General features: G+C 60.6%; 363 protein-coding genes, 8 tRNA genes, 3 pseudogenes and 1 riboswitch (2 of these 375 running past the window's edge). Of the genes and pseudogenes, 154 read left to right on the top strand and 220 right to left on the bottom strand.

Features of this window, described 5'->3' with window-relative positions; all coding sequences use genetic code 11:
* The 19 genes from F6X24_RS17555 to F6X24_RS17465 form a co-directional block, all read right to left on the bottom strand.
* A protein-coding gene (locus F6X24_RS17555; protein ID WP_191906377.1) for a TSUP family transporter crosses the window boundary here: on the bottom strand, positions 1–1,273 show its 5' portion. Its footprint begins 254 nt before the window's first position; the window shows 1,273 of its 1,527 coding nt (coding positions 1–1,273); the start codon lies at positions 1,271–1,273; the stop codon falls past the left edge of the window.
* Positions 1,274–1,310: 37 nt separating this feature from the next.
* A complete protein-coding gene (locus tag F6X24_RS17550) occupies positions 1,311–3,017 on the bottom strand; it encodes an NADPH-dependent assimilatory sulfite reductase hemoprotein subunit (RefSeq protein ID WP_151089240.1) in 1,707 nt (568 codons plus the stop codon).
* An 86-nt stretch (positions 3,018–3,103) separates the two neighbouring features.
* Positions 3,104–6,007, bottom strand: coding sequence for a TonB-dependent receptor (locus F6X24_RS17545; protein WP_151089239.1), 2,904 nt, complete (start codon positions 6,005–6,007; stop codon positions 3,104–3,106).
* Between the two features lie 228 nt (positions 6,008–6,235).
* Positions 6,236–8,032: an assimilatory sulfite reductase (NADPH) flavoprotein subunit gene (locus F6X24_RS17540; protein WP_191906376.1), complete on the bottom strand. Its 1,797-nt coding sequence runs from the start codon at positions 8,030–8,032 to the stop codon at positions 6,236–6,238.
* A gap of 34 nt (positions 8,033–8,066) precedes the next feature.
* Complete coding sequence (gene cobA / locus F6X24_RS17535) at positions 8,067–8,864, bottom strand: uroporphyrinogen-III C-methyltransferase (protein WP_151089237.1); 798 nt, start codon at positions 8,862–8,864, stop codon at positions 8,067–8,069.
* A gap of 23 nt (positions 8,865–8,887) precedes the next feature.
* The gene (locus F6X24_RS17530; protein WP_317132496.1) at positions 8,888–10,270 is read right to left on the bottom strand and encodes a sulfate adenylyltransferase subunit 1; all 1,383 of its coding nucleotides are present in this window, start codon (positions 10,268–10,270) and stop codon (positions 8,888–8,890) included.
* Between the two features lie 49 nt (positions 10,271–10,319).
* Positions 10,320–11,216 carry a sulfate adenylyltransferase subunit CysD gene (cysD, locus tag F6X24_RS17525; RefSeq protein WP_151089236.1) on the bottom strand — a complete coding sequence of 299 codons (897 nt, stop codon included), beginning with the start codon at positions 11,214–11,216 and terminating at the stop codon, positions 10,320–10,322.
* Positions 11,217–11,318: 102 nt separating this feature from the next.
* Positions 11,319–12,077, bottom strand: coding sequence for a phosphoadenylyl-sulfate reductase (locus F6X24_RS17520; RefSeq protein ID WP_151089235.1), 759 nt, complete (start codon positions 12,075–12,077; stop codon positions 11,319–11,321).
* 280 nt (positions 12,078–12,357) lie between these two features.
* Positions 12,358–12,469, bottom strand: a riboswitch (SAM riboswitch).
* A 204-nt stretch (positions 12,470–12,673) separates the two neighbouring features.
* Entirely contained in the window at positions 12,674–14,341 is a 1,668-nt protein-coding gene (pruA, locus tag F6X24_RS17515) for an L-glutamate gamma-semialdehyde dehydrogenase (RefSeq protein WP_151089234.1), read from the bottom strand.
* A 174-nt stretch (positions 14,342–14,515) separates the two neighbouring features.
* Complete coding sequence (locus F6X24_RS17510; protein ID WP_151089233.1) at positions 14,516–14,701, bottom strand: PID-CTERM protein-sorting domain-containing protein; 186 nt, start codon at positions 14,699–14,701, stop codon at positions 14,516–14,518.
* An 86-nt stretch (positions 14,702–14,787) separates the two neighbouring features.
* Positions 14,788–21,486, bottom strand: a complete 6,699-nt coding sequence (locus F6X24_RS17505) for an Ig-like domain-containing protein (protein ID WP_151089232.1) — start codon at positions 21,484–21,486, stop codon at positions 14,788–14,790.
* A gap of 74 nt (positions 21,487–21,560) precedes the next feature.
* Positions 21,561–22,496, bottom strand: a complete 936-nt coding sequence (locus F6X24_RS17500) for a methionyl-tRNA formyltransferase (protein WP_151089231.1) — start codon at positions 22,494–22,496, stop codon at positions 21,561–21,563.
* Positions 22,497–22,580: 84 nt separating this feature from the next.
* Positions 22,581–23,111, bottom strand: coding sequence for a phage tail protein (locus F6X24_RS17495; protein ID WP_151089230.1), 531 nt, complete (start codon positions 23,109–23,111; stop codon positions 22,581–22,583).
* 49 nt (positions 23,112–23,160) lie between these two features.
* Positions 23,161–23,709, bottom strand: coding sequence for a phage tail protein (locus F6X24_RS17490; RefSeq protein WP_151089229.1), 549 nt, complete (start codon positions 23,707–23,709; stop codon positions 23,161–23,163).
* 44 nt (positions 23,710–23,753) lie between these two features.
* Positions 23,754–24,290, bottom strand: coding sequence for a phage tail protein (locus tag F6X24_RS17485; protein WP_151089228.1), 537 nt, complete (start codon positions 24,288–24,290; stop codon positions 23,754–23,756).
* 52 nt (positions 24,291–24,342) lie between these two features.
* The gene (locus tag F6X24_RS19240; protein ID WP_229725205.1) at positions 24,343–24,834 is read right to left on the bottom strand and encodes a phage tail protein; all 492 of its coding nucleotides are present in this window, start codon (positions 24,832–24,834) and stop codon (positions 24,343–24,345) included.
* 465 nt (positions 24,835–25,299) lie between these two features.
* On the bottom strand, positions 25,300–25,995 hold the full coding sequence (locus tag F6X24_RS17475; RefSeq protein ID WP_151089227.1) for a YjjG family noncanonical pyrimidine nucleotidase: 696 nt from the start codon (positions 25,993–25,995) through the stop codon (positions 25,300–25,302).
* Between the two features lie 15 nt (positions 25,996–26,010).
* Positions 26,011–26,316 (bottom strand): (2Fe-2S) ferredoxin domain-containing protein, encoded by a 306-nt coding sequence (locus F6X24_RS17470; RefSeq protein ID WP_151089226.1) that lies wholly within the window; start codon positions 26,314–26,316, stop codon positions 26,011–26,013.
* 42 nt (positions 26,317–26,358) lie between these two features.
* Positions 26,359–26,748, bottom strand: a complete 390-nt coding sequence (locus F6X24_RS17465) for an ArsR/SmtB family transcription factor (protein ID WP_151089225.1) — start codon at positions 26,746–26,748, stop codon at positions 26,359–26,361.
* 130 nt (positions 26,749–26,878) lie between these two features.
* On the opposite strand from F6X24_RS17465, the gene F6X24_RS17460 reads away from it, so the two are divergent.
* The 3 genes from F6X24_RS17460 to F6X24_RS19385 all read left to right on the top strand — a co-directional run bounded on the left by F6X24_RS17460 (position 26,879) and on the right by F6X24_RS19385 (position 29,017).
* Entirely contained in the window at positions 26,879–27,529 is a 651-nt protein-coding gene (locus F6X24_RS17460; protein WP_229725529.1) for a carboxypeptidase-like regulatory domain-containing protein, read from the top strand.
* An 88-nt stretch (positions 27,530–27,617) separates the two neighbouring features.
* Positions 27,618–28,685 (top strand): NAD(P)/FAD-dependent oxidoreductase, encoded by a 1,068-nt coding sequence (locus tag F6X24_RS17455; protein WP_317132495.1) that lies wholly within the window; start codon positions 27,618–27,620, stop codon positions 28,683–28,685.
* Positions 28,649–29,017: a hypothetical protein gene (locus tag F6X24_RS19385; protein WP_317132494.1), complete on the top strand. Its 369-nt coding sequence runs from the start codon at positions 28,649–28,651 to the stop codon at positions 29,015–29,017. The genes F6X24_RS17455 and F6X24_RS19385 overlap by 37 nt, the downstream gene beginning before the upstream one ends.
* 133 nt (positions 29,018–29,150) lie before the next feature.
* Here F6X24_RS19385 and F6X24_RS17450 read toward each other — a convergent pair whose 3' ends face one another.
* Together F6X24_RS17450 and F6X24_RS17445 are read right to left on the bottom strand one after the other, a co-directional pair.
* Positions 29,151–30,575 (bottom strand): NADH-quinone oxidoreductase subunit N, encoded by a 1,425-nt coding sequence (locus tag F6X24_RS17450; protein ID WP_151089223.1) that lies wholly within the window; start codon positions 30,573–30,575, stop codon positions 29,151–29,153.
* Between the two features lie 104 nt (positions 30,576–30,679).
* Positions 30,680–32,158 (bottom strand): complex I subunit 4 family protein, encoded by a 1,479-nt coding sequence (locus tag F6X24_RS17445; RefSeq protein ID WP_151089222.1) that lies wholly within the window; start codon positions 32,156–32,158, stop codon positions 30,680–30,682.
* 168 nt (positions 32,159–32,326) lie between these two features.
* On the opposite strand from F6X24_RS17445, the gene mnmH reads away from it, so the two are divergent.
* From mnmH to F6X24_RS17425, 4 genes are read left to right on the top strand one after another with little or no spacing between them, the layout of a single operon-like run.
* Positions 32,327–33,331, top strand: coding sequence for a tRNA 2-selenouridine(34) synthase MnmH (gene mnmH / locus F6X24_RS17440; RefSeq protein ID WP_151089221.1), 1,005 nt, complete (start codon positions 32,327–32,329; stop codon positions 33,329–33,331).
* Between the two features lie 20 nt (positions 33,332–33,351).
* Positions 33,352–33,798 carry a hypothetical protein gene (locus F6X24_RS17435; protein WP_151089220.1) on the top strand — a complete coding sequence of 149 codons (447 nt, stop codon included), beginning with the start codon at positions 33,352–33,354 and terminating at the stop codon, positions 33,796–33,798.
* Positions 33,785–34,882, top strand: coding sequence for a selenide, water dikinase SelD (gene selD, locus F6X24_RS17430; RefSeq protein ID WP_151089219.1), 1,098 nt, complete (start codon positions 33,785–33,787; stop codon positions 34,880–34,882). The genes F6X24_RS17435 and selD overlap by 14 nt, the downstream gene beginning before the upstream one ends.
* A 48-nt stretch (positions 34,883–34,930) precedes the next feature.
* Entirely contained in the window at positions 34,931–35,821 is an 891-nt protein-coding gene (locus F6X24_RS17425; RefSeq protein WP_151089218.1) for a glutamate--tRNA ligase family protein, read from the top strand.
* Between the two features lie 25 nt (positions 35,822–35,846).
* Here the strand turns inward: F6X24_RS17425 and F6X24_RS17420 are convergent, their stop codons facing one another.
* Positions 35,847–38,546, bottom strand: coding sequence for a M43 family zinc metalloprotease (locus F6X24_RS17420; RefSeq protein WP_151089217.1), 2,700 nt, complete (start codon positions 38,544–38,546; stop codon positions 35,847–35,849).
* Positions 38,547–38,652: 106 nt separating this feature from the next.
* Positions 38,653–39,342, bottom strand: coding sequence for a deoxyribonuclease V (gene nfi / locus F6X24_RS17415; RefSeq protein WP_151089216.1), 690 nt, complete (start codon positions 39,340–39,342; stop codon positions 38,653–38,655).
* A 141-nt stretch (positions 39,343–39,483) separates the two neighbouring features.
* On the opposite strand from nfi, the gene F6X24_RS17410 reads away from it, so the two are divergent.
* The 3 genes from F6X24_RS17410 to F6X24_RS17400 all read left to right on the top strand — a co-directional run bounded on the left by F6X24_RS17410 (position 39,484) and on the right by F6X24_RS17400 (position 41,923).
* A complete protein-coding gene (locus tag F6X24_RS17410; RefSeq protein WP_151089215.1) occupies positions 39,484–40,065 on the top strand; it encodes a DUF1990 family protein in 582 nt (193 codons plus the stop codon).
* Between the two features lie 86 nt (positions 40,066–40,151).
* On the top strand, positions 40,152–40,817 hold the full coding sequence (locus F6X24_RS17405) for a DUF1990 domain-containing protein (protein ID WP_151089214.1): 666 nt from the start codon (positions 40,152–40,154) through the stop codon (positions 40,815–40,817).
* A 56-nt stretch (positions 40,818–40,873) separates the two neighbouring features.
* The gene (locus F6X24_RS17400) at positions 40,874–41,923 is read left to right on the top strand and encodes an NAD(P)-dependent alcohol dehydrogenase (RefSeq protein WP_151089213.1); all 1,050 of its coding nucleotides are present in this window, start codon (positions 40,874–40,876) and stop codon (positions 41,921–41,923) included.
* An 85-nt stretch (positions 41,924–42,008) separates the two neighbouring features.
* On the opposite strand, the gene F6X24_RS17395 is transcribed toward F6X24_RS17400, so the two are convergent.
* Complete coding sequence (locus F6X24_RS17395) at positions 42,009–42,491, bottom strand: hypothetical protein (RefSeq protein ID WP_151089212.1); 483 nt, start codon at positions 42,489–42,491, stop codon at positions 42,009–42,011.
* Between the two features lie 18 nt (positions 42,492–42,509).
* Positions 42,510–44,069: a serine hydrolase gene (locus F6X24_RS17390; RefSeq protein WP_151089211.1), complete on the bottom strand. Its 1,560-nt coding sequence runs from the start codon at positions 44,067–44,069 to the stop codon at positions 42,510–42,512.
* A gap of 103 nt (positions 44,070–44,172) precedes the next feature.
* Here F6X24_RS17390 and F6X24_RS17385 point away from each other — a divergent pair, with 103 nt between their 5' ends.
* The gene (locus F6X24_RS17385; RefSeq protein WP_151089210.1) at positions 44,173–44,370 is read left to right on the top strand and encodes a hypothetical protein; all 198 of its coding nucleotides are present in this window, start codon (positions 44,173–44,175) and stop codon (positions 44,368–44,370) included.
* Between the two features lie 163 nt (positions 44,371–44,533).
* Here F6X24_RS17385 and F6X24_RS17380 read toward each other — a convergent pair whose 3' ends face one another.
* Both F6X24_RS17380 and F6X24_RS17375 read right to left on the bottom strand, forming a co-directional pair.
* Positions 44,534–46,861 (bottom strand): M20/M25/M40 family metallo-hydrolase, encoded by a 2,328-nt coding sequence (locus F6X24_RS17380; protein ID WP_151089209.1) that lies wholly within the window; start codon positions 46,859–46,861, stop codon positions 44,534–44,536.
* A gap of 168 nt (positions 46,862–47,029) precedes the next feature.
* Positions 47,030–47,836: a ribonuclease H-like domain-containing protein gene (locus F6X24_RS17375; RefSeq protein ID WP_217278586.1), complete on the bottom strand. Its 807-nt coding sequence runs from the start codon at positions 47,834–47,836 to the stop codon at positions 47,030–47,032.
* 86 nt (positions 47,837–47,922) lie between these two features.
* On the opposite strand from F6X24_RS17375, the gene F6X24_RS17370 reads away from it, so the two are divergent.
* Positions 47,923–49,170, top strand: a complete 1,248-nt coding sequence (locus F6X24_RS17370; protein WP_151089208.1) for a helix-turn-helix domain-containing protein — start codon at positions 47,923–47,925, stop codon at positions 49,168–49,170.
* A gap of 249 nt (positions 49,171–49,419) precedes the next feature.
* The gene (locus F6X24_RS17365; protein WP_191906375.1) at positions 49,420–51,936 is read left to right on the top strand and encodes a TonB-dependent receptor domain-containing protein; all 2,517 of its coding nucleotides are present in this window, start codon (positions 49,420–49,422) and stop codon (positions 51,934–51,936) included.
* 483 nt (positions 51,937–52,419) lie between these two features.
* Here the strand turns inward: F6X24_RS17365 and F6X24_RS17360 are convergent, their stop codons facing one another.
* The 3 genes from F6X24_RS17360 to F6X24_RS17350 all read right to left on the bottom strand — a co-directional run bounded on the left by F6X24_RS17360 (position 52,420) and on the right by F6X24_RS17350 (position 56,404).
* Positions 52,420–52,824 carry a hypothetical protein gene (locus tag F6X24_RS17360; protein ID WP_151089206.1) on the bottom strand — a complete coding sequence of 135 codons (405 nt, stop codon included), beginning with the start codon at positions 52,822–52,824 and terminating at the stop codon, positions 52,420–52,422.
* A gap of 171 nt (positions 52,825–52,995) precedes the next feature.
* Positions 52,996–55,626: an ATP-dependent Clp protease ATP-binding subunit gene (locus F6X24_RS17355; RefSeq protein ID WP_151089205.1), complete on the bottom strand. Its 2,631-nt coding sequence runs from the start codon at positions 55,624–55,626 to the stop codon at positions 52,996–52,998.
* A 154-nt stretch (positions 55,627–55,780) separates the two neighbouring features.
* A complete protein-coding gene (locus F6X24_RS17350; RefSeq protein ID WP_151089204.1) occupies positions 55,781–56,404 on the bottom strand; it encodes a WbqC family protein in 624 nt (207 codons plus the stop codon).
* 66 nt (positions 56,405–56,470) lie between these two features.
* Between F6X24_RS17350 and F6X24_RS17345 the strand changes: the two genes are divergently transcribed.
* Both F6X24_RS17345 and F6X24_RS17340 read left to right on the top strand, forming a co-directional pair.
* The gene (locus tag F6X24_RS17345) at positions 56,471–57,346 is read left to right on the top strand and encodes a hypothetical protein (RefSeq protein ID WP_151089203.1); all 876 of its coding nucleotides are present in this window, start codon (positions 56,471–56,473) and stop codon (positions 57,344–57,346) included.
* Between the two features lie 14 nt (positions 57,347–57,360).
* Complete coding sequence (locus F6X24_RS17340) at positions 57,361–58,263, top strand: lysophospholipid acyltransferase family protein (RefSeq protein ID WP_229725202.1); 903 nt, start codon at positions 57,361–57,363, stop codon at positions 58,261–58,263.
* A 77-nt stretch (positions 58,264–58,340) separates the two neighbouring features.
* Here the strand turns inward: F6X24_RS17340 and F6X24_RS17335 are convergent, their stop codons facing one another.
* Positions 58,341–58,973 (bottom strand): L-threonylcarbamoyladenylate synthase, encoded by a 633-nt coding sequence (locus F6X24_RS17335; RefSeq protein WP_151089202.1) that lies wholly within the window; start codon positions 58,971–58,973, stop codon positions 58,341–58,343.
* Positions 58,974–59,175: 202 nt separating this feature from the next.
* Between F6X24_RS17335 and mltG the strand changes: the two genes are divergently transcribed.
* The 5 genes from mltG (at position 59,176) to F6X24_RS17310 (ending at position 62,324) form a co-directional block, all read left to right on the top strand.
* Positions 59,176–60,264 (top strand): endolytic transglycosylase MltG, encoded by a 1,089-nt coding sequence (mltG, locus tag F6X24_RS17330; RefSeq protein ID WP_151089201.1) that lies wholly within the window; start codon positions 59,176–59,178, stop codon positions 60,262–60,264.
* A 141-nt stretch (positions 60,265–60,405) separates the two neighbouring features.
* Positions 60,406–60,894: an acyl-CoA thioesterase gene (locus F6X24_RS17325; RefSeq protein ID WP_151089200.1), complete on the top strand. Its 489-nt coding sequence runs from the start codon at positions 60,406–60,408 to the stop codon at positions 60,892–60,894.
* A gap of 114 nt (positions 60,895–61,008) precedes the next feature.
* A complete protein-coding gene (locus tag F6X24_RS17320) occupies positions 61,009–61,968 on the top strand; it encodes a YihY/virulence factor BrkB family protein (protein WP_151089199.1) in 960 nt (319 codons plus the stop codon).
* Positions 61,969–62,077: 109 nt separating this feature from the next.
* Positions 62,078–62,164, top strand: a tRNA-Ser gene (locus F6X24_RS17315).
* 75 nt (positions 62,165–62,239) lie between these two features.
* Positions 62,240–62,324, top strand: a tRNA-Ser gene (locus F6X24_RS17310).
* A 78-nt stretch (positions 62,325–62,402) separates the two neighbouring features.
* On the opposite strand, the gene F6X24_RS17305 is transcribed toward F6X24_RS17310, so the two are convergent.
* Positions 62,403–64,514 carry a glycoside hydrolase family 97 protein gene (locus F6X24_RS17305; RefSeq protein ID WP_151089198.1) on the bottom strand — a complete coding sequence of 704 codons (2,112 nt, stop codon included), beginning with the start codon at positions 64,512–64,514 and terminating at the stop codon, positions 62,403–62,405.
* A gap of 602 nt (positions 64,515–65,116) precedes the next feature.
* On the opposite strand from F6X24_RS17305, the gene F6X24_RS17300 reads away from it, so the two are divergent.
* Entirely contained in the window at positions 65,117–66,199 is a 1,083-nt protein-coding gene (locus tag F6X24_RS17300) for a sensor histidine kinase (protein WP_151089197.1), read from the top strand.
* 115 nt (positions 66,200–66,314) lie between these two features.
* Here F6X24_RS17300 and F6X24_RS17295 read toward each other — a convergent pair whose 3' ends face one another.
* On the bottom strand, positions 66,315–68,486 hold the full coding sequence (locus tag F6X24_RS17295) for a S9 family peptidase (RefSeq protein WP_151089196.1): 2,172 nt from the start codon (positions 68,484–68,486) through the stop codon (positions 66,315–66,317).
* A gap of 245 nt (positions 68,487–68,731) precedes the next feature.
* Here F6X24_RS17295 and F6X24_RS17290 point away from each other — a divergent pair, with 245 nt between their 5' ends.
* From F6X24_RS17290 to F6X24_RS17275, 4 genes are all read left to right on the top strand, one after another.
* Complete coding sequence (locus F6X24_RS17290) at positions 68,732–69,532, top strand: hypothetical protein (protein ID WP_229725200.1); 801 nt, start codon at positions 68,732–68,734, stop codon at positions 69,530–69,532.
* Between the two features lie 619 nt (positions 69,533–70,151).
* Positions 70,152–70,493 (top strand): hypothetical protein, encoded by a 342-nt coding sequence (locus tag F6X24_RS17285; RefSeq protein WP_151089195.1) that lies wholly within the window; start codon positions 70,152–70,154, stop codon positions 70,491–70,493.
* Entirely contained in the window at positions 70,486–71,463 is a 978-nt protein-coding gene (locus tag F6X24_RS17280) for a glycosyltransferase family 2 protein (protein ID WP_191906374.1), read from the top strand. The genes F6X24_RS17285 and F6X24_RS17280 overlap by 8 nt, the downstream gene beginning before the upstream one ends.
* Positions 71,430–72,176, top strand: coding sequence for an LbetaH domain-containing protein (locus F6X24_RS17275; RefSeq protein ID WP_191906373.1), 747 nt, complete (start codon positions 71,430–71,432; stop codon positions 72,174–72,176). The genes F6X24_RS17280 and F6X24_RS17275 overlap by 34 nt, the downstream gene beginning before the upstream one ends.
* Positions 72,177–72,180: 4 nt before the next feature.
* Here F6X24_RS17275 and trpS read toward each other — a convergent pair whose 3' ends face one another.
* From trpS to F6X24_RS17240, 7 genes are all read right to left on the bottom strand, one after another.
* On the bottom strand, positions 72,181–73,161 hold the full coding sequence (trpS, locus tag F6X24_RS17270) for a tryptophan--tRNA ligase (protein ID WP_151089192.1): 981 nt from the start codon (positions 73,159–73,161) through the stop codon (positions 72,181–72,183).
* Between the two features lie 14 nt (positions 73,162–73,175).
* Positions 73,176–73,820 (bottom strand): hypothetical protein, encoded by a 645-nt coding sequence (locus F6X24_RS17265; RefSeq protein ID WP_151089191.1) that lies wholly within the window; start codon positions 73,818–73,820, stop codon positions 73,176–73,178.
* A gap of 24 nt (positions 73,821–73,844) precedes the next feature.
* A complete protein-coding gene (locus F6X24_RS17260) occupies positions 73,845–74,594 on the bottom strand; it encodes a queuosine precursor transporter (protein ID WP_151089190.1) in 750 nt (249 codons plus the stop codon).
* A 118-nt stretch (positions 74,595–74,712) separates the two neighbouring features.
* Positions 74,713–75,630 carry a ribonuclease Z gene (locus F6X24_RS17255; protein ID WP_151089189.1) on the bottom strand — a complete coding sequence of 306 codons (918 nt, stop codon included), beginning with the start codon at positions 75,628–75,630 and terminating at the stop codon, positions 74,713–74,715.
* A gap of 139 nt (positions 75,631–75,769) precedes the next feature.
* On the bottom strand, positions 75,770–76,144 hold the full coding sequence (locus F6X24_RS17250) for an STAS domain-containing protein (protein WP_151089188.1): 375 nt from the start codon (positions 76,142–76,144) through the stop codon (positions 75,770–75,772).
* Positions 76,145–76,242: 98 nt separating this feature from the next.
* Positions 76,243–77,142: a DUF4198 domain-containing protein gene (locus F6X24_RS17245; RefSeq protein WP_151089187.1), complete on the bottom strand. Its 900-nt coding sequence runs from the start codon at positions 77,140–77,142 to the stop codon at positions 76,243–76,245.
* A gap of 3 nt (positions 77,143–77,145) precedes the next feature.
* On the bottom strand, positions 77,146–78,984 hold the full coding sequence (locus F6X24_RS17240) for a glycosyltransferase (protein WP_151089186.1): 1,839 nt from the start codon (positions 78,982–78,984) through the stop codon (positions 77,146–77,148).
* A gap of 149 nt (positions 78,985–79,133) precedes the next feature.
* Here F6X24_RS17240 and F6X24_RS17235 point away from each other — a divergent pair, with 149 nt between their 5' ends.
* On the top strand, positions 79,134–79,763 hold the full coding sequence (locus F6X24_RS17235; RefSeq protein ID WP_151089185.1) for a nitroreductase family protein: 630 nt from the start codon (positions 79,134–79,136) through the stop codon (positions 79,761–79,763).
* 91 nt (positions 79,764–79,854) lie between these two features.
* Here F6X24_RS17235 and F6X24_RS17230 read toward each other — a convergent pair whose 3' ends face one another.
* The 3 genes from F6X24_RS17230 to F6X24_RS17220 form a co-directional block, all read right to left on the bottom strand.
* Positions 79,855–81,741, bottom strand: a complete 1,887-nt coding sequence (locus F6X24_RS17230; RefSeq protein ID WP_151089184.1) for an alpha-amylase family glycosyl hydrolase — start codon at positions 81,739–81,741, stop codon at positions 79,855–79,857.
* A gap of 246 nt (positions 81,742–81,987) precedes the next feature.
* Positions 81,988–85,692 carry a T9SS type A sorting domain-containing protein gene (locus F6X24_RS17225; protein WP_151089183.1) on the bottom strand — a complete coding sequence of 1,235 codons (3,705 nt, stop codon included), beginning with the start codon at positions 85,690–85,692 and terminating at the stop codon, positions 81,988–81,990.
* Positions 85,693–85,738: 46 nt separating this feature from the next.
* Positions 85,739–87,145, bottom strand: coding sequence for a T9SS type A sorting domain-containing protein (locus tag F6X24_RS17220; protein ID WP_151089182.1), 1,407 nt, complete (start codon positions 87,143–87,145; stop codon positions 85,739–85,741).
* A 272-nt stretch (positions 87,146–87,417) separates the two neighbouring features.
* On the opposite strand from F6X24_RS17220, the gene F6X24_RS17215 reads away from it, so the two are divergent.
* The 4 genes from F6X24_RS17215 (at position 87,418) to F6X24_RS17200 (ending at position 90,190) form a co-directional block, all read left to right on the top strand.
* Positions 87,418–87,834, top strand: a complete 417-nt coding sequence (locus F6X24_RS17215; RefSeq protein WP_151089181.1) for a DUF6960 family protein — start codon at positions 87,418–87,420, stop codon at positions 87,832–87,834.
* 59 nt (positions 87,835–87,893) lie between these two features.
* Positions 87,894–88,751 carry an urease accessory protein UreD gene (locus tag F6X24_RS17210; RefSeq protein WP_151089180.1) on the top strand — a complete coding sequence of 286 codons (858 nt, stop codon included), beginning with the start codon at positions 87,894–87,896 and terminating at the stop codon, positions 88,749–88,751.
* Between the two features lie 156 nt (positions 88,752–88,907).
* Positions 88,908–89,738 carry a phosphatase PAP2 family protein gene (locus F6X24_RS17205; RefSeq protein ID WP_151089179.1) on the top strand — a complete coding sequence of 277 codons (831 nt, stop codon included), beginning with the start codon at positions 88,908–88,910 and terminating at the stop codon, positions 89,736–89,738.
* 44 nt (positions 89,739–89,782) lie between these two features.
* The gene (locus tag F6X24_RS17200; RefSeq protein ID WP_151089178.1) at positions 89,783–90,190 is read left to right on the top strand and encodes a lysozyme inhibitor LprI family protein; all 408 of its coding nucleotides are present in this window, start codon (positions 89,783–89,785) and stop codon (positions 90,188–90,190) included.
* Between the two features lie 92 nt (positions 90,191–90,282).
* Here the strand turns inward: F6X24_RS17200 and F6X24_RS17195 are convergent, their stop codons facing one another.
* The 7 genes from F6X24_RS17195 to F6X24_RS17165 all read right to left on the bottom strand — a co-directional run bounded on the left by F6X24_RS17195 (position 90,283) and on the right by F6X24_RS17165 (position 99,885).
* On the bottom strand, positions 90,283–91,752 hold the full coding sequence (locus F6X24_RS17195; protein WP_151089177.1) for a glutamate synthase subunit beta: 1,470 nt from the start codon (positions 91,750–91,752) through the stop codon (positions 90,283–90,285).
* Positions 91,753–91,852: 100 nt separating this feature from the next.
* On the bottom strand, positions 91,853–92,251 hold the full coding sequence (locus F6X24_RS17190; protein WP_151089176.1) for an endonuclease domain-containing protein: 399 nt from the start codon (positions 92,249–92,251) through the stop codon (positions 91,853–91,855).
* A gap of 46 nt (positions 92,252–92,297) precedes the next feature.
* Positions 92,298–96,803, bottom strand: coding sequence for a glutamate synthase large subunit (gltB, locus tag F6X24_RS17185; protein WP_151089175.1), 4,506 nt, complete (start codon positions 96,801–96,803; stop codon positions 92,298–92,300).
* Between the two features lie 335 nt (positions 96,804–97,138).
* Positions 97,139–97,891: an urease accessory protein UreG gene (gene ureG / locus F6X24_RS17180; RefSeq protein ID WP_151089174.1), complete on the bottom strand. Its 753-nt coding sequence runs from the start codon at positions 97,889–97,891 to the stop codon at positions 97,139–97,141.
* Positions 97,892–98,023: 132 nt separating this feature from the next.
* Positions 98,024–98,692, bottom strand: a complete 669-nt coding sequence (locus F6X24_RS17175) for an urease accessory protein UreF (RefSeq protein WP_151089173.1) — start codon at positions 98,690–98,692, stop codon at positions 98,024–98,026.
* A 243-nt stretch (positions 98,693–98,935) separates the two neighbouring features.
* On the bottom strand, positions 98,936–99,553 hold the full coding sequence (locus F6X24_RS17170) for an IS630 family transposase (RefSeq protein ID WP_191906310.1): 618 nt from the start codon (positions 99,551–99,553) through the stop codon (positions 98,936–98,938).
* Complete coding sequence (locus F6X24_RS17165) at positions 99,499–99,885, bottom strand: transposase (protein WP_191906309.1); 387 nt, start codon at positions 99,883–99,885, stop codon at positions 99,499–99,501. Before F6X24_RS17165 ends, F6X24_RS17170 begins: the two co-directional genes overlap by 55 nt.
* A 255-nt stretch (positions 99,886–100,140) precedes the next feature.
* On the opposite strand from F6X24_RS17165, the gene F6X24_RS17160 reads away from it, so the two are divergent.
* Positions 100,141–103,563, top strand: coding sequence for a hypothetical protein (locus F6X24_RS17160; protein WP_151089172.1), 3,423 nt, complete (start codon positions 100,141–100,143; stop codon positions 103,561–103,563).
* Between the two features lie 22 nt (positions 103,564–103,585).
* Positions 103,586–105,712, top strand: coding sequence for a hypothetical protein (locus F6X24_RS17155; RefSeq protein WP_151089171.1), 2,127 nt, complete (start codon positions 103,586–103,588; stop codon positions 105,710–105,712).
* 494 nt (positions 105,713–106,206) lie between these two features.
* Here F6X24_RS17155 and ureC read toward each other — a convergent pair whose 3' ends face one another.
* From ureC to F6X24_RS17125, 6 genes are all read right to left on the bottom strand, one after another.
* Positions 106,207–107,928, bottom strand: coding sequence for an urease subunit alpha (gene ureC / locus F6X24_RS17150; protein WP_151089170.1), 1,722 nt, complete (start codon positions 107,926–107,928; stop codon positions 106,207–106,209).
* A gap of 25 nt (positions 107,929–107,953) precedes the next feature.
* Positions 107,954–110,230: an NACHT domain-containing protein gene (locus tag F6X24_RS17145; RefSeq protein ID WP_151089169.1), complete on the bottom strand. Its 2,277-nt coding sequence runs from the start codon at positions 110,228–110,230 to the stop codon at positions 107,954–107,956.
* Positions 110,231–110,262: 32 nt separating this feature from the next.
* A complete protein-coding gene (locus tag F6X24_RS17140; RefSeq protein WP_151089168.1) occupies positions 110,263–110,988 on the bottom strand; it encodes an urease subunit beta in 726 nt (241 codons plus the stop codon).
* A 112-nt stretch (positions 110,989–111,100) separates the two neighbouring features.
* Positions 111,101–111,700 carry a HupE/UreJ family protein gene (locus F6X24_RS17135; protein ID WP_191906372.1) on the bottom strand — a complete coding sequence of 200 codons (600 nt, stop codon included), beginning with the start codon at positions 111,698–111,700 and terminating at the stop codon, positions 111,101–111,103.
* Between the two features lie 88 nt (positions 111,701–111,788).
* Positions 111,789–112,277 (bottom strand): GNAT family N-acetyltransferase, encoded by a 489-nt coding sequence (locus F6X24_RS17130; RefSeq protein WP_151089166.1) that lies wholly within the window; start codon positions 112,275–112,277, stop codon positions 111,789–111,791.
* Positions 112,278–112,363: 86 nt separating this feature from the next.
* On the bottom strand, positions 112,364–113,308 hold the full coding sequence (locus F6X24_RS17125) for a Rossmann-fold NAD(P)-binding domain-containing protein (protein ID WP_151089165.1): 945 nt from the start codon (positions 113,306–113,308) through the stop codon (positions 112,364–112,366).
* Between the two features lie 154 nt (positions 113,309–113,462).
* Here F6X24_RS17125 and F6X24_RS17120 point away from each other — a divergent pair, with 154 nt between their 5' ends.
* From F6X24_RS17120 to F6X24_RS19230, 4 genes are all read left to right on the top strand, one after another.
* A complete protein-coding gene (locus tag F6X24_RS17120) occupies positions 113,463–114,170 on the top strand; it encodes a Uma2 family endonuclease (protein WP_191906371.1) in 708 nt (235 codons plus the stop codon).
* A gap of 85 nt (positions 114,171–114,255) precedes the next feature.
* On the top strand, positions 114,256–114,399 hold the full coding sequence (locus tag F6X24_RS19030; RefSeq protein ID WP_191906370.1) for a hypothetical protein: 144 nt from the start codon (positions 114,256–114,258) through the stop codon (positions 114,397–114,399).
* 5 nt (positions 114,400–114,404) lie between these two features.
* Positions 114,405–114,692: a hypothetical protein gene (locus tag F6X24_RS19235; RefSeq protein WP_229725198.1), complete on the top strand. Its 288-nt coding sequence runs from the start codon at positions 114,405–114,407 to the stop codon at positions 114,690–114,692.
* Complete coding sequence (locus tag F6X24_RS19230) at positions 114,680–114,991, top strand: hypothetical protein (RefSeq protein ID WP_229725196.1); 312 nt, start codon at positions 114,680–114,682, stop codon at positions 114,989–114,991. The genes F6X24_RS19235 and F6X24_RS19230 overlap by 13 nt, the downstream gene beginning before the upstream one ends.
* A 656-nt stretch (positions 114,992–115,647) precedes the next feature.
* Here the strand turns inward: F6X24_RS19230 and F6X24_RS17110 are convergent.
* The 11 genes from F6X24_RS17110 to F6X24_RS17060 form a co-directional block, all read right to left on the bottom strand.
* Positions 115,648–116,097: a helix-turn-helix domain-containing protein gene (locus F6X24_RS17110; protein WP_151089163.1), complete on the bottom strand. Its 450-nt coding sequence runs from the start codon at positions 116,095–116,097 to the stop codon at positions 115,648–115,650.
* 8 nt (positions 116,098–116,105) lie between these two features.
* Positions 116,106–116,435 (bottom strand): type II toxin-antitoxin system HigB family toxin, encoded by a 330-nt coding sequence (locus F6X24_RS17105; protein WP_151089162.1) that lies wholly within the window; start codon positions 116,433–116,435, stop codon positions 116,106–116,108.
* 79 nt (positions 116,436–116,514) lie between these two features.
* A complete protein-coding gene (gene carB / locus F6X24_RS17100; RefSeq protein WP_151089161.1) occupies positions 116,515–119,742 on the bottom strand; it encodes a carbamoyl-phosphate synthase (glutamine-hydrolyzing) large subunit in 3,228 nt (1,075 codons plus the stop codon).
* Between the two features lie 132 nt (positions 119,743–119,874).
* Positions 119,875–120,165 (bottom strand): GIY-YIG nuclease family protein, encoded by a 291-nt coding sequence (locus tag F6X24_RS17095; protein ID WP_151089160.1) that lies wholly within the window; start codon positions 120,163–120,165, stop codon positions 119,875–119,877.
* A gap of 74 nt (positions 120,166–120,239) precedes the next feature.
* Positions 120,240–120,635 carry an Imm50 family immunity protein gene (locus F6X24_RS19500; RefSeq protein ID WP_191906369.1) on the bottom strand — a complete coding sequence of 132 codons (396 nt, stop codon included), beginning with the start codon at positions 120,633–120,635 and terminating at the stop codon, positions 120,240–120,242.
* Between the two features lie 107 nt (positions 120,636–120,742).
* Positions 120,743–121,840: a glutamine-hydrolyzing carbamoyl-phosphate synthase small subunit gene (carA, locus tag F6X24_RS17085; protein WP_151089158.1), complete on the bottom strand. Its 1,098-nt coding sequence runs from the start codon at positions 121,838–121,840 to the stop codon at positions 120,743–120,745.
* A 166-nt stretch (positions 121,841–122,006) separates the two neighbouring features.
* The gene (locus tag F6X24_RS17080; RefSeq protein ID WP_151089157.1) at positions 122,007–123,170 is read right to left on the bottom strand and encodes an aspartate aminotransferase family protein; all 1,164 of its coding nucleotides are present in this window, start codon (positions 123,168–123,170) and stop codon (positions 122,007–122,009) included.
* Between the two features lie 25 nt (positions 123,171–123,195).
* Positions 123,196–123,690 carry an HNH endonuclease gene (locus F6X24_RS17075; RefSeq protein WP_151089156.1) on the bottom strand — a complete coding sequence of 165 codons (495 nt, stop codon included), beginning with the start codon at positions 123,688–123,690 and terminating at the stop codon, positions 123,196–123,198.
* Between the two features lie 72 nt (positions 123,691–123,762).
* Complete coding sequence (gene argC / locus F6X24_RS17070; protein WP_151089155.1) at positions 123,763–124,749, bottom strand: N-acetyl-gamma-glutamyl-phosphate reductase; 987 nt, start codon at positions 124,747–124,749, stop codon at positions 123,763–123,765.
* Positions 124,750–124,905: 156 nt separating this feature from the next.
* Positions 124,906–126,090 (bottom strand): argininosuccinate synthase, encoded by a 1,185-nt coding sequence (argG, locus tag F6X24_RS17065; RefSeq protein WP_151089154.1) that lies wholly within the window; start codon positions 126,088–126,090, stop codon positions 124,906–124,908.
* Positions 126,090–126,677, bottom strand: coding sequence for a GNAT family N-acetyltransferase (locus F6X24_RS17060; RefSeq protein ID WP_151089153.1), 588 nt, complete (start codon positions 126,675–126,677; stop codon positions 126,090–126,092). Before F6X24_RS17060 ends, argG begins: the two co-directional genes overlap by 1 nt.
* A gap of 395 nt (positions 126,678–127,072) precedes the next feature.
* Between F6X24_RS17060 and argB the strand changes: the two genes are divergently transcribed.
* The 6 genes from argB (at position 127,073) to F6X24_RS17030 (ending at position 135,969) form a co-directional block, all read left to right on the top strand.
* Positions 127,073–127,858, top strand: coding sequence for an acetylglutamate kinase (gene argB, locus F6X24_RS17055; RefSeq protein ID WP_151089152.1), 786 nt, complete (start codon positions 127,073–127,075; stop codon positions 127,856–127,858).
* 50 nt (positions 127,859–127,908) lie between these two features.
* Positions 127,909–128,913, top strand: coding sequence for a M20 family metallo-hydrolase (locus F6X24_RS17050; RefSeq protein WP_229725194.1), 1,005 nt, complete (start codon positions 127,909–127,911; stop codon positions 128,911–128,913).
* Positions 128,914–129,022: 109 nt separating this feature from the next.
* Positions 129,023–130,339: an argininosuccinate lyase gene (gene argH, locus F6X24_RS17045; RefSeq protein WP_151089150.1), complete on the top strand. Its 1,317-nt coding sequence runs from the start codon at positions 129,023–129,025 to the stop codon at positions 130,337–130,339.
* Between the two features lie 73 nt (positions 130,340–130,412).
* Positions 130,413–133,856 (top strand): pyruvate carboxylase, encoded by a 3,444-nt coding sequence (locus F6X24_RS17040; protein ID WP_151089149.1) that lies wholly within the window; start codon positions 130,413–130,415, stop codon positions 133,854–133,856.
* 45 nt (positions 133,857–133,901) lie between these two features.
* The gene (locus tag F6X24_RS17035; RefSeq protein WP_151089148.1) at positions 133,902–134,636 is read left to right on the top strand and encodes a hypothetical protein; all 735 of its coding nucleotides are present in this window, start codon (positions 133,902–133,904) and stop codon (positions 134,634–134,636) included.
* Positions 134,637–134,661: 25 nt separating this feature from the next.
* Complete coding sequence (locus tag F6X24_RS17030) at positions 134,662–135,969, top strand: M28 family peptidase (protein WP_151089147.1); 1,308 nt, start codon at positions 134,662–134,664, stop codon at positions 135,967–135,969.
* 75 nt (positions 135,970–136,044) lie between these two features.
* Here the strand turns inward: F6X24_RS17030 and F6X24_RS17025 are convergent, their stop codons facing one another.
* The 4 genes from F6X24_RS17025 to F6X24_RS17010 form a co-directional block, all read right to left on the bottom strand.
* A complete protein-coding gene (locus F6X24_RS17025; RefSeq protein WP_151089146.1) occupies positions 136,045–136,521 on the bottom strand; it encodes an META domain-containing protein in 477 nt (158 codons plus the stop codon).
* Positions 136,522–136,797: 276 nt separating this feature from the next.
* On the bottom strand, positions 136,798–137,655 hold the full coding sequence (locus tag F6X24_RS17020) for a transporter (protein WP_151089145.1): 858 nt from the start codon (positions 137,653–137,655) through the stop codon (positions 136,798–136,800).
* Between the two features lie 135 nt (positions 137,656–137,790).
* On the bottom strand, positions 137,791–140,283 hold the full coding sequence (locus tag F6X24_RS17015) for a M1 family aminopeptidase (protein WP_151089144.1): 2,493 nt from the start codon (positions 140,281–140,283) through the stop codon (positions 137,791–137,793).
* Between the two features lie 140 nt (positions 140,284–140,423).
* Entirely contained in the window at positions 140,424–140,903 is a 480-nt protein-coding gene (locus F6X24_RS17010; RefSeq protein ID WP_151089143.1) for a CHRD domain-containing protein, read from the bottom strand.
* A gap of 368 nt (positions 140,904–141,271) precedes the next feature.
* Between F6X24_RS17010 and dnaK the strand changes: the two genes are divergently transcribed.
* Positions 141,272–143,209 (top strand): molecular chaperone DnaK, encoded by a 1,938-nt coding sequence (dnaK, locus tag F6X24_RS17005; RefSeq protein WP_151089142.1) that lies wholly within the window; start codon positions 141,272–141,274, stop codon positions 143,207–143,209.
* A gap of 772 nt (positions 143,210–143,981) precedes the next feature.
* Positions 143,982–144,668: a hypothetical protein gene (locus F6X24_RS17000; RefSeq protein WP_151089141.1), complete on the top strand. Its 687-nt coding sequence runs from the start codon at positions 143,982–143,984 to the stop codon at positions 144,666–144,668.
* A 194-nt stretch (positions 144,669–144,862) separates the two neighbouring features.
* On the opposite strand, the gene F6X24_RS16995 is transcribed toward F6X24_RS17000, so the two are convergent.
* Positions 144,863–145,960, bottom strand: coding sequence for an endonuclease/exonuclease/phosphatase family protein (locus F6X24_RS16995; RefSeq protein ID WP_151089140.1), 1,098 nt, complete (start codon positions 145,958–145,960; stop codon positions 144,863–144,865).
* A 134-nt stretch (positions 145,961–146,094) separates the two neighbouring features.
* On the opposite strand from F6X24_RS16995, the gene F6X24_RS16990 reads away from it, so the two are divergent.
* Positions 146,095–146,709, top strand: coding sequence for a MarC family protein (locus F6X24_RS16990; protein WP_151089139.1), 615 nt, complete (start codon positions 146,095–146,097; stop codon positions 146,707–146,709).
* 64 nt (positions 146,710–146,773) lie between these two features.
* Here the strand turns inward: F6X24_RS16990 and F6X24_RS16985 are convergent, their stop codons facing one another.
* Positions 146,774–147,490: a 3-ketoacyl-ACP reductase gene (locus F6X24_RS16985; RefSeq protein WP_151089138.1), complete on the bottom strand. Its 717-nt coding sequence runs from the start codon at positions 147,488–147,490 to the stop codon at positions 146,774–146,776.
* Positions 147,491–147,668: 178 nt separating this feature from the next.
* Between F6X24_RS16985 and F6X24_RS16980 the strand changes: the two genes are divergently transcribed.
* On the top strand, positions 147,669–148,640 hold the full coding sequence (locus F6X24_RS16980) for an NAD(P)H-quinone oxidoreductase (RefSeq protein WP_151089137.1): 972 nt from the start codon (positions 147,669–147,671) through the stop codon (positions 148,638–148,640).
* A gap of 28 nt (positions 148,641–148,668) precedes the next feature.
* On the opposite strand, the gene bcp is transcribed toward F6X24_RS16980, so the two are convergent.
* The 3 genes from bcp to F6X24_RS16965 all read right to left on the bottom strand — a co-directional run bounded on the left by bcp (position 148,669) and on the right by F6X24_RS16965 (position 152,096).
* Positions 148,669–149,118: a thioredoxin-dependent thiol peroxidase gene (gene bcp, locus F6X24_RS16975; RefSeq protein WP_151089136.1), complete on the bottom strand. Its 450-nt coding sequence runs from the start codon at positions 149,116–149,118 to the stop codon at positions 148,669–148,671.
* A gap of 169 nt (positions 149,119–149,287) precedes the next feature.
* A complete protein-coding gene (locus F6X24_RS16970) occupies positions 149,288–151,309 on the bottom strand; it encodes a M23 family metallopeptidase (RefSeq protein WP_151089135.1) in 2,022 nt (673 codons plus the stop codon).
* 172 nt (positions 151,310–151,481) lie between these two features.
* Positions 151,482–152,096, bottom strand: coding sequence for a fumarylacetoacetate hydrolase family protein (locus F6X24_RS16965; protein ID WP_151089134.1), 615 nt, complete (start codon positions 152,094–152,096; stop codon positions 151,482–151,484).
* 240 nt (positions 152,097–152,336) lie between these two features.
* On the opposite strand from F6X24_RS16965, the gene F6X24_RS16960 reads away from it, so the two are divergent.
* Both F6X24_RS16960 and F6X24_RS16955 read left to right on the top strand, forming a co-directional pair.
* A complete protein-coding gene (locus F6X24_RS16960; RefSeq protein ID WP_151089133.1) occupies positions 152,337–153,131 on the top strand; it encodes a M48 family metallopeptidase in 795 nt (264 codons plus the stop codon).
* Between the two features lie 87 nt (positions 153,132–153,218).
* Complete coding sequence (locus F6X24_RS16955; protein WP_151089132.1) at positions 153,219–153,839, top strand: hypothetical protein; 621 nt, start codon at positions 153,219–153,221, stop codon at positions 153,837–153,839.
* Between the two features lie 146 nt (positions 153,840–153,985).
* Here F6X24_RS16955 and F6X24_RS16950 read toward each other — a convergent pair whose 3' ends face one another.
* From F6X24_RS16950 to F6X24_RS19375, 3 genes are all read right to left on the bottom strand, one after another.
* Positions 153,986–154,657 (bottom strand): hypothetical protein, encoded by a 672-nt coding sequence (locus tag F6X24_RS16950; protein WP_151089131.1) that lies wholly within the window; start codon positions 154,655–154,657, stop codon positions 153,986–153,988.
* Between the two features lie 77 nt (positions 154,658–154,734).
* Positions 154,735–155,328 carry a glutamate ligase domain-containing protein gene (locus F6X24_RS19380; RefSeq protein WP_317132493.1) on the bottom strand — a complete coding sequence of 198 codons (594 nt, stop codon included), beginning with the start codon at positions 155,326–155,328 and terminating at the stop codon, positions 154,735–154,737.
* Complete coding sequence (locus F6X24_RS19375; protein WP_317132492.1) at positions 155,322–156,098, bottom strand: Mur ligase domain-containing protein; 777 nt, start codon at positions 156,096–156,098, stop codon at positions 155,322–155,324. The genes F6X24_RS19380 and F6X24_RS19375 overlap by 7 nt, the downstream gene beginning before the upstream one ends.
* Positions 156,099–156,491: 393 nt before the next feature.
* On the opposite strand from F6X24_RS19375, the gene dnaB reads away from it, so the two are divergent.
* The 3 genes from dnaB to F6X24_RS16930 all read left to right on the top strand — a co-directional run bounded on the left by dnaB (position 156,492) and on the right by F6X24_RS16930 (position 161,389).
* The gene (dnaB, locus tag F6X24_RS16940) at positions 156,492–159,086 is read left to right on the top strand and encodes a replicative DNA helicase (RefSeq protein WP_229725527.1); all 2,595 of its coding nucleotides are present in this window, start codon (positions 156,492–156,494) and stop codon (positions 159,084–159,086) included.
* Positions 159,087–159,606: 520 nt separating this feature from the next.
* A complete protein-coding gene (locus F6X24_RS16935) occupies positions 159,607–160,389 on the top strand; it encodes a sulfite exporter TauE/SafE family protein (RefSeq protein WP_229725192.1) in 783 nt (260 codons plus the stop codon).
* A 112-nt stretch (positions 160,390–160,501) separates the two neighbouring features.
* Positions 160,502–161,389 carry an SDR family oxidoreductase gene (locus F6X24_RS16930; RefSeq protein WP_151089129.1) on the top strand — a complete coding sequence of 296 codons (888 nt, stop codon included), beginning with the start codon at positions 160,502–160,504 and terminating at the stop codon, positions 161,387–161,389.
* Between the two features lie 24 nt (positions 161,390–161,413).
* Here F6X24_RS16930 and F6X24_RS16925 read toward each other — a convergent pair whose 3' ends face one another.
* Both F6X24_RS16925 and F6X24_RS16920 read right to left on the bottom strand, forming a co-directional pair.
* Entirely contained in the window at positions 161,414–163,900 is a 2,487-nt protein-coding gene (locus F6X24_RS16925) for a TonB-dependent receptor (protein ID WP_151089128.1), read from the bottom strand.
* 214 nt (positions 163,901–164,114) lie between these two features.
* A complete protein-coding gene (locus tag F6X24_RS16920; RefSeq protein WP_151089127.1) occupies positions 164,115–165,167 on the bottom strand; it encodes an LLM class flavin-dependent oxidoreductase in 1,053 nt (350 codons plus the stop codon).
* Positions 165,168–165,275: 108 nt separating this feature from the next.
* On the opposite strand from F6X24_RS16920, the gene F6X24_RS16915 reads away from it, so the two are divergent.
* From F6X24_RS16915 to F6X24_RS16905, 3 genes are all read left to right on the top strand, one after another.
* Complete coding sequence (locus F6X24_RS16915) at positions 165,276–165,986, top strand: dienelactone hydrolase family protein (RefSeq protein WP_151089126.1); 711 nt, start codon at positions 165,276–165,278, stop codon at positions 165,984–165,986.
* A gap of 120 nt (positions 165,987–166,106) precedes the next feature.
* Positions 166,107–167,144, top strand: a complete 1,038-nt coding sequence (locus F6X24_RS16910; protein WP_151089125.1) for an SDR family NAD(P)-dependent oxidoreductase — start codon at positions 166,107–166,109, stop codon at positions 167,142–167,144.
* A 184-nt stretch (positions 167,145–167,328) separates the two neighbouring features.
* Positions 167,329–168,213, top strand: coding sequence for a T9SS type A sorting domain-containing protein (locus tag F6X24_RS16905; protein ID WP_151089124.1), 885 nt, complete (start codon positions 167,329–167,331; stop codon positions 168,211–168,213).
* A 79-nt stretch (positions 168,214–168,292) separates the two neighbouring features.
* On the opposite strand, the gene F6X24_RS16900 is transcribed toward F6X24_RS16905, so the two are convergent.
* The 3 genes from F6X24_RS16900 to F6X24_RS16890 form a co-directional block, all read right to left on the bottom strand.
* The gene (locus F6X24_RS16900) at positions 168,293–169,591 is read right to left on the bottom strand and encodes a TolC family protein (protein WP_191906368.1); all 1,299 of its coding nucleotides are present in this window, start codon (positions 169,589–169,591) and stop codon (positions 168,293–168,295) included.
* A 141-nt stretch (positions 169,592–169,732) separates the two neighbouring features.
* The gene (locus F6X24_RS16895) at positions 169,733–172,834 is read right to left on the bottom strand and encodes an efflux RND transporter permease subunit (protein ID WP_151089122.1); all 3,102 of its coding nucleotides are present in this window, start codon (positions 172,832–172,834) and stop codon (positions 169,733–169,735) included.
* A 159-nt stretch (positions 172,835–172,993) separates the two neighbouring features.
* Positions 172,994–174,070: an efflux RND transporter periplasmic adaptor subunit gene (locus tag F6X24_RS16890; protein ID WP_151089121.1), complete on the bottom strand. Its 1,077-nt coding sequence runs from the start codon at positions 174,068–174,070 to the stop codon at positions 172,994–172,996.
* A gap of 164 nt (positions 174,071–174,234) precedes the next feature.
* Between F6X24_RS16890 and F6X24_RS16885 the strand changes: the two genes are divergently transcribed.
* Entirely contained in the window at positions 174,235–174,621 is a 387-nt protein-coding gene (locus tag F6X24_RS16885) for an MGMT family protein (RefSeq protein ID WP_151089120.1), read from the top strand.
* An 11-nt stretch (positions 174,622–174,632) separates the two neighbouring features.
* Here the strand turns inward: F6X24_RS16885 and F6X24_RS16880 are convergent, their stop codons facing one another.
* Both F6X24_RS16880 and F6X24_RS16875 read right to left on the bottom strand, forming a co-directional pair.
* Positions 174,633–176,042, bottom strand: coding sequence for a hypothetical protein (locus F6X24_RS16880; protein ID WP_151089119.1), 1,410 nt, complete (start codon positions 176,040–176,042; stop codon positions 174,633–174,635).
* A gap of 68 nt (positions 176,043–176,110) precedes the next feature.
* A complete protein-coding gene (locus F6X24_RS16875; RefSeq protein ID WP_151089118.1) occupies positions 176,111–177,061 on the bottom strand; it encodes a zinc-dependent peptidase in 951 nt (316 codons plus the stop codon).
* 109 nt (positions 177,062–177,170) lie between these two features.
* On the opposite strand from F6X24_RS16875, the gene F6X24_RS16870 reads away from it, so the two are divergent.
* Positions 177,171–177,548: a hypothetical protein gene (locus F6X24_RS16870; protein WP_151089117.1), complete on the top strand. Its 378-nt coding sequence runs from the start codon at positions 177,171–177,173 to the stop codon at positions 177,546–177,548.
* Between the two features lie 148 nt (positions 177,549–177,696).
* Here the strand turns inward: F6X24_RS16870 and F6X24_RS16865 are convergent, their stop codons facing one another.
* The 5 genes from F6X24_RS16865 to F6X24_RS16845 all read right to left on the bottom strand — a co-directional run bounded on the left by F6X24_RS16865 (position 177,697) and on the right by F6X24_RS16845 (position 184,157).
* A complete protein-coding gene (locus tag F6X24_RS16865; RefSeq protein WP_151089116.1) occupies positions 177,697–179,610 on the bottom strand; it encodes an ABC-F family ATP-binding cassette domain-containing protein in 1,914 nt (637 codons plus the stop codon).
* 110 nt (positions 179,611–179,720) lie between these two features.
* Positions 179,721–180,962, bottom strand: coding sequence for a pyridoxal phosphate-dependent aminotransferase (locus F6X24_RS16860; RefSeq protein WP_151089115.1), 1,242 nt, complete (start codon positions 180,960–180,962; stop codon positions 179,721–179,723).
* Positions 180,963–181,086: 124 nt separating this feature from the next.
* Entirely contained in the window at positions 181,087–183,060 is a 1,974-nt protein-coding gene (locus F6X24_RS16855) for a glycosyltransferase family 2 protein (RefSeq protein WP_229725190.1), read from the bottom strand.
* Between the two features lie 79 nt (positions 183,061–183,139).
* The gene (gene recR, locus F6X24_RS16850; protein ID WP_151089114.1) at positions 183,140–183,754 is read right to left on the bottom strand and encodes a recombination mediator RecR; all 615 of its coding nucleotides are present in this window, start codon (positions 183,752–183,754) and stop codon (positions 183,140–183,142) included.
* A 112-nt stretch (positions 183,755–183,866) separates the two neighbouring features.
* On the bottom strand, positions 183,867–184,157 hold the full coding sequence (locus F6X24_RS16845; protein WP_151089113.1) for an ATP-dependent Clp protease adaptor ClpS: 291 nt from the start codon (positions 184,155–184,157) through the stop codon (positions 183,867–183,869).
* Positions 184,158–184,311: 154 nt separating this feature from the next.
* Here F6X24_RS16845 and F6X24_RS16840 point away from each other — a divergent pair, with 154 nt between their 5' ends.
* Positions 184,312–184,872 (top strand): hypothetical protein, encoded by a 561-nt coding sequence (locus F6X24_RS16840; RefSeq protein ID WP_151089112.1) that lies wholly within the window; start codon positions 184,312–184,314, stop codon positions 184,870–184,872.
* A gap of 105 nt (positions 184,873–184,977) precedes the next feature.
* Positions 184,978–186,369, top strand: a complete 1,392-nt coding sequence (locus tag F6X24_RS16835; protein ID WP_191906367.1) for a cytochrome P450 — start codon at positions 184,978–184,980, stop codon at positions 186,367–186,369.
* Positions 186,370–186,398: 29 nt separating this feature from the next.
* Here F6X24_RS16835 and F6X24_RS16830 read toward each other — a convergent pair whose 3' ends face one another.
* Positions 186,399–186,752: a hypothetical protein gene (locus F6X24_RS16830; RefSeq protein WP_151089110.1), complete on the bottom strand. Its 354-nt coding sequence runs from the start codon at positions 186,750–186,752 to the stop codon at positions 186,399–186,401.
* 208 nt (positions 186,753–186,960) lie between these two features.
* The gene (locus F6X24_RS16825; protein ID WP_151089109.1) at positions 186,961–189,015 is read right to left on the bottom strand and encodes an alpha/beta hydrolase family protein; all 2,055 of its coding nucleotides are present in this window, start codon (positions 189,013–189,015) and stop codon (positions 186,961–186,963) included.
* Positions 189,016–189,466: 451 nt separating this feature from the next.
* Between F6X24_RS16825 and F6X24_RS16820 the strand changes: the two genes are divergently transcribed.
* Complete coding sequence (locus tag F6X24_RS16820; RefSeq protein ID WP_151089108.1) at positions 189,467–192,316, top strand: beta strand repeat-containing protein; 2,850 nt, start codon at positions 189,467–189,469, stop codon at positions 192,314–192,316.
* A gap of 91 nt (positions 192,317–192,407) precedes the next feature.
* On the opposite strand, the gene F6X24_RS16815 is transcribed toward F6X24_RS16820, so the two are convergent.
* The 15 genes from F6X24_RS16815 to F6X24_RS16745 all read right to left on the bottom strand — a co-directional run bounded on the left by F6X24_RS16815 (position 192,408) and on the right by F6X24_RS16745 (position 213,218).
* On the bottom strand, positions 192,408–193,952 hold the full coding sequence (locus F6X24_RS16815; protein WP_151089107.1) for an aldehyde dehydrogenase family protein: 1,545 nt from the start codon (positions 193,950–193,952) through the stop codon (positions 192,408–192,410).
* Between the two features lie 189 nt (positions 193,953–194,141).
* Positions 194,142–195,161, bottom strand: coding sequence for a class 1 fructose-bisphosphatase (gene fbp / locus F6X24_RS16810; RefSeq protein WP_151089106.1), 1,020 nt, complete (start codon positions 195,159–195,161; stop codon positions 194,142–194,144).
* Between the two features lie 60 nt (positions 195,162–195,221).
* Positions 195,222–196,211 carry a T9SS type A sorting domain-containing protein gene (locus tag F6X24_RS16805; RefSeq protein WP_151089105.1) on the bottom strand — a complete coding sequence of 330 codons (990 nt, stop codon included), beginning with the start codon at positions 196,209–196,211 and terminating at the stop codon, positions 195,222–195,224.
* Between the two features lie 62 nt (positions 196,212–196,273).
* Complete coding sequence (locus F6X24_RS16800; RefSeq protein WP_151089104.1) at positions 196,274–196,744, bottom strand: nuclear transport factor 2 family protein; 471 nt, start codon at positions 196,742–196,744, stop codon at positions 196,274–196,276.
* Positions 196,745–196,824: 80 nt separating this feature from the next.
* Positions 196,825–198,183, bottom strand: coding sequence for an MFS transporter (locus tag F6X24_RS16795; RefSeq protein WP_151089103.1), 1,359 nt, complete (start codon positions 198,181–198,183; stop codon positions 196,825–196,827).
* A gap of 141 nt (positions 198,184–198,324) precedes the next feature.
* Positions 198,325–198,981, bottom strand: a complete 657-nt coding sequence (locus tag F6X24_RS16790) for a beta/alpha barrel domain-containing protein (protein ID WP_151089102.1) — start codon at positions 198,979–198,981, stop codon at positions 198,325–198,327.
* A 128-nt stretch (positions 198,982–199,109) separates the two neighbouring features.
* Positions 199,110–200,123, bottom strand: a complete 1,014-nt coding sequence (locus tag F6X24_RS16785) for a sugar kinase (RefSeq protein WP_151089101.1) — start codon at positions 200,121–200,123, stop codon at positions 199,110–199,112.
* Positions 200,124–200,310: 187 nt separating this feature from the next.
* Positions 200,311–201,756, bottom strand: a complete 1,446-nt coding sequence (gene uxaC / locus F6X24_RS16780; RefSeq protein WP_151089100.1) for a glucuronate isomerase — start codon at positions 201,754–201,756, stop codon at positions 200,311–200,313.
* Between the two features lie 113 nt (positions 201,757–201,869).
* A complete protein-coding gene (locus F6X24_RS16775) occupies positions 201,870–203,519 on the bottom strand; it encodes a UxaA family hydrolase (RefSeq protein ID WP_151089099.1) in 1,650 nt (549 codons plus the stop codon).
* Positions 203,520–203,593: 74 nt separating this feature from the next.
* Positions 203,594–205,126, bottom strand: a complete 1,533-nt coding sequence (locus F6X24_RS16770; protein ID WP_151089098.1) for a tagaturonate reductase — start codon at positions 205,124–205,126, stop codon at positions 203,594–203,596.
* A gap of 25 nt (positions 205,127–205,151) precedes the next feature.
* The gene (gene pelA, locus F6X24_RS16765; RefSeq protein ID WP_229725188.1) at positions 205,152–206,231 is read right to left on the bottom strand and encodes a pectate lyase; all 1,080 of its coding nucleotides are present in this window, start codon (positions 206,229–206,231) and stop codon (positions 205,152–205,154) included.
* 56 nt (positions 206,232–206,287) lie between these two features.
* Entirely contained in the window at positions 206,288–208,147 is a 1,860-nt protein-coding gene (locus tag F6X24_RS16760; protein WP_151089097.1) for a RagB/SusD family nutrient uptake outer membrane protein, read from the bottom strand.
* A 13-nt stretch (positions 208,148–208,160) separates the two neighbouring features.
* The gene (locus F6X24_RS16755) at positions 208,161–211,466 is read right to left on the bottom strand and encodes a SusC/RagA family TonB-linked outer membrane protein (protein ID WP_151089096.1); all 3,306 of its coding nucleotides are present in this window, start codon (positions 211,464–211,466) and stop codon (positions 208,161–208,163) included.
* 49 nt (positions 211,467–211,515) lie between these two features.
* Complete coding sequence (gene kduI, locus F6X24_RS16750; protein WP_151089095.1) at positions 211,516–212,349, bottom strand: 5-dehydro-4-deoxy-D-glucuronate isomerase; 834 nt, start codon at positions 212,347–212,349, stop codon at positions 211,516–211,518.
* Positions 212,350–212,450: 101 nt separating this feature from the next.
* A complete protein-coding gene (locus F6X24_RS16745) occupies positions 212,451–213,218 on the bottom strand; it encodes an SDR family oxidoreductase (RefSeq protein WP_151089094.1) in 768 nt (255 codons plus the stop codon).
* A 277-nt stretch (positions 213,219–213,495) separates the two neighbouring features.
* Between F6X24_RS16745 and F6X24_RS16740 the strand changes: the two genes are divergently transcribed.
* Entirely contained in the window at positions 213,496–214,524 is a 1,029-nt protein-coding gene (locus F6X24_RS16740) for a LacI family DNA-binding transcriptional regulator (RefSeq protein WP_151089093.1), read from the top strand.
* A gap of 182 nt (positions 214,525–214,706) precedes the next feature.
* Positions 214,707–215,720: a T9SS type A sorting domain-containing protein gene (locus F6X24_RS16735; protein ID WP_151089092.1), complete on the top strand. Its 1,014-nt coding sequence runs from the start codon at positions 214,707–214,709 to the stop codon at positions 215,718–215,720.
* A 106-nt stretch (positions 215,721–215,826) separates the two neighbouring features.
* Here F6X24_RS16735 and F6X24_RS16730 read toward each other — a convergent pair whose 3' ends face one another.
* The 6 genes from F6X24_RS16730 to F6X24_RS16705 form a co-directional block, all read right to left on the bottom strand.
* The gene (locus F6X24_RS16730) at positions 215,827–216,840 is read right to left on the bottom strand and encodes a pectinesterase family protein (protein ID WP_151089091.1); all 1,014 of its coding nucleotides are present in this window, start codon (positions 216,838–216,840) and stop codon (positions 215,827–215,829) included.
* 129 nt (positions 216,841–216,969) lie between these two features.
* On the bottom strand, positions 216,970–217,935 hold the full coding sequence (locus F6X24_RS16725; RefSeq protein ID WP_191906366.1) for a pectinesterase family protein: 966 nt from the start codon (positions 217,933–217,935) through the stop codon (positions 216,970–216,972).
* A 108-nt stretch (positions 217,936–218,043) separates the two neighbouring features.
* A complete protein-coding gene (locus F6X24_RS16720; RefSeq protein ID WP_151089089.1) occupies positions 218,044–219,009 on the bottom strand; it encodes a pectinesterase family protein in 966 nt (321 codons plus the stop codon).
* Positions 219,010–219,148: 139 nt separating this feature from the next.
* Positions 219,149–219,997 (bottom strand): fumarylacetoacetate hydrolase family protein, encoded by an 849-nt coding sequence (locus F6X24_RS16715; RefSeq protein WP_151089088.1) that lies wholly within the window; start codon positions 219,995–219,997, stop codon positions 219,149–219,151.
* A gap of 204 nt (positions 219,998–220,201) precedes the next feature.
* Positions 220,202–222,115, bottom strand: coding sequence for a glycoside hydrolase family 88 protein (locus tag F6X24_RS16710; RefSeq protein WP_394349934.1), 1,914 nt, complete (start codon positions 222,113–222,115; stop codon positions 220,202–220,204).
* 66 nt (positions 222,116–222,181) lie between these two features.
* Complete coding sequence (locus F6X24_RS16705) at positions 222,182–223,873, bottom strand: glycoside hydrolase family 28 protein (RefSeq protein WP_151089087.1); 1,692 nt, start codon at positions 223,871–223,873, stop codon at positions 222,182–222,184.
* Positions 223,874–224,214: 341 nt separating this feature from the next.
* Between F6X24_RS16705 and F6X24_RS16700 the strand changes: the two genes are divergently transcribed.
* A complete protein-coding gene (locus F6X24_RS16700) occupies positions 224,215–225,036 on the top strand; it encodes a phosphatase PAP2 family protein (RefSeq protein WP_191906365.1) in 822 nt (273 codons plus the stop codon).
* A 250-nt stretch (positions 225,037–225,286) separates the two neighbouring features.
* Here the strand turns inward: F6X24_RS16700 and F6X24_RS16695 are convergent, their stop codons facing one another.
* From F6X24_RS16695 to F6X24_RS16680, 4 genes are all read right to left on the bottom strand, one after another.
* Complete coding sequence (locus tag F6X24_RS16695; protein WP_229725186.1) at positions 225,287–226,537, bottom strand: 5-(carboxyamino)imidazole ribonucleotide synthase; 1,251 nt, start codon at positions 226,535–226,537, stop codon at positions 225,287–225,289.
* On the bottom strand, positions 226,534–227,046 hold the full coding sequence (gene purE / locus F6X24_RS16690; protein ID WP_151089085.1) for a 5-(carboxyamino)imidazole ribonucleotide mutase: 513 nt from the start codon (positions 227,044–227,046) through the stop codon (positions 226,534–226,536). The genes F6X24_RS16695 and purE overlap by 4 nt, the downstream gene beginning before the upstream one ends.
* A gap of 125 nt (positions 227,047–227,171) precedes the next feature.
* A complete protein-coding gene (locus F6X24_RS16685) occupies positions 227,172–228,458 on the bottom strand; it encodes a dihydroorotase (protein WP_151089084.1) in 1,287 nt (428 codons plus the stop codon).
* 77 nt (positions 228,459–228,535) lie between these two features.
* The gene (locus F6X24_RS16680) at positions 228,536–229,516 is read right to left on the bottom strand and encodes an aspartate carbamoyltransferase catalytic subunit (protein WP_151089083.1); all 981 of its coding nucleotides are present in this window, start codon (positions 229,514–229,516) and stop codon (positions 228,536–228,538) included.
* 877 nt (positions 229,517–230,393) lie between these two features.
* Here F6X24_RS16680 and F6X24_RS16675 point away from each other — a divergent pair.
* The 5 genes from F6X24_RS16675 to F6X24_RS16655 all read left to right on the top strand — a co-directional run bounded on the left by F6X24_RS16675 (position 230,394) and on the right by F6X24_RS16655 (position 236,517).
* Positions 230,394–231,071, top strand: coding sequence for a response regulator transcription factor (locus F6X24_RS16675; protein ID WP_151089082.1), 678 nt, complete (start codon positions 230,394–230,396; stop codon positions 231,069–231,071).
* 99 nt (positions 231,072–231,170) lie between these two features.
* On the top strand, positions 231,171–232,490 hold the full coding sequence (locus F6X24_RS16670; protein WP_151089081.1) for a sensor histidine kinase: 1,320 nt from the start codon (positions 231,171–231,173) through the stop codon (positions 232,488–232,490).
* Positions 232,491–232,595: 105 nt separating this feature from the next.
* Entirely contained in the window at positions 232,596–234,947 is a 2,352-nt protein-coding gene (locus F6X24_RS16665) for a TonB-dependent receptor (RefSeq protein ID WP_151089080.1), read from the top strand.
* A 14-nt stretch (positions 234,948–234,961) separates the two neighbouring features.
* Positions 234,962–235,801, top strand: a complete 840-nt coding sequence (locus tag F6X24_RS16660) for a DUF4249 domain-containing protein (protein WP_151089079.1) — start codon at positions 234,962–234,964, stop codon at positions 235,799–235,801.
* Positions 235,802–235,875: 74 nt separating this feature from the next.
* Positions 235,876–236,517: a carbonic anhydrase gene (locus F6X24_RS16655; protein WP_229725184.1), complete on the top strand. Its 642-nt coding sequence runs from the start codon at positions 235,876–235,878 to the stop codon at positions 236,515–236,517.
* A 7-nt stretch (positions 236,518–236,524) separates the two neighbouring features.
* On the opposite strand, the gene F6X24_RS16650 is transcribed toward F6X24_RS16655, so the two are convergent.
* Entirely contained in the window at positions 236,525–237,667 is a 1,143-nt protein-coding gene (locus F6X24_RS16650; protein ID WP_151089078.1) for an acyltransferase family protein, read from the bottom strand.
* 122 nt (positions 237,668–237,789) lie between these two features.
* Between F6X24_RS16650 and F6X24_RS16645 the strand changes: the two genes are divergently transcribed.
* The 5 genes from F6X24_RS16645 to F6X24_RS16625 all read left to right on the top strand — a co-directional run bounded on the left by F6X24_RS16645 (position 237,790) and on the right by F6X24_RS16625 (position 246,526).
* Entirely contained in the window at positions 237,790–238,695 is a 906-nt protein-coding gene (locus tag F6X24_RS16645) for a DUF3078 domain-containing protein (protein ID WP_151089077.1), read from the top strand.
* A gap of 51 nt (positions 238,696–238,746) precedes the next feature.
* Positions 238,747–240,726 carry a TonB-dependent receptor plug domain-containing protein gene (locus tag F6X24_RS16640; protein WP_151089076.1) on the top strand — a complete coding sequence of 660 codons (1,980 nt, stop codon included), beginning with the start codon at positions 238,747–238,749 and terminating at the stop codon, positions 240,724–240,726.
* A gap of 146 nt (positions 240,727–240,872) precedes the next feature.
* Entirely contained in the window at positions 240,873–241,763 is an 891-nt protein-coding gene (locus F6X24_RS16635; RefSeq protein ID WP_191906364.1) for an EamA family transporter, read from the top strand.
* A 476-nt stretch (positions 241,764–242,239) separates the two neighbouring features.
* Positions 242,240–243,712 (top strand): di-heme oxidoredictase family protein, encoded by a 1,473-nt coding sequence (locus F6X24_RS16630; RefSeq protein WP_151089074.1) that lies wholly within the window; start codon positions 242,240–242,242, stop codon positions 243,710–243,712.
* 246 nt (positions 243,713–243,958) lie between these two features.
* On the top strand, positions 243,959–246,526 hold the full coding sequence (locus F6X24_RS16625) for a type IA DNA topoisomerase (protein ID WP_151089073.1): 2,568 nt from the start codon (positions 243,959–243,961) through the stop codon (positions 246,524–246,526).
* Positions 246,527–246,540: 14 nt separating this feature from the next.
* Here the strand turns inward: F6X24_RS16625 and F6X24_RS16620 are convergent, their stop codons facing one another.
* From F6X24_RS16620 to F6X24_RS16600, 5 genes are all read right to left on the bottom strand, one after another.
* Positions 246,541–248,433: a prolipoprotein diacylglyceryl transferase family protein gene (locus F6X24_RS16620; protein ID WP_151089072.1), complete on the bottom strand. Its 1,893-nt coding sequence runs from the start codon at positions 248,431–248,433 to the stop codon at positions 246,541–246,543.
* A 193-nt stretch (positions 248,434–248,626) separates the two neighbouring features.
* Complete coding sequence (locus F6X24_RS16615) at positions 248,627–250,057, bottom strand: toxin-antitoxin system YwqK family antitoxin (protein ID WP_191906363.1); 1,431 nt, start codon at positions 250,055–250,057, stop codon at positions 248,627–248,629.
* A gap of 183 nt (positions 250,058–250,240) precedes the next feature.
* The gene (locus F6X24_RS16610) at positions 250,241–251,422 is read right to left on the bottom strand and encodes an acetyl-CoA C-acyltransferase (RefSeq protein WP_151089070.1); all 1,182 of its coding nucleotides are present in this window, start codon (positions 251,420–251,422) and stop codon (positions 250,241–250,243) included.
* Positions 251,423–251,565: 143 nt separating this feature from the next.
* A complete protein-coding gene (locus tag F6X24_RS16605) occupies positions 251,566–252,618 on the bottom strand; it encodes a tetratricopeptide repeat protein (protein WP_151089069.1) in 1,053 nt (350 codons plus the stop codon).
* Positions 252,615–253,631 (bottom strand): VWA domain-containing protein, encoded by a 1,017-nt coding sequence (locus tag F6X24_RS16600; protein ID WP_151089068.1) that lies wholly within the window; start codon positions 253,629–253,631, stop codon positions 252,615–252,617. Before F6X24_RS16600 ends, F6X24_RS16605 begins: the two co-directional genes overlap by 4 nt.
* Positions 253,632–253,819: 188 nt before the next feature.
* Here F6X24_RS16600 and F6X24_RS16595 point away from each other — a divergent pair.
* The 5 genes from F6X24_RS16595 to F6X24_RS16575 all read left to right on the top strand — a co-directional run bounded on the left by F6X24_RS16595 (position 253,820) and on the right by F6X24_RS16575 (position 256,896).
* Positions 253,820–253,907, top strand: a tRNA-Ser gene (locus F6X24_RS16595).
* A gap of 63 nt (positions 253,908–253,970) precedes the next feature.
* Positions 253,971–254,044: transfer RNA gene (locus F6X24_RS16590), tRNA-Pro, on the top strand.
* A 67-nt stretch (positions 254,045–254,111) separates the two neighbouring features.
* A tRNA-Arg gene (locus tag F6X24_RS16585) sits at positions 254,112–254,185 on the top strand.
* 193 nt (positions 254,186–254,378) lie between these two features.
* Positions 254,379–256,400 carry a DNA topoisomerase (ATP-hydrolyzing) subunit B gene (gene gyrB, locus F6X24_RS16580; protein ID WP_151089067.1) on the top strand — a complete coding sequence of 674 codons (2,022 nt, stop codon included), beginning with the start codon at positions 254,379–254,381 and terminating at the stop codon, positions 256,398–256,400.
* A gap of 106 nt (positions 256,401–256,506) precedes the next feature.
* Positions 256,507–256,896, top strand: a complete 390-nt coding sequence (locus F6X24_RS16575) for a RidA family protein (RefSeq protein ID WP_151089066.1) — start codon at positions 256,507–256,509, stop codon at positions 256,894–256,896.
* Positions 256,897–256,962: 66 nt separating this feature from the next.
* Here the strand turns inward: F6X24_RS16575 and F6X24_RS16570 are convergent, their stop codons facing one another.
* Entirely contained in the window at positions 256,963–257,415 is a 453-nt protein-coding gene (locus F6X24_RS16570; RefSeq protein WP_151089660.1) for a nucleoside deaminase, read from the bottom strand.
* A gap of 342 nt (positions 257,416–257,757) precedes the next feature.
* Between F6X24_RS16570 and F6X24_RS16565 the strand changes: the two genes are divergently transcribed.
* Entirely contained in the window at positions 257,758–259,698 is a 1,941-nt protein-coding gene (locus tag F6X24_RS16565) for a RecQ family ATP-dependent DNA helicase (RefSeq protein ID WP_151089065.1), read from the top strand.
* Between the two features lie 87 nt (positions 259,699–259,785).
* On the opposite strand, the gene F6X24_RS16560 is transcribed toward F6X24_RS16565, so the two are convergent.
* The 6 genes and pseudogenes from F6X24_RS16560 to F6X24_RS19520 all read right to left on the bottom strand — a co-directional run.
* Positions 259,786–260,082, bottom strand: coding sequence for a rhodanese-like domain-containing protein (locus F6X24_RS16560; protein WP_151089064.1), 297 nt, complete (start codon positions 260,080–260,082; stop codon positions 259,786–259,788).
* Between the two features lie 16 nt (positions 260,083–260,098).
* The gene (locus F6X24_RS16555) at positions 260,099–260,542 is read right to left on the bottom strand and encodes a nucleotidyltransferase family protein (protein WP_151089063.1); all 444 of its coding nucleotides are present in this window, start codon (positions 260,540–260,542) and stop codon (positions 260,099–260,101) included.
* Positions 260,543–260,717: 175 nt separating this feature from the next.
* Positions 260,718–262,691 carry a T9SS type A sorting domain-containing protein gene (locus tag F6X24_RS16550; protein WP_151089062.1) on the bottom strand — a complete coding sequence of 658 codons (1,974 nt, stop codon included), beginning with the start codon at positions 262,689–262,691 and terminating at the stop codon, positions 260,718–260,720.
* A gap of 135 nt (positions 262,692–262,826) precedes the next feature.
* Positions 262,827–263,588 carry a PASTA domain-containing protein gene (locus F6X24_RS16545; RefSeq protein WP_151089061.1) on the bottom strand — a complete coding sequence of 254 codons (762 nt, stop codon included), beginning with the start codon at positions 263,586–263,588 and terminating at the stop codon, positions 262,827–262,829.
* Positions 263,589–263,704: 116 nt separating this feature from the next.
* Complete coding sequence (locus tag F6X24_RS16540) at positions 263,705–265,972, bottom strand: D-alanine--D-alanine ligase family protein (protein WP_449405072.1); 2,268 nt, start codon at positions 265,970–265,972, stop codon at positions 263,705–263,707.
* Between the two features lie 18 nt (positions 265,973–265,990).
* A pseudogene (locus tag F6X24_RS19520) lies at positions 265,991–266,449 on the bottom strand (D-alanine--D-alanine ligase family protein); the annotation flags it as partial.
* Positions 266,450–266,639: 190 nt separating this feature from the next.
* Here F6X24_RS19520 and F6X24_RS16535 point away from each other — a divergent pair.
* On the top strand, positions 266,640–267,833 hold the full coding sequence (locus F6X24_RS16535) for a phosphoglycerate kinase (RefSeq protein ID WP_151089059.1): 1,194 nt from the start codon (positions 266,640–266,642) through the stop codon (positions 267,831–267,833).
* Positions 267,834–267,990: 157 nt separating this feature from the next.
* Here F6X24_RS16535 and F6X24_RS16530 read toward each other — a convergent pair whose 3' ends face one another.
* The 7 genes from F6X24_RS16530 to F6X24_RS16500 form a co-directional block, all read right to left on the bottom strand.
* Entirely contained in the window at positions 267,991–268,341 is a 351-nt protein-coding gene (locus tag F6X24_RS16530) for a hypothetical protein (RefSeq protein WP_151089058.1), read from the bottom strand.
* A 273-nt stretch (positions 268,342–268,614) separates the two neighbouring features.
* A complete protein-coding gene (locus tag F6X24_RS16525) occupies positions 268,615–269,247 on the bottom strand; it encodes a hypothetical protein (protein ID WP_151089057.1) in 633 nt (210 codons plus the stop codon).
* Positions 269,248–269,317: 70 nt separating this feature from the next.
* Positions 269,318–270,559, bottom strand: coding sequence for a site-2 protease family protein (locus F6X24_RS16520; RefSeq protein ID WP_229725182.1), 1,242 nt, complete (start codon positions 270,557–270,559; stop codon positions 269,318–269,320).
* The gene (locus F6X24_RS16515) at positions 270,519–271,181 is read right to left on the bottom strand and encodes an HAD family hydrolase (protein ID WP_151089056.1); all 663 of its coding nucleotides are present in this window, start codon (positions 271,179–271,181) and stop codon (positions 270,519–270,521) included. Before F6X24_RS16515 ends, F6X24_RS16520 begins: the two co-directional genes overlap by 41 nt.
* A gap of 1,073 nt (positions 271,182–272,254) precedes the next feature.
* Positions 272,255–275,725: a class I SAM-dependent DNA methyltransferase gene (locus F6X24_RS16510; protein WP_151089055.1), complete on the bottom strand. Its 3,471-nt coding sequence runs from the start codon at positions 275,723–275,725 to the stop codon at positions 272,255–272,257.
* Positions 275,726–275,827: 102 nt separating this feature from the next.
* Complete coding sequence (locus tag F6X24_RS16505; protein ID WP_229725176.1) at positions 275,828–276,526, bottom strand: IS630 family transposase; 699 nt, start codon at positions 276,524–276,526, stop codon at positions 275,828–275,830.
* On the bottom strand, positions 276,523–276,993 hold the full coding sequence (locus F6X24_RS16500) for a helix-turn-helix domain-containing protein (protein ID WP_151086744.1): 471 nt from the start codon (positions 276,991–276,993) through the stop codon (positions 276,523–276,525). The genes F6X24_RS16505 and F6X24_RS16500 overlap by 4 nt, the downstream gene beginning before the upstream one ends.
* A gap of 277 nt (positions 276,994–277,270) precedes the next feature.
* Between F6X24_RS16500 and F6X24_RS16495 the strand changes: the two genes are divergently transcribed.
* Positions 277,271–277,615 (top strand): hypothetical protein, encoded by a 345-nt coding sequence (locus tag F6X24_RS16495; RefSeq protein WP_151089054.1) that lies wholly within the window; start codon positions 277,271–277,273, stop codon positions 277,613–277,615.
* Between the two features lie 699 nt (positions 277,616–278,314).
* Here the strand turns inward: F6X24_RS16495 and F6X24_RS16490 are convergent.
* On the bottom strand, positions 278,315–279,568 hold the full coding sequence (locus F6X24_RS16490; RefSeq protein ID WP_151089053.1) for an arsenic transporter: 1,254 nt from the start codon (positions 279,566–279,568) through the stop codon (positions 278,315–278,317).
* A 424-nt stretch (positions 279,569–279,992) separates the two neighbouring features.
* Between F6X24_RS16490 and F6X24_RS16485 the strand changes: the two genes are divergently transcribed.
* Positions 279,993–281,234: an MFS transporter gene (locus F6X24_RS16485; RefSeq protein ID WP_151089052.1), complete on the top strand. Its 1,242-nt coding sequence runs from the start codon at positions 279,993–279,995 to the stop codon at positions 281,232–281,234.
* A 605-nt stretch (positions 281,235–281,839) separates the two neighbouring features.
* Entirely contained in the window at positions 281,840–283,444 is a 1,605-nt protein-coding gene (locus F6X24_RS16480; protein WP_151089051.1) for an amidase, read from the top strand.
* Between the two features lie 25 nt (positions 283,445–283,469).
* On the opposite strand, the gene F6X24_RS16475 is transcribed toward F6X24_RS16480, so the two are convergent.
* Positions 283,470–284,561 carry an alpha/beta fold hydrolase gene (locus F6X24_RS16475; protein ID WP_151089050.1) on the bottom strand — a complete coding sequence of 364 codons (1,092 nt, stop codon included), beginning with the start codon at positions 284,559–284,561 and terminating at the stop codon, positions 283,470–283,472.
* A gap of 61 nt (positions 284,562–284,622) precedes the next feature.
* Positions 284,623–286,014 carry an amidohydrolase family protein gene (locus tag F6X24_RS16470; protein ID WP_151089049.1) on the bottom strand — a complete coding sequence of 464 codons (1,392 nt, stop codon included), beginning with the start codon at positions 286,012–286,014 and terminating at the stop codon, positions 284,623–284,625.
* Positions 286,015–286,308: 294 nt separating this feature from the next.
* On the opposite strand from F6X24_RS16470, the gene F6X24_RS16465 reads away from it, so the two are divergent.
* Complete coding sequence (locus tag F6X24_RS16465; RefSeq protein ID WP_191906362.1) at positions 286,309–287,601, top strand: MGH1-like glycoside hydrolase domain-containing protein; 1,293 nt, start codon at positions 286,309–286,311, stop codon at positions 287,599–287,601.
* 45 nt (positions 287,602–287,646) lie between these two features.
* Here F6X24_RS16465 and F6X24_RS16460 read toward each other — a convergent pair whose 3' ends face one another.
* On the bottom strand, positions 287,647–288,375 hold the full coding sequence (locus tag F6X24_RS16460) for a M48 family metallopeptidase (protein WP_151089047.1): 729 nt from the start codon (positions 288,373–288,375) through the stop codon (positions 287,647–287,649).
* A 129-nt stretch (positions 288,376–288,504) separates the two neighbouring features.
* Positions 288,505–288,777, bottom strand: coding sequence for a hypothetical protein (locus F6X24_RS16455; RefSeq protein ID WP_151089046.1), 273 nt, complete (start codon positions 288,775–288,777; stop codon positions 288,505–288,507).
* 621 nt (positions 288,778–289,398) lie between these two features.
* On the opposite strand from F6X24_RS16455, the gene F6X24_RS16450 reads away from it, so the two are divergent.
* Complete coding sequence (locus tag F6X24_RS16450; protein WP_151089045.1) at positions 289,399–290,115, top strand: DUF92 domain-containing protein; 717 nt, start codon at positions 289,399–289,401, stop codon at positions 290,113–290,115.
* Between the two features lie 47 nt (positions 290,116–290,162).
* On the opposite strand, the gene F6X24_RS16445 is transcribed toward F6X24_RS16450, so the two are convergent.
* Positions 290,163–291,215, bottom strand: coding sequence for a pectinesterase family protein (locus F6X24_RS16445; RefSeq protein WP_191906361.1), 1,053 nt, complete (start codon positions 291,213–291,215; stop codon positions 290,163–290,165).
* Positions 291,216–291,539: 324 nt separating this feature from the next.
* Between F6X24_RS16445 and F6X24_RS16440 the strand changes: the two genes are divergently transcribed.
* Positions 291,540–291,806, top strand: a complete 267-nt coding sequence (locus tag F6X24_RS16440) for a hypothetical protein (protein WP_151089043.1) — start codon at positions 291,540–291,542, stop codon at positions 291,804–291,806.
* Between the two features lie 75 nt (positions 291,807–291,881).
* Here the strand turns inward: F6X24_RS16440 and F6X24_RS16435 are convergent, their stop codons facing one another.
* Complete coding sequence (locus tag F6X24_RS16435; protein WP_151089042.1) at positions 291,882–292,424, bottom strand: hypothetical protein; 543 nt, start codon at positions 292,422–292,424, stop codon at positions 291,882–291,884.
* 127 nt (positions 292,425–292,551) lie between these two features.
* On the opposite strand from F6X24_RS16435, the gene F6X24_RS16430 reads away from it, so the two are divergent.
* The 6 genes from F6X24_RS16430 (at position 292,552) to F6X24_RS16405 (ending at position 300,114) form a co-directional block, all read left to right on the top strand.
* On the top strand, positions 292,552–293,451 hold the full coding sequence (locus F6X24_RS16430) for a LysR substrate-binding domain-containing protein (protein ID WP_151089041.1): 900 nt from the start codon (positions 292,552–292,554) through the stop codon (positions 293,449–293,451).
* A gap of 191 nt (positions 293,452–293,642) precedes the next feature.
* Complete coding sequence (locus F6X24_RS16425; RefSeq protein WP_151089040.1) at positions 293,643–294,719, top strand: YeiH family protein; 1,077 nt, start codon at positions 293,643–293,645, stop codon at positions 294,717–294,719.
* A gap of 165 nt (positions 294,720–294,884) precedes the next feature.
* A complete protein-coding gene (locus F6X24_RS16420) occupies positions 294,885–297,089 on the top strand; it encodes a penicillin acylase family protein (protein WP_151089039.1) in 2,205 nt (734 codons plus the stop codon).
* An 80-nt stretch (positions 297,090–297,169) separates the two neighbouring features.
* Positions 297,170–298,423: a metal-dependent hydrolase family protein gene (locus F6X24_RS16415; RefSeq protein WP_151089038.1), complete on the top strand. Its 1,254-nt coding sequence runs from the start codon at positions 297,170–297,172 to the stop codon at positions 298,421–298,423.
* Between the two features lie 111 nt (positions 298,424–298,534).
* Positions 298,535–299,251 carry a cytochrome b/b6 domain-containing protein gene (locus F6X24_RS16410; RefSeq protein WP_151089037.1) on the top strand — a complete coding sequence of 239 codons (717 nt, stop codon included), beginning with the start codon at positions 298,535–298,537 and terminating at the stop codon, positions 299,249–299,251.
* Between the two features lie 26 nt (positions 299,252–299,277).
* Positions 299,278–300,114: a molybdopterin-dependent oxidoreductase gene (locus F6X24_RS16405; protein ID WP_151089036.1), complete on the top strand. Its 837-nt coding sequence runs from the start codon at positions 299,278–299,280 to the stop codon at positions 300,112–300,114.
* A gap of 44 nt (positions 300,115–300,158) precedes the next feature.
* On the opposite strand, the gene F6X24_RS16400 is transcribed toward F6X24_RS16405, so the two are convergent.
* Both F6X24_RS16400 and F6X24_RS16395 read right to left on the bottom strand, forming a co-directional pair.
* The gene (locus tag F6X24_RS16400; RefSeq protein ID WP_151089035.1) at positions 300,159–300,554 is read right to left on the bottom strand and encodes a hypothetical protein; all 396 of its coding nucleotides are present in this window, start codon (positions 300,552–300,554) and stop codon (positions 300,159–300,161) included.
* A 4-nt stretch (positions 300,555–300,558) separates the two neighbouring features.
* The gene (locus F6X24_RS16395) at positions 300,559–300,732 is read right to left on the bottom strand and encodes a DUF2256 domain-containing protein (protein ID WP_191906360.1); all 174 of its coding nucleotides are present in this window, start codon (positions 300,730–300,732) and stop codon (positions 300,559–300,561) included.
* 106 nt (positions 300,733–300,838) lie between these two features.
* On the opposite strand from F6X24_RS16395, the gene F6X24_RS16390 reads away from it, so the two are divergent.
* The gene (locus F6X24_RS16390; protein WP_151089034.1) at positions 300,839–301,591 is read left to right on the top strand and encodes a class I SAM-dependent methyltransferase; all 753 of its coding nucleotides are present in this window, start codon (positions 300,839–300,841) and stop codon (positions 301,589–301,591) included.
* 48 nt (positions 301,592–301,639) lie between these two features.
* A complete protein-coding gene (locus tag F6X24_RS16385; protein ID WP_151089033.1) occupies positions 301,640–302,050 on the top strand; it encodes an acyl-CoA thioesterase in 411 nt (136 codons plus the stop codon).
* A gap of 1 nt (position 302,051) precedes the next feature.
* On the opposite strand, the gene F6X24_RS16380 is transcribed toward F6X24_RS16385, so the two are convergent.
* Entirely contained in the window at positions 302,052–302,597 is a 546-nt protein-coding gene (locus F6X24_RS16380; protein WP_151089032.1) for a DinB family protein, read from the bottom strand.
* Positions 302,598–302,780: 183 nt separating this feature from the next.
* Here F6X24_RS16380 and F6X24_RS16375 point away from each other — a divergent pair, with 183 nt between their 5' ends.
* Both F6X24_RS16375 and F6X24_RS16370 read left to right on the top strand, forming a co-directional pair.
* Positions 302,781–304,466 carry an ABC1 kinase family protein gene (locus tag F6X24_RS16375; protein WP_229725180.1) on the top strand — a complete coding sequence of 562 codons (1,686 nt, stop codon included), beginning with the start codon at positions 302,781–302,783 and terminating at the stop codon, positions 304,464–304,466.
* Positions 304,467–304,502: 36 nt separating this feature from the next.
* Positions 304,503–305,123, top strand: a complete 621-nt coding sequence (locus tag F6X24_RS16370) for a Uma2 family endonuclease (protein ID WP_229725178.1) — start codon at positions 304,503–304,505, stop codon at positions 305,121–305,123.
* A 25-nt stretch (positions 305,124–305,148) separates the two neighbouring features.
* Here the strand turns inward: F6X24_RS16370 and F6X24_RS16365 are convergent, their stop codons facing one another.
* Both F6X24_RS16365 and F6X24_RS16360 read right to left on the bottom strand, forming a co-directional pair.
* The gene (locus tag F6X24_RS16365; protein ID WP_151089031.1) at positions 305,149–306,054 is read right to left on the bottom strand and encodes a helix-turn-helix transcriptional regulator; all 906 of its coding nucleotides are present in this window, start codon (positions 306,052–306,054) and stop codon (positions 305,149–305,151) included.
* Between the two features lie 18 nt (positions 306,055–306,072).
* Complete coding sequence (locus tag F6X24_RS16360; protein ID WP_151089030.1) at positions 306,073–307,086, bottom strand: restriction endonuclease; 1,014 nt, start codon at positions 307,084–307,086, stop codon at positions 306,073–306,075.
* 354 nt (positions 307,087–307,440) lie between these two features.
* Between F6X24_RS16360 and F6X24_RS16355 the strand changes: the two genes are divergently transcribed.
* Positions 307,441–307,911, top strand: coding sequence for a helix-turn-helix domain-containing protein (locus tag F6X24_RS16355; RefSeq protein WP_151086744.1), 471 nt, complete (start codon positions 307,441–307,443; stop codon positions 307,909–307,911).
* Positions 307,908–308,606 carry an IS630 family transposase gene (locus F6X24_RS16350; RefSeq protein WP_229725176.1) on the top strand — a complete coding sequence of 233 codons (699 nt, stop codon included), beginning with the start codon at positions 307,908–307,910 and terminating at the stop codon, positions 308,604–308,606. The genes F6X24_RS16355 and F6X24_RS16350 overlap by 4 nt, the downstream gene beginning before the upstream one ends.
* 81 nt (positions 308,607–308,687) lie before the next feature.
* Here F6X24_RS16350 and F6X24_RS16345 read toward each other — a convergent pair whose 3' ends face one another.
* Complete coding sequence (locus F6X24_RS16345) at positions 308,688–309,203, bottom strand: hypothetical protein (RefSeq protein ID WP_151089029.1); 516 nt, start codon at positions 309,201–309,203, stop codon at positions 308,688–308,690.
* 130 nt (positions 309,204–309,333) lie between these two features.
* Between F6X24_RS16345 and F6X24_RS16340 the strand changes: the two genes are divergently transcribed.
* Complete coding sequence (locus F6X24_RS16340) at positions 309,334–309,942, top strand: Uma2 family endonuclease (RefSeq protein WP_151089028.1); 609 nt, start codon at positions 309,334–309,336, stop codon at positions 309,940–309,942.
* 122 nt (positions 309,943–310,064) lie between these two features.
* Positions 310,065–312,407 (top strand): polyphosphate kinase 1, encoded by a 2,343-nt coding sequence (gene ppk1 / locus F6X24_RS16335; protein WP_229725174.1) that lies wholly within the window; start codon positions 310,065–310,067, stop codon positions 312,405–312,407.
* A 61-nt stretch (positions 312,408–312,468) separates the two neighbouring features.
* Here the strand turns inward: ppk1 and F6X24_RS16330 are convergent, their stop codons facing one another.
* From F6X24_RS16330 to F6X24_RS16310, 5 genes are all read right to left on the bottom strand, one after another.
* Positions 312,469–313,446: a Ppx/GppA phosphatase family protein gene (locus F6X24_RS16330; RefSeq protein WP_151089027.1), complete on the bottom strand. Its 978-nt coding sequence runs from the start codon at positions 313,444–313,446 to the stop codon at positions 312,469–312,471.
* A 35-nt stretch (positions 313,447–313,481) separates the two neighbouring features.
* Positions 313,482–314,483 carry a virulence protein RhuM/Fic/DOC family protein gene (rhuM, locus tag F6X24_RS16325; RefSeq protein ID WP_151089026.1) on the bottom strand — a complete coding sequence of 334 codons (1,002 nt, stop codon included), beginning with the start codon at positions 314,481–314,483 and terminating at the stop codon, positions 313,482–313,484.
* A gap of 71 nt (positions 314,484–314,554) precedes the next feature.
* Entirely contained in the window at positions 314,555–315,817 is a 1,263-nt protein-coding gene (locus F6X24_RS16320; protein ID WP_191906359.1) for a BamA/TamA family outer membrane protein, read from the bottom strand.
* A 178-nt stretch (positions 315,818–315,995) separates the two neighbouring features.
* Positions 315,996–319,733 carry a hypothetical protein gene (locus tag F6X24_RS16315; protein WP_151089024.1) on the bottom strand — a complete coding sequence of 1,246 codons (3,738 nt, stop codon included), beginning with the start codon at positions 319,731–319,733 and terminating at the stop codon, positions 315,996–315,998.
* A 57-nt stretch (positions 319,734–319,790) separates the two neighbouring features.
* Positions 319,791–320,552 carry a glycosyltransferase family 2 protein gene (locus F6X24_RS16310; protein WP_151089023.1) on the bottom strand — a complete coding sequence of 254 codons (762 nt, stop codon included), beginning with the start codon at positions 320,550–320,552 and terminating at the stop codon, positions 319,791–319,793.
* Positions 320,553–320,727: 175 nt separating this feature from the next.
* On the opposite strand from F6X24_RS16310, the gene F6X24_RS16305 reads away from it, so the two are divergent.
* Entirely contained in the window at positions 320,728–321,633 is a 906-nt protein-coding gene (locus tag F6X24_RS16305) for a prohibitin family protein (RefSeq protein WP_151089022.1), read from the top strand.
* A gap of 158 nt (positions 321,634–321,791) precedes the next feature.
* Here the strand turns inward: F6X24_RS16305 and F6X24_RS16300 are convergent, their stop codons facing one another.
* The 9 genes from F6X24_RS16300 to F6X24_RS16260 form a co-directional block, all read right to left on the bottom strand.
* A complete protein-coding gene (locus F6X24_RS16300) occupies positions 321,792–325,631 on the bottom strand; it encodes a DUF7149 domain-containing protein (protein ID WP_151089021.1) in 3,840 nt (1,279 codons plus the stop codon).
* A 228-nt stretch (positions 325,632–325,859) separates the two neighbouring features.
* The gene (locus F6X24_RS16295; RefSeq protein WP_151089020.1) at positions 325,860–327,638 is read right to left on the bottom strand and encodes an ABC transporter ATP-binding protein; all 1,779 of its coding nucleotides are present in this window, start codon (positions 327,636–327,638) and stop codon (positions 325,860–325,862) included.
* A 63-nt stretch (positions 327,639–327,701) separates the two neighbouring features.
* Positions 327,702–328,070, bottom strand: coding sequence for a DoxX family protein (locus tag F6X24_RS16290; RefSeq protein WP_151089019.1), 369 nt, complete (start codon positions 328,068–328,070; stop codon positions 327,702–327,704).
* Between the two features lie 89 nt (positions 328,071–328,159).
* Positions 328,160–329,701 (bottom strand): efflux transporter outer membrane subunit, encoded by a 1,542-nt coding sequence (locus F6X24_RS16285; protein ID WP_151089018.1) that lies wholly within the window; start codon positions 329,699–329,701, stop codon positions 328,160–328,162.
* Positions 329,702–329,826: 125 nt separating this feature from the next.
* Positions 329,827–331,026 carry an efflux RND transporter periplasmic adaptor subunit gene (locus F6X24_RS16280; protein ID WP_151089017.1) on the bottom strand — a complete coding sequence of 400 codons (1,200 nt, stop codon included), beginning with the start codon at positions 331,024–331,026 and terminating at the stop codon, positions 329,827–329,829.
* 79 nt (positions 331,027–331,105) lie between these two features.
* Entirely contained in the window at positions 331,106–334,462 is a 3,357-nt protein-coding gene (locus tag F6X24_RS16275) for an efflux RND transporter permease subunit (protein ID WP_151089016.1), read from the bottom strand.
* 373 nt (positions 334,463–334,835) lie between these two features.
* Positions 334,836–335,777 (bottom strand): hypothetical protein, encoded by a 942-nt coding sequence (locus F6X24_RS19370; protein ID WP_317132491.1) that lies wholly within the window; start codon positions 335,775–335,777, stop codon positions 334,836–334,838.
* A gap of 187 nt (positions 335,778–335,964) precedes the next feature.
* Entirely contained in the window at positions 335,965–336,345 is a 381-nt protein-coding gene (locus F6X24_RS16265) for a hypothetical protein (protein ID WP_151089015.1), read from the bottom strand.
* Positions 336,346–336,527: 182 nt separating this feature from the next.
* The gene (locus F6X24_RS16260; RefSeq protein WP_151089014.1) at positions 336,528–337,739 is read right to left on the bottom strand and encodes a proline dehydrogenase family protein; all 1,212 of its coding nucleotides are present in this window, start codon (positions 337,737–337,739) and stop codon (positions 336,528–336,530) included.
* A gap of 203 nt (positions 337,740–337,942) precedes the next feature.
* Between F6X24_RS16260 and F6X24_RS16255 the strand changes: the two genes are divergently transcribed.
* The gene (locus tag F6X24_RS16255; RefSeq protein ID WP_151089013.1) at positions 337,943–339,076 is read left to right on the top strand and encodes a chorismate mutase; all 1,134 of its coding nucleotides are present in this window, start codon (positions 337,943–337,945) and stop codon (positions 339,074–339,076) included.
* A 121-nt stretch (positions 339,077–339,197) separates the two neighbouring features.
* On the opposite strand, the gene F6X24_RS16250 is transcribed toward F6X24_RS16255, so the two are convergent.
* Positions 339,198–339,638, bottom strand: coding sequence for a hypothetical protein (locus F6X24_RS16250; RefSeq protein ID WP_151089012.1), 441 nt, complete (start codon positions 339,636–339,638; stop codon positions 339,198–339,200).
* A gap of 129 nt (positions 339,639–339,767) precedes the next feature.
* Here F6X24_RS16250 and aroB point away from each other — a divergent pair, with 129 nt between their 5' ends.
* The 6 genes from aroB (at position 339,768) to F6X24_RS16220 (ending at position 347,783) form a co-directional block, all read left to right on the top strand.
* A complete protein-coding gene (aroB, locus tag F6X24_RS16245) occupies positions 339,768–340,808 on the top strand; it encodes a 3-dehydroquinate synthase (protein ID WP_151089011.1) in 1,041 nt (346 codons plus the stop codon).
* A gap of 98 nt (positions 340,809–340,906) precedes the next feature.
* Positions 340,907–342,157, top strand: coding sequence for a 3-phosphoshikimate 1-carboxyvinyltransferase (locus F6X24_RS16240; RefSeq protein ID WP_151089010.1), 1,251 nt, complete (start codon positions 340,907–340,909; stop codon positions 342,155–342,157).
* Between the two features lie 125 nt (positions 342,158–342,282).
* Entirely contained in the window at positions 342,283–345,009 is a 2,727-nt protein-coding gene (locus F6X24_RS16235; RefSeq protein ID WP_151089009.1) for an alpha-L-rhamnosidase-related protein, read from the top strand.
* 74 nt (positions 345,010–345,083) lie between these two features.
* The gene (locus F6X24_RS16230) at positions 345,084–345,341 is read left to right on the top strand and encodes a hypothetical protein (protein ID WP_151089008.1); all 258 of its coding nucleotides are present in this window, start codon (positions 345,084–345,086) and stop codon (positions 345,339–345,341) included.
* Between the two features lie 2 nt (positions 345,342–345,343).
* A complete protein-coding gene (locus F6X24_RS16225; protein WP_229725172.1) occupies positions 345,344–346,432 on the top strand; it encodes an ABC transporter permease in 1,089 nt (362 codons plus the stop codon).
* A 100-nt stretch (positions 346,433–346,532) separates the two neighbouring features.
* A complete protein-coding gene (locus F6X24_RS16220) occupies positions 346,533–347,783 on the top strand; it encodes a PP2C family protein-serine/threonine phosphatase (protein WP_151089007.1) in 1,251 nt (416 codons plus the stop codon).
* A gap of 14 nt (positions 347,784–347,797) precedes the next feature.
* On the opposite strand, the gene F6X24_RS16215 is transcribed toward F6X24_RS16220, so the two are convergent.
* Both F6X24_RS16215 and F6X24_RS16210 read right to left on the bottom strand, forming a co-directional pair.
* Complete coding sequence (locus F6X24_RS16215) at positions 347,798–349,288, bottom strand: O-antigen ligase family protein (RefSeq protein WP_151089006.1); 1,491 nt, start codon at positions 349,286–349,288, stop codon at positions 347,798–347,800.
* A 60-nt stretch (positions 349,289–349,348) separates the two neighbouring features.
* Positions 349,349–350,419, bottom strand: coding sequence for a GumC domain-containing protein (locus tag F6X24_RS16210; protein WP_151089005.1), 1,071 nt, complete (start codon positions 350,417–350,419; stop codon positions 349,349–349,351).
* A 214-nt stretch (positions 350,420–350,633) separates the two neighbouring features.
* Between F6X24_RS16210 and F6X24_RS16205 the strand changes: the two genes are divergently transcribed.
* Together F6X24_RS16205 and F6X24_RS16200 are read left to right on the top strand one after the other, a co-directional pair.
* Complete coding sequence (locus F6X24_RS16205) at positions 350,634–351,995, top strand: oligosaccharide flippase family protein (protein ID WP_151089004.1); 1,362 nt, start codon at positions 350,634–350,636, stop codon at positions 351,993–351,995.
* A gap of 369 nt (positions 351,996–352,364) precedes the next feature.
* Positions 352,365–352,955: a hypothetical protein gene (locus F6X24_RS16200; protein ID WP_151089003.1), complete on the top strand. Its 591-nt coding sequence runs from the start codon at positions 352,365–352,367 to the stop codon at positions 352,953–352,955.
* Here the strand turns inward: F6X24_RS16200 and F6X24_RS16195 are convergent, their stop codons facing one another.
* Positions 352,956–353,411, bottom strand: coding sequence for a hypothetical protein (locus F6X24_RS16195; RefSeq protein ID WP_151089002.1), 456 nt, complete (start codon positions 353,409–353,411; stop codon positions 352,956–352,958). It abuts the gene before it with no gap.
* Positions 353,412–353,592: 181 nt separating this feature from the next.
* Here F6X24_RS16195 and F6X24_RS16190 point away from each other — a divergent pair, with 181 nt between their 5' ends.
* A complete protein-coding gene (locus F6X24_RS16190) occupies positions 353,593–353,934 on the top strand; it encodes an HNH endonuclease (RefSeq protein ID WP_229725170.1) in 342 nt (113 codons plus the stop codon).
* 39 nt (positions 353,935–353,973) lie between these two features.
* A complete protein-coding gene (locus F6X24_RS16185; RefSeq protein WP_151089001.1) occupies positions 353,974–355,035 on the top strand; it encodes a DUF6687 family protein in 1,062 nt (353 codons plus the stop codon).
* Positions 355,036–355,071: 36 nt separating this feature from the next.
* On the opposite strand, the gene F6X24_RS16180 is transcribed toward F6X24_RS16185, so the two are convergent.
* The 3 genes from F6X24_RS16180 to F6X24_RS16170 all read right to left on the bottom strand — a co-directional run bounded on the left by F6X24_RS16180 (position 355,072) and on the right by F6X24_RS16170 (position 360,776).
* Entirely contained in the window at positions 355,072–358,797 is a 3,726-nt protein-coding gene (locus tag F6X24_RS16180) for an AAA family ATPase (RefSeq protein ID WP_151089000.1), read from the bottom strand.
* Between the two features lie 70 nt (positions 358,798–358,867).
* The gene (locus tag F6X24_RS16175) at positions 358,868–359,395 is read right to left on the bottom strand and encodes a hypothetical protein (protein ID WP_151088999.1); all 528 of its coding nucleotides are present in this window, start codon (positions 359,393–359,395) and stop codon (positions 358,868–358,870) included.
* 115 nt (positions 359,396–359,510) lie between these two features.
* On the bottom strand, positions 359,511–360,776 hold the full coding sequence (locus F6X24_RS16170; RefSeq protein ID WP_151088998.1) for an exonuclease SbcCD subunit D C-terminal domain-containing protein: 1,266 nt from the start codon (positions 360,774–360,776) through the stop codon (positions 359,511–359,513).
* Positions 360,777–360,935: 159 nt separating this feature from the next.
* On the opposite strand from F6X24_RS16170, the gene F6X24_RS16165 reads away from it, so the two are divergent.
* A complete protein-coding gene (locus F6X24_RS16165; protein ID WP_151088997.1) occupies positions 360,936–361,274 on the top strand; it encodes a hypothetical protein in 339 nt (112 codons plus the stop codon).
* A 29-nt stretch (positions 361,275–361,303) separates the two neighbouring features.
* Here the strand turns inward: F6X24_RS16165 and hscA are convergent, their stop codons facing one another.
* Positions 361,304–363,178: a Fe-S protein assembly chaperone HscA gene (hscA, locus tag F6X24_RS16160; protein ID WP_151088996.1), complete on the bottom strand. Its 1,875-nt coding sequence runs from the start codon at positions 363,176–363,178 to the stop codon at positions 361,304–361,306.
* Between the two features lie 304 nt (positions 363,179–363,482).
* Here hscA and F6X24_RS16155 point away from each other — a divergent pair.
* From F6X24_RS16155 to F6X24_RS16125, 8 genes and pseudogenes are all read left to right on the top strand, one after another.
* Positions 363,483–365,311 (top strand): annotated as a pseudogene (locus tag F6X24_RS16155) (DUF4331 domain-containing protein); the annotation flags it as partial.
* Positions 365,312–365,452: 141 nt separating this feature from the next.
* Complete coding sequence (locus F6X24_RS19360) at positions 365,453–365,707, top strand: T9SS type A sorting domain-containing protein (RefSeq protein WP_317132526.1); 255 nt, start codon at positions 365,453–365,455, stop codon at positions 365,705–365,707.
* A 128-nt stretch (positions 365,708–365,835) separates the two neighbouring features.
* Positions 365,836–367,167: a tetratricopeptide repeat protein gene (locus F6X24_RS16150; RefSeq protein WP_151088995.1), complete on the top strand. Its 1,332-nt coding sequence runs from the start codon at positions 365,836–365,838 to the stop codon at positions 367,165–367,167.
* A gap of 49 nt (positions 367,168–367,216) precedes the next feature.
* Entirely contained in the window at positions 367,217–367,897 is a 681-nt protein-coding gene (locus tag F6X24_RS16145) for a HupE/UreJ family protein (RefSeq protein ID WP_229725169.1), read from the top strand.
* Between the two features lie 50 nt (positions 367,898–367,947).
* Positions 367,948–368,343, top strand: coding sequence for a hypothetical protein (locus F6X24_RS16140; RefSeq protein WP_151088994.1), 396 nt, complete (start codon positions 367,948–367,950; stop codon positions 368,341–368,343).
* A 143-nt stretch (positions 368,344–368,486) separates the two neighbouring features.
* Positions 368,487–370,820 carry a TonB-dependent receptor gene (locus F6X24_RS16135; protein WP_151088993.1) on the top strand — a complete coding sequence of 778 codons (2,334 nt, stop codon included), beginning with the start codon at positions 368,487–368,489 and terminating at the stop codon, positions 370,818–370,820.
* Between the two features lie 119 nt (positions 370,821–370,939).
* Entirely contained in the window at positions 370,940–371,785 is an 846-nt protein-coding gene (locus tag F6X24_RS16130) for a murein L,D-transpeptidase catalytic domain family protein (RefSeq protein ID WP_151088992.1), read from the top strand.
* A gap of 127 nt (positions 371,786–371,912) precedes the next feature.
* Positions 371,913–372,761 (top strand): murein L,D-transpeptidase catalytic domain family protein, encoded by an 849-nt coding sequence (locus tag F6X24_RS16125; protein WP_151088991.1) that lies wholly within the window; start codon positions 371,913–371,915, stop codon positions 372,759–372,761.
* A gap of 132 nt (positions 372,762–372,893) precedes the next feature.
* Here the strand turns inward: F6X24_RS16125 and F6X24_RS16120 are convergent, their stop codons facing one another.
* Positions 372,894–376,016 (bottom strand): TIM-barrel domain-containing protein, encoded by a 3,123-nt coding sequence (locus F6X24_RS16120; protein WP_191906358.1) that lies wholly within the window; start codon positions 376,014–376,016, stop codon positions 372,894–372,896.
* Positions 376,017–376,248: 232 nt separating this feature from the next.
* Between F6X24_RS16120 and F6X24_RS16115 the strand changes: the two genes are divergently transcribed.
* A complete protein-coding gene (locus F6X24_RS16115; protein ID WP_151088989.1) occupies positions 376,249–377,346 on the top strand; it encodes an NYN domain-containing protein in 1,098 nt (365 codons plus the stop codon).
* 96 nt (positions 377,347–377,442) lie between these two features.
* Here F6X24_RS16115 and F6X24_RS19025 read toward each other — a convergent pair whose 3' ends face one another.
* Together F6X24_RS19025 and F6X24_RS16110 are read right to left on the bottom strand one after the other, a co-directional pair.
* Positions 377,443–377,610 carry a hypothetical protein gene (locus F6X24_RS19025; protein WP_173242212.1) on the bottom strand — a complete coding sequence of 56 codons (168 nt, stop codon included), beginning with the start codon at positions 377,608–377,610 and terminating at the stop codon, positions 377,443–377,445.
* Positions 377,611–377,726: 116 nt separating this feature from the next.
* A complete protein-coding gene (locus tag F6X24_RS16110; protein ID WP_151088988.1) occupies positions 377,727–378,326 on the bottom strand; it encodes a hypothetical protein in 600 nt (199 codons plus the stop codon).
* A 166-nt stretch (positions 378,327–378,492) separates the two neighbouring features.
* Here F6X24_RS16110 and thiL point away from each other — a divergent pair, with 166 nt between their 5' ends.
* A complete protein-coding gene (thiL, locus tag F6X24_RS16105; RefSeq protein WP_151088987.1) occupies positions 378,493–379,521 on the top strand; it encodes a thiamine-phosphate kinase in 1,029 nt (342 codons plus the stop codon).
* A gap of 136 nt (positions 379,522–379,657) precedes the next feature.
* Here the strand turns inward: thiL and F6X24_RS16100 are convergent, their stop codons facing one another.
* The 9 genes and pseudogenes from F6X24_RS16100 to F6X24_RS16060 form a co-directional block, all read right to left on the bottom strand.
* Complete coding sequence (locus F6X24_RS16100) at positions 379,658–380,032, bottom strand: hypothetical protein (RefSeq protein WP_151088986.1); 375 nt, start codon at positions 380,030–380,032, stop codon at positions 379,658–379,660.
* A gap of 3 nt (positions 380,033–380,035) precedes the next feature.
* Positions 380,036–380,440 (bottom strand): hypothetical protein, encoded by a 405-nt coding sequence (locus F6X24_RS16095; protein ID WP_151088985.1) that lies wholly within the window; start codon positions 380,438–380,440, stop codon positions 380,036–380,038.
* Between the two features lie 16 nt (positions 380,441–380,456).
* Positions 380,457–380,591, bottom strand: a pseudogene (locus tag F6X24_RS16090) (hypothetical protein); the annotation flags it as partial.
* Positions 380,590–381,066 (bottom strand): hypothetical protein, encoded by a 477-nt coding sequence (locus F6X24_RS19225; RefSeq protein ID WP_229725165.1) that lies wholly within the window; start codon positions 381,064–381,066, stop codon positions 380,590–380,592. The gene F6X24_RS19225 and the pseudogene F6X24_RS16090, both read right to left, overlap by 2 nt.
* Positions 381,054–381,329, bottom strand: coding sequence for a hypothetical protein (locus F6X24_RS19220; RefSeq protein ID WP_229725163.1), 276 nt, complete (start codon positions 381,327–381,329; stop codon positions 381,054–381,056). Before F6X24_RS19220 ends, F6X24_RS19225 begins: the two co-directional genes overlap by 13 nt.
* A gap of 105 nt (positions 381,330–381,434) precedes the next feature.
* Positions 381,435–381,833: a hypothetical protein gene (locus tag F6X24_RS16075; protein WP_151088983.1), complete on the bottom strand. Its 399-nt coding sequence runs from the start codon at positions 381,831–381,833 to the stop codon at positions 381,435–381,437.
* A gap of 15 nt (positions 381,834–381,848) precedes the next feature.
* The gene (gene rlmD, locus F6X24_RS16070) at positions 381,849–383,276 is read right to left on the bottom strand and encodes a 23S rRNA (uracil(1939)-C(5))-methyltransferase RlmD (RefSeq protein WP_229725162.1); all 1,428 of its coding nucleotides are present in this window, start codon (positions 383,274–383,276) and stop codon (positions 381,849–381,851) included.
* 221 nt (positions 383,277–383,497) lie between these two features.
* The gene (locus F6X24_RS16065) at positions 383,498–389,032 is read right to left on the bottom strand and encodes a T9SS type B sorting domain-containing protein (protein ID WP_151088982.1); all 5,535 of its coding nucleotides are present in this window, start codon (positions 389,030–389,032) and stop codon (positions 383,498–383,500) included.
* Between the two features lie 66 nt (positions 389,033–389,098).
* The gene (locus tag F6X24_RS16060) at positions 389,099–391,351 is read right to left on the bottom strand and encodes a GEVED domain-containing protein (protein ID WP_191906357.1); all 2,253 of its coding nucleotides are present in this window, start codon (positions 391,349–391,351) and stop codon (positions 389,099–389,101) included.
* A 254-nt stretch (positions 391,352–391,605) separates the two neighbouring features.
* On the opposite strand from F6X24_RS16060, the gene F6X24_RS16055 reads away from it, so the two are divergent.
* Complete coding sequence (locus F6X24_RS16055) at positions 391,606–392,406, top strand: SDR family oxidoreductase (protein ID WP_151088980.1); 801 nt, start codon at positions 391,606–391,608, stop codon at positions 392,404–392,406.
* Between the two features lie 120 nt (positions 392,407–392,526).
* Positions 392,527–393,963, top strand: a complete 1,437-nt coding sequence (locus tag F6X24_RS16050) for a hypothetical protein (protein ID WP_151088979.1) — start codon at positions 392,527–392,529, stop codon at positions 393,961–393,963.
* A 62-nt stretch (positions 393,964–394,025) separates the two neighbouring features.
* Here F6X24_RS16050 and F6X24_RS16045 read toward each other — a convergent pair whose 3' ends face one another.
* Complete coding sequence (locus F6X24_RS16045; RefSeq protein WP_191906356.1) at positions 394,026–394,643, bottom strand: hypothetical protein; 618 nt, start codon at positions 394,641–394,643, stop codon at positions 394,026–394,028.
* Positions 394,644–394,878: 235 nt separating this feature from the next.
* Here F6X24_RS16045 and F6X24_RS16040 point away from each other — a divergent pair.
* The 5 genes from F6X24_RS16040 (at position 394,879) to hemE (ending at position 397,579) form a co-directional block, all read left to right on the top strand.
* Positions 394,879–394,951: transfer RNA gene (locus F6X24_RS16040), tRNA-Lys, on the top strand.
* 65 nt (positions 394,952–395,016) lie between these two features.
* A tRNA-Lys gene (locus tag F6X24_RS16035) sits at positions 395,017–395,089 on the top strand.
* Between the two features lie 676 nt (positions 395,090–395,765).
* A complete protein-coding gene (locus F6X24_RS16030) occupies positions 395,766–396,221 on the top strand; it encodes a hypothetical protein (RefSeq protein ID WP_151088977.1) in 456 nt (151 codons plus the stop codon).
* Positions 396,222–396,296: 75 nt separating this feature from the next.
* Entirely contained in the window at positions 396,297–396,491 is a 195-nt protein-coding gene (locus F6X24_RS16025; RefSeq protein WP_151088976.1) for a YqaE/Pmp3 family membrane protein, read from the top strand.
* A 62-nt stretch (positions 396,492–396,553) separates the two neighbouring features.
* On the top strand, positions 396,554–397,579 hold the full coding sequence (gene hemE, locus F6X24_RS16020) for a uroporphyrinogen decarboxylase (RefSeq protein ID WP_151088975.1): 1,026 nt from the start codon (positions 396,554–396,556) through the stop codon (positions 397,577–397,579).
* A 990-nt stretch (positions 397,580–398,569) separates the two neighbouring features.
* On the opposite strand, the gene F6X24_RS16015 is transcribed toward hemE, so the two are convergent.
* The 3 genes from F6X24_RS16015 to F6X24_RS16005 all read right to left on the bottom strand — a co-directional run bounded on the left by F6X24_RS16015 (position 398,570) and on the right by F6X24_RS16005 (position 402,951).
* Positions 398,570–399,568 carry a bifunctional heptose 7-phosphate kinase/heptose 1-phosphate adenyltransferase gene (locus F6X24_RS16015; protein ID WP_151088974.1) on the bottom strand — a complete coding sequence of 333 codons (999 nt, stop codon included), beginning with the start codon at positions 399,566–399,568 and terminating at the stop codon, positions 398,570–398,572.
* A 105-nt stretch (positions 399,569–399,673) separates the two neighbouring features.
* Positions 399,674–402,211, bottom strand: coding sequence for an ABC transporter permease (locus F6X24_RS16010; RefSeq protein WP_229725160.1), 2,538 nt, complete (start codon positions 402,209–402,211; stop codon positions 399,674–399,676).
* 53 nt (positions 402,212–402,264) lie between these two features.
* Positions 402,265–402,951 (bottom strand): ABC transporter ATP-binding protein, encoded by a 687-nt coding sequence (locus tag F6X24_RS16005; protein ID WP_151088973.1) that lies wholly within the window; start codon positions 402,949–402,951, stop codon positions 402,265–402,267.
* 197 nt (positions 402,952–403,148) lie between these two features.
* Here F6X24_RS16005 and F6X24_RS16000 point away from each other — a divergent pair, with 197 nt between their 5' ends.
* The gene (locus F6X24_RS16000) at positions 403,149–403,826 is read left to right on the top strand and encodes an arylesterase (protein WP_151088972.1); all 678 of its coding nucleotides are present in this window, start codon (positions 403,149–403,151) and stop codon (positions 403,824–403,826) included.
* Complete coding sequence (locus tag F6X24_RS15995; protein ID WP_151088971.1) at positions 403,827–404,366, top strand: GNAT family N-acetyltransferase; 540 nt, start codon at positions 403,827–403,829, stop codon at positions 404,364–404,366.
* A 70-nt stretch (positions 404,367–404,436) separates the two neighbouring features.
* Here F6X24_RS15995 and F6X24_RS15990 read toward each other — a convergent pair whose 3' ends face one another.
* Positions 404,437–404,670 (bottom strand): hypothetical protein, encoded by a 234-nt coding sequence (locus F6X24_RS15990; protein ID WP_151088970.1) that lies wholly within the window; start codon positions 404,668–404,670, stop codon positions 404,437–404,439.
* A 121-nt stretch (positions 404,671–404,791) separates the two neighbouring features.
* On the opposite strand from F6X24_RS15990, the gene murI reads away from it, so the two are divergent.
* Positions 404,792–405,619: a glutamate racemase gene (gene murI, locus F6X24_RS15985; protein WP_151088969.1), complete on the top strand. Its 828-nt coding sequence runs from the start codon at positions 404,792–404,794 to the stop codon at positions 405,617–405,619.
* A 261-nt stretch (positions 405,620–405,880) separates the two neighbouring features.
* Here murI and F6X24_RS15980 read toward each other — a convergent pair whose 3' ends face one another.
* The 3 genes from F6X24_RS15980 to F6X24_RS15970 all read right to left on the bottom strand — a co-directional run bounded on the left by F6X24_RS15980 (position 405,881) and on the right by F6X24_RS15970 (position 408,092).
* Complete coding sequence (locus tag F6X24_RS15980) at positions 405,881–406,207, bottom strand: HesB/IscA family protein (protein ID WP_068335803.1); 327 nt, start codon at positions 406,205–406,207, stop codon at positions 405,881–405,883.
* Positions 406,208–406,362: 155 nt separating this feature from the next.
* Positions 406,363–406,779 carry a Fe-S cluster assembly scaffold IscU gene (gene iscU, locus F6X24_RS15975; protein ID WP_151088968.1) on the bottom strand — a complete coding sequence of 139 codons (417 nt, stop codon included), beginning with the start codon at positions 406,777–406,779 and terminating at the stop codon, positions 406,363–406,365.
* 98 nt (positions 406,780–406,877) lie between these two features.
* Positions 406,878–408,092 (bottom strand): IscS subfamily cysteine desulfurase, encoded by a 1,215-nt coding sequence (locus F6X24_RS15970; RefSeq protein ID WP_151088967.1) that lies wholly within the window; start codon positions 408,090–408,092, stop codon positions 406,878–406,880.
* Positions 408,093–408,283: 191 nt separating this feature from the next.
* Between F6X24_RS15970 and mce the strand changes: the two genes are divergently transcribed.
* Together mce and F6X24_RS15960 are read left to right on the top strand one after the other, a co-directional pair.
* The gene (gene mce, locus F6X24_RS15965; protein WP_151088966.1) at positions 408,284–408,691 is read left to right on the top strand and encodes a methylmalonyl-CoA epimerase; all 408 of its coding nucleotides are present in this window, start codon (positions 408,284–408,286) and stop codon (positions 408,689–408,691) included.
* A 20-nt stretch (positions 408,692–408,711) separates the two neighbouring features.
* Entirely contained in the window at positions 408,712–409,290 is a 579-nt protein-coding gene (locus F6X24_RS15960) for an L-threonylcarbamoyladenylate synthase (RefSeq protein ID WP_151088965.1), read from the top strand.
* Positions 409,291–409,344: 54 nt separating this feature from the next.
* Here F6X24_RS15960 and F6X24_RS15955 read toward each other — a convergent pair whose 3' ends face one another.
* The gene (locus F6X24_RS15955) at positions 409,345–410,616 is read right to left on the bottom strand and encodes a glycoside hydrolase family 28 protein (protein ID WP_229725158.1); all 1,272 of its coding nucleotides are present in this window, start codon (positions 410,614–410,616) and stop codon (positions 409,345–409,347) included.
* A 227-nt stretch (positions 410,617–410,843) separates the two neighbouring features.
* Here F6X24_RS15955 and F6X24_RS15950 point away from each other — a divergent pair, with 227 nt between their 5' ends.
* From F6X24_RS15950 to F6X24_RS15940, 3 genes are read left to right on the top strand one after another with little or no spacing between them, the layout of a single operon-like run.
* The gene (locus tag F6X24_RS15950; RefSeq protein ID WP_151088964.1) at positions 410,844–412,292 is read left to right on the top strand and encodes a CCA tRNA nucleotidyltransferase; all 1,449 of its coding nucleotides are present in this window, start codon (positions 410,844–410,846) and stop codon (positions 412,290–412,292) included.
* 46 nt (positions 412,293–412,338) lie between these two features.
* Complete coding sequence (locus tag F6X24_RS15945) at positions 412,339–412,866, top strand: HPP family protein (protein ID WP_151088963.1); 528 nt, start codon at positions 412,339–412,341, stop codon at positions 412,864–412,866.
* A gap of 11 nt (positions 412,867–412,877) precedes the next feature.
* Complete coding sequence (locus F6X24_RS15940; RefSeq protein ID WP_151088962.1) at positions 412,878–413,309, top strand: DUF1622 domain-containing protein; 432 nt, start codon at positions 412,878–412,880, stop codon at positions 413,307–413,309.
* An 8-nt stretch (positions 413,310–413,317) separates the two neighbouring features.
* Here F6X24_RS15940 and kdsB read toward each other — a convergent pair whose 3' ends face one another.
* The gene (gene kdsB, locus F6X24_RS15935) at positions 413,318–414,070 is read right to left on the bottom strand and encodes a 3-deoxy-manno-octulosonate cytidylyltransferase (protein WP_151088961.1); all 753 of its coding nucleotides are present in this window, start codon (positions 414,068–414,070) and stop codon (positions 413,318–413,320) included.
* 190 nt (positions 414,071–414,260) lie between these two features.
* Here kdsB and F6X24_RS15930 point away from each other — a divergent pair, with 190 nt between their 5' ends.
* The 5 genes from F6X24_RS15930 (at position 414,261) to F6X24_RS15910 (ending at position 419,927) form a co-directional block, all read left to right on the top strand.
* Positions 414,261–415,175, top strand: a complete 915-nt coding sequence (locus tag F6X24_RS15930; RefSeq protein WP_151088960.1) for a LysM peptidoglycan-binding domain-containing protein — start codon at positions 414,261–414,263, stop codon at positions 415,173–415,175.
* Positions 415,176–415,259: 84 nt separating this feature from the next.
* Positions 415,260–416,021: a TIGR02757 family protein gene (locus tag F6X24_RS15925; protein WP_151088959.1), complete on the top strand. Its 762-nt coding sequence runs from the start codon at positions 415,260–415,262 to the stop codon at positions 416,019–416,021.
* 15 nt (positions 416,022–416,036) lie between these two features.
* Positions 416,037–416,738 (top strand): hypothetical protein, encoded by a 702-nt coding sequence (locus F6X24_RS15920; RefSeq protein WP_151088958.1) that lies wholly within the window; start codon positions 416,037–416,039, stop codon positions 416,736–416,738.
* Positions 416,739–416,827: 89 nt separating this feature from the next.
* Positions 416,828–419,266 carry an endonuclease MutS2 gene (locus tag F6X24_RS15915; RefSeq protein ID WP_151088957.1) on the top strand — a complete coding sequence of 813 codons (2,439 nt, stop codon included), beginning with the start codon at positions 416,828–416,830 and terminating at the stop codon, positions 419,264–419,266.
* 241 nt (positions 419,267–419,507) lie between these two features.
* A complete protein-coding gene (locus F6X24_RS15910) occupies positions 419,508–419,927 on the top strand; it encodes a hypothetical protein (RefSeq protein WP_151088956.1) in 420 nt (139 codons plus the stop codon).
* A 104-nt stretch (positions 419,928–420,031) separates the two neighbouring features.
* Here F6X24_RS15910 and F6X24_RS15905 read toward each other — a convergent pair whose 3' ends face one another.
* The 8 genes from F6X24_RS15905 to F6X24_RS15870 all read right to left on the bottom strand — a co-directional run bounded on the left by F6X24_RS15905 (position 420,032) and on the right by F6X24_RS15870 (position 428,810).
* Positions 420,032–421,174 (bottom strand): putative sensor domain DACNV-containing protein, encoded by a 1,143-nt coding sequence (locus F6X24_RS15905; RefSeq protein ID WP_151088955.1) that lies wholly within the window; start codon positions 421,172–421,174, stop codon positions 420,032–420,034.
* 50 nt (positions 421,175–421,224) lie between these two features.
* Positions 421,225–422,430 carry a sensor histidine kinase gene (locus F6X24_RS15900; protein WP_151088954.1) on the bottom strand — a complete coding sequence of 402 codons (1,206 nt, stop codon included), beginning with the start codon at positions 422,428–422,430 and terminating at the stop codon, positions 421,225–421,227.
* A 12-nt stretch (positions 422,431–422,442) separates the two neighbouring features.
* Complete coding sequence (locus tag F6X24_RS15895) at positions 422,443–422,889, bottom strand: response regulator (RefSeq protein WP_151088953.1); 447 nt, start codon at positions 422,887–422,889, stop codon at positions 422,443–422,445.
* 12 nt (positions 422,890–422,901) lie between these two features.
* Positions 422,902–425,205, bottom strand: coding sequence for an ATP-binding protein (locus tag F6X24_RS15890; RefSeq protein WP_151088952.1), 2,304 nt, complete (start codon positions 425,203–425,205; stop codon positions 422,902–422,904).
* A complete protein-coding gene (locus tag F6X24_RS15885) occupies positions 425,202–425,774 on the bottom strand; it encodes a biliverdin-producing heme oxygenase (RefSeq protein WP_151088951.1) in 573 nt (190 codons plus the stop codon). Before F6X24_RS15885 ends, F6X24_RS15890 begins: the two co-directional genes overlap by 4 nt.
* A 151-nt stretch (positions 425,775–425,925) precedes the next feature.
* Entirely contained in the window at positions 425,926–426,966 is a 1,041-nt protein-coding gene (locus tag F6X24_RS15880; RefSeq protein WP_151088950.1) for a hypothetical protein, read from the bottom strand.
* 123 nt (positions 426,967–427,089) lie between these two features.
* Complete coding sequence (murB, locus tag F6X24_RS15875) at positions 427,090–428,235, bottom strand: UDP-N-acetylmuramate dehydrogenase (RefSeq protein ID WP_317132489.1); 1,146 nt, start codon at positions 428,233–428,235, stop codon at positions 427,090–427,092.
* A 20-nt stretch (positions 428,236–428,255) separates the two neighbouring features.
* On the bottom strand, positions 428,256–428,810 hold the full coding sequence (locus F6X24_RS15870) for a hypothetical protein (RefSeq protein WP_151088949.1): 555 nt from the start codon (positions 428,808–428,810) through the stop codon (positions 428,256–428,258).
* Between the two features lie 156 nt (positions 428,811–428,966).
* Between F6X24_RS15870 and treF the strand changes: the two genes are divergently transcribed.
* Positions 428,967–430,520 carry an alpha,alpha-trehalase TreF gene (gene treF, locus F6X24_RS15865; RefSeq protein WP_151088948.1) on the top strand — a complete coding sequence of 518 codons (1,554 nt, stop codon included), beginning with the start codon at positions 428,967–428,969 and terminating at the stop codon, positions 430,518–430,520.
* Between the two features lie 139 nt (positions 430,521–430,659).
* Here the strand turns inward: treF and F6X24_RS15860 are convergent, their stop codons facing one another.
* From F6X24_RS15860 to F6X24_RS15845, 4 genes are all read right to left on the bottom strand, one after another.
* Positions 430,660–432,057 carry a sugar MFS transporter gene (locus tag F6X24_RS15860; RefSeq protein WP_151088947.1) on the bottom strand — a complete coding sequence of 466 codons (1,398 nt, stop codon included), beginning with the start codon at positions 432,055–432,057 and terminating at the stop codon, positions 430,660–430,662.
* Positions 432,058–432,312: 255 nt separating this feature from the next.
* On the bottom strand, positions 432,313–432,678 hold the full coding sequence (locus tag F6X24_RS15855; RefSeq protein WP_151088946.1) for an Imm51 family immunity protein: 366 nt from the start codon (positions 432,676–432,678) through the stop codon (positions 432,313–432,315).
* Between the two features lie 213 nt (positions 432,679–432,891).
* The gene (locus tag F6X24_RS15850) at positions 432,892–433,305 is read right to left on the bottom strand and encodes a putative toxin-antitoxin system toxin component, PIN family (protein ID WP_151088945.1); all 414 of its coding nucleotides are present in this window, start codon (positions 433,303–433,305) and stop codon (positions 432,892–432,894) included.
* The gene (locus F6X24_RS15845) at positions 433,286–433,510 is read right to left on the bottom strand and encodes a hypothetical protein (RefSeq protein WP_151088944.1); all 225 of its coding nucleotides are present in this window, start codon (positions 433,508–433,510) and stop codon (positions 433,286–433,288) included. The genes F6X24_RS15850 and F6X24_RS15845 overlap by 20 nt, the downstream gene beginning before the upstream one ends.
* Before the next feature lie 64 nt (positions 433,511–433,574).
* Here F6X24_RS15845 and F6X24_RS15840 point away from each other — a divergent pair, with 64 nt between their 5' ends.
* The 3 genes from F6X24_RS15840 (at position 433,575) to F6X24_RS15830 (ending at position 438,514) form a co-directional block, all read left to right on the top strand.
* Entirely contained in the window at positions 433,575–434,735 is a 1,161-nt protein-coding gene (locus tag F6X24_RS15840; protein ID WP_151088943.1) for a THUMP domain-containing class I SAM-dependent RNA methyltransferase, read from the top strand.
* Positions 434,736–434,813: 78 nt separating this feature from the next.
* Complete coding sequence (gene recQ, locus F6X24_RS15835; protein ID WP_151088942.1) at positions 434,814–437,072, top strand: DNA helicase RecQ; 2,259 nt, start codon at positions 434,814–434,816, stop codon at positions 437,070–437,072.
* Between the two features lie 635 nt (positions 437,073–437,707).
* The gene (locus tag F6X24_RS15830) at positions 437,708–438,514 is read left to right on the top strand and encodes an XRE family transcriptional regulator (RefSeq protein ID WP_151088941.1); all 807 of its coding nucleotides are present in this window, start codon (positions 437,708–437,710) and stop codon (positions 438,512–438,514) included.
* A gap of 97 nt (positions 438,515–438,611) precedes the next feature.
* Here the strand turns inward: F6X24_RS15830 and F6X24_RS15825 are convergent, their stop codons facing one another.
* The 4 genes from F6X24_RS15825 to F6X24_RS15810 form a co-directional block, all read right to left on the bottom strand.
* Positions 438,612–439,208: a hypothetical protein gene (locus tag F6X24_RS15825; protein ID WP_151088940.1), complete on the bottom strand. Its 597-nt coding sequence runs from the start codon at positions 439,206–439,208 to the stop codon at positions 438,612–438,614.
* Positions 439,208–440,944 (bottom strand): phospho-sugar mutase, encoded by a 1,737-nt coding sequence (locus F6X24_RS15820; protein WP_151088939.1) that lies wholly within the window; start codon positions 440,942–440,944, stop codon positions 439,208–439,210. Before F6X24_RS15820 ends, F6X24_RS15825 begins: the two co-directional genes overlap by 1 nt.
* A 106-nt stretch (positions 440,945–441,050) precedes the next feature.
* Positions 441,051–441,542, bottom strand: coding sequence for a hypothetical protein (locus F6X24_RS15815; protein WP_151088938.1), 492 nt, complete (start codon positions 441,540–441,542; stop codon positions 441,051–441,053).
* Positions 441,543–441,642: 100 nt separating this feature from the next.
* Positions 441,643–442,074 carry an OsmC family protein gene (locus F6X24_RS15810; protein WP_151088937.1) on the bottom strand — a complete coding sequence of 144 codons (432 nt, stop codon included), beginning with the start codon at positions 442,072–442,074 and terminating at the stop codon, positions 441,643–441,645.
* Between the two features lie 224 nt (positions 442,075–442,298).
* Between F6X24_RS15810 and F6X24_RS15805 the strand changes: the two genes are divergently transcribed.
* The 4 genes from F6X24_RS15805 (at position 442,299) to F6X24_RS15790 (ending at position 446,646) form a co-directional block, all read left to right on the top strand.
* Positions 442,299–443,792: a GH3 auxin-responsive promoter family protein gene (locus tag F6X24_RS15805; RefSeq protein WP_151088936.1), complete on the top strand. Its 1,494-nt coding sequence runs from the start codon at positions 442,299–442,301 to the stop codon at positions 443,790–443,792.
* 141 nt (positions 443,793–443,933) lie between these two features.
* Positions 443,934–444,242 (top strand): hypothetical protein, encoded by a 309-nt coding sequence (locus F6X24_RS15800; protein ID WP_151088935.1) that lies wholly within the window; start codon positions 443,934–443,936, stop codon positions 444,240–444,242.
* Between the two features lie 182 nt (positions 444,243–444,424).
* Positions 444,425–445,918 (top strand): NCS1 family nucleobase:cation symporter-1, encoded by a 1,494-nt coding sequence (locus tag F6X24_RS15795; protein WP_151088934.1) that lies wholly within the window; start codon positions 444,425–444,427, stop codon positions 445,916–445,918.
* 125 nt (positions 445,919–446,043) lie between these two features.
* Positions 446,044–446,646 carry a Uma2 family endonuclease gene (locus F6X24_RS15790; protein WP_151088933.1) on the top strand — a complete coding sequence of 201 codons (603 nt, stop codon included), beginning with the start codon at positions 446,044–446,046 and terminating at the stop codon, positions 446,644–446,646.
* Between the two features lie 144 nt (positions 446,647–446,790).
* Here the strand turns inward: F6X24_RS15790 and F6X24_RS15785 are convergent, their stop codons facing one another.
* The 4 genes from F6X24_RS15785 to F6X24_RS15770 form a co-directional block, all read right to left on the bottom strand.
* The gene (locus tag F6X24_RS15785) at positions 446,791–448,635 is read right to left on the bottom strand and encodes an ABC transporter ATP-binding protein (RefSeq protein WP_229725156.1); all 1,845 of its coding nucleotides are present in this window, start codon (positions 448,633–448,635) and stop codon (positions 446,791–446,793) included.
* Between the two features lie 224 nt (positions 448,636–448,859).
* Positions 448,860–449,366: an energy transducer TonB gene (locus F6X24_RS15780; protein ID WP_151088932.1), complete on the bottom strand. Its 507-nt coding sequence runs from the start codon at positions 449,364–449,366 to the stop codon at positions 448,860–448,862.
* 65 nt (positions 449,367–449,431) lie between these two features.
* Positions 449,432–450,934, bottom strand: a complete 1,503-nt coding sequence (locus F6X24_RS15775; protein WP_151088931.1) for a sodium:solute symporter — start codon at positions 450,932–450,934, stop codon at positions 449,432–449,434.
* A 39-nt stretch (positions 450,935–450,973) separates the two neighbouring features.
* Complete coding sequence (locus F6X24_RS15770; RefSeq protein ID WP_151088930.1) at positions 450,974–451,987, bottom strand: MBL fold metallo-hydrolase; 1,014 nt, start codon at positions 451,985–451,987, stop codon at positions 450,974–450,976.
* 121 nt (positions 451,988–452,108) lie between these two features.
* Between F6X24_RS15770 and F6X24_RS15765 the strand changes: the two genes are divergently transcribed.
* A complete protein-coding gene (locus F6X24_RS15765; RefSeq protein ID WP_151088929.1) occupies positions 452,109–452,843 on the top strand; it encodes a Bax inhibitor-1/YccA family protein in 735 nt (244 codons plus the stop codon).
* 84 nt (positions 452,844–452,927) lie between these two features.
* Here the strand turns inward: F6X24_RS15765 and F6X24_RS15760 are convergent, their stop codons facing one another.
* The 3 genes from F6X24_RS15760 to F6X24_RS15750 form a co-directional block, all read right to left on the bottom strand.
* The gene (locus tag F6X24_RS15760) at positions 452,928–454,811 is read right to left on the bottom strand and encodes a M61 family metallopeptidase (protein ID WP_151088928.1); all 1,884 of its coding nucleotides are present in this window, start codon (positions 454,809–454,811) and stop codon (positions 452,928–452,930) included.
* A 108-nt stretch (positions 454,812–454,919) separates the two neighbouring features.
* Complete coding sequence (locus F6X24_RS15755; protein ID WP_151088927.1) at positions 454,920–455,318, bottom strand: class I SAM-dependent methyltransferase; 399 nt, start codon at positions 455,316–455,318, stop codon at positions 454,920–454,922.
* Positions 455,291–455,617 (bottom strand): class I SAM-dependent methyltransferase, encoded by a 327-nt coding sequence (locus tag F6X24_RS15750; protein WP_151088926.1) that lies wholly within the window; start codon positions 455,615–455,617, stop codon positions 455,291–455,293. Before F6X24_RS15750 ends, F6X24_RS15755 begins: the two co-directional genes overlap by 28 nt.
* A 240-nt stretch (positions 455,618–455,857) precedes the next feature.
* Between F6X24_RS15750 and F6X24_RS15745 the strand changes: the two genes are divergently transcribed.
* Together F6X24_RS15745 and F6X24_RS15740 are read left to right on the top strand one after the other, a co-directional pair.
* Positions 455,858–455,939 (top strand) — tRNA-Leu (locus tag F6X24_RS15745).
* 135 nt (positions 455,940–456,074) lie between these two features.
* Positions 456,075–456,806 (top strand): phosphatase PAP2 family protein, encoded by a 732-nt coding sequence (locus F6X24_RS15740; protein WP_151088925.1) that lies wholly within the window; start codon positions 456,075–456,077, stop codon positions 456,804–456,806.
* A 105-nt stretch (positions 456,807–456,911) separates the two neighbouring features.
* Here F6X24_RS15740 and F6X24_RS19215 read toward each other — a convergent pair whose 3' ends face one another.
* Positions 456,912–457,265 (bottom strand): T9SS type A sorting domain-containing protein, encoded by a 354-nt coding sequence (locus F6X24_RS19215; protein WP_229725525.1) that lies wholly within the window; start codon positions 457,263–457,265, stop codon positions 456,912–456,914.
* Positions 457,266–457,705: 440 nt separating this feature from the next.
* Positions 457,706–459,877 (bottom strand): heparinase II/III domain-containing protein, encoded by a 2,172-nt coding sequence (locus F6X24_RS15730; RefSeq protein ID WP_151088923.1) that lies wholly within the window; start codon positions 459,875–459,877, stop codon positions 457,706–457,708.
* 879 nt (positions 459,878–460,756) lie between these two features.
* On the opposite strand from F6X24_RS15730, the gene F6X24_RS15725 reads away from it, so the two are divergent.
* Positions 460,757–461,373: the 5' portion of a CBM35 domain-containing protein gene (locus tag F6X24_RS15725; protein ID WP_151088922.1), read on the top strand. The gene runs 796 nt beyond the window's last position; the window shows 617 of its 1,413 coding nt (coding positions 1–617); it begins with the start codon at positions 460,757–460,759; the stop codon falls past the right edge of the window.

The raw sequence follows: 461,373 nt of genomic DNA, 5'->3' as shown, positions 1-461,373 counted from the left end.
TACGGCCATTAGCAATAAGGGTGCTGGTAACAAGAGGCCCCCAACCGCCGCCGCCAAAGGAGTCCAGAAAGCCCCCAGCGCCAGCGAGCCAGCCAGCGTTCTTAACTTTTCGGCGGCCTTGCTGGGGCTTGCGAATGGCTTTGCTGATAATGCGAACACCGAGTAGAAGCAGGTAAAATGCTAGAGCGGGCTTAATCCAAGTGCCGTATTTATCCCCAAAGTGCGTTAGAAGCAGCGCACCACTGATGGAGCCGGCTACGCCAGGGAGCAATAAAACCCGAAACAGGCGCTTATTAACGTTGCCGAAGCGGTAGTGGTGATAGCCGGATGCTCCACTAGCAAACATCTCGGCGGTGTGGATGCTGGCGCTGACGGCGGCCGGGTGCAGACCCATACTCATCAGGCTGATGGCCGACACCACGCCGTAGCCCATGCCAAGCAGGCCATCGATGAGCTGCGCCCCGAAACCGACGGCCACGAACGTATAGAAGGTGGTGGAAGACTGTGCCAGTGCCCACAGCTGCGGCCAGGTAACGTAATACGAAAGAATATTGAGCAGAATAAAGCCCGCGAAGGTCATGAGTGCGCCAGTGGCTACGCGCCGCCAGTAGATGGTAGCGGGCGTTTCGTAGGCGGGGCCGTGGGCCAGCTCGGCCGTAACGGCATGCAGGGATTTTACCTTTTGGGTGAAATCGCCTTGCAGGCGGCTGCGGATGAGGTTCATTTGCTGGAGCACAGCGGCTAGTTCGCCGGGCAGGGCTTCTTCAAGCACTTCCCGCAAGCGTTTACCGACGGTGGGCGATTGGCCGTTGGTGGAAATAGCAATTTTGAGGTCGCCTTTCCGGACGACGGACGCCAGGAAGAAATCGGTGCCATCGGCAGAGCCGGCTACGTTGGTAAGCAGTTGCAACCGGGCAGATTCGGTCTGAATTTGCTGATTAAGGGTAATCTCATCGGTAGCGATGAAGAGAACCTCGTGGTGGACAAAATCGGTAGCATTCCACGGGCGCTCACAGAGCGTTATCTGGGGGTAGGGTGCGGCCAACTCGTGCAACGCTGGCGTTAGGGCTGGGCTAATTATCGTTACGCTGGTGGCAGGACTATTGCGTAAAATAGCACTCAGGCGCTCCGTAGCTAAGCGGCCCCCACCGATAATCAATACCCGAAACTGCGCCAGTTGAAGAAAGACTGGAAACAGGTCGTTACCAGTAGCAGGCGGCGGACTGGTGGAAGCTACGGTATCGGCTGGCGGGGGCAGCGGAAGGTCAGCCATGGCGGGAGGCAGCATAACTTGCTGGGCAGGCGGTAAGTTACTCGTGAAAATTCAGGCCGTGCGTAGTCGCCTTCACGTAGCCCTGGCGCACTACAAAGTCACCAAAGCCCTCCTGGGCCTGACGCTGCGCGGCGTAGGCAGCGAAAATGGGAGTTAACTCCCGGATAATGCCCTCCTCGTCCAGCATTTCGCGGTAAAGCTTGTTGAGGCGCTCGCCGGCGTGGTCGGCCCCAAGGTAAAGGTTGTAGCGGCCGGGAGCCCGGCCTACCAGACCAATCTCGCCGAGGTAGGGGCGGGCGCAGCCATTGGGACAGCCGGTCATGCGGATAAGAATACCCGCGTCGGCCAGGTCGTGCGCCCGAATAACAGCGTCGAGCTTATCGAGCAGCTGAGGCAGGTAGCGCTCGGCCTCGGCGAAGGCTTGCGAGCAAGTATTGAGCGCTACGCAGGCCAGGGCATCGCGGCGCAGCCGGGTAAGCTGTTCGGCCTTGGGCGCGCAGCCGTTTTCTTCCAGCCCGGCCTGGATGCGGGCGCGGTACTGGGGCTCGATGTTAGCCAGAATCAGGTTCTGGTTGCCGGTAAGGCGGAACTCGCCGGTGTGGAAGCTGCTGATTTCGCGCAGGGCCGACTTGAGGCGGTAGCCGGGGCGGTCGAGCACACGGCCGCCTTCCACGAAGAGCACGAGCTGGGCGAGGCCGCCAGGGCTTTCGGTCCAGCCGAAGGCATCGCTGGAGCTGTGAAACTGATAGGGGCGCGCCGGGGTCAGCTCGTAGCCGAGGCGCTGGTGCAACTCGGCCACGAAAGCCGGCAGACCTACGCGGTCAATAGTGTATTTGAGGCGCGAGAGCTTGCGGTTTTCGCGGTTGCCCCAATCGCGCTGAATGGTCACGATTTTCTCGCAGACCTCCACCACTTCGGCGGTAGGCACGAAGCCAATAATATCGGCCAGGCGCGGGTAGGTTTCGGGCAGGCCGAAGGTCATACCCAGGCCGCCGCCCACGGCCACGTTGAAGCCCAGCAGCTGGCCATTTTCTTCGATAGCGATGAGACCGATATCATTGGAGAAGATGTCGGAGTCGTTGTAGGGCGGCAGAGCCAGCGCAATTTTAAACTTGCGCGGCAGGTAGGTATGGCCATAAATCGGCTCATCATCGACGGCTTCGGTGGTTTCCTGCAGGCTGCCGTCGAGCCATATCTCACGGTAGGCCGTGGTGCGCGGCGTGAGGTGGGCGCTGATGGTTTTGGCCAGCTCGTATACTTGGTGATGCACCGCCGACTCGTGCGGATTGGTGTTGCACATTACGTTGCGGTTAACATCGCCGCAGCCGGCGATACTGTCCATCTGAACTTCGTTAAAGCCCTGGATAGCGGCCGGTAGGTTGCGCTTGAGCACCCCGTGGAGCTGGAAAGTCTGACGGGTGGTAAGCTTGAGCGTGCCGTTGCCGTAGGCATCGGCCAGCGCGTCCATGCGCTGCCACTGGCGGGCCGAGGCCACGCCGCCGGGCACGCGCACCCGAATCATAAAGGAAAACAATGGCTCAAGCTTTTGCTGCTTGCGCTCGCTGTCGAGGTCACGGTCGGTTTGCTGGTAGGAGCCGTGAAACTTGATAAGGTGGGTATCGTCGGGGTTGAGGGCGCCGGTGAGGCGGTTGGCGAGGCTATCGACCAGGGTACCGCGCAGGTAGCGGCTGGCAATCTTGACGTGCTCGACTTCGGAAAGCTTGGGGGCGATGGTGGCGGACATGGAGTGGCGTAGGTAACAAGTAAAAAGGAAGAGTTAAAAGGAGATAAAACCGGGGTGTTAACCCTTCGCTTTTAACTTCGGAAATGCTAGTGCAGCACAGTGGCATCGAAGGTGACGCTCACGTAGTACAGCGCACCGATGGTCGGACCGGCGGCATATTGAAAATAGCGGTGGTCTACTATATTGGTGCCGCCAAGCTTAATGGTAGATTTCAGCGTGGGCACGCGCAGGTTTACCTGGGCATCGAGGTTGGAATAGGCGGGCACGGTGCCGTTGGCGAGCGGACTTTCCCAGTAGAAAGACGTTTGCCAGCGATAAACAACGTTGAAGCCGAGGTTGCGCACAATTTCGCGGTTGCCGAAGGAGGCACTGCCGGCCCACCTGGGCGTATTAAAACCAGTGACGAACACATCAGGTTCGGTATTAGCCGATAAGGCGTTGTAGTTAACATTGCCGCCGGCGGTGTATTTCTGGAAGAAATTGTACGTCAGGCCCAGCGTAGAGCCGTAGCTGTGGTAGTTCTGGCGCGAGTTGGTATACACGCGGTACCGGTCCTGGCGGGCGTCGCGGTTTTCGCGCAGGGCTGCCAGGACCGCGTCGTCGGTGCCGACCGATACCTGAGCATTGGCGGCATTTTTGGGCACGCTCACCTCCACCTGACCCAGAAAACCGGCGTAAACGTTGTAATACGCATCGGCATCGATAGATAATTTATTGTCTAATAGTACACTACGGTAGCCTACTTCGAAGGCGTTGATTTGCTCGGGCTGCTCAACGCGCAGATTGGCTACTTGCAGCAGGCCGCGCAGCTCGGGCCGCAGAGCGGCCTGGCTGGTGGTGGCACCCTGGTTGGCCGCCACGTAGGCATTCACGGCCGCGTTGAACTGGTCGATGGACGCCTTGGTATAAGAGTTTTGCAGGTAGTTGAGGCCCTCATTAACGCGGGCCAGGCCGCCCACGCGGCGCACATTACCGTTATTTACGAAGGAAAGTGCCTCAAACAGGGAAGGGAAGCGCCAGCCGTTCTGGTACGAGGCGCGGAAGTTGTGCTTCTCGGCCACCGTATACACGGCCGCCAGGCGCGGATTTGCTTTAGCCGTAAACTCGGGGTTGTAGTCGACGCGCAGCGAGCCGGTTAGCTTGAGCTTATCGTTCAGCAGCAGCTTACTGGCCTGGGCAAAAGCGCCGTATTTCTGGTAATACACGTAGCTGCCGCCGGGCTGGCTGCGGTCGCTCAGCGGCCGGCTGAAATCCACGAAGTTGTTGCCATCGGGAATAATCTGGTACAGGCGGGCATCGGCCCCAACCAGCACATCGGCAAACTTGATGCGTGGGCCCAGGTTCCAGAGCCCTTCTGTGTGATACGTGCGGCTGTGCTGGCTGAGCGCCGCCCCGCCCGGAATAGGCGCCCCCTTCACATTGACGCCGCTATCCCAGTTATTGATACGAATAATCTGGCTTTTGAGGTCGTTAAACGCCTGGGTGCCGGGCTCGGCGCGGCCGGCGTCGGCGGCAGTGCGGGCGGCCACCATCGCCGGGGCCAAGCCCACGCCCGAGGCCAGCTGGCTTTTCAGCGCATCGGTAAAGCGGGCGCCCCACACGGCATTAGAGCCGTTCTGAAGGTCGAGATTAAGCGATAGTGGGTTAAGATTGTAAGAGTTACCGGTATTTTCCAGCAATGTGTAGGCGCGCACCGTAAAGTCGCTGCCCTGCAGCTCCAGCTTGTGGTTTTGCACCGTCACGCCATCGAGCTGAATCTTGTTGCCGCGTTGAAACACCCCGTCCATCAGGCCGAAGCGATAGCCGTAGCTCAGCTCCAGCTGGTCGGTGAGCTTGTAGTGGAGGCTGGCATCAGCCTTGAGGTTACGCACGGTGGGGTTGACTAAATCCTTTTCGTAATAACCCGTGCGGGTTACGACAAACTTCTGATTTTTACCATTATAGGGCACGGTGATAGTCAGCGAAGAGTTGCTGTCGTCGCCGTAGCGGTTCCAGAGGTCGGCGGCTGGGTTGAAGGCGCCCGATAGCTCGGGGAAGGCCGGGTTGGCCGTAGCGAGCGGCTGCGGGTTCTGGTCAGTCTGGTTATTGGCGAGCCAGTCGGTACCGCGCAAAAAGTCGAGGTTTACCTTGTAGGCCCAGCGGCTGCCGGGGCCGAGGGCCTGCGCCCAGCGCACGGCCGTTTCGGTGAGCACGCTCGGGTTACGGTCGATGCCATCGACGTGGTTGACGCCGATTTTCTGGTACACGCTCAGGCCCTGGTACGTGTAAGGGCTTTTGGTAGTGAGGTTGGCCAGGCCGTTGATGGCATTCATGCCGTAGAGGGCCGAGGCGGCACCAGGCGTTATCTCGACGCTGGCAATGTCGAGCTCGGTAGGCCCGATGGCGTTGCCCAGCGGTACGCCCAGGGTAGCGGCCTGCATATCAACACCATCGACGAGCTGCATAAAGCGGAAGTTGTTCGGGACGTTGAAACCCCTGGTATTGGGTACTTTAAAGGTGAGGCTGCTGGTGAGCATCTGCACGCCCTTCACGTTTTCGAGCGCGTCGTAGAAGCTTGGGGCGGGTGTTTCCTTGATGGCGCGGATATCCAGCTTCTCGATGGCGACCGGCGACTTGAGCCGGTTTTCCTCAACTCGGGAGGCCGATACGACTACCTCGCTGGTCAGCACGTCCCTGGGTTCGAGGGCTACGCTAAGCGGCTGGCGGCTGCTCACGATAGCCAGCTCGATGGGTTCGTGCCCGATAGCATTGAAAACGAGCACAAAGGGGTAATTAAGCTTGGCTTTGAGGGCAAACCGGCCATCGGCATCGCTCTGGGTGCCGGCACTGGTGCCTTTAATGCTGACACTCACGCCGGGAAGCAGTTGGCCGCTGCCTTTTTCCTGCACCACGCCACTGATGGCAATAACTTCAGTTTGGGCGAACACAGCGCTGATACTAGCCAGTAGCAGCAGGAAAAACAGGAAAATCGTGGGGTAGTAGGGTTTCATGTAATATGCAATTTCTTGAATGTAAGCAGTTCGGAGGCGGGTGGGAGGCGGCGTACAAGCCGTCGTTAGTCCGACATCGGGCCCGCATACTGGAATCAGCCAGCTGCATAGTGGTGAAAATGGAAAGGTGACGCATGGAGAAAGGCGAAGGCGACAGGAGGTGAGTAAGTAAAAGGTTGTCAGGCCGGGTGAAGTCCGGCCCGACGCTCTTTGCGAGTAGGGCAGCTGCTAATACACGTCTTCGAGGTAGCGGCGCTGCTTGCGGAGGTTGCGCACATAGGCAATGGCTTCATCCTGAGGCAGGTCGGCCTCGCGGCGTACCACTTCGGTGAGGGCATCCTGCACGGCACTGCCCAGGCGCACCTTGTCGCCGCAGACGTAGAGCTTGGCCCCGCCTTCGAGCCAGCCAAAAACTTCGCGGCTGTTTTCGAGCAGGCGGTCCTGCACGTACACTTTAGCCGCCTGGTCGCGCGAGAAGGCCACATCGAGCCGGGCCAGCCCGCCGCGCTTGAGGTGTTGCAGCCACTCGGTCTGGTAGAGGAAGTCGGTGGTAAAGTGCGGGTTGCCGAATAGCAGCCAGTTGCGGCCGGTGGCGCCCAGCTCCACCCGCTCTTCCACAAAGCCCCGGAAAGGCGCGATGCCGGTGCCGGCCCCCAGCATGATGATATCGGTAGCCGGGTCGGTGGGCAGCTTGAAGTATTCGTTGTGCTCCACAAATACCCGGGCGGTTTCGCCCACGGCAATGCGGTCGGCCAGATACGATGAGCAAACACCGTGCTTACGGCGGCCGTGGGCCTCGTAGCGCACGGCCCCCACGGTCAGATGCACCTCGTCGGGATGGGCAAGCAGGCTGCTGGCGATGGAGTAGGCCCGGCTGGGCAGCGGGCGCAGGGTCTCAATCAGCACCTGAGCGGTAAGGTTATCAACCGGGAACTCACTCAGCAGGTCGGCCACGTCGCGGCCGTAGAGGTAGGGCTGGAGGCGCTGGGCATCGGTAGCCAGCTCGCGCAGGGCGGCATGGTGCGGGGCAAGTAGCGCATAGCGCTCAATCACGTCGCGGGTGAGCACGCTTAGCTCGCGGCGGCTGGCCAGCGCGGCGGCCAGTGGCAGCTCTTCGCCGCTGAGGGCCACCAGCGCGGTATCGCTGAGGCGGGCCGCGCGGAGTACTTCCTCCACCAGTGGGTCTTCGTTGGTAGCCAGCACGGCCAGGGCATCGCCGGGCTCGTAGGTCAGGCCCGAGCTGGCCAGGTCGAGCTCCATATGGTAGGTTTCCTTGGTCGAGCCGCGGCCATTAAGCTGAATGCTGGCCAGCACCGGCGCCGACCACGGGTGCTCGCGGGTGTAGGCCGGATTTTCAGGCGTGTGGATAACGGCGGCCGGGCTGGACACCGGGGTTAATTCCGCCGAAATTTTATCCAGCGCATCGGCAATCCAGGCGGCGGCGCGGGCCTGATAATCCACATCGCACTCCACGCGGTCGAGCAGGCGCCGGGCACCCAGCGCGGCCAGGCGCTCGTCAAAATCCCGGCCGGTCTGGCAAAAGTGCAGGTAGCTGCTGTCGCCCAGCGCCAGCACGGCGTAGCACAGGTCGGGTAGCTTGGGCGCGCGCGGGCTGCCCAGAAACTGGTGCAGCTCTTCGGCAGCCACGGGCGGGTCGCCCTCGCCGTGGGTGCTCACAATGAGCAGCAGCACCTGCTCGCGGGCCAGGTTGCGGGGCGCGTACTCGTTCATGTCCTGCACCGTGGCCGCCAAGCCGCGCTGCCTGGCGGCTTCGGCGGCCTGGCGGGCCACCTTGGCGCCATTGCCGGTGTGCGAGCCGTAGAGAATAGTGAGCGTGGGGGCCACTGCAGCCGGAGCGGGCGCGGCGGTAGCTGCCGTAGTGCCGGCTCCGGCCGGCGTGCCCGTAGCCCGGCCGTAGAAATAGCCGCTAAGCCACAGCAGCTGCGAGCCGCTGAGGCCATCGGCCAGCTGAGCCAGGGTAGAATCGTCAAAGCCGGGGGGAAGCGGCGCAGGGAGCGAAGGCATGGGGATTATATAGTATTTAGTATATTTATTGGATTTACGCCACCCTGGCATAAGCCAGCAGCGGCCGCAAGTCGGCCGGGGTGGCGGGCGCTGCCTGGCCGTGGGCAAGGCTGGCCACCGCGCCAATCACGATAACGGCCGGAGAGCCCAGGCCCGCCCCGGCTACGCGGGCTGCCAGTGTGGCCACGGTGCCCGTAATTACCTGCGCAGTAGGTAGTGTGCCATTTTGCACCACGGCCGCCGGCGTATCGGCCTGGCCCTGCTGGGAGTAGAGGGTCATGATATCGGCCAGCCGGTGCAGGCCCATCAGGATGATGGTAGTGAGGCGGCCCCGCGCTGCTTCGACCAGGGCCGGGGCCAGGCTGCCGGTAGCCGTAGTGGCAGTAATTACCTGAAAGCCTTCGCTTAAGCCACGGTGCGTAACCGGAATGCCCGCGTGGCCGGCGGCGGCCACGGCACTGCTGATGCCGGGCACGTAGGCCGTAGCCAGGCCGTGGGCAGCGGCATACAGCATTTCCTCGCGGCCCCGGCCAAACACAAACGGGTCGCCGCCCTTGAGCCGCACTACGTGTCCGTAACGGCGGGCCTCGCTCACAATGAGGGCGTTAATCTCCTCCTGCTCCAGGGCTTTGAAGCCCCGGCGCTTGCCCACGAAGATGCGCCGGGCGGTGGGCCGGGCGTGGGTCAGCAGCTCGGCGTTGGCCAGGGCATCGTAGAGCACCACGTCGGCTTGCGCCAGCACCCGCGCGCCCTTGAGGGTAAGCAGCTCGGGGTCGCCGGGGCCGGCACCAACAACGGTAAGGCGCGGGATAAAGGATGAGTAATCAGCCATAAGAAAAGGCGAGCTAAAAACGATTAAATACTGAACGCCAGCGGATTTTCGGCGGGCGCCGCGAAGGCTTCGGGGTCGGTAGCCGTAATGAGGCCAGCGGCCAGCGTCGCGCCGGTTTGCTCCTCAACCAGAATAAAGGCGCCGGTGGCCCGGTTGTCGCGGTAGGTGTCGGCCACCAGCGGACGGGCAGTTCTGAGGCGCACCCGCACGATATCGTTGAGCTGGGCCTCGTCGGCGGCTACGCGCTCGAAAGTGGCCACGTTGGTGCGGTCAACAATGGTGGTTACGGCCGCTTTTACCACGGCGGCGTGGTGCTGAATCAGCAGCTTGCGGCCGGCTTTGAGCGGGCGCTCATCCATCCAGCACAGCGTAGCTTCCAGCTCGCGGGTGAGCGCGGGCGGCGCACTCAGCGGCACGATAGAATCGCCCCGGCTCACGTCTACATCGTCGCGCAGGCGCAGCACCACCGATTGCGGGGCCTCGGCCGAGGCTACTTCCTGCTGGTTCAGCTCAATGGCTTCGAGCACCGTTTCGAGGCCCGACGGCAAAATGCGCACGCGCTCGCCGGCCCGGTAGCGGCCGCTCTGAATGCGGCCGGCGTACGCGCGGTAGTCGGGCAGCTCCTCGGTCTGGGGCCGGATGACGTACTGCACCTGAAAGCGCGGTTCGTGGGGGTTGGCATCGGCTTCGGCCGGCACGCGCTCCAGGTGGTCGAGCAGGCTCGGGCCGGTGTACCAGGGCAGGTGTCGGGAAGGCCGCACCACGTTGTCGCCCTGCAAGGCGCTGAGCGGAATGGCTACCACTTCGGGCAAATGCAGGCGCCCGGCAATGAGCTGGTAGTCGGCCACAATCTGCCGAAAAACCCTTTCCTCGTAGCCCACCAGGTCCATCTTGTTCACGGCCAGCACAAAGTGCCGGATGCCTACCAGCGAAGCCAGCAGCGTGTGGCGGCGCGTTTGCTCAATAACGCCCTGGCGGGCATCTACCAGCACAATGGCCAGGTCGGCGTTGCTGGCCCCGGTCACCATGTTGCGGGTGTACTGCACGTGGCCCGGCGCGTCGGTGATGATAAACTTGCGGCGCGGCGTAGTGAAGTACTTGTGCGCCACGTCAATCGTGATGCCTTGCTCGCGCTCGGCCTTGAGGCCGTCGGTGAGCAGGGCCAGGTCGACGTCGCCGCTGCCGGCGCGGCGCTTTTCGAGCGTCGCTAGCACGTCGAGCGAAACCGAGTCGCTGTCGTAGAGCAGGCGGCCGATGAGCGTGCTCTTGCCATCATCGACGCTGCCGCAGGTGATAAAGCGAAGAATATCCATTTTGGTAATGCGCTGAATGTGAAAGATGTGAAAGTGTGAAAATGGGTATTTGAGAAAGTTGAAAAACGAAGCCGGTGCCGGGGAAAGACCCATGGCTTACTTGGTCATATCTTTCACATTCCCACATTCCTCACATTTAATTTTAAAAATACCCGTTGCGCTTGCGGTCCTCCATACCTGTTTCCGAGAGGTTGTCATCGAGGCGCGTGGCGCCGCGCTCGCTCACTTTGGCCAGCAGCAGGTCCTGAATAATGTCGTCGATGGTGACCGCGTCGCTTTCCACGGCGGCGGTGCAGGTCGAGTCGCCCACGGTGCGGAAGCGTACGCGCCGGCTCACTATCTCGTCGGTATCGTCGAGGTTGAGGTGCTCGCTCAGGCCGAGCAGCTGGCCGCTGGGCAGCACCACGCACTCGCGCTCGTGCGAGAAGTAAATGGCTGGCAGACTGATGTTTTCGCGCTGGATGTAGTTCCAAACGTCCAGCTCGGTCCAGTTGGAAATAGGGAATACGCGCACGTTTTCGCCCTTCTGGATGCGCCCGTTGTAGATGTTCCACAGCTCGGGGCGCTGGCGGCGCGGGTCCCACTGTCCAAACTCGTCGCGCACCGAGAAAATCCGCTCCTTGGCGCGGGCCTTTTCCTCGTCGCGCCGCGCCCCGCCGATGCAGGCATCAAACCCGAACTCTTCGATAACATCTAATAAAGTATATGTTTGCAAGGCGTTGCGGCTGGGGTATTTACCGCCCGGCTCCCGCAGGCCGCGCTCCCGAATGGTGTCTGCTACCTTGCGCACCAGCAGCTTTTCGCCCAGGGTGGCCGCCAGCTCATCCCGAAAATCGAGGATTTCCGGAAAGTTGTGGCCCGTGTCGATGTGCACCAGCGGAAACGGGAACTTGCCGGGCCGAAAAGCCTTTTCGGCCAGCCGTGTGAGGGCAATCGAGTCTTTGCCCCCCGAAAAAAGCAGCGCGGGCCGCTCAAACTGGCCGGCTACTTCGCGCAGAATATGAATAGCTTCGGCTTCGAGCCTGTCTAGGTAATCCATTGATAAATAATGTTTTATTTGCCGTTTGACTTTGCCGTTTGACTTTGCCGTTATGGCAAGCGTAGGGCTGTAACGACAGCTGGTTGGCGTGCTAAAGGGGCGCTAGCCAGGTAGGCGCTCCACTACCGGGTCGAGGCCCTGGTGCCCGAGCGTATGGTGCAGGCCGCACTCCTTGGCGTCGGCGTTTTCCCACCACCAGCGGCCGGCCCGGAAGTCTTCGCCCGGCGCAATGGCGCGGGTGCAGGGCGCGCAGCCAATGCTCACAAAGCCCTGCTGGTGCAGCGGATTAACCGGAATGCCGTGGGCCTGCGCAAAGCTCCAGGCCTGCTCCCAGGTCCAGTCGAACAGCGGGTGTACTTTCAGGAGCTGGTGGCCGGCGTCCCACTCGGCGCGGTGCATATGCTGGCGGTTGGCCGACTGCTCGGCGCGGATGCCCGTTATCCACACCTGCTGGCCGGCCAGAGCGCGGGCCAGCGGCTCCACCTTGCGAATGTGGCAGCATTCCTGACGGTTTGCGATGCTTTCGTAGAAGCTGTTGGGCCCTTTCCGGGTCAGCATCTTTTCGAGGCTAGCGGCCTGTGACGCAACTACTTCAATGGGCTGGCCGTAGCGCTGCAGGGTCTTGTTCCAGGTAGAGTAGGTTTCCTGAAAGTTGCGGCCGGTATCGAGGGTAAATACCCGGATGGGCAACTCGTGCTCGAAAATAAAGTGGCTGATTAGCTGGTCTTCCAGGCCAAAAGACGTCGAAAACGACACCCGGCCGGGAAAGTGGTCGGCCAGCAGGGCCAGCGTTTCGGGTACCGAGTGCTCGGGCAGGTACCGGCGCAGGTCATCGACCCGGGCCTGGAGAATAGCATCCATAAAGTAAAAGGGGAGGGGATTTTCGCGATGGAAATCGCAGAAAAAAACGAGGCCGGCACAACGGGGCGCTCCGGCCAGGCATAGCAAGGCCCGGGAGTGCGTTAATGACCCGAATGGTGAGATAGCCGGCCGGCTGTGGCCACGCTAAGTGGCCTTAACAGCTCCGCATAGCCCGCATCGGCATTCCGGCGGGGCGGCACATACAACAACACCCATGCTGTAAAGCAGCAAGTGAGGTGGTCGTAGAGGGGAAGTTGTTAGAGCAGCACACGGCAACTTGTTTTTATATCGTCAGCGCTTAGCTGCGCTGACCTTCGGTTGGCACCGTTTGGGAATGCCCAATGGTTGCCGGCGGTTCGTCGAGCCTATCTCTCCACGCCTCTGTATAAAAACAATCCTTCTGGCAAGAGGAATTGATGGCGCAAAGGTATAATAGGAATTTTGAAAATTCCAAACGAACAAAAATAAATAGCTAATTACTTGACACTCAACGGGCGGCTCCTCGTTAGAGAAGCCGCCCGTTGAGTGTCAAGTAATATAAGCCCGGAGATGGCCAATTGGTTTAGCGACAGCAGCGCGCTACCCGGCCCGCGCTGCTAAAACCCGCCTTTGTCGAGGTTCAGGTCTTCTTTGGGCGCGGCCCCCATAAACGGATAAGGATATTCGGTGGGCGGGTTGAAGGTTTCTTTGATGGCCCGGGGCGACACCCAGCGCTGCAGGTTGAGCAGCGAGCCGGCCTTGTCGTTGGTACCCGAGGCCCGGGCCCCGCCGAAGGGCTGCTGACCGACCACGGCGCCGGTCGGCTTGTCGTTGATGTAGAAGTTGCCGGCCGCGTTCACCAGCTTCTTGGTAGCCAGGTCGATAGCGTAGCGGTCTTGCGAGAAGACGGCCCCGGTAAGCGCGTAGGGCGAGGTGCTGTCTACTACGTCGAGGGTTTGCTCAAACTGGTCCGCGTCGTACACGTGCACCGTCACGACGGGGCCAAACAGCTCGTCGCACATCGTCACGTACTTGGGGTCTTTGGCCAGGATAACGGTCGGCTCCACGAAGTAGCCTTTCGACTTGTCGTAGCCGCCGCCGGCAATTATCTCAGCCTCGGTGCTGGCTTTGGCGCCGTCGATATACTTAGCCAGCTTGTCGAAGCTGGCTTCGGTGATAACGGCGTTGATGAAGTTGGTAAAATCCTCCACATCCCCCATTTTCATCGAAGCCAAATCCTGCTTCACGTAGCCCAGAATCTCGTCAGCGAGGTTGGAAGGCAGGTATACCCGCGAGGCGGCCGAGCACTTCTGGCCCTGGTACTCAAACGCGCCGCGCGTGATGGCCGTGGCCACGGCTTTGGCATGGGCCGAGGGGTGGGCCAGGATAAAGTCCTTGCCGCCGGTTTCACCCACTATGCGGGGATAAGATTTATAGAGGTGAATGTTCTGCCCGATTTCCTGCCAGATAGTCTGGAATACCTTGGTCGAGCCCGTGAAGTGAATACCGGCAAAGTCGCGGTGCTTAAAAATAACGTCGCCGGCTACCGGGCCATCCACGTAAATGAGGTTGATGACGCCGGCCGGCACGCCGGCTTCCTGAAATAACTCCATCAGCACCTGGGCCGAGTAGATTTGCGGGTAAGCGGGCTTCCACACCACCACGTTGCCCATCAGGGCCGCCGAGGCGGGCAGGTTGGCGGCAATGGAGGTGAAGTTGAACGGGGTGAGGGCAAACACGAAGCCTTCGAGCGGGCGGTGCTCGAGGCGGTTCCACATGCCGGGCGACGACTCGGGCTGCTGGCGGTAGATTTCCTGGGCAAAATAAACGTTAAAGCGCAGGAAGTCAATCAGCTCGCAGGCCGCGTCAATTTCGGCCTGGAATGCGTTTTTACTCTGGCCCAGCATGGTAGCCGCGTTGATACGGGCCCGGTAGGGGCCGGCCAGCAGCTCGGCGGCCTTCAGAAAAACGGCGGCGCGCTCTTCCCAGGGCAGGCTGGCCCAGGCGTGACGGGCGGCCAGGGCAGCATTGATGGCCTGGGTTACGTGGCTGGCATCGCCCTCATGAAAGTGGGCCAGTACGTGCCGGTGGTCGTGGGGCGGCGCCAGGGGCAGGGTGCGGCCGGTGCGCACCTCCTGGCCCCCGATGTGCATCGGAATGTCGCGCTCCACCTGCTTGATGCGCTTTAGCTCTTTGACCAGCTCGATGCGCTCGGGCGAGCCAGGGGCGTAGCCTTTAACAGGCTCGTTGATGGGGGTAGGAACTCGGAAAAAGGCGTTGGACATAAGCAGTAGGGGCGGGGGTAAGGCTGGTGAGAAGCAGACCGCAAAGGTAACAGCTACTGCCGGAGCCATGCGGCAGGCCACCTGGGCCGCACTATAAAAGCCACCCAACTGCTTTGACAGCAGCTGAATGGCTTTTATATTAAAAAAAGACTATGTAATAAATGCTGGCCTGCTTTAGCGGGCGCGGCGGGCGCGCAGGCGCTTGAGGCCATAGGCCACGCCCGAGGCCAGCAGCAGTGAAGCGCCGCCATCGAGGGGCACGGCGGTGGGGTCCTGAGGGGCCGGGCCACCCGAGCCGGGGGCCTGGGCCTTAGCGAGAAGCGTGACCAGAATAAAGGCTGAAGCCAGGTAGTAGCGCATAAGGAGAAAGTGAAAAGCTGGATACATTAAACCAAAGAATCCTGGTGGGCAACCGACGCTTGCCGGCCGCCCACCAGGCCGTGGAGTTATTCTACCACGAGTTTCTTCACTACCACGCCAGCACTGGTGCTTAGGCGTAGCATATAGATGCCGGTAGGCAGTTCCGTCAGGTCGAGCTGATGGGGAGCAGCACCCTGAGCGGGCAGCACTACCGTGCGCGCTTCGCGGCCTACGGCGTCGAGCAGCGTGGCCGTTACGGCCTGGCGGCCGAGGCTAACGGGCAGCTCCACGAACGCCTGCTTTTTAGCCGGGTTCGGGTACAAGGCAACTTGCTGGGCCAGGGCGGCCGACACCGTCGCCAGTGCCTGCTGCGGCGAGAATACCAGCTCGAAGCGGCCGGTAATCAGGGCCGTGGCGTTGGTTACCGTAAACTGGTAGCTCGACTGCTGGGCCAGGTCGACCACGGCCCCACTTTGCAGGTCGCGCAGGTACACCGGCACGTTGGTCAGGTTCAGCAGCTGGGCGGCCGTGAACGTGTAGCTGCCTGCGGCGGGCACGCCCACGGCCAGGGGTACTACGCGCTGGCTGGCACCCAACTCGGCGCGGCCATCAATAGCCAGCTGCTGGCCAGTGATGCTGGTCGAGAGATTCAGCCCGGAGGTGTTGGGCAGCTTCACGGCATCATACTGCGCGTCGAAGCCATCGGTAGCGCCGTTCTGGAAATACACGTAGGCATCGTCCGTGGCATTGCCGCTCGTGCCCTTCAGGGTGAGCTGCACCAAGGGCCGGGTTTCGGCAGTGCGCTGGAACGTAGTGCCGTTGGGCGAAGTCAGGCGCTGGCTATTACGGAAAGTGAGCGAGCCGCTGGTCTGGCCGCTGCTTACCCGCGTAAAGAAGCCCTGGCCCGAGGGCAGCACAGGGTTGCCACCGATGCCATTAACGTAGCTGCGGTACTGACCCTGGTACTGGGCAGTGCTGCTGAATACATAGATGGCGGCATCAAGGCCCGGGCGGTCGGCGGGGGCCACCAGGCTGTAGTCGAGCGGCGAGGGGTAGGGGTTACCTAGCAGCTGCCAACCGCCATCGTTGGGGTAGGTGCTGCGGTTGCTGGCCAGGTTCAGCGTCAGGTTGCCGTTGTTGAGCGTACCCATAAAGTCCACCAGCTCCGACGCGCCAATATTGACCGTGTAGCCCTGCCCCACCGCGAGCGGGTCGCTCAGGGCATTGGGCGAGAAGAAGCCCTTGTCGAAGAGCGCCGAGCTGTTGGTGAGCGAGAGTCGGCTCTGGTCGTAGCCATATACCGTGGGGAAAGGCCGCTCCAGCGTAGGCGTAGCCGACGTGTTGTAGGTCGGGTTTACCACGGGCGTAAAGCCGCTGGTCGTCAGGTCAGCCACCGTGGTATTGCTCACTGGCGCTGAATAGTGACGGTAGCCCAGGCCTGGGTTCAGGCTGGGGTCGATGTAGCGCTGCACGGTAGCCGTGCCCGTTACTACCCCGTTATTATTTACCACTAGGGCATCGCCGCTGGCCGAAGAAAGCAGCGTGAGCGGGTTGCCGTTGGTAGCGAAGTTGCCGTTGAGCGTGAGCAGGCGCTGCACCGAGGTGCTGGCCGAGGTGCTCGACTGCGCCCCGCTGGCCCCAATGGTCAGGTTGTAGAAGCGGGTGTTGCTGCTGCCCAGGATGTTGGCCAGGGCAGTCGAGCCCAGCGCTACCGTACCGCCCGTGGCAGCGAAGGTGCTGTTGTTGGTCAGGTCGCCGCGAACGTCTAGCGTGCCGCCGGTCTGGGTGAAGCTGGCTCCGCTATTAATGGTCAGGTTTTTAGCCGAAGCCGTGCCCGCTGCAATCAGTGGATACCGGGGTGTTCCGGTCGGGATAATGGCATCGAGTGTGGTGGTGGGCACACCAGCCGTCCAGTTGCCTGCGGTATACCAGTCGGCACTGACGTTACCCGTCCAGGTAGTGAACGTAATGGGCGCATACGTAATGCTGAACTGGGGGGCGGCGGTGTTGCCGTTGCCGGCCTGGTCCTGGGCTACGTTGGCGGGCACGTTCACCGTTACCGGGCCGGCCGCGGTGGGCGTCACGTTGAAGGTATAAGTGGCGCCCGAGCCACTAACGGTGCCAACCGAGCCGTTGCTCACCGTCACGCCCGCGGCCGAGAAGCCCGTTACGGCCTCCGAGAAGGTGACGGTGACGGGAATGGGCGAGGTCGTCGTCGGATTGCCGGCCGCGGAGCTGATGGCCACGGTCGGGGGCACCGAGTCGACGGTGAAGGTGATGGTAGACGAGTTGGGGCTCACGGCCGAGCCGCTGGTTTGGGCCGTAGCCCGCACCGTGTGCGCGCCCTGGGCCAGGGCCGTGGGCTGGGTGAAGCTGAAGCTGCCGCCGGCCGAGGCCGTGGTGGTGCCGATGCTGGAGCCGTCCACGTACACTGTTACCGTCGAGTTAGCCGCGGCCGTGCCGCCATAGGTGGGGGTCGTAGTGGTGGCGTAGCTGCCATTGGCCGGGCTGCTCACCACCGGCGCTGCCGTCACCGGCTGCGTGTACGTAATGCTGAACTGGGGGGCAGCCGTGTTAGGGGTATTGTTGGCATCGGTGGCTGCTCCGGCCGGCACGTTTACTGTCACCAGGCCGTTAGCCGAAGGTGTTACGTTAAACGTGTAGGTGGTGCCCGAGCCCGCGAAGCCTGAAACCGAGCCGTTGCTCACCGTCACGCCCGCCACCGAGAAGCCTGTTACGCTCTGCGAGAAGGTGACAGTGACGGGAATGGGCGAAGTACCCGTGGTGCCGCCGCTGGCGCCGGCCGTGCTGCTGATGCTGGCGGTCAGGGCCGAGGCCGTCACGGAGAAGGTAGCCGAGGTGAAGGTGGAATAGCCGCTGCTGCTCGGCTGAATGGTGCCGATGAACACGCCGTTCAGGAATACGTTCAGTGCCTGGTCTACCGTGGTGCAGCACACGCGCTGGGCAGTCTGGAAGCTCACCTGGTAGCTATTGCCGGTAGGCAGAGCCAGGTTTTGCTGCAGCTGGCCGTTTTGCTGCATCTGGCCGCTGCCGGTGCTTTGCACAAAAGCCACGGCAATGCCATTCGGTATGGGGGTAGTCGGCGTAAAGGCACTGCCCGCATTGGCAATGCCCGACTGGGCATTGAACGTCCAGCTGGCACCGGTCGGGTTGTAGCCGTAGTTGCCGTTGGCTAATGCGTCGTGGGTTTCGAAGCTGGGGTTTTGCAGGGCATTGGCAAACGGCGAGCCGCTGCTGAGTACCTGCACCACGTCCACGAAGGCCGTTACGTCGGAGCCCGTGCCGCCCGTGCCGACAATCGTCAGCTGTGGGGCAGCGGCGAAGCTCTTAGTGATGGTGAAACTCTCTCCACTGGTGTAGGGCACGTTCGAAACCGTGGGCGTAATGCCCGTGGTATTTGCTACGTTCAGGCGCAGCGTGCCGTCGCCGATGCCAGTGTTTACTACCACCGTGTAGGTAGTGCCCGAGCCGCTCACGCTGCTAACCGAAGTACCACTAACGCTGCCCCCATTCGTGACCGAGAAATTGGAAGTCGTTACTCCCGTTACGCTGGCCGCGAATACTACCTGGTAGCTTACCTGGGTCATGGCCGTGGGTGAGGGCGAGTTAAGGCTGCGCGTCACCGAGGCCACCGTGGTAGTAGGCAGGTTATACGTAATGCTGAACTGGGGGGCGGCGGTGTTGCCGTTGCCGGCCTGGTCCTGGGCCACGTTGGCGGGCACGTTCACCGTTACCGGGCCGGCCGCGGTGGGCGTCACGTTGAAGGTATAAGTGGCGCCCGAGCCACTAACGGTGCCAACCGAGCCGTTGCTCACGGTCACGCCCGCGGCCGAGAAGCCCGTTACGGCCTCCGAAAAGGTGACGGTGACGGGAATGGGCGAGGTCGTGGTGCTGCTGCCACTGGCACCGGCCGCAGAGCTGATGGCCACGGTCGGGGGCACCGAGTCGACGGTGAAGGTGATGGTAGACGAGTTGGGGCTCACGGCCGAGCCGCTGGTTTGGGCCGTAGCCCGCACCGTGTGCGCGCCCTGGGCCAGGGCCGTGGGCTGGGTGAAGCTGAAGCTGCCGCCGGCCGAGGCCGTGGTGGTGCCGATGCTGGAGCCGTCCACGTACACTGTTACCGTCGAGTTAGCCGCGGCCGTGCCGCCATAGGTGGGAGTAGTAGTGGTGGCGTAGCTGCCATTGGCCGGGCTGCTCACCACCGGCGCTGCCGTTACCGGCTGCGTGTACGTAATGCTGAACTGGGGGGCAGCCGTGTTGCCGTTGCCTGCTTGGTCCTGGGCCACGTTGGCGGGCACGTTCACCGTTACCGGGCCGGCCGCGGTGGGCGTCACGTTGAAGGTATAAGTGGCGCCCGAGCCACTAACGGTGCCAACCGAGCCGTTGCTCACGGTCACGTCGCCGGCTACGAAGCCGGTTACGTTCTCCGAAAAGGTGACAGTGACGGGAATGGGTGAAGTGCCCGTGGTGCCGCCGCTGGCGCCGGCCGTGCTGCTGATGGCCACCGTGGGCGGCACCGTATCAACGGTGAAGGTGTTGGTGTTGGAGTTGGCACTCGTCGAGGCGTTTACCGTAGCGGTAGCCCGCACCGTGTGCGCGCCCTGGGCCAGGGCCGTGGGCTGGGTGAAGCTGAAGTTGCCGCCGGCCGAGGCCGTGGTGGTGCCGATGCTGGAGCCGTCCACGTATACCGTTACCGTTGAGTTAACTTGTGAAGTGCCCGAGTAGGTGGGCGTAGTGGTGGTGGAGAAGCCCCCGTTGGCTGGCGCGGTAACTACCGGGGCGTTGGGCGTAGTCGTGAAGCTGCTTGTGGTGCCGTAGCTCGTGCCTGTGCTATTGACAGCGTAGGCTCGCACGTAGTAAGTGGTGCCCGGCGTCAGGCCTGAGATGGTGGCCGAGAACGTCCCCGTACCCGAGCCGTTCGCCACTTTCGTGTCGCTCGTCGTGGGCGTGGTGTTGGTGGTGCTGTACACCACGCCCCGGTCCGTCACGGTCGCGCCGCCGTCGCTGGTCACGTTGCCGCCGAGCACGGCGCTGGTGGTGGTGATGCTGGCAGCCGCCGTCGTCGTCACGGTAGCCGGGGTATTCACGGTGAAGGTGACGCCGTTGCTGGTGCCCCCGCCCGTCGTGATAGTGACGTTGCCGGTGGTAGCACCGGTGGGCACCGTGGCCGTGGCCGTCGTCGCGTTCGTCACGCTGAAAGTGATGGCCGCCGTGCCGTTAAAGCTCACGCCGGTAGCCCCGGTAAAGTTGGTGCCGGTCAAAGTCACCGACGTGCCAATCGGCCCGGAGGTAGGGTTGAGGCTGGTGAGAGTCGGCGGAAGTACGCTCACCTGGCCGATAAACCCGACTCCGTTGCTCAGCGTGGTGCTGCCAAAGGTGGCCGGTGCAACCATCACGCCCCCTACCATAGCCTGGCCGCCGCTAATGGCAATGCCAAAGCCGCTATCGAGGTCACTGCCACCGCCACTCACGGCCCCGCTATTCGCCAGCCCCGAACCGCTATCGGTATACTTGGCTACAAACACGTCATTGTTACCCGAACCCGAGCCCGACAGCGTGGTACCACTGATAACAGCCGAGGTGCCGGCAACGAAACTGCCCGTTGCTACTATAGTCCCGTTGTTCACGGCAATACCTCCCTGACCATCAAAGTCGTCGCCGCTGCCGCCACCACTCAGGGCGCCACCATTAGTTAGCCCCGAACCATTATCGATATATTTGGCCACAAACATATCTACGCCACCCGCTCCTGCCAGCGACGTGCCGCTGATGCTGGCCGAAGAGCCGGAAGCAAAAACACCCGTCACATACACGTTGGTGCCGTTTACGGCAATACCATAGGCATTGTCCGACATTGTACTGCCGCCGCGCACGGCCCCACCGCCCGTAAAGCCCGAGCCGTTGTCAGTATACTTGGCCACGAAGAAATCCTGGCTATTGGTGCCGGAGCCGGACGGCAGCGTGGTGCCAGCGATGACGACCGGAGTTGTGCTGTTAGAATTATACTTGCCTGCTACGTACACTTTCGTGCCGTTTACCGCAACGGCGTTGCCCGCGTCGGCAATCGAGCCGCCGCCGCTCACGGCTCCGCCATTGGTGAAGCCGTTCGTAGCTGAGCCGGGGTCAGTGTAGCGGGCTAGAAAGAAATCCGTGCTGCCATTACCCGTTAATGTTGTACCACTAATGCTGACTGTGCCGCTAGCGGCGATAAGAAACTGGCCCGTTATGTACACGGTGCTGCCATTTACGGCAATAGCGGTACCCTTGTCGGTGCCGGTATTACCCTCGCTGATAGCCCCGCGGGCGGTGAAGGTGGTGCCATTATCCACGTACTTGGCCACGAATATGTCTAGGTTAGTGGTGCCAGTGCCCGCCAGCGGAGTGCCGCTGATGGTGGTCGAGGTACCGGACGTAAACTGGCCCGTTATATACACCGTGCTACCGTTCACGGCAATGCCGTTGCCCTGGTCATCGTCGGTGCCACCACCGCTGGCGGCCCAGGCAAAGGAGCTGGTGCTGGTACTATACTTAGCCACGAATATATCGGTGCGGCCCGCGCTGGTAAGCGTGGTAGTCCCGAAGGTGGCTGAGCCCGAGTAGTAGCCGGTGATGAAGGCATCGCCGGCGGCGTTAACAGCCACCGCATTCACGGTAGCGCCCGAGGTACTGACGGCGCTTTGCCAGGCAGGCGCCTGGGCGCGGCCAGCCAGCGGCCGCAGCAGCGCCAGTAGCAGCAGCACGGGCAGAAGTAGCTTTTGTTTCATGTTAAGAAGGAAGAGAAATGATAAACTGAAAAAAATCGGTGTAGCGCAATGGCAGGGCAGGTAAGCAGCCCGGCTCAGGCGGGTGCCGCCTGAAGCAGCGTGCCCAGCACCTCGCCTGCCTGCACGCCCATGCCGGCCAGCTGCCCACCCGTGAAGTAGCCTTCATCGAGGGCCACGATGTCGAGTTGCAGCACCTGGCCCGCGCCGCAGGCCACCAGCAGCGCCTGGCCGGGGGCGGCCAGCACCACGGTGCCGGGCGCGGCGGCTACGGTTTCGGGCCGCACAGTTGCGCTCAGCACCCGTAGCGGCTGCCCGCGCAGCTCGGCCAGGGCGCCCCGGTTCCAGGGGTTGGCAGCCCGCACCAGGCGGGCCAGGCTTTCGGCCGGCTCCTGCCAGTCGAGGCAGAGGTCGGGCAGGCCGGGGCGGGGCCAGTAGCGGGCGGCGCTTTCGTCCTGCGGCTGGCCGGGCTCGCCGGCGCGCAGGGCATCCAGCAGCTGGCGGCCGGTGCCCACGGCCGCCAGCGCCAGGTGGGCGCGGTGCAGGCCGTGGGTGTCGTGGGGGCCAATGGGTACGGGCGTGGCCACCAGTACCGGGCCGGTGTCGAAGTCGGCGGCCATGCGGTGGGCCGTCACGGCTCCGGCCGGCTCGCCGTTGCGCAGCTGCCAGAACGTCGGTTCGGGCCCCCGGTAGCCGGGCAGCGCCGCAAAGTGTACATTAATAAACCCCTGCGGCGGCAGCGCCAGCACGGCCGCCGGAATGCGCCACGGAAACGTGAGCACCAGCACGGCCGTGGGCTGCACCTCTGCTACCCACCCGGCCAGCGCCGGGCCCAGGCCCCGCCGCGCCAGCTGGCGCGGCGGAGTGCCGGCCTGCGTCAGCAGCTCGCTCAGCCGGCTGGCCTCTTCACGGCCGCTGGCGGGCACGGCCACGCCGGCTACCACGCCCTGGCTCAGCAGGTCTTGCAGCAGGGGCCAGCCCAGGAGGCTGCTGATGATAACGGCCAGGCGCATAAGGTGGTAGGGGAAAGGAGAAATCAGACTGGTTGCCCGCCGGGCGTTGCGTGCTTCCGGGTAGCTGCGGCTAGGCAGTGTTGGTTAGCTGCGCGAAGGATAAACGCCATTCAGCGCGATGACGTAGTTCAGGCCCAGCGCCGGGGAGCGGTTTTCGTGCGGCTGGTTGCCGCCAGCGTTGGCGGTAGTACCCGTGATGGAGGCCATTGCGACGGTGGCCGGGCCGGCGCTGTACTGCTTGGCATCCCCAACGGAAAGAAAGTTGCCCGTGGGCTCCTGGTCTTCCTGGTCAGACGAGGCTTGCAGGGTACCCGTGATGGAGTGCTGGTGGGCCGGTAGCTGGGTAGTGAGCAGCGTTACCGTCTCGGTCCCGCCTGCCTGGCCCTGGAGGTAGTTTTGTAGCCCTGGCCCCTGGCCCACGCCTACCGGCACCCGGCTGCGCAGGTCGGGCAGGCCGAAGGTGGTGGTGCCATTACCGCCAAACGTGGTGCCCAGCAGCGAAAACAGGGCCTGGTTCTGGTTGATGGATAGCAGTTGGCCGTTGCAGAAAGCCCAGTTTTTGGGGGCAAAGTTGATGCCGATGGGGCGAATCTCGCCGATGTATGGTTCGTCCATAAGAAAAGCAAGGATAAAAAAACAAGTGAAAAAATGAGCGGCGCAACCCCTACGGTTGGGGCGGATAATTCCCTTCCGTGCAGATGATATAGTTTAGCGCCAGCACGGGCTGCAGGTTGGTGTGCGGCTGGCTGCCGCCGGCCGCCTGGGCGGTGGCTACCAGTGCCGCAGCATTCAGCGTCTTGCCGGCAGTAGCCGAGGTGGCGTAGGGATTAGTCGTGCTGTTGCCCGGAAAATTCAGCTTAGGGTCGGCGGCCGTGCCGGTGGCCGTGCCCCCTGGCGCCGCCGCAAACGGGTGCTGGTGAGTGGGCAGCTGGTTGGTAGTCAGCGTCACGTTTTCGACCCCCACCTGCTGGCCCAGCTGGTAAGCCGAGAGGCCGGGGCCGGCTGCCCCCCCTTGGGCGCCTATTCCTAGCCGGCTGCGCATATCGGGCACGTTAAAGGTGGTTTGCCCGTCGCCCCCGTAGGTGGTGCCGAGCAGGGCATAAAGGGCATCGTATTGGGAGATGGACAGCGTCTGTCCATTGCAGGCCACCCAGCCCACCGGGGCAAACGTGAAGCCGACGGCGCGAATCTCGCCGAGGTACGGAGTTGACATAGTAAGCTAGCTTAATAAGGAAAGATGAGAGGAAAGCGGGCACTTTATTGCCGCTGCGGGAAAACTCCCTGCCACGCGATGCAGTAATTGAGCGGCAGGTAAGGCATGCGGTTGTCGTGGGGCTGGCTGCTTCCTGCCGGGCTGGCAGTACCGGTCACCACGCCGGCGGCCATGCTGCCGTTGTCGGCCGTCGAGCCATATTCCTCCGACGCCGTCTTGGCGAAGTAGCCGTTCAGCGGCGAAGGGGCAGTGCCCCGGCCGGTATTTACCGGCACCGCGGCGCTCACGCCGTGGGTATGCACTGGCATCTCAGCAGCTAGCAGCGTTACGCTTTCGGTGCCTGTCGCGGTGCCCTGGGGGTAGCTTTGTAGCCCTGGCCCCTGGCCCGCGCCTATGCAGGCCCGTCCGCGTAGGTCGGGCAGGGCAAATGTGCTGGTGCCATTGCCACCATACTGAGTGCCGAGCAGCGAAAACAGCGCGGTGTACTGCTGAATGGCCAGCAGCTGGCCGCTGCACGTGAACCAGCCCTGCGGCGCGAAGGTGTAGGGCATCAGGCGGATTTCTCCCACAAAAGGGTCCATACTAAAAAAGTAAAGGGTGAAAGGAAATAAGGTAACTGGACAGAAGGTAAAATTAGGCTACTCTGGCCTGAGTCTGACGCTGGTGGAGCAGCCGCAGCTCAGTCAGGGCCGTGGTAGTAGCCGGGCCGTTGGCCATCTTAATGGCGCAAAACGTGCCTGCCGGCGTGACCCCGCCCAGCTTGGGCAAGGCGAAAAGGGTGCGGCCGTCGCCGCCGTAGGTATAGTTCAGCAGCGCAAACAAGGCCGGGTGCTCGGCTACCGGCAGCAGCCGGCCATCGCAGGGCGTCCAGCCCGCTGGCACGGCCGCGCCTGCCAACAGCTTCACCATGCCAATGTATTCATCGCCCCCGGCGAGCGCCGCCCCCGCCGGAAGCAGCAGGGTGCCAGAGGAGGCCGGGGCGGCCAGCAAGGCTGCCGGGGCGGCCAGCAAGCCCGTGCCAAGCAGGGCGCTCAGGCCTTTCAGCCAGTTTCGCCTCGAAGCAGAGCTAGGGAGGGCTGGGGTGGCAGCTCCATACCCATTGGCTTGAGTAGTAAGTTTTTTCATGCGTTGAAGAGAAGGTAGAAGGAAGGATAGAAGAAGCACAGGGTACTGAGCGCCCAGGCCGGCCGGACCGGGCATTATACAAACCGGCGAAGCAGGCCAGGCAGAGCGGGCCGGTTTCGGATATAAGAACCTGATGGAGGCAGAGTCACCGATTCTCGGTGATTCTGCCAGGGGCTTGCCGGGCAGCAGAGGTGCGCTAAAGCAGCACTAAGGCCGGGCAGGCAAGAAAAAGGAAAGCTGTGGTACCTAAGGAGGTAGCTGCCAGCAAAGCTAAAGAAAACTGTTGTGATTAGCACCCTAGCAGACAGGTATTTTACCGGGCTGAGCGGTATTTTTAATGCCACAAAGTAATAGCCTGCCGGGAGCGCTTTTTAGCGTAGAAATACTTGGTCTTTGACTACCGTATTTCTACGCTAAAAAGCGCTCCCGACAGGCCGGCGTCTTTTGGCAGTGTCTGCGTGCCCGCTACAGAAAATCGCGCAGCTCATCCAGACTGCTGATTTCGTAGGTTGTCTGGGCAAAGTGCCGCCGCTTCTCCGGGTTGAAGTACACCTGGTCGATACCCGCGTTGTAGGCCCCCAGCACGTCGCACTCCAGGTTGTCGCCTATCATCAGGCTCTCGGTGGCGGTGGCGCCGGCCCGCTCCAGCGCGTGGGCAAACATGCGCGGGTCGGGCTTGAGGTGGCCGCTGGCCTCGGAGGTAATAATCTCGTCGAAATAAGGCGTGAGGCTCGACGAAGCCAGCTTGATGTGCTGCACGTCCTCAAACCCATTGGTGATGAGATGCAGAATATAGCCTTTTTGCTTTAGATAGCCCAGCACCTCGTGGGTGTGCGGAAATACGGCTGCCTTGCGCGGCAAAATGCTGGTAAACCGCTGCGAGATATCGGCCGGAATGTCGGCTTCGGCCACGCCGAGCCGGGTAAGCGTGCGGGTAAAGCGTACTTCGCGCAGCTGCTTCTGCGTCACTTTATTGCTCTGGTAGAGCCGCCACAGGGCGTGGTTTACTTCGCTGTAGCGCTGGCTAAACTGCGCAAACGACAAGCCGTGGCGGGCCAGGTCGTAGTCGGCAAACAACTGCCGGAGCGTTTCGTTGGCATTGGTTTCGAAATCCCAAAGCGTGTGGTCGAGGTCGAAAAAAAGGTGCCGGTAGGCTTTCATACGGAGGAAAAGAACTTATTTTTTGGCGCTGCCGGGCCGGCTGGCTGCCAGTGCTTCTATGATGCGCGCCGCCTGCCTGGGCTGCACGTCGTTGTAGTAAATTTCATCGGGATATACTACCAACGCTGCCCCAGGGCCTTTTTTGCAGTGCTCGCAGCGGTCGAGGCAGCTGCAGGTCTGAATGCGGGTGTGCAGCTTTTGCCCGTCGGCGAGCATCGTTTTCACGCCCTGGGCTTTCAGCTCCTTTTTCAGGGCTTTGGCAACATCTTCGCCAATCCCCGATTTCTGATTAGTGCAAACAAACAGGCGGCGCTCAGGCATGAAGGTTATTTTCTTAATATAGTAAATAATATATATTTGCTGTTACGCTGGCGGCAGCCAGCGGCGGTTTTGGATTTTGTAAGCCGCCAGCTCCCGGTTATTCCAGAGCGTTTGGTACACCTGCTGGTCGCGCACCAGCTGGGGGTCGCGCTCCATCAGCCCTAGCAATTGCTGGAGCAGCTCAAGGGTTTCGTCGCGCAGAAAATAAAACATCCAGTTATCGAGCCGGCGCACGCCCACCAGGCCCGCGTTCTTCAGATAAGCCAGCTGGCGCGACGTTTTGGTTTGAGTAAAGTCGAGCACCTGCTCCAGGTCGCCGACCACCATTTCCTGATTGCGCCACAGCAAATGCAGGATGCGCACGCGGCTTTCGTCGCCGAGTGCTTTAAAAAGCTGCTGCCCGAATGCAACCGGGAAATGTTTTACGCGCATCTACGGTTAAGAATGGCTGAGCCGGCCAGGCCGGGCCCTTCAAAAGTACGACCGGCGGGTAGGTTCGTATATTTGTTACAGCACAACCCCGATAACCTGTCCCGCCGTGAATAGTCGCCGTTTCCTTTTGATGCTTAGCCTGGTACTCTTCACCGGGCTGCTGGCCGCTCCTCACGCCTGGGCACAGGGCAAGCGCCGGATAGTGCAGTTTACGGGTATTGTGGCGAGCGGCGACAGCTTATTGGGCGTGCCCGGCGCGTCGGTGTACGTACCCAAGGCCGGCCGCGGCACCACCACCAACGCCTACGGCTACTTCTCGATGGCTGTGCTGGCCGGCGATAGCGTAGTCATTCGCTCGCTGGGCTACCGCAATCAGACTATTATCGTACCGGCTGACTATCAGCGCCAAAGCTTTTCGGTTATTATCTCCCTAAAGGAAGACGCTACCGTGCTGCCCGAAGTGCGCATCTTCCCGTATGCCACCGAGCAGGCCTTTAAGCGGGCCTTCCTGGCGCTGCGCATGCCCACTGAAAAAGGCTCGGCAGCCGCCGACAACCTCAACGAGGAGCTGATGCGCAAGATATTTAACTCGCAGCCCATGGGGGCCACGGCCAACTTTCGCCAAACCATGTCGCAGCAGCAGTATAACTACGACCGCCGCATGGGCACTGCCCCCAACCCGCACAGTAACAACCCATTGCTGAACCCCTTTAGCTGGCTGCAATTGGTGAAGCAGGTAAAGGATGGCGAGTTTAAGAAGAAAGAAGGGACTGACTATTAGCTCGACCAGCGGCTAAAATTTTAGAACCCCTGGGCGATTTTGCAGGTAAAGCGAAGGTGGCAGTCAATTGCCACCTTTTGCTTTTGCTATGGATACAAATCTTCCGGTTTCGACGCAGCCGCGCGTGGTAATAGTGGGCGGCGGCTTTGGGGGCCTGCGGCTGGCGCAGTCGCTGGCCGATGCGCCCGTGCAGGTAGTGATGGTAGACCGCAACAACTACCACAATTTTCAGCCGCTGCTCTACCAGGTGGCCACCGGCGCCCTGGAGGCCGATAGCATCGCCTACCCGCTGCGTAAGATTTTTGCGGGCCAGCAAAACTTCTTCTACCGCATGGCCGACGTGAAGGGCGTGGTGCCGGCCACCAAGACCCTGCAAACGAGCGTGGGCGATATTCGCTACGACTACCTGGTGCTGGCCACGGGCTCACTCACCAATTTTTTTGGGATAGAAAGCATCGAAAAAAACGCGATGCAGATAAAAAGCATCCCGAACGCGCTGAACCTGCGCAGCTTCATCTTCCAGAACTTTGAGCAGGCGCTGCTCGAAACTGACCCCGAAAAGCGGCAGGCGCTGCTCAATATCGTAGTGGTGGGCGGCGGCCCGACGGGTGTCGAAATCAGCGGCTCGCTGGCCGAGATGCGCCGGCACGTATTGCCCAAAGACTACCCCGAGCTGGACCTGCGCCAGATGCAGATTTTCCTGGTCGAGGCCGGCCCGGCGCTGCTGGGGCCTATGTCGAAGGCCTCGCAGGCCGATGCCAAGCGCTACATGGACGAGCTGGGCGTGCTGGTGCATCTCAACACGGCTATCAAGCGCTTTGAGGATGGCCGGGCTTACTATTCCGACACGGAGTTTATCCCGACCGAAAATATGGTGTGGGCAGCCGGCGTCAACGGGGCCGCTATCCCGGGCCTGCCCGACGAGGTAGTAACCCGCAACAAGCGCCTCACCGTGAACCTGTGGAACCAGGTGCAGGGCGTGCCCCAGGTGTTTGCCATCGGCGACGTGGCCAACATGGTAACCCCAGAGATGCCCAAGGGCCTGCCCATGCTGGCCCCCGTAGCCCAGCAGCAGGCCGAGCAGCTGGCCGATAACCTGCAGCGCCTCATTCGGGCGAAGTGCCCAAGGATTTCAAGTACACCAATAAAGGGGTGATGGCCATTGTGAGCCGCAACAAGGCCGTGGTAGACCTGCCCAAAAACGTGCACTTCCGGGGCTTCCTCGGCTGGCTCACCTGGCTGTTTGTCCACCTGATGACGCTGGTGGGCTTCCGCAACAAGGTGGTGGCGTTTGTAGACTGGGCCTTTAGCTATTTCAGCTCCGACCAGGCGCTGCGCCTGATTATCCGGCCTTTTTCGCGCCGCGATATGAAAGACGACAAGGGCAAGCGGGCCGCCGAGCTCGCCACGGCTACTGCGCAGTACAACCCCACGCCGCCCGCCATTCAGGAGGAGGTAACGCAGCCGGCACCGCTACCGGCCTCGTAAAAGCAACTGCCTCCGCATCGTTCGAGCGGAGAGCCCGCCCATACATCAGATTGGAAACGGCGCTAAAAACCCCTCGGCATCACTGCCGAGGGGTTTTAGTTATTTAAATAATATATTATTTTTTCTAATATGTTTAAAGCAATCCACTCAGGAAGCCGGGCAGAATACCCAGTACCAGCGTCAGAATTGCCAGCAGCACCAGCGTGGCCGACTGAAAGCCATCGACTACAATCGGGGCATCGGCCCCCGGCTCGGCGGGGCGCATGTACATGGCAATAGCAGGCTTCAGGTAGTAGTAGATACCTACCATGCTCATCAGCACCGCGAATACAACCAGCCAGATATAGCCCTGCGAAGCCACGGCTGTGAAGATGAAAAATTTGCCGAAGAAGCCTCCCGTGAGCGGAATGCCCCCCAGCGATAGCATGGCCACCGTCATCACAAAAGCCAGCAGGGGGTTGGTCCGCGCCAGGCCCGCCAGGCCGGCGTAGTCTTCGCGCCCGCGCTGGTCGGCCACCAGCTTGAGCACGCCGAAGGCCGCTACCGTAGCGATGGAATACGCCAGGCTATAAAAGAAAATACTTTGCGCGGCCGGGCCGCTCAGTTGGCCGCGGCCGGCCACGAGGCCCAGCAGCAGGTAGCCGGCGTGGCTTACGCTCGAATAAGCCAGCATGCGCTTGGCGCTGGTTTGCACGGCGGCGCCCACGTTGCCGAGCAGCAGCGTAAGCACGCACATAGCCGTGATGGTGGGCAGCCACACGGCGCTGGTGCCGGGCAGTGCCACCACCAGCAGCTTGAGGAAAGCGGCGAAACCAGCCGTTTTCACCACCGTGCTCATGAAGGCGGTGAAGAACGTCGGGGTACCTTCGTACACGTCGGGCGTCCAGAAGTGGAAGGGCGCGGCCGATATTTTAAAGCCAATGCCGATAACCATCATCAGCACGCCCACATACAGCATGGGCTGCAGGCTGGCATTGGCCGGCGCGGCGATAGTGGTAGCCAGCTCGTTAAGCTGGAAAGTGCCGGTAGCGCCGTAGACCAGCGCAATGCCGAAAAGCAGAATACCCGTAGCGAAGGAGCCTTGCAGAAAATACTTGAGCGCCGCCTCGTTGGAGCGCACGTTGCGCTTGTCGGAGCCGGCCAGCACGTACATGCTGATGCTCAGAATCTCAATGCCCACAAACAGCATGATGAGGTGATTATAGCTCACCATCATAATGGCCCCCACCAGCGAAAACAGCAGCAGCGAGTAGTACTCGGCCAGGTTGGGCTCGTGGGCGGCTACGTAGGAGCGCGAAAAGGGCAGCAGCACCAGCGCCGTAAACAACACGATGCCGGAGAAGGCCACCGAGTAGTTGTTTACGCTGAGCATCTGGGTTACGTAGGGCGAGTCGAACAGGCCCGTCATGCTGCCGGCGTGGTTCCAGTCGAGCAGATTGACGCCAAAAATGAGAGCCAGCACTACCAGCGCAAACGGCAGCAGCGCCCGGTTGGAGCGCAGAAAGCCTAAGAACAGGTTGGCAATGCCGAAGACGGAGAGGAGAACGATGGGGAGCATGAGCGGAGGCGTAGGGGCGCGTCGCACGCGCCCGCCGTTGGACGATTGCCGCCTGATGAACTCACACGGCCGGGCGCGTGCGACGCGCCCCTACATACTGCAAACTACCGGCTCACAGCCGTCAGAATGCTGCTGATGGTCGGCTCAGACAAATGCAGGAAAGTGCCGGGAAACAAGCCCAGCCAGAACACCAGCACGATGAGCGGCGCAAACATGGCCAGCTCGGCGCCGCTGAGGTCGGTGATGGTTTCGGAGTAAGCCGAATCGGGCCCGAGCATGGCGCGCTGGTACATGCGCAACAGGTACACGGCCGAGAAAATGATGGTGAGACCCGCTACCGCGCCGGCCCACATATTGAATTCGTACACGCCGGCCAGCAGCAGGAATTCGCCTACAAAGCCGCCCGTGAGGGGCAGGGCCACCGTGCTGAGCAGCATTACCAGAAAGCAGACCGAGAGCAGCGGCGTGCGGCGGGTGAGGCCGCCGAGGTCGGGCAGGTAGCGCGTGCCCGTGCGGCGCTCGATGGCATCGGCCACCAGAAACATACCCACCACGTTCACGCCGTGGGCCAGCATCTGCACCACCGCGCCCTGCAGGCCGATGGCTTTGAGCGAGAATACGCCGGCAATCATCAGGCCCACGTGCGAGAGCGACGAATAGGCGATAAGGCGCTTCATATCGCGCTGGCGGATGGCGATAATAGCCCCGTAAACAATGCCGATAATAGCCAGCACCTCCACTAGCTGCTGCCACTGGCTCACGCCGAGCGGCACTACCGGCAGCAGCCAGCGCAGGCAGCCGTAGATGCCCATTTTCAGCATAATGCCCGAAAGTAGCATGGTGGCCGGGGCTGGCGACTCGGTGTACGTATCGGGCTGCCAGGTGTGGAAGGGGAAAATGGGCATCTTCACGGCGAAGGCGGCGAAGATGAGCCAGAACAGCCAACCCTGCTGCGAAGCGGCCAGCTGCTTGCCCGCGGCGTAGAACGCCTGAATATCGGAGGAGTGCGCGGCCAGCGAGCCGGCCGCCGGGCCGGTTTGCAGGTACAGGTACACGAAGCCGGCCAGCATGAACAGCGAGCCGATAATGGTGTAGAGGAAGAACTTAAACGTAATCTGGATGCGGCGGTCGGAGCGGCTCCAGGCGCCGGCCAGGAAATAAATCGGAATCAGCGCCACTTCCCAGAAGAAGTAAAACACGAACGCATCCAGGGCCGTGAACACGCCCAGCAGGCCGGTTTGCATAAACAGCACCAGGGCGTAGAACGCGCCGGGGTTGTCGTACTCCTCGTGCCGGAAAGCGGTGAGCAGAATAATCGGTACCAGCACCGTGGTGAGCAGCACCAGGCATAGGCTCAGTCCGTCGATGCCGAGGTGAAAGCTGATGCCGGCCGACGGTATCCAGCTGAGGTTGAGGTCGAAGCCGGCGGGCCCGTTGTGAACGTAGGAGAAGGCCGCGAACACGGCAACGGCAAACTCCAGTAAAGCGGCTCCCAGGGCCAGGGCACGGGCCGCGCCGCCTTTGGCAAAGTGAAGGAGCAGGGCGGCGGCAAGCGGGAAGAAGACGAGAAAAGCTGTCAGCATTAGCGAAAGCGCACGGTAAGCCGGCCGGAAGCCCGGCGGGATTACCGCGAATTAGCTGCAAACTTACGGCAAGGCGCGCAAGCCTGCGACACCCGGACGCCCCAAGTTGGGCCTAAGCGTAAACTTTCGGACCGGCGACCGGTACTTTCGTGCCCCCAACTACCTGCTATGCCCCGCCATCCCATCACCGATTTTTTGACTACTGCCGCCGGCCCCATCCTCGATGTGCGGGCACCGGCCGAGTATGCGCAGGGGCACATTCCGGGGGCGCTCAGCCTGCCGCTCTTCACCGATGAGGAGCGCGCGCGCATCGGCACCACCTACAAGCAGGTGAACCCGGACAAGGCCGTGCTGCTGGGCCTCGATTTTTTCGGGCCCAAAATGCGCGCAATGGTTGAGCAGGCCAGGCAACTGGCTCCCGGCCAGGAGGTGCGCCTGCACTGCTGGCGCGGCGGCATGCGCAGCGGGGCCGTGCAGTGGCTGCTGGAGCTGGCCGGCTTTCGGGTCAATCTATTAGATAAAGGCTATAAAGACTTTCGCCACTGGGCGCTGGCCGAGCTGGCCCGCCCGCACCAGCTGCGGGTGCTGGGCGGCTACACCGGCAGCGGCAAAACGGCCGTGCTCCACGCGCTGGCCGCGCAGGGCGAGCCGGTACTCGACCTCGAAAAGCTGGCCAACCACCTGGGCTCTTCGTTTGGGGCGCTGGGCCAGCCGCCGCAGCCTACCCAGGAGCAGTTTGAGAACGACCTGGCCGCTGCACTGGCCAAGCTGCCCACCGACCAACCCATCTGGGTCGAGGATGAAAGCCGGAGCATCGGCGGGCTGGGTATTCCGGCGCCATTTTTTGAGCAGATGCGTGCCGCGCCGCTCGTAGTGCTCGACGTGCCCCAGGCCGCCCGCGTGCAGTACCTGGCCGCCGACTACGGCCGCCACGATGCCGGCGAGCTGGCCTCGGCCGTGCTGCGCCTGCGCAAGCGCCTGGGCGGCCTCGTAACCAAGGAAGCCCTCGGCGCCATTGCCGACGGCGATATGCCCCGCATGGTGGAGCTGGTGCTGGCGTATTATGATAAAACCTACGGCTACGGGCTGACTGACCGGCCGGCCGTGACTGTACCCGCAGATAGTGCCGATGTGGCGGTTAATGCGGCGCTGGTGCGGGCGGCGGTTAAGTAATGGTAGTTTACCCGGACCTTATGCTACGATATGCCGCCCAAAAAATAAGCCATCTGAAGAAAATAACGACGCTAGTGCTGGCAGGGTGTACCCCTGCGCCGGCTTATCTTTTTGTGCGGAATACCACTGGCGGTGCTGTGATAGTAAGCATTGGTATGCAGCGTCGCAAACAGCCTAGAAGACTTCGCTTCTCACCAAAACTGCTCAGGCCACTACGGGCAAGTATTGCTAAAATGCAGGATTCTTTGGCGATGACAAGAACGCCAGCCGGGATAACTTTCCGGCTGCCGGCTAATTCAACCGTGGGTTTGGGCTATTACTTTGGATTAAGCAAAAATATAGTTGCTACCCTCAGATTGCAGCGGGCTGATTCGACTGTTCAACTGTTGGATTCACTAGCTCTCACTCAAGCTGTTCACTACAGCTACAAGATAGGTGGACCCTGCGCCTGGTATGATATTCAATAAAAACTCAGAAGCTTTGACTCCCGACCTCGACCAAATCCGCCTTACTCAATACAGCCACGGCGCGGGCTGCGGCTGCAAAATCGCGCCCAGCGTGCTCGATAAAATTTTGCACAGCAGCCTGCCGCAGCCCAACTATGACAACCTGCTCGTCGGCAACGGCTCGCGCGATGACGCGGCCGTGTACCGCCTGCCGGGCCAGGCGGGGCAATGCGTCATCAGCACCACCGATTTTTTTATGCCCATCGTCGATGATGCCTTCGACTTCGGGCGCATTGCCTCGGCCAACGCCATCTCCGATGTGTATGCCATGGGCGGACGGCCGCTGCTGGCCATCGCGGTGCTGGGCTGGCCCATCGATAAGCTGCCGCCCGAAGTGGCGGCCCGCGTGACCGAGGGCGCCCGCGCCATCTGCGCCGAGGCGGGCATTCCGCTGGCCGGCGGCCACAGCATCGACTCGCCGGAGCCGATTTTCGGGCTGGCCGTGACGGGCCTGGTTGAGGAAAAAAATCTCAAGCGCAATGATACCGCCACGGTGGGCTGCCGCCTCTACCTGACCAAGCCGCTGGGCGTGGGCATTCTTACCACGGCCCAGAAGCGCGGCATTCTCAGCCTCGAAGATGCCGATGTGGCCCCGGCCCAGATGCGGCAGCTCAATAAGATAGGGGCCGAGCTGGGTGAGCTTGCCGGCGTGCGGGCCATGACGGATATAACTGGCTTTGGCCTGCTGGGCCACCTGGCCGAGGTGTGCGAGGGCAGCAGCGTGCAGGCCGCCATCAACTACTTCCACGTGCCGCGCCTGGCCCAGGCCGAGCGCTACCTGCTGCAGGGCGCGGTGCCGGGCGGTACCATCCGCAACTTTGAGAGCTACGGCCACAAGGTGGCGCACAATGGTGGCGCGCTCACCGATGAGCAAAAATTCTACCTCTGCGACCCCCAGACGTCGGGCGGCCTGCTGGTGTGCGTAGAGCCCGGCGCGGCCGAAGATGCAGCTAAAGCTATGTTTGCCCGGTATGGGCTGGCGCTCGAAAGCTTCGGCGAGCTACGCCCACACGCCACGGGTGCGCCGTGGATTGTGGTTGCGTAGCGCGTTCGGCGCCGCTTATTTTTCGTAGGCAGTTTTTCTTGCCTGACCATGTTTGAACAAGCCAAGAACGAACAGCAACCAACGAAAAGCGAAGTAGTGGGCCGGCTGGCGCCTACGCCCAGCGGCTACCTGCACCTGGGCAACGCGGTGAACTTCGTGCTTACCTGGCTGCTGGTGCGCCGGGCCGGCGGCACGCTGCACCTGCGCATCGACGACCTGGACCGGGCCCGGCTGCGGCGGGCTTATCTAGATAATATATTCAAAACAATAGAGTGGCTGGGGCTCGATTACGACCACGGCCCGAGTGGCCCCGACGATTTTTTGCGGCACTACTCGCAGCTGCTGCAGTTGCCCGCCTACAACGAGGTGTTGCGGCGGCTGGCCCAGCGGCCCGGCCTTGTTTATGGCAGCTCGCGCTCGCGCACCAGCGGCGCGGCCGCTGAGGTAGTGCCGCTGGCCACGCCCGGCGCGGCCTGGCGGGCCAGGGTGCCCGCGGGCACTACCATCTGCTTTGCCGATGGCAGCCGCGGGGCGGTGCAGGTGCCGCTGTGGGCCGAGATGCCCGATTTTATCATCCGGAAAAAAGATGGCGTAGCGGCCTACCAGCTGGCCTCGGTGGTCGATGACTTACGACTCGGAACCACGGTTATCGTGCGCGGACTCGACCTGCTGCCCAGCACGGCGGCGCAGCTCTGGCTGGCCGCGCAGCTCCCCGAAACCAGGGCCTTCAGCGCGCCGCGCCTGCGTTTTTGCCACCATGCGCTGCTCACCGACCCGATAGGCCAGAAGCTCAGCAAATCGACCCAGGCCGCGCCCGATGCGGCCTGGCTGAGCAGTGCGGCCGGCCCGGCCGTGGTATACCGGGCCGTGGCACGGCTGTTGGGCCTGCCTTCCGCGGCCAGCGAGTCGCTGACTACCTTAAAGCAAGCCTGGGGGTGATGAGCTGAAAAGAAAAGCCGGCGGCTTATTCCCGCCCCACACTGAGGCGGACTTGCTGACCGGCCTGGCGCACTACCAGGATATACTTGCCGGGGCGCAGCGCGCCCGAGCCGGGCAGATTTACGATGCTCGTGCCAACCTCAACCGTGGCTACATCGTGCGAATAGATAACGCGGCCCAGCACGTCGTAGAGCTGCACGGCCAGCGGGCCGGCCGTGGGCGTGGTTACCTGAAAGGATAATCCATTGGCCGAAAATGGTACCGGGAAGGCATTAATAGCGTAGGCAGTGGCGGCAGGCGAAGCGTCGGGGGCGGCCGCCAGCGTCCAGCGGCCGTTCAGGTCGGCCACGTAGCGGCGGCTGACGGCCCGGACCGTGGCGTCGCGCTGGGTGGCGCCCTCGCTGCTCCAGGTACTGCCCGCATCCGGTGACTCAACCAGTACCAGCTGACTTTCAGCCAGGCTATTCAGCTCGTGGGGCAGGTAGTAGTACGTGAGGGTGGCTCCTTGCAGGCCGCGGCTTACGGCGGCCGCCACGTCGTAGTAGCGGCTGATGCTCTGGCCAGCGCCAACGCTCAGCGGCTGGCCGGTAGTGCGCCGCAGCGTTGTGCTGCCGGGGGCCACGGCCGCCGTCAGCGTCAGGCCCAGATTACCAAAGCTATCGGGTGCGGTACCTACCACGTGCGTGGTTTGCACCTGGCCCAGCACGTAGCTGGCATCGGTTTCGGTGATAATGGCGTTCGGAGCCAGGGTCAGCACCGCCGTTCCGGTGTTCAGGAGCGCTCCGCTCATGGCCAGGGCCTGGGTAACAGTAGCCGCGCCGATAGTTTTAGTGCCGGTGCCGCCAATGGCCAGGCTTTGATAGGTGAGGCTGCGCAGGCTTTGCGGGCCGCTGCCGCGCGTGGCCACAGTGCCGCCGGTCTGGCTTAGCGGGCCGGTGCCGGAGTAATCGCCATACAAATCCAGCTCGCCGCCAGTCAGCGTAAGCGCCCCTTGCTGGGTGAGCGTCCGCACCTCGGCCGTACCGCTGCTAATGGTCGGGTAGGGCGTGCTGAGGCCGACCGGAATAAGGGCATCGGTGCTGCGGCTGGGCACGCAGCCCGTCCAGTTGGCGGCGTCGAACCAGCTGCCGGTACCGGCCGCGCCGCTCCAGATGGGCGTCAGCACCTGAACACTTACCGTGGCCGAGGCGGCGCAGCCCGAGCCGGGCAAGGTCACCGTAAGCAGGTAAGTGGAAGCCTGAGTAGGAGTTACCTCGATTGTAGGCGTGGTGGCGCCGGCGGTCAGGCCGTCGCCGCTTACCACGCTCCAGCTATACCCGCTGCCCGGCAGCGGGTTGGTAACACTAAGCGTGACACTAGCGCTGGCGCTGGGGCAAAAGGTAGTGGTAGAAGCCGTTAGCAGCGGGGTAGGTGGGCTTGGGTTAACTACGAGCGTGGTGCTGGCGGCGGCCGGGCACGCCCCGGTCGTTACGGCTACGTGCACGGTATAAATGCCCGCCTGCGCGGCCGTTACGGCCGGCAACACCGGGTTTTGCAGGGTGCTGCTGAAGCCATTGGGACCCGTCCAGTCGTAGCTGGCCCCCGCCGGGCCGGTGGCAGTAAGCTGGGCGCTGCTGCCCGCGCAAACCGGCCCGCTGCTGGCAGTAGCGGCCACGGGCAGGCCGGTGCAAAGGGCAGGCGAGGTCAGCAGCACAGCCCGGCGCGGGGTGCCCGCGGCCATCACGGCCTGCATCCGGCTTTTCTGGTCGGCCGAAAAAAGCTCCATGCAGGCATCGGTCGAATAGTCCAGAAAGTTCATGAACATATCGCCCGAAGGCCCGTTCGGGCAGTTTACGCTCAGGTGCGGAAAGGCGGGGCAGCCCAGGTTAGGGCCGTCCTGCGGGGGCGTATCGGTGCAATAGTCGTCGCCGCAAACGGCATCGCCCCAGATGTGGCGCAAACCCAGCCAGTGGCCCAGCTCGTGGGTGAGCGTGCGGCCCTGGTCATAATTAGTGAGCAAGGTGCCCACCCGCCCGAAAGCCGAGTACAGAATAACTACCCCGTCGGTCGCCGGTGCCCCGCCCAGCGGGCTCAGGCCGCCCAGGCCGGCCGTGTTGTCCGGGTATTGGGCATAGCCCAGCACGTTGCCCGCCAGCTGCAACACCCAGATATTCACGTACTGGTCGGGGTTCCAGTCGGTGCCCGGCTTTATCGTGCTGTCGATGTAGCCCTGCTCGTAGGGCGGCGCGTCGAAGCCCCGGGCCGAGCGGTCGATGCGGTCGATACCCGGCTCGGGCAGCGGGTTGCCATTGGGGTCGCGCGGGGCCAGCACAAACTGAAACTGCGCATCGGCCCGCAGCGGCTGAAAGGGGGCCGGCACCAGGGCCCCGTTGGCGTTGCGGTTGCGGTAGTCCTCGTTCAGCACATCGAGCTGCGACTGCACCTGCGCCTGGCTGATGTTGCTGCCCGTGCCCACCGCCTCGCCGCTGTGAATGATGTGTACCACCACGGGCAGCGTATAAGTAGTAGCCGTAGTGCGTTGGGGTTGCCGGACCGGGGCTGCCAGCTTGGCCGTGCGGTAGCCCGGCAAGCGCCGCTGCAGCTGCGCCTGCTGCCAGTCGTCGGCCGGCTGAGTGGCGCAGGTGCGCGGGCCAGGGTAGGGGAGGGTTTGCCCGGCCGCCGGCCCCGCGCCGAGCACCAGCAGCCACAGGCTGAGTGCCAGGGCAAGCGCACTGCCGTTAAACATATGTTAAATAATATATTTTGAGCCGTTGCGCCAACTGCCCCGGCTTCTAGTAAAGCTACGGGCTGATTGGTTTTCGCCACCCCTGGCCGCGGCTGGGCTCGGGCACTCAGCGTACTTCCCGCTTAAACTCCTCGGCCCAGTGGTCGGCCAGGCGGGTGGGCTCGGGCAGCTTGTAGCCGCGCAGGCAGGCCAGCGTGAGGCGCGTGGCGGTGGCCTGGTCGCAGCGGTGGCCGGGGCTCACAAACAGCGGCAGTATCTTGTCTTTGCTGCGAATAACCTGGCCAATCAGCTCTCCCGTTTTGGCATCGGTAAGGGGTGTAATGCTGCCTTTCTCCGGGCCGGGCTCCTCGAAAGTGCCAGTCAGCTTCTGTTTGGCCACGCCAAAGGTAGGCATATCGAGCAGCACGCCGAGGTGCGCGGCAATGCCTACCCGGCGCGGGTGGGCAATCCCGTGGCCATCGACCATGATAACGTCGGGCTTGTGCGTAAGCTTGGCAAAGGCCTGGATAACGTTGGGCGCTTCGCGGAACGACAGAAAGCCCGGCACGTAGGGCATATCTACCGGGCCATAGCTGTACACTTTCTCCACCAGCTCCAGCGACGGAAATCGCAGCACCACGAATACCGACAAAATGGTATCGGGCGTGGGAAACGACGAGTCGCAGCCGGCAATCAGGCTTGGCTCATGGGCCAGCGGCTCGGCGCGTACGCGCAGGCGCAGCGCCTGCTGCTGCTCGGTGAGGGTACGCACCAGGGCGGGGTCGGGCGGGGGGCCGGGGCGGCGAAAATAAGCCACTTCTTAAGAAAGGTTAAGCGTTACGGCTTGGGAGGCAGTGTTCGGGGGCGTCAGCTGGCGCTCCAGCTGGCGCCCGCGAACACTGCGCGGTGCCTTGCGTAACACGGCGAGTAAACCCGGTTAAACGAAATTCTGCCCTGTATGGCCAATCAGCCTTCTTCCGAACAGCCCGCCGCCCAGGGCTCCGGCCCCCAGCTGGAGCGCCGCTACTACGTCGATGTGGTGCGGCCGCACCTCACGCCAGTGCAGCTCATGGCCGAGGTGCAGGCCCACCTGCCCCGGTTTTCGCCCGGCCTGCTGGCCGAATTTGAGCGCACGCGCGGCACCGAAGGCTCGCTGAGCGTGGGCGATGAGTTTCATATCAAAATTCTGGGTCCCTGGAATGGCAGCGTGCGCGTAACCGACGTGGGCCCTACGTTCTTCGAGTTTGTTACCCTCGAAGGCCATCCCGAAGCCGGGCGTATTCATTTTGAGGTCCATGCCCTCGACGGGCGGCCCGATGCGCTGCGGTTTGAGATTCACTCCCTGGCCCGATCGCGCGATGGGCTGGTGGCCTTTGCCTACGACACGATTGGCGGTGGCAAGCTGGTGCAGGAGGCTACCTGGGTCGAGTTTTGCGAGCGGGTAGCCGCCGCCAGCGGCGGCCAGGCGCTCGGCCCGGTGGTAGTCGAAACCACCCGCCACGCGAAAGATGGCACTACGGAGCAAGAATCGGCCTCGTAGGCCGGCACACGGGCAGCGCCTTTCGGGGCTGGCCTGCAGCTGCCGATAAATATTGTTTGCTATATTGTAAAAATATATTTTAAGCCTTGAATTCCGTCAATCCGCCCGCCTGGGAGCAGTACCGCGCCCAACTCGAAGCCTACGCCAAAGCCCGGGTCAACTACGACTACGAAAGCCAGCACGAGTACACGTCGGCCACGGGCTGGCGGCTCGACGACTACGTGACCGACCTGCCGGCTGAGCCGCCGGGGCCGCCCCTGGCCGCGGGCTCGTTTGCCGCGGCCCAGGGGGTGCTGCGGCGCTACAGCTTCCCGCCGCCCAACCTCATCACCGGCTACTTCGACCCCAGCCAGCCGCTCGAAAAGCGTATTATGGTGCTGCGCGCGCACTTTCTGGTTTTTAACTTTTACTTCGGGGTGCGCATTGTCGATGTGCTCGACCAGCCCGCGCAGCCTAGTCCCGATGGCCCGGAGCGGGTGTGGGGCTACGGCTACCGCACCCTCGAAGGGCACTTTGAGAAGGGCCAGATTAACTTCTCCATTCACAAAAATCTGGCATCCGGCGCGGTCCAATTTCGCATTCATGCCATGTCGCAGCCGGGCCAGATTCGGAACCCCTTTTACTGGCTGGGCTTCAAGCTGTTTGGCCGCATGCTACAGCGCCGCTTTGCCCACGAGTCGCTGCTGCGCATGCGCCGCCTCGTAGCCGAATCATTGGCCCGGCCGCAAACAAAGGCTGCCGCTGGCAGTTGAGCCGAACAAGCTGCCCGTTGCGGCCGCTGCCTGTTCAATAGTATTTTTTGCCTACCATGTCTGCTACCAAAGCCTACGCGGCTCCCGCCGCCAACATTCCGCTCGAACCCTTTACCCTGGAGCGCCGCGCGCCCGGCGCGCACGATGTGCAGATTGACATTCTGTTCTGCGGCGTGTGCCACTCCGACCTGCACCAGATTCGCGACGAATGGGGCGGCTCGATTTTTCCCATGGTGCCCGGTCACGAAATCGTGGGCCGCGTATCGGCCGTGGGCAGCCACGTCAAAGGCTTCAAAGTGGGCGACCTGGCGGGCGTGGGCTGCATGGTCGATTCATGCCGCGAGTGCTCGTCGTGCAAAGAGGGCCTGGAGCAGTACTGCGAAACCACCGGCATGATTGGCACTTACAACAGCCGCGAAATCGGCACCGGCCAGCCCACCTACGGCGGCTACTCGCAGCAGATTGTGGTGGATGAGAAATACACCCTCAAGGTGAGCGAGAAGCTCGACCTGGCCCGCGTGGCCCCGCTGCTGTGCGCCGGCATCACCACCTACTCGCCCCTGCGCCAGTGGAAAGTCGGCCCCGGCCACCGCGTAGCCGTAATGGGCCTCGGCGGCCTGGGCCACATGGCCGTGAAGTTTGCCGTGGCCCTCGGCGCCGAAGTAACCGTGCTCAGCACCTCGGCCGGCAAAGAGGCTGATGCCAAAGTCCTGGGTGCTCATAAGTTTGTGGTAACCAGCGATAAGGACCAGTTCAAGTCGGTGGGGAATTACTTCGACTTCATCATCAATACCATCTCGGCTCAGATTGACCTCGGCGCCTACGTGAATCTGCTGCGTCTCGACGGCACCATGATTCTGCTGGGCGTGCCTTCCGAGGCCCCGCACCTGCACGCCTTCAACCTCATTGCCAAGCGCCGCCGGGTGGCCGGCTCGCTCATCGGCGGCATCGCCGAAACGCAGGAAATGCTCGACTTCTGCGCCGAGCACAACATCATGTCGGATATCGAGCTGATTGATATTCAGCACATCAACGAAGCCTACGAGCGCATGCTGAAAGGCGACGTAAAATACCGCTTTGTGATTGACGTAGCTTCGCTGAACTAGACAGCCACCTGCGCTGACATTCGCCAGCATAGTAAAACACTAGAAAGGCCGCAGCTAATCAGCGGCGGCCTTTCTAGTGTTCAAGCTACTTGCCTACGACGTAGCCCCGGCGCGCATCTACGCGCTGGCCATTCACCAGCGCATCGAGCCGGTCGATACTGCGCGTGCAATCGGTGGGGCCCCCATACTGCAAAACAACATCTTGAATATCGAAGCGGCTTTTGGTGGCGGGTACTTCCAGCCGGTAGCTATGCGGGTCGGCGGCCCCGGCGCTGGCCGGAAAATTGCAAAAAAGCGTTCGGTCAACATAGAAAAAATTGCCGGGCTTCTGGTTGGTGCGCACGGTGTCGAGCGGCCGGCTCAAGTTAGCATCCGCGTAGCGTACCAGGTAAGCTGACAAAGCCTCTGCCTCATGAAATCCCCGCCCTGTGCCCAGCGTGTCGGTGCTGAACGCAATGCCAAAAAGCGGCGGCCCGGTATCAGCGGGGGCGCAGTCTTTACGACAGCTGCTAAAGGCAAGGAGGCAAACTGCCAGCGCCGGTGCCCAGGTGCGAGTGAGTGATGGCATAGCAACGGGTGTTGTATATCAGTTCTTGTTGAAAAGGTACGGGTCCTGCTCTATGCCCTCGTTCACGCGCACTTCCAGGCTCTTTACCTGGCCCTTCTCTACCGTGAAAGGCGCGGCAAAAATGCCATACGCCGCATTGGAGTACGTGAGCCGGAAAGTGTCGCCATCGAGGTAGTCGAGCGTGGCTGTTAGGTTGGGGTGGTGGCCGAAGCGCACCAGCAGCTGCCGGCCCTGCGGGGCCACCGTAATGGTGCCGTACACCGGGTTTTGGTAAGTGCCGGCGTAGGCCGTGAGGGGCCGGACGGGCTTGGCTTTGCGGGCGGCGCGGGCCGCCAGCGCGGCCAGGCGCCGGCGTTCGTCGGCGCGGCCGGCCTGGGCGCTCAGCCACAGCTGGCGGCTGCGGTCTACGTACGGCACGCCGAGGTAAGCATCGAGAATCTGGTAGCGCAGGGCTTCGAAAAAGCTCTGGTTATCCTGGTTGGTGAGTACGGTAAGGCCCAGGTTTTCTTCGGGTACAAAGCACACGTTGGTAACGAAGCCATCGGCCCCGCCAGTGTGCCAGTACACCTGCCGGCCGTTATAGTCGGCGCTGAATATGCCCAGGCCATAGGTGCGGAAGTGTATGGGGAAGAGCGGGCTTTTATCGGCCGAAATCAGCGTATTGGCCTCGCGGGTGCGGTGCAGGGTAGCCCAGGGTAATATTCGATTTTTGTTATACTTGCCGCTGTCGAGCTGAAACTGAAGCCAGTGCGTCAGGTCGTTGGTGCACGACACGAGGCCGGCGGCCGGCCCCATGTTGTGCAGCTCATCGAAAGGCAGCCGGCTCAGCGGGCCGAAGGCATCGGAGTAGGGTAGGGCCACGTTGGGGCGCTGGGCAATGCCATCGGGGAGCGGAAAGGTATTGGTCATGCCCAGCGGCGTGAGCAGGCGGGCCTGCACCCAGCTTTCCCAGGGCTGGCCGCCGCTCACGGCCGCAATAATCTGCCCGGCCGTCACGAAGCCCGAGTTGCAGTAGCCGTAGTCCTGCCGAAAAGGGTACACGGGCTTCAGCAGGCGCATTTTCTCCACTATCTCAGCGTGGCTCAGGGTCGAGTTCCAGAACGTGAAATCACCCTGAAAAGTCTTCAGGCCCAGCTTGTGGCCCAGCACATCGCGGATGCTCACCAGCTGGCTGCTGGCCGAGTCGTAGAGCCGATAGCCGGGCAGGTACCGGCGCACCGGGTCGTCGAGCCTGAGCTTGCCTTCCTGCTCCAGCTGGGCCAGCGCCGTGCCGGTAAACAGCTTGGAGTTGGAGGCCATCATAAACAGCGTGTTGCCATCGACCGGCCCGCCCTGCCCGCCAGCGGCACGGGTGCCAAAGCCCTGGCTCACTACCACCTGGCCATCCTTAACCACGGCCACGGCGAGGCCGGGAATGTTCCAGAGCCGGCGGCCCCGCTCCACGTAGGCGCGCAGGCTATCCTGGATAAAGCGCCGGCCGGCGGAAGGGTTGCCCGGCTGGGCCTTAATATTATGAATGCTGAATATTTCGGCCAGCAGTACCAGCGCGCCGGCCAGGCTCTTGAATGGGAAAGACATTTGCATAAGCTGCTAAATACTGCCGCGAAGCTACGGGCATCTGTCTGGTTGGGCGGGTGCGCCGCGCGCAAACCAGCCCGGCAGCGTTGCGTAAGCCGGTGCCGTGAACTATCTTTTTGCTACTGTGGCCCTGCTGGGCTCGCTAAGCGCCGCCCAGGCCCAGACCTCAACCCCTGCCAGGGTGCCAGTTCTCAGGCTGCATGGCGATTGGGTCAACCCCTTGCCCATGGACTCGGCCACCGGGAAAATATCGTTTAAGGCCGTGGTGCAGATGCCGGGGGCCACCCAGGCTGCCCTGTAATGGTTTGCCACGGCACCGGGGCCGTAAAGCCCGTGCTGGAACAGGCCGATGCCGCCAGCGGCACGCTCACTGGCAAAACCAGCGAGCTGGTAATATGCTGGGTGCCAACGTGCAGGTGCCGCTCTGGCGCTTCCGCTATCAGGCTCTGCCTCCATTATTCTCCTCAGAGCTGATAGAGTTGGTGTACCTGGGTAGTAAAGCTATTGTAACCCGGCGCCGGCATGAGCGTGGAGGGAAGCGGCGGCAGGTCGGGCATGGGCGGCAGGCCCAGGCTGCGCGTTGTAATAGCCAGCTGCAGCGGTTCCGGTCCGGTTAGCTCCAGCTCCAGCTGCTCGCCCTCGGGGTGCGGGGCCAAAAAAGTAAGCTCGGTTGCCTGCTCAGCCGACGACAGTTCGGCGCGGGGCACCGCTTGCCCCGCCACTCGCATAGCGCGCAGCCGCGAGCCCTGCCCAATATGTAAAAGCAAGCTGCTGATAGCCGGCCGGCCGGGCTTCAGCAGGAAGCGCACTACCCGCCCGCCGGTCAATTGGCTATCGGCCAGAAGGGTAAGCCCGGCCGGGGCCAGCGCCAGCGCCGGGGCAGCCTGCTGCAGTACCGGCCGCCCCGGCTGGGGAAATAATGCCGGCAGGAGCGCATATTGCGGGTGCGTCAGTACGTGGCGGGTCCAGGCATCGGGCTGCCTGGATGCCGAAAGCCAGTAGGCCTGGCCTTTGGCGGCATCGAGGGCATAAAAGAGGTGCGTTTGCTGAGGCTGTTCGGCGGTAGGCTGGCGGGTAGCGTGGCCCAATATGAGGGCTACCAGCACTTCGGCCAGGGCCAGCCCCGGCAGCAGCCAGCTAGTAGCCGGGCGCCGGCCGGGCAGGGCGGGTGAGCTCAGCACGGGCAGCAAGACGGGCAGCAGCAGCGCCAGCAAAATGCCCAGCAAAAGCACCGCAACCAGTAGGAGCAGGCTCAGCCCGAAAATTATCAGGAGCAAGTAAATAACCTGGCTCAATAACAAGATGGCCGGTAGCGCCAGTAGCCAGTCTACCAGCCCAATAGCCGGCTGCCGGGTGGGGCTGGCGGCCCGCAGTACCCGCAGGCCCCAGGCCAGGGTAGCCGCCAGCAGCGGCCAGGAAAGTAAAAAGGCCGACGACGGGGCCCGCCATTGCAGCAGGCCCAGCAGCACGGCCAGCCCCAGCAGCGCGCCGCCTACCAATGAGCCCGGCCGCAGGTAGCGACTCAGCCAGCCGTAGTAGCCGGTAAACAGGCTGAGCGCCAGCGCCAGCACGGCCAGCTGGTAAGTCAGGCTGTTGTAGGAGGCACTGTCGTAAAAAACGCGGTATTGGGGGTAGAGCGCCGCTACGAGCGCCAGCAGCCCCCAGCCCGCCGCCAGCATCAGGGCCAGCGCGCCTGCCCAGGCCAGCAGCCCGCCCAGCAGGCTGCCCCAGCTCAGGCGCCCACGCTGGTGAGCCAGGGCCAGCGCCAGTATCAGCAGGCTGATAGTGAGTTGGGTAAGGGGCATATTCCAACTGGCCGGGTAATGTAGCAGCCAGCTGCCCAGGGGGTTGAAGAAGGTTTCGTCGGGCCCTTTTGTATTAGCCAGGGAAATAGTACCGAAGTGTCGCACCAGGCTTAGCAGGTAGGAGCCGTGGTGTTGCAGCGAGCCTAAGTCGAGGTGAGCAGGGGTATCGGCCGGACTATGGTAATAAGGGTAGCCGTTGACGAAAGCAAAGTTCAGCCCCGTGATACCGGCCTGGCGCAGGGGCGTAAAGTCGGTGTTGTTGGGCAGGTGCCGGTAAGCTTCGTAAAACAGCGACGAGGCCATCGGATAAGGCACCGCCCTGGCATACTCCCGGATTACCCAGCCATTTTGGGGGCTTACTTCGAAGGTGAGGCTGGGACCGGCGTTGCCGCGCCCTTCAAAATTGAGGGCCACGCCCACCTCCCGGCGTAGGCGGGCGGTGTCGGCGGCGTAGGCGCGGGCCCCGAGCAGGCCTGCTTCTTCTCCATCCGTAAAGAGCCAGATGACGTCGTTGGCCAAAGGCGGCCCGGCGCGGAGCGCGCGGATAGTTTCGAGCAGGGCCGCTACGCCGGCGCCGTCGTCGCCCGCGCCCGGCGTGTGGGGCTGCGAGTCGTAGTGGGCCAGTACCAGCACTGCTTTGCCGCCCGGCTGCCGGCCCGGTAAGCGAGCAATTACGTTTTGCACGTGCGCCGCCGTAGCCTGGCCTTTTTCGGCAAACAATACGCTTATATCCTGAACGCTGGCCGACAGACCCAACTCGCGGCAGCGGCTCAGCAGGTAGTCGCGCACCTCGGCATTGGCTGGCGAGCCCAGGGAGTGGGGCTGGCCGGCTAGCACTGCCACATCGCGCTGGGCGCGGTACGCCGAAAACTCATTGGCCGGCGCACTGGCCGGCACCGGGCGCGGCGGCCGAACAAGGAATACCGTTAGCGCGGCCACCAGTAGCAGTCCAAGTAGCGGTAGCCAGCGAAAAAGAGGGGTTTTCATGCGGCCACCAACCTGTAAATGGGCGATACAGCGACAAAGCAACTACACTACTGCTTATAATCCAAGTTATTCAGTTTTAGTCTCTCAGTTGAAGAGGCAGAGGAAACTGGCTGACGGGCCGGTTGGCTGGCGACGCAAACGCGGTTTGGGGCAGCGCTGCCCACGTTGCTAGGCCGTAACGGCCGGAGCGGGCCAGGGCATTTGCGTGAGTTGTACTTCGGGCCACAAATCTTTTTTACCCGTGTAGTGCAAAAAGATGCGGGCCGTGGTAATGATATCCTTTTCGCAATAGGTAACGATACGGCCCAGGTCTTTCTCTACCCAATACGTGTGGCCTACCTGCGAGCCATCGATATCATCTTTGGGCGAGGGGATGCCAAACAAGCCCGCCAGCAGGGGCAGCGAGATATGGCCTTTGTTGTCGCCAAATTTCCACAGCTCCATGGTATCGAGCAGGTGTGGCAGGTCCCAGGGCCGGTGGCCGGCCACGTCGAGCATGGGTGGGATATCCTGCCCGCAAATCAGCATGCGCCGGCCCAGGTAGCCATAGTCGAACTCGCGGCCATTGTGGGCGCAGAGAAAATGGCCTTCGGGGCCGGCGGTGTCGAGCTTGGGGTAGCGGCCGCCATAAGGCGCGTAGCGCTGTAAAAACTGCCCGAAACCGCGCAGTACCTCGCACTCATCGTCATCGGCAAACGACTTGGTGCGAAACTCCAGCGTTTCGTCCTTTAAGGGCCGGAAGTAGCCCACCGAGATGCACACGACCTTCCCGAATTCGGCGTAGAGGCCCCCGTTGCTGAACAGCTCGGCGGGCGTCTGGCCGGCGGCCAGCTCTTTGGCGTGGCGCTTCTCGCAAAACTTCGCCCAGAGTGGCTGGTGGGTGGCGGGCAGCTCGGCGTGGGTGGCATGGCCCGGCACGGTTTCGATATCGACGAAAAAAACGCGGGTCAGCTCCACGTGGCGCAGAATATTCATAAGCAGCTAAGAAAGCCGGGCGGATTTCCCCAAAGCTAAGTGAAATTCAGATAATGCCTTGGTTGCCCCGCCGTAATTTCGCCGCCATGTTGTTTGTCTTCGGCCCGCGCAGCTCGTTGCTATTGCCTTTTGTGGTGCCGGGCCTGGTGGCGGCGGGCTGGCTGCTGCTGCGGGCCGGGCGCCGGGGCACGCCGGCCGATGCGCTGCTGGCGCTGCTCATTGGCTTGCCCACGCTCACCATTATGCAATGGATGCTGGGCTTTGCGGGCTGGTACGACAGCCACGACGGCTACTCCACGGCCATGTTTTACGTGCCCTGGCAGCTCAACCTGCTGCTCGGGCCGGCCTACTACCTGTATTTTCGCAGCCTCACCAATCAGGATTTTCGGCTCCGGCCCCGTGCCTGGTGGCATTTTTTGCCGGGACTGGTAAAAATAAGCTTGTTTGCTGCGGCCGCGGCCTACGACCTGCTCTGGCTGCATGGGGTGCGCGGGCAGGAGTTACCCTATCATTTCGGCACCAAGGGCCCGGCGGCGGCGCTGCTCGATGGGCTGGCCCAGCCCGTGGCTTACGTAGTTTATGTGATGCTGCCGGCCTATGGCTGGCTGGTGCTGGCCGACTACCGCCGCTACCGCCGCTACCTCAACGACAACTTCTCGGATGCCGAGCGCCTGCGCTTCGCCGGCCTGCGCCAGCTGCTGCTACTGCAGGCGCTAAGCCTGGGGCTAAGCCTGCTGTTTGAAGTGCTGGATGTAATATTCAACTTTGGCTATACAGAGGCCTGGAATTATTTTGCGCTGCGCGGAATGCTCATCTACGCGCTCATCGCAGTGGGCGTGCAGGCCAACTACGCCGCTGCTACCAGTCCGCTCCGCTTCGAGCCCGGCGCTACTCCCGCCGAAGCGCTGGCGGCCGAAGAAGGGCCGGCCGAAATTACTGTAGCCCAGCCGCAAGCCAGCGCCGCCGCGCCCGACCCGGCCGCCTTACCGCCCGAGCTGCTGCCCTGGCGCGACAAGCTGCTGGCCCTCATGGCCGATGAGCAGCCCTGGCTGGAGCCCGAGCTGACCCTGACTGAGCTGGCCCAGCGCCTGCGCACCAACCCCAATGTGCTCTCTAAAGTCATCAACGCGGGTTGCGGGCAGAATTTCAACGACTTCGTCAACACCTACCGCGTGCAGGAAGCGAGCCGCAAGCTGGCCGACCCGCGCTTTGCGCACTACTCGCTGGTGGGCGTGGCGCTGGAAAGTGGTTTTAACTCAAAATCAACTTTTAACCGGGTGTTTAAGAAGCTGCTGGGCCAGGCGCCCAGCGAGGTTGTGCGGCCCAAATCATAAGTTGGGACGGGCCATCCTATGACCTGGAGCGCCGGCGCCGGGGCAGGAGGGGACCTTTGTCGCCTCCTCAACTACTACGCCACCATGGATAACACATTGGTAATGCCCCGCGCCGAAGCGCGATGTAACGTTAGGCTGCGCAAGCTGGTAGCCCAGCCAACGCTTGATACTACTGCTGGCCGGGCAAGCAACCTATTTCACCAGACAGGCATCAATAGGACTGGGATAGTAGCTAGGTCAGCTTTATATATGAAAAAATTTACTTGTCTGTTGCTATTTATACTGGCCGCATTGTTAAGCGTCGGTCAGGCCGCTGCGCAGGCCCTGGCTTCAACCAGCCCTGGTACCGGCTCGCTCACCGGCACGGTACTCGACTCACTGGGCCATCAGCCGGTGGCTTACGCTACGGTGGTGCTGCTGCCGCCCGCCCCCAACGATAAGCCCCTGACCGGCGTAGCGGCCGATGACCAGGGCCACTTTGTGCTAACCAGGCTGGCGGCCGGCACATTCCGGCTGCGGGCCAGCTACGTAGGCTACGGTACCCGCACCCGGACCGTGACAGTGGGCGCGGGCGCGACGGCCATCGGCAGTCTGCTGCTGCCGACCGCGGCGCAGTCGGTAGGTGAGGTAGTAGTGACCGGCCAGAAGCCCGTAGTAGAGGTGCGGCCCGACCGCCTGGTGTACAACGCCGACCAGGACGTAGGCAACGCCGGCGGTACTGCCCAGGACGTGCTGCGCAAGGCCCCGCTGCTGGCCGTAGACGGCGATGGCAACGTGAAAATGCGCGGCTCCGGCAACTTCAAAGTATTGGTCAACGGCAAGCCTTCGCCCACGCTGGCCAGCAACCTGGCCGAAGCGCTGAAAAGCATTCCGGCCGACCAGATTAAGAGCGTGGAGGTGATAACGACGCCGCCGGCTAAGTACGACGGCGAGGGCACGGCTGGCATCATCAATATTATCATGAAAAAAGGTGTGGACCAGGGCGTAAACGGCCGCGTGGGCGCCAGCAGCGGCAACCGCAACTCCAACTTCAACTCGGCGCTGAATTTTAAGAAAGGTAAAATCGGCTTCACGTCATCGGCCAATGCCGGCCTGTGGTACAACCCCGGCCAGACGAGCCGCGACCGACTGGGCTACTCCGCGCTTGGCACCGATACGCTGCACCAGCTGGGCCACGTGCAAAATAATGGGCACTGGTACTACGGCACCGTGGGCCTCGATTTCGACCCGGCCGAGCATCATAGCTTTTCGCTGGCCAGCTCGGTAAATGGCTACGGCGGCCAGACGAGCCAGGATTTATTTAACCGCTACGTGTCGCCGGTGGCGGCCAATAATCAATTGTTCACACGTAGTACAACCAATATATTCTCCGGGCTGAATGTAGAAACTACCGGTACGTACACCCGCACCTTCGCCCAGGCCCGCAAAGAATGGAGCGTGCTGGGCCAGTACGCGCTCAACAACGGTACGTTTGGCTACGACTTCGACCAGTTCGCCAATTCGCCCATCCCGCTCGAAAGTAGCCAGGCTACCCAGCGTGAGCACAGCCGGGGCCGCACGCCCGGCCACGAGTTCACGGCCCAAACCGACTTTACCCAGCCCTTCGGGGATAAGAGAACCCTCGAGGTGGGCCTGAAGACAATTTTTAGGCGTACCGGCTCGGTGGCTACCGTCGATACCCTGCGCACGCTCTATGGCACTGCGCTGGCTCCTAACCTTAGCCGCGCCACCGACTTCAGCTACGCCCAGGATGTGCAGGCCGCCTATGCTACGTATTCGTTTGGCGTGGGCAAAAAGCTGACCAGCAGCCTCGGAGGCCGCGTGGAGCGCACTGCTTTATCGGCTGATTTTCGGGCCAGTAATGCGTCTTCCTTCAGCCGCAGCTACGTTACGGCGCTGCCCAATGGCAGCGCGCGCTATGCTTTCAGCGACGCTACCAGCCTGCGCTTTGCCTACAGCCGCCGCATCACCCGGCCATTTATCGACTACCTCAACCCATTTGTCGACCGCTCCGACCCCAAGAATATCTCCTACGGCAATCCGGCCCTCGACCCCGAGCTGACCGACTCCTACGAGCTGGCTTACAGCACCACCCTGAAAACGACTACTCTCAACGCGTCGCTCTCGGCCCGGCACACCGGCAACGCCATCGAGCAGATTCGCTTTGTCACTACCAATCCTTTGGTGCCGCTGCCCGAAGGCGTGCTCATCGACCCCAGCATTACGGCGCAGACCTTTGCCAACGCGGCCACCAATACGTTTTATCAGTTCAATGTGTACCTGGCGGCCAAGCCACTACCCAAGTGGGACCTCAGCGCCGGCCCCGATGTGCAGTATATCACGCGCCGTAGCTCGGTGCTGAACGTCACGCGTAGCGGCTTCACCGCGGGCATCAACGTGAATACTTCCTACAAATTTGACAACGGCCTGACCGTACAGGGTTTTGTGTATGCCAATACGCACACGCCCGAAATTCAGGGCACCGGCCCGGCCAATCTCTACTACCAGATGGGCGTGAAGAAAAGCCTGCTCAAAGACAAAGCCGACCTGACGCTCAATCTCGGCAGCCCTTTTAATAGCTATTGGCCTTATCGTAGCACCACCAACACCGCCACGTTCAGCGAGCGTAGCGAGTACCGCAGTTACCAGCGCTCATTCCGGCTGAACTTCAGCTACCGCTTCGGGCAGGCCAATGGCCAAACCAAGCAGCGCAAGAGCATCAACAACGACGATACCAAAAGCGGGGCCAGCAAGCAGGGCGGCTAGCGGCTGGAAGCGGGTGCCAACAAGCCCGGCCGACTGTTCTGGCTGCTTCTATGGATGAGCGCTGTGAGGGGGAGGGCCAATGCAAAAACCACTACCAGTCGCGTCTGCCGTTGCTTACTGCTGCTCCAAAAAAGGCTTTGCCCCTCGTGGACCTGAGGGAGAAAGGTGAATACCACGAACCCGAGAGCCGGATACCAGACGATATTCCAGAGCCATATTCGTTCTACAAAATGGTCGGGCACGCCACTAGCCCCATAGTGCATGGGCACGAAAGCCAGCACAGTAGGCCAGATAAAATATAAGTAGACTACCGGCAAAAGCGCTAGCAAAGCCGTAAGCAAAGCAGCTACTACAACCCGACTATTCATACTACCTATAGAAGTGGAGTTAATAGTAAAAGTAAGGTATTCCAGAACGGTTGCTGGATTAGAGTATGAGGTTGTATAGGTGCGGTGGCAGTACATAGAATCTTTGCTGCTCTGCTTAGTCTGTACCCGCTGAGATAATAGCGCCTGTCTTCCGGTCTATTTCGGCTTGGCCATGTGAGCCTACAGAAACAAAAACCACAGTTGAACAAAAAATGAGCTTCGTTACGATAGCTCCTCGCATTGTTTGCTGAAATGTTTGCCCAATAGCAACTTGCCAAAGCTGTTTCCCTTGCTGGTAAGCGGTTAGTTGCTGGCTGTTAGCACTTACCCAATACACGGTATTATCGGCGCCACGCACCCCTCGTAGCTGCGGCGACATCTTATGAATTCCCACAAATTGATAAGTGAAGTCATCCAACTCCTGGTCGGGCTCAGTGAGGGTAAGGTCGAAAGGCAGCTGCTGCGCAAGCAATGCGTCTGGCAGCCCTAAAAGGATAGCGAGTATAAGCAGCTTGTTCATATGTCAAAAGCAGATATCAAGAAAAAATACTGAATACGTAGCTGTCTCGCAGCGAGAGGGCAGCGTTTAGAGACAGATGCCAATTAGTGGCTTTTTACCCACGAGAATCCCTGAAAAAGAAAAAAGGCCGGTTCCGCATTGCGGAACCGGCCTTTTCATAACCTGATAACTCTACTTCGACTCGCCGGCTTCGGGCTCCGAGGGTGCTTCCGCCGGCCGCTCGTCGCTGGCCAGGTTGGGCGCTTCGTCGCTCTTGGCGATGCTAAAGGTTAGCTCCTCCTTGCCTTCTTCGAAGTCGGCGGTAATGATATCGCCGTGCAGCAGCTGAGCCTTCAGGATTTCCTCGGCAATCGGGTCTTCGATATACTTCTGGATGGCCCGGTTGAGCGGGCGGGCGCCATACTTGGGGTCATAGCCTTTGTCGGCCACGAAGTCCTTGGCTTTCTCCGTCAGCTCCACCTTGTAGCCGAGCGCCAGCACGCGGCTCAGCAGCTTGGCCAGGCTGATATCGATAATCTTATGGATGTCTTTCTTCTCCAGCGAGTTGAAGACAATCACATCGTCCAGGCGGTTGAGAAACTCGGGCGAGAAGGTCTTCTTCAGGGCATTGGTAATGGTGCCCTTGGTCAGCTCGTCCATGTTCTCATTGCGCGCCTTCGTACCGAAGCCGATGCCCGCGCCGAAATCGGCCAGGTCACGCGCCCCAATGTTCGAGGTCATGATGATGATGGTGTTGCGGAAGTCCACCTTGCGGCCCAGGCCGTCGGTCAGAATACCATCGTCCAGCACTTGCAGCAGCAGGTTGTACACATCGGGGTGCGCCTTCTCAATCTCGTCGAGCAGGATAACCGAGTACGGCTTGCGGCGGATTTTCTCCGTCAGCTGGCCGCCCTCTTCGTAGCCCACGTAGCCGGGAGGCGCGCCCACCAGGCGCGATACGCTGAATTTCTCCATGTACTCCGACATATCCACGCGCACCAGCGCATCTTCCTTGTCGAAAAGGTAGGTAGCCAGCACTTTAGCCAGCTCCGTTTTACCCACACCGGTCGGGCCGAGGAATACGAATGAGCCAATCGGCTTCTTCGGGTCTTTCAGGCCCACGCGGGTGCGCTGAATAGCCTTTACCAGCTGCTTAATAGCCTTATCCTGACCAATTACTTTGCCTTGCAGCTCCTCACCCATGTTGAGCAGCTTCTGGCTTTCGTTCTGGGCCACGCGGTTCACAGGAATGCCGGTCATCATGGCGATTACCTCGGCCACGTTTTCCTCTTTTACCGTGTAGCGCTTCTTCTTGGTTTCGTCTTCCCAGTTCTTTTTGGCCGATTCGAGCTGTTCCAGCAGTTTCTTTTCGGTGTCGCGCAGCTTGGCAGCTTCCTCGTACTTCTGAGACTTAACGACGCGGTTTTTCTCCGTCTTGATGTTCTCAATCTGCTCTTCGAGCTTGAGGATATCTTCAGGAACTACTATATTATTGATGTGCACCCGAGCACCCGCCTCGTCCAGAATGTCAATGGCTTTGTCGGGCAGAAAGCGGTCGCTCATGTAGCGGTCGCTCAGCTTCACGCACTGCTCAATGGCCTTATCGGTGTACACCACGTGGTGGTGGTCCTGATACTTGTCCTTGATATTGTGCAGAATCTCAATGGTTTCCTCGGGCGTGGTAGGGTCTACCATCACCATCTGGAAACGACGAGCCAGCGCGCCATCTTTTTCGATGTACTGGCGGTACTCATCCAGCGTGGTAGCGCCGATGCACTGAATTTCGCCGCGGGCCAGCGCCGGCTTAAACATATTGGAGGCATCGAGTGAGCCCGAAGCCCCGCCGGCACCCACAATCGTGTGCAGCTCGTCGATAAACAGAATCACGTCGGGCGACTTCTCCAGCTCGTTCATCACGGCCTTCATGCGCTCCTCAAACTGGCCCCGGTACTTGGTGCCAGCCACCAGCGAAGCCAGGTCCAGAGTTACCACGCGCTTGTTGAACAGCACGCGGCTTACTTTTTTCTGGATAATGCGCAGGGCCAGGCCCTCGGCGATGGCCGTTTTACCCACGCCCGGCTCACCAATCAGAATCGGGTTGTTCTTCTTGCGGCGGCTCAATACCTGAGCCACGCGCTCAATCTCTTTTTCACGGCCCACAATGGGGTCGAGCTTATCTTCCTCGGCCAGCTTGGTAAGGTCGCGGCCGAAATTGTCGAGCACCGGGGTGCGCGATTTTTCCCCGGCCCGCTTGGCCCCGGCGCCGGCGGCACCGCCCTGGGCACCCTGGCCGCGGCCAGCTCCGCCCTGGCCCTGGCCAAAGAGGCGGTCATCATCGTCGTCAGCCTCCGGGCCGGCTTTGGGGCCGGTCGGGTTCGGAGCTGCGCCGTGGTAGTCGAGCGAGTCGCGCACGGTTTCGTAATTCACGTTGAACTTGGAAAGGATTTGAGAAGAAATATTGTCCTCATCGCGTAAAATCGAGAGGAGCAGGTGCTCGGTACCAATGATTTCCGACTTGAAAATCTTGGCTTCGAGGTAAGTGATTTTCAGCACCTTCTCGGTTTGCTTCGTGAGCGGAATCGAGCCCGTGATGCTGGTGCCCTGGGTGGAGGCCGTGTTGCGCGTGGCTTGCTCGAGGGCAAACTTCAGCTCATCGGTGGCCACGCCCAGCTTTTTGAGCAAGCCGAGGGCAGTGCCTTCGCCCTCGCGAATCATGCCCAGCAGCAGGTGCTCGGTACCGATATAGTCGTGGCCGAGCCGGATGGCCTCCTCCCGGCTCAAGGAAATAACCTCCTTGACGCGGTTTGAAAATTTAGCTTCCATGCAAGCAAGATAGAAATAAGACGCAGATAGTAGCTGTACCGAAACCGGCCTGAATAGTTACGCTACACCGATACGTAAAGGAAAGCGGAATATGTGAAAAACAAGCGCCTGCGGACGAAGGTTCGGCCAGATTAAAATTCGCTAAGCGCCTGTCTTATAAAAACTGTCCGGCGGCTGGCCCTTGCATAAACAATAAATCCAACACGCTAAGGCCTGGTACAAATGCGGTACCAAATACCTGCGGATACGGCCGGTGCGACGGACTGTCAGGTGCCGGCCCGGCCGGGGTATTTTTAGGTGTCAGGAAGTCGCGCCGGTCGAGCAGGGTAGGCACAGTGCCCGGCGCCCGGTATTCAGTAGTAAGCTCAATAGGCAGCGGCCAGCGCAGGCAGCGCAGCAGCAGGTGCAAAAAAGCCAGGTTCAGGTCCCAGAGCCGGCTGGGCTTCCGGGTATAAATATCCTGCAAGTAATCGGCGTAGTACCCAAAATACGGCGAAGCGCCGTAAGCGGTTTGCAGCGTCCGAAAGTGCCGGTGCATCCAGTTCTGGCGGTAGTCGATTTCAATTTCGCTGCTGCGGATTTTCTCCGAGCGCGCCCCGTCTAGTACCGGCACCGTAAGCGCCTGGGGGCCCTGCGCCGTAAGAATAAGGGCGCGGTTACGATAGGTCTGCTTGTGGTAGTGCTCATGGGCATCGAGCAGCAGCGTTTCGGCGCTTAGTAATTGCTGAAAATACGTAATGGACGGCAGGTAGTGCAGCTCGGTGAGGACAACGGACATGGCCGCAAGGTAGCCGACCGGCGCGGTAACGGCCCTGACGTGAGCTTGTACCTTATTTTTGCTTTTATGCGCGTTCTCTCCTTTTCTCTGTCGCTGGCGTTGGCCGCTGTTAGCAACGTCCAGGCTGGGCCCCCGCAGCTTATCCTGCAGGTAGCCAGGTTTCGCAACCTCGACCAGGTGCAGAAGGGTGGCGAAGTGGAGATTTCCGTGACGGTGCCCACCCAGCCGCTCACCTACCGGCAGCGGGCGCCCAGGTCGTTTCAGTCATCGGCCGTGGTCGAGCTGGCTATTCTCAAAGCCGATGGCACCGCCGCCTGGCAGGAAAGCGTGACGCTGAAGCCGCCGGTGTTCAGCGATACCACGATTGCCATTAAAAATCCGCTCAGCTTTTTGAAGCGCATAACCCTGCCCGACGGCACCTACACGTTGCGCGGCCGCATCCGCGACCAGTACCGCAGCGCCAATGGCGAAACTACCGTGGAGCTGCCGCTGGTGCTGGCCGAGTCGAAAACGCCGGCGTTCAGCGACCTGGTTTTCCTGGCGCGGCCCGCCGCCAAGGCCAGCGCCGAGAGCGCCTTCAACCGCGGCGGCTACCTGCTGACGCGGGCCGCTGGCGGCTACTACGGCCGGGGCGCCGACAACGTGTTTTTTTACACCGAGCTGAACCAGGTGCCGGCCGGCCGCGCAGTGCGGCTGCACTATCACCTGGCAGCGCCCGACGGCACGGCCGCCGATGCCGATGCGCCGCTCGTGACGACCCAGGCCGGCCGGCCCACAGCCGTGGTGGGGCAGCTGCCGCTGGGCCCCATTCCGGCCGGGCCTTTTACGCTGACCATTGAAGCCCGCGACGCCGCCACCAAAAAAGTGCTGGCTACCCAAAGCCAAAGCGGCCAGCGCAGCCTCACCGACTACGCGCCGGCCGGCGCGGCCGTGCCCCGATGAGTGCGCGCCCGGCTGTGCCCTGGTATTACCGCCCGCTTAGCTGGCCGCTGCTGGCCCTGGCTTACCTGCCGCTGTTTGTGCTTTACGGAATAGCTGGTTTTATCTATTTGCTGCTCAGCTACGTAGTGCGCTACCGCTGGGGCGTGGTGCTGGCCAACCTGCACAATTCTTTCCCCGGCAAGAGCGAGGCGGAGGTTCGGCGTATCGGCCGGCAGTTTTACTGGCACTTTGCCCAGGTTATCGTCGAAATCTTAAAGCTCGGGGCCATATCGCCCGCCCAGCTGCGGCGACGAATGCGCTTCGTCAACCCCGAATTAATGACCCGGCACTTCGCCGAAAGCCGCACGGTGCTTTCGCTGGGCTCGCACCGCGGCAACTGGGAGTGGATTCTCTCGGGTGCCGCCCTCGAATTTCCGGGCCGGGCGGCGGGCGTTTATAAGCCGCTGAAAAACGGGTTTTTTGAATATTTCATGCGCCGCCTGCGCACCCGCCTGGGAGCCGATGCCGTGCCCATGCTGGCCACGCTGCGGTATCTGGTGCAGCACCGCGGCGAGGGCCGCACCCTGAGCCTGCTCAGCGACCAGGCCGCCGGCAAAGACGACCGTCCGTACTGGACCACCTTTCTGCATCAGGAAGCCGGCTTCTACACCAGCGCCGACCGGCTGGCTCAGCAGCTCGACTGTGCCGTGCTGTACGTGGGTATCCGGCGCCTGCGGCGCGGCTACTACGAGGTGAAATTCACGGAGCTGCCCGATGGCCGCGCCGTGGCCGCCGGAGCCGGCTCACCCGAGGAGGCGCAGCGCTATCCGGTTACCGAAGCCTTTATCCGGCAGTTGGAGGCAGATATCCGGGCTACGCCCGAGCAATATCTCTGGACGCACCGCCGCTGGAAGCACAAGCGCCCGGCCGGCCAGTAAAGTCATAGGCACAAAAAAAGGGAACGTCATGCGGAGCTTACCGAAGCATGACGTTCCCCTTTATGCTTACGCTAGCCTTACAAAAACTGCTCAATGTCGCCCAGGCCCTGGCGCACCAGCTCGAAGTCGTCGTTGGTGCAGTCGACGATGGTGCTGGGCTCGTTGCCGCCAAAGCCACCGTCAATAACAAGGTCCACGAGCGAGCGGTATTTCTCAAAAATCAGGTCGGGGTCGGTTACATACTCTTCCAGCGTCTCCTCGCTCTCACGCACCGAGGTGCTCACGATGGGCGTGCCGAACTCCTTCACAATCTGGCGCACAATCTGGTTGTCGGGCACCCGGATGCCCACCGTGCTGCGCTTCACGCCGCCGTAGCGCGGGGCGTTGGGGCTGGCTTCGAATATAAAGGTAAACGGGCCAGGCAGGGCCTTTTTAATCACCTTGAATACCGGCGTAGTAATGCCGTGCGCGTAGTCGCTGATGTGCGACAAATCGTGGCAGATAAAACTCAGGTTGGCTTTCTCCGGCTTCAGGCCTTTGATGCGGCAGAGCTTCTCGACGGCTTTTGTGTTATTGATATCGCAGCCAATGCCATAAACCGTATCGGTGGGGTAAATAATAAGCCCGCCTTTGCGCAGTACGTCAACTACTTGCAGAATGCGATTCTGGGGCGGGTTATCGGGGTGGATGCGGAGCAGGGTAGCGGCCATAGGGCAGAAAAAAGGATAATAATTACAAAATGGGCCAGTCGCGGCGGCCCGTTGGGGCGCGAAAGGTACTACGGCGGGCGGTTTTCGGCGGCCACCCACTCAATAAATGAACGGCTATAAGCAAAAGTGCCGCGGCTTGTTTGCGCCGCCCGCGCCGACAGCGCCGGCCGGGGGTTATTTTTGAGCGATTATTCCCTGTTCTATGACCGAGCCTGTCAAAAAGTCCGCTATTCAATACCGGGCCGATTCCATCAAGCGCCGCAACCGCTTTGCCACCGTAAGCGTGATTCTGAGCCTGATACTGGTGTGCTTCTCCTATTACTTTTTTCAAATATTCTATACAACGAATATTGATACCAAGGAGTTGCCGGCCTTCGTCTACATTCACCGGGGCGACAACTGGCAAAAGGCCCTGGTAGCGGCTGAGAATACCGGCGCGGTTATCGACAAGCTCTCCCTGCACTTTGTGGGCAAATTGATGGGCTACAACAAGCCCGGCGCGGTGAAGCCCGGCCGCTACGAGCTGAAAACCGGCATGACTAACCGCCAGGTAATCAATTTGCTGAAGTCGGGCCGCCAGACGCCGCTCAAGCTCACCTTCACCAACGTGCGCCTGCGCCGCGAGCTGGCCAGCAAACTCAGCAAACAGATTGACGCCAGGCCCCGGCAAATAGACTCGCTGCTGAGCAGCCCCAGCTACACCAAAAGCCTGGGCTTCGACACTACCACGGTGCTCTCAATGTTTATTCCGAATACCTACGAGCTGTACTGGAACACCTCGGCCCAGAACCTCATGCAGCGCATGAAGTCGGAGTACGAGAAGTTCTGGACGCCCGAGCGCGACGAAGCCCGCCAGAAGCTGGGCCTGACGCGCGTGCAGGTGAGCACCCTGGCCAGCATCGTGGAGGCCGAACAGCAGCAGCACGCCGACGAGCGCCCCCGCATTGCGGGCGTGTATCTCAACCGCCTCAAGCGCGGCATGAAGCTCCAGGCCGACCCCACCGTGGTGTACGCCAACGGCGATTTCGGCATCAAGCGCGTGCTCAATGTGCACCTGCAAAAAGACTCACCCTACAATACCTATAAGTACGCCGGCCTGCCGCCCGGCCCCATCGACCTGCCCAGCATTGCCAGCCTCAACGCCGTGCTGCACCCCGAGCAAAACGACTACCTCTACTTCTGCGCCAAGGACGATTTCAGCGGCTACCATGCCTTTGCTACCACGCAGGCCCAGCACCTCGTAAATGCCCGGCGCTACCAGGCTGCGCTGACGCGAGCGGGCATTCGGTAGCCCTAGCCAGCATTTTGCCTCACACCTGTCATGCTGACGAAGGAGGCAGCTTATCAGGACAGAACAGCGATAGTGCAAACCTGACAAGATGCTTCGCAAGCTCAGCATGACAAACGCTTTATAAGTAATTTTCAGGTTGCTATGTACCAGTCCGACATCCAAATCCGCGTGCGCTACGCCGAAACCGACCAGATGGGCTACGTCTATCACGGCAACTACGCGGCGTACTTTGAGGTGGCCCGCACCGAGTCGTTCCGGCAGCTGGGCATTCGCTACAAGGATTTGGAAGGGCAGGGGGTAGGCATGCCGGTGGGCGAGCTGCACACCCGCTTTCGCCGCCCCGCCCGCTACGACGACCTGCTGACCATCCGGGTGCTGCTGCGCGAACTGGCCGAGGGCTCGCGGGTGAAATTCGAGTATGAGATTCGCAACGAGGTCGGCGAGCTGCTCACCGAGGGCTATACGCTGATGGTTTTCGTGAGCACGGCTACCGGCCGGCCGGTGGCTATCCCGGCCAGCGTGCGCGAAAAGCTGGCGCCGTACTTTGCCAACGACGAGCCCGACAGCCCCGTGGGCCCGGTGCGCGCCACCCCTGCCGACGCCCCGGCCCCGGCCGCGTTTGGTAAGTAAGTTTTTTTAATGTGAAAATGCGTTGGATATGGACATGTGAAAATGAGCAAACCTGCTCGGATTTCTTGTCCATCTTTCACATTTCCACATTCAACACATTCTCACATCACCAACATGCACGCTCCTCCCGCCCGCCGCCGCGACATGCTGCCCGATGTGCGCCGCCACCGTGCCTACCGCACGGTGATGGCCTGGGGCAAGCGCCAGCGCATGCGCGGGGGGCGCGTCTCGCTCTACGACGTGGGCGACCGCGTGCTGCACGAGCTGCGCCTCGACTCGCTCGAAAAGCGGGCGGCCTACATGGCCTTTAACCTCACGCTGGCGCTGTTTCCGACCATTATTTTCCTGTTCACGCTCATCCCGTACATCCCGGTGCCCAACCTGGATGTGGATATTCTGCAATTCCTGGCCGACATCATGCCTCACGAGCTGTATTCGGCCACGGCGGGCACCATCGAAGACATTGTGCGGATTCCGCACGGGGGCCTGCTCTCGTTTGGGTTCGTGTCGGCGCTGGTGCTCTCGAGCAATGGCATCATGGCCCTGCTCGACGCATTCGAGAAGAAATACCCGTGGTTCAAGCACCGGGGGTATTTTCATAAGCGCGTCATTGCCACGGTGCTGACTTTTGCCCTGGCTTTAATTCTGGTAATCGCCATCGCGGGTATTTTCTTCGGCACTTTCATCATCGACGCGCTGGTCTTTTATGAAATCGTGCCCGAAAGCTCTACCGAGTTTATGATACTGGTGCTGCGCTACGGCTCACTTATCGGGCTGTTTCTCACCACTACCTGCGTTATCTATTACTTCGTGCCGCCGGTGCACGATAAATGGCCCTTTATCTCGACGGGCGCGGTGGTGGCTACGCTGCTCATCTTTCTGGTGTCGTTTCTGTTCACGCTCTACGTGCGCATCTTCAACTCTTACAACCACTTTTATGGCTCTATCGGCGCTTTGGTGGGCTTTATGGTGTGGCTGGAGTTTGTGTGCATGACGCTCATTATCGGCTTTGAAGTGAACGTGAGCATCGACGCCGTAACGGGCCGACTGAATTTGATGACCAATAATAAGTGATTAGTGACTAATTAGTTAAAATAAAGTAGAAAAAAATTAGTCGCTAGTCATTGGTCATTAGTCATTAGCTACCTACTTTTGCAGCCCCAACCACTCAATTGGGACCTTTAGAGAGGTGGCAGAGTGGTCGAATGCGACGGATTCGAAATCCGTTATACCGGCAACGGTATCGGGGGTTCGAATCCCCCCCTCTCTGCGAAATGGTGAAATAGTGCCTTGGCAAAGTAGCTTCCACGCTTCGCCAGATTGCCGTTTTACCATTTTATTTACTAGAGAAGTGGCAGAGTGGTCGATTGCGGCGGTCTTGAAAACCGCTGACTGTAACAGGTCCGGGGGTTCGAATCCCTCCTTCTCTGCAAAAAGCCCCGTTTCCGACCTGGAAACGGGGCTTCTGCTTTTCTAAGGTGGGCTTGCTGCTTAGCGCAGTGCCGAAACTACTTGCCGGCCAAGGGTTTAAAGCTTACTGCCGCGCCGCCGCCCGGGGCCAGCTTCAGCGTCAGAGCCGACTTACTGGTTATGACCTGCCGGGTAATCTGGTAGGCCGTCGGGTTCTGCTGCCAGTCGGCGCCTTTGCCGTCGGCATAGATTGTGGCCTCGTAGCGCTGGCCGGGCGTGAGAAAATCCAGCTTCACGGGCTGCGTACGGGCCTGCTCATCCGTGATGCTGCCCAGGTACCACTCGTTTTTGCCTTTGGCTTTGCGTGCGGTGGTAATGTAGTCGCCGGGCTCGGCAGCCAGCACGCGGGTATCATCCCAGTCTACGGGCACATCCTGAATAAACTGAAAGGCATCGAGGTGCTGCTCGTAGTTCTCGGGAAGGTCGGCCGCCATTTGCAAAGGACTATATAGTACCACGTACAATGCCAGCTGTTTGGCCAGCGTGGTATGCACCTGGCGCTTGCCCGAAGGCTCGAAGTTTTTGAGCTTGAAAATGCCCGGCGTATAGTCCATTGGCCCCCCCATAAAGCGGGTGAAGGGCATAATCGTCTCGTGCTCGGGCGGGCTACCCGTGCTGAAGGCATTGTATTCGTTGCCGCGCCCGGCCTCGCTGGCCATCCAGTTGGGGTAAGTGCGGCTCAGGCCGGTCGGGCGCACCGATTCGTGCATGTCGACCATTACATGGTGCCGGGCTGCCATCTCGGCCACCCGCACAAAGTGATTGCTCATCCACTGCCCGTCGTGGTGCTCGCCGCGCGGGATAATGCGGCCTACGTAGCCGGTTTTCACGGCCGGGTAGCCATACCTGTTCATAAACTGGTAGGCCGTGTCGAGGTGCTGCTCGTAATTGGTAGCCGCGCCCGAGGTTTCGTGGTGCATTATCATTTTCACCCCCTTGCTGGCTGCATACCGGCTGATTTCCGGCACATTAAAGTCCGGATAGGGTGTCACGAAATCAAACACGTTTTCCTTCCAGTTGCCAAACCAGTCTTCCCAGCCCACGTTCCAGCCCTCCACCAGCACGCCCGCAATGCCATGCTGCGCGGCAAAGTCGATGTAGCGCTTCACGTTGGCAGTAGTAGCCCCGTGGCGGCCGGTCGGAATGAGCCGGCCCTGCGGGTCGAGCGTGTCGGCACTGGCGGCGTATTTCCAATCAGAGCGGCCAGTCTGCATCTCCCACCACACGCCCACAAACTTCATAGGTTTTATCCAGTCGGTAGTGGGTAGCTTGTTCGGCTCGTTCAGGTTGAGTATCAGCTTGGAAGTCAGGATGTCGGGCGCTTTGTCGCTGATAACGAGCGTGCGCCAGGGCGTGCGGCTGGGCGCGTGCAAAAAGGCTTTGCCTCCTACGGCACTGGGCACGAGGCGGGCCGTGAGCACGTGGCTGGCGCGGTCGACGTGCAGTTGCATGGCCGGGTAGTTTACCTGCGCCGCCTCATGAATGTTGAGGTATAAGCCGTTGTCGGCCTTGAGCATGAGCGGCGTGGCCACGGCCTGCGGGTCGGGGGCCGCGCGCACGGCAATCTCGCCCGACGACCGCACCTGCGCCGAGTTGTCGACGGCACTTAGCCGCGAGTGCGTGTAGAGATACTCGTTGGTATCGTAGTCGCCGGGTATCCAGAATGCCTGGTGGTCGGCGGGCAGGGCAAACTCGGTCAGCTCGTCGCTGACTACGAAATTGCCCAGCGCCAGCTGGCGCGGAAACTCATAGCGGAACCCCACACCGTCGGCAAATACCCGAAATACTACGTCGAGCCGCCGGCCGGGCGCGGCGGGCTGGCGCAGGTGCACCGTGAGCTGCTGATAATGATTTCGAATGCTCTTCACTTCGCCCCACACGGGCTGCCAGGTTTCGTCCACGTCTTTCAGCTCGCTGCCCGTGAGCACCAGCGGCCCGGCAAAGCCCTGGCCGTCTTCCAGGGCAATACCCAGCCGCGAGGTAGTTACTACTGGCTTCTGGTCGTACGTTACGGCGTAGCCCGGCCGGCCGGCCGTGAGCGAAAACGTCAGCTTTACGCCGCCCAGGCTGGCCGTTAGGGGCGGCGCGGCGGGAGACTGGGCCGCCGCCTGAAAAGCCGGCAGCAGCCACAGCAACAAATATTTTTTCATGGTATAATCGTCGATTTACGCAGGGGAAGCCGGTTGGGCCGGCCGGTGAGCAGGGGGCTGTACCGCCGCAAAGCGGCCTCGCGGCCATCCGCTGCTGCAAACGTACTGCCTGCCCAGAAACATCTGCGGCGCCGCCGCACGTAATCTGAAAGAGGACACGCGGCCGAGCTGAAACCCCGCTCGCAAGGAACCCTGTTTTCAGTACTTTCGGTCAGTGGGTTTTGCCGATGGCTCCAGGTGATGCGCAGGCGGGTAGCCGGCGGCACTTAAGTTCTTTGCACACAGAGAGCCGGCCCGGCCGTGGGGCGGGCTGGTCGGCGCGCTTAGTAAAGCAGCTTGGGAGTGCAGCCTGCCAAACTGCGCTACTACTGAGTAGCTTTGGTAGCTAAAGCCTGCGTAAGCTCATATGTACCGGCAGGGAGGGTGCTGAAGGCCCGGCCGCAGGAAGCGGAAGCGTAGCCTGCACGGCTCCTGGGGCACCGGCTGGCATACTACCCGCTTTGGAGCCGGGTGCGCCAGCGGAAGCCAGTTTTGCCTTTGTGCCACTGCTGCCCTCATTGCTGCTACATTACCTATATTGTACGGCTAAGCTTTCAGCAACCATGTCTTTCCCTACCGCTTTTATTACCAGCTTCCTGCAGCAGTCGCCGCAGGTTTTTTTTGTTTATGAGGTGCAGTCGCAGCGCGTCAGCTATGTGAGTGCTGCCTATGAAGAGCTGCTGCAGGGCCACTGCGAGCGGGTAAACGAGGAGCTGCCGGGGCTACTGGCGCGTATTCATCCCGATGACTACGAGCATGCGCTGGATTGCTGGCAGCGCTGGCGCGGGGGCCAGCTCCGGGAGCCGTTTGAGCTGCGGCTGCGCACACCCGAAGGGCTGGTGCAGCATCTGAGCATCACGCCGCATTGGCTTGCCGGCCCCGATGGCGACCAGGTGGGCGGCTTGCTGGAAGATATTTCGGCCACCAAGACCGCGCTTTGGCATGCCGATAAGTACAACACGAAAAAAAATACGACGCTGGAGATTCTGTCGCACGAGCTGGCTGGTCCGTTCAGCGTCCTTCAGCAAATGAGCGACTATTTTCACGAAGCAGTGGCGCCGCTGCAAGATGCAGCGCTGACAACTGCGATTGACCACATGCGCGACTTATGCCGCGACAGCATAGGGTTGATTCGCGACTTCGTTGACCATGAGTTTCTCGATTCGGTGAACGTAGTGCTGCGGCGCGAGCGGATAGAGCTGGTCGAAAAGCTGCGCCTGCTCATTACGCAGTACCAAACCGGCAGCCGCTACACAGACAAGCATTTCGGGTTTGAGGCAGAAGGAGTGCCGATTTTTGTGGAGATGGACCAGAACAAGTTTATGCAGGTCATGAACAACCTGATGTCCAACGCCATTAAGTTTACGCCCGATGGCGGCACCATTACGCTGCGGGTGGTAGCAACTGCCAGCCACGCGCTGATAACCGTGGCCGATACCGGCATTGGTATTCCGGTAGCGTTGCAGGCGGGCTTGTTTGAAAAGTTTACCAAAGCCCGCCGGCCGGGCCTGCGCGGCGAGCGCAGCACCGGACTGGGTATGTCCATCATCAAGGCCATTATTGAGCTGCATGAGGGAAGTATTTCGTTTCAAAGCACTGAGGGCAAGGGCACTACCTTCCTTATTGAGCTGCCGCTGGCCGGTTAGTCGGCTGCGCGGCCGTAGCCGCACCGGAAGCGGCTACGGCTTGGAGTAGGCGCAAAAAGCCCCATCTCCGATTTGGAAATGGGGCTTTTTACTTAATCGTCGCGTGAGGCGGTCGTTACCGGCCGCCGGGAGGGCAGTTTTCCTTTAAAAACTTCGTGTAGGTGCTGGCCAGGTGGCGGCTGGTGCCTTCACCCTCCGAAATGCTGTGCGTGCGGTTGGGATAGCTCATCAGCTGGAAGGTTTTATTGTTCTTCACCAGCTCATTAATCATCTGCTCGGCGTTGTTGTAGTGCACGTTGTCATCGCCGGTGCCGTGCACGAGCAGCAGGTTGCCGCGCAGGCCTTTGACGTGCGCCAGGGGCGAGTTGTCCACGAAAAAGTGCCGGTCTTCCGGCAGCAGGCCCATGTAGCGTTCCTGATATATATTGTCGTAGTTGAGCTGGTTGTCCACGGCCGCGATGGAAATACCCGTTTTATAAATACCGGGGTACTGATACAGCAGGTTGAGGGTGGAGGAGCCGCCGCCGCTCCAGCCCCACACGGCCACGCGGCTGGTATCAATATAGCTGTTTTTTAATACTTCCTGCGCGCCCATCGCCTGGTCGCGGATATTCAGGCTGCCGATGTTGTGGTAAATAGCCTTGCGAAACTCGCGGCCGCGCGGGGCGGGGGCTCCCCGGTTTTCGAGCGAGGCGTAGATGTAGCCATCATCAGCCATGTTGCCCTGGTAGAGGCGGTTGAGGCCCGTGCCGAAGCGGTCGGTTACGGTCTGGCTGGCCGGTTCGCCATACACGTAAAACACGATGGGGTATTTCTTGCGGGGGTCGAAGTTGGTAGGCTTCACCATCCAGCCGTCGAGGGTCACGCCATCCACGGTTTTTACCTGAAAAAACTCCGTTTTGGGCAGCTTCATATTCCTAGCCTGCTCGGGCACCTCGCCGCCGCTCAGGCGGGTGTGGGCGGGCAGGCTTACCACGTCGGCTACCGGGAAGGTGCCGGTGTTGGAGAAGGTATGCAGCGCAATTTTCCCGTTGGGCGACACGTCGTAGCTGTTCGAGCCGGTGAGAGCGGCGGGCGTTACGCGCTCGGCCTTGCCGCCCTTCAGCGGCACTTTATAGAGGTAAGTCTGGGTGGCATTGGTAGGCGAGGCCATGAAGTAAATGGTGCCCGCCGGCTCGCTGATGGTTGCCACGCTGATAACGTCGTAGTTGCCGGGCGTGAGCAGCTGCTCCTTGCCGGTGCGGTCCACGGCGTAGAGGTGGCGCCAGCCGTCTTTTTCGCTGCTCCACACAAAGCGCTTGCCGCCCTCAATCCAGTTCCAGCCCACGGCTTCGTCCTTGGCATCAACCCAGGCCTTGTCGGTTTCGCTGAAAATCGGCTTAGCCGAGCCGGTGGCCGTGTTGCAGAGAATGATAGTGCTCTCGTTCTGGCGGCGGTTGAGCTGCTGCACTATCAACTCGTTTTTGCCCGACCACTCCATGCGCGGCAGGTAATGTTGCACGGCATCGCCGGGGATATCCATCCACCGGGTAGGGCCGCCGGCTACCGGCACCACGCCAATGCGGGCGCGGCTGGGGTCTTGGCCTACCACGGGGTATTCTACCGGCACCGTGTAGGGATACAGCGCGTCGGTGGTGTTCAGCATCAGATAGTTGCGCGTTTTGGTGGCGTCGAGCTGCCAGTAGGCGAGGCTCTGGCCATCGGGGGCCCAGCGGAAGCCGTCGCGGCAATCCAGCTCCTCTTCATACACCCAGTCGAAGGTGCCGTTGATAAGCCGGTCGGTGCCATCGCTGGTAAGCTGCGTAATGTGGTGGTCGGCTAGGTCCTCCACGTAGAGGTTGTGCTCGCTCACGTAAGCCACTTTTTTGCCATCGGGCGAAAACTTAGCAAACATCAGCGACGACTCGGGCCGGCCCTTTCCGAGTTGGGTTAATTGCTTGGTAGCCAAATCATACACCCAATAGTCGCCACGGGTGTCGTAGCGCCATACCTTCCTGGTATTGGTGTTGAGCAGCACCTGCTTGCCGTCATCGGAGAGCGAAAAGCGGCGCACTTTCAGGGGCGCCGTGGCTCCCTGTGGCGTTAGCTGCTGCTTGCTGAGGATAGTGAGCGCCTGGCCGGTTTTACGGGCATCAAGCTGCACAAGCTCGTCCTGCTGCACTTTCAGGTAGCCGTAGCCATCTTTGGTCCACTGGGTGCCGGGGCCTACTTGCGCCTGGGTGGCGGCGGTGCCGGCCAGGAGCAGGGCTACTGTCACGCCCGCCTGGCGGACTGTGTGCTGTATCATGCGTAAAGAATAAGAGTTGAAGCGTTGAAATTACAGCAGCTTGGGCATAGCCAGGGGCTGCCGGGCTCCAAAGACGCGCAAAGTGGCCCGAGGGCGGCCTGGCCAGCGGCTACTTCTTCCGGAGCCGGCTTTCCTGGTTGTTGCCGGAGCGTCGGGGCGGTGTTTTCACAACCACTGCCCGGTCTCTTTGCGTACCTATACGGCGCGGCTCCTTTTTATCTTCTGCCGCCACTTACCCGGTTTATATGGCTAAATCTGCTGCCACCGCAACTCCCGCCCTTGCCAGCCTGCCCCCTGCCCCCAAAAAAGCTCCCCGGCCTTCTAAAAAGACCGTTGCCCCGGCGAAGGTAGCCGAAGCTGCCCCTGCCTTACCCCCCGACCGCCTCAACCTCATTGCCGAGGGCCTGCGCGAAAAGTCGAGTGCCAAGCAGGCGATTTTTCGGGCCACGCAGGCGGCGTTTATCTTGCTGCGCCAGGTGTCGCAGCAGCTCTGCCTGGAGCTGACGCAGAAAGTGACCACCGATGCCGACGCCAGCGTGCGCATCGAGTGCCTGCCCGTCAATGAGATGGAGTTTCACATCCGCTTCTCGGGCGATTTGCTGGTGTTCGTGATGCACTCCAACATCGTCACCTTCCCCGACGATTTCGCGCTACTCAACACGCCCTACGTGGAGGCCGACTTCCGGCGGCGCTTCTTCGGCCACATTATGGCCTACAACTTCATGGCCGACAGCATTCGCTACCAGCGCCTCAATGACCCCGGCTATCTGCTCGGCCGCCTGCTCATCAATATCGACAGTCACTATTTCCTGGAGGGCGTGCAGCAGCTCGAGCTACCCGACCACGACATGAGCGGCAGTGTTATTACACCCGAAGCCATGCGCCTGTTTGTGGAAAGCGCTATGATTGCGGCCGTCAATAACGACCTCATTGCACCGCCGCTGCCCGAGATTCAGCGTATCAGCGTCAAGCAAAAGCTCGAAAACCAGCAGGTTAGCCGGGGTAGCAAGGTAGGCTTCAGCTTTTCGCACCAGCAGCAGTTTTAGGGCTAGCCTATGTATAAGGGGTATGTATAGATTGCTGCTCTCAAAGTGCCAGGTAGGTAGCCATTTAGCGATGCCTAAAGTGTATAAATACTGCCAGAATTAAGCTGCTGCGCAAAGCACTGGCTGACTACTACAGTTGATAGAAGAGCAATTTCGAGTCCAAATGGTTTTTATATGAAGTAAATTTTTTGAACTTCAAGTGGTTGTGTCATGTTTTTTTTGCTTTTATTTTAGTTGGGGAAACAATGAAGCTGTTTAGGAAGTAGGCGGCGGGGCAATTTTACGCAGTAGCAGCACGGTAAAGGCGAGCCAGTGCAGGCTAGCCAATTTTGCAAGCTGGTTTCATAGCGTACGAGCAGGGCCTTGAAGCCGTCGAGCCAAGCGTTGAGGCGCTCAATGGCCAGGCGGCGGTATAGTTCAGGGAGTAGATGGGTCGCACCTCAAATTTCCCGCTTTTGTGGGAGTCTTTTCTGTTTTACGCTCGACTGACTACTTCCTAAACAGCTTCAATAATAATACAGTTGTAAATTGTTTAGCTTTAAGGTGGCCTAATACCTTACTTTGTGTAATCATACAGCCTTTATTGCGCTGGTTGACTACTCGGCTACTCTTCTTTGCTATGTCTAAGGAAGTTGATGTTATTTCGGTTACGGAGACTATAACCCCGCTATTAAGCGAGTATATTACTGATTTATCAGGTATTTGGAAGTGTTGTTACCTAACTAATAATGGCCCGCTGGTGCAGCCGCTGGAAGTCGATTTAGCGGCGGAACTCGATAGTGCGCCTGTACAGTTGGTAGCCGACGGCACAATAGCATTGCAGCTGGCAATTCAGGAGCTTGTGCTCTGCCTGCCATTCTTCGCGCGCTTATCTACCCAAGTGCAGTGTATTACGGCGCTGGTGCAAGCCGAACTGCGGATAAATCATGCTTTTTCCTTGCCGGTGCCCGTGTATGTCTGAAGCTAAAGTGAGCGTACTCGTGCTAACCTACAATCACGAGTTGTATATTGCGCAAGCGCTTGAGAGCATATTGCAGCAGCAGGTTACGTTTTTGTACACTGTAGTAGTGGGCGTAGACTACTCAACCGACCAGACCCGCGCCATCGTGGAGGAGTATGCCCGGCAGTTTCCCGACCGCATTCGGCCTATTTACCACGAACAACGCCTGGGCGCTGGCGCCAACTTGCAGGCCTGCCTAGCCCTGGCCCACGCGCCCTATCTAGCCTTTTTGGAAGGCGATGATTACTGGACCAGCCCCGATAAGCTGGCCCGGCAGGTGCAATGGCTCGACGAGCATGCCGATTTTGCCATCTGTTTTCATTTTGTAGAAATCATTCAGGACGGGGCACCCATAATGCCGCCGGAATATATCCCATCGCTCCCGACCGGGAAATCGCTTAAAAGTCTGCGTCAGGTATACACGTTTAGCGACAGTTTGCAACAGACCCTCGGCCAGACTGGCTCAATGGTGCTGCGCAATGACCTAAAGGAGCTTCCCAACTGGCTTTTCCAGACTTTCCCTATCGATTTCCCGTTCGTTGTTATACACGCGGCCAAGGGTAAGATATACTTGATGCAAGAGGTGATGGGCTGCTACCGCAGCAACATGAGCAGTAGCTGGAGATTTGCTACCTTAGAGTGGCGTCAGACTAAATTTCTATCCATGTACCACCAACTTGTGCAGCATTATGCTCTCACGGAGCATGCTGCGATGCTGCGACGCGCCCTTAGTAAGCACTATCTCAACTTTGCCGATATGTATACGAGGCGCGGCGCGCTGCCCGCGGCTACCGCCTCCTTGCAGCAGGCCTTGCGGTTGCGAGCGCTCTACCGGCCTAGCCAGCTAAAAAGTCTACTGGCTGTAACGGCCCGATGGCTGCTTTTGCTGCAGCGCGAATGCCTGAAGAATTTTGGGAGAAGAGCTGCCTAGCACGAAAATACTCAACCCGCAGCAGCACAAAAGAATTGAATGTATATAGAGAAGATTATATGAAGCTTGTTATTTATGGAATTGGCAAACAGGCTGAGTGCACGCATTATCTCTTTACCCACGATAGCCCGTACGAGGTAGTTGCCTTTTGTGTAGGCGCGGCCTATCTATCGGCGGTCGGAACGCAGTTTCAAGGCCTGCCGCTAGTTGCGTTTGAAGAGTTAACGGCTTTGTATCCGCCATCGGAGTATAAGCTCTACATTGCTGTGGGCCTGAATAAGGTGCGCCGCCAGCTTTTTGAGGAAGCCAAAGCTATAGGCTACAGATTTGCTAGCTATATTGGTTCCAGAGCCATCACGTGGCCCAATCTAGTGATGGGTGAGCATGTTTTTATCGAGTCTCCCAGCCTCATTCATCCTTTTGTGACCATCGGCGACAATGTGATGATACTAGCCTGCACTATCGGGCATCATACCGTTATTGGTAGCCACAACCTGCTGTCTGTAGCCGTATTAGGAGGCAATTCGCGGGTGGGCGATAACACCTTCATTGGCATGGGTGCCATCATCAACGAGAATGTGCAGCTCGGCCACAACAATATTATCGGAGCCGGTTCGCTCATCGGCAAGCACACCGAAGATAACGCTGTGTACACTGGGGAGTACAGCAAAAAGCGGCTGGTGGATGCCAGCCGCGTTAAGGTATTCAAATAAGGAGCTACTGCGCGCCGCTATATCCCACCTTTTGTCGCACCTTAGCCAGTACGCTTGCTCCGTATTCCTGCGCCCGCCGGGCCCCGATGGCCAGCTGTGCGTCAATCTCGGGCAGGTTGCTCATGTAGAAGTTGAACTGCTCGCGCTCGGTAGCGAAGCGCCGCAGAATCAGCTCGTACAGCGCCTGCTTGGCGTGGCCGTAGCCGTAGCCACCCGCCTCGTAGCGCTGGCGCAGGTCGGCCGTTTCAGACGGCGTGGCCAGCAGCGAGTAGAGCTTGAAAGTGGTATCGGAGTCGGGGTTTTTGGGCGCTTCGAGCGGCGTGCTGTCCGAAATAATGCTGCGCACGGTTTTAAGCAACTCCTTCTCCGGGGCAAAAATGTCGATGATATTGCCGTAGCTCTTGCTCATCTTCTGCCCGTCGATGCCCGGAATGGTCATTAGCTCGGCATCGACGCGAGCCTGGGGCGGCACGAGGGTTTCACCATAGCGATTATTGAATGTTTGGGCGATGTCGCGGGCTATTTCCAGGTGCTGAATCTGGTCTTTGCCCACGGGTACTATCTCCGCATCGTAGAGCAGAATATCAGCCGCCATCAAGACCGGGTAAGTAAAAAGACCGGCATTTACATCCGATAACTTATCACTCTTATCCTTGAAGCTGTGCGCATTAGCCAGCATCGGATAAGGTGTAAAGCACGACAGGTACCACGTCAGCTCCGTTACTTGCGGCACGTCGGACTGCCGGTAAAACAGGTTTTTTTCGGTATCGAAGCCGCAGGCCAGCCAGGCCGCCGCCACGGCGTAGGTATTGGCGCGCAGCAGCGCCGGGTCGCGCACGGTGGTGAGCGAGTGCAAATCGGCAATGAAATACAGCGAGTCGTTGGCCGGGTTTTTCGACAGCTCGATGGCCGGAAGGATGGCGCCAAGCAGGTTGCCCAGGTGCGGGCGGCCGGTGCTCTGGATGCCGGTAAGGATACGGGACATTTACTAACTAAATATTAATGGACGCCGAAGGGACCAGTTGGTTTGGGTCTTACGAAAGGTTGATTGGTATTAAGCGCGTGAATAAGTGGTGCCAAATCATCAACTACTATCTCTTTAGCTACTAATGCTTTTATTAGGTCAGGCCGAGCAGACAAATAAGGCAACAATGTTTCCATGAAATGCTTGCCTCCACCTAGCCAATTAGCCTCTATAGGAGTGATAGCTGACTGGATTGACCGACGTAATAAATATTCTTCCACTTGCGTGCCGCCACCTCCATAAGGCCCACTACCATTTGATGCATAATAGGTGTAACGCATCAAAATGACCTGCCCACTATCGAGTAGCTCAACAAACTTAACCCTGGTAGTACTGGCGCTAAATAAACCATTCCTAGTTTCAAAGCCTGTGGCAGTAGTGTATTTACGGTCGCCGACGCGAAAAGAAATTATCTGCTGCGGACTAAATTCGGACTTTTTGCCTTTACCGTCTTTCGCTATCAACAACTCACCATTCCGCAATTTAAGGCCGGCTTCAACGCGAGTAGTCGGACTACTTGCCGCTACGTAAGAGCCTGACTCAAAAGGTATAAATCCGAAAATTTGAGCAAATGCAAATTGTGGTAGTAGCAGACAAATAATTAAGTAGAATAGACGCATAAAAAGGCAAATTTGGTGATAATCTTACACGCTTTTATCCACAAAAGCCTCTTCTTGCAGCTCCACCGTTTCCTGCGGCCCAAGGTAGCGGTCGATGAGGTAATGCGCCAGATACAGCAGCGGCGTGAGCAAAACAGCGGCGGCGAATTTATACCAGTAATTGAACCAGCCCACACTCTGCACCTGAGCCAGCGTCCAGTTGCCAAATATATAAAAAGCCACATATAATACCACGAAGCTATCGACGAGCTGCGAGATGAGCGTGGAGCCAGTGGCTCGCAGCCAGATAAAGCGGCTGCCCGTGATGCGCCGAAACAGCTGAAACACGCTGGCATCGAGGGCCTGCCCGATTAAGAATGCCACCAGCGAGCCAATGATAATACCCATGCCTTGCCGGAAGATGCTCTGGTAGGCAAACTCGATGTTGAAGGGCCGGCCGAGGGTGTCCGTTTTGTTCAGGTCCAGCCAGAAGTCGGCCGGTACCAGGTGCGTGGTGCCCAGAATCACCAGGAAGGAATACAGGATGAGGCCGGCCGTTAGAAAGGTCACCCGCAGTACGCCCTTGTGGCCGAAGTATTCGTTGATAATGTCGGTGGAGAGAAATACCACGGGCCACACCAGCACGCCGGCCGTCAGGTTGCCGGTGAGGCCGAAGGTTTTCTCGACCGAAAAAATCTTTACGCCGATAATCTCGGCCAGAAGGGCATTCACTAGGAATATGCCGCTGAGTACGAGGTAAAGCTGCTGTTTTTTGTGGGCGTAGGTGGCAGGCATAGGGTTGGGTGGTCAGAGCAAGCGTAGCGCGGCAAGGGGGCCGGCCCAGCCGCGGATAATTCGCGTGAGGGCAGCGACCTGGCTGCGGTTGCCAGGACAGCGTAAGCCAGGGAAATGTTTACACGCTTACTACCAGGCCTTCGGTGGCCAGCGCCGTCCAGGCAAACACCGCCTGCGCTTCCTGCAAATGGCCTTCGAGCTGCTTATAGCGCGAAGAAAAGTGCCCGATGAGCAGGCGCTGGGCCTCCGCTGCCTGGGCCAGCTCGGCGGCCTGGCGGGCGGTGCTGTGGAACGTTACGGCGGCCCGCTCGCGCAGGTCGTGCAGGAATGTGGCCTCGTGGTAGAGCAGGTCGACGCCGTGTAGCAACTCGGCCAGGCTGGGCTGGTACACCGTGTCGGAGCAGAAGGCGTAGCGGCGCGGCGCGGGGGCAGGCACCGACACGTCGGCGTGGCGCAGGGCCGGGCGACCGGTGGCCGGGTCGGCGGGCAGGTCGTGGCCCTGGGCCAGCTGACTCAGCTCGGTGGGGGAGAGGCCGGCGGGCAGGCGCTCCTTCACCAGCTTGTTGCGCCGGGGCTGCTCCTCAAACAAATAGCCGCAGCACGGAATACGGTGGCGCATCGGCAGCGACGACACCCGCACCAGCGCGTCTTCGTACACCACGGCGTGCGCTTCCGTATCGACGGGCACGAAGGTGATAGTATAGCCCGGCTGCATCTGCGAGTGCAGCGCCTGGGTGGTGAGCACCAGCTCCAGGCCAGGCGGACCAACTACCGTAAGCGGCTCCTGGCGGCCTTGCAGGCTCAGGGTACTCAATAGTCCAAACAGCCCGAAGTAGTGGTCGCCGTGCAGGTGGGAGATAAAAATAACCCGAAGCGAGCTTAGACGGCGGCGCTGTTCGAGCAGCCGCAGCTGGGTGCCCTCGCCGCAGTCGATGAGGTAGCGGCCCTCACCCACGGCCAGCAGCTGGGCCGTGGGGTGGCGGCCTACCATCGGCGTAGCCGAGCCGCTGCCCAATATCTGAAGCTCAAAAGTCACTGGAGTGATTGTCAGGTGCTGGTCGTTCGGGCCAGGTAATGGTTAGTCCGAACGAGCGCAGCAAATAAGCCTAAAAAATAGAGGTTGCCAGCTATCAATTAAAAAACTGACAACTGACAACCAAAAACTGACATCCAGGCTATTCTTTATCCGTCAGGTCGCGCTCAATGGCGTGCAAAAAGATGCGGTCGATGCCTTCTTCCACCGTGGGCAGAATGTGCAGCACCGACTCAAGCTTGCTGATGGTAATGAGCTTCAGTACGTGGTCTTGCAGGCCGGTGAGCACCAGCAGGCCGCCCGTCGAGTTGCACAGGCGGTTGGCGATAAGGATGCTGCTCAGGCCCGAAGAGTCGGTGTATTTAACGTTTTGAAGGTCGAGTATCAGGTTGTTACTGCCTTCAGCGTTGAGCTTAACAAACTCCGATTTCAGGTCTGGCGCAACGGTGGTATCGAGCTTTTTTTCATCGATGGTGATGACGGTATAGCTCTCTTTTTTATCAATGGAGTACTTCATAAAACCGTGGCGGGAGATGGAGATTTTGGTGCTGGGTGGCGAAGGTAGCGATAAAAAGGAAAATGCGAAACGGAGCAAGGCCGAAGGTGAGGTGCTAACTAATTGGCAGGTTGGGAGTAGACGGTTTTACCCGCCGTTTCGGGCCCGCCGAAGGTGAGGGAGGCCCAGGTGCTAAGCCAATCGGCCTGCCCGGCCAGCGCCGGCGGGGCGGCTTCCATGCGCACGGTAGCCAGCAGGTAGGGCCCCAGACCGGGCAGCCGCAGCAGCGCCCGCCCCTGAGCATTGGTATAAGTGGTGAAGTGACGTATAGCCGGTGCAGCGGCTGGCCCCGGCGCTATACCAGCCTGCCACACCTGCACTGGTGCGCCCGGCACGGGCTGGCCCTGCCGCAATACCCGAACCGTGAGGGCCGCGCCGGGGCGCAGGCGGTAAGGGTTTTGCTCGGGCACCAGCTCCAGCGGCAGGCCCAGCACCCGCCGGTATGCCGTGTCGGCACTGGCCAGCAGCGTGCGCCCCGTGGCACCCGCAGTAGCAAAAACCAGCGCCTTGGCACAGCGCTGGTATGCCTCGCGGCCTGGCTTAGAAGTAGTCTGGCCGGCTTCCTCGCGCTGGCGCAGGGCGTAGCCCAAGCCTTCGGCGCGCAGGTAGGCCGTGAACTGGCTGGCAGGTAGTCCTAGGAAAGCTGGCTGACTCGTAAGGGCCAGCAGGTGCGTACCGGGCGCAGAGCAGCCTATGGCCGGGGCCAGCGAATCGGCCAGCAGCGCCGGGCGCAGGTCGGTAGAGTCGGTAAAGCCGCCGGGGCCAAAGCGCAGGAAGCGCCGCACGCGGCGCGTGGGCCGGGGCCAGGCAGTGCCCACGAAGCCATCGCCCACCAGCAGGCGCAGCGGCAGAGTGGCCCCGGCCGCTACCCGAAAACTGGCCGGCTGAAGCCAAAACTCGTGGGCAAGGGTAGTAGTGGCTACAAAAAGCAGGAGCGGAAGGCACCTCTGTGCGAACATAACCTACTGCCGCTCCAGCGCCAGCGCATAAGCCCGGTCGTAGTACACGCGCAGGTTTTTCCAGTCAAAAATATCGGCCGAGCTCTCCACCCGGTTACGCTGGCTGATGCGCTCGCGGCGGCTCAGCAGCACAAAATTCCAGAGCATATCGGTAAGCTCCTCGGCGGCCTGGTCGAAGCTGCGCTCCTGGCGGCGCACCACAAATATACCCTTTTCCTCATGTTCGGATACATTCTTCTCTACGTAGTCGCCAAAGCCGGAGAGGTCGCTCGTGATGGCCGGCACGCCGCGCGCCACGCACTCAAGCGGGGTGTAGCCCCAGGGCTCGTAGTAGCTCGGAAACACGCCCAGGTGGCAGCCGCGCACAAACTGCCCGTAGTCCATGCCAAACAGGGGCGAGGTAGTGCTCACAAAATCAGGGTGATAGACTATCTTCACCCGGTCGTGCCGATTGTTTACCAAATTGGCCCGGCGCACGAAGTTCAGGATGTCGTCGTCCTGGTCGTTCACCAGGTTGTGGGTGATAACCGAGGGCAGGGCCGAGGTTTTCCAGCTTTGCAGGCCGCGGCGGTAGCGCAGCTTCCAGTAGTCGTCCACCATGCTGTCGAGGTCGGGCAGGCGGTGGTCCTGGCTGGCGGCGGCGGCGTAAAACAGCCGCTCGCCCACCTGCTCCTCAATGGCGCGGCAGGTCTGGCGCACTTCTTCCAGCTGGGCGCGGCTTTGCAGCACGAGTGGGTTGATGCTGGTGTAGGGGCGCTTGGTAATAAAAAACATCACTACCTGTCCTTCAAGGCCGCTGGCTTGCAGGCGGTGGTTGAGGCGGGCCAGGGCTTCGAGGGTCAGGTCAAATCCTTTATTATGATATTCATATCTTCCGGAAGTGAAAAGATATAGGGTCTGGTCGAGGTCAAAGGAGTAGCTCTGGAAGAAGTGCGCCATCACAAACTCATGGATTTTATCCTTATAAAGCTTGTGCAGGTTCTGAAACTCGTGCAGGGCCACAAAGCGCTCGATGTTGAGGCCATTGGGCAATACGGCATCGGGTATCCGGTCGAGCAGATAGATGCATTCCCGCACCGTCAGCTCGCTTACGGTGGTAAACACGTGGCTGCCATGAGCGGCGGCCCGCTCCATGCTCACGGCCGGCTCAATGTTGAAGTGGCGGGCCTGGCTGCGCCAGTCTACCAGCATGAGGTGGTCGTAAAAATCGGGGTCGTTCATGGCCAGGTAGCGGCCCAGCAGGGTAGCGTGCGTGGTAAACACGAGGTGCACAGGCACCTGGCGGCGGCGCAGCTCCGGAATGGCCACGCCGGTCATCCACTCGTGAAAGTGGCCGATAACCTGCCACTGGCCGACTGTCTGCCTGGCTACGGCTTCGATAAACTGCGTGGCCAGATTCCCAAAAGCAATGACCTGATGCAGCAAATCATCGTGGTCCGGGGCCGGAATCTTATGGTCGCGCCAGAGGTCGCTTTTCAGCCCGGCCAGCTGGCTGTACTTCTGAAACGGGTTGATGAGTACTACCCGCGGCCGGCCCGTTACGAGCCACACTCCCAGGCAGATATCCATGCCCTGGGCGCGCAGCGTGCGCACGGCGGCCGCGTAGGGGTCGGTCATGCCCGCCAGCTGGTCGTCGTCATAGGCCTCAAACTCACCCTGAGCCTGCTGCGGGAAGTAGGGCCCCAGCAGGCAGTAGCGCCCGCCCCAGGCCGGCATGGTCGCCGGTACCTTTGAGCGAATAACGGTATATATGCCACCCACCTGGTTACATACTTCCCAGGCCACTTCAATCAGTAAGGAATCGGGAAACAGGGCTTCGGGCGCGAGGGGCTGCGGCTGCATAGCGAGGTGAAAAATGGGCAGGAATAGGAGCGAAAGGTAAGCCGGGGCACTAGTACTTTCTACGCAAAAAAGTGATGAGCAGGGGCAAGGCAGCCAAAACATAAAGCCGGTGGCGCGGCTTTATACCCCCGGATTTTACACCTCTCTCCATGTCTGATTTAACAAACGTGCTCACGTCTGAGCATCCCATTCTGCCGCAGCTAACCCAGCGCCGCAGCCCGCGCGCCTATACGAGCCAGCCCGTCGCGGCCGAGGCGCTACAGCAGCTCTTTACGGCGGCCGGCTCGGCGGCCTCCTGCTTTGGTGAGCAGCCCTGGCGCTTTATTGTGGGCAGCAAAGCCACGAGCCCCGAGGCATTTGAGAAAATCCTGGCTACGCTGGGCGATTTCAACCAGGTGTGGGTAAAAGATGCCCCGGTGCTGGCCATCAGCATTGCCAAAACAACCTTTTCGCACGACAATAACCCCAACGCCTGGGCCAGGCACGACGTGGGGCAGGCGGTAGCTACCCTGGCTATCCAGGCTGTGGAGCTGGGCTTGCAGATTCACCAGATGGCCGGCTTCTCGCCCGAGGCCGCCCGCACGGCGTTCAGCATTCCGGCCGGCTACGATGTGGTAGCAGTGTTTACCATTGGCTACCCCAGCGCCGCCGCTACAGTGCCCGATGCCCTGCGCGAGCGTGAACTGGCCCCCCGCACCCGCAAGCCGCTGGCCGAATTTATGTTTGAAGGCGGCTGGCCTCAGCTACAGAACGAGCGCTACGACCAGGCGCCGGTGTAGAGTAAGGCGGCTAACATGAGTAATGGGAGCAAAGTCGTTCAGATACCAGAACGACTTTGCTCCCATTATTCATGTTAGCCGCCTTGCTTTCTTATCCTCGCGACAGCACCAGTACGGCGTAAGGGCCCAGGTCGAAGCGGCCGTGTTGGCGGAAGCCGTCGTAGTCGCCAGCCTCAGCCTCGGTGCCGAAGCTGGGGAAGTCGTGGAATTCACTATCGTAGCCCTGCCAGTCGGAGTTGAAGCGTACCGTCCAGCTACCGGGGGCTGGCAGGCCGATGGCGTATCCCTGGTGAGCCTGGTTGGCAAAGTTTGCGATGATAATAGTCGCGTTTTCCGGCTCATCATCCCAACGGGCAAAAGCAAGCACTTTGTCGGTGTTGTTGACGTGAAATACCTGGCAGCCCTGGCCGTGCAGGCCCGGCGTGGTGCCGTGCAGGTTGCGCCGCAGGGCAATAAGGTCGCGGTAGAGCTGCGTGAGGCCGCTGTGGGCTTCGGCCCAGTCCCATTGCAGGGGCTCCGTGTCGTTAAAGGAGCCGGGGGCCAGAAACTCCTGCCCCTGAAACAGCATCGGAATACCCGGCGCGGTAAATACCAGGCTGGCCCCGAGCACCATGCGCTTCTTGGCAAAATAGTTTTCAACATCGCCGGGCACGATTTCCTCGGGCAGGCGGCTCTTACCATTGGCTACCTCATCGTGGCTTTCGGTGTAGATAACCCGCTGAAATACATCATTATTATAAGAGGTGTTGATGGCCCCGGCCAGCGCTTCGATGTTGCGGTCGGCGTCTTCGGCGGCCGTGAGAACGTCGTGGACGGGGTAGATAAAGGAAGCATCCCACTGGGCCGAAAAGCCCTGCCCGCCGGCTTCGACACTACCCGTAATCCCCGGATTGGAGCGCAGGTCTTCGGCAATCGTGATTTTCCAGGGCTGGCGCTGGCGTATTTCCTCATTTACCCAGCGCATGAGGGTCCAGCCGTCGGGCAGGTCGGCACCGGGGTCTTCCTCCCCGTTCACGTTGCGAATGAAGGCAATAGCATCCATGCGCAGGCCGTCGCAGTGGTAGTCTTCGAGCCACATCAGGGCATTATCGCGGATGTAGCGGCGCACTTCGGGGCGGCCGTAGTCGGGGCGGTTTTCGCCCCAGGGTGTTTTGGCGCGCCAGTCGTTATAAAAATAAATGCCGCCCCCATCGTTCTCACTCCAGCCGTCGAACTGCCACAAATCGAGGTCGCCGGGGCCGAAGTGGTTATAAACCACGTCTAATAGTACCGCAATGCCATGCTGATGCGCCGCCTTCACCAGCATGCGAAAAGCTTCGGCCCCGCCATAGTCGCTTTCCAGCGCAAAGGGATTTGAAGGGTTGTAGCCCCATGAGTAAGCCCCCGGAAACTCGGTGGCCGGCATAATCTCGATGCAGTTGATGCCAAGGCCCTGCAAATAATCGAGCCGCTCTATCACATCCAGAAAGGTGCCGGGCTTGCCGGGCTCTTTCACATTAAAGGTGCCTATGTGCAGCTCGTAGATGATAAGGTCGTTCCAGGCGGGCATCTGAAAATTATCGCCTTCCCAGTCAAAATCCAGCGGGTCAAATACCAGCGAGTAGCCGCTGGAGTTCGTAACAGCGCGGGCGTAGGGGTCATTGCGGGTCAGCTCGCCCTTCGCTGTCTGAAGCACAAACTTGTAGCCGTCGCCAGGCTTGGCCTGGGGCAGGTCGGCTGCCCAGTTGCCATCGGGCTCGGCCTGTAAGGGAGTTGCGTTCTTATCCCAGTTGTTGAAAGTGCCGACAACCGACACGGCCGTGGCCGCCGGGGCCCACACCCGAAAGGTGACTCCCTTGGCATGGGGCAAGGCGCCAAAGCCATCGCGCACGGGGGAGGTGGCAGCGGCGGTAGCCCGAGAAGCAGGTTTAGAAGAAGTAGCGTGAGCTGGCTTGGCGGAAGTCGCCTTTTTGGGCTTAGGTAAGGTGGAGGAGGGCATAAATAAATGGCTGGCGCGCGGGCTCTACTATACGGAGCCGTCCGGCGCGACCAACAGTTGAGGTTTCCCTTACGAGGCTAAGCCGATTAGGATATGGGCCGGGATTTTGCGGCAGGCGCAAACAGGGAGGTATTCCGGGGAGAGTCACGCGGGTAAAATATATATTATTTACTATATTTTGCCCGCGCGGCTTGCGGGCATTCAGACCGCTTGGCGCAGTTGCCGCGTACACTACCTGGAAAACTGCTATTCTTTGGCAAACCGGTGTATTACCAGGCCGGTATCGGTATGGACCTCTACAAAATATAGTCCTGCCGGAAGCCCGGCCACGGTAATGCTGGTGTGGCCAGCTTCGGCCGCCCCTTGCAACAACGCCTGGCCCAGCGCCGAGCGCACGGTGTAAGCTGCTGACTGACTGGTAAAAATGGTCAGAGTTTCATGCGCAGGGTTGGGGCTGAGGCGCAGCTCGGGACTGCTACCCAAATGAGCGGTTACGGTAACAACTGGTGAAAAATGGGTCGTGCCATCGTGGTCGAGCTGCCGCAGTCGGTAATAAAGACTGGCGACCGGAGCTAGTGCATCAAGTACCGTATAAGTATGCGCGTGGGAAGTAGTGCCGGCAGCAGCTGACTTAGTAACCGGCTCAAACTCCTGCCCGTTGAGGCTGCGCTCGACTACAAAGTGCGTGCTGTTGGTTTCCGAAGCCGTAGCCCAATGTAGCTGCACGCCGGCCGCGGTGCGGACCGCCGTAAAGCTCATTAGAATTACCGGCAAGGGGTTTAGCTGAGTGGCAGTGAGGTTATTGGTATTGGTCGCGCCCAGGGTAAAATCGGAAAAGCTGGTAAAGGAAGCGGAGGTAATGGTGCCGCTAATGGGCGGGCCACCCGGGCCGGTACCATTGCCGCCCGTTTCGGCGCTGTGCCCAATATTTGCCCAGGCTGCTGCCGGGGAGGCACGTTTAGCGATTACCAGGCCGGCATCGTTGGGCACATTTATGTAGTCGTCGGGCCCAAAGCTCAGGGTAATAGTGCCATTAAAGCCCGTAGGCTGCACAGTGGGCGTAACCGTGAAGTAGCGCCGGAATGATACCCGCCGTAAGTCGGCCCCGCGCGGGTCGTTTGCGGTCAGGCTTTGGGTGGGCGGCGATTCCTTTTGCTCGGCCGTGTAGGTAGTGGTGCTGGTTTGGGTGGTGGCAGTGAGGGTGACAGGGCGATAGGCCGTGCCGCTACCCACCGGAAAAATTGTGGTACGGGCTCCTGGGGCGGTTACGCGGGCCAAAGGGCCGCTCACGAAGCCATTGCCGGGGGTGAGCGTAGCCGTGCTGCTCATGGTCAGTAAGTTGGTACTCGTGGTAGTTAGGGTGCCCTCGCTCATCGCCAGCACTCCGCCCACCTGAACAGGGGAGCCGAGGAGTACCGAGCCGCTGGCCCGCCCTATGCTAAGGTTACGTAGCTGCTGAGTGCCGGCTGCCAGGCGAAGCGTGCCCAAGGCCCCGCTGCCTCCAATTACTAGGTCGCTGGTTGCCGAGCCCTGTAAGCTGCCGGTGCCGGTAAGCGTGCCGTTAAGGGTCAGGGTCTGGTTGGGGCCAATGTCGAGCCGGCCGGTGCCATCGAGGGTCAGCGCCCCGGCTATCGTCAGCGATGAGCTGACGTCGAGGTAGTCGTTCGAGGTATTAGCCAGGCGCAGAGTATTGAGCGTGGTGGCGCCGGGCGTCAGGTAAAGGGAGCCGATTGACGTATTCAGCGATTCCAGGTTGAGCGACGAGGCCGGCGACAGGGTAATGGTGCCCGTGCCACCTGAGTTGACCAGCGAGGCCCGGCCGCCCGGCGTGAGGGAAAGCGTGTTGGCGTTGAGAGTCAGGGTACTGCCGGCCAGAAGGCTCAGCCCACCACCCCGACTGGTACCAACTTCGAGGGGCGTGCCGCCGTTGGCATCAGCCAATACCGCGCCCGCGCCGCTCACGTAGGTTCTCAGCAGGTGTAGGCGCAGGGTATTGCCATTGCCACTGAGCACTTGCGGAGTATTGCCATACAGCCCCAGGGTAATCCGGCTGCTGGAAGCCGGGTCGAAAGAAGTAGCGCCCAGCAGGGTCAGGCTGCCATTCAGGGCAATATCCGAGAAAGTAGTGGTGTTGGAGCCTCCGAAACCACTCACGTTTTCCAGCGTCAGGTTACCATATACGTTCGTGCTGCCGGGGGCCAGCTGCTTGGTAGCATTGGTGAGCTTCAGGTGGCCATAGCCGGGGCTGGGGCTGGGCACGACGTAATTTGCTGCCTGCCCAAACTCAACGGTGCTGGCCGGCGCAAGGTCGCCGAGGGTTAGCGCAGGCGATGGAGATAGTAGGGTGAGATATGCGCCATCCTGCATGTCTACCCGGCCCCCGAAGCTGAAGGCGGCTGGGATGGTGAAAGCCGCCCCCGCCGCCAGTACCACCTTCGAGTTGGTGCCCGATACTACCAGGTTGCCCGATAGGGAGTGTATGCCGTTGACGATGTACGTGCGGTTGGCCGTCGTAAAATTGCCGGGAGCTGTACCGGAACCATCAGTGGCCGTGCCAAAAGTGGCCTGATTGTTCAGGTCGCCGGTAGGCTTCGAGTAGTAAAAAGCAGTGCCAGCCGTTGTGCTGAAGGTGGCAGTGCCGGGCGAAGCAGTCAGGTAGCTTTCCTGGCCGGCTACCCCGTCATCATTATAAGCATAAACTGCCAGGGTATAGCTCACCGAGGCGCTTAGGCCGGTGAGGGTCGCCGCTACCGTCGTGCCATCGGCGACCATGACGAAGTTGCCGGGGCCGGGCTGGCCACCCGCTCCCAGCGTAAGGCTGGCCGGGTAGGTAACATTGTCGGCCGGCACGGCGGCAGTGGCCGAGGTTGCTCGCAGCACCACGAGTCGCTTTTGACCATTGCCGCCCGTCAGGGTAATATCGACTGTGCTGGGGGTGGGGTTGGCTACCGTGATGGTTGGCTGCACCGTGGGCCGGGCTGCTTTGGGTGCCGATACTGTGCCTGAGGCAATTACCGTAGCCGCGGTGCCGGTAGCGCTGGCCGTTTTATCAAATACCGTAGTGGTAATACTAACCCCACTGTACGGGCCAGCGGCGGCAGTAGCGGCCAGGCGCACGTACACCAGCGGCGCGGCCGCATCGGCCGGCAGGCTGGTACCGGCGTAAGCCAGCGTCAGGGTTTGGCCGAAGCCCGTGTTATCGCCCGAAACCTCGAAGCCCGAGTTGGCGGGCAGCGATACGCGCAGGCTGCCATCGGGAGGTAAGTTATTGCCCGCCAGCTTGTACGCTTGCGCTGCCGAAGCAGTACCCAGAGGGGCGCTGAACCCTGTAAGGGTGCTGGGAGTAGCCGTAAGCATCGCGGCCGAGGTAGCAGCTACCGAGCCATTTACTGTCAGGTCGCCGAGCAGGCCACCCGTCCCGGTGCTGGCGGTAGCCCCATATCCATACAACCGAAATGAGATGGTAGTGGTAAGGTTGCTGAAGCTGGCGGCCGGCAGCGTGAGCGTGGTATTGGCCGGGGCAGCCGTTGAGGCCACGGTAGCCAGGGGCGTCGTAAAGTTATCGAGGCTGGAATACCATTGGTAGGTGGCCGGCCCCGAGCCGCTGCTGACAAGCCCGTAGCTTAAGCTGGTTAGGGTAAGCGCGTAGCCGCTATTGGGAGTTATGGAAAACCCGATGTACTTACCGGCGTCCGGGCTCGTGGCCTGCGACCAGCTGCTACCCTTAAATGTGCCGGCCCCCGTGCTGCTGGAAAGACCATTTTTAGTGAGCGCGACTGTCGTCACATTCGCATTGCTGCTACTGGCCGCCAGGCTCGTCGCGCCACTGGCCGCGCTGCTTAAACCTGCGATTGAATACGTTGCAACCTGCCCCCGGCTCAGCAGCGGCAACAGCCAGGCGCCAAGCAGCCAGAGTGTCCGTCGGTGAAAGCCTGCACAAATGAGCGCCATGTTTTAAATAATTGATTTATAGATAAATAGAAAATAGTTAACTATTTCAGTCCACCTTGCTGATGCGGCGCGTCAGGCTGCCGTCAACTGTAAGCAGGTAGGTGCCCGCCGCCAGGCCATCCAGGCTTAGCTGCCCCGAGGCGGGGAGCGTGGCCGTGCGGAGCAGGCGGCCGCGCAGGTCGCGCACTTCGGCAGTGTGCCCGCTTGCCCGGCCATCGGCCAGCCGAATAGTCACTACCTGCTGCGCCGGGCTGGGATACAGCGCCAGCTGGGTTAAAGTAGCTTCTGGCCGGGCCGACAGCGCCGTAGCCAGCGGGGCCGGTGCTACGCCCCGAAACGCCATGCTGGTGCCCGCAGTAGCAATGGCAGCGGGCAGGACCGACGTACTCGGCGGTGCGTTATAGCCCGCCTGGTCGGTTACGGCATACAAGCTGCCCGAGCTGCTGGCTACCAGGGTAATAGCTGGGCCATTGGCGGTGCCCGCCAGTCCCCGCAGGCCTGGATTGGTCGCTCCGGTAATCAGGCCGTTCAGTACCCAGCTGTTATTGACGAGGCTCCACTTCTGGATGCCGCCATTGGCTGCGTTCGAGCCGGAGGCACTGCCATCATCGGCCACGTAGAGTACGTCGGGGCCGGGTACGGCCGGGCTTTGGTCGGTAAAGAAAAAGCTGGACGAGCTGAGCAGTGCCTGCGTAGTGCCCGCCGGGTTGGCGAAGCCAGAAAGCAACGTAACTGCTTGTGGGCCAGTAGTAGGTAGCCCCGTTCCAACCTGGCTGATGCCAGTAGAGGCAGCCGAGCCCGAGCTAACGTATAAATTGTCGGCCGCGATGGCTACGGCTCGCAGATTGGTGGGCGCGCCAGCGGTGAGCACCGTCGAATTCCCGCTGTTACCCAGGGGCACATATACCACGCCGTTGCTGCTGCCTACTGCGTAAAAAGCTGAGCCATTGGCTGAAGCAACACTGCGAATATTGCCCGCCGTGCTGGCCGTGCCGCTAAAGGCATCTTTGATGCGGGTGGTTATATTAAGCGTCCCATCGGCCGCAATGCGGCAAATCAGCCGGTTGGTCGAGGATGCTGTGGTATTAGCCACTGTGGGGGTGCCGACGGGGGCATTGTAGCCAGGCAGCAGCAGGTAATGCCCGTCGGCCGAGCGTGTCAGATTAGCGTCGGAGGTGGCGGTGCCGGTTTCGGTGAAAGCCAGATTAGGGCTGGCATCGGCCGTAGGCAGCGCAATAGTTTGCACCAGGGTGCCGGTAGGGGAGTATTCCAGCAAAAAGGCCGCGGTTGCGGCGCTGGTAAGTGCCGCTTTGCCATCGCCCACGCGCACAATTACAAAGTTGCCGGGGGTGAAAGGCCTGGCAGCCTGGGCTGCTGCTGCAAAAGCGCTCAGCAAGCCAATAAATGAGGCAAGCAGGCTTCGATAAATGGTGAGAGAGGAAAAATTCAGCATGAAAAGCTTAAAATTTATGTATAAAATTTATTGCACGTTTTATGTATTAAAAAGCAAATGTAAGACTTATTGTTTATGAACAAAAGATGAACGATAATATTTTATAAAAACGCAGTACCCTACAGCCTCATTCGTGCCGGCCGTAGCAACTTGCAGGGGTCTTTTGGGTTAGCTAGAGTAGTTTCCAAATCCGTGTACAGAGTGAGCTGCCCGCACCAGCCATTCTGTGCTCGGACCGGAAATTTGCGCTACCTCCAAGCTGTTCTGCTGCTATGCCCCGTCCCCGTCCCGTTGTTTTTGGTTTGTATGCCTGGTCGCCCGACTATGGCTACAGCTACCTGCACCCCGCCAATCGCCGCTCCTTTGAGCTAGTAGAGCCAGTGGGTAAAGTATTTGAGAAAGTGAGCGACCTCGATGCCGACAGCGACTGGATAACCCTGCGCTATGATGAGCAGCAGTTTCTGGTGCGCGGCGAGCTGTTTAAGGAGCTTTACAATAAGCCGCCTTTCGGCTTTGGCGACCTGGTAGAAGAAGTGAAGCCGAAGGGCGGCCTGCCTCCGCACCAGGGCTTGATTTCGGATATCTTCTGGAGCGAAAGCCAGGACCGCGCCTCTTTCCAGCTGGTAGAGCGCAAGCGCAAGCTGGCCCGCATCTTTGAGCCCGAAGAGCTGCGCAAAGTGCACCGGTAGCTGCGCCACGAAAAAACTGCGGGCCCCACGGCTATCTTGCCGACCTCAATTTCCCGGCAATGCCCGACGACCATCTGTGGAGTGAGCTAAGGGTGGCCCAGGTGCGGCAGCAGTCGCGGCTGGTGGCCAGCCGCAGCATTCAGCCGCTCAAAATCATCAATCCCCACGCTCCCGGCGGCAGCTGCCATGCGGTGCTGGCCAGCTACGGCGGTGGCCTGGTGGCCGGCGATGCTATCCGGCTGCGGGTGCGTTGCGAAGAAAACACCCGGCTGTTGCTTACCACCCAAGCCAACACGCGCCTGTTCAAGTCGATAGATGGAGCCCAGGCCGAGCAGCATACCGAAGGCCACCTGGCTGAGCATGCGTTGGCCGTGGTGCTGCCCGACCCATTGGTGCCCCAGGCCGCCAGCCGCTACTACCAGACCCAGCACTGGCACCTCGCCGCTGAGGCTACGCTGCTGCTGGCCGACTGGTGGCACGCCGGCCGCAGCGATGCCGGCGAAAAATTCGCCTTTAGCTCCTTTGCTACTGAGCTGCGCGTGAGCGTAGCTGGCCGCTTGGTACTACTCGACCGCTTCGCCCTGCGCCCCGATGAGCACTTGGCTACCTCGCAGGCTACGTTAGGAAGCTATAATAGTGTAATTTCACTATACTTGGTCGGGCCACCGGCCGGCTTGTACTTCCGGAAGCTGGCCGCCGGGCTGCATCGGCTGCCACCCCCTGGCCAAACGGCCCTGCACGCCCAGCTGGCCGGCCGGCCCTACGTGGTGGCCGTAACGCAGGCCCGCGAAAACGTAGTGCTGGTGCGGGCCCTGGGCTTTTCGCGGCACGACCTGGAGCCGGTTTACCAGGCCGTAGCGGCCGCACTGGCCGAGGAAGAGCTGCTGGGTTTCAGCCCTCTGGCGCGCAAGTACTAAGGCTTGACTACGCTCATTCTCAAGCAGAAGATGGATAGCAAGCCAGAATATCGAAATCTGAAGAAAATAGGCTGACATTCTGTGCATTTACTGACGCCATTGCCGGCTTAACCCTAGCCCGGTTCCCTGCGTTTGAGCAGCTTTCTTTCGTTCCCTATGAAGCACCTTTTCGCCCCGATTCTAGCCGGTACGTTGAGCCTGGCTGCTGCCCAGCCAGCCAGCGCCCAGCAAGCACCCTCGCCCTACCACACCCGCTTTGCCGTCGACGGTCCCGTAATGGTGGGCGAAGCGGCCGTGAGCGCCTTTGGCTTGTACCGCTCGCAGCAGCGCAGTGGCCTTACCAATGCCGAGCTGGCTACGCTCAACAAGAACGATATTCCAGCCTTCGACCGCTTCTCGGCCGGCTACTACAGCACCGGTTTTCAGACGGCCGGCGATTTGCTCTGCTATCCTACGCTGGTCATCGCGCCCGGCCTGCTGGCTCTCAACCCAGCCGCGCGCAGCCGCTACGGGCAAGTGGCGGTGCTCTATATTGAATCGCTGGCTGCGGCCGATGCGCTTTTCGCCACGGCTATCGGCAACTTTCCGCGCTACCGGCCTTACCTCTACGGCCCCGAGGGAGGCGACCTGCGCAACGGCCACATTGCTACCAATGCGTTTTTTGCCGGCCACACGGCGCACACCGCCGCCGCTACTTTCTTCGTGGCCAAAGTATTTCACGATTTCAACCCCGACTCACGCGCCCAGCCCTACGTGTGGGCCGGCGCGGCGTTGCTGCCAGCAGTGGTGGCCTATACCCGCATCGAGGCCGGCAAGCACTTTCTCTCCGATAATATCGTGGGCTACACCGTGGGGGCTACGATGGGCGTGGTAGTGCCGCAGCTGCACAAAGTGGCCGGCCGCCGGGGCATCTCCATGATGCCGCTGCAAGGTGTCAATGTGAATGGGTATTCTTACAGTGGCGTGCTATTGAGCAAGCAGCTATAGGGCTTGCCGGCGATATAGAAAATCCCAAAGCCATCTTCTGAAGTATGAAAACCATCCTGATACTGCTGTCGTGCAACCTCTTTAGTATCCGCAGCTTCAGCCAGTCGCAGGCCCAAATGAACCAACAGGCCGATGCCGCCTACCGCAAGGCCGACCAGGAGCTAAACCGCACCTACCAACAGATTCTCAAAGACTATCGCACTAAAACCGTCTTCCTGCAAAGCCTGAAAGCCGCCCAGCAGCGCTGGATACAGTTTCGCGATGCCGAGATGAAAGCCCGCTACCCCGCCGCCAATTCGTTGGTCGAATACGGCAGTTTCTTTCCCGTGTGCTACTCCAACGGCCTCGAAGAACTCACCAAAGCCCGCACCAGGCAGCTGCGCGTATGGCTCACCGGCATCCCAGAGGGCGATATGTGCAAGGGCTCAGTAAAGGTGGCGGGCTCGAAATGAGTTAATTATCCTAACCTTTTCGACTAAGAAAAGCAGAAGGCTGGGAGGTAATGGCTTCCCAGGCTTCTGCTTTTCCTCTACTTTCAAAACTCTCACCCAAACATCCCCACCACGTTCTTGCTCGGCAGGTTCGTCTTGCCCATCAAAAACATATCAACCTGCCGTGCCGCTTCGCGGCCTTCCGAGATGGCCCAGACGACCAGCGACTGGCCGCGGCGCATGTCGCCGGCCACGAATACGCCGGGCAGGTTGGTGTGGTAGGTGGTTTCGGGGGCGTGCACGTTGCCGCGCTCATCGAGTGTCACCCCGAGCTGGTTGAGCAGGTCGGCGTTGGCCGAGCCGGTAAAGCCCAGGGCCAGCAGCACCAGCTGGCAGGGGATTTCGCGGTCGGAGCCAGGAACTTCCTCGAAGCGGATGCGGCGGCCCAGCTCGTCGGTTTCCCAGGTTACGTCGCTTACCAGCAGGGCGCGCACAGAGCCGGTTGAGTCGCCCAGGTAAGCTTTGGTATTCACGCCCCAGTAGCGCTGGCAGCCTTCCTCGTGCGAGCTGCTGGTGCGAAAAATGGTGGGGTAGAGCGGCCAGGGCGTGTGGGCCGGGCGCTCCTCGCCGGGCTGGTGCATCATGGCAAACTGCGCTACTGACCTGGCCTGCTGGCGGTTGGCGGTGCCCACGCAGTCGGAGCCCGTGTCGCCGCTGCCGACTACCACCACGTCGAGGCCATCGGCCAGAATGTGCTCGCTGTCCAGGGGCGTGTTGCTCACGCGGCGGTTTTGCTGCGTCAGGTACTCCATGGCGTAGTGGATGCCTTTTAAGTCGCGGCCGGGAAGGTCGAGCGGGCGCGGGGCCGAGGCGCCACCCGCTAGCACCACCGCGTCGAAGCCCTGCCGCAGCGCGTCGGCCGGGAGGTCGCGGCCGATTTCGACCTGGCAGCGGAAGGTCACGCCGGCTGCTTCGAGCAGCTGGATGCGGCGCTCAATCACCCATTTTTCGAGCTTGAAATCGGGCACGCCGTAGCGCAACAGGCCGCCGGGATGCGGGTCGCGCTCAAACACCGTAACGGTGTGGCCGGCTTCGGTGAGCTGCGCCGCCACGGCCAGCCCGGCCGGACCGGAGCCCACGACGGCCACCGTTTTGCCGGTTTTGAGCACCGGCGCGGTGGGCTGCACGTAGCCTTTCTCGAAAGCAATTTCGATGATGTGCTTCTCGATTTCCTCAATCGCCACCGGCGCGCTGTGGATGCTCAGCACGCAGGCCGACTCGCAGGGCGCAGGGCAGATGCGGCCCGTAAACTCAGGGAAATTGTTGGTGGCCGAGAGGATGTCGTAGGCCGCGCGCCAGTCCTGCCGGTACACCGCCTCGTTGAACTCGGGGATGATGTTGCCCAACGGGCAGCCCGAATGGCAAAACGGCACCCCGCAGTTCATGCAGCGCGCCGCCTGCTGGTGCAGCTCCGGCTCGGGGTAGAGGCCGATGAATTCCTGGTAGTGCGCCACGCGCTCAGTCGGGGCCGCTTTGGGCGGCGCGGTGCGCGGGTATTCTTTGAAGCCGGTGATGTTGCCCATTGGTAGTTGGTTTTTTGTGCTGGCGTGGCGCCTCAGCCCTGGCCCCCTTTCCGAAAAGAAGAAGGGGAGCCGGGCGACTTTGGAGCTGGCTGATGAGTTTTTATAGACTGGCTTTAATTATGGCTAGTATTGCCTCTATTTGACTGAGGACCTGCTCATTTGGAAATCTTAGGATGCGGTAGCCTAGTTCGGCTAGCAAGGCTGAACGCCCGCGGTCATAATCTGCTTGGTCAGGTTCTGAGTGACCGTTGCCATCCAGCTCTATTATTAACTTGTGAGAGAGGTATGTAAAATCCGCGATGTAGCGGTCAATGCTGTGCTGACGACGAAATTTTACGCCCAACTGGCCGCCTCGGAGATGCTCCCAAAGCTTGGCCTCAGCAGGAGTGGGTTCGTGGCGCATTCCGCGAGCCCGCGCTTTTAGTTCGAGTTTGCCATACTGCTTTTTATCGGCAGTGAAGACTTTGTCTTGGGGTAAAAAGGGTTCCGTGGGATTCATTTAGGTAGAATTTAGGGTAGATGTTGAGGCGCCCGCCTGAACGACCTTACCCCACCTTCACCGCCTTCTCCAGCACCCGCTTGTACTCCAACGGGAACACCTTCACGAAGCGCCCCGCTTCCTCGTCCCAGTTGCCCAGCAGGAAGTTAGCCAGGTGGCTGCCCGTCAGCTCGTGGTGCTGCTGGAGAAGCACCTGAATCTCCGCCTCATCCGTTTCGGTCAAGCCTTCGAGGGCTACCATTTCGGGGTTGCAGTTCACAGGGAACTGGCCGGCGGGGTCATACACCCAGGCCAGGCCGCCGCTCATGCCGGCGGCGAAGTTGCGGCCCGTGCGGCCCAGCACCAGCACGCGGCCGCCGGTCATGTACTCGCAGCCGTGGTCGCCCACACCCTCGACTACCGCCGTGGCACCTGAATTGCGCACCGCGAAGCGCTCGCCCGCCTTGCCGCGCACGTAGAGTTCGCCCGAGGTGGCGCCGTAGAGCGCCACGTTGCCGATGAGGATGTTATTCTCGGGGGTAAAGGTGCTGGTAGCGGGCGGGAAGATGGCTAGCCGCGCGCCGCTCAGGCCCTTGCCTACGTAGTCGTTGGCTTCGCCTTCGAGCTTGAAGGTGAGGCCGCTGGCCGAAAAAGCCCCGAAGCTCTGCCCGGCCGAGCCGGTGAACTTGTAGCGAATGGTATCAGCGGGCAGACCGGCCGAGTGGTAGCGCTTGGCAATTTCGTTGGAGAGCAGCGTGCCGATGGTGCGGTTGGTGTTCCTGACCGCAAACTCGGCCGTTACCACTTCCTGGCGCTCCAGCGCGGGCCGGGCGTGTTCGAGGAGCTGCCAGTCGAGCACCTCGGCGATGCCGTGGTCCTGGCTTTCGCTATTATACAAAGTGCCGCCCGAGGGGTTCGGGGCGGGCGTCAGCACCGCGTCGAGGTCGATGAGCCGGGCTTTCCAGTGGCCGGCTTCGGGGTTTACTTTCAGGAACTCGCTGCGGCCCACCATCTCGTTCACGGTGCGAAAGCCCAGCCCGGCCATGATTTCGCGCAGCTCCTCGGCCAAAAAGCGGAAGAGGTTGACGATGTGCTCGGGCTGGCCGCTGAACAGCTTACGCAGCTCGGGGTCCTGGGTGGCCACGCCCACCGGGCAGGTATTGAGGTGGCATTTGCGCATCATCACACAGCCACCGGCCACCAGGGCGGCCGTGGCCACGCCCCATTCCTCAGCGCCCAGCAGGGCGGCCACGGCCAGGTCGCGCCCGGTTTTCAGCTGGCCGTCGGCTTGCAGCACCACCCGGCTGCGGAGCTGGCTGCGCAGCAGCGTCTGCTGCGCTTCGGCCAGGCCCAGCTCCCAGGGCAAGCCAGCGTGACGAATACTGCTGAGCGGCGAGGCGCCCGTGCCACCGTCGTAGCCCGAGATGAGAATGACGTCGGCGTGGGCCTTGGCCACGCCCGCCGCGATGGTGCCTACGCCCGCCTTGCTCACCAGCTTCACGTTGATGCGGGCGGCGCGGTTGGCATTTTTCAGGTCGAAAATCAGCTGCGCCAGGTCTTCGATAGAATAAATGTCGTGGTGCGGGGGCGGCGAAATCAGGCCCACGCCGGGCGTGGCGTGGCGCACTTTGGCAATCCAGGCGTCTACTTTATGGCCCGGCAGCTGGCCGCCCTCGCCGGGCTTGGCGCCCTGGGCCATCTTGATTTGCAGCTCGTCGGCATTGGTCAGGTAGTGCGCCGTGACGCCGAAGCGCGCCGAAGCAATCTGCTTGATGGCCGAGCGCATGGAGTCGCCGTTGGGCAGCTGCTCGTAGCGCAGCGGGTCTTCGCCACCTTCGCCGGTATTGCTCTTGCCGCCGATGCGGTTCATGGCAATGGCCAGCGTGCTGTGCGCCTCGTGCGAGATGGAGCCGAACGACATCGCGCCCGTGGCAAAGCGCTTCATAATGACCTCGGCCGGCTCCACTTCTGCCAGCGCAATGCTGGGCCGGTGCCGGGCAAAGCCCAGCAGCCCCCGAATGGTGAACAGCTGGTTGGGGTGCTCGTTGAGCAGCTGCGCATACTTTTTGTACGTCTGGTAGTTGCCGGTGCGGGTGGCGTGCTGGAGCAGATGCACCGTTTCGGGGTCAAACATGTGGGCCTCGCCGGTGCGCCGCCACTGGTACACGCCGCCCGTGGCCAGCAGCTCGGGGCCGACGGTGCTTTCCTGCCGGAAGCCGTGGAAGTGCTTGTATAAGGTTTCTTTGGCAATCTCATCCAGCCCCAGCCCTTCGATGCGCGTTACGGCGCCGGTAAAATACTGGTCTACTACGTGCTGATTAAGCCCCAGAATCTCAAATACCTGCGCGCCGTGGTACGATTGCAGGGTCGAGATGCCCATCTTCGAGAAAATCTTCAGCAGGCCGTCGCACACGGCCTTAATATAGTTGTAGGCTAATTTATCGAGGGCCAGATTGGGGCCCAGCTGACCCGCCGCGTGGCGCGTCTGAATCGTGGACAGGGCCAGATAGGGGTTAATTGCCGTGGCTCCAAATGCCAGCAGGCAGGCAAAATGGTGGACCTCCCACACGTCGCCGGCCTCCACTACCAGGCCCACCGAGCCGCGCATTCCGCGCCGGATAAGGTGGTGATGCACCGCCGACACCGCCAGCAGCGCCGGCATCGGCGCGTGTTCCGAGTCCATGGCCCGGTCGGAGAGAATCAATACCTCGAAGCCGTCGTTCACCGCGTCTTCCGCGTAGCGGCACAGGCGTTCGAGGCCGCGTTGCAGCGCCCCCGGCTTGCCATCGGCCTGGAAGTAGGTCTGCAGCGTTTTGGCGTGAAACGAGCCGGTGTCGATGCTGCGCAGCTTCTCCAGCTCCAGATTGGTGAGCACCGGCTGCCTGGCCGCCACGCAGTGGCAGTGCAGCTGGTTTTCGTCCAGGATATTGCCGTTGTTGCCGATGAAAGTGGCCAGGCTCATCACCAGCCGCTCGCGAATGGGGTCGATGGGCGGATTGGTAACCTGGGCAAAAAACTGCTTGAAGTAGCTGCTCAGGTGCTGCGGCTGGTCGGATAGCACGGCCAGGGGCACGTCCACGCCCATCGAGCCGATGGGCTCCTTGCCCTCCAGCGCCATCGGGGTGAGCACGGTTTCCACGTCCTCGCGGGTGTAGCCGAATACCTGCTGGTATTTCCTGACGGCCTCCGCGCCCAGGTCGGTAAATACCTGGCGCGGCTCGGCCAGGTCTTCGAGCCGAATCTGGTAGTTTTCGAGCCAGGTGCCATAGTGCTGCTGGCCAGCGGCCTGGGCCTTGATTTCGCGGTCGGTCAGAATCCGGCCGGCCCTGGTGTCGACCACAAACATCTTACCCGGCTGCAGGCGGCCTTTCTTGATAATGCTTGCGGGCGGCAGCGGCAGCACGCCGGCCTCGGAGGCTACCAGCACGCGCCCGTCGTTGATGATGGCGTAGCGCAACGGCCGCAACCCGTTGCGGTCGAGCATCGCGCCTACCAGGGTGCCGTCCGTGAAATTAAGCGCTGCCGGGCCATCCCAGGGGGCCATAAAGGTGGCGTGAAACTCGTAGAATGCCTTTTTGAGCGGGTCCATCTGCTCGTTGCCGTCCCAGGCTTCGGGCACCAGCATCATCATCACGTGCGGCAGCGACCGGCCGCAATGATATAGTAACTCCACTATGTTGTCCAGGCAGGCGGAGTCCGACTGCCACGGGTCGATAACCGGCAGCAGCATCTCCATCTCTTCGGCCGAGAAGTAGGGCGATGTGTAGTTGGGCAGGCCCGCAAAAAACCAGTTCAGGTTACCGCGCAGCGTGTTTATCTCGCCGTTGTGCGCCAGGTAGCGAAACGGCTGGGCCAGTCGCCACGAGGGCATGGTGTTGGTGGAGAAGCGCGAGTGCACCAGCCCGAACGCCGAGGTCACGCGCTCGTCGCTGAGGTCGGGGAAGTACATGCCGACCTGGAAAGTCGTCAGCTGGCCCTTGTACACGATGGTGCGGCACGAAAGCGAGGCGAAGTAGAAGTCGTCGAGCGCCGCCGGCAGCTGCTCATTCAATGACTTGATAACCAGTCGGCGCAGCACGTAAAGCTTGCGCTCAAAGTCTGCGTCGGTGGCTAGCCCTACCGGCTGCCCCAAGAACAGCTGCTCAATCGCTGGCTCGGCCGACAGCGCCGTGACGCCGATGCCCGCCGTGCGCACCGGCACCAGCCGGTAGCCAAGTATCGGAATGCCCAGCCGCTGGGCGGCCTCCGCAATTACCTGCTTGCTGGCGGCGCGCAGCTTCTCTTTTTTGGGAAAGAAGACCATGCCCACGCCGTAGTTGCCCGGCTCGGGCAGCCGGATGCCGTGGGCCACGCACTCTTCGAGCAAAAACCAGTGCGGCAGCTGAATTTGAATTCCCGCGCCGTCGCCCGAGTCGGAATCGCAGCCGCAGGCCCCCCGGTGCTCCATATTGGCGAGCATGGTCAGCGAGTCGGCCACAATCTGGTGGCTCTTGCGCCCGTCGATATACGTCAGAAACCCGGTGCCGCAGGCGTCGTGCTCAAACTCGGGCCGGTAGAGGGTGGGCGTAGTCATTGCAGGTAAGAATTATCAAGTAGTAAAGCGCTTGCGTGTAGCGTGGACTCTGCGAGTCCGCGCGTGCTATCGTCCGGCTGCCACCTGCGTGCGGACTCGCAGAGTCCACGCTACAGGCAGGCGGCCGGGCACGGCTTCGCGGCGCTGGCCCCAAGCTGCTTTTTGAAAGCAGCGAGGCTAGTGCCGAAAATCGGCATCCGTAGTGGGTGGGAGGGGGAGGGGGTAGGGGCGAGACAAGGCCAACAGAGTCAGCCGTTACCGGGGTGGTAGCGCGCAGTGGGGGCGCGAACCGGAGAGTAAGATACGACGCTGAGGCTCAGCTTGCGTCGCCGGGGCTAGCGGCGGTCTTCGCGCACAGCCGCCAAAGCCTGCGTCTTAGCCAGGTGAATGTGGTCGATAATGGCCCCTAAGTTATGGCCATCGGCGGCACGCGCAAAAACAAACGGCCCGTCGCCGCGCATCCGGCGCGAGTCGCGGTCCATCACCTCCAGGTCAGCCTTGACCAGCGGAGCCAGGTCAATCTTGTTGATTACCAGCAGGTCCGATTGGGTAATGCCCGGCCCGCCCTTGCGCGGAATCTTATCGCCGCCCGACACATCAATCACGTAAATAGAATAGTCGACCAGCTCGCGGCTGAAGTGGGCGGCCAGGTTGTCGCCGCCGCTTTCCACAAACAGGTAGTCAAGCTGATTGTCGAAACGCTCCATGAGCCCTTCCAGGGCATTCATGTTCAAGGATATATCCTCTCTGATGGCGGCATGTGGGCAGCCGCCGGTTTCAACGCCCACGATACGGTCGGCGGTGAGGGCGCTGTGGCGAATCAGAAACTCGGCATCCTCGCGGGTGAAGATGTCGTTGGTGACCACGCCGAGGCGGTAGTCGTCGCGCAGGCTTTCGCACAACGCCTTGAGCAGGGCCGTCTTGCCGGTGCCCACCGGCCCGCCAATGCCCACCGTGAAGGCCCGCTTACGAAAGTTGCGATAGGGCGGCAGGCGCCGGGTTTCGCGCTCGGCAAAGTCGCCGGGCGACTCCAGTACCTCGTGGCTGTGGCCGTGGAGCAAGAGGGCGAGTTTATCGACGAAAGCCATAGATAAGGTGATACTTACTTGTATCGTCTGTCATGCAGAGCACAGCGAAGTATCCCACTCGCTTCGTTAGGATTTAGTAACCCCAGCGGTGCGGGCGAGATGCTTCGCTGCGCTCTGCATGACGGGCGTGGGTTAATTCTGGAAGAGTCGCGAGTAAATGTCGTCGTGTAGTATTTGCGCTACATCGAGTAATAAAGTGCAACGAGTAGCCTCGGTGTAGGGCCGAATATCGGCGGCATCCAGCAAATTCTCAAAAATTTCGTAAAAATCGTGTTGCAGCAGGTGCCCCGCCATTGGCCCGATAAAGCCCAGTCGGATGGCCGCACTCAGTTGGTCGCGCAGGGTCAGGTGCAGGTAAGTAGCCTGAATATCAGCCACGGCGAAGCCAGCTTTGCCTAAGCTAAGGCCAAACAATGGCACAAAATGCGCGGGCAACTGCCGTTGCGCCAGCTCGCGGCCCAACTCGGCTAGCCCTGCTTCGGGGTAAAAGGTAGCTAGCAACTTCAGCCAGTTTTTGCCCTGCGTGAGGCTGGCCTGGTACAGCGCGGGCGTGAGCAGCTGGGCATCGTACTCGGTTAAAAGGCTGGCTAGCTCTGCCTCAGCCAGGTGCGCGGCCGAGGTAATAAATGGCAGCTCAAACCCAACCGCTTGCTGAAGAAAGGAATAGAGATAGGCCCGAAACTCCGTTTCGGTGCGCACCAGGCCGAAGGTCAGGCTGCTTTCCAGCCCGTAGGAGTAGGCAAAAGAGCCGGTGGGCAGGGCCGAATCGGCAAGGTGAAGCAGGCGGGCGAGGTGCGGCACAAGGAGCGGTTGAGGCGGTAAGCTACAACGGGTCTGATTTTTTGGCTTGAAATCCTGGGCTGCGAAAGCTGGTCACCTAAGTACCTTGAAAAAACATTTAAAAATAAAAATTCTGATTTTCAATAGCTTGTAACAAGCAGAAGGGATTTATAGGGGGTGTGCCTTCATTTTTAGCAATTGGTAGGCAACGTGTTTAGTAAGCGAGCCATTAATTGCGCCAATATTTTTAGAGCAGATTTCAGGTTAGTGTACATGATAACCACAGTGGTCAAACCAGTTTTTCGCGTCGAGCTCAGTTATCCAATTGGTGGCGTCGTGAATGACGCTTTCCAGGGCCTCGCGGGTGCGGGCCTGGGCGGTGCGCAGCCAGGTTTTGAGCTTGCTGAAGGCGAGTTCGATGGGATTGAAATCGGGCGAGTAGGGCGGCAAATACAGCAGGCGGGCCCCGCGGGCTTCGACGAGCTCGGTCAGCCCGGCCACTTTGTGGGCCGGCAGGTTGTCGAGCACGACCACGTCGCCGGGCCGCAACGTGGGGCCGAGCACCTGGTCGAGGTAGGCGGCAAACACGTCCCCGTTGACGGCCCCGCTCAGGGTCATGACCGCTTGCAACCCGTTCGGCGTCAGCGCCGCCACCAGCGTCACGTTGGGCCCGCCGTGCAGGGGCGTGGCCTGGCGGGCGCGCTGCCCGCCTTCGGCCCGGGCGTAGCGGCGGCAATACGTCAGGTTAGTGCTGGTCTCGTCCACGAACTTAAAACAGGTAAAATCCTCGGCTTGCAGCGCCTCTACAAAAGCTCGGCGCAGCTCCTTCACCCGTTGCGTGTCGCGTTCGGCGGCATGGACGCTCTTTTTTTTCGCCGCCAATCCAGTGCCTGCACCGCCCGCCAGAGTGTGGTCTGGCTCACTGCCGGACCGCCGATGGCGGCCAGCCAAATACACAATTCCGCCAACGTGGCATCGGGCTCCTGGCGCAAACAGGCCGCCAGCTGCGCTTGGGCCGCCGCGTTCAGAAACGGCGCTGGCCCACTGCGTTGCGGCAAAGCAGCCACGGAACCGCTCGTGCGCTGGCGTCGGCGCAACTTGCGCACAAACGAATCCGACACGCTGAACTGCGCGGCCACTTCGCCAATCGTGCGGCTACCTTGCTGGCAAGCGGCCGCCACGCGTTCGCGCAAGTCAGTAGAATAAGCTTTCATGAACGGAATGTACGTTATAGCCTGTACACAAACCTGAAGTTTGCTCTAGTTTTACCCCTGGCCCTCTTGCGCATGAGCTTATACACCGATTATTACCGCCGCACCATAGAAACACATGCAACTGGCTTAAAGCTAGTGCTGGGAGGCACAGGGCTGGGCAAGACCAGTAGCTTGGCGGAGTTGCTGAATACGGGGGATTATCCGCCTGACGTCAAGTTTATCTACGTAGCCAATCGGATTCAATTGCTAAATGAAATGGCTGCGCTGGTAGAAGAGCCGCGCCAGTATGTGCAGCAGCATAAGGATGCCGACCAATTGCAGCAGGTGTTGGACGATGGGTCGCTGAATGAGATGTTGCAGCACCCGCACCTGCCCGCCCTGCTAGACGAATACCGACGGCTCGAGCGGCTGCCCGCCACTAGCCTGGACGACCTGCGCGGCAAAGCCGAACGGTTTAAGCGGGCGTGGGAGATGGGAGCGCGTGGGGCTGGCCTGGTGGACTTGGGCGACCTGGCTAGCGAAGCCCTCAAGCCGCTCAAAGAGCTACTGGCCCTGGCGCGTCGGCTAGCCGCTGGAGCTCCGCTTGCCAAGCAGCGCATCGACCAGCGCCCGGCCCAGGAGCTGGCTACGCTGGCGGTGTGGCCACGCCTTTTTCCTTACCTGCATTTTCAGGCTGATGCTAGCTGCCGGCTGCTTTTGCTGACGGTACATAAGGCATTCCACGGCGTGTTTGACGGGCAGCGCACGGTGCGGCTAGGGCGCTGGGAGGCACCCGCGGAAGGGCGGTACGTATTCGTGTTCGACGAGTTCGACTTTCTCGAAAACGACCTGCTCGACCTGCTGGCGCACGATAAGGAAGTGCGCGACCCGTTTGGGCTGGTGCAGACGTTTTACGAGCGCTTATGCCGCCGCAAGCTCACGCACCCGCAGTACCTGGCCCACCGGCCCGAGTGGAAGCCCATTCGGGAGATGATGCAGGCCATTCAGACTCGCATCGACGTGCTTTTGCTAGAGCACAAGATTGATTTTCCGAATATTACCCACTTCGATACGGCGGAGGAAGAATTGCGCGGGCGGGCCATTTTTCAGTCGAACCGCTCGCTGGTGCAGCAGCCGGTGTACCTGCACCCGGCCACGCCCCGGCAGCATTCATTTACCCTCACGGCCGCGCCGGGTGGCCCCAATGCCTTTCTGCTGTTCGATGTAGTAACGCGGGCCGTGAAGGACATTATCCGGTTGTTTAATCGCTTGCAGGCCGAGCACGAGGATATTTATTTCGAGGTGCTGCGCCAGTGCTTTGGCAGCACCGATTACCTGCGCGAAATTCGGCAGGTGAGCCAGATAGGGGCCCAGTACGAGCTGTGCGAAACCAGCTACGGTAGCTTGCTGACCAACGGCTTTGGCCTCTACGAGATTGAGATGGACACAAGCCAACTCACCGACCCCGAGGAGGTAGGCGTGCTGTACCACTCGCTCAACGACAGCCCCGAGTCGATGCTGCGGGCGCTGGCGGGCCAGCACCTGGTATTTGGGCTGTCGGCTACGGCGCACATTCAGCGGGTGCTGCGCAACTTCGACTGGACCGGCCTGGCGCACCCCGGCCGCCCCACCGACTCATTCGGCCCGCTGCCCAATACGCCGGCCGATGAAGCCGATGTGCGCCATGCCAATGCTAGTAAGGCCGGGGCACGGCAGAATACCATCACGCACGAAGTGGTGGAGCCGCTAAGTTTGCTCGCGCCTTTTGGGCAGCAATTGGCTGCTCTGGCCCAGGCCGACCCCGATTATTTTGGCAAAAAGGCGGGCGCGCTGAGCCACCGGCTGGGGCGGGTGCAGCACGTATTCTGGCTGCTGGCCCGGCTAGCCACGCAAGACCCGGCCCAGTTGGCGACCGGCCCCACGCACCTGGTTTTTCTGTCCTCGCTGCGGCAGGTGCAGCGCCTGCTCGATACGGGCGGCGACGAGGATGGCTGGTTTGGGGCGACGCCACACCCGGCAGCGGGCGACAAAAACCTGCGCATCTACGACGTATGGTGCCGTGACGAAACCCGGCAGCACCGGGTAGCCTGCACGGTAGCCCTCTACGATGCCCGGTTTGGGCAGGAGCTGCGCACCGACCCTACGCTGCACGCACAGTACAACGCGCTATTTTGGGCGGGGCGACCGGTGGTGGTTATCACTACCTACCCCTCGGCGGGCAATGGGGTAAACCTTCAATACTATCAGACTTCTGCCGACTATGAGGCCGGGCGCAATGCCGGCAAGCGCGATTTTCAGTTTCTGCACCTGCTCGAAGCGCCGTACTACTACTTTAGTGGGGTAGAGCCGCACGCCACGGCCACTGAGCAGCACGCGGCTATCAAGCGCGACGTGTATGGGGTGCTAAAGCTGCTGTATGCCAAACGCCTGACGGCAGCCCAGGCTAGCGGATTGCTCGGCCAGATTCGCCGGCTCAACCGCTACAACGCAGAGTACCTGAATACGACCGATGGGGTGCTGAACCAGTTCAGCGTGCTGGTGCAGGCGCTGGGGCGCATCGAGCGGGTGTGGCAGCACATGCCCGAGCAGCGGCTGTGCCTGGCCCGCGACGTGTATGGCGTGCTGGCCCGCATGGCCGCCGACCCCGAGCTAGCCACTGAGTGCGACAACTACCTGCGCTACGCCTCGGGCAACATGCAAACGCTGCTGGCCGCTATCGGGAGCGAGGAGAAAAAGGCCCGCAAAGAGCTGGAAGACGACCTGCACGACCTGCGCCGCGCCAACGACGCGGCCCGCGACGCTATTCACCGTCTGGTGCTTGAGCTAGAGCATTTTAAGCGCACTGGCGAGGGCGATGCCCGTCAGCGCTGGCAGTGGCTGCGCGACGACGTGCTGCGCCACGACCTGCCCCGCCCGCTGCGCCCCGGCCAGACCCTAGCCGACAAGCCGCGCCCCAACCAACTGGCCCGTATCCGGGGCACGTTTCGCAGCGACTACGTGCGGGAGGGCAAGCTGCTCATCAACCACGAAATGCACCTGGCCCCGCCGGGCACTAACAGCCCCGAGTTCAAGCCCTGGGACCTGAACGCCGCCTACCGCCCCGTGAACAGCCAGCTGGGTTCGCCGCTAGCCACCCATTTCCGGGTGCGCAGCTACGAGCTGGCCTTCGTAGACTCGGGTACGTACCTGCTGCCCTATGTGTACCAGTCTATCCTGGTCGGGGCTATTGGGGAGGAAGTGATTGATGCCGTGCTGAAAAGCCGGGGCATCAAAGCCACCAGTGCGGCCGTGCCCGATAAGGTATTTGAGGTGGCCGACCTCAAGCTGGAAAACCGGCCAATCTACATCGATTGCAAAAACTACGGCAACCGCACGCTGCGGCAGTTTCCGCTGCCACCCGACGACCCGTTCTACCATCCCAACCTCAATGAGGCGCATTTTAAGGGGCGCATGGTGAGCAAGTGGCAGCAATTGAGCCACGCCACGCCCACTACCGCCGCCGACCCTTGCCGCTTGGTGGTGATGAACCTGCGGCATGATGAAGAAAGCGCGCTAGGCTTCTACGACGAGCACTTTGCGCGGGTGCCCGACTGGGCGCAGGCCCGCATCGTGGTGCTGACCGGCACGCTCAAGCCCGACCCCGCCGATGCCAACGACTTACTAACACTCGCCTGCGAGCGCCTGCTTACCCATTTCTAATCCTTTAACCCATTTCTTTCTCATGCCCCAAAACAAACCAAGCCCTAGCCCCCAGCAACTGCTGGTGCCCACCAATCAGCTGCACATCAAGCTGCCTGCTGACTATACAAAGCTGTTGCAATCCTACAGTATCTGGCGCTATCGGCTGTCGCCCTCGCAGGAGCGCTACCGGCGGTTTCAGGTCAAGCCGGGAATGTTTTATCCCAGCTTTACCAACGCTTATAAAGACCAGATTGACCGGCCCTTTTACTTTTTTACGTTTGATGAGCCGCAGGCGTCGCTCTACACATTGCTACCTGTTGGGCACACAGCCAAGCCCTGGCAGTATCACTTTGGCAACCCTAGCCAGGTGCTTGCCGAAGAAATAACGGCTGAGCCCGTTGGTCCCGACGAGCTAAAGCCGCACGTGCTTCTCAAGCTGATGGTGGCCTTGTGCTTCTATGAGCACAGCGACCGGGAGCGCGAGCGCCGGGTGTGCCAGAGTAAGTTTTACCTGCGTGTCAAGGGCTCAGCCAGCGGCAAGCGCCTGACGGCTGTAGAAGTTAAGCCACAAGTGGATAGCGAAGGTGACTTGCATACGCTCACGGTAAAGGTGGAGGCTAATACGTTCGCTAAAATTGACGCGGCTAAGGTCGGTGCCCACGCCTCGCTTGGTACTTACTATGAGCTATTTGCCAGCATGGGCCACACGTATCTGCGGCAGCTGAGGCCTAGCCAGGTGGCGACGTTTGCGAGGGCTGTGTATCAGCAAAAGACCACTAGCGGCAAGCGCACCACCGCCGACTGGCACCACAACGGCAGCAAAGCGGAGCCCGACAAGTACCGCGAAAGCCGCTCGTACCAGGTGCGGCACGTGCAGGAGCGGCTGCATGGTTTTTTGAGCACCTACGGCTTCGACGTGCAGCTAGCCGAGGAGGCGATGCAGCGCCTGCGGCCCCGCGCCACGCCTTTGCCGCTTAACCTGCTGCCCATCATTCAAGTGGTAGATAATCGGTTGAACCGCGCCGCCGTGCCCGCCGCCGACTATGTGCAGTGGCTCAGTGCCCACAGCTTCAAGTCGGGCAAGAAGGCGTTTGTGCTATCGTTTGAACTAGTGGAGGCTAGACAGGCTAATCCCGACCAGCCGCTACTGGTGCTGACGGATGCCGGCAAAGACGCCTTTGTGCAGGACCGGCAGCCTGGCCTGCTGGCTGCCGCTGGCTACGCCGACCCGTATCCGGTGCTTTATGAGCAGCTGCCCGAGGTGGTAAAGCAGACGTTGAACGTCAACCTCAACGAGGTAGCGAAGTTCGCTGTCGCCGAAAGCTACCTGAGCTACGACCTGCCCGCACCCCAGTCAGCCCCGGCCCCCACAGAAACCGGCGAAGCGCCCCCCGAAACCGATGAAGCCCGTAAGCTGCGCCGAACGGCTGCCAAGCAACTGAAAACGCTGCGCCTTAAAGCCGATGTGTGCCTGACCGAGCTGTGGCTGAAATGGGTGCTAGCCGGCCGGGCCTCTGCCGCCCCCGCTGCCTGCCTCCCGCTGCTCGATACCTTATCTGACGAATGGGCTTTTCTTACTGATGATACGCTGCTCTACTTCAACGAAGGCGAACTGGCCTTTGCCCACCTAGAGGAGCCGGCTGGCAAGCGGGTCCTTAAGGAGCGGTTTATGCCGTGGCAGGACCTAAAGCAGCACTTTATGGCACGGCGGCCTAAGTATGCTCACAATAAGCCTAGCGATGCCGATGAGGCGGACAGCGATATTCGTAAGGCGCATTTTGTGCTGGTAGGCCGCGAAGTGTTTGAATTGGAGCGTACCGAAGCCATTGCCATGCCTAACTGGCCGGTCATCCGTACCATCAGGGCACAAAACCCGGAAGCATCGGCCAAAAGCCAGGAGGCGATTGGCGTGTACGCAGGCGGTATCTGGTATCAGCCGGAGGCTAAGCGCTACATAGTCAGCGGTGCCCAGGCCAGCAACGGCGCTGAGGCGCGGGGCCACCACGTCTATCAGATACACCAGTATGGCAGCCCTGACCCTACGCACCTGGCTAAGCTGCTTTCCTTGCTCACGGTCACGTTTGTACGGCGCAACCAGTTCACCGTCTGGCCCTATCCATTCGACCTGGTTCGGCTATACCACGAAGTAGCGGCCTTGCCAGCCTAGCGGTAGCTGTGAAGTTTAGCAGAGATTCCAGGCTGATTTCTGGTTAAATTAGGCGCCCCTTACTCGCTGCCCGCATTCAGCTGCCTGCTGCGTGTGGGCAGCTCTTTTGGGATGGGGCAGGGCAGAAGCTGCCGCCCTATCTTTGCCGCACTCGCGTTTGGTAAGTCCCCCAGCCTACGGCTACTCTGTAAAAAGAGAAGCCCCGGCTGTTGGAGCAGCCAGGGCTTCGAGAAGTGTGAGGGTTGTAGTATAACCCTTCTACTTCTGACCAGATGGAATGGAAAAACGCGAAGAAACTAGTAAATAAGTGGGTCGTTCCGCTTGTTTTTGAGCTTCTGAAAGGAATAGCAAAAGGCACAGGCCTGTTGTTACTCGCTCATTGGCTCAAGTAGTTTCGGTAAGGGCATCGGCCGGTAGGTTGGTGCCCTTATTTGTTGTACAAATGTACAGTGTAAGTGGGATAAAAGTTGCGTGCCTGGGGGTGAGGTGACCCCCTAAAACAAATTATACAGCTGCGCCAGCGGCAGCGTTTGCGCCGGCTCGCACGTCAGGTGCACGCCATCGACCATTACGCGGTACGTCTCAGAGTCCACCGAAATATTAGGCAAATAGTCATTCAGGGCCATGTCCTTCTTAGCCACCGTGCGGCAGCCTTTCACCGCCAGTACGCGCTTGCTCAGGCCATACTCGGAAGAAACCTTCTCTACCGAAGCACCCGACACAAACGCCACCGAACAATACCCTACCCCCCCGCCAAACGCCCCAAACATGGGCCGCGAAAACGAGGGCTGCGGTGTTGGAATGGAGGCATTAGGGTCGCCCATCTGGGCCTGCACGATGACGCCGCCCTTAATAATCATCTCCGGCCGCGAGCCAAACAGGGCCGGCTTCCAGAGCACCAAATCGGCCAGCTTGCCGATTTCGACCGAGCCGATTTCGTGGGCCATGCCGTGGGCGCGGGCGGGGTTGATGGTATATTTTGCTATATATCGACGGGCGCGAAAATTATCGTTCGGGCGTCTGGCGCCCGCGTCTTCGGGGAGGGGGCCACGCTGCTGGCGCATTTTGTGGGCCGTTTGCCAGGTGCGGGTGATGACCTCGCCCACCCGGCCCATGGCCTGCGAGTCACTGCTGATGATGCTTAGCGCGCCCAGGTCGTGCAGAATATCTTCGGCGGCAATGGTTTCGGGGCGGATGCGGCTTTCGGCAAAAGCCACGTCCTCGGGGATGTTCTTGTCGAGGTGGTGGCACACGAGCAGCATGTCGAGGTGCTCGTCGATGGTGTTCACCGTGAATGGCCGCGTGGGGTTGGTGCTCGACGGGATGACGTTGGGCTCGCCGCAAATCCTGATAATGTCGGGCGCGTGCCCGCCGCCCGCGCCCTCCGTGTGGTACGAGTGGATGGTGCGCCCCTTGAAGGCCGCCACCGAGTTTTCGACGAAGCCGCTCTCGTTGAGCGTATCGGTGTGAATGCACACCTGCACGTCGTACTTGTCGGCGATAGTCAGGCAGTTATCAATCGTGGCGGGGGTAGTACCCCAGTCCTCGTGCAGCTTAAAGCCCAGCGCCCCGGCCTCCACCTGCTCGGCCAGCCCCTCCGGCTTCGAGGTGTTGCCCTTGCCCAAAAACCCGAAATTCATGGGGAAGGCGTCGGTGGCCTTGAGCATCATTTCGATATAAAACGCGCCCGGCGTGCAGGTGGTGGCCGTGGTGCCGGCGGCCGGACCGGTGCCGCCGCCCACCATCGTGGTCACGCCGGAGGCCAGCGCCTCGGTCAGCTGCTGCGGGCAAATGAAGTGGATGTGGCAGTCGATGCCGCCCGCCGTGAGGATGTGCCCCTCGCCGGCCACCACTTCGGTGGTCACGCCCACCACCAGGCGCGGGTCCACGCCGGGCATGATGTGCGGGTTGCCCGCCTTGCCAATGCCCACGATGCGCCCGCCCTTGATGCCGATATCGGCCTTGTACACGCCGGTGTAGTCGAGCACCAGCGCGTTGGTAATCAGCAGGTCGAGCGCGTCGGCCTGCCCGACGCCGGCCGCCTGCCCCATGCCGTCGCGCAGGGTTTTGCCGCCACCAAACTTGCATTCCTCGCCGTACACGCAGTAGTCGCGCTCGACTTCCAGCAGCAGGTCGGTATCGCCCAGGCGCACCCGGTCGCCCACAGTCGGGCCATACATAGCGGCATACGCCTGCCGGGAAAGGGGTAGGGACATGGGGTTTGTTTTAAGAATAGCGAGGTTAAGAAAGTCTCTTTATTTTCTCAATTAAAGGGTCGTTAACTGTACGGTTTTGTACTAAAGCTTTGACACGTGGTGACTGCGCACGTATTGGAACCCAAACGTCTGAGTTATTAGATGGAGCAATTGTTAAGCCTTCTTGCCGAAGGATTCTTAAAACGTCATCGATATACCTTTTCTCAACATTGCTTAACCCACGAGTGAAAGCGCTGTATTGCCTGCCTACGCCAGGTTGAAAATATAGCTTCTTTAATACTGTGAAGCAAACTTTAACAGGAATAGGCAAGGACGATTCTAGTATAGATGCTGTAGTTTGATTGATTGCTTCAAACGATTCAAACTCGCATTCTAAGAAATTTTCGTTTGGTAAAGATGTTGCAGATGCTATACCATCTGCAAAGCCAAATAATGACCTGACAAATTTTGGATGATTGGCTACTTCAATTTCTTCTTCAAAAGAAATTCTTTTTACTATCACCTCTTCAAATCTGACTAAGTTCCAACCTGGCAGATTTTTCGAATGAAATGCAGGGATTACAATGCTTTGAATCTTAATGGGCTCTTTTATCCAAGACTGTTCATTGTATCTCATTGTTAATAGAATGTCAGCGCCGAGAACATCTAGGCCAGAACGTTCTGCTTGTCGCGCAGCCGCTTCCATAACTGTAGGGCTAAGGCTTTTCGTCTTTAACGATAAGAGTTGAATTGATATTTCGTTAATAGATTCCTGCCAAACTTTAGGTTCAGAAGAAATTTTATACTCATAAGGGTTTAATATATACCTGATAATTTCCCCTGATTTTGCAGCGTCCGCAAAATTTATATCGATAAATTCTCGTGAACCGTCCTGCTGATTTAGTCCACCAAGACCAGGCAAACGTTGTAATAACACAACAGCATTGTCGTCAGCTAGGTAGCCAACTTTTTCTGAAAAAATACTTTCAAGGTCTTTAAAATAAATAGGTCCTAATCCAGACTGGTATTTTCTAGCATGAGATGCTACGCCTTCGATTATCTCACGTATTACTTTAGCGCTTAGGCTGGGGTCAATGCTAGCCTCTCGCTCTGATATTTCATCCAAGAGAATATCCCATCCTTGGGCTGGAGAAATAGCTTTATTTCCTAGGATATCTTGGTTTATAATGTGTTGTTTTACTAAATAACCTAGTAGTAACGGCTTTGAAGGAAACCATTCGGGTACAACAATATTGTCGTCTTTAAGAAACCTTCTTAAAAAAGTGTTCGCTTGTTGCTCATTAAAGTCTTCTAGCGTTAGTATAGTATAATTATTAGTTAGTCCTAGCGCAGTAACGCATTCTTGAATAGAATCAAAAAAATTATTCCTGCCGGATATCAAAAGTCCTGATTGTTTTGGAGTTAATTTAACGAACTCTCTTACAAGCTGCATTGCATTCTGACGTATAGTTTTTAGCTTTGAGGTCTTATCAGCCCACCCTAGAGCAGGTATTTCGTCGAAGCCGTCTAGTATAATATCAGCATAGCCACTCTTCCAAGCCCTTACTAAGTGGTATGGATATGGAAATCCAAGATTTCTGGCGTGTCTCTCAAGTACTTCAACAGGATTTGTTTGGCCAATGTGCTCTCTCAAATTAATGTAAATACAAAATTTGGTTGTTAAGCTTCCCTTGTAAGCCTTGAGTGATTTCTTGAAAACCTCTTTTAATGTTACACTTTTTCCGACACCATATTGCCCAAGAATAACTATGCGTTTTCCATGTATTAAATTATTATAAATATCTCCTGTTGCCCATCCTTTAGAGGAATTTATCTCACTTAATTGAACAGGTATAAAGTCGTAATGAGCTTTTGTGTCAGAATCATCAATTGGATTCTTTATGCTTCCAAAAAAATGGTTTTCTCTATGCTTGAAATAATTGCTTACATCAATTATTTTAGAATGAAACCTCGAGAATGACATAGCAAGTATCTGCGATGTATATGCTGAAGGGATAACGCTTCTTTGTTCACCTGTTGGTTCATGCTTAGTGATGAAGTATGCTTTGACCCCCTTGTCAGGATACTGCCGCTTGTATTTATCTACAAGCTGTCTAAGACTTTCTATATCATTCTGAGCCTTTTTCTGGCCTTTCGAAATAGTACATTCAATGATATGTACCATTTCTTCTGTAATATATATGCCATCTTTTTCGGAGCCATCAACTGTGATAGGTCCACCGCCTTCAGCGCTTGGCCACAATTCACGTGCAATACTCCATACTTCTTGTTCAAAAAGCTTTCCTTCGTCTATTTGAGCCATGACTTTGCAAAAAATAGTTAATGATAAGAAAATTACCCCAGCTTCCCTATCGCCTGCTGCTTGCCGGCCTCATCGAGCGGGCCATCAATCCAGGCATTGCCGCCGTACACGCGGCGCTCGCCGGCCAGCGCTATCAGCTGCACGCGCTTGCGCTCGCCCGGCTCGAAGCGCACCGCCGTGCCGGCCGGGATATTGAGCCGGTAGCCAAATGCTGCTGCCCGATCGAAGTCCAGCCCCGCGTTGGTTTCGAAGAAGGGGTAGTGCGAGCCCACCTGCACCGGCCGGTCGCCCCGGTTGAGTACCTCCAGCTCGATAACGGGGCGGTTTTCGTTTAGGATAATGTCGCCATCGGCCAGCAGGTACTCGCCCGGTACGGCGGCGGGCACCGGCGCGGCGGCTGGGGCCGTGCGGCTGAGGCCACTGCCGTAGAGCGCCAATTCGGGCGAACCGTGCTCGCGGCAAATGGGTTGGTGCACGGTCACGAGCTTGGTGCCATCGGGGAAGGTGCCTTCTACTTGCACCTCGGGCAGCAGGTCGGCCACGCCCTCCAGCACGTCGTTGAAGCCGAGCAGCTGCTTGCCCTTGTCCATGAGCGTCGCCACCGATTCGCCATCGCGGATAAACTCCAGCAGCTGAGTGGCGAGCAGGGCGGCGGCCTCGGGGTAGTTGAGGCGCAGGCCGCGGGCGTAGCGCTTCTGGGCCACTACCCCGGCCTGGTGCAGCACGAGCTTATCAAGGTCTTTGGGAGCGAGGTGCATGGTGAGGGGTTTAGTTGCGAATGTAGGGCGTAGCGTGGACTCTGCGAGTCCGCGCGTGGGGTGATGTGCGAACGGCGCAACGCGCGGACTCGCAGAGTCCACGCTACAGCCGTCACACGTGCGTCCAGACCATCCAGCCGCCGTACCCTACACTGAGCACCGACGACAGCACCACCGCGCCCGCCCGCAGCCGCCGGCCCAGCCGCATGCGGGGCGTGAACGGAATGCGCATCAGGCTGACGGCCACCAGCATTCCCAGCACCGAGCCCAGCCCGAACAGCAGGATATAGGCAATGGCCCCGGCCGGCCTGGGGATGGCACTCAGGGCCAGCAGCACCAGCGCCCCGCTCCCGGCCAGCCCGTGCACCAGCCCCACGGAGTAGGCAAAGCCCGGCCGCTGCCGCAGCACCGGCCCCGGCTGATACGAGTTTTTATCCACCAGCCGGCTGATACCCAGGACAATCAGCATCAGGCCCACCACGGCTTCGAAGTAGCCCGACTGCAAAAACGTGGCCCGCCCAAAAATCAGCAGTCCGCCGAAAATGGCAAGCATGGTGGTGTGCCCCAGGCCCCAGAACAAGCCGTTTTTGAGGGCTCCCCGCAGCTGGTCGTGGCGCGCCACGAGGGTGCTGACCGCCAGCAGGTGGTCGGGCTCGAAAGCGTGGCCCATGCCCATCACCACCGCGAATAGAAAGGGCAGGAGAGAGGACATGAAGCTGGCAGGAGGTAGACTTAACGCAAAGAAAATAGCCATGCTTCACTGCGTGCGGCATGACTGTTTATAAATTATAAGGCAGTTACTACAATTCCCGAATCATCCAAATCTGGCAGCTGAAGTGGCCGCTGTTGCCCATTGGCTGCGGCAGATAGTGAAAGCCCAGCTTTTCGTATAGCGGCAGGGCCTGGGTCATCTCCTCGAACGATTCCAGGTACACCCGGCCGTAGCCGCGGGCGCGCGCTTCGGCCAGGCATTTTTCCAGCAGCTGCCTGCCCAGCCCACGGCCGCGCGCCTGGGGCAGCAGGTATACTTTAACCAGCTCGGTGGTGTCGGCGGGCAGGTTGTCGGTAGGGTAGATGCCCGCGCCGCCCAGCACCATGCCGTCCGCCTCAGCCACGAAATAGGCGCTCTGCGCGTGCTGAAAGAGCGCGTGCAAGTGGTCGGTAGAAGGGTCGTAAAAGACGGAGCCTGGCTTGGCGGCACCAAACTCCGTGAGTGTATCCCGGATAATGCGGGCCAGCGCCGCGTCGTCGCCCGGCGCAATGGGGCGGATGGTGATAACGGTTTCCAAAACGAGGGGCAGGCGGGGAGATTTTTATAATATATTATTTATTATATATTTAGTGAAGAAACGACGTGCTACTCCGTTTTACAACTTCACTTCAGCAGCTCGTGTAGCACAGTTTGCATCGAAAATGTCCGGTTGCCGGCTTCCTGGATAATGAGCGAGCCCGGCGCATCGAGCACGGCATCCGACACTTCCACGTTGCGGCGCACGGGCAGGCAGTGCAGGAATTTTGCGTCGGTGGTCAGGCCCATGTGCTCGGGCGTGAGCATCCAGCTTGGGTCGTGGCTGAGCACCTGGCCGTAGTCGTGGTAGCTGCTCCAGTTTTTGGCCTGCACGTAGTCGGCGCCGGCCAGGGCCTTGCGCTGGTCGTACTCGATGGTGGCGCCCTTCGTGAATTTCGGGTCCAGCTCGTAGCCGGGCGGGTGGGTAATCACAAAATCCACCCAGTCGATTTCCGAAAACCAGTCGCAGAACGAGTTAGGCACGCACTGGGGCAGGGCGCGCACGTGCGGGGCCCAGGTCAGCACCACTTTCACCCGCTCTTTTTGCTTGGTCTCGGCCACGGTAATTAAGTCGGCAAACGACTGCAAGGGGTGCAGCGTGGCGCTTTCCAGACTGATAACCGGCACCGTGGCGTACTGCAGAATCTTGCTCAGTACTTCCTCGCTGTAGTCGGCCGCCTTGTCCTTGAGCGTGGGGAAAGTGCGCACACCCAGCACGTCGCAATACTGGCTCATCACCGCGATGGCGTCCTTGATATGCTCCTGCGTCGAGCCGTTCATTACGGCGCCATCGGCCATCTCCAGCGTCCAGGAGTCGGTCCCGGCGTTCAGCACCCAGGCTTGCGCGCCCAGGTTGTAGGCAGCCTTCAGGCTGCTGAGGCGAGTGCGCAGGCTGGGGTTAAAAAATATCAGCCCCACGGTTTTGTGCTTACCCACGTGCTGGTAGCCGTAGGGGTTTTTCTTAATTTCGAGGGCTTGATTGAGCAGCGCCTTATAGTCGCCCGCATCGGCGAAGGAGAGGAAGTTTTTCATGAGAAGTAGCGCGGACTTTCAGTCCGCGAAGCAAAGCGCCAAAGCGGCCCCATCCGCCGAAGGCCCTCGCATACTTTTAAGGAGCGGCGAAGATAAGGCCGCCACCAAGCCCCCGACCGTATATTTGGCTAACCCGCTTGCCAATTCTTTCGCCATGACGTTCGCCGACCTCGATAATGTGGTAACAATCCACGGCCCGCAGCTAACCCGGCTCACGGACGAAGAATTCTTCGACCTCTGCCAGCACAACCCCACCCTGCGCCTGGAGCGCAACGCCGACCACGAAATCATCTTCATGCCCCCCGCCGGAACTGAATCGAGCCGCAAGTCAAGTGAAGTAGTCTTCCAACTAATGCTCTGGAATCGTCGGCACCAACTCGGCTACGTCTTCGAGTCCTCCGCCGGCTTTACCCTGCCCGATGGCTCGGTGTGTTCGCCTGATGCTTCCTGGGTAGCCAAAGCTGCCTACGAGGCTCTGCCCGAAGCCCAGCGCCTGCGCTTCCCGCCCATGTGCCCCGCCTTCGTGGTCGAAGTCCGCTCGCCCTCCGATGGGCTGGCCCCCCTGCGCCGCAAAATGGAAACCTACCTGGCCAACGGCGTGAAGTCGGCTTCCTGCTCGACCCCAGCACCGAAACCGCCACCCTCTACCGCGCCGGCCAGGAACCCGAAGAAATCAGCAGCTTCGAGCAGTCGCTCAGCGCCGAGCCCGCCTTGCCCGGCTTCTCGCTGGATTTGCGGCCGTTGCGCCGCTTGGCGTAACCCGCTAAAAAAACAGGGCGCAGAGCCCACCGGCCCCGCACCCTGCCACCCGCTGGCCTATCCAGTGCCGGGCCGCCGCAGCTACCGCTACTTTGGCCGCTAGCGGTATGGGCCGAGTTGGCAGCAACTTATTCAAACCTGATTACCTTGTGCATTCGTACTAGCATAGCCACTTTACGCAATCAGCCATGACGGACCGTGAAATAGACGACCTACTTGAAAAGCTGGCGCAAGTGCGCCGCGAAACGTCGAAGGATAAGGCTTCGGCTACTGCGTTTCTCATTCGGGCTGGTATCTTGACTGATGACGAGAAAATGGCCGCGCCCTACTAGCACTTATGTATAGCGTCCGAACCGGCTTAGTGCTGGGCTTCCACGGCACCGACCAGGCCATCGCGCTAGCCGTGGTAAACGGAGAAACCGAATTGCAAGCCAGTGCGAACAAGTACGACTGGCTGGGCAACGGCATTTACTTCTGGGATAACAGTCCTAGCCGGGCACTGCAATGGGCTGAGCAACTCAGCCGCTGCCCTGGCAGCACCATCCGGCAGCCCGCCGTGCTGGGGCCATCCTCGACCTGGGATACTGCCTGGACCTGCTTGACTACCGCAATTTGCGACTGGTAAAATCGGGCTACCTGACGCTGCAAGCCAACGTCGCCGCTCGTGGCGAAGCCTTGCCCACCAACTTCAATACGTCCGACCTATTGCAGCGCGAGTTGGACTGCGCCGTACTTGAAACGCTGCACGAATCTGTGCTGGAAGCCAACAATCGCCCGTTTGATTCGGTGCGCGGCGTATTCTGGGAAGGCAAAGAACTGTACCCCAACGCTGGCTTCCGCGAAAAAGACCACATCCAAATCTGCGTCCGCAGCCTCGACTGCATCAAGGGCTACTTCCTGCCGTTGGAGCGGCTGCTTCCTTAGCTATTTGTCATCTGACCGAGAACTTAGGTGCTCTCCACCTACTTCTTCGAAGCCCTCGGCATTCCTACGCACCGAAGGCTTCACCTTTTCAGGGGTAGCCGTGTGGCGAGGCGTAATAACCGTGCGGTAGGGCGAAGGTAGTACGAGCATCAAATACTGAATAGCACAAGCATACGGCACGGTTTAAAAGCACAAAACCCTACAGAAAATGTTTTCTGTAGGGTTTTAATAGAAAAAATCAGCTACCTATTTGTAACGATTCTACCCACGAAGGGGCTTATTGGTCGGACAGTTGGGATTAACGCATTTAGATGAGTGACTCGGCAGAGGTGTGCGACACACTGGGCAAAACAGACGGTCAGCGGTGGGAGTTTTGGTATTTATGATTGTAGTGATTTTCCTACTCTTTAGGCTTTTCGGTTACGCCCCGTTTATTAAAGTCTAAAACGGACGGTTTAAAAAGTTCATAGGGCTAATTTTAGCTCCAAGGCTAAGCTAAGAACCTACCCTGCCTTATACTCGTTCCAGCTCTTAATCTTCAAGTCGCTCATTTCCAGCTCGCAGAATGCGGTAATAAACGCGCTCGCCAGCCGTGCATTCGTCAGCAGCGGAATGCTGAAATCGACGGCCGTGCGGCGAGTTTAACAGCTAGGTAGCTAGGCGACTATAGTTTCCGGTTGCTGCCGCTGATGCACAACTTTTGCGTTGCGAGGCAGCGGCTTGGCGGTTACCGCTAATTCGTAGGGCCGATTGAAGGCTTCCTGCGATACATGGAAGTAACTGGCTAAGCGCCGAATAACTGCTTTCGACATACCCCGACGGCGGTTCAGCAGGTCGGAAACTGTGCCCCGCCCGATTTCCAGGATGCTGGCCAGGTCCTTAGCCTGCAATTGCTGCCCGGCCATGAGCGAACGGAGCAGGTCGATGGGGTCGGCGGCCGGCACGTGGGAATGCGCTTCGTCCCATGTTTCGATGAGAAGCGTGAGCAAGTCTATCTCATCTTGCGCGGCGGCCGTGGGGGCTTCGGTGAGCAGGGCCTCCAGTTCGCGGCAGTAGTGTTGGTACTGTTGCTCGGTTTTGATAAGGGTGTAGGGCAGGATTTTCATGGCGGAGCTTAGTATAGATTGACGGTGTACTGCTCACCTTTGGCGCAAAGCTTATCGTACTCGGCGTGGGTACCTACCCAGCATACAAACAGGTGGACTTGCTGCTTACCAAATACGTAGCGGGCAATAAGCCGGTGGTGGTTGCCGCCGATGTCGAACACGACGCGGCTGCTGCCGTTGCCCAGTAAGTCGGCCGAGCCAAAGGTTTGCTGGATGTCTGCTGGCGTGTTCCACTCTGCATATTTTACTGCCGTTAGCCACAAGGTAAAGGAGCGAACGCGAGCGTGGTGGGCCGCGTAATCTTCCACTGTCTGGCGTTTTATGAGGTGAACTTTCATAGCGGATACACCAAAGATAAGCCCGGAGTTCGCAAAATGCGAACTCCGGGCTTGCCGGTAGTCAATTCATTGTCTACTATTACTGACCCTTATACTCGTTCCAGCTCTTAATCTTCAAGTCGCTCATTTCCAGCTCGCAGAATGCGGTAATAAACGCGCTCGCCAGCCGTGCATTCGTCAGCAGCGGGATGCTGAAATCGACGGCCGTGCGGCGAATCTTATAGTCATTATCCAACTCGCCCTTCGTTAGGTTTTTGGGGATGTTGATGACCATTTCGATTTCCTTGTTCCGCAGGTAGTCGAGCACGTTGGGTTGCTGCTGGCTGTCGGGCCAGTGGACGAGGGTGGAGGCTAGGCCCATGTCAGCGAAGAACTTATGCGTGCCCTCCGTGGCGTAGAGCGTGAAGCCGCGCTCGGCTAGCAGCTGCGCTACGGGGAGCAGCGTTACTTTCGAATTGATGGGACCGCCCGAAATCAGCACCGACTTTTGCGGGATGCGGTAGCCTACCGACAGCATCGACTTGAGCAGGGCCTCGTCGGCAGTATCGCCCAGGCAGCCGACCTCGCCGGTCGAGGACATGTCCACAGTCAGCACCGGGTCGGCGCCGGCCAGGCGGGTGAAGGAGAACTGCGAAGCCTTGACGCCCACAAAGTTGGAGTCGTATACCAGCTCGCTGGCGTCGCGGTCTACGGGCACGCCGAGTAGTATTTTCGTAGCCTTGGTAATCAGGTTGTTGCCCGATACTTTCGACACGAAAGGGAAGCTGCGCGAGGCGCGGATGTTACACTCGATAACCTTCAGGTCGTTGTTTTTACCCAGAAACTGGATGTTGAACGGCCCGCTGATTTCGTAGCGCTTGGCAATTTTCTCGGCAATGGCCTTGAGGCGGCGCACCGTTTCCACGTACACCTTCTGGGGCGGGTAGTACATGGTGGCGTCGCCCGAGTGCACGCCCGCAAACTCGACGTGCTCGGATATGGCGTAGCTCACGATTTCGCCGTGGTCGGCCACCGCGTCCAGCTCGATTTCCTTGGCTTCCTCGATGAACTCGGACACTACTACGGGGTATTCGGTGCTCACCTCCTTGGCGAGCTTCAGGAAAGTTTCCAGCTCGTAGTTGTTGGAAACCACGTTCATCGCGGCGCCCGACAGCACGTAGCTCGGCCGGATGAGCACCGGGAAGCCAACCTTGCCCACGAAGTCAAACACGCCTTCGAGGGTCGAAAGCTCGCTCCAGCGCGGCTGCGAAATGCCCAGCTCGTCCATAATCGACGAGAACTTGTGGCGGTTTTCGGCTTCATCGATGCGCTCGGGCGAGGTGCCCAGCACCGGCACGTTTTCCTGGTGCAGGCGCATGGCGAGGTTGTTCGGAATCTGGCCGCCCGTGGAGAGAATGACCCCGCCCGGCTGCTCAAAATCCAGGATATCCATCACCCGCTCGAAGCTCAGCTCCTCGAAATATAACCGGTCGCTCACGTCGTAGTCGGTCGAAACGGTTTCGGGGTTGTAGTTGATAACGATGGTTTTGTAGCCCTCGGCGGCGGCGGTCTGAATGGCGTTCACACCGCACCAGTCAAACTCCACGCTGCTGCCGATGCGGTACACACCCGAGCCCAGCACAGCTACCGCTTTCTGGGTTTCCGGCTCCAAATCGTTTTCGGTGCCGTGGTAGGTGAGGTAGAGGTAGTTGGTCTTGGCCGGAAACTCCGCTGCTAGGGTATCAATCTGCTTCACCACCGGCAAAATGCCCAGCTCCTTGCGGTGCTTGCGCACGCGCAGCTCACTGGTGCGTAAGTCGTTTTCGCCGTAGAATTTAGCGGCCAGCTGCATATCCGAGAAGCCCAGCTTCTTGGCTTCTGCCAGTAGCGCCTTCTCGGGCGCGGTGCCGTCGCCGAGGGGTAGGAGGCGCTGGCCCATCTCAAAAATGGTACTCAGGCGCTGCAAAAACCACAGGTCGATTTTTGTCAAATCATGGATTTGCTGCACCGTGTAGCCTAGCTCAAACGCCTGGTTGATAGCGAAAATACGCTCCTCATTCGGGTCGCTCAGCAGCTTGTCTACCTGGGCATTGGTCACGGGTGCCTCGGGCCGGTTGGCCACAAAGCCGCGGCGGCCGGTGTCCAGCATCCGCAGGCCCTTCTGAATGGCTTCCTCAAACGAGCGGCCGATGGCCATGACTTCACCCACGCTCTTCATGCTGGAGCCAATCTGCCGGGTCACGCCGTCAAATTTGCCCAGGTCCCAGCGCGGCAGCTTTACCACCACGTAGTCGAGCGCCGGCTCAAACAGCGCCGAAGTGGTCTGCGTCACGCTGTTTTTTACCTCAAACAGCCCGTAGCCCAGCGCCAGCTTAGCCGCCACAAACGCCAGCGGGTAGCCCGTCGCCTTCGAGGCCAGCGCCGACGAGCGCGACAAGCGCGCATTCACCTCAATCACGCGGTAATCCTCCGACACGGGGTCAAGCGCGTACTGAATGTTGCACTCGCCCACGATGCCCAGGTGCCGAATGGTCTTGATGCCAATCTGGCGCAGCTTGTGGTACTCGCGGTTGCTTAGCGTCTGCGACGGGGCCACCACGATGCTCTCCCCGGTGTGAATGCCGATAGGGTCGAAGTTCTCCATGTTGCAGACCGTGATGCAGTTATCATAGCAGTCGCGCACCACTTCGTACTCCACTTCCTTCCAACCCTTGAGCGATTCTTCCACCAGAATCTGGCTCGAAGTCGCAAACGCCCGCTCGGCCAGCGCCCGCAGCTCGTCCTCGTTATCGGCAAAGCCGCTGCCCAGGCCACCCAGCGCAAACGCCGCCCGAATAATCAATGGAAAGCCGATTTCCAGGCCCGCCGCGATGGCGTCGTCCATCGTGGTAACGGCCCGACTACGGGCCGTTTTTACGTCGATTTCATTGAGCTTGTCAATGAAAATATCCCGGTCTTCGGTGTCAATAATCGACTGTACCGGCGTGCCGAGCACGCGCACATTGTACTTCTCAAAAATATCATTCCGGTAGAGCTGCACCGCGCAGTTCAGCGCCGTTTGCCCCCCGAACGCCACCAGAATGCCGTCGGGTTTTTCCTTCTTAATGACCTCCTCGACGAAGTACGGCGTGACGGGCAGAAAATACACATCGTCGGCAATATTGTCCGACGTCTGCACGGTGGCAATATTGGGGTTAATCAGGATGGTCGTAATGCCTTCTTCCTTCAGCGCCTTCAGCGCCTGCGAACCGGAATAATCAAATTCGCCCGCCTCGCCGATTTTCAGAGCGCCCGAGCCGAGAACCAGTACTTTCTTGATGTCTTTCATTGGTTGCTTAAAGCCTTCTGTTTGAGAAGGAAGCGAATGTGAAAATTTAATAATATCGTAGCAAAGTAGCCCCGCATCGTCATGCTGAGCGGAGCGCAGCGAAGTCGAAGCATCTCTACCGCTTCGTTGCTTTCAACCTGCCCAATTCTCTAAATCAATTGCTTCCCAAGCGGGATTAAATGCATTAATCAGCGCGTCTTTCTTACGTCGTGTCCAGCCTTTCAATTGCTTTTCTCGCGCTATGGCTTGCGTTGCGTCAGGGCATATTTCGAAATACATTAACAAATCCGTCTGATACTTTCCGCTGAATTTGCTAGCGTCACCGCGTCCGCTGCTATGCTCGTAGAGCCGCCGATTGAGGTCGCTGGTAACGCCGACGTATAGCGTGGTTTTGGTCGGATTGGTTAAGATATAGACGTACATGCGGGTTGATTTGAAACGTCATGCTGAGCTTGTCGAAGCATCTCTACCACGCAAGTCATTGTGGTCAATTAAGCTTATTCTTTTTGATAACCTAATATATTATCGACATGTATCCAAGTAGCCGTTGCTTGAAAAACTACTCCTTCGGACTGGGTACTAAACGTTATATGAAAGCGTGTTCCATCGTAAATGATACCCAGGTCTCCAATACCGCTTCCGCTAGGAATATTACACTGAATTAGCTCAGTCTGAATCAGGTTTAGACTCAGTTGAACGGTATTACATTTTCGCTGTACCCATTTGATTGGAGCATCGGTAGGAAAATCCTTCAAATTAAAATGAAGCTTACATTGTAGGGTGCCGCCACATGTAATAGACAACTCGTATAACTGCACTTGCTCTAACGAAGGAGGCTCGGTTGAGTAAATACTCGTTATAGTTTTGGGATTCAGAACGTGCTCAATCCACATCGAAGTAGTACTTATCAGGTTTAGCGTTGGTGTCCGATTAGAGTAGTTCAACGAAGCAGTAGAGATGCTTCGACTTCGCTGCGCTCCGCTCAGCATGACGAACGTATTTATACAGTCGCCTGCTCCGCCTTATACTTCTCCACCGAAGCCAAAAAGTCGTCAAATAGATACTCCGTGTCCACTGGCCCGCCGGCGGCTTCGGGGTGAAACTGCACCGCGAAGAACGGCTTGGTTTTGTGGCGGATGCCCTCGCAGGTGCCGTCGTTCAGGTTCTCGAAGAGGCCTTCCCACTCGGCGGGCAGGTTCTTCATGTCCACTGCGAAGCCGTGGTTTTGCGAGGTCACGTAGCACTTGTTGGTGCCGAGCTGACGCACGGGCTGGTTGTGGCTACGGTGGCCGTATTTCAGCTTGTAAGTGCTGCCGCCGCAGGCCAGGCCCATGAGCTGAATGCCCAGGCAGATGCCAAAAATTGGCTTGTCGCCGGCCAGCGCGGTGCGCAGGTGGGCTATGGTTTTCTCACACATCGTGGGGTCGCCGGGGCCGTTGCTCAGGAACAGGCCGTCGTAGTCGAGCTGGTTGAAATCGTAGTCCCAGGGCACGCGGGTTAGCTCCACGTCGCGCTCCAGCAGGCAGCGGATGATGTTGTTTTTCACGCCGCAATCGACCAGCACGATTTTGTGCTTGCCGCTGCCGTAGCGCTTCACGCCGTCCACGCTCACCTGGGCCACGAGGTTGTCCTCGTTGGGGTCGTGCAGCGGCACGTCGTGGTCGGGCGTCACGATTTTGCCGAGCATGGCGCCTTCTTCGCGCAGCTTCTTGGTGAGCATGCGGGTATCTACGTCGTAGATGCCGGGAATATTGTGGGCGGCCAGCCACGCGCTCAGGCTTTGCGAGGCGTTCCAGTGGTTGTACTCTTCCGAATAATACGACACTACGAGGCCCGCGATGTGCACCTGGCTCGATTCGAGGGCGCTCGAAATATCCTGCTCAATCTGCTCCATCGGCACGCCGTAGTTGCCCACCATCGGATAGGTCAGCACCAGAATCTGGCCCCGGAAGGAGGGGTCGGTCAGGTTTTCAGGGTAGCCCGTCATGGCCGTGCTGAACACTACCTCGCCCGCCGACGCCGTGTAGGCCCCAAACGACTTGCCTTCCAGCTCAGTGCCATCGGCTAATACCAGTTTTACCGGCTTCGTATTTTCCACGCTTGTTGAGTTATGTGTAAAGTGGAGGAGTGCTCCGTTGGTCGCTAATCGATTAATTCACAAAGGCTTTTGCACACGTTGAGCTTGCGAAATATCTTACCTTAGGCTCGAACAACTTGTTCTGGCGCAGTAAGATGCTTCGCAAGCTCAGCATGATAGATGGGTCTTAATCCTGCTCTACTACTGTGGTATCAACCGGCACCTTAGCCGGTTCCAGTGCGTAAAGCGCCTGCAAAAATAGGTCAGCTTCGGCCTTCGTGATGTTCAGCGGCGGCAATAAGCGCAGCACGTTCGGGTCGCTGGCATTACCCACAAAAATGTGATGCTCAAATAGTAGCTTATCGCGGATTTCCTTGATAGGGAAGTCGTATTTCACGCCTATCATCAGCCCGCGCCCGCGCACTACCGTGGCCTGGCTGTGGGTGCGCAGCTCCTGCATGAGATACGCGCCCAACTCGGCCGCATGCGCCACCAGGTTTTCCTGCTCCAGTACTTCGAGCACCGCCAGGCCCGCCGCGCAAGCCAGGTGGTTGCCGCCAAACGTAGTGCCCAGCAAGCCATAGGACGCCTTAAACTCCGGCGAAATCAGCACGCCGCCAATCGGGAAACCGTTGCCCATGCCCTTGGCTGTAGTGATGATACCCGGCCGAATACCCGCGTGCTGGTGCGCGAAAAACTCACCGCTGCGGCCGTAGCCGCTCTGCACCTCGTCGGCAATGAGCACTACGCCGTGTTGCGCGCACAGCGCCGCCAGCCCCTGCAAAAACTCGTCGGTCGGCAGCACCACGCCGCCTACCCCCTGAATCGGCTCGATAATGACGGCGCACACCGGCTGCGCCTGCATCACCTGCGCCACGGCCGCGAGGTCGTAGGGCACGAAGCTCACGCCGTGGCCCGCGTTGAAAGGCGCCACGATTTTGGGGTTATCGGTGGCGGCTACCGCGCCCGAGGTGCGGCCGTGAAACGCGCCTTTGAAGGCAATAACGTGGTTTTTGCCGGTGTGAAACGACGCCAGTTTCAGCGCATTCTCATTGGCCTCGGCTCCCGAGTTGCACAGAAACAGCGTGTAGTCGGGGTAGCCCGACAAGTTGCCCAGCTTCGTGGCTAGCTCCTGCTGAATGGGGATGCGTACCGAGTTGGAGTAGAAGCCAATTTTGGCCACCTGCTCCTGCACGCGCCGCACGTAGTGCGGGTGGCTGTGGCCGATGGAAATCACGGCATGGCCGCCGTAAAAATCCAGGTATTGCTGGCCGTTCTCGTCCCAAAGCGTCGCGCCGAGCGCCCGCACCGGCGTGATGTCTACCAGCGGATAAACGTCGAATAGGTTCATATTGAGAGTTCTGTAAATAAGCTTTTTAATCTAATGAAGCGCCTTCGTTTCTTTCTGTATAATAGCCGAAGTTGATTGGGTCTTCAGCTATCCAGCGCAGATTAGAGTAATGGTTGTTTGTTTTAATTCCATCAATATGCTCAACAAACTTATGCTCGTCAGGATTTGGAATAAAGTGTTGAGCTACTAAAACATGTAGCAGCACTCTTTTAATATTTCGTATAAACTTCTGTGCCCCAGTATGCCAGGGCTTTAGGTCAGACCTTAATTTAGAGTCGCCTCGAAGCTCAATATTAACGTAACCATAATCAGGTACTCTAGGGCTATAGAATCCTGGTCTTAATACGTAGTTTTTACCGTTTTTAAATAATTTTGATGTCACTTTATCCTCCTGCTCCTTACCGGGCTCCTTATTCCAGAATTTCCAGATACGACCCGATTCTGTAATAGCATAAGCATACTCATCAATGCGAGTCGCTTGCTCTCCATCAAGATTAAAGTACTCTCTTGTTTTAAGCATGACTGTAGCAGTTGAGTAAACCGAATGACATTATTCGGCAAGTTCAGCATTCTTATTGCTGACGTTATACATCTAAAAAAACGAAGCCTTAATTCCTAACCCCGCCGTTTCCTCCAAGCCAAACAGCAAGTTCATATTCTGAATAGCCTGCCCCGATGCGCCTTTCAGCAGGTTGTCCAGCGCGGAGGTAATGAGCACCTGGTCGTCGTGCTTGGTCACGTGCAGCAGGCATTTATTGGTGTTCACCACTTGCTTGAGGTGAATTTCCTTCTCCGAAACTATCGTAAATGGCGCATCGCGGTAGTAGTCGGTGTACAAATTTTGTACTTTTGGTATTAAAAGTTCACAGGTAGTATAAACCGAAGCGAAGATGCCCCGCGTGAAATTGCCCCGGTAGGGAATGAAACGTACCGGTTTAGCAAAGCCCGGCTGCAAGCCCACCAGCGTTTCGCCAATCTCGCCCAAGTGCTGGTGCGTAAAGGTTTTATAGGTCGAGATATTGCCGGTGCGCCAGGTGTAGCCCGTCGTTTCAACGAGGCCCCGGCCCGCGCCGGTACTGCCCGTAATGGCCGAGACATGCACGGCATCGTGCAGCTGCCCGGCGGCGGCCAGCGGCAGCAGCGCCAGTTGAATGGCCGAGGCAAAGCAGCCCGGATTAGCAATACTGTTGGCGGTGCGAATCTGCTCGCGGTTCAGTTCCGGCAGGCCGTACACAAAGTGCCGGCCGGCTACGTCGCGGTCGGCCGCCAGGCGAAAATCATTGCTCAGGTCAATGACTTTGGTGCTAGCGGGTAGGTTGGCTTCGAGCAGCCACTTGCGCGAGTGGCCGTGGCCGAGGCACAGGAAAACCACGTCTTCATCGCCGCGCAGCTCGCTGGCGAAAGTGAGGTCGGTGTCGCCCAGCAGGTCGTCGTGTACGCTATGCACAGGCTGCCCGGCTTGCGTGGAGCTAACTACCGCGCCGATTTCGGTGTGGGGGTGGTGCAGCAGCAGGCGCAGCAGCTCGCCGGCCGTGTAGCCAGCGCCGCCCACAATACCGGCAGTGATTGATTTATTCATTGAGCTAACGTGGCGCCTCACCCCCCGGCCCCCTCTCCGAAAAGGAGAGGGGGAGCCGAGGTAGCGCAAACGCAAAAACTAAAGCTAAAAACTAAGACTAAAACTAGTCCCCCTCTCCTTTTCGGAGAGGAGCTAGGGGTGAGGCGCCACGTCAGGCTAGTCCTGCAGCGAAGCGTGAATCTTCAGCTGATTTCCGAAAATCTTAATAAATCCGCGCGCATCGCGCGAATCCCAGGCGTTGTTCTCCTCGCCATAAGTCGCCACCTTCGACTGCATCATGTCGTACTTCGACTCAATGCCCAGCAGCTCAAAGTAGTAAGGTCGCAGTTCCACGAATACCGTGCCCGTCACGCGCTCCTGCGATGAAACGAGGAATGCCTCAAAGTCGCGCATTACCGGGTCGAGATACTGCGCTTCGTGCAGCAGCGTACCGTACCAGGTCGCCACCGGCTCCTTGTGCAATTGCTGCCAGCGCGAGAGCGTGTGCTTTTCCAGCAAGTGGTGCGCCTTGATGAGCAGCAGCGCCGCCGGCGCCTCAAAGCCCACGCGGCCCTTGATGCCCAGAATAGTATCGCCCACGTGCGTATCGCGGCCGATGGCGTAGGCGCCGGCGATGTCGTTTACCTGCTGAATGAGCGACACGGCATACATGCGCTGGCCGTTCAGCGCCACCGGCTCGCCTTTTTCAAAAGTGATTTCCAGCTGACTGGGCTTGGTCTGGGAAAGCTGGGTAGGGTAGGCGCTCTCGGGCAGGGCCTGGCGCGAGGTCAGCGTTTCGACGCCGCCTACGCTGGTGCCCCAGATGCCCCGGTTGATGGAGTATTTGGCCTTTTCCCAGCTCATCTCGAAGCCCTGGTCTTGCAGGTACTGGATTTCCTGCTGGCGCGAGAGCTTCTGGTCGCGGATGGGCGTAATGATTTCCACGTCCGGCGCAATCACCGCGAAGGCCACGTCGAAGCGCACCTGGTCGTTGCCGGCGCCGGTGCTGCCGTGCACAATATATTCAGCGTTTTCGCGCTTGGCGTATTCGGCAATGGCCAGCGCCTGAAACATGCGCTCGGCGCTCACGCTCAGCGGGTAGGTGTCGTTCTTCAGCACGTTGCCAAACAGCAGGTAGCGCAGGCAGTCGTGGTAATAGCGCTCGGTAATGTCGATGACCTCGTGCTTCACCGAGCCCAGCTCGTAGGCACGCTTCTCAATGGCGGCCAGCTCCTCGGTCGAAAAGCCGCCCGAGTTCACGATAACGGTATGGATTTCCAGGTCGTGCTCCCGCGAGAGGTTCACCACGCAGTACGACGTATCGAGGCCGCCACTGTACGCTACAATTGCCTTTTTTTTCATTATTCAGAAAGTGTAGAAGTCGAAGAAGGAGTTTCCGTCTCGGTTTCCGAAGCGGGCAGCGGGGCCGTGACATCGTCGAAGACCATGCCCGTGCAGAGGCACATTTTGCGCTCGTTCTCGGTCAGGATACCGAAGTTTTTGCAGCTCTTGCAGCCTTTCCAGAAATCCTCGCTGGTCGTCAGCTCCGAGAACGTCACCGGCTTATAGCCCAGGTCGCTGTTGATTTTCATCACGGCCAGGCTGGTCGTGATGCCAAATATCTTGGCATCCGGATATTTGCGGCGCGAGAGCCGGAACACCTCGCGCTTGATGGCGCGGCCCAGGCCGTGCTTGCGCAGCTCGGTGTTCACTACGAGGCCCGAGTTGGCCACAAACTTGCCGCTCTCGAAGGTTTCGATGTAGCAGAAGCCCGCCAGCTCGCCGTCAATGAAGGCGATAACGGAATTTCCCTGGCGCATTTTTTCGCGCACGTACTCAGGGTCGCGCTTCGCGATGCCCGTGCCCCGCTGCTTGGCCGATTCGATGTACCAGTGACACAGCAAATCCGCATACTGCGCGTCTGCTGCCGTCGCAACCCGTATTGTCATTATTAAATAAGGAAAGACCTAAGAAAGAAACGCAGTTTACCGGCCCTCGCGGAAGCGAGTGAGGCGGCAGAAAACCCGAAATCTATCGGTAAGTGGCCAAGCTCGTTATCGGTGGCTTAGCAAAGCTGGCTCGCAGCCAGCACCCGGCAGTTGAAGCCGGCTAGGGTCGTCGCAGCAACGAGCAAGCCACCGTACGCACGCTTTCCCTGCCCGGTTGGGCAGGCGTAGAAAGCAAAAGATTGGTGCGAACCAGGAATGTCATTGCAGTAAAGCAGCCGGGAGATGGCAAGCCAGCGGCCATATATTGAGCCGCAAAGGTAAAAGTTCCTACTTTTGTCCGCAATAGGCTGAGCAGTTTTTTTTGTTGGCGGGGCCGGGGCGGCGATTAAGTAATTATGAACAAAACAGAGATAACTATTTATAAAATTGGCGGAGGTATCATTGATAATGCCGCCGAGCTAACCAAATTCCTGCAATTACTGGCCCAGGCTGGCGGCCCTAAAATTCTGGTGCACGGCGGCGGCAAAGGCGCCAGCACCATGCTGCGCGAGCTGGGCCTCACGCCGCAGCTCATCAACGGCCGCCGCGTCACGGATGCCGCCACGCTCGATATCGTGGTCATGTTTTACGCCGGCAAAACCAACAAGCAAGTCGTGGCCGAATTGCAGCGATTAGGCGTGAACGCGCTGGGTTTGAGCGGCGCCGACGGCAACGTAATTCAAGGCACGAGGCGCCCGGTGAAGGATATTGACTACGGCTTCGTGGGCGACCTGACGCCGGCCAGCGTCAATGCCGGGCTGTTGCAGCAATTACTTACTGCGGGTATCACGCCGGTGCTGTGTCCGATTATTCACGACGGCCACGGACAATTATTAAATACCAACGCCGACACTATTGCCTCGGCCGTGGCCGTGGCGCTGGCCGATTTTTATTCGGTAACGCTGCACTACTGCTTCGAGAAAAACGGCGTGCTGCGCGACGTGAGCGATGCTAATTCGGTAATTCCGAAAATTAATTTCACTAGCTACGCGGCTTTGAAAGAGCAGGGAGTTATTGCTGATGGTATGGTGCCGAAGCTGGAAAATGCCTTCGCCGCGCTGCATCAGGGCGTGACAAAAGTAATTATCGGCCACGCGCTGAATATTAAGGACGATTTGCACACGGTAGTATGTCTGAATTAATTACTCAGCTAAGTGACGAGGCGGTTGAGTTATTAAGCCAATTAATTCAAATGCAGTCGTTCTCCCGCGAGGAGGCTGATACGGCCGCTATTCTGGAGGAATTCCTGAACCAGCGTGGTATTCCCACGCAGCGGCGGGGCCATAATGTGTGGGCCGCGCAGCCGAAATTCGACCCGCAGAAACCCACTATTCTGCTCAATTCGCACCACGACACGGTGAAGCCGGGCGCGGGCTGGACGTACCCGCCCTTTGGCGCGACGCGGGAAGGCGATAAATTAATTGGCCTGGGCAGCAATGATGCCGGGGCGTCGGCCGTCAGCCTGCTGGCTACCTTTCGCTATTTCTACAGCCTGCCCACGGCGTTTAATTTAATTTGCGCCATTACGGCCGAAGAGGAAATTTCGGGCGCCAACGGCATTAAAAGTATTCTGCCGGAATTAGGAAAAATCGACCTCGGCATCGTGGGCGAGCCCACCGGCATGAACGCCGCCGTGGCCGAAAAGGGCTTGCTCGTGCTTGACGGGGTGGCGCGGGGCCGCACTGGTCACGCGGCCCGCAATGAGGGCGAAAACGCGCTGTATAAAGCGCTGGGCGATATTTCCTGGCTGCGCAGCTACCAGTTTCCGCAGGTGTCGGAGCTGCTGGGACCGGTGAAAATGACCGTGACCCAAATTTCGGCCGGCACGCAGCACAACGTGGTGCCCGACGAATGCCGCTACGTGGTAGATATTCGAACTATTGAATATTACTCGAACGAAGAGATTCTCAATACCGTGCGGGCGCACGTGCAGGCCGAAATCACGCCACGCTCCACGCATTTGCAGTCGTCGGGAATCCCGTTGACGCACCCGCTTGTGCGCAAAGCCGTGGCGATGGGCAAAACTACCTACGGCTCGCCCACACTCTCCGACCAGGCGCTCATGCGCTTTACAACGCTGAAAATGGGGCCGGGCGATAGCGCCCGCTCGCACGCGCCGGATGAGTATATTTTACTCAGTGAAATTCGCGATGGAATTGCGGATTATATTGAATTGCTGACTGACTTTACAATTTAAGCGCAAGGTTTCGCAAGGTTAAAACAGGTCGCACAAGGTCTGTTTTAGCCTTGTCTGACTGATTTCTAAACCCTGCGCAACCTATTTTAACCTTGCGAAACCTCGCGCTATGAAAATCTGGGAAAAAGGCTTTTCGGTAAACGACAAAATTGAGCGCTTCACGGTGGGGCAGGACCGCGAGCTGGATAAATACCTGGCGCCCTTCGACCTGCTCGCTTCCCAGGCGCAGGCGAAAATGCTGGCCAGCAGCGGCTTGATTTCCAAAGCAGAAGAAACCCAGCTGCTGACCGGGCTGGCCGAGCTGCGGGCGCAGGTCGAAGCGGGCACGTTCGTTATCGAGCCGGAATTTGAGGACGTGCATTCAAAAATTGAATATTATCTGACCGATAAATTCGGTGATGCGGGCAAGAAAATCCACACGGCCCGCTCGCGCAACGACCAGGTGCTGACGGCTATTCAGTTATTTATCAAGGATTATACCGAAAAAATCGGCGCGAAAATTCTGGAATTAGCCGATTTATTAATTCGGCAGGGCGTAAAATACCAGCACGACCTGCTGCCCGGCTACACGCATTTTCAGGCGGCCATGCCGAGCAGCTTCGGGCTCTGGTTTGGCGCTTATGCCGAGCATTTGCTGCTCGATATGAGCTTGCTGGAAGCCGCGCACACCGTGGCCGACCACAACCCGCTGGGCTCGGGCGCGGGCTTCGGCAGCAGCTTTGGCATCGACCGGGAGCAGACGACGCGCGAAATGGGATTTAGCAACCTGGCCATCAGCGCGGTAGGCGCGCAGATGCTGCGCGGCAAAACCGAAAAAACGCTGGCCTTCGCCATCGCGGGCGTGGCCGGTACGCTCAGCAAGCTGGCCTACGACCTGGTGCTGTACAACAGCCAGGATTTGGGCTTCGTGAAGCTGCCTAAGGAATTCACGACGGGCTCCAGCATTATGCCGCACAAGAAAAACCCCGACGTATTTGAGCTGGTGCGCGCGCACTGCAACCGCCTGCAAGCGCTGCCGAACGATATCATTCTCACCATCAATAACCTGCCCAGCGGCTATCACCGCGATTTCCAGCTATTAAAGGAAATCCTGTTCCGGCCCATGACGCAGTTTGCCGATATTCTGGATATTCTATTGTTTGCCGTGCCGGTGCTGGAGGTGGTGCCGGGCGTTATAAATCAGCCGAAGTACGACGCCATCTTTTCGGTCGAGAACATCAACCAGCTTATTCAGCGGGGCGTACCGTTCCGGGATGCCTACAAGCAGGTGGGCCAGGCGGTGGACGCGGGCACGTACGTGCCGCATAAAGAATTTACAACCAGTCATTTAGGTAGCGTGCACCGGCCCGGCCTGCCGGAGCTGGGAGCGCGGCTGCAACAAGCGCGCGCGCGGCTGCCCTGGGCCGGCGGCGCGGCAGCGGAGTAGGGGCCAGGTAGGATGGCTGTAACCCGGAGCGTAGCTTAGCCGCTACACTGCTGCCATCTCTACTAAAACCCGTATGAAAATCACGAAGCTGCTCGTTGCCAACCGCGGCGAAATAGCCATCCGCGTGTTCCGCGCTGCCTCCGAGCTGGGCATTGCCACCGTGGCCCTCTATACGTACGAGGACCGCAACTCGCTGCACCGCTACAAGGCCGACGAAGCCTACCAGATTGGTCGCGACGACGAGCCGCTGCGCCCGTACCTGGACATTGAAGGGATTATCACCCTGGCTAAGGAGAACGGCGTCAACGCCATTCACCCCGGCTACGGCTTTCTGAGCGAGAACGCCGACCTGGCCCGGCGCTGCCGCGAGGAAGGCATTACGTTCGTGGGCCCGCGCCCCGAAGTGATGGAGGCGCTTGGCGACAAGGTAGCTGCTAAGGAGGTTGCCCTCAGGTGCGGGGTGCCGCTCATCGAAAGCAGCGAGGCTGACCTGGTTGACGCGGACGTGGCGCTGGCCGAGGCGCACCGCATCGGCTACCCGGTGATGCTGAAGGCGGCAGCCGGCGGCGGCGGGCGCGGCATGCGCGTCATTCGCGACGATGAGCAGATGCGCAAGGGCTTTTTCGAGGCCCGCAACGAGGCCCAGAATGCCTTTGGCGACGATACGGTTTTCCTGGAGAAATTCGTGGAGCGGCCCAAGCACATCGAAGTGCAGCTGGTGGGCGACCAGCACGGGCACCTCACGCACCTCTACGAGCGCGACTGCTCGGTGCAGCGACGCTTCCAGAAGGTGGTGGAAGTGGCACCGGCCGTCGATTTGACCGAGTCGCTGCGCAGCCGGCTCTACGAATACGCGCTGAAAATCGGCAAGGCGGTGGGCTACGACAACGTGGGCACCGTGGAGTTTTTAGTAAACCCCGAGCTGGACCGCATTTACTTTATCGAAGTCAACCCCCGCATCCAGGTCGAGCACACCGTGACCGAAATGATAACGGGCGTGGACATCGTGAAAACCCAGCTTTACATCGCCTCGGGCTACCCGCTCGAAGCGCCCGAAATTGGCCTGGGACCCGATGTAGCAGTGCCGCGCGTGGGCGTGGCGGTGCAGTGCCGCATCACGACCGAGGACGCCACCAACGACTTCAAGCCCGACTACGGCACCATCCTGGCCTACCGCTCGGCGGGCGGCTTCGGCATCCGGCTCGACCAGGGCTCAGTGTACCAGGGCGCCATCATCTCGCCGTTTTTCGACTCGCTGCTGGTGAAAGTGTCGGCCCACGCGCCCACCCTGGCCGGCGCGGCCCAGAAGATGCTGCGCACACTCGACGAGTTTCGGGTGCGCGGGGTAAAGACAAATATGCAGTTTTTGCAGAATATCGTGCGCAACCCCGAGTTTCAGGCCGGGCACGCGACCGTCGATTTCATTAAGGACCACCCCGAGCTGCTGCAATTCAAAACCCGCCTCGACCGCGCTACGCGCCTGCTGCACTACATCGGCGAGGTGGTCGTGAATGGTAATCCCGACGTGGCCGGCCGCGTGGATGAGCGCCGCCAGGTGCGCAAGGTGCCACTGCCCCAGGCCGACCTGCACCAGGCGCCCGCGCCCGGCACCCGCCAGAAATTGCAGGAGCTGGGCCCCGAGAAATTCGGCGAGTGGCTGCGTCAGGAGCCGCTCATCCACTACACCGATACCACGCTGCGCGACGCGCACCAGAGCCTGCTGGCCACGCGCATGCGCACCATCGATATGCTGAAGGTGGCTGACCGCTACGCCCGCCGGCACCCGCAGACGTTCTCGCTGGAGGTGTGGGGCGGCGCGACGTTTGACGTGGCGCTGCGCTTTCTGCACGAAGACCCCTGGGCCCGCCTGACCCGCCTGCGCGAGGCCGTGCCGAATATCCTGCTCCAGATGCTGATTCGGGGGGCCAACGGGGTGGGCTACAAAGCGTATCCGGACAACCTGACCGAGCGCTTCGTGGCCGAGGCCGGCGCGAAAGGCGTCGATATCTTCCGCATCTTCGACTCGCTGAACTGGATGAAGGGCATGGAAGCCTGCATCGGTTTCGTGCGCAAGCAAACCACCGGCCTGGCCGAAGGCAGTATCTGCTACACCGGTGATATTCTGGACCCCGGCCGGCCCAAGTACAACCTCCAGTATTACCTGACCCTGGCCAAGCAGCTCGAAGATGCCGGCGCACACATCCTGTGCATCAAGGACATGGCGGGCCTGCTCAAGCCCTACGCGGCCCAGGAGCTGATTCCGGCGCTGCGCGAAACGGTGAAGCTACCCATCCACCTGCACACCCACGACACCAGCGGCCTGCAAGCCGCCACCTACCTCAAGGCCGTGGAGGCGGGCGTCAACGTGATTGACGTGGCGCTGGGCGGCCTCTCGGGCCTCACCTCGCAGCCCAACTTCAACTCGGCGGTCGAGATGCTGCGCCACTCGCCGCGCCACCGCGAGTTCGACCAGCACAGCCTCAACGAGTTCAGCGATTACTGGGAAGCCCTGCGCGAGCAGTATTACCCCTTCGAGAGCGGCCTGCTGGCCAGCACCGCCGAGGTGTACGAGCACGAGATTCCGGGCGGGCAGTACTCCAACCTGCGGCCCCAGGCGGCCGCGCTGGGTTTGCTCGACAAGTTCGAGGAAGTAAAGCAGCGCTTTGCCGACGCCAACCAGCTGCTGGGCGACATTCCGAAGGTTACGCCCTCGTCGAAAGTGGTGGGCGACCTGGCCTTGTTCATGGTTTCCAACAAGCTCACGCCCGAAGACGTCATCAGCCGCGGCCCGAGCCTGAGCTTCCCGGAGTCGGTGCGCGAGCTGCTGCGCGGCGACATCGGCCAGCCGCTGGGCGGCTGGCCCGCCGACGTGCAAAAGGCGGTGCTCAAAGACGAGCAGCCGTTTACCGACCGCCCCAACGAGCACCTGGCGCCCATCGACTTCGACAAGGAGTGGGCCGAGTTTGAGAAAACGCACCCCAATGCGCAGTTCACCGACCTGTTATCGAGCCTGCTTTACCCCAAAGTATTTGCTGAATACTGGGAGTTCCGGCAAGAATACGGCGATGTGAGCCGCATCCAGACGCCGGTATTCTTCTTCGGGCTAAAAGAAGGCGAGGAAACCATTATCGAGATTGCGCGGGGCAAGTCGATTATCATTCGCCTGCAATCCATCGGCCCGGTCAACGCCGAAGGCATGCGCACCGTGTTCTTCGCCCTCAACGGCCAGACCCGCAACCTGGAAGTGCGCGACCAACACGTGGAGGTAAAAACCGTGCACAACGCCAAGGCCGACCGCGCCAACCCCCGGCAGATTGCCGCGCCCCTGCAAGGCATGCTGAGCAAGGTGCTGGTGCAGCCCGGCCAGCAGGTAGCCAAAAACACGCCGCTGTTCGTGATTGAGGCTATGAAAATGGAAACCACTATCACCGCTCCCGCCGACCTCACTGTGGGCACGGTATCGCTCGGTGCGGGCATCCGCGTGCAGGCCGACGACCTGGTGCTGACCTTGGAATAGGCTACGCGTGGCTAAGCATCCCGTTCAGTCAGTAAATTCGCCGCCATGACTATCTTCAAATTTATTTTTCTGGCGCTGGCTGGTACCGGAAGCATCGCACTGGCGCTGCCCGCCTACGGTCAGAATTCGGAACTTGCCCGCGCCCGGGACAGCAATTTCAACAACGGCTACAGCTTGGCGCCGGCCGAGGCTGGCAGCCTGCAAGGCAGCCCGTTCCTGCTGCCCGCCTGGTCGGCCGCCACGCTCAGGCTGGCGGCCGGCGAGCGCGTTGTATCGGCACCGCTTAAGTACGATGTGTACCGCCAAGAGTTGAGGGTACGCCGCCCGCAGGGCGATTCGGTAGTATTGCCCCTGGCGCAGGTGCGCGAGTTCAGTCTGACGGGCACTACCCCGGCGCGGCGCTTCGTGTGCTACCCGCCTACCTCGTTGCCTGCTGAAGTAAGCGGCGCAGCGGCGGAGGTGCTGTTCGAAGGCGCCAATGCCCAGCTGTTGAAGTTTGTGCGTAAGGAAGTGGTTAAGAAAACCATCGACAGCGGCTCGTACGCCACAACCACAACTATAAGTGTGCTCGACGAGCAGACCCACTACTACCTGCGGTGGTCGCCTAGCGGGCAGTTGGTCGGCCTGCGCCTGAAACGGGCCAGTCTGGAGCAAGCCCTGGCTGGCCGCCCCGCCGCCCTGGCCGCCCTCAAAAGCCGCAAGGGCAGCCTGGGCTCGGAAGTGGAGCTGGTGGCGGCAGTGGCTGCCCTCGACCCACTGCTCGCGCCGGCCGGCCACTGAGCCTTTGCTAATTAACTAATATACAATGCGTAGTTTTATTCTGCTTGGCTGGCTAGCCCTCGGCGCGCTGCCGGCGTCGGCTCAGCACCACGCCAAAGTATCGGCCAAAACCGTTCGGCGCGTGCTCAACACCCTGGCGGCCGATGCTATGCAGGGCCGCGCCAGCGGCCAGCCCGGCAACCAGCGGGCGGCCGACTTTCTGGCCGCCGAGTTTACCCGCTTCGGCTTGCAGCCGCTGCCGGGGCAAGTGAGCTTTATGCAGGAATTTTCGGCCTACGAAACGGCCGTGGCCAGCCTGGCCGTAACGCTCAACGGCCAGCCGCTGCCGGCCGGGCAGGCGTTTGCCATCACGACTCAGCCCGCGCTGAGCTGGAGCGAAAAAGACGGCGTGGAAGTGCTGGTGCTGGGGCCCACCGACAAAATCCAGCCGCACTACCGCGACATCTTCCGGCCCGGCAAAAACCTGCTGGTGCTGCTCGACCCGGCCCAGAAAGAGTTGTTCGCCTCGCTGGCCGCGCAAATGACCAGGCCCCGCGTGCGGGCCGAGCAGGCCGCCGGCCCGTATTCGTGCGTGGTGGCGCTGGCCGCCGCGTCCGCCAGTCCGGCCGCGTACCAGGTGACGGCCAGCACCACCACCCGGCCGCTGGCGCTGCGCAACGTGGTGGGCTACCTGCCGGGCCGCGAAGCGGCCCGCAGCACCGAAAAAGTTATCTTCTCGGGCCACTACGACCACCTGGGCATTATCAAGCCGGCCGTGAATGGCGACTCGATTGCCAACGGGGCCGACGACGACGCCAGCGGTACCACCGCCGTAGTGGCGCTGGCCCAGTATTTCAGCAAGCGCCACGACAACGTCCGCTCGCTGGTATTCGCCGCGTTCACGGCCGAGGAAATCGGCGAGTTTGGCTCGCAGTATTTCTCAAGGCAGCTCAAGCCAGAGGAAATAGTAGCCATGTTTAATATTGAGATGATTGGCAAAGTGGCCAAGTTCGGGCCGAATACCGCCTTTATCACGGGCTACGACAAATCGAATTTCGGCCAGCTGCTGCAAGCCAACCTGCAAGGCACCAGATTTAAGTTTGAGCCCGACCCGTACCCCGAGCAAAATCTGTTTTACCGCTCCGACAACGCCATGCTGGCCCGCGTGGGCGTACCGGCGCACACCATTAGCACCGACCAGATTCCGACCGATAAGCTTTACCACAGCGTCGATGATGAAGTAAGCAGCCTGGACGTCAAGAACATGACGGCCGTTATCTCGGCCATTGCGCTAAGCGCCCACGGCATAGTAACCGGCCAGCAGACCCCAACCCGGGTAGCTCCTGAAAAGTAGCCCATAGTACCCAGCCAAGCCCCTTACACCCTTAACCGCCCGGCACTTGCATCTGGAAACGGCGTTAGGCAACTGCTACGGCATTTTGGCCGCTACCAACTGCACAAGCGGCGTGCCCGTGCGCTCGGCACTGGTATAGAGCCGCAGCGTGTCGCCGCTGATGTGGTAGTAGCGCGTAGCGTCGAGGGCCTGCGTAAACTTATGCTCCGTATCCATAAGCGGGCAAGCCATCCGGGTGCTGCCCAGGTTGACAAATTCCAGCTGGCCATCGGTTTCGGCGGGCTTCAACCCGCCCCGGAAGCGGTTGCAGCCACTCATGCCCTCAGCCGTACCCGCATCGCTGATAAGCAAATAAGGCACCTGGTCTGGTGAGGCAGCAGGCGCGAGTGGCTGGCCGCCCATTGCGAAAACCGTCCAGCGGGTTTCGCGCAGGGGCGCATCGGGGGTAGTAACAGCACTGACCATCGGCGTAGTGTTGGCCCGGTCAGTAACGCGCTGGCAGGCAGCGCCAACCAGAACCAGGCAAGGCAGAAGAAAGGCGAAGCGACGCATAAAATAAAGCCAGCTATAATAAGCAAGCTCGAGCTTATACGGTGAGAATGGCCCCAAAGTAATAAACCGCGCTGTTTTCCGGCAGCTGGCCGGGATTTTTGAGTACTGGCAAATATGGTTAATGCCGAGTATAGGCAATATAAGTTATTTTCACGCAAAAAGGGCAGCGAATCAGCTGTTTAGCCTGATTCGCTGCCCCCTGTGTTGCTGATGGCAGCTATTCTTGAGCTTGGCGGCCGAAGCAGTGGCGCAAAACACTGCGCCGGTTACTTCAGCTTAATTGCCACCTATCCGGAAGCTCATGCCCACGCCTACAGTGGTAGCCCCGGCAGCTACCCCACCCATAATACGGCCTAGCGTGGCGTCGAAGCGCAGGCCAGTCCAGGGGCGGTAATACAGGCCGGCATTGGCGCCGGTAGTCAGGTTGTCGCGCCCCCGGCCATAGGCTTCGACAAAGTAGCCGGCTTTATTGCTGATGGGCGCGGTGAGTGCCAGCGAGCCGATATACTGGCCGGCTATCTCGCCGTTGAAAACGTCGGCCAGCGTGAGGCCCGACTGCACAAAGCCGAAGTTGCCTTCGAGCGCCGCGCGGCGGCCCAGCTGCTGGCTCACCAGCAGGCGGCCGGCGGGAGCCCAGGTAGTGCGGCGCAGGCCGTTCTGGCCGGTGTTAGGTATAGCTACCTCGGCCAGCAGCGCTGCCTGAAACCGGCTGGCCCGGTCGGGCGTCAGCATCAGCTTGGTGCCTACCGTAATGGGGGCCCACCCGGCCGAATCAGGCCGCATTACCGGCCTGTCGCCCACAAGGCCCGGTTTGCCGGCCGAATTGCCAAACACATAGGGCTGCGTAATACGCAGTTCCATGCTATTAAAGAAGCCGATGCGGAGCGTGTTTACGTTGCTGCTCACGCCCACGCCGGTTCGCGGCGAAAAGCGTTGGATACCCGTTTCGAGCTGAAACTGGCCCGGCCGCAGCACCCCGGTCGAGATAGTCTGGCCGGGGCGGTCGGGCCGAATATGCTGCACGAAGGGCGCGTCAGCATTTTCATTATTTTCATCCGGCGTGTTCTGGGCCAGGGCGGGAGTGAGGCGGCCTGCAAGCAGGGCAGCCAACACCAGCGGAGTGGTCTTGCGCATGACTACCCGACGCGAAACCCCAGGGGATAGTTCAACGTAGAAGGCCGGTTTTTGGAGAAAACGAATACGGCCGTGGTAGAAATGAATAATTTCTACCACGGCCGTATTCGTTTGAACCAGCTCAAGGTGAGTGGCTTACTTGCTCTGCTGAATGGCTTGCACGGCGGCGGCTACCGTGGCCTGATTTTGCGCGGCATTCGGCTTGCCAGCCTGGGCTTCGGCACCTTTCTGCAGCACATTTATCATCATTTTATCGTAGCCCCGCGCTTTAAATTGCGGCGACACGGCCAGTTTTTGCAGCCGGTCTACATCCTCGGCAAAGGCTGTGGGGTCGTTGAGGCGGCCCAGCATCTGGGTCAGCGCCCCGATAAGACCGTACTTGTTACGGCCCGAGGCCGCATCGTACGTTGTGCGGATATAATTCCACTGCTCCGGCCCACCCTGCTGGGCGTAGACGGTCGTCACGGCCTGACCCAGATGGGCATCATTCTCAAACGATTTGGCCCGAGCCAGTGCTACCGTGGGGCTAATTTCGCCCAGGGCTTCGAGGCCGGCACCCTGCACCAGGTACGACTTGCTGCTGAGGGCAGCAGTCAGGATTTTCTCATCCTTCTTGTCTTTCAGCTGGCTCAGGGCAATTAGGGCGGTGGCCCGTACATGGTTTTCGGTTTCGGTGGCGGCCAGCTGGCGCAGGATAGGCGCGGCAGCCTTAGCCACTTCTTTATTATCCAGCTTCAGGCCCTGAATAGCGGTAATGCGCAGCTGGTAAAACTTGTCTTTGAGGGCGGCCAGCACCAGGGCACGGGCTGTCGCATCGGTCGTTTGCTTTTCCAGCGCCGCATCAAGAGCCTCGCGGCGGTCTACGAATAGCGGCGCGTGGCTATATTGATACACGTACTCGCTGAACGGCTTATTGTCGGTTTTCTGCCAGAGCGTAAACTTCTCGGCGTCCACGTTCACCAGCTGGGGCTGGGCCGCCAGCGGCATACTAAACGTCTGGGTGGCCTGGGTCATCATCACGCGCTGGCGCTGCGCTTTGCCATTTACGTAGTAATCAATTGCCAGCGGCAGCTGAAATACCTTATCAGGCTGGGTTTGCTTAATCGTAACGGTCTGGGTCTTGGTGCCCGCGTCCCATCCGTAGTTAATCGTGACTACCGGCTGGCCGCTGCCGAAGTACCATTGGTTGTAAAACCAGTTCAGGTCCTGGCCCGATACCGCTTCCATCGCCAGCCGCATCTGGTGCGCCTCGCCGTTGCCGAATTTGTTGTCGGTGAGGTACTTGTGCAGGCCGGCAAAGAATACGTCGTCGCCCAGGTAGGTGCGCAGCATCTGCACAATGGCCCCGCCTTTCTGGTAGCTCACGAGGTCGAACACGTCCTCCCGCTCATTATAATGAAAGCGCACCAGGTTTTTGCCGGCATCGCGCTGGCTGGCCAGGTACGATTTCAGGTAGCGGTAATTGTGAGCATCCGACGCCTCCTGCCCGTATTTGTGCTGGGCATATAAGGCTTCTGAAAAGTCGGCCATCGACTCGTTTACCGTGATGTTGGACCACGACTCGGCCGTGACGTAGTCGCCAAACCACTGGTGAAACAGCTCGTGCGCAATCACCGACTCGCTCTGGTACTCGCGGTCGAGCAGCTCGCGGGCGTCCATCTGCACCTGCTCGCCGTGCAGCGTAGCGGTGGTGTTCTCCATGGCGCCGCTCACGTAGTCGCGGGCCACAATCTGGGCGTATTTATTCCAGGGAAACTCTACGCCCAGGCGCTGGCTGAAAAACTCCAGCATGTCGGGCGTGTTGCCGAAAATCTGCTTGGCGTAGGGCGCATATTTAGGCTCCAGGTAATAGTTAACCTCCTTATTGCGCCAGGTATCCTTGTAGATTTTAAAGTCGCCCACCGCCATCATAAACAGGTAGGGCGAGTGGGGCAGGTCCATCTTCCAGGTGTCGGTGCGCAGGCCGGGGCCGGCGGGCACCTGGCTCACCAGCCGGCCATTGCTGAGCGTGGTGTATTTGGCCGGCACCGTCATGGCGATTTCCTCGGTTGTTTTCTGGTTGGGCCGGTCAATGGTCGGAAACCAGGCCGACGAGCTTTGCGTCTCGCCCTGGGTCCAGATTTGCACGGGCTTACCCTTTACCGTGCTGTCGGGGTTGATAAAGTACAGGCCCTTGGCGTCGGTGATGGCTGCTGAGCCCTTCACCGACAGCTCGTCGGGCTTGGCAGTATATTCAATATAAGCTATGTATTCCTCGCCCGGCTTAAACACCCGGCCCAGGTTGATGCGCAGGTTGTTTTTATCGGAGTAGTCATATTTGAGCGGCTGCTGGGCGCTACCGCTCATCATGGCCACTGTTTTGATATCCATGCCCTGGGCATCGAGGCGCAGGGTATCGGTAGCGTAGGCGTGGGGCTTGAGTGTTACCCACTCCTGCCCGTAGAGGTAGCGCTTGGCATAGTCGAAGCGCACGGCCAATCTGGTATGCACCAGGTCATTGGTTTTGGTCGACGAAGGCTGGTAGGGCGCATCGGGCGCGGCCATAGGGGTAGAAGGGGCCTGGGCCTGAGCCGCAACGGCCAGCAGCAAACAGCCCGGCAGCAGCGCAGCAAAAAGGGTGGGTTTCATGGAAGAAGAGAAGGTAGCAGACTATGGAAGACCAAAGATGCAGGCCACCCGGCAAAGTTGCCTTTCCGGGCGTCATAAACGCAATGAGCCGGCCGCTAAACTAGTGGCCGGCTCATGGTAGCGGAAAGGTGGCAACAGTACTATTTGGCTACCAGATTGGCGCGAATCTCACCGCCGGGGTTAGCTGCCGTATGAATGTTGGCATACACGTGGCCCATCGTCAGGGAGTCGGGCTGCGAAGTAATCAGTGGGGCAGTAGTAGAAGTAACAGTCGTGAGCGTAGTGGTGCCCGTAATGGTACCGCTGGTAGCCGCGGGTAAGTTTGCAAAAGGCAACCATACGTTGCCTTTATGCTTCGCGTCGCCATAGTGCAGGTGCGCGGAAGTAGGATTACCCGTGAGCCCCGAGAATGTGAGGGTGTAGGACAGCACTTTGGTAGTGGGGTCGTAGGTTCCGGTAAAGCTGCCCGTGGCCGATGTAGCCGTGGTGGCGGGTGTCTCATTGGCCGCACTTAGCGTACCCGTTACCTGCATGGGCGCGGGAGTGGTGCTGCTATCACTTTTTTTGCAGGCTGTAGTTAAAGCCAGACCAGCCAGAGCGGTAAGGAAAAGATTTTTCATGTAAGCTGAAAAGAGGTGGAGATTAAAAGGTTGGGCGTTCAACGTATAACGCCATAAACGGTTTTGCTAAGGTACCCGGATTGCGAAAAGAAAATTAATTTTTGGCTCAACTGCTTAAGGTAGACGCTCAACTGCTTTCGCCGCGATGCTGGTGCCGGCCCTATCGGCAACTTCGGCAGGGTGGCTGGCCAGAGGCAAGTGTTTGTGCGCCGCGCTGGCAGCCGCTGCGCCAGCCAGCGGCCCAGCCCGGCCAAAGTGGCAGAAAACAACGCTTGGTACGCGGCTTGTAACAAGGCCTTCAGCGGCTTCGTAGCCGTTATTCCCAACCCAGACACCTGTCACTTTTAAACTTCAGCACCCGCACTATCATGGGCAAAATCATCGGTATTGACTTAGGCACCACCAACTCGTGCGTCGCCGTAATGGAAGGCAACGAGCCGGTTGTAATCCCCAACTCCGAAGGGCGCCGCACCACGCCGTCGATTGTCGCCTTTCTGGACAATGGCAAGGGCGAGCGCAAAGTAGGCGACCCGGCCAAGCGCCAGGCCGTTACCAACCCCAAAAACACGATTGCCAGCATCAAGCGCTTTATGGGCCGCAACTTCTCGGAAGTATCATCTGAGAGCAAGTACGTGGCGTATGACCTGACGCCCGGCTCTAATAATACGGTAGCCGTGAAAATCGGCGACCGCAACTATACGCCCCAGGAAATCTCGGCCATGATTCTGCAAAAGATGAAGCAGACGGCCGAAGACTACCTGGGCCAGCCCGTAACCGAGGCCGTTATTACGGTGCCGGCTTACTTCAACGATGCCCAGCGCCAGGCTACCAAAGAGGCCGGCGCCATCGCGGGGCTCGACGTAAAGCGTATTATCAACGAGCCGACGGCTGCCGCGCTGGCCTACGGCCTCGATAAAAAGCACAAGGACCAGAAAATAGCCGTGTATGACCTCGGCGGCGGCACGTTCGATATCTCCATTCTGGAATTGGGCGATGGCGTGTTTGAAGTGCTGAGCACCAACGGCGATACCCACCTTGGCGGCGACGACTTCGACCAGGTTATCATCAACTTTCTGGCCGACCAGTTTAAGAGCGAAAACGAAGGCCTCGACCTGCGCAACGACCCGATGGCCCTCCAGCGCCTCAAGGAAGCGGCCGAAAAAGCCAAGATTGAGCTGTCGTCGTCCAACGAAACCGAAATCAACCTGCCCTATATCACAGCCACGGCCAGCGGCCCCAAGCACCTGGTAGTGAAGCTGAGCCGCGCCAAGTTTGAGCAGCTGAGCGACGACCTCGTGCGCCGCTCGATGGAGCCCTGCAAAAAGGCGCTGCAAGATGCCGGCCTCTCGGCTTCGCAGGTTGATGAGGTCATCCTGGTGGGCGGCTCAACCCGCATTCCCCGCATTCAGGAAGAAGTAGAGAAGTTCTTCGGCAAGAAGCCTTCGAAGGGCGTGAACCCCGACGAGGTAGTAGCCATCGGCGCCGCCATCCAGGGAGGTGTACTCACCGGCGAGGTGAAAGACGTGCTGCTGCTCGACGTAACCCCGCTCTCGCTGGGTATTGAGACGATGGGCGGCGTGATGACCAAACTCATCGAAAGCAACACCACCATCCCGACCAAGAAATCGGAAACCTTCTCAACGGCCTCAGATTCGCAGCCTTCGGTCGAAATCCATGTGCTGCAAGGCGAGCGCCCGCTGGCCAGCCAGAACCGTACTATCGGTAAGTTTCACCTCGACAGCATTCCGCCCGCACCCCGCGGCGTGCCGCAGATTGAAGTAACGTTCGACATCGACGCCAACGGCATCCTGAACGTGACGGCCAAGGATAAAGGCACTGGCAAGGAGCAGAAAATCCGCATCGAAGCCAGCTCGGGCCTCACCGACGCTGATATCGAGCGCATGCGTACCGAAGCGGCCGCCAACGCCGACGCCGATAAAGCCGAAGCCGAGCGTATCAAAAAAGTAAACGATGCCGACTCGCTCATTTTCCAGACCGAGAAACAGCTGAAGGAGTTTGGCGATAAGCTGAGCGGCGGCAACAAAACGGCCGTAGAAGGGGCGCTCGCCGACCTCAAGAAAGCCCACGAAAGCAAAGACCTCGGCGCGATTGACGCTGGCGTAGCTGCCTTGAACAAGGCCTGGGAAGCAGCTTCGCAGGAGATGTATGCCGCTGCCGGAGCGCAGGGTGGCCAGCCGGGCGCCCAGGGCTTCCCCGGTGCCGACGGCCAGGGTCAGAGCAGCCAGGGCCAACCCGCCGGCGACCACGTAACCGACGTGGATTATGAGGAAGTAGAAGGCAAATAAATGGCCGACGAGCATCGACTGAATTAATTCAGTCGATGCTTTGAAAAAGGCCGGCAGCGCAAGCTGCCGGCCTTTTGGCGTTTAGCTATATTGCCCTGCTCGCCTGCCGGGCCGGGCTGCCAGGGCGCTACGCGTCAGCCTCAGTAGCCTCCGCGTGGGCAGGCGCCGGAAGCAGCAGCCTGCCCATGCGCAGGCGCCGGAAAGCAGTAGAATGCTGCTTGGAAGTGAGTAGGACTTTTTCAATATTTTATTTTCTGCGGCGGGTCCGTGCGGGAGTGCTATGTCATGCGTGTTGCTACTTGCGGCAAGAGAAATATTTTTACTATTTTCAAAACAAGAATTCGTATAACTTATCTAATTTGGAAGGAACAGTAAAAAATAATAAATAAATGAAAAACAGAAGATTAGCGCAAAAACATTGAACCTAAGCTTTGCATAATTCAGGGTTAGTGACTTGCGCGCTTCGCTGTTGCGGTGTAACTTGCATCATAATTACCAAAACAAGATTATTTGAGTCAACTTCTAATTTGAGTAGTCTCTTCAGGTTGTACTAAGCAAACGTCGGGCAGCAGCGCATGGCCATTGCTTTAGAATAGCCGTAGAGAGGGGAAATCTGCCAGATGCCGAAATTTTCAGCGGCCAAGTAGGTGGGTGCAACCGGTCAAACTAGTAGTCTGGCGAAAATCGCCTTCGGCATGGTTTTTATTTCCTTGTTTTGCCAACCGATTAGCCAAGTCACTACGTAGGTCAGGCCATGAGCATTTCTACTACTATGTTATCTCTCCGCCGCTTTCTGCTTCTGCTACCGGCCTTCGGTCTGCTGCTTGCTACCAGCTGCACCCTGCGCGAAACCCGGCAGGAAGGAGCCCCCAGCGTAGAGCCGCAGATTAAGCTGCGCGGCATTGAGCAGGCCAGCCTGGGTACGCTCGATGTGCTGAACCTGCACACGCCTGCCGACGTGGACCTGCCGCGCCGCAACCAGCTTATTGAGGGCTATGTAAATAAGTCCCTGCCCCTGAAAATGCGGCTTAAGCTGAACGCGTATAACCCTAACCTGGAAGAAACCGCTATTACCGGCCTCGATTATACCGTGCTCGTAGATGGCCGGGAGCTGGGCTCGGGCCGTATGCCCCTGATGCTGGAGCTGCCCCCGCGCGACTCGGTGCGCGTGCCGTTTGACTTTGAGATGAACACCTATAAACTGCTCGGCAACGACGCTTTGCCCGCACTTCGCAACTTTGCTCTCGGGTTTGGCGACTTGCATCGCGAGCGCATAACCCTGCGCCTGCACCCCATTTTGCGTAACGGCCGGGGGCGGCTCAGTACCTTGATTAAGCGCCTGCCGCTGCCTATTGCCAGCAGCAAGGACAAAAATGCTTCTCCCGTGAAGCCTCGCCCGGCTGCGGCCAGCGCCGACTCGCGGGTGAAGCTCAGCCGGCCAGCTCCACAAACGTTATAAGAGTTATATTATATAGGTGTTTTATTGTTTGTGGCGTATCCGGCCCACCGGCCTGTCCCAGTAACCAAGGGCAGGTAGGTGGGCCGCTTTATGTTTACATAGTTCGCGTGCAGCTGGCTGGTACCCCGATAATACAGGCCTCGGCCGATGCAGCGCGCCAAACTATGGGCAGCGCATACTTGTGCTCCGCCGTTTTAAACTTCTTCCGTAGCGGCTTCCTGAATTTTCTCCCGCGATTCGAGCCGGTCGGCGGCGTTGGGCATTTCCAACTCGGCTTCCTGCTCCTGCCAGCCTCGGGGCTCGTAGCTGAGGCGGATAAAGATGGGAAAGTGGTCGGAGCCGATATGCGGCAGGCGCTGAATGCGCTGCAAGCGAAAGTGCGCCGAGTGGAAAACGTGGTCGAGCGGCCAGCGCAAGAGCTTATAATCGGCGTGGAAAGTGGGGAGCAGGCCCCGGCCCACGCGCGGGTCGAGCAGCCGGGCCAAGCGCCGGAATAGCTCGGAAGTATGCGACCACGCCACGTCGTTGAGGTCGCCGGCCACGATGGTTGGTCCGTCGTGCGCCTGAATGGCCCGGCCCACCAGCAAGAGCTCGGCGTCGCGGCGGGTACTGGTCTTGGATTCCTGCGGGGCAGGCGGTTTGGGATGCACAAAGTGCAGGTTGGCCTCAATGCCGCTGGGCAGTTGCACCCGGCCGTGAAACGAAGGAATGCCGGGGTCCAGAATAAACTGAATCTCTTTGTGCACCAGCGGCAAGCGTGAAAACACGAGCATGCCGTAGGTGTTTGCCAGCGGCGCGTGGCAGGTGTGCGGATACTCGCTGGTAATGCCTTCCAGCTGACTCAGCCACCACGCATCAGTCTCAACGGCCAGCACGACATCGGGCTGGTACTCCCGAATGACGCCGAGGCAGCGGGAGGCATCGCGGTTATACATCAGCACGTTGGTTACCAGCAGGCTGAGATGATTAGCCTTGTCGGTAGCGGGGCGCTGGCTGTCTTTAACCTGTTTGCGGTGCCAGGGTGTATAGGGCCACACGCGGGTAAGCTGGTAGAGTACCGCTGCCCCGATAGCCGCTAGTACTGCCGCCGTGTAGGCTGGCCGGGGGCCGCTATCAGTGAGGACCAATAGCAGCAGGCCCAGCAGCAGTCCGGCTAATATCTGAAGCCTGGGAAAGTCACATACCCGAATCCACCAGGCCGTTTGGCGAAGAAGCGGCAGCAGCGTAGCCAGCAGGCCCGCGCCACCCAGCACCAGCCCCAGGCCGTGCAGCAGTAAATAAAGAGTGGGCACGCAAGCGAAAAATAGGTCTTAGGCCGATGAGCAGGCAAAGATGGTAACAACCCGCTAAAGTTGGGCAACAAGGACGAGTAGGGGCGTTTGTCCTGCTTACTGCTTGGCGGTTGTGTTCCCAATACCTTTGGGGTATGGAAATATTGCTCGCCACTGTCACCACCCTGTTCTCGGTTGTCAACCCGTTTGGCGCCATGCCCATGTTTCTGACCCTAACCAGCGATGATACCAACTCGGAGCGCACGGCCACGGCCCTGCGCTCGTGCGTGTACATGATGGCGATTTTGTCGGTGGCCTTTTTCGGGGGGCAGTATATTCTTAACTTCTTTGGAATCAACATTCAGCACTTACGGATTGCGGGCGGCATTCTGCTCATGCGCTCGGCTTTCGACCTGCTGACGCCGGGGGCCAACCGCGACCGCGTGGGCCCCGACGCCCTGGAGGAAAGCAAGCAAAAGGACGATATCAGCTTTACGCCGCTGGCCATGCCCATGCTCTCGGGGCCGGGCTCCATGGCGCTTTGCATCGGCCTCATCCGGCCCACCTATGCCGACAAGGCGTTTACCGTGCTGGGCTTTGCGCTGGTAGCAGTGGCATCCTTTCTGATTCTGGTCTCGTCGCTTCGCCTCACCCGCCTCATGGGGCGGCCGGGCATGGCGGCGCTGGCCCGCATCATGGGTTTTCTAACGCTGGCTATCGGCGTCAACTTCTTCGTAACGGCCGTGAAGGTGCTTTTTCACGTCGAATAGGTTGTCGTTAGCGTTGCCGCTTCTGCCGACGAGTAAGCTACCCGTCAGCAGAAGCGGCTTTTTGCTACGGATTGGTGGACCACAGTCCCGCTTCCTTCACGAAGATGCGGCGGTTCAGCTTCAGCTGCGAAACGACAAATTCGGCAATGTCCTCGGGCTGCATCACCTTCTCGGGGTTGCCGTCGGTGAGGTTGTTGTTGATAGCCAGCTCGGTAGCTACGGTGCTCGGCGCCAGGGCGCTGACGCGAATATTACTTTTGCGCACTTCCTGCATCAGGGCTTCGCTCAAACCCATCACGGCAAACTTGGAGGCGCTGTAGGCGCTGCTGCCAGCTGCCGCGCGCAGCCCCGAAGTTGAAGAAATATTGATAATGTCGCCGCTCCGGCGCTCCAGCATGGCCGGCAGCGCGGCGCGGGTCACGTAGTACACGCCCAGCAAGTTGACGCGGATAATCTGCTCCCAGTCGGCCGGTGCCATATCCATGAACTTGGCAAATGTGCCGATGCCGGCGTTGTTTATCAGGATATCCGCCGGCCCCAGCTCACTCGTAAGGTGGGCTACGGCGGCATTTACGGCGGCTTCGTCGGCTACGTCGGCGGTGGCTACGCTGGTTTTTACGCCCAGCGCCTGCAGCTCAGCGGCTACGGCCTGCAACTGGTCGAGCGAGCGGGCCAGCAGGCCCACGTGCACGCCTTCGTGGGCCAGCGCCACCGCAATCGCTTTGCCGATTCCCTTGCCCGCGCCCGTGACAAGGGCGACTTTTCCGGTTAGTTTTTCCATGGAATGAAAGAATGAATGTGAGGAAAAATAGTCAGGCCATAACCGGACTAAGCGCCTGGAAGTTGGGTGCCGAGGCTGCGCAGTTGCATATTTTATATATATTAAATTTATAATATAATAAATTGCTGTTTTGCCGGTTCGGCACAACGCCCGGCTGCTTTGACTCGTCTTTAGCGGCATGAAAGCTATCGTCATCACCCGCCCCGGCGGCCCCGAAGTTCTCGCCTTGCAGGAGCGCCCGCGCCCGGTGCCGGCCGCCCACGAAGTACTCATCAGGGTAAAGGCGGCCGGCCTCAATCGCTCCGACATTGCCTTGCGAGAGGGCAAATACGGCGGCTCGCCCGTGGCCGGCGTAGTGCCCGGCCTGGAAATAGCCGGCGAGATAGTAGAGGTAGGCGCTAACGCCCCCCGCTGGCAAACCGGCGATGCCGTGTGCGCGCTTGTGAGCGAAGGAGCTTACGCCGAATACGCGGCCGTAGACGCCCGGCACTGTTTGCCGGTGCCGTCCGGCTGGTCGCTGGCCGAAGCCGCCAGCCTGCCCGAAACCACGTTCACGGTGTGGGCCAACGTCTTTCAGGCGGCGGCTTTGCAACCCAGCGAAACAGTGCTGGTGCATGGCGGCAGCAGCGGTATTGGGCTCACGCTCATTCAACTGGCGCGCGCGCTGGGCAGCCGGGCGCTGGCCACCGCCGGCTCAGGCGCCAAGTGCCGCGCCTGCGAAGAGTTTGGCGCGGCTAAGTGCGTAAACTACCGCGAGCAGGACTTCGAGCAGGCGTTTAAAGCCGAAAAAATCAACGTCATCCTCGACATGGTGGGCGGCGACTATACCGCCAAAAACCTGCGCCTGCTCGTGCCCGATGGCCGCCTGCAATACATCAATGCCATGCATGGCGCTAAAGTTGAGCTTAACCTGCTCGACGTTATGACCAAGCGGTTGAGAATGAGCGGCAGTATGCTGCGCCCACGCTCCGCGGAGTTTAAAGCCGCCCTAGCGGCCGAGGTAGAAAAGCACGTATGGCCGCTGGCCGCCAGCGGCCAGCTTCGGCCGGTTATCTACCAGACTTTTCCGTTAGCCGAAGCCGCCCTGGCCCAGCAGCTCATGGCCAGCAGCGAGCACATTGGCAAAATACTGCTGGTGAACGAGCTATAGCAGCTCGAGCCAGCTTTCCGTTGGCGGATTACTTCAGCACCTGGGCGGCGTGCTCCTTGGTATCAGGCCGCTTGATGACCTTCTCAATCAGGCCGTTGGCATCTATTAAGAATGTAGTGCGCACAGTTCCCCAGTAGGTTTTGCCGTAGTTTTTCTTCTCCTGCCACACCCCGTAGGCATTCACGATGGCCTTATCGGTATCGGCAACGAGCGGAAAGTTAAGGTCATATTTGGCCGCAAACCTGCCGTGCGATGCGGTGTCGTCGGTACTTACGCCCACCACGTTGATGCCCTGGGCCGCCAGCTGGCTTTCGTTATCGCGCAGGTTGCAGGCCTGGGCCGTGCAGCCGGGCGTATCGTCTTTGGGATAGAAGTAGAGGGCCACCCGCTGGCCGCGCAGGCTGCTCAGCGTGAAGGGGTTGCCGTGCTGGTCGGGGGCCGTAAAATCGGGAGCCAGGGTGCCGGGTTCGGGGAGCATGTTGTGAATGACTGATGACTAATGACTGATGACAAGTGCGTTATCTCAGCTGTAGTGGCGGGCCTGTAAAGCAATAGCACCGGAACGATGTGGGCCGGTTTTTCGGCCGGCTCAATTGCTGCATGGTGCCTGCCACGACAAACGATTTTCAGCGAAGAAGAGAGAAGAATTACAAATTCAAGGAAATAACCTTCTCATTACCGGCCTGGTCGGCGAGGTGCAGCTCGGCGGGGCCGCGCAGGTGGGGCCCCAGTGAATCGCCGGCCACGGTGAAAAGCGTGGCGTTCTTATACTCGTAGCGCAGCAGCCGGAAGCGTCCGCCGATAAGCAGCTTATACGAAGCCAGGCCCGACAACTCATCGCCTACACGAAAGGTGAGCTGCCCGCCCGCGCGGCCCAGCAGCTGAGCCGTGGGCGGCTTGGTATCGGTGTAGAGCCGGAACTGCCCAAACTGCTTAATGTTGGCCGAAATCTGGGTGCCGTCTTCGTTCCAGGTGCCGCCCACGTAGGCCCGCCCACCATTAGCCGATACGCTATATACGGCCGTGTGCATGTGGTCGGCGGGTGGGGCCACGGGCTTTAGCGTGAGGCGTAGGGGCAGGTAAAGCGGCACGAGCGGCGTGCCGACCGTCCAGCTTTCGGGCGCGGCGGGGCCGGCATCGGCCCGGTGCAGGGTGCTGAGGTAAAAGGTCGAAAACAGCGTTTGGGAGCCGAAAACCACATTCAGGAAAGGCGTCGCGTAGTTGGTTTCCTGGCCGCCCGCAATGATAGCCTGGCGGTCGAAAGCCTGGTGAATATCGCCCAGCAGCAGCGAGTCGGGCAGGCCGGCGCGCAGGTCGTAGAGGTAGGTAGTGGCGGCGCCCACGGTATAGCTGGGGCGCAGGGCCAGCTGCCGGCCGCCCCGGCGCAGCAGCAAATACTGCGGCTGCCCGGCAGAGTCGGTTGGGGCGTGGAGTACGGTGGCCCGCAGCAGATTGCGCGTAATGTCGTAGCTGAGCCTGGCCCGGCCGGCCGCAGCCGCCGCGCCGGGCAGGCGGGCATAGTCGGCGGGCTTTTCGCCGCGCAGTACCAGGTGAGCGGTAGCCTTGTTGTTGTACGAGTCGGCCAGCTCCAAATCAATGCTATAGACCTTGCCATCTTCCACATTGAGCTTGCCCTGGCCCAGGCCCGGCGGGGTATAGAAGGGCAGGTCATTGCCTTCCTCCACCCACAGCTTTTGCAGGGTGCGGCCGTTGGTGCGGGCGTAGGCGTAGTCCACAAAGTTGTTGACCTGCCGCGTGCCGTTCGGAAATGGCACCGCGTCGATAACGTGCTGGTAGTGCGGCTGGCCGTTTACCCGCATCGTCACGCGCTGAATGCCATTCTTATTCCAGGCGTTATCAAACCGGTCGAAGCCCTGCAAAAGCAGGCCTATCTGCCCAAAGCAGCGGATAGTATCGGGCCACGCGGTGGCCGCGCCCGAGGCAGGCTGCACCCTGGGCACCAGCAGCGCGCGCTCGAAGCGCCCCCGCACCCGCGCCGTAATGGCCAGGGGCTCCACGGCCAGCGCTTGCAGCGTAGGCCCGGTATGGTCCTGGATTTCGGCAAAGCCGCCCCATTGCAGAGGGTTGAGCTGGCGGTCCTGGGCATCGCGCACTTCCCAGTGCACGTGCGGGCCGGCCGAGCCGCCGGTATTGCCCGACAGCGCCACTTCTTCGCCGCGCTTCACCGGATATTTGTCTTTCGGAAAAAACAGCTCCAGCTCGTAGGTCTGCTTTTCGTACTGGCGGTGCAGCAGCTCGATGCCGGCCGCGCCCTCAAACTTATTGAGGTGGCCGTATACCGTCGTCAGGCCATTGGGGTGCGTGATATACAGCACGTTGCCGTAGCCAAACGACGACTGCTTGAGCCGCGAGATGTAGCCATCGGCTGCCGCATACACGGGCCGGTTGACCACCCCGCCCGTTTTGATATCGAGGCCACCGTGGAAATGATTGGGCCGCAGCTCGCCCATGCTGGCCGCCAGCAGGCCCGGCTGCCCCGGCGCAATCGGAAACAGGAAGTAGCCGGGCGGTACCTCTACTTTACCGGCCGCCGCGGCCGGCCTGATGGGGCCACTTACGCGGCGGGTATGGGTAGTGGTGTCGTCCTGGCCATCATCCTGGCCGTGGCCGATGGTAGCTACTGCGAGCAAGCCGACCGCAACTGGCAAAGAAACCCGGCCTAATAATCTGAAAGTAAGCAAAATAATCTGTCTTGATAACTAAAAACACTGGCAACGGCTGCCGCGAAGCAGCGGTACGCCCCCTCGTTGCACGCGGCCAAAAGGGCGGTTTCGACAAAGGCATACGCCGGGATGCGTCGCTAGCCTAATCAGCCAGCTCCTAGCGCACGGGTACGTCCAGTATTTTTTCGTCTTCCAGGTAGCCGGTCAGCTCGTCGCCCACTTTTACCGGACCTACCCCGGCGGGCGTGCCCGTAAAAATGAGGTCACCCTGCTTTAGGGTAATATATTGCGATACAAAGCTGAGAATTTTGGCAAACGGGTGCAGCATCAGCCCCGAGTTGCCCTGCTGGCGCACTTCGCCGTTTACTTCGAGCCGAAAGTTGATATTGGCAAAATCGGGAAAATCTGCCACTGGCTTAAATACCGGCGAGATAGGGGCCGAGCCGTCGAAAGCCTTGGCCAGCTCCCAGGGCAGGCCTTTTTTCTTCAATTCGCTTTGCAGGTCGCGGGCGGTGAAGTCGATACCCAGGCCAATGGCATCGAAATACGTGTGGGCAAACTTCTCCTCGATATGCCGGCCGTTTTTGCTGATGCGCAGTACCAGCTCCAGCTCGTGGTGGACGTCGTGCGAGAAAGTCGGCACAAAAAATGGCTGGCCCCGCTGCACCAGCGCGGTTTCGGGCTTGAGGAAGATGACCGGCGCAGCGGGCGTTTCGTTTTGCAGCTCAGCAATATGGTCGGCATAGTTGCGGCCGATACAGATAATTTTCATGGGGAAGTAAGGAGAGAAGGGGAGAGCAGGAAAGCAGAAGCCACCGGGCAGCCAGAAGCGATACGGAGAAAACGCAGGTTGGTAGACTCGCGGCTTGCCGTTCGTTTTCGGCTTTCTTTCTGCTACAAAGTAAACATTTCCCCCGGCCGGTTGCGTATAGGCAGTGCCGTTCAGCATTAAAAAAGGGTGTTGTTTGGCAGACTATCCCACTCTTCTTTTTCTCTCACCTTCACTTTTTTCATGTTAAAGAACTTTGTACTAGCCAGTAGCCTGCTGCTTGCCGCCGGCTGCACAACCGTGCCGATTACGGGCCGGCGCCAGCTCAGTCTGGTGTCGGACAGCGAGATGAATACGCTGGCCATCACGCAATACAAGCAAACCCTGGGTACGGCCAAGCTCTCAACCAATGCCGAGCAAACCGCTATGGTGCGCCGCGTGGGCCAGCGGGTAGCCGCCGCCGTGGAGCAGTATTTTAAGCAGCAGGGCCAGTCGAGCCAGCTCGAAGGCTACCAGTGGGAGTTTAACCTGATTGATGACCCTAAAACGGTGAACGCCTGGTGCATGCCCGGCGGCAAAGTGGCCGTGTACTCCGGCATATTACCCCTGACCAGGGACGAGAATGGCCTGGCCGTGGTGCTGGGCCACGAAATCTCGCACGCCGTAGCCAAGCACGGGGCCGAGCGCATGAGCGACCAGCTGGCCGCCCAGCTCGGGGGCACGGCGCTTTCCACGGCCCTCTCGCAAAACCCCACCGTGACGAATACGCTGTTTCAACAGGCGGTGGGCGTGGGCACGCAGGGGATGCTGCTGAAGTTCAGCCGGCGCCAGGAAAGCGAGGCCGACCACCTGGGCCTGATTTTTATGGCGATGGCCGGCTACAACCCGGAAGGCGCAATTCCGTTCTGGGAGCGGATGGCCGCTCAAAGCCAGACTAACATGCCGGCATTTCTCTCTGACCACCCCAGCGATGCCACCCGCATTGCCGACCTGAAGAGCCTGATGCCCGAAGCCCTGAAATATTACAAGCCCCGTTAGATAAGGCAGATGGGGAGCGGAAAGCCGCTGTTTATCAGCAATTTTTTACTCCCCGCTGCTTTCTGCTTAGCTACTTTCTGCTCGCTTATGACCCGTACGTTACCCCGCTTATTTGGTCTGCTTCTGCTCGGCGTGCTCAGTAGCCTGCTGCTGCTTTGCTCGTGCGAAGCCACCCGCACCCGTGAAGCCAGCAACCCGGCCCATGAGGCGCAGCGCGTAAGCGACGCGGCGGGGGCGGCGCTGTCGGGCGCGGCCAGCAGCCACCAGATTATGCGCCTCGATAGTAAAGGCGGGGTAAAGTACAAGCTGGCGCAGTCGGTAATGGCGGCCGCCCTTATCCGGCAGTTTCACGACGGCACGGTTATCGACCGCATTATGGTGCGTAAGGCGCCCGGCAGCGATGCCGCGCGGCCCGTTTACTACCTTATTGGTATGGGGCACAACAACGGTAGCTACCGGGCGGTGGCCCTGCCTCTGCACGGCACCGACGACAGTACCTTTTACCTCACGCCCAGCGCCAGCCGCTACGTCATCTCGGGGATAGGCTGCCCAAGCTGCTACTTCGATTTCGAGGACGGGCACATTATCGGCACCACCTGCGACGACAACTCGGGCGGCAGCAGCTGCACCCTCAAAGTGCTGCCCGAAAACGAGGTTTTTGCGACCACCCGGCCCGACCCGGCCATCAAGCCCGGCGCTGCTAAATGAGCCGCGCCGCCAAATGGGCCCTGCGCCTGAGCCTGGCCGCCCTGGCTATCTTGCTGGCTAATGACAGCGGCCGGCCACCCCGCCCCCCAAAGCCCGCCGTTTAGCCGGCTTTCTTGCCACAGCAACCGCCCGACAGCAAAAAGCCGTCAGGCCTGCGCGGGCCGGGGGCTGATTGCCAGTGCCCGGCAATAGCAGCAGTGCAACAGAATAATCAGTCCGGTGTGAATCGTCCAGATGTTGCGGTTAAAGGCCATCGAATAGTGCTGCATCATATAGTTGCTGAAAAGCGCTATTTGCAGATACCCCACAAAATACAGGAATAAGCCAATTGATACCCAAAACATTGGCTCTTGCGTCAGGCTCCGGATTTGCAGCTCGTGGAGCAGCTTGCGAAAATAAAGCCCGACCATTGCCAGTATCAGCAGGCCCTGAATAACCTGCTGGCCGGGCCTGAACCGGGTGAGGTCGGCCGCCAGTAAGCTATCGAGTAAGGCATAAGCGGCAAAGCCGCCGACCAGCCACGGTACTACTTTGTTGAAAGCCGCCGATTGCAGCGTGCGCGCGTACACCAGGGCCAGCAGCCAGAATTCACCCACCGTGTATAGTGGCATGATAAACAGGTTGTTGCGTTGCAGCAGCCCCATAATTTCTCCGCCCAGGTCGAGCGGTAGCTCAAACCAGGCCAGCCAGGCCAGGTAGCGCAGGTTGCCCGGCAGCTGGCGATACCGCTGGCCGGCAATGATGGCTGCGCCAATAATAGGCAGCAGTATCAGCACCGCCGTTACGAGCTGCGAGGTGGTAGGAGCGGAAGCAGTCATGCACGATAGGGCAAGTCGAATACCATAAATGACGGCCGGGGCAAATATATAATTCATTATATTTTTGCCCCGGCAGACTAGCCGGCTACTTCGGCCGCCAGGGCGGCAATGTCCAGTCCGTCGAAGGTGCCGGAGGTCATTAGCAGCAGGTTGGTATCGGCCCAGGTCTGCGCCTGCAGGAAGGCCGCCAGCTCGACGCTGTTGGTAAATACGCGCAAATCGGGTCGGGCGAAGGCAGCCGCCACGGCTTCGGGGGGCAGGGGCGGCAAGCGCTTGTGCTCGAGCACGTGCGGGTTGAAGTACACCACGGCCACGTCGGGCGCATCGAAGCAGTGCGCGTACTGCGGCAAAAAGGCCGGGTTGAGCGAGCTGAACGTGTGGAGCTCCAGGCAGGCCACCAGCCGCCGCTGCGGAAACTGCTGCTTGAGGGCCGCCGCCGTGGCGCGCAGCTTGCTGGGCGCGTGGGCAAAGTCCTTGTACACCACCGACGTAGCGCCAGCCTGTACCAGCTCGAGCCGCCGCGCCGCGCCCCTGAAGGTGGCTACGGCCTTATAAAAATCCTTGCCTTTGATACCCAGCTGCTTACAAACTTCCTTGGCCGCCGAGATGTTGCGCAGGTTGTGCTCGCCGAATACCTGGATGGGCACCTCCTCGTCCTTTTTGGTCAGCAAAAACGTGCGGCCATCCCGGATAACGTGCTCGTGGGGCCGTAGCCCACGTAGGTTACATCGGGGCTGGTAGGCACGGCTACCAATTGAGTTTGCTCGTCGTCGCGGTCGTAGATGAGCACGCCGGCCTTGGGCGTCTGGCGGGCAAAAACCTCGAACTGCTCGCGGTAGATTTCCTCGGTCGGAAACACGTTGATGTGGTCCCAGCTGATACCCGAAATTACGCCGATGTGGTGCTGATAGAGGTGAAACTTGGGCCGCCGGTCGATGGGCGACGACAAGTACTCGTCACCCTCAATAATGATAACCGGCGCGTCGTCGGTCAGTTGCACCATCAGCTCGAAGCCCGCCAGCTGCGCGCCCACCGCATAGTCGAATTTGCGTTTGTGAAAGCGCAGCACGTGCAGAATCAGGGCCGTAATGCTCGTTTTGCCGTGCGAGCCGCCGATTACCACGCGCTGCTTGTCCTTGCTGGCCTCATAGATATATTCAGGAAATGAATATATTTTGATGCCCAGCTCCTGGGCGCGGGCCAGTTCGGGGTTGTCGGGCCGGGCGTGCATGCCCACAATCACGGCCGACAAGCCGGCGTGAATCTTTTCAGGATGCCAGCCCTCTGTTTCGGGCAGCAGGCCGGCCTGGGCCAGCCGGGTGCGGGCCGGCTCAAAAATCTCGTCGTCGGAGCCCGTTACGTGCGTGCCGCGCTGCTGCAAAGCCAGCGCCAGGTTGTGCATGATGCTGCCCCCGACGGCAATGAGGTGAATATTTTCCAAAATACTTATTATTAATAGCTTATTGCGAAAAGCTGACCACGGCAAACACCGCATGCGGAGCCCCTGGCGTAGGGAAACTCTGGTGGTAAGCAGCCTACTGCCAGCCCCTTGGGCAAGACGAAAGTACGGCTGGGCCTGCGAGCGGCCCAGGGCAGCTACCCAAATAGCAGAAGGGTGGGAGCTTTCTTTTCGGGCACTTTTAAGTTAGCTTTGTTAGTTCGGGCACTCACCTGCCCGGCTGCTTTTTCCGCAAAGGCTACCTCCGCGCTGTATATCCGTCTTTTGCCCCTGCCTAACCCAATGAATGACCGTATGGACGACCGCCTCAAGCAATCTGCGGCCCGTGCCGCTGCCGCCTTCCAGGGCGTGCGCGGTGGGAGGCAGCCCGTGCCCATGTCGCCCACCGGCAAGCTGCCGCCCCAGCGCCTCGAAATGGAAGCCGCCGTGCTCGGCGCCCTCATGCTCGAGAAGGATGCGCTCACCACGGTGGTCGATATCCTCAAAGCGCACAGCTTTTACAAAGATGGCCATCAGCGTATCTATAAGGCTATCAGCAACTTGTTTGATAAGTCGGAGCCCATCGACCAGCTCACCGTGGTGCAGGAGCTGCGCGAGATGGGCGAGCTGGAGGCCGCCGGCGGCGTGGGCTATGTGGCCGGCCTCACCATGCACATCAACTCGGCGGCCAACATCGAGGCCCACGCCCGCGTGATTCTGGAGGCGGCCATCAAGCGCGAGCTGATTCGCACCGCTACCGACATCCTGCGCGACGCCTACGAGGAAACCACCGACGTATTTGAGCTGCTCGACGCCACGGAGAAGAACATCTTCCAGGTGTCGGAAGACAACATGCGCAAGGGCGTCGACTCGATGCAGGATTTGATGGTGAAGGCCATTAAAGAGCTCGAAGAAAAGAAGCACCAGAAAGACGGATTGACGGGTGTGCCCACCGGCTTCTCGGCGCTCGACCGCGTAACGAGCGGCTGGCAACCGTCTGACCTGGTGATTATTGCGGCCCGGCCCGGCATGGGTAAATGCCTGGCGCTGGGTACCAAGGTGGTGATGTATGATGGTACGCTGCGCCGCGTGGAAGACGTGCGCGAAGGCGACCTGCTGATGGGCGACGACTCGACGCCGCGCCGGGTGCTGAGCCTGGCGCGTGGCCGCGAAAACATGTACTGGGTGCGCCAGAATAAAGGCGACGACTACCGCGTAAATGAGAGCCACATTCTCTCGCTCAAGCGCAGCCGCAACGAAGGGCCGCACCGCCACGGCGACGTGCTGAATATAGAGGTTCGTGAATGGTTGAAAAAAGGCCCCAAGTTTCAGTCGAACTACAAAGGCTACAAAGTGGCCCTGGAGTTTGCCGAACAGACGGTGCCGCTCGACCCTTATTTTCTGGGTGTGTGGCTGGGTGACGGCGCTGCCGGCAATTGCCGCATCACCGGCCAGGATGCCGAAATCATTGACTACCTGCACCAGTACGCCGATGAGCTGGGCATGCAGGTAACCACCGGCGTAGTAACCGACCGCTGCAACAGCTACGGCATTACGCGCGGCCGGCAGGGTGGGAGCGTTGCCGAATACTCGGTGCAGGACGAGCTGCGCCAGCTGGGCGTGCTCAATAACAAGCACATTCCGCAGGCTTACCTGGTCAACTCGACCGAGTACCGCCTGCGCCTGCTGGCTGGTCTTATCGACTCCGACGGCCACCTCAACGTGGTGAGCAATGGCTACGAGATTACTCAGAAAAACAAGAAGTTAGCCCGCCAGATTAAATTCCTGTGCGATTCGCTGGGCTTCCGCACGTCGCTGACGAAGAAGCGCGCCGTCATCAGCAAAATCGGCTACGAGAGCGAGGTGTGGCGCGTGCGCTTCTACGGCGACGTAGATAAGATTCCGGTGCGCGTGGCGCGCAAAAAGGCGAATCCCTGGGCTTCCGCTGTCGATTGGCGCATGACCGGAATCTCAGTCGAGTTTGATAAAGAGGACGATTACTACGGCTTCGAGATTGACGGCAATCACCTGTTTCTGCTGGCCGACTGCACCGTGACGCACAATACGGCGTTCGTGGTGTCGGCCATGCGCAATGCGGCCGTCGATTTCAAGAAGCCGGTCGCCATTTTCTCGCTCGAAATGTCGTCGCTGCAGCTGGTCAATCGTCTGATTTCGGCCGAGGCGGAGCTGGATTCCGAGAAAATCAAGAAGGGCAACCTGGCCGATTACGAATGGGCGCAGCTCAACCACAAGATTTCTTCGCTCTCCTCGGCCCCGATTTTTATCGACGACACGCCCGCGCTCAGCATCCGCGAGCTGCGCGCCAAGTGCCGCCGCCTCAAATCGCAGCACGATATCCAGCTCATTATCATCGACTACCTCCAGCTGATGAGCGGCGGCGAGGCCGGCCGGCCGGGCGGCAACCGCGAGCAGGAGATTGCCAGCATCTCGCGCGCCCTCAAGGGAATAGCAAAGGAATTGAATATTCCGGTTATTGCGCTGTCGCAGCTCTCGCGCTCGGTCGAGACGCGCGGCGGCGACAAGAAGCCCCAGCTGAGCGACCTGCGCGAATCGGGCTCCATCGAGCAGGATGCCGACATGGTTATCTTCCTGTACCGGCCTGAATATTATAAGATTACCGAAGATGAGATGGGCAACCCCACTCAGGGCATGGGCGAGGTGATTATTGCCAAGCACCGCAACGGCTCGCTCGAAACGGTGCAGCTCAAGTTTATCGGCCGCTTCACCAAGTTTGCCGACCTCGACGGGTTTGATGGGGGAGGAGATGCGGGCGGCTTCGGCGGCGCACCGGCGTTTTCGTCCAACTCCTTCCCAACCAGTAGCTTCGACTCGGAACCGGCCGGTGGGCCCGCGCCGGGCGGTGGCTTTGCGCCGAACACCATCCGCCTGGGCTCGCGCATGAACGACGCGCCGCCCTCGCCGGTGCCCTTCCCCAAGAGCAACAGCTTTGGCGAGGAACCACCGTTTTAGTGAGGATACTGCTTAGAGCTATTTGTACTCTATACTCCTATAGAAAAAGAAAAAGGAACTGACTTTCGTTAGGTTTGAGGTAGCCGGACAAGTAGCTTTGCTCCACCTTTTTCTTAACTACAATGGAGCCAGTATATACCCTTGACCAAGCGAAGCCTGCCATTTATTCGCCTCGGGTGGTACGGGTTTTCTCCGTCCTATTTAGTGGGCTGGCCGGTGGTATTCTGACATTTCATTCACTAAGAGATGCCGGCCAGCCAGCTGCCGCCCGGCAGGCATTGTGGGCCAGTATTGGCTATACAGCTTTAACGGTACTGTTAGTGAACCTGATTTCAACAAAAACCGGGGGATAGCTCTCGGTTTAAACTTAGGCTGGAGTTACGTACTCGATAGATATTACTTCAAGAAATACCTGCCTGACGAAGCTAGCTTTCCCCGCAAGAGTTGGGTCAAGCCTTTGCTTATCTGGCTGGTGATAAGTGCTTTTTTTGTATGGGCTATGCTAAATCAAGGGATTTGAGTGGGTAACAGCTTAGTCCTCCCCCTCCTATGCGCGGCCTCGCTGCTGGCCGGCCTCATCGACGGCATGGTGGGCGGGGGCGGCCTTATTCAACTGCCGGCGCTCCTGCTTTTATTACCCAAAGTGCCGGTGCCCACGGTGCTGGGCACCGGCAAAGTTGCCAGTCTGGCCGGCACCTCGGCTTCGGCATTTCGGTATTTGCGCGGGTTGAGCGGAGTAGCTATCAACTGGCGCACGGTGGCGGTGGCGGCGGTGGTGGCAGGCTGCTTTGCGCTGCTGGGGGCGCGGGCCGTAAGCGGCCTCAACAAAGACCTGGTGAAGCCGCTGGTGCTGGCGCTGCTGGTGCTGATGGCCGCCTACACCTTCTGGCGCAAGGACTTCGGCAGCTTGCACGCCCCGCGCCTGCGCGGGAGCCGCGAGCTGTGGACGGGCGTGGCGCTGGGTGCCAGCATCGGGTTTTACGACGGCTTCTTCGGGCCGGGCACGGGTAGCTTGCTGCTGTTTGCGTTTGTGGGGCTGTTTGGCTACGACTTTCTGGCGGCTTCGGCCTCGGCCAAGGTAGTGAATATTGCCACCAACATTACCGGGCTGGCCTATTTTATCTCGACCGGGCAGGTGCTCTACTACTACGCCCTGCCGATGGCGGCCTGCAACGTGCTGGGTTCTACGCTGGGCGCGCGGCTGGCGCTACGGCGCGGCACGGGCTTCGTGCGGGTGCTGTTTTTGGGCGTGGTAAGTGCGTTTATTCTCAAGCTGGGCTATGAGGTGCTGCAAACTGCCTAGCATCAGCCGCCAGGCCCTGCACAAACTGCCAGCCCGGCCCCGCCATAGCAAGGTGCCAACCCAACCTTACGCCCGGTAAAGCGGTTAGCCAGCTTCACGCGTGCGCTACCCAATGGCTACTCCAAAACCAACCATCCTTATTACCGGGGCTACCGGCCAGATAGGCGGCGATGTATTGCGCCGCCTGCAGGCCGATGATTCCTGCACGCTGGTAGCTGCCGTGCGCTCGCCCGACAAGGCGCTGCCGCTGACGGCGCAGGGCATTCGCAGCGTTATTCTCGATTTTGATAAGGAAGAAACGCTGGGCCCGGCTCTGCAAGGCATCGACCGGGCGTTGCTCGTGACGGGCTACACCGTAGATATGCTGCGCCAGAGCAAGGCATTTCTGGATAAGGCGAAGGCGGCCGGCGTGCAGCATATGGTGCACCTTGGAGCCTGCGGCCGCGACGATACTACGGTGGCGCACTGGGCCTGGCATCAATTAGTGGAGCGCTATATTGAGTGGTCGGGCTTCTCGTTTACGCACCTGCGGCCCGAAACCTTTATGCAAAACCTGCTCAGCTACGGCGGTACGCAGGTGGTGCGTGCGGGTGTTATTGAGCAATACACCGGCGATGCCCGCCTGAGCTGGGTTGATGCCGAAGACGTGGCCCTGGTGGCAGTGCAGGCGCTGCTGCATCCGGCGCAGCACGCCGGGCAGACCTATCGCCTCGGCTACGATGCCAAATCGTACGGCGAAATTGCCGCTGTTATGGCGCAGGTGCTCGGTCAACCGTTTCGCTACCAAGCCCTGCCACCCGAGATTTTTTTGGAAAATATGCGGGCAGCCGGGGCCGAAATGGCCTACATGCACTGCGTGTACGAACACTACAAGCGCTACGCGGCCCACACCTTGCCCGGCGCCGATGATACGTTCGACAACTTCTTCGGCATTACCGGGCAGGCGCCGGTGACGTGGACGGATTTTGTAGCGAAGCACCGGGCGTCGTTCGCGTATTAATGACCACAGCACCAAACCGCCTGCCTAAAAGCGATAAGTGATGGTGGTCAGGAGCTGGCGGGGAGGTATAGGGTTTATGCTATATCGGTCGTGCACCAGGTAGTTCAGCTCGTTGGTGATGTTGGAGAGCTTGGCCAGCAGGGAGAAGCGCTGATACGTGTAGCCGGCCGATAAGTCGATGGTAGTGAAGCTGGTGAGTGAAATAAGGCGGCTGTATTCTTTGCCTACGGGGTCCTGCCCCACGGTGTTGTTGTTGCCCCCGTAGCGCTGGCCGGTATAAAAAGCCGAAGCACCCACTTTGATGCCGCGCAGGGCCAACTGGCTAAACGTATAAAAGACAGACGCGTTAGCCGTATTTGTGGGGTTGTTGGTGAGGCGCTCACCTTCAATCTGCGACCCCTTTAGCCCGGAGGTATTGGTGTAGCGATTGTAGTTGTAGCCGTAGCCCACGTTGAAGTAGAGGTTTTGGGAAAGGCTGGCGTTGACGTCCACGTCCAGGCCATCGCTGGTTGTCTGGCCGGTCAGCTCCTTCATATTCGTGTCGGTATTGGCTTGGCCGTTAGGTAAAAAGGCGATAAACTGGGCCAGATTGCTATTGCGGTAGCGATACACGCTCAGGCTGGTAAAAACCCGGCCGTTAAACAGCTCCTGCTTGGCCCCCGCCTCATATTGATCTACGATAGACGGGGCCAGGGCCTGCTTGTTTGTGTCGTAGCCGGTATTGATGGTAAAATTGTTGGTGTAGCTGCCGTAAAATGACAGCGTGGCCAGCGGCTGGTAAAGCAGGGCGGCCTTGGGCGAGAAGGCTTTATCAACCTTCTCGACGCTGGTGGCCCGCTCGCGCTGGGTAGTCTGGTTGAAAACGCTGACTGGCTGCGCCTTTTGATACGACCACCGCAGCCCGGCCAGCACTTTGAATTTAGGCGAGAGCGTAATCAGGTCCTGGGCATAAACGCCGACGCGGTACGACGGCGTGCGCGTGCGGGCCGTATCAACAAAGGCCGGCATATCGGTGCGTTCTACGTATTTGCTGCGGTCCAGAATATTGATTATATCATAGGCCGGACCCACGTTGCCCGCCGCATCGGTGTAGCGAAAGGCGTTGCTCTGGGTCTCAATCCGCACTGCGTCGCTGCCGGCCAGCAGCTGGTGCCCCAGAAAGCCGGTGTCAAACCTGCCCGTCAGGTTTAGCTGCCCCGTGAAGTCGCGCTCGCTCGTTTTCACGGCGCTGAGCGTCCGGCTAAAGTCGCCGTTGGCAGCAATAGCCGACGGCACCCCCACCCCGAAGCCCAGCACGCGCGTGTCCTGCCAGCCGGCAATGGCATTCAGCTTCCACAATTCGTTAAAGCGATGAGTAACAACCAGCGAGCCCGAGTATTGCGTGGTAGTATTATATGCCCACACCGCATTGATAAAGCGTGAGCGCGGCGTATTGGCCGGAATCTCAGCCGTAATTCCGCTGTTGACGACGCCCACGCCGGCATCAGGGGTCACGTTCGATTGCAGGTAGTCGCCCTGCAGCAAAAGGTCCGTTTTCTCGCCCAGCTTATACAGTAGCGAAGGGTTGACGTACGCGCGCTTCGACGTCACTACGTCGCGGTAGCTGCCGGCATTTTCGTAGGTGCCCACTACCCGGAACGCCAGATTCTTGCTGATGGGCCCGTAAATGTCCACCATCGGCTTGTAGAAACGGTAGCTGCCCGCCCGCATCTCTACCGAGCCGCCCCAGTCGAAGCGCGGCTTTTTAGTTATCATATTGATAATAAGGCCGCCCGATACGTTGCCGTAGAGCAGGGCCGAGCTGCCTTTCAGCACCTCAATCGACTCCAGCGTGCTGGCATCGGGAAAGCCCTGGGTGTTGGAAATAATACCATTTTTGAATATGCTGCCGCCCGCCCCGCCAATGCCGATGCTGAAGCCCCGCGCCGAGAACGTTTCGGCAATGCCCTGGCGCTGCTGCGTCAGGGCCACCCCACCTACGTTGCGCAGCGCGTCGCCGAGGCGGTTTACCTGCTGGTCGGCCAGAACCGTGCGCGAAATTACGCTCACGCTCTGGGGCAGGTCGAGGGGCGCGATACCCGCTTTACTGGCCGTGGTGGGGCGAGCGGCCGCGCTGCCGCCCGTCACGACCACTTCGTCGAGCTGCCGTGTGCCGCGTACCAAGGTCACGCTCGGTAAGGTAATAACCTGATGGGGCGCTACCTGCACCGTTATTTCCTGCGCCGCGTAGCCCAGGCCCGTAAACGTGACCACCTGCCAGCCCGCCGGCGCGGTCAGTCGAAAATTACCGCGCGCATCAGGTGCCGCCCCGTAGGCCGTGCCACGCACCAGCACCGATACGTGGTCGGCGCTCTGCCCGTCGGCCAGCGTTACCCGACCTGCAAGGGTGCCCAGCCGCCGATGCTGGTGCGGCGCGTGGTGGGCCAAGCCGGGAGTAGCAGAAGCCTGCCCCAGGCAGCCCAGCGGCAAGGCCAGAGCCAGGAGCGAAATCGGAAAGAAAAGCTGAGGCATAAGCTTATTTAGAATCATTCAACGCAGCGCAAAGGTCTGCCTGAGTTTAGAACGATTCCAAATAGTTTATGCAGTAAACTGCATCCAGCTACCGGAGCTTTAAGCTGACGTATAAGGTAAAAATGCTGCTTATGAGGTGGTTGACACTAAAAAAGCCTCCCTGCCAGGGAGGCTTTTTATTTAGAAAAATACTGAATAAGGCAGTTTTCACTCATCAAACCAAGGCTTCCTCGGCTACTTTCTGGGTTGTCGGGACCAGCTCGAAGGCCTCGGCCAGCAGCTCGTAAGAACGCAGGCGGTCGTTAAAATCGGCGGTGATGCTTACTGCCGTCACTTCATCGATGTCATAGGCAGCGGCTAGTTGCGTCAGCTGCTCGCGCACCTGCCCGGGCGTGCCGCTCACTACCCGGCCCTGGTGGTAGCGCAGGCGCGCCTGCTCCTCGGGGCTGAAAACGTAGGCGGCCGTTTCGCTGGCGGTGGGGTAGGGGCCCCGCCGGCCCTGGTCGAAGCGTAATAGCTGAATAAATAGCGCTTTAACCAGCGCGTTGGCTTTCTCTTCAGTATCGGCGCAGAGCACAAACAGCGCTACGTTGGCTTGGGGATACGCCAGCTCGGGCGAGGGTCGAAACTGTGCCCGGTAGCGCTGCACGGCCGCCGGCCCGCCGTGGGGCCCGATAAATTGCGCAAACGAAAACCCCATACCCAGCTGGGCCGCAAACTGCCCGCTTTGCCCGCTTGAGCTGAGCAGCCACAGGTGGGGCTGAGTAGTAATTTTAGGAATAGCCTGCACCCGCTCGTGGATGGTTTCGGGCGTGGTGTCGTCGCGCAGATAGGCCTGTAGGTCAAGCAGCTGCTCAATAAAATCCTGCTCGTTGAACTGATTATTAGGGTTGAGCGCGTAGGCCGTGAGGCGGTCGGCGCCCGGCGCCCGACCCAGGCCCAGGTCGATGCGGCCGGGGTGCAGCGCTTCGAGCAGCTTGAAATTTTCGGCTACTTTCAGGGCCGAGTAATGGGGCAGCATAACGCCGCCCGAGCCCAGCCGGATATGCCTGGTGTGCGCTCCCAGGTGCGCCAGCAGCACTTCGGGGGCGGGGCCGGCCAGCGAGGTGGTATTGTGGTGCTCGCTCACCCAAAACCGGGTGTAGCCGAGGCGGTCGGCGAGGCGGGCCAGCTCGGTGGTTTCGAGCAAAGCCTGCCGGGCGGTGGCACCGGGGCGCACGGGCGACTGGTCGAGCACGCTCAGGCGCAAAGCAGGGGAGGCAGGCATAGTATCGCTACTAGAATAAATAGTAAAAACAAGCTGTACGCTCGTAAAACAACCACCCTGACCGCCTTGTTCCGGCTCCGACTTTACCACTCCTTTTCCTCTTCTTATATGAGTACCCCCAACTCGCTGGTGCTGCCCGTAGCCGATGGCACCGAGGTGCACGCCTACGTAGCTCAGCCCCCGGCCACTACTGCCGCGCCCGGCATCATCCTCTGCCAGGAGGCGTTTGGCGTAAACCAGCACATTCGCAGCGTGGCCGACCGCCTGGCCAGGGCGGGCTATGTGGTGGTGGCACCCGAATTGTTTCACCGCACGGCGGCCCCGGGGCTGGAGATTCCGTACGATAGCTTTGCCAGTGCCATGCCGCACTATCAGGCTCTTACCAACGAAGGCCTGACCCAGGATGTGCAGGCAGCCTACGAGTGGCTGCAAGCTCAGCCCAACGTGCAAAAGAACAAAATCGCCGCCATTGGCTTTTGCCTGGGCGGGCGGGTAGCGTTTTTGGCCAATGCCGTGCTGCCGCTGTCCGCCGCGGTGTCGTATTATGGAGGCGGCACCCACCTGCTGGCCGACCACGCCAAAGACCTGCACGCGCCGCATCTGTTTTTCTGGGGCGGCCTCGACCAGCACATCAGCCAGGACCAGATAAAGCAAGTGACCGATGCCGTGGCGGCGGCCGGCAAGCCTTACATCAACACGGTTATCTCCTATGCCGACCACGGGTTCAACTGCGATGCGCGCCCCAGCTACAACAAGGACGCCGCCGCCGAAGCCTGGGCCCTGACGCTGGCTTTCTTCCAGGAAAAGCTCGGTAATTAATCGATAATAAAGGTGTAATGCGGGCTTGGTGAGGTAGTTAGCTTTGCCAGGCCCGCATTGCTTTTTAGCAGGCAAAGGAGCCGATGCAACCTTTCGCCTCCCAAACCCATACAGGGTAGCATGAAGCCAACTTCTCGTACTACCTCCTGGCTCTGGGCCGCCGGATTCGGCGTTGCTGCCCTGGCCACTACCGTTTGGCGCAACCGGCGCGGCTCGTATGAGCTGGCGGGGCGTACTGTGCTTATTACCGGCGGCTCGCGTGGGCTGGGCCTGGTGCTGGCCCGCCGGGCCGTGGCCGAAGGCGCCCGCGTGGCTATCTGCGCCCGCGACGAGCAGGAGCTGGCCCGCGCCCGCCAGGATTTGCTGCGCTACGGCGCGCCCGAAACCAGCGTGCTGGCCTTCAGCCGCGACCTCACCGACGCAACGGAAGTACGCACGCTGGTAGCGGAGGTCGAAAACCGCCTGGGGCCGATTGATGTGCTCATCAACAACGCCGGGATTATCCTGGGTGGGCCGCTCGAAAACATGGACGTCCGCGACTTCGAGGATTCCATGAATACGCACTTCTGGGCGCCGCTCTACGCCATGCAGGCCGTGCTGCCGGGCATGCGGCTGCGCGGCGAGGGCCGCATTGTCAATATCTCGTCGCTGGGCGGCAAGGTGGCCATTCCGCACCTCACGGCCTACAGCGCCAGCAAGTTTGCGCTGGTGGGCTTGTCCGAAGGCTTCCGGGCCGAGCTCAACCAATACGGTATTTTCGTTACTACCGTGTGCCCCGGCCTGCTGCGCACCGGCAGCGCCGGCCACGCCGAGCTAAAGGGCCAGCACGAAAAAGAATACGCCTGGTTTAGCATCGCCGATGCCCTGCCGGGCTTCACCATGAGTGCCGAAGAGGCCGCCCGCAGCATCTGGAACGCCTGCCGCCGCGGCGATGGCGAGCTGATTCTGACCTTGCCCGCCAGGCTGCTGGCTGCTTTGCACGGCCTCATGCCCGGCACTACCACCGACGCCCTGGCCTGGCTCAACCGCGCCCTGCCCGCCACCGGCGAAAGTCCGGTCGGCTACGAGCGCCGTACCGGCGCCGAAAGTGAAACGCCGCTCACCCGCTCGTTTCTCACGGCGCTTAACCGGGAAGAGGGGGCGCGCAACAATGAATGATATTTTATATATAATAAATTAATAATATAATTTCAAGAATGGCCTGGTCTGCTACCGGGCCATTCTTGCGTTAGTGGAAAAGCGCGGACTAAAGTATTTTTCAGCAGCCGAATTAAACCGCTTGGCTTACCGCAAGTCTATATAAAAGCCGACTGAGCTATGACCCCACGCTGCCGTTAAAAACATGAAATACCCTTTGCTCACCCGCTTACCCCTGGTATTGCTGCTCCTGCTGGTTACAAACGTGGTAACTAGTGCCCAGCCGGGTGCTGGCCATCAGGCTGGCCCCAGCCAGCCACTGCGCCAGGAAATTAAAGCTTATTTAAACGCGACGGTCCTGCCCGTGCTGCGGCAGCAGCGCCAGAAGCTGGAAGCCCAGCTTGCCCCGGCCGACCAGGCGCAAGTAGTGACTTACCGCGCCCAACTCCAGGCCCTGCGTGCCCAAGGCCAGGCATTGCGCCAGCGCATTATGCCGGCCGAAGCGCCAGCCGGAACCCGCCCCACCTTCACGGCCGACCAGCAGCAACAGGTGCACGCCCTGCGCTTGCAGGCGAAAAGCATTATGCTGAGCGTGGCCCAGCTGGCGCTGAAGTACGACGCCAACATTCAGAAGCTAACCCAGGAAATAGCGCCGCAAAAAGCGCAGTGGGCCACCGACATAAAAGCGATTGTGGCGAAGAATACTACGCCCGAGCAGCAGGAAAAGCTGGCGAAGTGGGCGGGCCTGGCCGCCCGGCGCAGTGGCCTGCGGAAGCTGTTCCGGCCGGCGGCCTTTCTGCTGCTCGACCCCACTGCGCCGGCTGACGGTAATCTTACGAGCACTAACCTTTACCCAAACCCCGCCGCGGCCACCACGCAGCTGCAATACGACGTGAAAAAAGCCGGTCCTGTCAGCGTTGAGCTGTTGGATGGCAACGGTGCGCAGCTCCGTACTTTATTGGCGCCGGTGCAGCAGGAGCGGGGCTCCTACACCCAGCAGCTCGATTTGAGCGACCTGCCCCATGGGACCTATTATTATAAAATCACGACCAAAGCCGGCACGGAAACCAAGCGCTTTGTGAAGGACTGACGTTTGTAGCGCCGTCAGCAGCAAGGGCCGGCCGAGCATCGCTCGGTCGGCCCTTGCTGCTGACGGCTGGCTGCCTGCCTCAGGGCGTGAGCAACGCCGCCAGCTGGCGCAGCGTTATCTCCGCCGATTTGGCGGCGTAGCGGTAGTTTACGAGCCGGTAGCCGGCATCTTCGAAGCTCTGCTGGGCCAGCTTTACATCGACCAGGGTGGAGAGGCCGGCATCGAGGCGCAGCTGCACCAGCTTCAGAAGCTGGCGGGCAGTGGTATAGCTCTGCTCGGCAGTGGTCACGAGGCTGAGCTGCTTTTGGTATGCTTCCCAGGCTTTGAGGGCATTGAGGCGGTAGTTGCGCTGCAACGCATTGCTTTGTAATGCGGTGGTGCGCGTGTTAATCCTGGCAATATCAACCTGCCGCCGGTTTACGCCGCCCGCGTAGAGGGGCACCGATAAGCCCAGCCCGGCGTAGGGACCATAGCTTTGGTTGAAGAGGGTGGTGCCCACCGAGTTTTGGCTACGGGCGAAGTTGGTGCCGGTATTTATGCCAATGGATGGGTAGCGAGCGGCCCTGGTTTCGCGCTCAATCAGCTCGTTGACGCGCACCTGGCGCTCGGCCGCCAGCAAGTCGGGGTTCTTGGCGAGCGAGCCTTCCAGCTCGGCCCAGCTCAGCGAGCGATTAACCGGAATGGTGTCTTCGACGGCTACGGGCGTGTTCAAATCCAGGGTCAGGGCGCGAAGCAAATCGGCCGTAGCCTGCTGGGCAGCCAGCTGCTGCTGCTGCTGGGTTTCGAGCTGGGCATTCAGGTCGAGCTGCGCCTGAAAGCGGTCGGCGTTGTTGGCCAGGCCCACACTCTGGCGGGTTTCGATAAGGCGCAGCTTCTGGCGCGATACCTCCACCGAAGCTTCGAGGGTGCGGATATAGCGCTGCTGCTGCACCACGGCGTAGTACTTCAGGCTCACATCGGCCAGCACATTCTGCACGGTCGAGTTGAGCTGCAGCTGGCTTATTTGAGCCAGCTCATCCAGCCGCTTGCGGGTGGCTACTACGTGGCCGCCGTTGTAAAGAAGCAAGGTGCCGGCCAGCCCCACGTTGTACTGGCTGAATACTGCCCCGGTGCGGGAGACGCTGCTCCCGGTATTAAATTCCTGCTGCGTGTTGTTGACTACCGCGTTGTTGCTGGCAGTAATACCCACCGCAGGCAGCGCGCCCGCAAAGCCGGCATTGTTGCGCAGGCCCTGCACGTCCACGTTATTCTGACTAATTTGAATATCGAGGCTGTTTTTGAGGGCCGTTTGCAGGGCGTCGTGCAGGGTAAGTACCGGGCCAGCGCCGGGCCCGGCCGGCGACTGCGCCGTGGTGGGGGGCGCAGTCTGAGCCAGCAAAGAAGCAGGTAACAGGCAGGTTAACAAGCAGAAAGTTCGTTTCATTATACGTTAAAACGAAGGAATACTTCGTTTGTCATTAAACAAGTCGGGCGAGCCGAGCCGGTGCAGCCTAATCGGCTGCCGGCTCCGCTTTTACATTCAGGCAGTTACGGGCTCTTCCTGCACTATTGCTTCCTCCCCCAGCTCCAGCGGCTTGCGGTCCTTGGCGATAAACGTGTAGATGGCCGGGATAACAAGCAGCGTGAGAATGAGCGAGAACAGAATGCCGCCCACAATCACGATACCCAGCGGCCGGCGGCTGGTAGAGGCCGCGCCCAGGCTAAGGGCGATGGGCAGCGCCCCAAGGGCCGTGGCCAGCGAAGTCATCAGAATGGGGCGCAGGCGCTGCTGGGCGGCCAGCTGCACGGCCTGGCGCAGGGGCACGCCGGCATCGCGCTGGTGGTTGGCAAACTCCACAATGAGAATACCGTTTTTCGTGACCAGGCCAATCAGCATAATCATCCCGATTTGGGAGAAGATGTTGATAGTCTGGCCAAAAAGCCACAGACTGAGCAGCGCCCCGGCCAAAGCCAGCGGCACCGTGAGCAGAATGGTAAGCGGGTCGCGGAAGCTCTCGAACTGAGCCGCCAGCAGCAGGTAAATCAGCATCAGCGCCAGCCCGAAGGCGAAGGCCGTGTTAGAGGAGCTTTCGGCAAAGTCGCGCGACGAGCCTGAGAGGGCCGTCTGGAAGGTCGGGTCGAGCGTTTTGTCGGCAATGGCCTGCATGGCCCGCACGCCGTCGCCCACGGTTTTGCCTTCGGCCAGCTGCGCCGACACGGTGGCCGATTTCAGACGGTTGAAGTGGTAGAGCGTGCTGGGATTAGAGTCCTCAATCTGATGCACCACGGCCGAGAGCGGAATACTTTCGCCCCGACTGTTGGTCACGTAAAGCCGGCTGATGTCAGTGGGCGCGCTGCGGTTGCCCTGCTCCACCTGCCCAATTACCTGGTACTGCCGCCCATTGATGAGGAAGTAGGCCATGCGGCGGCCTCCAAATGCGCCCTGTACGGCCGCCACTACGTTCTGAGTAGTCAGGCCAAGGTCCCTGATTTTCAGGCGGTCGAATGTTAGCTGTACCTCCGGCTTGTTGAATTTGAGGTTGGCATCAACGTTTTGGAAAGTAGGGTCCTGGCGGGCCGCGGCCAAAAATTTAGGCAGCGCCCCGCGGATGCGGGCCAGGTCCACGTTTTGCAGCACGAACTGTACGGGTAAGCTGCTTTTCGACCCCGAACCCACGGCAATAGTCTGCTCCTGCACCACAAATATGCGCGCATCATTAAAGCGCTTGGTATTCTTGGTCAGGTACTTGCCGATAGCTTCCTGCGAGCGCTTACGCTCATCGGGGGGCACAAGGCCAATGCGCACCTGCCCATTGTTGACGCCGCCCCCGCCGCCGAAGCCCGGCGTAATACTGAATACAAAGTCATTTTCCGGTACCGAGTCGGTTGCAAACTGCGCTACCTGGTCGCTGATTTTCTGCATTGCCCCGAAGCTGGTGCCCTCGGGGCCCGTCAGGGTAAGGCGCAGGCTGCTGCGGTCTTCGAGCGGAGCCAGCTCGGTTGGGATATTTTTACCCACAAAGTAGATGAGGCCGGCGCATACCGCTACCACTACCCACGCCAGGCTGCGCACGCGCAGAAAGCTGCCGACCAGCCGCCCGTAGGCGTTTTCCATGCCCGTAAAGAAGGGCTCGGTACGGTCGTAAAACTTGCCGTGGCCTGCGCCCTCACGGTGCAGCGCCACGTTCAGAACCGGCGTAATAGTCAGCGACACGAAGGCTGAAATCAGCACTGCGCCAGCCACTACCACCCCAAACTCGCGGAACAAGCGTCCGGTAAAGCCTTGCAGAAAAATAACCGGCAAAAACACCACCGCCAGTGTGAGCGAAGTTGAGATAACGGCGAAGAAAATCTCCTTACTGCCCTCCAGCGCCGCCTTGCGGATATCCATGCCTTCTTCCAGCTTACGGAAGATGTTCTCCGTCACCACAATGCCGTCGTCGACTACCAGGCCGGTGGCGAGTACAATACCAAGCAAAGTTAATATATTGATAGTAAATCCTGCCAGGTACATCACGAAGAATGTCGCAATCAGCGAGATAGGAATATCAATAAGCGGGCGCAGGGCGATGAGCCAGTTGCGAAAGAAGAAAAAGATAACCAGCACCACCAGCCCAAAGGAGATAAGCAGCGTCTCGATTACCTCATCAATCGAGTTGCGAACAATCTTGGTGTTGTCGGTGAGCACCCGCATTTGGATGTCCGCCTTATTTTCCTTCTGCACCTCGGCCAGGCGCTTGTAAAATTCTTCGGCAATCTGCACGTAGTTGGAGCCCGGCTGGGGCACAATGGCCAGGCCCACGGCGTAAGCCCCGTTTACCTTCCAGCTTTGCTCGTAGCTCTCGGGCCCAAGCACCACCCGGGCCACGTCGCCGAGGCGCACGATACCGGTTTTATCTTCCCGCAAAATCAGGTCGCGAAACTGCTGTTCGGTCGTGAAGCGGGCCATCGTGCGAATGGTCAGCTCCGTTTTGCCGCCGTAGATTTTGCCGGCTGGCACCTCCACATTTTCGGCGTTGAGGGCATTTTGCACATCGGTGAAGGAGACGTTGTACGCATCCATCTTGCTGGGGTCGAGCCAGAGGCGCATGGCAAAGCGCTTCTGGCCGAAGATGTTGACTGCCGATACACCGTTAATGGTCTGGAAGCGCTGCTGCAGGTTGTTCTCGGCATAGTCGCTGAGGTCGAGCAGGCTCTTGGTGCGGCTGGTCACGGCCAGGATGAGGATGTTGTCGGAGTTGGCGTCCGACTTGGCCACCACCGGCGGGGCGTCAATATCCTGCGGCAGCGAGCGCACGCCCTGGCCCACTTTGTCGCGCACGTCGGAGGCAGCGGCCTCCAAATCCACGTCGAGGTTAAACTCGACCGTGATGTTGCTCGACCCCAGCGACGAGCTGCTCGTGATGGAGCGAATGCCCGGAATGCCATTAATCTGCTTTTCGAGCGGCTCCGTTATCTGGTTCTCAATTACATCGGCGTTGGCGCCGGTGTAGGCCGTGCTGACGCTGATAATCGGCGGGTCGATGGCCGGGTAGTCGCGCAGCGCCAGAAACGAGAAGCCCACCCCGCCAAATAGTATCAGCAGCAGGTTGAACACCGTCGCCAACACGGGTCGCTTTAGAGATAATTCGGAGATATTCATACTATGCTTATTGCGCAATAACCTAAAATTGACCGTCAGGCTTAGCGGGCACGCGCTTACCCAAGCATTTCACTCGCGCCGCTGCTTAGTAGCCTAACGACAGGGGCGTGGATGTTTCGGCAAGCGGCCGCTGGATAGGCCTGCTATTTTAGCATTTCATTACTGACCCTGTTGATTATTCTTGGCCTTACGCACTTTCACCGGCTTACCGGGCTGGGTGAACAGCACGCCATTCGTCACAACTGAGTCGCCGGCGGCGATGCCGCTGACCACGGCAATCTGCTCATTCTGGCGGTCGCCGGTTTTTACATCCTGCATTACCGCTTTGCCATGCTTGACCAGCACTACCTGGTCCGATTTATCGCCGGGCATAATGGCGTTGGTGGGCAGCAGTACGCTGCGCCGCGCCGCGCCGGTGCTCACGCTCACGCGGGCAAACGTGCCGGGGCTCACCTGAGCGCCGGCGGGCAGCAGGGCGCGCACCGTGAGGTTACGGGTAGTCTGGTTTACCTGGCTTTCCTGGGCCTGAATGGTGGCGTTGTAGCGGCGCGGCGGGTTGCCGGCGAAGCGCACCGTCACGACGGAGCCCGGCTGCACGATGTTGCCATTGGCTTCGGGCAGCGTAAAGTCTACTTTAAGCTTGGTATCGGCCTGCAGGGTGGCGATGATGGTAGCGGGCGTTACGTAGGCACCGGGGCTTACCTGGCGCAGGCCCAGCACGCCGGCAAAGGGCGCCCGGATAACCGTTTTGGCCAGCATGGCCTGGGTGTAGGCCGCATCGGCCTCGTTGCTGCGCACCTGGCTCACAGCCAGGTCGTAATCGGCCTGGTTTACCCCCTGCACCTTCAGCAGCTTCTCAAGACGGTCTTGTGAGAGCCGGGCTACCTGCAGCAACGCGTTGGTTTTTTGCAGCTGAGCCCGCAGGTCGGCGTCGTTGATGCGGGCAATAATGCTACCCTGGCTTACGTGGCGGCCCTCGCTGACATTGAGGGCAATAAGGCGGCCATTTACCTCGGGGTGCAGCTCAACAAAATCGTTGGCGACCACCGTGCCGTTGGCCTCAATCGAGTCGGTTACGGAGGAAGGGTGGGCCACCAGCACGTCGACCAGGGCCGGGCCATTATTCTTTTTAGAATCTTTACCGCCTTTCGAGTCGTCGGTTTTGGAATGGCAGCCGGCCAGCAGGGCCAGCGCGCCGCCGGCCAGCACGAGCTGGGCCGAAGTGAAAAAGCGCATACGGGAAATAAGGTGAATAGCAGCAGCTTGTGCAAAATTACGCACAGCCGCCGGCCGAAGCTCGGTCAACAGCACGCACCAGGTTCGGGTTCAGTGCGCGGGCAAGGACGCGGCTTCCAGGCCAGGGTTGCGCTGCCGGCTGTCCGCGCTCGTATTTTCACCCCATGAAAAAACCTGCCGCTTTACCGCCTGCTGTCCGGGCTCCCGAGCGCAACTACTTTGCCGATGTGCACGAGGTAGTACGGCTGGTGCCGCCGGGCCGCGTCACGAGCTACGGCGCCATCGCGCACTACCTGGGGGCCCGGCACGGCTCGCGGGCCGTAGGCTACGCGCTCATGGCCGCCAACCTCGACGCGGCTACGCTCCAAAAAGATGCGCCCGTGCCCGCCCACCGCGTGGTAAACCGGCTGGGCCAGCTTACCGGGCGCCACCATTTTCCTACTCCCACCGCCATGCAGGAGCGGCTCGAAGCCGAAGGCGTGCGGGTAGTGGACGACGTGGTGGTCGATTTCAAAAAGCTGTACTGGGACCCGGCCGTGGAGATGGGGTAGCAAGCAATACCTCACTTGCGGAGCTTGTCGAGCTCATTGAGGTCAGCTTCCCCCTGGGTGCTGGTCATCCACTGCCAGGCTGGGCCTGGGCTTTGCGAGTCTACTTTTAAATAGCTTTGCCGAGCAGTATTAGGAACCAGATACTGGCAGGGTGCGTGCATAGGTAAGCCATCGAGGCAGAGCCGCAGCGGCTTTGCATACTGCGTCCACGGGATTTCCAGATATTCGCCTGGCTGGATGCGGCCAGCCTCCCGGCCATTTATCAAAACCATCACCGGAGCAGTTGCTTTGGAGACGGGACGGTATACATACACATAAGCGGTGTCGTAGCGAGTAGGGGCCCGTAGGCCAGGGTAGGGAGCCAGTTCGCCAGTTCGCATATCAAGCGCATAGGCCATTGGTTCTGCCGTATGGTCATCCACTCCAACCGGGGCCACCACGGTAAACTGGGCCCGGGCCTGAGCATTAGCCCTAGCCCGAGCATAATTAACATCCGCGGGTGCCTCTCCAACAAAGGTAAAGTAGCTGCCCTGACGCATTAACGGGAAAAACTGTTTGTTGTACTGCACGAAAAGCTGCTTCCCATCGCAGAACCCCCACATACCAGTAGGCACACTAGGATGTCTGGTGCCGGCAGCAGTAACTAGCGGGCGTACTCTGGCCACGCCCAGCCACTTAGCGGCAGCCAGCGGACTGCGAAAGTACAGTCGCAAAGTATCCAGGGTAAATGCCAGACTGGTATCGGGCCGGTTAGCCAGAAACTGCTCGAACTGGTAATAAATACCCCGCCGCAGGGGCTCCCGCAGAATGGGTGGTGCTGGTCCGCGCCGTCCACCGCCCGCTAGCGCCGCCGGTAGGTCGGTAGGTACCTGGGCCAGGGTGAGAGCCGGGCGGCTGGTGGCCGCCGACCAATCGGCCGTAGTAAACTGGCGCAGGCATTTAGTTAGGAGCAGCGCGAGGTTGGCAGGGTGGCTGTGCGTGCCATCAAATGCCTTGTCGCTGGTATGCGCTCCAGTGCTTTGTGTAAAATGATAGCCATCTGGCAGATGAATATAGACATCAAGCGCCAGGTCGGCACTCTTTTTCTCGCTGAAGCTGCCAATCTCCTCGCTCACGCGAAGCTGCCGCACACATAGTAGTACCCGCTGGTCGGTAGGGCGAGCGGGTAGTTGAGTCTGTACAAAAGCCGTCAGGTCTTCTTCCAGGCTGTGGCGAAATAGCACTGCCACGGCTTTGTTGCCCAGTCCGTGGTAGACAATACCGATAGCCGGATGCCCTTCGCGCCCATCTACTACCTGCTCTATGGCAATTTTCCGCTCCGGTAGCTCGAGGTGTTGGCCGTGTAGATTCAGGTAGTACACCTGGGCCCGAACCGGAGAAAATACCCAGGCAAGCAGTAATACGATAAAGCTTATTCTCATTGACCAAAATAGATTTCTTAGTCAAATATGAATACATTTTGCCGGACTTTCTATCGGACTGCTTGGCGCTATACAGCGGCATTCATATGACATTCCTTATATTTCTTCCCGCTGCCGCAGGGGCAGGGCGAGTTGCGGCCCAGTACCTTCTTCTTGGCCCGCAGCTGGCGTAGCCACTGGCGCGGGTCGAGGTGATTGCCGTGGGCGGTCAGGGTTTGCTCGGGGTGCTGGTGCAGGGCCTGGCTGAGCAAGTCGAACAGCTCGGGATGGTTTTCCCGGAGCTTTTCGGGTCGCTCGAAAAAATACTCATTTACTACCGCAAAAAACTCGGCTTCACTGGTGCCGCCGTAGGCGTCGATGTCGGAGTGCCCGGCCCGGATGGCGGCCAGCTCGCGCTGCATTACCTCGGCCCAGGGGCGGCGCAGCGCGGGGGGCAGGCCCGTGGCAGGTATGCCGTCTATCTGCCCATCGGCCTCGTCTACAAGGTGGGCAAACTCGTGCACCCCCACGTTGCGGCGGTCTTCGGCATCGGCGAAGCCCTGTACCAGCGCGGCCCGCGACAGGCGCATGTACTGCGAGGTCTGAAAGCGCTGCACCGAGCCCAGCAGGGTGCCCTGCAAAGGCAATACCTCCTGGTCGGCCCGGGTTGCGAGCTGCCAGGCGTCGGGTACTATCAGTACCTCGTGCAGCGTCGGGTATTCCCAGCCGGGAAACCCAAAGACGGGGATAACCGCCGCGGCAGCCGTGAGTATCCGCGTCAGGTCATCGACTTCGGTTTGAATGCCCGTAAGCCGCGTGCGGGCCAGAAACAGCTGCATGCCCTGCTCGAAGCGAACCCGCTCGGCGGGCTCCAGGCCGTTGTAAAAGGCGACGTGCGTGCTTAGCAGTGTGCGCCAGGCATCAGGAAAGGCAAGAGCCAGGGCGGCCGCCCGGCGGCGTCGGTCGGCCGTGAGGTAGCGGTAAAAAAGCAGCAGCGGGCCCAGCAATACCACAGCGGCCAGTACGAAAGAAAAAGACATGCGCCGCTTAACGGCGCAGCAGCCCCGGCGGTTGGGGCGGCCGATTGCCGTTTCATGCGCAAATTTGTACCCTATCTTCTTCTTACGTGTCTTTCCCCTGCCTGCCCCGATGAACGCCGCCGACCTGAACGCCGCCCTGATGGCCCTGATTGAGAAGAAAGCCGAGCTTCACACGCTCACCTACGACGACGCCCGCTACGACGACGTGGAAGAGTCGCTGCACGACCTCGAAGACGATTTTAACGATGACTTTGGCCCCGACCTCGAAGCCGCGCTCGAAAAAGTCCACCTCGACCTGAAGTCGGATACCGACGTGCTGCTGCCCACTGCGTACCTGCCCGCCACCGACAAGCCTCAGAAGGAAGATGGGGTGTGGATAGACTCTGAAAAGTACCCCGGCCGCGTGCGCCTCGTGCTGCGCGCCAATCCGCCCCGCTTCATCCTCACCACCAGCAAAGGTCAGGAGCACGAGCTTTGGAAGGCGTAACTGCCTGTTGGTGAAAGCCTGGCAATGCGAAAGAGTGTCATGCTGAGCTCCGCGCAGCCGCCCGAATCGTTGGATAACTAACCCAATGACGTGAGCGAGCTGCTGCGCGGGGCCCGGTATGACGCACTTCTTTGTGTAGTGCAGCGCACTACACAAAGTCGCTCAGCTCCAGCCAGCGCTCCCCTTTTTTATCCAGCTCTTTATCAACCGCCTGTAAGCGGGCCGGCCAGTCAATCAACTCCTGGCGCGAGCCCTGGCCGGTGGCCAGGTTGGCTACTAGCAGCTCCTTTTCTTTCTCCAAAGAGGCAATATCCTTCTCTAGTTGCTCAAACTCCTTTTTCTCGGCGAAGGAGGCGCGGCGCTTAGCAGGCCCGGCAACTGGTACCGGTGCCGGGGCAGCGGGCGCTGTTTTAGCGGCGGCGCGGGCGGCCTTGGCGGCTTTTTCCTCGGCTTCGAGGGCAGCCTCGGTTTCGCGCTCGGCCAGGTAGTCGCGGTAGTCGGTGTAGTTGCCGGGAAAGTTGAGCACGGCCCCGCCCGGCTCCAGCACAAACAGGTGCTCGGCCAGGTTATCGAGGAAGTAGCGGTCGTGGCTCACGATGAGCAGGCAGCCCGAGAAGTTGAGCAGAAAGTCTTCCAGGATGTTGAGCGTGCTCAGGTCGAGGTCGTTGGTAGGCTCGTCGAGAATGAGGAAGTTGGGGTTTTTCACCAGCACGCGCAGCAGCTGCAGGCGGCGCTTCTCACCCCCGCTCAGCTTGCTTACCAGCGTGTACTGCTGGGCCGGCGGAAAAAGAAACAGCGTCAGAAACTGGCTGGCCGTGAGCACATCGCCGTTGGCCAGCTCCACTACTTCGGCCACTTCCTTCACGATGTCAATCACGCGCTGTGAGGGGTCAAACTCCAGCTCGGTCTGGGTGTAGTAGCCAAATACGGTGGTCTGGCCCACGTCTACGGTGCCGCTGTCGGGCTGAAGCTTGCCCGTCAACATATTCAATAAAGTAGATTTTCCGGCCCCGTTCGGTCCCACCAGGCCAATGCGGTCCTTTTTCTTAAACACGTAGCTGAAATCATCCAGCACCACCTTATCGCCGAATTTCTTGTTAAGATGTTCGGCCTCAATAATTTTGCCGCCCTGTCGGGTGGTTTTCACGCTCAGCTCCAGCTGTTGCTTGCTGAGGTTGGTGCTGGCTTTTTCCTTGGTAATGTAGAAGGCGTCGATGCGGGCCTTCTGCTTGGTGCCGCGCGCCTGGGGCATGCGGCGCATCCACTCCAATTCCTTGCGGAAGAGGTTGCGGGCCTTTTCTACCTCGGTGGCCTCACGCAGCTCGCGCTCGGCTTTTTTCTCCACAAAGTAGGCGTAGTTGCCCTGGTAGCGGTACATGGTTCCCTTGTCGAGCTCCACAATCTCGTTGGCTACTTTATCCAGGAAGTAGCGGTCGTGGGTCACCATCAACAGCGTGAGGCTGGGCGAGTTGAGGCGATTTTCGAGCCATTCGATGGTAGCCAGGTCGAGGTGGTTGGTGGGCTCGTCGAGCAGCAGCACGTCGGGCTCTTCGATGAGCACGCGGGCCAGCGCCACGCGCTTGCGCTGCCCGCCCGAGAGCTTGCTCACGTTGCGCGTCAGCAGCTCGCCCAGGATGCCCAGCTTGCCCAAAATCTGCTGCACCTGCGACTCATAGTCCCAGGCGTTGAGGTTATCCATGCGCTCCATCACGCGCTGCAGGTCGTCGGGGTCGTGGTTGGGGTCGTTGACGACGTGCTCGTAGTCCTTCACCGCCCGCAGCGTATCGTTCTGGCTGGCGAAGATGGTTTCCTCCACGCTCAGGCTTTCGTCGAATACCGGCTGCTGGCCCAGGTAGGTCACCCGGATGCCCTGGCGGCGCGTTACCAGGCCGGTATCGGGGTTTTCGAGGCCCGCCAGCACGCGCATAAGGGTGGTTTTGCCCGTGCCGTTGATGCCCACAAAGGCGATGCGCTGCCCTTGCTGCAGCCCAAAGTTCAGGTTTTGAAACAGCCAGCGGTCGGCGTAGTTCTTCGAGATATTCTCGGCAGATAGCAAATTCATAAGTACCCGCAAAGGTACGGCCGGGGCGCGGCGCGGAAATTTGCTGGGCGGTAAGAAGCCTAAAAGCGGTTGCCCTTGCGAGCGTGCCAGGCAAGGACAACCGGTTGACTTTAGTACCTTAAGCCGGCCAGGCTTTTCTTAATGCGCGCAAAGGCCTCCGTCAGCTTAGCATCGGCGGCGGCGGTGCTGAATCGAACGCAATCCGGGGCGCCAAATGAGTCACCGCTCACGGCGGCCACGTGCGCGTCGCGCAGCAGGTAGAGCGTCAGGTCCGACGAATTAGTAATAACACTGCCATCGGGCGCGGTGCGTCCGAAGAAAGCCGTCACATCGGGGAAGATATAAAATGCGCCGTCGGGCGTGGGCGTGACGAGGCCCGGAATGTCTTTTACCAGTTCCAGCACCAGGTCACGGCGGCGGCGGTAGGCCCGCACCATCTCATCGGCCGAGGCGCGGCCGCCTTGCAGGGCCGCCAGGCCGGCGCGCTGCGCGATGGAGCAGGTACCGGAAGTAACCTGGCTTTGGAGCTTTTCGCAGGCGGCAGCCACGGCCGGGTGCGCAGCCAGGTAGCCCAGGCGCCAGCCCGTCATGGCGTAGCCCTTCGAGAAGCCATTGATGGTGATTACCTGGTCTTTCACCTGTGCAAACTGGGCCAGGCTTACGTGCTCATTGGTAAAATTTATATATTCATAAATCTCATCGGCAATGGCAAAGATGCCGGGGTGCTGCGCCAGCACATCGGCAATGGCCCCTAATTCCTGGCGGCTGAACACGGCCCCGGTTGGGTTGCAGGGCGAGGAGTACATGACAGCCTTGGTGCGCGGCGTGATGGCCGCGGCAAACTCAGCAGCCGTCACCTTGTAGTCGTTGTGCAGGCTACCCATAATGGGCACGGCCACGCCCTCGGCCAGCTCCACCTGAGCGGCGTAGCTTACCCAATAGGGCGAGAAAATAATGACCTCATCGCCAGGGTTTATCAGCGTCATGATGATATTGCTGAGCGCCTGCTTGGCTCCGGTGCTCACTACAATCTGGCTGGGCTGGTAGGTCAACTCGTTGTCGCGCAAGAGTTTATCGCAAATAGCCTGGCGCAGGTCGAGGTAGCCGGGTACCGGCGTATAAAACGTGTAGCCGTCGTCAATCGCCTTCTTGGCCGCATCCTTTATGTACTGCGGCGTCTGAAAATCGGGCTCGCCGAAGCTCAGGTTAATCACATCGACGCCCTGCGCAGCCAGCTCGCGGCTTTTCTTGGCCATGGCGATGGTAGCCGACTCCTGAATCTGAAGAATGCGGTCGGCGAAATAGGCACTTGGGTCGGCCGGGGCAGTAGCCGCAGAAGCACTAGGGGTCATAGACTTATTCGATAAGTTAAAGGAGCGAGTCGCAAAAGTATTGAAAATGTGGGGTAAGCCTCAGCTTGCCGGGTCTTTTGTCACAAAAAAGCCAGAATCGCTCTGCCCGGCTACCATTTGTTTGTTATGACGAGCCGCCGAGTCGGCGCCAGCCCCGGGCCAATATGCCCAGGTCGAGGCTGGGCTCATAATCCTGCGCATAAAGCAGCTCCAGGCGGCAGCGGGTAGCCTCAGAAAGCAGTGTCTCGGCAGCGGCGGTGTCGGCGGGCGAGAGCACGGCGGGATGGGAGCCGGCTTCGGGCAGGTAGCGTAGTCCTACCCAGCTACGCCGGCCCCGCAGCACTAGCCAGACATTGCGCAGCAGGCCGCCCGGCCGGAACTGCCCCCAGGCCAGTAAAGGGCTGGCAGCTAGTATCGTGAGGGAGGCGACCAAGTCGAGCAGGCGCTTGTTGCGGCGCTGGGCCGGCTGGCTCAGCTGCCACGAGCGGTCGAGGGCGTAGTAGTCGCCGGGCGCATCCTTATCGCTGCTGCCGATAATGTACTGGCTGCCGGCCGGCAGAATCTTATACGTCACAACCGGCTCGGCTGGCAGGCGGGCCATGAGGTCGATAATCTGGCTGGCGGGCAGGTCCTGGCCGCAAAAAATAAGCTCCGTAAGGCCATAGAGCCGCAGCAGGGCCGGCAGCTCGGCCACCGTACCCAGGTGGTCGGGGGGCACAGGCAGCGCGGCGGGTAGCGGCACGGGCGTGAGGTAGCCGATAATTTTGGCAGGTACCTGCGCAGCGCCGAGCAGCTGGCGCACGCGCTGGCTTTCGGAAGCTGAGCCAACGATAGCCACGGTTTTTGCCCGGCCTTCGCTCAGGCGCAGGTTGCCGTGGCGCAGCCAGTGGCTAAACAGCCGCCGGGCAATGAGGGCAGCGGCTGCCCACACGCCGCCCAGCACGATAAGCGCCTTGGAAAAGCGCCAGTTATCAAAAAAATTGGTGGCCGCTGAAATCAGCACTGTGCCTACGGCCAGGCCCCGCACCACGCGGCTGGTGCGGGCCGGCTGGTCGTAGCCCCCGCTTAGCCAGGTGGTAGTCAGCCACACGGCAATGTAGAGCGGCACCGCCACCAGCATGTACTGCGGCGGGTAGGGCATGCGCACGTACTTCTGGTTGGTTTCCCAGTATACTTTGAGGGCATACATGCCCGCGTAGAGCAAGCCCGTGTCGAGCAGTACCGGGGCGGCGGCCGTGGCCAGGCGCTGCGCCACGGCCGCGCCTGCCCGCAGCCAGATGGCGCTGTTAATCAGCGCCGAAAACAGGCCGGCCCGGTTCGGGGCAAAGTGCTTTTGGGCAAAAATGACCATGGCCCGGTAAAACACAAACACGTAGTTAACGCTCGTGCGCTTGGTGCTTTCGCCCTTGTAGTGCAGAATGCGGGCGCCCGGAAAGTACCAGTTTTGCCAGCCGCCCCGCGTGAGGCGATACGAGAGGTCAATGTCCTCGCCGTACATAAAATAGTCTTCGTCGAGCAGCCCTACCTGGTCGAGCGCGGTTTTGCGCAGCAGCATAAATGCCCCGCTCAGCACCTCAATCTCGTGGGCCTGGTCTTTAGCCAGAAAGCCCAGGTGGTAGCGCCCAAACGTGCGCGACTTCGGAAAAAGGCTCGCCAGCCCGAAAATCTTATAAAACGCCACGGCCGGCGTGGGCAGCCCGCGCTTGCTTTCGGGCAAAAACCGGCCCTGGCCATCGAGCATCTGCACGCCCAGGCCGCCGCAGCGCGGGTGCGCATCCATAAAGTCGCAGCAGCGCCGAAAGGTGTCTTCCTCTACCAGCGTGTCGGGGTTGAGCAGCAGCTGGTACTGGCCGGTAGCCAGCCGCAGGGCCTGGTTGTTGGCTTTCGAAAAACCCGGATTATCCTGGTTGGCAAGCAAAATGACTTCGGGAAAGCGCGCACGCACCATCGCCACCGAGCTGTCAGCCGAATTATTATCGACCACAAACACCTCGGCTGGCTGGCCCAGCGCCGCTACGGCCGTGCGCACCGAAAGCAGCGTCTGCTCCAGAAAGTAGCAGACATTGTAATTAACAATGACGACGGACAGCTTCACCACGGGAGGGCGAAGTTAAAGTAACGCGGAGCTTCCGCTGCGATGGCCGGCCGCTGGGAAGAGCAGCTTTCTTTTCGGCGGGCTACCGCGCCTGGCGCTGGCGCTCTACTATCGAGCGGCCCAGGGTAATCTCATCGGCATATTCCAGCTCGCCGCCCATCGGAATGCCGCGGGCAATGGTACTGAGGTGAATATTTTCGAAGTCGCGCAGGCGGCGCGAAAGGTAGAAAGCCGTGGTGTCGCCCTCCATGGTGGGCGAGATGGCCAGGATAATCTCCCGGATTTCCGAGTCTTCGGCCGCCGCGCGGGCCACCAGCGAATCGACCTGCAAATCGGCCGGGCCGATACCCTCGATGGGCGAGATAACGCCGCCCAGCACATGATACACGCCCTTGTACTGGCCCGTGTTTTCGATGGCGATAACGTCGCGCACGTCGGCCACCACGCACACCTGGGCGTGGTCGCGCAGCTGGTTGGCGCAGATAGTACACTCTTCGCTGTCCGAAATACTGTGGCAGGTGCGGCAGTACGTGATATCGAAGCGCATTTTGGCCAGCGCCTCGGCCAGGTTGGCCGTGGTATCGCTTTCGGCCTTCAGCAGGTGCAAAGCCAGGCGCAGAGCCGTTTTTTTGCCGATGCCGGGCAGGCGCGACAGCTCTACTACCGCGTTTTCAATAAGTTTGGAAGGAAAATCCATTTTTTAAATGTGCGGAATGTATGAATGCAAAAGATGTGAAAATGAATGAGGGGAAAGGCATGAAGCGACCCTGCCCATTTCTACATTTCCACATTCAACATATTTCCGCATTCTAAACGATATCGGCCGAGATGCCCCGGTCGTGGATGGCCGAGCAGCGCGGGGCCAGCTCGTCGAAGGTGCCGTTTTTGACCGCGCACTTGCCCTTATAATGAATAAGCAGGGTGCATTGCTCGGCCTGCTCGGGCTCGTGGCCGCACACATCGATGAGCGTCTGGATAACGTGGTCGAACGTGTTCACGTCGTCGTTGTACACCACGAGCGTGCGCAGCTCCTGCTCTTCTTCGAGCAGCAGTACATCGTCTTCGTAATCAATCTGCGGGCGGGTAGCGGGGAAAGCCATGGCACAAAAATACGGCAGCCCCGGCGAAGAAAGGGGCCGCCTGATAACTCCGCAGGCCGCCATTTCGTTCGGAATAATAAGCTCATACCAGCGTTTGGCCGCTACTTTTAGCGAAGAAACAGGCGGCCCGTGCGCGCCGTGCCTGCTTAGCCCTATGCCCGTTCCTTCCGCCGATTTTAAAAAAGCCGTCGCCCGCCTTTCCGAAAAGGAAAAGGAGTCGCTCATTTTGCGAGCCGTGCGCCGCGACACCGAGCTCTACGATACCTTCAGCTACGAGCTGCTGCCCGATGTAACGCTCGAAAGCGTGTACGAAGCCAGTGCCGACCGCATCCACGAGCTGTTCAACGTGGCTGTGACGGGCCGGCTGCTCAACCGCAGCCTGGTGAAAGCCCTGCGCGGGGCCGTGCAGGAAGCGGCCCGCGCCCGGCGCATCACCAAAAGCAAGCAGCTTGAAATCGACCTGAGCGTATATGCACTCCGGCTAATATTCGACAACTACACCGGGCAGTTCGACAGCGTGTACCAGGGCTTTTTTGTGGGCACGGCGCGGCTGGCGATGCGCCTCACCCAGCTGGTGGTGAAGCACCTGCACGAGGATTTGTGGCTGGAATATAAGAGCGAGCTGGATGATTTTCTGACCCAGCTGCACGGCCGCAGCAAGAGCCGCGAGCTGAAATTTGAGCTGCCCCGGGAGCTGGTATTGCCCAATGGATAATTGGTAATGGGTAATTTGAGTAAGGCGAACACTATCATTCTGCTCTGCTGAACGACATTGCCATTGTTTACTACTCAGTACTCACTACTTACTACCCATTACCAGTTGAAAACATCCTGGCCGCAGGTGCCGCGCCTGCTCACGCTGCGCAACTCGCTGAAAGCGGCCCGCAACCCGATTGGGGCCCTTACCGAGCTGCTGGCGCGCTACGGCGACACGGTGCGCCTGTACATGGGCGGCGTGCGGCCCACGGTGGTGACCCGCGACCCGGCCCTGATTCAGCACATCGTGCAGAAAAACCACCGGCGCTATCATAAGTCCGACCTCACGCACGGGCTGGTGCGCTACCTGGGCCGGGGCCTGCTCACCAACGAGGGGGCCGACTGGCTGCGCCAGCGGCGGCTGGTGCAGCCCGGCTTTCACCGGCAGCGCCTGGCCGGCCTCACACGCCTCATGCGCGCCGTGGCCGACGAGTGGGTAGCCGAGCTGGACGTGCAAACGAGCCTGGCAGCAGGCGTAGAACTGGACACGCACGCCGCCACTACGCGGGTAGCTTTCCGCATTATTGCCCGCTCGGTATTTGGCAGCAGCCTCGACGAAAGCCAGCTGGCAAAGCTCAACGACTGGCTCACCGCCATTCAGGCTTTTTATGTGAATACCCTGCGGCAGCCTTACCTGCGGCCCTGGCATTGGCTGCGCGGCAATTATGAGCGCCACGACCAGCTGGCTACGCACCTGCGCGAGCTGGTGCGCGGGGCCATTCGGCAGCACCAGGCGGCGCAGGCCGCCGCGGCCCCCGGTACACCCCCGCCCGACGACCTGCTGCAAATGCTGCTGGAAGCCCGCTACGAAGACACCGGTGAGGGCATGACCGAAAACCAGCTGCTCGACGAGCTGAACATCCTGCTGGTGGCCGGCCACGAAACCTCGGCCAATGCCCTGGCCTGGGCGTTTTACCTGCTGGCTCGCCACCCCGAAATTCAGGCCCGGCTGGTGGCGGAGATTGAGGCGGCGCTGCCGGCCGGGCAAAGCCCCGAGTTTGCCGACCTGGCCCGCCTGCCCTACGCCCTGCAAGTGGTGCAGGAAGCCATGCGCCTCTACCCGCCAGCCTGGATAATGTCGCGCGAGGCGGCCGAAGACGACGAGTTTCAGGGCCAGCCCATTGCCAAAGGGACACTGTTTTCGCTTTACCTCTACGGCCTGCACCACCACCCGGCGCTGTGGCCCGAGGCCGAGGCATTCCGGCCCGAGCGCTTTGCGGCCGGGGCGCAGCCACCGCTGCCCACCTATGGCTACCTGCCCTTCGGCGGCGGGCCGCGCCTGTGCGTGGGCAATCAGTTTGCCCTCACCGAGCTGCAGCTCGTCCTCATTCAAACGCTGCGGCGCTACCGCGTGGTGCCGGCCGGCCCCGAGGTACCGGGCCTGGCTCCGCTTATTACGCTGCGGCCCAGCGGCAAATTGCCCCTGCGCTTTGAGCGGCGCGAAACAGCCGCATGAGCCCGGTAAAGAAGCCAGCGTGCCTGCTGCTAGCGCAGGGCCAGCACGCGTAGGCTTTTGTAGGTGGCCGCGTCGTCCTGCAATTGCAGATAACGCTCGTACTCGGCTGGCGTTAACACTTGCTCCAGGCACAGGGCTAGCTGCTGTAGCGAGCGGGTCTGGAGCTGGTGGCTCTGCACGGCGTGCTGCACGGCAGTAGTCTGGGCTTTGGAAAGCCGCAGCGTAGCTGCCAGGTAGCGTACCAGGGGGCGGGCGCCAATGCCGCCGCCTTCTACTATGCCCACGCTGGGAGTAGGGCGCTCGGGGTCGTGGGAGGAAGCCAGCGCCGGATGCAGGCTCAGGCCCAGCGCAATAAGGAAGCTGGTGGTAAATAGTGCTTTCATAAGCAAAAAAGGATAGAGTGAAGTAGCAGCCGTCAGGCTATACTGGTCTTGGCAGGACCAGCAAAGCGGTTGACTTTACCAAAGATTGCGTGCCGACTACCCTGCCACCAACCCAACTAGCCCAGTGGCCGCTACAAATCTCTCAATCGACCATTTTACCCTGTGAAGCCTCTGAAATCTTCGTTAAACACTTTTTTTTCTGGGTAGATTACCTAAGTAATAATCGGCTGCCCAGCGCCCGGCGCAGGTCGGGTACATCGTAGTAGCGCAGCACGCCGGGGAGCACCTCCGAATAAGCGTCCTTGGCGGTGGGGTTTTCGAGAAAATACCGGAACGAAGGCGGCCCGCCGCTCACCTGCACCTGCTCGATTTGGGGGCCGAATGCGCTGGCCGGGCTGGTGCCCGGCTGGTCAGTGGCTAACGTAGCCGGCTCCTTCGCCACGCGAGAGCTTAACAGCGCCGCGTGCAGCGCCACCAGGGTCGCCCGGCCATCGGCCCGCAGCAGAATGGGCAGCTGCCCCAGCCGGCTGTCGTTGCGAATAAAGGAGAGAAGAATACTTACATCCATCACGCGCTGCGCCAGCAGTGGCCGGCCGGTGAGCAGCGCCAGCAGCGCATCGCGGTATTCTTGGTTGTAAAACTTGGGGTCGTTGAAGGCGGCCGGGTCAGTGGTTTCGCCCAGGCCGCGTAGGTCGGCCAGCAGCACGGCCGTGCCCTGGCGCTGGTAGGCGGCCAGGCGGGCGGCGCTGTCGCGCAGGGTAGCGGCCATGCCCCGGTCGGGTAGCCAGAGCACGAGGCGGGCCGTAGGAGCCGGGCCGGCGGGCAGCAGGAGCCGGGCGGGCAGCGGTGGCTCGCCGGTGCGGCGCAGCACCAGGTTTTGCCAGTTCTGGCCACCGGGCAGCTGTAGGGTATCGCGCTGGTCGATGCTGGTAGTGACGCCTCTTTGGTTGCTGATGCCCAGCTCCCGGTGAACCGCTTTGGCCAGGGCATCAGGCGAGTAGCTGGGTCGGCTGGCCGCCAATGCCCGTGCTTCGGCCAGGTAAGTAGCCGGCAGGGTTTCTTCGTCTTTAAAGCTGGTGTTGACCTGCCCGGTAGCGGTGCAGCGCAACGTTCCTTCGGGCAGGACTGGCGAGGCGTCTTCGGGCACCAGCGGCCCGCTTACGTGCAGCCAGCGCCGAAACCAGGCCACCGCCGCCGCCCGCTTCGGGGCCGAGATGCCGTGGCCATCGTCGTAGGTGAAGAGGTCGGTTTTTTCAGCGGCACCCAAAGCTGTATAAGCGCGGCGCATGTCGGCAAAAGCCGCTTCCATCTCGGTCTGGTCCACGAAGTCGTAGCGGCCCGTGAGCAGCAGCACCGGCTTGGGCGCGAACATAATGGGCCAGTCGGCCACGTCGAGGCCGGCCGCGCCGGCACCCGGCAGCATCACGCAGCCATCGGCCGGACCGGTGGCGGTGAGGTTGCGCTCGCCGGCGGCTACGTAGCTGCACAGCGCCGCTACCTGCACGCGGTCGTCATAGCCCATAAAATAGGCGGTTTGGGTGGCCCCGCCCGAGTTGCCGAGGCAGCCCACGCGGCCGGCATCTACCTCCGGGCGGGTCAGCAGGTAGTCGAGGCCGCGCACGTTGTCCCAGAGCTCGGCGGCGGGCAGGGTGCGGCCCAGCAGGTTGGCCTCCGCATTGAGCAGCGTGTGCTCGGTGGTGCCGCCGCGCGTGAGCGACTTACCGGCCGCATCGGTCAGTTGCATTCTTTCGCCCTGCGAAACCGGGTCAATGACGAGCACCACAAAGCCGTTGCGGGCGAAGAGCCGCGCCGTTTGCTGGTAAGAGGGCGTGGCCTTGCTGGTATTCTCGTGCCCGCAAAACAGCAGCACCGCCGGTTTGCGGCCCTGTCCGGCGGGCAGGTAGAGGTTGGCCGTGACGTGGTGATGCGGGGTGCTTTCATATAGTATATTTTCTATATTAAACCCGCGCTGCGCTACCGTGCCCGCTACCCGCGCCCGCAGCGGCGTGCGGGCCGGCAGCGGCCCCAGCACCCGCCGGAAGCGCGCCCGCGCCGAGTCGCGGTAGGCCTGCGCGCCCGCCGCCGAGGTCAGCGCCTGGTCGAGCGCCGCCCGGCGCGGGGCGTATTGCTGGTGCAGCTGCTGCAAGAGGTAGGTGGGCAGCGTGGCCGGCGCTTTCCAGTCGATGACGTTGGGGATGGGGGTTTGGGCGGCGGCTCGCAGGGCCAGCAGAGCCAGTAGGGGCAGTAGCAACTTATGCAGCATAATGCACAAACTAACGGCTTTTGGTCTGATTCGCGACTTCACTACCTCAAAAGCTGGCCCCGTGCGCGCCAGTATTATGCTGTTGCCGGATTGGTTAACATATTTAAAATTATAATATATAAATTATAAAATATTTGCACGCTAGGCTTCCTTTCAATAGGTGCATTCCCATACCTGGCAGCCTTAGCGCCTGAAGCTGGCCCTTGAATAATTGTCGTAACGAATACGCGCCGAGGGAAAACAGCCGGTTTTTGGGGTTCTGGGGTCAGTTTCCTCAATAAACCCTGTTTCGGTCTACACTCACCAGGCGCCTGGGCGCACTAGCATCATTATGCGATACCGCCGCATTGAATCAAGCCGGACCTTTGCCCCTGGTTAGCCAAGTAGTGCGCTATTGGCTAATTAAGGGCAATCTGCCTTTTAATAGCTGCTTTTCGTCATTCTCCTTTTTATGAAGTTTTCGCTACGCCTGCTGCCCGCAGCTCATTTTTTGCTCCTGCTGGTCGGGATACTGGCCTTGCTGCCTTGGGCAGCGCGGGCTCAGGCCCCAACTGTAAGCAGCATCCTCAACCCCGACGGCACGCTGCGGGCCGGTGCCAAGGGTTCCTTTAATGCTACCGGCTACCAGCTTAGCTACGGCAAGGGCGGCCAGCCCGTGCTGCACGCGGCGGCCGGCCAAAGCTGGAACGCGCTGGGCGGTAGCCCGGCCGGCACCCAAAACGGCACTAATGGAAACGTACAGGTAGTGGCCGTGAGCGGCACCGACGTGTACGTGGGCGGCGCCTTTACCACGGCTGGGGGCACCGCCGCCAACTACGTGGCCAAGTGGAACGGCAGCACCTGGAGCAGCCTGGGTACGGGCTCGGCCAATGGGGTAGGGAGTAGCGTATCCGCGCTGGCGGTGAGCGGCACGAACGTGTACGTGGGCGGCAACTTTTCTACGGCCGGTGGCCTGCCGGCCAACGCAGTGGCCATGTGGGATGGCACCACGTGGAACGCGATGGGAGCGGGCGTAACCACGGGTGCCTACGCTGGCAACGTGCTGGCCCTGGCTCTGGCTCCCAACGGCACGAACGTGTACGTGGGCGGCAGCTTCGTCACCGCCGGCGGTATCACCGTTAACAACGTAGCCCAGTGGGACGGCAGCACCTGGAGTGCGCTGGGCAGCGGCATGGGCAGCAATGTGTATACGCTGGCTGTGAGCGGCTCGACGTTGTATGCGGGCGGCTATTTCACCACGGCCGGGGGCACCCCGGCCAACCGCATCGCCCAGTGGGACGGCACCGCCTGGAGTGCGCTGGGGGCCGGCTTCGATAATAGCGTAGAGGCGCTGGCCGTGAGTGGCACTACGCTGTATGCAGGGGGATTTTTCCTGAACTCTGGCAGCGTGAGCACCCGCTACGTGGCCCAGTGGGACGGCACCGCCTGGAGTGCGCTGGGCGCCGGCATGAACAACGTAGTGCAGTCATTGGCCGTGATTGGCACCACGGTGTACGCGGGCGGCCAGTACACAACTGCCGATGGCACTACCGCCAACCGCGTCGCCCAATGGAACGGCTCGGCCTGGAGCCCGTTGGTAATGGGCGCGGCCAATGGTACCGATAACAGCGTTTTCGGGCTGGGGGTGAGCGGCACTACCTTGTACGTGGGCGGCAACTTTGCCAACGCCGGCGGTGGTACCGCTAACCACATGGCCCGGTGGGATGGCACCACCTGGAGTTCCCTGGGCATGGGCGGGGCGAGTGGCGTCAGCAACTCCTCTTCCAGTGCGTCGATTCAGTGCGTGCTGATAAACGGCTCCACCGTGTACGTGGCCGGCTCGTTTAATAGCGCGGGTGGGGTACCGGCCAGTGGGGTAGCCAAGTGGGACGGCAGTACCTGGAGCGCCCTCGGCAGTGGGGTCTACAGTGCGACAGCCCTGGCCCTGGGCGCAAATGGCACTGACCTCTACGTAGGCGGCTACTTCACTACGGCTGGCGGAATAGCGGCCAACCGGGTGGCCAAGTGGGATGGCAGCGCCTGGAGCGCGCTCGGCAGCGGGCTAAGTGGGGGGAGTGGGTATAGCATTGGCCCGTCGGCGATGACGATGAGCAACGGCCTGCTGTACGTAGCTGGTATATTCAATTTGGCTGGAGGCATCACGGTTAACAATGTCGCCAAGTGGGATGGCAACGCCTGGAGCGCGCTCGGCGGCGGGGTTACCGTGGGTTCATATACCTCGGGCGTGTTGGCCCTGGCCGTGAACGGGACGACTGTTTACGTGGGGGGCGACTTTTCGGCGGCCGGCGGCAATAGTGCCATTCAACGAGTGGCCCAATGGGACGGCACTACCTGGAGTGCCCTGGGCAGCGGCGTGAGCGGCACGGTCAATTCGCTGGTAGTTGGGGGTACTACCTTGTATGCTGGTGGCTCTTTCACTTCTGCCGGCGGCGCGCCGGCCAACTACATTGCCCAGTGGAATGGCAGCGCCTGGAGTGCGCTGGGCAGCGGCCTCAGTAATTCGGTTTCGGCCCTGCTCTTGGATGGCACCAACCTGTATGCGGGCGGCAGCTTTACCACGGCCGGCGGCAGAGCTGCCAACCGGGTAGCCAAGTGGGACGGCAGCAACTGGACCAGCCTGGGCACCGGCGGCGCCAACGGAACCGGTAATGGCAGCGTCTACTCACTGGCGCTAAAGGGCACCGACCTGTACGTAGGTGGCAGCTTTGCCACGGCCGGCGGGCTGGTGGTCAATAATGTTGCCTACTACGGGGCCGCGCCGACGCCCCTGCCCGTCGAGCTTACCGCCTTCACGGCTACGGCCGCAGGTAATACGGCGGTGGCTCTGGCCTGGGCGACCGCCTCGGAGCAGAACAGCCTGGCCTTCGAAGTAGAGCGCAGCCAGGACGGGCAGACCTTTACCCACGTTAGCACAGTGCCCGCAGCCGGCAGTAGCAGTACTCCCCGCCGGTATGAGTTGCTGGATACCAATCCGCTCGCCCGGCAGTCTGTCCTCTATTATCGCCTGAAGCAGCTGGACGTGGACGGCACCTACAGCTACTCCCCCGTGCGCACAGTGGCCCTGGCAGGTGCCAGCGCCGGCCTGAGCCTGTACCCCAATCCGGCCCCCGGTGGCCGGGCCAGGCTGATGGGCGCGGCTCCCGGCACCCTGGTGCAGGTGTACGATGCGCTGGGCCGCCCGGTGGCCAACTCGCCGGCCGATGCCGCGGGCACGGCCACGCTGGCGCTGCCGCAGGGGCTGGCGGCGGGCGTGTACGTGGTGCGCGCCGGCACGCAGGCCCTGCGCCTCACGGTGGAGTAAGCGGCTGGCTGGTCAGCTAGATATACACAAAGAGGCCGCTTCCTGCCAGGAAGCGGCCTCTTTGGCGTTCGGCGATAATGGTAGCGCCAGGCTACGCTTTCTCGGGCAGCAGCACGGCGTCGGGGTAGTTGCCGAGCACGGGCTGGCTGGGCGCGCCCTGGGTCACGGCCTCCACCAGCAGCTTGCCGCCCACGAAGGCGCCCTTCCAGCTCTCGCCGAGGCCACCGAAGACTTCTTCGCGGTCGCCGCGCGAGCGCAGCTTGTTGATGCCCACCTTGAAGGCGCGCAACTCCTTGGCAGTGCGGTTGGCCCATTTCTCATCGTCCGAGCCGAGGGCGGTGACGAGCGCGCCGTTCGAGATATTCATCTCGCCCACCAGCTCTTCCACGCGGTCGATGAGCACTACTGTATCAATGGGGCCGAAAGGCTCCTTGAAGTACAGCTCGCTCTGGCGCGGCAGGCCCACCAGGGCGCGGGGCGCGCGGTAGGCCGAGCGGTCCTGGCCGGGCAGGAAGAGCGAGTCGTCGAGCTTGCCTTCGTAAAAGGGAATAGCGCCGGTTTTGAGGCCATCGGCGTACAGCCGGTCCAGGTCTTCGGCCTGGCGGGCGTTGATAACGGGGCCAAAGGCCAGGTCGGGCAGCTTGTCGCCGGCGGCATCAACCAGCGTTGGGTTGCCCACTTTAAGGCTGCCAATGGCCGTTGTGTACGTTTCGAGAAACTGCGGAAACAGGCGGCGCTCCACCACCCAGCGCACGTAGGCGGTGCAGCGCTGCTTGCCGTAGTCGTAGCCTTTTACCAGCTGGTCGGCCAGCTTATCCCACTGCGAGTAGTCCCAGATACCATAGGTGTTCACGCCTTCCATCTCGAGCATATACCGCTTGTGGTTTTGCGATAGCGCATCGGCGATGTTGCGGCCGTTGTAGCGGCCGCCCACGAAGGAAAGACAGTCCACGGCGGGGTCTTTCACCAGCACGTCGCTCAGCTCACCGCCGGGGCCGCTTACCAGGGTCACGGGCAGGCCGCAGCGCCGGGCAATGGCAAAGGTGAGGCTCAGGGAGATAAAGCCGCCGTCGGTGGGCGTTTTGGCAATAACCGAGTTGCCGCACAGCACCTGCGTGAGTACCGCGTGCAGCAGCACCGACATGGGGTAGTTCCAGGAGGCAATGTTGCTCACCAGGCCCAGGGGCTGGCGGTCGCCGAGCAGACTTTCTATATTGTCAACGTACCACTGCACGCCCTCGATAGCCCGGTCAATATCGGTAAAACCCAATTTATACGTCTTGCCGATTTCCCAGATGAGCAGCTTGCCCACCAGGTCTATCTGCGGGCGCAGCTGGTTGAGGCAGTCCTGCACGCGGCGCTTGCGCTCGTCGAGGTCGGTAGCAGCCCAGGCAGCGGCTTCGCCCTTGGCAAAGCGCACCGCGCGCAGCGCGGCATCGTGCCTGAGCATGGGCAGCGAGCCAATCTCGGAGCCATCGACCGGCGAATGGAAGGGGCGGGGCTCACCGGCTTCCTGCCAGCGGCCTTCGAGCAAATTGAGGTAGCCGCCGTTAGGAGCGAAGATTTCAGGCGTGGCCTGCTTGATATCGGCCAGCAGCTTGCTGAACTCAACTTCGGGCGAAACGATTTTAGCCATGGGAGTAGCGCGCGGCCAATAGCTGCGCGAATCGGTGAAAAGAATAAGAACAGGTACGAGGGCTGGCGCAAGAACGTCATATCAAGGGTAGTAAAACAACCCGGCCGACTCGGGGAGACGGTGCTCCCACAACTCAGGCAAGGTGCTTTGCTAACCTCAATATGACGTTTTCTATTTATAATAAAAATGCTATTTGCTCGCCACGGCTTGCAGCTCGCGCACCAGCTCCGAAGAGCCCACAAACAGCGGCACCCGCTGGTGCAGGTCGGCAGTAGGGGGCACGTCGAGTACCTCAGTGGCTCCGGTAACCGCCACGCCGCCGGCTTGTTCGCTCACGAAGGCAATGGGGTAGCATTCGTAGAGCAGGCGCAGCTTGCCGCTGGGCCACTGCCCGGTGGGCGGGTACAGGTAAATACCGCCCGTAAACAGATTGCGGTGGTAATCGGCCGCCAGTGAACCCACGTAGCGGGCGGCCATGCGGCGCTCCTTGCAAGTGGTAAGAAAGGTGCGCGCAAACTCCGGAAAGTCAAACCAGTTGCCCTCGTTGCACGAAAACACCTCGCCGCGCTTAGGCATGGTCAGGTGCGGGTGCGAGAGAAAAAACTCGCCCAGGCTGGGCTCGTAGGTAAAGCCTTTTACGCCGTGGCCGGTGGTGTACACCAGCATGGTGCTGGAGCCATAGAGAATGTAGCCCGCTGCCACCTGCGCCCGGCCGCCCTGCAAAAAGTCTTCGGCCCGCGCCGGCCCGCCGTAGCGGCTCACGCGCCGGTAAATGCTGAAGATGGTGCCGGTATTGACGTTAAAATCGAGGCTCACCGACCCGTTCAGCGGGTTGAGGGCAACCACGTACTTGCCCTCGTGGTTGCCGGTGTCGATGATATCGGGGCGGGCCTCGCTGAGCACGGCGCAGCACTCGCGGCCATTGGTGAGGGCCCGCACAAAGCGAATATGGGCCTCCTCGCCCAGCCGGTGGCGCGGGGGCTGCTGCTCGCCCTCGGCGCCAACTACTTCGGCCAGGTTGTTGAGGCCGGCGCGGCTCACCTCGCGCGCCATTATTTTGCTGGCCAGGGCGATGTCGCGCAGCAGCTGCGAAAGCTCGCCGGTAGCAAACGGAAACTCGGCCTGCTTGCGCATGATGTAGCGCTCAAGCGTGGTGCCGACGGGGGTCGCGATGTCGTCGTGCGAAGGCGGGATTGTAGACGGAGACATACCGGTAAAAAACGCCCCGACCGTGGCCGGCCGGGGCAGTAACACAAAAAGCGGAAGTACTTAATCGATGGCCAGCCGGCGGCTCTGCTGGCCGTTGCGCACAATGTAGAGGCCCGGCGACAGGCTGCTCAGGTCGAGCGAAGCGCCGGCAGCGGGCGCCAGCGTACGCACCAGGCGGCCCTGGCTGTCGTGCAGGGTCACGGGCTGCTGGGCATCGTAGCTCACCATCTCTACGCGACCGTGGGCGGGGTTAGGCGCCAGCTGAAAAGCAGCCGCGGCCACCCCAGGGGCCGTAGCCGTTACCACGCTCGGGGTAAAGGTGAAAATGCGTCCGCTCGTGGCCCGGCTGGTAATGGTAGAGGTTTCGGCCGTGGTGCTGGTAGTAGCAGTGAGCTGCAGGTCCGACAGCGAGATAAAGTCGCCGCTGGTTGGCCCGGCCAGGCCCACCGAAGCACTGCGTGTCGAGCCGTACGCGCTGCCGCTGCCCTGCAGGTAATCGAATACGACTACGTTGGTACCTTCAAATAGCTGCACGAAAAACGAGCAGACCGGCCCGGTTGCGCCGGGTGCCCAGCGAACGTTGCGCCACTCAATGGTAAAGACGCGGCTGCCGGCCGAGCCCGTAGTCTGGTAGTACAGGTTGCCATCCACGGTGGGGTCGGGCGGCGAGGCGGCCGTGCCAAACGAGATATCATCCCAGAGCGGCGCAATGACGGGGCGCAGCGTACCCGTAGCCAGGTTATTGACCGGCGTCGCGCTGGTTAGCGCCTGGCCCAGCGTCAGGAAGCCATTGGTCGAGGCCGATACCGTGGTGTACGACGTGCCCGCGAACTTAAAGCTGAAGCCCAGCGGCAGGTTGTTGTAGTAGCCTTCATCCTCGGTGCCGGCAGTGCGCACGGCGGCAGTGGTGGTCGGCTCCAGTACGGTGTAAGCGCCGGCGTTGCTGCCGCTGGCTACCATCGTGTAGGAGCTGGCCTTCTGGGCAGTAGCCGCCAGCGGTAGCGCCAGTGCCAGAAGGGCCAGGCGCGAAACAGATGTAAAAATGCTCATAGGGGAAGAGGGAAAGGGTGAAAAAAGGAAAAAAATAGTTAAGTTGAATCGTTCGGGGTAGCTTATTTCTCGGGTTGCTTCTGCGACTGCCACAGCACTACCTGCCAGCCCTTTTTGGGGTCTTTAATCTGGGTGGTCACGTACTTGATATGCGCCACGTTGGGCGAGCCATCGGGCTTATTGGGCTGGTAGATAACAATCTGGCCGTTGACCACGGCGGTCTGCCCGTCGTTGTAGGCCCGCACGTTAATAGCTTCTACCTCAATCTTATCGTACACGCTCTTGCCGTCGCGGATGCTTTGCAGGTAATCGGTTTTGCCGTTTTGCTTGCCGCTGGCGTGGGTATAGATGAGGTCGTCGGCGAATACTTTTTCGAGGAAAGCGAAATCCTTGCTCACCTGGGCCGCGAAGCGCTGGCGCTCCAGCTTCTCGACTTCCTGAGCGGCAGCCACGTTTTTCTTGTTAGGAGCCTGGGCAAACGTGAGCAAAGGCAGGACCAGCAGGAAAGCCAGCAGGAGCGAAATCTTTCTCATATAGTGAAAATGTTATATTATGTGAAAAGGCGGGCTGCCTTGTCGGAGAGCAGCGGAGTAATCGGCTTCTCGCACCAGCTTTAATCCGTCTCGTCTAGCTTGATGGGCTCCATGCGCGGCACCAGCGTGAACATCAGCACCCAGGCCAGCAAGTAAGCCGCTCCGCAGATAAAGAACATGATGTAGTAGGCCTTATCGAGCTGGCCGATAGACTCGTAATGCACAAACATGCGCTTCTGTACCAGGGCCGTGAGCGCGATGCCGCCCAGGCCGCCGGCCATGCCGCCGATACCCGTGACCGAGGCCACGGCCCGCTTGGGAAACATATCCGACACGGTGGTGAAAATATTGGCGCTCCAGGCCTGGTGGGCCGCCGCCGCAATGCCGATAACCAGCACCGCCAGCCACATATCAATGCTTCCCAGCCACTGCGCAAACACAATTGGAAACACGCAGAAGGCGATAGCCAGCATGGCCGTTTTGCGGGCCTGAAAAGCCGGCATGCCCCGCTTGATAAAGCCCAGCGGCAGGTAGCCGCCGCCCACGCTCCCAATGCTCGACAAGATGTACACCGCCGCCACTGGCAGGGCAATGGCCGTGCCAGTGAGGTGGTACTGCTTGCCCAGAAAATCGGGCAGCCAAAACAGGTAAAACCACCAGATGGGGTCGGTAATAAACTTGCCGATAACGAAGGCCCAGGTTTGGCGGAAGCCCAGCAGGGGCAGCCAGCCCACTTTAGGCTTTTCTTCTACCACGCCCTCGGCGGGCAGGCCCGCCGGAATATCAGCGTTGATGTAGTCGAACTCGGCTTTACTCAGACGCTTGCTGTCGGCCGGCGTGTCGTAGATAAGCATCCAGAGCACCAGCCAGATAAAGCCCAGCGCGCCGGTAATAATAAAGGCCCACTGCCAGCCAATGTGCTCGGCAATCCAGGGCACTGAGAGTGGGGCCACGATAGCCCCGACGTTGGAGCCCGAATTGAAGATGCCCGTGGCCAGCGCCCGCTCGCGCTGCGGAAACCATTCGGCGGTCGTCTTGATAGCCGCCGGGAAGTTGCCGGCCTCCGTAATTCCCAAAAAGCCCCGCGCTACCCCGAAGCCCAGCGTGCTGCTCACCAGTGCGTGGCCCATGGCCGCTACACTCCACAGCGCCGTCGAAAGCGCGTAGCCGAGCTTGGTGCCCAGCTTGTCGATGATGCGCCCCACGCCAATCATACCCACGGCATATGCCAGCTTAAAGGCAATCTCGATGTTGGCATAGTCGCCCGAGTTCCAGTGAAAAGCCTTTTCGAGGTAGGGCTTCAGCAGCGAGATAACCGCCCGGTCGAGGTAATTAATGGTGGTAGCAAAAAATACCAGCGAGCAGATTGTCCAGCGGTATTTGCCAATGGCAGCCGCTGAATCGGTGCCGGGCGGCGAGCTGTGAAGGGTGGGATTCATAGAATAGAGCTTTCGTATTGAATACTTAAAATTCGGTTGTCATTGCGAGCCTGCGAAGCAATCGCATCAGAACGTAATCGTCCGGGTGTCGTGCAGGTGCGATTGCTTCGCAGGCCCGCAATGACAACTGATTAGTGGTTATCAACCAGCCGCTACTTGCTTCTGTAAAAAGTGCATCAGCGGCGCCACGCGCGCCGTAATCGTAGCCGCGTCGCTGGCCCCTTTGAAGAGCTGCGAGCCTACGCCCACCACATTTACCCCGGCCCCAAACCACTCAGTGAGGCTGGCCTCGGTAGGCTCGACGCCGCCCGTGACCATGAGCCTGACGCTGGGCATGGGGCCGCGCAGGGCCTTCACATAATCGGGGCCGACGAGGTTGCCGGGGAAGATTTTGACGAGCTGCGCGCCGAGCTGCGTGGCGGCATAAATCTCATTCGGCGTCAGGGCGCCGGGCAGCCAGGCCACGTCGTGGCGCTGGCAGACGGCGGCCACCTCGGCCGTGGTAACGGGCTGCACGATGAAGGCCGCGCCGGCCGCAATGAAGCGCTCGGCATCGGCGGCGGTGTAGATGGTGCCAATACCCAGCACGAGGTCGGGGCAGTCATCAGCTACTAGCTTGACAAGCTCCTGAAAAACCTCAAAAGCATTGGCCCCGCGGTTGGTAAACTCAAATACCCGCACGCCTCCAGCGTAGCAGCCCCGCACAATGGACTGGGCATACGCGGCATCGGCGTGAAAAAAGACCGGCACCAGCGGCGCTTGCAGCGTGCGGGCGATAACTTCTTGGGAAGAAAGCATAGGAGAAACCCCACCCCCGACCCCATCCCGAAAGGGAAAAGTGCCGGAAGGCAAAGGATTAGAGGCAAGAAAAAACGTAGAAAAATCGGCGGCTTCTCTCCCTTTTTGGGGAGGGGCCGGGAATGAGGTTACCGCAGCAGGCGCCCCGTCAGGTTACCCTGCATGAGGTGCTCCACTTCGGCGGGCGTCACCAGGTTGATATCGCCGTGAATGGTGTGCTTCAGCGCCGAAGCGATGGTAGCGAAGGATAGCGCCTGGGCCCGGTCTTCATATGCATGAGAGCCGTAGATGAAGCCTGAAATAAACGAGTCGCCGCCGCCGATGCGGTCCACCACGGGTGAGATATCGTAAAAGGGCGTCTCGAAGAACTCGCCCTGGTCCCAAAGCAGGCCGCAGATGCGCTCGTGCGAGGCGCTTTGGGTCTGACGGCGGGTAGCAATCACGCGCTTGATTTGCGGAAAGCGCTGCACCAGCTGCTCACTCATCGAGCTAAAGCTGTTGGGGGCAGCGGCAGCGGGCTGCAGGCCAAACAGGTCGTCGGCGTCGCCTTCGGTACAAACGACTATATCGCAGCCGGCTACCAGCCCGGGCATTACGTCCTGAGCCTTCTGGCCATATTGCCACAGGTTGCGGCGGTAGTTGACGTCGGCCGACACGGTAAGGCCCAGCCGGCGCGCGGCCGCGATGGCGTCGGCAGTAGCCTGCGCCGCGGCGGCCGAGATGGCGGGCGTGATGCCCGTCCAGTGCAGCCAGCCGGCGTTTTTCAGAATCTCATCCCAGTTGAAAGCGGCCGGGTCGAGGTGCGCAAAGGCCGACTCGGCGCGGTCGTACACGATGCGGCTGGGCCGCAACGACGCGCCTACTTCCAGAAAATATAAGCCTAGTCGGTGGCCTTCGGTGAAGTGGCAATGGGTGGTATCGACGCCGTAGCGGCGCAGGTGGCTGGCCGCCGCGTAGCCCAGCTCATTGGCCGGGAAAGCCGAAACGTGGGCTGCCGGTACGCCCATCTGGGCCAGGGCGGCGGCCACATTGGCGTCGCCGCCGCCGTAGGTTATGTCGAGGGAGGCCGTCTGGGAGAGCCGGTAGTTCAGCGGCGGCGAGAGCCGCATCATTACTTCGCCGAAGGTTACGACTTGTTTCATGTAGAAGGGGCAAAGCGCCTTTAACCGGTGTTGGTATGGCCAGATTGCGGGTGAAAAATGGGAGTGCGACTGGAAAGGTAGGCTGCCAGAAAGCCGACTGAGCGTGCTGGCGCCATCTTTATTCATGCAAACGTTTCCGGTAGCGTTGCCAGTGACAAATAAGCCTGTTACCAGCCGAAAGCAGCGCTTAGCCCGCTACCAACTCCGTTGCCCCTGCGGGCTGCGCCGTTTTTTCAAAGCCGAAATACTTGCTGGCATTATGGTAGCTGATATTTTCGACCAGCTGGCCCAGCCAGGGCAGCTCGTCGGCCGGCAGTTCGCCGTTCTCCACATCGCGGCCGATGAGGTTGCACAGAATGCGGCGGAAGTACTCGTGGCGCGGAAACGACAGGAAGCTGCGCGAGTCGGTGAGCATACCCACAAACTGACTTAGTAAACCCATGTTGCTGAGCGCATTGAGCTGCTTTTCCATGCCATCCTTCTGGTCGAGAAACCACCAGCCCGAGCCAAACTGAATCTTGCCGGCCACGGAGCCATCCTGAAAGTTGCCAATCATGGTGGCCATCAGGTCGTTATCGGCCGGGTTCAGGTTGTAGATAATCGTCTTGGTGAGCTTATCCTGGTTGTCGAGCCGGTCGAGGAAGCGCGACAGGGCGCGGCCCTGCGAAAAGTCCCCAATCGAGTCCCAGCCCGTGTCGGGCCCGAGTTGGCGCAGTGCCCGCGTGTTGTTGTTGCGCAGCGCGCCAAGGTGAAACTGTTGCGTCCAGCCTTTCTCCCAGTCCAGCTCGGCCAGGAAAATCAGCATGGCCGATTTAAACTGCTCAATCTCCGGGGCGCTGAGCGGCTGCCCGGCGCGGGCTTTGGTGAAAATGGCGGCTACTTCTTCTGCAGTATAGTCGGCGGCATATATTTGCTCCAGGCCGTGGTCGGACAGCCGGCCGCCCAGGGTTGCGAAGAAATCGTGGCGCTGGCGCAGGGCAGCTTGCAGGTCGGCGTAGGTATTGATTGCTACGCCGGCCGCTGCGCCCAGCCTGGCCAGGTACTGACGGTAGTCGGCCGCCTCAGGCGTCATGGCCTTGTCGGGGCGGAAGGTGGGCAGCATGCGCGTGCCAAAGCCCTGGCCGGCCAGCGCCTGGTGAAACTCCAGCGAGTCGGCCGGGTCGTCGGTGGTGCACACCGTTTCGACCTTCATCCTGCGCAACAGGCCCTGCACCGAGTACTCGGGCGTCTGGAGCAGGGTATTGCACTGGTCATATATGCGCCGGGCACTATCCTTATTCAGCAGCTCCGTGATACCAAAATAGCGGCGCAGCTCCAGGTGCGTCCAGTGGTACAAGGGGTTGCGCACGGTATAGGGCACCGTTTCGGCCCATTTCTCAAATTTCTCCCAGTCCGAGGCGTCGCCCGTCACGTAGCGCTCGTTCACGCCGTTGGCGCGCATTGCCCGCCACTTGTAGTGGTCGCCGTAGAGCCAGATTTGGGTGATATTCTCAAACTGCCGGTTTTGGGCAATCTGGTCGGGCGGCAGGTGGCAGTGGTAGTCAATAATAGGCTGCGGCGCGGCGTGCTGGTGGTAAAGCGTGCGGGCCGTTTCGGTCTGGAGCAGAAAGTCGTCGGAAAGGAAGGGCTTCATAATTCAGCTATCAATTAATAGTGAGCAATTATCAATGAAAATTCATATTGAAGAATGCCATGCTTCGCTGCGCTCTGCATGACGTTCTTCAATAGAGTGGCTGCACCTGTCACCTACAAAGACACCCCGCGCTTCCACGGAATAAAGTCGGTCTGGCCGTGGCGCACGGCGCTCACTTCCAGGCCGCTGGCTACCTGAATCACGTAGTCGAGAATGCGCTCGCCGGCCTGCTCAATGGTTTCCTCACCGTCGATAACGGTGCCGGTGTTCAGGTCGATGATATCGGGCATGCGCTCGGCCAGCTTGGTATTAGAGCTGATTTTGACGACCGGCGCAATGGGGTTGCCGGTGGGCGTGCCCAGGCCGGTGGTGAAAAGCACCACGTTGGCGCCCGAGCCGACTTCGGCCGTGGTGCTTTCCACGTCGTTGCCGGGCGTGCAGAGCAGGTTCAGGCCGGGCTTGGTTACCAGCTCGGGGTAGTCGAGCACGGCCACTACCGGCGACGAGCCGCCCTTGCGGGCCGCGCCGGCCGATTTCATGGCGTCGGTAATGAGGCCGTCGCGGATGTTGCCGGGCGAGGGGTTCATGTCGAAGCCCGAGCCCACGGCTACGGCGCTTTCGCCGTAGGCTTTCATCAGTGAGGTAAAGCGCTGGGCCGTGTCGTGGTCAACCGAGCGGTTCACAATTTCTTGCTCCACGCCGCACAGTTCCGGAAACTCGGCCAGAATAACCGAGCCGCCGAGCGCCACCAGCAGGTCAGAAACGTGGCCTACGGCCGGGTTGGCCGAGATGCCCGAGAAGCCGTCCGAGCCGCCGCATTCCAGGCCGATAGTCAGCTTGCTGAGCGGCGCGGGCTGGCGCTGCTGCTGGTTGGCCTGCATGAGGCCGGCGAAGGTCTGGCGCAGGGCCGTGCTCACCAAGGCTTCCTCGGTGCCGATTTTCTGCTGCTCCAGAATGAACAGCGGCTTGGCAAAGTGCGGGTCGCGCTTGTTGATTTCGTCCTGCAGCATACTCACCTGCGCATTCTGGCAGCCCAGGCTGAGCACCGTAGCCCCGGCCACGTTGGGGTGGGTGATGTAGCCGGCCAGCAGGCCACAGAGCGTCTGGGCATCCTGGCGAATGCCGCCACAGCCGCCTTCGTGGCTCAGAAAGCGGATGCCGTCCACGTTCGGGAAGGGCTTCACTTTCTGCTGATTCACCTCGGCCGAGTGCAGGTCGGTGGCCAGAATCTCTTCTACCGACTTGCCAGCCTGCATCAGCTCAAGCAGCGCCTGGGTCTGGGGCTGGTAGCTCTTGCGGCGGGCGTAGCCGAGGTCGTTTACCAAAGCTTCTTCTAAAACCTGAATATTTCTGTTTTCGCAAAAAACCAGCGGAATAACCAGCCAGTAGTTGGCCGTGCCCACGCGGCCATCGGGCCGGTGGTAGCCCAGAAAGGTGCGCTCCGTAAACTTACTTACGTCGGGCTGCGCCCAGCTCTGGCGATGCTGGCCTTCCTGAAACGAGTCGGTAGCGTGCCTGATATTGGCCGTGGTGAGCAGGCCGCCCCGGCCCACGGGCGAGGCCATTTTGCCTACCAGCACGCCGTACATGTGCACGGGGTCGCCGGCGGCCAGGTTTTGCAGCGCCAGCTTATGCTTGGCCGGTATCTTCTCGGTAGTGGTCACGGTTTCCCCGTCCCAGGTTACGGGCGTGCCAATGGGCAGGTCGGTGAGGGCGACGAGCACGTTGTCGGCGGGGTGAATCTTCGCAACTAAATGTTTCATAACTATCTGCTTACTATCTGTTAGGTGGTCATTCCGGCCGTCGAAAGGGCCGGGGAGCTCTCAACCAGCCATCCTTAAACAGCTGCGCGCTGCGATTTATTCAATTTAGCGGCCAGAGTAGCCGCTGCACCTTGCTGCTGCAATTGCCGCAGGTACTCGGTTACGGCTGCTGCGAAGCCGGGCAGCAGAGTCAGGTCGCTGTCCCATAAGCCGGCGTTACTGAGCACCGTCTGCGCTACTTCGGCCGCCGGGAGGCGCTGCCAGAGGTCGGCAAAATAGCTGGCCTGCTCATCCTGAATCGGGTATTCGTGGCCCTGTGTTTCGCCGTACCAGACCTTGCCATCCTGGCGGGTGCTGCGCATAAAGAGCAGGTAGGCTGCAAAACCCAGCGCCACGTACTGCGGCACGGCTTTAAGCCGCTCGTAGTAGTGCAGCAAATCGGGGATAACGCGCATCCGTAGCTTGGCCGAGTAGTTGAGCGTAATGGCCAGCCAGCGGTGCTCTACGGCCGGGTTGCGGAAGCGGTCGAGCACCTGCATGCCAAAGCGCTGGCCTGTTTTCTCATCGATAGGGTAGGGGATGCCGGGCAGCAAATCGGCCAGCATCAGGTTGCGGATATAGGTGAGCAGGTAGTCGTCCTCCATTGCCTCGCGCACGGTGGGCACACCCGCCAGCAGCGCCAGCCCGCACGCCAGCGAATGCGTACCGTTGAGCAGGCGCAGCTTCAGCTCCTTAAACTGGTTGATGTCGGGCTGCACAATAATGCCGGCATCTACTTGCTGAAAGCTCAGCACGCTTTTTACCCGCTCGCCGCCTTCTATGGCCCACAGGCGGTAGACTTCCGACATAATAAGCAGCTCGTCCTCGTAGCCCAGCTCCTGCGTTAGGGTAGCGTAGGCCGCTGCATCGGGCTTGCCCGGTACTATGCGGTCGACCAGCGAGTTACAAACAGTATTGGCCGTTTCGAGCCAGTGCAGAAAGCCGCTGTCGGGCACCTGCTGCTCGGCCAGCTCGCGCAGGATGTCATGCAGCCTGGTGCCGTTTTCGGGTATTAGCTCGGTGGGTACAATGACGAGTCCCTTATCGCCGGCGCCGGCAAAAGCCTCGTAGCGGGCCAGCAGCACGGCCAATAGCTTGCCCGGAAACGAGCGTGGCGGCGCGGCCCGCACGTCGTCGTCTTCGTCGAGCACAATGCCTACTTCGGTGGTATTGGAAAGCACAAGCTGCAGGTCGGGGTTGCGGGCAAACTCGAGGATTTCGGCCCACTGGCTTTTGGCCGAAAGCACCCGGCTGATACTGGCGCACACTACGTCCTGGCTCACGGGCTGGCCGTCTTCCACGCCGCGCACGCACACCGTGTACAGGCCATCCTGGCGGGCAAAAGCGGTGGCGTCGCCGCCATCCGTGCTTTTGACCACTACCACGCGCCCATTAAAAATACCCTGGCGGTTGGCCTGGTCAATCAGAAAGTCGGGCAGGCCGCGCAGCAACACCCCGGTGCCAAATTGCAGCACTTTTTCGGGCAGGTCGAATAAAGCAGCAGCGGGCAGCGCCACGGCCGGGCTGGCGGCTCCGGCCCGCACTAGCTCTTGCGAAAGAGATAACATATAGGTAAGTAGATTATTAGTCAAATTAGTTGGTGGCAGCAGGAGCAGTATATCCCCATTTCTGCTGCCACTTGGGGTATTCGCGGGTGAGCAGCTTTTCGGGCCAGGTGCCGGCATAGCCGTAGCCGGTGCGGCGCTCCACTTCGATATCGGCCAGCTGCGCATGCTTTCTGCTGTCGCGGCCCACGTAAATAGGCTGGTTGGTAGCCAGGTCATAAAAGCGGGCCCAGATGGTACTACCAGGCTCGGAAACCATCACCCGGTCGCGGCCTTTGGGCTCCCGGGGGTCGGCAACGTCTTTTATCGTCATATTCTCCAGCTTCGAAGCCTCAAACCAGGCAATGGCAGCGGTCACAGCGCGGCGTACCTCGGGCGTAGGCTGGTCGAGGCTCATCAGAAACTCGGTAATGCCCACCGACTCGGAGCCGCTGAGCGAAGCCAGCTCAAAGGCCCGCGCCTGGCAGGGCAGCAGCGTCAGGCGGTCGTGCTGGGCGCACCACACCGTGGGCTGGCCCCGGCGCACATATTGAGTTTTTACTATACACTGCACGCCGAGGCTTACCGCCCGCTGCGCCGGCGCTACCAGGGTGGGGTCGATTAGCGCAAAGGCACCTTTCTTTTCGGCTACTGCCTGCAGCACCCGCAGCGCATTTACCATCGCGTTGTCGTTGTAGGTAATCTGGGCGCGGTAAAGCCTGTCGTCGGGAAAATACTGCGGGAAACCTCCGCTGGGCTGCTGCATCTTCAGCAGGTAGCGAATACCTCGTTCAGCCGCTTCCCGATAAGCCGGATTGCCGGTTTGCTGAAAAGCCCCGACGAGGTAGTTGATTTCGCGGGTGGTGGCGTTGTTGTCGATGGTCGCATCGTCGCGGCCGTCATCGCGGCGGGCTGCCTGGAGGTCGGCCGTGCTCATGCGGTGGCGGTAGTCTACTTTGGCATTATCCACCGCTTTGGGCCAGCCCCCCACGCTACGCTGAAAGGCCAGCATCTTGTCGGCAGTAGTATCGGTCGGCTCACGATAAGCCGGCCCGGCTGGCCTATGACCGGCCAGGGCGGTAGTTGCCCACCCCATACTCATACCCAGGAAAAGAGCGACGGCCTTCATGGTGAAAAAGCACTTGCCGGGCAGCGAGCCTAAGCTCACTGCCCGGTAGGAGGTGATTAGTAGCCCGAGTTTTGAGTAAGCGCCGGGTCCACATCGATAGTCGATTGTGGAATGGGCAGCAGCTCTTTGCCAGCGCTGGGCACGTACTCAGCCGCCAGGCCGGTGCCGGTGCTGGGCGAGCCCATGTAGCTGCTGCCGCTGGGTTGTGTGTTGGCCACGTAGGAAGTCGTGATAGAAGCCCCCCAGCTGGCGCTAGTGGTACCGGCCGGAGCCGTTGCCGGGGCGGCTGCGTAGAAGGAGCGCGCGAATTGTAGTCCTCCCGTTACAGGTTTAAAATATATCGTAGCAGGTATGGTTACCGTTATCTGGCTGGGGCCATAGGGCACGGTACCGGCCTGCATCTGGGCAATCTTGGCTTTCACATCGGCCAGCTTGCTTGTGAATAGATTCCAGCGTAGCAGGTCATACTTGCGAATGCCTTCGCCTCCAAACTCGAGGTAGCGCTCATTTACCAGGGCATTAAAGAAGGCATCCTTGCTGGTGAGCGTGAGGCCTGCGGCAGCTTTGGCCGCATTGCCGGCAAAGGCCCGGGTGCGTACTTCGAGCAGCGCCTTCTGGGCGTCGGCGGTGGGGCCGTTCAACTCATTTTCGGCTTCGGCAAACAACAGCTCCACGTCGGCGAAGCGAATCAGCGGCCAGCTGTAGCCCAGGTAGTTGCTCGTGCCGGGCAGCGCCGGCACGCGCCATTCGCGCCGAAACTTCCCATCGGTGCCGTTGGCCAGAGTGGTAGCGGCGTAGGCGTTGGTATTGCTGATAGTGTAGAGCGTGATGGTAACGTCGCGGCGCACATCGGTCGAGTCGAAGGCGTAGAAGTAGGGCGGCGCAATGGTAATAGCGCCGCTCGAAGAGCCAAAGGTGGGAGACGCGCTCAGGCGGGGCCCGTCGTAATACCCCAGCTTGCTGTCGCTGGCCGAGCCCGAGCCACCCATGCCTACGGTCATCATCAGCTCGTTGGCTGCCTCGGTGCGCAGCTCGTTGATGCTCTTGAAGGTTTCCAGGAAGCTGCTGTTAAGCGTATGCTCCGAGCGGTGGTTCATGATATCGAGGCATTCCTGCCGGGCTATCTTATAGTAGTCGAGGTAGTCGGTGGGGCGCGTCATGACCAGGCCGTGCAGGGCATAGCCGCCGCGCTGCATCGCAATGCGAGCCCGCAGGGCCTTGATAGCCCCTTTGGTAAAGCGCTCATTGGTAACGCCGGCCGCCGAGCGCCAGGGCACCATCTTTTCGGCAATGGCCAGGTCGTCTATCAGGCGCTTAAGGGTAGCGTTGCGGTCTGAGTTGGGCAGGTTCACGTCCTGGCCCGTCACGGTCGGCGAAAACTGAGCCGGCACGTCGCCCCAGTTGCGCACCAGCTCCAGGTAGAACTGCGCGCGCAGGGCCAGGGCTTCGCCGTAGAGGCGGTGCATGGTGGCCGTGTCGGCGGCTACGCTACCATTGTAAGCAGGCGAGAGGGGCAGATTGGCGATGCAGATATTAGCCCGCTCCACGCCCTGGTACAGGCGGTTCCAGGGGTTGGTAATCTCGGTGTTGGTCGAAAACGTTTTGTAGCGCGCAATGCTGCGGCGGCCCCCATCGATGGGGCCGGCTGAGCCAATCAGCTCATCGCTATCATAGGGATAGTACTGAGAGATACGGTTGCCATAGCCCGCATCGCCGGCCAGCATGTTGTAGGTGCCGATGAGGGCCGACGTAGCCCCGGCCGCGGTGCTAAACGTAGCGTCGGTAGTATTAAGCGCAATAGGCTCGATTTCGAGGTAGTTCTTGCACGAGCCCAGCAGGCCCGCCGCGCCGGCTACTACCAGCGCCGAAGCGGCCAGCCGGCCGTACTTACCGGATTTAGAAGAAAATATAGACATGATGGGTGGGGAATTAAAGCGAGAGGTTAACACCGAACAGGAAGGCCTTGCTACGCGGATAAGCAGCGTAATCGACGCCCGGCGTCAGGGGCGTGGCGCGGCGGGTGTTCACCTCCGGGTCGTAGCCCGAGTAGCCCGTCAGGGTCGCCAGGTTGTTCATGGTTACGTAAAAGCGCAGCTGGTTCACCTTGGCGCGCTGAATCAGGCTTTTCGACAGGGAGTAACCCAGAGTGATGTTGTTGAGGCGCAGGAACGAGCCTTTCTCAATGTCTGACGATTGCAGGAAGAACTGGCGGCTGGGAGCTGCTACCGTCGCATTCTGGTTCAGGGCATTGAGGGCAGCGGGGTCGGTTACCAGTACGCCGTTGTTGTCGTAGCTGCGGTAGCGGCCGGCTTCCTCACCCAGCAGGTTGGTGAGGGGATAAGCTGCGGTAGTGAACTCTATCTTGTTGGCGTTGTAAATGTCGTTGCCGTATACAAAGTTCACGAAGATGCTGGCATCGAAGTTCTTATAGGTGAACTGCTGGTTCAGGCCGCCGGTTACCTTGGGGTTGGCATTGCCGATAACGGTGCGGTCGTTGTTGACGTCAACTACGCCGTCGCCGTTGAGGTCTTTCAGCTTTACCACGCCGGGGGCCAGCGAGGTGAGGCCGGTTACGCTCAGGTCGTTGGCTACGGGCTTGTCGGTGCGCAGCTTCCACACTTTGTTTACGGCGTCGTAGCCGCTGAAGTCGTCGGTGGTATAGAAGCCATCGCTCACGAAGCCGTACATCAGGCCTACCGGCTGGCCTACCCGCACTACGTAATCGGTAGGGATGGTAGAGGCGGTCCCGGCCCAGCCCGACGACAGGTAGAACTCGTTGAGGTTAGGGCCCAGGTCTTCGATGCGGTTGCGGTTGAGCGAGGCATTGGCCGTGGCCGACCAGGTAAAGTTTTGGGTCTGGATTACCGTGCCGCTCACCTGAAACTCCAGGCCCCGGTTGGAGGTACGCCCAATATTCTGGAGCTGGCTCGTGTAGCCGAGGAAGGCGGGCACCGGGCGGTTTACCAGCAGGTCGTCGGTGGTGTTGTAGTAGACGTCAGTCGTAAACTGCACGCGGTTGTTAAACATCGCCAGGTCGATACCCGCATCGCGCGAGGTAGTTACTTCCCATTGCAGGTTGGGGTTGGCCAGGCCAGTAGCGGTTGAGCCCAGCACCTGCTGGTGGTTGAGGTAGTATACCGCGCTGCCCGCCTGGAAGAGCTGCGAATACAGGAAGTCATTTATACGGTTGTTGCCGGCCTGGCCATAGCTCAGGCGCAGCTTGAGGTCCGATACGGGCTTCACATCCTGCATAAAGTTCTCTTTCGAGATGCGCCACGCAGCCGAAGCAGCCGGGAAAAAGCGGTGCTGGTTGTTGAAGCCCAGGAACTTAGAGGAACCGTCCTGGCGGCCGGTTAGCGTAAGCAGGTACTTGTCGTCGTACGAGTAGTTGGCCCGGCCAAAAAACGACAGCAGCGTGTAGTCGTTGGGAATGCTGGTAGTAGGCAGTACCGGCTGCGAGGTGGTACCGGCTGGCAGCACGCCCTGGTTGATGTTGGCCAGCGCCCGCTGGGCCGTAATATCGATGGGCAGGTAATTGGTTTGAATGTATTGCTGGCGCGTCTGCTGCTGATAAATTTCTTCACCTGCCAGCAGGTTCAGGGTGTGCTTCTCGTGCCGGAAGGTATAGTCCAGTACGTTCGAGTTGTTAAGGCTCGTTTGGGTAGCTGTGGTGATGGTAGCAAAAGGCAGGTTGTTATAACCACCCGATACCTGGCGGATAGTGGGCGAGTTGCGGCCGTTAAAGGTGCTCGTATTGAAGTCAGTGATGTCGATACCAGCCGTCGAGCGCAGCACCAGGTCCTTCGTGATATTGAGGGCCGCGTTAGCCGCCAGGTTCAGGGTCCGACGCTTGTCCGAGCGGTACTCGTCATTGATGGCTAGTACCGGGTTCACCAGGCTGGAGTTGTTGAAGAAGTCGGCGTCGAAGACGTTGGGGTCCAGGGCTGTGCTGTGGCTGGTGGCGGGCACCGCCAGCGGCACGTACTGAATGGTATTGCGCAGGCGCGAGGTAGTATTCGAGCCGGTTGGTACGGCCTGGCCGTTGGTAGCAGTGCCCACGGCCGCGCCGGTGCCCGCCCCCAGCGACTCCTGGCTGTTGAAGCGCGTGTTGAAGCCGAAGCGGAACTTATCGCTCACCTTATTGTCCATCCGGAAGTTCATCAGGTAGCGGTTGTAGCTGCTGCCCAGCTGAATGCCATCCTCGTTGTTTTTGGTGAGGCTCAGCGAGTAAGTCGTGCCTTTATTGCCGCCCGAAATCGACACGTTGTGCGTCTGCTGCATGGCATTACGGCCAAATACCTGCTTCTGCCAATCCAGGAATGGCGCGTTGCGGGCGCTGTCGAGGCGGGCGCTGTTGTAGTCGGTAGTACCGAAATAGCTCTTAAACGTGGAGAGGCCCCCGGTTGAGGTACCAATCTGGCTGGCCCGCTCATACTGATAGTTGACGTAGTCGGTCGGGTTAAGCACCGGCAGCATCTTGGTAATCTTGCGAATGCCGGTGAAGCCGCTGTAGGTTACCGTGGTGCGGCCTTCCTTGCCGCCTTTAGTGGTGATGATAACCACGCCGTTGGCACCGCGGGCGCCGTAGATGGCTGTGGCCGAAGCATCCTTCAGCACGTCTACCGAGGCTATGTCTTGGGGGGCAATAACGCCCAGCGCATTCTCTACCTGAATACCATCTACCACGTAAAGCGGCGTGTTATCCTGGGTGATGGAGTTACCCCCCCGCACCCGCACCTGGAAGCCCTGGTTGCCGGGGGTGCCGTCCGAGGCATTCAGCTGTACCCCGGCCAGGCGGCCCTGGAGGGCCTCCGCTGCCGAGTTTACCGGTATATCCTTTATCTGCTGGGCATTAACCGATGATACAGCTCCGGTTACATCGCGGCGCTGCACGGCCTGGTAGCCGATAACCACTACATCGTCGAGCGATTGCGTATCGGAAGTCAGGGTAACGTTAAAAGTAGTTTTATCGCCAACGGCTACCTCCTGGCTCACGTAGCCAATGAAGCTGAAGCGGAGCGTAGCCGATTTGCTATCGGTCGGAACGCTCAATGAAAAGCTGCCGTCGGCGCCGGTCGAAGCGCCAATAGTAGTGCCTTTCAGCACTACGGTTACGCCCGGCAGCGTTTCGCCGTCCGAGCCCTTAACTACGCCACTTACCTGGCGCGATTGGGCGAAGGCCAGGCCAATACTGCCGCAAAGCACCAGCCAAAGCATTAGAAGATGTTTTTTCATAAAAGAAGCAGCCAAAAACAGGGGGTGGGAAATTGAAAAAAATAAAAATTTAGCGGAGGTCCTGCAGGGCTACAGGGTCCATGTCGGTGTATTCGAGGTTTTCGCCGGCCATGCCCCAGATAAAAGCATAGGCCGTGCTGCCGCAGCCGGTGTGGATAGACCACGGCGGCGACAGAATAGCCTGCTCGTTGCTCACCCACAGCGGGCGGGTTTCCTGGGGCTCACCCAGCAGGTGCAGCACCCGCTGGCCCTGGGGCAGGTTGAAGTAGAGGTAGGCTTCCATGCGCCGGTCGTGCACGTGGCTGGGCATGGTGTTCCACACCGAGCCGGGCCTGAGCTGGGTCAGGCCCATCACGAGCTGGCAGCTGGCGATGCCTTCGGTATAGATGTACTTGTAGATAGTGCGCTCGTTGGCCGTTTCGCGGGCGCCCATCTCCACGGGCGTAGCCTCGGCCTGGGTGCGGCGGGTGGTTGGATACGCCTGGTGCGCCGGGGCCGACAGCAGGTAAAACTTGGCCGGATTGGCCGCGTCTACACTATGGAAGACGACCGACTGGCTGCCTTTGCCCACATATAGGCAATCCTGATTATTTAGGTCGTAGGCGGTGCCATCTACGATGATGCGGCCCGCGCCGCCCACGTTGAGGGCCCCCAACTCGCGGCGCTCCAGAAAGTACCGAGCCTTGAGGCTGGCCGGGCAGGGCAGGGGCAGCGAGGCATCAGCCGCGGGCTGCGCGCCGCCCACAATCATGCGGTCGTAGTGCGTGTACGTCAGCACTACTTCGCCAGGGGTGAAGATGGTTTCAATCAAAAAGTGCTCGCGCAAGCCGGCTGTATTCAGGCTGGCCGTTTCGCGCGGGCCGATAGCAAAGCGGGAAGTCATTTTTAATGGGTAATTTTTTAATGGTTAATGGGTAATTTTTAGTCAGTTGTGGCGCATGCAGACCAGACGACACTGACCAGTAAAAAATTAACCATTAAAATCTAGCGTCCCATCCAGCCGCCATCGACGGTGAGGATAGTGCCGTGCACGTAATCGCTGGCGGCCGAGGCCAGAAACACGGCTGGGCCCTGATAGTCGGCGGGAACGGCCCAGCGGCCGGCCGGAATCCGCTCCAGAATGGCGGCCGAGCGCTCAGCATCCTGGCGCAGGGCGGCCGTATTGTCGGTGGCCACGTAGCCCGGAGCAATGGCGTTCACATTCACGCCTTTGCCCGCCCACTCGTTGGCCAGGGCCTTCACCAGGCTGCCCACACCGCCTTTGCTGGCCGCGTAGCCCGGCACATTAATGCCGCCCTGAAAAGTGAGCAGCGAGGCCGTAAAGACAATCTTGCCCGAGCCCTGCTTCACCATTTGGCCGCCAATGGCGCGGGCCAGGCGGAACGGCGCGTCGAGGTTGATGCTGAGCACGGCATCCCAGTCTTCGTCGGAGTGCTCGGCGGCCGGAGCGCGGCGGATAATGCCGGCGTTATTAAACAGGATATCAATGACCGGAAAATCGGCCTGCACCTGCCGGATAAACCCCTGCAGCTGGTCGAGGTGCCCGAAGTCGGCCTGGTAGCCCTTAAACTCGCGGCCCAGGGCCCGTACCGCCTGCTCGGTTTCGCCGCCTTCGGGCATGTGCATGGAAACGGCGATGATGTCGGCCCCGGCCTCGGCCAGGCCAATGGCAATTGCCTGGCCAATGCCCCGGTCGGAGCCCGTAACGAGGGCACGCTTGCCAGACAGGCTGAAACGGGAGGAAAGGCTCATAATAAAGCGAGCGGGTTTAATTTTAAGAAGAAGAAAATGCCTGCTGCTGCAACCCCAGGGCAGTTTGCAGTGTCGAAGTTTAGCGCCTAAAGCGAACGCACTGGCTACTGGGGACCGTTTTTATTTGCGCAATCGTTATCGGCAACGTTTCCACGCGGCGGCGGCTGGCCCGGTTCACAAGCCCAATAGCTCGAAAACCTTCATTTAACCTTTATCTTTAGCCGCGAAAACCACCTGCTTTTCAGGCGTTGGTAATTGCATTTTAATTAGAATCAGTTTGGAAGCCGCTACTCTCAAAGATATTGCCCGGGAACTCAACATCTCTGTATCGACGGTGTCGCGGGCGTTGCGCGACAGCTACGAAATCAATCCCGAAACCAAGCGGCTCGTGATGGAGTGCGCTGCCCGCCTGCATTATCGCCCCAACCCCATTGCCCTGAGCCTGAAAGGCAGCAGCAGCAAGGCCATCGGTGTGATAGTGCCCCAGATTGCGAATTATTACTTTTCGCAGGCTATTAATGGGATTGAAGAGGTAGCAAACCAGCGGGGCTACGACGTGCTCATCTTCCAGACGCACGAGGCCTACGACCGGGAAGTGGCCAATTTGCGCCAGGCGCTGGCCCGCCGGGTCGATGGCCTGCTGATTTCGCTGAGCAGCGAAACCAACGACGTATCGCACCTGCAGGAATTGCAGCAGCAGGGCACGCCCATCGTGCAGTTCGACCGCGTGTCGGCGGCGCTGGATACGCCCCGCGTGGTGGCCGACAACTTTGGCGGGGCCTTTGCCGCTACCGAGCACCTGCTGCAGTCGGGCCGTCGGCGCATTGCCCACCTCACCATTCAGCCCTGGCTCAATATCACCCAGGAGCGCCTGGCGGGCTACCGGGCCGCGCTGGAAAAATACGGGGTACCCTACGACGAAACCCTGGTGCGCTTCGGCACTTTTGGCCCCGATGAGGTAGGCCCGCTCGTAGATGAGCTGCTGGCCCTGCAACCCCGGCCCGATGCCTTCTTTACGGCCAGCGACCGCCTGGCCGTGGGTTGCCTGGCCGCGCTGCGCCAGCGCCGCATCGGCATTCCCGATGACATATCACTTATCGGCTTCACCAACCTCACCGTGGCCGATATGCTCTCCCCTTCAATGAGCACAGTAGAGCAGCCGGCCAAAGAAATCGGGCAGGAAGCCGTGGGCCGCCTGCTCGACCTGATTGAGCAGAAGCACCGCGCCGCGCCGCCCGCCACGCTTACCATTCCCACTACAATGGTAGTGCGCGAGTCGTCATCGAGGCCGGCCGTAGTAGTCTAGAAATCACTAATCGAAGCAAAAAACAGGTGGGTTTAACAAACGTTGCCGGCAACGTTTGCATAAAAAAAAATCCCTTTTCGGTAGTAGGTAAGCGCATCCTGGTAGCAAATTGCAGGCATTATTCGTATTGGTGGCTGCCTTGCAGTACCTTTAATTTATTCACCCTCACTAATTTTTCATTAATGAAAAAGCAATTACTTTCTGCCCTATTGCTTACTGGCAGCCTGGCGGCCGGTACTATCAGCACCGCCGCGGCTCAAACGCCCGTATTCGCGTACTGGCCCCTTACCGTTAACAGCGCCGACAGCGCTGCTTTGCGCTCGGCTAATACTACCGTCAATGCGCACACGCTTCGCCACTTCGTGGTAGCCGATGGTGCCAACACAGTAACGTTATCGGGCGCAACCACCGCCACCACTATCAAGCCTTACTCTTCGGCTTTCGGCGAAGCCTTTGCTCCGTTGGCGGCTGGTGGGGGCTGGGGCACGTCGGCCGGCGGCCCGGGTGGCGCCCTCAAGCGTCCTTTTTCAGCCCAGTTTAGCGTAACCGCCCCTGCCGGCGGCGCAGGGCTGCGGGCCGATTCCCTCATTGTTACTTCAGGCTTTATCAGCACTTCCAGCAGTACAACGATGGGCGTAGTATACTCGAAAAGCGGTTTTGCCAGCGATTCGGCTGATGTGACGGGTAACAAGGGCCCCGGGGCTTTTGTCGCTACTACGGGCGGATTTGCCACTCCTATTACCCTGGCTCAGATTACTACTCTGCCTAATAAAACCAATACTTATCGCATTGCGCTCAATGGCACTACCGGTGTTACCATTGCGGCGGGGCAAACCCTCACCGTGCGCATCTATTTCAGCTGCTCGAGCAGCGGCGCTACCAGCCGCTATGCCACGCTACGCAATGTTATGCTGAAAAGCACCCAGGTGGCCCTTGCTACCCGTGCCGTAGCCAACACCAACCTCGGCGTGTACCCTAACCCTGCCCAGAGCCAGCTGACGGTTCCGCACACGGCGGCCAGCCGCGATGCGCAGGTGCTGGTGTATAATACTACGGGTGCCCGCATCTTCAGCCAGGCAGTGCAGCCCGGCTCGCTCGAAACTACAGTTAACCTCGACGCACTCGCCAAAGGTCTCTACCTGGTTGAGTACGCCGATGGCGGCCAGCGCAGCACGGCCCGCATCGTGAAAGACTAACTCCTTAGTCCACTTACGCTCAGGAGCGTAAGCAGCAAAAAGCGTCCCCGGCTACTAGCCGGGGACGCTTTTTGTATGAATAGCAGCTATGAAATAAGGCCTGGTGCTAGTGCCCGGCAGGGAGCCAGGGGGAAGGAGCGTTAAATATATTGCTTAATGAATATGTTTTGGCTTCCTTGGCCGTGAGCTGATGGGCCCACTTAACGCGGGCGCCAGGATTGGCGCCGGGGCCGGTAGACTGGTACTCGGCGTAGTAGGCCGTCTGCTCGTTGGCCGGGTCGCGCCAGTTATCCCAGCCGCCGGGCAGAATGTGCGCGCCCAGCTCGCAGCGCAGGTACACGGTGCGCGAGTGGGGCCGCCAGGGCCGGCCCAGAAACACTTTATGCGCGGCCGTATCGGCGGTGAGACGGCAGTCCATAAACACAAAGCCGTAGGCCTGCCGCTCGGTGGTGGCGGCCGCCGCGATGTAGGAGTTGCGCTTGCTGCGAATCTCGCAATGGTCAAACACGGCGGTAGCGGAGCCAAAAATAAAATCGGTAGTACCCTCGATATAGCAATCCTGATAATATTGGCGGCTGTTTTCCACCGCCGGGAAAAGCGTGTCCTGGTTGCCCAGCATGCGGCAGTGGCGGAAAATGGCGCGGTCACCATCGACGTGCAAAGCCACTGCCTGGCCCACGGGGCCGGCCGCGTTCTCAAACGTAATGTTCTCGGCGGTGAAGTCGTTGGCCTGCACCAGCACCGTCTGCGACGAGTAGGTATTGTGGCCGGCCGCATCGCCGGTATGGTCGGCTCCGGTAATAATAGTACCAACAGCGCTTTCGCCCACCAGCCGTATGTGCGTCTTGTGGGAGGGAATCAGCAGCTTTTCCCGGTATATACCGGGCTTAAGCTGAATAGTAACCATTACCTGCGATAAGTCACGCACGGCATTAACCGCCTCCTGAATGGTACGGTAGTCGCCGCTGCCATCCTGCGCTACGCGCATGAGCAGCACCTGGGGTGGTGGCGCCGGGCGCGCGGGCGGCATCCCCAGGCTACTGGCGGCAGGCGTAGTAGACTGGGCAAAGGCTGGCGTCAGCGGCAGCAGGCAGCCGGCCCAAAGCAGGCGACGGAGCATGAGTAAGGGCGTAAAACGAGCAATCAGGTAAAAAATAAACCTCCGTAAGTTGCAACTGCTATCAGGTTGGTCACCGCTGGCGCCGGGTAGTGGTTCTTGCCAAAAGCTGGCTACACTCTAGCTGGTGAGTTACTTAGGCCACTTGGGTTCCCAGCCACGCAGCACGGCGGTGCGCGTGTAGGCTTTGGCCTCATCTTTGGTGAGCTGGTGCGACCACGGCACGCGGGCGCTGGGGTTGGCACCCGGGCCGGTGGATTTGTACTCGGCGTAGTAAGCAGTTTGCTTGTTGCTGTCTTTGCCCCATTCGTCCCAGCCGCCGGGGCGCACGATGGCGCTCATGCTGCACTCCAGGTACACGGTTTTGGCATAGGGCCGCCAGGGCCGGCCCAGCGCATAGGAGCCGGCCGGGGCATCGCCGGTAAGCTGGCAATGATGAAATACGTAACCGTAGCGGGTGGTATCGGGGGTGGAAGCGGCGGTAAAGAAGCCGCCTTTTTTGCCTACCAGCTGGCAATTCTCAAACCAGGCTGTGCTGGAGCCGAAGATAAAATCGACGGTGCCTTCAATGTAGCAGTCCTCATACAACTGCCGGCTGCCGTAGCCATAGGTATAAAGCGTGTCCTGAAAGCCCAGAAAGCGGCAGTGGCGGAAGCTGCTGCGGTCGCCGCTCACCCACACCGCCACGGCCTGGCCCACCGGACCAGCCGAGTTTTCAAACGTAATATTCTCGGCCGAAAAGTCGTCGCCGTAGAGGTGAATGCTGCCGGAGCCCGACGTGCCGATATTTTTGCCAGTGGCCGGGTCGATGCGCTGGTTGTAGTCGTCGAAGGTAAGGATGGTACGGGCGGCGTCTTCGCCCACCAGACGCACGTGGTTTTTGCCCTTGGCAAGGGTCAGCTTTTCCTTATAGGTGCCCGGCTTTACCACGATGGTAAGCCACGTTGGGTTGGCATCGGGTACGGCGTCGAAGGCGGCCTGTACGGTCCGGTAATCGCCGCTGCCATCGGCCGCTACCACCAGGCGGCGGCTTTGGGCGTGCAGGCAGGTAGCGCTGGCCAGCAGGCCACACGTCAGCAAAGGGCGGAAAGAGAGCATAAAACGCAAAAATGGCTAAGCGCAGCAGAGCTGAAACAGCCGCCGGGCCGGGGGTATACTATAAAAAGAAAGCTGTTACCCAGCTGACTTGGGCACCTGCTGGCATGGCTAATTAACGGCCTGCTCGGGCTGCCAGCCGCGCAGCACCCGCTCGCGGGTGTAGAAGCTGGCCTGTTCGGGGGTGAGCTGGCGGCCCCAGGGCGCCCGCAGCTTGGGCGTAGCCCCGGGGCCGGTTGACTTAAACTCGGCAAAAAAAGTATCCTGCTTGTTGCTTTCCTTGCCCCAATGGTCCCAGCCGCGGGGGTTCACCACCGCATCGAGCACGCAGTTGAGCAGCACGGTTTTGGCAAAAGGCTTCCAGGGGCGAGCCAGGAAATAGGCGCTGGCCGCCGCATCGCCCGTAATATGGCAGCGCTGCAACACAAACCCATAACGCACGGTATCGGGGGTAGAGGGCGCCATCAGGCAAATGCCGCCGGGCTTGCAGAACACGGTGCAGTCTTCAAACAAGGCCGTGGCCGAACCCAGGATAGCATCGGTGCTGCCCTCAATATAGCAATTTTTGTATAATTGCCGGCTGCCGTAGCCATACGGGTACAGCGTATCGCGGAAACCCAGGAAGCGGCAGTTCTTAAACTGCGCCCGGTCGCCATAAACCCAGGCCGCTACCGCCTGCGAGCTTGCGCCGGCCGTATTTTGAATAGTCAGGTTCTCGGCCGCAAAATCAGTAGCGTACACGCGCAGCGTGGCCGAATTGGAAGTGCTGAGCGTGTCGCCGTTGACGAGGCGGCCCTTAAAGTCGTCAAATGTGAGCACAACGGCGGCAGGGTCCGAGCCCTCGCCGAGCAGTTTCACAAAGTCTTGCTTCTTGTTGAGCGTCAGCTTTTCATGGTAAGTGCCGCGCCGCACAAAAATGGTAAAGGGCGTATGGTTGCCCTTGGGAACGGCATCGAGGGCGGCCTGAATAGTGCGGTAGTTACCGGTGCCATCAGCCGATACCACCACCTGCCGCGATTGGGCCAGGGCCGTAGCCGAGCTGGCTGCGAACAGCCACAGAAGTATGAGTAACCTCATGGGAAAAAGAAAATAGGTGGGAAATGGAATGCTGGACGAGGGGTAGCGCCGGGCGCTGAGGCAGTGCGATAGGTGTAATCATAGCAGTCAGTATAAAGGATAGGCCACGCAAGATAAAACCGACGTGGGAGCCGACAAGTCAAAAAGAGCGAACGGTCTGGCGGGCCACGCCCAAGCCCGTAATCCCCAGCTCGACTACATCACCAGGGGCCAGAAAGCGGGGCGGCTTGCGACCGCTACCCACGCCGGCGGGCGTGCCCGTCGAAACAATATCGCCGGGCAGCAGCGTCATAAACTGGCTGATGTAGCTGATGAGGTAGGGCACCCCAAAGATGAGGTTGGCTGTGCTGCCGCTCTGGTAGGTTTCGCCGTTTACCTTCAGCCAGAGGCGCAGGTTGGCGGGGTCGGCCAGCTCATCGGGTGTAACCAGCCAGGGGCCCAGCGGCGCGAAGGTGTCGCAGCCCTTGCCTTTGTCCCAGGTGCCGCCGCGCTCCAGCTGATAGGCGCGCTCCGATACATCGTTGAGCAGCGCGTAGCCCGCCACGTAGTTTAGCGCATCGGCCTCATCTACGTAGGCCGCCCGCTTGCGGATAACGACTGCCAGCTCAACTTCCCAGTCGGTCTTAACCGAGTTTTTGGGCAAAATTATCGCATCGTTGGGGCCGGTCAGCGCCGAAGGGGCTTTTAGAAAGATAACGGGCTCGGTCGGCAGCGGCAGGCCCATTTCCTGGGCGTGGTCGGTGTAGTTGAGGCCGGCGCACACAATCTTGGATGGCCGCGCTACCGGCGGGCCCAGCCGCTGGGTTGCCGGTACGGGCAGCAGCAGCTCACGCTGCACATCCACGAAAGCGGCCAGGCGGCGCAAGCCATCGGTAGCAAAGAAGCGCTCATCGTAGTCTTCGGCGAAGTCGCTAACGTCGTAGTGCTGGCCGTCGAGAACGATGCCAGGTTTTTCGTGCCCAGGCTGGCCGTGGCGGATAAGAAGCATAAGAAAGGCAGTGAGCAGGTAGTAGTGAGCAGTGAACAGCTGGCAAAAGAACGTCAGACCAAGCGAAGGTCAACTGCCTTGCTCACCCAACTGGTGAGCTACTACCGCTCACGAGCTGCCCGCTGCTGCTCCGTAGGATGTTATCACGAGTCATTATATTCACTGTTCACTATCAACTGCACGCTGCTCACTACTACCTGCTCACTACTTCAGCAGCCAGCGGCCCAGGTCTTTGCCGGCCTGAAAGTTCTCGAACGAAGCCGGAATCTTGCGGCCGTCGGTGTATTCGTTGTACAGCCACGGGTCGCCGAGCGCAAACACGCGGCCTTTGCCCAGCTGCGCCGTGGCCATGATAACCTTGCCGTTGTTGGTTACCAGCGGCTGGGCCGGCGCTTGCAGCGCCAGTACTGCCAACTCCTTAATATACCCAATTTTAGCCTGCTTAAAAACGGCCGCGCCGCTCGTCAAGTCCACTCGGCCCTGCTCAAACTGGCTGCCCTGCACCATGTTCACGCTCTGGTCGGTAAACTGCACGCCGAAGTTGCGGGCCAGCTCATTAAAGTGCCGGATTTCGCAGTTGGCCGTGTCGTTGGCCAGTAGCACCAGCGTGCCCCCGGCACGCACCCAGTCGGTCACGACCTTGCTGTCGGCGGCCGAGATGTAGTGGGGCTGCGGGGTTTCCTTTTTGGTGTCGGGGTCCACTATTACGTACACGTTCAGCGCCTTGAGGCTGGCGGCGGTGGGCGCGGCGGGTACGGCTACCGTTTTGGCTCCCAGCTCGCGCAGCTCGTTGCCCCACAGCCAGAAGCCGCCGTGCGTGCGCTCTTCCCAGGTGTAGTGCCACTGCTCGGGCTGGCCGGTGAAGGCATTTTTGCGCAGCTCGTGGTTGAAGTAGTAGTCGAGGCCCACGGTTTTGCCCTGGCCCACGGCGTTTTCCTGGGCAATCTCCATCTCGGTGCTGGCCAGGATGAACGGCCCTACGCCCTTCAAATCGTTTTTGCGCAGCGGCTCGCTCAGGTAGTACTGAAAGGAGCCGTCGCGGTAGGGCTTGCCGCCCAGGCCGCCCACGCTCACTGTGCCGTTGAGGGCCAGCGCGCCGTTTTCGGTAGCTACGAAGGTCTTCAGAATGCCTTCGTAGCCTTTACGGGCCACGGCGGCGTATTTTTTATCGAGGTAGCCCAGGCGCACACCTTTTGCCAGCGCGTACACAAACATGCTGCTGCCCGAGGCTTCGGCGTAGTTGCCTTTCTCACTTTCGTGGCCCATTACCAGGCTCCAGGTACCGGTTTTGGCATCCTGGTACTTGGCCAGTACCGGGGCCAGGCGCTGCAAGTCTTTGATGAGGGCTGCACGGTTGGCATTGCCGGCCGGCAGATAGTCAAGGGTTTCGACCAGCGCCATGGCATACCAGCCAATGGCGCGGTCCCAGGCATTGGGCGACTGGCCGGTGGCTTTATTGGCCCATTGCTGCTCGCGGCTTTCGTCGTAGCCGTGGTAAAGCAGGCCGGTTTTGGGGTCCACAAGGTGCTTTTCGATGAGCGCAAACTGCTTGGCTACGTCGTCGAGGCCGGCCGCATCGCCGGTTAGTGCGCTGTACTCGGCGTAGAACGGCTCAGCCATGTACAGGCCATCGAGCCACATCTGGTTGGGATAGGTTTTTTTGTGCCAGAAACCCCCTTCCTTGGTGCGCGGCTGGCTGGCCAGCTGCTTGCGCAGGGTGGCGGCCGCCAGCCGGTACTTCTCATTGCCGGGCACCGACAGCTGGCTCAGCAGCAGCAGCGCCGGGCCGGTGGCAAGGTTATCGAGCTGGTATTCATCGGCCTTATACGTGCGGATGCTGCCATCCTTCTGCACAAACTGGTCGAGGTCTTTTTGAATATAGGTAAAATACCGGGCGTCGCCGGTGCGCTCCCACACGCGCTCCAGCGCCCGCAGCATGAGGCCCTGCTCGTAGTCCCAGCGCGCGGTTTTGCGGTTGCCGATAACGATAGAGTCGGGGTGCTGGGCAATGAAGGCATCGGCCATGCGCTGCGACATGGCGGCCGGGGCATTCTGGGCCGGAGCCAGCAGCGGCAGGGCCAGCGCAGCACTAAGGAGAAGACGAGCGGAAGAGGTCATGAGGGAATTTTGGGTTTCGTAACAATGGGGGCCGGGGGATGAGGCGCCCCGTTGGCAAAACAAAGCTTACTTCGCCGCCACCTGCACCACCTTTTTACCTACCTTATCGCCCAGCTCCAGGTCTTTTTTGGCGAGCTTGGTGTTGGTGTTGGTGAGGCGAATGTCCTGGCTGCGGTCGCCGCTCACGCGCAGCAGCAGGTTGGCCCCGCTGGGGTACTTAATGCCGTCGAGGCTGATGTTCTTGCTGTTCTGCACTTCCATTACCGGCTGGGTATTGGCCGTGAGCAGCGTCACGTTTTTGAGGCGGATGTTTTCGGCTTCCTGGCAAACCAGCCCTTTAGTAGCCTCAATCACAATGTTTTCGAGGTTAATATCCTTAATGGCCATCTCGGGCAGGCCGCGTACCAGAATCGCGGTTTCGGCCCCTTTGCAGGTTACGTTTTTGATGTAGAAGTGCTGGAACTGCGGCGTGCCCTCGTTCAGGGGCTGGGACGCGATGACGGGCGGCGCCACCGACTCGCCGGTCTGCGGCACCGGGTCCTTGGCCATATAGTACATATCGAATAGAATGGCCTGCCCGGCAATATCGGTCATGGTAATGCCATCAACCCAGATGTTTTCGACCATGCCGCCGCGGCCCCGCGCCGTTTTGAAGCGCAGCCCTACGTCGGTGCCCTGGAAGGTGCAGTTGCGCACTATCATGTTGCGCACGCCGCCCGACATTTCGGAGCCAATCACGAAGCCGCCGTGGGCGCTGTACACTTTGCAGTTCTGAATAAGAAAGTTTTCGGTAGGCACGCCGCGCTTACGGCCCTCGGCGTCGCGGCCCGATTTAATGCACAGCCCATCGTCGCCCACGCTGAACACGCAGTCATCGAGCACGCCGTTGCGGCACGATTCCACGTCGATGGCGTCGGTGTTCTGGCCATACCAGGGGTTGCGGGCCGTTACGCGGCGCACGGTCAGGTCCTGGCACAGCAAGGGGTGAATCGTCCAAGCCGGCGAGTTCTGAATGGTGAAGCCTTCGAGCAAAATCTGCTGGCAATCGGTAAGGCTCAGCATATTGGGCCGCAGAAAATCGCGAATATCATCGAAATCCTTGGGGTTGAGGCTTTTCCGGGGGGTGTTGGCAGCGGCCAGCATATTGCCCTTGAGCGAGCTGGCCGACGGATACCACGAGTCCTTTTTGTCGTTGAGCACGCCGCCGGTGGCCAGTAGCTTTTTCCACTCGCCCTCGTTGAGCTTACTTTTCTTTACCGGCCGCCAGCTGTCGCCGGCCCCGTCAAACGTGCCGTTGCCGGTGATAGCGATATTTTTCAGGCCCGTACCCGAAATCGGGGCCTGGCTGCGAATGGCTTCCTCGCCCTCCCAGGTGGTTTTGATGAGCGGATACTGCTGGTGGTCGGTGGTGAACTGCACGAGTGCGCCGGTGGACAGGTGCAGGTTTACGTTGTTCTGGAGCACGATGGGGCCCGTGAGCCACAGGCCCGCCGGCACCAGCACTGTGCCGCCGCCACTTTGGGCGCAGGCCACAATAGCTTGCTGAAACGCCTGCGTATTAAGCGTCTGGCCATCGGCCACGGCCCCGTATTTCTGAATATTGAACGTGTCGGCCTTGAACTTCACCTGCCGCACGGCGGGCAGAGTGGGCGGGGCCGGCTGCGCTACGGCTCCGCGGTTAGCCTGGGCCAGGGTAGGGGTGGTGTGCCAGGTGGCCAGCGCCAGCAAGGCGCCGGGAAGCAGCGAAAAGCGAATCATAGAAAAGCGGGTGGGAGAAAAGTGCAGCCCGGTGGCCGCAACCAGGCAATAAAGCGATTAATATAGTGAAAACCTTATGTAAAACGGGCTTTGGCAGCGGAATACTAGGGCCATTTGCCGGCATCTGCAAGCAAGGACGATGATTTATTTGCGCTATCGTTCCCGGCAACGTTACCGCCCCCGCATTTCCGGGTCGGAGGTTATCACTTCAGCCAAAGAGCCGGCCCAGGCGGCTGTAGGCAATGCTCCGCAAAGCCGGGCAGAATATCATCAGAATTAGCTCAAAGCAGCGAAAGCGGCCTTGTTTGCGTAGAGCGCAATTCAGTATTTTATCTTATCCTATGCGTTCCCTTTTCTCTTCACCCCGTACCCTTCTGCTTGGCCTGCTGCTGAGCAGTGCTACGCCCGTGCTGGCGCAGGTGCCCCTCAGGCCGGCCGCTACGGCCCCGGCCGATACTACCCATAAGTACGAAAACCCGCAGGGTGCGCCTACCGGCCTTAAAAAGCCTTTTCTGAAAAGCAAGGTTTTTAAAGCGGTAGCTATTCCGGCGGTGCTCATCGGCTACGGGGCTTATACGTTTAATGGGGGCGGCTTTTATACCAACCAGGACGCCCAGCGCGATATTCACCGCCTGTTTGCCAGCTCTACCACCCGCATCGCCGATGCGCTCATCTTCGTGCCGTATCTGGAGCTGGGCGCCGTTGAGCTGTTTGGGGTAGAGTCGCGCAATGACCGCGTCAATACCCTGCTCATTATTGCCAAGGGCGAAGCCATTATGCTGGGTAGTACGTTCCTGGTGAAGAAAGTAAGCCACGAGGAGCGGCCCGACGGCTCCGACAATCTCTCGTTTCCCTCGGGGCACACGGCCCAGGCGTTTCTGGCGGCCAGCATTGTGCACACCGAGTTTCGCGATAAAAGCCAGTGGTACGGCGTGGGGGCCTACGCCGTGGCCACCAGCGTGGCCGGCCTGCGCATGATTGTAAACAAGCACTGGCAAAGCGACGTGGTAGCCGGCGCGGGTTTCGGCATCTTGTCGGCTCACCTGGCATACCTCACGCACCGCAACCGCTGGGGCCGCAAATCCATCGGCCGCGATATCGGCATTATGCCCACCTACTACGGCAATACGCCGGGCCTGTGCTTTACCTGGCGGCCCAAGTAGCCAGCGCCGGGAAATAGCTTACTAGAAAAGGTCAGCCGGATACTGTAGTCCGGCTAACCTTTTTTTGCTAAATGAGGCAAATCGTCTGAATTAGAACGGTTGCCTGGTTCATATATAGTTGTTGAGCGTCTGGTGTAAGCAAGGTATCTTAAAGCCAGACGCAAAGTATTGCGTCTGTGCCCCCTATGGCTGGCAGCAGACCAGGGAGCAGCGGGTACGCGATTGGTCAAAAGCAGACAGACAACGACCTCTAGATGTCGTTTAGCCCCGGCAAGCCGAGCAAGCCAGCAGCGCGCCGCGCCACGGTTTTAATACCGGCCACATCCGGGCCGGTGATGGTCAGGTGGCCCATCTTGCGGCCTGGTCGCGCCTGCGCCTTGCCGTACAGGTGCAGGTGCAGGCCCGGCAGGCTCAGTACGCTGTGCCAGTCCGGCTCACGCGGTTGCCCGCTGGCGTCAAACCACACGTCGCCGAGCAGGTTGAGCATGATGGCCGGGGAATGCTGGCGCGGCTGCGGCAAGGGCAAGCCCGCCATAGCATGCACCTGCAGGTCAAACTGCGACGCGTCACAGGCGTCCAGGGTGTAGTGGCCGCTGTTGTGCGGGCGCGGAGCCATCTCGTTGACCACCAGGCCGCCGTGCTCACTGCCGTCGTCCACCACAAAAAACTCGACGCACAGCACCCCAACATAGCCAAGCTGCTGCGCTATGGCAACGGCGGCGTCACGGGCACTGGTTGCCAGGGCTGGCGGCATATTGCCCTCGTAGGCGTGGGTCACGGCCAAAATGCCCTCGACGTGCACGTTGCGCTGCGGGGCGAAGCTAACGACCTGCCCGTTCCAACCGCGTGCCACCAGCACCGAACACTCGGCGGTTAGCGTCAGCATCTTTTCCAGCACGCAAGCGGTGCCGCCCAGTTCGGCCCAGGCAGTGGCCAGCTCAGCGGCGGTCCTGACGCGGACCTGGCCCTTACCGTCGTAGCCCATGCGGGCGGTTTTCAGGATGCCCGGCAGCAAATCGGCCCGCTCGGCCTGGACGGCCTGCAACTGGGCCGGCGTTTCAATCACTACGTAGGGCGCGCAGCTCACTCCCGACACGTCGGCGCAGGCGGCAAAGTGGGCTTTTTCCGCGATGCGGTCCTGGGCAATTCCTACTGCGGCTGCCCCAGGCGCCACGGGCCGGGTCTGCGCCAGTGTTTGCAGGGCTTGGGCGGGCACGTTTTCAAACTCAGTGGTGATGGCCTGGCACAGGTGAGCCAGCCGAGCCAGACCAGCCGGGTCGTCGTAGGCGGTCTGGATGTGCTGGTGGCTCACCAGCCCGGCCGGACTTTGCGCGTCGGGCTCCAGTACGGCGGTGAAGTAACCCAGCCGCTGGGCGGCATGCACAAACATGCGGCCCAGCTGGCCGCCCCCCAGCACCCCCAGGGTGGCTCGCTGGCCAGCGGCGTCTGTACTGCCGGGGTAAATCGGGGTCATGGCGTCCTTGTGAATATCGGGGTTCATATCGGCAGCGTCATGGCGCGGGCGGCTTCGGTTTGTTCGATGCGAAAAGCCAGCAGCTTGGTGGCGAGGGCTGCGTCGTGCAGGGCCAGCAGGCTCACCGCGAACAGCGCGGCATTGGCCGCCCCGGCATTGCCGATAGCAAACGTGGCTACGGGAATTCCTTTGGGCATTTGCACGATGCTGTGCAGCGAGTCTACCCCTTGCAAATGGCGACTGGCCACCGGCACCCCCAGCACGGGCAGCGTGGTTTTGGCGGCCAGCATGCCCGGCAGGTGGGCAGCGCCACCAGCGCCAGCAATGATGACCTGCAAGCCGCGCGGGCCAGCTTGTTCGGCGTAGGCAAACAAGTCGTCGGGCATACGGTGGGCCGACACTACCCGCGCTTCGTGGGCCACGCCAAAATGCGTGAGCATCTGCACGGCATGCTGCATGGTGTCCCAGTCGCTGCTGGAGCCCATGACCACGCCGACCAGCGGCTTGGGAGTATCGGAGTTGAAAAGAGTACTCATAGGTAAGTAATTTTTATAGAACGTCATGCAGAGCGCGGCAAAGCATCTCGCCTGAGTGCGCTAGCAGGTCGTTGGACGAAGCGTCACTCCGTTCAGCATAACCGTCTTTTAATGTGTCGGACAGGCTATAGTTCTTCGCGCTCCAGCAGGATTTCCGTACCTAAAATTACCAGGTCTACCCGGCCTTTCAGCGTCTGGTCGATAAAGGGCGTGTTCTGGGATTTGGATTTCATAAACTCCCGCGTAAAGGTTGTTTCGGCTTCGGTGTCGAACAAAACGCAGTCGGCGGACTGGCCAACTGCGATGCTGGGCACCGGCAGGCTCATCAGGCGCCGGGGCTCGGCCGAGTAGCGCTTCACTACCAGGTCCCACCCGAATTTGCCGGGCGCCACGAAGAAGTGATGGAGCGAGACGAGGGCCGTATCCAGGCCGGTGATGCCGTTGGGCGCGCTGATGAAATCCTGGGCTTTTTCGAACGGCGTGTGCGGCGCGTGGTCGGTGGCAATAAGGTCGAAGACGCCTGCGATGAGGCCTTCAAGCAGCGCGTCGCAATCGGCCTGCGTGCGCAGCGGTGGGTTCATCTTATAGTTGGTGTCGTAGTCGCCGATGTGCTCGTCAGTAAAGAGCAGGTGGTGCGGGGCCACTTCGGCTGTCACCTTCACATCGCCGCGCGATTTCCACCAGCGGATGGTTTCCATACCGAGCTTGCTGGACACGTGCTGGATATGCACATGCGCGCCCGCCGCCCGGGCCAGGCGGATGTCGCGGTCGATAATGATTTCCTCCGCGCACGCCGGCGAGCCCTTGATGCCGAGCCGGTAGCTCATCACGCCTTCGTTGAGGGCGCGCGGCCCGGCCAGCTCCGGCACCTCGCAGTGGCTGGCGAAAAACATCCCAAATTCGGTGGCGTACTGCATCGCCCGCAGCAGCACCGCCGGGTCGTTGGTGGTGTCGCCGTCGTCGGTGAGCATCTTCACCCCAAGGCCGCGCATGCCCTCGATTTCGGCCAGCTCCTTGCCCTCGCGGTTTTTGGTAACGCAGCCGGAGGTGTACACCGGAATGCGCGACCGGTCCTTCGCATTTTCCAGCACGGTGGCTACGGTAGTCGCCGAGTCGAGGGCCGGGCGGGTATTGGGCATCATTACCACGCCGGTAATGCCGCCGTTGATGGCCGCTTCGCTGCCCGTGGTAATGGTTTCCTTGTTCTCAAACCCGGGGGCGCGGAAATGGACGTGGGCATCAAACATGCCCGGCAGAAGGACGCGGCCCCGCGCGTCGATGACGCGGGCGCCCTCGGGAATGGGCAGTTTGCTGCCGATATCCTGAATTTTTCCTTCCACAATCAGGACATCGCTCTCAAGAAGCACGGGTGAATTTTCGGAGGCGATGCGGGCATTTTGTAGGAGAAGCATGAAGTGATAAGTAGTATAAACCGCCAGGGTTATGGAAGATGTAAAGAAGAGATAGCGTTAGCCAGCACGGCCGGTGCCTAGGGAATAAGTAGCGCTGAGCCAGTCCGCTGCCGCGCGACATACGATTCCTGCTTTGGGAACTCTCCGCCCGGTGTGAGCCAGTCGAGCACGGCCATGCGAATGGAGATGCCGTTTTCGACCTGGTTGGTAATCAGGCAGCGCTCGTAGTCCATCACGGCGTCGCACAGCTCAACCCCCCGGTTCACGGGGCCGGGGTGCATGATGTAGAGGCCGCGGTCACGGATTTCCGCCAGCCGGGTGTTGGTGATGCCGTAGACGCGGTGGTATTCGCGGACGCTGGGGAAAAACTGCACGTCCTGGCGCTCCAGCTGCACCCGCAGCAGATACACCACATCGGGCGCCCAGGCCATGGCCGCCTCGTAGTCGGTGAAGCGGCGGATGCTTTCCGGCACGTACTTGGGCACCAGCGAGCCCGGCCCGAGGTAAGCGACCTCGACACCCAGCTTTTGCAGCAGCGTGCTGGTAGAGCGCGCCACGCGGGAGTGCAGAATATCGCCGATGATGAGGACTTTTATGCCCCTGGGGTCGGGAAATTTCTCCCGGATGGTGAAGGCGTCCAGCAGAGCCTGGGTCGGGTGCTCGTGCGCCCCGTCACCGGCATTGATGACCGACGCCGTGGTTTGGCGGGCAATCATGCCGGGCAGGCCGGGATGACTATGGCGAACAACGATATAGTCGGTGCGCATAGCCTGGAGCGTCTCAATCGTCTCGCGCACCGACTCGCCCTTGGTGATGGAAGAGTGGGCGACGTCGAAATTCGTGACCTCCGCCGAGAGGCGCTTGGCCGCGACCTCAAAGGAGGAGTGCGTCCGGGTGCTGGCCTCGTAAAACAGCATGAGCACGGACTTGCCCTCAAGGGCGGGGATTTTTTTCACCGAGTGGGTGAAGAGTTTTTTAAACGACGTGGATTGGTCGAGCAAAAACTCGATTTCCTCCCGGTGGAGGGAGGCAATGTCGAGCAGGTCTTTACGTGCCATACCGAAGTGGAGGAAAATGAGGTTGACTAGCTAAATCGGACAATGTGAAGTCTTATCTGCCGCTACCCCGCCTGCGGGTAGCCTGGCTGGCGGCGCGGTGGCTGCCAAACTCAGCGGACATAAAAAAACCGTTTCGGAATCCGAAACGGTGGCGGGGCAACAATCAGAAAAAAGAACGGAAATGCCAAAGGCAAAATCGGGAAAACCGATGGTGACGAAGACCTTCCGGTCCATTCGCGGTTCCCAGCCGAGGAGGGTCCCGCGCTTCATCAACAAGTTTTTCGGTTGAAGCACGATGCAAAATTACGGCATTGTTATGCCCGCCCATTCATTGGCAATGTTAATTTTTTTCGCACTGCTTTCCTCAAATTTTATTTTCAATCTAACGAGTTGAACGACGCACTTTTTGTCATTCTTTTCGCCATCAAGAAAATTATGGCTCGCGTAACTGCTTGCTTTGCAAGCACAATCCAGCTTAACTTTAGCTTTTTATTCCGCAGCTCAATTGGGGCGGGATGCTACTCTCCGGCGGCAAGCTGCCCACAAGGGCTTAGGCAAAAGCCGGTTGTCCTTGTGAGCGCAGCGCGGCAATCGCCCCAGAACGGTACCGCACGCCTTGTTTGGGCAATCGCTTCGCGTTACTCGCAAGGACAAATCCTCTTGCATAAGGCCTTTATACGTGCAACGTAGGTTGAGCCTGGTGATAATAAGTTTCAGAAAGCAATTCTATTTGGTATAATATTATATTATATAAATATTATATAGGTAATCCTGCTTCATATTTGAGCCTCGCTCCTGATTTTCCACAGATTTGGCTCGTTTTTTCGTAAGCTATTAGTAACGCAGCTTACCAAGCTGTTAGTAACGCAGCTTATCGATGAAGATACTTTTAGTTGAGGATGAGCCGGCTTTGCGCTCCACGCTGATAGAGGCGCTGCGACAGGGAGGCTACGTAGTGGAGGTAGCGGCCGATTTTGCGCAGGCGTATGAGAAAGTCAAGCTTTATCGCTACGACTGCGTGCTGCTCGACCTGACCCTGCCCGACGGCAATGGCCTCGACCTGCTGCGGGCCCTTAAGGCCGAGAGCTCAACTACCGGCGTGCTCGTTATTTCAGCCCGCAACGGCCTCGACGACCGCGTGGCGGGCCTCGACCTGGGCGCCGATGATTACCTGGCCAAGCCTTTTCACCTTTCCGAGCTCAATGCCCGCCTGCGGGCCATTATCCGGCGGCGGCGCTTTCAGGGGCAAAACCACCTGGTTTTTCGCGACCTGGTAGTGTGGCCCGAGCAGGCCGAGGTGCAGGTAAACGGTGAAGCCCTGACGCTCACGCGCAAGGAGTATGACCTGCTGCTTTACCTGCTGGCCAACCCCGGCCGGGTGCTTACCAAGGAAGCTATTGCCGAGCACCTATGCGGCGATTCAGTCGATGCCGCCGATTCGTTCGACTTTATCTACACGCACCTGAAAAACCTGCGCAAGAAGCTTCAGGAAAAAGGAGCGGAGAATTATATTCGTACCATGTACGGCGTGGGCTACAAGCTAAGCGCGGAGTGATTTTTGAATGGGTAATGGGCAGCAGGCAATGGGTAGTGCCGTTTTTTAGCACCTCATTATCAATTCCTTAGTACTCCATTACTCATTACCCATTAGAGAATGAAGCTGCTGACGGCTACCAACCGCTACTACGTGCTGCTTAGCGCGGGGCTGTTTGCGCTGGGCAGCGCCGTGCTGTACGTGGGGGTCAACCACGCCGTGCGCAGCGAGGTGAGCGAGCAGCTGGAAAACCACCGCCGCGAGCTGGAGGCGCGGGTGGCCAGCGGCCGGCCGCTGCCCGAGCCGGTGTACCGGGCGCAGTACAGCCTGAACACGCGCCCGCGGCCCACCGGCTACTCCGATACGACGCTGCTCGACCCCTACGAGCACGAGCTGGTACCGCACCGGCAGCTGACGTTCCGGGTACTGCGGGCGGGCCAGCCGCCGGTGTGGGTGACGCTGCGCAAGTCGCTGGTCGAAACCGATGAGCTGCTGGGCGCTATCCTGAGTACGATGCTGGGCGTGATGGGCCTGCTGCTGCTGGGAATAATAGTAGTTAACCGCTATTTATCGAAGGTGCTGTGGGCGCCTTTTCAGCGCACGCTGGCGCAGCTGCGGGGCTACGACTTGCAGCAGCACCGCGCGCTCGACCTGCCCGCGCCGGCCATCGAGGAGTTTGCCGAGCTGAATCAGGCCCTGACCCACCTGAGCCGCCGCCTGGTGGCCGACTACGAGAGCCTGCGCGAGTTTACGGCCAACGCCGCCCACGAAACCCAGACGCCGCTGGCCATTATGCAGGCGCAGCTGGAACAGCTGCTTCAGCTGCCCGCCCTGGCCGAGGATGCCGCCGCCGCCCCGCTGCTGGCCGACCTCTACGGGGCGACGCGCCGGCTCTCGCGCCTGCACCAGGCGCTGGGCCTGCTCAGCCGCATCGAAAACGGGCAGTACACCCAGGCCGTGCCGCTCGACCTGGCGGCCCTCATCCGCGAGAAAGCCGAGCAGCTGGCCCCGCTGCTGGACGCCCGCGGCCTGGCGCTGCACCTGCACCTGGCCGCGCTGCCCCCGCGCCCGCTGCACCCCGGCCTGGCCGATTCGCTGCTGCACAACCTGCTGCACAACGCCATTCGCCACAACCTGCCCGGCGGCGACGTCGCGGTGCGCCTCACGGCGGATGCGCTGGAGGTGAGCAATCCCGGTCCGGTCGTGAGCGGCGACCCGGCCCGGTTTTTCGAGCGTTTCCGCAAGCACAACGCTGCCTCCGAGTCGCCGGGGCTGGGGCTGAGCATCGTGCAGCACATCTGCGCCTACTACGGCTTCGGGCTGGCCTACGAGTTTGCGCCGGCCGGGGCGCGCCACACGCTGCGCGTCGCCTTCGGCCCCGCGCGGACCCCCGCGAGCCCGCTGACCCGCGCGGCCGTTGCCCGGCCGGCGGGCCTGTAAGGTAGTATTCGACCGGCTTTTGGCCGGGCTGATAGAATAAGTCGGGGCACACGCTCACTTACCTGGTAAGTTTGCGGGATGATTCTACGAGGTACTATTTCCGGGATGAGCCTGAACCGGCTGCTGGCCGGCCGCTGGCTGGCGGGGCTGGCGCTCTTACTCCTGCTGGCGCCGGCCGCCCACGGCCAGGCCCGCATCACGATTAGCGGCACCGTGAAGGATGCTACCACCGGCGAAGACCTCACCGGGGCCTCGGTGCACCTGGCCGAGCTGCCGGGCGTGGGGGCGGCGGCCAACGCCTACGGCTTTTACACGCTCACCGTGCCGGCCGGTACCTATACCGTAGAGGCCAGCTTTGTGGGCTACCAGGCCCAGCCCCGCAAGCTGACGCTCACCAAAAGCCAGCGGCTGGACTTCCGCCTCCGCGCCGGCGGGCAGGAGTTGAACGAGGTCGTCGTGACCGGCCGCGCCGGCCAGGTCAACGTCAGCCGGGCGCAGTCGGGGGTCGAAACCCTGGACCTCAAGCAGATTGCCAAGGTGCCGGTGCTATTCGGCGAGAAGGACGTGCTCAAAACCCTGACGCTGCTGCCGGGCATCAAGTCGGCCGGCGAGGGCAGCAGCGGCTTCTCGGTGCGCGGCGGCAGCGTCGACCAGAACCTGATTCTGCTCGACGAGGCCACTGTGTATAATGCTTCCCACCTGCTCGGATTCTTCTCTACTTTCAACTCGGATGCCATCAAAGACCTGACCGTGTTTAAGGGCGGGATGCCGGCCCAGTACGGCGGCCGGCTTTCGTCGGTAGTCGATATTCGCATGAAGGACGGCAACGACCAGGCCTTTCATGGCAGCGGCGGCATCGGGCTGATAGCCTCGCGCCTGGCTCTGGAAGGCCCGCTGGTGAAAAACAAAGGCTCTTTTCTGGTAACCGGCCGCCGCACCTACGCCGACCTGTTTCTGAAGCTCTCGCGCGATGCCACGACCCGCAGCGCGAGCCTGTACTTCTACGACCTCAACGCCAAGGCCAACTATACCTTTAACGACCGCAACCGCCTGTATTTTTCGGGCTACCTGGGGCGCGACGTATTCGGCATCAACAACTTTGGCACCAACTACGGCAACCAGACGGCCACGCTGCGCCTCAACCACTTGTTCTCGGACCGCTTGTTTAGCAACACTTCGCTGATTTTCAGTAAGTACAGCTACCAGATTACGCTACAGTCGAACGACCAGGATTTCAGCATCGACTCCAAAATCCAGGACTTTCACCTCAAGCAGGATTTTGAGTTTTCGCCCAGCACCCGCCAGACCCTGCGCTTCGGGGTCGATGCCATCTACCACACCATCACGCCGGGCCACGTCACAGCCTCGGCCGCGGCACCCGTCAACGCCACCCCCGACCGCACTAACCACTCGCTCGAAACCGCCGCCTACGTCTCGCACGAGTGGAGCGCCACCGACAAGCTCGACTTTACCACCGGCCTGCGCCTGTCGGAGTTCAGCCTGCTGGGCGCGGGCGACTACTCGACCTACGATACGGAGGGCAACGTGCTGACCACCACGCACTACAATGCCGGCCAGTTTATCAAAAACTACCTCAACCTGGAGCCCCGGCTGGCCGCCAGCTACCAGCTCACGGATAATACGTCGTTCAAGGCCGGCTACGCCCGCAACGTGCAGAACCTGCACCTGCTCAGCAATTCGGCCACGACCCTGCCCACTGATTTGTACGTGCCCACCTCGCTCAACGTGCGGCCCGAGCTGGCCGACCAGCTTTCGGCCGGGTACTACCGCCGCCTGGGCGCCAACCACACGTACTCGTTTTCGGCCGAGGTGTACTACAAGTGGCTGCAGCACCAGATTGACTACCGCGACGGCACCCAGCTGCAAGCCAACCAGGACGTAGAAGCCAGCCTGCTCTACGGCAAGGGCCGGGCCTACGGCGCCGAGCTGCTGCTGCGCAAGGAAACCGGCCGCCTCACCGGCTGGGTTGGCTACACGCTGAGCAAGTCGCAGCGGCAATACACCGACATCAACTCCGGGGCCTGGTTCAACTACCGGCAGGACCGGCCGGTGGACCTCTCCATCGTGGCCATCTACCAGCTCTCGCCCAAGTGGAGCCTGTCGGGCACCATCGTGGGGAGCTCGGGCCAGGCCGTGACCTACCCCGTTGGCAAGTACATGGTGGCCGGCCAGGTAGTGAACCTCTACGGCCTGCGCAACGCCGACCGCCTGCCGCCCTACGAGCGCATCGACGTGGGCGCCACCTACGAAAAGCCCCACCAGGAAGGCCACCGCTTTCACAGCAGCTGGAACTTCTCTATCTACAACCTGCTGGCCCGCGAAAACGCCTACAGCATCACGTTCCAGCAAGACCCCAACGACCCCACCAAAACCCAGGCGCTGCAAACGGCCCTGTTTCGGATGGTGCCCTCGGCCACCTACAACTTCAGCTTCTAAGCGGGCTTCGTACCATGAAAAATAATTTCCTGCCCCGCCTGCTGGCCGCGAGCGCGCTGCTGCTGGCGGGTTCCTGCCAGAAGGTAGTGACGCTCAATCTAAAAGACTCGGCCCCGCAGCTCGTCATCGAAGCCAACCTGGCCGACGACGGGCATCCCTGCACGGTGAAGCTCTCGCAGAGCGTTGACTTCACCCAGACTAATATTTTTCCGGCGGTGAGCGGGGCGATTATTACCCTCAGCGACGACGCGGGCCACTCCGAAACCCTGCCCGAAACCAGCGTGCCCGGCCAGTACCAGGGCCGCGCCGTGCTGGGGCAGTCCGGCCGGCGCTACACGCTGCGCGTGCAGGCCGGCGGCCAGAGCTACGTGGCCGCTTCCACGCTGCCCGCCCCGGTGGTGCCCCTTACGGGGCTGCACGCCCAGAAAAGTAACTCGGGCAACAACATTCAGGTAGTGCCCGAGTACCAGGACCCGGCCGGCGTGCCCAATTTCTACCTGTTCCGGCAGTACCGCAACGGGCTGCTCAACCCGGCCATCTTTTTGCAGAGCGACGAGTTTACCGACGGCAAGGCTAATACTCGGGCGCTGGGCGGCGGGGGCCGGGGCAACAGCGGCGGGGGCAGCGGCACCGACGTCAACAAGCTGGCCACCGGCGACAGCGTGCGCGTGGAGATGCAGAACATCGACTCGACTGCCTACACCTATTTCCGTACCCTGAACCTGCTGCTCCAGAACAACCAGCTGCTGAGCACCACGCCCGCCAACCCACGAACCAATTTTTCGGGCGGGGCGCAGGGCTATTTTAGCGCCCATTCGCGGCGGCAGCGGACCCTGATAGTACCGACTTTGTAATATGCAGAAAAACGTATGTTATAGCCAATTAACAATAGCGCGTAGCATTTTGCTTTCACTTTTTTAGCAGTTGTATGCCTGGTATACAGGAAATTCTGACCAATAATCGCCAGTGGGTGGCCAGCAAAAACGCGGAAGACCCGGCGTTTTTTCAGCGCCTGGCCAACGGCCAGCAGCCGCGCTACCTGTTCATTGGCTGCTCCGACTCGCGGGTGCCGGCCTCGGGCATCACGGGCACGGGTCCGGGCGAGATGTTTGTGCACCGCAACATCGCCAACCTGGTAGTGCATGCGGATATGAACCTGCTGAGCGTGCTGCAATATGCCGTGGAAGTATTAGGCGTGCGCGATATTATGATTGTGGGCCACTACGGCTGCGGGGGCGTGGCCGCCGCGGCCAGCAATAAGCAGTACGGCCTCATCGACAACTGGCTGGTGAGCATCCGCGACGTGGTGCGCCTGCACGAAACCCAGCTGCTGCGCATTCCCGACGAAGCCCAGCGCCTGCGCCGCCTCGTCGAGCTCAATGTGATGGAGCAAGTACGCAACCTGGCCAAAACCAACATCATCCAGAATGCCATGAAGAGCGACAACCCGCCCCGCCTCCACGGCCTCGTCTACGACATTGCCGACGGACGCCTCAAGGACCTCAAAGTAGACAACCAGGACCTGATGGCCGATATGGCCCACATTTATGGCATGGAGGCCGGCGAATAAGCCTGGGCTACGACCATTCGCCGCGCGGCAGCGTGCGGGCCAGTATCCAGCGCCGGGCGGGCTCCTCTACCAGCCGGTATAGTAGCTCGCTAAAAACCATCGTCACGAGCAGCTGCCAGCCCACGTGCTGCCGCCAGCCAAACTCGTTGCGCCACCAGATGCTGAGCAGGCCAATCTGCATCAGGTAGAAAGAATACGAGCGCTTGCCCATGGCGTCGAGCAGCCGGGTGCCCAGTACTGCCCGCAGCCAGCTGCGCTCGGTGAGCAGGCCCGCCAGCAGCAGCGTCATGCAAACCGGATAAAACACGACGTTGAGCAGGATGGTCGCCGGCTTCAGGTTGCCGTCGTACCAGTCGAACGGCGAATTGAGCCGTACCAGCACCACGCCGCCCGCCAGCATCAGCGCCAGGCTGAGGGTGGTGCGCCAGGGCCAGCCCGCAACGCTGGCGGTGGGCCGTCCGCCCCACCAGCGGGCCAGCCCGACGCCCATCGTAAACTCCAGCACCCGCCCAAAAAACGTAAAGTTAAACAGGTGGTGAAACGAGCCAAAGAAGCCGTGCAGCGCCTCGTGCCCCCGGCAGATGGCCGTGAGCCCCAGCCCGATAGCCAATACTGCGCCCGCAAACGCCGCCGCCCCGCGGTAGCCATAGCGCTGCCACAGTACCAGCAGCACCGGCAGCGAAAAGTAAAAGCATTCTTCGGCCGTGAGCGACCAGGCCTGGGGGAGGCCCACGTACTTAAGGGTGCTGGAAAACCCGCGCAGCAGGGTTTCGCTAAGAAATACCAGCAGCGCCGTATGTCCGGCCTGCCCGGGCGGCACCGGCCAGTACACGTAGAGCAGCACGGAGGTATTGAGCAGCAGAAAGATGGGATAAACGCGGGCCAGCCGCCGCCAGAGGTAGCGCCGCCACCAGGGGCGGGTAAAGGCTACATCGGACTGGTAGCGCGTGGCCATCACGAAGCCGCTGAGCAGGAAAAACATGCTCATGGTCATGTGAAACTGCTCGATTATCAGGTTCAGCCACTCGGGGGTGTAAACCGGCCGAAAATGCTTGGAAAAAACCATCAGGCACGTCACGGCCCGCAAGCCCGTGAGGGCGGGGTAGTAGGGCCGGGCCGCCGGGCGAGCGGCAGGTAGGGTAGGAGACATCGCTTGCAAAATACTACGCTGCGCCAGTTGCCCCGCCCTTGCCGGCGTTGCCGGGGCTTTTGCCGGCTGCCCGTTGCGTAAAATCAAGCTGGAGTAAGGCGGGTTGATAATACCTTGCCGGCATGAAAAAATTGTTTACGCTGCTGCTTGCCCTGGGGCCTGCCGGGGCTATTGCCCAGGCACTGCCCACCCTTACTGCCCCGGCCGATACCATCCGCTACTGGGCCACCAGCCTCAAGGCGGGCGTTAATGCCAACGAGGCGCTTCTCTCCGACAACTGGAAGGGGGGCGGAGCCAGCTCGGTAGGGGTTAGCTTGCTTTTCAACCGCAAAGCCAATTATCACCGGGGCCGCCACAGCTGGGACAACGAAGCCGACTTTCTCTATGCCGGGCAATATGCCAAGGGCCTGGGCTACCGCAAAACCACCGACCGCCTGTGGCTCGATACCAAGTATGGCCACGACCTGACGCCGCACTGGGGGCTGTTTGTGGCCCTGAATGCACTTTCGCAGTTTGCGCCTGGCTTCGATTATTCCGGCGACCCTACCCGGCTTATTTCCAGCTTTCTGGCCCCGGCTTATATCACCAATGCCTACGGGGCCGAGTACCATCCGAATGCGCGCTTCAAGCTGCGGCTGTCGCCCTTTGCCCCGCGCCTGACGGTGGTGCGCGATGCCGACCGCTTTCGCACCCTGCCCACCGATGTCGTCTACGGCGTAAATCCCGGCCACAACACGCGTTGGGAGGTGCTGGCCGCCCAGATTCTAGCCGAGCTCGACCAGCCCCTTGGCCCCAACGCCAACCTGAAGGCCCGCTACGTGCTGTTTGCCAATTATGAGACGCTGTCGTTCGACAAAATCAGCCACCGCCTGGACCTCACCATTACTGCCAAGGTAAATAGGTTATTGAGCGTAAGCTTCGGTACTATCGTGATTTACGATTACAGCCAGGCCGCCGCCGTGCAGTACAGCCAGAACCTGGCGCTGGGAATTCTGCTTAGCCGCGAGCACCCGGCCAACGCCAAATAGCCCGGCTGTAGGCAGGGGGCACTGTAGCTTTGCGGGGTCATTCTGCCTTTTATGCCCCGTCCTCTACCCCTCGCTTGCTTACTTGTTTTTCCGCTGCTGGCCCAGGCTCAGCGAATTACTACGGTTGCTGATAGCGCACGCCGCCTCGGCGAAGTAACCGTTTATGCCACCCGCCTGGGCCAGCTCTCCGGCCAGACGGGCCGCTACGTAACCGTGGTGCCGGGCAGCACGCTGAGCCGCTACCCCGTTACCTCGCTCGATGACCTGCTGCGCCTGCTGCCGGCCATTGAGGTGCAAAGCCGGGGCAACTTTGGCACGCAGGCCGATATTACGCTGCGCGGCTCTACGTTTAATCAGGTCCTGATTTTGCTCGATGGTATGCGCCTCAACGACCCGCTTACCGGGCACTTCGCGGGCTATTTTCCCATTTCGCCGGCCGAGATTGAGCAGATTGAAGTGGTGCGCGGCCCCGGCGCCGCGCTTTACGGCCCCGATGCCGTAGGCGGCTTTATCAATATCGTAACCAAGACGTTTGCCGCCACTCACCGGCCCGATGGTACCGAGCTGGCCGGCACGTTTCTGGCCGGCGAATATGGCCTCAAAAGCACCAACGCTGGGTTCTACGGCCAGGATAAGGGCCTGCGCCTGGCGGGCGGCTTGCTCAACAATACGGCCAGCGGGCAGCTGCTCGACCTGCCCGGCGGTGGCCGCAATGACTTCAAGCTGAATACGTACTCGCTGTCGGGGGCGTATGAGATTACCCCTAAATTCAGCGCCGCCGCCCGCGCCAGCTTCGACCGGCGCGACTACAACGCCCAGAATTTTTATACCAATTCTCCCGGTGACCGCGCCCGCGAAACCACCGGCCGCGACTGGTACCAGGGTCAGCTGCGCTACGAGTGGAGCGAACGCAGCCGGACCGAATTGCAGCTGGTAGGCACGTCCAGCACCGACTACTACGTGTACACGCCAACTACTGCGCCCAGCGACCACCTCATGCACTACCTCAACGTGCAGGGGCAGCATCAAGTGCAGGTTTCTACCAAGCTGCGCCTTACGCTGGGTGGGCAGGCCGACCGCCGCGCCGTGCTTAGCAACGACCGTGGCGACCATACGGCCTGGCACACCGGGGCCTTTGCCGTGGCCGGCATTGCGCCCGCGGCCGGCCTCAACGTCACGGCTGCCCTGCGCCTCGACCACGACCAAGCGTATGGCACCGAGTTGGTGCCGCAGCTCAACGTCAGCCAGCAGGTGAGCGAAAAGCTGGCCGTGCGCGGCGCGGTGGGCCGGGGTATTCGGGCCCCCAATTTTACCGAGCAGTATAATTCGGCTATCCGGCCGGGTCCCGTGCCCAGTGGTTTTAATGTAGGCAACCCTAATCTGAGCGCCGAGCGCACTTGGAATTACGAGGCCGGCTTCGACTACCAGCCTACGCGGGCCCTGACCCTGCGCAGCACCTACTTCAATCGCTACGGCCGCAACCTGATTGACTACGTAACTGTGTCAGGCAGTCAGGCCGCTGAGACGACGGGCTTTACCAACCTCAACTCCGGCGTTACCTACCGCTTGGCCGAAAACCTGTTCGCCGTCACCACCCAGGGCATTGAAACTGAAGTAACGACCCGCGCCCAACTCGCGCCCGGCCTGCGCCTCGATGGCAGCGTGGGCTACACCTGGGTACACCTCAACGTGGAAGGCGATGTGCAGTCGCAGTACCTCTCCAACGTGGCGCGCCAGCTGGTGTCGGGCAACGTGAGCCTGACGCACCGGCGCTTCACGGCCAGCTTTGGCGGCCTCTACAAGCAGCGCGCCGAACAGCAAATCGCGGCCAGTGCTGGCAACAACGCTGCCGTGCTCACGCCAACCTACGCCGTCTTCAACGCCCGCCTCGACCTGGCCTTGCTGCCCGAGCGGGTGTGGGTCGTCGGGCAGGCGCAAAACCTGTTCAACGCGCATTACTCTGACCTGCTGGGGGCTCCCATGCCCACGCGCTGGCTCATGGCCGGCGTGCGCATCGCGCTGCGCAAGTAGCTGAAAGCTATTGAGTAAACGCGCCTAAGGCGAGCTAAAAAAGAACGTCATGCCGGGCTTGCCGAAGCATGACGCTCGGCTGTGCTATCAAATAATTTGTGCTATATAAAGTTATGCCTAACCCCCTCGCTGCCAGGCCACGAACTATGCTCCTTCTCACCGCCTTCGGGGCCGTGTACCTGCTGTGGGGCTCCACGTACCTGGCCATCAAGTACGCGGTAGCGACCATGCCGCCGCTACTGCTGGCGGGCAGCCGGTTTTTGCTGGCGGGCAGCATCCTGGCGCTGGCGGGCCGGGCCTCGGCCGACTACGAAACGCCCACGCCGGCGCAGTGGAAAACCAGCTTTATCGTAGGTGGCCTGCTGCTGCTGGGCGGCAACGGGATGGTAGTATTGGCCGAGCGCACGCTGCCCAGCAGCCTGGCCGCCCTGCTCATCGCCACCGAGCCGTTCTGGATTGTCATCCTGGGTTGGCTGTGGCTGCGCGGCGAACGGCCCGGCTGGCAAGTGACGCTGGGCCTGCTGCTGGGCTTCGCGGGCGTGTACCTGCTGGTAGGCGAGCAGCTGACGGCCGGTACCAGTCGCGCGCAGCTGCTGGGCGTGGGCCTGGTGCTGCTGGCCGCCTTTAGCTGGGCGGCGGGCTCCATTTACGGCCTTCGCGCGCCGGTGCCCCGGTCGGCGGTGCTGGCCTCGGGCATGCAGATGCTGGCCGGTGGCGCCTTGCTGCTGCTGCTGGGCACGGGCACCGGCGAGTGGCGCGGGCTGCGGCCGGCCAGCTTCGGGCTGGCCGCGTGGCTGGGCTGGGGCTACTTGGTGGTATTTGGCTCGCTGGTGGCCTTCACTGCCTACAGCTGGCTGCTCAAGCACGCCCCGCCGGCGCGGGTGGCCACCTACGCCTACGTCAACCCCGTGGTGGCCGTGCTGCTGGGCTGGGCCATGCTGCACGAAAAGCTGACGGGCCAGATGCTGGCCGGTGCGGCCGTTATTGTCGGCTCGGTGGTGCTGATAACTGCGCAGCAGAAAAGCCGATTTAAATAATATACTTTTATCCATGTAATACCGACCCCGAAATGCTTGCGAAAAAGGTAGTAGGGTGCGGGACCAATCTCCGCTCCCTACTATTCGGTGGTATTAAAGGTATAAAAATTTTAATATTTTAAATATTAAAACAATAAGATAAATCCGAAAACAGATTACTTGAAAAATTATCTCACAATTTGAACTTTTTCTCCAAAAATATCATAGTAGCTTTTATTTTTTTGAAATAACTGATAGTCAACAGAAAATAATCTTGTATTGTCGGGGATTTCTACCAAATAAGTACGTTTATGAGATGATTTTACTGGTAGAATAAGTAGTATGGGCGGCTTGACGCGTATCTCTTTGGGGGTACTGTTACGTACCGTAGCCAGCTGCCTGGGGCTGCTTGCGAAAAGTGTTGATAGGAATAGGGAAGGAATGTAGCGGGTCTAGGCTGCCATTGTCTGCTATTTACCTTCCGTTTCAATGCTTCTATGCTAAAAAAACTTACATCCCGCACGGTAAACAACTATTTTTCACCGGCTTTCTTGCTGCTGGGGGGAACTCTGCTGCTGGCCAGCTGCTCCAAAAACCTAAATGATGAGGCAGCTCCCACGCCCAGCGCGGTCAGCAGCAACGACAGCGACCCCAACGCTAATGACCAGCAGCAGTACCAGAAACTGGTAAACACCTGGCTGCCGGTAGTGCAAAGCGGTCGGGCCGGGGGGAGCTCTACCACCAAAGACTTTACGGCCAGCGCCTTCGACCAAACGGCGCCCGGCTTCGATGCGCAGGCCCAGGCTGCACACCAGACCGGCGACGCAGCGTTCAACCGGGTATTCTCGCTGGCTAAGCTGGCCCCCATCTGGGTTAACCAGAGCTGCCAGTCCTGCCACCTGGGTGGCGGCCGGGCCGCCATATCGAAAGACGGCGTAACGCCGCAGCTCCTGTTTCGGGTAAGCCAGCCGGGCCAGGCCAGCACCGGCGGACCCTCCCCGCTACCCGTGTTCGGGCTGCAGATTCAGCCAGTAGCGCTGGGCCCCGACAGCACGCGGGTAGAAAGCTTCAAGGGGAAAGTGACGACTACTTACGTGGAGCAGCTAAAGGCCTTGGCCGATGGCACGACCGTGAGCCTGCGCCAGCCTACCTACACCTTTAGCGTGCCCCTGCCGGCCGGCGCCCTGTTCTCGCCGCGCACGGGCTCGCAAATGGCGGGCCTGAGCCTGCTGGAGGCCGTGCCCGAGCAAACCATTTTGCAAATAGCACAGATGCAGGCTAATGCACTCTCGTTTGGCATCACTGGCAAGCCCAACTACGTGTGGGACCCGGTGGCGCAAACTACCAAGCTGGGCCGCTTCGGCTGGAAGGCTAACCAGCCTTCGCTGGTGGCTCAGATTGCGGGCGCTTACAATGGCGACCTGGGCATTACCAGCACCCTGTTTCCGATAGAGCCCGATGGCTCGGCTACTGTGGGCGGCGGGGTTGATGTGTCGGATAACGAGCGTACCAGCGTGATGATGTATGCCCGCACCCAGGGCGTGCCCGCCCTGCGCAATACCAACGACCCGCTCGTACAGGCCGGCCGGCTCCTGTTCATGAATGCCCGCTGTGCCGTCTGCCACACGCCGGTGCTGCGTACCGGCGACGTAGCAGGCGTGCCGCAGCTTTCCAACCAGACCATTACGCCCTTTACCGACCTGCTGCTACACGATATGGGCCCCGGCCTGGCCGACAACCGTCCCGATTTCCTGGCCTCCGGCTCGGAGTGGCGTACGCCGCCGCTCTGGGGCATGGGCCTGAGCCAGATTACCAGCGGCCATACCAACCTGCTGCACGACGGCCGCGCCCGCAATGCGATGGAAGCCATTATGTGGCACGATGGCGAAGCGGCCTACTCGCGCCAGCAGGTAGAGCAAATGTCTAAAGCCCAGCGCGACCAGCTGGTGGCCTTCCTGAATTCGCTGTAAGCTGCCGTTCTGAGTTAGGCAAAAGCGCCCGCCGGCTTCTGGCCAGCGGGCGCTTTTGCGTGTCGGCTGTGAGCCGGGTATTTTAAAAAAGGTATACTGCGCTGAGATAATTTACTATTGGGTAGCGGGAGTAGTCAGGCTTTATGCTAAGGCTGGCCCCGACCTTTTTGCGCCGTATTTTTGTTGATTGAGGTACGCGCCGCGCTAATTGGCGGGTGTCTACTCAGCACAAATCTGCCATTCAGCATGAAAGTCTGCCTTGCCGAAAAGCCCAGCGTGGCCCGCGAAATTGCCCAGGTTATCGGGGCCGACCGGCGCATGGATGGCTACTACGAGGGCAATGGCTACCAGGTGACCTGGACGTTTGGCCACTTCTGCCAGCTCAAGGAGCCCGACGACTACCGCCCCGAGTGGAAGCGCTGGAACCTGCACGACCTGCCCATGATACCCGACTCGTTCGGTATCAAGCTCATGCGCCGCGACGAAGGTGTAGTTAAGCAGTTTAATACCATAAAAAGACTGCTCGACGCGGCCACCGAAGTTATCAACTGCGGCGACGCCGGGCAGGAGGGCGAGGTGATTCAGCGCTGGGTTATTCACGAGGCCAAGTGCCGCAAGCCGGTGAAGCGGCTCTGGATTTCGTCGCTGACGGAAGAGGCTATCCGGCAGGGTTTCAGTAATCTGCGTGATGGCAAGGAGTTCGACTCGCTCTACCAGGCCGGGCGTAGCCGGGCAGTGGGCGACTGGCTGCTGGGCCTGAACGCTACGCGTCTCTTTACCCTCAAATACACCAGTTACCAGGACAAGCAGCTGCTGAGCATTGGGCGGGTGCAAACGCCCACGCTGGCGCTGCTTGTGGACCGCTACCACGAAATCCGCAACTTCAAGCCCGAGCCGTACTGGGTGTTGAAGACGGAGTACCGCAATACCACCTTCACGCGCATCAATACTGAAGTCGAGCAAAAAGAGGCGCAGGATGCGCCCGATGAGCAGTCGCGCCTGCGGGCGCTGGGCTACTTTGTGAAGGAAGACGAGGCTAATAAGGCCCTTGCAACGGTGAAGCCGGCGCCACTCACCGTCACGGGCGTCGAGATTAAGAAGGGCCGCGAGTCGCCGCCCCGCCTTTTCGACCTTACCTCGCTGCAAGTGCAGTGCAACAACCAACTGAGCCTTTCGGCCGAGGATACGCTAAAGATAGTGCAGGCGCTATATGAGAAAAAAGCGGTCAGCTATCCGCGCGTCGATACCACGTTTTTGCCCGATGATATCTACCCGAAAATTCCCGGTATTCTGCGCGGCATCGGCTACGGCAACCTCACCGGCCCGCTGCTGGAAAAGAAGATTCCGAAGACGCCTAAAGTATTTAACAACAACAAGGTAACCGACCACCACGCCATCATTCCGACGGGCAGCGGTGGGCCGGGCGGCGGCCTGGAAAGCAGTGTGTACGACATTATCGTGCGCCGCTTTATCGCCGCGTTTTACCCCGACTGCGAGGTGAGCAACACCACCGTGCTCGCCGAGGCGGCCGGGTTCCTGTTTCGGGTGCGCGGCCGCCAGATTCTGAGCCCCGGCTGGCGCGTGGTGTACGGCGACCCCACCCAGCAGGCGGCGCCCAAGCCCGCCGCCCCCGCCGGCGAAAAAGCTACCGGCAACGACGATGACGACCTGGTAAGTACCGTGCTGCCCAGCTTTGTCAAAGGGGAAAGTGGTCCCCACGAGCCGCGCCTCGAAAGCAAGATGACCCAGCCGCCCAAGGAGTACACCGAGGCCAGCCTGCTTCGCGGCATGGAAACGGCCGGCCGCAACATCGACGATGAGGAGCTGCGCCAGGCAATGAAGGAAAGCGGCATCGGCCGCCCCAGCACCCGCGCCGCTATTATCGAGACACTATTCAAAAGAAACTATATTCGACGCGAAAAAAAACGGCTGCTGCCCACGCCCACCGGCGTCGAGCTTATCGGCCTCATTCGCAACCCCACCCTGAAATCGGCGGAGCTGACCGGCCAATGGGAAAAGAAGCTGCGCCAGATTGAGCGCAACGAACTGCCTTCCGACCAGTTTTTAGAAGAGCTGAAAGGCTTGGTGCGCGAGATGGTGCAGGAAGTGAAGCTGGATAGGAGCGGGCGGGCGGTTACGGCTACTTCGGCCACAAGCAGCCAGGCGGCCGCCACGCCGGGTGGTCCACTAAAGACGGCCAGCCCGCCGGCTAGTGCGAGTGCGGGGCAAAAGCCGGCAGGGGCCGGCCCGGCTAACGGCTTGGGAGCGTGCCCGATGTGCAAAGCGGGCCACGTGCTACGCGGCAAAACGGCTTTTGGCTGCGCCCGCTTCCGCGAGGGCTGCCAGTTTCGGCTGCCTACTGAGATTCTGGGTAAAAAGCTGAGCGACTCCCAGGTAAAAAGCCTGCTCGCCAAAGGCCGCACGCAGCTTATCAAGGGTTTCGTGGCCGGCGATGGCCAGAAGCTCGACGGCGCGCTTGTGCTCGATGCCAGCTTTAAGCTGGAGCTGCTGCCCGCTGCCGAAAGCAAGCCCACCACCGCCACCGACCCCGGCCAGATTCCGTGCCCGGCGTGTAAGCTCGGGACCATGCTCAAAGGCAGCAGCGCCTTCGGCTGCTCGCGCTTTCGCGAAGACTGCCAGTTTCGGGTGCCCTTCGAGTGGGGTGGTAAGAAGCTGACCGACGCGCAACTGCGCCAGCTGCTGCGCCGCGGCGAAACAGGCCTTATCAAAGGCTTTCTCTCGGCCAAAACCGGCAAGAAGTACGACGCCGCGCTCAAGGTAGAGGAAGGGCGCGTGGTACCGGTATTTCAGTAAAGGAGCAGTGTGGCTTAGCGGGCTAAGCGGTAGCTCATTTTCAGGCTGAAAATCTGATGCCGGCCGAAGTCGGTGGCAAAATAAGGTTCCAGGCCGAGCGCACTCAGGCCCGTGCCGCCGGGCAGCCGGAGCCTGGCGCTGACGAAAGCCATGCTGGGCGTAGGCTGGTGGGGCGAGTGCGCGTAGCCGGCTAGGATATTGCTACCGCCCAGCGTGCCCAGCCCCGAGCCCAGCGCCAGCCGGGTAGTATAGGCGCCCATCGCATTTTCGGCCCCGTAGCAGAAGTCGGCCTGGCTGTAAAGCACCCGCGGGTTGCCCAGGCTCAGCATCAGCTCGGGCATGAGCCAGGTGGAACTCTGCGAGTGGTCATTATCGAAATAGCTGTAGTAGCCCAGGCTGCCGATGTGCAAGCCGGTGCGAACGCCTACGGATAGCCAGCCGCGGTCGGTTTGCACTTCCCGGTAGAGGTGAATATCGGCCAGCTGGTAGCGCAGCGTAGTATCCTGGTAGGTAGAAGTGTGCCCGCTGGTAGGCACTACCTGAATGCCCACCTGCTGCTGACCTACCCACAGGCCGCCGCCCCAGGTGCCCGTGCCAGTTGGGGTTGTTGTTACCAGCGCTGCTTCGCCGCCCCCAGCGCGCACCCGCTGGTGAAGTGCCAGTAGCTGGCTGCTGCCGCAGCCCGAAGGATTTGTCAGAATATCTTCCTGCGCTTCGTGGTAGCTGCCGAGCATACCACCGCTGAAAACAAGTGTCTGGTGGAATTCGTCAGCACTTGCTGGTGGAGCAGCCTGTTGCGGAGCGGGGGCCTGGGCCATAGTAAGGAGTAGGACGCCGGCCAGCCCTGTCCCCAGCGGCAGGGCTACCAGGCGTGGTACGAGGCGGCTTATAAACGCTAGTGCAGTGTAGCCTTCGGCAAGCAGTACGAGCAGTAGCAGCGCTTGCAGGATAAGTACTTCCGGCCGGCTAAGCACGCCCGGCCCGAGCCGGCTGGTGGCGGCCAGCAGCGCCAGCCCCACCAGGGCCGGGTAGCCAGCCGGTGCGGCAGCCTCGTGTGCGGCTATCTGCTCGGCCTGCTGCCCGCGCCGCGCCAGCCACCCCCAACTGCCCAGCAGAGCAGTAGCTTCGAGCAAAAGCAGGGCTTGCAGCCGCAGCAGCGAAAAGCCCGCCACCAGCACGGGCGCAGCCAGTAAAGGCTCGCCAAGCGGTTCGCGCCAGAATTCAATTACAAAGCGGCCCAGGCAAAGGAGCCCCATCCCCAGCAGGTATTGGCTGCCGCCCGGCCAGGCCACCCGGCGGCTTAGGTGGCTTAGTATCAGGCCAGTGCCTGCGCACAACAGTAATTGGTATAGCTGCGTCGGAACTACCGGCAGCGAGTGCGCGGCCCCCGCTGGTAGCTGGCCCTGGGCCTGCTGCGCCAGATAGGGCAGCGTGCCCGGCCCGTAGCACAGGCCCCAGGCGTGCGGCGCCGCTACCTCGCCCCAGCAGCAGCCGGCCAGCAGGCAGCCCACGCACTGCACGGCCAGCGCCCAGCACAGCGGCGCGGCAAACGCGTCGAGCACTGCCCAGCCCCGAAAGCCCAATAGCCGTCGCAACGCCACTACTGCCAGCAGGCTGGCCGCGGCGCCACCCACCACCGAGCGCGGCCCTTCGCCCAGCGCCCGCGCTATATCGACATCGCCCCGCAGCCAGGGCCACCAGTTGGCCGGTGGCAAAAACACCAGCTGGCAGCCCACTATCAGAGCCAGGGTAGCAGCGGCTACCAGCGGCAGCCAGTGGCGCCAGGGGTAGCCGCGCTGGTAGCCCTGGGCCAGCAGCCCGGCCACAAATACCGCAAAGGCGGCTAGCTGAGCAGTGTTGTAATAAGGGTGCTCAGCAAGAGCGGGCAGGGTATAAAGCAGGGCCATGCAAGTGGTAGCTGACGCGCTGCCAGAGTAGCAGCGGTGGCGGCGAAGCTACGCGAGGGCCTACCAGGGTGGTAGTATTTAGTTTGCTGAAAAAGGACGCTTGAAACAGGTTGTTATACTGAGTAAGAGCCAGATTATCAAAGTCTTGCTGCCTTGATAATCTGACTTTATAAATAGCGACGCTGAGAGCCGGCTACTTCTTTTTCTTGGGCACGAAGGGCTTGCCGTTGAGCCTGGCGCGGCTGCCCGAGCCCTGGGGCCGGCCGTCGCGGTAGGTTACCTGGCGCTCGATGCCATGACCATTCGCTTTATAATATATCCAGTCGCCGCTTTGCTTGCCGTTTTTATACTGGCCGGTCACGGCCGGACTACCATCTTCGTGAAACTCCTCAAATGCGCCCGACGGCAATCCTTTGAGGTAGTTGGCTTCTTTGCGTACCTGGCCGCTCGCGTAAAACTCCTGGCCCGGCCCGGTTTGCAGCCCATTCACGTCAAACTGCTGGCGGGTTTGCACTTTTCCGCTGTCGAAATAAGTCAGGCGCTCGCCCGTGAGCTTGCCATTGGCCGCGTAGGTTTCGACCTGGCGGGGCGTTTTGCCATCGGGGTAAAACTCGCGCCAGGTGCCGGCGGGGCGGTTGCTTTTGTACTGCTCCTCGGCCTGCCGGGGCTGGCCGGCCGCGTCGTAGTAGCGCACTACCTTGCGGTCGCGGCCCTGGGCGGCGTAGTCCGTTTCTTCCTTCACCTGGCCATCTTCGTAGTAAGTGGTGCCCCGGCCGGTGGGGGCCCCCAGGCGGTAGGTAGTCTTGCCCTTCACCTTGCCGCTTTCGTAGTACGACGTGGCCGGCCCGTCGAGGGCCGAGGTGCCGGTGCGCGGTGCTACGCGCTTGGTAAGGTCGTCGCCGAGCGGGTTGCGTACCTGGCGCTCGCGCACGGCGGCGGGCGAGTAGGTGCCTTCGGTCTGCAGCTGCCCGCTGGGGTAAAAGGAGCGGTAGCGCCCCTTGCCGGTTTTCTCGTCCATCACCGTTTCGCTCTCCAGCTGGCCGCTTTCAAAATACGTTTTGTAGGAGCTGGCCAGCAGGCCATTGCGCAGCATGCCTTCGCTCTGTAGCTTGCCGCTGGGGTAATAAAACTTCACTGCGCCGTTGGGCTGGCCATTGGCATACATGACCTCGGCAGCGAGCTGGCCGTTGGCGTATAGCTCGCGCACTGCCCCGTTGGGCTGGCCTTTGGTGAGCGTGGTTTGCAGCTTTATCTCGCCGGTGGGGTGGTAAGTGGTGAGCGGCCCGTTGGGCTCATCATCCAGAAAAGTGCCTTCCTGGGCCACCTTACCGCCAGGGTAATATGTTTTGAATGCCCCCTGGCGCACGCCGGCTACGTAGGTAGCTTCCAGCCGCCGCTGGCCATTTGCATGAAATTCTATATATAGTGAATCGCGCTTGCCGTCGGTGTAGCGCGTTTGAGCTTCGAGGCGGCCGTTAGGATAAAACCGCTTGTACGGCCCCTGCATCACGGTATCGTGGGCTACGAGCGCCCGAAAAATCTCGTGGGGGTGAATCCTAGTTGAGTCGAAATAAATGACAATGCGCTGCGAGCGCTGGGCCTGGGCAGCAAAAGGCAACAGCAAAAAAAGCAACAGGTATCGCATAGCAGGAGTAACGCGGCGCAGGTGTTTTTTAGCGCAAAGTTTCGCAAAGTTGGCAGAGTTTCGCTAAGGTGGATAAAGCCAGCAGCTTGACATTCTCCACAAAAAAGAGTTCCGCAAAGCCAATGCTCTGCGGAACTCTGCCAACTTTGCGAAACTTTGCGCTTACAGCTTTTCGAGCACAATGGAACTGGCCCCGCCACCGCCGTTGCAGATGCCCGTTACGCCGATTTTGCCGCCTTCCTGCTCCAGTACGCTCAGTAGCGTGGTCACGATGCGCGCGCCCGAAGCGCCCAGCGGATGGCCCAAACTCACGGCTCCGCCATACACGTTTACCTTGCTGCCTTCCAGGTTGAGGAGCTTGTTGTTGGCCAGCGAAACCACTGAGAACGCCTCGTTGATTTCGTAGAAATCTACGTCAGCCGCAGCCAGACCGGCGTTTTTCAGCGCCTTTGGAATGGCCAGTGAAGGCGTGGTTGTGAACCATTCGGGCGCCTGCTCAGCATCGGCAAAGCCACGAATGCGGGCCAGGGGCTTGATACCCAGCGCATCGGCTTTTTCGCGGCTCATCAGCAGCACGGCGGCGGCTCCGTCGTTGAGGGTAGAGGCGTTGGCCGCCGTCACGGTGCCTTCCTTGGTAAAGGCGGGCTTGAGGGCGGCAAATTTATCGAATTGCACCTTCGTGTACTCCTCGTCGTCGCTCACCACGGTTTCCTTGCCGCGCACGGTAATGGTCACGGGCACAATCTCTTCTTTCTTTTTGCCGGCCTGGGCAGCCGCGGCGCTGCGCTCGTAGCTCTGGCGGGCAAAGGCATCCTGCTCCTCGCGCGTGATGCCATAGTGCTTGGCTGTGGCATCGGCTGCGTTGCCCATGGCGTAGTCGTGGTAGGGGTCCCAGAGACCGTCGCGCACCAGGCCGTCAATCATCTGGCCATTACCATATTTAGCGCCGAAGCGCGCCTTGTCGAGGTAGTAAGGCACGTTGCTCATGCTTTCCATGCCACCAGCCAGAATAACCTCGGCCTGGCCCAGCATAATGGCCTGGGCAGCAAACATAATTGCCTTCGAACCCGAGGCACACACCTTGTTTACCGTGGTGCATTCCACGGTATCGGGCAAGCCGGCTTTTTTGGCCGCCTGGCGGGCCGGCGCCTGGCCCAGGTTAGCCGAGATTACGTTGCCCATAATCACTTGCTCAACCAGCTCGGGCGCTACGCCCGCTTTGTCGAGCGCTCCTTTCAGGGCAATGGCACCGAGCTCGGTGGCCGAAAGCGAGGCCAGGGCACCACCAAATGAACCAATGGGCGTGCGCACGGCAGCTACAATAACAACTTCTTTTACTTGCATAACGGGGTGGGGTGGGAGGTAAGAAATGACGCCAGAGTACGGGTAAGCGAAGGCGGCTGAGCGGGCCTGCCCCGCCCGACGCCCACAAAAGCTAACAAACCTTCGTTCGTTGGCCCAAAAGTACGACGCCCGGCCGCGCCGGCTCACCAGGTTGGCTGGCCGGCCGGCGGTGTCGTACCCTGGCGGGCGCGGGGGCGCTGCTGTAAATACTGCTGCTCACTGGCCCGCAGGGCTTCCAGCACCTGCCGGGCCTGTTCGGGAGTCAGGTCCATTGCGTTGAGGCGCTCGCGCTGCGTCTGGAGTTGGAGGTCGGTGCTGGTGGCGGCTTCGGTACCAAGCCGGTGGCTTGCGCCAGCGGCGGGCGGGCCTGGCGCCGTAGCGTCAGGGTCGAGGCCGCGCTCTGAGCCGCGGCCAGTCCCGGTCGGAACGGGCCGTTTGGGGCCGTCGGAGCCTGGCTTAACGCCACTGCCAGCGTGGGAGCCCGCACCAGGAGGCGTCGAGCCCTTATTCGGGCTGGGCTTTCCATTGGCCGCAGGCTGCGCGGCCCCGTCTGCACTGCCCGGAGGCGGGGGCTGCGCCGCATCGGGCACTTCACCCGGCTTGTCATTGCCTGGCTTCGGCGTAGGCTCGGGGCGATGGCCTGCCCCTTGCTGGGCGGCCGCTGAGTCTGGGGTGGGCGGCGGGCGGCGGGCGGGCGGCTGCTCAGCCAGCTGGGGCGCAGTGGGCTGAGTATGGTTTATGCTGCTTGCGTATTGAATCAATAGCTCATAGTTATATTTTGCTGTGCTATTGCTGGGATTGAGCCGCAATGCCTCGCGCAGCAAGCCGATAGCCTGCGGCAGCTGACCCTCGCCGGCCAATAAGCCGGCCAGCTGTTGCCGGGCCGTGCTGCCAATAGCCGCGGGTACGTTCTGCGCTATCAGTCGTCCATACGTCGCCCGGGCCGCGGCAGTCTGCCCGGCCTGCGCCTGCGCGTGAGCCAGGTTAAGCAGCAGGGCCGGGGCCAGCCCGTGCCGGTTGGCCAGGGCTACTGCCCGTGCGTAGAGGCGGGCAGCCTCCGCGGGCTGGCCGCGCCGGCTGGCCTGCAGGGCCTGTGCCTGCGCCAAATTCTGCTCCTGCACGCGCACAAGCCAGTTCCAGCCCGGCAGGCTTGTCCCCAATAAGGCAAGTAGCAACGCGAAAAGGCCTGTTTTCATTGTGGAAAACGCAGTACGCGCACGGTAATAAGGCTGTCGAGCAGCAGGAGTACCAGCGCCAGCCCCAGAGGATAGCGGTAGCGGTTATCGGCCACTGCCACCGTGCGGCTGGCCGTGGCGCTGGCCAGGGGGGCCGGCAGGGCTCGCAGGCCGGCCAGCAGCATGGACAAGCCGTTTTCCCGGTCATTGAGCGCCACGTACTGGCCGCCGGTCTGGGCGGCTATCTGCAGCAGAGGAGCCTCGCGCAGCCGGCTTATTACGGTGGCCCCCCGGGCATCGTACAGGGGAGCCTTGCCGCCCGGTGCAGGCACCGCGCCCCCGGCCGCGGTGCCTACGCCCACGGTATATACCCGCGCCCCGGTGCGCCCCAGTGCCTGGAGCACCGGCTCCAGGTTCTCGCCAAAGTCTTCGCCATCGCTTACCACTACTGCCGAGGTCGTGCGGGGCGGAGCGCTGGCTGCGGCTCCACCCGGCGCAGGCACCGGGGCAGCCGGTGCCAGGCGGCTCAGCAGCAGGTCTAGCGGCGCGCGCAGGGTGGTGGGGCCGGGGGCAGTAAGGCGGGTGCTCAGCGTACTCAGAAACAGCTGCAGCGCCGATTGGTCGTAGGTAAGCGGGCATTGCACGTAGGCATCGGCCCCAAAAACGATAAGCCCGAGTCGGTCGGCCGGAAACGCCGCTACCAGTTCGCTAAGCGCCGCCTGCGCCCGCAGCAGGCGCGTCGGCGCTACGTCGGCGGCATCCATCGAGCGCGATACGTCTACCAGCAGCCACACATCCTGGCCACTGTTGCGCACGGCCTGCCGGCGCACCCCCAGGGCCGGGCCCAGCCAGGCCAGCAGCAGCAGCCCGCCCGTAGCCAGGCGTAGCGGCAGTTTCCAGGCCAGCCGGCCGGCTCCCAGGCCGAGTCGCCGGCTCAGCCGCCGGGTGCGGCTGGTGTAAAGCACCAGCAGCAGGCTAAGCAGGATCAGCCCGGCGGCGGCCAGCCAAAAATCGGGGTACGCCCAGGTAAACATGGGCGCAAAGGACGGGTAAAGGGCCGCAAAACCAAAAATATGCCTGGCCAGCCAGCAGCCAGCAGGTTCCGCAGCAAGCAGTTGCGAATCGGCCGGCTAGAAAGTTCAAAAAAAGCTGCGGATTTTCGGGGCATCGCCGTATATTTGCAGCCGCTAAGGCCAACAGGGCGTTAGCAAGCCACTTGTACGGAGAAGTGGGTGAGTGGCTGAAACCAGTAGTTTGCTAAACTGCCGTAGCTCTAAAGGTTACCGGGGGTTCGAATCCCCCCTTCTCCGCAGTAGTTAAGTTAAGAATGAGGAAGTAAGCATTTACACTTCCTCATTCTTAATTAGTTTCCTCGGGGTGTAGCGTAGCCCGGTATCGCGCCTGGTTTGGGACCAGGAGGTCGTAGGTTCGAATCCTGCCACCCCGACATAGTAAAAAATGTAGCATATTCAACAAAGATAATTTTTTTGTTGAATATGCTATTTTTTCGTTAAGACCCCATAGCTCAGCTGGATAGAGCAGCTACCTTCTAAGTAGCCGGTCATTGGTTCGAATCCAATTGGGGCCACTTTATTCAAGTCCTGAAATGGAGCCGGTCTTTACCCGAAAAAAAGCCTCTGCCGGCCCCGGCAGAGGCTTTTTTTGCGCCTGAAAATACCCGGAAAAAGCTGCGCGAAAGCTAGGCTGAATGGAATAAAAACGGTACTTTTGAGTGTTCTCTTCCTGACTGGTTTTTCAGTCGGTTTAACCCCCTCTCTCGCATGAGTGAAGTAGTAGAAAAGAAAGCCCCCGCCGACTACTCGGCCGATAGCATTCAGGTGCTGGAAGGGCTGGAGGCGGTGCGTAAGCGCCCCAGTATGTACATCGGCGACACGGGTATCAAAGGCCTGCACCACCTGGTGTGGGAAGTAGTCGATAACTCCATTGATGAGGCCCTGGCCGGCCACTGCGACCTGATTCAGGTTACCATTAACGAAAATAACTCGGTTACCGTCCGCGACAACGGGCGGGGTATTCCCGTCGACTGGCACGCCAAGGAAGGCCGCTCGGCCCTCGAAGTAGTGATGACCGTGCTGCACGCCGGTGGTAAGTTCGACAAAGACTCGTACAAAGTATCGGGGGGCCTGCACGGGGTGGGCGTGAGCTGCGTAAATGCGCTCAGCATCGACCTGAAGGTAAACGTGCGCCGCAAAGGCCACCTCTACGAGCAGGAGTACAGCATTGGTCAGCCGCTGTACCCTGTAAAGGAAATCGGAGATACCGATGAGCACGGCACGGAGGTGCAGTTTTTGCCCGACCCCACTATCTTCTCCGAAACCGAGTACCGCTACGCCACTATCGCCGGGCGTCTGCGCGATTTGTCGTTTCTAAATAAAGGCATCCGCATTACCCTCACCGACCGCCGCGATAAGCTGACCGGCGACGCGGCCGTGGGCCACAGCAACGCCGAAGGCTTCCGTTACGAGGAGTTTTACTCGACCGGCGGCCTGCGCGACTTCGTGCAGTACCTGGACGGCACCGAACGGCCTTCGCTGCTCTCCGAGCCCATCTACGTGGAAAGCGAGAAGGGCGGTACGCCGGTAGAGGTAGCCCTGCAGTACAATACCTCGTACCAGGAAAACGTCTATTCGTACGTCAACAATATCAACACCATTGAGGGTGGTACGCACGTAGCAGGCTTTCGCTCGGCCGTGACGCGGGTGCTGAAAAACTACGGCGATAAGAGCAAGCTGTTTGAGAAAGCCAAGGTAGAGATTACCGGCGACGACTTCCGCGAGGGCCTAACGGCCGTTATATCGGTAAAAGTGCAGGAGCCGCAGTTTGAGGGCCAGACCAAAACCAAGCTGGGCAACTCGGAGGTGAGCGGTGCCGTGAACAGCGTGGTGGGGGAAATCCTGGCGCAGTACCTGGAGGAAAACCCCAACCAGGCCAACCGCATCATGGATAAGGTGATTCTGGCCGCCAAGGCCCGCATCGCCGCCCGCAAGGCCAAGGATATGGTGCAGCGCAAAAACGTGCTGGGCTCCAACTCCTTGCCCGGCAAGCTGGCCGACTGCTCCGACTCGGACCCGGCCGTGTGCGAGCTGTACTTAGTCGAAGGTGACTCGGCCGGTGGAACTGCCAAGCAGGGCCGCAACCGGGCGTTTCAGGCCATTATGCCGCTGCGCGGTAAAATCCTGAACGTGGAGAAAGCCCAGGAGCACAAGATTCTGGAAAACGAGGAAATCCGGAATATGATTACCGCCCTCGGCGTCACGTTCAACGAGCGCAAGTCGCTGGCTTTCGGCACCGATGACGATGGCAACGAAACCGGCCCGCTCAACTTCGATAAGCTGCGCTACCACAAGGTTATTATCATGACCGATGCGGATATCGACGGCTCGCACATCCGGACGCTGATTCTAACCTTCTTTTTTCGCTATATGCGCGAGCTGGTAGATAACGGCTATATCTACATCGCGCTGCCGCCGCTCTACCTTGTGAAGCGCGGCAAAGAGGAGCGCTACTGCTGGACCGAGGAAGACCGCGCCGCCGCCACCGAGGAGCTGGGCCGCGGCCGCCCCGAAACAGTGAACGTGCAGCGCTACAAAGGCCTGGGTGAAATGAACGCCGAGCAGCTCTGGACCACCACCATGCAGCCTTCTACGCGTACCCTGAAGCAGGTAACGGTAGATTCGGCCGCCGAGGCCGACCACCTCTTCTCGATGCTGATGGGCGATGAGGTAGCACCTCGCCGCGACTTCATCGAGCAGAACGCCAAGTACGCCAAGCTCGACGTCTAAGACCACTGATTAGCTCGGATTTCAACGAATTTCACGGATTTTGTAGACGTAAAAAGGCCACCCGTGCGGGTGGCCTTTTTTGTGATGACTGGGCTACTTTTGCTTTATGCGACAACTTATTTCATCCGGTGCCCCGTGGGAGGCCAGCGTGGGCTACTCGCGCGCGGTGCGCGTGGGGCAGGTAGTAGAAGTAGCGGGCACTACCGCCCAGGACGGCGAAACCATCAGCGGCAGTGATGAATATGCGCAAACCAAGCGCATTCTGGAAAAAATAGCCGCCGCACTGGCGGAGGCCGGCGCCACGCTGGCCGACGTAGTACGCACGCGTATGTTTGTCACCAACATAGCCGAGTGGGAGGCCGTGGGGCGGGCGCACGGCGAAGTATTCGGTGAGATTCGGCCCGTTACGACGATGGTGCAGGTAGCCGCTCTCATCGACCCACGCCTGCTGGTTGAAATTGAGGCCACGGCCCTTATCGACGCGCCGGCAAGCTAGCACCGCACCACCCCGCTCTCAAAATCTGACTAATCCGAAAAATCCGCCGAATCCGCGGCTTAGATATTAATACTCGGTGCGGTCTTCCCGGGATGCCCAGGCTTGAAACGACCCAAGCGCCTCCTCGCGCAAAAGCTGCTGCATAGGTAAGGTGCGCTCGGCCAGTGGCTTATCAATCTCATCGTAGATAAACTGGTCGTCGAAGCCGATGGCCGCAGCGTCGGCTTTGGTGTTGGCATAGAAAACCCGCGCCGGCCGCGCCCAGTAGATAGCGCCGAGGCACATGGGGCAGGGCTCGCAGCTGGTGTACAGGTCGCAGCCAGCGAGCTGAAAGGTGCCCAGCGCCTGGCAGGCCTTGCGGATAGCATCGACCTCAGCGTGACAGGTAGGGTCGTTGGTGCTCGTCACCTGGTTGAAGCCACGGGCGATAATCTGACCATCTTTCACCACGACCGCGCCAAAGGGGCCGCCAAAGCCAGCCTGCATTTTTTCCAGCGACAGCCGGATGGCTTCGCGCATAAAATCGGCCTGCGAGGTATTAGGTGAGCTATCTGTATTTTTCACGGGTTGAGAATCAGTTTTTTACTTCACGGAGCTAAGAAAATTTTCGATTAGCCGGAATCTTTTGCCGACTAGTTTGTTCTACCTGCGTGAAAGAATAGTTTTTTAAGGTGTTTTGGTTGGAAAGGCGAATGGCTCTGCTATTCGCCTTTTTTCATGCCCGCCCGCGAAGCCCAGCCAGATGCAGACTCCTTTTGGGCCTGGCCGAAAGCGCAAAAGTACGTAGCCGGCGTGGGGTGGGCGCGGCAGGCTGTGGCCGGCAAGCATACCCGCTGGCTTCAGATGCAGTAATTTTGCCGCATGTCTGCCCCCCTTGCTGCCGAACCGCTTGCCCTACTGCGTCAGTACTGGGGGCATCAGCAGTTTCGGCCGGGGCAGGCCGAAATTATTGAGGCCGTGCTTCAGGGCCACGACGCGCTGGCCCTGCTGCCCACCGGCGGCGGCAAAAGCGTGTGCTTTCAGGTACCGGCGCTGGTCCGGCCGGGGCTGTGCGTGGTGGTAACTCCGCTCATTGCCCTGATGCGCGACCAGGTAGAAAACCTGCGCAAGCGCGGGCTGAAAGCCGAGGCTATTTACGCGGGTATGAGCCACCAGGAAATAGACCAGGCGCTGGATAACTGCGTGTACGGCCGCGAGGTAAAGTTTCTTTACGTCAGCCCCGAGCGCCTGCTGACCGACCTTTTTCGGGCGCGGGTAGCCCGTATGACTGTTGGGCTGCTGGCTATTGACGAAGCACACTGCCTCTCGCAGTGGGGCTACGATTTTCGGCCGCCCTACCTGCGCATTGCCGAGCTGCGGGCGCTGCTACCCGCCACCGTGCCCTGCCTTGCCCTCACGGCTACGGCCACCAGCCAGGTGCGGCAAGATATAGTAAATAAACTATGTTTTCGGCCCGGCTACGGTATCTTCACCCAAAGCTTTGCCCGGCCCAAGCTCTCGTACTCGGTGCTGCAAACCGAGGACAAGCAGCGCCGCCTGCTGGAAGTGCTGCGCGGTATCGGTCCGCAAAAAACGGGTATCGTGTATGCCCGCACGCGCCGGCAGGCCGAAGACACGGCGGCCTGGCTGGTGCAGCAGGGCCTGGCCGCCGCCGCGTACCATGCCGGCCTGCCCGCCGAGCAGCGCACCCGTACCCAGCAGGCCTGGCTCACCGACAAAACCCGGATAATGGTGGCTACCAATGCCTTCGGGATGGGTATCGACAAGCCCGACGTGCGCGTGGTAGCCCACCTCGACGCGCCTTCTACGCTCGAAGCGTATTACCAGGAAGCCGGCCGCGCCGGGCGCGACGGCCTCTACGCCTTCGCCGTGCTGCTCAGCGGCCCCGCCGATGCCGACAGTCTGCGCCGGCAGGCACAGCTGGCGCACCCGCCGCCCGACGTGGTACGCCGCGTGTACCAGGCGCTGGCCAACTACTCGCGCACGGCCGTGGGCGGCGGCGAGCTGGTGGCATTCGACTTCGACCTCGGGCTGTTTGCCGAAACCTACCGGCTCAAAGCCGTCGATGCCCACCACGCCCTTAAAGTATTGGAGCAGCAGGGCTTTGTGCAGCTCACCGAGGCGGTGAACCAGCCGGCGCGGGTGCAGCTCATTAGTAATCAGCACGACCTGTATCAGTTTCAGGTAGCCAATGCCCAGCACGACCAGCTCATCAAAGCGCTGCTGCGGCTGTACGGGGGCGAGCTGTTTGTGGCTTTTCAGGGTATTTCGGAAAGTGCGCTGGCCCGGCACCTGCGCCAGAGCACTACCGATGTAGTGCGCCAGCTGCGCTACCTGCACAGCACCGGCGTGCTGCACTACCAGCCCCGGCGCGAGCTGCCGCAAGCGCTTTTTACCACGCCCCGCTACGATGCCGCCCAGCTGCCGCTCGACGAGCGCCGCCTGAAGGCAGCCCGCCAGCTCACGGAGCACCAGACTAAGGCCGTGCTTGACTACGCGGCGAGTACTACGCAGTGCCGCCAGCAGCTGCTGCTCGACTACTTTGCCGAGCCCGACGCGCCCGCCTGCGGGGTATGCGACGTATGCCTGGCCCGCAAAAAAGCCCGGCAAAAGCCCGAAAGCGCCACCGAGCTGCAAGCCGGGTTACTTGAGCTGCTGCGCCAGGCGCCGCTGCTGCCGCGCCAGGTAGTAGCACATTATCCTGCTCCCGAAGCAACGGCCGTAACCGCCGCGCTACGTGCATTGGTAGAGCACGGAAAACTCGCCTACCTACCCGACGGCCGGCTGACAGTAGAGAAGTAACTGCAAACAGCCTTCGGGCAGTTGAGAGGAGGGGGTATCGCCCTGCTGCTTCGTTATTCAGAGTTATGTACTCTTCATCAAAGAGTACTATCCTCCGTAGGCCAGCATACCGCCTTCCAGGTTGCGCACGTTGGTGAAGCCTTGCTGGGTAAGAAAGGCTTTGGCCGAAGCCGAGCGGGCGCCGCTGCGGCAATGCACGATAACTTCCTGGTTTTTCAAGTCTTCCAGGTCGTCGAGGGCGGCAGGCAGGTTGCCCAGCGGAATGCTCTGGCTGCCGGCAATACGGCTTTCCTCTACTTCCCAGGGTTCGCGAACGTCGATGATGTGGAGCTTTTCGCCGGCTTGCAGGCGTTGGCGAAGCTCAGTAGCGGTGATGTCGGCCATTAAGTTAAGTTGCTGATTAGTAAGAAAGAGGTAGGTTATCCAGGTCGTGCAAATCCTGGGGGCGGCGCGTAGCCGCCTTGGTCTTGCGTAAAGCGGCCAGGTTGATATAGCGGACAGGAATACCGGCAGTTTCGGCTATGAGCGCATCCGTGGCGCACTCGTCGAAGGTAACTCCCTGAAGCTGCGTCAGTAAGTCAATCCATAAATCCTGACGGCTAAAAGACAAAAAGTTGGGAGTCGTAGTGAAGTCAGCTTCCTCAAACTCTCCGCTTTTGAAGCCGTAGCGCACCAAAGCCTGTACTACTCGCCGGGCATTTTCGGGCGTCGGGCGAAGAAGAATATCGATGTCGCCGGTAGTGCGGGGAAAGCCGTGCGCAATAACGGCGTAACCGCCAACTACTACATACTCAACGTGCTCGGCGTGGAACAGGCGTAGCAGATTTAAGTATTCGCTCTCCATAAGTGCTGGGCAAGTTGGCCGGGTTAGACGCATAAACCTGCCGGGCCTCAGCCATGAGGCGGGCGGCGGCAGCCAGGCGCTGCTCGGGTGTTTTGCTCCACCAGTACTGGCGCTGGGCGGCATCTATTTCCGCTTTATTCTGTGACTTGATAAGCAGCATATTCCTGGCAAGGGCTTATTCGACCACCAGGCGGCGGGTGGCGAGGCGGCCATCGGGTAAAGTTAGCTGCACCAGGTAGATACCGCCGGGTAGGCTGGCGGGCAGGTGCAGGGTGGGCTGCCCGGCCTCGGCGGCGGCCTGCTGCCACACGGGGCGGCCCAGCACATCAAGTACGGTGGCCTGGCGAAAAGCCGGTCCGCTTATAGCAACCGTAGTGCCGGTAGGCGCGGGGTTCGGATACAGCATAAACTGCGCATTGGCAGCCTGTTGCGCCTGAGTAGCCAGTACCCCGTTGTTCATCACGGCCCGCATCATCAGGGTGCCGGGGGTAGTGACGGTCGGCGTACTCCAGGTATTCTGGACGTTATAAAAAAGCGTAGGGGTCGTAGAAATATCGTTCAGGTCGTAGCCATAGGGCAAAAATTGCCCGCCCGAGGCCTGGCCAAACCCTATATAGAAACGGCCCGATACGGGCACCGGCTTATCAAACGGGATAGCATCGGCAAACACCCGGCCGGCCGGCAGCGGGTTAGGCAAGACGAACGCTTTGGTAGCCAGCGGAGCGTTTGCCGGCTGGCCGTTAGCATCGGCCCACACGGCCACGATAACTGAGCGGTTCTGGTAGTTCTCCCCGCCCTGAGCCAGGGCAATGTTATTAAAAATCGGAGCTAGCTGAATAGCCTTCACCTGGTCGCTTTTGGCCACCGTGATGGGGTAAGCGTAATACGTGACAGGCCCGTTGCTAATGGCCGGCAGCGGCAGAAAAGACTCGGCCGTACCGTCGTCGAAGGCATAATAGTCAGCCAGCTCCAGGTCGCGGTAGGTGCTGTCGTTGGGCAGCGTCAGGGGGTTGCTCTCATTGGTTTGCAAGGCCAGGGTGTAGCGGTAGCGCCGGGGCGTGGCCGTGGCGGGCAGCGGAGCCGTGCGGGCGTCGCCCTGCACCAGCTGCTGCCGGGCGCCGGCCAGCAGCTGTTGGTTGCTGGTAACCCAGGTAGCTGGCCCAAAGCCGCCGGCAGTCAGCTCGCTCACGGTGCCCACCGCGCTAATTGGCGTGGGGTTGCCGCTGGGCAGCAGGTTGTTGACCGTCGTGTTCAGGGCCGGGTTCAGCACGCTGCTGCCGGCGGCCGCGTACTGCCAGGCTGGCATGGCCGTGTAGCCTTGCAGCGGACTGTTGAGGGCCCGGCTGGTGGCAATATCCTGAAAGACAGTATCAGCCGCCGTGCGGTTCTGGTTGAGGTAAATATAGTCTAAGCCAAATGCGTCGCGGCTCGATGCCTGGTTGCCGGAGGCACGAAACCGAAACCGGAAGCCCGCGTGGAAGTAGCTCGCCTGGTTTACCGGGAAAATCTTTTGCCGGAACTTCGTCGTCTTGCCTTCCGCGTTATACGTCCAGATGGTATTCCAGCGCCCGGCATTATCCAGAAATTCCAGCGTGAGGTACACGGGGGTGCTGCTGCCGCTGGCAACCGGCGCGCCCGCCAGCGTACCGGCCTGCCAGGCGTAGCTCAGGTACACGTTGGCGCCCACCGAAACGCCCGACAGGTCGATAGGCAGCGAAGTCAGCGTATCGGTTTTGCTATAAAAAGACGCCGAGCCGGGGCTGTAAGGCAGGCCATTGGCGCGTAGGCCATCGAGGGTAGCGGTGCCGCGCGTGAGTGGCTCAATAGCCAGCCGGTTGCTTACATAGGCGCCGCCGCCGCCGTAATGCTGGGTGAGGCCGCCGCCGTCGGGGTAGTCGAGCGCCGCCGGCTGCCAGCGGAGCGGACTGGGCTGTCCGTCGCGGGGCAGGGTAAAATCCTCAAAAAAAGGCAGCCCCAGCGCCGCCGTGCGCTGCCGGCTCGCTTGGGCGGAAGCCGCCTGCGCTGCCGAAGCCGCCCGGCCGGGGTCCGACAGCAGGGGCAGCGGGGTCAGGGTAATGGGCGTTTGCGCCCGGGCTGCCCCGGCCAGCAGCAGGGTTGGCAACCCAAGTAAGCGAAGCAGTTGGCGCATAGGTTAGTGATGGCTTGATAGGTTTTCGTTGTTGGCTTGCTGCTCCGTTGGTCTGAGCAGTCATTGAACGGGTTTCCAGCCAAAAACGCGCAGCCGGCTTGCAGAATCATCCGCCAGCAACGAATGAAGGGGTAGCTATTCGGCCACCCACAAATCCACGAGCTGGCCCATGCGGATGGTGGCGCCCGGCGCGGCGGCCGGCCGCTGGCGCACCACAGTGCCGGGGGTCTGGCCGGTTTCGGCAGGCTGCTTAAACACTTCGCCCACCTCTAGGTGCTGGCCGGCAAGCAGGGTGCGGGCCTCATCTTCGGGCATAGCAACCAGATTGGGCACTTCAAACTCGGTGTTGCCGAGGCCGTCGCCCACTTCCAGGTCTACCCGCGTGCCCTTGGCTATCGGGGCGCCGGCTGCTATTTCCTTACCACCCACTACCTGCTTCAGCACGGCATCTTTTGCCACGTTGGGCACCAGCTTTATCTGGCCGATTTCGAGGTCGTAGCTTTTCAGAATGAGTTGCGCATTTTTCACCGAGCCGTCGGTCAGCTTGGGCATTTTAATGACCGGCGGCCGGCGCATAGCCACCGAAATGTAGATTTTACGGTCCTGCTTCACCTTTTCGCCAGGGGCGGGCTCCTGCGTCAGCACCGTCAGGGGCCGGATGCCGGGCGCGTAGCTGCTGTCATCCACGAAGTAAGCCAGCTTACGCTCGTCGAGGTAGCTCTCCAGGTCAGCCAGGTTCATACCCGTTATCTTGGGCACCACAATGGTCTGGCCGTGGTGCGTAGTAATGGGCAGGTACACGTAGAAAAAGCCCAGCACCAGTGCGGCCATGAGCGCCAGAATGAGCGCCAGATGCTTGAAAACGTCGAACCAGGTATCAGATTTAAAGAAGGACATAGTTTGAAAGAACGTCATGCTGAGCTTGCGAAGCATCTCGCTCGCGTCGTTGTACGGTTTATGTTACTACCCCACGCGAGATGCTTCGGCAAGCTCAGCATGACGTTCTATTTCAGTTAGTTACTATGAGCATTTGCCCGCTCTGCCCGCGCCTTGCCAAAGTCCAGAATCCGGTCGATAAACTGGTAGGGTGTGTAGCCAGCCAGTGCCGTTTGGTGAAAAATGCAGGTCGCGGGCGTCATGCCGGGTAGCGAGTTGACTTCAATAATAAGCACCTCCACCGCGCCCGACTGCCGCACCCGCACAAAGGCGTCGATGCGGGCGTAGCCCTCGATGTGCAAAATCTCGGCCACCTGGCGCAGCACGCGCTTCACCTCGTCGGAGATGCGCTGGCGCTCGGCCGGGTCAGTGGAATATCGGGCGGGTGTGATATTCTGGCCCTCGCCGGCCAGGAATTTTTCTTCCAGGCTCAGCACTTCGCCGGTAGCCAGGGCCTCGCTGGCCTCGAATACCTCGATTTGCAGCTGGCCTTGCGCATCATACGAAGTCAGCAGTCCGCCCGTGATTTCCAGAAACTTGGCCGCGCCGTCGGGGCCGATGAGGGTTTCCACCAAAAAGGCCTCCTTCTGCGGAAACTCTTCCTTGAAGCCCAGGTGCAGCACCTCGGCCGGGCCGGCCAGCAGCGGCTCGCCGGGCCGGAAAATCTGCTCGCTGAAGGCGGCCAGCTCGGCGCGGCTCTTAATCTTTTTCACCGCCGACGAGCAGCCATCGTCGGCGGGCTTGGCGATAAACGGGTAGCCAAACTGACTTTCCAGCCCTCGGTAAAACGCCTCAGGGTCGGCACTCCACTCCAGGCGCTGGGCCAGGCGGTGGTCGGCCACGCGCAGGCCGGCCTCGCGCAGGCGGCGGTTGGTTTCAAACTTGTTGATAGTCACGGCCGAGCTGGCCGCGCCCGAGCCGTTGTAGGGCAGACCGAATTTCTCCAGCTCCTGCTGCAAGGCGCCGTCCTCGCCGGGCCGGCCGTGCAGGGCAATGAACACCTCATCAACTCGCTCGGCCAGCTCCGCAAAGGAAATGCGGCGCGGCGCGGCCACCGGCTGCCCGGCGTAGGTGCCGGTAATACCGCTGGCCTCCTGCCGGATGCGCGCCAGCACCGGGTGGCTGGCCGCGCCGGCCTCGGCGTGCTCGATTTTCTCGCGAATATCATCCGCGTTGTCCTTGAGCATCACGTTGATGGGAAGCTCGTAGAGGCGGAATTCCTCGCTGCTGCCAGTCAGGAATATCGGAAAAGGACGATATTTGACGGATGAGCTGAGCTTCTCGTAGATGTTGCGCCCGCTCTCCACCGAGATGTGGCGCTCGGAGGAATAGCCGCCCATTATCACGGCCACCCGGATGCGGTCGTCCTGTACCTGCTGGCGCGACTGAATATCGGCGTCCAGCTTAGTCAGCATCTCATATAGCTGGACCGGCTTCAGGCCGCCGCGCCGCCGCGCATTCAGCGACGTGCGGATGATGTAAGTGAGAAACTGGCTGGGATTCAGCCCAATCTCGGCCGCCTGGTGGAAGAAGAACGAAGCCGGCAGCATACCGCTCGTGGTATTCGGGTCATTGAGGAAGATGGTGCCATCTTCCTGGATAAAGCCGTCCAGCCGCGCATACACCTCGAAGCCGAAGGTGGCGAACATCTTCTGCGCCTCCTGGCGAATGCGCTCGATATCAGCCTCCGGCAAGTCAATGGGCGTCACCTTGCGGGCCAGGCCCGGCAGGTACTTGGCGCGGTAGTCGAAAACTTCGGTGCCTTTGACGATTTCGGTAGGCGGGAGGGCTAGCGGCGCGCCGTTTTCGTCCTCCACCACGATGCACGAGAACTCGCGGCCGGCTACGAATTGCTCGACTAATATTTGCGTTTCGCCGGTAAGGCTGGTGAAGCGAATGAAATCTACTTCTAGTTTAAGCTCATGAACAGCGGTTTTGCTAAAATTTCGATTGATGTAATCCAGTAAGGTTTCAGGAGAAGCAATTACTTCTTCTCCTCCTTCTTCAAAATCACCCGTAATAAGCAGCCCTTCGACTGGCAAACCAATACCTTCACGTATATCGGCCAATTGACGTACCCAAGTCAGCTGCTCAGCTTCACTTAAAGTTTCCCAATCACTGCGGAAGAGATAGCGCTTAAACAGCGCTCTGTCCTCGGCATCAAGGAATAGTTCTTCGTTTTCCTCCCGCACGATGCTCACACCAATGCTGCTTCCCTGACGTGGAGCTTTTACGACGAGCGGCAGGCCCAAGTCCTGCACCAGTTCTGATAGTGAGCCTTGTTTGCTGACTTCCCGGTCTTTCAGCACCCGAAACTTCGGCGTCGGCAGCCCCACGGCCTGCATCAGCCGCTTCTGCGCAATTTTATCAATGCCCAGCGCCGAGGGCAAAATGCCCGAGCCCGAGTACGGAATCCCGACCCATTCCAGCAAGCCCTGAATGGCGCCATCCTCGCCACCCGGCCCGTGCAGGGTCAGGAAGGCAAAATCCATAAGCTTAGGCAGTTCGCTGGCCTCCACCCGGCGGCCCACGTGGCCAATAAGCTCCGTCAGCGCCTCGTCGCTCAGCTCGCCCAGGCTTTCGATGTAGACCTGCCAGGGGTGGCGCGTGGCGGGCAGGGCGGCCACGGGTGGGTAAAAATCGCGGATGGTGCCCTTGTAAAGGTACTGCCAGTCGAGCAGGATGAAGTGCCCGAGGCTATCCACAAACACAGGGACGGGCTGAAACAGGCCCTTGTCCAGATTGTCAAAAACGGTGCGCCCGCCGGCGAAGGAAATCTCCCGCTCGCGCGAGGTGCCACCAAAGAAAATGCCGATTCTCATCATACTGGGCGCAAAGGTACGGGGCGGAAGGTGGGGCCGTAAATGCTTACGTTTGTCCTTGTGAGCGCAGCAAAGCAATCGCAGCCGAACGACTGGCGGGCGCATCCGTATCGTTCTACTCCGGTCGTTTGGGGGCGATTGCCTCGCTGCGCTCGCAAGACAAATCTTCTTCACTTCTTCACATTTACCCGTGAACACCCTCGCCAACTACAACTTCGCCGGCCACCGCGCCGTGGTGCGCGTCGATTTTAATGTGCCGCTCGACAAAGACCTGCACATCACCGACGATACTCGCATTCGGGCGGCCACGCCCACCATCACCAAGATTCTCAACGATGGCGGCTCGGTGGTGCTGCTCTCGCACCTGGGCCGGCCCAAGGGCGGCTACGAAAAGAAATATTCGCTCGAAAGCCTCTTGCCGCGTCTGCGCCAGGAGTATGGCCGCGACGTGCTTTGGGGCGGCGACGTGCTCTCTGCCGAAGCGCTGGCCGCTGCGCAGGCGCTTCAGCCTGGCCAGGTGCTGCTGCTCGATAACGTACGCTTTCACCCTGAAGAAGAAGCCGGCAACGATGCCTTTGCCATGCACCTGGCCCGCCTTGGCGATGTATACGTGAACGATGCCTTTGGGGCGGCGCACCGCCGCCACGCCTCTACGGCCGTGATGGCCAGCCACTTTGCGCCGGCCAACCGCGTGGGTGGCCTGTTGCTGCAAGGCGAGTTGGAGAATGCCCGGAAAGTGCTCGATAATCCGCAGCGGCCCTTCACGGCCATTATGGGCGGGGCCAAGATTTCGGATAAGATATTGCTGATTGAGCGGTTGCTGGATAAGGTGGACAACCTGCTTATCGGGGGCGGCATGGCCTACACGTTTGCCGTGGCCGAGGGCGGCCATGTGGGCAGCTCCTTGCTCGAAGCCGACAAAGTAGATCTGGCTAAAAGCCTCATTGCCAAGGCCAAAGAAAAAGGCGTGAACCTGGTGCTGCCCGGCGACAGCCTCATTGCCGATAAGTTTGCCAACGATGCCAACGTGGACGTGGCGCCCAATGGCAGCATTCCGGTGGGCTGGATGGGCCTCGACCTCGGCCCCGACGCCCGCGAGCAGTTTGCCGGCATCATTCAGGACTCGAAAACCATTCTTTGGAACGGCCCGATGGGTGTATTTGAAATGAGCAATTTCTCGCTGGGTACCGAGTACGTAGCCCGTGCCATTGCCGAAGCCACCGAGGCGGGGGCCTACTCGCTCATCGGGGGCGGCGATTCGGCGGCAGCCGTGCAGCAGCTTGGCTTTGCCGACCGTGTGAGCTATATCTCGACTGGCGGCGGCGCGCTACTCGAGTTTATGGAAGGCAAAGAGCTGCCCGGCGTCAAGGCGTTGCAAGGGTAGCGTTATGATAACTAAAAGGCTATCCGAAAAATAATCAGACCGTCATGCTGAGCTTGTCGAAGCATCTCGCTCGCTTCGTTGAACGAATCATACGGCGCGGTAGAGATGCTTCGACAAGCTCAGCATGACGGTCTTTCCTATAAATCGAGTTAGGTAGCTACGCCGCCTTTTTCTCCAGCGCCCCCAGCAGCTCGTCGGCGGCCTTTTCGATGTCGTGGTAGCCTTGCTGGGCGGCGCGCTCCTTGGCGGCAATCAGGCCATCGCGGTGCACGGTTTTGAAGTCGCCGTAGGGAAACTTGTAGCGGCCCTTGGTGTCTTCGCCCTGGCTTTTGTCTTCGCCGAGATGCCACTTGGCGTACTCCTCAATTTCGTGCTTTTTGAGAAAGGCGTTTTCCTGGGTCGAGCCAGGGTTATGCTGGCCCCAGTGGCCTTCATCATTCTTGATTTTGCCGTCTTTTATCAGACTTTTGGCAAACGTGACAGCGGCTTTATTCAGGGTAATGCTCATGGCAGGAGGTGAAAATGGTACCTCCGCAATACGAGCAGACGCGGGCACGGGGTTATTGTCGGGCTTAGCGCAGCCTGCCCGTACCCCGATTGGGAAAGGGCGCTGAAGCTGTTTAGGAGGTGGAGCTGGGCGGTATCCCCGGCGGGCTGCTTCGGCCCCGACTTCCGAAACAGGTTCGCTAGATGAAAGCACCCGACTTAATAATTTATTTTTACTATATTAAAAAGCTTGCTTGCTTTTAAGTGGGCAGCTACTGCCCGCCGTAGTCGGCTGCTAATTCACGTAAGGCGGCTCCAGCTTCTGGCCCATGCTTTTGAAGCCGCGGCCGGGCAGGCGGCCGGTGAGGCGCGTGACCAGCGCCTGGGCCTCGGGCATATCGAGCACGGCCAGCTCGTGCAGCCAGGCCAGGCGGCGTAGCTGCGGCTCAATGAGGCCCAGCGGATTGATGGGCGCATATTCGCGCCGCAGGTACGTCTTGGTGTGCTTTTCGAGGTGCTCGACGAAAGCGCGCAGCTGGCCACGGTCGGCGGGGTGGTCGGCCAGCACAACCTTCAGGTGAGCAGTGTGCACAATGGCCTGGTGCCACCAGTTGCGGTGCGCATAAAACACAAACCCGCCCAGGGCTGCCATGCCCCCAAATACCCAGCTCCATTCCTCGTTGCTCAACGAAGCTCCCAGGTTGACGTGCAGGAGTTTCAGCAGCCAGAAAATGCCTACGATGGCCCAGCGCCACTGAATTTGGGGCGTTGTATTACGGTATTCCACTTCAATGGGCAACAGCTCTTCGTACGGAATCTCGACGGCAATATCGATGCGGCCCCGGCCATCGCGCTGGCTCACGAAGAGGCCGTTTTCGCGGAGAACAAGCTGGGTAGAGCGAGTAAGCTGCTTTTGTTGAAACTTCATATAGCTATTGTGGCCAGCCATTGCTAAAAATCAGCACGCCGGAAAGTATTGGTAAAAAAGCAGCCCCGGACTAGCTGCCCGCTGCTACGAGCTTAAAGGGGGAGGAGGAAAAGCACAAAATAAACAGCCCGACCAGTAGCCAGCCCAGCAGCTGCCGGCCCCGGCTGAGCGGGCGGTCGTCGGGCGCTACCGGATGATAAATCCCCGAAAGGCGCCCCAGCAGCAACCCAAATACCAGCCAGCCGGGCTGCCCAAGGGTGCCCGGCCAGGCCGTAGCCACGCCTAGCTGGGCCGCCCACACGCCGGCGGCCACTACCATTCCCCACCACACTTTGGGTAGCATATGCCAGAATACCAGCCCAAGATACAAGGCATAGGGCAGCCCGCCGTACAGCCAGGTTTCCCAGCCGCTGCGCAAGGAAAAGATGCCCAGGCCGGCATAGAAAATGAAGGCTACAAACAGCACTGCCGACAGCCGGCCGGCGCGGCGCGCGCCCAGCAGGCCATACATAAGGTGCCCCCCGTCGAGCTGCCCGATGGGGAGCAGATTGAGGGCAGTAAAAAACAAGCTCAGCTCGCCCGCCACCAGCAGCGGGTAGCGCAGCAGCAGGTTGGGCGGGGGCAGGCGGTGCGGGTCGGCAAAGGCGTGTTCGAGCCAGCGGTAGAGGAGTGGCTGGGCCAGCGTAAAGTCGGGCGCGCGGTAGCGGGCCAGGCTATGGGTAGTCACGAGCAGGTACTCGGCCTGGTCGGGCAGGTGGGTAAAGGCATAGATGAGCAGCAGTATTGCCACTACCAGCCCGGCCAGGGGCCCGGCCACCCCAATGTCAAAAAACTCGCGCCGCGAGAATATCCGGTCCTTTATTCTGATAACAGCCCCGAAGGTGCCCAGCCCAAAAGGCATGGGTAGAAAAAAGGGAAGCGAAGTGCGCACCTTATTAAACCGTGCCGTAAAGTAGTGCCCAAACTCATGTATGGCCAGCACCCCCAGAAACGGACCCGCATAAAGCAGCCCCCAGCTTAGCTGAGCCCAGCGCTCGGCAGCCGGCAGGCCCAGCACGTCGAAAGCAATACCATCAGGGCCGCTGCGCAGCAGCTGCACCCCGGCTACAATGGTCGTAGCCAGCGTGAGCAAAAACAGCCCCAGGTGCAGGGCATAGCGCCAGCCCGGCCGCATGGGCGGCCGCTCGTAGCGCCGAAACAGGCCTCGGGCCCAGGCCCGGCGAGTTGGGGCCACCTCGCCGGCAGTGTCGGCGGGCCAGCCGGCCAGCGGCTCAGGCAACGGGTGGTTCGGGGTATTCTCGGGGAAAGACACGCAGGGCTTCGGGCAGGGCGGTGGTAAGAGTAAGGGGCGGGGCCAGGTGCAAAACGTGTAGCCCCAGGCGGCGGGCCGTGGCAATGTGCTGCGGACTGTCTTCAATGAATAACGTCTCAGCGGCCTGCCAGTTCATTTCGCGCAGCGCGTGCCGGAATATCTCCTCGCCCGGCTTGCGCAAGCCCACTTCCTGCGAGTAAAACACCCGGTCGAGGCAGTCGGCAATTCCGTGCTGGAAGCCGTACTGCTGGGCCAGCCGACGGTTTACCGCTTCAATATGCAGCACGTTGGTATTAGAAAGCAAGGCCGTTTGGTGCCCCCGACGGCGCAACTCACCGATGAGGGCCAGCCGCTCGGCGGGCACATCGAGCAGCAGCGCTCCCCAGGCGGCATCGATTTCTTCGTCGGTGCCTTCAAGCTGGTAATGCGTGCGCAGTCCGGCCCGAAACTCGGCGGGCGAGATATGGCCCGTTTCCAGCTGGTCAAACAGCTCGGCCTGGCTGGCCTGGCTGAACTCAACGGTGCTGCCGGCGCGGCTCAGGCGGCGCAGGGCCGCCGGAGTGCGGGCATAGTCGATGTCGATGATGACGCCGCCAAAATCAAAAAGTAGGTTGGGAAGCATGGTGGGAAGCCAGGGGCTGTGAGCCGTCGGCCAGCAAAGGTCGGGCTCAAAAGATGCCTCGTTGGCCGCAATTCCACACGCAATTGCGGCTGCCGTTGTATCTTCGTGCCGCTGGCAGCTCCTGTAGCTGCCATGCGGGCCTATAGCTCAATCGGTTAGAGCAGCTGACTCATCAACAGGCGTTCCTTGAAAAAGGAAAACCTAGCGGTGCCTCCCGGCAGGAAACTACGGGATGAGCAGGGGGTTAACTCAGGGAAACCTGTTCGGGGCAAATGGCCCCGATGGCAATCCTGAGCCAAGCCGGGGAACGGTCATGATAGTACCCGGAAGGTGCAGAGACTAGGAAGTGAGCAGACCATGCAATACGCTTCCACCAACGCCCCCCACCTAACCCCGCCCCGGCGGATATGGTGATGAGATAGTCCAACTACTCCGGGAAACCGGAGGAAAGTGAATCAGCAGGTCCTTGGTTCGATTCCAAGTGGGCCCACAAAAACCCCCGTTTCCGGCCTGGAAATGGGGTTTTTTGTTTTTTTAGTCTGTTGTTAGTCGGGCAAATGAGGAAGAGGCCAGCCGCCCTCAAGCCTCCACGCAAACCCACTACCCGCAAGCCCCGCGAGCAGGACAGAAGCCTTCGTCTGTAATGAGCGGCCCGGCCGGGGCGATACATGCCGCATCGTTTCATTTCTTTCCCGTACCCGATGTTCTTCCCGCCCTATGCTCCCCCCACCAACTGCCGCCAGTCGCTGGCGCCGCGCCGCAGAATCAGCTGGTTCGTCCTGGTGCTCTTCGCGCTCATGGTCCTTGCCAGGCTGCTGGTCAGGTAGGTGGTTTGGTAGCAGGAGCAACCTGGGCACGATGAGCAAAGAAGGCTGGATACGTAGGCTACGGGCCAAAGCCGACGCTGGTACTATCAGCCAGGCGGAATTTGTGCGGTTGTACGCCTTGCAAGGCGGCCTGGGCGACGCCGAACTGGCACGGGAAATATATCGAACCTCCTATGCGGCCAAACACCGGCCTGGGTACGGCATCACCGGGGTTAGCTGAGGCCCGCGCCGGGCGGCGCGGCCGGGCTACGCGGCATAGGCATCGGTCGTATCTACCCACCGCAGCAGCGACAGGGTAGCCAGGCTGTCGAGTATCGGTTGCACCCTGGCGGGGCCGGCGCCAGCAAACCGGGCGGCTACCTGCCGGGCGGTGAGGGGGGCGGGGGCCTGGGTTACTACGTCGCGCACGGCCTGCATTTGCTTGGCTAGCTCGGCGGGCCAGGGGAGGGGGGCCAGCACGGCGGCGGTTTCGGTGGCTACGCGGGTGGGTAGGTCGAGGCCGGTTTGCTGCTGGCCGGGGGCCTGGTAGGCGGGGCGTAGGTAGCGAATGGTGCCGGCCTTTTCTTCGGCGGCGCGGGCGCGGTTGAGGGCTACCAGGCGGGTTAGCACCTCGGCATCGGGCAGGTCGGTGGGCCAGCCGTAGGCGGCGGCTACGGCCGCGTCTAGCTCGCGGTGCAGCTCTAGCACTACCGTAGCCAGGCCCTGCTGCTTGGTGGCTTGCTCTTTGGGGGTGAGGGGCTGGCCGGCGCGTAGCTTTTCGACTACGTTGTAGAGGTTGGTGAGCGTGAGGCCGGGGTGTTCGGCCTGCTGGCGTTTGCGGTGCGCGTCTAGCGTTTCGGCCAGCTCGCGGATACGGGCCTGCTGGGCCGGCGTAGCATCGGGGAACGGGAAGGGGTCAAAACAGCGGGTTTTATTGTAACGGGGCCTATCCTCTAAAGTGCCGCCAGCTGCCAATGCCCAAATAATATGCATTCGGCTAGATAGAACCCCTAAGTGGTAAGCATCGTCTGTTGCAACAGCTATCAGCATATTATCAGGTAAGATGCTGGCATCTAGAAATTGGAAAGTCCGGTGCTTTGCAGTTTCGACGGTGGCAATGTAGCGGGGTAGGCCAGCAATGGCTAGGCGCATATCCTGGCGGGTCTTTCCGAAAAGCCACCACATTTTGGCATAAGCTGCCCCGTCTTTTGTTTGGCCTTTTGCATCCCGTTCCGGCTTCACATTTTCTAAAATATGCTGATAGACAGCGGGATAACGATTCAATACCTCGTTAGCCAAAAGCCCGAACAAGTCAATTACCATTGCCTCGCGGGGTTTATCAGTCAAGTCCCGGCCGTTTCGGTAGGGCCGGATATACTGCTCTAGGTTAGTGAGTTGCCCTAAGCCAAGTTTGCGGGCAGTTTCAGGTGAAACAATGAAGCCAGCGCCATGCAGCTTCACGCCGGGGTTACTCAGATTTGCGTTAGCCTTCAACGGCTGGGCACTATCCAAATCGGCTCCAACGCTCAAATCTGGCCGGACGCGGCCCTGTTGCTCAGTAAACGTTACATCGGCCGCGTCCTCACCTTCGGGGCGGGCTTCGGTTTGCACTGTGAGTAGCTGGCCCCAAGCTTGGCCGGGGCGGGTGCGGTCGGCTACAGTCATGGCTACCCGCACGGCGGCCCCGTCCTCACTGGTTACCCACGGGTGGTCGGGTATGGCAAAACTCAGCTCCAGCGGGGCGTTGTCGCTGCCCACGAAGGGTAGCATTACTTGCCGGTTGAAGGTCTGCTTTATGCTGTTGGTGGTAATGAAGCCGAACCGTAGGGCGTGCCCGTCGCGCACGGCTAGCGCGGCCTTGTGCCACCAGTACATGACAAAATCGGCCGATTCGGGCACGCCCCGGCTGGCGTAGGTCTTGCGCAGGGCTTCGGTGTACCCGTCGCCTAGCAGGTCGCGCATTCGGGACGTGCCAATAAACGGCGGGTTGTCGACAATAAAATCAGCATCAGGCCAGGCCGTGGGGTGCGGGTTGGGGTAGTCCAGCACGGCTACGCGGGCGGCTTCGTCTGGCACCTGCTGGCCGGTGGCCGCGTTGAGGCGGGTAGTACGCCCGTCCCACCGGGTTACGGGCTGGCCCTGGGCATCGAGGCGCGGGCGCGGGGTGCCGTGGGCTAGTACCGCGTCTTTGTGCGGGATATTCTCATAGTTATCCAGCAGCGGCTCGGCTAGCTGGGTAAGGCCGTGGGTGCGGATATGCCATTGCAGGTAGCCGATTCGCAGCACCACATCAGCAATCGCGGCGGCGCGGGGGTTCAGCTCCAGCCCTAGCAGCTGGCGCGGGCCTACGGTGGTGCCCCCGGCCAGGTCGAGCAAGCCGGTCTGCCCGTAGGCATTGATTGCGGCCAGCACTTCACCCTCCAGCCGTTTCAGGTGCTCCAGCGTCACGTACAGGAAATTGCCCGACCCACAGGCCGGGTCGAGTACTTTGAGCGACGTGAGGCGGCGCAAGAACTTCACCAGCTCGGCGCGGGCTTCGGGGTCTTTGTCGCTGTCGTGGAGCTGGGCGCTCGCGGCCTGGGCGGCGGCCCACTCGCGGCGCAAGGGCTCCAGCACGGCCGGCACTACCAGGCGCTCTACGTAGCGGCGCGGGGTGTAGTGCGCCCCTAGGCGGTGCCGCTCGCGGGGGTCGAGGGCCCGCTCTAGCAGGGTGCCGAAAATGGCCGGCTCTACGGTAGTCCAGTCGGCGGCGGCGGCCTCGCGCAATAGCTCCACCTGGGCGGCCGATAGGGGTAGGGCCTGGGCATCGTGAAACAGCTTGCCGTTGAACCGGGGCACCGGGGCCGCGAGCGTAGCGGCAAACCCGCCCTTATCCATCGTTTGCCACAGGCTGGCAAGGGCTAGGGGTAGGCTGGGCCGTAGCTTATCGGTGTCGTACTGGGTGAGCAAGCCTAGAAAGGAGCCGTTTGGAATCAGGCCCACATCTTCGGAAAACATGGTAAAGAGGCACCGCACCAGGAATGCGGCCACCACGTCGGACGGGTGCCCGGCTTGCTCCAGCTGGGTAGAAAGTACGGCCAGCTGCCCGGCCAGCTTGCGGGTCACTTTGGCCGCGAGCCGGGCGGGGTCGAGCTGTTGCGGGTCGGTAAACAGCAGCCGTAGCCGCTCGCGGGTTTCTTCCCTGGCCAACTCAGGTAGCAGGATGCGAAAGTGCCGCGAGTCGGGAAAGGGCGCGTAGTTGTCGCCTACCCCGGCAAAGTTGCTGTAGAAGTCAATGCAGTAGCCCACATCGGCCACCACTACAAAGGGCGGGCGCGGCTCATTGGCCGGCAGCGCCCGCACGTAGCTGAGGGCCTGCTGGCGGGCCGATTCCATTACTTGCAGCCAGCGGGCGGTGCCGCGTTGGGCGTGGCCGGTGCGCAGCTTGGCGGTGGGCAGCCCTAGGGCGGCGCGTTCGGCCTGGGTTGCAGTGGTGCGTTTGGTGGTGCCTTGCTTGGTTTCCAGCACAAAGCACCCGCGTTTGTAGAGGTCTATGCGCCCGGTGCTGGCCTTGCCGGTACCGTTGTCGAACGTCACGGCCCGCTCCAGCACGTAGGCATCCTGGGTAGGGTCGTTGGTGGTGGCATCGGGCCGGGGTACCCCTAGCAGGTCGCACAGGTCGGTTAGAAACAGGCCGTAGTTGGCCCGTTCAGCACCGCCGGACGGTTGCCAGCGGCCCACAAATTCGGGGTAAGTCAAGTGGGTAAGTGTATAGAAATAGACCTGGGAACAAACTGCCCGCTAAGGTAGCCGAAAACGTTAGGGAACGTTCACTTTTCAGCCCTTCCTACCGCCTAGTGCTCAGTCAGAGGAATTAGTTACCCTAATTTTCTGGTAATGGCGGTCGAGTTTAACGCGGGCTTTTTCGAGGGTGAACTGCCAGTGGACGGTAACCTGGGCGGCATTGCGCTGGGCCACGCAGGCGGCGACGTGGGCGGTGAGTTCGTCGAGGGTGGGGATGCGCTGGTGCAGGCACTGGCGGGCGATGGCCGAGAGTTCAAGTTCGACCATGTTAAGCCAGGAGGCATTTTTAGGGGTGTAGTGCACCTCGAAGCGGGCAGCCAGCGCGCGGGCCTGGGCGGCGGGCAGGTGCTGGTAGAAGACGGCGTCGGTGTGGGTGTTGAGGTTGTCCTGCACGAGCACGATTTTCTCGGCCTGCGCATAGTGGGCGGCCAAGGCCTGCATAAAACGGCAGTAATCGGCCCCGGTCCGGCGGGCCGAGACCTCGACCAGGCGCTGGCCGGTGCCCGGCTCAAACGCCACCAGCAGGCAGGCCGTGCCCTGGCGCACGTAGGTGCTGCTTTCGCGGCGGGGGCGCCCGGCTCTAGCGGCCTGCTCGCCTACGGCGGGCTGGGCCGGCACCGGGGGCAGGGGTTCGACGGGCTGGCTGTGGAGCACACAAGGGCGCTCATCGAAGCAGACGACGGGGAAAAGCGGGTCGTGAGGCCGCTCGTAGACGGCCAGCACGTCCTCCATGCGGGCTACGAAGGCCGCATTCATCGCCCCGAGGCACCAGTGCTGCTGGCGGTGGGGGTGCAGCTCGTTTTTTTGAGCATCTGGCTCACCGTTTCGTGGGAAATAGTGTCCACCAGGCACAGTTCCACCGCCTTATCGGCCAGCAAGCGCAGGGTCCAGCGGCTATGGCCCACCGGGGCCGGTGTACAGGCTAGCGCCGTGACGGCGGCGCGTTGGGGACCATCAAAGCGGCGTGGCCCACCACTACGCGGGGCCTCGGCCAAGGCGACTTGCCACCCGGCCGCTTCGTACCGGCGGCGTATCTTGCTGACTGCCTGGCGGCTCAGGCCAACGGCTTGGCCGGCGGCCTGCTGGCCGATACCGGTCGCCAAGGCCAGCAGCGCCTGGGCGCGGCGCACGGCTCGTACGGGCCGACGACCGGTGCGCGTGAAATTTTCGAGGGCAGCTTGGTCAGCCGCCGGGAGGGCAAAGGGAGTAAGGGGACGAGACATAAGGCCCCTAACCCGGAGCACAGTGGTTTGTTAATTATTTCCTCTGACGCAGCACTAGTGCTGTGTCAGGGAAATTTATTACCTAAAGAATCGACTGGCTCCCCCTCTCCTTTTCGGAGAGGGGGCCGGGGGGTGAGGCGCCCACCAGAACGATTAGGTAAGGAACTTGCCTGACGCAGCACTAGTCTTTTGGGGTTGAGTTTTGCACGTATGCAGGTGCGGGGGTAGCTAGCGGTATAGGCGGCGGTGGGCCGAAGGATTTTGCCCCCTCAAAGCCTTGCGCGCCGTGTTTCAGGTAAAGGGCGGCACTGCCTTCGCCATTATGACGCAATGGGGCGAGTTTGGCCCTATCCAGTTCATTGCGCATCCTTGGCTGGAAGACGTCGTGATTTCCTGGCCTATTAAGATGGATATCGTACAGGCCGATGAGTTGCTGAAGAAAGCAGGCTACACCGACCCTTATGGCGCCGTAACCGTGCGCCACCCGCTCTACCCCGGGAGCTACGAGCCATACTATATTTTCTCAATGATGAGCGGTAGCTATGTGTTTGTGGGTGTGAACGATGGCAAGGTGAGCCAGCCTCAGCAGGCGCAAGCGGAGGCCGCACACGGGCCGGCCTAGGCCCCGGTTTGGGAGAATAAAGAAAGCCCCGCCGATTAAAAGGCGGGGCTTTCTTTATTGCTGGCCAGCAGTACCTGGCGTGTCACTGTAGCTTATAAGGGCCGGGGCGTTGCGGGCTGAAGGTCAAAAATGCTGGTAAGCAGCCTGACCCGTGGCGTGCCGTGTGAGCTAGCTGCCCGGCGCTTGGTGAAAAGTATCAGACATAGCACCCCCAGTAGTGGTCCCAGGAGAAGGGAGCAGATTAGGCGCATTTGAAAATAGTGCGAGGCGCTCAGGTGCCAGTGTTGAGCAAGAGCTTGCTGCAAATGTATCATGGTTAGCGCGTTAAGGGGATGAGAAAAAAGGTAGGTAAGTACTTACTTACCATGTAACGCAAAGATAACCCAAATGTTCTGCCATTAAGCGCTAGTGAATTTATTACTTGCAAATGGGCCCGTTCGCCGATAGGAAAGCAGATTTTCGGGCAGGACAGTAATACTGGTGATAACCTGGCCGGTAGTATTATCGCGCTCATTATACTTTCTACTATAAGTAGTTATGCTATCAGGCCACTGCCGCTTGCGCTGCCTGACGCCAACGCACAGGTAAACGGAGCAGAGTGTGGCCTACGGGTCGGGCGTGCGCGGGCTCTCACGCCCGCCTTACCCCAAAAGCGCTGCTACCCACAACGCTTACCCCTGGCCCTAAAAAGAAAGCGGATTAATGGGGAAGTAGAAATAAAGACGCAATGGCCAGCAGCAGCGGCACGGTCATTAGTAATACGCCGAGCTTTAGAAACTGCCAGGTGCCTACTTCCACGTTTTCGCGCCGGAGCGCCGCCAGCCATAAAATAGTGGCCAGCGAGCCCGTCACGGAAAGGTTGGGGCCCAGGTCTACGCCAATTAGCAGGGCACTCGTAATAGTTGCCGAACTGTGGGCCGATTGCAGCGCGCTGCCGGTGATAAGGCCCGCGGGCAGGTTGTTCAGCACGTTACAGAGCAGCGCTACCCCCACTCCGCTAATCCAGGCGGTTTTGGCGGCCGACTGCCCGGTGCTGGCGGTGAGCAGCGTGGTAAGCCAGTGGGTGATGCCCGTTTTGGTGAGGGCTTCTACCAGCACAAACAACCCAGCTACCAGCAGTAGCACCGACCAGGATACATTCTTCACAATGGCAGCCGGACTTTTGCGGGCGATGAGCACGACTACGCCGGCCGTCAGCGTGCCGGTGAGGGCTGTAGCAAGCCCCAGTGAATAGTTTAGGGCCGAGGCTTCCAGCAGGGCTACCGCCGTAAGCCCGATGCCGGCCAGGGCCACCCGCCCGCCGCGTTCGAGGGCTGGCAGCTCAATGTTTCGCTCAATCTCCGGGCTCAGGGCGTCCTTTTGCGTGCGCCGCAACAAGAAGAAGGTAGCCACGATGGCAGTCGTTGCCGGGAGCAGGTAACGCGGCAGCCAGGTAAACAGGGGTGGTATATGGGCGCCGTAAATAACCAGGTTGGCCGGGTTGGAGATGGGCAGCACGAAGGAGGCCGCATTGGCAATAAAGGCGCAGCTAAACAAGTAGGGCAGCGGATTTTTTACCTTGGCGGCCCGCACGGCGCTGGCCACGGCCGGGGTAAGCACCACCGCCGTGGCATCGTTGGAAAGAAAGACGGTAACGACCACGCCCACCAGGTAGATAAGCAGAAACAGCCGCTGGCCCGAACCCCTGGCCAGGCGGGTGGCGTAGGCAGCCAGCCAGTCGAAGAGCTTTTCCTCACGGGCGGTTTCGGCCAGTAGCATCATGCCCGTCAGAAACAGGTACACGTCCAGCCCCTTGGCCACCCCCGCCAGGCCTTCGCGAGGCGTCAGCAGCCGGAAAATAAGGAGCAAGGCAGCCCCGCCCACCGCCCACACAAATTCCGGTATTTTGAAGGGCCGGCTGATGACCAGCGCAATGGAAAGCGCCGAAATAATCCAGATACTACTTGTTGCCATTACGTTGTGCCCGTCGCGCGGACGGGCCTTACTGAATAGTTTTTAATAGGACGAGGGAAGGCGGGTGGTACCGAATCCCGGCGTAGCCACCCGTGAGTAGAACTCTTCCTTTAATCATACAAAAAGTCCCCGCGCCAGGTATGGCGCAGAGACTTTTTTGTATGCTAGTTCCCTAAGAGGGAGCAGGATAATAAAAAGGCTATTATTCGATACGAGTCATTTTCGAGCTTTTTTGCTTAGCCCTACTCTTTACTTGCTGCTTTAGGTAAGTATGCGGAGCCCCATCAAGTCCGCAACTTGTTGCAAATAGCATGTATAGAAAAAAATAGATTTTTATTATCCTACTCCGTCTAAGAAGCGGTTTAGGAAATTGGGGCTGAGGCGGGCTGCCCAGCTCCACTTCCTACACCCTCTAAGTATACATATGAAAGCTGACTCACTCGGAGGTACTTTCCGTGCCTTCCGCAACCGGAACTATGCGCTGTTTTTCACTGGTCAATCCATTTCCCAAATTGGCACCTGGATGCAGCGCACGGCCGTTATCTGGGTCATTTATTCGCTGACGCATTCGGCCGCGATGATTGGCCTGGCGATGTTTGCGCAGCAGTTTCCTTCTTTTCTGCTGTCGCTGCTGGGCGGGGTGGTAGCCGACCGCTACCCGCGCTACCGCATACTGCTGGTGACCCAAACGGCCTCGATGGGGCAGGCTATCCTGCTGGCAGCACTGGTTTTATCCGGTCACTACGTCATCTGGGAGCTACTGGTCCTGAGTATAATCCTGGGGGTTATCAACGCCTTTGATGTACCTGCCCGGCAACCCCTGATTCACGAGATGGTGAACCGTAAAGAGGACCTGCCCAATGCCATCTCACTCAATTCAGCCATGGTCAATATGGCGCGGCTGATTGGCCCCGCCCTGTCGGGCCTGATTTTACAGCGGTTTAGCGCCGGGTTCTGTTTCGGGTTGAACGCGGTCAGTTTTCTGGCCGTGCTGGCATCGCTGCTGCTCATGACGTTTGCGCCGTTTAAGCCGGCCGCCGTCCCGAAAAAAGTGACGGCCGAGCTGGCCGAGGGCTTTCAGTACCTGCGGGCAACGCCGGCGCTTAGCCGGCTACTCTTCTTCATGGCCGGTATGAGCCTGCTGGTGCTGCCCTACGATACGCTGGAGCCGGTGTTTGCCAAGGTGGTCTTTGGCGGCAACGCCGCCACGTATGGCTATCTCAGCGGGTGCGTTGGGCTAGGAGCGCTGGCTGGTACGTTCGTGTTAGCTTCGGCTAAAAAGGGAGCTGACCTGCGAAAATTTATGCTGGGGAGCGTAGTTGTCCTGGGCGGGGGGCTGAGTCTGTTTTCCCGTACGAGCTACTTTCCACTGGCCCTCCCGTTTGCCCTGCTTATCGGCCTGGGGTCCCTTACCCCGATGGCCGCCGCGATTGCCATTCTCCAAACCGAGGCCGCTGCCCACATGCGCGGCCGGGTAATGAGCTATGTTGCCATGGCCCTATTCGGTATGCTACCGCTCGGCAGCCTGCTCATCGGCGCCATTTCTCAAAAAACAGGCGCCCCGCTGGCCATGCTTGGCCAAGGAGTTACCGCCCTGCTCATCGCGGCGGTATGCTATCCACTACTCATTCCAAAACCAAGTATTCAGGGTAGTGAAACAACCTGACAATAAGGTTCTTTTACTCATTGAACCTGTTTAGGACGTACCCGAAACTAAAAAAGAACGTCATTTCGCAGATTTCCTTACCAGCTTCATTGATACGCAGGGCGGCCTCAAGGTATTACGCGAACCTTCCCCCGCAATGCCTATAGGCGAGGAGCTACCTTTTGGTTGGGAAAAAGTCATATAAAACATATAAGTTTTTTATACTCAATATAAAAAGTTATGGCATAAATTGTTAGGGGTGCTGACAAAGCCTGAAGCGAGGTTTTGTGCTTAGCTTGGTAGCATGAAACGCTATTGGTTTTATCTGCTAACTACTCTACTCGCAGGCTATTGCTGTTTTATGGCTGCTCATCGCCATCGGTTTATACTCGCGGAGTTCTTTGGCCTTTCGACTATTCTGAATTTTGTGATTTTCTGGGTCAGGCGCAAGCAGGTATAGGGTGGAAAGCACGCCGGACGCTTCTGCCTATAGCCAAAACTGATAAAATTGCCAGCCTGCGCGTGCGAAAGGCTAGCCGTTAGGCACGCGCAGGCAGGGCGCAAAAGCAAGTATTTTCGGCAAAGTGCTAGGTGGTTTCCCCGGCTTACTCCGTTATTGCTATGGCATGAGCCTTACTCAAAAAAACAGCCTGTACTTATTCCTGCTGCTGTGCGCTGCGCTGCTAGGAGCCAGCTGCAACCAGGCACCCCGCCAACAGCCGGCAGCCCATCCGCATTTTGAGGTAACCGAAGCCTCGGTTGCCGACGTGCAGCAGGCCCTGAAGCGGGGCGACTGCAACTGCGAGCAGCTGGTACAGGCGTACCAGGCCCGCATTGCGGCCTACGACCAGCCCACCAGGCTCAACGCTATCGTCGTTACCAATCCGCAGGCGCTGGCGCAGGCGCGGCAGCTTGATGCTGAATATCGCCGCACCGGCAAGCTGCGGCCCCTGCACTGCATCCCGCTCATTGTGAAGGATAATTACAACACGGCTGGCCTCCAAACCACGGCCGGCTCGCTCGCCCTCAAAGGCTTTGCGCCGACGGAAGACGCCACCCTGGTGAAAAAGCTGAAAGCTGCCGGGGCTATTGTGCTGGCTAAGTCTAATATGGCCGAATGGGCCTTTAGCCCGATGGTCACTATCAGTTCGATTGCGGGCGAAACGCGCAATCCCTACAACCTGGCGCACGTGCCGGCCGGCTCGAGCGGCGGCACGGCGGCCGCGGTGGCCGCCAGCTTCGGCACGGCAGGCCTGGGCACCGACACCGGCAACTCTATCCGGGGGCCTTCGTCGCACAACGCCCTGGTGGGGTTTCGGCCCACGCTGGGGCTGCTGAGCCGGGCGGGTATTGCGCCGCTGTACCTGCGCAACGATACCGGCGGCCCCATGGCCCGCTCGGTAGCCGACGCCACCCGGCTGCTCGACGCAATGGCCACCGGCCCCGACCCGGCCGACCCGCTCACCGCCTACTGCGCCGGCAAGATTCCGGCCGGCGGCTACCAGCAGTTTCTGAAAAAAGACGGGCTCCAGGGGGCGCGCATCGGGGTGCTGCGCACGCTCAGCGAGCGCCACCCCGACCCGCAGGTGAAGGCGTTGTTTGCGCAGGCCGTGGCCGACCTGCGCAAGGCGGGCGCCGTGGTAGTAGAGGTGGAAATCCCGAATTTTGCCCAGGTCAGCAGCGGCCAGTGGGCTTCGGTTTTTAAGCACGACATCAACCAATACCTGGCTGCGCTTGGCCCCAAGGCACCCGTGCACAACATCGACGAGGTGCTGGCTTCGGGCAAATACTCGGCTTATATTAAAGAGAATCTGCAAGACGAGCTAGCGCACGGGGTTGCGCCGAGCGCCAGCGTAGCCGGCCGCGGCGAAGCCTACACCGACCCGCGCCGCATTGCCTTCCGCAACGCCGTAACGGCCGTGATGGACCGCTACCAGCTCGGCGCGCTCGTGTACCCGACCTGGAATAACCCGCCCGCCAAAATCGGGGATTTCAAGGGCTACCAGGGCGACAACAGCCAGCTGATTGCCCCGCACACCGGCCAGCCGGCCTTCACCGTGCCCATGGGCTTCACCTACGATAATCTGCCCGCCGGCCTCCAGTTTCTGGGCCGCTCGTTTGATGAGCCCACGCTCATTACCTACGCCTACGCCTACGAGCAGGCTACGCACCACCGCCGGGCCCCGGCCCGGTTTCCGGCCCTGCCTGTGCCGCCGGCCGCGGGCAAGTAGCCGGCGGCACGGGCAGGGCTGCGGCTCAGTGCGCCGGCTTTTCACTCAGTGTCAGCAATTCCTGCAAGTAGTTTCCCCAAACTGCCGGGTTGGAGTGCGTGCCGTGCCCGGTGGTGAGGTCAGTGATGGGCAGCAGAATATAGCGGCCTTTCGCCACCCGCTTGATTTCGGTTTCCAGAATGCCCAGCTCCGGCGGGTTCACCTGGTCGTCGGCCGAGTTGATGGCAAACAGCGGCGCTTTGATGGCTGCCAGGTGCGGGGCAGGGTTGTAGTCGCGCGAGGCATCAAACTGATAAATCATGTCGTTGGCATCGAGCGAGCTGTAGTAGCGGGCTTCGATTTTGGCCAGGGCCGCTTCGGCCAGCTCGCGCGTGGGGGCTTGCTTTTGCAGCTGCTTCGGGCTGCTGGTCATAAAGATGAGCGACGACTCAGCCCCGGTGAGCCCCACTTTCGGCTCGGTAGTGTACGCGCCGCCCTGCCAGGCCGGGTCCATCTCAATCAGGTCGATGGCCATCTTGCGCAGCATGCGGTTGCGGCCGGCTATCTCGACCGGCAGGCTGGCCAGGGGCAGCAGCGCGTCCATAAAGTCGGGGTATTTATAGCCCCACACCCAGGTTTCCATGCCACCCATTGAGGTGCCCATTACCAGGCGGGCGTGCGCTACGCCCAGCTTCTCGGTCAGGAGCTGGTAGTTGGCGACGACCATATCGTCATAGTTATATTTTGGAAATTTCATCCGTAGGCCGTTGCTGGGCTTGCTCGACCGGCCGTGGCCGATAGCATCGGGCAGGATGTTGTAGTACTTCGCGGCATCGAGCAGCTGCCCCGGCCCAAACAGGTGGCCGGCAAACTGCTCGCTCAAAAAGTTGGAGCCTGCCCCCGTGGTGCCGTGCATGATGAGCACCGCGTTCACGATTTTCCCGGCTTTATCCCGGCGGGGCTGCCCAACCGTGGTATAGTGAATAGTGAGCGTGGGCAGTGTTTCGCCGCTTTCGAAGCGAAACTTCGGCAGCATAAAATCGCCCTCTACCGGAGCCGGGTACTTGCTTTGGGCCCAGCCAGCAGCAGGTAGCAGCTGCACGCAGCAAAGCAACAGTAGCAGTAAAGGATTTTTCATAAATGCACTCTTTACAGTGATTTGCAGGTTGATGTACGGGGCGGGGTGCCGGGCCAGGGCGCTACTTGCTGGCTGCTACTTGCCGCAAGCGGCGCTGCAGCTCATCCAGGTCGGGCCGCGACAGGTATTGCCCGTCGGCCAGCACGCCCACAATGCGCTGGGTGTTGGCAATGTCGGCCAGGGGGTTGGCACTGAGCAGCACCAGGTCGGCGAGGCGGCCGGCCTGCACCGAGCCAAAGTCCTGGAGGCGACCATAATACCGGGCCGGGTTGAGCGTGGCCGTTTGCAGGGCTTGCAGGGGAGTGAAGCCCGCCGCCACAAAGCGCTGAAGCTCCAGGTGCAGGCTCACGCCGGGCACCAGGTCGACCCCGGCCGGCATATCCGTACCAGCCAGGAAGCCCACCTGCGCCGCGTGAAGCTTGCGCACCAGGTCGAGCTCGTGGCCGACGAAGCGCGCCCGCATCGGCAGCGGGTCGGTATCCATATTCTTGGCAATGCTGAGCTGGGCCCTGGGCCAGCGCTGCTCTACCCAGCTGCGGCCCGCGTAGGCCAGGTCGGGGGCTTGCCGCCACGCAATGCTATCAACCAGCCACTGGCCGCGCTCCCAGAACAGCGTGGGACACTGCCATATTTCGCGGTGCTTGGCCAGCAGCGCAATAATAGTGGCCTCGCGGGCCGGGTCGAAGGTGGCCAGCAGGCTGGCCGGCGACTTGGGGCTGCCGGCCACGTAGGCATCCTCGGCCGTCGAGCTGGCCTCAAAAATGCCAATCAGGTGCTCAAAGCTGCGCTGGCCGGCCGCTACGGCCTCACTGGCCCGCACGGCATCGGGTACGTGCCCCTCAAAGGGCAGGCCCACGGCCCTGGCCTCGGCAGCAATGGCGAAGTACGCGGCCCGGGGCACCAGCGACTGAACCTTGATAAAATCGACCCCGCGCGCCTTAAGCTGGTCGACTGCCCGGCGGCCGTCTTCGGCCGTAGCAATGGCAATGGAGGCCTTGTAAGGCGATTTGGGGCCGTCGAGCATCGGGCCGCTCACCACCAGGCGCGGGCCCAGCAGGCGGTGGGCCGCCACGGCCTCCCGCGCGTGCAGAATGGAGTCCAGCTCGCTGCCCATGTCCCGGATGCCGGTAATGCCGTTGGCCACCAGCAGCGGCAAAATCAGGCTGGTGCCGGCGCTGGCCGTGCCGTCGAAATAGACGTGGGTGTGCATATCCCACAGCCCCGGCATGAGGTATTGGCCACGGGCGTCGATAAGACGGCCCTTGGGAGGCGTAATGCGGGCCGATGGCCCAACCCGAACAATGCGCTTGCCGGTGATAACCACCGTCTGGTCGGGCTGCACCTGGCCGGTAGCCACGTCAATCACGTTGGCGTGCACGATGGTAATACTCTGCGCGTGCGTGGCCAAAGTGCCTAGCCACAAGGCCAGCAGCAGGTAGGGGAAAAGTCGCATCGGCCAAAAGTGAGCAGTGGGTCCTAACTAAACGGGCAGGCGAAGGTAGCAGGAACCGCACCTGCCCCAATAATAGCATCAGCAGCAATAGTACAGTAGGTGCAAGGTTCGTGTAGAGCCGCATCTTTGCGTCTCGGCGTTGAACGAGGCTGCCAAAGCAGCCCAAAACAGCGCCGCGTTAAAGCACGCACCTCTGTGCCCGCCCGTCTGTCGATTTGCTGAAAAAAGAACGCCTCAATAAAAATACATATTTGACATTAATAATATTGTAAAAACAATATGCGTTTAACCAAAATGCTCTCTTTGCTTCTGCTGCCAGCCAGTCTCACCCGGCTATCGGCCCAGGCACCCCAGCCCGCTCGTGCCGCCGGAAGCTGGGCGCAGCTCAGCCGCGATGCGGGCCGGGTGGGCAAGCCGGCCTGGCGACCCATGCTGCGCTACGTAGCGGCGCTGCACCAAAAAGCTACCCACCCCGCCGCCTGGCCCTTCGACTACGAGTGGGAAGACCTGGGGCCCGGCTACGTCTACGGCAATGCGTTTGGGCATTGGGACGTGGTGCACGAGGCGCTCGATGTGCTGCCCTCTTACCCCGAGCACGCGCTGCACCAGCTGCTGAATGATACTAAAAACCAGGAGCCCAATGGGCTGGTGCCCGGCTCTATCTACATGCCCGGCGGGCTGTCGGGGCGCGACTCGGTGCGCTGGAACAAGGATACCCAGGGCCACCCGCCGCTCTGGCCGCTGGCCGTGCAGGAGTACGTGCACGTCACCCGCGACAGCGCCGTAGTTAAGCGCTTCTATACCCCGCTGGTGCGCCAGCTCACCTGGTTTGAGAATAACCGCAAGGTCGAAAGCGGCGGCTTTTTCTACAACGATATTCTGCTGAAAAAATGGGAAAGCGGCGTCGACGAAGGCATCCGGTTCGATGAGGTGGCCCCCGGGGCTCTGGCCTGCGTCGACGCCACCAGCCACGTGTATGCGCTTTACACCATAGCCGCCCAGTGGGCCCGGCAGCTGGGCCTCGATGCGGCTTATTATGAAAAGCGGGCCGCCGAGCTGCGGGCCTTTATTCAAACGAGCCTGTATGTGCCGGCCGATGGCATGTTTTACGACAGCTGGGCCGTGAAAAATCCGGCGCTGCGCAACCTGCCCTTCGAAAGCATGTGGCCCCTGGTAACCGGGGCCGCCACCCAGGCGCAGGCCGACCGCTACATCGATACCTACCTGCTCAATAAAGAGGTCTTTCTTACCGAGCACCCCATTGCCACAGTAGGGCGGCGCGACCCAAAGTTTGAGCTGCGCATGTGGCGTGGGCCGGCCTGGAACAGCATGGCCTACTGGGCCGCCAGGGGCTGCCTGCGCTACGGCCGCCGCGCGGCGGCCCGGCTTATTCTGGAAAAAGCGCTCGATGATTCGGCCCGGCAGTTTGAGCGCACCGGCACCATCTGGGAGTTTTATAACCCGCTGGGCGGCAAGCCCGAAGACGTAAAAAGAAAGCCGACTTCCAAGTACAATCAGCCCTGCCGCGATTACCTGGGGCATAACCCGGTCATCGAAATGGCCCGGCTCTACGATTCGCTAAAGTAGCGCCGCTGCTCCGGCCGCCCGGCGGCTGCCGGGCCGGTACCGGGCTCACGCTGTACGTACGGGTTCTGGCCGGGGCCCGGCGTCGGGCCGGCCCTGCTTCAGGGCCTGGTGGGCTGCCTGCCACGTAGGCATAGCCTGGTTTACCAATTCCCAGAATCGGGCATTGTGCAGGCGCTCGTGTAGGTGCACCAGCTCGTGTACTACCACGTACTCCAGGCAGGGCAGGGGCCATTTGCTCAGCTCCAGGCTAAGCCAGATGCGCCGGGCGCGGATGCTGCACGTGCCCCAGCGGGTTTTCATCTGCTTGATGCCCCAGGCCGCGGCCTGGGCTCCTACCACCGGCTCCCACTTGGCCAGCAGCGGCGGAATAAGCGCCTGGAGCTGCGCCCGGTGCCAGCCGGCCACTACTTGCCGCCGCTGCAAGGCGGTAGTACCGGCCGGAACCAGCAGGTGCAGCTCGGTGCCGGCCAGCGCTACCTGCGCCCGGCCGGGCCGCTCCACCACGCAGAGCCGATACGGCTGCCCCTGGTAAAAGTGCGTTTCGCCCGAGACGTATTGCAGCGCGGGCGGCACTTCCTGCGCCCGAAAAGCCGCCTGGTGCTTGCGAATCCAGGCTTGCTTCTGTAGCACCATGCTGCGGATGGCAGCCTCCGTAGTGCGCGGCGGTGCCCCAACCTGGATACGCCCGTCGGGCCGCCGCACCGTCAGGCGCAGGTAGCGAACCCGCTTGTAGACAACCTCCACCAGCAGGTCATCAATTTGAAGGTGAGGCATTATACCGGATTGCTGCTATAGTTCAGCCCGTGAAAATACGGCCGCTGGCGCAGTATAGGTGCTTTTTAACGAAAAGCCGGGGCCCGCCTTCGTGTAAAGGCAGGCCCCGGCCTGGGTGGTAGCGCCAGCTTAGGCCGCCGATTTTTTGGGGCGGCCCGGCTTGCGCGGCGCTCCCGACGGGGTGCCGTCCGTTTCGGTTTTGGCGGCGCGGGGTTTGCGGGGCTTGCGGCCGGCCGGCATATAGTCGTCGGCCATTACCGTTTCCATTTCGCCCAGCGCGGCTTGCAGTCCGTCGAGGGCCGAAGTTACCTTTTTAAGCACGCGCTTCAGGTCAACTTTTACTGCCTCGGCTTGCTGGGCAGTTTCTACTACTTTCTGGAATTCATCAAAATTCAGCGCCATGTGCTAAAAGAAAAATAAGGTGAATAGGAGGGTTACGCAACAAATGTAAAAATGATAATGCTATGGCAGCAATTACAAGCGCCGATGCAGCCAGTAGAAAGCAAGCGGACTTGAATTTTGCCTTTGCAAACCGTACTGCTGTAGGTGATTTTAGCAGAAAGTCAGGAGCTGAAAATTAAAAATATGTTTTCCTAAGTCCAGCGCTGTAGTTTTTAGCGAACCAATAAATATGCTTATTGTTCACTGCCCTGGAGCCGGCAAGCGCTTGTTTCTGCGCGCTTAAGAAGAGAAGCCTACAGATATTTTCGGGCGCTTTATGATTGCCTGCTAGGCATCGGCTACCAAGTAAAAACATTTTTGTTACGTGAAAATAGCTGCTAGTCTATTTATTAATAGAAGCTGCCTCTGAAATTTTTGAAAGTATTTTTCTGCTTGCCGACTCACTACTAAAAAATAGCGTTTTCCTGAAACATAATTAACCCTTAAAACTAGCGGCGAGTCCAATTGCTGTAGCACTTGGGTGGCCTCGTAAAGCAGGTAGTTGCCCTTGCAAATATCTTTGCTGGCCTTTTAAGGTTTACGTTAACTGCTGGTAATTTTTCGCCTGCTGTTTCGCTGCTAATGATAATTCGCCTCGGTTTTGTGCTCTTATTAGTGAGCCTGGGAATGGTATATAGTGTGCGCGCCCGTAAGCTGACGGTAGTGGCGAGTTTAGTTGGCGGTGGGGTGGGCCTGCTTATTTACCTGGGAACGGGCTTTACCGGCCTGGCGCTGCTGGGGCTGTTTTTCGGGCTTGGTACGGCCGCTTCGGCCTGGAAAGTGGCCGACAAGCGCCGCCTGGGCCTGGCCGAGGCCAATAAAGGCCGCCGCACGGCGGGCCAGGTGCTAGCCAATGCCGGCGTGGCCGGACTGCTGGGGCTGCTAAGCTGGCAGTATCCGGCGCTGGCCCCGCTGGGCGGCCTGCTGCTGGCCGGCAGCTTTGCCGCCGCCACCGCCGATACGCTGGCGTCGGAGCTGGGCAACGTGTATGGCCACCGCTTCTATAATATCCTCACCTTCAGGCCCGATAAGCGCGGCCTCGATGGAGTTATTAGCCTGGAAGGCACGCTGCTGGGGCTGGCCGGTAGTGCGGTACTGGCCGTGGCCTACTGCCTGGGCGTTGGCTGGGGGCCCGCCCTGTGGTGGCTGCCGCTGGCCGGCACCGTCGGCAACCTCAGCGACTCGCTGCTGGGGGCTACCCTCGAGCGCCGCCAGTATCTGGGTAATAACGCCGTCAATTTTCTCAATACGGCCATTGGGGCGCTGGCTGCCGGGGTGCTGTGGTGGCTGGGAAGGTAACATAGTAAAAAATATATTTTTTGCATTCCTCTTAGCCGGGCTCCTGCTTACTTGGAAGGTGGCGGTGCGGGCAACGGCGGCGCGTTAGGGTCCACGTTCCAGTGCCCGCCGAAAGTCCAGTTGGCGGTAATCTGCTCCGGAGTGGGGGCCTGGTCGGCCGTATCCAGGTTATTACGCAGCCAGCTGTAGTCGCCGCCCTGGCGGTGGCAATTGTAGTAATACACGCGCCGGCCCCAGCGCGGGGCCGAGTCGCCCGAGGGGGCCGGATAAATGTCGGCATCGGCCATTGTGCGGGCAAAGCGGCAGTTGAGCAGGTAAAACTGCGCCTCGTGGTGGTAGCGGCCCAGCTTAAAGCCCGCATCGCCGCTGAAAGTGCAGTTTTTGAGCACCGTTTTGGCCTCCCAGTTCGCCGAGCCATCGTGCCAGATGGCGGCATTGAGGTTGTGGCAGATAAAGCGGCAGTTCTCGGCGTAGGCCCAGCCGCGCGGGCAATAAAAATCCACCGAACCTTCGAGGGTGCAGTCCTTGAAGTAATACATGCCCGTTTCCTTGTCCCAGGGGCTGACAGTGTCGTTGCCCAGGGTGCGAAAGGTGCAGTGCTGCACGCGTAAGCGCGTGGTGTTGGCGGCCGTGTAGAGCGCCATCTGGTGGTCGGCGCTGGCCACCGTTTTCTGGCCGTTGGGAGCGCCGGGGCAGGCAATGGTTTCACCCTGCGGATGGTCGGCCCCGTAGCTGTTGACGACGGTCAGCTTTTCCAGGGTCACGTCGGGGCTGTTGCGCAGGTTCAGGGTGGCCACGTCCCAACGGGTGGCATTGGCCGGGTCGCAGCGAAAGCCGGCATTCGACTGCGAAATAGTGATGACCACGCCCCGCTCACTTTGGCCGCGCAGCACCAGGCCGGGCATGCCGTCAACGGTTACTTTTTCGTGGTAAATGCCATTTTTAACAAACACCACCGGCAAAGGCCCGCCCGCCGTCGCCAGGCTGTTGATAGCCGCCTGAATGGTTTGAAAATCGCCCGAGCCATTTTGCGCCACTACTACCTGGGCTTTGCTGGTAGCCTGCGCCCAGCTGGCCCTGGCTACCAGCCAGGTAAGCATTAGTAAAAGAAGATGGAAACGCATTCTGAATATTAATTATTTACTATGTATTGCGGCGTGCCCGCTCCGGCGGCGCCGCCGGGCATGTGCGGCAGTGCCCGGCAAATGCCGGAAGGTAAGCACACCGCTAAAGTCGGCCCGGTTTGGTGAGCGTTGCTTACCTTGCCCCACTATCGCCACGCGCGGGAAGCCGACGGCCATTTGGTAAAAATGAGCGCGGCGCAAACTTCCGGCCCGACGGCGGTGTTAAGCTCACTATTCGCGGCCCCCGCCAACATTCGGTGGCCGGCAGCGTAGTTATTTGTTTCTCAATATCTTTGCCTTATGGAAGTTGCTAGCTACACCCTGGCCGAAGCCACTACGGCCGCCCCTTACCTGGATTATGCCCGCTGCATTGACGCCGATAACCGGCCCGCCAACCACGGTGGCGACTGGCCTACGGTAGGCGAAGTGTACCCCGTGCGCGTCGTCGACAGCCGCCTCGAAGGCATTCCGCTGGTGCACGTGCTCACCTTCGATGGGCCAGCGCCCTACTACAATGCCTTCGCGCCGCACCGCTTCGAGCTCACGCACCGCATTTACCTCAATTAATAGCTTCCGCACCAGTAATCAAAAAGCCCCGGCCGCTTACTGGCCGGGGCTTTTTGATGTACTGGTGAGAAGGGACTACTGCGCCGGGGCGGCTGCATCGCCATCCAGCGTGTCGTGGTAGCCCAGGCCATTGATGGTGAAGGTAATAGACGTGGTGCGGTGAATCTCGCGGGCCTCGCAGGTCAGCTTAAGATAAGCGGCTCCGGTGTAGGGGGCGCTGCTGGTGGCAGGGGAGGAGTTCCCCGCCGGCAGCTGGCCAGGCCGGCACACGGCATCGCGCATGGCTTTGGCCATGAGGTGGGTGCGGCGGTCGTCGGCATTGAGCTGATACACCTGCACTGCGGCTACCTGCGCACAGCCGCTTTCCTGCACCGTAGTCCAGTTTATTTGTACCGGAACGGCTATTTTTTTAGTCTGGCCCACCAGCATGCTGCCGGTGTAGGTATGCGGGTAGGTGCGCGCTCCGGTAGCTTTAATAAAAGTCGTGTCGAAGCGTAGGGCCCTGGCCTCGCTGCCGCCGGTAGTGGTGGGCCGGCTTTGTACACTGGTATTGGCTTCGCGGCACGAGGCCAGGGCGGCCATTGCCGCCAGCACCAGGAAAGTCTTGTTCAGGGTCATAAGCAATAGCCGCTTCTTGGGAGCAGCTTTATAAAGGTAACAGGCCTCTTACGGCGCGCTGCCCACAAAAGGTATTGGGCGGGCAAGCTACTGCACGCAAAAGCAGCCGGCTGCCGTACTTTGGCCCATGTCCGATTTTCGCTTGCGCGTGTTTGCCGCCGTGGCCCGGCACCTGAGCTTTACCAAGGCCGGGCAGGAGCTGTTTATCAGCCAGCCGGCCGTGACGCGGCACATCCGCGAGCTGGAAGCGCAGTACCGCCAGCGCCTGCTCGAGCGCCTCGGCAACCGGGTAGCGCTCACCGAGGCCGGCCGCCTGCTGCTGGCCCACGCCGAAAGCGCTGCCGCCGCCCAGCGGCAGCTCGAAGAGCAGCTGGATGCCCTGCGCGACCCCGGCGCCGCCGCGGGCCGGCTGCGCCTGGGCTCCAGCACCACGCTCAGCCAGTACGTGCTGCCCGGCTGGCTGCCGGCTTTTCAGCAGCGCTACCCGCAGGTGCTGCTGACCCTGCACAATGCCAACTCCGAGCAGATTGCCGACGGCCTGCTGCGCGGCGACCTCGACCTGGGCTTCGTGGAAGGCCGCTCGCGCTCGCGCGACCTGCACTACGAGCTGCTGCTGCCCGATGAGCTGGTAGCCGTGCGCCGGGCCACGCCGGCTGGGTCGCCCGCCGTGCCCCTGCCGCTGGCCGAAGCGCTGGCGCACCCGCTCATCCTGCGCGAGCGCGGCTCGGGTACCCTCGAAGTGCTGGAATTTGCCCTGCGCGAGCTGAAAGTCAGGCTCAGCAGCCTGAAGGTAGCGTGTTACCTGAATAGTACGGAGGCCATCAAAGGCTACCTGGAAGCCGCCCCCGACGCCCTGGGCTTCGTATCGCGGCGGGCGCTTACCCGCGAGCTGGCGGCCGGCCAGCTGGAGATTGTGCCCATCGCAGGCCTGCGCTTACCCCGGCAGTTTGAGGCCGTGTGGGTGCAGGGGGAGCCCCTTTCACGGGCCGCGCAGCGCTTTCTAAGCTTTGCCCACAGTCAATGCTGAGCTTTTCCCTTCGGGTTGGCTGCTTTTCGGTGTGCGACTGAGGGCCCGGACCAAAGCCGTTGCAGTAAACGAGCAGCGAGAAGCCGCCAACGACTGTTATTGTATAACAACAGGTTATACTAGATAACCTTTTTGGATAAACGTATTGATAGACAGTCTGGTACCTTTGTGGGGTAGTTATTCTCTGCCCCATGCCGCTGCTGCTTTCCCCACCCACCCACCCGGCCGACCTGCCCCGGCCGGGTACTTCGACCGATAAACCGGCCTCCACCCCGCTGCCTGAGCCGGGTGAGCCGGCCGGATTTCGGCACTATTTCCACGCGCCGCACCGCCTGCTGGGGCGCACCATCACCCTGCGGCAGGTGGCATTTGGGGTGCTGCTGGTACTTTGCCTCACGCCCTGGGCCTCGCCGCCCGTTGCGCTGGCGCTGGGGTTAGGGCTGGCTCAGACGCTCGGTAATCCGTTCCCGGCCTTTACCAAGTCGCTGACCAAGAATCTGCTGCAATTTTCAGTTATCGGCCTGGGTTTTGGCATGAACGCCCAGGCGGCAGTGCAGGCCGGCCGCGAGGGGCTGCTGTTCACAGTGGTTTCCATCTTCGGCACGCTCACCCTGGGCTACTTTATTGGCAAATGGCTGGGGCTGGGGCGGCGCGTGGTGCACCTTATCTCGTGCGGCACTGCCATCTGCGGGGGCTCGGCCATCGCGGCCGTCGGCCCGGTGCTGCGGGCCAAAGATGAAGAGATGTCGGTTGCGCTGGGTACCATATTCGTGCTCAATGCCATTGCCTTGTTTGCCTTTCCACCCATCGGCCACGCCCTGGCCCTGACCCAAAACCAGTTTGGCCTGTGGTGCGCCATTGCCATTCATGATACATCGTCGGTGGTAGGTGCCGCCAAAGTATACGGCGACCAGGCGCTGCAAGTAGCCACCACCGTCAAGCTGGCCCGTGCCCTCTGGATTATCCCCGTGTCTATCGGCACTTCCCTGCTGTTTAAGCAGCAGGAAGTAAAGGTGAAGATTCCATATTTCATCTTTGGCTTTATCGGGGCTATGCTGCTCAATACCTTCGTGCCGGCCGTGCGGCCGCTGGGGCCGGTGCTGGTAGGCCTGGCCAAAATCGGCCTCACGCTCACGCTGTTCTTTATCGGCGCGGGGCTGTCGGCCAGGGTAGTGCGCTCGGTAGGAGCGCGGCCCTACGTGCTGGGCCTGCTGCTGTGGCTGGTGATTTCGGTGGGCTCGCTCTGCGTCATTATGCGGGTAGTGTAAGCAGAGGTGCAATACCTGACATAGAGCAGATTCCAAGTTCGTGTCCAGCTTGACTGGGGGTACTCGGATTTGGAAACTGCACCAGGTAGGCGTTACGTGTCGGGGCAACCTAACTTGCGGCTGGGTTGTCCCTTGGGCGAAATCGGGGTAAACGACCCAATTCTCATGCAAAAAATCTATACTTTACTCTTGCTGCTGGCAGCCGGCCAGGCCAGCGCCCAGACATTTACCCCCGCCGAAATAGCCCGCTGGAAGCAGCAGGCCCAGCGCGTCAGCATCGTGCGCGATACCTGGGGCGTGCCCCACATCACGGGCAAGACCGATGCGGATGCCGTATTCGGCCTGCTCTACAGCCAGTGCGAAGACGATTTTGCGCGGGTCGAGGACAACTACATCACGGCGCTGGGCCGGCAGGCCGAAGTGCAGGGTGAGGCTGCCCTCTACGAAGACCTGCGTCAGCGCCTGTTTCTCGATTCGGCGCGGGCCGTGGGTATCTACCAACGCAGCCCGCGCTGGATGAAGGACCTGCTGCACGCCTTCGCCGACGGTACCAACTACTACCTGGCCACGCACCCCACCGTGCAGCCCCGGCTGCTGCACCGCTTCCAGCCCTGGATGCCGCTGCTCTTCAGCGAGGGCAGCATTGGCGGCAACGTGAGCGTGGTGCCTGTAGAGCGGCTCAAGGCGTTTTACAGCCAGCCCAAAGGCACGTCGTGGCAGCGCCCCCTGCCCGACCCCCTGCAAGCCGACCGCGAGCCGGTGGGCTCCAACGGCTTCGCCATCGGGCCGGCCAAAAGCGCCAGCGGCCACCCGCTGCTGCTTATCAACCCCCACACGTCTTTTTATTTTCGCTCCGAAGTGCAACTGACCAGCGCCGCGGGCCTCAACGCCTACGGGGCCGTGACCTGGGGACAGTTCTTTGTTTACCAGGGCTTCAATGAGAAATGCGGCTGGATGCACACCTCCAGCCAAGCCGACTCGATGGACGAATACCTCGAAACGGTGAGCCAGCAAGGCGGCAAGTATTTTTATCAGTACGAGGGCAAGCAGGTGCCGATGCCCACCGATACATTGTCTTTATACTATGTAAAGGACGGCCGGCGGCAGCGCCGGCACTTCACTACCTACCGCACGCCGCACGGCCCGGTAGTGGGCCAGCAGGGCGATAAGTGGGTGACCGTAAAAATGATGGATACCCCGCTCGAAGCCCTGGAGCAGAGCTACCTGCGCACCAAGGCCCACGACTACGCCAGCTTTCGGGAGGTGATGCGCCTGAACGGCAACGCCTCCAACAACACCGTTTTTGCCGACAATACCGGCACCATTGCCTACTGGCACGGCAACTTTATGCCCCGCCGCCCGGCCGGCTACGACTGGAACCAACCCGTCGACGGCAGCACCAAAGCCACCGAGTGGCAAGGCCTGCACAAGGTGGAGGAGCTGGTGCAGGTGCGCAACCCCGCCAGCGGCTTTATCCAGAACTGCAACTCGACGCCCTACACCGTCTCCGGCCCCGGCAGCAGCCCCGATAAGCTGAACTATCCGCCCTACATGGCGCCCGATGCCGAAAACTACCGGGGCATTAACGCGGTGCGGGTGCTGAGCCGCAAGCAAGCCTTCACGCTTGATACGCTCATCGCGGCGGCCGACGACCCGCACCTGGCGGGGTTTGAGGAGCTGCTGCCGGCCTTGTTTAATGACTACCAGCTGACCATCGACGCGCCCGGCGGCACGGCACCCGAAGGAGTAGGGGAGGCCATCGACCTGCTGCGCCGCTGGAACCTGAACTACAGCGCCACCTCCACCGCCCAAACGCTGGCCATCTACTGGGCCGAGCGGCTCCAGCGGCTGGCGCGCACCCGCCTGCCCGCCGGCCAGAGCCCCAGCTACCTGGCCTTTACCGCCTTCGTCATCGCCCACACCTCACCCGAGGAAAAGCTTACCGCCCTGGCCGAAACCCAGGCCCAGCTCACCCGCGATTTTGGCAGCTGGAAAGTAGCCTGGGGCGAAGTAAACCGCTACCAGCGCCTGACCGGCAGGATTAACGAAACCTTCGACGACCAGCAGCCCAGCCGGCCGGTGGCCTTCACTTCGTCGGCCTGGGGCTCGCTGGCGGCTTTCGGGGCGCATACTTACCCCGGCACCAAAAAGCGCTACGGCAACGTCGGCAACAGCTTCGTGGCGGTGGTCGAGTTTGGCCCCCGCGTGGTGGCCCGCTCGGTGGTAACCGGCGGCCAGGCCAGTCGCCCCGCCGATAAGCACTTCACCGACCAGGCCCCGCTGTACTGCGAAGGGAAGTTTAAGGACGTGTGGTTTTACCCCGAAGACGTGGCCAAGCACGTCGAGCGGCAGTACCATCCGGGCGAGTAGGGTAGGGGCGGACAGCCGGCTTCAACAGCCCGCAGCCCGCCCGGCGCTTACTTTGCTGTCTCTCCCTGACCCCCAAGAAAATGCGCTTGCTGATTCTACTATGCTGCCTGCTGCCCGGCTTCACCTGGGCTCAAACCGCCACCCTGCTGCACCCCGCCGCCGTGTTCGACGGCCAGGTGCTGCACCCCGGCTGGGTGGTGCTGGTAGAGGGCCAGAAAATAACGGCCGCCGGCCCGGCCGCGCAGGTGACTGCCCCGGCCGGCGCGCGCACCCTGGAGCTGCCCGGCCTCACGCTGCTGCCCGGCCTCATCGAAGGGCATTCGCACCTGCTGCTGCACCCCTACAACGAAACCAGCTGGAACGAGCAGGTGCTGAACGAGCCGCTGGCGCTGCGCGTGGCCCGCGCCACCGTGCACGCCCAAAAAACCTTGCTGGCCGGCTTCACCACCACCCGCGACCTCGGCACCGAAGGTGCGGGCTACGCCGATGTGGGCCTCAGGCAAGCCATTGACGAGGGTATTATTCCGGGCCCGCGCCTGCTGGTGGCCACGCGGGCGCTGGTAGCTACCGGCAGCTACGGCCCCCACCTAGCCGCCGTGGAAGACCTGCCCCAGGGCGCCCAGGAGGCCGATGGCGTCGATAACTTGGTGCGGGCCGTGCGGGAGCAAATCGGCCACGGGGCCGACGTGATAAAGGTGTATGCCGACTACCGCTGGGGCCCCGGCGGCGCGGCGCAGCCCACGTATTCGCTCGAAGAGCTGACGCTGATAGTACAGACGGCCCGCTCGGCCGGGCGCGGCGTGGTGGCCCACTCCAGCACCGCCGAAGGCATGCGCCGCGCCGTGCTGGCCGGCGTCGAAACCATCGAGCACGGCGACGGCGGCACGCCCGAGGTCTTCAAATTGATGAAGGAGCGCGGCGTGGCGCTGTGCCCCACGGTGGCCGCTTCGGATGCCATCTCGCGCTACCGGGGCTGGAAAAAAGGCCAGGGCCCCGACCCGCAGCGCATTACGGAGAAGCACCGCGCCGTGCAGGCCGCCCGCCAGGCTGGCGTAACGTTTGCGATGGGCGGCGACGTGGGCGTGTTTCCGCACGGCGACAACGCCCTGGAAATGGAATTGCTGGTGCAGGACTACGGCTTTACGCCCCTCGAAGTATTGCGCCAGGCCACCAGCGGCAACGCCCACATTTTTCACCTCGCCGACCGCGGCCGCATCGCCGCCGGCCTGCTCGCCGACCTCGTGGCCGTGGCCGGCGACCCCACCCAGCAAGTGCAGGCCCTGCGCCAGGTGCAGCTCGTGATGAAGGGCGGCGTGCTTTATAAGCAACCTTAGGCAGTTAGCGCGGTTGCCAGGTTCGAATACAGCGTGGCCAGTACCCGGATTTACCTTGTCCTGCCCGGCTGCGCAGTTACATTCGTAGGTGCATCTGCACCGCTGACTTTTATGAAAAAACTTGTCGAAAAGCACCCGCTGGCCATTCGCTGGTTTCACTGGGTGAACTTTCCCGTGCTGGCGCTCATGATTTGGAGCGGCCTGTGGATATATTGGGCAAATGATATATACCGCCTGGGCTGGGGCGATACCACGCTCTACAAGTTTTTCCCGCAGTCGTTCTACGACGCTACCCACCTCGACCACAAGCTGGCGCAGGGCATGGCCTGGCACTTTCTGCTGATGTGGGTATTCTTTCTGAATGGCTTGCTCTACGTGCTCTATACCTTGTTTTCGGGCGAGTGGCGCTACCTGCTGCCCAACCGGCATTCCGTGCGCGAAGCTATTGAGGTGACGCTGCACGACCTGGGCCTGCGCAAAGCGGCCCCGCCGGTGCAGAAGTACAACGGGGCGCAGCGCATTGCCTACACTGCCGTTATTGTCATGGGGCTGGGCTCGCTGCTCACCGGCCTGGCTATTTATAAGCCCACGCAGTTTGGCTGGCTCACGCAGGGGCTGGGCGGCTACGAGGCCGCCCGCGTCGAGCATTTTGTGCTGACGGTGGGCTACGTGCTGTTCTTTATCGTGCACGTGGCGCAGGTGGGCCGCGCCGGCTGGAATAATTTCCGCTCCATGGTAGCAGGTTTTGAGATGGAGGAGGTGCCCGCGCCGGCGGTTGGAGCCGGCGGCCCCGTGCTCACCCAGCGTCAGCCCGATGCCAGGGTTTAGTATCCAGCGGTTAGTTTATCCCATTTATGACTCAGGAAGTAACGCCCTCGCCCGAAAATCCCATTCCGCCAGGCTCTTCGCCCGATGCGGCGCTCGACCGGGAGGCTACGCGCCGCACCCGGCGCTCGTTTATTGGCCTGGGCTTGGCCGGGCTGGGCGGCGTGCTGGGCTGGCGCTACCTGCTCGGCCGCCCCGACGCCGACGGCACGCCCGCGCCCTTCCGGCGCGTAATGGATGCCAATAGCCGCCTCACGGCGGCGTATTTCCGCGAAACGCGGCTGGCCCCCGAGTTTGCCAAAAGCCTGGCCGTGCGCGAGGTGCGCACCAACGGCGACGCCGGCTTGCAGTCGCCCCTCGACCTGGCCGCCTGGCGCCTGGCCGTGCAGCCCTACGGCGGCGGCAACGCCCGCGAGTTTACCCTGGCTGACATCAAGGCCCTGCCGCGCATTGAGATGACCACCCAACTCAAGTGCATCGAGGGCTGGAGCATTATCGTAAACTGGGCCGGGACGCGCTTCGTCGATTTCCTGGCCAGATACCCGTTGGCCACCCGCAGCGGCCAGCCCATCAAAGACATAGCCAACCCGCCCGCCGACCTGGCCCCCTACGTGAGCCTGGTAACGCCCGATGAGGAATATTACGTGGGCCTGGACATGCACAGTGCTATTCATCCGCAAACCCTACTCTGCTACGAGATTAACGGCCAGCCCCTTAGCCTGGAGCACGGCGCGCCCCTACGCTTGGTTACGCCGCTCAAGTACGGCATCAAGCACCTCAAGCGCATCGGCACCATTTCCTTTGCCGATACCCGCCCCGACGACTACTGGGCCGAGCAGGGGTACGACTGGGACTCGGGACATTAAGAAGGACGCAGGCGCGGACTTTATTGGCCGCGCCTGCGTCCTTCTTACATCACCACGCGCACCTCGTAGTAGTCAGCGCCCGAGCCGTTGGGGTTGGGCACGCGCCAGGCGCCCACGCGGCTGGGGCCGTAGCCCAGATTCACCTTTACCCACTCATCGCGGGTGGGCAGCAGGGCCAGAATATCCTGCTGCAGGCGGTCGATGGCATCCTGCGCATCCTGGTGCTGCAAGGCCAGCTCATCGGCGTGCTGGTCGAACGAGCCGGTGGGGGGGCGCTGGTCAAATCCGGCGGCCGAAGCCGCCACGTTGGCATCGTGGGTCGGCTCATTGCGCTCGGCCACGGTCAGCTTGCGCAGGTCCTCCTTGGCGGCGAGGAAAGCTTCTACTTTCGCTTCGAGCGGAAGCAGGGCGGGGTCAAGGTAATCGAGATTGGAGGCCATTCTTTTACTGGTTAATTTTTACTGGATAATCAGTATTTTGCTTGTTGCGCTGGCATTTTTCCCCGCAATATCTCACCTCTTCCCAGTTATTGCGCCATTTCTTGCGGTACTCAAAAGGCCGGCCGCAGGTAGCGCATAGTTTGGTGGGGAGCTGGCCTTTTTTCAGCGAAGCAGCCATGGGGCAGGGGAGAAAGCAAAAAGCCGCCGGACCTTTGCCGGCCGGTCGGGGGCTATTTACGTTTAAAAGCGCCCGGCCGGCCATGCCCACCCGTCCTTCTTTGCTTATGTCCCACGAAGCTCCCGACCTCATCGGCCAGGCCCTGCTCGATTATCAGCACGGCCACCACGCGGCCGCCCTCACCGTGCAGTGCAGCGCCGCCGACGAGGAGGCGCTGCCCGCCGCTTACTTTTTTCGTATCCTGCTCGCCATGCCCGAGCTCGAGCGCCAGGCCCTCGACGAGTGCCGGGGCCGCGTGCTCGACCTCGGGGCCGGCGCGGGCTGCCATTCGCTGGAGCTGCAAAGCCGGGGCTTTACCGACGTAAAGGCCATCGACCACTCGGCCGGGGCCGTGCAGGTGATGCAGGCCCGCGGCGTGCGCCAGGTGGCCCGGCACGACATCTTTGCGCCCCGCGCGCCGCAGGAAGCGCCCTACGACACTATCCTGATGCTGATGAACGGCCTCGGGCTGGCCGGCACCCTCGAAGGCCTCGACAGGTTTCTGGCCCACGCCCGTACCCTGCTCGCGCCCGACGGCCAGATTCTGGCTACCTCGTCCGACATCAGCTACCTCTACGAAGACGAGGACGGGGCGCTGGTGTTCAATCTCAACGGTCCGTATTACGGCGAGGTCGAGTACACCTTTCAGTACAAAGGCCAGAGCGGGCAGCCTTTCCCGTGGCTGTTTATTGATGCTTCCCTGCTCGAAGACGCGGCCCGCCAAGCCGGCTACGAAGTAGATTTTCTGGGCGAAGACGAAGGCGGCCAGTACCTGGTGCGCCTCACCCTGGTGGGCGGCTTCGAGGCGGGCATTGAGTAAGAGCCAGCCTTCAGCTGCCCCGTTCATACGTTAACTAACTAATCAAAAATGCCACATAATCAGAGCTATACCGTGCGCTGGGCCGAGCTGGACCCCAACGGCCACATGCGCCACTCCGCCTACGCCGATTTTGCCGCCGACCAGCGCGTGAGCTGGCTGGCCAGCCTGGGCTTCGACATCAAGCGCTTTGGCGAGCTGCGCCTCGGCCCCATCCTCTTCCGCGAAGAAACCAAATACCTTAAGGAGCTGCACGGCGGCGAGCAGATTCGGGTAGATGGCCGCGTAACCGCCGGCACGCCCGACGGCTCGCGCTGGACCATAGAGCATAATCTATATAAGGCCGATGGCCGCCTCGCCGCCACCGTTACCGTTGATGGCGCCTGGCTCGACCTCGACCGCCGCAAGCTCACCGTGCCGCCCGCCGAGCTGGCCCAGGCAATGGCCGTGGAGGAAAAGTAAGCTACTTCTTCAGGACCTTGCTAATCCGATTGAGCTGCTGCTGATGGTGCAGGGTGTGGTCGAGCACCGAGGCCACAGTCTGGCCAATGGTGAGCCAACCGGCGCGCGGATGCCGGAAAACGGTGTGGTTGAGCTTGGTGCCCGGAAACTCGTGCAGCACCTGCTCCAGCTGGCGCCGGACCCCGGCCCACTCGGCGCGCAGCTCGGGCAGCGGCGCAATGGTGGAGGGGTCGGGCGGGGGCAGCAGAGTAGGGGGCACCTTAAAGCGCAGGCCCGGCAGGCGCAGCGCCAGGCGCAGTAGTATAGCCCGAATGCGATGCTTGACGCCTGCCAGCTGCCAGCCGCCGTGGTCGGCCGCCAGCGCGTGGCGCAGCGCCCCGGTAATACTTTTCTCGGCCGTAAGCAAGTGGTGAATTACCTGGGCCGCCGCCCACTGGCCCGGCACCGGATGCACGTAAGCGCGGGCCCCCAGCGCCTCGGCCGTAGCCAGGGCATTTTCGGTAGCGCGGTCGAGCTGCTCAATCAGCAGGTGTAAACGATTGGTCATGGCGCAGCAGGATAGGCAGATTGGGACAACGCCAGGGCGTAGATTTGACGAAAAGGTAAGCACCGGGCTGGCAATCAGCAGCGGGCGGTTTCCTTTGCGCTGCCCGGGGGCCGCGCTGGCTCCGCAAAATCCGTGCAAGGGCTGGCTCTGCGGGCCGGCCCTTCGCTTTAAGCTGCTTGTTTCGTGTTGTTTAAAAATACTATTTCCAATCTGACGCGCATTCGGCAGGTGGCCGAGGTGCTGCTGCGCTACGGCTTCGAAGACGTGGTGACGACCACGCCCCTGCGCCGCCTCGTGAGCCAGAGCCGCCGCCGCCGGTGGCTGGAAAACGACGAGCGCGCCGTATTTCAAACCACCCGCTGGGAGCGCATCCGCCTGATTATTGAAGAGCTGGGCCCTACCTTCATCAAGCTGGCTCAGGCCCTGAGCAACCGGGCCGACCTGCTGCCCCAGGCGCTCATCGATGAGTTTGAGAAGCTGCAAAGCAACGTGCCGCCCTTCCCGGTCGAGGAAGCCCGCCAGATTGTCGAAGCCGAGCTGGGTCGCCCACTCGAAGAAGTGTTCCTCGATTTTGAGAATGAGCCGATTGGCTCGGCCAGCATTGGGCAGGTGCACCGGGCGCGGCTGCACGGCGGGGAGGAAGTAGTTATTAAAATTCAGCGGCCCGGCGTGCGCGAAAAAGTGGCCGGCGACCTGCGCCTGCTGCACGAGCTGGTGCGCCTCACGGCGGGTTTTCTGCGCAACCAGGGCCTCTCCAATCCGCAGGATGTGGTCGATGCCTTTGAGCGCAGCATGACCAAGGAGCTGGACTATACCTCCGAGGCCCGCGCCATGGAGCAGATGCGCAAGCTCTACGAGCACTACGAGAGCTTCTACATACCCAAGCCCTACCGCGAGCTGAGTACTGCTAAAATACTGGTAGTTGAGTTTGTAGATGGCTGTAAGATAACCGATAAGACGCAGCTACTGGCCTGGGGCCTGAGCCCTGCCACCGTAGCCGAAACGGGCATGGATATTTACCTGACCCAGATTTTCGAGTTTGGGTTTTTCCACGCCGACCCGCACCCCGGCAACGTGCTCGTGCGCCCCGATGGCACGCTGGTACTCATCGACTTCGGCATGGTGGGCAAGCTCACCAAGCAGCAGAAATACGCCTTTGCGGGGGTGTTTATCGGCATGGCCCGGCAGGATGCGCGCGGCATGGCCCTCAACTTCCGCCGCCTCGCTCTCAGCAGCGACATCCCCGATATGCGGGCCTTTGAGGCCGACCTCAACAGTCTGATTGAGGATTTCGCCCTGCTCGACGTAAAGGAGATGAGTATGAGTGATTTGGCCGACTCGCTTCAGGGCATCATCTACCGCTACAAGCTGCAGGTGCCGGGCGCGGTATTCCTCATTCTGCGGGCGCTGGTTATCCTGGAAGGTATCGGCAAGGTGCTGCATCCCAGCTTCAATACCTTCGAGTTTGTGCGCCCCTACGGCGCCCGCATTATGCGCGAGCAATATTCGGCCGATAATATATTAACCGAGGCGGAATATACGGGCACCCAATTGCTGGCCCTGCTGCAAACCCTGCCCAGCGACCTGCGCCAGATAATGCGCAAAATCAGCAAGGGCGAGCTGCGGGTGAAGGTGGAGCTGAGCGGCTACACCAGCCTGCTGCGCAAGGCCGACCAGCTCGTGAGCCGTACCATTCTGGCGCTGCTGGCGCTGGGCAGCATCGTGTTTGCGGGCCTGAGCCTGCTCGGGCATTACCCGCCCGAAATGCCTTATTTCCGGGGCCTGCCCGTTATTACGTGGTACAGCCTGGGCACCTGTCTGTTTCTGCTGCTGCTGCTGACCATGCCGCAGCGCGCCCGGCGCGAGTGAACGGCTTTAAGCTTCCGGGCGTAAATTTCTGCTACTATGGCTCCTCTTACCGATACAATGGCCCCGATTACCGACATCTCGCAGCTCGACCTGAGCCAAACCTATTCGTATGCCGACTACCTGAGCTGGAAGTTCAGTGAGTACGTGGAGCTGATACGCGGCCGCGTACTGCGCAAGATGTCGGCCCCGACCACATTCCATCAAATTGTCTCCTCTAATTTTAATGGGATAATTTGGAATTACCTTAAAGGAAAACCCTGCCGCGTATTCCCCGCGCCCTTCGACGTGCGCCTATTGCGCAGCACTGGCAACGGCGACACCCAGGTGCAAACCGTGGTGCAGCCCGACCTGTGCGTCATCTGCGACCTCAGCAAAGTGGACAAGCGCGGCTGCCTGGGGGCGCCCGACTGGATTATCGAAATCGTGTCGCCCAGCACCGCCACCCACGATACCAAAACCAAGTTTGACCTGTATGCCGAAAACGGCGTAGGCGAGTACTGGATAGTATATCCCGGCGAGCAAGCCATTTCCGTCTTCGTGCTCGAAGGCGATGAGTATCAGCCGAAAGGTGACTACTATGAGCCTGGCCTGGTGCCCTCTCACACGCTGCCCGAACTGCAGCTGCAATGGGCCGACGTGTTTGAGGGGCTAAGCTAGCGCCGTTTTATAGTAGCACTTGGCCCTATGCTGGCCCGGCCGCCTCGGCGTGCTGCGCGTGCAGCCAGTCGCGCAGCGCTGGCGGCGCTAGTACCTGCACCTCGGGCCCGTAGCTGAGCAGCTCCATACGCAGGTCGTGGGTGTCATATACCCACAGCGCCAGTTGGATTTCCTCCTCATTTTGCACCAGTACCTGCTGCGACGCGTGGAGCGGATAGCTCAGCGCGTAGCGCCCCTGCGTGGGCGCAAAGCACAGCACTACCTCTTGCGGCGCGGCATCGTGCGGCCGCGTGATGCCAAAAGCATCGGCGTAGTAAGTAGTCGCGTCGAAGCCGGCAGGTGGGCTGAATGTTGCAGCCGTCAACTGTAGGTCCTGAATGCGGTCGAGGCCGAAGCAGGCTAGCCGCCCGCTCCACACCATTGCGGCCAGCACGTACCAGCGTCCCCGAAACTCCTTGAGCAGCAGTGGCCCTACCGTGCGCGTTTCGGCCTGCTCTTCCCAGTGCTTCTGGTACTGAAACTCGACCACCTGCCCGGCTTGCGCAGCCCGCAACAGCGGCCGCAGGTACTGTAGCCCTAGCGGCCGCCGCGCCTCGGCCTGCACAAACGGCCCCAGCGCCTGCGGTAGCCGCAGAAACTCTTGTAGCTCAAATGCTTCGAAAAGCCGCTGCTGGTCGGCTGGCAGTGGCTCGGTTTCGGCAAGGTAGTACCCTTCGTTTTTACGGGCCCTGATGGTAATGCCAAACAGGTCGATTATCTCCTGCTTGTCGCGCTGAAACGTGCGCAGCTCATAGCCACCTTCGTAGTCGCCCACTGCTGTTTCTTCCAGCAAATAGCGCCGGATTTCGTCAAATGGCAATGCCCGCCCGCGTACCGCCTGTAGCCGCTGCACAATGTGAAACTGGCGAAGAAGGTGGGCGCGGGCGGGCATTACAAAAAACCAGTTATATTACTTTTCAGCCAGTAATAAATCAGCACCGAATTTTAAGGCAAACCTAGCCACATCGTCACCGCTAATTAAAGACACAGTTTTGCCTTTTTCCAGAAGTTGTGTGCTAATTTTATCGAAAGCGGCGATTAAATGTTCAGACGCTTGAGCTGTAGTTATAAGTAAGCCCGAGTCAGCGTTAAACGTAGCCATTGCTTCCTCAAGTTGGTCAACCGCGTTGGTTTCCCAATGAATATCGGTGTAAGATTTAGCTTGAATAACAAGCGTTGCGGCTTTTTGCAGGCCAGTTATCGGTAATCCAGTATCATAAGATACAATAAGGTCTGCGCCATTGTCTGTTCCAAATCCTTTGTGTCTGCCATGCTCATTAACATTAGTAACTCCAGGGATTCTACGGAAAATTTCTGCTAAAAATGCCTCAAAACTATGGGATGGATTGTTGAGTTGAATTTTCGAAGTAAAATCTTTTAGTAACGGTACTAAAGAATCGCGGAGATGGTAAGTTTCAGCACGCTCATCGGACTTCAGTATGACAGCACCAGTTCTAAGGTTTTGAATAGATTTCTCGAAAGCTGCAAGTTGATTAATGCGCCAAAACCTGCCTTGTAGTTTCAAGCGGCTACTAATTATTGGTAAGATGTTTGCATCATTTCGGTCGAATTCTATTAAAGTACCTAAGTCAATTTGTAGCGTATGGCGGAAGTCATCCACCTCGTTTGGTGCTGAATCAAATCTATACCCTCTGGCCACTTTAGCTGCCGTGCATTTACCATACTGTGGCACATTGATATGCACAACCCAATCGCCAGGTTCTACATCCAACAAAAAGCTTGCTTTCTTGAAGCACTCTGTTTGTTCGTCATTCAGTTCTGTCCAAAATAAATCATTTAGTTGTAGCAAGTCACATCTATGGATGTAACTCCATCCAAATCGTGAAATACCTTTTTTGAGTGATTTATGTACAAACGCAACGTGTTCTTCTTCACTAGGATTTTTGAGAGCCCAAATAGTCATAATATTTTACGGTTTGTGTTTTGGTAAAAGGTGAAACTGCTTTGCAAGCTACTCCATAAAATCTGCGCCATCATCTTCAAACCCACAGCTAGCATGTATTTTCTGCTGTACCACCAGCTTACTCAATTTAACTAGCTCCGGTAACTAGTATAGTAGTGCGCTGCCTGGCAAACCCCGTGCGCAACAGCGTTTCCCAAACTGTGCCGCTCTCTATATACTGGACGGCTATACTGGACGGCGATTAACATTATTAGGCAAGGTAAAAACTCGGTTTCGGCGGACATAAGGAGTAGGTACTAGTGCTGCGTCAGAGGAAATAATTAACAAACCACTGTGCTCCGGGTTAGGGGCCTTATGTCTCGTCCCCTTACTCCCTTTGCCCTCCCGGCGGCTGACCAAGCTGCCCTCGAAAATTTCACGCGCACCGGTCGTCGGCCCGTACGAGCCGTGCGCCGCGCCCAGGCGCTGCTGGCCTTGGCGACCGGTATCGGCCAGCAGGCCGCCGGCCAAGCCGTTGGCCTGAGCCGCCAGGCAGTCAGCAAGATACGCCGCCGGTACGAAGCGGCCGGGTGGCAAGTCGCCTTGGCCGAGGCCCCGCGTAGTGGTGGGCCACGCCGCTTTGATGGTCCCCAACGCGCCGCCGTCACGGCGCTAGCCTGTACACCGGCCCCGGTGGGCCATAGCCGCTGGACCCTGCGCTTGCTGGCCGATAAGGCGGTGGAACTGTGCCTGGTGGACACTATTTCCCACGAAACGGTGAGCCAGATGCTCAAAAAAACGAGCTGCACCCCCACCGCCAGCAGCACTGGTGCCTCGGGGCGATGAATGCGGCCTTCGTAGCCCGCATGGAGGACGTGCTGGCCGTCTACGAGCGGCCTCACGACCCGCTTTTCCCCGTCGTCTGCTTCGATGAGCGCCCTTGTGTGCTCCACAGCCAGCCCGTCGAACCCCTGCCCCCGGTGCCGGCCCAGCCCGCCGTAGGCGAGCAGGCCGCTAGAGCCGGGCGCCCCCGCCGCGAAAGCAGCACCTACGTGCGCCAGGGCACGGCCTGCCTGCTGGTGGCGTTTGAGCCGGGCACCGGCCAGCGCCTGGTCGAGGTCTCGGCCCGCCGGACCGGGGCCGATTACTGCCGTTTTATGCAGGCCTTGGCCGCCCACTATGCGCAGGCCGAGAAAATCGTGCTCGTGCAGGACAACCTCAACACCCACACCGACGCCGTCTTCTACCAGCACCTGCCCGCCGCCCAGGCCCGCGCGCTGGCTGCCCGCTTCGAGGTGCACTACACCCCTAAAAATGCCTCCTGGCTTAACATGGTCGAACTTGAACTCTCGGCCATCGCCCGCCAGTGCCTGCACCAGCGCATCCCCACCCTCGACGAACTCACCGCCCACGTCGCCGCCTGCGTGGCCCAGCGCAATGCCGCCCAGGTTACCGTCCACTGGCAGTTCACCCTCGAAAAAGCCCGCGTTAAACTCGACCGCCATTACCAGAAAATTAGGGTAACTAATTCCTCTGACTGAGCACTAGAAGGAAACCAAGTTTGATAGTAGCGGCAGTGCTAATGCTTGTAAAGTAGGGTTAATAAAATGAGTTGGCGCATATTAATAAAAATGCAAGAGCACGCAGAGTTGCAACTCGGTTGTGGCGAGCACATTAGCCAGGTGCTCACCGAAAGACATTTCGTTTCTGTTCGTTACCAGTACCTGAAAAATAGCTTCACATAGTTCACCTAGCTCATCCATAGTCAGTTCATAGGTTCCGTGGCCGATACTAAGCGAGCAGTCCATTAGTTGGCGTTTAGGGTCGCAACTGTTGTCTTTGCTTACTTGGTTGGCTAGCTGCTCGATGACCTGCGCTACCCGACTAATGCCTTGGGCAGTAGCGAAATAGACAGTAAAGGAATGGGCATGGTACGGCACTGTGTGCGTGCCATCGGCGTTCATACTGATACCTGCATCGCTGGAAGTAGTCAGGCTTTGGTATAAGCTGACGAGTTGGGCCAGGGCCAATGGGCGGTGAGCTATACAAGCCGAGTGGGCGGTGGTTAGCGCATTTATTTCCCATTCACCTAGTAGCATTTCGGCTACGGCAATTGAGGATGGGGTATAGGTCTCCATAAAATAAGGTGTAAAGACAGGTGTCAAAGGTGACGGCCTATCGCGCCAAACCGTGTCGTTTTCGGCGCGTATCCGAGTTTTATTTTGCGCCTTGTCCCTTCCTCCCGGCCCGCGCCGTTATTTTGCAGGTATGACGCCGACCGTCCCCCTCATTACCGATATCGCCCAGCTCGACCCCAGCCAGCGTTACACCTACGCCGACTACCTGAACTGGAAATTCACGGATGTGGTAGAACTCATTCGCGGCCGGGTGCTACGCAGGATGGCCGGCCCGGCCCGCGCCCATCAGCGGTGCTCCATGAATTTTAGCCGGCTGGTAGATACGTTTTTGCTGGGCAAAACCTGCCAGGTATTTGCGGCGCCCTTCGACGTGCGCCTGACTACGGGCGGGGCCAACGGCAACCAGCAGATACGTACCGTAGTGCAGCCCGACCTGTGCGTGGTCTGCGAGCCGGCCAAGCTCGACGCGCGGGGCTGCCTGGGGGCTCCCGACTGGATTATCGAAATCGTGTCGCCGGGCACCGCCATCCACGACACCCGCACCAAGTTTGACCTCTACGCCGAAAACGGGGTGGGCGAATACTGGATTGTATACCCCGGTGAGCAGAGCATTGCCGTTTTTGTGCTGCAAGCCGGCGAGTACCAGGCCGTAGGCGAATATTACGAGCCCGGCCTCGTGCCCAGCCACACGCTGCCCGAGATGGCCTTGCAATGGGCCGACGTATTTGCCGGCGTATAAGGGCGCGTCCGGGCGCTACCTAATGTCGTATGCTTAACTAAACTGCCATTCCCACTCAGTCCGCCGGTTTTACGTTCCCAAAACCCGTAAAATCCGTTTAAATCCGTATAATCCGTGATTTTATGAAGCTCTTCAAGTCTGCCGACCTTATCCGCAAAAGCAAGTATATCAGCCGCGACCTAAGCTGGCTGCGCTTCAACTACCGGGTGCTCGACCAGGCCAAGGACCCCAGCCGCTCGCTGTTCGACAAGCTGCGCTTCCTGAGCATTACCAGCTCGAACCTCGACGAGTTCTTTATGATTCGGGTGGGCTCGCTCTACAATTACCTCGACTATGGTAAGGAGCGCGTCGATTACTCGGGTCTGCGCGAGCTGCCGTTCCGGCGCAAGCTGCTCGACTTTGCCCACCGCTTCGTCAACGACCAGTCGCTGACGTACTTAAACGAGCTGAAGCCGCAGTTTGAGAAGAATGGCTTCAGCATCCGGCGGATGGAGGAGCTGACCGAGATTGAGCTGAAAAAGGTGGAAGGCTACTTCAAAAACACCGTTTTTCCGCTGCTCACGCCGATGGTCTACGATTCGTACCACGGCTTCCCGCTCATCATGAACCAAGTGCTGACCTTTGGCGTGGTGACCCGCGAAAGTGCGGCCGGCGAGGTAGCTAACCTGGTAACGACCCCGGACGTGGAAAAGGGCCAGGAGCGCCTGACCTTTGTGCAGATTCCACAAAACCTGACGCGGTTTTTTGAAATCACGCGCAAAGACCGGGCGGTGTTCGTGCCCATCGAGGAAATCGTGCGGGCCAACCTGCCCAAGCTCTTCCGCAACGTCGATATCCTGTCGGCCGACCTGTTCCGCATCACGCGAAACGGAGATTTTACATTAGAAGAATCAGAAGATATAGATACTGATTTTATTAAAGAAATTCAAATCGGCCTCAAAACCCGCAAGCGCGGCCGGGTAGTGCGCGTGGAGGTCGAGCCCGACGCTTCGCCCTACCTGATGAACATCCTGCGTGAGCGCTGGAATATCGATAACGGCAACATCTTCGTGATTCCGGTGCTGCTGGATATGAAGGGCTTGAACCAGATTCTGCGCTACCCCAGCTTCCGGGGTAAGGGCGCCAAACTGCCTTCCCCGGTGCTGCCGCTGAGCTTGCCCGAAGGGGCAGAGGAAAACATGTTCGAGTATCTCAAGCACCATGATGTGCTGCTGCACCACCCCTACAACTCTATCGAGCCGGTGGTGCGCCTGCTGGAGCGCGCTGCTGAAGACCCGCAGGTGCTGGGTATTAAGCAAACAATATATAGGTTGGCCGAAGATTCGCGCGTGACGGCTGCTCTGCTCAAAGCGGCCGAAAACGGCAAGCACGTCTCGGTGCTGTTTGAGGTGAAGGCCCGCTTCGACGAGGAGCGCAACATCCGGGAAGGGGCGCGGCTCGAAAAAGCCGGCTGCTTCGTCATCTACGGCGTAGGTAAGTACAAGACCCACACCAAGATGCTGATGATTATCCGCAAGGAAGGCGAGAAGGTGACGCGCTACGTGCACATCGGCTCGGGCAACTACAACGAGCAAACGTCGCGCCTCTACACCGACCTGAGTATGCTCACTACGAACGATACCTACGGCCACGATGTATCGGAATTCTTTAATGTAATTACCGGCCACTCGCAGCCCGACGACTACGAGTACCTCATCACGGCTCCGCGCGATATGCGCCAGCAGCTTATTCACCTGGTGCGCGAAGAAGCTAAGAATGCCAAAAAAGGCCTGCCGAGCGGTATCGTGATGAAGATGAACTCCTTGGAAGACCGGGAGCTAATCGACGAGTTTTACAAGGCCAGCAAGGCCGGTGTGCCCATTCGGTTTATCGTGCGCGGCATCTGCTGCCTGCGGCCGGGGCGGCCCGGCCTGAGCGAGAATATTGAGGTGAAGAGTATCGTGGGCGAGTACCTGGAGCACGCCCGCCTGTTCTACTTCCACCACGGCGGCGAGGCCAAGCTCTACGCCGGCTCGGCCGATGCCATGGTGCGCTCGTTCGACCGCCGCATCGAGGCGCTGTTTCTGATTGTGAACCCGCAGCTGCGCCGTGAGGCAATTAATATCTTGCAGCTCAACCTGCTGGATACCCAGAACAGCTACACCATGCGCGAGGATGGCGCCTACATCTGCCAGCGCCCGGCCCCCGGCGAGCCGGCCATCAACATTCACCGCGACTTTTACCGCCGCCCCGACGAGGCGCAGCTTACCAATGCTACGCCCGAAGGCCTGCTGGCGCTGCTACACGAGCAAACGGCCCGCCGCCTGCAGGTAGCCGCTGAGGAAGCCGCCGCCGCCGAATCCTTGGCCGCCGCCCCGGTGCTGGAAGCTGAAGGCGACGACGATTTTGGCCAGGGAACCGCGCTTCTGGAAATTGCCGTGGAAAACGAAGCCGATATTACCGCTACGGTGGTTGATGAGGGGTAAGATAGTCCGCGCAAAGCAGGGGCGGGGAGGGCCGCCCCTGCTCTATAAAGGCCACTCAGGCTTACTGGATAGGACTATTTTCCACGTCGGCTACGGGCAGGCTGCTGGGGTGCGCGCTGGGGCTGATTTCGTCAAAATACTGCTCAAACAGGGCCTGCATCATGCCATCTTTCAGGCCAATGTCGGGCACTAGCATGCTGCTCACGCCGGCCCACTCCATGGCCGAGAGGTAGATGTGGCCGGCGGGCACAATCACGTCGGCGCGGTCGGGGTTGAGCATGGCCACGTTTACGCGCTCGTTCATGCTCAGGCCGCCTAAGCGGTCGAGCAGCGCCTGCACGCTGCGGCGCGTGATGGGCCGGTTGGGCGAAGCCGGCGACATGCTGTAAAGCTTGTTGATGTTGCCGCCCGTGCCGATGGCCCGCGTGACGTGGTAGCGGCGGGCATTTTCGCGCACCCAGACTTCCATGCGCTGCCACAGGCCATTCATCTCGTCTACCGAGCGGCCGCTTTCTTCCTGCTGCATCCGGCGGATGGAGCCAATCTCGAACGACTGCGCGGCCACCTTGCGGCGGGCGTGGTAAATGTTGAACTCGGTGCTGCCGCCGCCCACGTCGATGTGCAGGTAGTGGCGGTTGTCTTCGAGCAGGTGCTCGATTACGCGGTTGATGTAGGCCGCTTCGGCCTGACCATCAATTACCTGGATGTCAAGCCCTAGCTCGTGCTTTACGCGCGCGGCCACGGCCGCGCCGTTGCGGGCTGTCCGCATGGCCGAGGTAGCGCAAATGAGGTGGTGCGGCACCTCGTGCACCTCCATCAGCAACTTAAGGGCGTGCAGAAACTTGACGAACTTATCGGCCTTGGCCGGCGGAATCTCGCCGGTGGCAAATACGTCTTCGCCCAGCCGCAGCGGGTAGCGCACGTACTCGACGCGCTTGAGGCGGTAGCGACCCTCAAAAAACAAGACTGCCGAAATCTGGCAGCGTACGGCGTTGGAGCCAATATCGATGGCGGCGAGCTTGGTTAGCTGATACTCCATCGTGCAAAGGTAGGCGGCCGGTTTGCGCCGGGGCGCTAGTTTTCGTCATTAATCAGGTTCACGACCAGCGTAGCCATCACGTCTTTGTCTTCGGGACGGCTTTCGGCAATGAGCAGCGTGAGCGCAACGAGCGCGTTGTCGGCTAGCCGCCGCGACCCGTCGGGGCGGTATAGGCACTTGTTGCGGTCGAGGAAGTACACGAAGAGAAAAGCGGCGATACGCTTATTACCATCTGAAAAAGAATGGTTTTTCACTACGAAATACAACAGGTTGGCCGCTTTCTCCTCCACGCTGGGGTAGAGGTCCTGCCCACCAAAGCTCTGGTAGATAGTGCGCACCGAGCTTTCAAACGACCGGTCCTTCTCGCGCCCAAACAGCTCGGAGCCCCCAAACTGCACGCGTAGCGTATCAATAGCCTGCATGGCCGCCTCATACGTCAGCTCAAAGCCGGCCCCCGGTGCTGCTACGGTATCGCGGGCTACCAGCAGGCGCTGGTGGTCATACTGGTCGAGCACGTCGAGCGCACGGGCATAGTCGCCGAGCAGGCGCAGCAGCGCATTCGATTGGTCGGCGCTTAGCTCCTGGTTGGCAGCTACTTCGGCTTGCAGCTGCACCAGCCGCTTCAGGTCGGCCAGCTGGCGGGCGCTTTCGCGCAGGCGGTTCTCGTTCAGCACGTAGCCTTGCACAAGGTACTGGCGCAGCACCTGCGTGGCCCACTGGCGAAAGCTGGTGCCACGCTTAGACTTGACCCGGTAGCCAACTGAAATAATAACGTCCAGGTTGTAGTACTTGATGACGTACTCCCGGCCATCCGGAACAACTGTCAAGGATTCCTTGACAGATGCCGATTCGCTTAGTTCACCTTCCCGAAAGAGGTTGCGAATATGTAAGCTAACGTTCTGTTTGGTAGTGTCAAACAGCTCGCTCATCTGCGCCTGCGTCAGCCACACGGTATCGTGGTCGAGCTGCACGTCGAGCTGAATTTGCCCATCGGGCGTTTGGTAGAGCAGAACGTCCGGCGTAGCGGTGGGCAGCATGGCGGTGCAAGTGGTGAAGCAGCAAAGCTAACCAGCCCACAGGCAATATGAAATATACTACCGGTTGCCTATTAAAATACTTCTCCCAGGTTCAGCGATATACCGTGCGAGCCATCGAAGCCGAAGCCATAATCGATAGCGAGGTTGGTGCGCGAGGCTTTGTTGAGGTTGAGGCGCAGGCCAGCCCCTACGGCAGGCACTACCTTTTCAAAAGTGCCATCCTGCACCTGGCCTCTCACCACGCTTAGCTCCGTCACACTCTGGGCATTGGCGAAGACCACCCCGCCCAGCAGGCTGTTGTGGGTGATACCGAAGCGGTACTCAGCTTCGCTATACAGCAGATTTTTGCCCCGAAAGCGGCCCTGGATAAAGCCGCGGCCCAGGTTGCTGTACGTATCCCAGCCGGTAGCGGGAAGGTCGAGAAAGGGCGGGTTGCCGGTGAGCGTAAAGGCGCTGTACGACCACAGCGCCAGGATATTGGGTGAGCTGGGGGAAGGATGCAGGTAGAGGCGCGCATCGAGCAGGACCGACTGGTAGTTGGTATCGCTGCCCAGGGCCTTAAAGTTGGGCCGAAACTGCGCATTGAGGTAGTAGCCGCTCTGCGGATTGATGGCATTGGCCCGGCCGTCGTGCAGCACGCTAATAACCGGGCCGGAGGAGATAGAGCGCCCCGATACGCCGTAGCTGTACCGAGAAATGGTAGTGACCTCGCGCCGGGTATTGCGGCTCACGATGCTCCAGTGGTCGTCGAGCTGATAGCCCAGGCCGATGTACCAGTTGGGCACGATGCGCCGGAAGGCAGTTTGGTAAAACCGCAGGTACTCATAGTCCATCGACACCACGCCCCCGGTGGTGGAAGTGAACATGCCCAGGCCGTAAGTGCTTTGTGGGTAGTGCATTACCCGCCAGTCGCCCACGAAGTTCCACGCGTTGTTGGGGGCCCACAACGAAGAGGTGAGCGTGAAGATAAGCTGGTCGTTGAGGGTATATTCAGCCGCGCCCACTACGGTTGAGACGTTGGCCTGGGGCCGCTGGTAAGCCAGGTTAACGGCCAGCTCGGCCACCCCGCCGGTTTGCTGCGAGTAGCCTACCACCGGCACCAGCAGCAGCATATGGCGGCCCCGCTGCAAGCCCAGCGAATCGTGGGCCGGAATGCGAGAATATAGTTTATGACCTATATCGGCCACGTCGAGCGGGGCCGGTGCGCTGGCCGGGTGCAGGCTGGGCGGGGTTGTGGTTTGGGCGTGGGCCAGGGCAGCAGCCAGGCATAGGCCGAGCCACCAGCCGCCGGCGGCGAGCCGGCTCCATAGCCAGGATGAGGAGAAACCAGACAAAGGGGTAGTACGCAAGCAGCTGCCAGGGAAGCTCAACCGAAAAAAACTTGGTTGCCTAACCCAGGCCATAGACTCAAAAGTAGGTCAAAGGTTTCAACGCCAAACTGCCGCCTGAAGTCTATCAACGGCCTAACACCATCGAGCAGTAAAGAAATTCGCTGGCACGACTTGTTTCAAACTATTTATCGAGGCGAAAGCCCAGCCCAAACTGCACAAGGCTGTTTTCGTCCGATACCTGATAGGAGATGGAAAGCGCCAGCGTTTCGACTACCGGTGAGAGGTAGACGCCGCCGCCGTAGCCCGCGTGCCAGCCGCCCGGCGAGCTGCCCTGATAATACACGCGGCCCTGGTCGTAGAAGCCAAACACGCCGTAATAAAAAGGCAGAAAGTGATTTTTGCTTTGGCCCAGCGCCAGGCGCAGCTCTGTGTTGTAGTAGAGGCTGGCATCGCCGGTGAAGCGGTTGCGGTAGTAGCCGCGCAGGTTTTCGGCCAGGCCCAGGCTGGTTAGCTTATAAAACGGAATAGCCGAATCGGGCCCATAGTTTTTGGCCCCGCCGCCCTTTAGGGCCAGGGTAACCGGGACGCCCAGCCGTGCCGTACCATAATATTCGGCAAATCCCTGGGTGAGGCCGAAGTTTTGCCTGGCACCACTGAGCTGCTGGTACGAATCGTGGCGCACGAGCAGGCGCACCCCGCGCTGGGCAAAGGTCTTGCGGTTGCGCAGGTCGAGGTCGAAAAGCGCGTTCAGCCCCACAAGGCGCTGGAAGTCGGCATTGGGGCGCGGGTTGTCGGTGCCGGGCTGTAGCTGCCGCAGGTCCTGGGCCAGCTGGCTGCTGGCAGCATAGTCGGCCGTATAATACTCGTAGCTTGGCCCGATGCGGAACACGCTGCGCTGCAAGAACACGCGCTCAGCAAAGGCGTTGAGGATAAAGCCTTTGTAGCGGGCGCGGTAGTAGTTGGCATTGTATAGGTCCTGACTTTTTTGGCTATTATTGCCGATGCCGAAAAAATTATAGAACGGAAAATAATTGCCGTAGCTGCCCTGGGCTCCGATGTCGACCTTGCCAATGGCGTAGCGGTGGCGGGTGCTGCCCGTAAGCTGAAACTGCCCGCCGGTGGAGGCTTGCAAGTCGAAATCGTAGCGGGTCTTATAATCGGGCTTGCGAAATCCCTGGCGCACAAAGCCCACGCCGAGGCTCAGGCCAAAGCCATCGTTGCGGTTATAAAACAGCCCGGCGCGTGGCGCATAGCTATTAAACTCAAATGCTTCGCGGTTATACTGGTTTACGTCGGGGCGGGCCGAGCGGCGGTCGTCGGTTTCGGGGCCGGCAGCCAGCTCGGTATCGGGCGTGTCGTACACCTTGGTGAGGGTGCGCAGGCCGGCTGCCCGCGAATCATCGACAATCTTATCCTTGCCCGCGCCGCCAATTACGCGCACCACGATGCTGTGCCGCCCGCCCTGGCCGGTTAGCTGGAAGATATCCTGGCCATCGAGGCCATACAGCGCGATTTCTTTGGTTTCGCGCGGCTCAAAGGTGCGGTCAAACAAGGCTGGGCCGCTGGGCGTATCGGTAGCGCCTTTGCGGGCAAATTCCTGCACCCGTACGCTGCCATCGCTCAGGCGCTCAACCCTGAAAACCTCGGCCTTATTGGAGCCTACTACCTCGACCCGGCTGGCCAGCAGCAGGTAGTAGCGGTCTACCGCTTTTGGCAATTCCCGGATGCGCTGCTTGAGCTTGCGGTTTATCTCCTGGCCCGAAATCGGCTGAATCTCAGCCGGCAGCGTGGCCGTAGCCTCGTCGATGACGGCCGGCGTAAGCTGGGCTTGGATATACTGGGCGGCGGCTTGCCAATCCTGCCGCGTGAGACTCTGCAGCAGAAAGCGGTCGAGGTGGCGGGCGGGCCAGTTCAGGCTTTTCATATCGCCAAAGTGGTCCCCAAAATCTTCGATGCTGGGCACGGCCCACTCGCGGTTGGCCAGGTAGGTAAGCAGGCCGTCCCATTTCGTAAACGCCTGGTCGCGGTCGCGCGGGATGGGCCGGTACAGGGTGCCCTGGCCTTTTCCCTGGTCGTAGCCGGCCCATTTCCAGTTGTCTTCGTGCTTGCCAAAGTCGGCTACCAGCATATCAAAGACGCGGGCGCGGGCCAGCGCCCGCGCGTCCACGCGGTTGTCGTGGTCTTTATAGAGCTTGCGAAAAAAGCTGTAGCTGCGCGTCACCTCATCAGCTTTGCCGAAGCCCGGCAGATTAGGCTTTGGGTCTACCGGCCGGTCTTCGAGGGTGCCGAGCAGGCCGGCGTACTCCTGGCGGTAGGGGCCGAGCTCGTTGTTGTCGGGCAGCCGAAACAGGCGCGGCCGGGCGTGCAGAATATCGGTGTGGTCGAGCAGCGCGCTGATAGGCAGGTTGGAATACGGGTTGGCCGTGGCCGTAATATCCTTGAGAATGTCTGACACAAAAGAGCGCTGCAGCTCGGGCGGCAAAATGCCCGTGACGTCTTTATCTACCGAGCGAAAAACATACTCCGCCGAATCGGCCGCGATGAGCTTGAGCGAGGTCGTCTGGCGGCCGCCGCCCCGGCCGAAGGGCCGCAGACCGCCCTTCTCAGTTGTGAGACTCAGCGTCGGCACCCTGACTGGCTGGAGCCACGACGTACGATACAGCGGCCCGATAAAAAAGCGCTTGAGTTTGCCAGCCTGGTATTCGGGCCCCGGCACTACGGTCGTAACGGCCTCAAACGGCGCTGCCGGCTTGCGCTCGGCGGGCGTTTTGGCTATGCCGGGGCACTCGGTAATAAAGGAGTTGACGGGGGCCTGGTCGCCGGTATCATCGGCGCAGGGCGAGCGAAACAGCGTGGTAGCAAAGGCTGCTTGTGCCGGCTCCGCTGCGCTGCCAAAGGTGTAGAAACGGCTTTTCACCGTGCCGTCGGCGTAGTAGTCGAGGACCGCGTACCCTTGCGCGTTTTTGTTATATAATGATTGTTTATTGCTTCCTACGTGCTGGCTCCTGACAAAGCTGCCGGCCACAAGGTGGTAGCTGCCCTGAAAGGGCGTCAGCTGGAGCGAGTAGTCGTGGGCTGCCGCATATACTACGCCGGGGTTGGTGCGCAAGGCATTGCTGAGCAGCTCTTTGCGCAGCTCCTGGTAGCGCGGGTTGGCAAGGTCGCGGGGGGTGCCCACGTTCTGGCGGTAGGCGGCGTACACGGTACCCAGCACGGGCGGAGCCAGGTGGCGGCTCAGGGGCTCGTGGCCGCCATACACGCCATTGCTGACGACGGGGTGGTGGCCCACCAGCAGCAGGTTTTTACCTTTGGTATCGTCAATAATATCCTGTACCTGCTCGCGAAACTCCTCCTTGGTCAGGGTTTTACAGTCGGTATCGGGCGCTTCGGGGCGGTCGTAGGGATGCGTAAACCACGGCGTGTTGAGAGCCACAAGGCGCACCAGCGGCGCGATGTCTACTACCTCGGGGCCGGGGCAGCCGTTGGTGGGCACAAAAGCATTTTGGCCGGGCAGCTGCTTTTCAATATATTTTTCGAGCCGGCGCACGGCTTTCAGGCCCGTGCGGCCCGAGTTGGCCCAGTCCTTGTCGCCGGGCACGAAGTAGATTTTACCCAGCGGTAAGCCCTTCACCAGGTTGATAAAGGCATCGGCGCGGGCCATTTCCTGCTGCGAAAGCGTAGTATCCTTTTTAGAGGCCAGGCCCTCATTGCCCACTATATCGCCCAGGTGTACTACCGTAAACGGTGTTTTTTGCTGGGCCAGCACCTGGCGCAACTGTTGGAGGCGGGCAGCCGGCAAAGGGCCTTGTGCGGTATTGCCCAGCAGAAAAACCGTGTGGGCCGGGGCTATAGTCTGAGCAGAAGCAGCGGAAATTGTTAGCCCTAAGGCGGCCAGCCAGCTAAGGAAAAGTAAGCGCATACGTGAAGGATTAGTGTAGCGCTTACGTAGAAATAAGCCGGCTGTTGGGAGTAGCTGCTACCGGCCCGGTTCCGGCACGCCAAGCTGGCTGAGCTGCCTGGCATATCTCTCATAAATAACCCGCAGGTCGGCATTGTGCCGGGCGGCATCGACGCCCTGGCTGGTATTGTGGGCATGAAAGCGGTGCAGGTGGCTGTAGTGCGGGCACACCACGGGCAGGTGCCCGGCCAGCAAAAAGCGCACGTAGAGGTCCAGGTCTTCGGCCATGGCCAGCTCGGCGTCGTAGCCGCCTACCTCATCAAGTAGTGCCTTGGTGTAGCACACGTTGCCCTGAATGAAGTGCTCGGCCCGGAAAATGGCCTGCAGCATGGCCGTGGGCGAGTCGAACTGCCAGGCGTAATAGTCTTCGCCGGGCAGGTAGCGGCCGTGCTCATCCACGCGCAAAAAATCGGCTACCAGCCAGGGGCGGTCGGGATTGGCCGCAATCTGGGCGGCGTAGTGGTAGAGGGTGCGCTGCAGCAGCAGGTCGTCGTCGTCGAGGGGCACAAGCCAGGCGTGGGCCGGGGCCTGCGCGCTCAGCTGATTGCGGGCAAAGCCGGGCCGGCAACGGGCCGCATCGTGCCAGTGGCGCAGCGGCGGGCCGGGCTGCGCGGCTGCCTCGCGCAGGTAGGCGGCGGTGCCATCGTGCGAGCCATTGTCATAGAGCAGGTGCTCAAACGAGAAATCGAGGGGGGCGCTGATGCTGGCGCGCACGCTGGCTACGGTTTCGGGCAGCAGGTTGTGGCGCTGGTGGGTGGGGGTGATAACGGAAAAATGCATAGCTGCTTCTTTCGGGATGCGGGGCCGAAAAGTTGCGCCCGCGCCGCCCCTGGGTGTAATGAGCCGACCGGCCGCCGCGATTAAAAGCTGAACGGCGGGGCGCGGGCGTACCTTTAAGGAGCAGGCGCCTGGAACCCGCCAGCCGGCTACTCTTTTCCTACTTTCCTCCCGCCTTATGCTGCTTATCTTTCTGGGTGTTATCGTGCTAATCGTGGGCCTCAATGCCAGCCGCTATTCTGATAGCTTTGGGCGGTGGCGCGGGATGTTGCTGCTGCTGGGCGGCGGGCTGCTGCTGCTGGGCGTGGCCTCCAGCACAATAGTGCAGGTGGGCGTGGGCCAAGTGGGCGTGCAAACGCTGTTTGGGCAGGTGCAGCGCCGGGTGCTGCCGCCCGGCCTGAGCGTGGTAAACCCGCTGGTAGATATTACCCGCTTCGATACCCGCACCCAGAACTATACCATGTCGGCGGTGAAGAACGAGGGGCAGCAGGCCGGCGACGATGCCATCCGGGTGCTGTCGGCCGATGGGCTGGAGGTCGTTATCGACCTGACCGTGCTCTACCACGTGGTGCCCGAGCAGGCGCCGCGCATCCTCGAAACCATCGGGGAGGACTACCAGGAGAAAATCGTACGGGCCATCTCGCGCACCCGCATCCGCGACAACGCCGTGTACTACGACGCGGTGGCGCTGTACTCGACCCGGCGCGAGGAGTTTCAGGCCCGCATTCTGGCGGCCATCGAGAAGGATTTCCGGGCCAACGGCCTGCGCCTCGACCAGCTGCTGATTCGCAACATCCAGCTGCCGCAGTCGGTGAAGGCCAGCATCGAAAGCAAGATTTCGGCCGAGCAGGATGCCCAGAAAATGCAGTTCGTGCTGCAAAAGGAAAAGCAGGAAGCCGAGCGTAAGCGCGTGGAGGCCCAGGGTATTGCCGACTACCAGCGCATCGTGAACACCGAGCTCAGCGACAAACTCTTGCAGTACGAAAGCATCAAGGCCCAGCAGGCCATCGCGCTCTCGCCCAATGCCAAAGTCATCATCATGGGCAAGGGCAACGGGGCGCAGCTGATGATTGGCGACAAGTAGGGGGCTTCAAGTCAAAAAAGAACGTCATGCTCATCTGGCGTCCGCTTGTCGAAGCATCTCTACCGCGCCGCTAGGTTCGTTCGGTAGAGATGCTTCGACAAGCGGACGCCAGATGAGCCTGACGTTCTTTTTTTGGTGTACTTATCCCTAGGGGCTGCCTAGCCCAGCAGCGCCACCTCCGCCGCCGTGAGGCCGTAGAGGGCGGCCACGGCGGCGTCGATTTGCTGCTCCAGGGCCTGGGTGTCGGCGGCGGGCGCGGCGGCTTTGGCGGCCAGCACCTGCTCTACCAGCCCCGCTATCGCCGCCTGCTGCTCGGGCGTGGCGGGCGGGATGGGAAGTTGGGAAAGGTAAACTGGTTTATATTCAAAATAGCCGTTCGCTTTGGTGGAAGCAATAGATTTGAAATAGAAATCAACAGCTGAAGAATTTAAACACCCTAGCAAGAATAAGTCATCTGTTGGGACAATTGTCGTTTTGTCATTCGAATAGAAATTCTGCTCATCAAACGCATAAGGTGCACGTTGAGAAAATGCAGCAATTATTATTTTCTTCTTTTCAAATTCAATTTTGTAATCAATGCTGTCCTGGATTTCAAACCATTTGTAAGTGCCTGCTTTGCGCCCAGGCCAATTTTTACCGTTCCAACCCCTAGGCATTGGTTCTAATCCTTCTCTGAAACTTTCAAGATGAGCCAAGATTGCGGGGTACGATTCAACCTTTATGCCCCGTTGTGTGAAAATTAAATACTTATCAGATTTTGGTTGCTGATAACGTTTAACATCTCTGCCTGCCAAAAACGGCTTAATAATTTCCGCTGATTTTGCATCCTCAGAAATTAATTTTTCTCGTGTAGCGGCGTCAATTACAAAGGCTTCATTGTAGCCGGTTTTAATGCCATAATAAATTTTTCCGTCCACATACTTCTTCAGCGGTTTCCCCGCTAGCCGCAGTTTTTCCAGCAGCGCCTGTTGGTCGGCGGCGGCGAGGCTCCAGGCATCGGCCGAGAGGCGGGCGGTGGGCATGTCGGTAGCGGCCAGGGCCACGCTGTCGGCAAAGTGGCTGGGGTCGGGGGGCAGGGCCGTAAGCTCGGCCACGCGCACGCTGGAGCTGGCCGGGGCGCGGCGCACGCTCAGGATATTGGGGTAGGTAGTAGCCTCCGGAAACACGGGCAGGTCGCCGAAATCAAGCAGCTCGACGAGCTGGTGCTCGGGGCGCAACAGGTAGCGGCGCAGGGCCTGGCCGTAGCCGGCGCGCAGCCACTTGTTGTTGGTGATGAAGCTAAGCTCGCCGCCGGGAGCCAGCAGGCGCAGGCCCAGCTCGTAGAAGTACACGTAGAGGTCGGCGGTGCCGGCCGTGGTGTCGTAGTGGGTTTTGAGGTAGCCCTTGAGGGCGGCGGGTAATTCCTCCTGCCGGATATACGGCGGGTTCCCAATCACCACATCGAACCCCCGAAAGGCGCCGGCCGCGTCCAGAATCTCCGGAAACTCGAAGCGCCACTCGAAGGCATCGCGGTAGAGGGCACCCTGCTCGCGCAGCTGGCGCTCGGCTTCGAGCTTGTCGAGGGTGAGCTGCAGGCTGGTGCGCCGGGCCCAGGCGTCTTCCTCGCCGAGCTGGGTTTTGCCAAACAGGTCGGGCTTCTGGTCGAGCTCCACGCGCAGCAGGTCGTCCTTCACCCGCGCAATGCGCTTGAGCAGCGGGTCGTGGCGCTGAATGGCGGTGGAGAACTGCTCCTTGAGGCGGGCCAGGAAATCCTGCAATTCCTGCTTGGCCTCGCGCCCTCTGGCCGAGAAAAACTGCCCGAAGGCGCGGCGGTAGGCCGCTACCGAGGTGTCTTTGCGCCGAAACACGTCGGTAAGGTCGTCGGTAAGGGCAAAGCGGCCGATGAGCGAGTTGCCGGCCCGCACGTTGAGGTCGAGGTTGGGCAGCGTTTCCAGCTCCCGGAAGTCGCTTTCGGGCGTGTAGTAGGCGTGCTTGAGCAGCTCAATCCAGAGGCGCAGCCGGCAGATGCGCACCGAGTTGGGGTTGAGGTCTACGCCGTACAGGCAGTGCTCGATGAGCTGGCGCTTTTCCCGAAACAGGGCGCTTTGCAGGCGCGTGTGCTGGCGGCTCACCTGGCGGGTGGGGCTGGGGCCGCCGTCGTCGTGGTAGGTGGCGCGGTACTGCACCAGCGTGTCGAGGTCCTCGTCGTCGGTGATGGCCAGCTCGTCGCGGGCCACGGTGAGGGTGTAGCGCAGGCGCTTGCCGGCCTCGTCGAGCAGCAGGTGCAGCTCGCTCTTGATGGCCAGCAGCTCGTTGAGGGCACTTACCAGAAAGTGGCCGCTGCCCACGGCCGGGTCGCACACGCGCAGCTCGTTGAAGGCGGCGCTGAACTCGGGCCGGCGCTGGGGCTGGTCGTCGAGGCGCTCGCGCAGCTCGGCCACGTCGGCGGCGCTCAGCCCGAAGCGCTCGTTGAAGTGGCGCACCACCGCCCGGCGCAGCGAGTGCCGGCACATGTACATGGTAATGAAGCCGGGGGTGTAGAACGAGCCATCGCGGTAGCCGTTTATCTTCTCAAAGATGAGCCCCAGCACGGCCGCCGAAATCAGGGGCCGGTCGTCGTCCTGCACGCCTTCCTCGCCCTCCGAGGCAAAGTCGTAGGCATCGAGAAAGCGCAGCAGGTAGGTGAGGGCGGCCGGGGCGGCGGCCCCGGCTTCCTGGCGCAGCACCGAGCGCCGGCTTTTGCCGCCGCCCAGCAGCGGCAGCGCCAGGCGGTCGTCGAGCCCACTGATGCGCAGCGTCAGGCGCTCCAGGGCGCTGGGCTCAAACAGCGACGAGTTGAGGTAGGGCACGGTGCGGTAGAGCCGGGCCTCGGGCTCCTCGCGCTCGTGCGGCGGCCGGTTCAGCACCCGGTAAAAGAGCAGGTTGAGCTGGTCGTACTCCTGGAGCTGGCCGGGGTCGAGAAAGCGAAACGGCGCATCGTGGGGCGCGTGGTAGCGGCGCAGCTGGCCCTCCAGCAGCTTCAGAAACAAGAGGCGGCTCACCCAGGTCAGGCCCAGGGCCAGGGCCACGCCCTCGGCCTGGGCGGCGGGCGCGTCGCCGTAGCTGGCCAGCTCGGCGGGCGGCAGGTTGCGCAGCATGTCTTCGGCGCGCAGCTGCACCAGCGTGTTTTCGAGCAGCGAGCCCCGCTGCCGCCGCTCGGGCGCGCAGCGCTGAATGAGCTTGCGGCCCTTGTCCTTCACCTCTTCGAGGCCCATGAGGTAGAGCAATTCCTCGTAAAACGCCCGGTTGAGGGTGTTGGCATCCTGCGCAAACGGCTCCTTGAGCAGGTGCGGGGCCGAAAACAGCTTGCTCAGCCACAGCAAGGCCCGCTCGCCCAGCTCGCGGCGCTGGCCCTTGTCGTCGCGCGGGTCGAGGTCGAGGTGGGTAAAGCGGATTTCGGTGTCCGTCTTGTCCAGCAGCTCCTTCACGGTCTGGTAAAAGAAGCTGGTATCGCCGGCCGTGGTCTGGCCCTGCTTGTGCTTCTGGAAGAAGGCGCGCAGCTCGGCGTTCTTCCAGAACACCCGGTGAAACTCGTGGGCGTCGAAGATAAACCACTCGTAGCCAGTGGTGATAACGAGCTGGCGCAGCTCCAGCGCCTGCTGCTCGGAGCTGCGCTCCTGGAAGTAGTAGAGCAGCAGCTCGTGCAGCGCCTTGCGGTTGAGGTTGCCGCGCTGCACCATCTCCGCCTTGTTTTTCTGGTGCTTGAGCTCGAAGATGATGGCGAGCGGGTCGGCCGCGTCGGGGCCGCTGTGCAGCACCAGGTCGCGCTTCTTGCGCGAGTTGATGAAGTTGGCGAAGCCCACCGCCCGCAAAAACCGCCGCAGCGGCTCGGCAATGTCGGCCTCATCCTGCTGGGCATCGAGCTCGGTGAGCAGCTGGCGGCGCGCCTGCTCGAAGGCAGTGAGGGCCGGGCGGGTTACTTTCTGGCGGCGGTAGGCCAGGTCGAGAGCCTGGGAAGGTAAAAGCGGCTTGAGCTGCATAGGGCCGCAAGATACCGCGCCGGCTGTAGCGTGGACGCTGCGAGTCCGCGCGTGGTATCATTAAGCAACGTTCTAACGCGCGGACTCGCAGCGTCCACGCTACTTCCTGGCGCCGGCTGTAGCGTGGACTCTGTGAGTCCGCGCGTGGGCCTTTTATTAATCGTTCAACGCGCGGACTCACAGAGTCCACGCTACCTTCCCCGCGCGGACTCGCAGCGTCCACGCTACTTAGCCTGCCACGGCTACTTCCTTGCGCTCGCCAATCTGCTGGCGCCACATGGCGTAGTAGAGGCCTTTTTGGGCCAGCAGCTCGTCGTGGCGGCCGGCTTCGGCCACCCGGCCGCGCTCCAGCACGAAGATGCGGTCGGCGTGCAGCACCGTGCTGAGGCGGTGGGCGATGAGCACCGTGATGTGCTGGCGCGAGCCCGAGAGCTCGCGCACCGTGCGGCCGATTTCCTCTTCCGTGAGCGAGTCGAGGGCCGAGGTGGCTTCGTCGAACACCAGCAGGGTGGGGTGGCGCAGCAGGGCGCGGGCAATGCTGAGGCGCTGCTTTTCGCCGCCGCTCACTTTCACGCCGCCCTCGCCCAGTACCGTATCAAGGCCCTTGGGGGCGCGGGCCAGCAGGGTATCGGCCGCCGCCTGGTGCAGGGCGTGCAGGCACTCGGCATCGGTGGCGTGCGGGGCCACAAAAAGCAGGTTTTCGCGGATGGTGCCGGCAAAAAGCTGGGTGTCCTGGGTCACGAAGCCGACCTGCTCGCGCAGCTGGTCGAGGTCTACTTCGGTGCTTGGGATGCCGTTGTAGAGAATCCGGCCCGACAGCGGCGGGTAGAGGCCCACCAGCAGCTTCACCAGGGTGGTTTTGCCCGAGCCGCTGGGGCCGACGAAGGCAATGGTTTCGCCCACCTGCGCGCCAAACGTGATGCCGGCCAGCGCCGGCGCCGGGGCCGTGAGGTGCTTGAAGGTAACATCGTCAAACCCTAATGTTTCGATGCGCTCTACCACCTGCGGGTGGGCCGGCTTCACATCGCGCGGGGTGTCGAGAATCTTCTGGAAGTTGCCCAGCGAAATCTCGGTTTCGCGGTACGTGCCAATGATGCTGCCCAGCTCCTGCAAGGGCCCGAAGATGGAAAACGAGTAGATAAAGAACGAGAAAAACTCGCCCAGGCTGATGTGGTTCTGAACCCGTAAATATAAAAGGAGTAATATTATTACATTGCGTAATAAGTTCACAAACGTGCCCTGCACAAACGAGAGTGAGCGCAGGTAGCGCACCTTGCGCAGCTCCAGCTTCAGAATCTTGTCGGTAATGCCGTTCAGGCGCTGGGTTTCCTGCTGGGCCAGGCCGAGGCTTTTAATCAGCTCGATGTTGCGCAGGCTCTCGGTAGTGGAGCCGGCCAGGGCCGTGGTTTCGGCCACAATGGTCTTCTGAATCACCTTGATGCGCTTGCTGAGCGCAAAGCTCAGAATACCCAGCAGCGGAATGGTGAGGAAGTAGCCCAGCGCAATGGGCCAGTACACCGTAATGGCGTACCACATCACGAAGATGATGCCCACGAGCGCCGTAAACAGCACGTTGACAAAGCTTTGAATCAGCTTCTCCACGTCGAGGCGCACCTTCTGGAGCTTGCCCAGCGTTTCGCCCGAGCGCTGGTCTTCAAATACCTGGTAGGGCAAATCGAGCGAGTGGCGCAGGCCGTCGGAATACATGGTAGCTCCCAGCCGCTGCGTAATGACGTTGACGTAGTAGTCCTGAAAGTTCTTGGCAATGCGCGACACCATCGCTACGCCCAGCATCATGCCGATGTAGGGGATAGCTTCGCGGAAAAACGGCCAGAACGGCACCAGTCGCAGCCCGCTCACCGTACTGTTGCGGGGTACAAAATGGTCGACCAGCCGCCGGAACAAGTACGGGTCGAGCAGCGAGAAAACCTGGTTGACGGCCGCCAGCACCAGGGCCAGCACCAGCAAGGGCCAGTAGCGCCGCAGGTAAGAATATAGTATTTTCATAATACAAGCGCCGGGCCAAACCTGACCCGGCGATTAAGGCAAGAGGCGCAAAAGGCGCCGGCGCTAGGCAGTCGTAGTCGTCGGCCGGCGCAGTAGCAGCAGCACAAACAGCAGCACCAGCAGTACCATCGCCGGCACTCCTTTCGCAATCCCGCCCGGAATGCGGGTCGCGTGCATAAAAATTGCGCCCAGCATGATAAAGATAAGTCCCAGCGCGGCCGGCCGCAGGGTGCGCAGCACCAGCAGGCCGATGCCCCCCAGCACTTCGGCCGCGGCAATAAAGTAGGCAAACCACTCTGGCATTCCCAGACTGCCAAACATCCGGGTGGTATCGGCCAGATGCAGAAATTTCAGGAAGCCCGAAGCAGTGAAGGCAAACGCCAGCAGCGCTTGCAGAATCCAGGCGACGGTGTTTTGGGTAGAAGAAGTCATGCGAAAAGCAAGGAAGGTGAAGAGGTAAGAGGATGAAGCGCAAGAAAGTTATAAAAACCTACCGGCTCCGTCCCGCGGCCCATCACTTCCTATTGCCAGCCGCCGCCGAGCGCCCGCACCAGGGCCACAGCCGCGCGCAGCTGGGTGGTCTGGGTCTGCACCACCAGGCGGGCCGCGTCCAGGGTCTGGCGGTCGGCATCGACCACGGCGAAGTAGTCGGTGAGGCCCCGGCGGTAGCGCTCCAGGGTGAGGCGGCCGGCCAGGCGCGCCGCGCGCAGGGCGCGCTGCTGCGCCGCCAGCTGGGCTTCGCCGGCGCGCACATCGGCCAGGGCAGTTTCAACTTCCTGGTAAGCGGTGAGGGCAGTGCTTTGGTACACGGCCTCCGACTCGCGGCCCTGGGCGCGGGCCAGCTGCTCGGCCCCGCGCAGGCGGCCGCCGTCGAAGAGCGGGATATTAAACCCGCCGCCTACGTAATAGGTCAGGCCGTTAGCCACCTTGGGCAGGTCGCCGATGTGGTTGGTCTGGGGGCCGATGAAGCCGTTGAGCAGCAGCGTCGGCAGGCGGTTGAGCCGGGCCTGGTCGGCGCGCAGGTCGGCGGCGGCCAGCAGGCGCTCCTGGCGGCGCAGGTCGGGCCGGCGGGCGAGCAGGCTGGCCGGCAGCGTAGCCGGAATAACGGGCAGCGGCACCAGCAGCGGCGGCACCGGCGAGGGCGCCGGGCCATTTGAGGTAGCCGTAGTGGGCAGGGCGCTCTGGTAGCTCACCGAGTCGGGCGCCAGCGAGCGCAGGATAAAGCTGCTGGCCGGCCGGCCCGTGAGCGTAGCCAGCGAGGCCACCAGTCCGGCCCGCTGGCGGCGCAGCTCAATGGCGCTGGCTTCCACGTTGGCCAGCTCGGTTTCGGCCCGGCGCAGGCCGATTTCGTTGTCCACTCCGGCCTTGAAGCGGGCGGCGGTCAGCTGCACGTTGTAGCGGCGGGCCTGGCGGGCGCTGTCCAGCACCAGCAGCTCGGCATCGAGGCCGCGCAGGCTGAAGTAGGCATTGGCCGCATCGGCCGACACGCTCAGGCGCACGGCCTGCTCGTCGGCTTCGCTGGCCTGCTCGGTGGCGCGGGCGGCCTGGGCACCGCGCCGCAGCCGGCCCCACAGGTCTACTTCGTAGTTGACGTTCAGGGGCACATAATACTGGTTTTGCTGCACTGCCACGGCCGGAATAGCCGCCGACTGCAGCGGCCGCAAGGCCGAAAGCTGGGTGTTATACACCGAGGGCGCCAGCGCAATAACCGGCGACCGCAGCGCCTCGGCCACGCGCAGCTGCGCCCTGGCCTGGTCAATACGCGCCAGGGCGGCGCGGGTCGTAAAGTTCAGGCTCGACGCCTGGGTTTCGAGCCGGGTGAGGGTCGTATCGTTAAATACTGCCCACCAGGTAGGCAGGTTCGGAATCTGGGCCAGCTGCCGCGCCTTCGAGGTGTCGGTAACTACGGGCGCCGGCACCTCGGCCCGGCCCCGCCCGAGGGAGTCAACCGCCGCCGTATTTTTAAACGCCGTGGGTACGGGCACGGCGGGCGGGTCGTAGGTATAGTGGCTCACAGCACAGCCGCCCAGTGCCAGGCCCAGTAAAGCAACAGAAAGACGCATTCGATAGGAGATTAATTAAAAATTAAACAGCAGTGTGCAACTGGTGCGCCGAATAAGTTGCCCTGCTTCGACGTACTACTTTACCCGCAGGCTACCAGCTGATTTTAATTTTTAATTCATAATTTTTAATTAGACAAAGGCGACGATACGCGCGGCGCATCGGGGTCGTTCGGCCGGGGCTTGGCGGGCGGCGGACCAGCCGGGGCTTTGGGTTTGGGCGCCGCTTTGGTCGCTACTTCGAGGCCTTCAGTCAGGTTTTCGGTGGGGTTGATGACGAGCAGCTCGCCGCCTTTCAGGCCCTGGGTTACTTCGAGGGTCGAGCCAAAGTCGCGGCCCAGCACCAGCGGCTGGTAGTGAATCTTGCCATCTTGTACCATCGCCACCTTCGAGTCGATGCCCGGCACCAGCGCATTGGCCGAAATCAGCACGCTCGGCGTGGTTTGCGGCACCCGAAAGCGCACCTGAGCATACACGCCCGGCCGCAGCTGGCGCTTCTGGCCGTGGTTGACGAGCACTACCTCAGTGCGCAGCGTGCGCGTCTGGGCATCGAGCGCGCCGGCGTCGCGGGCTACGTGGCCCTCAAACGGCTGGGTCGGAAACTCGGGTACCAGCACGTCGGCCCGCTGGCCGCGCCGGATGCCGGGCACGTAGTTCTGGGGCACATCCACGAAGGCGCGCAGCGTGTCGGTTTGCTCAATTTTGAAGAGCTGGGTGCCGGTAGCGTTGCCGCCCGTTACGAGCGTGCCCACATCTACATTACGCTGCGTAACAATACCGCTGAAGGGCGCGATAACCTGGCGAAAGGCCCGCTGGGCCTGCAGCTGCTTCACGGCGGCACCCTGGGCCGCGTACTGCGCCCGGCCGGCGTCTACTTCCTGCTGCGACACGGCTCCGGGCAGCGTAACGCTAGTGAGGCGGTTAAATGAGCTGCGCGCCAGCGCCAGGTTGGCCTGGGCCTGGGCAATCTGCTGGTCCAGCTCAGGTGTGGCAATGGTAGCCAGCACCTGGCCCTTGCGCACGTGCTTGCCGATGTCGCTGGTCCAGCTTTGCACAAAGCCATTCACACGGGCAAACACGAAGGTTTCGTGGTTCGAGCGCAGGTCGGCGGGTAGGGTAATGGTGGTGGTGTCGGGGGCCGCTTTGGCGGGGATTACCGTCACCACCGGCTTGGCCGTGGCCAGCGCGTGCGACTCTTCATCACGGGCCTTATTGTGCTTGAGCCGGGGCAGCATACCCACCGCAAACAATATCCCGAATACGATGAGCAAAACGAGTATAACCAGCCAGAAGCGGCCGGTGCCAGAAGAAGTAGGTTCGGTTGACATGTAAAGAAATCTTAAAAAAGAACGTCAGGCTTTCCGCCGGAAAGCACGACGTTCTTTTTTCAATGGTAAGTCAGAGAAATCAGGCTGCCTGAGCCTGGGGCTCGGCGGCTACGGCGGCCGGCTCTTCCTCTTGCTTCTTTAAGTAGGAAAACATGATAGGCACAAAAAACAGGGTGGTCACCGTGGCCAGCATCAGGCCGCCGATTACGGCGCGGCCGAGGGGGGCGTTCTGCTCACCGCCTTCGCCCAGGCCCAGCGACATGGGCAGCAGGCCGATAACCATGGCCAGGGCCGTCATCAGCACCGGACGCAGGCGGGTGAAGCCGGCATCCAGGGCCGCGTCGAGCGGGCTGAGGTCGGGCTCTTCCTCCCGGCGCTCATTGGCGAACGTTACCAGCAGAATCGAGTTGGCCGTGGCCACTCCAATGCACATAATAGCGCCCATCAGGGCCGGCACGCTCAGCGTGGTCTGGGTCACAAACAGCATCCACAGGATGCCCGCCAGCGCGCCCGGCAGTGCGGTAATGATAATGAGCGGGTCGAGCCAGCTCTGGAAGTTGACGGCCATCAGCAGGTAAACCAGCACGATAGCGCCCGCCAGGCCCAGACCCAGGCCGATAAACGACGTCCGCATCGACTCGACCTGCCCGCGTAGCACGATGGTCGTGCCCTTGGGCAGGTTTTTCTCCGCGTCGGCAATAATGCGGCGAATATCTTTGCTCACGCCGCCCAGGTCGCGCCCACTCACGCTGGCGTAGAGGTCTACCGTGCGCTGGATGTTGTAGTCCGACGCCACGGCCGAGGTCTGCGTCCGGCGCACCTGAGCAAAGTTGGTCAGCAGCTGCGGGGTGGGCTGGCCGGGGCCGGTGACGGTAATATTCCCGACTTCGTTCAGGTTAGCCAACTGACTAGGTGGCGTTTGCACGGCCACCGTATAGTTTACGCCGTTTTGCGGATTCAGCCACTGGTTGGGGTTGGTCTGGGTGCTGCTGCTCAGGTTTACGAGCAGGTTGTTGGCAATGTCGCGCTGGGCCAGGCCGGCCTGCTGGGCCCGCACCCGGTCGATATCGAGCCGCAGCTGGGGCTGGTCGAATGCCTGGTAAATAAACGCATCTACAACTCCCGACACGTTCTTGATTTTCCGGCTCAGCTCGCCGGCCACGCGCTGGTTGGCCTTCATGTCGCGGCCCGTCACCTGAATGTCGATAGGAGCCGGCAGGCCGAAGTTCAGCGTCTGATTCACGATATCCGCCGGCTGAAAGAATATAGTCAAATCAGGATATTCTTGGTGTAGCTTGCGCCGGATAGCGTTGATGTACTCGCCGGTGGGGCCGTGCTTCTCCTTCATGCTGACGAGAATCTCGCCGTCGCCGGCGCCGATGGTCGGGTTGTCGCTCAGCAGCAGGTTGATAGGAACTACCGGCAAGCCAATGTTATCAAGCACCAGGTCCAGCTCCTGGGCCGGAATCACTTCCCGGATTACTTTTTCTACCTGCTTAAAGCGCTCCTCGGTTTCCTCCACGCGGGTGCCAGTGGGCACGCGCACGTGTAGGCGCAGCTGGCCGGCATCAACGGTCGGGAAGAAGTTCTGGCCGATGAGCGGAAACAGGCCCAGCGAGCCGATAAACAGCACCGCAAACGCACCCACTACCAGGCCGCGGTGGCCCAGCGCCCATTGCAGCGCCCCTTTGTAGCCGTGCCGGAATTTCTCGAAGCCGTGCTCAAAGCCGGTGTGAATGCGCCAGACCCAGGTTTGGGTAATGGCTTTGCCCGCCTCGCGCTCGGCATCGGTAATGCCCTGCTCGGCTTCCTCCTCGGGCGTGCCGCTGGGGTGGTCTTTCTCAAACTGCTCGCGGTGCAGGCGGGCCAGGTCGCGCTCGCCCTGGCTGATGGCGCGGCCATTGCGGAAGTAGGCGCTGGGCACCTCTTCCTCCTCCTGGGCGTGGTAAATGGGTAATTCCTTGCGCAGCAAATACATGACCATGGTAGGCACCAGCGTCCGGCTCAGGATGTAGGAAGCCAGCATGGCAAAAATCACGGCCGTGGCCAGCGGCGCGAAGATGGCCGAAGCCACGCCCCCCAGGAAGAATACCGGCACAAACACGATGCAAATCGAGAGCGTCGCCACCAGCGCCGGCGTCGCAATCTGCTGGGCGCCGTCCAGAATGCTGCGCTTGAGCAGCTTTTTCATGCCCATGTTGCGGTGAATGTTCTCGATTTCCACCGTGGCATCGTCGACCAGAATACCCACAGCCAGCGAGAGGCCGCCCAGGGTCATAATATTCAGGGTCTGCCCCAGAATATTCATCACGATAATGCTGACCAGAATCGACAGCGGAATGCTGATGGCAATGATGAGCGTAGAGCGCCACGAGCCCAGAAACAGCAGAATCATGAGCGCCGTGAGCGCCGCCGCGATGCTGGCCTCAATGATTACGCCCTTGATGCTGGCCCGCACGAAAAACGACTGGTCGAACAACAGCTTGATACTCAGCGCGGGCGGGGCATTCGCCTGAATGTTGGGCAGCACCTGCTTTATCTTGTCAATAACGGCCAGGGTAGAGGCCGCACCGCTTTTCAACAGCGGAATAATAGCCGTGCGCCGCCCGTTCTGGCGCACAATGTTGGTTTGCACGGCCGCGCCCTCGTGCACAAACGCCACGTCGCGGATATAGGTCGTTACGCCATCCTTGGTCTGGATGGGCAGGTCATTGAGCGTTGCTACGGCCTCGGGGCTGGAGTTCAGCTTCACGTCGTACTCGCGGGTGCCAATCTTGGCCGAGCCGGCCGGAATAATGATGTTCTGCGCCGTGAGCGTATTTACCACGTCATCGGCGCTCAGGCCCTTGCCGGCCAGCTTCTGCGGGTCGAGGTCCACCATTATCTGCTTGGGCTTGCCGCCGTTGGGCAGCAGCACCGAGGCACCCTGCACCACCGCCAGGCCCGGCCGGATAAAGGCGTTGGCCGCGTCATAGAGGTCCGACTCGCCGAGCGTTTCGGAGCTGAGCGAGGTCTGGGCAATCGGCACGTTGGAGGCCGAATAGCGAATAATGAGCGGCGGCGTAATGCCCGGCGGCAGCACGCGCAGCAGCGTCTGGGTGATGGCCGTGAGCTGAGCCACGCCCGCGTCGGGGTTAGTGCCCGGCTGAAAGAACACCTTTATCAGGCCAATGCCTTTGAGGCTCTGGCTTTCCTGGTGCTCCACATTGTTTACGGTAGTGGTAATGGCGCGCTCCACCGGCACCACCACGCGCTGGTTCATCTCCTCGGGCGCAATGCCGGCGTAGGTCCACACAATGCCTACTACCGGAATCGGGATGTCGGGGAAGATATCCACCGCCATGCGCTGAATCGTCAGCACGCCCCCTATTAATATCAGCAGCGCCATCACCACGAAGGTGTAAGGCCGCGCCAGGGCCAATCGTACAATCCACATTAGTCCAATCCTGAACTTTCATCCAGGCACTCGTTAAACCATAAACCCCGCTGCCGCTCTCCCGCCCGTCGTTCTGTACTGAATCTGTGCTTAACTGATTTTCGCGGGTAATAGTTAGCGGCAGTTTGGTAATTTTTCAAATCAGGCCCTGAGTAATTAACAGCCAGTCAGCCATTTCACATAAAGCTCATGTTAAGAGGCGACCGGTTGGCCTGCTCTCGCGAAGCCAGGGCCATTGACAAGACCTCGCGGCTCCGCGTTGCAGACCAGGGCGGTAAAGCCGTGTTACGGGCTGCCAGTCAGGCATAAAAAAACGCAAAAAAAGACCTCCCTGTAAAAGGGAGGTCTTTTCACATGTGCTGGAGGGTAATACCTAATAGCGGTATACCTTGTCGGCGTTGTTGTTTTTGAATTGCTCTTCAAAATATTTGGCATCTTCGGCATTGCGGGGCTTCACGCCCATTACAATACCACCATTTTTGATGCCCTGCTCGTACTCAGCAGCGTGCTCCTCGGGGATGCCCGAGCCGACCAGCGCGCCAACCAGGCCACCCGTGAGGCCACCGGCCCCGGCACCAGCCAGCGCGGCAGCCAGCGGACCGGCAATGATGAGGCCCAGGCCCGGCAGCGCTACCGACGTGCCAATAGCGGCGATAGCCCCAATGATAGCCCCAGCCGTGCCCCCGATGGCCGAGCCTACGCCGGCACCTTCCATAGCCTTGTCGCCCAGCTCGGTGTGGGTAGAATCGTTGCCGAAGTGCTTCTTGCGGGTATCGTCCGACATCAGCAGGTTCACGTCGTCTTTGCCGTAGCCGCGCTCATGCAGCGACTGGTACGCTTTCTCGGCGCTGCTGCGGTCGCGGAAAATGCCGCTGGTGTGCGAGTAATCGCCGTCGTAGCTGTCGTTGGTGCCGGTGGCGGCATCTTCAACGGCGTGGCCGGCCCGCGAAGCGGTATTTTCTACGGCATCGATGCCGCGGCCTACTGCTGCACCAGCGGTGCCGGCAACGGCGGCGCCTTTGGCAGTAGCACTGTAGTCGTCGCCGGGGCGCGAAGTGCTGTCACCGGCATTAGTAGGCATGGTGGGCGAAGTAGTGGAAAGGGGCGAGCCCGTAGAGCCAGCGTTCAGGGTAGTAGCATCGGAAGAAGTAGCCCCGCCGGTAGCGCTGCTGTAATCGGTGCCAGCGTTGTAGCTCGTGCTTTCGTTGCTGGTATTGCCGCTGTTGCCGAGGCCGGTGCCGGTGTTGCTGGTGCCATAGTTAGCACCGGCGCCGGTGCCGGAATTCATCGGGTTGTTTGCATCGTTGGTGTTCATCTGGAAAAGGGGTGGGTTGAGTGAAGTGTCGCCAGGACCAAATGTCCGGCTTCGGGTAGCTTAACGGAGCGAGCCGAACAGGGGTTACAACCGGCTGCCCGCCGCTGGCGAGCGCGGCCGGCCAATCACAAAAAAAAGCCCCGGCAGTAGCCAGGGATTTCTAAGCAGATTATGAGGTAGTAAGCGCTTACGCTTCATTTAATACGTGCTGCGCGTAGTTTGCTTCCTGCTGCCAGTACTCCCGGCATTCCCGGATAAGATTTTTCAGGAAGTTTTCATCCTGCTTCAGCGAGCGCCATTCGCCCATGCCCAGCCGCTCGCAGAGCTTATAGAAGTTATCGCCTTGGCCTTTAGAGCCTTGCACGCGCACCAGGCTGCTGAGCAAGGGGCGACCCGCCGCGTGCTCCTCAGTTGAGATTTCGGCCAGCATCTCATTCAGGCGCGATTTTTCGTGCGAGATGTCCAGGTTCAAGCCCAGCTCGGATTCCTGCACCAGCGTGAGGTAGCTGACCGTGCCCGCCTGCTGCCGGGCATAGCGGATGAGGTAGTGACGGAGGCGGTTAATCATGGGCAACAAGAAAAGGTGGACGTTTTCGCATCGCTTGCCAGGCAAAGCGTGCGGCGATAAACTGTAAAGGAGCAAACGAAAACAGCTGCTGCTGTAGAAGAGCTCAAAAAATCCGCCTACGTTGCAAGCAAATGCCTTGCCAACCTACACTATTTTTGGCTGCCATCGGGGCAGATAAAGCCCTATTTTTTGCCCTGTCGCCGGCGCAACTCCTTCTGAATGAGTAGAAATTCCCGGCTGCTCTGGCCCGCGATAGCCGTGTTTTCGTTGGCCCGGCGCAGTAGATAAGGCATTACCGCTTCTACGGGGCCGTAGGGCACGTACTTGGCAGTGTGGTAGCCGGCGTGGGCCAGGTTATAGCTCAGGTTATCGCTCATGCCATAGAGCTGGGCAAACCACACGCGCTCATCGCCCGGAGCTAGGCCGGCCTGGGCCATGAGCTGGGTGAGCAGCAGCGAGCTGGCTTCATTGTGGGTGCCCGCGCACAGGCTGATGCGGTCTACGTGGGCCACCGTGTAGCGCAGGGCCTCATTGTACAGGTCGTCGGTGGCCTGCTTGGTGGGGTTAATCGGATTTTGGTAGCCGCGCTGCTGGGCCACGCGGGCCTCTTTTTCCATATAGGCTCCGCGCACCAGCTTCACCCCCAGGTAGTAGCTGCCCGCCACGGCCCGGTCATAAGCCGCTTGCAGCGCCTCCAGACGGTCGTGCCGGTAAAGCTGGTAGGTGTTCCAGACGATGGCCCGCTCCTCGTTGTAGCGGCGCATCATCTCCTCGGCCAGGTCGTCGATAGTTTGCTGAAACCAGCTTTCCTCGGCATCTACAAACAGGCGCACGCCGTGCTGGTGCGCGCTGGCGCAGAGCGCATCGAGCCGCTGCCGGCCGCGCGCAAAAGCCGCCTGCTCGGGCTCAGTAAGCGGGGTGCCGGCCTGGGTTTTTTCGAGCAGGGCAGTTGGCATAAGGCCCGTTACCTTAAATACAGAAAAAGGTATATTCGGCGTGGTGGCCGCCAGGGCAATAGTAGCCAGAATCTCGTCGCGGGTGCGGTCGAAGCTCCGGTCGTTGCCGGTGCCCTCTACCGAATAGTCGAGAATAGTGCCGATGTGGTAGCGACCCAGCTCGGCAATAACCGCCTTGCATTCCTCAATGGTTTCGCCGCCGCAAAACTGTTTGAAGATGGAGTGCTTTATCAGAAACTTGGTGCCCGGGAAATTAAACTTCAGGGCCGACTGCATAAAGCCGCCGCCTAGTTTTACCAGGCTGCCGTTGTTCATGGCCGCAAACAGCGCGTACATCTTGCGCAGGTCGGCATCCGACTTGGCCTCGAAGGCAATACGGGTGTCTTCAAAGGAGATAGGCGCTACGGGCGGCAGGGGCACGGCAGGGGTAACAGACATGGTGGAGCGGGCAGAACAAGTGAGCGGGTGGGGTGGGTACTGCGAAGGTACGGCCCCTCGCTAAACCCGGTTCGCCACTAATGGGTTACTTTTAGGATTGTAAAGCGGAGTGGCACTCCGCTTTGGCCACTCACTCAACAACTTCGCCGACAGCCTGCTTCGGCGGCGCGGGCGCGGAGTGCCACTCCAGGCCGCAGTTTGTAATGGAAAATAGTACCGCTACCGCCGACACGTATTTTACGCGCCGGCTGGCCGCCAAAGGCCAACCGCTTATTATTGCCGGCCCGTGCTCGGCCGAATCGGAAGAACAGGTGCTGACCGTAGCCCGCGCTCTGAAAGCCGCGGACCAGGTCGATATGTACCGCGCCGGCATCTGGAAGCCCCGCACCAAGCCCGGCGGCTTTGAGGGCATGGGCACCGCTGCGCTGCCCTGGCTGCAGGCCGCCCGCCAGGAAACCGGCCTGCCGATGGCCATTGAGGTGGCCACCCCGCGCCATGTCGAGGAGGCCCTCCGGCACGGCATCGACGTGCTCTGGATTGGCGCCCGCACTACCGTAAACCCCTTTGCCGTGCAGGAGCTGGCCGATGCGCTGGCCGGTACCGGCGTGCCGGTGATGGTAAAAAACCCGGTAAACCCCGACCTCGCTTTGTGGATTGGCGCGCTCGAGCGGCTGGAGCGCGCGGGTATCACCGATTTGGCGGCTATTCATCGGGGTTTCAGCACCTTTGCGCCCTCGCGCTACCGCAATGCGCCGACCTGGGCCATTCCGATTGAGCTGAAAACGCGCTATCCGCAGCTGCCGCTTATCAACGACCCCAGCCATATCGGCGGCTCGCGCGAGCTGCTGCTGCCCATTGCGCAGAAGGCGCTGGACCTCGACTACGATGGCCTCATCATCGAAACGCATCCCGACCCCGACCTTGCCCTCAGCGATGCCGCCCAGCAGGTGACGCCCGCCCGCCTGCAAGCGCTGTTGAGCGAGCTGAAGTACCGCTACCGCAGCTCCGACAACGCCGACTACCGCAACAAGGCCGAAGAGCTGCGCCAGAAAATGGATACCGCCGACCACGAGATTCTGGAGGTGCTGGCCCGCCGCATGGCGCTCATTCAGGAGCTGGCCGAGTACAAAAAGGAAAATAACGTCAAGATTCTCCAGCTGGAACGCTGGCAGGAAATCTTCAAAACCCGCCCCGAATGGGGCCGCAAGCTCCATATCGACGAGCGGTTTGTGGGGGAGCTGTATAAGCTCATCCACATCGAGAGCATCCGCCAGCAAACCCAGGTGCTCAACGGCCGGCCGGTTGACGGGCCCCAGAACCTGGGGCCGGGACTGTAAGTAGCAGGATGGGAGATAGTGGATTGTAACTAAAAGAACGTCCTGCTCATCTGGCATCCGCTTGTCGAAGCATGACGTTCTTTTTCAGTTCTAACTACTTTCTAAACAGCGTCATTCCCCGTTACTCACTCACCCAGTGGTACGTCTCCACGGCTCCGCCGTCAACCGGAACGGTTACGCCCATCAGGCTGAGCATTGGCTGGCCGTTTGGCGGACTCTGCACCGTGTAGGTTTTGGTGTTGTCGTTAGGTAAATCGGTTTCATTAACAAAAGTGATGAGGGGCGCGTAGCTCATCGACAGCTGGTAGGTAGTGTGGTAGTCGGCCTGCCCGCTGCGATGCACGGTGAGCTGGCCGCCCGCCCCAAATACCAGCTGGCGGGTAAAGCCCACCGAGGCCGGCGTGCGTGCCCCGGCCTGGTACGAAGTGCTTTCCCATTCCCAGTGTCCGGTTGCCATCGCCAGCTCATCGTAGTTGGCCGGCCGGATATCGGCAGTGCGCTGGCAGCTGGTAGCCTGTTGGGTGAAGGCAAGTAGCAGGGCAAAGAATGTTGTCTTCTGCATATAGCTGGAAGTAGGTGCGGGTTTACTAAAGAGTTGCGGCGCCGGAAAAGCGTTGCATGCAGCAACCAGAAAGTGCTTGGGCTGCCGGGCCGTTTATTTGCACCCGCCTTACCTCCACCGTATACCACCTTGCGTATCTCGCCCATCATCGGCTCCGCTGCCCTGCCCGCCCTGGCTGAGCTGCTGCACCAGTCGCCGCCGAGCCGCCTCTTCGTGCTGGCCGATACCAACACCGCCCGCGACTGCTACCCGCGGCTGCACCCGCACCTGCCGGCCTACCAGCTACTTACCATTGAAGCCGGTGAGGCTTATAAAACACTGGAAACCTGTGGCATAGTCTGGGGCTGGCTCACGGCTTACCAGGCCGACCGCCACGCGCTGCTTATTTGCCTGGGCGGCGGCGTAGTCACGGACCTCGGCGGCTTTTGCGCCGCTACCTACAAGCGCGGCATTCGGTGCGTGGGCGTGCCTACCACGCTGCTGGCTCAGGTAGATGCCGCAGTAGGAGGGAAGACCGGCGTTGACTTTCAGGGATTTAAAAATCACATCGGTGTTTTTCAGGAGCCGGAAGGCGTCTTTATGGAGCCCGCATTCCTGGCTACGCTGCCGGCCGGTGAGCTGCGCTCGGGCTACGGCGAGGTTATCAAGCACGCTCTCATTGCGGATGCCGCGGCCTTTGCCGGGCTGCGCGGGGTAGCCGTGGCCACGTTGCCCGACTGGACGCCCCTTGTCCGCCATTCCGTAGCCATTAAGGAAGGTATTGTGACGCAGGACCCGCACGAAACCGGCCTGCGCAAGCTGCTCAATTTTGGCCATACCGTGGGCCATGCCCTGGAAAGCTACCTGCTGGCCCAGCCCGGCCGGGCGGTACGCCACGGCGAGGCCGTGGCAGCCGGCCTCATCTGCGAGAGCTGGCTTTCGGCCCGGCGCGGGCTGCTGAGTGCGCAAGAATTGGCGCAGGTGCGCGAAGTAGTGGGGCTGACTTTTGAGCCGCTGCGCTTTACCGAAGCTGAAATAGGCGATATTGCGGCCTACGCCCTCCACGACAAGAAAAACCGGGGCGACGTTATCAGGTGTACGCTGCTGCACGGTATCGGCCACGGCATTTTTGACCAGGCTGTGACGGTGGCCGAGCTAGGCGCCTCCCTGCAAGCTTACCTGGCCAGGTAAAGCGCAGTGGTACTTTGTTTTCGGCCGGGCTTCTACAGCTCAGCCGCGCCTCGAATATATTGACTCAAACGGAGTCACCCTCCGCTGTATCTCTTTCTATGAGCAACCAAACCCTGCGCTGGCCGGGCGGCCCGCTTAGCGGCACCGCCCGGCTGCCCGCCTCTAAAAGCGAAGCCAACCGCGCCCTGCTGCTACAGCACCTGGCCGGTGGCGGCACCCTCAGCAACCTTTCCGAAGCCAACGATACCGTGCTGATGCAGCGCCTGCTAGCCCAGGCTGCTGCCACCGACCTGCTGGATGCCGAAGACGCCGGCACCGTAATGCGCTTTATGACGGCTTACCTGGCCGTGACCGGCTGGCGCGGCACCCTTACCGGGGCTACCCGCATGAAGCAGCGGCCCATTGGCATTCTGGTTGAGGCGTTGCGCAGCCTGGGGGCCGACATCACTTACCGGGAGAAAGAGCATTATCCGCCGCTGGCTTTTGGGGGCCGGCCGCTGGCCGCCGGGCAGGGTATGGCCGAGCTAAGCGTGCGCGGCGACATCAGCAGCCAGTACATTTCGGCGCTGTTGATGGTGGGCCCTACGCTGCCTGTCGGCCTGCGCCTGCGGCTAACCGGCGAGGTAGGCTCGCGGCCCTATATTCACATGACCTTGAGCTTGATGAGGCATTTCGGGGCGGGGGTAGCTGAGCTGCCCGGGGAGCTCATGCAAGTGCAGCCTGGCGGCTATCAGCCCGCCGATTACGAGGTGGAAAGCGACTGGTCGGCCGCCAGCTACTGGTACGCGCTGGTGGCGCTGGGGCCGGTTGGCTCTACCATTACCCTGCCGGGCTTGCGGCGGGCCTCCTGGCAGGGCGACCACGTTATTCAGCATAGCATGAAGCTGCTCGGCGTGGCTACCGAGTTTCGGGAAGCCGGTGCGGTGTGGCTTTCGCAGGTGCCGCCGGCGGCCGAAAGCTTGTGGGAGCAGCCCCTCAACTTCACCGACTGTCCCGACCTGGCCCAAACCGTGGCCGTAGTTGCTGCCGCGCAGGGTGTGCCGCTGCGCCTGACCGGCCTGCACAGCCTGCGCATCAAGGAAACCGACCGCATCGCGGCCCTGCAAGCCGAGCTGCGCAAGTTCGGCGCGGCCATGCCGGAGGTAGCGCCGGGGGTATTCGAGGTGCAATCAGCCAGCTTCCGGGTAGATGGCCAGACGGTAGAAACCTACGACGACCACCGCATGGCGATGGCTTTTGCGCCGCTGGCTATGCGCGGGCCGCTTACCATTGCCGAGCCGCAGGTGGTGCGCAAGTCGTACCCCAGCTTCTGGCGGGCGCTCACGGCGGTCGGAATGAAGCTGGCGTAGCGGTAGCCTATTCTTTTAAATTTAATGAATAAGCTACCAAATAACGGGTAGCTTTTCCGCTTCTCAACTTCTTATCCAGCTGGTTTCGGCTGGCCTATCGTCTCTTAAACCAGCCTGTTACTTCCATGACGTATTACGAGTTGAGCGCCCTGCTACTGGCCGGCGGCCTGGTGCTAAGCAGCTGCCAGTCGAAGCCCGGCCCCGCCGAAACGGCCGCTGGTGGCCCGGCCGGGGCCATCTGGCATTCCGAGGCTTATACGCTTTACCGTGATAGTATCGTGCAGGGCCACAACCACGGCCGGGTAGTTTCGGCTACGGCGCTGACCTCCAACTACCGCAGCCCGGCCAACGAGACGCAGAGCCCGCTGGTGACCTTTAAGTTCAGCCTCAACGGCAAGGATAACGAGCTGCCGCCCGGCCAGGATAACACCTTTCTGGCGCTGCCCGCCGCGCCCGGCGCGGCCCTTGAAACCCCGGTTATCCTATTTGGCCAACGCTATGCAGAGGCCCGGCCCGTGCCGGCCGGCCAGTACCTGGCCCCCAACACGCCGCTAAAAATCAGGCTCGACCTGCGGCCCGTGCTGGACGCTTTTGAAAAGCAAGGCTATTTTACTACTTACAAAGGCGAAAAGATTTATAAGCAAGACTTTAAGAAGGTTTTCGTAGCCGGGAGCACGGCCCCGCTAAGCTGGGATTTTGATAACCTGGTAAATAAGCCCGAGCTGGAAATGCACGATGCCGATGGCGACGGCATCTACGAGGTGACGCTGACCCTTAACGCGCCGGCCGCCGCCAAAACCACCGCCAGCCGCTGGGAAAAATCTATTAAAACCGACGATTTTCCCCAGTATAAATCGGCCTACCCGCTCGCCGATGCGCTTTATAACCTGGCTTTGGAAGAAGCGCGCCGCGCCGTGGAGCCCGACAGCACGTTTCGTACCGGCAAGGAGTGGGCGGGCGTGTGGACGCGCGACGTGAGCTATTCCATCATCCTGGCTCAGGCTACGCTGCAACCCAAATCGGCGATGAAAAGCCTGCTGCGCAAAGTATCGCCGGCGGGCCGCATCATTCAGGATACCGGCACCGGCGGGGCGTATCCGTGCTCTACCGACCGCGTAATCTGGGCCGTGGCGGCCTGGGAGGTATATAAGGTAACCGGCGACGCCGCGTGGCTGCGCAAGGTGTATCCCATCGTTAAAAAGACGCTCGAAGAGGACGCCCAGAATGCCTACGACCCCACCAGCGGACTGGTGCGCGGCGAGTCGTCGTTTCTCGACTGGCGCGAGCAGACCTACCCGCGCTGGATGCAGCCGGCGGATATCTATCAAAGCGAAAACCTGGGCACCAACGCCGTTCATTTTCAGGCCAATACTGTACTGGCCCTCATGGCCCGGCAGCTGGGCGAAACGGCCGTGGCCGAGCGCCACGAGCAGGCAGCGGGCAGTATCAGGCAAGCTATTAATCAGCACCTGTGGCTCGAAAAAGCTGGCTACTACGGGCAATATAGATACGGTCGAATATTTCCGGTGGTATCGCCCCGCGCCGAGGCGCTGGGTGAGGCGCTGAGCGTGTATTTTGGCGTTGCCGACGCGGGCCGGGCCAGAACAGTAGTGGCGAATGTTCCGACTACGCCCTTTGGCATTTCCTGCATCTATCCCCAGATTCCGGGCATTCCGCCCTACCACAACGACGCGGTGTGGCCCTTCGTGCAGAGCTTCTGGGCGCTGGCCGCCGCCAAGGCCGGCAACGAGGCTTCGGTGATGGAAAGCATGGCCGCCGTTTACCGCCCGGCGGCGCTGTTCTTGACGAATAAGGAAAATTTCGTGGCCGGCAACGGCGACTTTGCCGGCACCCAGGTCAACTCTTCCAATATGCTCTGGAGCCTCTCGGGCAGCCTCGCTCTGGTGTATAAAGTGCTGTTTGGCATGCACTATGAAACCGACCGGCTGGTGTTTCAGCCCTTCGTGCCGCGGGCGCTGCAGGGCACCCGCCAGCTCACCAACTTTGGGTATCGCCGCGCGCGACTGACTATCGAAATGACGGGCTTTGGCAACGAAATTCAGGAAATCACCCTTGATGGCCAGCCGCTGGCCGGGGCCGCCGTACCCGCCACGCTCACGGGGGCGCACAAGCTGCGCATCGTGCTCAAAAGCCAGGCCCCGGCGGCGGCCAGTGTGAATCGGGTGGCTGACCTGTTCAGCCCCGAAACCCCGTCGGTAAGCTATGCCAACGGCCAGCTTAGCTGGCCCGCCCAGGCCGGCGTAGTAACCTACCGGGTGCTCAAAAACGGCCAGCCGGTAGATGCCAGCGGCGCTACTACGTACGCCGTAGCGCCCGGCGCGTATGCCGAATATCAGGTTTTGGCTATAAATGCCAACGGCCACGAGTCGTTCGCCAGCGAGCCGCTGCCGGTAGGGGCACCCACCGCCGAAATCCAGCTGGAAACCCTGGCACCGGCCGCCGCTTACGCGTACAAAGGCTTTAGTGGCACCGGGTTTATCGAGGTGAGTACTGCTAAAAACACCCGGCTCACTATTCCGGTTGAAGTGCCGGAGGCGGGGCTCTACGCGCTCGATTTCCGCTATGCCAACGGCAACGGCCCCATCAATACCAACAACCAGTGCGCCATTCGCACGCTGCGCGATGGCCGCGGCCAGCTGCTGGGCACCGTGGTGCTGCCCCAGCGCGGGGTGGCTGAATGGTCGAACTGGGGCTTCTCGAACCCGACCGTGGTGCGCCTGGCGAAGGGCAAAAACACGCTTACGCTCACGTATGAGCCAGCCAACACGAACATGAATGGAGCCGTGAACCAGGCCATGCTCGACTACCTGCGCGTGCGAAAAATACAGTAGCGCGGACGTTGCCGTCCGCTTGGAAACCGGGCCAAGCGCGGACTACAAGGTTCGCGCTACTACTTTTGCCAGCCATGACCGACGCTGAATTTGACCTGCTCGACGAATTATATTTTGTAACGCCCTTCCGGGTGCTGCTCGAAAAAACCGGCTTGCCCGCCGCCGAGCTGCTTGCGCTGCTGGGGCAGCTGCTGGAGCGCGGCTTGGTGCGCTACTACTGGCCCGACCCCGATACCGAGCTGGCCTACGAGCCCACTTCGTTTGGCGCGCTGGGCCAGGATGCCAGCTACCTGGCATCTAAGGAAGGGCTGCTGCAGCACAACACCCGCTAGCCGTGGCCAACGCGCCCGCCAGCTCCGAAACGCTGCCTGCCGCGCCCGATACGGCGGTGGTAGTGCCGCCCCCGGTGCGCACGCCCGGCTACTACGTGCGCCAGCGCCTGTGGGCCAATCGCCCGGCCGTGGTGGGGCTGGGGTTTATCGCGCTGTGCGCCCTCGTGGCGCTGCTCGGCTACTGGATATTGCCCGATAACTCGCCCAATGCTAACAATGGCCTGGTGCAGCTGCAAAAGCAGCCGCCCGGCTTCACGGCTACCATCAGGCAGGTGCCCGACCCTACCGCGCCAGCTCCCGGCAATGTGCTGCACGTGTGGCTGCACGGCCGCCCGCCGCAGTTCAAAGACGAAGCCGCTTCTGGAAAAAAGCAGCTGGGGGCTGGTAATCAGCCGCTAATAACCCGCCGCTACTGGCTGGGCACCGACAAGGCCGGCCGCGATGAGCTGAGCCGGCTGCTGCTGGGTACGCGCATCTCGCTGGGTATCGGGCTGGTAGCAGTCCTTATCTCGCTGGCCCTGGGCGTAGCCGTGGGGGCCGTAGCCGGCTACTTCGGCGGCTGGGTCGATAGCCTGCTGCTGGGCCTGATGACCGTGGTCTGGAGCATTCCCGGCATTATGCTGGTTATCGGCATCTCGCTGGCGCTGGATAGCAAAGGCGTGTGGGTCAGCTTCGTAGCCGTGGGCCTGACGATGTGGGTCGATGTGGCGCGGGTGGTGCGCGGGCAGGTATTGGGCCTGCGCTCGGCCACCTTTATTGAAGCGGGCCGGGTGCTGGGGCTGCCTACCAGCCGGCTCATTTTCGTGCACCTGCTGCCCAATCTGCGCGGGCCGCTCATCGTGCTGGCCACCAGCAATTTTGCGGCTGCTATTCTGCTCGAAGCCGGCCTGAGCTTTCTGGGCCTGGGCGTGCAGCCGCCGGCCCCCAGCTGGGGGCTGATGGTGAAAGAAGGCTATGACCTGCTGGGTACCGAGGCCGGCCTCTGGCTGACTCTGCTGCCCGGCTTGGCAATCAGCTTGTTAGTGCTTAGCTTTAATGTGCTGGGCAATGGCCTGCGCGATGCCTTCGACCCCAAAACGCCCCTTACCTGAGCCGGGTAGCGGGGAGTTGGGCGGCTGGGCGTATTATTGTGACAGTTTACCGTATTTCAGTGGTTGCTAAAGCCCGTGCTTTAGTTGTTCGTTTTAGACTATGCCCCAAACCGCCGCCTTGGTTGGCCTCGAAAAACGCCTCTTTTTAAAGGAGCGCGAATTGGGCGCATTGCTGGAAATTACTCAGGCCATCACCCACGACTCAGGCGAGGCTGATTTATACAAAATATATCAGTTTACGCTTATCGGGCAGCTCGGGGTGCGCCGCCTGGCGCTCTACGTGCTCGAAGAAGGTACTTTTCGGTTAAAAGTAAATTTTGGCACCACTCTGTCAACCGATTCGCGCTTTACCCCGGCCGAGGTGGCTGGCTGGTGCCCCGGCACGCCCTGCCCGGTGCAGGAGCTGGGCCTGGGCCTGGCCTGGCAGGCATTTGAGCTGCTGGTGCCGGTGCGCCAGCGCGAAGCAACCCAGGCGCTGGTGTTTGTGGGTACCATGCAGGGCGACTACGCCAGCCAGGAAGCACTGGCTTTCCTCGAAACGCTCAGTAATATCCTGCTCGGGGCGGTGGCCAACCTGCGCCTGGCCCGCCAGCGCGAAACGCTGCTGATGGCGGAAGCCGCCGTGCGCCGCGAAATCGAGATTGCGCAGCAGGTGCAGCAGTTGCTGTTTCCGCAGCATCTGCCTAATAACGAGTATGTTGTTTTGCACGCTACCTACCAGCCGCATACCGAGATTGGGGGCGATTACTACGACGTAATAGAGATAGATGCGCACCGCCTGCTGGTGTGCGTGGCCGATGTGAGCGGCAAAGGCGTGCCAGCCTCACTGCTGATGTCGAACTTTCAGGCCGGCCTGCGCACGCTGCTCCGCCAGAATGCCGACCTGGTAACTACCGTGCGCGAGCTGAACCACCTGATTTTCCGCAACGCGGGCGGCGAAAAGTTTATCACGGCTTTTCTGGCTATTTACGACCGCCGTACCCAGGTGCTGGAGTACGTAAATGCCGGGCACAATGACCCGCTGCTGCTGCCCGATGCGGGCTCGCCCCAGCTGCTGCACGATGGCACCGTTATGCTGGGCATCATGGCCGAGCTGCCTCCCTTCAAAGTCGGGCTGACGGCTATGCCGCCGCACTCGTTGCTGTTTGCCTACACCGACGGCCTCACGGAAGTATTTAACAGGCATCAGGAAGAGTTTGGCGAGCAGGGCGTGCTCACTGCGCTGGCAGGCAACCGCTACCTGCCCTTGCCGCGCCTGCACCACGAGATGCTCCACCGCATTCAGCAGTTCAACGCCAACGGCGAGCGCTTTGCCGATGACGTGACGATGCTGAGCCTACGGGTTAAGTAAGAAAATAGGGAATTTTATATGTTTGCGGGGCTTTCGTGCTCTCCGGCAAATCCTTCGTCTTCCAGCCAGGTGCTGCTGCGTACGAGCATAGCCAGCGCCACGTAAAAGACGGAGCCGATTTTATCAACTTCGACCAGCTCGTTGAGAAATAGGTGAAAAATGATAATGACCAGCGAGAGCGACACGGCCAGCACTATGCGGCGCACGTCGGGCCGGTGCGCACTGGCGTGGTAAAGGCGCTCGGCAGTGAGCAAAGCCGTGGCAACCAGGATACAAAATAGTACAAATCCTGGAATACCCTGCTCGGCCAGCTGGAGCAGAAAGTAATTATGCGCCGTGGAGTGCTCGGGGTTATCGCTCACGTAGGTCCGAAAGCTGGAAACTGTATAGCGCTTGTACTCCGGGTAAAAGGTGGAGGGGCCGCTGCCAACCAGGGGCTTATCGGCTATCATATTGGCGGCGGCCACCCAGCGGTATACCCGCTCCATGCCCGATACATCCTGAAACTTATAGGTCGACGCCAGGTGGGCCGCTAGGTTGCCGCCGTGCCAGATGGTTTTCTCATAGTCGGGCCGAAAGCGCATAAAATTCTCACTGCTCACAAAATAGCAGGTAGCTGCCCCCACGCTCAGGGCCACCGTGGCCAGCAGCACCCGCGTGAGGCGCAGGCGCATGACGACGTAAAAAATGCCGGCTACGGGCAGCGAAAGCCAGGAGGCCCGCGTGTAGGAGGTAATCAGCCCAAAGAGGAGCAGCCCGCTGGCGGCAAGCCACAGGCGCCGCCGGCCGGGTGTGGCCGCCTGTAGCGCCAGCCCCACGGCCAGCGGCAGCAGCAGCGCCAGCACCGTGGCATAGATAACGTGATTGAGGTAGAAAGGCTGAATGGCCTTGTTGACCTTCGCAAAGCTGAAGCCGTAGCTGGCGTGGCGCGCCAGCACCCAAAACAGGCTGACTACCGCGGCCCCGACGTAGCAGGCCGCCATGCGCCAGAAGTCGGCCGGACGCTTGGCAATAACGAGGGTGCCCAGCACAAACGGCACCAGGTACCAGCACTTGGCCAGCAGGTACTTGATAGATTTCAGGGCATTAACTGAGAAGAAGCTGTCGAACACGGCCCACAGCAGCAGCATAACCGGCAGCACAAGGAGCGGGTGGTACCATTCGCGGCGGACCAGCTGCCCCGCGCTGCGCGGGGTGAGCAGCAGCGACAGGGGCACGCATACCAGCAATGTTAGCATGAACGGCTCGGAGGGCACATCCATGCTCAAGCCTCCCGGCAGGCTTATTTCGCGCGAAAAAGGCAGCGTCAGAAACAGCAGGTAGTAGAGCCACGTCCAGCGTGCCAGCATCAGCACTACCACTGGCACGGCCAGGGCAGGCAGCAGCAGCAGCGGCTGCTCAAGCAGGGCGGCCAGCGCGCCGCCGAACAGTAGTAAGCCCAGAAAGCCTAAAAATACCCACTGGCTAGCCTCAACCGGCCGCAGGCGAAGCAAAAATTGGCGCATTGAAAGCCCGGCAGAGCAGGAAATACTGAAAAAAGAACAAGCTCAGCTACTTTTTAGCGCTTACGCATTGGTGGCCGGCCGGCGGCGGTAGAGCTCCAGCAACAAAATCAGGAAGGCCGACAGCACCAGCGTGATGACGACCGAGCCCAGCACGATAGCCGTTCGGAAGGGCCGGCTCTTGCGGGTAGCCGGGTACGCCTTCTGGACCATATATAAGGATGACACCCGGCTGCGCAACGAGGTTTCGGCCTGCTCAAATGCCGCCTGCGACCCTACAAAGCGCCCCTGAAGGTCGGCAAGCCGCGAGGCAAGCAGGCTTACCGAGTCGGAGCCCTGCGTCCAGCTTTCCAGGTTGATGGCGTTGCCGCCGCTGGCCTGCGTGAGGCCGCGCAGCGCCCGGCGCAGCCCGGCTACGTTGCCGGGGCCGCCGCCCTCGGCGATGTGCAGCTCCTTTTCGGTTTCAATCACGGCTTTGCCCAGGTAGCGTCCCTGCTGCTCAAGGCCAAATACGCCGTAGCGGCGGCGCGCCTGCAGCAGCTGCTGCCGGGTAAGCTCATAGCTGGAACCCAGGCGGGCCGAGCGCTGGCGGTATATTTCGAGCACATTGCGGCGGTTTTCGAACGTCAGCTGCTGGTTTGCCGAGTCGATAGCGTGCACCATCGCATTGGCAATGGTAGCGGCCAGCTTCCGGTCACGGTCCTGAAACGTAAGCTCAATGGCGTCGCGCTCGTTATGAATAATGCTAAGATTGCTGCTGAACTCGGCCAGCACGCGGGTATCGGCGGCATCGGTGCCGGGCTGCCCGACGTCGTAGTGCTGATATAGGTTGAACTTGTGGATTATCTGCTCGGCCAGCGGCAGCGATTGGCCAATAGTCAGCACGCGGTCCAGGTCTTCCGAGCGGGCTCCGATTTCCAGCTTCGAGCCTTCCACCAAGCGGTCGGGGTCCGTGCTTTGGGGCGAGGTGGGTAAGAAAATAGCGGTTGAGCTATATATGTTTGGCATTCGTAAAACCACCACCAGGCTTACCAGCAGTGCCAGGCCTCCAGCCAGGGCCAGCTGGTTTTTCCAGCGCTGAAAAATGGCCCGCAGGCTTTTAAACGAGAATGATGGCGATGAATCGGGCAACATAAACAGGAAGAAAGAAGCCAGCGTGAATAGCAAACCTTGGGCTTCGGCCGACAAAGATAAACTTCTACTACCTCTGCCAGCAGCTTTACCTTTGTGTTTTCACTGACCACGGCTCTGACCACCATTTCGCATCAAACGTTTTCTCGGTAACATCAGCCTGGCCGTTGCGCTCAATCTGCTGGTAAAGCCCGGCTGGGTACTGCTCGAGAATGTCGTGCAGGACCGCCTTGGCCACACTGCCTTCGGCCTGGTTGCCGCCTGCTCGGCGCTGGCCATTGTAGTAGCCACCGTTGCCGACCTCGGGCTAACCCAGTTTACGGTGCAGCGGCTGGCCGCCGAGCCCGGCTTTGCCGATAGCCAGTTTCCTACCCTGCTGCCCATGCGGGGGCTGCTTACGCTGCTGGCCCTGCTGGCCCTGCTGGCGGTGGGGTGGGGGCTGGGCTACCGGGGCTCGCAGCTCTACCTGCTGGCAGCAGTAGGAGCAGGCCTTTTGCTCACGCAATACGGCCAGTTTTTGCGCGCGCCCGTGCAGGCCCGTCAGCATTTCAATACCGACGCCGTGCTTTCGGTCCTCGAAAAGCTGCTGGCACTGGGCCTGGTAGTGGGGCTGCTACTGGGCGGCCAGCTGGGGCTGGGCTCTTACGTAGGTGCCCGGCTGGCGGCGGCGGCGTTCACGGCCGTTCTTTTTATGGGCCTGCTGCGGCGGTTGTTTGGGCGCCTGCCCCACCGCTGGCCCCGCTGGCGGCCAGCGGGACAGCTGCTGCGCGGCAGCATGCCGTTTGCGTTTATTGCCCTGCTCTACGGCGTCAATGAGCGCGTCGATATGGTGCTGCTGGAAAGACTTTCCTCGGCGCGCGAAGCCGGCTACTATGCCGGCGCTTACCGCTGGCTCGATGCCATTATGATGTATGCCTGGACGGTGCTGCCGCTGTTTTTTGCCCGCTTTGCCCACGCTGCCGCGCGTCCGCGCGAGTTGCGGCAGCTGCTTTGGCTGGGCCAGCGCGTGGTAGCCATCCCGCTGCTGCTGCTGGTAGCCTTCGTCCTATTCAGGGGCGAAGTATTGTTCTGGCAGTTCGGGCACAGCACGGGCCCCGAGCTGGCGCGCATGGTTCTCTGCCTGAAGATATTATTTCTCAACGTGTTGGTGCATGCTTTCTTTGCTATTTACAGCACGCTGCTTACCAGTACCCGGCACCAGCAGGCCGTAAGCTGGCTGGTGGCCCTGAGCATTGGCCTCAACCTTACCCTCAACCTGCTGCTGCTGCCGCGCTACGGGGCCATTGCCGCCGCTATCAATACCTTATTGAGCGTGCTGCTTGTTTCGGGCGGCTACGTGTGGCTGGTAAGCCAGCGCATGCGGGTGCGGGTGCCCTGGCACCTTATGGCCCAGCTGGCGCTGGCCTTTGGGCTGCTGTGCGGCAGCTGGTACCTGGTGCGCACGCAGTTAACGCTGGTCTGGTGGCTCGAAACCGGCCTGATGGGCGTCTTCTTCGCTGGCCTGCTGCCCCTTACCGGCCTGGTAAAGCTCCGTGAGCTGCACCAGCTGCTAAAGCTGGTGCAAAGCAAGCGCGGCTGAAGTTAATGACAAGTTTTAATGGCCGGCTGCCGGCGGCTTCCGTGGCAAGCCAGCCATTAAATTTGCCAGGAGTCAGGAGGTATTTTACAATATATTGATTTGCACTTAATTTAACTATTTGCTGATACTGAAGCGGTTTAGGAAGTTAAATTGGGCGAAAAAGCCGGCAGCCCGCTTCGGCTCCGACTTCCGAAACCGCTTTACTACCCTGCTGCGCTGCATGAGCCTATACCTTTGTCAGTCTTTGTCAGTTGCTAGTGCTACTCCCCGCCGCAGCTACAGGCAACCTTGTGGCGTTGGCTTAATATGCTGCTAAAGGAGAGCAGCCAGCCAGCCAGATTATTTATTCCTCGCTTTCTTCCTGCCGGTATGGCCCGTCCGCATCCGCATCATTTTGCTTACACCATGTTGCCCCAGCTGGTATGGCGCCGCCCGGCGGCCGTGCACCGCGAGCTGGCCGACCCGCTGCTGGCCCGCGAGCTGCTGCTTTACATCTGGGATAAAGCTGCCGAAAGCCTGGCACCCCGCGAGCGGGTACCGGCCCGCGGTTTGCACCTGAGCTGGCATAAGGTAGCCGGGCGAGCTACGGCGCTGCTGCAGCTGCCTGCCCCTCAGGCTATTGGGGAAGCTCATCTGGTAGCTATCGTGTACCACGACCCGGAGCCTGACCCGGATAACCAGTCACACATTCCGCATGAGGATGAGGACGACGAGCAGGAAGTCGATTCCGATGAAGCAATGCCCCGCTACTTTCTGCTTGAGGCAACGCTGGGCCGCAGCCCCGAAGAAGCCGGCACGCCCACCATGCTCGGCGAGCTGCGCGGCGAGCAATATCGCCACCATGGGGCCGGCCCGCCGGCCGGCCGGCCCGACACCACGGGGCGCTTCCTGCAGGCGCTGGCCGATTTGCTCGGCCCGCTGCCCGACGAGGTGCCGTTTATGCGCATCGTGCGGGGCTAGCTAGCGCTGCGCCTGCCCGGTTACGGTAATGTCGTTGCCCGTTTCGGGGAACATAAAGTGGCCGCTAACGGCTTTTTTGCCATTTACGCGGCACTCCCAGAGGTAGCGGCCCGGCGTAGGCTGAGCGGCCAGCCCCTGGGCATTCTTGAAATACTCGGGGTCGCTGGGCTCGGTCGGAAACAGTACGTCCACGCCGTTCTGTCCTTTCGCTACCTGCTTGGTAAGCATAAACTCCTGGCCCGATTTCTCGCTTGTTACGAAGAAAGTAGCCGTGAAGCCGCCCAATGAGTTGTATTTATCAAGAATACCCAGCTTGATATAAGGCGTGGTCGAAACCATCCAGGTTTGGGCCTGCGCTGCGGGCGCTGCCAGCGTCAGGGCAAACAGGGCGGCGCCGCTCACCAGCAGGCGTAACTGGTTGGGTGCCTTCGAAAATGGAGTAAATAGTGAAGCCATTAGACAAAATAAAGAGAAGAGAAAAAAAAGAAGCGCGTAAAACTTTAGGAACGGTAAACGGGGGTCAATATAGGCGTCATAATCATACCACGCAACTTTGGTCGTGTTGAAATAATTATCCCAACCGCTGCAGCTGGTTATCGTACGATTAGGTTTGCTGTTCCCAATACCCCTGGTTAGTATGCTCCGTCGCCAGCAACTGCAACAGGCGGCTGCCGAAGCCGCTGCCCGCGCCCGCCGGAGTGCTACCTCCTGCTGCGGCTTGTGCGAGCGGGAAGTGCAGCATACCACCCGCCACCACTTAGTGCCCCGCGAAGAAGGGGGCCGCTACGGTCCTACAGTGGAGCTTTGCCAGCCTTGCCACAGCAGCGTGCACCGGTTTTTGACCAACCGTGAGCTTGCCCGTCGCTACCCAACCGTTGAAGCCCTGCGAACTGCCCCTGAACTGCACGATTACCTGAGCTGGATTCGAAAAAGCAAGGTGGAGAAAATTCGCAATCGCCGGGGGAATGATAAGAAATAGAAAAAATATATTATGTAATATATTAAAAAATATAATTTTGTGAAGCGTTTTTTTGTTCCTTTTGCCCAGCTTCGCCGCCAGCCCACTATCGTCGTTGACAGCACCGGCCTGGGCGCCGCCCTTACGCTGGCGCATTGGCGTGGGGCCGCTACCCCCGAGACCCTGCGCGACGACACCAGCGCCGGCTCGTGCCTGAATGCCCTGCGCCAGCCTGCTACGACTGGGCTGGAAGCGCCGGCCGTTACGGCCAATCACTTCGATATTGATGGCTTTATCGGCGTGTGGGCGCTGCTTCACCCCGAGCTGGCGCTGGCTCACGAAGAGCTGCTGCGCCTTACGGCCCGGCTCGGCGATTTTCGGGAGCTAAACTGGCAGCACCCGCTGGCCGACCGGGCCTTGCAGCTGGCCTGCTGGCTGAATGCCGAAGAGAAAGCCCGCTTTTATGAGCCCTTCGGGGCGCCCATCCGCCGCCGGCGCGAGGATGAGGCATCGGCCGAGAAATTTGCCTGGTTTCTGCCGCGCTTCGCTGAAATATTGGAAAACCCGAATAGTCATCGCACCGTGTGGGAGCCCGAATACCAGCGTGTGCAGCAGGCCACTGCCGCGCTGCAAGGGCCGCTGACGCGGCGCACCGACTACGCGGCTATCGGCCTCGTGGTGATGCGCACGCCCGCGCCGGTGCCATACTACGCGCTGTTTGGCCCCACGGCGGGCTTCGACTGGGTGCTGAGCCTCTACGATGGGCAGCGCTACGAGCTGGAATGCAAGTACACTACCTGGATTGACCTCGAAAGCCGGCCCACGCTACCGCGCCTGCCGCTGGCGGCACTCGCTGCTCGCCTCAATGAGCTGGAAGGCAGTGCTTACCGTTGGGCGGCGGATGGCCTCACCGACACCGGCCCGCTGCTGCGCTTAGCGGGCCGCTCCCTCACCAAGGCCGAGCGCTATGCCGACCCCGACGGGCGGCCTATCTATGCTTCCTCGCTGGCTGCCAGCGTGGTAGAGCGTGAGGTAGTTGATTTTTTGCAAAAAGGCTACGCCGCTGTTCAGCCCAAAAAATACTGGACCTGGGCCGAAGTACGGGCGGTGAGTAATGTATAATATATAAATTTTATAATATTTACTGCTCATCATTACTCACCCCGCGCAGCTGGTTTCGGTGCCGACTACATCGACTACGCGCACGGTGCTGTTGCCGCCGGCGCCGGGCTGCACCCGAATCTGGGTGCCGATACGGTCTTTGAGGTCGGCTACGTGCGAGATAACGCCAATCATTTTGCCGGAGTGCTGCAGGCGCTCCAGGGCATCGAGCGCGGTGTTGAGCGCATCGGGGTCGAGGGTACCGAAGCCTTCGTCGATAAACAGCGACTCGATGCGGGCCTTATAGCCCGCCAGCTCGCTCAAACCCAGGGCCAGGGCCAGGCTCACCAGGAAGCTTTCGCCGCCCGAAAGCGACGCCATCGGCCGCACGGTATCGGCCTGGTCGTGGTCGATGATTTGCAGCTCCAGGTTGCGATTGGGCGTTTTGAGGATAGTGTAGCGCCCCGTGAGCTGGCGCAGGCGCAGATTAGCCAACCGGGCCAGGTGATTGAGTGTCAGCCCTTGAGCAAACTGACTGAACTTGTCGCCCTTGGCTGAGCCGATTTGCTCGGCCAGGTCCTGCCAGCGCTCCTGCTCGCGCTGGCGGGCAGCCAGCTGGCGTAGGCCTGCGGCCTGCTGCTGGCGGGCCGCGTCATCCTGGGCCAGCTGGCTGGCGGCGGCCCCGAGGCGTTGGTGCAGCTGCTCATTTTCAGCGTTTAGCTGCGCCAGTCCGGCAGTGAGGGCCTGGGTCGTTAGGTGCGTGAGGGCCAGCTCGTGGTGGCGCGCCAGGTCGGCGCCGAGCTTGGCTTGCAATTGCTGGCTGGCCTGCTGGTCGGTAAGATGCTGCTGGCGGCGCTGCGCGAGCTGCTGCGCCTCGGCGGCGGGTAGCCGTAAGGCCTGCGCCTCGGCCGCGGTTGCAAGGCCGGCGGCAGTGAGCGCACTGGCCAGCTCGACTTGCCGCGCCTGATAATCAGCCTCGTGGCGCCGCAGGTCTTCCCGGCGCTGAGTTATTTTCTCGCGCGTGCCTTTCAGGGCCAGCTGCTGGCGCGTGCGCTCGGCCTCGGCCAGCTGGGCGGCCTCACTTAGCTGCTGAGTAGTTTGGTGCAGTCGCTCAGCCTCGGTGGCGGGGTCGGGGCCAGCGTAGCGGGCCAGCCGGGCGGCTTGCTGCGCTTCAATGGCCTGCTGGTCAGCGCGTAGGTTGCCGGCATCTGCCTGCAGCTTCTCCAACATCTTAGCTAAGGTATTGGCCTGCAGCGCTTGCCGGTCTTTCAGGCTGGCAACTTCGTGCTCGCGCTTCTGCAGCGCTTCCATGCGGGCCTGAAACGTGCTGGCGCGTTCGCTAAGGGTAGCCAGAACGCCCGCGTAGGGCTGCGCGGACGCGGGCAGCGTAAGCTGGTGGGGGGCCAGCAAACTCTGAATAACGGCTCGATAATTAGCGGCTTGCTCGCGGGTATCAGCCAGTTCCGCGTCGATGGGCACCAGGGCTTGCTGCGCCTTTTGCCGGCGCGCTTCGGCGCGCTGGGCTTCTTCCTGCGCTTGCGCAAGCCGGGCACCCGCGGCTGTGTGCCCGGCCTTAAGCTGCGCCAGCTGCTCGGTGAGCGTGACGAGGCGGCGGCGGGCGGTGCCAGTAGCCTGCTGCTGTTCAGCTGTTTCAACAAGCAGGTGGTTGATGGCGGATGGGTCGGCCGGGTCGGGTAGGGGTGGGCAGAGCGGTGCAGCGAGTGCCGTGGCCTGCGTGCCGGCCAGGGCAGCGGCCTCGGCGGCTTCGTCGCGACGGGCCAGGCGTTGCTGCTGGGCGTAGCGCAGGCGGGCCAGCTCTTGCCCGGTGCGGGTAACCTCGTTGTTTGCTTGCGTTAAAGCTTCTTGCTGGGCCGCTACGCGCTGCTCCTGCTCATTGGCATCGGCCGCGAAGGTGGCGGCAAACGCGTGCTCAGCCGCGCCGCACAGCGGGCAGGGCTGGCCGGGGCGCAGGTGCTGGCGATGCGCATTCAGGTCGGCCAGGGTTTGTTGGGCCCGCAGCTCCCGCTGGTAGCTTTCGAGCAGCCGCTGGCCATCGGCGTAGCGCAGCTCAAGGTGAGCAAAAGTGGTTTCGGCAGCTGCCAGCTCCGGGCCGGCCTGCTCATGCTCCTGCTTAAGGGCGTAGGCACGGGCCGAATGGTCGTGCGCCGCCTGGGCCAGCGGTAGCAGGCGCTGCAGCAGGTGTAGCCGCGCCGTGAGGTCGGCGTCGCGCTGGGCCAGCTCATCGGTACTGATGCCGTTCAGTAAGCTGTCATGCTCTTCGCGGCAAGGTCGGCCCTGCTCTATCGATTCGCGCTGCTGCCGCTGAGCATCCGCCGCTGCCAGCCCGTGGCGCTGTAGGTCGGCCACTGAATCGGCCAGCTGCTTGAGCTGCGCTTTCTGGTGCGCTTCGAGGGTAGCCAGCCGGGTGTTCACCGCTTCTAATTCGATGACTTCCCGGTTTATTTCCGTCAGCTCATCTTTCAAGTTATGCTCGTGGGCGTGGGTCAGCAGCCACTCCTGAAGTCCAGCCTGAGCCTGCTCCAGCTGCGTCAGCTCCCTGGTCTGGGTGTGGTGCCAAGCGGCCAGCTCAGTTTCGTAGCTGGCCTGGTCGCGTTCGTGCGCGGCCCGCTTCCGGGCCAGTTCCCCTTGCGCCGCCCGGATGGTAATATCCTGAGCCAGCGCTTCTTGCAGCACAGGGCGCAGCTGGTCGGCCTCGGCCTGGGCCGTGGCTTGGCTAGCAGTAGCGGCGGCGTGGGCCACCTCGGCGGCTGCGGCCCCGCTGAGCAGCGTGGGGAGCTGCTGCTCCAGCTGCTCTAGCGCTTCGGCATCGCGGCGCCGCTCCTGCGCGGCCTGCTCGGCCAGCACCAGGGCCGTGGCCAGGGCCGGCGCGGCCGCCCGCTCGTGGTCGGCCAGGCGCGCAAATGTCGGCTGCAGGGCGGCATTTTCGGCCAGCAGGCGGGCCGCCTGCTGGGCGGCATCGGTCAGCTGCCTGTCAAACTGGTCGAGTACTGTGCGCCAGGCCAGGCAGATGCTTAGCTCCTGCTGGTGCTCGTAGGTTATTACGGCCTCGGTGTGCAGCTCGTCGAGCAGGCGTTCGAGGTGCTGGCGCTCCTCGTCCGGCAGCAGGCGGGTAGCATTAAGGGTAGCTTCGAGCAGCCTGGTTTTTTGCTCTTCCTCGCGGGCTTTCTCAAACGCCGCTACCGACAGCCGCGAGTAGATACCCACGTTGGTCATCTTTTCGAGCAGGGCGCTGCGCTCCTTTTCGGGGGCGTGCAGAAAGCGCGCAAACTTGCCCTGGCTCAGCAGTACAGCCTGCTCAAACTGCCCGAAATCCAGCCCCGACAATTCGCCGACTTTGGCCGGCACGGCCTCTTTGCCGCTGATAACTGCCTGGCCCGACGGACTCAAAACCAGCGTCATGGCATCCTGACCCAGGCCGCCTTTATCCTCGCCGCGGGTTTTTCGCTTCACTTCCCAGCGCGAGCGGTAGCGCACGCGCTGCGTGAGGCCGGTATCCGCATTGGTTTCGTGCACTTCGAACTCCACCTCCGAAAACGCCGAGGGTGCATGGCGGCTTACCATCTCGCCCACCTGGCGGTCGTGGCGCGGCACCCGGCCGTAGAGGCCCACCGCGATGGCATCGAGCAAGGTGCTTTTGCCGGCGCCGGTAGGGCCCGTAATGGCAAACAGCCCCGTATCAGCCAGCGGCGCCGTATCGAACTGGATAAGGTGCGGGCCGGGCAGCGAGTTGAGGTTAGCAAAGCGCAGGCTGATAATCTTCATACCCTAAAATTACGGCCGTACCCACCATTTAAGCGAGTACGGCCGTTTGAGTGAGGTTGCGGAAGTAGCTTTATTTGGTAGGGGCGGCACCAGTGCTCGCCTGCTGGCGACGAGCATCTTCGGCCAAATAGAAAGCCATTTCCTGCTGATAAGGGTGCAAATCCCAGCCGGGCTGCGCGCGGGCCACGCTCACGGCCGCATTTTGAATGGCCGTGCGCTGCTCGGGCGAGCAGACTACGCCGGTGGGGGTAGCCAACATGGCGGCGTGGCAGCTTTCGAGCTGCGTTTCGAGAGAGGTTATTTGCTCAGCGGATTTTTTGGGCAGCTTGTCGGCCGGAGTTCGATGCACTACCAGCTCTTTAGGAACGGCCGGGCCGGCTGCGTCGAGCTCAGCGGCTCCCTGCCTGGACGCTGCTTCTTTCTCAGCGGCTTGTTGGGCTGCCCGCTGCTCAGGAGTCAGCTTTGGCTTTAGGGCAGCCTGCGCGCCCACTCGCACTCCCAAGCCGATGAGATTCACCAATGCCCCTGCCTGAGCCTGGGCCGCATGCTCTGTACATAGACCCAGCAAAAAGACGGGGTAGAGTATTAGTTTTTTCATATGTAAAATTGAAAGCAGGAACTGAATTATGTGAAGAAAGCCCGCGCAAGATATAGCAGAAGCTGCTTAAAAAGCTGCTTGGGCGAGGTACTTAGCGCCAGGTAATGATGGTTGCCTAGGCAGGCGCTTCACCGCCCCAGGCTTGCGGGTCGGCTTCGGCCAGCAGCTGGCGCAACTCCTGAAAGGTGGCGGTGAGGGCGGCGGCGCGCTCGGGCGGCAGGCCGGCCACGCGGCGGCGAAACACTTCCTCCACCGTGAGCTCGTGCAGGTGCTCGATGGGCGCGGCGGCTTCGGCAAGGGCGTCGGGCGTCTCGGTCAGGCGGTTCTGGCGCACGCCGCGCGGGGCCAGCACGTAGTTGCGCCGCTCCTGCAAAGCCGCCTGGATGCGGCGCTGCACTTCGGCCGGCGCTTCATCGGAGCGCACCAGCACATCGGCCCAGGCTACCAGGCTAAAGGCTTCGTTATCAAAACTCAGAATGGCCGCCTCTACCTCCGCCAGCTCGCCGTGAAAGCGCTGCAAGCGGCGCGAAACGGGCACGGCCAGGCTGGTAATCGTGGGTGGACCGGCACCTTTGAATTCTAATAATAGTACCTGCTGCTTGTCATCGGCCTCGGTAAAGGAGAGGGGCACCGGCGAGCCCGAGTAGCGAATGTGCGCCCGCCCGCCCACCACCTGCGGGCGGTGCAGGTGGCCCAGCGCCACGTAGTCGAACGCGGCCGGAAAATGCTCGGCAGCAATAACGCCCAACCCGCCGATGTGCACGTCGCGCTCGGCTCCCTCGCGGGCCTCGCCGCCGGCCGCGTAGAGGTGGCCGGTGGCCAGCACTGGCACATCCTGCTCGCGCAGGCTGCGCACCAGGTCGTGCTCACTCAGCGCTTTATAATGCCCGGCAATGCTGTCGCGAATGCGCAGCTGGCGCTCGTCGGGCGTTTCGCCGGCAATGGATAAGCGCAGGTCACGGTCGCGCAAAAAAGGTACGGCGCACACCACCAGCCCGGTTTTGCCGTTGCTGCCGGCCAGGCTGATAATCTGTTCGGCGGGGTCGGCCGGCACGCCGCCGATAACGTGAATGCGCAGCGCCCGCAGCAGCCGGCGGCTGGCATTGAGCAGGGTAGGAGAGTCGTGGTTGCCGCCTACCACCACGATATCGCGGCAGCCGGTACCCTGCATCCGCACCAGAAAATCGTAGTACAGCTCCTGAGCCGCGTGCGAGGGCGTGGTGGTATCAAAAACGTCGCCCGCCAGCACCAGCGCCTCTACCTCCTGGGCCTGCACGGTCGCCAGCAGCCAATCCAGAAACGCTTTTTGTTCGGTTAGCCGCTCGTGGCCGGTCAGGAAATGCTGGCCCAGATGCCAGTCAGCAGTATGCAGTACGCGCATTAACTCAGAAATCAGAATCTACCCAAAGATAAGCCGGTGTGGGTGGCCACCCGCGCCGCACTAACCCACCTGGTACTAATCAAAATCGCCGCCGCCTACGTACAGGTTTTTGCTCGTGCGCAGCGCACCGGGTATCACTTACTACAGTAAGCCAGTACCATGAAAATTCCTTCTATACTGTTTTTTACTTATTTGGGCCTGGCCGCCAGCCTGTCGGCGGCTGCCCAAGCGCCCGTAAAGAGCACGACCACCCACCGCGCAGGCGGTAGTCACTTCAACACTTCACTGCTAAATACTGTGCCGCCAGGGGCCGTACCCGCAAACGCCACCACGCCCACCGGCTCGGAAGGCGCGTTGTACCCGGCCGGGGTGCCCACCCGCGATGTGGACGCGGGCACCCGGCGGGCCGACCAGCCCATCGGCGACAACGCTGACTTAACCGGCTCGCAGCCAACGCATCGCCTTAATAAAGAGCGCGCCCCTTCGACGCGCCCTTAAGGATTTCCGCAACGGCAACCGACTGCTGCCTACCCAATCTGCTTGCCGCTCATGGCCTGCTTGATGGAGATGTTCATCACGCGCTCGGCAAACGGGCGGGTAAACTCGTCGAGCTCATCCATGCGCTTGAGAATCAGGTCGCGGTCGTTGCCGGCCAGTGCCTGGCGCAGTAGGTCGGTGTGGGCAGTGGTAGTTGCTGTTTCGGCAGCTTCCAGGTGCTCGGCGTTCTTCTTCAAAAAGCGCTCGACCTGGTAGAGCAGCTGCTCGGCGGCGGTGCGGGCCTCAATGAGCAGGCGGGCGGCTACGTCCTGCTTGGCATTGGTGAGCGAGTCCATCAGCATTTGCTCCACCTGCTCGTCGGTGAGGCCGTACTGGGGCTTGATATCGACCTGCTGGCGGGTGCCCGAGCGCAGCTCCACGGCTTCAACCCGCAGAATACCGTCGGCATTCAGGAAAAAGTTGACGTCGATTTTGGGCAGGCCGGCGGGCATAGCCGGGATGCCGCTCAGCACAAACTCGCCGAGCTTGCGGTTTTCGCTAACCAGGTCGCGCTCACCCTGATATACTCCGATTTTGAGGTTCACCTGACCATCGATGCTGGTGGTGTACTGCCGGCCGGCCTTGGTCGGAATCTTGGAGTTGCGCGGAATAATGGCGTCCATGAGGCCGCCCAGGGTTTCGATGCCCAGCGTGAGGGGTGTCACGTCGAGCAGCAGCACGTCGCGGCGGTTACCGGCCAGAATATCAGCCTGAATAGCCGCGCCCAGCGCCACCACTTCGTCGGGGTTGAGCGAATTGTTGGCCGGCTGGCCGAAGAATTTTGCGACTTCCTCCTGCACCAGTGGCACGCGGGTGGAGCCACCCACGAGCAGCACGGCGTCGATGCTGGCGGGCGTCAGCTTGGCGTCGCCCAGGGCCTGGCGGCAGGCGGCCAGCGTGCGTTCCACCAGCGGGGCAATGAGCGCGTTGAACTCCGCTTTGGTCAGGGTCACCACGTACACTTGCTCGTTGCCATCGAGGAGCTGGGTCGTGAAGTCGTCGTGCTGGCTGAGATAACGCTTGGCCATTTCGGCCGCCAGGCGCAGCTGCTGCAGCAGGGCCGGCACCTGCCCGAAAGTATTAGGTAAATTGAATATTGACTGCCAATGCTCCCCAATGGCGCGGTCCATATCGTCGCCGCCCAGCCAGGTGTCGCCGTGGGTGCTCATTACCTCAAAAATGCCCTGGTGCAGGCGCAAAATGCTGATATCGAAGGTGCCCCCGCCGAGGTCGTACACGGCCACGCTCTTTTCTTCGCTGGGGTCGAGGCCGATGCCGTAGGCCAGGGCGGCAGCCGTGGGCTCGTTGACAATGCGCAGCACTTCGAGGCCCGCCAGGCGGCCGGCGTCGCGGGTGGCCTGGCGCTGCGAGTCGTTGAAGTAAGCCGGCACCGTGATAACGGCGCGGCGCACCGGCGTTTTGAGGGCGTGCTCGGCGCGGTGGCGCAGCTCGCGCAGGATATCGGCCGACAGCTCGATGGGCGAGTAAAAGCGCTCGCCCACCCGAATCTTGACCAGGCCCTCGGTGTCGTCGTCAATTACCTTGTAGCCGAGCTGGCCGGCGTGCTGGCCGAGGTCGCGGTAGCTTTTGCCCAGCAGCCGCTTTACCGAATAAATGGTGTTGGCGGGGTCGGAGAGGAGGAAGTCCTTGGCTTCGCTGCCCACGAGCGGACTGCTGCCATCGGCCGGAAAGTGCACCACCGATGGCACGATGGCGCCCCGGCCCAGGTCGTTGATGGCCGCCGGCTGGCGGGTTTCGGGGTGCACATAGGCCACGAGGCTGTTGGTGGTGCCCAGGTCGATACCCACGATGAGCTCTTCCTGCTGAATAGCGCCCGTGGCGAGGTTGATGGCGACTTTAGCCATTTGGAGGTAGGGTAAGAGCGAGGCTGCCGCGAGGCAGCTGAAAAATAAGCAAACAAAAATGCCGGCAACATGGCCCGGCAAAAGTAGCCTCTAGGGCTCCGAATGGCCGATACGGAGAAAAACCAAAAGAAAACAATATACAAAATTCGGGCATTCGCAAAATTGCCTACATCCGGAATTCAAAAGGAAGCGTAGCTACTTTCGCTACTGTACATAACAGTAATAAAATCAGGGCATAAGTCCGCAGAAGAAGCTTTCATAAATAGTTCATTTTCCTTTAACCCTTTTCCCATTTTTTCTTTCCATGAAGAAAAACCTTACCCGTCCCGTTCTCCAAGTAGCGTTAGCTGCCGCCGCTGTGGGTGGCCTGCTGACCTGGAGTGGGCATACCAATCGCCTGGAGGCTTCCTCCCACCGCGAGGCTCCCCTTATCGCCGACGACCCGCTCGCCGATAACACCGACCTATATGCTTTCCGCTCGCCGGATGCGCCCAACAACGACGCCAACGCTACGGTCACGATTGTCGCCAACTACATCCCGTTTGAGCTGCCCCAGGGCGGTCCGAACTTCAACACCTTCGGGAGAATATTCGCTACGAGATTCACGTCAAGAACGACGCCACTACCACTGGCGACGATATCACGTACCGCTTCACGTTTACTCGCACTAATGGTGACCCAACCACCTTCTTCCGGGTACGTCTGGGGGCAGAGAACCTGAAAACTACCTACAAGCTGGAGCAGATTCTGGCTAATGGTACGCCTACTACGCTTATCGCAGCTGGCACTGTGCCCGCGCCTAACATCGGGCCGCGCTCTATCACTGCCGCCGCCGGTGGGCCTGCTGGTTTAGGGCAGTCTGATTACGCAACCTACGCGGCCAGCACGATTCAAACCGTAGCGGGCATGAAGGTATTCTGCGGCCCCACGGATGATGCCTTCTTCACCGACCTAGGCGGTATTTTTGATTTGGGTGGTATCCGCAGCGCAAGCAGCGCCCGCGACGGCCTGGCTCGCAAGAACGTGCACTCCATCGTAATGCAGATTCCGGTAACGGCCCTGGCTAAGGCTGGTACGCCGGCCCTTACGGCAACTACTACCGGCTTTGAGGTGCCGGCCGCACCGGCGCTGCCCGTATCGCCCTATACCATTGGGGTATGGGCTTCGGCCAGCCGCTTGTCGCTGCGTACCATTAACACCGACGGTACCCGCCCCGAGTCGGGCACCTACGTGCAGGTATCGCGCCTGGGTATGCCCCTCAACAACGAGGTTATTCAGCCTATTGGCATGAAGGATGGCTGGAATGCCGCCTCGCCCTACGGCGTATACGCGCCCGCTGCTGGCTCGCAGCAGGCCATGTACCGCGCCAACCTCCAGAACCCGGAGCTGGGCCTGTACATGGCTGATAACACGCCCAAAAACGGAGCCGCTGCTAAGCCGGCCAACCAAACCTATTACGGGGAAGCAGTTCCTGGCTTTGGCCCGCTTCGCATTCAGACCAAGTCGCTGGCCGGCTTACTGCCGGCTTCGACCGGCTTGTCGGGTGGTTTCGACTTCCGCAACGGCGCGGCTGGTCTGAGCCCGCTGTATGGCACCTCGTTTACTGCCGGCACCGCTTTCGCCGCCAGCCCCGCCGGCTTCGGCGAACTGTTGCTTAATAGTGGCATGGCCGGTGCGCCCCGCTCGGTCGACTTGCTCCCCATCTTCAATACCGGGGTGCCTAACCTGATTCCGTATCAGCTTGCAACCGGCAAAACCGGCGGCAACCCGCTAACGGCTGGTAAGCCCTTCATCAACAACTTCCTGCCAACTTTTGGCGACATGCTGCGCCTGAACATGGCCGTGCCGCCGACGCCCCGCAACTCGCCCATGTTCAGCTCGGAAGGCCTGCTGGCAGCTGCTACGCTGGGTCTTACCAATACGACCTATAATGGTAGCGCTGCCATTCAGATGATTCCGAACATGGACGGCTTCCCCAACGGTCGCCGGCTGGAAGATGACGTGACCCGCATCGAGCTGCAAGCCGTGAGCGGCGTGGTGCTGGCGGCCGTAGGCCTGTGGTACGACGACTACATGGTTGGCACCACCGCGAGCCCGGTTACGCCGCAGCTGGGCAACGTATTGGGCTTCACGACCAACGTCGAGAAAAACGATACGACGTTCCGCGTCGCCTTCCCGTACGTGCAGACGCCCTGGAGTGGTACCACCGCGCAGCGTGTAGCCCTGGCCCAGCTGGCCCCGAGCCAGAACCTGGGCTTCGCCCCGACCCTGACCATGGCCAGCGCCTACCCCAACCCTTCGGCCGGCGTAACCAACCTGCATCTGGAGCTGGCAGTAGCCACCAACCTCTCGGTGGAGATTCGCGACGTGACGGGCCGCCACATTGCCACTATTGCTGCCCGCAACTACCCGGCCGGCGTAAGTGAAATCAAATGGCAGCCTGCCGCTTCCGTAGCGCCCGGTCAGTACATTGCCTCGCTTTATACTGGCAAAACGCTGGTGCAGTCGGTGCACGTTGCCCGTCTGTAGCCTGCCGCTGGTGAAGCCTCCGCAAGGAGCCTTTACTACTAAGTAAAGAGCCGCCGGTTAGCTTTGAGAGCTGGCGGCGGCTCTTTTAGGTATTTGCCCAATATAATAACTACTATATATTAAATTGTATGCAAAAAAAGCTATATTCTGGCTTGCTACTGGCTTTCGGCTTGGCCATAGCCGCTATTCTGTTCTTTAAAAAGCAGGGCCCGCCCGCCCTGCCCGAACCCAAAGACCGCATCGGCCGCCTGGCGCTGGGCGGCGAATGGGTTAATACCAAAGCGTCGATGCAGGGCTTGCTGGCCAAGCTGCGCACCGACCCCAACGACCAGAAAAGCCGCCTGCTGCTGGCCGAGGCGTATATGCAGGAAGGCCGCATTACTGGTAACCACCCGTATTACGACGCGGCGGCCATGCAGCTGTTGCAGGAAGTACTGAAGGCCAACCCGGAGAACTTTGAGGCCCTGTGCTGCCAGGCTTCGCTAAGCCTGACGCAGCACCACTTCTCGCAGGGGCTGGCGCTGGCCCAGCAGGCGCAGGAGCTGAACCCACAGAGCGGCTATGTGTATGGCCTGCTGACGGATGCCAACGTGGAGCTGGGCCATTACGACGAAGCCATCAAGATGGCCGATAAGATGAACCAGGTGCGCCCCGACCTCACGGCTTATGCCCGCGTCAGCTACCTGCGTGAGATTCACGGCGACATTCCCGGCGCTATCGAAGCCATGGACCTGGCCGTGAAAGCCGGCTATGCCGGCCTCGAGCAAACCGAGTGGAGCCGCGTGGCGCTGGGCCATTTGTATGAGGTAAGCGGCCAGCTCGATAAAGCCCAGGGCTACTACCAGATGGCGCTGGCGCTGCGGCCCAACTACGCCTATGCGCTGGCCGGGCTGGCCAGGGTGGCGGCGGCGCACCAGGATTATGCTACCGCTATCAAAGACCTGAACCTGGCCCGCGCCACCGTGAAGGACTATGCCTTTACCGATGAGCTGGTGGATGTGTACCGGCTCAACCACCAGCCCGATGAGGCCGATAAGATGGCCCGCGAATCGGTAGCCATGCTGGCCGATGCCGCCAGGCAAGCCAATAACGACGAGCAGCTCGGCCACTACACCGACCGGGAGCTGGCCTACGCCTACCTCAAAACCAATGAGCTGGACAAAGCCCTGGAGCACGCCAAAATTGAGTATGCCCGCCGCCCCGACAATATCGACGTGAACGAGACCCTGGCCTGGGTGCACTACAAGCGCGGCGAGTTTAAGCAAGCCCAGCAGTACATGCAGGTAGCCCGCCGCACCCACTCGCAAAACCCGGTGCTGCTTTGCCGCGCCGGCCTCATCCTCAGCAAAAACGGCCGGCCCGCCGAAGGCCGGGCGCTCATCGAGCAAGCAGTGAAGACCGCGCCCTACCTCAACCCTGAAGTGACAGCCGAAGGCGAAACCCTGTTGGCCGCCCGCTAGTTGTGTTAATATAGTGAAAATTATATGTAATGCAGTTCCCCGGTGTCGCTTGCCCGCCTCGCTGGCCGGCAATCGGCGCGTGCAGGCTGTGGCGGTGCTCGCCCTGGCCTGGCTGCTAGCGCTGCCCGCCGCCGCGCACGTTATCGACGCCGACCTCAGCAAGCTTTCCCGGACCGCCGTTTTCTGGACCTACATCCAGCTCGGCTTCACGCATATTATTCCGCTGGGGTTCGACCATATTCTGTTCATTATCAGTCTCTATATTCTGGAGCCGCGCCTCCGGCCCGTGCTGATGCAGGCCACTGCCTTCACGGTGGCGCACTCCATTACGCTGGGGCTGGCCATGTACGGTATCATTAAGCCGCCGGGCAGCGTGGTAGAGCCCATTATTGCGCTTTCCATCCTCTTCGTCGCGATTGAGAATATTATTACTACCAAGCTCAGTCCGTGGCGGCTGGCCATCGTCTTCGGCTTTGGGCTGATTCACGGCATGGGCTTCGCCAGCGCCCTCACCGGCCTGGGGCTGCCGCGCAAGGACTATTTTGGCTCGCTTATCTCCTTTAACGTGGGCGTCGAGCTGGGCCAGGTCAGCATTATTTTGCTGTGCTGGCTGCTGGTGGGGCGCTGGGCCTACGGCCGGCCCTGGTACCGGGCGCGGGTAGTAGTGCCGGTTTCTATCATCATCGGCCTGGTGGCCGCCTACTGGACGGTCGACCGCCTGCTTGCCTAACTAAATGATTACTTATCAGCCGATTGTCGCTTGCTCGTTTTTGCTTTTTTATGCTTCGCCCGCTCCTTACCTGGCTTTTGCTGCTCAACTACCTGCTGGTAGTAGGCGCGGGCCTGCTCGTGAGCCGGCCCCCGGAGCCACTGTTCACGGCCGCCCACCCGTACGTGCACAGCAAAGAATGCCAGCAGGCCAACTACCTGCGCCTCGACTGCTTTGAGCAGTGCAACGGCGACCAGCACGCAGTACAGCGCCGGCTGCCCACCGGCACCGGCCTGCATTACCTGGCCCAGCTTAAGGGGCTCGATGTGCACTGCGTGGCCGCCAGCCCCGTGGTTGGGGCCATTTCGCTGCGCTGGCCGGTGGCCACCCGGCGTTTGGTACTAAGCCGGTCGCTACTTCCTGCCGGCTTTGGCGGGCACGACTACCCCCCGCCCCAATACAGCTGAAACTGCCCAGCCCCCTGCCACCGCCCGGTGGCCGGAGTTTCCTCCGTGTGCCGCCAGGCGGACGCGGCGGGCCGTTTCATGTTTTTTACTGATGCTGGAAATGCGCCCCGCTGCGGGCGCGCCGGCGTCGCTGACGCAGGGGTATGCACTTTATTTACTTTTGGGGGTTACAGATTTCGCGGCGGCGCTGGCAGCCGCTGGGGCTGCTGGTAGCGGCTTTGTTTCTTTCTTTGGGGGCGCTGGCCCAACGCCCGGCCGCCTTGCGCGGCACCGTGGCCGACTCGCTGTCGGGCCAGCCGCTGCCGGGCGTGAGCGTGGGGCTAGTGGGCCAGCCGGGCGGCACCGCTACCGATGCGCTGGGCCAGTTTCGCCTGACTGGGCTGGCGCCCGGCGCGTACAGGCTGCGGCTTGGGGCCCTGGGGTATCGCCTTACTACCCAGGCAGTCACGCTGGTGGCTGGCGAAGTAAGGGGCCTGGCCGTGTCGCTGGCCCCGGCCGCCCTCAGCCTGACGGAAGTGACGGTGAGCCAGCCCCGCGACCTCAACCAGAACCTGGCCGCCATCACCCACATTGACCAGACGCTGCGGCCCATCAACTCGGCCCAGGACCTGCTGCGGCTGGTGCCGGGCCTCTTTATTGCCCAGCACGCGGGCGGCGGCAAGGCCGAGCAGATTTTTTTGCGCGGCTTCGATGCCGACCACGGCACCGACTTCGCCGTGAGCGTCGATGGCCTGCCGGTGAACATGGTGAGCCAGGCCCACGGCCAGGGCTACGCCGACTTTCACTTCGTGATACCCGAAACGGTAGAGCAGCTCAAAGTATATAAAGGACCCTATACTGCCCGCTTCGGCGACCTGGCCACGGCCGGCGCGGGCGAGTTTCTCACCAAAACCAGCCTCGACCACAGCCAGGTGAAGGTAGAAGCCGGCCAGTACAGCACCTACCGGGCGTTGGTCATGCTCGATTTGCTGGGAACCCACCACTTGTTGACCAAAAAGTCGGAGAGTGCCTACGTGGCCAGCGAGTATTATTTCAGTGCCTCGCCGTTTGTGAATAATCAGTGCTTTAAGCGCTTTAATGGCATGGGTAAGTACACCGGTCAGCTCACGGATAATACCTCGCTCACGCTGTTTGGCTCGTATTTTACGTCCAGCTGGAATGCCAGCGGGGAGATACCCAGCCGGGCAGTGGCCGATGGCCAGATTACGCGCTTCGGCAGCATCGACCCCAGCGAGGGCGGCGCTACCAACCGGGCCAACGCCTACGCTACACTGACCATGGCCTTACCCCACGATGCGGTGCTGCGCCAGCAGGTGTACTACACGCGCTACAACTTCAGCCTGTTTTCCGATTTTACCTTTTTTAAGGTTGACCCGGTAAACGGCGACGAGATAAACCAGACCGATACCGGCCGCAACCTCTACGGCTACACCGGCACCTACGAGCGCGATGACCAACTGGGCGTGCGCAGCCTGCACACTACGTTGGGCCTGGGCACCCGCCTCGATGACTCGAACCTGGCCCTGCGCCATGCCACCAAACGGGCTATTCGGGATACCGTAGACATAGGCCGCCTGCACGAGCAAAACCTGAACGCCTACCTCGACGAGACGCTGGAGCTAACCGACCGCCTGCGCGTGAACGCCGCCGTGCGGGCCGACCTGTTTGTGTTTGATTTTCGGGGGCAGATTGCCGACTCCGCCAAGGTATTTGGGCCGTTGTGGGGCCGTGTAAACGCGGCTCGCGTGTCGCCCAAGCTTAACTTCTACTACCAGCTTACCCCGGCTGTGCAGCTATTCGTGCGCTCGGGCCTGGGCTTTCACTCCAACGATGCGCGGGCAGTTGTGCGCGGCACCAACCCCGTGCAGGCGCTGCCCCGCGCCACCGGAGCCGAAACGGGCAGCACCTTCAAGCCAGTGCCGGAATTGGTAGTGAATGCGGCTTTCTGGTACCTGCGCCTGCAGGATGAGCTGGTGTATAATGGCGATGAGGGCACCACTACCAGCGTGGGCCCGACCCAGCGCTTCGGCTTCGACCTGTCGGCCCGCTACCAGCTGAACCGCCGGCTGTTTCTCGATTTTGATGGCAACTATAGCCACGCCCGCCTGCTTGACGCGCCGGAGGGCGAGAATTTTGTGCCGCTGGGACCTGTTTTTACCAGCATTGCGGGCATCACCTACAAGCAGCCTAACGGCCTGAGCGGCAGCCTGCGCTACCGCTACCTGGGTGGCCGCCCGGCCACCGAAGACAACTCGGTGCGGGCCTTGCCCTACTTTGTGGTCGATGCCGTGCTGGCGTACACCCAGCCGCGCTACCAGCTGGGCCTCACGGTGCAAAACCTGCTGAACGTGGACTGGAACGAGGCCCAGTACGCCACCGAAACCCAGCTGCGCGGCGAGGCTGCCCCGGTTACCGACCGCACCTTCACGCCGGGCACTCCCTTTAATCTGCGAGCCAATGCCAGCATTTTTTTCTAGCCCCGGCCCGCCAGGGTGCTGGCTGTAGCGCCGGGTTCGGATAGCTGATAGATGGCGATAGGCGCTCTGCGCCTGGTTCGCTGCCGGTAGCATCCGGCCTCGCTGCCCTAAATTTGGCCATGGCTTGTCGGGTACTGTCGCTGCGGGTTTGGTTTGGGGAAATACTGGCGCTGGGCTGCCTCGGGCTGGCCGCCTGCGATTCCGGCGCGGCTTCCCAGCTGCCGGCGCATACCAGCGCGGCCGGCTCGCACGCCGCGGCTTTTGTGGCTAAGCCGCCCCTGCCCGATTCGCTTCAACTCACGCCCGTGCCTCCCGTGGCCGGTGTGCCCGATACCTTGCGCCAGGCCATTGCGCAGCTGCACCAGGCGCTGGGGCCCGCCGCGGCCGACCTGCGGCCCGCCGTGCTGGAGCAGGCCTGCGTGGGCTACCTCACGCTGCACCCCACCGGCCGCATCGAGCGGGCCGGGGTGCTGGCCGTAGCCGATATGGACCTGCCCAACACTACCGAGCGGCTGTGGGTAATCGACCTGCAAGCCGCCAAAGTGCTGCACCGCAGCCTGGTAGCCCACGGTCAAGGCTCGGGCCACCTGCGCGCCCGGCGCTTCTCCAACCTCGAAAGCTCGGCCTGTACCTCGCTGGGGTTTTATCGTACGGCGGGCACCTACGACGGTATTCACGGCTACTCGCGCCGGCTCGAAGGGTTAGATAAAGGGGAGAATACCAACGTGTTTGACCGCTACATTGTGCTGCATGCTGCCGACTATGCTAGCCCCGCTTACGTGCAGCAGCACGGTCATCTGGGCTACAGCCGGGGTTGCCCGGCACTGCCGCCGGGCCAGTACAAGGCCATTATCAGCACCGTGCGGGCGGGCAGTATGCTGCTGGTAAGCGGGCCGGGGCTGGCCTCGCGCTGGCTCGACGGGCCGGCCGCCGGGCGGCGCTTTGCCCGGCGCGGCTGGCGCTGAAAGCGGAATTATTTTAACTGCCCCGCCGTTTTAAGTACCCAGGGCAGGGAGAGTTTCGTATAGTAGCTTTGAATCAGCTTGTTCGTCTCGGCGAACGCTTTCTACCTACGCTTCACGATAAATAGTTATGAAAAAGCATCATTCCAGTGTAGTGCAGCGGCAGCGGGATGGTCGCCGCCGTTCGCAGCGCCTGGTGCGCCGCGTGCTGCCTTTTGTGGCTTCGTTGTTTCTGGCTACGCCGCTGGCCGGCCCCTTGCTGAAATCGTCGGCGCACGCGCCGGCTAAGGTAGCTGCTGCTCCTAAAGCAGTAGCGGCCAGCCCGCTGGCCCGCTTCGATGCTACCCTGCGCCAGACCTACGCCCGCCTGGGAGCCGAGCAGCAGGGCCTGCGCTTCGAGGTGTTTCAGAAAGCTATGACCGGCTACCTCAACCTCCGGCAAACCGGCAAGCTCAACGAGCATCAGCAGCACCTGACGGTAGTCGATTTCGACCTGCCCTCGACTGAAAAGCGCCTGTGGGTACTCGACCTGGCCAGCGATAAGATTCTGTTTCATACGCTCGTAGCGCACGGCCACAACTCGGGCGAAAACGGCGCCAGACAGTTTTCCAACACCGACCAAAGCAACATGAGCAGCCTGGGCTTTTACGTAACGGGCCAGGAATACGAGGGCAAGCACGGCCACTCGCTGCGCTTGCAGGGCCTGGATGAAGGCTTTAATACCAACGCGGCGGCCCGCTCCATCGTCATGCACGGCGCTGATTACGTGAGCGAAGACTTCATTAAGCAGAATGGCCGCCTGGGCCGCAGCCTCGGCTGCCCCGCCCTGCCGCTCGACCAGTACGCCCAGATTATCGACCAAGTAAAAGGCGGCAGCTGCTTATTTATGAGCAAGTCGGATGCCGGGTACACGTCGAAATACCTGAACCAGGATATTGCGTTGGCGGCACTCTCGCTCAAGCCAGCTACGAATTCTTAAGCTTATTTTTTACTGGCAAAGGCCCTTCTACTAGCGTGGAAGGGCCTTTCTGTTTTTTCACCGCAGAAGATGCAGAGGGCTTGGCAGAAGAAACGCAGAAGAACGACCTTCGCGTCTGCTGCGGTGAAAAAACTATGGCAGCCGTACCAGCCGCTGGTGCTGGCCCGCCAGCTCTACCTCGTACAGGCCGGGCGCCGCCGGGTGGCCCTGCGCGTCCAGCCCATCCCAGCTGGTTCGCGAGGAACCCAGGCTGCCGGACGTAGCCAGCTCACGCACCACCTGCCCCCGCGCGTTACGGATGCGCAGCGGCTCGGGCGCGGCAGTCGGCGCGTAGCGCTCGTAGCGCAAGCCCACCGCGCCGCTGAAGGTGCGGCTGTCAGGCACGGCAAGCGTCAGGGTTTCGGGGTCGGTTTGGGCGGCGGGCGAAGTGAGCAGGCGCAGGCCAGTGAGCGTAATGGTCGCTTGTTTGGTAACCACAAACTCAGCCAGAATTTCGTGGCGAACCGCGTCGTAGTGCCAGGCCGAAGCGGCCAGCGGCTGGCCGTCGAGCTGCACGGCCGCGGGCGAAGCGGCCGCCCGCGCCACGCGCAGCTGCACCAGCCGCCGGGCCGGCGCGCCGGGATAGGTGCCCGCTACTGCCACCGCAACAGAAGCCTTATTACTAGTAACCTTGCCCAGCAGCCGCACCGTAGCATACTGCTTCTGAGCCAGCGCCTGGGCTGAGTGGCCATCATCTTCATACACCGTAAAAGAGGATATAGGCACATCCGCCGCGGGGAAGAAGCGCACGGCCAGCGTATCGGGCCGGAATGCGGCCGTGCTGGAGCGGTAGGCCGTCAGGGGTACGAAGGCCCCGGCGCGGGCCAGCAGCGGAATGTGGCCCAGCGGCGCATTCAGGCCCACCGTCTGGCCGCCGGGTAGCGTCTGGCCGGTTTCGAAATCGACCCAGCCGCCGGGCGTGACGGGCAGCACCACGTTGCGCCGCCGCTGGCCGGGCTGATTTACGGGCGCCACCAGCAGGTTGGGGCCGAGCAGGTACTGGTCACCGGGTAGGGAGCTGGAAGTAGGCTCTTCCGGCGCACTTCGGTGCAGGGTAAGCGGAGGCAGGGCACTGGGTTCCGCGCCCCACTTACCCGTTGCCTTGCTGGTGCCCCCGCCCCAATCGCTGCTATCCGCAGGCAGGGTCTCGTCAGCCGTGGGTGGTGGAGGCGGCGCAATTTGCCGGCTAAACGACGAGCTGAAATCCATCGTCCGCGCCAGCGGCGCGCCCGTCAGGGTGTTCTCGGCCGCCAGGGTATAGAGGTAGGGCAGCAATTCCATTCGCAGGTGCGCATACTTTCGCACAATGCTCTTGTAAGGCTCGGGGTAGGTGTAAGGCTCGGGAGCCACTACCTGGTCGGAGTGGGGACGCATAACCGGGCAGAGCGCCGCCAGCTGGAGCCAGCGCGTGTACAACTCGGGGTCCTGAATGGCATTGGCCCCGAAGCCGCCCGCATCGGAGTGCATGTAGCCGACGCCCGCCTGACCCATGCCCAGCATGATGGGCACCTGCGCCTGCAAGCCGCTCCAGGTGCGGCTGATGTCGCCGCTCCACGGAAATACCGAGTTGCGCTGCATGCCCGCCCAGCCCGAGCGAGCCAGGTTAAACAGGCGCTCATTGGGGTATTCCTTGGCGTAATTATCCTGAAAAATGCCGGCCCAGGTAATGCCGTAGGCGTTGTGCACCTGCGGCGTAGTGCCCAGCGCGTGGTGCATGGCCAGCGGGTGGTTTTCGGGCTCGCCGAGGTCGCTCCACCAGCCGGCCGCGCCCTGGTCGTGCAGCCGCTTATACTGTGCCCACAACCAGCTGCGGGCTGCGGGCCTGAATACATCAACAATGCTCGCCGGCCCGGCCCAGAACGAGCCGACGGTAAACGGCCGCCCAGCCGCCGTGGTACCCACCAGGCCTCGTGTGCGCACCAGGCTGTCGTTCAGGGAAGTGCGCATGACGTAAGGCTCGGAAATCAGAATGGTGTTTACGCCCTTCGCCTTCAGGTCGCGCATCATGCCCGTCGGGTCGGGAAAATTGGCGGCGTCCCAGCGGAAATCACCCTGCCGGGTAGTGCCGCCAAACCAGTACAAATCCAGCACCAGCGCATCGAGCGGAAAGTTCTCGCGGTGCATCCGATCGGCCACGGCCAGCATCTCGGCCTGGCTGCGGTAGCCGAAGCGGCTCTGGATGAGGCCCAGCGCCCAGCGCGGCGGCAGCGGCTGCCGCCCCGTAAGGGCCGTGTAGCGGTCCAGGATTTCGGCTTGATTTCGTCCGGTTACCACGAAGTAGCTCAGGCTGTTCAGCCCCTGCACGCCGTATTCCAGGGCGTCGGCCTGCTTCTTGCCCAGGTCGAGGTACCCGGCCGCATAGTGGTCGAACAGCAGCAGGTAGCCCCGGCTGCTGAGCACCACGGGCAGCGTCACGTTCAGATTTTGCTCGCCGTTCTGGTAGCCGTAGTGGGCCTGGTTATAGAGCTCCAGCCGGTAGCCGCGCCGGTCGAGGGGCAGGGCGCGGGCCCCGGTACCGTAGAGCCGCTCGCCGGACGCCAGTCGGAAGCGTACGCCCGTGCCAGCCGTCTCCCCGGCGCCGCAGCCTGGACTCTGCGAGTCCGGGCTTAGGTTGGTAGGGGAGGCGAGGGGCTGGCGGCGGAAAGGTGGGGCGGCTTCGCTGAAGAGCGGTGCAGTGTTGGGACTATTGCCATACAGGGAAATAGCCAACGTTTTTTTATTAATACTTACCGACTGGCAATTGATAGTAAACGTCAGCTTGTCGGGATACACTTCCACTCCTGAGCAAATGTCAGGACCATATTTTTTTATCATCTCCACTGGGGGCGGGCCATCGCAGCCATGCTGACAATACGACTCGTACCTGACCGGCTGCGGCGGCTGCACCACGCTCACCGATGAGTCAGCCACGGGCGCCCGACCTGGCGCGAAATAACTGATTTTAACCACTCCCGGCGCCCATGTTTGAATACGCCTGAGGCTGCCGTCAGTAGCTCGAACTTCCAGCATCAAGCGTACCGATTCGCCCTCTTTAAGCTCGTGATAAACCTTGTGCGACAGATACCGCCCTCCCGGTACCTCGCGCATTGCCACCGCAGGGCGGCCAAACGGGTCCTGAGTGGGCGGCCGGTCATCCGCGCGCTGGGCGTGGGCGGGCGCGGCGAGCAGCACGGCGGCGAGCAGCCAACCGGCTTGGTGAAATATCTTGAAAATCATATTTACTAGGTGCGAACCCCAAAGTTCAGCATATAGCCGGGCTATTCGCATAGAGTGGGTGGCAAGCTGGTGGGGCCGCCCTGGTAATCAAGGCAGAAGATAAACCGGGCTGGCTGGTTTTTAGGCTGGCCATAGCGGGGCATTCCCTCTTAACCGCGACCTTTGCCCTACACTCTTTCTTTGTCGCTCAGTGAGTTATTCAGTTGAGCGGCAGCCTTCTTATCTACCTATAATGCTCACTCTCAACACTTCGCCGGTGGCCTCGCCTGCGGCCGCGGCATCGCCGTATGCGGCGGTCTTTATTGATTTTGAGAATGTTTACTATTTTCTCAAAAACCACTACCTCGACCCGCAGGACCCCCACGACTACGCCCTCGACCTGGTGCGGGCCCTGCGCGACACGCTCAAGCGCGAGCTGGGCCTCGACTCGCTGGTGCTCTACGCCTACGCCGATTTCGACCGTTTGCCCAGCGGCCCGCAGGGGCCGCTGTACCTCATGGGCGTCGATACGCGCAACGTGCTGGGCACCGACCATAAAAACGCGGCCGATATGCAGCTATGCATCGATGCCCTCGAAGTGCTGTATACCCGGCCCGACATTGGCACCTTTGTGCTGGTGGCCGGCGACCGCGACTACATTCCGGTGCTGCAACACCTGCGCCGCCAGGCGCGGCAGGTGAAAGTGGTGGGCTTCCGCGAAAGCGTATCGGGCGACCTGCTGCTAATGCTGGGCCAGGAGCATTTTCTCGATGCCCGCGAGCTGCTGCCCGCCGGCCGCCTGCAGGCGCTGGAAGACCACCGGGCCGCCCGCCAGCAGCAGGCCGAAGAAACCCGCCGCCTGCGTGAGCAGGGCACCGTGGGCGTGCAGTCGGCGGCCGCCCGGCAGGCCGCCCAGGATGCCGCCAGTGCGCCGGCTGCGGCTTCGGCCGGCCAGGCCGTGTCGCCGCCGCCCGTGCGCCTTACCACCGCCGCGCGCCCGCTCAGCATGATGGAGCAGCTGCTGCAAGAGCCCGCGCCCGCGTTTATGCCCAGCCGCCGCGTCACGCGGCCCGACGAGCGCCGCTGCCTGGAGTTTCTACTGGAGCAGGTCCAGAAATTTGGTAATCAGCAGGCTACGCCCGAAATATGGGTCAGCCCTTTCCTGCGCCGCCTCACCGACGTGCTTCCCGAGCTGCCCGACTGGGAGCGTCGCCAGCTGCTCACCCAGCTCCGCGAGGCCGGGGCGGTGCGCATCGAAAAGCGCGAGGGCGAGCCGCACCCGTTCTCGGTTATCATCGTCAATTACCAGCACCCCGACGTGTGGGAATTAAACCCAGGTGAGAAAGAGTAGTTAATATAGTAAATTAAATATATTTAAAAGAGGGTCTTGCCGGTAGGGAACTGTGTTTCCTACCGGCAAGACCCTCTTTTTAGTAGTAAACCGCGCTTAATTGGCCCCGCCGCTGGTGGGCGGAGCGGGAGTGGTTTTGCCGGTGCAGCAGCCGTGAGGCTTGGGGTCGCACTTTTTATCGTGGTCGTCGAAGCAAGAGGTGAGGGCGAAGCTCGTGAGCAGGGCCAGCAGCGGGAGTTTCAGGTGCGTAAAAAAACGGGGCATAAAAGTTGGGTTGGGGTGAAAAAAAGAAAAGCTATTCGGAAGAGCCGGCCGCTGCGGGCCGGGTTGCAAAGCTCCGAAAAGATACTGCTTTTTTATCAACATCCAAGAGAATCAGATTATTGCCCCAGCTCGAAGAGCGGTAGCGGCTTCAGGTCGGCATAGTTGCCGCCCAGTTTATTCAGCTCGTCGTGGTGTACCAGCAGGTAATTGTTGTAGGCCTTGGCAGCGGCATCATAATGGGCGCGGTAGCTCACTACATTGTTGTCGGCTAGCTGAATAGCTTCTACGTAGTCGCGCACGCGGGCCGAAGGCGCATTGCCTTCCGGGGCCGCGATAGGATATACCAGCTTCAGAATAGAGTCCTGCACGGCATCGTAGCGGTCGATGCGCGGCGAGGAAGCCATCGTCTGGCGGTCGTAGCGCTGGGGCTGCAGGCGAGCCGCTGCCCGGCGCAGACTGGCCAGTCCGGCCTGGTTGGCGTTGGGAAGTTTGCTGAGGTCTTGCAGCAGCTCGCGCAGGTCGGTCAGCTTTTTGTCGTCGCTGGCCATCATGCGGTGCCAGTTGCCATCGGCCGAGTCGCGCAGGATGTCGAACTGTGCCCGCACGGCGGCGGGCGAGGCCGGGCTGGTAGCCGTGGTGGTGTTTTTGGTGGCGTCGGGCTTGCACATCGGCAACACGGCCAGCACCAGCAGGCTGGCGAAAAGAACGGCTTTCATGAAAAGAAAAGAAAATTCAGCGGTAAATCTATTCCGCAAGCTCTCAAAATTAAGCTATTTAACGCCAGCCTGCTGTCCGGCGTACTTTTGCGCTTCTGAATTTTTGTAAAGGCCGGCCGCTACTGCCGGTGGCAGCTCCTTTTCCCGATACGCTACTTTATTTCTCATGGCTGATTTAACGCCCCTTTCCCAGCTCGGCGAGTTTGGCCTCATCCGCCGCTTGCAGCGCGCTATTACGCATACCCAGGCCTCTACCATTCTCGGTATCGGCGACGATGCCGCCATTCTGGCCCCGCCGGCCGGGCAGGAGGTCGTCGTAACCACCGATTTGCTGGTCGAAGGCGTGCATTTCGACTTGTCCTTTTCGCCACTCAAACACCTGGGCTATAAAGCGGTGGCCGTCAACGTCTCCGACGTAGCCGCCATGCTGGCTACTCCCACCCAGCTCGTAGTGGGCCTGAGCCTGCCCAGCCGCTTCACCGTGGAGGCCGTGGAGGAGCTGTACGCCGGCATGCGCTTGGCCTGCGAGGCCTACGGCGTCGATTTGGTGGGCGGCGACACTACCAGCAGCCGGGGCGGACTGGTTATCAGCATTACGGCCCTGGGGCAGGTAGCGGCCGGGCAGGCCGTGCGCCGCTCGGGCGGCAAGCCCACCGACATTCTGTGCGTATCGGGCGACCTCGGCGGCGCTTACCTGGGCCTGCAAGTGCTGGAGCGCGAGAAGCAGGCTTTTCTGGCCGACCCCGAGACGCAGCCCGAATTAGAGAATTATGAATATATAGTAAATAGACAATTAAAGCCCGAGGCGCGGCTCGACATCGTGCACGAGCTGCGCGAGCTGGGCGTGCAGCCCACCGCCATGCTCGATATTTCCGACGGCCTGGCCTCGGAGGTGCTGCACTTGTGCGCAGCCAGCGGCACCGGGGCGCGGGTGTTCAGCGAGTATTTACCCCTGGCCAACCCTACGCTCGAAGCCGCCGCCGAATTCAACCTCGACCCCATTATGTGCGCGCTCAACGGGGGCGAAGATTATGAGCTGCTGTTTACCATCCCGGTTGCCGACCATGCCAAGATTAAAAACCACCCCGACATTACCGTCATTGGTCACCTTACGGAGAAAAACGACGCGGTGAATCTGATTACCAAATCGGGCCAGGCCGTGCCGCTGCAAGCGCAGGGCTGGGAGCATTTTTAACCGCAGATTTAACGGATTAAACGGATTGCGCAGATACGCCCGCTAAAGCGGGCTGACTGTGCTGATTGCCAACTGAATGCATCAAGTAGCCAGCCCGCTTTGGCGGGCGTATCTGCGCAATCCGTTTAATCTGCGGTCAGTCTTCCGGGTAGGGGATGTACACGAAATTCGTGAACTCCTCATCCACCACGAACAAGCAGCAAAACTCATCCGGGTTTTTCCAGGTACCGATAAAGTCCTCGATTTTCTCGGGGTCCACGATACCCTGCTGGGCTAGTATTTCGAGGTAGCTGGCGAAAACGTGCCACTGTAATTCCTGCTCGTCGGCGTTGATGAGCAGGCTGCCGAGCTGCACCGCCTGCCGGGCAAAGACGAACACCGGGTACTGCGAAATCTCGCGCTTGCGGATTTGGTAGGAGGCTTCCTTGATGGTGTCGGAGGCGGTGGCAAAATCCTTGGTAATCGTGCCCAGGTATTTGCCGTTTAGCTCGGGGTCGTTAAAATAATCCATACATTATCCGTCTGCTTCGACGGGTTTCCAAATTAAATGAAGTGCTAGACCAAATACGAAACCATTAATTACTGCTCCTACATAAAGTGGTAGCGATTCTGTAAAGGAGCTATTTGACATCAGGCCTATCGTCAGTCCATAAATTACTGCGCCGTATACTGCTGATAAGAAGGCAAATAATACAACGTTCGTTCTGACGATTACCTTCTTAATATAGAAGTCGGGAAGTTGAATAAAAATCACATTAGCTGCTAGCGAGAAAAACCAGAAGGTGACTCCGCCAAAAAGCAAATCACTTGCAATGCCAAATCCCTTTGAATGAGCTTTAAGGTATAAAGCGCACGCTATAGTCTGTGCAAGCCATCCAATAAACAACGCAACAAGGGCAGATAATGAATAGTCGCGCATAAATTATTCAGTAATTCTACTTCAGCTCCAGCAGCACCACGTTCTCCACGTGGTGGGTGTGCGGAAACATATCCACCGGCTGCACGCGGGTTACTTTATACACTTCATCCAGCAGTTCTAAATCCCGCGCCTGGGTGGCGGGGTTACAGCTATCCGGCATGTTGGCGTTTGGCTAGAGTTGCGCGCTGGGCCACTATCTCGGGGTTCTTGTCATTTTCAGCCCGCAGCTTTTGGAAGAAAGCGCTGATTTCCTGCTCTTCTAACTCGGTGTAGGGATGCGACACAATGGGGGTGAGGTCGACGCCCTGCGGCTCGTGGCCCAGCTTGCGGCGAGGGTGGCGGGTGGTTGCAATAGCCATAGCGCTAAGATGAAAAGAAACCGGGATAATACTGCTTAACGAGTGCCACGGCGGCTGGGGTTCCGATAGGCGCAAGCCGCCTAGCTCCTGCGCGCCCAGCGCCTCTTTATAGTGCGTTTTCAGCGCCGACTTGCTGTCGAAACTTACGAAGCCGTCGTAGCCCAACTCAAATGACCAGCGGCAGGCGAAGGCCACCAGGTTGGCCAGCACCCCAAGATACACCTTGTTACTGCCCTTGTTGAAATTGGCACTCTCTACCAGGTGCATAAATACGTGTCGGGCTTGGCTTCGAGGCTGATAAGACCTTGAATGATGCGCGGATTATCAACCGTATGGAGTTGATAGACCTGCCGGCCGGGCGTAGCAGCCTCGCGAACCCAGTTGAAAGCACAGCCTTTGGCCGCCAGCCTCTTAGCTACAGCGGCCGGCAGCGTACGTACCTTCGTTGGGAATGACCCGCCCGTTTGTGCGTTCTCAATCGAGCGCGTGAGCTTGTCGATGCGCTCAGCAAAAGCAGGCGATTTTGGCATGGCTAGACTTCCTTAATCGTGTCGGAGGCGGTAGCAAAATTCTTGGTAATTGTGCCCAGGTATTTGCCGTTTAGCTCGGGGTCGTTGAAGTAGTCCATGAGTTTTTTATAGCCTACCCATTTTTTTAGCAATTACCAGATACTCTTCGGACTCGACAAAAGCAATTCGCTCATTAATTATCTCACGATAAGTAGTCAGATTCTTAGGTGTATTTTTCTCTTCAGCAATTAATTTATCGGAGAAGGAAAGATGTTTTAACGAATTTAAAATAACCTGCTCATCATCTGAGCGAATTGGTATTTCAATTTTATTTAAAAGAAAGCTGCCTGGGAAATTTTTTTGTGGGTGTTTTGTTAAAAACATTATTTGGCAGAACTCAACTGTAAACGCAGTGTAGTTTGTATCGGTTAAATTAAGTGTTACAGAGCCTCCATCCATCCAAAGCGATACCTGATGAAGAATGAGGTTGTCCCTGAAATCTAGTCCCACTAATAAGTTTTCCATAGCTTGGCGCTGTATCTACTTCAACTCCAGCAGTACCACATTTTCCACGTGGTGGGTGTGCGGGAACATATCCACCGGCTGCACGCGGGTTACTTTATACACTTCATCCAGCAGTTCTAAATCCCGCGCCTGGGTGGCGGGGTTACAGCTGATGTAAACGACGCGGGGCGCGCGCAGGGCCACGAGGCGCTTCACCACGTCTTCGTGCATGCCGGCGCGGGGCGGGTCGGTAATGATGACGTCGGGGTGGCCGTGGTGGCTGGTGAAGGCTTCGGTGAGCATATCCTTCATGTCACCGGCGAAAAACTCGGTGTTGGTCACGACGTTGATTTCCGAGTTCACGCGGGCGTCGAGCACGGCCTGCTCCACGTACTCGACGCCGACCACGCGCCGCGCTTGGCGGGCCACGAAATTGGCGATGGTGCCGGCGCCCGTGTAGAGGTCGTACACGAGGTCGGTGGGCTTGATTTCGGCGAAGTCGCGGGCCACTTTGTAGAGGTTGTAGGCGCCGGCCGAGTTGGTCTGGTAAAACGACTTGGGGCCGATGCGGAAGCGCAGGCCTTCCATGTCTTCCTCGATATAGGGCTTGCCCTGGTAGCACACCACTTCCAGGTCGTGGAAGGTTTCGTTGCCCTTGTTGTTGAGCACGTAGTTGAGCGAGGTTATCTGCGGAAACCTGGCGTACACCGCGTCGAGCAGGGGCAGCAGCGCCTCATCATCGTGGTAGCACTGCAAAATCACCATCGTTTCCTGGGTGCTTTCGGCGGTGCGGATGATGAGGTTGCGCAGCAGGCCGGTCTGCTTCACCATGTCGCCGAAGGGCAGGCGGTGCTGGCGGGCATAGTCGCGCACAAACAGCCGGATTTCGTTGCTCGGCTCGGCCTGGAGCCAGCAGTGCTCCACGTCCAGAATCTTATCGAAGCGGCCGGGCGTGTGGAAGCCCAGCACGCGGCGGTCGTAGTGCGCGTTCTCATCCTTAATCTGGGTTTCGGTGAGCCAGCCGTTGCCGCTGAAGGTGTATTCGAGCTTGTTGCGGTAGTAGAGACGCTCGGGTGAGGGCAGTATCCGGCGCACTTCGGGCAGCGCCACCTTGCCGATGCGGGTGAGCTGGTCTTCGACCTGCTGCTGCTTGTATTGCAGCTGGGCATCGTAGCTGAGGTGCTGCCACTTGCAGCCCCCGCAGGTGCCGAAATGCTGGCAGAAGGGCGTAGCGCGCAGCGCGGAATACTGATGAAAATGCACCGGCGCGGCCTCCATAAACCGCTTGTGGGCTTTGGTGATGCGCAGGTCTACCACATCGCCGGGGGCCACCTGGCCCACGAATATCACCAGATTTTCGATGCGCACCAGGCATTTACCTTCGGCGACCATGTCCTGGATTTCGACGTTGCGGAGGGCTTCGGGCGGGATGGAGTTGGCGAGCTTGGTGGCTTTGCTGGGCATACGTTTCGGCAGTAAAAGACCACAAAGATAGACCACTGATTAGCGCGGATTTTAGCGGATTTCACGGATTTTGTGGCTGGCGCAGTCTGGCCGCTGGCCGGCTACCCGGCCGGGTAGCGGCCAGACTTAACATCAAAAAAGCTTGCCGAAGCAAGCTTTTTTGTAAGAACAGCCATTCACAAAATACGTGAAATCCGCTAAAATCCGCGCTAATCAGTGGTCTATTTAACCACCTCGACCCAGCCTTTGGTAGCGGTGCCATCGGGCAGCTTGAAGAGGTAGTAATATACCCCGGGGCTAATATTGGGGTCGGCGCCCCAGGCATTGCTGGTGTTGTTGTAGTTGGTGGTCGAAAAAACCTCGCGGCCCCAGCGGTTAAAGATGGTCATGGTGTTGCCGGGGTACAGCTGCACGTTGTCGATTTGGAGCACGTCGTTCTTATTGTCCCCATTGGGAGTGATGATATTGTAGAACGCCGTTTTATTGGCAAAATCAACGCAGGCCGTGTTGGAATTCGACTCGCGCGGGGTAGCCTCGCCCGAGAAGGCCACTACCCGGAAGCACTGGTTGAAACCCTGCCCGGTATTGGGGGCGCTGTATTGCAGCGTGGCCGCTGGTAGGGTCGCAACCAGGTTATAGCCCTTGCCATCATCCTGGCGGTAGAGGCGGTAGCCCGCTACCACGAAGCCCTGGTAGGCCGACCAGCTAAGGTCGGCGGTGCCCTGGCTGCGGCCGGTGCCGGGGCTGGCAGTAGCTTTCAGCAGCACCGTAGTAGCCGAGGCAGGCGCAGGCAGCTCATCGCCGCAGCCGTTGGTGAGCGCCAGGCTGTACTCATAGGCCGTTTGGGCGGCGTTGCCAGTGGCATCGACAAAGGTGGAAGCCGTGGCGGCGACGGTGCCGACCTGCGTAAAGGCCCCACTGCTGCCGGCATCGCGGCGCAGCACGCGCACGGTATTGGGCGTAGTAGTGGGGTTGGCTACCGAGAAAGTGAGCGTTACCCTGGTATTGTCGGTCGGCACTACCGAGGCCAGCGCGAGCTGCGGAGCCTGGGCATTGTCGGGCACTATGGTAATGGCCACCGGCGCGCCGGCGCAGCCAAACTGCGAGCTTTCGGTTACGCTCAGGGTTTTGTTGGTCGTGCTGCCGGCCGGGAAGCTCACGGCAATAGTAGCCGTGCCCTGGCCCGAAGTAATAGTACCGCCGCTGGCCGTCCACTGGAAAGTAGAGCCGGGAGTGGCGTTCGGGACAGTATACGTGAGCGTGCTGGCCGCCGGGCACACAAAGCGCGGCCCGTTGATGACGAGCGCGCCGGGCAGCGGGTCAATTATAATGGTTTTGCTATATAATGGCCCGGCGCAGCTGCCGGCGCTGGTTTCGCGGGCCGTGAGGGTATACGTGCCCACGGCTGTGCCGGCCGGGATGGTCACGCTGCCATTCGTGTTGGGGAGGGTAGTGCCATTAAGCTGAAATACGTAGCTCGACCCAGCCATGCCCGGTAGCGAATAGGCAACGGCCCCGCTGCTCACGCAGAAGCGGGCCGGCCCCTGAATAGCCAGCGTAGCCGACGGCGAGGGTTTCACGGTGATGTAGAGCGTATCGCTCACTCCCCGGCAGATGCCGCCGGCGGGGTTGCTGGTCTGCGTCACAACGAGCTTGGCAATACCCGGCTGGCTAAAGCTGATGCTGGTCGTATTGCCCGTATTGACCAGCGTACCCTTGGCACTGCCAAACAGCTGCCAGGCATACGACGAGCCATTGATGGCGGGCGTAGCGTAGGCAAAGGGGCCGTCGGCCTGGCACACGCTGCCGGGCCCGCTGGGCTTCACCGTCTGGAGCTGCTGGTTGATAATAACGGGCAGCGTAAACACATCCGAGGTGCAGCCCAGGGCGCTGGTCGAGGTCACCTTCACCGAGCCGGTACCCGCCGCGCCCCAGTCTACCGTAATGGAAGTGCCGCCGTTGGGACTGGTGATTTTGCCACCCGCTACTACCCACTGATACGTGGTGCTGTGCGGGTTAGCGATGGCATACGTGATACCCGTAATGGTAGGGCACACTGATTTCGGGCCCACGATGGTATCGGCAACCGGGCGGGGGTTGATGGTAATCAATACCGAATCTTTGCTGGAGCAACCCAGGGCCGTAGTTGCCAGCACCACGTATTTCTGCACAAGGGGGGCATTGGTCGTATTTACCCCCGTAAGCACGGGCTGGGCCACGCTGGCACTGCTGAGGTTGGCGGCCGGCGTCCAGCGGTAAGTATAGCCGGGCAGGGCGGCCGTACCCAGCGTGATGGTCGATTTGTCGCACACGGCCTGCGCCGGACCAGCCGCCGCCGTAGCGGCCGGGTTGACTGTCACAGCTACTGTGCCGGTATTTACGCAGCCGGTGGCGGTATTGGTAACAGTAAGGGTATAGGTCTGAGTAAGAGGTACGCTGGTGGTGTTGGACAGCGTTACGGTCGGGTTGGCCGCCGTGGGATTACTCAAGCCAGTAGCCGGGCTCCAGCTGTAGGTAAAACCTGTTACAGCCGGCGCGCCGAGCCGGGCCGAGCTGCCCGAGCAGATGGTAGCCGCCGCTCCGGCTGCTACTACGGGCAGTGGGTTCACCGTCACGGCTACGGTGCCAGTGCCAACGCAGCCGGTGGCTGTGTTGGTAACAGTAAGGGTATAGGTCTGGGTAACAGGCGCGCCGGTAGTGTTGGTCAGCGTCACGGTCGGGTTGGCAACCGTGGGGCTGCTCAGGCCCGTGGCCGGACTCCAGCTGTAAGCAAAGCCAGTCACGGGCGGCGCCCCGAGCTGGGCCGAGCTGCCCGAGCAGAACGCTACGCCCGCGCCCGGCACCGCTACTACCGCCGGGTTTACCGTAACTACAACTGAAGCCCCACTGGCGCAGCTAGTAGCGGTATTGGTAACGGTGAGGGTATAGGTCTGGGTAATCGGCGTACCGGTGGTGTTGGTCAGCGTTACAGTTGGGTTGGCTACGGTCGGGCTGCTCAGCCCGGTGGCCGGGCTCCAGCTATACGTCAGGCCAGCAACCGGCGCCCCGCCGATGGCTACCGGCACGCCCGAGCATGTTGTAACACCAGCGCCCGGTACGGCCGTCGGCAGTGGGTTTACCGTCACGGCTACAGCAGCGGTACCAACACAGCCAGTGGCCGTGTTGGTAACAGTAAGGGTATAGGTCTGAGTAAGCGGCGCGCCGGTAGCGTTGGTCAGCGTCACGGTCGGGTTGGCAACCGTGACGCTGCTCAGCCCGGTCGCCGGACTCCAGCTATACGTCAAGCCAGTCACGGGCGGGGCTCCGAGCTGGGCCGAGCTGCCCGAGCAGAACGTGACGCCCGCCCCCGGCACCGCGGTAGGCAGTGGGTTCACCGTTACAGCTACAGTAGCGGCACCGACGCAGCCGGTGGCAGTATTAGTGACGGTAAGGGTATACGTCTGGGTAACAGGCGCGCCGGTAGCGTTGGTCAGCGTCACGGTTGGGTTCGCGGCCGTGGGGCTGCTTAGCCCTGTAGCTGGGCTCCAGCTGTAAGTAAAGCCGGCCACGGCCGGCGCCCCAAGCTGGGCCGAACTGCCCGAGCAGAACGTGACGCCCGCCCCCGGCACGGCTACCACCGCCGGGTTTACCGTTACGGCTACCGAGTTGGTTGCGGTGCAGCCGCCGGTAGCGCTGGTTTCGGTCAGCGTGTAGGTAGCGACGATGGGCGAGCCCGTAGTATTGGTGAGCGTCAGGGTAGGGTTTGCTACCGTGGAGCTGCTTAGGCCAGCTGCTGGGCTCCAGCTGTAGGTGTTGCCCGCTACGGCGGTGCCTCCCAGCGTAATAGCTGACCCCGAGCAGGTGCTGCGCGCAGCCGCGCCCACGTTGGCGGCCGGTAGCGGCACTACCGCTACGGTTACCTGAGCTGTACCTGCGCAGCCGTTGGCAGTAGCAGTGCCAGTGATGGTATAAGTAGTCGTCTGGGCAGGGCTTACGGTAAATGGACCACTGCCGCTCTGGGTTATGCCGCCGCCCGAGAGGGTATAGGGCGCGGTACCGCCCGTTATGGTAAGCGTAGTGCTGGTGCCCTGGCAGATGCTGAGCCCCCCGCCCACGCTAAGCGTACCGGCCGGCGCCACGGCTACGGTCTGCGACAGCGAGTCGGTAGGGCAGCCGTAAGAGGAAATTCCTTTCGCCACGACCGTGCCCGAGCCAGCCGTGGTCCACTTTACCTGCACCGTATGGCCCGTATTACTGCCCACAATGGTGCCGCCTATCGCCCGCCAGCGTACCGAAGGCGCAGTGCCGCCGGTGGCCGTATAGGTGCTCACGGTATTCAGGCTGCATACCAGCGCATCGCCGCTAATGGAAGTTGGCCCCGATGGCCGCGTAACCGTGATGCGGATAACATCGACTGCTGTCTTGCCGGCGCAACCGATATCCTTGACGGTCAAGGCAATATCATAGGGGGTGGCGCGGGCCTCGCCACAGGCCGAGTTATAGACGAAAGTGCCTGAGGCAGAGCCTGTGCCCGTAGCCGTAGCCGTGCCCGTGGCGGCGCCCGGCGCCACGCTGCCCGTGCTGCCGTTAAACGTGGTACTGAAGCCCCCGGCCCCGTCGAGCAAGACGCTGTTGAGCGTAAGCACCAGTGGGTGGTTGTTGGCCTGCGTCACGGTAAGCGGAATGCTGAGGGCCTGGCCTTCTTCGATGCTGTAGCTGCGGGGCGTGGTAGCCAGCGAAGGCAGCAGCGGGGCCACCGTGGGCGGGCAGTTGGCTACTACCAGCTGCAAGTCGCGCCGGGTGGTGCCCACGAGCACTTCCCGGCCATTAATAGTGCGGTATTCGCTTACATCAACCGCTACTACATACTTGCCCCCAACGTTTGTCGACCCATATTTGGCAATACCCGTGCTGGCATTAAGGCTGGCAAAATTGCCGGTGCCGGTGCCGAAGGGAGTTCCTGCGGTATAGCCGGCCTTGTAGGGTACCGGTGGCGGAGGCGGCGTAAAGCTGGTGGTGGGCAGCTCCCCGTTTACGGCCGCTACGTTGCCATAGGGCTGGCCAAAGGAGTAAACCAGCCGGTCGCCATCGGCATCCACGGCGTTGTTGAGCAGCATGGTCGTATCGTTGGCGCAGATAATGGCCACGGCCGTATCCGAAAAAACCGGCGACCGGTTGGGCAGTAGCGGCGGCGATAGCGTCGCGTAAAGCGTCAGGGCCTGGCTGCCGGGATTAGTCAGGTTGGTAACGTCGTCGTTGCGGGCGCTGCGCGTAAAAACGGCGTAGTAGCCCTTAATCGAGGCTGGCAGACTCACCACCGCAATGAATTTTTGCAGCTTGAACGGCTGCGATACGCCCGTAATCTGGCAGCCTGATGGCGTGTGGGGAGTGAGGCAGCCTGACAAGGACGTCGAAGGGATTTTCAGCATCCCCGTCTGCCCGGCATCCGTAGGGGAGGAGTTGGTAGCGGCAAACGCCGAGTTGAGAGCCGTCAGCACTACCCGCGTCCCGGTGGCTTGGTCGTAGATGCCCACATTGGCAAACGCATTGGGCGCGGCCGGGGTCTGGCCGTTGCCGGTGGTGCCGCAGTTGTTATATATCGTAACGGTTATCTCATAGCGCACGGGCGCCGTGGCAGGTCCGTTGTTGTCGAGGTAGCGGTAAGTCATTTCGCCACCCAGCAGGTGAGTAGCCTGCGCCGGGCCGGCCGCCAGCGCTAGCAGGGCCAGTACCAGAGCGGGTAGCAGCCGCAAGCGGCGAAGTAGAAGTGAGCGCATAGAAGCAGCGGTAAGAAGGCAGAAAAAAGATAGAGCCCGGTAAAGGCAGTAAGGGCGAGGGCGGCCTTACTGGCGCACCACGCGGCGCAGCGCGGTCTGGCCCTGGGCATTAGTAAGGCGCAGCAGGTAGAGGCCGGCCGGCAGGGCGCCGAGGTCGAGGCTGGCGGGCGCCGCCGGGCTCAGGCGCAGCGCCTGGGTCAGCAGCCGGGCCCCCAGCACGTTGGTTACCTCCAGGTCGTAGCTGCCGGCCGCGCCCGCGTCGCTCACCTGCACCAGCAGGCGGCCATCGGGGCTCGGGTTGGGGCTCACGCTGAGCGCCGGCAGAGCCTGCGCCTGCTGGGTGGCCAGCACCGTCACATTTACCGGATAGTCTTCTACTTCCGCATCGCCCATGCTCACCGCGCACGGGTTGGCCGTATTGGCGTTGCCTACTACTTCGACCCGCATGCGCGTGGTGCCAATAGTGCTCGGCACCACTACCGATACCGAGGCGAGGGCCTGGTTTACCAGGTTGTTATACACCATCTCGCCCGTAGCGCCGGTGGTATTCGAAAATATACCATCGTGATTATAGTCAATCCAGATGGTAGTGCGGTGCGCATAGCTCTGGTTGGCAGTCACTAGAATAGTCTGGGTAGCGCCGGCCTGCAGCGGAACGCTCTGGTTGCTGAAAAAGGTGTAGCCCGTAGCCGAGTTGGCCGTAGTGTTGCTAAACGCCGTGCCGCCCGTGGCTACCGGGCTCACGCTCACGTTGGTAATCCAGAGCGCACTCGCGGCCGGTGCTCCGCTGTACCCGCCGCTGGAAGCGCAGTAATTCAGGCAGGGTACCTGAATAAGCAGGCTGCTGGGGGCCGACGTGCTGCTGCCGTTGCTGTTGGTAGCCACCAGCGTAACGGCGTAGTAGCCCGTGGCGCTAAACGCTATCTGCGGGTTGGGCGAGGTGGAGCTGGTGCCGTTCACAAACGAGGCCCCGGCGGCCGGGCTCACCGTCCAGCGCCACGAGGTAGGCGTGCCAGTGCTTTGGTCGGTAAACGTATAGGTGTTGGCCGCGACGCAGGTGCCGGCCACGTAGTTGGAGCTAAAAGCCGCCACCGGCGGCGCCGTGTTGGGCACTACCGTGATGGTATAATCTTCTACCTGGCCCAGGCTCGGGGCCACGCAGGGCTGCGGGTTGGTGCCCACGCCATCGGCCACAATCCGCAGGCGCAGCGGCTGGTTGAGCGTTGCCGTGCCGGGTACCGTAAACGTCACACGGGGGCTGGCCGTGTTCAGCGCTTCCAGCACCTTTTCGGAGGCGCTGAAGGTGCCGTCGTTATTCAGGTCCAGCCACGCGCGGGTATCGTGCGCGTTGGTGCCGCCGGTCGTGATACTGATGGTGTAGCGCGTGCCCAGCATCAGGTTCGTCCGCTGCGGGCAGGTAAAGTCCTGGTAGCCCGCGCTGCCGTCGGCCGAGGTATTGTCGATGGTATTGAGCTGCACCCGCGTAATACCGTAGTTGCAGCAGTTGAGGGTGGCGTTCTGGCCGGCGCAGGTGCTGGCGGTTGGTAGCGGCACGCTCGTATTGTAGGTAATAGCCGTAGGGGCGCTCGTGCTGCTGCCCGCCGCGTTGGTGGCCGTCAGCTTCACCTGGTAGGTGCCGGCGGCGGCGTACGTATGCCGGGGGTTCTGCCCGGTGCTGCTGGTGGCGTCGCCAAAATCCCAGGCCCAGCTGGTGGGGCCGTTGGCCGATAAGTCGGTAAACTGCACCGTGCCCGAGCAGGTCGTCGTTACATCCTGCGTAAAGGCCGCCGTGGGCTTGCTGGTGTTGGCCACCAGCGTCACGGTATAGTCCTCATCCTGCGAAAACTGAGGCGTTGAGCAGGGCGTAGGTATGGTAGTATCCGAGTAGTCAGATGCTACCCGCATACGTAGTCCGGTATTGAGCGTAGCGCTGGCGGGCGGCGTAATAGTGCCGGTGTGCAGCATCTTGTTGTCGGAGCTGAAGGCCAGCTCGCCGGTGCCAAATGCGCCATCGTTATTGTAGTCAATCCACACCCGCACGTTCTCGCTCACCAGCGTGCCGTTGCGGATGCTGATGGCCGTGGGCGTGCTCACCGTCAGGGTAGTACCCAGGCCACAGCTGTAATCCTTATAGCCATCGGCATAGCCGCCGGTCGTATTGTTGATGCTGCCCAGCGTCACGTTATAAATGCCCATGCCGTAGGCCGAAGCCAGCGAGCTGCTGGCCTTGCCGGGAAGGCACGTGGCGGCAGTAGGGCACTGCGCCAGGCTCAGGGCGGGCAGCAGCAGGCCCAGGCCGGCGAGAGAGTGAGCCCACAAGCGTAGAGGTTGAAACATGCAGTAGTAGAGATAACAGGCAGGGAAAAAGCGTAAAAGCAAGCCAGGCAGCCACTTCCGGATTATAGCGCCTAAAGGTAAAGACAAAGCCGGTGGTTTAAGGAGCTAAAGTGGGAAAAATCGGGCAATAAGCGCCTGCCCTGAAATTTATCCGACTGCCGCTGCCCGCCCGGTGCCGTAGGTTTGTGGCCCGTAAACGCAAATCCGATGGTTAGTAAATAAGTTATTTAATATATATGGAAAATCCTGTTGTTCTCATCACCGGCGGCACCTCGGGCATTGGCCGGGCCTGCGCCCTGGAGTTTGGCCGGGCTGGCAGCAGCGTGGTTATCACGGGCCGCGACGCAGCGCGGCTGGCCGCTACCGCGGCCGAGCTGACGGCGGCCGGCATTGCGCACCGGACGGTGCAGGCTGATGTGGGCGACCAGGCCGCCGCTACCCGCGCCGTGGCCGAAACTGTCGCCGCCTTTGGTCGGCTCGACGTGCTCATCAACAATGCCGGCCTCAGCATGCGCGCCAGGTTTGCGGACGTGGACGTAAAAGTGCTGGAGCAGCTTATGCAAACCAACTTTTTCGGCACCGTCTATACCACCAAGGCGGCGCTGCCGCACTTGCTGGCTAGCAAGGGTACCATCGTGGGTATCAGCAGTATTGCCGGCTTCCGGGGGCTGCCGGGCCGCACCGGCTACTCGGCTTCCAAGTTTGCCATGAACGGCTTTCTCGAAGCCCTGCGCACCGAGCTGCTGCCCCAGGGCGTCAACGTGCTCACGGCCGCGCCCGGCTTCACGGCATCTAATATCCGCCACACGGCCCTGCTTGCCAATGGCCAAACCCAGAACGACACCCCGCGCGACGAAGGCAAGATGATGACCAGCGAGGAAGTGGCCCGCCACCTGCGCCTGGCCGTGGCGCAACGCCGCCGCACCCTGGTGCTTACGGGCCAGGGCAAGCTCACGGTGTTTTTAAATAAATGGCTCCCCGGCCTCACCGACAAACTTGTGCTGGCTAACTTTCGTAAGGAGGAGGGTGATTTTTAATCAGGCCGATAAGGCTGCTCTTTTAACCTTTACAGCCCCGGCTGGTTTATTGCCGACTTTTTGTGCCTGAGAGGGGGCAGAAAGTCGGCTTTTTTATTCCCACTCTTTTCCCTACTACGCATGAAGCGATTTCTAGCACCAGTCTTTTTGGGCACGGCACTAGCCCTTCCCGGGTTGGCATTGGCCCAGGCCACTCAGCAGCCGACCCAGACGCAGGCCGACCAGGCTACCAACCAGCCCCAGCCCACGGCGGCCCCCAACTTTTATCTGAAAGATGGCAAGCTGCCGCTCAATGCCGACGCCAGCCATTATTTCAAGATAACGCTGCTCAGCCAGGTGTGGATGCGCTACAACCAGAGCAACCCTGGTACCCAGGTGGGCGGCTATGATAAGCCCAGCACCTACGATATCGGCATCCGGCGCTTTCGCATTCAGATGTACGGCCAGCTGACCGACCGCGTCTTTATCTATTCGCAGATTGGGATAAATAATTTTACTTACGACTCGGACCGCAAAAGCGGCGGCACGCCGGGGCCAAACCAGAGCGGCACCGGCGGCTTTTTTCTGCACGATGCCGTGGCCGAATACGCCCTCGTGAAAACCAAGCTCTCGTTTGGCGCCGGCCTCGGGGCCTGGAACGGCCTGGCGCGCTTCGCGTCCTCGTCGGCGGGTGCCATCATGGGCCTCGACCTGCCGGCCGTTGAAGAAACTACCAACGATGTAAACGACCAGTTTGGCCGTAAGCTCAGCATGTACCTCAAGGGTAAGCTCGGCAAGCTCGACTACCGCGTGGCCCTGACCGACCCCATGACCTATCAGAAGGCCGTGGGCTACGTGACTACTGCCGGCCCCAACGCCTCGTTTGCGCTTACGCCGCCCAAGCCCCAGTACCAGGGCTATTTCTCTTACCAGTTTAAAGACCAGGAAAGCAACCTGACGCCTTACACGGCGGGCACGTATTTTGGGAAAAAGAGTGTGTTTAACATCGGCGGCGGCTTTATTGTGCAGCCTGATGCCGTGTGGTATACGCTGGCCGGCAACCCGACAGTGCAAACCAAAACCATGCAGCAGTACGCTGTTGACCTTTTCTACGATGCGCCCCTTAGCGCAACGCCCGGCGCGCCGAGCGTAAGCTTCTACGCCGCCGGCCTGCACCTCGACTATGGCCCCGGCTATATTCGCAACAATGCGCCCATGAACCCCGGCACCGGTAGCAGCATTACCAGCACCACTATCGGTGGCTTTGGCAATTCCTTTCCGCAGTTTGGTACCGGCAACGTGCTCTATACGCAGCTGGGCTACAAGTTCAAGGATAACCTGGTGGGCGAAGGTACCTTCATGCCCTACATCGTGTACCAGTACTCGCGCTATGCCCGCCTGACTGATGACGTGAATTTCTTTGATGCCGGGGTCAACTGGCTGATTTCCGGGCACACCTCCAAGTTTACCCTGGCCTACCAGAACCGCCCGTACTACATCACCAATAGCAGCGGTGAAAACGTGGTAGACTCGCGCCGCAGCGCGGTTATTCTGCAATACCAGGTTTATTTCAATTAGTAGGTAGTAGGTAATGGGTAGTAGGAAATGGGTAGTATTGCCCATTTCCTACTACCCATTACCTATTCTATCACCAGCACGTCGGCGGCCCGCAGGTAGGCCACGCGTTCCTGCCAGCGCACGCGCAGCCAGATGTCTTCGTGGCCCAGCACGGGCAGGCGGTCGCCGGGGGCTGCCGTGCTTAGCCAGGCCGCTCCGGCGCCAGGGCCGGCCATCAGGGCCGAGGCCGCATGCGTTACCACCCCCACGGGCTCGGGGCGCAGGAGCACCAGGTAGGCACCCGTGCCAAGCAAATAGGCGCCATAGCCCAGCCAGGCCCCGCGCCGGGTGCGCTGCCCACGCACTAGCAGGATAATAGCCGCTAGTACTGCCCCGCTCAGTAGCGCTTGCAGGCCCGGGTAGTAGTAGCGCTGAGCCTGCACCCGCAGCTCCTGCTGCCAGGTGCCGGGGTAGCCCACCAGCCGCAGCCGCTGCGCCAACGCCACCAGCTGCCGCCAGGTGCCGATACGGGGCTGCCGGGCCTGGGCCAGGTTCAGGTACAGCATCTCCGCTGCGTAGTGGCCCGCCTGATGCTGGGCGTAGGCCATGCGCAGCAACAAGCGGGGCGATACCTGCTGCTGCTGCCATATCTGGGCCCGGTAGTGCGGTAAAGCTGCCGCATACTGGCCTGCCGCAAACAAAGAGTCTGCTTTGCGCAGCGTGGCAGAAGGGTTAGTTCCCAGGCCGGCCGAAAAATTTATTTGCCCATGAGCTGCTGTCAATGTCCAGAAAGGCAACTGACTAAGCAGAAGCAGCCGCCTGAGCCAGGGCCCACAAGTAGTTTCTTTTTGCGCTGGGGTTGTCAGATTCAAAATGTCGCCGTACTTTTGCACCCACAAAAACGGTAATACACCGCCATTGTAACGCAAAGATATTGGTTCTGTAGCTCAGCTGGTAGAGCAGTACACTTTTAATGTACGGGTCCTGGGTTCGAATCCCAGCGGAGCCACTAAGTCCCTCTCGGTAGTGCTGAGAGGGATTTTTTATCACAAAAGCACTACGTAAAAACTAATTGGTTCTGTAGCTCAGCTGGTAGAGCAGTACACTTTTAATGTACGGGTCCTGGGTTCGAATCCCAGCGGAGCCACAATGTGCAGCCCCTTAGCCCCGTGCTAAGGGGCTTTTCTTTTGCGATTTGCCGGCCGATGCGCCTTGATTGGTGCCGGGGCGGCAAGCAGGCCGGGCAACGACTAAGCGCCGGGCAGGGTTGATAAGCAAAGAGCCCCACCGCGGTGGGGCTCTTTGGCAAGCTGGTTTGGAAAAGGAACCGGTTGGATGCTCATAGCCGGTTAGAGGTAAGTGTGCGGCAGCAAAGAAAGGGAGGCTGGCGCATTTGTGCAAATGTTGTGACCAGGAAAAATATAAAATGCAAACCTTGTCCGGGGGGCTTTTGCTTGTAAAAGTTCAATTTGCAATCCGTTTTTTCGTTATCGGAACTGTTTAAACGATGATTTAAAGCCTCTTTATTATAAAAATCAGCATAGTAAATAAGTAAGCAGCCGCGAGCATAAACCATTGCTCGGCTGCCGCACCTTGCCTGAAAGAACTACTGAGGCACCAACCGACTGGCCCCAGATACAGTCAGATAAGGCTGCCGGAGAGAAGCGTATCAAAATCTGCCAGCCTAGCGCAGATGATGTGCTCTAGGCCGGCAGGGTAGTGGCGGATAGATACCCCGAAAACTTATTTAGTTTAGTTTCAGTACACTTACTCTGCTGCCCGCTGATTTAATGCTGCATAAGCCCCGTACTATGCTGCCCTACGTGTTACTTCTGTCCCGGCCTTCGCTCATCATTGGCTACGATGCGGAAAGAGACTGGCTATATACCGATTGGCGCGGCCCGCAAAACCAGGAAACAGTGCAGCAGGGCTGCGAACAGATGGTCATTTTTTTGCGCGCCATGGGGAGCTGCAAAATTCTAAACGACAACACCAACGTAACAGTACCCTGGATAGAGCAGGGCAGCGTGTGGGTAATGGACTACCTGCTGCCCCGGCTGCAGGCGGCGGGCCTCCACTATTTAGCCTGGGTATACGGGCCCACTCACGAGAGCTGGCGCTCCGTAAACATGACCCTGGCACTGGCACTGGCCAAGACCGATATGGAGCTGGAGGCCTTTCCCGATGTGGCGTCGGCTTGCACCTGGCTGCTCACCAAGCATTGCCCCGCACATGACTCCCACGCTCGTCCAAAGGCTACCCAGCCGCCCCTTACGTAGCCGTGGGCGGCAAAGCTGCTAAAAATTAGCGTTTAGTTGGTAGCTTGGCCTCCTCATCACCCGTTTTGCCGGCTTATGCTGCTCGCCATCCTCTTTCCCAGCCTCTCGATGTTGCTTAATGGCCATATTGTCAAGGCAATAGTTTGTTTTTTGCTGCACTTAACGGTTATCGGCTGGATTCCGGCGGCCATCTGGGGCGTGGCTTCGCTGAACGAGGACCGCGCCCGCCGTCGGCAGCAGGAATTGCTGCGGGCCGTGCAGGGCCGCTAGCGCCGTTACCTTTGTGGCCCTGCAAAGCTTTCGGCCGCGTGCCGGGGCTTTTTTAGTGCCTTATGCTCCAAAACGACCTCCTCCTCCGCGCCGCCAAGGGCGAAACCACCGAACGTACCCCCGTCTGGCTTATGCGCCAGGCCGGCCGCATCCTGCCCGAGTACCGGGCCCTGCGCGGCCGGCTCTCCGGCTTCAAGGAGCTGGTCGAAACCCCGGCGCTGGCCGCCGAGGTGACCATCCAGCCCGTCGATGCGCTCGGCGTGGACGCGGCTATCATCTTCTCCGATATCCTGGTGGTGCCCGAGGCGATGGGCCTTACCTACGAAATGATTGAGGCGCGCGGCCCGCTCTTTCCCGAAGTTGTAAAAAGCGCGGCCGACGTGGCCAGGCTGCGCGTGGCCGACCCCGAAGAGCACCTGGGCTACGTGCTCGAAGCCCTGCGCATCACCAAGCGTGAGCTGGCCGGCCGGGTGCCGCTCATCGGTTTCGCGGGTGCTCCCTGGACCATCCTGGCCTATATGGTGGAAGGTCACGGCTCCAAAACCTTCAGCAAGGCCCGCCGCCTGCTCTACCAGGAGCCTGCGCTGGCCCACCAGTTGCTCGAAAAAATCACGGTCACGACTATCGCCTACCTCCAGGCGCAGGTGGCGGCCGGGGCCGACATTGTGCAGGTGTTTGATTCGTGGGCCGGCATTTTGCCGCCTGCGCACTACGCCGAGTTTTCGACGGCTTATATCAACCGCATCAGCGCGGCGCTCTCACCGCTGGTGCCCGTTACGGTGTTTGCCAAGGGCGCGTGGTGGGCCGTGGAGGATTTCGCTAAGTCGCCCTGCCGCACCATTGGGCTCGACTGGAACCAGTCGCCGCAGCAGGCGCGCCAGCAGGCGCCCGGCAAAACCCTGCAAGGCAACCTCGACCCCTGCGCCCTCTACGGTACTCCTGCCCAGGTGAAAGCCGCCACCGAAGCCATGCTCCGCGAGTTTGCCGGCGGCCCCCACATCGCCAACCTCGGCCACGGCGTGTACCCGGATACTAACCCGGACAACGTGCGGGTTTTCGTGGAAACGGTGAAGGCGTGGCAGGGATAAATCGCTGGCTATAACTCGAAACTCACACAGTCATGTGGGCTAAACGATTTACAGTTGTCTCAATGCTGCTGATTATAGTAGCTGTTTATTTCGCAGGTGGCGGACACGGATGGTATTAGCCTACCATAGTTTTGTTTCCGTGGGGGCTGCTTACCGTTTTATGGTCTAATTCCATTCACTCGCCTGCTCTGTGGCTAGCACTGATACAGTATCCGCTTTATGGATTTCTGCTGGATAAAAGCAAAGTGAGTAAATTTAACATAGTACTGGCAACCTTACTTCTCAGCCATATACTGCTTGCTGGGGCAGTATTTTTAAACTGGCCTGATACTCGGTATTAGCAATAAAACTATTCGGGAAGCTCGTAAACTTATCTTGAACGTCAAGCTGAGCCCCGCGAAGTATCTCGCTCGCCTCGTTGAAATATTTATACGGCGGGAGTGAGATGCTTCGCGGGGCTCAGCTTGACGTTCTTTTCTGATTTTTACTACTTCCTAAATAGTTTCGGTATAATAAAAATCACTTTGTGTTTATTTGTAATGCTGTATATAGATGCTTTGATAAGCATGGTGCTCGTACTAATTTTGATTATTGTCTAAATAGCTTTGGTATATGTGGCTAATGTTTCACTCAGGAGTACAAGTCGTTCCCGACTCATCAGTCATTTGCACAATTTAGTCGGCAACTGGCGCAGCACTTACAAAAGCCAAACGGGTTGCGCTATGCTGGGGAAATTAATGGCGGCATATATTAGGCAGGTGCGCTATACCATTGCGAGGCTTGTGACACCCAATGGAAATTATCAGAGCCTGATAATGCGTGGCGAGGGTTTTTCTTGTCGAAATCACAGGCAGACGCTTACTTGGCTAAGCTTCGGTTGATTGATAAGGCGCGCGGCTTTGTGGGTTTAGCGTTGCTAATAGTAGCAATACTTGGCATCACAAACTGGGTGCTGACCCAATGACCCACAGTGGGAAAAGAACGTCCGCGCTACAGTCCAGCCGCTTCGGCTTCGGCTAGTAGCAGCCGTTTCTCAATCGGCACCACGCCCACCTGCTCGCACACCAGCCCACCGCCGAGGTTGGCCAGCGCGGCCGTGAAGGCGGCCGGCTGGCGCAGGGCCACGCAGCAGGCGGCAATGCTGATAACCGTATCGCCGGCACCCGACACGTCGGAAATAGTGCGCAGATGGGCCGGCAGGTAGGTTTTTTCGGCGCTTTGCTGCGTAAAGATGCCGTATTCGGAGAGCGTAACCAGCACGATTTCGGGTTCCAGTACTTCGCGCAGCCGGGCCACGGCTGCTTCGAAGCCGGCGCGGTCGGTATCGGGCGCGCCAAATTCGAGCTTGAGGCCCTCGCGCAATTCTTTCAGGTTGGGCTTGAAGAGGGTGCAGTGGCGATAGGCCAGGAAATTTTTCTTTTTAGGGTCGACTACGGTCGGAATATTGCGCTGGCGGGCGCGGGTAATGCACTGATTGATAATATTCTCGCTGAGTACGCCCTTGTCGTAGTCCTCAAAAATGACCACGTCGGCACGGGGCAGCAGGTCGTCGTAGGCGGCCAGTAGTTGCGCCGCTTCCTCGGCGTTGAGGTCGGTTTCCACTTCCGAGTCGATGCGCACGAGCTGCTGGCCGTGGGCCAGAATGCGCTGCTTGAACGTGGTAGGGCGGTGCGCGCTACGGATAATGCCATCGGCGGGCAGGTGGTGAGTGTGCAGCAGCTGGAGCAGCTGGTCGCCGCCCTGGTCGTCGCCCACCACGGCGCAGAGCAGCGGCGTGGCCCCGAGCGCCTGCACGTTGAGGGCCACGTTGGCAGCCCCGCCGAGGCGGTTTTCGGTGCGGTCTACGTTCACGACGGGCACCGGAGCCTCGGGCGAAAGGCGGCTGGCGCGGCCCCACACGTAGGCATCGACCATGACGTCGCCGACGATGAGGACGTGGAGGTTATTAAAATCGGTGAAGAGCTTGGCAAGCGGGGTAGAGGCAAACATTGCGGCAAAAGTAGTCTGGAACTACAATGAACAATGAGAAAGAGTAGAGAGCAAGTAGCGAATAGCTTTACTGCTCTCTACTCATTGTTCACTGTCAATTGCTTATTATCCTTCGGCCCGCAACACCGCCAGCGGCGGCTGGTTCAGCACCGAGCGGCTATTGAGCCCGCCGATAAGCGCCGTGAGGCCGGCCACCAGGCCTACCAGCGCAGGCAGCCACAATAGGCTGCTGCTCACAAAGGGCGTTTCAAATACCCACACGGCCAATGCCCAGGCGGCCAGCCCGGCCAGCAGTACCCCGGCCAGCGCGGCCAAAAAGCCCAGCAGCGCATATTCGAGCACGGTGATGCGCAAAATCTGTCGGCGGCTGGCGCCCAGCGTGCGCAGCAGCACGCTTTCGCGGGTGCGCTGGTAACGGCTGATAAGCACCGAGCTGGCCAGCACCAGCAGCCCGGTAAGGATGCTGAAGCCCGCCATAAAGCGAATCACGAAGGAAATCTTGCTCAGAATCTCGTCCACCGTTTGCAGAATCAACCCCAGGTCGATGGCCGATACGTTGGGGAAGTCGCGCACCAGCGCCCGCTGGGCCAGGGCCAGCTGCTGATTGTTGTTGACGTGAGTTAGGATGACGTGAAACTGCGGCGCCTGTTCGAGCACGCCGGTGGGGAACACGACCAGGAAATTGGTCTGGACCCGCGCCCAATCGACCTCGCGGGTGCCGCCGACTACCACCGCCAGCGGCGCGCCCTGCACGTTAAAGGTCAGTGTATCGCCGAGCCTGAGCTTGACGCGCTGGAAGTAGTTGGCATCGACCGACACGCGGGGCAGGCCACCGGGCGTAGCCGCCGGCCGGGGCGGGGTGCCGGCTACCAGCTTCTCGCTGGCGCTCAGCGTATCGCGATACGTGACGCGGTACTCGCGGGTGAGGGCGAAGAGCGGTACGCCACTGGCCGTGTCTTTGCGCAGCTGCCCCACCGTGCGCCGGTTGATGGCCGCCAGGCGCATCGTGACGATGGGCACCCGCTGCATAACGGGAATATGCTGTTTGGCTAATAATTGCTCGACGCCTTGCTCTTGCTCGGTCTGGATATCAAACAGCACCAGGTTAGGCTGCCGGCCGCTCGCCGAGAGTTGCACCCGGCTCAGCAGCAGCGACTGCGTGAGGTAGAGCGTAGCCAGCAGAAACGTGCCCAGGCCCAACGAGATAATGAGCGTAACGGTCTGGTTCTGCGGCCGGAATAAATTGGCCAGGCCCTGCCGCGCTACGTAGCTCCAACCTGCCGGGAAGTAGCGCCGCAGCAGGTAGCGCAGGCCCAGGCCCAACCCGGCCAGCGCGCCCAGCGCCAGTAGCAGCCCGGCCGCAAAGCCCAGCGCCTGCTTCCACTCGCGGGTTTGGGCGTAGGCAAAACCCACGATAAACAGCCCCACCACGGCCAGTACCAGCCCGCGCAACGGGTCGGGCGTGGCGGTGTCTTCCTCAAATGAGGCGCGCAGCACCCGCAGCGGCGACACCCGCCGGATAGCCAGCAGCGGCAGCAGCGCAAACAGCACGGCCATGGCCAGGCCCGTCAGCAGCCCCAGGCCCACGGCGGCTGGCGATACCGCCACACTCACCGTAACGGGCAAAAAGCTGCCCAGCACCTGCGGCAGCACCAGCTGCACCACCGCCCCCAGCGCCGCCCCGATGATGGCGCCCAGCAGGCCCAACCCCGAGGTCTGGATTAAATAGATGAGCAGGGCCTGCCGCCCGCTGGCCCCCAGGCAGCGCAGCACGGCCACCGAGGCCAGCTTCTCCTGCACGTAGAGGTTTACGGCGCTGGCTACGCCCACGCAGCCCAGCAGCAGCGCTACGAAGGCTACCAGGCTCAGAAAGCGTGTGAGGTCCTGGAAGGCGCGGCCGGTACTTTGCTGGCGGCTGGCCACGGTGTCGGAGTCAATGTTGCTGGCTTCGAGCTTGCTTTCCAGGGGCTTAATGGTAGCGGCTACGTCCGTGCCGGGCGCAAACCGGTAGTAAGTGCGGTACTGCACCCGGCTACCGGGCCGGATAAGCCCGGTTTTATCCAGCAGGGCTTTGGGAATGAAGACCTTCGGCGCAACGGCGGCGCTGAAGCCGGTTTGCCCCGGTGTTTTCAGCACGCGCCCCACAATGGGCACGGTCAGGCTGCCTACCTTCACCGAGTCGCCCACGCGGGCATCGAACTGCGCCAGCAGCACGTCATCGACCAGTGCCCCCATGCTTTGGCCGGCTCTGAACTGCGCGCCTGCTGCCGCTGGCTGGGTTTCCCAGTCGCCGTAATACGGAAAGCCCGGGCCCAGCGCCCGCACCTGCGCCAGCCGCACGCCCTGCGTGCGCGGAAACGATACCAGCGAGGCGAAGGAGGCTTCGTCGCTGCGGGTTTGCCCCAGCTTTTGCAGGGCAGGCAGCAGCTTGGGGTCGAAGGGCTGGGTTGACGACAGCACCAAATCGGCCCCCAGCAGCTCGCGGGCCTGCTCGCGGATGCTGCGCGCCAGGTTATCGCCAAACGAATTGATGCCCACCAGCGCCGCGATGCCCAGCACAATGCTCGACATAAACAGCGCCAGGCGCGAGCGGCTCCGGCGCGAATCGCGCCACGCCATGGTAAATAACCAGTTGAAATTCATAGCAAAAAGTGACGCAGGCTTGGTAGCCCACGTATGGAACGAAAGGCCACGGACTACCGCGTCCGCGCTGCCTCGGCCTCTACCACTTTGCCGCCGCGCATGCGCATGATGCGCTGGGTTTTGGCGGCCAGCTCCAGGTCGTGCGTCACGAGCACCAGCGTGGTGCCGGCTTCTTTGTTCAAGTCGAACAGCAGCTCCACCACGTTGGCGCTCGTGTCGGGGTCGAGGTTGCCAGTGGGCTCGTCGGCAAATAAAATCTGCGGGCGGTTGGCAAAGGCCCGCGCCAGGCTCACGCGCTGCTGCTCGCCGCCCGAAAGCTGCGTGGGGTAGTGGTGGCCGCGCTCGCCCAGGCCCACCCGCTCCAGCAGGGCCTGCGCCTGGCGGGCCACGTTGCGCTCACCGCGCAGCTCCAGCGGCACCTGCACGTTTTCGAGGGCCGTGAGCGTGGGCAGCAGCTGAAAGTTCTGAAAAATAAAGCCGACGTGCTGGTTGCGCACCGCCGCCCGCTGGTCTTCACTCAGCTTATCGAGCTGAATGCCCTGCAGCCACACGCTGCCGCTGGTGGCGCGGTCGAGGCCCGCGCACAAACCCAGCAGTGTCGTTTTGCCGCTGCCCGACGGCCCCACGATGGCAAAGGTGTCGGCCGGCTGAAGGCTGAAGCTGACTTCGTGCAGCACCGTGAGCTGACGGCCGCCGCTGGTGTAGGTTTTGGTGAGATTTTCGACTTGAAGACTGGTCATGCAGGAAGTTTTTGACGGAAGGGCGCTGCCGCGGGCTTAATATAGTTAATTTACTATATTAAGCCCGCGTGCACTCTTTTAAAGTACAGTAACAAAGTAGAAAGCTTTTTGGGAAGAAAATCGTCTCCTTACTGGTTACGGCTATCTACGACGCGGGGCGGCGCGTTATACTTTTGCCCGATTTCGATTTTATTCTTATGAAGTATCTACCTGGAAGCGCGCTGCTGCTGGCCCTGCTGGCCGCTGGCTGCCATTCCGACACCACGGCCAGTAGCTCGGCAGCTCCTGCCGCTGCTGTTGCCCAAAAGCCGGCTGCTAAAGCACAGCAAACCATTCTGTTCTTTGGCGACAGCATCACGGCCGGCCTGGGCGTGGACCCCGAAGAAGCCTATCCGGCGCTCATTGAAAATAAGGTAGACTCGCTGCACCTGCCCTACGCAGTTGTAAACGCGGGCCTGAGTGGCGAAACCACGGCGGGCGGGCGCTCGCGCATCAACTGGGTGCTGAGCCGGCAGCCGGTGAGCGTGTTTGTGCTGGAGCTGGGCGGCAACGACGGCCTGCGTGGCCTGCCGCTTAGCGATACCCGCCGCAATCTGCAAGCCATCATCGACACCGTGCGCCAGCAGGCGCCGCACGCTAAAATCGTGCTGGCCGGCATGCAGATTCCGCCCAATATGGGCCCGGCCTACGCTGCCGACTTCAAAAAGCTCTATGCCGAAACGGCCACCAAAAACCACCTCATTCTGATACCCTTCCTGCTCGAAGGCGTGGGCGGCATTGCCCGCCTCAACCAGCGCGATGGCATTCACCCCACCCCCGAAGGCCACCGCCTGGTAGCCCGCACCGTGTGGCGCACCGTGCAGCCGCTTCTGTAAATGACTGCTCCCCTTATTCAAACCGAGCGGCTGCTCCTGCGAGGGCATTACGCTACCGACCTGGCCCCTTTTCTGGCTATGTGGCAGCAGCCGGCTTTTTACCGGTACCTGGGCGGTCAGCCACTGCCGAAAGAGGAGGTATGGTTCCGGATGCTGCGCCACGGCGGCCTCTGGCCGCTGGTGGGCTACGGCTACTGGGCCGTGGAAGAAAAAGCTACTGGCGACTTTATCGGGGCAGTTGGCTTCGGGGAGTGGCAGCGCGTCATCACGCCTTCGCTCAATAACTATCCGGAAATAGGCTGGGTGCTGGCTCCGCACACCCACGGGCAGGGCTACGCCACCGAGGCCGCGCGGGCCGCTCTGGCCTGGGCCGATGCGCACCTCACCCAGCCGCGCACCGTGTGTCTTATCGCCGTCGATAATCTGCCGTCGCTGCATCTGGCGGCCAAATGTGGCTACCAGGAGTTCAGCCGCGCGCCCTACAAAGGACAGGCGGCCGTGCTGTTGGAGCGGTTTGTAGCTAAACCGGCGTTGCAATAGAGTAGCGCCGTTTCCAAATCCGTGTTCAGGGCGGGCTGCCAGCCAAGCTATACCCGAACCTGGAACCGCACTATATTACCCGCAACGCATCCACATTCACCTCATCGCGCAGCAGGTCGAGGTTGCGGTAGGAGAGGGGCCGGCCGGCGTCGGTGCTCAGGCCAGCGGGGGCGCCGAGTTGCGCTACGTCGAGAATGAGCTGGGTAAACTTGCGCTCGCCCAGGTATACGGCTACCGGGCGGGCGTGGTGGCGGGCCTGATAGCCGGCCAGCGCCTGGTCTATTTCGAGTAGTACATGGCTCATAAGATAGTGCGTACGAAGGATAAGCGAGAGCGAAAAATAGGAACAAACCCAGACATGTGCAAACCGACCCGGTAGCAGCAGCGCACTTAATTGCCGTCCGTCCCGACCTTTACCGCTCCTTATGACCATTCCCTCCGCCCTGGCCGCCCGGCCCATTGGTATTTTCGATTCTGGTATCGGCGGGCTCACCGTGGCCCGCGCCGTGGCCCGGCGCCTGCCCGCCGAGCGCCTTATCTATTTTGGCGATACGGCCCATTTGCCCTACGGCGAAAAAAGCACCGCTGCCATTCAGGCCTACGCCGTCAAAATCTGCGATGTGCTGCTGCGCCAGCAGTGCAAGCTCATTCTTATCGCCTGCAACTCGGCCTCGGCGGCCGCCTACGAGCTGGTGCGCGAGTACGTGGGCTCCAAAGCGCTGGTAGTGGGGATGATAGACCCCGTGGTGGAGTACGTGGGCCAGCACTACGCCGGCCGGCCGGTGGGCCTTATCGGCACCAAGCAAACGGTGGGCTCCAATATCTACCGCAAGAAAATCGACCAGCTCGACCTGGCCGTGGACCTGCATGCGCTGGCCACGCCGCTGCTCGTGCCCATGATTGAGGAAGGTTTTTTCAACGGCCGGGTCTCGGAAGAAATCATCAGCGCCTACCTCGACCATCCTACGCTACTGGGCATTGATGCGCTGCTGCTGGCCTGTACGCACTTTCCGCTCATCAAGCCCCAGATGGAAGCCCACTACCAGGGCCGCGTAGCCGTGCTCGACCCGTCCGACGTGGTAGCGGCCACCGTGGCCGAGGCGCTGGCATCCAGGAGCTTGCTCGCCGCGCCGGTTGAGGCGGCGCCAGCGCATCATTTCTACGTGTCCGATTTCACGCGCTCGTTTGAGGAAAGCACCCGGCTCTTTTTCGGGCAGCAGGTGCAGCTGGAGCATTATCCGCTGTGGGAGTAGCCGGTTTTCAGCCAGGCAGCGACACCGTGAAGGGGGAGCCTACACCAGGCTGACTCCGGCCGGCAAATACTGCCGCCGGCTTTTTCTACTATCTACTAGCAACTGATACATAGAGAAGCTATTTAGGAAGTCGAGTTGGGCGGTATCGCCGGCAGCCCGCTTTGGTCCCGACTTCCGAAGACGCTTCACCAACAAAAAAGCCTCTGTCCATATTGGGCAAAGGCTTTGGGAAAAAGAAAAAAAACTACTTGTTGCTGCTTTTTATACCGAGAAGCTTTCGCCGCAGCCACACGAGCGCGAGGCATTGGGGTTATGAAACTGGAAGCCCTTGCCGTTCAGGCCATCCGAGAAGTCCAGCTCGGTGCCAGCCAAATAGAGAAAGCTCTTCATATCGACTACCACACGCACGCCTTTGTCTTCAAACTCCTGGTCCATGGGCCGGGTTTCGTTGTCAAAATCCAGCTTGTAGCTCAGGCCTGAGCAGCCGCCGCCGGCCACCGAGGCCCGCAGGCGATAAGTAGCATCGAGCTGCGAGTCGCGCATCAGATGCTCTACTTTTTCCTTGGCTTTGTCCGAAACGGTTATCATGGCGGTTTCTGATTGCTTGTTGCTGGTTCTTTAACAAAGATACTACCCGGAAAGATTCTAAATAGAAGGCCAGCGAGGTAAAAAAAGAGGGGAGGAGCCTGGAAGGGTTAGCTCCCAAACTCTTCCCTCTTCTTGCTGTACTAGTACGCGTCAGACTAGTGGTGGGCTTTTTCCAGCTCCAGGGCGGGCATACCGTTTTTCACGCGGTAGTCGTTGATGGCCATTTTAATGGCATCTTCGGCCAGTACCGAGCAGTGGATTTTTACGGGCGGCAGCGCCAGCTCTTCCACAATCTCCATGTTGTCGATGGCCAGGGCCTCGTCAACCGTCTTGCCTTTCAGCCATTCCGTAGCCAGGCTCGACGAGGCGATGGCCGAGCCGCAACCGAAGGTTTTGAATTTGGCATCGGTGATGGTGTTGGTGGCTTCGTCCACCTCAATTTGCAGGCGCATTACGTCGCCGCACTCGGGGGCGCCAACCAGACCGGTACCTACCGATTTCTTGCTTTTGTCCAGCGTGCCCACGTTGCGCGGGTTGCTGTAGTGGTCGATTACCTTATCGGAGTAAGCCATGATTTTTTCAGTTAATAGTTATCAGTGCATCGTGAGCAGTTGGTCGGTGAGCTGGCAGAAGAAAACTGTTCATTGCTCACTGTTAACTGTTCATTGAATTAATGTTCTGCCCACTCAATGGTGCTGAGGTCAACGCCTTCTTTGTGCATCTCCCAGAGCGGCGACATGTCGCGGAGCTTGGTTACGGCCTCCTTTACGTGGTTGATGGCGTAGTCGATTTGCTCCTGGGTGGTAAAGCGGCTCAGGCCGAAGCGCAGGCTGCTGTGGGCCAGGTCGTCGCTCAGGCCCAGGGCCTTCAGCACGTAGCTGGGCTCCAGCGAGGCCGAGGTGCAGGCCGAGCCAGAGGATACCGCCAGGTCTTTCACGCCCATCATCAGGCCTTCGCCCTCCACGTACTTGAAGCTGATGTTGGTCACGTGCGGCAGGCGATGCTCGCGGCTGCCGTTTACGTAGCTTTCTTCCAGCGTCAGCAGCTCGGTTTCGAGCTGGTCGCGCAGCTTGCTCAGGCGCTCCGCATCGGCCGCCATTTCGAGGCGGGCCAGCTCACAGGCTTTGCCGAAGCCCACGATGCCGGGCACGTTGAGCGTACCCGAGCGCATGCCGCGCTCGTGGCCACCGCCGTCCATCTGGGCGGTCACTTTCACGCGCGGGTTTTTGCGGCGCACGTAGAGCGCACCCACGCCCTTGGGGCCGTACATCTTGTGGGCCGTGAAGGCCATCAGGTCGATGCCGTCGGCCTGCACGTCGACCGGAATTTTGCCCACGGCCTGGGTGCCGTCGCTCATAAAGAGCGCGCCGTGCTTGTGGGCGATGGCGGCAATCTCGCGGATAGGCTGCACCGTGCCGGTCTCGTTATTGCCGTACATGATGGTCACCAGGATGGTCTGGGGCGTCATAGCAGCTTCCAGCTCTTCGAGGCTAATTAATCCCTGCTCATTCACGGGCAGGTAGGTCACCTTGCCGCCCAGCTTCTCGATGTGCTTGCAGGTATCGAGCACGGCTTTGTGCTCGGTCGTGGTCGTGATAACGTGATTGCCGCGCTGGGCATACATCTCAAACACGCCCTTGATGCCCAGGTTGTCGCTCTCGGTGGCGCCGCTGGTGAAGATAATCTCCTTGGGGTCGCAGTTGATGAGCTGCGCGATTTGCTCGCGGGCATAGTCCACGCCTTCCTCAGCGGCCCAACCAAAGGGGTGGTTGCGCGAAGCCGCATTGCCGAATACGTCGGTCAGGTAGGGCATCATGGCCTCCAGCACGCGCGGGTCGAGCGGCGTAGTGGCGTTGTTGTCCAGATAGATAGGTAGCTTAAGCATGGCGCTGGGCTGGATGTTGCTAGTAAAGGCTAAAGTTAGGCGTTGACTGCGTTTGAAACAGAATTTTGGCCTAAACAGTTTTTTGAATCCACAAAAATAGCTGGAATCTGTCTAAAAACCGCGCAACTGCTCCGCCCGGCCGCGCCGGCCGGGTAGCTTTGTGCGCCGGGCCTGCCGCCCGCCTCCCCGTTATGCTTACCAACCTCGAACATCTGGGCCTGGCCGTGCGCGACCTGGCCGCCGCCACCGACCTCTACACGCGCCTGCTGGGCCAGCCGCCTTACAAAACCGAGCACGTGGCCAGCGAGGCCGTAGACACGGTTTTCTTTCAAATCGGCGGTTCCAAAATCGAGCTGCTGGCCGGCACTAGTCCCGACAGCGCCATCACCAAATTTCTGGAGAAAAAGCCCGAAGGCATTCACCACGTGGCCTTCGAGGTCGATGACATTGAGGCCGAGATGGCCCGGCTGCGGGCCGAAGGATTTGTCTTGTTAACTGAAACCCCTAAGCTGGGAGCCGACAACAAGCTGGTGTGCTTCGTACACCCCAAGAGCGCGGGTGGGGTGCTGGTAGAGCTGTGTCAGGAAAACAGAAAGTAATATAGTATTTATTATATAATATGAATTCGAATTTCTTTCGCCAGGAAGTAGATACGGCCGTTGATGTACTACTCACGCAGCAGGTTATCCTGTATCCGACCGATACGGTCTGGGGCCTGGGCTGCGACGCCGAGGTGCCGCGCGCGGTCGAAAAGCTCTACAAGCTGAAAGGCCGTGAAGCCGGCAAGCCCAGCATCGTGCTAGTGGCCGACCTGGCCATGCTGCGCCGCTACGTGATGGAGGTGCCCGCCGGGCTCGAAGCGGCATTGGCCGACCAGGCCCGCCCCACCACCTACATCCTGCCCGCCAGCCGCGCTCTGGCTCCGGGACTGGTAGCGCCCGACGGCACCGTGGGCCTGCGCGTGGTGCAGGACGAGTTTTGCCACAAGGTGGTGCGCCGCCTGGGCCACGGGCTGGTATCGACCTCGGCCAATAAAGCGGGCGAGCCGACGCCGGCGGTTTACAGCGAAGTCGACCCGGCCATCGTGCGCGGGGTCGACCATGTGGTGAGCTGGCGGCAAGACGACCAGACCCGCGTAGCGCCTTCGCGGGTGGTGCGCCTGGGGGCCGACGGGCAGCTGGAAGTGGTGCGCGGGTAGTGCGCTGAAAAAGCCAAGCCCTTCGGGGAAAAGCGCTTCCGCGTTAGCGACCGCCTAAAAGCCCGTGCCCTGCACGTTCTGCGTGATGATAGACTTACCACTCGTCACGTTGATAACCCAGTTACTCATTACCACCCCGGTAGCATTCTGCATAACCAGGCCGGTCTGGGCCGAAATGGTGAGGTTGGATAGCGTCAGGTTCTGAATAGGCAGGGTAGTGAGGCCAACCAGGCTACCGGCATTTTTGGCGCCGGTTACGGTCAGGTGGTCGATGGTCATGCCGCTTACGCTCGGAATATCGGCCGGGTAGCTGTTGTTCGGATTTAGCGCGTAAGCCATATTAATCACGAGCGGATTCGTAACGCCCGTCATGCTAATATTGCTATAGTTTACATTTTGTATCAGGCCGCCCAGGCCGGGCTCCGACTTGATGCGGATGCCGTTGGTAGTGCCCGTAAACGTACAGTTGCTAACCGTCAGGTTTTTAACCCCCGACGAGGTCTCGCTGCCAATCGAGAGGCCGTGGCCGTGCAGGAAAGTGCAGCCCGTAACCGTCAGGTTCTGACAGGCATCTACCAGCGCCCCGTTCACGCGGCCGCTCTTGATGGCGATGCAGTCGTCGCCGGTATCGATGGTGCAGTTGGTAATACTGACCTGGTTGCAGTTGGCCGGGTCAATACCGTCGGTATTGGGCGAATTTGACGGGGCAATAATCTTCAGCTTGCTGATAACCACGTTCTGGCACTGGCTGGGCACCAGGTGAAAGGAAGGCGAGTTGGTAAGCGTCAGCCCGGAAACAGTCAGGTTCTGGCAGGAGGTAATGTAAATAAGCCGCGGCCGGACCAGCGCGCTGTTGGCCTGAAACGCCGCCCACCAGGGGGCGCCGTTGCCATCGATAGTGCCCGCGCCGGTAAGCGTTACATCGTGAATCGCCCCACCCGGCCCATTTATGAGATTCACCACCTTGCCATTGACCGTAAAGTCGGGCATGTTGGGGCTGGCCAGCAGGGTAGCCAGCGTGTCGAGCCGCAGCGTAACGGAGCTTTTCATGTATATCGGCCCAATCATATACGTGCCCTTGCGCAGCACCAGCGTGCCGCCGCCGGCCGCCGAGCACGAGTCGATAGCCTTTTGCAAAGGCAGGGCCTGATTGGTTGTGCCATCGGCCAGCAGCTTGAGGTAGGTAAGGTGTGGGTCAACCGGCGGCGTTACCGTAGTGGTTGGCGGCACCGAAGGCGAAGGCGTCGCGTCCTTTTTGGCGCAGCCCGCTAGCCCAAGCAGCAGAACCAGCGCCAAGCTAAGAGAACGGGGAAGCGAGTAATTCATGGTTGAAATTAACTGGCAGTAAAAGACTTTTGCATGAAGAGGCTCGGGCAAATTCGGCAACAGTTTCGTTGAAGAAGTGAGGGAATGGCCGCCTGGGTATTGGCAAATCTCTTGCCTGATGCTGAGTATTTTCGGTAGTGCATGGCTGCGCCTGCCAGGCTGCCGATTGCTGTGCCAGGCTGGTAGGGCTGCTGTACGAACCGCCGCCGCCGCCGAACTTTGCGCCCATGACCACGCCCACGCTGCCCGACCTGCCCATCTTCCGCACCATTGCCGACGCGGCCCACGAGCTGGGCCAGCCCGCCTACGTTATTGGCGGCTACGTGCGCGATTTGGCTTTGCGGCGCAGTAGCAAGGACATCGACGTGGTGACGGTGGGCGACGGCATCCGGCTGGCCCAGGCCGTGGGGCGCCGGCTGCCGGGCCGGGGCCGCGTCACGGTGTTTAAGAACTTCGGCACGGCCATGCTGCCCACCGAGGAAGCCGGCGAAATCGAGTTTGTGGGTGCCCGCAAGGAAAGCTACCGCGCCGAAAGCCGCAAGCCCGAAGTGGAAGCCGGCACCCTGGAAGACGACCTGGCCCGCCGCGACTTTACCATTAATGCGCTGGGTTTGAGCCTGAACGCCGATGATTTTGGCGCGCTCGTGGACCGCTACGACGGCCTGAAAGACCTGGCGGCCAAAACCATCCGTACGCCGCTGGGGCCGGATATTACGTTCAGCGATGACCCGCTGCGGATGCTGCGGGCCATTCGCTTCGCCTCGCAGCTCAACTTCGATATTGAGCCCGATACCTACGACGCCATTGCCCGCAATAAGGAGCGGATTAAAATCGTGTCGCAGGAGCGCATTACGCTAGAGCTGAATAAAATCGTGGAGTCGCCGGTGCCGAGCTACGGCTTTAAGCTGCTGTTTCAGACCGGGCTTTTGCAGCTCATCTTTCCGAAGATGGCTCTGCTGCACGGCGTGGAAAAAGTGGGAGCCCACGCCCATAAGGACAATTTTTACCACACCCTGCAGGTGCTCGACAACGTGGCCGCCGCCGGCGGCGACCTGTGGCTGCGCTGGGCCGCCATTCTGCACGACATCGCCAAGCCCGCCACCAAGCGCTACGACCCCAAGGTGGGCTGGACTTTCCACGGCCACGAGGACAAGGGCGCGCGCTGGGTACCGCAGATATTTACCGACCTCAAGCTGCCGCTGGGCGAGGAGATGCGCCAGGTGCAGAAGCTGGTGCGCCTGCACCTGCGGCCTATCGTGCTGAGCAAAGCTGTCGTAACTGACTCGGCCGTAAGGCGTTTGCTCTTTGAAGCCGGCGATGACATCGACCGCCTCATGCTGCTGTGCCGGGCCGACATCACCAGCAAAGACCACCAGCGCAAGGCTCGCTACCTCCAGAACTTCGACACGGTAGAGGAAAAGCTGCGCGAAATCGAGGCCAAAGACCACCTGCGCAACTTCAAGCCCGTTATCTCCGGCGAGGTCATCATGGAAACCTTCGGCCTCAAGCCCTCGCGCCAGGTGGGTGAGCTGAAGGAAGCCGTGCTCGAAGCCATTCTGGAAGGCGAAGTGCCCAACGAGTGGGAACCCGCCTACGCGCTGCTGCTGAAGCGCGGCGCGGCGCTGGGTTTGGCGGCGACCACCGTGCTGGCCGCCGCACCGACCCCGGCCCAGTAGCTACCCTGCTATCCTGGCTCCGGGTCGGGCCGTATAGGAGCTGCATATGTCCGTTTCTTCGCCTCCTGCGGCTTCCACCGCTACTCCCGCCGCCCCGCTGGGCCGTCCGCGCCTGGGCTGGCGGCGCGAGGTGCTGGTGGCCCTGCTGCCCACCGTCACGGTGCTGGTGCTGCTGTGGCTGCTCAGGCTGCTCAGCAACCAGCAGCTGCTCTTTGCCTCACTGGCCAGTAGCTGCTTCCTGATTTACCTCGACCCCAGCCACCCGGCTAATAGTGCGCGTACCCTGGTTATCAGCCAGCTAGGTGCGGCAGTGCTGGGCTACGGGCTGCATGCCTGGCTGGGGCCGGGCTACCTGAGCGCGGCGCTGGCGCTGGTCGGCATTATCGTCGTAATGCTACTGACCAACACCATGCACCCGCCGGCCGTAGGCACGGCCCTCAACTTTGCCTTCCGGGCGGGTGCGGGCGAGGGGAGCCTGGCTTTATTTGGGCTGGCTGTGGGGCTGGTACTGGTGCTGCTGGCCGTGCAGCGCGGCTCGGCGTACCTGGTGCGGCGCTTCACGATGGCCCCTTAATTTCGCTTGCTATGCTGCTCCTTATCGAAGCCCCCGCCACGTTGTTTACGCGCACCGAAGAAGGCGTGGTTGCCGGGGTGCAGTGGCTCAAGCTGGGCGTGGAGGTGGTAGGCGCGCTCATCATTGCGCTGGGCATCGTTACGGCGGGCGGGCTGCTGGTGCGGGCCCTGCTGGCCCGCCGCACGGCCGACTTCACGGCCATTCGGCTTACGCTGGCCCGCTACCTGGCCATGGCGCTGGAGTTTCAGCTTGGGGCCGACATCCTGAGCACGGCCATTGCCCCAAGCTGGGAGCAGATTGGCAAGCTCGGGGCTATCGCCGTTATCCGCACGGCGCTCAACTTCTTTCTCTCAAAAGAAATGGAAGATGAGCGCAAGCAGAGTAGTGACGAGCAAACGGTGGTAACGCGCTCGCGGCCCGACACGCCGGCCCGCAATCAGTAAGAAAGGCGCTACTGAGCCAGCCGTGCCCGCGCCTGCGCCACGTCCTCGGGCGTGTCAATCCCGAAGGCGTCCAGCTCCGTGACGGCAGTTTGAATCTGAAAGCCGGCTTCGAGCCAGCGCAGCTGTTCCAGGCTTTCGGCCAACTCCAGGGGCGAGGGCGGTAGCTGGGTGAGTTGGCGCAGCACGTCGGGCCGGTAGGCATACAGGCCCAGGTGGCGGTAGTAGCGGTGGTGGGCCAGCCACTCGGCGGCCGCGTGCTGGCGCTGGTAGGGCAGGGGATGTCGGCTGAAATACAGCGCATTACCGCGCTGGGCGGTGACTACTTTGGGTAAATGAGGACTGAATAATTCCTCCTCCGTGAGCACGGGCTTGATGAGCGTGGCGATGGCCGGCGGGGGGCTTTGGCCAAACAGCGCGACCAGCGCCTGAATCTGGGCCGGGTGAATAAACGGCTCATCGCCCTGAATATTAACAATGCACGATATTTCAGCCGGACTACCTAGCTGCTCAAAGGCCTCCCACACCCGGTCGGTACCGCTCGGGTGGTCGGCGCGCGTGAGCACGGCCTCGCCCCCAAAGCTGCGCACGTGGTCCAGAATGCGGGCATCGTCGGTGGCTACTACCACCCGCGCCAGGCCCGCCAGCCGGGCCTGCGCTACTACCCGCTGAATCATAGTTTGGCCCCCCAGGTCTAGCAGGGGCTTGCCGGGCAGGCGCGTAGAAGCGTAGCGGGCCGGGATGATGCCGAGGGCAGCAGACATACGTTAACAGTGAGCGGTAAATAATGAGCAGGAAATACCGGCGGGAGCGCCGCAAAGCGTGGATTGGAAATCACTTCCAGCCCCGAAGCTAGTGCTGCCCGGCCGCCAGGTGTTTACTTTGCTTACCGCCGGCCTTGGCCGGGGCCGGCCCAAGGCCGGTTTTGGTACACCTTTAGCTTTGCTTCTGCGCATGAGTCTGCTTGCTTCATTTCTGATACTTAATTCGCTGCATGGCCCACTGGCCACCCTACCGCCCGGCCACGCGCTGCCGGCCGACTCCATTGGCCAGGAAATGCGCGGCGGCCAGCGCTTCGTGCGCCACCGCATTACGCAGGGCGAAACCATGTTTGCCCTGAGCCGCCGCTACCACGTAACGGTCGACCAGATTACGGCCGCCAATCCGCAGCTTAAGGCAGGCCTGGGCATTGGTGAAGTAGTGCTTATTCCGCGGCCGGGTGGGGCCAGCGCAAAAGTGGCTGCTGTGACAGCCCGGCCAGCGGCTGTACCCGCCCGCTATACCGTGGCTAAGGGCGAAACGCTGTTTGGCATTGCCCGTCGCTTTAGCCTGTCGCCCACCGAGCTGATGCAGCTCAACCACCTGCCCGCCGGCTCCACGGTGCGCGTGGGGCAAGAGCTGCTATTGCGCGCCGCCGAAGATGGCGCGGCGGTCCCGGCTACTGCGCCGATAGTAGCCCGTGCGCCCGCGCCCGAGTCGGCCGCCCCCAAGATTAACCCCGCCAGGGAGGCCCAGATTGCCACCGTGACGCCCGCCACGCCCGCCGAAAAAAAGGAGGAAGCTGCCGAGGCCAAAGGTCCCACGCACGCCAGTGAGCTGGTGGCCCGCAAAACCGATGTCGGTATTGCCGCCGTTATTGGCAATAGCGGTACCGACAAATACCTGGCCCTGCACAAAACGGCCCCCGTGGGCACCATCATGCAGGTGAAGAACCAGATGAACGGGCAGTCGGTGTACGTGCGCGTTATTGGCCCGCTGCCCGATACCGGCGAGAACGAGAACATCCTGGTGCGCCTCTCGCCCCGCGCCGTGCAGAAGCTCGGCACCACCGATGCCAAGTTTCGGGTCGAAACCAGCTACGTGCCGTAGGGCTGAATATCCTTTTATGTAGAACGTCCTGCGGAGCTTTTGCAAGTTTCGCAGGACGTTTTATTTCATTCTTCCGCACGAAAAATGCCTACGCTAAACCTGGAGGAGCTACGCGCCTTGCTCGACGAGCGGGCTGACCGCTACAACCAGCCTGCCTTTCTGCTGAAAGACCCCATCAGTATTCCGCACCGCTTCACGCGCTTGCAGGATATTGAAATTAGCGGGCTTTTCGCCGCGCTGCTCGCCTGGGGCCAGCGCCCGACTATTCTGAAGAAGACGGCGGAGCTGCTGCAGCGCATGGACAATGCGCCCTACCAGTTCATTACCCAGCACCACGACGAAGACCTGAAAAAGCTGCTCCGCTTCTGCCACCGCACCTTCTGCGATACTGACCTGCTGTACTTCGTGCACTGGCTGCGCTGGTTTTACGAAGGCCACACTTCGCTGGAAGATGCTTTTTTGCACGGCACCACCATGCGCGAGCGGCTGATTAGCTTCCACGACCTGTTTTTTAGCCTGCCCGATGCGCCGGCCCGCACCCGCAAGCACGTGGCCACGCCGGCCCGCAACTCGGCCTGCAAGCGCCTCAATATGTACCTGCGCTGGCTCGTGCGCCACGACGAGAAGGGCGTCGATTTTGGCCGCTGGACGCGCCTCTCACCCAGCGAATTAATCTGCCCCATCGACGTGCACGTCGAGCGCCAGGCGCGAATGCTGGGCCTGCTAAAGCGCGATAAGGTAGACTGGCAAGCCGCCGAGGAGCTGACCGCTAACCTGCGCCTGCTCGACCCCAACGACCCGGTGAAGTACGATTTTGCGCTGTTTGGGGAGGGGGTAGGAGAGTAGTTTATCTATATTTGTGTGATGAGCAGCACTCCAGCCGCATTCAAGCTACAGCTTTTCGACCCGGCCAGAGGTGCCAGTTTAGTAGTTATTCCATTGCTTGGCATCTTTGCCCTGTTCGGAATTGCCTTTGGGGGGATAGCAACCGGAATGATAACCGGCCCTTGGTTGGCGGGAGCCTACATGGTTGCAGTGCTTGGCGGCGGAGGCTGGCTAGGATACCGAGCTTATAAAAAGCTGGTTATTGTATCGGCTAAGGTACTTCTATCAGACACAGCAGTACAGGTGGTTGACCAAGATAGAGAATTACTGGTAATTCCTTACGATACTATCCGCGCTTATCGCTACCAAAGTTTTAATGATGCGGAAGAGCTGCGTATAACCTTGACGAACAACGAGCGGCTGAAAATCCGGTCGAATAGCAAGCTGACTAAAGTTGGCGATTTTGCTGGTATGGTAGCCGCATTCGCAACCAAGCTTACTCAACAGCAGGAAGAAGGTGTGATACCGGTGGTTACACGGGAAAAAAGCTTTTTTGAGAAAAGTATTTCTACTTGGCTACTCGTGGCAATGACTGTGCTGATAGGCATGGTCACCTTTGATTTGCTTACCGGTACCCATACTAAGCGACCAGGTAGTTTGTTAATGGTGTATAGTAATTATTTGATTTATTTGGGAGCGTGGCTTGCAGCTAGCGCTCGGCGCAAAATAACTTCTTAGGAAACAGGCACGATTAAGCCGAATCTTCCCGCCCTCATTGCTGTTTTACCTTTGCGGCCAGTTAGTCAGATTCCCCGCCCGTAGTCGATTTGTTAGTACCCCAGAACTTTGAAGCCAAAATCGGCTTCGCCACCCTGCGCGAGCTGCTGGAGCAGCTCTGCCTTTCGGCCCTGGGCCGGCAGTACGTGGCCAAGATGCAGTTTAATACCAACCACGAGCAGCTGAGCAAGCTGCTGGCCCAGACCGACGAGTTTCGGCAGCTGCTGGCCGGCGGCTCAGAGTTTCCGGGGGCGCACTACCACGACGTGACGGTGCACCTCAAGCGGGCCTCGCTGCCGGGCGCTTACCTCGACGTAGCGGCGTTTTTTGAGGTGAAGATGAGCCTGCGCACCATTCGGGCCGCGCTTACTTTCTTTACCCACGCCCCCGAAAACCTGTACCCCAACCTGCGCCTGCTGGGCATTGGCATTCAGGCCGACCGCAACCTGCTGGCCGCCATGGATAAAGTAGTAGATGACGAAGGCCAGGTGCGCGACGATGCCTCGCCGCTGCTGCGCCAGGTGCGCCAGGAGCTGATTCAGCGCCAGGGCCAGCTGCGCAAGCAGATTGCCAGCGTGCTGCGCCACGCCAAAAGCGAAGGCTGGATTCCGGGCGATGCCGAGCCCACCATTCGGGGTGGGCGCCTGGTGCTGCCCGTCATTGCCGAGCACAAGCGCCGGGTGCGCGGCCTGATTCACGATGAAAGCGCATCGGGGCAGACCGTGTTTATTGAGCCTTCCGAAGTATTTGAGCTGAACAACGATATCAAGGACCTGGAAAATGCCTATCAGCGCGAGCTGATTCGCATTCTCACCAGCCTCACCGACCAGCTGCGGCCCCACCTGCCCGACCTGCGCAAGGCCTATGGCTACCTCGGGCTGCTCGATTTTATTCGGGCCAAAGCCCGGCTGGCCCGCGAGCTGGACGCCCAGCTGCCCGAACTGAGCAGCCGGCCGCTGCTGCGCTGGCGCGGCGTGCGCCACCCGGTGCTGGCCCTCACCTTTAAAGAGCAAAACAAAGCGGCCGGCAAAGACGCCGAGCAGCGCGAAGTGGTGCCGCTCGACATTGAGCTGACGCCCGAAAAGCGGATTCTCGTTATCTCGGGCCCCAACGCGGGCGGCAAGTCGGTGTCGCTCAAAACGGTGGGGCTGGTGCAGTACATGCTGCAGTGCGGGTTGCTTATTCCGTGCGATGACTATTCCGAAGCCGGCATGTTTGAGGATATTCTGCTGGATATCGGCGATGAGCAAAGCCTCGAAAATGACCTTTCGACTTACTCGTCGCACCTGCTGGCCATGAAGCAGTTCGTGACCGTGGCCAACAAAAAAAGTCTGGTGCTGATTGACGAGTTTGGCACCGGCACCGAGCCCAGCCTGGGCGGCGCCATTGCCGAAGCCGTGCTGGAGCAGCTCAACCAGGCCCGCGCTTTTGGGGTAATCACGACGCACTACACCAACCTCAAGAACTTCGCCGAGCGCACGCCAGGCCTCGTGAACGGGGCCATGCGCTACGACCCCGAGCGCCTGCAGCCGCTCTATCGCCTCGAAATCGGCAAGCCGGGCTCATCGTTTGCCATCGAGATTGCCCGCAAGATTGGCCTGCCCCGGCAGCTCGTCGAGCGCGCCTCGCAGCTGGTGGGGAAAGACAAAATCCGCTACGACCGCCTGCTCGAAGGCCTCGAAAAGGATAAGACCGAGCTCGAAACTAAGCTGCGCGACACTGAAAAGCAGCAAGGCCGCCTCAAGCGCGCCGCCCAGGAATACCAGGAGCTGAAGCAGCACCTCGAAGAAACCCGCAACGAAACCCTGCGCGACGCCAAGCAGCAGGCCAAGAAGCTGCTCAAGGATACCAATCAGCAGATTGAGGCCACCATTGGCGAAATCCGCCGCTCGCAGGCCGACAAGGAAACCACCAAGCAGGCCCGCGAGAAGCTCGACACCTTCGTGCGCAAGGAGCTGCAAATAGAGCCGCCCAAAGCCCGGCCCACCCGCGAGCTGGCCGAGACTAGCGGGCTGCAAGCCGGCGACCGCGTGGCCATTCTGGGTCAGGACGGCCACGGCGAGGTCGTAAGCGTGAAGGGCAAAACTGCCGAAGTGCTCTTTGGCGGCCTGAAAACGCTGGTGAAAGTGGCGCAGCTCGAAAAGCTGAGCCGTACTGAAGTGCGCGAGCGCGAAGCCGCCGCCCGCAAGACGGCGGCCGCCAACTACAGCGGCCAAAGCCTCGACCTCACGGGCCGCATGGCCGGCTTCAGCCCCACGCTCGACCTGCGCGGCGAGCGGGCCGAAGACGCGCTCACCAAGCTCATGTCGTTTGTGGATGATGCGGTGATGTTTGGCATTCCGGAAATAAAAATTCTGCACGGGCGTGGCAACGGCGTGCTGCGCCAGGTAGCCCGCGACTACCTGCGCCAAACCCGCGCCGTGGCCAGCGTGGGCGATGAGCACGCCGACCGCGGCGGCGATGGCGTAACGCTGGCCGTGCTCAAGTAGTAGCTGCTGATGAGCAGGCGGAATCAGGCTTGTATTATTGTAAAATTATTATATATTATAAATATATTTTATAACTTGCTATCGAGGTACAGCTAACCAAGAAGTAAAGCTGCGTGGTAGGTTTGTGGCAGGTTGTCCTCCTCTGCCGGCCTGCTAAAAAGATTCTTGATAAAGCAGCAGCTTTTACTTGTATTTCTTGCTAACGGATTGATTATTTTGTTCTGACATATTACTGCCTTGCGTGTCAACTTCTACTTCAGCGCTGCTGCTTCATAATATGGCCGGGCAGGTTATTGCCGACCCGGCTGGCTTTTTGCGTCTTAGCTGGAGCAAGCATCCTCGGGCGTTTGACGACACCTGCGCAATGTTTACAACCGCCGCCGCCGCATTGCAGCGTTACGGCTGGGAGCGGATATTAGTGAATCAGTTGTCTATGCGGCCTTTCACGCCTCAGGAGCAGCAGTGGATAAGCACGGTGTGGCTACCCAATGCCGTGAAGGAGAGCCACTATCGCTTTGGCGCAGTGGTAGTGGCCAGCAACCTGCTGACCCGGCTGGCTACGTCCTATATTACCACCAGTACGCCGGAGCTGCCCCTGCGCTACCGCTCGTTCGACAGGGAGGAAACGGCCATCAGCTGGCTGCTGATGCAGTCTAGCTAGCGCAGCTGCGCAGTAAGTAAACTGGTCGTTAGCCGCTTATAAGAAGCTGACGGGTGGCAGCTCAGGGCGATTGAGTTATTCGCGCTTAAGTAAAAATCCAAGAATCAGAGGAGGAGCACGTCGATGCGGTGCGCATGAACCAGCTGCATGTTTTCTGACCACGAAAAAACGGTAAAATTGCCATCCTGCGAGGCTACCAGCGCCACGGCTTCGTGTTGGTCGTGCACAAACTGGGCGGCGGCCAGGTGACGGGTGCCCCCGTTTTTGGCCGGGTGCACAAGCGCTGCGCTCCGGCCTATCACGGGCTCGGTTACTACCAGCTGCTCAACGGGCGTGCTGTCGGCGCGGCGCGTTACTTTGGCGCCGAAAGCCAGCAGCTCGTAGTGTCGCGTGAGTACGGTGGCGCCATCCACGGCCGTAAAGCCGCCCACTATCTCAATGGCATCCAATAGGTTTTGTTGCCAGTCGCGGGGTGTGCGGTCGGGGCTGGCCAGCAGGGCCGCGATAGAGTTGTAGGCTGGGGCTAGCGGGTAGCCCAGCGGGGCTACGACGGAGGTGCGCCAGGTAGCGGAGCCAGGCGGCACGAGCAGCAGCAGGCCGCCCCGCCCGTGCGCCCGCATGGCGCGGGCCAGCTCCAGTAGTACGTCTACCGTAGCGCGGCCGGGCTCGCTGGCCCGGCACGGTATGGCCGGCAGCGAGGCCCGCAACGCCGGATAATCGGCAAGCCCCTGGGTTTCTTCGTCAACTATCCGTATCTGGTCGCCGCGCAACACTGCCACGTTGCTAAACTTGCCGAAGCCGTCGGCCCGGCGGTGCTTTGCTACCAGCAGCCCAGGCTCAACCACCTCCAGCACAAAGCAAACCGGCGGCACCTGGCTGGCCGTGCCCCAGATGTAGAGCCCCTCCTCGTCGCAGCCGACTCCGAGGTGAATGCCGGGGTGCTCTACTGCCGGCGCCAGCTTGCTAAGTACCTGCGGGGTAAGGCGTAGCCGGTGGCTGAACAGTAGAGGCTGGCTGGCGGCAGTGGGGTCGAGCAGCGCCAGCGAAATGCGCGGCGGGCGCCCTTCCTCGCGCCGTAGGCTGGCCCAAAAAGCCACGTCGATAAGGGCTTCGAGCAGGGATGCCGTTGGCGGAGCCGGCTGAATGCCGGAACCCAGGCGGGCGACCTCGGCCCAGTGCTGGGCAAAATGCACCGCCAGGGCCGGAGCAACTATGCGGGCCGCTAGATAAGTAGGTTCAGAAAGCATGAGGATGAGCGTGGCCGATGCATCCCGGCAGCTTTGGGAAACGGCGACTCCTATAAAAACACGCTGAAGGTAGTGCCGCAACCTGGCTCGCTGGCTACTTCGATGTGCCCACCGTGGATAACAACCAGGCGGTTTACCAGAAACAGCCCTACGCCGGTGCCAGCGGCCGCCTCGGGGTGAAACCGCCGGAAAAGCTGAAACAGCTCCGCACCGTGCTGCTCAAGGTCGATGCCCAGGCCATTGTCCTGCACTTCCAGCACCGGGCCGCCTGCCAGCGAGCGGGTGCGTATCTGCACCAGCGGCACGCGCGCAGGGTGGCGGTACTTCAACGCATTGCCAACCAGGTTGAGCAGTATCGTGCGCAGGTTGCTGTGCACGTACTGTACCAGCGGTAGCTCAGCAAAGTCGGTTTGAATAACGCCGTGAGTATTCAGGAGTTGAATGTGCAGCGTTTGCTGCACTTCGGCCGCTACGTCGGCCAGGGCCACGAGCTCCTTGGGCAGCTCGGCCGGCTGGCGCTCTACCTGCACCACGGTAGCCAGGTCGGTAATAGTGGTAGCCAGCACGCTGAGCGAATCATCGACCAGCTGCCACATCTTGGCGGCGGCCGGGTCGTGAAAATCGGCTGAGCGCCGCAGCTCCTCAAACAAGCCGTACAGGTTGTTAACTGGTTGCTTGAGGTCGTGGGAGGCCGCGTACACGAAGTTGTCGAGGTCGGCGTTGGTGCGGGCCAGCTGCTGATTGGCAGCCGTAAGCAGCGCATTTTTTGCGCTGATTTCGCGGCGCGTTTCTTCCAGCGCATCCAGCGACTCGCGCAGCTGCTGATTGACTCCCTGTAGCTCGTGGTGGTAGCGGCTCTGGTACTGCCGCCACTCGTTCTTTTCGATGGCGTGGCGCACGGTTTTACCCAGCAGCTCGGCGTCAAACTGCTGCTTCACGAGGTAGTCGAGGGCCCCGGCCATGAGGGCGCTCACGGCCAGCTGCTCGTTGCCGCCACCCGTTATCATCACCACGCACAGTGTGTTAGCGGCCGCGAGCTTTTGCAGCTCCCGCAATAAGTCGAGGCCATCGGTGTCGGGCAGGTTGTAGTCCAGCAGCACGCAGTCCGGATTCAGCTGCTTAAACACAGCCACTGCTTCCTCTCCGGAAGCTGCTTCGCCGATTTCTACCCGCTCGTGTCCCAGCTGCTTGCCCAGATACCGCCTGTACATCAGGCGGTCGTGCTCGTTGTCATCAATTAAGAGAATCTTCTTCACCGAACCGCATGCCTAATTTAAGCGGGGCAATTCGGAAGTACCCAGCCAGTAGTTAATCATCAACCGAATTTTCTCTTCCAGTGCTGTATACTCAATGGGCTTGGTGAGGTAGCTGTTGGCCCCGAGCAGGTAGCAATCCTCAATATCACGCGTGCTGGACGACGTGCTAAGGATGATAACCGGAATCGACTGCAGGCGCGAATCGCGCTTCAGCGCCGCCAGCACGGCCCGGCCATCGGTGCCCGGCAGGTTCAGGTCGAGCAGCACAATGGCCGGCAGGGTAGCGGGCCAGCCCGTGGCTTTGCCATAGCCCAGCAGGTACTGCAGCGCCTGGTCGCCGTCTTCGCAGCGTAGCACCGGGTTTCGCAGCGAGCTTTTCCGAAATGCGCGGCCGAGGGCCGTAAAATCTTCGGCACTGTCTTCTACTACAAGAACGGGCTTTAGGAGGGTAGTTTTCACGACTGGTTGCAGTTAAGACATGAGCTTGGGAAGCGAGAAGTAGAAGGTAGACCCCTGGCCGGGCACCGATTCAAGCCAAAGGCTGCCTCCATGCTTCTCAACCATCTTTTTGGCGATGGCCAGGCCCGCCCCGGTGCCCCCGCCATACTTGTCCTGCGCATGCAGGCGCTTGAATAGCTTAAATATTTTGTCGTGATGCCGGGGGTCAATTCCAATGCCAAAGTCTTGTACGTAGAAGACATGGAAGCTGGCTGAATCAACCTGCCGCTCAGGCCCGATGGCGTCAGCCGCAGCCACCCCGATAATGACGGACTTTATAGGCTGTTCGCTATACTTCATCGCATTGGTGAGTAAGTTGTTGAGCAGCTCCTGTAAGCGCACCCCATCGCCCATTACCGGGGGCAGGGGCCCTTCTACCGTTACGTGCGTATGGGTCTGCTCGAAGCGAATTTGCAGCAGGTCGAGTACTTCGGCCACCAGCTCATTCATGTCCACTTCCGTCATAACCAGCTCCTGGCGGCCCGCTCGCGAGAGCTGCAGCAAGCCCTCAATCAGGCCTTCCATGCGCTGGCTCAGGCGCACGAGCGTCTGCAGCTTACCGGTGCCTTCGGCGTCGAGCTTATCGGCATAGTCTTCGAGCAGGAACAGCGAGTAGTTGTGAATGCCGCGCAGGGGCTCCTTCAGGTCGTGGGAAGCCACATAAGCAAACGAATCGAGTTCGTCGTTGCTGCGTTCTAGCTCGGTATTGAGCTGGCTCAGGGCCAGGGCGCGGTCGTGCAGCTCGTTGAAAACCTTCAGGCGCACGTCGGAGATATGCAGCCGGATTTCCTGGGCCGCCTGAATTTCGATGGGCTGCCAGGGCGCAGCCGTGTTTTCGACCAGCTGCTTCCAGGCTTCGAACGACTGGCGCGGCGACAAAAAAATCTGGCCATCGGCCAGGGTCTGGGGCTTTTCGTGCTGGCCGGCCCAGGTTACCGTCTGCACCACTTCGGGCCGAAACCAGAGCAGGTAATTGCCGGGCGCCTCGGCCAGCGAGGCCGCAATGAAGCCGCTGGCCGTTGCCCGAAACGCCCGCCCGTCCGGGTTAAGCGCCGCGTACGAGCTGGTCTGAAACACATCGTCCGTCACGTTGGCTTGCAGCCAGGCCAGTAATCCCTGAATCTGCGGCCGGGTGGGCGTAGTGCCAACGGTAACTATTTCGCCATCGAAGCACACGGCGGCCCCGCCGCAGTCAAATACATCCAGCAGCGTAGTGGCTTGCCGATAAAGGCCTTCCACGAAATTGGCCGTGTTCGACACGTGCTCAAACAAGCGTACCTGCCGCTCCCGGATGCGCAGCTGGTAGGCGTAGTCGTCCTGCTGCTGCTTGGCGCTGAGTAAAGCCGAAAACGTTTTGGCAATAAACTCGCACAGGTCGCGCAGCTCGTAGCTCACCAGCCAGGGGGTGCGGTGGTGGCAGGTTATCATGCCCCAAAGGTGCCCGTTCTGGATGAGCGAAATCGTCATGGTGGCCGCCGAGCCCAGGTTGTGCAGGTACTGGAGATGAATCGGCGACACGCTCCGCAGCACGGCGTAGGTCATGTCGGGCGGGCGGCTGGTGCGGGGCGGGCGCAGTGGCACCAGCCGCGCGGGCACATACGCGGCATCCGGAATAAAGCGCAGCCAGTTTTTGAGGTACATGGCCCGTGCCTGCTGCGGAATGTCGGAAGCCGGGTAGTGCAGCCCGAGCCACGGGGCGAGGTCGGGGTGCCGGTCTTCGGCAATTATCTGGCCGCTCTCGTCGGGCTCAAAGCGGTAGATGGCAACCCGGTCGAAGCCCGTAAGGGCGCGCACCTGCGTCACGGTATGCTGGCAAAACTCCGCTACCGAGCCTGCCGCCAGCATCTGGCTCATGGCATTATTCAAAAATGCCAGGTCGAGCGGAACAGAAGTCGTTTCCACCACGGGCTCAAATTCCAGCCACAGCAGGTGGTCGTAGCGGTGCAGGATGAGCTTAAAAAACGGCTTCCCGGCCACCTCGTCGAGGCGAATGCCAACCAGCTGCCTGGTTTCGGTCAGCGTGCCGAAGCGCTGGGTGAGCCCGGCGAGCGGCTCGGGGGCCAGCAGCCTGGTCAGGCCCGCGCCCAGCAGGTCTTCGGGCGCGATGCCGAGCAGGGCCTGGGTATTTTCGCTGGCGTAGGCCACGCGGTGCGTCACCTCGTCGAGGCACAGCATAAAGCCGTAGGGCTGAATGGCCCCCGGAATGTGAATAGGCTCGCGGTCGCAGTTGGTCAGCGTAATCGGGCTGTCGAGCAGGCTTTCGTCGGGTAGGCTCACGGGCGGGTTAGCCAGCTGGCTAAGTGTTGAAAAGTTTCACTGGCCGACTGCACGATGGCCGCCGCCGTGGCCGGCGTAGCGGCCGCCTCCAGCAGCTGGCAGAACGTTTTCCAGCGCGGGCCGGTTTGGTCGCCGTAGCCGGTAAAATATGTGGTATAATCTATATTTGACTTGGCCAGCTGCCGGGCCAGTACCTGGCCGCCCAGCGTCGAGCCTTCCACCACGTACATAGCTCCCAGCAATTGAGGCAGCGTGGCCAGCGGCGGCATGGCCGGGCACAGCGGCAGCTCAGCAGCGGCTACGTGCAGGTCAGCCAGGATAAGGTGGGCCCGCTGGCGCGCTGGTATTTCCCAGGCCGGTCCCAGCGCGGCGGCGTGCTGGCGCAGCTGCGCTTCGTAGGGCACCAGAAAGCCGTACATCTTAGCCAGAAACCGGGCAGTGGCCGCTACGCTGGGCGAGCCGGCCGCCACCGCCTGGTTGAACTCATTCTGTTCAATCGCGTCGTGGTAGGGGCGGGTTTCGGCGCGCAGGCGGGCCAGAATTGTTGGGGGAGCTAACGGAATAACCAATACAAAAAAGGTAGGCCAGAAGCTGCAAATTAGTTAAGAAACGGCAGAGTAGGAGCAGCCTGGCCGGAGTGCTGGCTAGTCAAAAAACTAAAAACCCTGCTCATCGGCCGATGAGCAGGGGCAACAAGGTGGGCGGATGGCGGCACCCGAGCTAGCGCTTTTTACGGCCGCCCGTAATGATGGGTACGGGAGCGGCGGTAGCCGTGCCGGCCGCGTTGCGCGAGCTCACCTGCACGTAGTAGGTAGTGCCGGGCTGCAGGCCATCGATGGTAATGCGGTGCTTGGTACTGAAGTCTTCCTCCACGCGCTGCTCGGTCAGCTCCGTGGCCGAAGGGCCGTACTTCACGCGGGTATCGCCGGGGTAGAGGGTAGTGTATTCGAGGGTAAAGCTCTGGTTGGTAGTGCCTACCGGCACCGGCTCGGCCGTGATGCGCGGCAGGTTGCCGCCGCGCACGAAGTCGCTCGCCAGGCGCGGCAGCAGCTGGTAGCCGCCCGTGCCGGTGGGCGAGTACTGGCTTAGCACGCCGCGCACGTCGAAGGTTTCGCCCTTGGGTACGGCCGCATCGATAACGCCGGTGGGGCCGGTGCTGGAGTTGGTGACGCGCAACGGCGCGCTCTTGTCGCCATCGAGCAGAAAGTTGGAGTTGGCCGCCAGGGTTTCGACCGGCGCGCCGCCGGCATTGGTGATTTTGGTTACGCCCGTTATCTCCAGCAGGCGGCCTTCGTTGGCTTCTACAAACGCGCTGCCGGCCTGCTTCACCGGCACCTTGAGCGGATGCAGCGGCCGGCCACTGCTGATTTTGTGCACCGTCGTGATGGGGTCCATCTCCAGCAGCCCGTTGTAGTTTTTAAGCTGCCCGGTTACCTGCACGCTATCGCCGGCCCTCAGCTCGTCGTAGCCCGGCACGCGGGTCGGCAGGGCGTACAGCGCCAGGCCGGTTTCCCCGTCCTGCACAAAGCGCAGCGCCCCCAGCTCGGGGCCGTTGCTCACCACGCCGCGCACCGTCACGGTGGCGCCCGCGCCCAGCGCCTTCGCGGCCTTCACCGACTGCACGCCCGGAGTCGGGGTGGTCGGGGCCGGCGCGGCCGCCGGGGTCGTTGCGGGCTTGGGCTTGGACTTCGATTTCGGGCCGGGGCCGGTCTGGAGCGGGCCCACCAGGCTGGCGGCCAGCAGCGTAGTATAAAGGAGCATAGGCAGAAAAGGACGTGAGCGGGGCAGTAGGCGCCCCAAAATAACGACCAAAACCAGTTGGCTTGCCTTAGCGCCGGGTTAAGTCTGCGTAAAGGTCAGCAAGAAAATAATTAATATATTGTGTCACAGTATATTAACTTCGGGCTGTAATTCGATGCCGAACTGCGTGCGCACGGCCCGGATAACTTCCTCGGCCAGCTCGCGCAGCTCCTGGCCGGTGGCCCCGCCGTGGTTGACGAGCACCAGCGCCTGGCGGTCGTGCACGCCGTGGGTCCCCGCGCCCGGCCCGCGCCGCAGGCCCTTGAAGCCCGCTTGCTCGATAAGCCAGCCGGCGGGTACCTTCACGCCGCCCGGCACCGGGTAGCCGGGCAAGGCGGGGTAGCGCGCCCGCAGCTCGTCGAACCGGGCCTGCGATACCTCGGGGTTTTTGAAAAAGGAGCCCGCATTGCCGATTTCGGCGGGGTCGGGCAGCTTGGTGCGACGGATGTGCACCACGGCCTCGCTCACGTCGCGCGGGGTGGGCTCGGCCTCGATGCCCAGCTCGGCCAGCGTTTCGCGAATGGCGCCGTAGTTGACATTGACCGGCCGCCGGGCGCTGGCGCGGTGCAGCCGCAGCACCACCGCCGTTACCACAAACTGGCCTTTCAGCGGCCCTTTAAATACGCTTTCGCGGTAGCCGAAGCCGCATTCTTCCTTGCCAAACACGCGCAGCTGCCCGGTGCCGACGGCCACGGCTTCGAGGCGCTCGAAGGTGTCTTGCAGCTCCACGCCGTAGGCGCCGATATTCTGGAGCGGAGCCGCGCCCACCGTGCCCGGAATCAGCGACAGGTTCTCGATGCCGCTCAGCTCCTGGTCGAGCGCGTAGCCGACCAGCCCGTGCCAGCTTTCGCCGGCGCCGGCGCGCAGCAGGGCGGTGTGCGTATCGGCCTCTTCACCAAGTATTTCGAGGCCCTTAATCTCGTTTTTTAGCACCACGCCGCCAAAATTCTGCGTCAGCAGCAGGTTGGAGCCGCCGCCCAGAATCAGCAGCGGGCCGGCCTGAACCTCGGGCCGGGCCAGCAGCTGGCGCAGCTCGTCTACCGACGAGAAGCGGGCGAAGTAGCGGGCCTGCACGTCGAGGCCGAAGGTGTTATACGGGCGAAGCGAAACGTTTTCTTCAAGCTGCATGGCCGCAAAGGTCGGAACGCCGCGCTGACTCTGCGCGCCTGTGAGGCCAACCGCCGCGCCGCGCACCCACAAAAAAGCCGGCGTGGCGCCGGCTTTATACATACGTAAAATAATATGTTTTCCTACTTCACGTTGGCCTGCACGTTGAACTGCGAGTCGGCGCGCACCTTGGTATCCTGGGGCAGGGCCTTGGCCAGCACGGCGCTGGTAAAGAGGGTGTAGTTGCCGGTGCTCAGGTACTTATCGAGCTTGGTGCCGCCGGGTGTGAGATTGATGGTCGTCTGGCCCGTGGGCACGGGGTCGAGCGAGGCCAGCAGCACTTTGTCGCTGCCCGAAGCGTCGGAAGCAATGTAGAGGCTGATGCTTTTGAGGAAGTCGAAGTTCTGGCTGGCCGGGTCTACGGTAGTCAGCGAGAGCTTGTCGAGGGTGACGTTCTGCACCAGGCTGGCGGTGGTGTTATTGCCCGCGTAGGTACTCGACGAATTGGAGCTGACCGGGATGCCGGGCAGATTGAGCGCCGTGCCGGTCAGGATACCAGTAGCCGGAATAGTGAAGTTAGTTGAGTCGCTGATAGTAAAATTGAGCAGGTCGGCAATTTTCTGGCAGCTCCCGCCGGCGATGAGCAGCCCGGCTAAAAGAGCTAAAAGCCAGGTCTTTTTGAGCGCTATATTTTTCATGAGAAAGTCTGATTAGCAGCCAAGTGTTGGCAAAAAGGGCAAAGGCAAGCCGGGTGGCTGGTAGCGCCTTGCTGGGGCATAACGTGTGCCTGCTACACAAAGTTAGTTCTGGCGTTGGGCTACGGCCCGGTACTTTTCGTACGTAGGAGCCAGCCTATGAAAAACGTGTTTCTGAGCGGCTGCCTGCTGCTGGCGCTTGCCGGCCAGGCCCAGCCCACGCCGCGCCAGCTTTACCCTGGCTTGTTTGAGGCCGTGCAGCTAAGCGGCGTGTATGCCGATAGCAAGACGTTCGTCGATGCGCTGCCCACGGTGCCGCCCACCGAGGTGCTGGCAGCCTACGCGCAGCAGCGCCGCCAGCCGGGATTCGACCTGCGTATATTCATAAAAGACTATTTTCTGCCGCCTGCCGAGCCCGTTTCGGCGTATCACAGCAACGTAAGCGCCGGCCTGCGGGCTCACCTCGATACGCTCTGGACGGTACTGCGCCGCCCCGCCCAGCCGGCGGCCGTGCCCTACTCGTCGCTGCTGCCGCTGCCGCGCCCCTACGTAGTGCCGGGCGGCCGCTTCCGCGAGCTGTATTACTGGGACTCCTACTTCACGATGCTGGGCCTGCGCGAGGCCGGCCGCACCGCGCTGCTGCGCGACATGGTCGCCAACTTTGCCTACCTGCTCGACCACTACGGCCACATTCCGAATGGCACGCGCACGTACTACCTCACGCGCTCGCAGCCGCCGTTTTTTGCCCTGATGGTGCAGCTGCTGGCCCAGGCTGAAGGCCCCCGCAGCCGCGCCTACACCGAGTTCCGGCCCCAGCTGCTGAAAGAATACGCCTACTGGACGGCCGGGACCCCCACCCTAAAGCCCGGCCACGCGGCCGGCCGCGTGGTGCGCCTGCCCGGCGGCGAAACCCTGAGCCGCTACTGGGACGACAGCGACCAGCCCCGCGAAGAGTCGTACCGCGAAGACGTGGCGGCCGCTAAACTCAGCAAGCAGTCTGCCCCGGAGTTTTATCGCAACGTGCGCGCCGCCGCTGCTTCGGGCTGGGATTTCAGCACCCGCTGGTTTGAGCCGGGCCAGGGGTTGGCCAGTATTCGCACTACCAGCCTCGTGCCTGTCGATTTGAACTGCCTGCTGCTGACCCTGGAGCAGACCCTGGCCAAAAGCGCCGCCCAGGCCGGCGATTCGGCCCAGGCGCCGAAGCTGCGCCGCGCCGCGCTGGCCCGCGCGGCGGCCATCCGGCGCTACTGCTGGGATGCGACGGCCGGCTTTTACGTCGATTACGACCTGACGGCGCGCCGCCCGGCCGCCCCGCGCACGCTGGCCGGCGTTTTCCCGCTGGCCTTTGGCGTGGCCACGGCCCCGCAGGCCCGGCAGGCGGCCCAGCGCCTGCAAAGCGAGTTTCTGCGCCCCGGCGGCCTGCTCACGACGACCGTGCACAGCGGCCAGCAGTGGGATGCGCCCAACGCCTGGGCTCCGCTCGAATACCTGGCCATCAAAGGGTTGCGCCGCTATCAGCAAACGACCCTGGCCGATACCGTGGCCCACCGCTGGGTGCGCCTCAACGCGCGCGTCTTCACCCAAACTGGTAAGCTGCTGGAGAAATACAACGTGGAAAACCCGCAGGCGCTGGCCGGCGGCGGCGAATACCCACTCCAGGACGGCTTCGGCTGGACCAACGGCGTACTCCTCACCTTGATGAATGAGAAGTAAGAATGTGGGAAATGTGAAAATGTGGGAATGGGGAGATAAGAATTTAGTCTCGGAATAATTCTAACATTATTAAATATTTAATATTTCACACATCTTCCACATCTTCACATTCCCCACATTTCCCACATTCCTAATCAAGCTACCTTACCCGGTAGCCGCTCAGGGCGTAGTAGAGCAGATAGGCGTAGCAGAGCGCGGGGATGGCAAAGGCCACCCGCAGGCCGCCGCCGTGCGTTGAGATAAAGCCCATGAGCGGCGGAATGAGCGCCCCGCCCACGATGGCCATTATCAGGTACGACGAGCCTTGCTTGGTGAATGGCCCCAGTCCGGTGATAGCCAGCGGGAAGATAACCGGCCACATAATCGAGTTCATCAGCCCGCAGAGCACGATGAGCCACAGCGCGGTTTCGCCCTGGCTCATGACGGAGGCGCCTACTAGCGCTACGCCGGCCGCGCACACCGCCACCAGCAACACCCGGTTGTGGAAGCGCAGCAGCAGCGGAATACCCACCACGCGCCCCACCAGCGAGCCAAACCAGTACGAGGCCACCAGCACTGCGCCCACGGCCATGGTAAAGCCGGCCGTAGTGTCAATGGGTGAGGGGCGCTGGCCGAATAATTCGCCCGCGAAGTTGGTCACCACGTTCAGCCCCTGCACCAGGCGTTGGGTGAAGGGCGAGAGTGCCCGAATACCCTGGCTCTCGCCGTAGCGAATGAGAAACGACCCTAGCCCCACTTCCACGCCCACGTACACGAAAATGGCCCCGATGCCCAGCACCAGGTGGCGGTAGTCGAGCGCCGAGCGGCGGCCGGCCGCTACCGACTGGTGCTCCAGTAGTTCTTCTTCGGGCAGGGCATCGATGTCGGGCAGGCGCAGCATAAAGAATATGCCCGCCAGCACCGCCAGAAATCCTGCCAGGCCCAGGTAGGGCGCCTTCACCAGCTGCGCTTCCTGGCTGAGGCGCTGCGCCGTGGGCAGCGCCGCCAGCTGCGCCTTCAGGGCCACCGAGCCGCCAAAGAGCAGCAGCCCGCCCACCAGCGGCGAGATGGCCCCGCCAAAGTTATTGGCTACGCCCACGATGCTCACCCGCGAGGCCGCCCGCCGCGCCGGCCCCAGCACGCTCACGTAGGGATTAGCCGCCACCTGCAGCAGCGTAATGCCCGCCCCCAGCACCGCCAGCGCCGTCAGAAACAGCGGAAACGCCCGCGTATTGGCCGCCGGCACAAACAGCAGTGCCCCGCCCGCCATCACGAGCAGCCCCACCACGATGCCGCGCTGGTAGCCCAGCTTTTCGAGCAGCCGGCCCGCCGGCAGTGACATCAGAAAATACGCCCCAAAAAACGCCGACTGCACCGCCGACGACTGCAAATCCGTGAGCTGGCACACGTCCTTGAGGTAGGGCATGAGCACGTCGTTGAAATTGGTCACGGCTCCGAACAGCAGAAACAGCAGGGTCATGAGCACCATCGGCCCGGCGTAGGAGCGGGTAATGGTATCGGTAGCAGCGCCGCGCGCGGTAGTAACAGTAGTAGCCATACGGGCCGGAAGGTACAAAAAAAGCCGGCCACCAGGGCCGGCCGAAGAAGCGACAACGCTGGCGCGAGTTTAGGCGAAGCCGTAACTCGTGCCTTTTATAACGTGGAGGTTGTACCTCCACTGCCGCACCAGCGGCAAGGCAGAACCGCGCCGCCAGGGTCGTTCCAGCAGCATATTCTATGGGAGGCACAGCCACCCCCGAAAAATCGGCACGAGTTACGCTGCGCTAAACTCGCGCCAGTTGAGGTTGGCTACCTAATCCCATTCTATCTCATTTGAATTTTCAGTGAGAAATTCATATAGCTCATCCTGATTTTCTATCAGATGCTCAATAATAGCAATAAATTTATCTGCTTTGACAGAGTTAGCCGAGTTTTGAGGGTAATATGCTACATATCCACCTGCTTCTGGGTCAGACTCTAAATCTACTAGAAGAGCGGGCTCATGAACTTTTAAATAGGCTGCAAAAAATGCACCCCAATTGTATCCATTCATGTACGCCATTTCATTAAGCCCATTCATCTTATCGCCAATAGCCATAATATTATCCTGCTCACAGGAAAAGTAAATAGAAATAGTGTCTGAATCAGCGTCTGCGAATTTAGTGATGTAAGTTTTCATGAGTATTTTAATTTACTGTTAAATTTATCGATAATTATGTAAAAACTAAGAATTTAGTCTCAAAATTTCCCCCCTTCTGTGTTACCACTACCTCGCTATTTTTCTGCCGCTTAAATTCCAACATGCGTTCGTAGGCTATTTCTAAGCCGGTTAGGATTTTATCCCGTAACTCAGGCTGCTTTTCCTGATTCATAGTAATTAATTGTTTGTAGCTTACAAGGCAGTAATATATTCGGTCAATGTTATAATTTGTGTAACCCCTACTTTTTCCAAAACCAACAAGTCCTGGTCGCCGGTTAGTAAGTGCGTAGCGTTGCCATCAAGAGCCAAAGCGAGTAAAAAATTGTCTTTTGGGTCGCGGCACAAGCTTACCAAGGAGGTAACTTCAATGATTTCCGCCTTCGGCCGCACCGCGAATAAAAGGGCTTGCAGGTCGGCGGGCGAAAAATACTTCTTGAATTTGGGCCGGTTTGCTACGGTGATAAACTCGCTGAACAGTTCCTGGCTGAATAGTAGCGAGGCGTGGGCATCGGCAAGCAGCCGGTCGAGCCGGGCGTAGTTGCTGGTTAGCAAAAAGCTAATCCAGAGATTGGTATCGAGAATAAGCCTATGCTTTTCGGCGGGCATAGCGCTTCGCTCTTACGGTTTCTATTTCTTTGGAAATATCGGTTAGGATAGGCGGCGCAGCGGCGGCCCGCTGGCGCAAGCCATCAATGGCTGCCTGAAAAGGGTCGGCTGGAATCTCGGCCAGTGTGATAAGTTCCAGGTCAGCAAGGTCTTGCAGAAGCTTAGTGGCCTTAGGGTTCAAGATATTTACCTGGTACATCGTCATAGGGAATGCTAGGTTTTTTAATTACTTGCAAGATAGCGCCACCGCCAGTCCCGACCTTTGCCCCATGTACCTTACCGCCACCACCCAGTTTGGCCTCGAAGAAGTCTTAGCTGAAGAATTGAGCCAGCTCGGCGCTACCATCGACCACGTCGGCAGCCGCGCCGTCGAATTCACGGGCGACAAAAAGCTGCTCTACAACACTATTCTCTGGAGCCGCACCGCCATGCGCCTGCTGCGCCCCTTCGCCGATTTCTACGCCCGCGACGAGCGCGCCCTTTACGACGAGGTGTATCGAATAGACTGGAGCCGCTATATAGCCGCCGGCCAAACGTTCGCCATCACGGCCGTGGTTAATAAGTCGAGCTTCGAGCACTCGCTGTACGTGGCTCAGCTCACCAAAGACGCCATTGTGGACCAGTTCCGCGAGCGCACCGGGGAGCGCCCTAGTATCGACACCAAAAATCCCGACATCCGCATTCACTTGCGCATGCTCGAAAACGACGTTATCCTGAGCCTCGACGCGGCCGGCGACTCGCTGCACCGCCGCGGCTACCGCCGGGGCACCAACGAAGCCCCGCTCAATGAAGTGCTGGCGGCAGGACTCATCCTGCTCAGCGGCTGGGACAGAAAGAGTACCCTCATCGACCCTATGTGCGGCTCGGCTACCATTCTCACCGAGGCGGGCCTGCTGGCCCAGCGCATCGCGCCGGGTCTGTTTCACCAGGGTAAATTCGGCTTCGAAAACTGGCCTGATTTCGACGCCGGGCTCTGGGCGGAGGTACGCGCCGCAGCCGAAGCCCAGCGCCTGGAGGAGCCGCAGGCCTACCTGGCCGGCTCCGACCTCGACCCGCGGGTAATAGACCAGGCCGCCGCAAATATTGAGGCTGCCGGCCTCGACGAGTGCATCCGCCTGTCGGTGCGCGATGTGCGCGACGCCCAGCCGCCCCAGGGGCAGGCGCCCGGCCTGGTTATCACCAACCCGCCCTACGGCGAGCGGATAGGGGAGGAGGCGCAGATGGCTGCCCTCTACAAGACCATTGGCGACGCGCTGAAAACGAATTTTCAGGGCTACGAGGCGTTCATTTTTACGGGTAATCTCGAAGCGGCCAAGAGTATCGGCCTGAAGGTGTCGCGGCGCATCCCGCTGTTTAATGGGCCGATTGACTGCCGGCTGCTGAAATATGAGCTGTACCGGGGGTCGCGGCGGCCACCAGTGGCTGGCTAGCGTGCCGGCCAGCTTGGCTAAAAATTTTGGAACTTCGCTTAGCCAATTGTTATTTTATTCTTTCGACCGCAGTGTTCTATGTCCGCCGTTATTGCCTCCGCTCCCTCGCTCACCGCCGCCCGCCAGGCCCTCAAGCGCTACTACGGCTACGATAATTTTCGCCCCATGCAGGGCGATATTATCCAGAGCATCCTCGCGGGCCAGGATACCGTGGTGCTCATGCCCACCGGCGGCGGCAAGTCAGTCTGCTTCCAGATTCCGGCCGTGGTGTCGGAAGGCGTATGCGTAGTAGTGTCGCCGCTGATAGCGCTGATGAAAGACCAGGTCGAAGCCCTGAAAGCCAACGGCATCGTGGCGGCTTACATCAACAGCAGCGTGGGCCAGAGCGAGGCCAACGACATTGCCCGCGCCGCCGTAAGCGGGCACCTGAAGCTGCTCTATGTCAGCCCCGAAAAGCTGCTGAGCGATGGCTTTATGCAGTTTCTCACGCGGGTCAACGTGAGCATGTTTGCTATCGACGAGGCCCACTGTATTTCGAGCTGGGGCCACGATTTCCGGCCCGAATACACCCAGCTCGGGACGCTGCGCCGGCATTTTCCAGGCACGCCCATTATCGCTCTCACGGCCACGGCCGACCGCCTTACCAAGCGCGACATTATCACCCAGCTCAGCCTGCACGAGCCCCAGGTGTTTTTGTCGAGCTTCGACCGGCCCAATATTAACCTCGTGGTGCGGCCCGGCCAGGACCGCATCGGGCAGATTCTCGACTTCATCGGCCGCCATCCCCAGGACGCGGGCATCATCTACTGCCTCTCGCGCAAGAGCTGCGAAACTATTGCCCAGAAGCTTCAGCAAAAAGGCATTAAAGCGGGCTTCTACCACGCCGGCATGACGCCCAACCAGCGCGGCAGCGTGCAGGAGGCTTTTTTGCAGGACGACCTGCAGGTTATCGTGGCCACCATTGCCTTCGGCATGGGCATCGACAAGAGTAACGTGCGCTGGGTGATGCACTACAACCTGCCCAAAAACATCGAGGGCTACTACCAGGAAATCGGTCGCGCCGGCCGCGACGGCTCGCCTGCCACGGCGCTACTCTTCTACAGCTTCGCCGACGTGCTGTCGATGCGCGAGATGGTGACCAAGGACGTGCCCGCCCGCCAGGCCCAGCTCAACACCGCCAAGCTCGAGCGTATGCAGCAGTTTGCCGAAGCGGCCAGCTGCCGCCGCCGCATCCTGCTGCACTATTTCTCCGAAGACCTGGGCCGCGACTGCGGCAACTGCGATATCTGCCGCAACCCGCCCACTACCTTCGACGGCACGCTATTGGCCCAGAAGGCCCTCTCGGCCAGCGCCCGCGCCCAGCAGCGGGTTGCAATAAATCTATTAATAGATCTATTGCGTGGAATGCGTAATCAAGCCGTACTGCAAGGCGGCTACGACCAGCTTAAAACCTACGGCGCGGGCCAGGACCTGCCCTACCTCGACTGGTACAGCTACATCCACCAGATGCTGAACGATGGCCTGTTTTACATCGCCTACGAGGAAGGCTACGCGCTCAAAATTACCGAGCGCGGCCAGCAGGTGCTGAAAGGCCAGCTGCCGGTTTCGCTCAAGAAATTCCAGGTGGCCGAGAAGGCCGAAAAGCAAACCCGCGCCACCAAAAAAGCCGCGGCCGAAGCTGCCGTGGCCGGGGCCGGCACGCCCGAGGCGCGCTTGTTTGAGCGTCTGCGCCAGCTGCGCAAGCGTATCGCCGACGAGCAGGGCGTGCCGCCCTACGTGGTTTTTACCGACACCACCTTGCAGGAAATGGCCCGCGAGCAGCCTACCAGCCGCATTGCCATGCTCTCGGTATCGGGCGTGGGTATGAAGAAGTTTGAAACCTACGGCGAGGCGTTTATCGAAGCCATTTTGCAGCATAGTCCGCCCCGCCCCGTGCCCGATGCCACTGATACGTCGCTGAACGTGCCGCCCTTCAGCGAGGATGACTACGCGCCCGCCCCCCGCTCGGCCACCGCCAAAGCCGCCGACCGCGACGTAAATGGCACCGAAGAGACAACCTTCCTGCTCCATCGCCAGGGCCTCAGCCCCGAGCAGATTGCCGAGCAGCGCGGCCTGGCCGTGAGTACCATTAAAAGCCACCTGGAGCGCGCCTATACTAAAGGCCTCGACCTGCGCATGCAGGATTTCCTCTCCGATTCGCAGCTCGCCGAAATTGCCACCGCCCGCGCCCAGCTCGGCGGCGCGCCCGCCCTGCGCGACCTCTTCGACCACCTGCGCGAGAAGTATGATTACTTTCAGCTGCGGCTGGCGGGGATAAAGCAGCAGCGGCGACGCTAATAACTTGTTGACTACCAGGCTTGGAAGACTTTGGTGCATCGGTCACCACAAATTCACGAGCTTCCAGCATTGTTGTTGGATACGCAGCGTAGGTGGTGCCAGCAGAGAGGTGTTGGTAATCGAAACCATGTTGGTGTAAAAACTGAACTACCTTCCACTGCCTGCTAGCATTTTGACGAGGCGGTCGGAAACGATGTGAAAATCGCACGGCTGGCTTCCCGCAGTCGGGACATGTAGTTGACTGTGAATCATCATAGTCAACTCCCATATTATAGCCCTTGCGGCAGGCTAAGCATACTATCTTGTAACCCTATCATATTGCCTGATGTGGTAGCGGAAATTTATATTATATATTATTACATAAATAATTTTTTTAATAACAAATAGGGAGTCAACTCTTCCAAGCCCACCCTGACTGTATAAGCCCTCGTTTACGCACACTTCGTCGCAGCCGCCTCAGTCGAGGCGGCTGTTTTTAAATATCCGTGACCCAAAAATTCATTGCTCTCAACAATTCCCACCTCATTAGCGTTGACAAGTCTAATGGAATTAGTAACTTGCGACCGGTGTTGCCGGTTTTGTGCGTCGCGTGCCCTCCGCGTTGGGTTTTTCCTCCCTCGTCTTTCCTATCCGTTATGATTAATACCAACCTCAAGTTCTGGCGCCGCGAGCTGGGGCTTACGCAAGCACAATTAGCTGATAAGCTGAGCATCAAGCGCTCGCTGGTGGGCGCCTACGAAGAAGGTCGCGCCGAGCCGCGCCTGGCCACGCTCGTCAACATGGCCCGGCTCTTCAATATTCCGCTCGACTCGCTGGCGACCACCGACTTTACCAAGCGCAAAAACGCCAAAACGGCCGCCGCCCTGCGCGAAGCTGGCCCGTTGGTCGATACCCTGCCCGAAGAAAAGCCGCTGCGGGTACTGGCCTTCACCGTTGGTCCCGACGACAAGGAAAATATCGAGCTGGTGCCCCTGAAAGCTGCCGCCGGCTACCTCAACGGCTACGCCGACCGCGAGTTTATCGAGGAGCTGCCGCGCTTTCGGCTGCCCATGCTGGCCAGCACCGGCACCTACCGCGCCTTTGAGATTGCCGGCGACTCAATGCTGCCGCTGGCCAGCGGCACCACCATCGTGGGCCGCTACGTCGACGACTGGAGCAACATCAAGGACGGTACGCCCTGCATTGTAGTCAGCCAGAAGGATGGTATCGTATTTAAGCGGGTCTATAACAAGCTGAAGCAGAGCGCAATGTTTGCCCTACAGTCGGATAATCCTTTGTACTCGCCCTACGATGTAAAAGCCGAGGACGTGCTCGAAATCTGGGAAGCCAAGAGCTACATCAGCAGCGCTTTTCCCATCGGCGGCGTGTCGCTGGAGCATCTGGCTAGCATGGTCATGGACCTTACGCAGCAGGTGAAGCAGCTGCAATTGCAGCGGGCGTAAAATAGCTGATAAGTAAAAAGGGAGACTGCGTAAAAGCAGTCTCCCTTTTTACTTATCAGCTGGCAGGTAGAGGTGAAATAAAAATTCACTCTTCTTACTAAACTGAATTCTTCTCAACCGTAACGGGTACGTTTAGTATTTGACCTAATAATGTAGCAGATTTCAATGCACTTGGGTAGCCAACGTAGGCCGCAATAATTCCTGTCGGCGACTGTGCATTATGTAATAATACTTGCCATTTGTGCTCGGTTGACACTATTCCGCCATTATAATCAGGTGGAGTAGAGCTATCCGCTAAGGATAAAAAATAGTTTTTGCTATAAGGCCTTATGGTGATGCGACTTATGGCTGGTAGTGTTTGCCATTGTCCAAATCGTAAACCAAGAACCCAAGTATATATTCTGTACTTGGATAGTGTCGAATTAAGCTCGAATTTTTGGTGCTGTAAAACTGTAGCCGCAAGCACAGCTAAACCAGACATACCGGAAATTCCGATAATCAAAACATTCAACGTATTAAAACAAGTTAAACAATCGTTTGAATTAATAAAAAGCGAAATTCCTGCCAGCCAAATTAAGAAGGAAGAAATCGCAGCAGCTACAAATCCTTTATACCAATGTTCAAATAGAAATGGTCGACTCAGCACGCCATCATAGTGGTCGGATGAGCCAACCATTTCGTGTGGGCTAGTCATTACTTCAATTGCATTTCCTCGATAATGCGCTTGATTTTCTCCTCCGCCTTTTTGTGCGTCTGCTCATAATCGGCAATGGAAGCCAGCGGCTCCTTCACGCTGAAATAGAACTTGATTTTCGGCTCGGTGCCGCTGGGGCGGGCCGAAATTTTGTCGCCGGCGGCGGTAATGAATTGCAGCACGTTGGAGCTTTCCACGCCGGTGCTGTCTTCCTGGCCCGAGGTGAGGTGGTGGATTTTGCCGGTCTGATAATCGCGAATCTCCACTACCGGCGCGCCGGCCAGGGACTTGGGCGGGTTTTTGCGCAGCTCCACCATCATCTCCTGGATTTCCTCGGCGCCGCGCTGGCCTTTTTTGGTCAGCGAAATCAGGTCTTCGACGTAGAGGCCGTACTGGGCGTACATCTGCTGCATTTCCTGGTAAAGCGTGCGGCCCTGGCTCTTGGCTATGGCGGCCATCTCGGCTACGAGGGCGCAGGCGGTTACGGCGTCTTTGTCGCGCACGAAGTCGCCGATGAGGAAGCCGTAGCTTTCCTCGCCGCCGCAGATGTAGTGCTCCTTGCCCGCCAGCTCGCGGATAAGGCCGGCAATGTACTTGAAGCCAGTGAGCGTGCGGTAATATTTCACGCCATAGTAGTGGGCAATTTCGCCCAGGATTTCGCTCGTCACGATGGTGTACACGATGAAATCGTTGGGTTGCGCCTTGCCGGCCTGCTTGCGAGCCGATAAGATGTAGTGCGTCAGTAGCGCGGCCGTCTGGTTGCCGTTGAGCAGCACCCACTCGCCCTTTTCGTTTTTCACTCCGACGCCCACGCGGTCGGCGTCGGGGTCGGTGGCGAGCACAATATCCGCGTTCTGGGCCTTGGCCTGGTCGAGGGCCATCTGCATGGCCGCTTTTTCCTCCGGGTTGGGCGACTGCACGGTGGGAAAGTTACCGTCGGGCGTGGCCTGGGCCTGCACAATGCTTACGTTGGTAAAGCCAAACTCGGCCAGCGCCGGCGGCACCAGCTTAATGCCCGAGCCGTGGATGGGCGTGTACACGATGCCTAAATCGTGCTGCTGCTGAATAGCGGCCGGGTTGATGCTCAGCTTCTTGACTTCGGCCAGGTAGGCAGCATCTACTTCCGGCCCGATGAGGTGAATCCGGCTCGGGTCGGCCGTAAACTTCACTTCCTCGGGGCTGGTGATTTTATTTACCTCAATAATAATATTCTTATCATGCGGCGCTACTACCTGCGAGCCGTCGTTCCAGTATACTTTATAGCCGTTATATTCCTTGGGATTGTGCGAGGCTGTGATAACGCAGCCGCTCTGGCAGCCCAGGTGCCGGATGGCAAACGACAGCTCGGGCGTCGGCCGCAGGCTGTCAAAAAGATAAGCCGTAATGCCATTGCCCGAGAAAATGCCAGCTACCGTCTCGGCAAATAGCCGGGAGTTGTTGCGTGAATCGTGGGCGATAGCTACTTTAATTTCCTGGTTAGGGAAGCTCTGCTTCAGGTAGTTGCACAGGCCCTGGGTAGCCATGCCCAGCGTATAGCGGTTCATGCGGTTCGAGCCCGCGCCCATAATACCGCGCAGGCCACCGGTGCCAAACTCCAGGGTGCGGTAAAAGGCGTCGTTGAGCTGGTCGTCCTGGTGCGTATCAACGAGGTGTTTGATTTCGGCCTGAGTAGCGGCATCGTAAGCGGGCGTAAGCCAGGTGTTGATGCGCTGCTGAACGTCGGAGGAAAGGGGCATGGGAAAGAAAGTTGAAGAGGCGGGGACGCACAAAAGTAAAGACGCCATCGGGCGTCCTTACAAGGGGTTGGTTTACGTACGAGGCCGGGGCAGCGAAGTTCAGCGCTTACGCAGCCGCTGGGTTTTCCTCGCGCAAGGCCACGCCGTAGCGCTTGGCGAAGCTTTCGAGCTGACCCCGGAGCACGGCGCGGCGGCGGGTTCCTTTCACCTCGCGCATGTTCAGCACATGGATATCACCGTCTTTGAGGCGCACCCGCAGCTGGCGGGGCATAAGCTCGAGCAGGCTCATGTTCTCGGCGGCAAATACCTGCTTGGGCCGAAACAAGCCCGCCTTGTGCACCAGGTAGCCGGGCGCAAACTCGAAGTAGCTCTGCGTACCAAACACCGGGGCATTATGTACGAGAATAAAACCCAGGTACAGCACGCACCCCGCCAGAAAAACATAGCTCAACCAGTAAAAATCCTGGCTGCTGGGCGAGTTGCGCAGCATCAGTACGGCATAGAGTATGGCAAAAAGGGCCAGTGAAACCTGCACCCCAAACGAGAGGCGGGAGGAGTTGGCCGGGCGTAAGCGAATGCGGGTAGTACCAGTGGGCATGGGGCAAAAGTAGGTAAGAGTTAAAAGGTATGAGTTAAGAGCTGGCGGGTGGGCTGGCTAAGTGCCAACCTATCAACTCCTAACTCATAGCTTTTAACGCTTAGCTCAATTTAGCTGCCAGGGTCATTTCGGGTACGGCGCTCAGTACTTTCGATACCGGGCAGTTGGCCTTGGCAAACTCGGCGTGCTTCTGAAAGTCTTCGGGCGTGATGTTGCCGCCGGTTACTTTTCCCTCGGTGCTCACGTGAATCTTGGTGATAACCGGCGGGTTCTGGGAAGGGTCCAGGGTCACGGTTGAGGTGGTGGTCAAGTCTTCTACCGTGTGGCCGTGCTGCGCGAGCACAATCGATAGAAACATAGTGTAGCAGCCCGCGTGCGCTGCGCCGATAAGCTCTTCCGGGTTGGTGCCTTTCTGGCCTTCGAAGCGCGAGCCCACCGAGTAGGGGGCTTCGACTACGCCGCTTTTAGTGCTGATGGTGCCGTGGCCCTTGCCATCGCCCTGCCATTGCGCTTTGCCAAATTGATTAATCATGAGGAGAGTAAGAAAATGAGGAAAAAATAACTGCCGACACTCAAGCTGGCAGCAGTGATACGGGCGCAAGACTACAAAGATTTGTGCAGCTTTTGCAAGTGTAAAACTAGACAAAATAACTAAGCCGGCCCGCCGTTTACTCGTCTGGTGCCGCTAAAGCTTACCCCGCAACCCTGATTCGGCGCAAAAGCCACCTTGCTGCGGGTGACCTACTTTTGTCCTTAATGGGACTAAAAGCCGCCTTGAGCCGCCCGCTGGCGGCCTACACTGTGCACCGCTACCGGCAGTGGCAGCGCCACCCGGCCGCCACGCAGCTGCACCTGCTGCGCGAGCTGACACGTACCGCCGCCGGCACGGCCTTCGGCCGGGCGCACGATTTCGGGACTATCCAAACGCCCGCCGACTTTGCTGCCCGCGTGCCCGTTCGCGACTACGAGGCCCTTAAGCCGTATTTCGACCGCGTAAAAGCCGGGGAGCCCAACGTGCTCTGGCCGGGCCGGCCGCTGTACCTGGCCAAAACCAGCGGTACTACCAGCGGCGCCAAGTATATCCCGATTACCAGGGCCAGCATCGGCAACCACATCAACGGGGCAAAGGATGCGCTGCTGCACTACGTGGCCGCCACCGGCAAAGCACGCTTTCTCGATGGCCGGCTCATTTTTCTTTCCGGCTCGCCCGAGCTGGAAAGGGTAGGCGGTATTCCGACCGGCCGGCTTTCAGGCATTGTCAACCACCATGTGCCGGCCTACCTGCGCCGCAGTCAGCTGCCCGGCTACGCCACCAACTGCATCGAGGACTGGGAAACCAAGCTCGACGCGATTGTGAGCGAAACGCTGGGGCAAAAAATGACGCTCATCTCCGGCATTCCACCCTGGGTACAGATGTATTTCGACCACCTCACTGCCCGCACCGGGCGGCTGGTGGGTGAGATTTTTCCGGCGTTCGACCTCTTTGTCTCGGGTGGCGTGAGCATGGAGCCGTACCGCGCCCGGCTGCTCGAAAGTATTGGCCGCCCGGTCGATAGCATCGAGCTGTTTCCAGCCTCTGAGGGCTTTATGGCGTTTCAGGACCAGCCCGGCAACCCCGGCCTGCTGCTGCGCCTGGACAGCGGTATTTTCTTCGAGTTTATACCAGCGGAGCGCTTTTTTGAAGAAAATCCGCCCCGCCTCACTATCGCGGAGGTCGAGCTTGGCAGGCAGTACGCCGTGGTGTTAACTTCCAATGCCGGGCTATGGGGGTATTCGCTCGGCGATACCGTCCGCTTTGTCGACCTGCAGCCGCATCGGGTGGTGGTGACGGGCCGCATCAAGCACTTTCTGTCCGCCTTCGGCGAGCACGTTATCGGCGAAGAAGTAGAGGCCGCCTTGCGGGAAGCGGTGCGCCAGTACCCCGAAGCGGAAGTAACCGAGTTTACCGTGGCCCCGCTCGTGAGCGAGGATAAGTCGCAGCCCTCACGCCACGAGTGGCTTATCGAGTTTGCGCAGGCCCCGTACGACCTGGCCAGCTTTGGGGCGGCCCTGGATGCCAGTCTGCGCCAGCGCAATGCCTACTACGACGACCTGCGCCAGGGTAGCATCCTGGTGCCGCTGGTGCTGCGCGCACTGCCGGCCGGGGCATTTCAGCGCTATATGAAAAGCGTAGGTAAGCTGGGTGGCCAGAATAAGGTGCCCCGGCTGGGCAACGACCGGGAGCTGGCCGAGGGCCTGTTACGGATGTAATATATTATATATAATATTTTTAATATAAAATGGAAATTAAAATAACTCTGGCGGGCAACACCACCTGCTAAGGAACCGTATAGCGTGCTGATAGTGTGCAACTGCCGCACTGTCTTTTCCACGTTAAACATTCCATTTAGTATGAAAGCTACCCAATCTCTGCTGCTTGCTGCCTGCGCTATTTGCCTGAGCAACGCTGCGTTTGCCCAAACTACGCCCAAAACCGGAACATCCTCGACCGGCTCCGTGATGGAAAACGGTACTGTAACCATCCCCCGGCCGCTTAATCAGTCGGGCTCCAACGTTAATAACCCCGAAAGCATCGCCGTAGATGGCACTATGGGCAACAGCGCCAATCTGAGCGGTCAGAAAAGCGCCCATAGCCGTAAAATGCACAAAGACAAAGGGTCTATGTCGGACGGCAAAACGAAGGTGAAAACCAAAATGTAGCCGGTGCTTTGCCCTTGAGGCCAGGCGCTCCCCGCAAAGGCGATTACCAGCAGTGGTAATCGCCTTTTTTATGAAGTGCCCGCTCCGCGGCAGCGGCGGCCACTTTTCTTGGCTAAGTGTCGCTTTGCGAGTAGCTTGCGGAGGCCGCCCGGCCCAAGTAATTGCCGGCGGCTGCCCAGCGCATGGAAATCCCGTACTCCGCCGTCACTGAAACCGCCGCGCCCGCGGCCAGCCTCACCAGCGCCGACCTGGCGCCGGTGCCCGCCGTCGCCCGCACCTGGGGCACCTGGAACTACGCCGCGCTCTGGATTAGCATGAGTCTGTGCATACCGACTTACATGCTGGCCAGCTCGCTTATCCAGGGCGGCATGAACTGGTGGCAGGCGCTGCTTACTATCTTCCTGGGCAATGCCATTGTGCTCATTCCTATGCTATTGAATGGCCGGGCGGGCACGCGCTACGGCATTCCGTTTCCGGTATTTGCGCGGGCCAGCTTCGGGGTGCTCGGGGCCAACGTGCCGGCTATGCTGCGCGCCGTTATCGCCTGCGGCTGGTTCGGCATCCAGACCTGGATTGGCGGCTACGCCTGCTACCAGGCGGCTGTGCGCTGGTGGCCGGGGCTGGGCACGCTGCCGGCCGTGTTCCCAGCCAGCTGGGGACTGGCCACGGGGCCGGCTAGTACCTTCTTTCTATTCTGGCTGCTGAATATGTACGTCGTCTACCTCGGCGTTGATAGTATTCGCAAGCTGCTGGTATTCAAGGCATTTTTTCTGCCCGCCGCCGCACTGGCGCTGCTGCTGTGGGCCATCTCGGCCGGCCACGGCCTGGGGCCGATTCTGGCGCAGCCCTCGCACTTCACCACGCCGGGCGGCTTCTGGAAGTTTTTCTTTCCCTCGCTTACTGGCATGGTCGGCTTCTGGGCCACGCTCTCGCTCAATATTCCCGATTTCACGCGTTACGCCACCAGCCAGCGGGCGCAGCAGGTGGGCCAGGCGCTGGGGCTGCCCCTGCCGATGACCTTGTTTTCGTTTGTGGGCGTAGCCGTTACCTCGGCCACGCTGCTCATCTACGGTACCACCATCTGGGACCCGGTAGTGCTGGCCGGCCGCTTCGAAGGCCGCTGGCTCGTGACCGGCGCCATGCTGGCCGTGGCCCTCTCCACGCTGGCTACCAACATCGCCGCCAACATCGTGAGCCCCGCCAACGACTTTGCCAACCTGGCGCCGCAGCGCATCAGCTTTCGGATGGGCGGCTATTTTACGGGCATCGTGGGCCTGCTCATCTTTCCCTGGAAGCTCATCGCCGACCCAAGCGGCTTCATCTTTACCTGGCTGGTCGGCTACTCGGCGCTACTCGGCCCCATCGGCGGCATCCTCATTACCGATTATTACTTGCTGCGCCACCAGAAATTATCCGTGTCCGACTTATATCAACTGGAGGGCCGCTACGCCTATAAGCGCGGCTTCAATCCCGTGGCCCTCGTAGCGCTGGTACTGGGCATTCTGCCCTGTGTACCCGGCTTCCTGGCTGCCATTAGCGTGCTCGACAAAGCGGCCGTGTGGCCCTGGCTGCTGGAAGTATATAATTACGCCTGGTTCGTGGGCTTCTTCGTGGCCGGTGGGGTGTACTGGAGACTGATGCGCGCACAAGGACTTAACTCACTGGGGCGGGTTTAGGCGAAGCGTAACTCGTGCCGACTTTTCGAAGGCACGAGCTACGCTGCGCTAAACCCGCCCCGGCTTAGGGGCCCGGTGCCCGAGGCTGTAGCCTGACGGCTAAGACGGACGTATATTTCAGCATCATGCCTCTCATTACTGACCTTTCGCAACTCGACCCTACGCAGTCTTACACCTACGCCGACTACCTGAGCTGGCGCTTTACGGAGTATGTCGAACTCATAAAGGGTAAGATACTCCGCAAAATGTCTGCTCCCACATCGGAGCATCAACAAATCGCGTCTAATCTTCACGGAGAATTATATGGATTTTTGAAACACCGGCCCTGCCAGGTATTTTCCGCGCCCTTCGATGTGCGGCTGCTGCGCAGCACTGGTAACGGCGATGCCCAGATTCAAACGGTGGTGCAACCGGATATCAGCGTCATCTGCGACCGCACTAAAATTGATAAGCGCGGCTGTCTGGGTGCTCCCGACTGGATAATCGAAATTGTGTCGCCTAGCTCGCTGGTACTCGATACGCGCACCAAGTTTGACATCTATGCCGAAAATGGGGTGGGCGAATATTGGATTGCCTTTCCCGGTGAGCAAACCATTGTGGCGTATGCGCTCTCCGCCGAAGGCCAGTATGAGCCTCTTGGTACCTACGCCGAGCCGGGGCTTATGCAATCACATACGCTACCAGAGCTAGCGGTTGACTGGAAGGATATTTTTGAGGAAGCGAGATAGAGCGGTTGTACCTCAAGCGCTGGGGTAACAGCGTGGCACAAGTTCCGCTAAGCTCGCGCCAGGTTAAAGGTTATTTTTCGTGCTATAGCAGCTTAAGGTAGCACACGAGTTGCGGGTGGTTTAGGCAGTACGCTAAAGGTTTACTTACGCCAGCTCAAACTGCAACCGCAGCAAATTCGCATACAGGCCGCCCACGCGGTCGCTCAGTTCCTCGTGGGTGCCGGCTTCCACGATGCGGCCGCCGTCGATAACCAGGATTTTATCGACTTTCCGAATGGTAGAAAGGCGGTGGGCGATAATGAGGCTGGTGCGGTTCTGCATCAGCTCATCGAGGGCGCCCTGCACCAGCTTCTCGCTCTCGCTGTCGAGCGACGACGTGGCCTCGTCGAGGATGAGGACCGCCGGGTTTTTGAGGATGGCGCGGGCGATGGCCACGCGCTGGCGCTGCCCGCCCGAGAGCTTGATGCCCCGGTCGCCGACCACCGTATCCAGGGCCTCGGGGAAGGCGCTGATAAACTGCCAGGCATTGGCCCGGCGGGCGGCTTCAATAATCTCCTCGTCGCTGGCGTTGGGCTTGCCGTAGGCAATATTCTCGCGGATGGAGCCGCCGAAAAGCAGCGTTTCCTGCGGCACAATGCCGATGTGGCGGCGCAGGCTGGTGAGGTCGTAAGCCGCCACGTCGTGGCCATCGACCAGGATGCGGCCGCCGCTAAGCGGGTAAAACTGCATGAGCAGGCCGGCAATGGTGCTTTTGCCCGCGCCGCTGGGCCCGACGAGCGCGATTTTCTCGCCTGCCGCAATGTGAAAGTCGATATCTTGCAGCACCGCAATGTCGGGCCGGGTAGGGTAGCGGAAGGCTACGTGCTCGTAGCGGATGTCGCCCTGAATCTGGGTCGGCACGAGGCCGGTGGCCGGCTCGCGCAGCGTTGGCTCGGGCGTTTCGTCCAGAATTTCGAGGATGCGCTCGCTCGCGCCCAGCGTGCTCTGCACCTTGCCGTATAGTTCGCCCAGGCCCGCCACCGACGCGCCGATGAAGGCCGTGTAAATGATAAACGACACGAGCTGGCCGATTTCGAGGTGACCGGGGCCGGCCGTATAGACCAGCGTAGCGCCGCGCCACAACACCAGAATGATGCCGCCAAACAAGCCGATTATGACGAAGGACACGAAGCCGCCGCGGTACAGATTGCTTTGTAGGGCGGCCCGCACCACCTTGTTCAGCGACACCTGGTAGCGGGCGGTCTCAAACCGCTCGTTGGTAAACGCCTTTACCGAATTGATGGCCTGCAAAGTCTCTTCCACAATGGTGTTGGTGTGGGCCAGCTCCTGCTGGGTCGTCTTGGCCAAGGTCCGGATTTTTCGCCCGAACAGCCCGGCCGCCAGCACAATGGGCGGAAACGTAACCAGCATAAACAGCGATAGCTTTACCGACACCAGCATAATGAAGGTAATACCGCCCAGCAGCGTAAATACCTGCCGGAACAGCTCCGCCAGCGTCAGCGAAAACGTATCCTGAATCTGGGCCACGTCCGAGGTAATCCGCGACGTAATGGCCCCCACGCGGTTTTGCTCGAAAAAGGGGATGGGCAGCTGCACAAACTTGGCGTAGAGCGCCTGCCGGATATCGCGCACCGTAAACTCGCTTACCTGCGTGAAAAACCAGATGCGTCCGAACGAGAAAAATCCCTGGCACACAATAACCAGAAATAGCAGCAGCGCAATACGGTCAATATCGAGCGTGAAGCCGCCTGGCAGCGATACGGCCTTGTGGTTGGCCGCATCTACCAGCTTGCCCGCCACCCACGGAAACGCCATAAACGTGCTACTGCTGAGCACCAGCATCAGCAGGCCCACGATAAACTTGGCCCGGTAGGGCAGCACGAACTTGAAAATCCGTAGGCTGCGCTTAAGCGACTCTTTATTTACTTTCGGTTTGGGCAGGTCGGCGGTGGCATCGCTGCCGCTGGTATTCATTCCACTACGGGCCATAATTCAATCGGGGCCGGCCAGGAGCCGGCTTGCGTATTTACTTAGACGCGAACAAGTCAAAATTGCTTTGAGTTACTCGCTTAAACTTTCACTAAAAGAACGTCAGGCTGAACGCGGTGAAGCAGCTCTACTTGCTTCCTTGCGCATGGGCAGACGAAGCGGTAGAGCTGCTTCACTGCGTTCAGCCTGACGTTCTTTTTTAATCGGTTAACGGGGTCAGTGTGTTAATTCAGCCCCGGCGCGTCCTTGGCCGAGTGGGGCACTTTGTGGTTCTGCTCGAACTTCACGACGCCCGCGTTGTCGAACGGTACGGGTACCTGCACCAGCACCGGCACCGGTACGCCGCGCCGGGTGGCGGGCTGCCAGGCGGGCAGGGTTTGCACCACGCGCAGCGCCTCGGCGTTGCACTCGGGCGTGAGTCCTTTGGCGATTTTAGGGTTGATGAGCTTGCCGTCGGTACCCACGGTGGCCGTCACGATGACGTCGCCGGTGACGCGCGCGGCCTTGGCCTTGTTGGGTATCTGCACATTCTGCGTGAAAAACTCGCCCATGGCCTCCTCGCCGCCGGGGAAGGTGGGCGGGTGGTCGGGCCGGTTTTCGGCGCCGCCCCCGGCTTGCAGCTGCATGTTGCCGGGCGAAAGCACGATGGGGGCTTTGCCCGGAGCCGGCTTGGTTTGGGCCAGCGCCACGCCGGGCGCAGCGAGTAGGAAGGCGAAAAGATAGACGCGCATTGCAACGATAAAACGAAATAGCAGAGGCCGGTTACCCGTAAAGATACCAGGTGGCCCGGCCCCCGCTAGGACAAACCAACTACCGCTTCGGTTCGGGCGGCGGGCCGCGAAATCAGGAGTAAACCCAGGTAAATAAGCGCCCCGTTGAGCAGCAGGATTTCAAAGCCGAACTTGTAGCCATTCAGCCACTCTACCGAGTGCGTAACGATGAGCAGCGTGAGGCCCACGCCGGCCACGCAGGTAGGCAGCACCAGGCCGTCGCGCAGGCGCCGGCTGGTGAAGATACCAAAGGCAAACAGCCCCAGCAGCGGCCCATAGGTGAAGCCAGCGGCCTTGTACACCGCATCAATCAGGCTTTGCTCGTTGAGGGCGCGAAAGATGAGAATAATGACAATCAGCACCCCCGACCAGCCCAGGTGGGTGAGCTGCCGCAGCCGCGTCTGCCGCGCCTCGGGGTATTTTTTAATATCCAGAAAATCGACGCAGAACGAGGTCGTCAGGGCCGTCAGGGCCGAGTCGGCCGAGGCGTAGGTAACCGCGATGATGCCCAGAATAAAGATGATGCCCGCCGCCAGCGAAAACTGCGTGGTGGCCAGAAACGGGAAAACCTTGTCGGTATCGAGCGTGCCTTTGGCATTGAGCAGCTGCGGCAGGTGGGCCAGGTCGAGGCCGCGCGCGGCGGCGTATTGGTAGAGCAGCACCCCCAGCGTGAGAAACAGCACGTTGACGCTGACGATGACCGGCGTAAACCAGAACAGATTTTTCTGGGCCTCGCCGAGGCTGCGGCAGCTCAGGTTTTTCTGCATCAGGTCCTGGTCGAGGCCGGTCATCACAATGGTGATGAACATGCCCGAGGCAAACTGCTTCCAGAAAAACTTATCGTCCCGAAAATCGGAAAAATAGACCTGCGACATCGGGCTTTCGCGCACTGAGTGCAGGAGCTGCTTGAAGGAGTAATTCAGCGCATCCGACATAAAGTAGATGCTCAGCCCCACGCAGCTCAGCATGGCCATCGTCTGGAAGGTGTCGGTCCAGAGAATGGTTTTTAACCCACCTTTAAAAGTATATAAATAAATAAATAATATACTTACTACCACCGTAATGCTGAACGGGACGCCCATTGAATCGAACACGGCCAGCTGCAGCACGCCCGCCACCAGGTAGAGCCGCAGCGCCGAGCCCAGCGAGCGCGAAATCAGGAAAAACAGCGCGCCGGTTTTGTAGCTCCAGTAGCCAAAGCGCTGCTCCAGGTAGGAGTAGATGCTCACCAGCTGCAAGCGGTAGTAGAGCGGCAGCAGCACAGTGCCAATGACCACGTAGCCCGCCACAAACCCCAGCGCCACGGCCAGGTAGCTCCAGCTTTTGCCATACACATTGCCCGGCACCGAGATAAACGTGACGCCCGAGAGCGAGGTGCCAATCATGGCGAAGGCCACCATGTACCAGGGCGCGTTGCGATTAGCGATAAAAAAGCTTTCGCTGGTAGCCTTGCGCGACGTGAGTACTGCGATGATAATCAGCACGGCGAAATAGCCGGCAATCAGGCTTAAAATAAGGGTAGGCGACATACCCCGCAAAGGTACTTCACCTGCTCACCTGCACACGCTTTATTCCCACTCGCGCCAGCGCAGCACCTCGCCCACGGCGGGCGCGTGCAGCGCGGCGCGCAGCATACCACCGGCCGCCACTTCCGAGAGCAGGCGCAGGGGCTCGGAGGCCGGCTCGTCGCTCAGGTCGAAGGTGCCGTAGTGCATGGGCACGACGTGGCCGGCGCGCAGCACGTTGGTGGCCTTGGCCGCCTCGTGCGGGTTTACGTGGCTCTGGTGCATCATAAAAGGCGGCTTGTAGGCGCCGATGGGCATAAGTACAATATCGAGCGGCCCGAATATTCTCTCAATCTCTTCGAAGTGGTCGGCATAGCTCGTGTCGCCCGCACAGTAGATGAGCTGGTCTTCTGTTTTAATCAGGAAGCTGCCCCACAGCACCTGGTTCAAATCGAACAGACCCCGCCGGTGCCAGTGGCTGGCGGGCAGGTAATAAATTTCGAAAGGCGCGTCGGGGCCGAGGTCGTATTGCTGCCACCAGCCGGCTTCCTGCACCGGCAGCGCGGGGGCCATGCTATGCACCAGCTTCGCCATGCCCAGCGAGGAGAGCACGCTCAGCTGCGGGTTTTGCCTGGCCACCAGCCGAACGGATTGCTCGTCGAGGTGGTCGCGGTGCCCGTGCGAAAGTAGTAAATAATCTATATTCCGCACGTCCTCGGGCCGGCAGGGCAGCGCGTGGCGGTGGCGCAGGCCCAGCGACGAAAACAGCACCGGGTCGAAGAGCAGGCTCACGCCCCCGATGCGCAGCAGAAAGCAGGCGTGCCCCAGCCAGACCAGCATATCCTCGGTCGAGAAAAATGCCTCGGCGCAGGGCACGACGCTGGGAGCCCAGGTGTCGCGCATTTTCTCCTCCTTCTGCGGGTTGGCCGTTAGCTGCCAGCGCAGCACGGTGCTGAGCTTAGGCTCAAACAAGGCCTCGCCATTGCAAAACTCCCGGCCGATGAGCTTATTGCCGGCGTAGCCGGGGCGAATGGTACGCAGCGCCTCGTTGCGGCGGTACTGGATGGGAGCAGACATAAAGGCAGAGAAAGCGGGCGGCACGAATCGGCCGCAAAGTTGTTAGTGTACTGTCCGTACCGGCCAAAGTTCGTAAGTTGGCCGCTGCAATGTTCTTTCAGTTGCCTAATACCCTTTTTTCATGAGCGACAATCAGTTTTTGCCGGACCGTAACCGGTCATCCTCTTACCAGCTCTCGGCCGAAGAGGCGGCCCGCATTCAGGCGCAGTTTTTTGCTCAGGTGTATGGCTGGATGGCTGCCGGCCTGGCCCTCACGGGCGGGGTGGCGCTGTTTGCCGCGGGCTCGCCCGCGCTGCTGAACATCATCTTTGGTACCCGCTTCGTGTTCTTTGGCCTCATCATCGCCGAGCTGGTGCTGGTAGGCTTCCTGTCGGCCCGCATCTTCCAGTGGAGCCGCAGCCAGGCCCAGGCCGCCTTTATCGGCTACGCTTTGCTGAATGGTCTGACGCTGAGTGTCATATTTCTGGCCTACACCGCCAGCTCCATTGCCTCTACCTTCTTTACCACCGCCCTTATGTTTGGGGTAATGAGCGCCTTCGGCTACTTCACCAAGTCCGATTTGTCGGGCTGGGGCAAGCTGCTGAGCATGGCTGTTATCGGTCTGGTAATCGCAATGGTGGTCAACATGTTCTGGGGTAATTCGACGCTGAACCTGCTGACCTCGTTCATTGGCGTCATCCTCTTCACGGCCCTGGCCGCCTACGACACCCAAAAGCTAAAGCAGCTGGCCTTCCTGGGCGTAACCGAAGGCGAGGAAACGCACGATAAAGCATCCATTCTGGGCGCGCTCACGCTGTACCTCGACTTTGTAAATCTGTTTTTGTTCCTGCTGCGCTTCTTCGGTCGTCGCCGCTAGGCTCTTGCAAGGCAAGCTAACGAAAAAAGTCCTGGCTGAATATTCAGCCAGGACTTTTTTCGCGCGTCAATAAGCTACCCGCCGCTATTTGGCGGCGCTGGCCAGCCAGGCGGCCCGGTTCTCTTTCTGCGCCGGGGTAGCCGTCATTTTATCGACGCTTTCCATGGGCTGCACCTGCACGTTGGTATCCTCGGTGAGCACTACCTGCACATTGCGCTCCACGCCAGCGCGGTTGCGCACCCGCACCGGCACTAGGTCGGCGGGCGTGTGGCGGCGCATAATGCCTTCGAGGGTCGCCATATCGGAGATTTTCTCGTTGTCGAGCATTACAATCTGGTCGCCGCGGTCAATGCCCGCTTTGTAGAGGCCCGAGCCGATGGTGGTGTTGCGGCTCAGAATGCAGCGGCCTTCCTCATCAAACTCGACCTGCCGGGGCAGGGCGGCGGCCAGCGCCTTCACCGGCACCACGGCCAGCCCCATCGTGGCCAGGTTTTCGCCAAAGCGCGGGGCCTCGCGGCCGTAGATGTAGCGCCGGAAGAACGAGCCCGCGAAGGCCGTATCCTTGGCCACGGTGCCCAGCACGCGCTGCAAATCGGCCACCGTATAAGCCTTCACCGGCGCCAGCGCGGGCGTCTGGGGCTTGCCAAACTCCTGCCACATGGCCTGCATGTACTTGTCGAGCGAGGTGTGGTAGCGCTGGCGCAGCTGCAAGTCGAGGCACAGGGCCAGGCCCGCACCCTGCACGTAGTACGAGAGGTAAGTATTGTTGCGGTTGGTGGGGTCCAGCGACACGGCCGCGTCGGTAAACGCTGCCTGCCGGCTCATTTCCACGGCCGAGGCGTAGCGCGCGCCCGGCGAATTCAGCCGGGCATTTACCCAGGAGCTGACTTTGTCAAAAAATTGCTCGTCGTCGTAGAAACCAGCCCGGCGCAGTACCAGCTCGCCGTAGTATTGGGTGAAACCCTCGCCAAACCACAGCGCGTCGCTCATGTTTACGCGCTGAAAGTCAAAAGGCTCCAGGCCCTGCGAGCGGATGCGCTCGGTGTTGTAGGAGTGAAAAAACTCGTGCGACAAGGTACCCAGATTATGCAGTGCCCCTTCTTCGCGCAGCGGCAGCGGCGAGGTGAGTGAGGTGGAGTTGCGGTGCTCCATGCCATCGCTGCTGGCCTGCGGCAGGTAGTCGGCCAGGAAGGTATAGCGGCCGAAGTCGAACTGCGGGTACTCGCCACCATAGACGCCGGCGGCCTCACGGACCACCTTTTGCGCTTTTTTTACGAAGGCATCCACCTCGGTGGCGGTGCCGTTGTAGTAGGTTGCCATCTCAAAGTTGCGCCCGCCATCCTGCCAGGCGTGCAGAAACTGCGGCGAGCCCAGCACCGTGGGGCTGTCCATAAAATACTGGAGGTTGGGCGCGGTAAAGGTTGCTTTGTCCTCCCCGCCGGGGCGCAGCTGGGTCGCCACTTTCCAGTTGGCAGGCAGCTCAAACTTCACTTCGGCCGGCCGGTTTTCGAACCCTTGCGCATAGCAGAAAACCGCAGGCATATTCAGGTGCGCGTGCTGCTGGTCGATGCCCGCAAACGTGCCATCGGTGCGGTCGCCGTAGAGGGTATAATTAAATTGCACCGTGCCGTCGGCTCCGGCTTTCACTTCCCAGGAGTACGGGTCGGGCCGGCTGATAGTGAGCAGCTTGCCCGTGCCATCGGTAGCCACAGTATAATAAACGTTCTTCACAAAGTCGTGCAGCGCGTAGCGGCCCGGCGATGAGCGGGCCATGCGCACCAGCAGCTTCTGGCCGGGCGTAAGGCCCGCAAACGTGGCTGCCACGCGCGCCTCGTGGTGCACGGCATTCGGAAAAGATACGGCATAACGCACCGCCGGGCCGGTAGCCGCCCCTTGTGCCAGGGCCAGCCCAGGCAGTAAGGCCAATGCCAAACCGGGTAATACCTCCCTGCGAAGAAGTTTTTTCATAAAAACCAGTTGAATAATGCTAAAGTGTATTCCTAATGCCTAAAACGCAGTTTAAGGCAATGCAAAGTAAGTAGGAAACAAGCTCTAGCAATCGGTTTCCGAGTTAGCCTACTGGGCTGGTCCAGGGCTGGCCTGTAGAACGAGGCTGGCTATTGCGCCCCCGTAAAAGCGCTCCTCCCAGGTCGGGCGCAGGCCCAGCGCCGCCAGGGCCGCGGGCCAGGGCGGCATACGGCGGGCCCGCAGGCCGATGGTCAATCTGAAAAACCAGTACATGGCTTGAATCAGCCAATGGTGCCAGCCGCGCCGGGCGGGCGGGAAATCAGTAACCAGCCAGGGGGCTGCTGGCCGGCGGGCCGCTTGCAGGCGAGCCAGCGCGCCGGGCAGCGCGTCCTCGGTAAAGCAGTCGAGCACAAAAAAAGTCAGAATACCATCAAACTGCTCGCCGGGAAGCAAAGCTGTCTCGGTGCCCTGGCGCAGCTCTACGGTTGCGCCGGGGGGGGCGGCCACTGCCGCAGGCGAGCTCCGGTGCGGGCCAGCATGGCCGCCGATACTTCCAGATACAGTACCTGCGCCTGCGGACGGAGCCGCCATATTTCGCCCAGTACCCAGCCCGAGCCGCCCCCCAGCACCAACAGGCGCGGAGCGGACCCCGGCGGCAGGCCCGCTACCAGAGCGGCGCGCTGTGCCCGGCGCTGCGCGCCGCCGAATACCAGGCCCGCCAGCCAATCGTAAAAGCCGGCCACCGGCCCGAAGTCGGCGTCGGGGTGGCCGTCGGCCGGTAGGGAAGAGGAAGGCAAATCGGGCATCGGGGCGCGGGTTAGAAGTGGGCAAACTAGGTACGAATCTGCGTGGCTGCCGGCTCAAAGGATTTTTACATAAAAAAATTAGGCGCGCAAGTAGCTGAGAAACAATTTTTGGGCGGGCTCCCAAGCTGGCGCAGCACTAAAAAAATGGAGTCAGGCTTGCACCAAGCCAGCGGAGCGGGCTATCTTTGCACTATCAAAAGCCTCCGCTGATAGGGCGGGTCAGCTTTTGAGCTTCGAAATGCGCTTGTGGCGAAATTGGTAGACGCGCTGTCTTCAGGCGGCAGTTCCGCAAGGTGTGAGAGTTCGAGTCTCTCCGAGCGCACAGTTTTTTCGATGAAAAGCCAGCCCCGCAATGGGCTGGCTTTTTTGTTGCCTCGTAATGCTGCCCCTTATCGCGGGGCCGTCAGCCAATTCGGCTTGGATTTCGTTCAAGACAGCTTTCTGTTAATTGCTCGCCATGCCTGCTCCTGGTGCCCCACCTGATTTTTCTGCCGCTGCTTCAACGCCTGCCCGGCGGGCCGGGCTGCTCACCGCCGAGGCCGTTTTTGGCGCTGTGTTGTTTGTGCTGGCCTTTGGGCTGTTTTTTTACCTCACGCGGGTAGTATTTCGCGAGCATTCGCAGGTGTTCGACAATTGGGGGTTTGCCCAAATGGATGCGCTGCGCGCCGCCGCGCCGTGGCTGACGTGGTGGGTGTTTAAGCTTACGTTTTTTGGCTCGGTGCTGTTTTTTGTGCCGGCCAGCCTGCTGGTTCCGCTGGTGCTGTACCGGCGCGGCTACGGCCGCTACGCCGTCGAGCTGCTGCTATCGATGGGGGGCGGGCTGGTGCTGAATGAATTGCTGAAGGCCTGGTTTCACCGCGACCGGCCTACTACGGCCCTCATCTACCAGTATGGCCTCAGCTTTCCGAGCGGCCATGCCATGATGAGCATGGCCTATTACGGCTGCCTGGCCTGGCTGGCAGTGCAGCACGGCGGGCGCTGGGGCTGGGCGGTGCTGCTGATTGGCTGGAGCCTGCTTATCGGCCTCACCCGCGTGTACTTACACGTGCATTACCCCACCGACGTAGTGGCCGGCTTCGCCGGAGGTGCCGCCTGGCTGGTGCTGCTGCGAACGGGTATCCGACTCTTCTGGAAAGAAGATAAAAAGCTGGTGAGCAAGCAGGCGAGTAAGGTAGCGATTGATAAATAGTATTTTTTCTATATTTAAAATTGACTGTCGGATGGCGTTCTGGCAAAGAGCGGACAGCCGGCCAAAAGCCGGCAGCCTGCCCCTTACACCCACTTGGGTACTGCGCTAGAGGCTTACTACTACTTTTTGGCTTGCTGCCAGCGCCTGGCCATTGGCATCCTGCGCCTGCAGAAAGTACAGGCCCGGCGCCAGGCTGCTGGTATCAAGCTGCGTGTACTGCCGGAAGCGTAGCTGCCGAACCGGCCGCCCCGTGGCATCGAGCAGGCGCAGGTATACCTCTGCCTGCGGGTCAGAAAACCGGACGTGCAGCGTGTGCTGCGCTGGCAGCGGCCAGGCGCTGAGTGCGGCAGCAGCCAGGCTGCCGGCTACGGCTATAACGGGCGAATAGGTAACAGCTCCGTCGATAGCAATCTGCTGCAGGCGATAGTAAACGCTGGTGCCCGGCGCCGTAGCATCCACGTAGGCATAGCTGCCCGGCTGCGTAGCGTTGGCGGGGCTGGGCACAAAAGCTATTGTCTCGAACGCCTGCGCTGGCAGCAGCTGGCGCTGTACTGCAAAGCCCCGGTTGCTGGTTTCAGTAGCCGTCTGCCAACTCAGGCGCACGCTGGTGAGGGCCTGGCGTTGGGCCGTCAGGCTGCGGAGCACTACGGGTAGCGGCGCAGCATTAGCTACCTGCTGAGGAAAAAGCTGCACGGCAAAGTCGGAGGCCTGCGTAAAGAAGAGCTGGAGCTGTTGGCGGGCGCCGTCGTAGCTCCAACTGGCCAGGCCAGCGCCCGTTACGCTGAGGGGCGGGCTAGTGAGCGCCAGCGTAAGCGTCGTAGCGCGGCTCACGGTGCCATCGTAGCGAGTGCCGGTCGTCTTTTGCCAGCTCAGCGTAGCCCGATTGGCGGCCTGCACCACTAGCAAATTGCCGGTGTACAGCGCCGTGCCTTGTTGCAGGAAGAGCTGGGCGAAATCGCCGGCGGGAGTAGCCGAATAAAAAGTAAGCTGCCCGTCGGCCCGCACGGCCTGGGGCAGCAGCCCGCTGTTGTCGGCTTGCAGCACCGTATCGGCCTGGGCGAAGGCAATATCAGTAAACGCCGCGCCGGTGCCGGCCAGGGCGGCCGTGGCCCCGCCACTCGTAGTAGTGAAGCGGAGCCCGCGGCTGGTGTAGGGGTAGAGCGCCGCCAAAAACTGGGTTTGGGCACTGCCGCTCTTCTGCACCAGTAGCGTAGTGTGGTTTTCAGTGGTATTATACGTGGTTTCGTGAATGTTAGTAGCGGTGGTGTACGAGCTGGCCCCCCCGTAGCCGTAACATGAGCCAGCAGACTCGCGCCGTTTTTCTGCCAGGTGCCCTCATGGGTGGCCAGGCTGTCGGCAAACGTGCCAGTGGCGGCCGAGCCCCCGGCCAGGCCGGCGCCATGCAGCTGCCAGGTGTAGGTATGCGGCGCGGTGGCGCTCACGGCATCGGCCAGCAGATAGTACGAATTGCGCACAAACAGCGCCTTGCGCACGATACTTGCTCCCTGGTAGGTCGTTTGCACTTCGCCGTAGGCCAGCTGCGCGGTTTGCAGCGGATGCTGCACGGTGCTCATGGTAGGACTACCGGCTCCGGGTGTGCCAATGGCCGGCCCGGCCCCGTCTACGAGCACCAGATTATGATTGCCAGCCTGACCAACTTCAGCCCGGCGGTCGTAGCTCAGGTAGCCGGGGTCGAGGGCCAGCTCCTGGCCGTAGGCATATAGCAGAAAGCTGCTGGCGTCGCCCTGGCTATGGCCGCCGCTGTTGGCCTGGGCCAGGCCCCCGCGCCCGTACAGGTGCAGGTAGGAAGCCAGCGAGTCGTTGCCCGACCGGAACAGCAGGTTGCCGCTGGCCGGCAGGGAGGTGAGGGTAGAATGCGCAGGTGGCGCCGGCACCAGCGCCGCGGCCAGGTAAGCCGCTCGCATATCCACCGTTATATCGCGCAGCTGGGCAGTAAGCGAGTTCAGCGGGCTGCCCGTGAGCTTGCTAAGTGCCAGGGGCTGCACGTACCGGGCCTGGCCGGTAAGGGCCAGCTCGGGCATGGCCATATCTACGTACGAGTCTTCAAGGGCCGGCAGTCGGCCGTCGGGGAGCATAATAGCCGTCAGCCACTCGTAAAGCAGGGCATATTTGGGGTCGAAATAGGGGTTGCGAATGGCGTGCGTGCTCGTGCCGAACGTGTAGGGCTGCCGCCCATCGGGCAGAAAGTGCCCCATTGCCCGGAATAGAGGCAGGCAGTTGAGCAGCGCATACTTACAATAATAAGGTCCCTCGGCGTAGCCGGCCACCTGCGTCGAGTCGGATTGCCGCTGCGCATCGCGCCACAATACATTGTCGATGTTATATAGTCCGGCTCCTGCCCAATTGACGGGTTGCTGAGTAGGGTCGGAGCTGCTGGCCTGGTTCAGCACGATGGCGGCCATGCCCAGGGCCGCGGCAGTCATGAGCGTATGGTTGTTTTTTACCTGTCCATAAAAGCTGTAGGGCCCGAGCGGGGTGGTCGACTGCTTGTACAGATTACCGGCAAACGCCTGAAGCTGCGCCTGGCTAGCCGACAGCGTTTGGGCAGCTATGCCGGCCCCGCGCAACAGGTCATAAGCTATGAGGTAGTCAATCAGCTCTTTAGAGCGCCACTGCCATTCCGTATAAGGGGTGGTGCCCGACCAGGTGGCGAATACTTCCACGTTGGTATTGATACTTTCGAGCAGGCCCTGCGTGGTAGCAGCCAGGGCGGTGCGCTGGGCCGGGGCCAGGGTATCGCCGGCGGGCTGGCGGCCCATCAGCACCACAAAAGCGGCATTTTTGGCAAAAGTGGCCCGGCTGCGCCGCCCGCTCGTCGAGGTGTTGTCGCTCGTGGGGCTGCCCTGCACATCGCCGTACAGGCCCGTGTATAGCGCCTGGGCACTGCCGGCAGCCAGGCTGGCCCGCACTGATGCCAGCTCGCTGGCTTTAAGCAACGTGCGGGGGTAGGAGAGGTCGGCCCCGGCCGGCAGCCAGCTGCCAGTCTGGGCACAGGAGTTGCCGGCTGCCATCCAGCAGCCCAACAGCAACAACAAGCGGAGCCACTGCATCAGGCGGCCGCGTAGGGAGTAAAATAAAAATCTGCCAGCGGCCCGATAGCGGGCCACTGGCAGAGAGCAAACACATAAATAGTGGAAAGGGTATATTGCTCAGGCATCGAGTAGCGCGTACAGTACTCACAGCTGCCTTATATAAAAGCCACACTAATTGCAGCGTTAGAAGGATAAGCTGACTCTACTGTAAATAGTAAAAAATAATTGTACTTACAAAGGTAAAGGCTACTTAGCTTAGCGCTGTTATTTTAGATTGAATACTGAGAAAGTTACAAAATTATCTTCCTCAACTCTAATTCAAGGGTTTCTGCAATAGTTGTGCCCTATTGGGGATATCCTTGCATAAATTGGATTTATGCCATATGACTTGCGTATTAGTTCGTGCACGGCCTGACTGCGGGCATAAACATGAACGAGGCCATTGCCAGGACGAATCTCTACGCTGTTTCCGTATCTATCAGCTCGGCAAAACGGGTAGCCAACTGCCCGAAGTGGCGAATACTTCAAACTCAGCCTGCTTCTCGCCGAACAGACCTTTTTATGTTGTCTCTACCACAACTTGAGCTTGCTACTCGCTATGGGTCCGCGGTATTGTTAAAGCCACTTTTTTTGGTTGATTATGGGTCCTCTATGTCACAATTTACTTATAATTCAGGATAAATGAAAGCTAATTTATAAGCTATCTAAAGCATATTTGACTTTTATTTATAATAAATTATATAAATAATATGTTTTTATTTTAAATTTTATTCTATATAGCATGTTGTAAAAATAGGAACTTTGTCCTTTTAAATAGTCAGCTGGCCCAGACTTTTGAGAGATTATTCAGTAGCGCTTTCTGCCCAGTTGAAGCCTAGTTGAATAGCTACTCATCCTATGGTCAACGTTTCCTCTTTTTTCCATGCTGTTACTTACAAGGAAGCGCTGACCTGGCGGGCAATTAGTCTTCGCAAGCGCTTTGCCACTAGACCGGGGTCTAATGCTGGCAACCCCCGTGTTGGCTTGCTCGTGATGTGTACGCTGCTCTGGCTGCTCGGCGCCGCAACTTCCAGTTGGGGGCAGGGAATTTATCAGGCAGAGGACCCGCAGGTAGCTGTGCTAACGAGCGCGAGCACAGCTTCGGCAGCCGGCATTGGCTACGCCGAATACATTACGCAGCGTGGCGCTTCAGCCGTAACGTTTACAGCCGTTTCGGTTCCGGAAACCAGGACGTATGCCGTTGATTTTCGCTACACTGCTGCTCGCCCCTGGGTGTCGAGCCTGAGCGTCTACGTCAATAACGTCGATGTAACTCAGGCGCTCTTTCCCTCGACTAATTCCTGGTCTGCTTGGGCGACAACCACCCTGGTCTTAAACCTGCGGGCTGGTAGCAACACCATTATGGTTCGCTATGATGCGGACGACACGGGTTGGATTAACCTGGACTACATACAGGTTAAGCCTGACCCAGCCAGCGCTGGATTTAAAACAGGAGCTGCTTCGACTGCCGGCTG

Origin of the sequence: Hymenobacter baengnokdamensis (assembly GCF_008728635.1) — a bacterium.
GTDB lineage: Bacteria > Bacteroidota > Bacteroidia > Cytophagales > Hymenobacteraceae > Hymenobacter > Hymenobacter baengnokdamensis.
The sequence above is the reverse complement of the archived record's forward strand: the minus strand, read 5'-3'. Positions and strand labels throughout refer to the sequence as shown.

Excerpts from the sequence above, each read along its gene's own strand:
- F6X24_RS17550 (WP_151089240.1), bottom strand. The coding sequence starts at position 3,017 with ATGTCCGCCACCATCGCCCCCAAGCTTTCCGAAGTCGAGCACGTCAAG.
- F6X24_RS17545 (WP_151089239.1), bottom strand. The coding sequence starts at position 6,007 with ATGAAACCCTACTACCCCACGATTTTCCTGTTTTTCCTGCTGCTACTG.
- F6X24_RS17540 (WP_191906376.1), bottom strand. The coding sequence starts at position 8,032 with ATGCCTTCGCTCCCTGCGCCGCTTCCCCCCGGCTTTGACGATTCTACC.
- cobA (WP_151089237.1), bottom strand. The coding sequence starts at position 8,864 with ATGGCTGATTACTCATCCTTTATCCCGCGCCTTACCGTTGTTGGTGCC.
- F6X24_RS17530 (WP_317132496.1), bottom strand. The coding sequence starts at position 10,270 with ATGGGTCTTTCCCCGGCACCGGCTTCGTTTTTCAACTTTCTCAAATAC.
- cysD (WP_151089236.1), bottom strand. The coding sequence starts at position 11,216 with ATGGATTACCTAGACAGGCTCGAAGCCGAAGCTATTCATATTCTGCGC.
- F6X24_RS17520 (WP_151089235.1), bottom strand. The coding sequence starts at position 12,077 with ATGGATGCTATTCTCCAGGCCCGGGTCGATGACCTGCGCCGGTACCTG.
- pruA (WP_151089234.1), bottom strand. The coding sequence starts at position 14,341 with ATGTCCAACGCCTTTTTCCGAGTTCCTACCCCCATCAACGAGCCTGTT.
- F6X24_RS17510 (WP_151089233.1), bottom strand. The coding sequence starts at position 14,701 with ATGCGCTACTACCTGGCTTCAGCCTTTATTCTGGTCACGCTTCTCGCT.
- F6X24_RS17505 (WP_151089232.1), bottom strand. The coding sequence starts at position 21,486 with ATGAAACAAAAGCTACTTCTGCCCGTGCTGCTGCTACTGGCGCTGCTG.
- F6X24_RS17500 (WP_151089231.1), bottom strand. The coding sequence starts at position 22,496 with ATGCGCCTGGCCGTTATCATCAGCAGCCTCCTGGGCTGGCCCCTGCTG.
- F6X24_RS17495 (WP_151089230.1), bottom strand. The coding sequence starts at position 23,111 with ATGGACGAACCATACATCGGCGAGATTCGCCCCATCGGCATCAACTTT.
- F6X24_RS17490 (WP_151089229.1), bottom strand. The coding sequence starts at position 23,709 with ATGTCAACTCCGTACCTCGGCGAGATTCGCGCCGTCGGCTTCACGTTT.
- F6X24_RS17485 (WP_151089228.1), bottom strand. The coding sequence starts at position 24,290 with ATGGACCCTTTTGTGGGAGAAATCCGCCTGATGCCCTACACCTTCGCG.
- F6X24_RS19240 (WP_229725205.1), bottom strand. The coding sequence starts at position 24,834 with ATGAAAAAACTTACTACTCAAGCCAATGGGTATGGAGCTGCCACCCCA.
- F6X24_RS17475 (WP_151089227.1), bottom strand. The coding sequence starts at position 25,995 with ATGAAAGCCTACCGGCACCTTTTTTTCGACCTCGACCACACGCTTTGG.
- F6X24_RS17470 (WP_151089226.1), bottom strand. The coding sequence starts at position 26,316 with ATGCCTGAGCGCCGCCTGTTTGTTTGCACTAATCAGAAATCGGGGATT.
- F6X24_RS17465 (WP_151089225.1), bottom strand. The coding sequence starts at position 26,748 with ATGCGCGTAAAACATTTCCCGGTTGCATTCGGGCAGCAGCTTTTTAAA.
- F6X24_RS17460 (WP_229725529.1), top strand. The coding sequence starts at position 26,879 with ATGCTTAGCCTGGTACTCTTCACCGGGCTGCTGGCCGCTCCTCACGCC.
- F6X24_RS17455 (WP_317132495.1), top strand. The coding sequence starts at position 27,618 with ATGGATACAAATCTTCCGGTTTCGACGCAGCCGCGCGTGGTAATAGTG.
- F6X24_RS17450 (WP_151089223.1), bottom strand. The coding sequence starts at position 30,575 with ATGCTCCCCATCGTTCTCCTCTCCGTCTTCGGCATTGCCAACCTGTTC.
- F6X24_RS17445 (WP_151089222.1), bottom strand. The coding sequence starts at position 32,158 with ATGCTGACAGCTTTTCTCGTCTTCTTCCCGCTTGCCGCCGCCCTGCTC.
- mnmH (WP_151089221.1), top strand. The coding sequence starts at position 32,327 with ATGCCCCGCCATCCCATCACCGATTTTTTGACTACTGCCGCCGGCCCC.
- F6X24_RS17435 (WP_151089220.1), top strand. The coding sequence starts at position 33,352 with ATGCTACGATATGCCGCCCAAAAAATAAGCCATCTGAAGAAAATAACG.
- selD (WP_151089219.1), top strand. The coding sequence starts at position 33,785 with ATGATATTCAATAAAAACTCAGAAGCTTTGACTCCCGACCTCGACCAA.
- F6X24_RS17425 (WP_151089218.1), top strand. The coding sequence starts at position 34,931 with ATGTTTGAACAAGCCAAGAACGAACAGCAACCAACGAAAAGCGAAGTA.
- F6X24_RS17420 (WP_151089217.1), bottom strand. The coding sequence starts at position 38,546 with ATGTTTAACGGCAGTGCGCTTGCCCTGGCACTCAGCCTGTGGCTGCTG.
- F6X24_RS17410 (WP_151089215.1), top strand. The coding sequence starts at position 39,484 with ATGGCCAATCAGCCTTCTTCCGAACAGCCCGCCGCCCAGGGCTCCGGC.
- F6X24_RS17400 (WP_151089213.1), top strand. The coding sequence starts at position 40,874 with ATGTCTGCTACCAAAGCCTACGCGGCTCCCGCCGCCAACATTCCGCTC.
- F6X24_RS17395 (WP_151089212.1), bottom strand. The coding sequence starts at position 42,491 with ATGCCATCACTCACTCGCACCTGGGCACCGGCGCTGGCAGTTTGCCTC.
- F6X24_RS17390 (WP_151089211.1), bottom strand. The coding sequence starts at position 44,069 with ATGTCTTTCCCATTCAAGAGCCTGGCCGGCGCGCTGGTACTGCTGGCC.
- F6X24_RS17380 (WP_151089209.1), bottom strand. The coding sequence starts at position 46,861 with ATGAAAACCCCTCTTTTTCGCTGGCTACCGCTACTTGGACTGCTACTG.
- F6X24_RS17375 (WP_217278586.1), bottom strand. The coding sequence starts at position 47,836 with ATGAATATTCTGCGCCACGTGGAGCTGACCCGCGTTTTTTTCGTCGAT.
- F6X24_RS17370 (WP_151089208.1), top strand. The coding sequence starts at position 47,923 with ATGTTGTTTGTCTTCGGCCCGCGCAGCTCGTTGCTATTGCCTTTTGTG.
- F6X24_RS17365 (WP_191906375.1), top strand. The coding sequence starts at position 49,420 with ATGAAAAAATTTACTTGTCTGTTGCTATTTATACTGGCCGCATTGTTA.
- F6X24_RS17360 (WP_151089206.1), bottom strand. The coding sequence starts at position 52,824 with ATGAACAAGCTGCTTATACTCGCTATCCTTTTAGGGCTGCCAGACGCA.
- F6X24_RS17355 (WP_151089205.1), bottom strand. The coding sequence starts at position 55,626 with ATGGAAGCTAAATTTTCAAACCGCGTCAAGGAGGTTATTTCCTTGAGC.
- F6X24_RS17350 (WP_151089204.1), bottom strand. The coding sequence starts at position 56,404 with ATGTCCGTTGTCCTCACCGAGCTGCACTACCTGCCGTCCATTACGTAT.
- F6X24_RS17345 (WP_151089203.1), top strand. The coding sequence starts at position 56,471 with ATGCGCGTTCTCTCCTTTTCTCTGTCGCTGGCGTTGGCCGCTGTTAGC.
- F6X24_RS17335 (WP_151089202.1), bottom strand. The coding sequence starts at position 58,973 with ATGGCCGCTACCCTGCTCCGCATCCACCCCGATAACCCGCCCCAGAAT.
- mltG (WP_151089201.1), top strand. The coding sequence starts at position 59,176 with ATGACCGAGCCTGTCAAAAAGTCCGCTATTCAATACCGGGCCGATTCC.
- F6X24_RS17325 (WP_151089200.1), top strand. The coding sequence starts at position 60,406 with ATGTACCAGTCCGACATCCAAATCCGCGTGCGCTACGCCGAAACCGAC.
- F6X24_RS17320 (WP_151089199.1), top strand. The coding sequence starts at position 61,009 with ATGCACGCTCCTCCCGCCCGCCGCCGCGACATGCTGCCCGATGTGCGC.
- F6X24_RS17305 (WP_151089198.1), bottom strand. The coding sequence starts at position 64,514 with ATGAAAAAATATTTGTTGCTGTGGCTGCTGCCGGCTTTTCAGGCGGCG.
- F6X24_RS17300 (WP_151089197.1), top strand. The coding sequence starts at position 65,117 with ATGTCTTTCCCTACCGCTTTTATTACCAGCTTCCTGCAGCAGTCGCCG.
- F6X24_RS17295 (WP_151089196.1), bottom strand. The coding sequence starts at position 68,486 with ATGATACAGCACACAGTCCGCCAGGCGGGCGTGACAGTAGCCCTGCTC.
- F6X24_RS17290 (WP_229725200.1), top strand. The coding sequence starts at position 68,732 with ATGGCTAAATCTGCTGCCACCGCAACTCCCGCCCTTGCCAGCCTGCCC.
- F6X24_RS17285 (WP_151089195.1), top strand. The coding sequence starts at position 70,152 with ATGTCTAAGGAAGTTGATGTTATTTCGGTTACGGAGACTATAACCCCG.
- F6X24_RS17280 (WP_191906374.1), top strand. The coding sequence starts at position 70,486 with ATGTCTGAAGCTAAAGTGAGCGTACTCGTGCTAACCTACAATCACGAG.
- F6X24_RS17275 (WP_191906373.1), top strand. The coding sequence starts at position 71,430 with ATGCCTGAAGAATTTTGGGAGAAGAGCTGCCTAGCACGAAAATACTCA.
- trpS (WP_151089192.1), bottom strand. The coding sequence starts at position 73,161 with ATGTCCCGTATCCTTACCGGCATCCAGAGCACCGGCCGCCCGCACCTG.
- F6X24_RS17265 (WP_151089191.1), bottom strand. The coding sequence starts at position 73,820 with ATGCGTCTATTCTACTTAATTATTTGTCTGCTACTACCACAATTTGCA.
- F6X24_RS17260 (WP_151089190.1), bottom strand. The coding sequence starts at position 74,594 with ATGCCTGCCACCTACGCCCACAAAAAACAGCAGCTTTACCTCGTACTC.
- F6X24_RS17250 (WP_151089188.1), bottom strand. The coding sequence starts at position 76,144 with ATGAAGTACTCCATTGATAAAAAAGAGAGCTATACCGTCATCACCATC.
- F6X24_RS17245 (WP_151089187.1), bottom strand. The coding sequence starts at position 77,142 with ATGTTCGCACAGAGGTGCCTTCCGCTCCTGCTTTTTGTAGCCACTACT.
- F6X24_RS17240 (WP_151089186.1), bottom strand. The coding sequence starts at position 78,984 with ATGCAGCCGCAGCCCCTCGCGCCCGAAGCCCTGTTTCCCGATTCCTTA.
- F6X24_RS17235 (WP_151089185.1), top strand. The coding sequence starts at position 79,134 with ATGTCTGATTTAACAAACGTGCTCACGTCTGAGCATCCCATTCTGCCG.
- F6X24_RS17230 (WP_151089184.1), bottom strand. The coding sequence starts at position 81,741 with ATGCCCTCCTCCACCTTACCTAAGCCCAAAAAGGCGACTTCCGCCAAG.
- F6X24_RS17225 (WP_151089183.1), bottom strand. The coding sequence starts at position 85,692 with ATGGCGCTCATTTGTGCAGGCTTTCACCGACGGACACTCTGGCTGCTT.
- F6X24_RS17220 (WP_151089182.1), bottom strand. The coding sequence starts at position 87,145 with ATGCTGAATTTTTCCTCTCTCACCATTTATCGAAGCCTGCTTGCCTCA.
- F6X24_RS17215 (WP_151089181.1), top strand. The coding sequence starts at position 87,418 with ATGCCCCGTCCCCGTCCCGTTGTTTTTGGTTTGTATGCCTGGTCGCCC.
- F6X24_RS17210 (WP_151089180.1), top strand. The coding sequence starts at position 87,894 with ATGCCCGACGACCATCTGTGGAGTGAGCTAAGGGTGGCCCAGGTGCGG.
- F6X24_RS17205 (WP_151089179.1), top strand. The coding sequence starts at position 88,908 with ATGAAGCACCTTTTCGCCCCGATTCTAGCCGGTACGTTGAGCCTGGCT.
- F6X24_RS17200 (WP_151089178.1), top strand. The coding sequence starts at position 89,783 with ATGAAAACCATCCTGATACTGCTGTCGTGCAACCTCTTTAGTATCCGC.
- F6X24_RS17195 (WP_151089177.1), bottom strand. The coding sequence starts at position 91,752 with ATGGGCAACATCACCGGCTTCAAAGAATACCCGCGCACCGCGCCGCCC.
- F6X24_RS17190 (WP_151089176.1), bottom strand. The coding sequence starts at position 92,251 with ATGAATCCCACGGAACCCTTTTTACCCCAAGACAAAGTCTTCACTGCC.
- gltB (WP_151089175.1), bottom strand. The coding sequence starts at position 96,803 with ATGACTACGCCCACCCTCTACCGGCCCGAGTTTGAGCACGACGCCTGC.
- ureG (WP_151089174.1), bottom strand. The coding sequence starts at position 97,891 with ATGGCTTTCGTCGATAAACTCGCCCTCTTGCTCCACGGCCACAGCCAC.
- F6X24_RS17165 (WP_191906309.1), bottom strand. The coding sequence starts at position 99,885 with ATGAAAGCTTATTCTACTGACTTGCGCGAACGCGTGGCGGCCGCTTGC.
- F6X24_RS17160 (WP_151089172.1), top strand. The coding sequence starts at position 100,141 with ATGGCTGCGCTGGTAGAAGAGCCGCGCCAGTATGTGCAGCAGCATAAG.
- F6X24_RS17155 (WP_151089171.1), top strand. The coding sequence starts at position 103,586 with ATGCCCCAAAACAAACCAAGCCCTAGCCCCCAGCAACTGCTGGTGCCC.
- ureC (WP_151089170.1), bottom strand. The coding sequence starts at position 107,928 with ATGTCCCTACCCCTTTCCCGGCAGGCGTATGCCGCTATGTATGGCCCG.
- F6X24_RS17145 (WP_151089169.1), bottom strand. The coding sequence starts at position 110,230 with ATGGCTCAAATAGACGAAGGAAAGCTTTTTGAACAAGAAGTATGGAGT.
- F6X24_RS17140 (WP_151089168.1), bottom strand. The coding sequence starts at position 110,988 with ATGCACCTCGCTCCCAAAGACCTTGATAAGCTCGTGCTGCACCAGGCC.
- F6X24_RS17135 (WP_191906372.1), bottom strand. The coding sequence starts at position 111,700 with ATGTCCTCTCTCCTGCCCTTTCTATTCGCGGTGGTGATGGGCATGGGC.
- F6X24_RS17125 (WP_151089165.1), bottom strand. The coding sequence starts at position 113,308 with ATGAAAAACTTCCTCTCCTTCGCCGATGCGGGCGACTATAAGGCGCTG.
- F6X24_RS17120 (WP_191906371.1), top strand. The coding sequence starts at position 113,463 with ATGACGTTCGCCGACCTCGATAATGTGGTAACAATCCACGGCCCGCAG.
- F6X24_RS19030 (WP_191906370.1), top strand. The coding sequence starts at position 114,256 with ATGACGGACCGTGAAATAGACGACCTACTTGAAAAGCTGGCGCAAGTG.
- F6X24_RS19235 (WP_229725198.1), top strand. The coding sequence starts at position 114,405 with ATGTATAGCGTCCGAACCGGCTTAGTGCTGGGCTTCCACGGCACCGAC.
- F6X24_RS17110 (WP_151089163.1), bottom strand. The coding sequence starts at position 116,097 with ATGAAAATCCTGCCCTACACCCTTATCAAAACCGAGCAACAGTACCAA.
- F6X24_RS17105 (WP_151089162.1), bottom strand. The coding sequence starts at position 116,435 with ATGAAAGTTCACCTCATAAAACGCCAGACAGTGGAAGATTACGCGGCC.
- carB (WP_151089161.1), bottom strand. The coding sequence starts at position 119,742 with ATGAAAGACATCAAGAAAGTACTGGTTCTCGGCTCGGGCGCTCTGAAA.
- F6X24_RS17095 (WP_151089160.1), bottom strand. The coding sequence starts at position 120,165 with ATGTACGTCTATATCTTAACCAATCCGACCAAAACCACGCTATACGTC.
- F6X24_RS19500 (WP_191906369.1), bottom strand. The coding sequence starts at position 120,635 with ATGTGGATTGAGCACGTTCTGAATCCCAAAACTATAACGAGTATTTAC.
- F6X24_RS17080 (WP_151089157.1), bottom strand. The coding sequence starts at position 123,170 with ATGAACCTATTCGACGTTTATCCGCTGGTAGACATCACGCCGGTGCGG.
- F6X24_RS17075 (WP_151089156.1), bottom strand. The coding sequence starts at position 123,690 with ATGCTTAAAACAAGAGAGTACTTTAATCTTGATGGAGAGCAAGCGACT.
- argC (WP_151089155.1), bottom strand. The coding sequence starts at position 124,749 with ATGAATAAATCAATCACTGCCGGTATTGTGGGCGGCGCTGGCTACACG.
- argG (WP_151089154.1), bottom strand. The coding sequence starts at position 126,090 with ATGAAAAAAAAGGCAATTGTAGCGTACAGTGGCGGCCTCGATACGTCG.
- F6X24_RS17060 (WP_151089153.1), bottom strand. The coding sequence starts at position 126,677 with ATGACAATACGGGTTGCGACGGCAGCAGACGCGCAGTATGCGGATTTG.
- argB (WP_151089152.1), top strand. The coding sequence starts at position 127,073 with ATGAACAAAACAGAGATAACTATTTATAAAATTGGCGGAGGTATCATT.
- F6X24_RS17050 (WP_229725194.1), top strand. The coding sequence starts at position 127,909 with ATGCAGTCGTTCTCCCGCGAGGAGGCTGATACGGCCGCTATTCTGGAG.
- argH (WP_151089150.1), top strand. The coding sequence starts at position 129,023 with ATGAAAATCTGGGAAAAAGGCTTTTCGGTAAACGACAAAATTGAGCGC.
- F6X24_RS17040 (WP_151089149.1), top strand. The coding sequence starts at position 130,413 with ATGAAAATCACGAAGCTGCTCGTTGCCAACCGCGGCGAAATAGCCATC.
- F6X24_RS17035 (WP_151089148.1), top strand. The coding sequence starts at position 133,902 with ATGACTATCTTCAAATTTATTTTTCTGGCGCTGGCTGGTACCGGAAGC.
- F6X24_RS17030 (WP_151089147.1), top strand. The coding sequence starts at position 134,662 with ATGCGTAGTTTTATTCTGCTTGGCTGGCTAGCCCTCGGCGCGCTGCCG.
- F6X24_RS17025 (WP_151089146.1), bottom strand. The coding sequence starts at position 136,521 with ATGCGTCGCTTCGCCTTTCTTCTGCCTTGCCTGGTTCTGGTTGGCGCT.
- F6X24_RS17020 (WP_151089145.1), bottom strand. The coding sequence starts at position 137,655 with ATGCGCAAGACCACTCCGCTGGTGTTGGCTGCCCTGCTTGCAGGCCGC.
- F6X24_RS17015 (WP_151089144.1), bottom strand. The coding sequence starts at position 140,283 with ATGAAACCCACCCTTTTTGCTGCGCTGCTGCCGGGCTGTTTGCTGCTG.
- F6X24_RS17010 (WP_151089143.1), bottom strand. The coding sequence starts at position 140,903 with ATGAAAAATCTTTTCCTTACCGCTCTGGCTGGTCTGGCTTTAACTACA.
- dnaK (WP_151089142.1), top strand. The coding sequence starts at position 141,272 with ATGGGCAAAATCATCGGTATTGACTTAGGCACCACCAACTCGTGCGTC.
- F6X24_RS17000 (WP_151089141.1), top strand. The coding sequence starts at position 143,982 with ATGTTATCTCTCCGCCGCTTTCTGCTTCTGCTACCGGCCTTCGGTCTG.
- F6X24_RS16990 (WP_151089139.1), top strand. The coding sequence starts at position 146,095 with ATGGAAATATTGCTCGCCACTGTCACCACCCTGTTCTCGGTTGTCAAC.
- F6X24_RS16985 (WP_151089138.1), bottom strand. The coding sequence starts at position 147,490 with ATGGAAAAACTAACCGGAAAAGTCGCCCTTGTCACGGGCGCGGGCAAG.
- F6X24_RS16980 (WP_151089137.1), top strand. The coding sequence starts at position 147,669 with ATGAAAGCTATCGTCATCACCCGCCCCGGCGGCCCCGAAGTTCTCGCC.
- bcp (WP_151089136.1), bottom strand. The coding sequence starts at position 149,118 with ATGCTCCCCGAACCCGGCACCCTGGCTCCCGATTTTACGGCCCCCGAC.
- F6X24_RS16965 (WP_151089134.1), bottom strand. The coding sequence starts at position 152,096 with ATGAAAATTATCTGTATCGGCCGCAACTATGCCGACCATATTGCTGAG.
- F6X24_RS16960 (WP_151089133.1), top strand. The coding sequence starts at position 152,337 with ATGTTAAAGAACTTTGTACTAGCCAGTAGCCTGCTGCTTGCCGCCGGC.
- F6X24_RS16955 (WP_151089132.1), top strand. The coding sequence starts at position 153,219 with ATGACCCGTACGTTACCCCGCTTATTTGGTCTGCTTCTGCTCGGCGTG.
- F6X24_RS16950 (WP_151089131.1), bottom strand. The coding sequence starts at position 154,657 with ATGACTGCTTCCGCTCCTACCACCTCGCAGCTCGTAACGGCGGTGCTG.
- dnaB (WP_229725527.1), top strand. The coding sequence starts at position 156,492 with ATGTCGCCCACCGGCAAGCTGCCGCCCCAGCGCCTCGAAATGGAAGCC.
- F6X24_RS16930 (WP_151089129.1), top strand. The coding sequence starts at position 160,502 with ATGGCTACTCCAAAACCAACCATCCTTATTACCGGGGCTACCGGCCAG.
- F6X24_RS16925 (WP_151089128.1), bottom strand. The coding sequence starts at position 163,900 with ATGCCTCAGCTTTTCTTTCCGATTTCGCTCCTGGCTCTGGCCTTGCCG.
- F6X24_RS16920 (WP_151089127.1), bottom strand. The coding sequence starts at position 165,167 with ATGCCTGCCTCCCCTGCTTTGCGCCTGAGCGTGCTCGACCAGTCGCCC.
- F6X24_RS16915 (WP_151089126.1), top strand. The coding sequence starts at position 165,276 with ATGAGTACCCCCAACTCGCTGGTGCTGCCCGTAGCCGATGGCACCGAG.
- F6X24_RS16910 (WP_151089125.1), top strand. The coding sequence starts at position 166,107 with ATGAAGCCAACTTCTCGTACTACCTCCTGGCTCTGGGCCGCCGGATTC.
- F6X24_RS16905 (WP_151089124.1), top strand. The coding sequence starts at position 167,329 with ATGAAATACCCTTTGCTCACCCGCTTACCCCTGGTATTGCTGCTCCTG.
- F6X24_RS16895 (WP_151089122.1), bottom strand. The coding sequence starts at position 172,834 with ATGAATATCTCCGAATTATCTCTAAAGCGACCCGTGTTGGCGACGGTG.
- F6X24_RS16890 (WP_151089121.1), bottom strand. The coding sequence starts at position 174,070 with ATGCGCTTTTTCACTTCGGCCCAGCTCGTGCTGGCCGGCGGCGCGCTG.
- F6X24_RS16885 (WP_151089120.1), top strand. The coding sequence starts at position 174,235 with ATGAAAAAACCTGCCGCTTTACCGCCTGCTGTCCGGGCTCCCGAGCGC.
- F6X24_RS16880 (WP_151089119.1), bottom strand. The coding sequence starts at position 176,042 with ATGAGAATAAGCTTTATCGTATTACTGCTTGCCTGGGTATTTTCTCCG.
- F6X24_RS16875 (WP_151089118.1), bottom strand. The coding sequence starts at position 177,061 with ATGTCTTTTTCTTTCGTACTGGCCGCTGTGGTATTGCTGGGCCCGCTG.
- F6X24_RS16870 (WP_151089117.1), top strand. The coding sequence starts at position 177,171 with ATGAACGCCGCCGACCTGAACGCCGCCCTGATGGCCCTGATTGAGAAG.
- F6X24_RS16865 (WP_151089116.1), bottom strand. The coding sequence starts at position 179,610 with ATGAATTTGCTATCTGCCGAGAATATCTCGAAGAACTACGCCGACCGC.
- F6X24_RS16860 (WP_151089115.1), bottom strand. The coding sequence starts at position 180,962 with ATGACCCCTAGTGCTTCTGCGGCTACTGCCCCGGCCGACCCAAGTGCC.
- recR (WP_151089114.1), bottom strand. The coding sequence starts at position 183,754 with ATGGATTTTCCTTCCAAACTTATTGAAAACGCGGTAGTAGAGCTGTCG.
- F6X24_RS16845 (WP_151089113.1), bottom strand. The coding sequence starts at position 184,157 with ATGGCTTTCCCCGCTACCCGCCCGCAGATTGATTACGAAGACGATGTA.
- F6X24_RS16840 (WP_151089112.1), top strand. The coding sequence starts at position 184,312 with ATGCCCGTTCCTTCCGCCGATTTTAAAAAAGCCGTCGCCCGCCTTTCC.
- F6X24_RS16830 (WP_151089110.1), bottom strand. The coding sequence starts at position 186,752 with ATGAAAGCACTATTTACCACCAGCTTCCTTATTGCGCTGGGCCTGAGC.
- F6X24_RS16825 (WP_151089109.1), bottom strand. The coding sequence starts at position 189,015 with ATGCTGCATAAGTTGCTACTGCCCCTACTGGCTCTGCTGGCCCTGCGA.
- F6X24_RS16820 (WP_151089108.1), top strand. The coding sequence starts at position 189,467 with ATGAAGTTTTCGCTACGCCTGCTGCCCGCAGCTCATTTTTTGCTCCTG.
- F6X24_RS16815 (WP_151089107.1), bottom strand. The coding sequence starts at position 193,952 with ATGGCTAAAATCGTTTCGCCCGAAGTTGAGTTCAGCAAGCTGCTGGCC.
- fbp (WP_151089106.1), bottom strand. The coding sequence starts at position 195,161 with ATGTCTCCGTCTACAATCCCGCCTTCGCACGACGACATCGCGACCCCC.
- F6X24_RS16805 (WP_151089105.1), bottom strand. The coding sequence starts at position 196,211 with ATGAGCATTTTTACATCTGTTTCGCGCCTGGCCCTTCTGGCACTGGCG.
- F6X24_RS16800 (WP_151089104.1), bottom strand. The coding sequence starts at position 196,744 with ATGAGAAAGATTTCGCTCCTGCTGGCTTTCCTGCTGGTCCTGCCTTTG.
- F6X24_RS16795 (WP_151089103.1), bottom strand. The coding sequence starts at position 198,183 with ATGAATCCCACCCTTCACAGCTCGCCGCCCGGCACCGATTCAGCGGCT.
- F6X24_RS16790 (WP_151089102.1), bottom strand. The coding sequence starts at position 198,981 with ATGCTTTCTTCCCAAGAAGTTATCGCCCGCACGCTGCAAGCGCCGCTG.
- F6X24_RS16785 (WP_151089101.1), bottom strand. The coding sequence starts at position 200,123 with ATGAAACAAGTCGTAACCTTCGGCGAAGTAATGATGCGGCTCTCGCCG.
- uxaC (WP_151089100.1), bottom strand. The coding sequence starts at position 201,756 with ATGAAGCCCTTCCTTTCCGACGACTTTCTGCTCCAGACCGAAACGGCC.
- F6X24_RS16775 (WP_151089099.1), bottom strand. The coding sequence starts at position 203,519 with ATGAAACATTTAGTTGCGAAGATTCACCCCGCCGACAACGTGCTCGTC.
- F6X24_RS16770 (WP_151089098.1), bottom strand. The coding sequence starts at position 205,126 with ATGTTATCTCTTTCGCAAGAGCTAGTGCGGGCCGGAGCCGCCAGCCCG.
- pelA (WP_229725188.1), bottom strand. The coding sequence starts at position 206,231 with ATGAAGGCCGTCGCTCTTTTCCTGGGTATGAGTATGGGGTGGGCAACT.
- F6X24_RS16760 (WP_151089097.1), bottom strand. The coding sequence starts at position 208,147 with ATGTCTATATTTTCTTCTAAATCCGGTAAGTACGGCCGGCTGGCCGCT.
- F6X24_RS16755 (WP_151089096.1), bottom strand. The coding sequence starts at position 211,466 with ATGAAAAAACATCTTCTAATGCTTTGGCTGGTGCTTTGCGGCAGTATT.
- kduI (WP_151089095.1), bottom strand. The coding sequence starts at position 212,349 with ATGACTTCCCGCTTTGCTATCGGCCCGCGCGAAACGGCCAGCCTGAAT.
- F6X24_RS16745 (WP_151089094.1), bottom strand. The coding sequence starts at position 213,218 with ATGAGCCTTTCCTCCCGTTTCAGCCTGTCTGGCAAGCGTGCCCTCGTT.
- F6X24_RS16735 (WP_151089092.1), top strand. The coding sequence starts at position 214,707 with ATGAAAAAGCAATTACTTTCTGCCCTATTGCTTACTGGCAGCCTGGCG.
- F6X24_RS16730 (WP_151089091.1), bottom strand. The coding sequence starts at position 216,840 with ATGCTCCGTCGCCTGCTTTGGGCCGGCTGCCTGCTGCCGCTGACGCCA.
- F6X24_RS16725 (WP_191906366.1), bottom strand. The coding sequence starts at position 217,935 with ATGCTCTCTTTCCGCCCTTTGCTGACGTGTGGCCTGCTGGCCAGCGCT.
- F6X24_RS16720 (WP_151089089.1), bottom strand. The coding sequence starts at position 219,009 with ATGAGGTTACTCATACTTCTGTGGCTGTTCGCAGCCAGCTCGGCTACG.
- F6X24_RS16715 (WP_151089088.1), bottom strand. The coding sequence starts at position 219,997 with ATGCTTCTTATCCGCCACGGCCAGCCTGGGCACGAAAAACCTGGCATC.
- F6X24_RS16710 (WP_394349934.1), bottom strand. The coding sequence starts at position 222,115 with ATGACCTCTTCCGCTCGTCTTCTCCTTAGTGCTGCGCTGGCCCTGCCG.
- F6X24_RS16705 (WP_151089087.1), bottom strand. The coding sequence starts at position 223,873 with ATGATTCGCTTTTCGCTGCTTCCCGGCGCCTTGCTGGCGCTGGCCACC.
- F6X24_RS16700 (WP_191906365.1), top strand. The coding sequence starts at position 224,215 with ATGCGTTCCCTTTTCTCTTCACCCCGTACCCTTCTGCTTGGCCTGCTG.
- F6X24_RS16695 (WP_229725186.1), bottom strand. The coding sequence starts at position 226,537 with ATGAACCCCGATATTCACAAGGACGCCATGACCCCGATTTACCCCGGC.
- purE (WP_151089085.1), bottom strand. The coding sequence starts at position 227,046 with ATGAGTACTCTTTTCAACTCCGATACTCCCAAGCCGCTGGTCGGCGTG.
- F6X24_RS16685 (WP_151089084.1), bottom strand. The coding sequence starts at position 228,458 with ATGCTTCTCCTACAAAATGCCCGCATCGCCTCCGAAAATTCACCCGTG.
- F6X24_RS16680 (WP_151089083.1), bottom strand. The coding sequence starts at position 229,516 with ATGGCACGTAAAGACCTGCTCGACATTGCCTCCCTCCACCGGGAGGAA.
- F6X24_RS16675 (WP_151089082.1), top strand. The coding sequence starts at position 230,394 with ATGAAGATACTTTTAGTTGAGGATGAGCCGGCTTTGCGCTCCACGCTG.
- F6X24_RS16670 (WP_151089081.1), top strand. The coding sequence starts at position 231,171 with ATGAAGCTGCTGACGGCTACCAACCGCTACTACGTGCTGCTTAGCGCG.
- F6X24_RS16665 (WP_151089080.1), top strand. The coding sequence starts at position 232,596 with ATGAGCCTGAACCGGCTGCTGGCCGGCCGCTGGCTGGCGGGGCTGGCG.
- F6X24_RS16660 (WP_151089079.1), top strand. The coding sequence starts at position 234,962 with ATGAAAAATAATTTCCTGCCCCGCCTGCTGGCCGCGAGCGCGCTGCTG.
- F6X24_RS16655 (WP_229725184.1), top strand. The coding sequence starts at position 235,876 with ATGCCTGGTATACAGGAAATTCTGACCAATAATCGCCAGTGGGTGGCC.
- F6X24_RS16650 (WP_151089078.1), bottom strand. The coding sequence starts at position 237,667 with ATGTCTCCTACCCTACCTGCCGCTCGCCCGGCGGCCCGGCCCTACTAC.
- F6X24_RS16645 (WP_151089077.1), top strand. The coding sequence starts at position 237,790 with ATGAAAAAATTGTTTACGCTGCTGCTTGCCCTGGGGCCTGCCGGGGCT.
- F6X24_RS16640 (WP_151089076.1), top strand. The coding sequence starts at position 238,747 with ATGCCCCGTCCTCTACCCCTCGCTTGCTTACTTGTTTTTCCGCTGCTG.
- F6X24_RS16635 (WP_191906364.1), top strand. The coding sequence starts at position 240,873 with ATGCTCCTTCTCACCGCCTTCGGGGCCGTGTACCTGCTGTGGGGCTCC.
- F6X24_RS16630 (WP_151089074.1), top strand. The coding sequence starts at position 242,240 with ATGCTAAAAAAACTTACATCCCGCACGGTAAACAACTATTTTTCACCG.
- F6X24_RS16625 (WP_151089073.1), top strand. The coding sequence starts at position 243,959 with ATGAAAGTCTGCCTTGCCGAAAAGCCCAGCGTGGCCCGCGAAATTGCC.
- F6X24_RS16620 (WP_151089072.1), bottom strand. The coding sequence starts at position 248,433 with ATGGCCCTGCTTTATACCCTGCCCGCTCTTGCTGAGCACCCTTATTAC.
- F6X24_RS16610 (WP_151089070.1), bottom strand. The coding sequence starts at position 251,422 with ATGCAAGTAAAAGAAGTTGTTATTGTAGCTGCCGTGCGCACGCCCATT.
- F6X24_RS16605 (WP_151089069.1), bottom strand. The coding sequence starts at position 252,618 with ATGAAAACAGGCCTTTTCGCGTTGCTACTTGCCTTATTGGGGACAAGC.
- F6X24_RS16600 (WP_151089068.1), bottom strand. The coding sequence starts at position 253,631 with ATGTTTACCTGGGCGTACCCCGATTTTTGGCTGGCCGCCGCCGGGCTG.
- gyrB (WP_151089067.1), top strand. The coding sequence starts at position 254,379 with ATGAGTGAAGTAGTAGAAAAGAAAGCCCCCGCCGACTACTCGGCCGAT.
- F6X24_RS16575 (WP_151089066.1), top strand. The coding sequence starts at position 256,507 with ATGCGACAACTTATTTCATCCGGTGCCCCGTGGGAGGCCAGCGTGGGC.
- F6X24_RS16570 (WP_151089660.1), bottom strand. The coding sequence starts at position 257,415 with ATGCGCGAAGCCATCCGGCTGTCGCTGGAAAAAATGCAGGCTGGCTTT.
- F6X24_RS16565 (WP_151089065.1), top strand. The coding sequence starts at position 257,758 with ATGTCTGCCCCCCTTGCTGCCGAACCGCTTGCCCTACTGCGTCAGTAC.
- F6X24_RS16560 (WP_151089064.1), bottom strand. The coding sequence starts at position 260,082 with ATGGCCGACATCACCGCTACTGAGCTTCGCCAACGCCTGCAAGCCGGC.
- F6X24_RS16555 (WP_151089063.1), bottom strand. The coding sequence starts at position 260,542 with ATGGAGAGCGAATACTTAAATCTGCTACGCCTGTTCCACGCCGAGCAC.
- F6X24_RS16550 (WP_151089062.1), bottom strand. The coding sequence starts at position 262,691 with ATGCGCCAACTGCTTCGCTTACTTGGGTTGCCAACCCTGCTGCTGGCC.
- F6X24_RS16545 (WP_151089061.1), bottom strand. The coding sequence starts at position 263,588 with ATGTCCTTCTTTAAATCTGATACCTGGTTCGACGTTTTCAAGCATCTG.
- F6X24_RS16540 (WP_449405072.1), bottom strand. The coding sequence starts at position 265,972 with ATGCAGGCCGTGGGGCTGCCGACGCCGAAGTTTCGGGTGCTGAAAGAC.
- F6X24_RS16530 (WP_151089058.1), bottom strand. The coding sequence starts at position 268,341 with ATGAGCATTACCCTGAATAAAGCCGCTGTCACGTTTGCCAAAAGTCTG.
- F6X24_RS16525 (WP_151089057.1), bottom strand. The coding sequence starts at position 269,247 with ATGAAGTTTCAACAAAAGCAGCTTACTCGCTCTACCCAGCTTGTTCTC.
- F6X24_RS16515 (WP_151089056.1), bottom strand. The coding sequence starts at position 271,181 with ATGCTTCCCAACCTACTTTTTGATTTTGGCGGCGTCATCATCGACATC.
- F6X24_RS16505 (WP_229725176.1), bottom strand. The coding sequence starts at position 276,526 with ATGAATGCGGCCTTCGTAGCCCGCATGGAGGACGTGCTGGCCGTCTAC.
- F6X24_RS16500 (WP_151086744.1), bottom strand. The coding sequence starts at position 276,993 with ATGTCTCGTCCCCTTACTCCCTTTGCCCTCCCGGCGGCTGACCAAGCT.
- F6X24_RS16490 (WP_151089053.1), bottom strand. The coding sequence starts at position 279,568 with ATGGCAACAAGTAGTATCTGGATTATTTCGGCGCTTTCCATTGCGCTG.
- F6X24_RS16485 (WP_151089052.1), top strand. The coding sequence starts at position 279,993 with ATGAAAGCTGACTCACTCGGAGGTACTTTCCGTGCCTTCCGCAACCGG.
- F6X24_RS16480 (WP_151089051.1), top strand. The coding sequence starts at position 281,840 with ATGAGCCTTACTCAAAAAAACAGCCTGTACTTATTCCTGCTGCTGTGC.
- F6X24_RS16475 (WP_151089050.1), bottom strand. The coding sequence starts at position 284,561 with ATGAAAAATCCTTTACTGCTACTGTTGCTTTGCTGCGTGCAGCTGCTA.
- F6X24_RS16470 (WP_151089049.1), bottom strand. The coding sequence starts at position 286,014 with ATGCGACTTTTCCCCTACCTGCTGCTGGCCTTGTGGCTAGGCACTTTG.
- F6X24_RS16465 (WP_191906362.1), top strand. The coding sequence starts at position 286,309 with ATGCTCTCTTTGCTTCTGCTGCCAGCCAGTCTCACCCGGCTATCGGCC.
- F6X24_RS16460 (WP_151089047.1), bottom strand. The coding sequence starts at position 288,375 with ATGCCTCACCTTCAAATTGATGACCTGCTGGTGGAGGTTGTCTACAAG.
- F6X24_RS16455 (WP_151089046.1), bottom strand. The coding sequence starts at position 288,777 with ATGGCGCTGAATTTTGATGAATTCCAGAAAGTAGTAGAAACTGCCCAG.
- F6X24_RS16450 (WP_151089045.1), top strand. The coding sequence starts at position 289,399 with ATGATAATTCGCCTCGGTTTTGTGCTCTTATTAGTGAGCCTGGGAATG.
- F6X24_RS16445 (WP_191906361.1), bottom strand. The coding sequence starts at position 291,215 with ATGCTTACCTGGCTGGTAGCCAGGGCCAGCTGGGCGCAGGCTACCAGC.
- F6X24_RS16440 (WP_151089043.1), top strand. The coding sequence starts at position 291,540 with ATGGAAGTTGCTAGCTACACCCTGGCCGAAGCCACTACGGCCGCCCCT.
- F6X24_RS16435 (WP_151089042.1), bottom strand. The coding sequence starts at position 292,424 with ATGACCCTGAACAAGACTTTCCTGGTGCTGGCGGCAATGGCCGCCCTG.
- F6X24_RS16430 (WP_151089041.1), top strand. The coding sequence starts at position 292,552 with ATGTCCGATTTTCGCTTGCGCGTGTTTGCCGCCGTGGCCCGGCACCTG.
- F6X24_RS16425 (WP_151089040.1), top strand. The coding sequence starts at position 293,643 with ATGCCGCTGCTGCTTTCCCCACCCACCCACCCGGCCGACCTGCCCCGG.
- F6X24_RS16420 (WP_151089039.1), top strand. The coding sequence starts at position 294,885 with ATGCAAAAAATCTATACTTTACTCTTGCTGCTGGCAGCCGGCCAGGCC.
- F6X24_RS16415 (WP_151089038.1), top strand. The coding sequence starts at position 297,170 with ATGCGCTTGCTGATTCTACTATGCTGCCTGCTGCCCGGCTTCACCTGG.
- F6X24_RS16410 (WP_151089037.1), top strand. The coding sequence starts at position 298,535 with ATGAAAAAACTTGTCGAAAAGCACCCGCTGGCCATTCGCTGGTTTCAC.
- F6X24_RS16405 (WP_151089036.1), top strand. The coding sequence starts at position 299,278 with ATGACTCAGGAAGTAACGCCCTCGCCCGAAAATCCCATTCCGCCAGGC.
- F6X24_RS16400 (WP_151089035.1), bottom strand. The coding sequence starts at position 300,554 with ATGGCCTCCAATCTCGATTACCTTGACCCCGCCCTGCTTCCGCTCGAA.
- F6X24_RS16395 (WP_191906360.1), bottom strand. The coding sequence starts at position 300,732 with ATGGCTGCTTCGCTGAAAAAAGGCCAGCTCCCCACCAAACTATGCGCT.
- F6X24_RS16390 (WP_151089034.1), top strand. The coding sequence starts at position 300,839 with ATGTCCCACGAAGCTCCCGACCTCATCGGCCAGGCCCTGCTCGATTAT.
- F6X24_RS16385 (WP_151089033.1), top strand. The coding sequence starts at position 301,640 with ATGCCACATAATCAGAGCTATACCGTGCGCTGGGCCGAGCTGGACCCC.
- F6X24_RS16380 (WP_151089032.1), bottom strand. The coding sequence starts at position 302,597 with ATGACCAATCGTTTACACCTGCTGATTGAGCAGCTCGACCGCGCTACC.
- F6X24_RS16370 (WP_229725178.1), top strand. The coding sequence starts at position 304,503 with ATGGCTCCTCTTACCGATACAATGGCCCCGATTACCGACATCTCGCAG.
- F6X24_RS16365 (WP_151089031.1), bottom strand. The coding sequence starts at position 306,054 with ATGCCCGCCCGCGCCCACCTTCTTCGCCAGTTTCACATTGTGCAGCGG.
- F6X24_RS16360 (WP_151089030.1), bottom strand. The coding sequence starts at position 307,086 with ATGACTATTTGGGCTCTCAAAAATCCTAGTGAAGAAGAACACGTTGCG.
- F6X24_RS16355 (WP_151086744.1), top strand. The coding sequence starts at position 307,441 with ATGTCTCGTCCCCTTACTCCCTTTGCCCTCCCGGCGGCTGACCAAGCT.
- F6X24_RS16350 (WP_229725176.1), top strand. The coding sequence starts at position 307,908 with ATGAATGCGGCCTTCGTAGCCCGCATGGAGGACGTGCTGGCCGTCTAC.
- F6X24_RS16345 (WP_151089029.1), bottom strand. The coding sequence starts at position 309,203 with ATGGAGACCTATACCCCATCCTCAATTGCCGTAGCCGAAATGCTACTA.
- F6X24_RS16340 (WP_151089028.1), top strand. The coding sequence starts at position 309,334 with ATGACGCCGACCGTCCCCCTCATTACCGATATCGCCCAGCTCGACCCC.
- ppk1 (WP_229725174.1), top strand. The coding sequence starts at position 310,065 with ATGAAGCTCTTCAAGTCTGCCGACCTTATCCGCAAAAGCAAGTATATC.
- F6X24_RS16330 (WP_151089027.1), bottom strand. The coding sequence starts at position 313,446 with ATGGAGTATCAGCTAACCAAGCTCGCCGCCATCGATATTGGCTCCAAC.
- rhuM (WP_151089026.1), bottom strand. The coding sequence starts at position 314,483 with ATGCTGCCCACCGCTACGCCGGACGTTCTGCTCTACCAAACGCCCGAT.
- F6X24_RS16315 (WP_151089024.1), bottom strand. The coding sequence starts at position 319,733 with ATGCGCTTACTTTTCCTTAGCTGGCTGGCCGCCTTAGGGCTAACAATT.
- F6X24_RS16310 (WP_151089023.1), bottom strand. The coding sequence starts at position 320,552 with ATGCATTTTTCCGTTATCACCCCCACCCACCAGCGCCACAACCTGCTG.
- F6X24_RS16305 (WP_151089022.1), top strand. The coding sequence starts at position 320,728 with ATGCTGCTTATCTTTCTGGGTGTTATCGTGCTAATCGTGGGCCTCAAT.
- F6X24_RS16300 (WP_151089021.1), bottom strand. The coding sequence starts at position 325,631 with ATGCAGCTCAAGCCGCTTTTACCTTCCCAGGCTCTCGACCTGGCCTAC.
- F6X24_RS16295 (WP_151089020.1), bottom strand. The coding sequence starts at position 327,638 with ATGAAAATACTATATTCTTACCTGCGGCGCTACTGGCCCTTGCTGGTG.
- F6X24_RS16290 (WP_151089019.1), bottom strand. The coding sequence starts at position 328,070 with ATGACTTCTTCTACCCAAAACACCGTCGCCTGGATTCTGCAAGCGCTG.
- F6X24_RS16285 (WP_151089018.1), bottom strand. The coding sequence starts at position 329,701 with ATGCGTCTTTCTGTTGCTTTACTGGGCCTGGCACTGGGCGGCTGTGCT.
- F6X24_RS16280 (WP_151089017.1), bottom strand. The coding sequence starts at position 331,026 with ATGTCAACCGAACCTACTTCTTCTGGCACCGGCCGCTTCTGGCTGGTT.
- F6X24_RS16275 (WP_151089016.1), bottom strand. The coding sequence starts at position 334,462 with ATGTGGATTGTACGATTGGCCCTGGCGCGGCCTTACACCTTCGTGGTG.
- F6X24_RS19370 (WP_317132491.1), bottom strand. The coding sequence starts at position 335,777 with ATGAACACCAACGATGCAAACAACCCGATGAATTCCGGCACCGGCGCC.
- F6X24_RS16265 (WP_151089015.1), bottom strand. The coding sequence starts at position 336,345 with ATGATTAACCGCCTCCGTCACTACCTCATCCGCTATGCCCGGCAGCAG.
- F6X24_RS16260 (WP_151089014.1), bottom strand. The coding sequence starts at position 337,739 with ATGTCTGTTACCCCTGCCGTGCCCCTGCCGCCCGTAGCGCCTATCTCC.
- F6X24_RS16255 (WP_151089013.1), top strand. The coding sequence starts at position 337,943 with ATGGAAAATAGTACCGCTACCGCCGACACGTATTTTACGCGCCGGCTG.
- F6X24_RS16250 (WP_151089012.1), bottom strand. The coding sequence starts at position 339,638 with ATGCAGAAGACAACATTCTTTGCCCTGCTACTTGCCTTCACCCAACAG.
- F6X24_RS16240 (WP_151089010.1), top strand. The coding sequence starts at position 340,907 with ATGAGCAACCAAACCCTGCGCTGGCCGGGCGGCCCGCTTAGCGGCACC.
- F6X24_RS16235 (WP_151089009.1), top strand. The coding sequence starts at position 342,283 with ATGACGTATTACGAGTTGAGCGCCCTGCTACTGGCCGGCGGCCTGGTG.
- F6X24_RS16230 (WP_151089008.1), top strand. The coding sequence starts at position 345,084 with ATGACCGACGCTGAATTTGACCTGCTCGACGAATTATATTTTGTAACG.
- F6X24_RS16220 (WP_151089007.1), top strand. The coding sequence starts at position 346,533 with ATGCCCCAAACCGCCGCCTTGGTTGGCCTCGAAAAACGCCTCTTTTTA.
- F6X24_RS16215 (WP_151089006.1), bottom strand. The coding sequence starts at position 349,288 with ATGCGCCAATTTTTGCTTCGCCTGCGGCCGGTTGAGGCTAGCCAGTGG.
- F6X24_RS16210 (WP_151089005.1), bottom strand. The coding sequence starts at position 350,419 with ATGTTGCCCGATTCATCGCCATCATTCTCGTTTAAAAGCCTGCGGGCC.
- F6X24_RS16200 (WP_151089003.1), top strand. The coding sequence starts at position 352,365 with ATGGCCCGTCCGCATCCGCATCATTTTGCTTACACCATGTTGCCCCAG.
- F6X24_RS16195 (WP_151089002.1), bottom strand. The coding sequence starts at position 353,411 with ATGGCTTCACTATTTACTCCATTTTCGAAGGCACCCAACCAGTTACGC.
- F6X24_RS16190 (WP_229725170.1), top strand. The coding sequence starts at position 353,593 with ATGCTCCGTCGCCAGCAACTGCAACAGGCGGCTGCCGAAGCCGCTGCC.
- F6X24_RS16180 (WP_151089000.1), bottom strand. The coding sequence starts at position 358,797 with ATGAAGATTATCAGCCTGCGCTTTGCTAACCTCAACTCGCTGCCCGGC.
- F6X24_RS16175 (WP_151088999.1), bottom strand. The coding sequence starts at position 359,395 with ATGAAAAAACTAATACTCTACCCCGTCTTTTTGCTGGGTCTATGTACA.
- F6X24_RS16170 (WP_151088998.1), bottom strand. The coding sequence starts at position 360,776 with ATGCGCGTACTGCATACTGCTGACTGGCATCTGGGCCAGCATTTCCTG.
- F6X24_RS16165 (WP_151088997.1), top strand. The coding sequence starts at position 360,936 with ATGAAAATTCCTTCTATACTGTTTTTTACTTATTTGGGCCTGGCCGCC.
- hscA (WP_151088996.1), bottom strand. The coding sequence starts at position 363,178 with ATGGCTAAAGTCGCCATCAACCTCGCCACGGGCGCTATTCAGCAGGAA.
- F6X24_RS19360 (WP_317132526.1), top strand. The coding sequence starts at position 365,453 with ATGGCCAGCGCCTACCCCAACCCTTCGGCCGGCGTAACCAACCTGCAT.
- F6X24_RS16150 (WP_151088995.1), top strand. The coding sequence starts at position 365,836 with ATGCAAAAAAAGCTATATTCTGGCTTGCTACTGGCTTTCGGCTTGGCC.
- F6X24_RS16140 (WP_151088994.1), top strand. The coding sequence starts at position 367,948 with ATGCTTCGCCCGCTCCTTACCTGGCTTTTGCTGCTCAACTACCTGCTG.
- F6X24_RS16135 (WP_151088993.1), top strand. The coding sequence starts at position 368,487 with ATGCACTTTATTTACTTTTGGGGGTTACAGATTTCGCGGCGGCGCTGG.
- F6X24_RS16130 (WP_151088992.1), top strand. The coding sequence starts at position 370,940 with ATGGCTTGTCGGGTACTGTCGCTGCGGGTTTGGTTTGGGGAAATACTG.
- F6X24_RS16125 (WP_151088991.1), top strand. The coding sequence starts at position 371,913 with ATGAAAAAGCATCATTCCAGTGTAGTGCAGCGGCAGCGGGATGGTCGC.
- F6X24_RS16120 (WP_191906358.1), bottom strand. The coding sequence starts at position 376,016 with ATGATTTTCAAGATATTTCACCAAGCCGGTTGGCTGCTCGCCGCCGTG.
- F6X24_RS16115 (WP_151088989.1), top strand. The coding sequence starts at position 376,249 with ATGCTCACTCTCAACACTTCGCCGGTGGCCTCGCCTGCGGCCGCGGCA.
- F6X24_RS19025 (WP_173242212.1), bottom strand. The coding sequence starts at position 377,610 with ATGCCCCGTTTTTTTACGCACCTGAAACTCCCGCTGCTGGCCCTGCTC.
- F6X24_RS16110 (WP_151088988.1), bottom strand. The coding sequence starts at position 378,326 with ATGAAAGCCGTTCTTTTCGCCAGCCTGCTGGTGCTGGCCGTGTTGCCG.
- thiL (WP_151088987.1), top strand. The coding sequence starts at position 378,493 with ATGGCTGATTTAACGCCCCTTTCCCAGCTCGGCGAGTTTGGCCTCATC.
- F6X24_RS16100 (WP_151088986.1), bottom strand. The coding sequence starts at position 380,032 with ATGGATTATTTTAACGACCCCGAGCTAAACGGCAAATACCTGGGCACG.
- F6X24_RS16095 (WP_151088985.1), bottom strand. The coding sequence starts at position 380,440 with ATGCGCGACTATTCATTATCTGCCCTTGTTGCGTTGTTTATTGGATGG.
- F6X24_RS19225 (WP_229725165.1), bottom strand. The coding sequence starts at position 381,066 with ATGCACCTGGTAGAGAGTGCCAATTTCAACAAGGGCAGTAACAAGGTG.
- F6X24_RS19220 (WP_229725163.1), bottom strand. The coding sequence starts at position 381,329 with ATGCCAAAATCGCCTGCTTTTGCTGAGCGCATCGACAAGCTCACGCGC.
- F6X24_RS16075 (WP_151088983.1), bottom strand. The coding sequence starts at position 381,833 with ATGGAAAACTTATTAGTGGGACTAGATTTCAGGGACAACCTCATTCTT.
- rlmD (WP_229725162.1), bottom strand. The coding sequence starts at position 383,276 with ATGCCCAGCAAAGCCACCAAGCTCGCCAACTCCATCCCGCCCGAAGCC.
- F6X24_RS16065 (WP_151088982.1), bottom strand. The coding sequence starts at position 389,032 with ATGCGCTCACTTCTACTTCGCCGCTTGCGGCTGCTACCCGCTCTGGTA.
- F6X24_RS16055 (WP_151088980.1), top strand. The coding sequence starts at position 391,606 with ATGGAAAATCCTGTTGTTCTCATCACCGGCGGCACCTCGGGCATTGGC.
- F6X24_RS16050 (WP_151088979.1), top strand. The coding sequence starts at position 392,527 with ATGAAGCGATTTCTAGCACCAGTCTTTTTGGGCACGGCACTAGCCCTT.
- F6X24_RS16025 (WP_151088976.1), top strand. The coding sequence starts at position 396,297 with ATGCTGCTCGCCATCCTCTTTCCCAGCCTCTCGATGTTGCTTAATGGC.
- hemE (WP_151088975.1), top strand. The coding sequence starts at position 396,554 with ATGCTCCAAAACGACCTCCTCCTCCGCGCCGCCAAGGGCGAAACCACC.
- F6X24_RS16015 (WP_151088974.1), bottom strand. The coding sequence starts at position 399,568 with ATGTTTGCCTCTACCCCGCTTGCCAAGCTCTTCACCGATTTTAATAAC.
- F6X24_RS16010 (WP_229725160.1), bottom strand. The coding sequence starts at position 402,211 with ATGAATTTCAACTGGTTATTTACCATGGCGTGGCGCGATTCGCGCCGG.
- F6X24_RS16005 (WP_151088973.1), bottom strand. The coding sequence starts at position 402,951 with ATGACCAGTCTTCAAGTCGAAAATCTCACCAAAACCTACACCAGCGGC.
- F6X24_RS16000 (WP_151088972.1), top strand. The coding sequence starts at position 403,149 with ATGAAGTATCTACCTGGAAGCGCGCTGCTGCTGGCCCTGCTGGCCGCT.
- F6X24_RS15995 (WP_151088971.1), top strand. The coding sequence starts at position 403,827 with ATGACTGCTCCCCTTATTCAAACCGAGCGGCTGCTCCTGCGAGGGCAT.
- F6X24_RS15990 (WP_151088970.1), bottom strand. The coding sequence starts at position 404,670 with ATGAGCCATGTACTACTCGAAATAGACCAGGCGCTGGCCGGCTATCAG.
- murI (WP_151088969.1), top strand. The coding sequence starts at position 404,792 with ATGACCATTCCCTCCGCCCTGGCCGCCCGGCCCATTGGTATTTTCGAT.
- F6X24_RS15980 (WP_068335803.1), bottom strand. The coding sequence starts at position 406,207 with ATGATAACCGTTTCGGACAAAGCCAAGGAAAAAGTAGAGCATCTGATG.
- iscU (WP_151088968.1), bottom strand. The coding sequence starts at position 406,779 with ATGGCTTACTCCGATAAGGTAATCGACCACTACAGCAACCCGCGCAAC.
- F6X24_RS15970 (WP_151088967.1), bottom strand. The coding sequence starts at position 408,092 with ATGCTTAAGCTACCTATCTATCTGGACAACAACGCCACTACGCCGCTC.
- mce (WP_151088966.1), top strand. The coding sequence starts at position 408,284 with ATGCTTACCAACCTCGAACATCTGGGCCTGGCCGTGCGCGACCTGGCC.
- F6X24_RS15960 (WP_151088965.1), top strand. The coding sequence starts at position 408,712 with ATGAATTCGAATTTCTTTCGCCAGGAAGTAGATACGGCCGTTGATGTA.
- F6X24_RS15955 (WP_229725158.1), bottom strand. The coding sequence starts at position 410,616 with ATGAATTACTCGCTTCCCCGTTCTCTTAGCTTGGCGCTGGTTCTGCTG.
- F6X24_RS15950 (WP_151088964.1), top strand. The coding sequence starts at position 410,844 with ATGACCACGCCCACGCTGCCCGACCTGCCCATCTTCCGCACCATTGCC.
- F6X24_RS15945 (WP_151088963.1), top strand. The coding sequence starts at position 412,339 with ATGTCCGTTTCTTCGCCTCCTGCGGCTTCCACCGCTACTCCCGCCGCC.
- F6X24_RS15940 (WP_151088962.1), top strand. The coding sequence starts at position 412,878 with ATGCTGCTCCTTATCGAAGCCCCCGCCACGTTGTTTACGCGCACCGAA.
- kdsB (WP_151088961.1), bottom strand. The coding sequence starts at position 414,070 with ATGTCTGCTGCCCTCGGCATCATCCCGGCCCGCTACGCTTCTACGCGC.
- F6X24_RS15930 (WP_151088960.1), top strand. The coding sequence starts at position 414,261 with ATGAGTCTGCTTGCTTCATTTCTGATACTTAATTCGCTGCATGGCCCA.
- F6X24_RS15925 (WP_151088959.1), top strand. The coding sequence starts at position 415,260 with ATGCCTACGCTAAACCTGGAGGAGCTACGCGCCTTGCTCGACGAGCGG.
- F6X24_RS15905 (WP_151088955.1), bottom strand. The coding sequence starts at position 421,174 with ATGCTTTCTGAACCTACTTATCTAGCGGCCCGCATAGTTGCTCCGGCC.
- F6X24_RS15880 (WP_151088950.1), bottom strand. The coding sequence starts at position 426,966 with ATGCTCCTTTATACTACGCTGCTGGCCGCCAGCCTGGTGGGCCCGCTC.
- murB (WP_317132489.1), bottom strand. The coding sequence starts at position 428,235 with ATGTATAAAGCCGGCGCCACGCCGGCTTTTTTGTGGGTGCGCGGCGCG.
- F6X24_RS15870 (WP_151088949.1), bottom strand. The coding sequence starts at position 428,810 with ATGAAAAATATAGCGCTCAAAAAGACCTGGCTTTTAGCTCTTTTAGCC.
- treF (WP_151088948.1), top strand. The coding sequence starts at position 428,967 with ATGAAAAACGTGTTTCTGAGCGGCTGCCTGCTGCTGGCGCTTGCCGGC.
- F6X24_RS15860 (WP_151088947.1), bottom strand. The coding sequence starts at position 432,057 with ATGGCTACTACTGTTACTACCGCGCGCGGCGCTGCTACCGATACCATT.
- F6X24_RS15855 (WP_151088946.1), bottom strand. The coding sequence starts at position 432,678 with ATGAAAACTTACATCACTAAATTCGCAGACGCTGATTCAGACACTATT.
- F6X24_RS15850 (WP_151088945.1), bottom strand. The coding sequence starts at position 433,305 with ATGCCCGCCGAAAAGCATAGGCTTATTCTCGATACCAATCTCTGGATT.
- F6X24_RS15845 (WP_151088944.1), bottom strand. The coding sequence starts at position 433,510 with ATGACGATGTACCAGGTAAATATCTTGAACCCTAAGGCCACTAAGCTT.
- F6X24_RS15840 (WP_151088943.1), top strand. The coding sequence starts at position 433,575 with ATGTACCTTACCGCCACCACCCAGTTTGGCCTCGAAGAAGTCTTAGCT.
- recQ (WP_151088942.1), top strand. The coding sequence starts at position 434,814 with ATGTCCGCCGTTATTGCCTCCGCTCCCTCGCTCACCGCCGCCCGCCAG.
- F6X24_RS15830 (WP_151088941.1), top strand. The coding sequence starts at position 437,708 with ATGATTAATACCAACCTCAAGTTCTGGCGCCGCGAGCTGGGGCTTACG.
- F6X24_RS15825 (WP_151088940.1), bottom strand. The coding sequence starts at position 439,208 with ATGACTAGCCCACACGAAATGGTTGGCTCATCCGACCACTATGATGGC.
- F6X24_RS15820 (WP_151088939.1), bottom strand. The coding sequence starts at position 440,944 with ATGCCCCTTTCCTCCGACGTTCAGCAGCGCATCAACACCTGGCTTACG.
- F6X24_RS15815 (WP_151088938.1), bottom strand. The coding sequence starts at position 441,542 with ATGCCCACTGGTACTACCCGCATTCGCTTACGCCCGGCCAACTCCTCC.
- F6X24_RS15810 (WP_151088937.1), bottom strand. The coding sequence starts at position 442,074 with ATGATTAATCAATTTGGCAAAGCGCAATGGCAGGGCGATGGCAAGGGC.
- F6X24_RS15805 (WP_151088936.1), top strand. The coding sequence starts at position 442,299 with ATGGGACTAAAAGCCGCCTTGAGCCGCCCGCTGGCGGCCTACACTGTG.
- F6X24_RS15800 (WP_151088935.1), top strand. The coding sequence starts at position 443,934 with ATGAAAGCTACCCAATCTCTGCTGCTTGCTGCCTGCGCTATTTGCCTG.
- F6X24_RS15795 (WP_151088934.1), top strand. The coding sequence starts at position 444,425 with ATGGAAATCCCGTACTCCGCCGTCACTGAAACCGCCGCGCCCGCGGCC.
- F6X24_RS15790 (WP_151088933.1), top strand. The coding sequence starts at position 446,044 with ATGCCTCTCATTACTGACCTTTCGCAACTCGACCCTACGCAGTCTTAC.
- F6X24_RS15785 (WP_229725156.1), bottom strand. The coding sequence starts at position 448,635 with ATGGCCCGTAGTGGAATGAATACCAGCGGCAGCGATGCCACCGCCGAC.
- F6X24_RS15780 (WP_151088932.1), bottom strand. The coding sequence starts at position 449,366 with ATGCGCGTCTATCTTTTCGCCTTCCTACTCGCTGCGCCCGGCGTGGCG.
- F6X24_RS15775 (WP_151088931.1), bottom strand. The coding sequence starts at position 450,934 with ATGTCGCCTACCCTTATTTTAAGCCTGATTGCCGGCTATTTCGCCGTG.
- F6X24_RS15770 (WP_151088930.1), bottom strand. The coding sequence starts at position 451,987 with ATGTCTGCTCCCATCCAGTACCGCCGCAACGAGGCGCTGCGTACCATT.
- F6X24_RS15765 (WP_151088929.1), top strand. The coding sequence starts at position 452,109 with ATGAGCGACAATCAGTTTTTGCCGGACCGTAACCGGTCATCCTCTTAC.
- F6X24_RS15760 (WP_151088928.1), bottom strand. The coding sequence starts at position 454,811 with ATGAAAAAACTTCTTCGCAGGGAGGTATTACCCGGTTTGGCATTGGCC.
- F6X24_RS15750 (WP_151088926.1), bottom strand. The coding sequence starts at position 455,617 with ATGCCCGATTTGCCTTCCTCTTCCCTACCGGCCGACGGCCACCCCGAC.
- F6X24_RS15740 (WP_151088925.1), top strand. The coding sequence starts at position 456,075 with ATGCCTGCTCCTGGTGCCCCACCTGATTTTTCTGCCGCTGCTTCAACG.
- F6X24_RS15730 (WP_151088923.1), bottom strand. The coding sequence starts at position 459,877 with ATGCAGTGGCTCCGCTTGTTGTTGCTGTTGGGCTGCTGGATGGCAGCC.